Consider the following 451372-nt stretch of genomic DNA (forward strand, 5'->3'; position numbering starts at 1 on the left):
CCGGCATGGTGATGGTCAACCTGCCGACGGCGGGCGTGGATTATCACGTGCCTTTCGGCGGCCGCAAGGGATCCAGTTACGGCCCGCGCGAACAAGGGCAGTACGCGCAGGAATTCTTCACGACGGTGAAGACGGCCTACACCCTGGCCTGACGTCCGCCTTACCCCGCGCGGCGGGCGTGCCGCTACAGGTTGAATTGCGGCCCGCGGTGGAAGGTCACGATGGAACAGACGCAACCGCGGACCTGCGGCGCAGGGTCGCGCATCGGCTGGGCGAAGCGCTGGATGTGGACGTTGCGGCAGGCGCGGCGATGCGCACGTGGCAGTCGCGGTTGTGGGTCATCCCGCCGGCAGAAGCCGGCGATCCTCTTTTCCTCGGCGAGGTACGCGTCGCAGAAACTGTGGATCTCGCCCAGTCCGGCGCGCGGGCCCGCATGCCGGACGGCTATGGCAGAATTGACAGCGTCATCCGGCGCGCGGCCGATGCCGCGCGGCCAAGCCGGCGCAGGCACCGCGCACCGATCCAGTCCGCGCACAAGACCCATGACGACCATGAACTTTCGCCTGCGCCAGATGGAAGTGTTCCGAGCCGTGATGCTGACCGGCTCGATCAACGGGGCCTCCAAACTGCTGTTCATCTCGCAACCCGCCGTCAGCCGGCTGGTGGCGCATACCGAGCAGACGTTGGGGTTGAAGCTGTTCAACCGGGTCAAGGGCAAACTGGTGCCCACGCCCGAGAGCACCGCCCTGTTCCGCGAAGTCGAGGACTTCTATCAACACGCCCTGCGCGTGGATGCGTTCTCGCGCAACCTGGCCAAGGGGCCCTCCGGGATGCTGCGCATCAGCGCCAGCCCGAGCCTGAGCAAGGGGCTGCTGCCGCGCACCATCACGCGCTTCATGAAGCGCTATCCCGACATCCGCCTGCATTTCCATGAAACGCTGCTGGCCGACATGGCGCAAGAGGTGCTGAGCAACAAGGTCGACCTGGCCGTGTCGGTGCTGCCCGTGGAACACGCCAACCTGGAAGCCGAACCATTCGACGAAGGACGCATGGTGTGCGTGGTGCCGCGCGGCCACGAGCTGGGACAGCAGCGCCAGGTCAGCTTCACCGATCTGGCGCGCTATCCGCTGATCGTGCACGATCCCGGCATCGCCTTCGGACAGATCCTGGCCGCCGCGTGCCGCAAGGCCAACGTCGCCATCCACCCGCACGTGGACATCCACCAGACGGACGTGGCCTGCGCATTGGTGCGCGCGGGCGCGGGCATCGCGATGGTGGACGAGTACACGGTGGCGGGCCTGGCCTGGGCCGACCTGCAGGTGTTGACGCTGGCCGAGGAGATCAAGCTCACCCCCAGCGTGGTGCGCTCACGCTTCGACAACGGAACGTCGCATGCCGAGAAGTTCGTGGCGGTGCTTCGGGAACAGTCTGACAGTGACCGGAAAGCGCAGGGTCTGTAGGAGTGTTTGAGTTCTTGAGCCGCCTGTGCCTGTCAGCGGGGCCGCGCCGGCCAAGTCGTCGGGCTCGGGCGCGCCAGCAGGCGCCCTCGGCCGCTACGCGGCTGCCCCTCCTCCAATTGGCCGTCACGGCCCCGCTGACAGGCACAGGAGGCAAGCGCGTCATGCCCACATCCGGACGACACCGTCGATCCCACAGGCGGTTGAGTTCTTGGCAAAGAGGCAATCACCGCCACTGGGGAAGGATGGAGGCAACCCGCCTCATGCGACCGGCGACTCAACTACGCACCAACGTCCAAGACAACAGCGCCGAGCCAGCACCTCGCCACGCAAGAAGCGTGTTTTCCGATTCCCCCAGCCCACGATGATTGGGACCGTCGCCTTTCGACGCCGGTAGTCCTCGGGGAGGGGTGCACTCGCCCGTGACGGCCAATTGGAGGAGGGGCAGTCCCGCGTAGCGGGACCGCGGGCGCCTGCTGGCGCGCCCGAGCCCGACGACTTGGCCGGCGCGGGCGAGTGCGCCCCTCCCCGAGGACGGCCTACAGCAAACCACTCCCCCACCCTCACCGCCCCACCGCATAAGCCTGCATCAGCCGAGGCGTCGCCGCCGCATGCAGGATGCCGTCCTCGTCGCGCGTGGCGGCTGTCAGCCTGCCCACCGACCATTCGGGCGCCTCTTCCACCTGATGGCCGCGTGCGCGCAGGTCGGCCAGTACGTCCGCGCCGAACGAGGTTTCGGCCGCCAGGTGGCCCGGCTTGCGGTCGCGCGGGTAGAACGAGCTGGGGAAGTGCATGGTGTGCGACATCGGCTGGTCGATGGCTTCCTGCAGGTTCAGGCCATGGTGCACGTGGCGCAGGAACAGCAGCAGTTGCCATTGCTCCTGCTGGTCGCCGCCCGGCGTGCCGAACACCATGTAGGGATTGCCGTCGCGCAGCGCCAGCGAGGGCGTCAGCGTGGTGCGCGGGCGCTTGGCGGGCGCCAGCGTGCCCGGCAGGCCGGGTTCCAGCCAGAACATCTGCGCGCGCGTGTTCAGCGCGAAACCCAGTTCGGGCACGATGGGCGAGGACTGGAACCAGCCCCCCGAAGGCGTGGCCGACACCATGTTGCCCCAGCGGTCGATGGCGTCGACGTGCGTCGTGTCGCCGCGCTTGACCGAGGCGCGCATGTCGGCCATGGTCGGCTCGCCCGCGCCGGCCGTGCCCTGCGCCACCTTCGACAGGCGGCCCAGCACGTCCATCACGCGCGCCACCTGCGCCTCGAAGCCCGGCACCATGCCCGGCCGCAGTTCGTGCGAGGCGCGCTCGCCGATCAGCGCGCGGCGCGCCGCGCCGTAGTCGTCGGACAGCAGTTGCGCCAGCGGCACGTCCACGAATGCGGGGTCGCCGTAATAAGCCTCGCGGTCGGCGAAGGCCAGTTTCATGGCCTCGGTGACAAGGTGGATGAACTCGGCGCTGGATGGGCCGGTGTTCCGCAGGTCCATGCCCTTGAGCAGGGCCAGCGTCTGCAGGAAGACCGGCCCCTGGCTCCAGGCGCCCGCCTTGGCCACCGTATAGCCGTGGTAGTCGTAGGTCAGCGGCGCCTCGTAGCTGGCCGACCAGCCGGCCATGTCGTCGGCCGTCAGCACGCCGCGATGCGGCCGGCCGCTTTCGTCCATCACCTCGCGGCGCATGTGGCGGTCGATGGCCTCGGCCACGAAGCCGCGGTAGAACGCATCGCGCGCGGCCTCGATCTGGCGTTCGCGGTCGGCGCCCGCCGCCTCGGCCTCTTGCAGCACGCGCTGCCACGTGCGCGCCAGCGCCGGATTGCGGAACAGCCTGCGCGCCTGGGGCACTGCGCCGCCGGGCACGTAGAGCTCGGCGGTGCTGGGCCAGTGCTGCTCGAAGAAGTCCTTCAGGCCGGCGATGGTGTTGGAGATGCGCGGCATCAGCGCATGGCCGTGCCCGGCGTAGTGGATCGCGGGTTCGAGCACGTCGCGCACCCGCATCGTGCCGTGGTCGCGCAGCATCAGCATCCACGCGTCGAAGGCGCCCGGAATCACCGCGGGCAGCAGGCCGTTGCCCGGGATCAATTCCAGGCCCAGCGCGCGGTAGCCATCCAGCGTGGCGCCGGCAGGGGTGCTGCCCTGCCCGCACAGCACCTCGGTGCGGCCGGTGCGCGCGCTGTGGAACACGATCGGCACTTCGCCCGCCGGCCCCACCAGATGCGGCTCGACCACCTGCAGCACGAAGCCCGAGGCCACGGCGGCGTCGAAGGCGTTGCCGCCACGCTCCAGCATCGCCATGCCGGCCGAACTGGCCAGCCAGTGCGTGGACGTGACGACGCCGAACGTGCCCAGGATCTCGGGGCGCGTGGTGAACATGCGGTGTCCGGATTCCACGATCACTTCCCGGCGATGGTCAGGCCCTTCAGGCGGATCAGGCCGTCGGGATAGGCCACGAAGCCCTTCACCGTCTTCTGCACGCCGAACACCCACGGCAGGTAGTACAGGTAGATGGCGGGGCGGTCGACCTGCATCTTCCGCAGCACCTGCGAATACAGCGCCTTGCGCTGGCCTTCATCGGCGGTGGCCTGCGCGTCGGCGAGCCACTTGTCGACCTCGGGATCGCAATAGCGGCCGTCGTTCAGGTTGCCCTTGCAGCTGACGTACTGGAAGATGTTGCCGCCCGGATCGACCCGGCCCGACCAGCCGGTCTGGCCCACCTCGAAGTCACCGCGCGGCAGCGCGGACTGCAGCGCGGCGAACTCCATCGGACGCAGCGTGATGTCGAAGCCAGCCTCGGCGCCCATGGCCTGCACCAGCTCGTACACCTGCTGCATGGTGGTGTTGTTGCCGTAGGTGATCTCGAACTTCACGCGGTCGTAGCCGGCTTCCTTCAACAGCTTCCTGGCCTTTTCCGGATCACGGCCGGCGTGCTCGACGCTTTTGTCGAAGGCGAAGCTGGCCGGAGGGAACGGCTGGTGCGCGGGCTGGAACATGCCCTCGCCCACCACCTGGTTGATCACGTCGCGGTCGATGGCCAGCTCCAGCGCCTGGCGCACGCGCTTGTCCTTGGCCAGGGGATTGTCGGCGCGCGCGCCATTGGCCAGGTTGACGGCGAACGACTGGAAGCCCAGGCCGGTGACGGCATCCAGCGACAGCTTGGGATCGTCCTTCACGGTCTTGGCGTCGCTGGGAGCGATGCGTTCGACGATATCCAGGCCACCCGCGCGCAGGTTGTTAAGCCGCACCGTGGAATCCGGCATCGGCGTGAACACCACGCGGTCGAAATGGTAGTTGGCCGCGTCCCAGTACTTGGGGAATTTCTCGAGCACGATGCGGTCGTTCTGCACGCGCTCCTTGAACTGGTAGGGCCCGGAGCACACCGGCTTGGCGCCGGGGTCCTTGTCGAAGCTGGCGGGCGACTGCATCATGCCGGCGCGGTCGGACAGCTGCGACAAGAGGCCCGCGTCGGGCCGCTTCAGGCGCAGCACCACGGTGCGCGCGTCGGGGGCCTCGACGCTGGCCACGCTGACCAGCTCGCTCTTGCGGTTGCTGTCGGGCAGCGAGATGGCGCGCTCGAGGTTGGCCTTGACCGAGGCCGCGTCCACCGGCGTGCCGTCGTGATAGAAGGCGCCCTGGCGCAGCTTGAAGGTCAGCGACTTGCCGTCCTCGCTGGTCTGCCACGATTCGGCCAGTTGCGGCACGAACTTCAGGTCGGGCGTGATGTCGACCAGGCGGTCGCACAGCGAGGCGAACACGATACGGCCCACGAACGTGCGCGCGCGCGCCGGGTCCAGCACGTCAGGATCGTCCTGCAGGCCGATGCGTAGGGTGGATTGGGCGGCGGCGGCGCCGCTGGCGAGCAGGCCGGCCGCAGCCAGCGCGAGGCAGATTTTGCGCATGTAGTTTCCCCGGATGACGAGACGAAGCGCCGCGCGGCGACAGAGCCGAGCGGCGCGAAGGCGTTATAGAAACATACTGCGCGATGCGGCGCAAAACCACCCCGGTATGCGCCACCGGGCAGGTCCGCGCCGAGGCGATGCGGCATCGGCGGCAAAGGCAAGGCCGGGCGCCCTGCCACGGTGGCCGGGCCAGGAGAGGCCACCGGCGCAGGAGCGGGTTCAGCGCCCTATCGCTGGTCCCATCCCGTGAATGGGTTGTTCCAGGACTTCCACACCAGCGGGCCGCGCGCCATCTCGGCGTCGCTCAGCAGACAGGCATCCAGCTTGCCGCGCAAGGCCGCCTCGTCCATGCCGATGCCGATCAGCACCAGTTCCTGGCGCGCATCGCCGACCTCGTCGGTCCAGCTGTCGCGAATGGCCGCCAGGTACTCCGGGTCCTCCGGCCACTGGTCGGGCGGCACGGCGGCCCACCAATACCCCGCCGCGCCATGCCGCGCCACGGCCCCCGCCTGAGACCACGACCCCGCCATCTCGGGGTGGCTGGCCAGCCAGAAGTGGCCCTTGGAGCGCACTACACCGGGCCATTCCTGTTGCACCAGCGCGAAGAAGCGTTCGGGATGGAAGGGCCGGCGCGACCGGTAGACGAAGCTGTGGATACCGTATTCCTCGGTTTCCGGCGTGTGCTCGCCGCGCAGTTCGCGCAACCAGCCCGGCGCCTTGGAGGCTTCGGCGAAATCGAACAGGCCGGTGTCCAGCACGCGGTCCAGCGGCACGCGGCCGAACTCGGCAGTCTCGATGCGGGCGCGCGGATTCAGCCTGGACAGGATGGCCATCAGGCGATCGCGGTCTTCTTCGCTCACCAGGTCCATCTTGTTCAGCACGATGACGTCGCAGAACTCGACCTGCTCGATCAGCAGATCCACCACCGTGCGCTCGTCCTCCTCGCCCAGCGATTCGCCGCGTGCCTGCAATTTCCTGCGAGCCGTAGTCGCGCAGGAAATTGCAGGCGTCCACCACGGTGACCATGGTGTCCAGGCGCGCGATGTCGCCCAGGCTGCGGCCATCCTCGCCTTCGAAGGTGAAGGTCTCGGCCACGGGCAGCGGTTCGGAAATGCCGGTCGATTCGATGACGAGCTGGTCGAAGCGGCCTTCCCGGGCCAGGCGCTCGACCTCCAGCAGCAGGTCCTCGCGCAAGGTACAGCAGATGCAGCCGTTGCTCATCTCGACCAGCTTCTCGTCGGTGCGGGACAGCTCGGCGCCGCCCGCGCGCACCAGCGCGGCGTCGATGTTGACGTCCGACATGTCGTTGACGATGACCGCCACGCGCCGGCCGTCACGGTTGTTCAGGATGTGGTTCAGCAGCGTGGTCTTGCCCGCGCCGAGAAATCCCGACAGGACGGTGACGGGCAGGCGGGAATGGGAGGCGGCAGAGGTCATGGCTTGAATCGAAACGATATAACATATCAATTTAAACCAGAAAGCCGCCCCCTTGGCAAGCAGGTTTCCTGTCTGCCGGGGCGATGAGTCCCGCGCCGAAGCGCCTCATGGCCCCAAGCCCGCCCTGGCGCCAGACACGGGGACTGGCCCGCGCTGGCGCATCGAGGCCGCCGGGCGCGGACCGAATACGGCGGGCGCCCGGCGCGGGCGCAGATCACTCGATCACGATGCCCGCCTGATCGATCAACCTGGCCCACTGGCGTGTGTCGCGCTGCACGATGTCCTTCAACCCGGCCGGCGTGCTGGAGACGAATTCCACGCCCTGCGACGCGAATTTCTCGTTGAGTTCAGGATTCTTCAGGGTCTCGACGACGGCGCGGTTGAGCTTGTCCAGCACCTCGGGCGGCGTGCCAGCCTTGGCGAACAGCGCATACCACGTGGTGTACGACACGCCCGGCAACGTCTGCGAGATCACCGGCAGGCTGGCGGTGTCGCCGCCCTTGCTGGGTGCGCTCATGGCCAGCGCCCTGACCGAGCCCTTGTCGATCATCGGTTTCAGCGAGGGCATGCTGCTGAACAGCGCCTGCACCTGTCCGGACGCCAGGTCGGTCAGCACCTGCGAGGTGCCGCGGTACGGCACGTGCACCACGTCGACCTTGGCCTGGCTCTTGAAAAGCTCCATGCCCAGATGCGCCACGCCGCCCACGCCGGCCGAACCGAAATTCACGCGGCCGGGATGCGCGCGCGCGTAGTCCACGAGGTCCTGCACGGACTTGACCGGCATCTTCGCGTTGACCACCAGCACGTGCGGGCTTTCGGTGAGCAGGCTGATGGGCGCCAGCAGGGACAGCACGTCCTTGCCTTCCATGGCCTTGGACGGAATGGTCATGTTGCCCGAGGCCGGCATCAACAGCGTGTAGCCGTCGGCCTCCTGGCCCAGCACCTGGTTCAGGGCGGGCACGCCATGGCCGCCGCCCGCGTTGACCACCACGACGGGCTGGCCGAGCTTCTGGCCGAACAACTGCGCGAACTCGCGGCCCACCATGTCGGCGGGGCCGCCGGCCGCGAAAGGCACGACCATGCGGATGGGCCGCTCGGGATACTCGGCGCATGCCTGCGTAAAGGGCACGAGGCCCGCGATCAGGGCGCAAGCGCCCAGGTGCTTCTTCAGCATTGTCTTCCTCCTTTTGGAACCTGCTGGAATTCTTTTTATTGGCGGCCATCCCGGCACGGGCCCGCCGGCATCCCTGCCGCGGCCGCCCAGCCAGGACGGCCGCTACCCCACGAACGCCGCGACGACGGCGGGGAAGATGCTCTGGTAGGCCTCGCCGTAGCGCGTGCCGGCGGACTTGCCGCGGCGGCCGGCCTGCGCGCCGCGCTGCAACGCCACGCGCTCGTAGTAGGCCCACAGGTTGCGCTGCGTGGGCATGGCCTGCATGGCCTGCCACTTGGTCTCCCAGACTTCGGTGATGTCCAGCAGCACGTTGGGCTTGAAGCCGCAAAGCTCGGTCTGGTGCGGCTCGAAGCACAGCACCTGGGGCGGCACCACGAAGTCGTCGCCATGGCCCGGCGCCATGGCCTGCATGCGGGCACGCAGCACCATTTCGTAGGTGCGGCAGTGATCGAGGTTGGACGGGTCGTGTTCGGGATGCGTCAGCACCGCCTGCGCCCGCGTGCGGCGCAGCGCCTCGGACACGCGGCGGATCGAATCCGCGGATTCGGGCATCGGGTAATCGCCCAGGTCATGGAAGTCGAGCGACGCCACGCCCAGGATCGCGGCCGCGGCCTGCGCCTCGGCACGGCGCAGGGCCTTGACGGCGTCGCGCTGCACGCCGCCCTGCCAGGCGGCGTTCGATTCGCCGTTCTCGCCGTAGCTCAGGCACACCAGGTGCACGTCCACGCCGCGCCGGGCATGCAGGGCCATCGCCCCGCCGCAACGCCAGACGAAATCGCCGACGTGCGCGGTCACCACGAGTATCGAATCAGCCATCCACTGTCTCCTGAATGAATGAACAGAATTATATTTTCTTGAAACATCGTTGTACTCTGTACAATAGCCTAATAAAAATGCGGATTTCAGAGGTTCACATGAGTAATGATGGCGTCGTGGCGGTCGAGCGGGCGCTGAGCGTGCTGGATTGTTTCCGGCCGGGCGCGGAGCACTTGGCCCTGGCCGATTTCGCGGCGCGCCTGCCGCTGCACAAGACCACCATCTTCCGGCTGCTGAACTCGCTGGCGCGCTGTGGCTACGTCGTGCGCGAGGCCGACGGCCGTTATGGACTGGGGCCGCGCGTGCTTTATCTGGCGCGCGTCTACGAACGCGGCTTCGACCTGTCGGCGGTCGTCATGCCGGTGCTCGAAGCCCTGTCCGAAGAGACGGGAGAAAGCGCCGCCTATTACGTGGAGGGCGGCGAGCCTGGGCAGCGCCTGTGCCTGTTCCGCCATCAGCCGCATGAAGGCCTGCACAGCCAGGTGCTGGCCGGCAGCGTGATGCCGCCCGATCAATCGTCGACGGGGCGGGTCTTCTCGATCTGGACGCAAGGCAGCCCGCGCGGCGAGGACCGCCTGCCCTTCTTCTCGTGCGGCGCGCGCGATCCCTACACCTCGTCCTGGGCGGTGCCCATCATCGGCAACGACGACCGCTTCGTGGGCGCGCTGACGATCGCCGGTCCCTCCGTGCGCCTGAAGAACAGGGACGCGCCGCGCATGCAGGCCATCATCCTGGCCCGGGCGGACGAACTGGCGCGCCGCCTGGGCGCGTCCAGCGAGATGCGCGACATGCTTTACGGCAAGGTGGGCTAGGCGGCGGCAGGACGCGGCGTTGCCCATGCTCCGGCCCCCCCGGGGGGGAATGCCAGGGAATCGTCAGGATATATTATGTTATAACATTACTATTCGAATCGATTTCGCCGCCCTCCCCGCGCGCGTGTGCGGCGCGGTCCCAAAGTGTCCGCAGTCTCTCTCCCTTCCCGTTCGCCCGCCGATCCGTGCATCGTCTTTGACGGCCTGGCGCTGGCCTATCGCGACCACCTCGCCTTGCAGGGCCTGTCCGGCGCCGTGCAGCGCGGGTCATTGACGGCCATCGTCGGGCCGAACGGCTCGGGCAAGACCTCCCTGATGAAAAGCATCGCCGGCCTGCTGGGGCCGGCCTCGGGCCGCTGCGCCGTGTCGCCCGGCCTGCGCGTCGCGTATCAGCCGCAGTTGTCCGGGCTGGACCGCGCCTTTCCCGCCCGCGTCATCGACGTGGTGTCGCTGGGCCTGTGGCCGCGCCGCGGCCTGCTGGGCCGGCACCGCCAGGAAGACCGCCGGGCCATGCTGGCCGCGCTGGACACTGTCGGCATGGCCGGCCATGCGCAACGGCCGATCGACACGCTGTCAGGCGGACAGCTGCAGCGCGCCCTCTTCGCGCGCACGCTGCTGCAGGACGCGGACCTGATCCTGCTGGACGAACCCTTCAGCGCCATCGACGAACGCACGGTGCGGGACCTGGTCGGCATCATCCGCCGCTGGCACGAGGAAGGCCGCACGGTGCTAGTGGTGGTGCACGACTTCGACCTGGTGCGGCGGCACTTTCCGGAAACCCTGCTGCTGGCGGGCTGCGTGGTCGGGTGGGGCGACACGCGGCACGTACTGACGCCCGAGAACATCCGGCGCGCCCGGCAGGGCCCTGCACAGGCGCCCGGGGCAGACGCCTGGCGCGAGGCGGCCCGGTGATGGCCATGCTATACGACCTGGCCATCGCGCCCTTCGCCGATTTCGTCTTCATGCAGCGCGCGCTGTGGGGCGCCCTGCTGCTGGCCGTCAGCGCCTGCCCCATCGGCGTGTTCCTGATGCTGCGGCGCATGAGCCTGACGGGCGACGCGATGTCGCACGCGGTGCTGCCCGGCGCGGCGGTAGGTTTCCTCCTGTATGGCCTGGAGATCATTCCCATGACGCTCGGCGGCCTCGTGGCCGGCCTGCTGGTGGCCGCGGGCGCGGGCGCGGTGTCGCGCCTGACAGTGCAGAAAGAGGACGCCTCGATGGCGGCGTTCTACCTGATCTCGCTGGCGCTGGGCGTCCTGCTGGTGTCCATGCGAGGCTCCAGCGTGGACCTGATGCACGTGCTCTTCGGCGCCGTGCTGGCACTGGACAGCGAGGCGTTGTGGCTGATCCGCATCGTGGCCGCGGTCACCGTGGCGGGCCTGGCCGTGCTGTGGCGCGGGCTGGTGGCCGAATGCCTGGATCCGCTGTTCCTGCGCGGCGTGTCGCGGCTGGGTCCGTTCATCCATTTTGCCTTCCTGGGCCTGGTGGTGCTGAATCTCGTGGGCGGCTTCCAGGCGCTGGGCACGCTGCTGTCGGTGGGCCTGATGATGGTGCCGGCCGCCGCCGCCCGTTTCTGGACCACGCGCGTCGGCCCCATGTGCGTGCTGGCCGTGGGCATCGGCGCCGTCTCGTGCGTGGCCGGCCTGCTGCTGTCGTATCACGTCTCCCTGCCTTCCGGTCCGGCCATCGTGCTGTCGGCCGGCGTCATTTACCTGTTGTCGGTCGTCATCGGCACACGCGGCGCGCTGCTCGGGCGCGCCAGGCGTGCGCCGCGCGCGGCCGCCCGATCCCGGAGCCCTGCATGAAACTGAAAACCCTTGCCGCCGTACTGAGCCTGACGGCGGTGTCGGCGCTGGCCGCCGCGCCCGTATCCGCCAAGGAACTGAAGGTCGTGGCGACCTTCTCCATCATCGGCGATTTTGCCCGCCAGGTCGGCGGCGACCGCATCGCGCTGACCACGCTGGTGCCCGCCGGCGGCGACGCGCACGTGTACGAACCCAAGCCGGCCGATGCGGCCGCCATCGGCCGCGCCGACGTGGTGCTGGCCAACGGCCTGCATTTCGAGGGCTTCCTGCAACGGCTGATCGACGCCAGCGCCAGCAAGGCGCAGGTCGCCACGCTGACCGATGGCGTGCAGGTGCTGCGCAACGCCGAGGAAGCGGGACACGACCACGACCATGACCATGACCATGACCACGATCACGATCACGGCAAGGGCGCGCACGAAGGGCACGAGGATCATGACGCGCATGCCGGACACGGCCACGAAGGCGGCCACCACCATCACGGCCCGAACGATCCGCACGCATGGCAGTCGATCGCCAACGCGCAGATCTACGTGAAGAACATCGCCGACGCCTTCTGCAAAGCCGACCAGCAGGGCTGCGCCACCTACCGCGCCAACGCCGAGTCGTACACGAAGACGCTGCAGGCGCTGGATGCCGAAGTGAAAGCCGATGTCGCGCAGATCCCCGCGGACAAGCGCACCATCATCACCTCGCACGACGCCTTCGGGTATTACGCGAAGACCTATGGCTTCACGTTCCTGGCGCCGCAGGGCATCAGCACGGACTCGGAGGCCTCGGCCGCCGACGTGGCCAGACTGGTGAAGCAGATCAAGGACGAGAAGGCTGCCGCGCTGTTCACCGAGAACATCAGCAACCCGCGCCTGATCCAGCAGATCGCCAACGAAACGGGACTGAAGCCGGGCGGCGAGCTGTACTCGGACGCCCTGTCGAAGGCCGGCGGCCCGGCCACGACGTACGTGGACATGATGCGCCACAACACCGTGACGATCCGCGCGGCCATTCTGGGCAAGTAGCGCGCCGAGCGTCCGATATCGGGCGCCGCCCCGGCCTGCAGCCGGCGCGGCGCCCTTTTCAATGGCTGATCATCCACGGACGCGAGCCGGCGAACGCCTTGCTGCCGTCCGCCGCCGCGCGGGTGCGCCCATTCTTTTTTCCCCCCGAGCAGCAGCCGCAACTCATGCCGTGCCCGCCGCGCGTGCTGCGCGGCTCGTGCGCGCTGCGCTCGTTGGCGGACAACGCGCGGCGCATGGCGCCGCCGATGACGCCCAGCGCCGGCGCGGTGCCGAGCGTGCGCGCCGCCGGCGCGCCGCACGCCGGGCAGTCCACCGGATCGTTGCGCCGCGCCAGCGGACGCAGCGCCGAGAACTCGCCGCACGTGCCGCAGCAATAGTCGTAGGTAGGCATGGCCGCGCTCCGGCTTACAGGTCGGGGGACAGCGGCATGTCCACGCCGCCGCTGATGGCCTTGACGGGCCCGCTGGCCTGCGGCTGGATGTCGAACTCGAAGATCTCGGTCGGCAGCCACAGCGTGGCGCACGCGTTCGGGATGTCGACCACGCCGCTGATGTGCCCCTGCACCGGCGCCGTGCCCAGGATCGAATACGCCTGCGCGCCCGAGTAGCCGAATTTCTTCAGGTACTCGATGGCGTTCAGGCACGCCTGCCGGTAGGCGATGTGCACGTCCAGGTAATGCTGGCCGCCGCCCTCGTCCACCGAGATGCCTTCGAAGATCAGGTAGTCCTTGTAGTTCGGCGTGATGGGGCTGGGCTTGAAGATGGGGTTGCGGATGCCGTACTTGGCCATCCCGCCCTTGATCAGGGACACGCGCATGTGGATCCAGCCCGCCATCTCGATGGCGCCGCAGAACGTGATCTCGCCATCGCCCTGCGAGAAGTGCAGGTCGCCCACCGACAGGCCGCCGCCCGGCACGTACACCGGAAAGAACACGCGCGAGCCGCGCGACAGGTCCTTGATGTCGCAGTTGCCGCCGTGCTCGCGCGGCGGCACGGTGCGCGCGCCTTCGGCGGCGGCCTTGTCGCGCGCGGCGCCCTGCAGGCGGCCCATGTGCGCGGTCTTGGGCGCGGGCGGATTGGCCAGCGGCGGCACGCGTTCGGGGTTGGTGTCGATCAGCGCCTGTTCGCGCTTGTTCCAGGTGTCCAGCATGGCCTGGTCGGGCAGGCAGCCGATCAGGCCGGGGTGGATCAGGCCGGCGAAGTTCACGCCCGGGATGTGGCGCGACGAGGTGAACATGCCGTGGAAGTCCCAGATGGACTTCTGCGCCTGCGGGAAGTGCTCGGTCAGGAAACCGCCGCCATTCTTCTTGCTGAAGAAACCGTTGAACCCCCACAGGCTGTCGGGCTTGGCGCCTATGTCCAGGAAATCCACCACCAGCAGGTCGCCAGGCTCCGCGCCCTCCACCCCCACCGGGCCCGACAGGAAGTGCACGGTGGACAGGTCCACGTCGCGCACGTCGTCGGCACTGTCGTCGTTCTTGATCGCGCCGCCCGTCCAGTCGTAGGTCTCCAGCACGAAATCGTCGCCCGGCTTCACCCACGCGGCGATGGGAATGTCGGGATGCCAGCGGTTGTGGATATTCTCGTTCTCGTACGGGGACTGCGACAGGTCGACCTTGATCAGGGTTTCGGGCATGACTCGCTCCTTCGGTTCTCGGGGGGAAAGCAACTGGGGCGCCGGGGACTGTCCGCGCTACACGGACAAATAGCGGCTGATGGTCTGTTCGTCGACGGCGTCGCGCGCATCCTCGTGCACGAAGCGCCCCTTGTCGATGACGATGAGGCGGTCGGCGATCTGCATGGTGAAGCTCAGCACCTGCTCGGACACCACGATGGCCAGGTCCTTGAGCTTGCGGATCTCCAGCAGGCTGCGGGCGATGTCCTTGATGATCGAGGGCTGGATGCCCTCGGTGGGCTCGTCCAGCATCAGCACCTTGGGTTGGGTGACCAGCGCGCGCGCGATCGCCAGCTGCTGCTGCTGGCCGCCGGACAGGTCGCCGCCGCGCCGCCGCCGCATGTCGTGCAACACCGGAAACAACGCGTAGATGTCGTCGGGCACGGGATCGCGCAGCGCGCGGCCCGGCAGGCCGGTGCGGATGTTCTCTTCCACCGTCAGCGTGGGAAAGATCATGCGGCCCTGCGGCACGTAGGCGATGCCCGAGCGCACGCGCTGGAAGCTCTCCATGCCCGACAGGTCCACGCCATCCACCCGCACGGTGCCCTGCATGGCGGGCAGCACGCCCATCATGGTCTTGAACAGCGTGGTCTTGCCCATGCCGTTGCGGCCCATGACCGCGACGATCTCGCCGCGCGCCACCGTCAGGTCCACGCCATGGATCACGCGGCTCTGGCCGTAGCCCGACACCAGCCCCGATACGTTGAACATATGCGCCTCTCGCGGTTGCGGATCAATGACCCAGATAGACTTCGATGACGCGCGGATCGGCCTGCACGCTATCCATGGAACCCTCGGCCAGCACCTTGCCCTGGTGCAGCACCGTGACCTTGTGGGCGATGTTCTTGACGAACTCCATGTCGTGCTCGATGACGATCATGGAACGGTCGCGGCTGATGCGGTTGAGCAGTTCGGCGGTCTTCTCGCGCTCGGACACGCTCATGCCCGCCACCGGTTCGTCCAGCATCATCAGCTCGGGCTCCTGCATCAGCAGCATGCCGATCTCCAGCCATTGCTTCTGGCCGTGCGACAACAGTTCGGCGGACTGGTCCAGCCTGTCCGCCAGGAAGATCTGCTCGGCCACCTGCTCGACCCGCTCGACCACGTCGGGGGTGCGCCGGAACGCCATCGCGCCGAACACGCTGCGGCCGCGTGGGAACGACACTTCCAGGTTCTCGCGCACGCTCAGCGTCTCGTAGATGGACGGCGTCTGGAACTTGCGGCCCACGCCGGCCCGCACGATCTCGTGCTCGGCCATGCGGGTCAGCTCGGCGTCCTTGAAACGGATGGAGCCGCCGGTGGCCTTGGTGCGGCCGCAGATCAGGTCCAGCAAGGTCGTCTTGCCGGCGCCGTTGGGGCCGATCACCACGCGCAGCTCGCCGCGGTCCACGTACAGGTTCAGGTTGTCGACGGCGATGAAGCCGTTGAACGACACCGTCAGGCCCTCGACGTACAGCGCGAACTCCTGGGCGGGCGTGACCGCCTGGTTCATCAGGGGCGGATTCATGCGGCCTCCGTGGGGTTGGCGCCATTGACGTGCGGGGCGGCATGCGCGTTGGCCTGGGACGAGGCGGGCGGCGCCACGGCGGCCGGCGCGGCCGGCGCCGCCACCGGCGCCCTGGCCCGCGCAAGCCTGGGCCGCACATACTTGTCGTACAGACCCGCCAGGCCGTTCGGGAACGCCATGACCACCGCGATGAACAGGCCGCCCATCAGGAACAGCCACAGTTGCGGGAAGCTCTCCGAGAAGTAGCTCTTGCCGAAATTGACCAGCAGCGTGCCGTACACCGCGCCCAGCAGCGACAGGCGTCCGCCCACCGCGGCGAAGATCACCATCTCGATGGACGGCACGATGCCCACGAACGACGGCGACATGAAGCCCACCTGCAGCGTGAACATGGCGCCGCCGATGGCCGAGAACGCAGCGGCCACGCAGAACACGAACACCTTGAAGCTGGCCACGTCGTAGCCCGAGAAACGCACGCGCTCTTCCTTGTCGCGCATGGCCACCAGCAGCTTGCCCAGCTTGGACGACAGCAGGAAGCGGCCGAACAGGATGCAGCCGAACAGCAGCGCGCCGTTGACGAAGTACAGGATGGTGCGCGCCGAGTCGGTGCGGATGTCCCAGCCCAGCAGCGTCTTCAGGTCGGTGATGCCGTTGACCCCGCCCGTCAGGCCCTGCTGGCCGATGATCAGCACCGACAGGATCAGCGCCACGGCCTGCGTCACGATGGCGAAGTAGGTGTCGCCCACGCGCCGCTTGAACATGGCCAGGCCCAGCACCAGCGCCAGCAGCGCCGGCACGATGGGCACGGCCAGCACCGTGAACAGGAAGCTCTTGAACGGCACCCAGAACCAGGGCAGCGCGGTGATCTGGTTCCAATCCATGAAGTCGGGAATGCCCGGCGTGGACTGGATCTTGGTGGCCTCGACCGTCGAGGCCTCCAGCTTCAGGAACATCGCCATGCAATAGCCGCCCAGCCCGAAGAACACGCCCTGCCCCAGGCTGAGAATGCCCCCGTAACCCCAGCACAGCACCAGCCCGACCGCCACGAAGGCGTAGGTCAGGTACTTGCCGACCAGGTTCAGGCGAAAGCCGTCGAGCACCACCGGGAAGACCACGAAGATCAGCGCGGCCAGGATCGCCAGGCCCACCAGGCCCTGGCGTCCGCCCACCACATTTCTGTAGAACGTCTGCATCCGAACCTCCGATGCCTTATTTGCGGACCTTGATGCTGAACAGCCCGCGCGGGCGCAGCATCAGGATGACGACCACCGCGGACAAGGTCAGCACCTTGGCCATGGAACCGGTCATGAAGAACTCGGAAACGGACTGCGTCTGGGCAATGACGAACGCCGAGGCGATGGTGCCCAAGAGGCTGGCCGCGCCGCCGAAGACCACCGTCAGGAAGGTGTCGACGATGTACAGCGAGCCGCTGGTCGGGCCCGTGGAACCGATCGTGGTGAAGGCCGCGCCGGCGATGCCCGCGATGCCGCAGCCCAGCGCGAAGGTCAGCCGGTCGACCCGTTTGGTGTCGATGCCGACCGCGCCGCTCATCGTGCGGTTCTGCACCGTGGCGCGCACGTGCAGGCCCCAGGTGGAGCGGAACATCGCCAGCAGCAGCCCGCAGGTCAGCACCAGCGTGATGCTCATCACGAACAGGCCGTTGATGGGGATGTCCACGCCCTCCAGCGGCTGCACGCTGCCCATCAGCCAGTCGGGCAGCGTGGGACTGACCTCGCGCGGACCGAAGATCGAGCGCAGCGCCTGCTGGATCACCAGCGACAGGCCCCAGGTGGCCAGCAGCGTGTCCAGCGGGCGGCGGTACAGGTGGCGGATCATCAGCCACTCGGCCAGCCAGCCCAGCGCGAAGGTCACCACGAAGGCCGCCACGATGGCGAAGAAGAAGTAGTACGGCATCAGGCCCGGCGCATACTGCTGCGTCAGTTCCGAGAACAGATAGGTGGTGTAGGCGCCCACCGCCAGGAACTCGCCGTGGGCCATGTTGATGACGCCCATCTGGCCGAAGATCAGGGCCAGGCCCAGCGCCATCAGCAAGAGCACGCTGAAGACGGACAGGCCGTTGAAGCCCTGCATCAGCAGGATCGCGCCCAGGTCGGAAAAGGATTCCATGTGCTTGCCTCGTGCGGCGTTGCGGCGCGCGGCGCCGGTCGCGGGGCGGCATGCCGCCGCCCCGCGCGGAAGGGAACTTGCCCGGCGGATTACTGGTAGCCCTTGGGGAACGGGTCCGGGCGGATCAGGTCGGCCGTCTCGTAGATCACGTCGAACTGGCCGTCGCGGCGGATCTTGCCGATGCGCGTCTTGCTCCACAGGTGATGGTTCGGATCGACCTTCACGTAGCCCTCGGGCGCCTCCTTGAACTCCAGGTTGGCGGACGCCGCCACCACCTTGTCCACGTCGAAGCTGCCGGCCTTCTCCACGGCCATCTTCCACAGCCAGGGCCCCAGGTAGGCGGCCTGCGTGACGTCGCCGATCACCGCGTTGGCGCCGTACTTGGCCTTGAAGGCCTCGACGAATTTCTTGTTGTTCGGGTTGTCCAGGCTCTGGAAGTACTTCATGCAAGACCAGAAGCCCTCGCAGTTCTCGCCGCCGATGCCCAACAGCTCGTCCTCGGTCACCGAGATCGTCAGCAGCTTCTGCTTGTCGCTGGTGACGCCGGCCGCCTTCAGCTGCTTGTAGAACGACACGTTGCTGCCGCCCACCACCACCGCGAACACCACGTCGGGTTTCTTCAGCTTGATCTTGTTGATCAGCGAGCCGAACTGCGTGTGGCCCAGCGGGTAATACTCTTCGCCCGCCACTTCGCCCTTGAGCACGTTCTCGATGTGCTTGCGCGCGATCTTGTTCGAGGTGCGCGGCCAGATGTAGTCGGAACCGATCAGGTAGAAGCTCTTGGCCTTCTGCTCGCGGGCCAGCCAGTCCAGGCTGGACAGGATCTGCTGCGTGGCCTCCTGGCCGGTGTAGAACACGTTCTTGGACTGCTCCAGGCCTTCGTAGAAGGTCGGGTAGTACAGCAGGCCGTTCTCCTTCTCGAACACCGGCAGCACCGCCTTGCGCGAGGCCGAGGTCCAGCAGCCGAACACAGTGGCGACCTTGTCGCTGACCAGCAGCTTGCGCGCCTTCTCCGCGAAGGTGGGCCAGTCGGACGCGCCGTCTTCCTGGATGATCTTGATCTTGCGGCCCAGGATGCCGCCCATCGCGTTGATCTGCTCGATGGCCAGGCGCTCGGACTGGATCGATCCCGTTTCGCTGATGGCCATGGTGCCCGTGGCCGAATGCAGCTGCCCCACCGTGACTTCGGTGTCGGTGATCGCCAGGCCGGTGGTGTTGATCGCGGACGTGGCGGGCGCGGCGGCGCGGCCCAGCATGGGAACGCCCAGCAGCGGCAGCGAGGCGAGCGCCATCGCCGCACGCCGGCGCGACAGCGAGGCGGGTTCTTGTTCTTGGATCGGATTGCGAGGCATCGAAGGCTCCTGGGAATGAGACCGCTTGGGGAAAACCCGGTGCCGTCGCGGCCGGCGGATCGCGCGGCAGCGGGCGGGTTCGATGCCATACTAGGAACCGATGACGCAGCGCAACATACGTCGATTGACGTAGTGGCCGCGATGGCCCCAGCGGGTACAAACACGGCATACGTCGTTCGACGCATACCGGGGAGCTACACGCGTGGATGCCAGCGCCACACAACGCATCGTCAAGATCCGCCGCGACTACAACACCTGGGTCGCCAACGAGACCCTCGAAGACTACGCCCTGCGCTTCACGCCGGTGTCGTTTCGCAAGTGGTCGGAGTTCCGCGTGGCCAACACGGCCCTGGGCGCGGTGTCTTTTCTCGCGCTCGAAGCCATCGGCGGCGCGCTCGCGCTGAACCACGGCTTCGTCAACGCCTTCTGGTCCATCGTGGCAGTGGCCGTGGTGGTGTTCCTGACGGGCCTGCCCATCGCCTATTACGCGGCGCGCCACGGGCTGGACATGGACCTGCTGACGCGCGGCGCGGGCTTCGGCTACATCGGCTCGACCATCACCTCGCTGATCTACGCCTCGTTCACCTTCATCTTCTTCGCGCTGGAGGCCGCCATCATGGCGCTGGCCATCGAGCGCTGCACGGGGCTGCCGCTGACGCTGGGCTACCTGGTGTGCGCGGTGGTCATCATTCCCTTCGTCACCTATGGCATCACCCTGGTCAACCGGCTGCAATCCTGGACGCAGCCGCTGTGGATCCTGATGCTGGTGACGCCCTATGCGTTCATCCTGTACGACGACCCTGGCGCCTTGGCGCAACTGGCGGACTTCCCGGGCCGCAACGGCGAAAGCGGTTTCAACCTGCTGATGTTCGGCGCGGGCGCGGCGGTGGCGTCGGCCCTGGTCACGCAGATCGGCGAGCAGGTGGACTTCCTGCGTTTCCTGCCCGAGAAGACCGCGGCCAACCGGCGCCGCTGGTGGATCGCGCTGCTGTGCGCGGGCCCGGGCTGGATCGTGCCCGGCGCGCTGAAGATGCTGGCCGGCGCCTTCCTGGCCAGCCTGGTGGTGCAACACGGGGTGCCGGCGGCCAAAGCGGCCGATCCCACCCAGATGTACCTGGTCGCCTATGGCTATGTGTTCACGCATCCCGGCTGGGCGCTGGGCGCCATGACGCTGTTCGTGGTCGTGTCGCAGGTGAAGATCAACGTGACCAACGCGTACGCGGGCTCGCTGGCCTGGTCGAACTTCTTCGCGCGCGTCACGCACAGCCATCCTGGCCGCGTGGTGTGGCTGATCTTCAATGTGCTGATCGCCATCGGCCTGATGGAGATGGGCGTGTTCGACGCGCTGGAACACGTGCTGGCCATCTTCGCGCACGTGGCGCTGGCCTGGATCGGCGCGCTGGTGGCCGACCTAGTGGTGAACAAGCCGCTGGGCCTGAGCCCGCGCGGCATCGAGTTCCGGCGCGCCTATCTGTACGACGTCAACCCGGTCGGCGTGGGCGCCACGCTGGTGTCGCTGGTCGTGTCGATGATGGCCGACGGCGGACTGTTCGGCCCGACGGCGCGCGCGCTGTCGCCCTTCGTGGCCCTGCTGGCCGCCTTCGCCACCGCGCCCGCCATCGCCTGGGCCACCAAGGGCCGCTACTACCTGGCGCGCCCGCCGCACGACCTCGGCCAGGGCGGCCATGGGCTGGCCTGCGTGATATGCGACCACACCTTCGAGCCGGGCGACATGGCGCACTGCCCCGCCTACAGCGGCGCGATCTGCTCGCTGTGCTGCACGCTGGACGCGCGCTGCCACGACCGCTGCAAGCAGGGTTCGCGGCTGCAGGACCAGTTGGGCGCGGCGCTGCGGCGCATCCTGCCGGGGCCGGTGACCCCGCTGTTCCATACCCGGCTGGCGCACTACCTGGTGGCCATCGGCCTGATCGGCGGCCTGCTGGCGGCCATCCTGTCCTTGATCTACTACCAGGAATCCCTGACGCTGGCCGATTCCATGGACGTCGGTCCGCTGCGCGCCACCTTCATGAAGCTGTATGCCGCGCTGCTGCTGATCGGCGGCGTGGCGGCCTGGTGGCTGGTGCTGACCAACGAAAGCCGCCAGGTGGCCCAGGAGGAATCCGACCGCCAGACCAACCTGCTGCTGAACGAAATCGAGGCGCACCGCCAGACCGACGCGCAGCTGCAGAAGGCCAAGGAAGCCGCCGAGGCCGCCAACCTGGCCAAGAGCCGCTTCATGGGCGGACTGAGCCACGAGCTGCGCGCGCCCTTGAACAGCATCCTGGGCTATGCGCAGATCCTGCAGCGCGACCCCGGCGTGCCGCCCGCGCGGCGCGAGGCGCTGGACGTCATCCACCGCAGCGGCAAGCATCTGGTGGGCCTGATCGACGGCCTGCTGGACATCGCCCGCATCGAGGCCGGCAAGCTGCGGCTGGAGACCGCCGAGCTGAACCTGCCCGAGTTCCTGGACCAGATCGTGCGCATGTTCCAGCCGCAGACCGTGCTGAAGGGGCTGCGCTTCGACTACGAGCCCGCCGCCGGCCTGCCGCGCATCGTGCACATCGACGAGAAGCGGCTGCGGCAGATCCTGATCAACCTGCTGAGCAACGCGGTGAAGTTCACCCAGGACGGCCATGTGGCGCTGCGCGTGCGGCAGGCGGCCGACATGGTGCAGATCGAGGTGGAGGACAGCGGCGCGGGCATTCCGGCCGAAGACCTGGAACGCATCTTCATGCCCTTCGAGCGCAGCTGGGCGGCGGCCGACCAGGCCGACACGGGCACCGGGCTGGGGCTGACCATCTGCCGCATGCTGACCAACATCATGGGCGGCGAACTGACGGTGCGCAGCCAGGTGGGCACGGGCAGCGTGTTCACGTTGAAGCTGTTCCTGCCCGAGGTGCGCTCGCCGCGCGCCGGCCTGGCGCGGCCCGGCCCCGTCACCGGCTACACGGGCCCGCGCCATGCCGTGCTGGTGGTGGACGACCAGCCCTCGCAGCGGCGCATCCTGCGCGAGATGCTGGAACCGCTGGGCTTTGCCGTGAACGAGGCCGACAGCGGCCATGCCTGCCTGGCGCTGGCGGCGGCGCTGCGGCCCGCGCTCATCCTGATGGATTTCTCCATGCCGGGGCTGACCGGCGGCGAGACGTCGCGCCTGCTGCGCGAGCAAGGCGTGACGGCGCCCATCATCATCGTCTCGGCCAACGCGCACACGCTGGAGCCGCGCGAGGCCGGCGCCTGGAGCGACGACTGGCTGCTCAAGCCCGTGGCTCTGGACGAGCTGCTGGCCAAGATCGGCGCGCACCTGGGACTGCAATGGATCGAGCCACCCACTGCCGAAGCCCTGCCGCCCGCCGGCGCCCTGCTGGACGGCATCGAGCTGGACCTGGCCGACGCCGAGGCGCTGCTGGAACTGGGCGCGATGGGCTACATCAAGGGCATCCTGGCGCGGCTGCAGGACGTCCGCGAACGGGATCCCCACATGGCCCCGTTGATCGACCACCTGGCCGTGCTGGCCAAGGATTTCCGGCTTTCCGAGTACGAGACCCTGCTGAAGAACCATGTACGCCGCCATGCCGATGCCCGCCCATAACAAGCTCGTCATGCTGGTGGACGACGCCCCCGACAACCTGAAGATGCTGTCCGATGCGCTGGACCAGGCCGGCTACATGGTGGTGGTCGCCACGGACGGCGCGCAGGCCCTGGCGCGCATGGACTTCGTGCTGCCGGACATCGTGCTGCTGGACGCGCTGATGCCCGGCATGGACGGCTTCGAGACCTGCCGCCGCCTGAAGGCGCACCGCCGCGCCGCGCAGGTGCCGGTGGTCTTCATGACGGGCCTGACGGACCCCGAGGACGTGGTGCGCGGCTTCCAGGCGGGCGGCGTGGACTACGTCACCAAGCCCATCGATCCCTCGGTGGTGCTGGCGCGCCTGGAAGCGCACCTGCGCACCGCCAGCGTGGTGTCGGCGGCCCTCAGCGCCATGGACGCGACCGCCAATGCCGTGGTGGTGCTGGGCGCCGATGGGCGCATCACCTGGAAGACGGCCAAGGCGCGGCTGTGGCTGGCGCAGTACCTGGACATGGACGGCGAGGCCCAGCAATTGCCCGCGCCGCTGGCGCAATGGGTGGCCGCGCGCCAGGCCGACCGCGACGAGGCCCAGGCCTATCTGGCGATGCGCAACGGACGGGAACTGCGGATACGGCTATCGGCGGCGCAGCGTGGCGGCGAGCCGGTGCTGCTGCTGGAGGAAGGCGCGGCGCCGCCCGAACCGGCGCGGCCGCTGGGTGAGACCTACCGGCTGACCGTCCGCGAGGCCGAGGTGCTGTCCTGGCTGGCCAAGGGCAAGACCAACCGCGACATCAGCGAGATCCTCGGCATGAGCCCGCGCACGGTCAACAAGCACCTCGAACACATCTACGTGAAGCTGGGCGTGGAAACCCGCGCGGCCGCCACGGCGCTGGCGCTGACGCACCTGCACCGCGCCAGCTGAAGCGGAATCGGCCTTCGCGGCCGCGTCCAGGGCAGGCGTCTCGCGCCGACGGGACCGCGCTACCCCGCGCGTACCAGCCGCACGCGCGTGATCTCGGACGGCGCGCCCAGCCGCTTGGGCGGCCCCCAATAGCCCGTGCCCCGGCTGGTGTAGACCCACATGCCTTCGTAGCGATGCAGGCCCGCCACGAAGGGCTGCTGCAACGGCACGAACAAGCCCCACGGAAAGAATTGCCCGCCATGGGTGTGGCCGGACAGCTGCAGCGAATAGCCCAGCGGCGCGGCCGCCGCGGCGCTGCGCGGCTGGTGCGCCAGCAACAGGCGCAACGCCGCATTGGAGGGGGCGCCGGCGAGGGCGCGCGCCGGACTGCTGCGCTGCGCGGCATCGAAGCCGCCCGCGCCGAAGTCGGTGACGCCCGCCACCACCACGCACTGGCCGGCGGGATGGATGACGGCGTGCTCGTTCATCAGCACGCGCAGGCCGATGCGGCGGAACTCGGCGACCCAGGCCGAGGCGCCCGAGTAATACTCGTGGTTGCCCGTGACCAGGTACACGCCATGCGGCGCCTGCAACCGCCCCAGTGGCCGGGTATGCCCGGCCAGGCGCTCGACGCTGCCGTCGACCACGTCGCCGGTGATGGCCACCATGTCGGGCTTGGCCGCGTTGACCGCGTCGACGATGGCCTGCACGTAGCCGCGCTTGATGGTCGGTCCCACGTGGATGTCGCTGATCTGCACCACGGTGAAGCCCTGCAGCTCGTCGGGCAGGCCCGCGATGGGCACCTCGACGTCGACCACGCGGGCACGGCGCCGCGCATTGAAGAAGCCCGCCACGCTGGCGGCCAATGCCAGCAGGGGCACGGCCAGCGCGGAATCGGCCCGCAGTTCGGCCCACGGCGCCTGCACGCCCGCCGCCTGGAGCAGCAGGACGATCAGCAGCACGGCGTCGCGCAGCAGCGTGAACACGAACAGCGACGAGAACAGGCCCATGGCCAGCAGGCCGGTCCAGGCCATGCGGTCGCCGTCACGCTCGCCCTTGGCGGCGCGGCTGAGCATGCCCAGCGGAATCACCAGGCAGGACAGCGTCAGGAAGAGGATGGCGGCCGCGGCGGCCAGGGACGGCAGCGGCAGGTCGGGAATCAGGCGCATGCCGACATAGACATGCGCCAACGCGCCGATGGCCACGAAACGGATGAAGAAAGCGGATTGGCGTAGCGACACGATGACTGAGGAAAACACCCCGCCTGCGGCATGCGGCCGCGGGCGCGGTCAGGCGAAAGGAAACGTTTTCAGGCTCGGCGGCAACCGGTCCCGGGGCAGCCATTCTATGCCCATGCCCTGCAAGCTGTTTGTCACATACGGCTAGGGGATATCCCTGCGTCTGGCGGCGCCGTCACCGCATGCCGCAGGGCGGCCCCTGGGGGCATCGCGACGTGGCCCAGGCACGCCTGCCTCCTGCCCGCGGGACCGCACCTCAGGCCCCCGCCGCCTGCGCCTGCCGCCACGCCAATGCCGCCACGCGTTCGACGCGCGACGCCATGTCGCGCGCGTCCGCGCCCGCCGCCGTGCCGCGCGCCACGCGGCCGCGGATGCCGTGCAGGATGGCGGCGAAGCGGAACATGTTGAACGCCACGTAGTAGTCCAGGTCGGCGATGCCGTCGCGCCCCGTGCGGCGGCAATACGCCGCGACGTATTCGGCCTCGCCGGGCAGGCCCGCCTCGCGCAGGTCCACGCTGGCGATGCCGCCCAGGATGTCGGAAGGCATCCGGTACATCATCGCGTGGTAGGCGAAGTCGGCCAGCGGATGGCCCAGCGTGGACAGTTCCCAGTCCAGCACCGCGATCACGCGTGGCTCGGTGGGATGGAAGATCATGTTGTCGGCGCGGTAGTCGCCATGCACGATGGCCGTCTCGTCATTGGCTGGAATGTGCTCGGGCAGCCATTGCACCAGCCGGTCCATGTCGGGCACGCGGCCCGCGGCCTCGTCCTGCAGGTACTGGCCCGACCAGCGCGCCACCTGCCGCGCCACGTATTGCCCGCTGCGCCCGTAGTCGCCCAGGCCCGCGGCCTGCGGATCGATGCCGTGCAGGGCCGCCAGCGTGGCGTTCATCGCGTCCAGGTGCGCGGCGCGCTGCTCTCTTGCCACGCCGGGAAAGCTGGCGTCCCAGAAAATGCGGCCCTCGACCATGTCCATCACGAAGAACCAGCTGCCGATCACGGCGTCGTCGGTGCACAGGCCGTGGATGCGCGGCACGGGAAAGCCGGCCTCGCCCAGCGCCTGCATCACGCGCGCCTCGCGTTCGACCGCGTGCGCGCCCTTGAGCAACCGGCCGGGCGGCTTGCGGCGCAGCACGTAGGCGCGCGTGGGCGTGTCCAACCGGTAGGTGGGATTCGACTGCCCGCCCTGGAACTGCGCAATACGCAGCGGCCCCGCGTAACCCGGCACGTTGTCCCGCATCCAGGCATGCAGCCGCTGCGCATCGAAGCGATGCGCCTCGCGCACCGGTATGGTCGCGCCGCCCTCGCTCATGCCGGCTCCCCCGCCTGCGCCGCGCGCTTGATGTGCTTGGCGATCGACCATTTGTGCACCTCGGTCGGGCCATCGTAGATGCGGAAGGCGCGCAGCTCGCGGAAGATCTGCTCGACCACCGTATCGCCCGATACGCCGGTGCCGCCCATGACCTGGACGCAGCGGTCCACCACGCCGAACAGGCCCTCGGACACCGACACCTTGGCCATCGAGCTTTCGACGCTGGCCAGCGAACCCGCGTCCAGCGCGTCGGCGCACCAGTCGATCATCAGTTCGGCCTGGCGCAATGCGATCTGGTTCTCTGCCAGCATGAAGCCCACGCCCTCGTGGTCGATCAGCAGCTTGCCGAACGCGCGGCGCCGGGTGGCATAGGCGACGGCGATCTCCTGCGCGCGCGTGGCCGCGCCGTGCCAGCGCATGCAATGCGACAGGCGCGCCGGCGACAGGCGGATCTGCGCGTAGCGAAAGCCCTCGTCCACCTCGCCCAGCACCTGCCCGCTCGGCACGCGCAATCCGTCGATGACGACGATGGCGTGGCCGCCCGGCATGGAACCGTCGATCGTGTCCAGCACGCGCTCGACGCGGATGGCGGGATGCGGCAGGTCGACCAGGAACATCGTGGCGCCGCCGCGCGCATCGTCGGACGTGCGCGCCATGACGATACCCACCGCCGCGCCCTGCGCGCCGGTGATGAAGGCCTTGCGGCCATCGATGAGCCAGTCGTCGCCGTCGCGGCGAGCGCGGGTGCGCAGCATCGAGGGATCGGAACCCGCGCCGTCCTCGGCGGCTGGCTCCGTCATGAAGAAGGCCGAGCGCGCCTGCCCCGAAACCAGCGGCGCGAGGAAGCGCTCGCGCTGTTCCGGCGTGCCGATGCGGCCCAGCAGGAACATGTTGCCTTCATCGGGCGCGCCGGTGTTCACGGCCACCGGCCCCAGCGGCGACAGGCCCGAGGGCTTGAGCACCGTGGCGGTCTCGCGCTGCGTGAGATGGCTGCCGCCGGCCAGGATGTGCGGCGTCATCACGCCGGCCTGGCGCGCCAGGCCGCGCAGTTCGTCGACCAGGCCCGCTTCGGGGCCATGCGGCCCCCAGCGGGGATCCTGCTCGTACGGAATCACCACGCCGCGCACGAAGGCCTCGACGCGCCGGGCGATCTCCAGGCTGCGAGGGGTGGAAGACGATGCGGAAGCTTGCATGAGACGTTTCCCGTAGAGGCGCCGCGCCCCGGCGGTTGCCCGATGACGCGGCGGATGAGGCGGAAAGAGCATTCGGCGGACTCGTATCCGGCGCGCAGGCCGGCGGCGCCGCCAACCGCTACAACCCGCTGACCATGTGTCCGCCATCGACCACGATGACCGACCCCGTCATGTAGCGCGAGGCGTCGGAGGCCAGCAGCAGCAGGGGCCCGTCCAGGTCCTGCGCCTGGCCCAGCCGCCGCTGCGGAATGCGCTTGATCAGGGCCTGCCCCGCCTCGGACGGCCAGAAATCGCGGTTCAGTTCGGTATCGATGTAGCCCGGCGCCAGCGCGTTGACGCGCACGCCATGGCGCGCCCACTCCAGCGCCAGCGACTTGGTCATCTGGATCACGCCGGCCTTGGACACCGCATAGGGCAGCACGCCGCCGCCCTGCCGCAGGCCCAGGATGGACGCCACGTTGACGATGCTGCCGCCGCCGCGCGCCTGCATGCCGGGCGCCAGCGCCTGCGCCACGAAGAACATGCCCTTCAGGTTGGTGTCCAGCACCGCATCCCAGTCGGGCTCGGACTGCCGCAGGGCGGGCGCCTGCCGGACGATGCCGGCGTTGTTGACCAGGATGTCGATGGGGCCGGCCGCGTCGGCCAGGGCCTGGCGCGAGCCGGCGTCGGTGACGTCCAGCGCCACGCATTGCGCGGCGCCGCCCGCCGCGCGGATGGGTTGCGCCACGCCCTCGAGCGCGCAGACCCGGCGCGCCGCCAGCACGACTTCCGCGCCATGCCGGGCCAGCAGCGCCGCGAAATGCGCGCCCAGTCCACTGGACGCGCCAGTGACCAGCGCGCGCCGGCCATTCAGTTGCTTGGGCTGGCTCATGGGCCTTGTCTCCGTTGTCTCCCAGTCGGAAAATTGTAGGACAATCATGTACTACAAACAAGGATAAAACCATGCCGTCCCCAGACACCCCCCCGCCCGCCTCCGCTTCCGGCGCCGTCTTCGCCGGCATCGTCCACGGCCTGGAGGCGCAGACCTTCCTGCCCGGCCAGCGCCTGGTCGAGACCGAACTGGCCGAACAGTTCGGCGTAGGCCGCAACAGCGTGCGCGAGGCCCTGCAGAAGCTGGCCGCCGACGGCATCGTCGACCTGAACCGCCATCGCGGCGCGGCCATCCGTGCGCTGACACTGGCCGATGCCCAGGACGTGCTGGAGATCGCCGAGTACATGACCGGGCTGCTGTCCGCCACGGCGGCGCGGCGGGCGGGAACGTCCGAGCACACACCCGCCCTGCATGCGGCCCTGGACGAATTGGACGGCGCCACCGGCCGCCAGGCCTTCCTCGCCGCGCGCCGCCACTTCTACCGCGCGCTGCTGGACGTGGCCGCGAACCGCGAACTCAAGCGCCTGTTTCCCGCGATCCAGATGCACGTGGTGCATGCGTGCTTTCGCGTGCCCGGCCTGCGCGAGCTGCGCCTGGCGGACTACCGCCGCATCGGCGCGGCGGTGCTGGCGGGACAGGCCGAGGCGGCGCGGCAGGCGGGCATCGGCCACGTGCGGCGTGTCCGTGAAGCCATCGAGGCAATGGCGGCGGAATGACCCAAAGCATTTGGAAGACCAGTTAAATCCCAAAAAGAGATTAATAAATTTATTTCTATCTTTTTTAAAGAATAAAAAGTAAGCTGAAGGCATGCCCACCGGCGAGGGCCGCATCGCGCCTCGCCGGGTTCCCCCGCAAGCGGACCTGCCATGCCTGCCTCCTCCTCTTTTCCGCGCCCCGCCGCGGCCGCGCTGGCCGCCGGCGCGGTGCTGGCCGTCGCCATGGGCTTCGGCCGTTTCGCCTTCACCGGCATGTATCCACTGATGCTGCGCGACGGCTTCCTGCATCTGTCCGGCGGCTCGCTGGCGGCGTCCGCCAACTACGCTGGCTATCTGGCCGGCGCGCTGGCCCTGGGCCGCATGCGCGCCGCCTCGGCCTCTCGGGTCTGCGGCATCGGGCTGGCCGCCACCCTGCTGGTGCTGGCGGCCATGTCCTGGCAAATGCCGGATGCCCCGATGTATGTATTGCGCTTCATCGCCGGCGTGGCCAGCGCCATGGCCATGGTGGCCGCCGCCGCCTGGCTGTTCCAGGTGGTCGGCCACCCGGGAGGCGCGCCCCTGTTGTTCGCCGGGGTGGGCGCCGGCATCCTGGTCTCGGCCGAACTGATCGCCGCCGGCAACCGGCTGGGCCTGCACAGCGCCGCGCTGTGGGGCATCCTGGCCGTGGCGGCCGGCATGGTCACCTTGGCGCTGTGGCCGTTCCTGTCCGCGCGCGCGCCTCGCGCGGGCGCCCCCGCGCCAGCCCAGGCACACGCCCCGCGCCGGGACGGCCTGGGTCCCTGGCAGTTGACCGCCAGCTACGGCCTGGCGGGCTTCGGCTACATCGTCACCGCCACGTATCTGCCGCTGATCGTGCGCGATGCCCTGCATGGCATCGATCCGGTGCACCTGTGGGCCGCTTTCGGCCTGGGCGCCATTCCCGCCTGTTTCTGGTGGCATCGCATCGATCGCGCACTGGGCGCGCGCCGCGCCCTGGCATTGAACCTGCTGCTGCAGGCCGTGGGCGTGGCGCTGCCGGTGCTCAGCCACACGCTGCCCGCCTATCTGGCCAGCGCGCTGCTGGTGGGTGGAACCTTCACCGGCACGGTCACCATCGCGATGCCGGCGGCGCGCCACGTGGCCAGCCAGGTGCCGTTCAACCTGATAGCCGCGCTCACCGCCGCCTATGGCGTGGGCCAGATCGCCGGCCCGCTGGCCTCCGGTTGGCTGTATGGTCTCGGTCACGGCTTCGACCCGGCCCTGGCCGCCGCCAGCGCGGCGCTGGTGCTGGGCGCCGCATTGTGCATGCGGCCCGCGGCCGCGCGGCGCGCCTGCGACGCACATGCCTAGGGCCTTGACTCTCTCTGTGTAAGACCATGGAATTCGCCGAACTGGAAATCTTCCGCGCCGTGGCGCGCGAGCAAAGCGTCACCCGCGCCGCACAGGCGCTGGACCGCGTGCAGTCCAACGTCACTACCCGACTGAAGCAGTTGGAGGACGACCTGGGCGTCGCGCTGTTCCTGCGCGATGGCCGCCGCATGACGCTGACCCCCGAGGGCCAGGGGTTCCTCGATTACGCCGAACGCATCCTGGCGCTGGCCGAGGAAGCCCGCCAGTCCGTGCACGCTGGCCGGCCCAGCGGCACGCTGCGCGTGGGTTCGATGGAAAGCACGGCCGCCAGCCGCCTGCCCGGCCCGCTGGCGCGCTTCCATGCCTGCTGGCCCGACGTGCACGTCCAGATCCGCACCGGCACCACGCAGGCGATCGCCGACGCCGTGGCGGCGCATCAGCTCGATTGCGCCGCCGTGGCCTATCCCGGCGACGGACCGGCCGCCTCCGCCGACCTGAGCCTGCTGGCGCCCGGCATCGAGGGCACCTACCTGTTCACCGAACAACTGATGCTGGTGTTCCCGCCGGGCCATCCCGAGGTACGCACGCCGGCCGACGTCCAGGTGCGCAGCCTGGCCGGCTTCGCGCGCGGCTGCACGTATCGCCAATACGCGCAGGACTGGCTGTCCCGCCCCGGCCTGCCGCACTGGAACGTCGTCGAGGTCAACTCGTATCACGCCATCATGGCCTGCGTGCTGGCCGGCACCTCGGTCGCCCTGCTGCCGCAATCGGTGCTGGAGCTGCACCGCGACGCCTGCGCCGTGCGCACCATGTTCCTGCGCGATGCCCACATCTTCATGATCCGGCGCGCAGGCTACGACACGGCCGCGTATCGCGCGCTGCTGCGCGAAATCCTGCGGGACGCCTGACCCCCTTCCCCTTCGAGGAGCCCTCCATGCCCACTTCGTTCGCCGCCCGGCTGGGCCTGACCAGCCCCATCATCCAGGCCCCCATGGCCGGCGTCAGCACGCCCGCCATGGCCGCCGCCGTCTCCAACGCCGGCGCGCTGGGCTCGCTGGGCGTGGGCGCCATGGATGCCGCGGGCGCACGGCAAGCCATCGAGCAGACCCGCGCGCTGACCAGCCGCCCCTTCAACGTGAACCTGTTCTGCCATGCCCCCGCGGTGTCCGACCCGGCGCGCGAACAGCGCTGGCTGCGGTACCTGGCCGCCGAATACGCCGCTTTCGGCGCCGCCCCGCCCACGCAATTGCGCGAGATCTACACCAGCTTCCTGGTGGACGACGCCATGCTGGACATGCTGGTGGAACAACGGCCCGCCGTGGTCAGCTTCCATTTCGGCCTGCCCGGGCCCGAGCGCATCCGCGCCCTGCGCGAAGCCGGCGTCTACCTGCTGGCCACCGCCACCAGCCTGGCCGAAGCGCGGCAGGCGGCCGGCGCGGGCATCGACGCCATCGTGGCGCAGGGCATCGAGGCGGGCGGCCATCGCGGCGTATTCAATGAAAACGGCCCCGACGAGGGCCTGGGCACGCTGGCGCTGGTGCGCCTGCTGGCCACGCGCGTCGAGCAGCCGGTGATCGCCGCCGGCGGCATCATGGACGGCGCCGGCATCGCCGCGGCGCTGGCGCTGGGCGCGCAGGCCGCGCAGTTGGGCACGGCCTTCGTGGCCTGCCCCGAGTCGTCGGCCGACGCCGCCTACCGGCAGAACCTGCTGGCCGCCGACGCCCCGCCCACCACGCTGACCCGCGCCATCTCGGGCCGCCCGGCGCGCGGCCTGTCCAACCGCCTGAGCGCCCTGGGCGAGTCCGCCGACAGCCCGCCGGCGCCGGCCTATCCCATCGCCTACGACGCCGGCAAGCACCTGCACGCGGCGGCCAAGGCGCAGGGCAACGCGGACTACGCCGCGCAGTGGGCCGGACAGGCGGCGCGGCTGGCCCGCAGCCTGCCCGCCGCCGAACTGGTGCGGCATCTGCGCGCCGAACTGGACGAAGCGATCCACGCCCTGAGCGCCCTCCGAGGTTGAACCCGGGCTGAAACGGGCGATGGCATGGACACAATCACAAAAACGTCATATTTCATGTCATCCTCGTCTCATACAATCCGCAGCGACCCTTAGCCGTACGTCCGCGTGCATTGTTGGCTGCGGCGCCCACGGCGCCCGCCCCGCATGGCGTTGCGGCCATCACCTCAACGCCGGATACGTTTTCACGTGGACATCGCTGCGCCAATTTTCGCGGGACTGGGCCTCTTCTTCATCGGCATCCGGTTGATCAGTTCGAACCTGAAGCAATTGGCGGGCCGCAAGATGCGCATGATGATCGCCAAGGCGCTGTCGGGCCACGGCTCGATCGCCGTGTTCGGCCTGTCGGCCGGCGCCATCATGCAGAGCGTCAACGCGGTCACCTTCGTGCTGGTGGCCCTGGTCACGGCGGGCGCCGTGCAGACGCGCCGCGCCTTCCCCGTCATCAACTGGGCCAACCTGGGCACCTCCATGCTGGTGCTGGTGGCCGCCATCAACATGCACCTGCTGGTGCTGGTCCTGGTGGGCCTGACGGGTTTCGCCTACTACCTGAAGCTGGACGACTCGGCGCGCTACCGCCACCTGATCGGCGCGCTGCTGGGCGTGGGCCTGCTGTTCCTGGGCATCGATTTCATCAAGGCGGGCACCGGGCCGCTCAAACAGCTGGACACGCTGCGCGTCTACCTGGAACTGTCCTCGCACTATTACCTGCTGAGCTTCGCGATGGGCACCGGCGTGGCGCTGATCGCGCAGTCGTCCACTACCGTCAGCGTGCTGACCATGGCCATGGCCGCGGGCGGGCTGATCACCTTCGAAAGCGGCGCATTGATCGTGCTGGGCGCGGGCCTGGGCTCGGGCCTGTCGGCCAGGATGCTGGCCGGCAAGCTGGACGGCAGCGCGCGCCAACTGGTTACCTACCAGGTGCTGCTGAAGGCCCTGGGCGTGGCCGTCACCGTCATCCTGTTCGCCGTCGAATGGAGCACCGGCTGGCCCATGCTGACCGCCGCCATCCACGCGCTGAACCTGTCCGCCTCGGCGCAGCTGGCCGCGGTGTACGTCATCCTCCAGGTGGTGTCGGACCTGACCATGCGGGCGGCCTACGGTCCCATCGTGCGCTACGTCGAGCGCAGCGCGCCGCCGTCGGTGCAAGAGGTGCTGGGCAAGCCGCAATACCTGAACGACCATGCGCTGGACGAACCCGAGAGCGCCCTGCTGCTGGTCGACCTGGAGCAGCAGCGCCTCTTGGCCACCCTGCCCGGCTATCTCGACGCGCTGCGCGCGGACGTCGAGCAGCCCGGCGTGGCGCCGGCGGTGCGCCATGCCGCCGAGCGCGGCGTGCTGAAGCAGTGCGAACACTTCATCACCGACCTGGCGGACCGCAACCGCTCGCGCGAGGTGCTGGAACGCACCATCGTGCTGCGCGACCGCAACGAGCTGCTGGTGGCGCTGCAGGAAACGCTGGCCGAACTGCACGTGGCGGTGACCGACAGCGGCAAGGACGGCGAGGTCAACCGCCTGACGGGCAACCTGGTCGAGGGCCTGCACATGATGCTGCAGACGCTGTCCGAGGCCGCCGCCTCGGCGCATGCCGACGACCTGAGCCTGCTGCGCGCGCTCACGCACGACCGCTCGGAACTGATGGACGGTATCCGGCGGCGCCTGCTGCGCGACAACGGCGACCTGTCGCCGCAGGCCCAGCAGGCCGCCTTCGCCGCGACGGCGCTGTTCGAGCGGGCGGTGTGGCTGATGCGGCGCTATGTGATGTTGCTGGACGCGGCCGACACGGCGGCGCGCGAGGCGCAGGTCCACCAGGCATGACCCACGCCCGCCACGGCAGGCGCCGCGCGCCCATCGCCGTGTCCGTCCGCTTTGCAAAGCCTGACACGAGCGGCGGGGCCCATGCGCCGCTCGCGGCGCTGCCCCGCGCCCCGATGTGCTAACGTTTCGGCCGCTTTCGCCCTTGCGGCCGCCGCATTCCCCATGGCTCTGGTTCTCGCCCGTTTTCTCTTCGGTTTCGTCCTGTCGCTGGCCTGCGTATCGCTGTTGATCGCCGCCACCTGGATCAGCACCCGCGTGGTGGCCCTGGCCATCCGGCATTTCCCCACCCGACGCGCGCAAGACCTCGCCAGTGGCGCGGCCGTGCTGATCGTCGTCGTCCTGACGCTGGCCGGCATGTACGCCAGCGGCCACCTGCTGTATCGCGCCCTGGGCGACGTGCTGGCGCAATCCCTGCCGCACTGGCTGGCGGGCGACGACCACCTGTCGGCCGCCGCCGTGCTGGGCGCGCTGGCCGGACTGGGCGGCCTGGCCTACGTGCCCGCCCTGTGGCGCCGCTGGCGCGACCGCGAGACGACGGCGCCCGCCCCCAAGTCCAAGGGCGGCGACAAGCCGGCCAAGGCCGCCAGCACCATCACTGAAAAGACCGCCGCCAGGCCGGCCCCGGCGACGTCCCGCGCCAAGGCCGCCGAGCCCGCCAAGGGCCCCCGCGTGCCGCAACTGGGCTGGCTGGCGCTGTTCCTGCTGGCCATCGGCGGCGTGCTGCTGGCCTTCGCCTTCATCGTCGCGCCGCCAAACCCGGATGCCGCCGGCACCGCGCTGGCGCAGGCCGGCCGCGCACGCCCCGTCTACCTGGCCGCCGCGGGCCTGCTGGGCGCCGGGATCCTGTTCCTGCTGGCCTGGGTGGGCTGGCGGCGGCCCGCGCCCGACGCTCCCCGCGGCGGCAGATCCTCCCGCGCGGCGAAGTAAACCACCGGCCCCATCCCCGGACAAGCCCCGCTTGCCACTGTGTCGCGCCGTCCACAGTCTGGCGCTGCGGCGCAGCATTCATGCGAGAATCCCCTGGAAGTCGTTGAGACGGAAGCAACTCCGACAACGTTGCCCTGCCCAAGCTTTAATGTGTCAATTCGGTGTCAGGTACTTGCAGCTTGCGCCGGCTGTGCAAAAATTCCAATTGCCCTTTTTTCCTCGCTTTTTCGCCTGAGGCTTCCCCGTGTCCGTTTCCCCCGCTGGCCGCTATCTGCGCCAACCGCTGCTGGGCTGTACGTTGGCCCTGACCACGCTGTTCAATAGCGCCACAGCCGCTGAAACCCCTACCCCGGCTCCCGCCGCGTCCGACGTTCCGGCGGCTGCGGCCAGCACGCCCACGCCGGCCCCCGCCAGCGGGGCTGCGGCCAGGGAATCCGCAGCGGCGAAAGAACCCGCCAAGGAGCCGGCTAAGGAGGCCCCCAAGGCCGCCACGAAAGAGCCCGCCAAGGAACCCGTGAAGGAACCGGCGCAGAAACCCGCCGCCAAGGAAGCCGCCCCCAAGGCGGCGGCCCCGGCCAAGGATGCGCCTGGCAAGGAAACGCCTGCCAAGGAAGCCGCGGCGAAGGAGGCCCCCGCCAAGGCCGGCGGCGCCAAGGATGCTCCCGCCAAGGATGCCCCCGCCAAGGATGCGGCGGCCAAGGATGCCCCCGCGAAAGACCACGCGCAGGCGACGGAAGCCGCCGGCAAGGCTGCCGCCGCCGACGCCAAGGACGCCAAGGCAGCCAAGCCCGAAACCCCGGCCGCCGCGCCACAGCCCTTCACTTTCGCCGACGTCCAGAAGCAGGCCCGTGAACTGGCCTCGCACGGCTACAAGGCGCCGGTCTCGAACCTGCCCGACGAATTCCAGGACCTGAAGTACGCCGGCTACCAGAATGTGCGCCTGCGCGAGGACCGCCTGCACTGGCGCGACGCCGGCACGCCCTTCCGCCTGGGCTTCTACCACCAGGGCATGCACTTCAACACGCCGGTGCGCATCAACGAGATCGACGACAAGGGCGCCGTCACCGAAATCCCGTTCGACCCGGCCGACTTCGACTATGGCCAGCTGGCCGTCAATCCCGACCTGCTCAAGGGCCTGGGCTTCGCCGGCTTCAAGCTGCTGTATCCGGTCAACACCCCGCTCAAGCCCAACGACGAGCTGGCCTCCTTCCTGGGCGCCAGCTACTTCCGCGTGATCGGCCGTGGCCAGGCGTACGGCCTGTCGGCGCGCGGGCTGGCCATCGACACGGCCCTGCCTTCCGGTGAAGAATTCCCGGCCTTCCGCAAGTTCTGGATCGAACGCCCCAAGGCGGGCGAAAGCCACCAGATCGTGCTGTATGCCCTGCTCGATTCGCCGCGCGCCACCGGCGCCTACCGCTTCACCATCCGGCCCGAAGTCGACACCATCGTCGACGTGAAGGCGCAGATCTACCTGCGCGACAAGGTGGGCCGCCTGGGCCTGGCGCCGCTGACCAGCATGTTCCTGTACGGCGCCAACCAGCAGCCGGCCACGCCCAACTACCGGCCCGAGATGCACGACTCCGACGGCCTGGCCATCCACACCGGCAACGGCGAATGGGTCTGGCGTCCGCTGAACAACCCGCGCCGCCTGGCGGTCAGCGCGTTCAACGCCGAGAACCCGCGCGGCTTCGGCCTGCTGCAGCGCACCCGCGACTTCAGCCGCTACGAAGACCTGGACGACCGCTACGAGAAACGTCCCAGCCTGTGGATCGAACCCGTGGGCGACTGGGGCAAGGGCAGCGTCCAACTGGTCGAGATCCCCACCCCCGACGAGACCAACGACAACATCGTGGCGTTCTGGGTGCCTGCCACCCAGCCCGCCGCCGGCAAGCCGCTGGACATCGAATACCGCATGATCTGGACGCTGGACGAGCCGCGCCTGCACGACACCTCGCTGGCCTGGGTGAAGCAGACGCGCCGTTCGCGCGAAGAGGTCAAGGGTCCCGACCTGATCCGCCGCGGCGACGGCAGCCAGGCGCTGGTGGTCGACTTCGTCGGCCCCGCGCTGAAGGACGTGCCCGCCGACACCACCATCACCGCCGACGTCTCGGTCGATGGCAACGGCCAGATCGTCGAGAACTCCGTGCGCCCCAATCCGGTCACCGGCGGCCGCCGCCTGATGCTGCGCGTCAACATCAAGGACCCGGCCAAGCCCGTCGAGCTGCGCGCCTTCCTCACCAACGGGCAGATCCCGTTGTCGGAAACCTGGACCTATCAGTTGCCCGTCAATGCGCCCGAAACAAAGTGATCGCGACGACCTCGTCCACACCTACCTGCACCGCCTGCCGCTGCCTGAAGTCCAGCGGCTGACGCTGGCGCGCGAAGTCGAGGACGTGGTCGCGCAGGGCGAGGAGCCCTGGACGGCGCTGCACGAAACGCTGGGCCAGCACGACGCGATCCGCGAGCCGTCCATGGCCTCGGAAGGCCAGCGCCTGGTGCTGGGCTACGGCGCGGACGCCGCCGTGGCCGGCGCGATGCGCAGCGACGCCACCGGCGCCACGCTGGCCGCCATGCCCCCGCACCGGCGCCAGTCGATGGCGCCGCACCCCTGGGTCCCCAACCCCTTCGTGCGCTTCTGGCGCAGGCTCAAGGCCGACCAGCCCCAGAATCCGCCGGACACCCACGCGGCCCTGCAGGCCAACCGTGGCGAGGCCTGGCGCCTGGCCGGCAGCCGCCGCCGCCTGGCGCTGCTGACCCTGGTCGGCGTGCAGACGGTCGTGGCCACCTGGTATATGCGCGGCGTGCTGCCCTATCAAGGCGGCAATCCGCTCGAAGTCGCCATCCTGGCGCTGTTCGCGCTGCTGTTCTGCTGGGTCTCGGCCGGCTTCTGGACGGCCATGATGGGCTTCCTGCAACTGATGATCGGCCGCGACCGCTACAGCATTTCGGCGCGCGGCCTGAGCGACCGGCCCCTGCCTGCGGATGCGCGCTGCGCGCTGGTCATGCCGATCTGCAACGAGGACGTGTCGCGCGTCTTCGCCGGCCTGCGGGCCACCTACGAATCGCTGGCGCGCACCGATGCGCTGCAGCAGTTCGACATCTACATCCTCAGCGACAGCTACCAGGCCGATATCTGCGTGGCCGAGCAGCAGGCGTGGCTGGAACTGTGCAAGACGGTCAACGGTTTCGGCCGCATCTTCTACCGGCGCCGGCGCCGGCGCGTGAAGCGCAAGAGCGGCAACATCGACGACTTCTGCCGGCGCTGGGGCGGCAACTACCGCTACATGGTGGTGCTGGACGCCGACAGCGTGATGACCGGCCATTGCCTGAAGTCGCTGGTGCAGTTGATGGAGGCCCACCCCGAGGCCGGCATCATCCAGAGCGCCCCGCAGGCCAGCGGCATGCAGACCCTGTACGCGCGCATCCAGCAGTACGCCACCAGCGTCTACGGCCCGTTGTTCACGGCGGGCATGCACTTCTGGCAACTGGGCGAATCGCACTACTGGGGGCACAATGCCATCATCCGGCTCGAGCCCTTCATGGAGCACTGCATCCTGGCGCCGCTGCCGGGCAAGGGCGCGTTCGCGGGAGCGATCCTGTCGCACGACTTCGTCGAGGCCGCGCTCATGCGCCGCGCCGGCTGGGGGGTCTGGATCGCCTACGACCTGCCGGGCAGCTATGAAGAACTGCCGCCCAACCTGCTGGACGAGCTGCAGCGCGACCAGCGCTGGTGCCACGGCAACCTGATGAACTTCCGGCTGTTCTTCATCGAAGGGTTCCATCCGGTGCACCGCGCGGTGTTCCTGACCGGCGTGATGTCGTATCTGTCGGCGCCGCTGTGGTTCCTGTTCCTGGCGCTGTCCACCGGCCTGCTGGCGGTGCACACGCTGACCGAGCCGCAGTACTTCGTCGAGCCACGGCAGTTGTTCCCGATCTGGCCGCAATGGCATCCGGACAAGGCCATCGCGCTGTTCTCCACCACCTTCGTGCTGTTGTTCCTGCCGAAAGTGCTGGGCGTGCTGCGCGTGTGCGTGCGCTATCCGCGCGAATACGGCGGGCGCCTGAAGGCGCTGCACAGCATGCTGCTGGAAGTGCTGTTCTCGATGCTGCTGGCGCCCGTGCGCATGATCTTCCACACCCGTTTCGTGGTGGCCGCTTTCCTGGGCCTGAAGGCACGCTGGGTCTCGCCGCAACGCGACAACGACGACACTGCCTGGCGCGAAGCCGTGCGCCGCCACGCTTCGCAGATGGTGCTGGGCCTGGCCTGGGGCGCGCTGGTGGCGTGGCTCAATCCAGTGTTCCTGTGGTGGATGCTGCCCATCCTGGCGGCCTGGCTGCTGATCATCCCGATCTCGGTCTACTCCAGCCGCACGGCGCTGGGCGTGAAGACCTTCAACGACGGGCTGTTCCGCATCCCCGAGGAAACCCACGCGCCGCGCGAGCTGACCGACACGCGCGCCTACACGGACACGGCCCGCGCCATGCCGCACGGCGCGCCCACCTTCCGCGACGCCGTGGCCGATCCGCTGGTCAATGCCCTGGCCTGCGCCATGGGCACGGCGCGGCATCGCCCCGTGCCGGCCAATCTGGCCGCGCGTGCCGCGCTGGTGCAGCAGGCGCTGGCCGAAGAGGCCCGCCTGACCGAACCGCAACGCATCAAGCTGCTGGACGACCCCGTGGCCATGGCGCAGTTGCACCAAGGGGTGTGGATGGGGCGCTCGCCCAAGGCATCGCGCCCCGCGGTGGATGCCGCCGCCCTGGCGGAAGCGGACTGATGCCATGCGCCGCCTGCCCGCCGTCCCCGCCATCATCCCGGCCCTGCGCGCGTTGCCGGCGGCGGCGCGGCGGCCTGCGTTCGATGACGCCTGTCGCACCGGCATCTCGGAGCCGGCGCAGCGCATGGCTCGCTGAAATCCGATCTCCAAAAGCGGATTGCTCGCGTTAGCGGCCCGATCGCACCCTGCTGGCGGCTTCCAAGCCCTGTTTCCACAAGACACAAGTGGCGCCACCTGTTGTTTCAGACTGTATCCTGGGATATAACAGCATGGATGCGGTAACCGCTCATGATCGATCTTGCGATGAGCGTGAGGAATCCCTCCAGGCAACACATCAGCGAGGAAGACGCAATGGGGACGCAAGGCGATAGTTCTGACCACGCGCAGGTAGAAGATGCCTTCACCTTCGCACCCGAAACAGACGCCGCGCCGGCCCCCAAGCCCGAAGCGCCGCGCGCAGCCTTACCCACCGTCCTCACCGTCGACGACGATGCCGCCTTCCAGCGGTCCATCAAGCTGGCGCTGAGCGAATTCGAATTCCAGGGCCAGGCCGTGCGCCTGCTGTCGGCCGGCTCGGCCGCCGAAGCCGGCAAGATCCTCGCCGCCACGCCCGACATCGCCGTCATCGTGCTGGACGTCGTCATGGAAACCGACGACGCCGGCCTGCGCCTGGTGCGCAGCGTGCGCGAGGTGCTGGGCAATGCCGCGGTACGCATCATTCTGGTCACCGGCCAGCCCGGCATGGCGCCCATGGGCGCAAGCCTGGGCACGCTGGACATCAGCGACTACTGGCTCAAGACCGATCTGACCTTTGCGCGGCTGCGCGGCGTGCTGACCAGCAACCTGCGCACCTGGCGCCAGATCCGGTCGCTGGAACAGGCCCGCAAGGGCCTGCAGACCATCGTCGAGGCCAGCAACGGCCTGACCCGCGCGCGCAGCCTGCCCGACTTCTCGCAACGCATGATCCTCGAACTGTCGCGCCTGTTGGGCGTGAGCGCCGAGGGCCTGGTGTGCGTGCAGGAAGATCCTGAAACCCCCGAGCCGCTTTCGGCGCGTATCATCGGCGCCGCCGGACGGCTCGCGCACAGCGTCAACCGCGAGCTGCGCCACCTGGGCGACGCCGCCGTCCAGGAGCTGCTGCGGCAGGCGCTGGCCAACCGTGCCAACGTCGAGACCGCGGACAGCCAGGTATTGTTCTTTCCCGGCGCGCAGCATGGGCCGCACGCCGCCACCTACATCGCAACCGACAGGTTGCTGGACGAAACCGAGCAGGAATTGCTGCGCGTGTTCGCCACCCATATCAACTCTGGCTTGATCAACGTCTCGTTGACCAGCCGTCTGGACCGCCTCGCTTACGAGGACAGCCTGCTTAGCATGCCCAATGCCAATGCGCTGCTGCGCAGCCTAACCGCCATTCTGGAATTACCGGCGCCCCGTGAACGCAGCATGCTGCTGATCGAGCTGGACCAATATTCGTCGACCTGCCTGTCGCTGGGCGTGGAACAAGGAGACATCATGCTGCAGCAGATGGCGCGCCGCCTGCGCGCCATCTTCCCCGCCCCCACGCTGGTGGCCCGCCTGCACGACGACACGTTCGCCATCCTGGGCCACAGCGAACTGCTGCAGCAGGACCGCATCGACGAACTGCAGTCGGTCGACATCGACGACCCCGACCACCCCTCTTTCATCCGCGTGCGTTCGGCGCGCGTCAACCTGGACGAATACTCCGGCACGGCGCGCGGCGCGATGGCCATGGGCACGCTGCTGCTGCGCCGCGCCCAGTCGCGCGGCGCCACCGAGATCGTCGAATACGAACCCGGCCTCGAACACGAGATGCAGCAGCGCTTCACCCTGTCGCGCGAGCTGTACCGGGCACTGCGCTGCGGCGAGATCAGCATCGAGCTGCAGCCGCAGATCGACCTGCGCACCGGCCGCATCACCGGCGCCGAGGCGCTGGCCCGCTGGACCCGCCAGGATGGCACCCGCGTGCCGCCCAACGAGTTCATCCCCGTGGCCGAGGCCAACGGCCTGATCGTGCCCATGGGCAAGCAGGTGATGCAGCTGGCCTGCGAGGCGCTGGCCAAGCTCGGCGAGGCGGGCTACCCCGACATCTCGGTGTCCGTGAACGTCTCGCCGCTGCAACTGGTGCGGCGCAACTTCATGCAGGAACTGATCGACCTGACGCGCCAGTACGGCGTGGCGCCGGAACGGCTCGAGATCGAGATCACCGAAACCGCCGCCATCGAGGACTACGAAGCCAACGGCCAGTTGCTGCGCGGCCTGCGCAACGCCGGTTTCCCGATCGCCATCGACGACTTCGGCACCGGCTATTCCTCGCTGGCGCACCTGAGCTCCATGCCGGCGACCACCCTGAAGGTCGACCGGCACTTCGTCAACGAGATCGACACGGCGCCCGGCCGGCACAGCATCGCCGACATGATCATCGGCCTGGGCCGCCGCCTGAACATGCAGGTGCTGGCCGAGGGCGTCGAATCCGAAACGCAGGCCGACTGGCTGGTCGACCACGCCTGCTCGCGCGCCCAGGGCTTCTTCTTCGCCCGGCCCGAACCGCTGTCGGCTTTCATGCAGCGGCTGGCCCACCACTGATGGCCGCACTGGCGCCCGGCATGCTCAGGCGCCAGGCGCGGCGGTACGCCGCGCTGCCGGCAGCGTACCGGCGCCGCTTCGCCGCCATGGTGTTGCCGTGGCTGCTGGCCTGCCTGATCGGCTTTCCGGTGCTGTGGATCGAAGTCGACCGCGTCGCGCAAGCGCCGCAATGGCGTGCCCGCGAGAGCCTGAAGGACGAGGCCGCCGAGATCGTGCGCCGCACGCTGGACAGCCTGCAACGCGACGTGGCGTTCCTCGGCGACCAGGCCGCGCAGGCTCCGCACGAAGACCTGAGCGCCGACTCGCCGTTCGCCAAGCTCTTCCTCAGCTTCGCCAAGAGTTCCGGCGCCTTCGAGCAAGTGCGCTGGCTGGACGCCAGCGGCCGCGAACGGCTGCGCATCAGCATGCGCCACGGCGAACCCGAAGTGGTGCCGCCGATCAACCTGCAGAACCACGGCGATCGCCCCTACTTCCAGGACACGATGGCGCTGCCGCCCGGCTCGGTGTATGTCTCGCAGTTCGAGCTGAGCACCGAGTACGGCTACGTCGAGCGGCCCCTGGAACCCATCCTGAACATGGCCACGCCGCTGTACGAAGGCGGCCAGCCGCTGGGGATCGTCGCCATCAACTACCGCGCCTCGCGGCTGCTGAACCGCCTGTCGGCCCTGGGATTGCGCCAGGGCCTGGACGTGTATCTGGTCAACGACGCAGGCTACTGGCTGGAAGGACCGACGCCCGCCGACAGCTGGGCCTGGCAGTTGCGCCGGCCCGATCGCGCCCTGTCGGCCACCCTGCCGAAGTTGTGGCGCGCCTTGCAGCAAAACACTTCGGGCCGCCATAGCGACGAATCCGGCGACTGGGTCTTCCGCCGCCTGCAGTTCGACGCCTCCACCGCCATCGACCAGGGACGCAGCATCCATCTGGTCAGCCGGGCCGGCCTGAGGGTGCTGGTGACCAGCAACGCCGGCCAGGGCGAACTCATCCACTGGCGCTGGCAATCGACGCTGGCCGCGCTGATGGCGGTGGCGGTGCTGCTGGTTGCGCGGTACGCCTGGCAGACCCTGCGCAACCTGGCCGAGGAAGACCGCCAGTCGCGCGAACTGAAAGCCGCCAATCGCGCCCTGATCGAAGCCAACGCCACGCTGCGCAACATGCGCGACGAACTGGAACGGGCGGAACGCCTGTCGTCGCTGGGCCTGATGGTGGCCGGCGTGGCCCACGAACTGAACACCCCCTTGGGCAGCGCCACGCTGTCCCTCTCCACGCTGCAACAGTCCCTGTCGACCTTGCAGGCGCGGCTGCAGACCGGGTTGCGCCGCTCCGACCTGGACACCTTTCTGCGCGACGCACGCGACGCGATGGACCTGGCACAGACCGCGGTGCAGCGCGCCGCGGGCCTGCTGCGGCGTTTCAAGCAGGTGGCGGTGGACCGCACCACCATGGAACGGCGCCGCTTCGACCTGGCCGAAGCGGTGCTGGACTCCCATCCCGACCTGCGCAAATGGGATGCCTCCAACGGCATCACGCTGCATCTGGAACTGGCGCCGGACCTGAGCATGGACAGCTATCCGGGGCCGCTGGAGCAGGTGGTGGCCAACCTGGTCAACAACGCCCTGGTGCATGCCTTCCGCGGGCGGGAGAGCGGCGCCATCACCATCCGCACGGCCCCCAGCGGCGCCTCGCACGTGGTGGTGCACGTGGCCGACAACGGCGTGGGCATCGACCCGCGCAGCCTCAAGCGCATCTTCGATCCCTTCTACACCACCAACCGCCATGCGGGCGGCACCGGCCTGGGCCTGCACATCGCCAGCCAGCTGGTGACGGAAGTCCTGGGCGGCACGCTGCGCGCCCAGAACCTGAGCGCCACGGGCTCGGGCATGGTGTTCACGCTGCGGCTGCCGCGCGTGGCCGACATCGGCAAGCAGCCCGGAGCCGCTGGCTGAGCAGGTCAGTCCGGTTCGCGCAGCGCCTGCCGCATCCAGTCGACGAAGGCCCGCGCCGCGGCGGATAGCGGCCGCTCGTCCATCGGCACCGCGCGCAAGGCCACCGGGAACATCACGAAGCCATAGGGGGCCACCAGCGTGCCCTCATCCAGCTCGCGCCGCGCCATGCGGCGTTCGGCCAGCGCCACGCCCAGCCCCGCCACGGCGGCCTCGATGCACAGGTGCGTATGGGGAAAGCGCAGTTCGCCGCGCGTGGCGACATGCCGGCCCGACAGGGCCTCCCATTGGGTCCAGGCGCTGGACGTGAAGTCGTGCGCAATACGCATGCCCCGCGCCGCGTGGCGCGCATGGGCAGGCGCGCAGACCGGTCCGAAATGCACCGGCGCCAGATCGATGGCGCGCCGTTGCTCGGCCGCGCTGTACGAACCCAGGTCCCAGGCCACCAGCAGGTCGGCGCCCTCGGCGCGCATCTGGCCGGCGGACGTCATCGACAGCCGGATGCGCACCGAGGGCTGCGCCCGATAGAACTCGGCCATGCGCGGCACCAGCCAGCGCATGGCGAACGTGGCGCTGCACGCCACGTGCAGGCCCGGACTGCGGCCCTGCTCCACCAGGCGGGCGTAGCCCTGCTCCAGGTGCGCGAAGGCCGCGCGCACCACCTCGTGGAAGGCATGCCCCGCCTCGGTCAGGCGCAGGCCCGTGCCCGCCTTCTCGAACAGCGGCGTGCCCGCATGTTCCTGCAGCAGGCGCAATTGGCGGCTGATGGCGCCGTGCGTGCGGCGCAGCTCCTCGGCGGCGCGGGTGACGGAACCGGTGCGCGCGGTGGCCTCGAAGGCGCGCAAGGTGGAGAGCGGCGGCAGAGGGTTCATTCCGATGGCAGAGCATCCGTGAAAAAAACTGACGAATAGAAGAAAAGAATTCGATTTTCGCGGCAGACGCGCAAGTTTAGTATCTGCCTCGAAACACGTCACCTAGTGCTTTTTTCATCCATGCAATCGTTCCATGCCGCCCGGCAGTCCCAGGGGCGGCAGGGACCCGTTTTTCCTCAATTTTTCTCAAATATCAGGAACCTGGCCCCATGTCCCCCATCGACACGCTCTACGCCTATGAAGTGCTGGACAGCCGCGGCAATCCCACGCTGGAGGTCGCCGCCACCCTCGCCTGCGGCGCCACCGGCCACGCCATCGTGCCGTCCGGCGCCTCGACCGGCGCCCGCGAGGCGCGGGAATTGCGCGACGGCGACGCCCGCCGCTATCACGGCAAGGGCGTGCTGCGCGCCGCCGAGGCCGTGAACACGGCCCTGCGCGATGCCCTGCGCGGCCTGGACCCCACCGACCAGCGCGCCGTGGACAATGCCCTGATCGCCGCGGACGGCACGCCGGACAAAAGCCGCCTGGGCGCCAACGCGCTGCTGGGCGCCTCGCTGGCCGTAGCCCGCGCGGCGGCGGCCAGCCAGCGCCTGCCCTTCTACCGCTACGTGGGCGGCGCCCAGGCCTGCGTGCTGCCGGTGCCGATGATCAACATCATCAACGGCGGCGCGCACGCCGACAACGCCCTCGACTTCCAGGAGTTCATGATCCTGCCGCTGAGCGCACCCTCGTTCGCGGAAGCGCTGCGCATGGGGTCCGAGGTCTTCCACGCGCTGCGCCTGGGCCTGAAGCAGGCGGGCATGAACACCAACGTGGGCGATGAAGGCGGCTTCGCGCCCGACCTGCGCAGCGCGCCGCAGGCGCTGGACTTCCTCATGCGGGCCATCCACGATGCCGGCTGGCGTCCTGGCGCCGACGTGGCGCTGGCGCTGGACCCGGCGGCCAGCGAGTTCCACCGCGACGGCGCCTACCGCTATGCCGGCGAAGGCATCGCCCGCAGCGCCGAACAGCAGACCGCGTATCTGGCGCAACTGGCGGCCGGCTATCCCATCGTGTCCATCGAGGACGGCATGGCCGAGGACGACGCACCGGGCTGGCGCCTGCTGACCGAAACGCTGGGCGAGCGCTGCCAACTGGTGGGCGACGACGTGTTCTGCACCAACCCGGGCCTGCTGCGCGAGGGCATCGCCCAGGGCCTGGGCAACTCGATCCTGGTGAAGATGAACCAGATCGGCACGCTGAGCGAGACCTTCGACGCCATCCGCATGGCGCAGCGGGCCGGCTGGACGGCGGTGATGTCGCACCGCTCGGGCGAGACGGAAGACACCAGCATCGCCGACCTGGCCGTGGCCGCGAACTGCGGGCACATCAAGACGGGCTCGGTATCGCGCGCCGACCGCACCGCCAAGTACAACCGGCTGCTGCGCATCGAGCGCGACCTGGGCGCCAGCGCGGTCTACGCCGGCGCGGCGGCCAACCGGCGCTACCAACACCCGCGGTAAGCCGGCTCATTGAGTGATATACAATTAATTTGCATATCATCTAATTTTTTGTCTTCATGCCCGACTCTCCGCGCGTCCGCTTCGGCTCCCTGTTGTCCCAGGCCTCGCGAGCCTGGCGGCGCGCCGTCAACCGCCGCCTGCAACCCTACGGCCTGACGGAAGCCACGTGGCTGCCACTGGTGCGCCTGTCCCGCGCGCAAACGCCGATGCGCCAGAAAGACCTGGCGGCCTCGCTGGGACTGGACGGCTCATCGGTGGTGCGGCTGCTGGATGCCTTGCAGGCCGCCGGCCTGATCACCCGCCGCGAGGAAGACGGCGACCGGCGCGCCAAGGCCATCGTGCTGACGGCACAAGGCCAGGCCACGGTGGAACAGGTCGAGCAAGTGGCCGCCCAGGTGCGCGCGGCGGCGCTGGCGGACATTTCCGATCGGGAACTGCGACGCGCCTTCGACCTGCTGCAAGGCATCGTCCTCCGGCTGGAAGCGGAGACCGGGACGGAGGACGTCCAATGACGCCTCCCACCGCCACGGCCTGTCGCGCCGACGCCGCTGCCGCGCCCGCCGCCAAGCCGGACAACGAGCGCCCCGCCGCCTCGGCCCAGCTGCCGCACGTGCCGCTGTGGCTGCTGGCGCTGTTCACCTTCAGCGGCACGCTGGCCATGCATATCTTCGTGCCCTCGCTCAGCATGGCGGGCAAGGACCTGCACGCCGCCAACGCCGCCATGCAGATGACGGTCAGCCTGTACATCCTGGGCCTGGCGGGCGGCCAGCTCGTCTACGGGCCGCTGTCCGACCGCTATGGCCGCCGCCCCATCCTGATGATCGGGCTGGCCCTCTACACCGTTTCCGGCCTGGCCGCCGCGCTGGCGCCCGATGCCCACGCGCTGATCGCCGCCCGGCTGTTCCAGGCCCTGGGCGGCTGCGCGGGCCTGGTGCTGGCGCGCGCCATCGTGCGCGACACCGCTACGCAGGACAACGCGGCCAAGCGCCTGGCGCTGATGAACCTGATGGTCACCATCGCCCCGGCGCTGGCCCCCATCATCGGCGCCGCGCTGGCGGGCGCCCTGGGCTGGCGGGCGGTGCTGGGCGCGCTGTGCCTGCTGGGGGTGGGCAACCTGGTGCTGGCCTGGCGGATGCTGCCCGAGACGGGGCCCGTGGCGGCTCAGGTGTCGGCACGCACACTGGCGCGCGACTATCTGCAACTGCTGGGCTCGCGGCCCTTCCTGGGCTTCGCGGTGGGCGGCGGCTGCGCCACCACCTCGATGTATGCCTTCATCGCCTCGGCGCCCTTCATCTTCGTCGACCAGTTGCACCGCCCGGCGCAGGAGGTCGGCCTCTATCTCGCCATCCTGGTGTCCGGCGTATGGCTGGGCAGCGCCATCGCCACCCGGGTGATCGGCAAACTGCCGATCGAACGCGTGATGATGGGCGGCAACCTGATCAGCGTGGCCAGCGCCTTCGCCATGCTGGGCATCGTGCTGGCCGGCCTGGCCAGCGTGCCGGGCCTGGTGATCCCGATGTTCCTGTTCACCGTGGGCGCGGGCCTGGCCTCGCCCGCCGCGCTGACGCTGGCGGTCGGCGTGAATCCCAAGGTGATCGGTTCCGCGTCGGGCCTGTACGGCTGCACGCAGATGGCCATGGGCGCGATCTGCACCGCCCTGGTCGGCCTGGGCGGTTCGCCCGAAGTGGCGGCGGCGGTCGTGCTGGCGGGCGCGGGCGTGGTGTCCCAGTTGGCCTTCTGGATCGCGTTGCGCGGCCGGCCACGCGCCTGACGGCGAGCCTGGCCCGCTACAGCCGCTTGTACATGAAGGTGGTGGCGTGATAAGCCGGCGAGCCGTAGGGATCGCGCGCATAGCCCGGGATCTCGCCCGCCACCTGATAGCCCAGGCTGCCGTACAACTGCTGCGCCACGTCGCCCGAGCGCGTGTCCAGCGTCAGCAGCGTGCGGCCCGCCTGTCGCGCCAGGCTTTCCAGTTCGACCATCAGCGCGCGCGCCACGCCCAGCCGGCGATGCGCGGGATGCACCAGCAGCTTGCGCACCTCGGCGCGGTGATGCTGGTTGGGCATGCCGGCGCAATCGAGCTGCACGGTGCCCGCGATGGCGCCGCCACGACGCGCGATCAGCAGCATCAGGCCCTGCCCGCGCAGCTCGGGAATGACCGTGTCGCGCCAGTAGGCCTGCGCCTGCGCCACGGAGTACGGCAGCACGAATCCCACGCTGGCGCCGTCCTGCACGCAGGCGTGCAGCAGCGCGCCCAGCTCGGCGGTATGCTCATGGGCCTGCGCGGCCGGAAGCAGAGAGAGTGCGAAAGCATCGGACATGGCCTTGGACCTAGACGAGGAACAGCAGGTAGCGGGCGCCGGCATCCGGCGGGGTGATGAATTCGGTGGCGCCGTGCAATTGATAGCGCAGGCAGTCGCCCGGCCGCAACGCATGGCCGCGCTGCTCGACCGTCAGTTGCAGGCTGCCTTCCAGCAACACCAGGTGGTGTTCCAGGCCGGGCCGGGGAGGCGCGTCGTAAGCGATGCGCGTATTGGCGGGCAACGTGCATTCCAGCACTTCGCCCGCCAGCGCATGCGCGGGCGGCGACACCGAGCGGCGCTCGAAGCCCGCCTGCGGATCGACCCATACCGGCTGGTCGCCACGGCGCACCACGGCTGCATAGTCGTTCTCGATCAGGCGCATCAGGCGCGACAGCGTCAGGCCGTATGCCGTGCACAGGCGGCCCAGCACCTGGGTGGTGGGACTGACGTCGGCGTTCTCCAGGCGGGACAGCGTGGAACGGCTGACCTGGCTGCGCATGGCCAGGTCGTCCAGCGACCAGCCACGCTCGGCGCGCAGGGCCTTCAGGCGTTGCGCGAGGTGGTGGTCCATGGCTTCGGGGGAAACGGCAGTATTTTCCATATATGGGATTTTATCCCTTATGTGGAAATTGGCAATCCCCTATCGCACGCCAGAGGATTTTGCGCGGGACATGCCAGGCGCGGCCGCTGTCCAGGGTGCCCGCGGAACGCCGCCCTCACTCCACCGCCCGCGCCATCAAGATCTCGTCGTAATAGCGCCCGCCCACCTTCAACGCCCGTGGCTCGCGCGCATATTCCTCGAATCCCAGGCCCAGGTACAGGCGCCGCGCCGCCTCGTTGCCCACCGTGACCGTCAGCCTGACCGCCTCGACAAGCCCCTGGGCCTCGTCCAGCACGGCCCGCACCAGGGCGGGCGCCACGCCCGTCCCGCGGGCCCGGGGGCTGACATACATGCCCCACAGCATGCCCTTGTGCCGCAGCTTCGGCGATGCGGGCACCAGCAGCCCCGCCGTACCGACCAGTGCGCCTTGCGCATCGAAGGCGCCGGCCACGAAGCCGTCGCGCAGCCGCGCGGCGAACCATGGCAGCGCCTGCGCCCGCTCGTCCTCCCACGACGAGGCAAAGGCCTCGGGCCGGTCCCGCAACGCCTCCAGCCGCGATGCCTGATAGGCTTGCGCGTCATCCTCGCCCAACGGGCGCAGGGCATATCCCGCTTCCACGTTCATTCCTTCGGTCTGCCGCCACGGGCGCGGCGCGCATCGGCGATGCGCCGCATCACCTCGTCCAGGTCGTTCATGCTATAGGGCTTGAGCAGGTGGATCGCGTCCGCCAGCCCTTCGCGGTCCTTGCCGCCGGGCAGCACTTCCATGCCCGAGGCGAACACCACGCTCAGCCCCGGCAGGATGCGCAACGCCCGCTCGGCCAGCTCCACGCCCGACTCCCCCGGCAGGCTGACGTCGGTGATCAGCACCTGCGGACGGCGCGTGCGCAGCGCCGACAGCGCCTCTTCGGCGTTGCCCGCCTCGGAGACCGAATGCCCCAGGCTGCCCAGCATCTCCGCGGTGTTGCCCCGGATCAGCTCGTCGTCCTCGACCAGCAGCACCTGCAACCCCGCCTCCGCGGGCGGACGCGGCGCGGCGGCGGCCACCCGCGGCGCCGGCTGCCGGGTCTGCTCGGCCGCCTGGCGCGCGGCGTTGTGCTGCTGCTGGTTGCGCAGCACATGGCGGATCTTGCGGGCCAGGGCTTCGCGCGTGTAGGGCTTGCTCAGCAGTTCGATGCCTTCGTCCAGCCGGCCGCCGTGCACGATGGCGTTGTCGGTGTAGCCCGAGGTGAACAGCACCGCCACGTTGGGCAGGCGCTCGCGCGCCTTGCGCGCCAGCTCGGGGCTGCGCAGGGGGCCTGGCATCACCACGTCGGTGAACACCAGGTCCATCGGCATGCCGCTCTCGATGATGGCCAGCGCGCTGCCGGCATCCTTGGCGCGCAGCACGCGATAGCCCAGTTCCGACAGCAGGTCGACCACCGTGGCGCGCACCTCTTCGTCGTCCTCGACCACCAGCACGGTCTCGGTGCCGCCGGCGATGGGGCCGGCATCCACCTCGGTCTCCAGGTCTTCCTCCTGGCGCTCGCGAGGCAGGTACAGGCGTACCGTGGTGCCCTGCCCGGGCTCGCTGTAGATCTTGACGTGGCCGTTGGACTGGCGCACGAAACCGTAGACCATGCTCAGGCCCAGCCCGGTGCCCTGCCCCTCGGGCTTGGTGGTGAAGAAAGGCTCGAATACCTGCGCCAGCACGTCCGACGTCATGCCCGAGCCGGTATCGGTCACGGCCACCATCACGTACTGGCCCGGCGTCACGTCCGCATGCCGCGCGCAGTACGTGTCGTCCAGCAGCGCGTTGCCCGCCTCGATGGTGAGCCGGCCATGGCCGTTCATCGCATCGCGCGCATTGATGGCCAGGTTCAGCAGCGCGTTCTCGACCTGATAGGGATCGACCAGCGTGTTCCACAGGCCGCCCGAGATGACTGTCTCGATCTCCACCCCGTCGCCCAGGGCCCGGCGCAGCATGTCGTCCATGGCGCGGATGAAGCGGCCAAGGTTCACGACCTTGGGCGCCAGCGGCTGGCGCCGGCCGAAGGCCAGCAATTGCGAGGCCAGCTGCGCGCCCCGCGCCACGCCGCCCTGGGCGTTGCGCAAGCGTTGCTCGGCCTTTTCGTTGCCGGCCACGTCGCGGGCCAGCAACTGCAGATTGCCCCCGATGACCTGCAGCAGATTGTTGAAATCGTGCGCCACGCCGCCCGTCAGCTTGCCCACCGCCTCCATCTTCTGCGCCATGCGCAGCGCCTCTTCCGCCTGGCGCAGCGCCGCGGCGGACTCCAGGTCGGCGGTCACGTCGCGTCCCACGCCGTGCAGCCAGGCGCTGAGCGGGTCGGCATACAGCGTCCAGGCGATGGTGCGCCATTGGCCATCGGCGGTACGCACACGGTTCTGGCAGCGGATCGGCTGGCGGGTGGCGCGCAGGGTCTCCAGCTGCTGGCGCAGTTCGGGCAGGTCGTCGGGATGAACCAGTTCGCCATAGGCCCGCGCCATCAGGGTGCCGTGCGGATAGCCCAGCACGCGGGTCCAGGCTGGACTGAAGCGCAGCAGGCGGCCCGTGTAATCGGCCACCACCAGCAGGTCTTCGCTCAGGTCCCACAGGCGGTCGCGTTCGGCCAGCACCTCGGACACGCGCTGCTCCAGCCCTTCGTTCAACTGCGCCAGCGCGGCCTGCGCCTTGGTGCGCTCGGCGATCTCCACCTGCGCGGCGCGGTAAAGCTGCGCATTGTCGATGGCCACGGCCGCCTGCGCGGCGATGCCGACCAGCACGCGTTCGGAATGCTCGGTGAAGATGCCGGCTTCCGGATGCCCGAAGAACAGGCCGCCCAGCACCTCGCCCGTACGCGACACCACCGGCGCGGCCAGGTAGCTGCGCACCGGCAGATGCCCTTCGGGCATGCCGCGGTGCGGGTCGTTGCGGCCATAGCGCGGGTCGGCCTGGATGTCGTCCGAGCGCACGATGCCCTCGCCCCGGAACGTGGGCCCGAAGACCGCGGTGTTGCGCGGCATGGGAAATTTCTCGAAGGCCTCGCGCGGCACGCCCGACAGCGCATACAGCGTGTAGGATTCGCCCTGGTCGTCCAGCACGTTATAGAAGAACGAACCGAACGCCGCCCCGGTCAGCTCGGTGGCCGCGTCGGTCACGATCTGCACCGCGCGGCCAAGATCCAGTTCGGCGGCCACCGCCACGCCCACCTGGTTCAGCAGCTCCAGCATGCGCGTCTCTTCGCGCAGGCGCTGCGCGGACTCTTGCCGCACCCGTGCCAACTGCAGGTTGCTGGCCACTCGGGCCAGTAGCTCACGCGCCGCGAAAGGCTTGGTCAGATAGTCATCCGCGCCCGCATCCAGACCCTCGACACGCGCCTCTTCTCCGGCGCGCGCGGACAGCAGCAGTACCGGAATGCCGCGCAGCCCCGTGTCGTTGCGCAATGCGGCCAGCAGGCCGAACCCATCCAGCCTGGGCATCATGATGTCGGACAGCACGACATCCGGCGGATCCGCGCGCACCTGCCGCAGCGCGGCCTCGCCGTCCACCGCCGTCTCGACGCGGTAGCCGGCGGCGCGCAGGATGCGGCTCATGTAATCGCGCAGGTCGGCGTTGTCGTCCACCACCAGCACGCGCGCGGGCTCGCCGCCCGCGGCGGGCGCCATGGGCAGGGACCCGGGCGGCGACTCATCGGACAGGATGCGGTCGCTGTCGGGCAGCCAACGCAATGTGGCGTCGACATAGGCGCGGGCGTTCATGCTGGTCGGCGGAGGGCGCGGCGTGCCCGATGGCTGCGCCGGCGCATAGGCCTCGCCCCACGGCAGCTCGACGGTGAACGCCGTGCCGCGCCCCACCTGGCTGTCCACCCGGATGCAGCCGCCCTGCAGACGCACCAGCTCCTGGACCAACGCCAGGCCGATGCCGCTGCCCTCGATGCTGCGGCCCGCCGCGCCGGCCACGCGATGGAAGCGGTCGAACACGCGCGGCAGTTCATGCGCCGGGATGCCGATGCCGGTGTCGCGCACCTCGACCCGCACCGCGCCGCCATCGGGGCTGGGCGACACGCGGATCGCCACCGACCCCACCATCGTGAACTTGAACGCGTTCGACATCAGGTTCAGGACGATCTTCTCCCACATTTCGCGATCGACGTAGACGGCATGGGGCAACGGCGGACAATCGACCACCAGTTCCAGCCCGGCCCGATCCATGGCCGAGCGGAACAGCGAGGCCAGTTCCGCCGTCAGCGCCGACAGGTCGGTGGGCTGGTAGTTGACCTGCACCCGCCGCGCCTCGATGCGCGAGAAGTCCAGCAACGAATTCACCAGCGTCAGCAGGCGCATGCCATTGCGGTGCGTGATCTGGATCAGCTCGCGCTGCGCGTCCCCCTGCTCGGGGCCGCGCGCCAGCAGTTCCTCCAGCGGCCCCAGCATCAAGGTCAGCGGCGTGCGGAACTCATGGCTGATGTTCGAGAAGAAAGCGGTCTTGGCCCGGTCCAGCTCGGCCAGCGCCTCGGCGCGGCGGCGTTCTTCTTCGTAGGCATAGGCCGCGCTGATCGTCGCGCCGATCTGCGCGGCCGTCATCGTCAGGAAGTCGCGATAGGCCGTGTCGAACAGGCGGTACGGATTCAGGCCGACGATCATCAGGCCCATGCGGCCATTCTCGCCGACGGTAGGCAACGGTACGATGGCGGCCTGGTCCGGCGCATGCTTCCACGGCCCGGCGGGCAGATCGCCGAAGCGCTGGCGCAGGCCGGGCACCAACTGCAACTGGTGAACCGGGCCGTCCAGCGGCCAGGGGCCCTGGCCGTCCAGCCGCAACGCCTCGGGCGCGGCGGGATGGCCGGCCGCCAGGCCCGCGGCCCCGGCCAGCATGGCTTCGCCGCCCTGCGGATTGGCCAGGTAAAGCAGCGCGAACGGCATGTCGTGCGCATCCTCGGACAATGCCCGTGCGCTGAGTTCGCAGGCCTCGCGCCAGGAACGCGCATTGGACGAGGAAGCCCCAAGTTCGCGCAGCAGGCTCAGTTGGCGTTCGCCGATCACCCGGCGCGTGTCGTCGCTGTTGGCGCAGATCAGCCCGGCGGGGCGGCCCCGCTCGTCAGGAATCGGACTGTAAGAAAAGGTGTAGTAGGTTTCCTCGGGATACCCGTTGCGCTCCATCAGCAGGAACATGGCCTCGTTGTAGACGCCTTCGCCGCTCTGCATCGCCGAGGCCAGCAGCGCCTCGATGTCGGGCCAGATCTCGCGCCACACCACGCCGATGGGCAGGCCCAGCGCACCCGGATGCTTGCCGCCGATGATGGCGCTCTTGTAAGGGTCGTTGTAGAGGAAGTACAGCTCGGGGCCCCAGCCGATCCAGATGGGCTGGCTGGAGGAGAGCATGATGCGCACCGCCGTCTGCAGGCTCTGGGGCCATTGCCCGGGCGGTCCCAGCGGCGTGGCGCGCCAGTCGTGCGCACGCATCAGCGCGCCCATCTCGCCGCCGCCGGCCAGGAAGCCCGAGGGGGAGGACGCCGCGCCAGCCATCTCGTCGGAATAATCCGGGTGTCTCACTGCTGCTCCTGGCTTTATTCGCGCATGCCGCCGGGGACACGCATGGGGAACCATCGTTTCGAGCCTGATGGCGCGCCAAAAATATAGCACTGGCGCCTGACACGGCCACTTACCTGAATGGGGGCTGGCATTGCCGAATACCCGGAGATCCGCAGGCTATCATGGCGCCTTGGCAGGCTCATCGAGATAAAGACAACCGCATGACCCCCGACATGCCCGACTCCGGCCCTCCGCCCGATAATCAGAAACACCTCATGACCAGCGACCTCACGTTTCCGGTCGTCGGCATCGGCGCGTCCGCGGGCGGCATCGAGGCCCTGAAGGTGTTCTTCGAGAACATGCCGCCCAAGCCGGACATGGCCTTCGTGGTGGTCCTGCACCTGTCGCCCAAGCACGACAGCGTGGCGCACCACATCCTGCAGGCGGTCACCGACCTGCCCATCGTGCAGGTCACGCACACGATGCCGGTGCAGAAGAATCATGTCTACGTCATCCCGCCCGCCGCCGGGCTGCAGATGAACGACGGCTACCTGCGCCTGAAGGCGCATGAGCGCCCCATGGGCCAGCCCATCGCCATCGACGTGTTTTTCCGCGCCCTGGCCGACGTGCACAAGAGCAAGAGCATCGGCATCATCCTGACCGGGGGCGGTTCCGACGGCTCGGTGGGCCTGGCGCGCATCAAGGAGCAGGGTGGCATCACCATCGCCCAGCAGCCCGGCGACGCCCAGCACGACGCCATGCCCCGCAACGCCATCGCCACCGGCATGGTCGACATCATCCTGCCCGTGGCGCAGATGCCGGCCCGCCTGAAAGGCATCCGCGAGAACATGGCGCGGATCCACATGCCCGCCCCCGTGGGCGACCCGCTGGATCCGGACAGCCCCGAACACGCCCATGAGGAAAGCCCCGCCGAACGCAAGTCGCTGCTCGACATCCTCACCCTGCTGCGCACCCGCACGGGCCACGATTTCAGGCATTACAAGAAAGCGACCGTGCTGCGCCGCATCGAACGGCGCATGCAGGTCACCGGCGTGCCCGACATGCAGAGCTATGCGGCCATGCTGCACGAGACTGCCGAGGAAACGCCCAAGCTGCTGGGCGACATGCTGATCGGCGTCACGCAGTTCTTCCGTGACAAGGAAGCCTACGAGGCCCTGGAACAACAGGCGATCGGACCGCTGGTCAATGGCCGCGACGGCACGCCGCCGCCTTCGGTGCGGGTGTGGACGGCCGGCTGCGCCACCGGCGAAGAGGCCTATTCCATGGCCATGCTGCTGTCCAGCTACGCAGAGAAGCAGCCCTCGCCGCCCCGCCTGCAGGTATTCGCCACCGACATCGACGAACCGTCGCTGGCCACCGGCCGGGCCGGCCTGTACCCGGCCGCCATCGACACCGACGTGTCGCCCGGCATGCTGCAAAGCTACTTCACGAAGGACGAGGCGGGCTACCGCATCAAGAAAGAGATCCGCGAGCGGGTGCTGTTCGCGCCGCACAACGTGCTGCGCGATCCGCCCTTCTCGAAGCTCGACCTGGTCACCTGCCGCAACCTGCTGATCTACCTGGATCGCGAGGTGCAGATGGACGTGCTGCGCATGTTCCACTTCGCCCTGAAACCGGGCGGCTTCCTGTTCCTCGGCAGTTCCGAATCGGCGGACGCGTGCGAGAACCTGTTCACCGTGGTGGACAAGCGCAACCGCCTGTACCAGGCCAAGGGCGCCGCGTACGTGCATCGCACCATCCCGACCCTGCCCTCCGCCACTTTCGACAAAGTGATCCGCGCCGTGCCTGCCGAAAGTTCGCCGAGCCGGCGCGGCAAGACCTCGTTCGCGGAAATCCACCAGCGCGCGCTTGAACAGTACGCTCCTCCCAGCGTCATCGTCGATCACGAAGCCAACATCGTCCACATGTCCGACCGCGCCGGCCGTTTCCTGAGGCATGCGGGAGGCGAACCGTCGCGCAACCTGCCCGCGCTGGTGCAGCCCGAGCTGCGCATGGAGCTGCGCACCGCCATGTTCCAGGCGCTGCATTCGCGCAAGAGCGTCGAGGCCCGCCGCGTCGAGATGACCGTGGGCGAGCGGCGCATGTACGTCAACATGGTGGTTCGCCCGTTCCGCCACGAGGAAAGCGGCAACGACTTCATGCTGGTGATCTTCGACGAAGTCGAGGCCATCATGGGCGAGGACGGCGAGGCCCAGGCGGGCAAGGTCGCCACCAGCATGCTGGCCCAGCTGGAAGCCGAACTGCAGCAGGCCAAGGACAGGCTGCAACTGACGATGGAGCAGTCGGAAACCTCCACCGAAGAGTTGAAAGCCTCCAACGAAGAGCTGCAGGCCATCAACGAAGAGTTGCGGTCCGCCACCGAAGAGCTGGAAACCGGCAAGGAAGAGCTGCAATCGGTCAACGAGGAACTGGTCACGGTCAATTCCGAGCTCAAGTCGAAGGTCGAGGAAACCGCCAAGATCAACGACGACCTGCAGAACCTGATCGCATCGACCGACATCGCCACGGTATTCGTCGACCGCGGCATGCGCATCAAGTGGTTCACGCCGCGCGCCACCGACATCTTCAGCGTCATCGCCAGCGATGCCGGCCGCTCGCTGCTGGACATCACGCACCGCCTGAACTACCCCGACCTGGCGCGCGATGCCGGCAGCGTGTTCGACTCGCTGCGGACGGTCGAGCGCGAGATCAGCGGCAGCAACGGCCGCTGGTACCTGGCGCGCCTGCTGCCCTACCGCAGCGCCGAACACCGCATCGAAGGCGCGGTCCTCACGTTCATCGACATCACCGACCGGTGCGAGGCCGAAGAGCGCCTGCGGCTGGGCGAGGCCCACATGCGGCTGATGGCGCAAAGCACGAAAGACTTCGCCATCATCACCATCGACCAGAACGGCTGCATCGCCACGTGGAACTCGGGCGCGCACATCATCTTCGGCTACCGCGAGGAAGAGGCGGTGGGCCAGCCCCTGGGCATCATCTTCACCCGCGAGGACGTCGAGAACGGCGAACCGCAGAAGGAAATGGAACGGGCCCGCACGCGCGGCTATGCCTCGGACGAACGCTGGCTGCGCCGCAAGGACGGCTCGCGCATCTTCTGCACGGGCAGCATCAACCCGATGCGCGACGACCACTTCGACGGCTACGCCAAGATCGCCCGCGACGTCACCGAGCAGCGCCGCAAGGAAAGCGAGCAGGAGAACCGGCTGGAATCCTCGCGCGACGACAGCCGCCTGAAGGACGAGTTCTTCGCGATCATGTCGCACGAGCTCAAGCATCCGCTGAACCTGATCCAGCTCAACGCCGACCTGCTGGCGCGCACGCCGGCGGTGCGCGGCTCGCCCAGCACGGCGCGCGCGGCCGAGACCATCCAGCACTCGGTGCGCAGCCAGGCGCGCATCATCGAAGACCTGCTGGACATGGCGCGCGTACAGACGGGCAAGCTCAAGCTCAACCGCGGCGTGGTCAGCCTGACCGACACGGTCGAGAGCATCCTGAGCGTGCTGCGCCACACGGCCGCCTCGGCCGACGTCGACCTGCGCAGCGACTACGACGCGGCCGACGCGCTGCACATCGACGCCGACTCCACCCGCGTCGAGCAGATCATCTGGAACCTGCTGAACAACGGCATCAAGTTCACACCCGTCGGCGGCTCGGTCAGCGTGTCGCTGTCGCGCGACGGCCAGATGGCTCGCCTGGACGTGATCGACACCGGCGAAGGCATCGAGCCCGCCTTCCTGGCCAAGGTGTTCGACATGTTCAGCCAGGCGGACATGCGCCACCGGGGCATCAACCGCGACGGCCTGGGCATCGGCCTGGGCGTGGTCGGCCAACTGGTGCAGGCGCACGGCGGCAATATCGAGGCGTACTCCGAAGGCAAGGGCCGCGGCGCGCGCTTCTCGGTGTGGCTGCCCCTGGCCCAGCCGGCGCACGCCGACGCCGACCACGTGCCGGCGCCCCCGATGGACGGCCAGTTGACCGGCCTGCGCATCCTGATCGTGGACGACTCCGAGGACATTCTCGACACCTTCCAGGCCCTGCTGGAGATGGAAGGCGCCCAGGTCGCGATCGCCAACAGCGGCGCGCGTGCCCTCGAAACGCTGGACGCGTCCACCGCATACGACCTGATCATCTCGGACATCGGCATGCCGAACATGGACGGATACCAGTTCATGGCCGAGGTGCGCAACCGATTCCCCGACCTGAAGATCCCAGCCATCGCCCTGACCGGCTACGGTTCGAAAGACCACATCGACAAGGCCGCACAGGCAGGTTTCACCACCCATCTCAACAAACCCATTCCATTGGACGCACTCGTCGAGGCCGTATCGCACGCGCTAGGACGTTCTTGACGCATGCAGCGGCTCCCTGCCGCCCGTGCGTCCGCAGCAACCGGAGAAGACCATGCCTGACTTGCCCAGGAACGCATCGTCCGATCAGACCGTGCGGGAAGCCGCGGTCATCCAGCAGGAACTGGCCAGCGAGCTGAAATACCGGCTGGCCAGGACGCCGGAACGCGCCACCGAGGACGACTGGCTGGTGGCCATCTGCATGGTGGTGCGCCGCCGCGTGATCACCGCGCTGCTGGCCACGCAGCACCGGCGCCAGGCCAATCCGGCCAAGAAGGTGTACTACCTGTCGATGGAGTTCCTGGTCGGCCGCTCGCTGGTCAGCAACCTGCTGTCGCTGGGCATGCTGGAACCCGCCCGCATGGCCATGGCCAACCTGGGCCTGGACCTGGAGCGCATCGCCGACCGCGAGCACGACGCCGCGCTGGGCAACGGCGGCCTGGGACGGCTGGCCGCGTGCTTCGTAGAATCCCTGGCCACGATGGACCTGCCCGGCATGGGCTGCGGCATCAAGTACGACTACGGCCTGTTCCGCCAGGAGTTCGACGGCCCCGCGCAGGTCGAACGCGCCGACTTCTGGGGCAGCGACCACAGCCCCTGGCTGATCGAACGCGCCGACGAAAGCTGCATCGTCAATCTGTACGGCCACGTCGAGGAAAGCCACGCCGCCGACGGCGCGTACCGTCCCGCCTGGATCCCCGGCAACACGCTGCTGGGCATTCCGCACGACATGCCCATCATCGGCTACGGCGGCCGCGCGGCGAACCTGCTGCGGCTGTACTCCGCCCGGGCCTCCGAAGTGCTGGAGATGGGGGTGTTCAATGCCGGCGACTACGTGGGCGCGGTGCAGCACCAGATCAGCACCGAGACCATCTCGAAGGTGCTGTACCCCTCGGACGAGCCCTCGCAGGGCCGCGAGCTGCGCCTGATCCAGGAATACTTCCTGACGGCCTGCGCGATGAACGACATCCTGCGCGAGTTCTCGGAAAGCGGCCTGCCCATCGAAAAGCTGCACACGCGCGCGGCCATCCAGCTCAACGACACGCACCCCACGCTGGTGATCGCCGAGCTGATGCGCCTGCTGGTCGACCACCACAAGCTGCCGTGGGACGTGGCATGGTCCGTCACGCAGGCCACCTGCAGCTACACCAATCACACACTGCTGCCCGAAGCGCTGGAGCGCTGGCCGGTGGACCTGATGACGCGCGTGCTGCCGCGCCACATGCAGATCATCTACGAGATCAACGCCCGCATGCTGCGCATGGCGCGCGCGCGCTGGGGCGACGGCGATCCGCGCGTGGCCGCGGTGTCGCTGATCGAGGAAGGCGGCACCCGGCATGTGCGCATGGCGCACCTGGCCATCGTGGGCAGCCATTCCATCAACGGCGTGGCGCAATTGCACACCGAGCTGATCAAGCAATCGCTGGTGCCGCATTTCCACGAACTGATGCCCGAGCGCTTCAACAACAAGACCAACGGCATCACGCCGCGCCGCTGGCTGGCGCAGGCCAATCCGCCGCTGGCCGCGCTGTTCGACGACACGCTGGGCCCCCAGTGGGTGGTCGAGCTGGAGCGCCTGCGCGAATTGGCCCGCCACCAGGACGATCCGGCCTTCATCGAACGGCTGGCCCGCATCAAGCTGGCCAACAAGGAGCGCCTGGCGCGCCACGTGCACGGCAGCATGGGCGTGCTGCTGGATCCGGCCTCGCTGTACGACGTGCAGATCAAGCGCATCCATGAGTACAAGCGCCAGTTGCTGCACATCCTGCACATCATCCACCTGTACCTGCGCATCGTCGACCATGGCGAGGACGTGGCGCCGCGCACCCACGTCTTCGCCGGCAAGGCCGCCCCCGGCTACGCCGCGGCCAAGCGCATCATCCACCTGATCCGCAGCGTGGCGCGCACCATCAACGGCGACCCGCGCTGCCGCGGCCGGCTCAACGTCGTGTTCCTGCCCGACTACAAGGTGACGCTGGCCGAGCGCATCATCCCGGCCGCCGACGTATCCGAGCAGATATCCACGGCCGGCACCGAGGCCTCGGGCACCGGCAACATGAAGCTGGCGCTGAACGGCGCGCTGACCGTGGGCACGCTGGACGGCGCCAACATCGAGATCCGCGAATGCGTGGGTCCCGAGAACTTCTACGCCTTCGGCCTGCTGGCCGAGGAAGTGGGCGCCATGCGGCGCGACGGCAGCTACCATCCGGCGCAATACGCCGCGCGCAGCCCGGCGCTGGCGGAAGTGCTGGGCACGCTGATCGACGGCCGCTACGACTCGGACCGCGAGCAGTACCGGCTGCTGTACGACGAACTGATGGGCCGCGACCACTATTTCCATCTGGCGGATTTCGACGCCTACGCGCAGGCTCACCGCACCATCGCGCAGGACTTCAACGACAGGCGGGCCTGGCACCGCAAGGCGCTGCACTGCATGGCGCACCTGGGGCATTTCTCCAGCGACCGCACGGTGCGCGAGTACGCGCGCGAGATCTGGAAGCTGGAAGGGGCATAGGCGCGTACGCGGCGCCCCCCGGACCGGGCAGGCATGACGGCGCCTGGCCCGGCCCCGCCAGCCGGCGACCGGCGCGCGCAGCCGCGCTCAGGCGTCGCGCAGCAGGTCGTTCTCGTTCAGGATCGCGAACGCGATGTCCGGATTGCGCTCGAAGCAGCGGCGGATGGCGGCGGGAATGGACTGGCGCGTCTTGCTGCACAGGCCGGGCCGCTCTTCCAGGCGGATGTGGAAACCGCGCATGGTGCGCACTTCGTTGTCGCTGGGAGAGATGATCAGCGTCACGCCCAGCAGCGACTGGATGCGGGCTTCCATACGGCGCAGGTCTTCCAATGTGGCCAGGTTCTCCAGCCGCTCGACCAGCTTCCTTTCCTCGGCCTTGGTCAGCATCAGGATGCGCTTGTCGGCAGTGGGATCATCGCGCAGGGCATCGTGGCCGCAGTCGCAGGCTCCGGGCGGACAAGGCTGGCGCAACGGGGGAAAGTCAGTCATGGAGACGGGGCAGCGCGCGGACCGTGGCGGACCTGGCGCGCGCGAACGGAAACAGGACGCAAACGCTATTTATACAGCGTCCTGGCTGCGCGGCGCACCCCGCCGCTCGACCCGCTGCGCCAACAACGGATACAAGGCGTCGGGCTCCATGGGCCGCGCGATGAAGAATCCCTGCACTTCGTCGCACCCCCACTGCTGCGAGAAATCGCGCAATTGCAGGGTTTCGACTCCCTCGGCCACCACCCGGTGGCCCAGTTGCTTGGCCAGGCCCACGATGGCCTGCACGATCAGCGCGGCACGTGCGTTGGACGAAACCGAACGCACCAGCGCATTGTCCAGCTTGAGCACGTCGTAGGGCAGCTTGGCCAGTTGCGACAGGTTGCTGTAGCCTGCGCCGAAGTCGTCCACCGCGATCTCGATGCCGCAGCGTTCCAGGCCCTCCAGCATTTCCATGGTGGCGGGATCGACGCGCACCAGCGAGCCCTCCGTCAGCTCCAGTTCGATGCAGCCGCTGCCGATGCCGTTGGCCGCCATCGCGCCCCTCAGCACCGCGCTGAAGTCCGGCCGCTTCAAGTCCGACGCCGCCACGTTGATGGACATCTTCAGCTTGGGCATCGTTTTGCGCCACTCGGCCAACTGCGACATGGCGCGGGCCAGCACCCAGTCGGTCAGCAGCGGCATCAGCGTGGTGCCTTCCAGCAGCGGGATGAACTCGGTCGGCGATATCTCGCCCAGCAGCGGATGCCGCCAGCGCACCAGCGCCTCGACCGAGGTCCAGATGCCGTCGCTCAGGCGTTCGCGCGGCTGGAAGACCAGGCGCAATTGATCCGGCGCCTGCACCGCCTGGCGGATGGAGTTGATGATGAGCACGTGGCGCCGTTGGCGCTGCACCAGTTGCAGGTCGAACACGCCGACCGGCACGCCGCGTTCGCGCGCCGACTCGGACACCGCGAACAGGGCGCTGATCAGTTGCGGCAACTGGCTGCGCCGTACCGGCAGCACGCCCGCGTAGGCGGTCAGGTTCAGCGGCAGGTCGTCGTCCACCGTGATGGGGTTCTCGAAGCGGGCCACGCAGCCCGCCGCCAACCGGCGCACGTCGTCCTGCTTGCCCGAGCACATGAAACCGAAGCGCGCCAGGCCCAGCCGATAGGTCCGGCATCCGCCGGGCAGCGACGCCATGACGCGGGCGGCCATGCGTTCGATGGCCCGCTCGACCTGCGTCAGGCCCATCGCCACCACCAGGCGCGTGATGTTGTCCAGCGGGATCACGTCGATCATCGCGGCCCACAGGTCGGCGTCCTGCGCACGCGGCCGGTCCAGCGCCATGCGGGCATCGCGCACGAACTGGCCGCGGTTGCCCAGGCCCGTCAGGTGATCCCGGTAGTGAAAGTCGCGCAGCGTCTGCATGCGGTCGACCACGTGCGCGGCCAGCCGCTCCAGCAGCCGCCGCCCCTTGGGCGTCAGCGGCGGGCGGCCCGCGCAGTCGAACAGCATCAGCATGCCCAGCGGCCGGCCCTCTTTGTCGGCCAGGGAGCAGCGCATGAACTCGACCAGCGGCGGCTCGTCGTCGGCGGGCTCCACGCCGGCCAGCGCGAACGGCATGAATCCCCGGACCAGTTGCCCGGCCGCGTCCATGGCGTATCCGGGCGTGGAATAGTGCCAGCCTGCCGCAACCGGCGGCGCGGCGCTCGGCGAGGCATGGCTGAGGGTTTCGGGCACGTCCGCATCGACGCGGATGACGACGCAGGGGGCTTTGAACAGCGAAGCGGCAAGCAGGGCTGCCGACTCGTAATAGCCGCCCCCCGCAAAGCCGATCGGATGCAAGGCATCCGACTCATCGATTGTCATCACGCTGTCACCCACTTGCAAGGCGCAACCAGTAGCGGGCTCCCGGTAGCCGCCGTCGGGCCGATCATAAGGCGGGCCGATCGAACCCAAGCGCGCAAGCAGCGTACAACTGATCCCCCATATCTCATAAATGGAGGGGCTGCGGGATTCGCATGACCCGCCCTGGACAGGCGCGGGCCTGGCGCCGCTGGTCTAAGATCGGCGCATGAATCCGCCTATCGCACGCTTCGCGCAGCCCTTGTCGCTGCCTTATCGGCCGCCCTATGCCTGGCAGGGCGTGCTCGGTTTCCTGGCGCATCGCCACACCCTGGGCGTGGAGCATGTGGACAACTCGAACTATGCGCGGGCACTGGAATGGATGCATGAGGGCGCGCCGCTGACGGGCTGGCTTTCTGTCGCGCACGAGCCGGACGACGGCATGTTATCGCTAACCTTGTCGCCCGGCCTGCAACCCGCCGCGCAAGCGCTGCTCGGCCAGGCCATGCGCGTCTTCGGCACGCAGTGCGATCCCGTGCCTGTCGACGCGCATCTGGGCGAGATGGCGGTCGGTCAGCCGGGCATGCGCGTGCCGGGCGCCTTCGACGGTTTCGAGATCGCGGTACGCGCCATTGCCGGCCAGCAGATCTCGGTGCGCAATGCGCGCGGCATCCTGGCCCGGCTGTCGCAGCGCCACGGCGCCGCCGTGCCCGATGCGCCGCATGGCCTGGCCCACGCCTTTCCCAGCGCGCAACGCATTGCACGGCTATCGCTGGAGGACGTGATCACCTGCGGCCTGATCCGCATCCGCGCCGAAGCCATCCTGAGCATCGCGCGCGAGATCGAGGCGGGCCGGCTGGACCTGCACCCCCGCACGCCGCGGGACGCCACGCTGGCCGCGCTGCGCGCCATCCGCGGCGTGGGCGCCTGGACGGTGCAATACGTCGCCATGCGGGCGCTGAACGAGCCCGATGCCATGCCGGCGGGCGATGCGGTGCTGAAGAAGCGGCTGGGGATGGCGGATGCCAAGGCGCTGGACGCGCATGCGCGGCGCTGGTCGCCGTGGCGGGCGTATGCCACGGTGCACGTGTGGCGGCGGGACGAGGCGGACAAAGCCTAGGGCCGGGCGGCTGCCGGCCGCAACCGCGCCAGCGCCGCCCGCATGGCCTCTGGCACCTCGGCGGGCCTGCGCCGCTCGCGGTCCACATACACGTGCACGAAATGACCCTGCGCGCTGCTGGCGTGGGCGCCCTCGCTGAACACCGCCAGTTCGTACCGCACGCTGGAGCGGCCGATGTGCGCCACGCGCAGCCCGATCGACGGTTCATCCGGAAACGTGATCGGCGCGAAGTAATGGCAGCCCGTCTCCACCACCAGCCCGATCACCGGGCCGTTCAGCGCGTCGAGCACGCCCGCCTGCGTCAGGTAGCGGTTCACCGCGGTATCGAAGTACGAGTAATAGACGACGTTGTTGACGTGCCCATAGACGTCGCAGTCCATCCAGCGCAGCGGCATGGGCTCGAAATGCGTGAACGCGGCGCGCGGCAGCGGCGCGGGACGCGCGGGGCTGGACGAAGGATGCGGATCGGCGGACAAGACGGACTCCTCGATGCGGCAAGCGGATTGCACGGCCCACCATCATAGGCCCGAGGTGCCGCGCAACACCGTCGGCACGAACTCGCGCATGATGTCGATGAAGCGCCGCAGCCGCGCCGGATAGAATCGCGCGGGCGGATAGACCAGGTGCACGGGCAGCGGCGCGGCCTCCCATTGGGGCGCCAGGTGCACCAGGTCGCCGCGCGCAAGATCGTCGCGCATCAGCCACGACGACCCCATGCCCACGCCCAGCCCCAGCATGGCGGCGGTGCGCACGGCATACAAACTGTCGGTGTACAGGCGCGGCTGGATGGCGAACGATTCGGTCCGGCCGCTTTCCAGGTGCTTGAGCACCACCTCGTTGCGGTAGAACGTGCGCAGCGCCACCCATGGCAGGCGGGCCAGTTCGGCGGGCTGGACCGGCGCCGCGCCGCCCTCGATCACCGACGGCGCGGCCACGATGATGCGCGGCACCTCGCCCAGCGGCAGCGCGATCACCGAGGGATCGGTCACCGTGCCGACGTGGATGGCGCAATCGATGCCGCCCGCGATGAAATCCGGCGTGCGGTCGTACAGCAGCCAGTCCACCGTCATGCGGGGATACTGCTTCAGGTATCGCACCAGCGGCTCGACGAACTGCTGCTGGCCGAAAGCATGCGGCGCCACGACGCGCAGCGTGCCGGACGGCTCGTCCCCCGCGCTGCGCACGTCGCTCTCGAAGGCCTGCCATTGGGCGATCAGGTCCTTGGCGCGCTCGTAGCAGCGCGCGCCATCGTCCGTGAGCGTCATGGCGTGGGTGGAGCGCTGCAGCAGGCGCACGCCCAGGGCGCGCTCCAGCGCCTGCAGGCGGCGGCTGATGGTGGGCTGGGTGCCGCCCAACTGCGCGGCCGCGGCGGACAGGCTGCCCGCCTCGACGATGCGCACGAAAGTTTCCATCAGCATCAGGCGGTCGGCGCCGCCCGGAGGCAGGGGAATCAGGCTGGTCATGCGTCAAGCGTATAACCTATTTACCCGCCATGCGTCTACCACAGGATGCTGCGGCGCGTCAGAATCCCATCCGTCGCCTGTTCCACGGCTGTTTCGCAGCGGATATTCTCATGACGCATACCAACCCCTCCACTCGCCCCGACGGCCTGCCCCGCCCGCTGTTGCTGCTGCTGTCCGCCAGCACCGGCCTGGCGGTGGCCTCCATCTATTACAGCCAGCCCATGCTGGGCATCCTGGGCGAGGACCTGCATGCCAGCGGCAACGCGGTCGGCTGGATTCCCACGCTGACCCAGCTGGGCTATGCCTTGGGCATCCTGTTGCTGGCCCCGTTGGGCGACCGCTACGACCGCAAGCACATCATCCTGGCCAAGGCCGCCATCCTGATGCTGGCGCTGCTGGCCAGCGCGCTGGCGCCGTCGATCGGCGTGCTGCTGGCCGCCAGCCTGGCCGTCGGCCTGACCGCCACGGTGGCGCAGGACATCGTGCCCGCCGCCGCCACGCTGGCGCAGCCCGAGCATCGCGGCAAAGTAGTGGGTACGGTGATGACCGGCCTGCTGCTGGGCATCCTGCTGTCGCGCGTGGTCAGCGGCTTCGGGGCCGAGCAGTTCGGCTGGCGCGGCATGTTCCTGGCGGCGGCGGCCAGCATCCTGGCGCTGATCGCGGCCATGTGGCGTGGCCTGCCCTCCTTCCAGCCCTCTACGCGCATGCCCTACGGCGCGCTGCTGGGCTCGCTGGCCACGCTGTGGCGCCAGCACGGCCTGCTGCGCCGCGCCGCCATCGCGCAGGGCCTGCTGGCCGTGGGTTTCAGCGCTTTCTGGTCGACGCTGGCGGTCATGCTGCACGAGGCGCCGTTCCATCTGGGCGCGGCCGCCGCGGGCGCCTTCGGCCTGGCCGGCGCGGCCGGTGCGCTGGCCGCGCCGATGGCCGGCCGCATCGCGGACCGCCGGGGTCCGGACGTGGTCAGCCGCGCCGGCGCCCTGCTGACGGCCGTGTCGTTCGCCGCGATGGTGTTCTCGCACTGGCTGTCGCCGCATGCCGCGCTGTGGCTGATCGGCGCCGCCGCCATCGGCTTCGACCTGGGCATCCAGGTGTCGCTGATCTCGCACCAGACCATCGTCTACGGCATCGATCCGGCCGCCCGCAGCCGCCTGAATGCGGTGCTGATGACCAGCGTGTTCATCGGCATGTCGATCGGCGGCGCGCTGGGCAGCTACGCGCTGGCCGCCTGGGGCTGGATGGGCGTGACGGCGCTGGGCACGCTGGCGGGACTGGCCGCGCTGGCGCTGCGTTCGCTGCCGGCAAGCAACGACCGGCGGATCGCCCCGGTGGGCGCTGCCCAGGCCCGATGAGCGACGCGGGCGCCGCGCATGCCGCGCCCGGAGCAGGCGCGAGCCCGGCGCAGGCTCAATGCAGGCTGTGCGGCGGCGACGTCTGCAGTTCGGTCACGTTGTCGGGCAGGCCGACCACGCGCATGCGGTCCCGCACTTCGAAGACACCATCCACCGCCAGGATCGCGTCCACCAGTCCGGCATGCTCCGGCGCGGGCACCCGGCCCCCCAGATAGACGGACCCGTCCGTCACCGTGACGTCGATGGCCGCCGGCCGGCTGACCAGGCGTCCCAGGCGGGTGCGCACACGGCCCTCCAGCTGCTGGTCGCTCTCGGGGGCCGCGCTGCCCTTGATGTGGGCCGCCGCGCCGCGCACGTGGTTGGCCAGATGCCGTCCCTGGGCGCGGGCGTAGCGTCCCGCGTTGTGATAGTTCGAGGCGGCCTTGTCGCGCACCACGGCGCGGCGGCGGCGGCCGGTATCCGGATCGAGGAAGTACATGGCGGCGGCGCCCGCGGCGACGGCGGCAGCCAGGTTCAGCAGGGCTTTCACAGAGGCTCTCCTTCAAAACAGAAAAGTGCCCCCAGCAATGGGAAATGCCGGCGGGACTGGTTTGCCAGCACGAGCCATACCCGCGCCGCCGCGCCGGGTCTGTCGCCGCAAGGGTGTTACCTTTTTTCAATCCTCGCTCGGAATCTGCAAGCGTTACCCATCTGGAAAGGATTTTTGATAACAATAGAGGGATCCCCTTGCTTTCCGGAGGCTACGTTGGACCCGATTCTCGCCCAGTTGTCGGCATCGCTGCCGAACGCCAAATCCCTTGAAGATCTGACGCGCCCGCTGCTCGATATGCTCGGCGCGGTCACGGGCCTCGAGTCCACATACCTCACTTCGATCGACCTGGAAAAAGGCGAGCAGCACATCCGCTATGCGCGCAATACCGGCGAGATGAACATTCCCGAGGGCCTGACCGTTCCCTGGTCCGACACCTTGTGCCGCCGCGCGCTCGAAGAAGACCGCATGTACACGGACGACGTCGGCTCGTGCTGGGGCGACTCCGGCGCCGCCCGCCAATTGGGCATCCAGACCTACGTCAGCGCGCCGGTGCGCTCCGAGGATGGCGCCCTGCTGGGCACGCTGTGCGGCGCCAGCGCCAGGCAGCAGCCGCTCAAGCCCGACGCCGAGACGGTGCTGCGCCTGTTCTCCAACATCGTGGCGGGCTACATCGAGCGCGAGCGCCTGCTGGACAGCCTGAAAGACGCGAACAACCAGTTGCACGCCTACGCGATGACCGACACGCTGACGGGCCTGCCCAACCGGCGTTCGTTGTTCGAATCGCTGCAGCGCCTGCTGGCGCAGGGTATCGATCAGCGCAGCAGCGTGCTGGTCGGCGTGATCGACCTGGACGGCTTCAAGGCCATCAACGACAACTACGGCCACCAGTGCGGCGACCAGTTCCTGCAGCAGATCGCCAAGACGCTGAGCGCCGCGCTGGGGCCCGGCGACGTGCTGGGCCGCATCGGCGGCGACGAGTTCGTGGTGGCGGGTCCCGGCCCCACCCTCGCCGGCAGCGACAGCCAGCCGGGCCGCATCATCGACAACGGCAGCCCCCAGGCCGCCGCCAAGCTGATGCAGGACCGCATCGGCGCGGCCACCATCGGCCGCCACCCGTTGGGCGAGCGCTGGCTGGACTATGGCGGCGCCAGCGTGGGTATCGTCGCGGTCGAGCCCACCGGGCTGGGCGCGGATGCGGCCGTGCGCCTGGCCGATTCGCTGATGTACGAAATCAAGCGCACCCGCAAGCGCTCCATCCGCGAGCGCTGAGCATTCAGCGATGCGGGGGCCTTGCCGCGCACGGAGGACCCCGCGGCAAGCCGGCCCTTGGCGTGGAATCACGGCGCTGGCCGGTACCGGGCGATGGGGCAACATCACCCCCGTCAGGGTCTATCCGTTTTTTTTCGCTGCGCCGCAATATACTTCGCGCCTCTCCCCTCTTTTCGCCGCGCGCCCTTGCCGCCGCGCCGGTGCCGCATCATGACCTCCGCCTCCCCCACCGCCCCTCTGGGCCGGGCCGGCCTGTACCTGCTATTGGCGGGACAGCTGCTGCCCATGATCGACTTTTCCATCGTCAACGTCGCCCTCGATGCCATGGCCCACTCGCTGCATGCCAGCGAAGTGGATCTGGAATTGATCGTGGCCGTCTACGGCGTGGCCTTCGCCGTCTGTCTGGCCATGGGCGGCCGGCTGGGCGACAACTATGGCCGGCGCAGGCTGTTCTCGTGGGGCATCCTGCTGTTCACCGTGGCCTCGGCCCTGTGCGGCCTGGCGCATTCGGTGTGGCTGCTGCTGGCTGCCCGGGCCCTGCAGGGCGTGGCCGCCGCGCTGGCGGTGCCGCAGATCCTGGCCACCATCCACGTCACCCTGCGCGACCGCGAGCACTCCCGCGCGCTGAGCCTGTACGGCGCCATCGGCGGCCTGGCCTTCGTGATCGGCCAGGTGCTGGGCGGCATCCTGGTGTCCGCCGACGTGGGCGGACTGGGCTGGCGCCTGGTGTTCCTGATCAACCTGCCCATCGGGCTGGTGGTGCTGGCCTACACCCGCCGGATGATTCCCGAAACGCGCTCGCCGCATCCGGCCAGCGTCGACCGGCCCGGTACGCTGCTGCTGGCGCTGGTCATCCTGTGCCTGCTGTTGCCGCTGTCGCTGGGGCCTCTGCAGCATTGGCCGTGGTACTACGTGGCCATGCTGGCGGCGGTGCCGGTGCTGCTGGCGGCGCTGTGGCGCACCGAGCTGGGCCTGGAGAAACGGGGCCGGCTGCCGCTCTTGCCGCCCAACCTGCTGCGCCTGTCCAGCATCCGCTTCGGCCTGTCGATCGCGGTGTTGTTCTTCGCCTGCTGGAGCGGCTTCATGTTCGCCATGGCGCTGACGTTGCAGGCCGGCGCGGGCCTGACGGCCATGCAGTGCGGCAACTGTTTCGTGGCCATGGGCCTGGCGTATTTCGTGGGCTCCATCCTGACCAACCGCGCCGCGGCGCGCTTTCGCAAGACGTCGATCCTGCTGTTCGGCTGCGTGGTGACGATGACGGGCCTGCTTGGCCTGGTGCTGACGCTGTGGCATGTGTGGCCCGAGCCCGGCCTGTTCAACCTGATCCCGGCCACCGTGCTGATCGGCTTCGGCCAGGCCTTCATCGTGGCCAGCTTCTTCCGCATCGGCCTGTCCGAAGTGCGGCCCGAGCAGGCCGGCGCGGGCAGCGCCACGCTGTCCACCGTGCAGCAGGCCGCGCTGGGACTGGGCCCGGCCTTGTCCGGCGCCGTGCTGACGCACTTCCTGGGCCGCACCGGCCGCGACTACCAGCATGCCATCATCGCCGTGCTGCTGGCCGAAGTATGCGTGATCTCGGTGCTGGCCGTGTCCACCGCCCGCTACGCTCGGCGCGAACAGGCCGGCCGCGGCCGGGCCGCGCAGCGGGCCTCTTCGATTTCGACCCGGCCGCGCTGAAGGAGTATGGTGTGGTCTACCCTGGCGCCCAGGACATCTGGCAAACCGTTCAATGACCGACACACGCACCCGCGGGCCCGCGCTGGGCCTGCTGCTTTCCGATTCCGTGGACCAGCAACACGGCCCCCGCCTGGACGCGCTGGCGCAATCGGCGGGGGTGCGATTGCAGCGCCATCCGCTGTCGCGCGCGGCGCGGGCGCTGCCCGACCTGCACGCGGCGTTCTTCTCGCGCGAGCTGTACGCGGGCAGTTCGCTGCGCAAGCCGGGGCCGCTGTCCGACGCCTTCTTCCAGGTGGCGGACGCCGCGCCCAACCTGCGCTGGCTGCACGTGTTCTCGTCGGGCCGCGACCTGCCGCAATATGCGGCGTCGCTGGCGCGCGGCGTGCGCGTGACCAGTTCCACCGGCGTCTCCGCCAAGCCCATCGCCCAGACCGCCGTGGCCGCCATCCTGGCGCAGTCGCGCGGCTTCGGCCACTGGCTGGCCGCGCAGGCGCGGCGCGAATGGTCTCCCATGAGCGGCGACGCGCGGCCGCGCGAGCTGGAGTCGCTGCGCGTGCTGCTGGTCGGCACGGGCGCCATCGGCGGCGAGATCGCTCGCCTGCTGACGGCGCTGGGGCTGCACGTCACCGGCGTGCGCCGCCGTCCCGAACCCGATCCCGCCTACGCGGCCGTGCTGCCGCTGGACCAGTTGGACCAGGCCCTGCCGCAGTGCGACTGGCTGGTGCTGGCGTTGCCGCTGACGCCGCAAAGCGCGGGCCTGATCGACGCGCGCCGCCTGGCGCTGCTGCCCGCCCATGCGCGCATCGCCAACATCGCGCGCGGCGAGCTGATCGACGAGACCGCGCTGGCCGATGCCCTGGCGAACGGCCGGCTGGCGGGCGCCTATCTCGACACGTTCGTCGAAGAGCCGCTCCCGCAGGCCTCGCCGCTGTGGGACATGCCGCAGGTATGGGTCAGCCCGCACAACAGCGCGGCCTCGCGGGGGCACGAAGAGCGGGTGGTGGATGCCTTCGTGCGCGAGCTGGAGACCGAACTGCGGGCGTGCACGCAGGCGGGCTGACGCAGGCGCACCCTCAGGCAGGCGCTTTCGCCTGCCTGCAAAAATATTCTTTCTTCCCTGCATCCGGATGCGGCGCTGGCGTGTAGTCCCTATGACGGGCCACGCAAATGCCGTCTTTCCCCCCTTCCTTCAGATGCAGGAGACTTTCCATGACTTTCAAGCATGCCACCCTCGCCCGGACCGCCGCCGTCGCCACGATCGGCCTGTTGAGCGCCTGCGGCGCCATGTCCTCCATGGCTTACGACCAATCCAGCCTGCCCGCGGAAGTGAAGGTGCCGTCCGGCAACCGCGTCGCCTGGGAAACCGTGGGCCGCGGCGACATCACCTACGAATGCAAGGCGAACAAGGCCGGTCAACCCGAATGGACCTTCGCCGGGCCGGACGCGGTGCTGGAAGACCGCATGGGCAAGCAGGTCGGCAAGTACTACGGCCCGCCCGCCACCTGGGAAGCCATGGACGGCTCCAAGATCACCGGCACGCAGGTCGCGGTGGCGCCGGCCGGCACGGGCAACCTGCCCTATCAACTGGTCAAGGCCAATCCCGCCATGGGCAACGGCGCGATGACCGGCGTGACGTACGTCCAGCGCGTCGCGCTCAAGGGGGGCGTGGCGCCCATGTCGCCGGCTTGCACCAGCGCCTCGATGGGCCAGCGCACCGTCGTGAAATACCAGGCCGACTACATTTTCTGGAAGGCCAACTGAGCGGCGGGGCGGCTGCCGGGCAGCGGCCAGGGGCCAGCTGCCTGACGTTCTCCTGTAAGATGGGCAGCCCTCAAGCGCGCGCCGTGCGTCGCGGCGCGCCCATACGCCCTATTCGCCCCGCATGCCGCCATCCCCAGACGAAGCGTTCGACTATGAAGCCGCCGTGCATGCCTGCGCGCGCCAACAGCGCGACGCCCTGCATGCGCTGTACCGCCAGGAAGGCGCTCGGCTGCTGGGGGTAGCGCGCCGCATCGCGGGCAACACCGCGCTGGCCGAGGACATCGTGCACGACGCCTTCGTCAACATCTGGAACAACGCCGACAGCTTCGATGCGTCGCGCGGTTCCGCGCGCGGCTGGATCTACAGCATCACCCGCAACCAGGCCTTGAACACCGTGCGCGACTACGGCCGCGCCTACACGCTGGACGAGGACACCGTCGAACGGCTGGACGCGGAGGCCGCCCTGCAGGAATGGCGGCAACGCGGCGCCTTCGCGCACTGGAGCGACGACGCCCACCGCCTGTCCGCCTGCCTGGACCAACTTCCCGCCGAACGGCGCCGCTGCATCGTGCATGCCTATGTCGAGGGCCTGACCCACACCGAAATCGCCCAATTGGTGAACACGCCGCTGGGCACCGTCAAGGCCTGGATCACCCGCAGCCTGAAGTCCTTGCGGGAGTGCCTGTCATGAGCGTCCCGATGGAATTCGATGACGCGCACGACGCACTGGCCAGCGAGTACGTGCTGGGCACGCTGCCCGACGACGAACGCGAATACGTGGAAAAGGCCCTGGAACATGACGAGCGGTTGCGCGCGGCCGTCGCCTGGTGGGAGGCGCGCCTGGCCCCCCTGGCGGACCTGGCCGAACCGGTGGCGCCGTCGGACAAGCTGTGGAAACGCATCTCGGGCAGTCTCGGTGGCCGCCCTCCGAAACCCGCCTTCCGCATCCGCCGCACCCCGCGGCCCGCCTGGGGCGACTTCAATTTCTGGCGCGGCCTGGTCACGGCCGGCGTGGCCTTCGCGGTGCTGTGCTCGGTCGTCCTCTACTTGCGCACGCCGCTGATGCCGCCGCGCTACGTGGTGGTGCTGGTGGCTCCGCAATCGCAGACGCAGGCCCCGGGCTGGATGGTGCAGGCCGCCGGCCGCGATGCCGTCAAGCTGGTGCCGCTGGGCATGACCACGGTGCCCCAGGGCCAGGCCCTGGAGTTCTGGACCAAGGCGGACGATTGGCAAGCGCCGGTATCGCTGGGCCTGGTGCAACCGGGCCAGGCCGTGGAGATCCCGCTGGACAAGCTGCCGCCGCTGGTGCCCAACCAGCTGTTCGAACTGACGCTGGAACCCGCCACCGGCTCGCCGATCGGCCGGCCCACGGGGCCCATCCAGTTCATCGGGCGCGCCGTCCGGGTGATGTAACCGGATGTCGTGTCTGCCGGCACAACTGGGATAGCATACGGGGGCACGTCCCCCAAACCTCGCAGCTCCCACAGGGGAACACCCGAATATGCCCGATCCCAAACACCTGGAAGCGTTGATCCAGGACTGCGCGCGCGGCAAGGAGCCCGCGCTGGCGGAACTTTACCAATTGTGTTCGCCGCATCTATTCGCCCTGGCCACCCGTATGTTGAGGCGTAGCGACTGGGCCGAGGAAGTCCTTCAAGAGTGCTTTCTCAGCATCTGGCGCAATTCCGACCGATATTCCGCCCAACAGAGCCAAGCCATGACATGGATGACGCGCATCGTGCGCAACCGGTGCATCGATCACCTGCGCCGGCCCGACGTCGAGCGCCCGGATCCCGACGGCGCCATCCAGGATGCCTGGGCCGATGACGCCCCCGGCCCCTTGCAGCGCCTGCAATCCAGCCAGGACGGCACGCGCCTGGCCGACTGCATGCAGCAGTTGGAAGCCGGTCCGCGCCAGGCCATCGCCCTGTCGTTCTTCGACGACCTCAGCCACGGCGACATCGCGCGCAAGCTCGACACCCCGCTGGGCACGATCAAGAGCTGGGTGCGCCGCGGGCTGGAACGCCTGAAGAGGTGCCTGTCATGAACTACGGCGATCAGAATCTGCGTGACCGCCTGGCGGCCGACTACGTGTCGGGCGCCATGCGCGGCGGCGCCCGGCGCCGCTTCGAGGGCCTGATGGCCGCCGATGCCAACCTGCGCCGCCAGGTCCGCCAGTGGGAAGAAGAAGTCTATCCGCTGGTCTGGTCCATGCCGCCCAGGACGCCGCCGCGGCGTGTGTGGCGCGCCATCCAGCAGCGCATCCGCGCCGCCGCGCCGGTGTCGCCCTGGGGCTGGCAGGGCGCCAACCTGTGGCGGCTGTTCAGCGGGGCGATGGCCGCGCTGCTGATCGCGGGCGTCATCGTCTATCCCGGCCAGGTCGACCGCGCGGCGCAGCAACAGCTGATGGCGGTGCTGCAGTCGCCCGAAGCCCAGGCCATGCTGCTGGTGAAGGCCGACGCGGACGGCGCCGTGCACGTGCGCACGCTGCGTGACCTGGCGCCGTACGCCACCAACCACGCATTGGAACTGTGGGCGATTCCCCCCGGCCAGAAGCCGCAATCGATGGGCCTGCTCTCGGTGGACGGCGCCACGGTGCTCAGGCGCGCGCAGGGCCTGGCCGGCGTGGCCCAGCTCGCGGTGACGGTCGAGCCGCCTGGCGGCGCGCCGGGCGGCGTGGCCACCGGTCCCATCATCATGAGCGGCGACGTGCTGAAGATCTGATCCGCGTTGCATCCAGCGCGGCCCGGCGGCCGTATGAACCGGTGTTGACCACTGCTCCATACGGCCGCCATGTCTTTGCTCTCGCACTACCCGCATGCCCGCTGGCTGTTGATTCCGGCCGCGCTGGCCTGCATGCTGCTGGCCCTGACGGCCTGCTCGCCCTTCACGCTTCTGAACGGCGCGATCCCGGAGAACGCCAGCCGCGTCACCGCCGATATCGCCTACGGCGATGCGCTGCGCCAGCGCCTGGATGTGTATGCCCCGCCCGACGCCGCGCTCGCTCCCGTGGTGGTGTTCTTCTATGGCGGCAGTTGGCGCAGCGGCTCGCGCAAGGACTACGCCTTCGTGGGCGATGCCCTGGCCTCGCGCGGCATCGTGGCCGTGCTGGCCGATTACCGGCTGTATCCCGAGGCGGCCTATCCCGTATTCCTGCGGGACTCGGCGCGGGCCGTGGCCTGGACATTGCGCCACGCGGCTGACATCGGCGGCGACCCGCGCCGCGTTTACGTGGCGGGCCACAGCGCGGGCGCCTACAACGCCGCGATGATCGCGCTGGACCCACGCTGGCTGGCCGAGCTCGGCGCCTCGCCCGATGCCCTGGCCGGCTGGATCGGCATGGCCGGTCCCTACGATTTCCTGCCCATCGAAACGCGCAGCGTGCGGCCCGTCTTCCATTACCCGGACACCCCGGCCGACTCCCAGCCGGTCGCGCACGCCACGCGCGGCGCGCCGCGCACGCTGCTGATGACGGGCATGGCGGACACCCTGGTCGATCCCGTGCGCAATACCGGCCATCTGGAGGCGGCATTGCGGGCCGCGGGCACGCCGTTGACGGTGGTGCGCTATCCCAACCTGGGGCATCGGCTGCTGGCCGGTGCGCTGGCCCGCCCGCTGCGGTGGCGGGCGCCGGTGCTGGACGATCTGGCGGGGTTCGTGCTGGCGGGACGGCAGGCAACCGTGGAGGGCGCCGCAGCCGGCGAGGACGCCGGCGCCGCGATGCCGTCCCCAGCCACCGCACGCACGCCAGGCTCCTGACAGCGGCCAAGGCATCCATATCGCCGGCGCGCACGTATGTCTGACGGTACCCCTTCCCAGGAACCCTGCGACATGGCCGCGACCCGTCTTCTCCTGCTTGCCGCGCTGTCCCTCATCCTGACGCCGGCCCTTTCCCATGCACAAGGCCTGCCCGCCGCCGAGCACTATGTCGGCATCGCCCGCACCGACGACGGCCGCGAGGCCTATCGCGAGGCCCATTGGGTCACCCGCGCCGACGGCCGGCAGTCCCGGCTGGTGCTGTACCTCTGCCCGGACGGCCGTCCCTTCGCCCGCAAATGGGTGCGCGGCCCCCTCGGCGGCAGCACGCCCGATTTCGCGCTGGAGGACGCCCGCGACGGCTACCTCGAAGGCGCCCGGGCCGGCACGGTCTACACCCGCGACAACGCCACGGCACAACAGGAATCCGCGCGGGTTTCCGCACCTGCCGACGCGGTGATCGACGCCGGCTTCGACGATTACCTGCGTACCCACTGGGATGCCTTGTCCAACGGCGGCGCCATCCATTTCCTCGTGCCCGGCCGCCATGCCTTCCTGCCCCTGCGCATACGCGCCGAGGACGGCCAGCTGGATGGCGTGCCCGTGCGCCGCTTCCATCTGCGCCTGGACGCCTGGTACGGCTTTGCCGCCCCCAAGCTGGAAGTGGCCTACCGGGTGGCCGACCGTCGCCTGCTGCGCTTCACCGGCATCGGCAGCCTGCGCGACGGCAACGGAGGCTCGCAGGCGGTACGCATCGACTTTCCGGACAAGCTGAGAGCCCCGGCGCCCACCCGGCAGGACATCGACGCCGCGGCGACGCAGCCGCTGGTCTCGCGGTGTACCCAATGAAACCTAGGGTTTACCCCAAGAATCCACCGCCATCCCCCGTGCGTATGTGCAGAAAACACGCATCCTTTCTTCTGGACCGGTCATGCCCCTGAGCCAATCCGAGTTGTCCTCCGCGTCCTCCGGGGCCCGGCCCGCCGCCGGCGCCCGTTGGCTGCGCTCCATCGTCCGCTGGTTCGACACGCAGGCCGAGGGCGGCGATGCGGCGGAGACGCGCGACGACCGCATCGACTGGACGCGCGCGGTGCCATTCGTGCTGATGCACGTGGCCTGCCTGGGCGTGCTGTGGGTGGGCGTGTCGCCGGTGGCGCTGGCCGTGGCCGCGCTGCTGTATGCCGTTCGGATGTTCGCGCTGACGGGCTTCTATCATCGCTATTTCTCGCATCGCACCTTCCGCACCTCGCGCGCCGCGCAGTTCGTGTTCGCGGTGCTGGGCGCCTCGTGCGCGCAGCGCGGGCCGCTGTGGTGGGCCGCGCATCATCGCCATCACCATCGCCACGCCGATACCGGGCAGGACCTGCACTCGCCGCGCCAGGTGGGTTTCCTGCGCAGCCACATGGGCTGGTTCCTGACGCGCAGGGCCTTCCGCACCGATCTGGCCCGCGTGCCCGACCTGCGCGGCTACGCCGAGCTGCGCTGGCTGGACCGCTACGACGCCGCCGTGCCCGCCGCGCTGGGCGTGGCGCTGTACGCCCTGGGCGCCCTGCTGGAAAGCCTCGCTCCCAGCCTGGGCACCGATGGCCCGCAGATGCTGGTGTGGGGCTTCTTCGTGTCGACCATCGTCCTGTTCCACGCCACCGTCACCATCAACTCGCTGGCGCACCGCTATGGCCGCCGCCGCTTCGACACCCGCGACGACAGCCGCAACAACCTGTGGCTGGCGCTGATCACCTTCGGCGAGGGCTGGCACAACAACCATCACTTCTACCCCGGCTCGGCGCGCCAGGGCTTCCGGGCGCGCGAGATCGACATCACGTTCTATGGCCTGCGGCTGCTGGCCGCGCTGGGCCTGGTGTGGGACCTGAAGCCCGTGCCGGCCTGGGTGCTGGACCGGGTGGAGCGTTGATCATGCGGATCGCGGTCATCGGATCGGGCATTTCCGGGCTGGCCAGCGCCTGGCTGCTGTCGCGCCAACACAGCGTGACGCTGTACGAGGCGGGCGACTACTTCGGCGGCCACACGCATACCCACGAGGTCGAGCAGGCGGGCCGCCGCTATGCCGTGGACAGCGGCTTCATCGTGCACAACCCGGCGCACTATCCGCTATTCAACAGCCTGCTGGACGAACTGGGCGTTGCCTCGCAGCCGACCACCATGAGCTTCTCGGTGCAGCATGCCGGCAGCGGACTGGAATACAACGCCACCAATCTCGACACCCTGTTCTGCCAGCGCCGCAATCTGTGGTCGCCCCGCTTCCTGGGCATGGTGCGCGACCTGCTGCGCTTCTACCGCGAGGCGCCGCTGCTGCTGGAAGGCCACGGGGCCGGCCCGACGCTGGGCGAGTTCCTGTGGCGGCAACGCTACGGCGAGGCGTTCCGCGACGAACACCTGATTCCCATGGCCTGCGCGCTCTGGTCCTCGCCGCCCGCCGACATCCTGGCCTTCCCGGCGCGCTACCTGGTGCAGTTCATGGCCAACCATCAGATGCTGCAGGTGGCGGGCCGGCCGCAATGGCGCGTGGTGCGGGGCGGTTCGTCGTCGTATGTCCGCGCCATGCGGCAGCGCTGGACGGTGCGCGAGCGCCTGAACTGCCCCGTCAGCGCGGTATGGCGCACCCCGGAATGCGCGGTCGTGCAATCGCGCGACGGCCGCCACGACTACGACCATGTCGTGCTGGCCTGCCACAGCGACCAGGCGCTGGCGCTGCTGGCCGATCCCAGCGCCGCCGAGCGCGAGGTGCTGGGCGCCATCCCGTACCAGGACAACGAGGTGCTGCTGCACACGGACGCCACGCTGCTGCCGCGCAACCGCAAGGCCTGGGCGGCCTGGAACGCCCATGTGTCGGCGGATCCGTCGCAGCCCTGCACCGTCAGCTACTGCATGAACCTGCTGCAGGGCCTGCAATCGCCGGACCCCTTCGTGGTCACGCTCAACCGCGGCCAGGACGTGGACCCGCGCCGCGTGCTGGCGCGCATGCAGTACCACCATCCGGTCTACACCCGGGCCAGCGTCGCCGCGCAGGCACGCAAGGCCGACATCTCGGGCGTCAACCGCACCTGGTACGCGGGCGCCTATTGGGGCTGGGGCTTTCACGAAGACGGCGTGCGCAGCGCCATGGAGGTGGCCGGCGGACTGGCCGGACTGAACTCGCCACGCGCGTCCGCGCTGATGCCCGAGGTGCTGGGAGGAATCGCGGCATGAACATCGGAGCGCCGTCGGCGGACATCCATGCCAGGACGCGGCGGGAAGGCGGCCGCCCCGTGGAGGCTCCCGCTTCCGCGTCCGCCGATGCGCGCACGGCCAGCGGCACGCTGCACAGCGCCGTCTACGAGGGCTGCGTCCGTCACACCCGCCACCGTCCGCGCCGCCACGCCTTCCAGTTCCGCATCGCCCAGCTCTACCTGGATCTGGACGAACTGGATCAGGCCTTCGCGAAGCGCCTGCTGTGGTCGGTGAACCGCCGCAACCTGGCCGAATGGCGGCGCGAGGACTACCTGGACGGCGCCAGCGGCATGCCGCTGAAAGACGCCGTGCGGCAACGCATCGCCGCCGAGCTGGGCCGCGCGCCGCAAGGCCCGATCCGCATGCTGACGCACCTGCGCTACGCGGGCTACGTCTTCAATCCGGTCACCTTCTACTACTGCTACGCCGAGGACGGCCAGACCCTGGACACCATCGTCGCCGACATCACCAACACGCCCTGGCGCGAGCGCCATGCCTACGTGTTGCCGGTGGATCGCGCCGAGCACCAGGGCCGCGCGCTGCGCTGGCGCTTCGGCAAGCGCTTCCATGTCTCGCCCTTCATGGCGATGGCGCGCGGCTACGACTGGCGCTTCACCGCGCCGGGCGACGAGCTGCGCGTGCACATGAAGGTGCTCGACGGCGACCACCCCGAATTCGACGCCGACCTGGCGCTGCAACGGCACGCGCTGGACGGCGCGTCGCTGGCGCGCGTGCTGTGGCGCTATCCGCTGATGACCGCGCAGGTCATCGGCGCCATCCATTGGCAGGCGTTGCGGCTGTGGATCAAGCGCACGCCCGTTCACGACCATCCTCCCGGAGACCATGCATGAAGCCGATCTCGTCCCAAGAAAGCCGCGTGCTCGACATGGCGCTGAGCCAGCCGGCGCGCATCTCGCCGCTGGACCGGCTGCTGCGCGAGCGCCTGCTGCGCAGCCTGGACGGCCTGGCGCATGGCCGCCTGGCCATCGAGGATCCGCTGGGCCGCACCGAGGTCGGAGCGGCCGGTGCCCCGGCGTTGCGCCTGATCGTGCTGGACATGGGCTTCTATCGCGCCGTGGCGGCGCAGGGCAGCGTGGGCGCGGGCGAAGCCTACGGCGACGGCCTGTGGCTGTGCGACGACCTGGTGGGACTGGTGCAGTTGCTGGTGCGCAACCGCGACCTGCTGGACGGCATGGAATCGGGCCTGGCGCGCCTCGGCGGCCTGGCGCTGAAGGTCTGGCACAACCGCCGGCGCAACACGCGCGACGGCAGCCGCCGCAACATCGCCGCGCACTACGACCTGGGCAACCCCTTCTTCAGCCTGTTCCTGTCGCCCGACCTGATGTATTCGTCGGCGCTGTGGACGGACGCCAGCGACACGCTGGAAGCTGCGTCGCGCCGCAAGCTCGACGTCATCTGCCGCAAGCTGGACCTGCGGCCGGACCAGCACGTGGCCGAGATCGGCAGCGGCTGGGGCGGCTTCGCCGTGCATGCCGCGCGCGAATACGGCTGCCGCGTCACCACCGTCACCATCTCGCGCGAGCAGCACGCGCTGGCCACGCAACGGGTACGGGAGGCCGGCCTGGCCGACCGCGTGGACGTGCAGTTGCGGGACTACCGCGATCTGCAGGGCCAGTACGACAAGGTGGTGTCCATCGAGATGATCGAGGCCGTGGGCGCGGATTTCCTGGAAGGCTACTTCGCCAAGGTGGCCAGCCTGCTGACACCCGAGGGCAGCGCGCTGATCCAGGCCATCACCATCGAGGACCACCGCTACCGGCAGGCCGTCAAGTCGGTGGACTTCATCAAGCGCCACATCTTTCCCGGCAGCTTCATTCCCTCCATCGAGGCCATGCTGGCGGCCAAGACCCGTGGCTGCGACCTGGCGCTGGTGCACCTGGAAGACTTCGGCCACTCGTACGCGCGCACGCTGCAGGCGTGGCGCGAGCGCTTCCTGGCGCGGCTGGACGAGGTGCGGGCGCAGGGCTTCGATGCGCGTTTCGCGCGGTTGTGGGAGTTCTACCTGGCGTATTGCGAGGGCGGCTTCCGCGAACGCTCCATCGGCGTGTCGCACCTGCTTCTGACACGCCCCGGCGCGCGGCCCGCGTCGGCGCGCTGGACCGACCGTGAACTCGCCGCGGCGCCATAAGCCCCTCCCGTCAACCCCGGAACACCCAAGTATCGAGTATGAGTCCCCTGCATCAACTCCTTCTGCTGGCTTTGCTGATGATCCTGGCGATGAGCGCCGCCTGGTCGTGGCAGCGCCGCCACCGCAATGCCGGCATCGTCGACGCCGTGTGGGCCCTGGGCGTGGGCCTGGGCGCGGTGCTGATCGCCCTGACCGGCACGGGCGCCGCCGTGCCCCGCATCCTGCTGGCGGTGCTGGGCGTGCTGTGGTCCGTGCGGCTGGCGTGGCACATCTGGCGCCGCGTCTGGCTGGGCGAGGACGGCCGCTACCGCGCGTTGCGCGAACACTGGCAGGGCCACCAGGGCAAGTTCTTCGCCTTCTTCATGTTCCAGGCGGCGCTGGTGGTGCTGTTCGCCGTGCCGTTCACCGCCGTGGCCGCCAACGTGGACGGCCCGCCGGTGATCGCCGCGCTGGCGGCGGTGGCCATCTGGGCGCTGTCCATCGCGGGCGAGTCGCTGGCCGACCGCCAGCTCGACGACTTCCGCAACGACTATGCCAACGAAGGGCGCACCTGCCGAGACGGCCTGTGGCGCTACTCGCGCCACCCCAATTACTTCTTCGAATGGTGCCACTGGTTCGCCTATGTGCTGCTGGCCGTGGGTTCGCCCTTGTCCGGCTGGAGCTGGGCCGGCCCCGTGCTGATGTACGTGTTCCTGCGCTGGATCAGCGGCATCCCCTACACCGAGAAGCAGGCGTTGCGCAGCCGTGGCGACGACTACCGCGACTACCAGCGCACCACGTCCATGTTCTTCCCGTGGTTTCCCAAACCGTCCACCCGCAAGGATCCGTCATGACCGACACCGCGACTTTGCCCGCTAGCGACGAACTGCCCGCCGACCTGCCCGCCCCAGGCATGCTGGGCCTGGCCGAACGCGGCCTGCTGCCCGATGCCCTGGTGCGCCTGGGCATCCGCCGCATGTGCGCGCAACGGCTGGCCGAGGAGCATGCGGGCGGCCCCGCCGCGCGCGCGCATCGCTACGGCGCGCTGATCGACACGCTGCGGGCCAGTCCGCTGGCCATCCACACCGACGCCGCCAACACCCAGCACTACGAACTGCCGCCGGCCTTCTTCCGCCTGTGCCTGGGAGCCCGCCTGAAGTATTCCGGCTGTTTCTACGAGACGGGCAAGGAGACGCTGGACGAAGCCGAACTGGCCATGCTGGAGCTGTACGGCCAGCGCGCGCAACTGCAGGACGGCCAGGACATCCTGGAACTGGGCTGCGGCTGGGGCTCGCTGACGCTGTGGATGGCCGAACGCTATCCGACCGCGCGCATCACCGCCGTATCCAACTCGGCGGGCCAGCGCGGCCACATCGAACAACAGTGCCGCGAACGCGGCCTGGACAACGTGCGCGTCATCACCTGCGACGTGAACACGCTGCAATTGCCGGCGGCGGCCTACGACCGCTGCGTGTCGATCGAAATGTTCGAACACATGCGCAACTACCAGACGCTGCTGGGCCGCATCGGCGGCTGGCTGCGTCCCGGCGGCAAGCTGTTCGTGCACATCTTCACGCACCGCGAACTGATGTATCCGTTCCAGACCGAGGGCGCCGGCAACTGGCTGGGCCGCCACTTCTTCACGGGCGGCATCATGCCCGCGGACGATACGCTGCTGTGGTTCCAGCGCGACCTGCGCATCGAGGCGCGCTGGACGGTGGACGGCACGCACTACCAGCGCACCGCCAACCACTGGCTGGCCAACCAGGATGCGCGCCGGGATCAGGTACTGGACGTGCTGAAGACCGCCTACGGCCCGGCGCTGGCCCCGCTGTGGCACCAGCGCTGGCGCATCTTCTGGATGGCCTGCGCCGAGCTGTTCGGCTATGAACAGGGACGGCAGTGGCATGTGTCGCACTACCGTTTCGAACGTCCCGCATGAAGGAGGACCGCTCCATGAAAGGACCCCAGCGCTCCCTGGCCGCGACACTGGTCGCCTGGCTGCTGGGCGGCTGCTCGTCGCCGCCGCCCATGCCGCCCGTGGCCCAGGTCGACCTGCCGCGCTTCATGGGCGACTGGTACGTCATCGCCCATATCCCCAGCTTTCCCGAACGCAACGCCTACAACGCCATCGAAACCTACAAGCTGGACGAGGATGGCCGGATCCGCACCACCTTCCGTTACCGCGACGGCAGCTACTACGCCGACGTCGACACCATGCACCCCGTCGGCACCGTGCGGCCCGGCACGAACAATGCCATCTGGGGCATGCAGTTCATCTGGCCCATCAAGGCGGAGTACGTCATCGCCTACCTGGATCCCGATTACCGGCAGACCATCGTGGCGCGCTCCAAGCGGGATTACGTCTGGATCATGGCACGCACGCCCACCCTGCCGGACACGGACTACACCCGCCTGGTCGACAAGGTGAAATCGCTCGGCTACGACGTGGAAAAGCTGCGCCGCGTGCCACAGCGCTGGCCCGAGGAGGCCCCGCGCTGACCGGTCCCCGGCATCCCTTGGCACGAGCCCCCGGGGGCCGCCTGCTACCACCTGTTACCAGCCCGGGCCCGCCAAAGCGGGGCGGCCTCCGTTTCCCTGCCTGCCTTTGTGTAAACTGCTGGGCTTTTGACCCTCACGGCATGGAGCAGACCGCCAGACGCGCAGGGTCCGGCGGCCCGGCGTTCATACGCTTGCTGGCACGCCTGACCGCGACCCCCGTCCCCGAATCCGGACAACCCCTGTCTGACCAGCTCGGCCAATGGCTGACCTGGACCGACGCGGTTGCGCTGTCCGCCGTCCTGGGCGAAGGCCGCCCCCTCGTGAAAGCGGCGGCCCGCGAAGACGACGATCCCGCGCGCGACGTCGCCCGCTTGCGCGCCGACCTGACCAACGCCATCGTCCACGACGGCGTCTTCGCCCCGGCCAAGCCTTCGGGCACGAAACGCCCGCCCCCCGTGGCCATGCCGGCGCCGGCCGCCGACGCCGAACCCGACTACGCCGTCTACCGCCAGCGCTACCTGGCGCTGCAGCAGACGATGGAAACGGGCATCGGCAATCTGCGCAGCCGCCTGCGGGGCATGCTGGCGGCCCGCGCAGCGGATGGCCGTGCGCCGGACTTCGCCGGCCTGGCCCTGGTGGACGCCATCATGGAACGCTCATTGGGTGCGCGCGAGCGCGTACTGCTGACCTCCGTGCCGAGGCTGCTGGAAAGGCATTTCGATCAACTGCGCCAGGCCGCGCAGGCCGGCGCGGACGCGCAAGCCGCATTGCCCTGCGCGGTATCGGCCGCCGCGCCCGCCGCCTGGGTGGAAACGTTTCGCACGCACATGCAACAGGTATTGCTCGCCGAACTGGATGTTCGCCTACAACCGGTGGAAGGGGTGCTGGCCGCCCTGCAAAGCCGCTGAACAGAACGCAATGACCCGCTACTTCGTCCCCATCGTCGTTTTCCTGGCCGGCCTGGCCGTGCTGGGCTGGACCGCCGCCGGCTACGTCGGCACCAACCCGCTGGCCCTGGCCATCACCTTGCTCATCGGCCTGTTCTACCTGGCTGGCGCGCTCGAACTGCGCCACTACCACGTGGCGACCCGCTCGCTGGCGCAGGCCGTGTCCGCCCCTCCGCCCGAAGGCACGCTGGACGACTGGCTCGGCCAGTTGCCCGCCAGCCTGCGCAACGCCGTGCGCCTGCGCGTGCAGGGCATCCGCGCCGGCCTGCCCGCGCCCGCGCTGACCCCCTATCTGGTGGGCCTGCTGGTGCTGCTGGGCATGCTGGGCACCTTCCTGGGCATGGTCGTCACCCTGCGCGGCACGGGCGCCGCGCTGCAGACCGCCACCGACCTGCAGGCCATGCGCGCCTCGCTGGCCGCGCCGGTGCAGGGCCTGGGCTTTGCCTTCGGCACCTCGGTGACCGGCGTGGCCACCTCGGCCATGCTGGGCCTGCTGGCCGCGCTGTGCCGCCGCGAACGCGTGCACGCCGCCCAGGCGCTGGACGCACGCATCGCCACCAGCCTGCGCATCCATTCCCCGGCGCACCAGCGCGAGCAGGTCGTCACGCTGCTGGAACGCCAGGTCGACGCCGTCCCTGCCATGCTGGAACGCCTGCAAGCCCTGGCCGCCGACATGGCCCAGCAGAACCGTGCCTTGCAGGACCGCATCGCGGCCAGCCAGGACAGCGCCCAGGCCCGCGCCGATGCCGCGCACGACCGCCTGGTCAAGGCCGTGGAGCAAGTGCTGCAAAGCCATACCGCCTCGGGCGGCGAGCTGGTACAGGCACTGGACCGCGCCATGCGGCAGAACAGCGCCGCCAGCGAGCGCCTGATGCAGTCCATGGACAAGACCCTGCACGACAACGCCGCCGCGGGCGACCGCCTGGCGCAGTCGCTGGAAAAGGCCCTGCAGGACAACGTGGCCGCAGGCAACCGCCTGGCCGCCGGCATGGACCGCAGCATGCAGGCGCATGCGAAGGCCATCGAACAGTCGCTGCAGGACAACGCCGCCACGGGCGACCGGCTGACGCAGGTGCTGGACGAGGCCCTGAAGGCGCACGTGGCCACCGTGGACCGCACGCTGCGGGCGCAGGCCGAGACGCTGGACGCCGCGCTGCGGAACAACGCCGCCACCGGCGACCGCCTGGCCAAGGTGCTGGATGCCTCGCTGAACGCGCACGCGGACACGGTCGATCAGGCCCTGCAAGCCCACACCCGGACGCTGGACCAGGCCCTGCACGGCAACGCCGTCACGGGCGAGCAACTGGCCAGGACCCTGGAGCAGGCCCTCGGCGCGCATGCGGGCACCGTCGAGCAGACGCTGCAATCGCACCGCGCCACGCTGGACCAGGCCCTGCAAGCCAGCGCCGCGGCGGGCGACCGCGTGGCCGAGGCCCTGGGGCAGGCCTTGCAGGCCCATGCCGGCACGCTCGAACACTCTTTGCAGGAAAGCACCGCCACGGGCAATCGCCTGGCCGACGCGCTGGACCAGGCCCTGCAAGCCCACGCCAGCACGCTGGACCAGACCCTGCAGGCGCACAACGCCGCCAGCGAGCGCCTGTCGCAAGCCATGGAACGGGCGGTTCAGGAAACCGCCGCCGCCACCGTGCGCGCGGCGGGCTCGGCCATCCAGCCGGCCGTCGAGGCCACCATGCAGGCCCTGGCGCGCGAGACCGCCACGCTGCACGAGGCCATCGGCCGATCGGCGCAGCAACAGGTCGACGGCATCGCCGCCCGCCTGGACAGCGCCGCCAGCGCCGTGGCCAGCCAGTGGGACGAAGCCCTGGCGCGCCAACGCCAGGCCGGCGAAGCCCTGGCCAGCGGCCTGCGTGAAACGCTGGAAACCTTCACCAGCGGCTTCGAATCGCGCCTGGACGGCCTGCTGCGCAACGTCGACGATTCGCATGCGGCCTTGCAGGCCACGCTGGCCGGGCAGGACGCGCAACGCCTGCAAGCGTGGACGGATACGCTGGGCGCCGTCGCCACCGACCTGCGCGGCGAATGGGCCCTGTTGGGCGCCCAGGCCGAACGACGCCACCAGTCCCTGGGCGAATCGCTGACCCACACCGCGCGCGAACTGGCCGAACAGACGCAGGCACACGCCCGCGACACGGTCAACGAAGTGGCGCGGCTGGTGGAAGCCGCCGCGCAGGCTCCCAAGGCCGCCGCCGATGCCATCGACGAACTGCGCCGCAGCCTGTCGGAAGCCACGGCCCGCGACAACGCCATGTTGGAAGAGCGCGCCCGCCTGCTGCAGACGCTGGACACCCTGCTGGGCGGCCTGACCCATGCCGGCGCCGAGCAGCGCGCCGCGGTCGAGGCGCTGGTCGCCAGCGCGGGCGAACTGATGGAACGCGCGGGCGAGCGCATGACCGGCCAGGTCGCCGCCGAGACGGGCAAGCTGTCCGAGGCAGCCGCGCAGGTCACCGGCAGCGCCGTCGAGATGTCCAGCCTGGGCGAAGCCTTCGGCGCCGCGGTGCAGGTGTTCGGCCAGTCCAGCGAACAGCTGACCGCCCGCCTGCAAGGCATCGAGACCGCGCTGGACCGCGCCATGACCCGCAGCGATGAGCAACTGGCCTACTACGTCGCCCAGGCCCGCGAAGTCGTGGACCTGAGCGTGCTGTCGCAGAAGCAGATCATCGAAGACCTGCGGCAGTTGGCCGCCCGCCAGGCGGCCCCGACGGACGCGGCTGAGCAATGAAAGACGAGTTCGACACCGACCTGGAATCCACGGCGCCCGTCTGGGCCGTCTTCGGCGACCTGATGTCGGTGCTGCTGGGCGCCTTCGTGCTGATCCTGGTCGGCGTGGTCGGCATGCAGCTGGACCTGACGGCCAGGCTGCAAGACGCCTCCACCAAACTTGAAGAAGCCGTCAAGCAGGGCCACGCGGAAACGCAGCGCCGCGAGGCCCTGGAAAATGCCCTGGCCGGCCCCGTGGCGTCCGGCCGCGTCACGCTGGTCAACGGCCGCATCGGCATCAACGGCAACGTGCTGTTCGCGCTGAACTCCGATCAACTGCAACCCGAGGGCCGCGACCTGCTGCGCAGCCTGGCCGGCCCGCTGACCGCCTATCTGCGCGACCGCGACGAGATGCTGATGGTCAGCGGCTTCACCGATGACCGCCCCATTCACGACAACAACCGCCGCTTCGCCGACAACTGGGAACTATCGGCGCAGCGCGCGCTGACGGTGACGCGCGTGCTGATCGAGGAAGGCATTCCTCCTTCGTCCGTCTTCTCGGCCGCATTCGGTTCGCAGCAGCCCGCCGCCTCCAACGACGATGCCGACGGCCGCGCGAGGAACCGCCGCGTCGAGATCGCGCCGGTGCGCAAGCCCGATGCCACGTCGGGGCATGGCGCGGGAGCCGGCCTCGCGCCCACGCCATCGTCATCACAGGCGCCCGCAGCGACCATCGGGCAGAAGCTTGCCGCGCCCGGACCCGGCCAGACCGCGGCGCCTGACGTGCCGAAGGCTCCATGACCACGGCCCAGGCCACGCTGCGAGCCTGGCGCGAAGGCGGCCTGGACCGCCGGGACCCGGTACGCTTTCGACTGATCGAAGTGCTGGCGCAGCGCGCCGAGGGCTATTGCGGGGCGGCTCGGAAAGTGCTGGATGAACGCGTTGCCACATTGATCGCGGCCTACGTGAAAGCGTATGGCGAATCGCATCGAGCCGAGCTTGCCAGCACCGTCCCCCAGGAAGACGAGGCGGCCTCCGAACATAGCCAGGCGGTCCATGCAGACCAGGCCCTGTCGTCCGGACAGGCCACTTCTGATGCGCTTCAAGCGGCACGGAAGCCGGACGCCCAAGAACACGGCGCCTCCGTGCAGGACCAGACCCTGTCCGCCTTGACGGCCTATCTGCGCGGCCGCCCCCGCGACAGCCAGCAAGGCGACGCCAAGCCCGGTCAGGCACACCAGGACGCCTATCCCGAACTCGCGGCCCTGGACGACTTCCGCGCCATCTGGGAACACCTGCGCACCGACAGACAGGTGCGGGAATCCCTGCGGCAGGTTCCCGGTGAGAACGCCGGCCCGCTGAACGCCGGCAACATCGTGCATCGCTCGCTCTCGCTGATGCGCACCGTGTCGCCCGAGTACCTGCGCCAGTTCATGACTTATCTGGACAGCCTGGCGGCACTGGAGCGGCTGTGCCAGGCCGGCGACCCCGCGGGCCTGCTGGTGGCGAAGCTGGACGGCAATCGCAAGGGTGGCCGCAAGGCTCGCTGACGCGCACGGCCACGGGACCTGCGCCGCACGAACGTGCCTGCCCAGCCGCCATGCCCATCAGGACGAACACTTGCCGCGGCGCGAAGCGGTGCCCGGCGAGCAGCGCTTGCCAGGCGGCTCGGCCAGCCACAGGTCCGCGCCCGTCATGGTGTGGCGCAGATTCATGATCTGGCCGCTTTCCACCAGGCGTTCGAGCGTATCGTAGACATGCGGTCCTTGCCCGGGGTCCATGGAGTCGCTGACCGGCGTGGCCCTGGCCTGCGCGGCGCCCGCGCAAGGCAGGCCGGACAGCGGTGCGCGCGTATCGCTCCATTGGGATTGCTCCGCCGTGCCCGCCTGCGCATGGCCTGCCACGACCAACATGGTGCCCAGGATGGCGCCCGTGATTGTCCGCATGTTTTTCCTCCCCACTCGATACGTATCCAATGCCAGACTGGCTCTCGCCCCGATTCTGGCCCATGCCCGGCCGAATAGCCAGTACGGCGTGACAAGATGTGCCGTCCTGGCCATGGCCGCCATCGCGCCGGCCCGGCGATGCCGCTACGTTTGCGAACATCTTGGCCGCGCCTTTTCCCGGCGCGCGAACCGGCGCCGCCCCGCTTCAACCCTCCTGTTGCCCGCGCGCCTGGCGGATCTTCTTCCACAAGGTGGTGCGGGAGATGCCCAGCCGCTTGGCCGCGTGCCCGAGATGCCCGCCCGACTCCGAGATCGCACGCTGGATGCCCCGCCATTCGGCATCCTGGCGCACGGCGGCCAGATCCTCCGTGCCGGTATCCCGCAGGCGCCGCTCGGGAAACAGATCCGGGGCATCCAGGAGCGGCGCATCGCTCATGACAGCGGCGCGCGCCACGCGATTCTTCAGTTCGCGCACGTTGCCGGGCCAGTCATACTCGGCCAGCGCGGCCAGGGCGGCGCCGGTATATCCCGATGCGCGCGTACGGCCCGAGACGCGCTGCTCCCGCAGGAACCGGTCCGCCAGGACCGGTATGTCGTCGAGGCGTTCGCGCAATGCGGGCAGGATGATCCGGCCCGCCGCCAGGCGGTAATAGAGATCGGCGCGGAAACGGCCCTGCGCCACGGCGGCGTCCAGATCCGCATTGGTGCTGGCGACCACCCGGCAATCGACGGGCAGCGCGGCCGGCGCCCCCACGGGACGATAGCCTGCGCTCTCCAGCACGCGCAGCAGCAGCGATTGCGCCCTGGGCGGCAGCTCGCCGACCTCGTCCAGGTACAGCGTACCGCCGGCGGCCTGCGCGAATACGCCGTCGCGCGCGGCGGCCGGGGCGCCCAGCGCGCCCCTCACATGGCCGAACCATTGCGTCTCGGCCAGCGCATCGTTCAGTTCCGCGCCATTGATCGCCACAAACGGGCCGCCGCCTCTCGGCGACTTCGCGTGCATGTAGCGCGCGGCCAGATCCTTGCCAACGCCCGTCTCGCCCTCCAGCAATACGTGCATGTCCGCGCCCGCCAGTCGCTCGATGGCATTCGCGGTGCCGGCGGTCCGCAGGCTCGACGCGAAGGGATTGTCCTGTACGGCCGCTGGGCGCTCGGGATCGCCGAACCGGTCGACCGCCAGACGGATACGCGCCACCAGCGCGTCGGCATCGTAGGGCTTGGTCAGGTAATCGTTCGCGCCGGCGGCCACCAGCCGCACCGCCTGGGCAATGTCGCCGTACGCCGTGGCGAAGACCACCGTGGTGCGCGACAGGTAGGGAATCAGCCGTCGATACAGGTCTTCGCCCGAGCCGTCCGGCAGCCGGATGTCGGCCAGCACGAAAGCGGGATGCAGGCGGGTGCGGCGCAGCAGCTCGATCGCCTGGGCGCAGTTCAATACCCATTGGACCGAGATGTCCTCGAGCTCCAGGCGCTGGCGCAAGGCGCCGCCCAGTACGGCGTCGTCCTCGATCAGCAGCACGTCCGAATACGTCATGAATGCAACTCCGTCCGCCAATACGGCAGCCAAACCGAAATGCGCGTGCCCATGCCGGCGCCGCCGCCCAGTTTCAAGCCGCCGCCCAGGCCGCCAAGCAGATCACGCACGATGCCCAGCCCCATGCGCTGGCCGGCGGACGCCTGGCTCCAGGCTGCCGCCTGGCCGCGCAACACGGCATGCGCGGCCTCGGGCAAGCCCTGGCCCTGGTCGCATACGTGGATCGCCAGGGCGCGAGGCCCCGCATGCGCGCGCACGCCCACGACAGCGCCATCCGGAGACGCCGCCACGGCATTCAGCACGAGGTTGAGCAACAGTTGCCGCACGGGCGCCGCTGGCAACATGGCGGCCTCCTGCGGCGGCCACGCGCTGTCGACGCGCACGGACACCGCCTTGCGGCTGGCTTGCGCGGACACGAGCAGCCGCACGTCCTCGATGTCCGCCGCGCTCAGGGGCTGCCAGCCATCGCCGGGCCGGAAGGTGCGCAGGCTGGCATCCACGACGGCCTGCAACGCATCCACGCCACGCTCGACGAACGCCAGCGACTCGTGCCTGGCGTGCGGGCGGTCGCCGAACTGCCGCAACGTCTGCAACGCCGTACGCATGCCGCCCAGGGGGTTGCGGATCTCGTGGGCCAGCGCCGCCGACATCCGCCCCAACAGCGCCTCGCGTTCGATCCGGGCCTGCCGGCCAGCCAGGGCCTCGCGCTCCTGCACGCCCTGGACCATCCAGTTGTAGGCGGCCAGCAGATCGGCCACTTCGGGATCGTGCGCGAACGTCTCGGGCCCCAGTTGCCGGGGCTGCTCGCGCCGCGCCGCGCGCAGCCGCTGCGTCAACAGCATGATCGGGCGCTGCAATCGCCGCGCAAGCACGAAGCCCAGCCCCGCGCCCGCCAGGCTGATGGCCAGGCCGACCAGCACGAGCTCGATCGCCAGTTCGCGGCGCTGGCGCAGGAAATCGCCCACGTCCAGATTGGCGATGACCGTACCCAATTCCGGATGATCCTGGTCCAACGCGCGCCACGTCCAGACGCCATCGGCGTGCTCGCTCAGCACGGCCCCGCCGGAAGCCGCCCCCAGCGTGGCGGCGTAGGGAATGGACTCGACCTCGGGATACCGTGCCACCAGGCCCAGCGCCTGGCCGTCGTTGCCGACAACCGCCAGCGTGCGGTCGACGACCCCGACGTGCGTATCCAGGGCGCGCTCGAGCACGTCGGCGATCTGGGCACGATCCCCCGCGCGTACCGCGGGCAGCACGGCGGCCGACAGGCCATCCAGATAGACCTGTCCCATATCCGCGATCTGCTTGTCGAACTGGCGCGACAGGCCGTGCAGCGCCAGCGAGATCAGCGCACCGGCAATGGCCAGGAACAAGGCGGCCACGGCCAGGGGAATACGTACGGTCAGCGGCAGGCGGCCCAGGCGGATCACGGCGATATCCAACGACAAAACCCTCCGATTATGCCCGCGCGCGAGGCGAGCCGGATGCATGGATTTTTTGCAAGCGATGGAAAACGGATGCGGACCAGACAAGAATCGTGCCGGCTCACGCATCGTCGGGCGCCTGCCGGCGCGGCCATCGACAAATGTCCGGATTCGCGGACAGGCCCGCCGTGAACATGTTCACTTTCATGAACACCACCGCAAGCCGCGGGCGCCGGACCTGGTAGTTACCCGGCCTTCGCGCCCCGCCCCCCGAAAGCAGATTGCAAGCCCCCCTTCTTACAGTGCCCGCTCTTCCCGCCGGCGTTCCGGACGGGGCACGGCGATCGATTCCACCAAAGGGGGCAAACACGATGCGAAACCGAATACCGACAATCAAACGCGACTTGTGGGGAGGACTGTTGATCGCGGGCTGCGGCGCGCTGACGATCCTGCACGCCTACAGCTACAACATCGGAGAACTGGCCCGCATGGGACCCGGGTACTTTCCATTGATGGTGGGCTGCTTCCTGGTCGTCCTGGGCGTGCTGGTCCCGCTCAGCCCCGACCCCGATGAAGTGCTGGAGGACGCTCACGCCGCCGACCTGCCGCAGCCCACGCGCCGCCAGCGGCTTCGTGGCATGGCCTGCATCGCGGGCGGCATAGGGCTGTTCATCGTGCTGGGCCACTACCTGGGTTTCCTGCCCGCGGCCTTCGCGCTGGTATTCACCGCCGCGATGGGCGATACGTCCAACTCGCCGAAGTCCGCGGCCATCCTCGCCGCGGCCATGACGCTGTTCGCCGCCGTGGTCTTCTCCTGGGCGCTGCAGTTGCAGTTCCCGATGTTCCGCTGGGGCTGACACATGGAATTGCTAGATAACGTATTGCATGGTTTCTCCGTGGCCTTCCAGTGGGAGAACCTGGCCTGGTCGCTGTTCGGCGTCTTCATGGGCAACCTGATCGGCGTGCTGCCCGGCATGGGCGTGCTGGCCGCCATCTCGATCCTGCTGCCGCTGACCTATGCGATGACGCCCACCGCCGCGCTGATGATGCTGGCGGGCATCTACTACGGTGCCCAGTACGGCGGCGGCATCACCTGCATCCTGCTCAACCTGCCCGGCACGCCGTCGCATGCCGTCACCTGCCTGGACGGCAATCCGCTGGCGCGGCAAGGCAAGTCGGGGTCGGCGCTGTTCATGCTGGTCATGTCGTCCTTCATCGGCGCGTGCGCGGGCATCCTCATCATGATCCTGTTCTCGCCGCTGCTCGTCGAGGTGGCGTTCCAGTTCGGGCCGGCCGAGTACTTCTCGATGATGATGCTGGGCCTGTTCGCTGGCGCGACGCTGGCCAAGGGTTCCGCCGTCAAGGGCGTGGCCATGGTCTTCCTGGGCCTGCTGTGCGGCGTGGTCGGCACCGACGTCAACACCGGCGTCATCCGTTATGCCTTCGGCATCATCGAACTCAGCGATGGCGTGCAACTGGTCGCGCTGGCGATGGGCCTGTTCGGCTTGGCCGACTTCTTCGCCAACGTCAACCGCATCGGCAAGGCGACCACGGTCGACGCCGGCAAGCGCATGTCCGTGCGGCCCGAACCCGGCGACATGCGCAAATCGGCGGCGCCGATCGCGCGCGGCAGCGCCATCGGATCGATCCTGGGCATCCTGCCGGGCACCGGCGCCACCATCGCGTCGTTCATGTCGTATGCCATCGAGAAACGCGTCTCCAAGACGCCGCAGCGCTTCGGCAACGGCGCGATCGAAGGCGTGGCGGGCCCCGAAGCCGCCAACAACTCGGCCGCGCAGACCAGCTTCATCCCCACCATGAGCCTGGGCATCCCGGGCGACTCGGTCATGGCGCTGATGCTGGGCGCGCTGATCATCCACGGCATCCAGCCCGGACCGCAGATGGTCACCGAACATGCCGACATCTTCTGGGGCCTGATCGCCAGCTTCTGGATCGGCAACGCCTTGCTGGTCGTGATGAACCTGCCGTTGATCGGCATGTGGGCCAAGTTGCTCAAGGTGCCGTACAAGTACCTGTTCCCGTCCGCGCTGTTCTTCGTCTGCGTCGGCGTCTACAGCACCAACAACGCACTGTTCGACGTGGGCATGGTGCTGGTCATCGGCGTGCTCGGATATCTGTTCCTGAAACTGCGTTTTTCACCGGCCCCCTTGCTGCTGGGCTTCGTGCTGGGCCCCATGGTCGAAGAGAACTTCCGCCGCGCACTGTTGCTGTCTCGCGGTGACCTGGGGATCTTCGTCGACCGGCCGATCAGCGCGGGATTCATCTACGCGATCTTCGCGCTGGCCGCATGGCTGGTCTACTCGACCATGCGCAACCGCCGCAAACTGCGCCAGCTGATGCAGGAGCAGCCGCAGTAGCGCCGCGCCGGGCCGCCGTCGAGACGGCGGCCCGTTTTCCTTACGAGAGCCCGTTCATGCAGCGACCCTCCCTCCCGCCCCCGGTCCAGGCGCCGGGTCCGGACAGTAGCGCCAGCGTACGCGTGATGCGCTGCCTGCCCTTCCTCGAACTCATGGAACTGCTGGAATTCAGCCGCCTTCGGCTCGATCCGCCGGCCGTGGCGCCGACCCGGGCCCCAGGCATGGTGCTGGGGACGCAGGAATGGCTCTGTCCCGATGCCGCGGACGCCCTGCCCGCGACGCAAGCCTTCGACGTCTATGTCTGCTCGACGCTGGCCGCGTTGCACGATGCGGTCCTGCCGCCGGACGACACACAATTGCACTTCGACATGTCCGCCCATGCGGGGACGGCGCCGCCCGCCTCGCGGGCCCACCGTGTCCGGCTATGCGCCGTGGCATCGGCCCGGCCCAGAAGAAAGCGGACACTGCCTTACCTCCGTGTCGATCTCGGCACCCTCATCCAACGGATCGTGGTGCCGGCCAGGATGCCTGCCAACGTATTCGAACTGGTGCAGCAAGTCGTCAGGACGCGCCTTTGGATCGACGTCGCCCGAGCCTGAGGGACGCCTGGCAGGCGACCGGCGCAACGAATTGAAATCCGGGCGTGTGCGGCGAAATCCATTGAAATCCAAAAGATCGCCGCAGTAACCGCGTAGTCAGGTGCGTGCCGAGATAATGAAATCGCGCCCAGGCATCCGCTGAAAAGCCGCCGGCGGGCCGATTCTCAGGAGGACCCCGACATGAACCGCTACACGAAATTCGCCATGGCCGCCGCCGCGGCCGCCGCCGTCTCGCTGGGTACGTTCGCCGTGCCCTCGACCGCCCAGGCACAGGTTTCCGTCACGATCGGCGTGGCGCCCCCGCCGCCCCGCGTCGAAGTGGTGCCGGCCCCGCGCCGCGGCTACGTGTGGGCCCCCGGCCACTGGGAATGGCATCGCAACCGCCACGTCTGGACCCAGGGCGTCTGGCTGAAGGCCCGCCCCGGCTACGTCTACCGGGCGCCGGTCTGGCGTGAAGACCATGGCCGCTGGGTCTACGCCCGTGGCGGCTGGGACCGCGATCACGACGGCGTGCCGAACCGCCACGACCACCGTCCCGACAACCCGCATCGCTATTGACGGCTGAAACGGAAGGGGCCGCTGCATCCCGTGCAGCGGCCCCTTCCGCATTCCGATCGGCGACGCTGGCCGCCGCACTGGCCGCCGCGCTAGCCGCCGCACTAGCCGCCGCGTCCGCTCTACATCCCTTCGAACGCCGCGCGCACCAGGCGCTCGACCACGGGCGTCACCCTGCCCGCGTCGTCCTCGCGCCAGGCATACGGATGGCGCTCTTCCATGTAGGTCGACTGGCACATCTCAAGCTGGATCGCGTGCACGTCCTGCCGAGGCGCGCCGTAATGGCGCGTGATGTAGCCGCCCTTGAAACGGCCGTTGATCGCCCAGGTGTAGTCCTGGCACGCCTCCAGTTGCGCGCGGATGGCCGCCTCCATCGCGGGCGCGCAGCTCGCGCCCGCCGACGTGCCGATGTTGAGGTCGGGCAGCTTGCCGTCGAACAGGCGCGGAATCACGCTGGCGATGGAGTGCGCCTCCCACAGCATCACCTTGCCGTGCGCGGCGCGCAGGCGGTCGATCTCGGCGCGCAACTGCGCGTGGTAGGGCCGCCAATAGGCATCGCGGCGCGCGTCGCGCTCCTGCACGTCGATGGCCTCGCGGCCATCACGATACAGCGGCTGGCCATCGAAGGTATGCGTGGGACACAGGCCCGTCTTGGCCTGGCCCGGATACAGGCTTTCATCGTTGGGCGGACGGTTCAGGTCCACCACGTAGCGCGAATAGCGCGCCCAAAGGAAGGACGCCCCCATCGAACGCGCGAAGGCATACAGGCGGTCCAGGTGCCAATCGGTATCGCCCGAGCGCAGCGCCAGTTCGGTCATCGCCGGCTGCTGCGCCTCGGGAATCAGGCTGCCCAGGTGGGGGATCGAGATGAGAAGCGGCGCGCTGCCCGCTTCGAAATGGAAGGTTTCGGTCATGGAATCCTGCTGAGATGAAGCAACATCAACCCAGCATTATCCTCGCTTGGCCGCCATGGCTCGCGGCACGGCCGCGTTCCTGACGCGGCCGTGCCGGACCACCAGCAGGAAACAGCGATGCGCGGTGCCGGGCATGGGCCGATCCGTGCAACAAGGCAATCTGCGCGCGAAGTATTGTTATTGCTCGCGGAAAGGGCAATACATAGAATCGTTCGGGACGGCCGCTGAAGGCAAGCACGCGACTTCCCCGGGCGCCCGACATCGATCACACAAGGGGTAATACATATGATGGATACGACCGCCATGCCTTTTTCCGACACGCCTTTCTGGCAACTGCCCTATCCCTCGCAACGCCAGCCGGTGCTGGCCGACAACGTGGTCAGCACCTCGCAGCCGCTGGCCAGCGCCGCCGGCCTGCAGATGTACGCGCGCGGCGGCAACGCCATCGATGCCGCGCTGGCCACCGCCATCGCGCTGACGGTCGTCGAGCCCTGCATGAACGGCATCGGCGGCGACATGTTCGCCATCGTGTGGCACCAGGGCAAGCTGCATGGCCTGAACGCCTCGGGCCGCGCGCCCGCCAGTTGGGAAACCTCGCGCTTCGCGCACCTGGACGGCATGGATCCGATCGGCTGGGGCAGCGTCACCGTGCCCGGTGCCGTGTCCGGCTGGCGCGCCATCTGGGAACGCTTCGGCTCGCTGCCCTTCGAAGACCTGTTCGAGCCCGCCCTGCGCTACGCGCGCGACGGCTACCTGGTCTCGCCCACCGTGCATCGCCAGTGGGACAAGCAGGTCGGCAAGCTGGCCGGGCAGCCCGGCTACGCCGAGGCCTTCATGCCCAACGGCCGCGCGCCGCGGCCCGGCGAGCGCTTCCGCTGCCCCGGCCAGGCCGCCACGCTGGAAAGCATCGCGCGCAGCAAGGGCGACAGCTTCTACCAGGGCGAACTGGCCGCGGCCATCGCCCGGCACGCCCGCGGCACGGGCGGCTACATCACCGAGGCCGACATGGCCGCGCACCGCGCCGACTGGGTCGAGCCCATCGGCGTGCGCTACCGCGACGTCGAACTGTTCGAGATCGGCCCCAACGGCCAGGGCATCGGCGCGCTGATGGCGCTGGGCATGCTGGACAACTTCGACCTGCCCGCCACGGGCGCCGACACGGGCGCGACGATGCACCTGCAGATCGAGGCCATGCGGCTGGCCTTCGCCGACCTGCACGAGCACGTCGGCGATCCCGACCACATGCGCCTGTCCAGCGCCGACCTGCTGGACCCGGCCTATCTGGCGCAACGCGCCAAGTTGATCGATCCGCGCCGCGCGGGCGCCCCCAAGCCGGGCAATCCGCACGACGGCGGCACGGTCTACCTGACCGCCGCGGACCAGCAGGGCACGATGGTCTCGTTCATCCAGTCCAACTTCAAGGGCTTCGGCTCGGGCGTGGTCGTGCCCGATACCGGCATCGCGCTGCACAACCGCGGCTGGGGCTTCTCCACCCGCGCCAATCATCCCAACGTGGTCGCGCCGGGCAAGCGCCCCTTCCACACCATCATCCCCGGCTTCCTGATGAAACAGGGCAAGCCGCTGATGAGCTTCGGCGTGATGGGCGGCTCGATGCAGGCGCAAGGCCACGTGCAGATGGTCAGCCGCCTGGCCGACTTCGGCCAGAACCCGCAGGCCGCCAGCGATGCCCCGCGCTGGCGCGTGAAGGACGACAACGTGGGCGTGGCCGTCGAATGGAACTGCCCGGCCGACACCGTGGCGTTCCTGCGCGCCGCCGGCCACGACGTGGAAGTCTCCGAGCGCTTCGACCTGGAGTTCGGCAGCGCCCAACTGGCCATGAAGCTGGAACAAGGCGGCTATCTGGCGGCCTCGGACCATCGCAAGGATGGATATCCGGCCGGATATTGAGGCCTGAGCCCCGCCGGGCCGCAAGGGACACACCGGGCCGCGCGCCACGGAAGTGGGCCAGTGGCGCGGCCGGCCGCCGCTGTTCGCCCCGCGGCGGGCACGGCGCGCCCGGCCTGGCCCGGCAATCGCATGTCGCAAATAGCCTGACAGAGGCGCAAAGCAACGCCATGGCGTTGCTTGATTGCCACGCTACATGTCGCTTTCCTGACTATATCTTGACAGCCTTTATATACATTCTGTAATAATAACAATTCTTATTAGCAACAGTATTTCCCTCTTCTTTCACCCGCCAGAGAGCTGTACGGCGCGGGTGCCGGCGGGCCCGCCCCGCCCCCCGCAGTTCCCCAGAAATAGCCCTCGTCCGGCAACGCCGGCCGCGCTCGCGGCCCGGCGTCGTGGCGCCGTGCCCGCGCGCCCGTGACGGACGAGGCCATCGCCTCAACCCTTACCGCTGACAACGACAAAAAGGCCATCATGAAAGACCCCCGCGCGCCCAAGCGCCAATCCCTCCGTTCCCTGCGCCGCGCAGCTTCAGCACGCATGGCTGCCCGCGCCGCCATCGGCACGCTGGCCGCCGCGCCCCTGGCGCTGCCGCTGGCCGCTCACGCGGCCGAATCCACCACGCTTGCGCCCGTCGTGGTGACCGGCACCACCATGGACGACCTGCCGCCGCCCATGGCCGGCGGCCAGGTGGCCCGTGGTGGCGGCCTGGGCGTGCTGGGCACGGCGGACGTGATGGACACGCCGTTCAGCACCGTCAATTTCACCTCGCAACTGCTGGAAGACCAGCAGGCGCGCACGCTGTCGGACGTGCTGGTCAACGACTCGTCGGTACGCGCGTTGACCTCCACCAATGGCTTCAGCGAGGAATACCAGATCCGCGGCTTCTCCGTGGCCGGCGGCGACGTGGGCTTCAACGGCCTGTACGGCCTGGCCTCCGGCAACCGCGTGCCCACGGCCGTGATGGAGCGCGTCGAGGTGCTGAAGGGCCCGGGCACGCTGATGTACGGCATCAGCCCCAGCGGCGGCATCGGCGGCAGCATCAACATCGTCACCAAGAAGGCGACCGACGAGCCGATCACGCGCGTGACCGGCACCTACGAAAGCAAATCACAATTGGGCACCCACCTGGACGTGGGCCGCCGCTTCGGCGCGGACAATGCCTGGGGCATCCGCTTCAACGGCGTGTACAAGAACGGCCAGACCAACCTGGACAGCGGCTACAGCAAGTTCGGCTTCGGCGCGCTGGCGCTGGACTACCGCTCGCCCAAGCTGCGCTGGTCGCTGGACACCTACGCGCAACGCGAGGACACGGACGGCTTCCGCTCGCAGTTCGGCTTCCGCCCGACCAACACGGGCATTCCCAAGGCGCCGAGCGGCCACCGCATCGCTTACCCCGACGCCGCCTTGATGTTCCGCGACTCCACGGTCGCCACCCGCCTGGAGTACGACATCTCCGACCACGTAACGGTGTATGCGGCCGGCGGCTACCGCTATGGCCTGACCGAGCAGGACTTCCCCGCGGCGCGCGGCGTGAACGCGCCCGACATGAACGGCAACTTCCGAGTGACCAACGCGTGGTACGACGCCTACTCGCGCAACAAGACCGGCGAGATCGGTACCCGCCTGAAGTTCGATACCTTCGGCGTCAAGCATCTGGTCACGATCTCGGGCACGCGCCTGGACCAGGAAGCCGGCAATTTCTACCTGTCGGCGCCCGCCAGCGCCTCGGTGCCGTCCAACATCTACAATCCCTCGCCGCTCAATCCCATGACGGGCGAGCGCCATGGCCCGCGCAAGGCCTCTGAAACCGAACTGTCCAGCGTGGCGATCACGGACACCATTTCGTTCCTGAACGACCGTGTCCTGCTGACGGGCGGCGTGCGCCGCCAGAACGTCTCGGTGGACAACTTCAATGCCGCGGGCAGCGTCACCTCGTCGTATGACGAAAGCGCCAACTCGCCGGTGGCCGGCATCGTGGTCAAGCCGCTGCGCAACGTGTCGGTGTACGGAAACTACACCGCCGGCCTGACCCGCGGCAGCACCGCCCCCGCCACCGCCGCCAACGCCGGCGAAGTGTTCGCCCCTTACAAGTCGAAGCAGTACGAGGCTGGCGTGAAGGTCGACTGGAACCGCGCGCTGATGACCAGCGTGGCGGTCTTCCAGATCGAGCGCCCGAACGCCGTGACCGACCCGTTCACCAACGTCTACAGCATGAACGGCGAGCAGCGCAACCGCGGCCTGGAGTTGACGGCCGTCGGCGAAGTGACCCGCGGCCTGCGCCTGATGGCCAGCGCCACGTTCTACGACGCCACGCTCAGCGGCACGGCCGGCGGCGTGAACGACGGCAACGACGCCAACGGCGTGCCCAAGCGCGCCTTCAGCGCCGGCGTGGACTGGGACCTGCCCTGGGTGCGCGGCCTGGGCCTGAACGCCCGCGTCATCCACACCGCCGCCACGCCGTTCAACGCCGAGAACACGCTGGAACTGCCGTCGTGGACCCGCTTCGACGTCGGCGCGCGCTACCGCACCGAAGTGCTGGGCCGCTCGGTGGTGTTCCGCGCCAACGTCGAGAACGTGACCGGACGCGACTATTGGCTGGCCAGCGGCACCTTCGCCACGGCCGCCGCGCCGCGCACGGTCATGCTGTCGGCGCAGATCGACTTCTAAGCCCGACGGCGCCAGAAAGGCTCTGGACCGGCCGCCCCGTCGCGCTCCGCGCGGCCGGGCGGCCTTTTCATCGTCGAGCCTGGGCAGGGCATGCGGCGCCTCAGCGCATGCCCCCCGACCCCAGGATGATCTCGCCCGTCACCCAGCCGGCATCGTCCGACGCCAGATAGGAGACGATCGGCGCAATGTCCCGCACCTGGCCGATGCGGCCCAGCGGCGTCTGGTCCTCGTTCCAGGCCTGGAACCCGGAGCCCATCACCCCGGCCGCGCGGGTGCCTTCGGTCTCGACCAGGCCGGGACTCACGGCGTTGACACGGATGCCGCGCGGGCCGAGCTCGCGCGCCAGCACGCCGGTGATCGCGTCGATCGCGCCCTTCGTGCCGGTGTAGATGGCACTGTCGGCCGGATGGACACTCGTCACGTTGGAACTGATGTTGATGATGCTGCCGCCCTTGCCCAGGTGCGGCACGGCGGCGCCGGCGACCAGCAGCGGGCCGAGAACATTGACGTCGAACTGCTCGCGATAGAGCGCCTCGGTGGTCTCTTCGATCCTGGCGAACCGATAGATTCCGGAATTGTTCACCACAATGTCCAGGCGCCCGAAATTCTCGATGGCGGACCCGACCAGCGCCTGGACCTGCGTCTTGTCGGTGACGTCCGCGGCGACCGCCACCGCCCGTCCGCCCGCGGCCTCGATGTCGGCGACCACGTTGTCCGCGCCGCTCCTGCCCGAGGCGTAGTTGACGACGACCTTGGCGCCGTCGGCCGCCAACTGCCGGGCGATGCCCGCGCCGATGCCCTTGGATGCGCCCGTCACGATGGCAACCTTGTCCTTCAACTTGTTCATGTCGTCGATTCCTGATGAGGCCGCTTCGGCCGGTTCTCGAAGCCGCCATGGTGGTGCCTGCCTGGTCGTCTGGGAACTGCCATTTCTGCATGCCCGGCGTTCATTTCTGAACCATGATGCGGACACGGCGCCCCGCGCGCACCCGTCTTGGCGCCGCCGGGCAGCGCTGCTTCACTTCTGCCTAACTCTCCCTTTCTGCATTTCTAATAGCCCCGCGCCGCGTGCAGCCCCTAGGCTAGAGGGCCGGTCCCAGAGCAGGTCCGGCCATAACCCATAAACGGAGACAAGATGCACACGTTTCGCAGCCTCGCCATGCGCGCCTTCTGCGCGCTGGCAGCATGCACGGCCATTGCCCTTCCCACCGCACACGCGGCCGACGCCGCCGACTGGCCGCAAAAGCCGGTCAGCCTCTACATCGGCTTTCCGCCCGGCACCTCCACCGACATGGTGGCGCGCCTGCTGGCCGAGCAGTTCAGCAAGCGCTGGGGCCAGCCCGTCATCGTCGAGAACAAGCCGGGCGTGGGCGGCAGCCTGGGCGCGGCCACCGCCTCGCGCATGCCGCCCGACGGCTACACGCTGCTGCTGAGCGCGTCCGGCCCCATGAGCATCAACCCGCATATGTACGACAACGTGGGCTACGACAGCGCGCGCAGCTTCGCGCCCATCACGCAGACCACCTGGCTGCCCTACGCGCTGGTGGTGCGCCCGGACTTCAAGGCGAAGACCCTGCAGGAACTGATCGCGCTGGCCAGGTCGCAGCCTGGCAGGCTCACCTACGCCAGCACCGGCGTGGGCACCAACAGCCACCTGATCATGGCCCTGCTGCAATCCAAGACCGGCATGAAGCTCACGCACGTGCCGTACAAGGGCAGCTCGCAAAGTCAGGCCGACGTCATTGGCGGCAACGTCGACATGACCTTCGACACCCTGGCCTCGGAACTCACCATGATCCAGAGCCAGCGCCTGCGCGCCCTGGCCGTCAGCAAGGGCCGGCGTACCGACCTGGCGCCCGACGTGCCCACGGTGGCCGAACAGGGCTTCCCGGGCTTCGAGGTAGGAGCCTGGCTGGGGCTGTTCGCCCCCGCGGGCACGCCCGACGCCATCGTGCGAAAGGTGTTCGACACCACCCAGGCCGTCATGAAGGACCCCGAGGTGCGCCGGAAAATGACCACCATCGGTTCGGAAGTGCGCCTGAGCGAGAGCCCGGCCGCATTCGCGACTATGATGAAACAGGACTACGCCATGTGGGGCCAACTCGTAAAAGAAACAGGAGCCAAATCCCGATGAACCAACCGCATCCCCTGCCCGAACGTCCGCTGGGCATTTCCGATTCCGAATGGCAGGTGCGCGTCGACCTGGCCGCCTGCTACCGCCTGATCGCGGTGTTCGGCATGAGCGACCTGATCTACAACCACATCACGGCGCGCATTCCCGGCACCGACGACGAACTGCTGATCAACCCGTACGGCATGATGTACGAAGAGATCACCGCGTCCAGCCTGGTGCGCATCGACATCGAAGGCAACGTGCTGCACAACCCGTATCCCGAGTTCGGCGTGAACCAGGCCGGCTACGTGATCCACAGCGCCGTGCACGGCGCGCGCCACGACGTGGGCTGTGTCATCCACACGCACACCCGCGCCGGCATGGCCGTGTCGGCCATGAAGTGCGGCCTGCTGCCGCTGACGCAGACCTCGCTGCGCTTCGCCGACATCACTTACCACGACTACGAAAGCGTGGCGCTCGACCTGGACGAGCGCGCGCGGCTGGTGCGCGACCTGGGCGACAAGGAATCGATGATCCTGCGCAACCACGGCCTGCTGGTCGCCAGCGCGACCATCGCCCAGGCGTTCAACAGCATGTACTGGCTGGAGATGGCCTGCAAGGCGCAGGTCGACGCGCTGGCCGGCGGCGTCGAACTGGTCACGCCCCCGCAGGCCGTCATCGACAAGACCTGCCACCTGTACAAGCCCACCACCCGCCGCCCGTTCGGCGAGATGGAGTGGCCGGCGATGCTGCGCTACCTGGACCGCCGCGACCCGGGCTTCCGCAGTTGATCGCGCGGCGGCCGGCCTCTGGGAAATGGATGACGGCTACACTGCCTCATCGACCCTAGGCCGGAGCCGCGCATGACCTCTTTCTCTACCCGGAAGCAGATATTCGGATTGACAGGCTGGCTGGCGCTCAGCTTCGCCGCCTCGGCCCTCGGCGCCATCGCCTCGGTGCAGGCGCGCTCGTTCTACGGCAGCCTGGATCAACCCGGCTGGGCGCCGCCGGGCAGCGTGTTCGGCCCCGTCTGGACCACGCTGTACGCCCTGATGGGCATCGCCGCCTGGCTGTGCTGGCGCCAGGGCGGCTGGCGCGCGCAACGCAAGCCGCTGACGCTGTTCGTGGTGCAACTGGCCGTCAATGCCCTCTGGAGCTGGCTGTTCTTCGTCTGGCACCTGGGCGCGCTGTCGGTTGCCGACATCGTGCTGCTGTGGGTACTGATCGTGGCGACGCTGATCGGGTTCTGGCGGGCCGCGCCGCTGGCCGGCGTGCTGCTGCTGCCGTACCTGGCGTGGGTCAGCTTCGCCGGGTTCCTGTGCTATTCGGTGTGGCAGCGCAATCCGCAGGTGCTGGGGTAGCGCAGGCGCCGCGATCTGGATCTATCGCATCGCGCTGCTGGGCATCCGGCAGATCGGCAAGCTGACCCGCCCGCCGCGCGCCGGTCAGTAGCGGTAGCGCACGTTCAGCATCACGCTGCGCGGCGTGCCGTAGTAGTTCTGGCGCGTCAGGCCGCCCAGCTTGTCGTAGTACTTGCGGTCGAACAGGTTGTCCACGGTCACTGTGCCGTCCAGGTGCCGGTCGTAGCGGTAGCCCACCTGCGCGGTCACCACGGTGTAGCTGCCCTGGTCCCAGCGCGTCGTGCCGTTGGTGTAGTAGAAACCGCTGTTGTAACGCACGCCCGCGCCCACGCTGAAGCCGCGCGCCGTCTCTGCCTGGAAGGCATAGCGGCTCCACAGGTTGATGGCATGGCGCGGCGTGATGGTGCTGTAGGCCAGGCCCTTCTGGCTATCGTTGGCCTCCAGGTACTTGGTGTCGGTGTAGGCGTAGCCCGCGATCAGGTTCCAGCCTGGCAGCGGCGAACCGCTGACCTCGGCTTCGAAGCCCTGGCTGCGCACCTTGCCTGCGGCGATAGAGAACAGCGGGTTGTCCGGATCGGTCATGGCGCGGTTGCGGTCGACGATCTGGAACAGCGCAGCATGCGCGTTCACGCGGCCTTCGAGGAACTCGCCCTTCAGGCCGGTTTCCACCTGGCGGCCCTGGCGCGGCTTGAGCGTGCGGCCTTGCGCGTCGGTGCTGGTCTGCGGCTGGAAGATGCTGGTGTAGCTGGCATAGGCCGACAGCTCGGAGGTCAGGTCGGCCACCACGCCCGCGTACGGCGTGGTACGGGCATGGACGCGGTCGACGTTCTGGCTGAAGTCGCCAAAGTACGGATTATTGTTGCGCGCGTCGCTCTTCCACGACGACACCCGCGCCCCGCCAATGAGCTTGAGCCAGTCGGTGGCCTGCACGTTCAGGCGGCCATACGCGCCGACCTGGCTGACGCGGCCCTCGCTGCTGCTGATGCGCGCCATGTCGGGCTGCGCGAAGCCGGTATTGGGGTCATGGATGTTTGTCGGGAACAGCGCACCGCCGCCGTAGCTGAAATCCTTGATCGTGTAGGCGTAGTCTGCGCCCACCAGGAAACTGTGCTGGCGACCGAACAGGGTGAACGGCTGGTTGAGGTTCAAGTCCGCGCCCGTGGTCTTCCAATGGTTGCGGTACGACCAGGCGACCACATTGGTATTGCCATTCGTGGGATTGACTGCGGAGTTGGGCCAGGTGGTCAGGCGCGTGGGGTTGTCGATGTCGCGGTGGAAGACGCTGGCCTTGATGACGCCGCCGCCCCCCAGCCGGTGTTCCAGATCGGCGAACAGTTCGGTGGTCTCCTCCTCGACGCGCGCCCAGTCGGCGGACAGACTGGTCGAGCGCTTCACGTCAGGCAGGGACCCATCGGCATACAGCGGCAGGCCGAAGGCCGGACGGCTTTTCGAACGCTGGTGGGCCACGCCCGCGGCCACCGTCGTACGCGATCCCAGATCGGCCTCGACCACACCGTAGAGCGTGGGTTGGCGCATGTCCACGCCGTCTACATAGGAGCCCCGGTCGTTGTAGACCGCCACGAAGCGCCCGCGCACCTTGCCTTCGCCATCGAACGGCGTGCTCAGGTCGGCGACGGCCCGGTAGTAGTCCCACGAGCCCACGGTGGCCTGCGTCTCGAAAGCGAAGCCACTGAGCGGACGCTTGCGCACCAGGTTCACGCTGCCGGCAGGTTCGCCGGTGCCTTGATACAGGCCTGACGGGCCGCGCAATACTTCGATGCGGTCATACAGCGCCAGGTCCATGCCGCTGGACAGGTTACCCGCCCCCGCCGGATAGTTCAGGCCGTCCACCTGCAGCGTGTCCAGGGTATAGCCGCGCGAGACGAAACCGTGCAGGTCGGAGCCGCTGCTCAAGGTATCGACCGTGATGCCCGTGACGTTGCGCATGGCGTCGGCCAGCGTGTTCATGTTCTGGTCGTCCATCTGCTTGCGCGTGACCACCGACACCGATTGCGGGATCTCTCGCAGGCGCTGCGCGCCCTTGCCCACGCTGACCGCCTCGCTGGCGTAGCTGTTCGACCCTTCGGTCGTCACGGGCGCACTCGCACCCTGTACGCGTACGGGCGCCAGCAGGACGACGGCACCCGAGGGCTCGGGCTGCAGCGTGTAGTGGCCCGCGCCGCCCGTCACCGCACGAAAACCGCTGCCCAGCAGCAGATGGTCGAAACCGGCCTGCACCCCGTAATTGCCGCGCAGGCCGGCGCTCTGGCGACCCGCCAGCAAGGCCGGATCGAACACCAACTGCACGCCCGCCGTGACGGCGAACTGGGCCAGCACGTCGCCCAGCGGGCCCGCGCCGATGGCATAGCCGCGCGCGGCCTGGGCCGGTGCGGCGGCGGACTGCGCGCCCGCCAGGCTGGGCCACACGGCGGCCAGCGCCACCGCCAGTGCGCCGCCGCGCAAGAGGCGCGCGCAAGCAGGTTGGGAAACGGTGAAGCCGCGGGTCAGCGGTGCCATGTCAGGAATCCTTTCGTCTAGGGCATGAAGGCGGCGCATACGCGCCTCTATCCCCTACTCCGGACGAGACGAAAAAAGTGATCACCTGAATCGAAGATATTTTTGAAGCAGGCCGCGCAGGCCGTCGGCGCAGGCTAGGCCGCCGGCCCCACCGACACCCAATACCGGCTGAACCGCCGGACCCTCACGGGCAGTTGCGCCTGCAGCGCGGCCAGCGCCGCGTCGGTGTCGTCCAGCGACAGGGCGCCCGACACCCGCAGCGCCGCCACGTCCGGATCGCAGCGCAGCACGCCGGGACGATAGCGTCCCAGCTCTTCCACCAGGGCGTCCATGCGCATGTCACGGGCCAGCAGCATGCCGTGGCGCCACGCCAGGGCGCCTTCGTCCGCCGCCGACGGCGCCCGCACGTCGCGCCGGTCGAACTCGGCCTGTTGTCCGGCCTCCAGGCGCAGCGCCTGGCCAGCGGTGGGACGCACCCGCACCGCATGCTCGTACACCGCCACCCGCGTGCGGTCGTCCAGCAGCCGCACGGTGAAGCGCGTGCCCAGCGCCTGCGACTCGCCCTGCGGGGTCTGCACGATGAAGGGCCGGTAATGGGCGGACGTTTCGCGGGCGGTCGCCACCAGGATCTCGCCCGACTGAAGCACCACGCGGCGCTCGTTTGCGGTGTAGATCACGTCGATCGCCGTGCCGCTGTTCAGGGTCAGCAGGGTGCCGTCGTCCAGATGCAGGTCGCGCCGCTGGCCGGTGCGCGTGGTCACCTGCGCCGTCCAGGCCTGCCACGGCGTCTCGCGCCAGGCCAGCCATGCCAGCGGCCCGGCCGCGAGGCCCAGCGTCAGCAGCGCGCGCCGGCCGCGGCGTTGGAGGGTGGTGCCGCGCAACGCGCGTCCGGCCACGCTGGCAGGCACCTGGTCGAATACGCCCAGTACCGACTGCGCCCGCGCCCAGGCCTGCGCATGCGCCTCGCTGCGCGCCAGCCAGCACGCGAAATCCTGGCGCTCGGCATCGCCGGGCGCCTCGAATCGCAGCCGCACGGCCCAGTCGGCCGCCTCTTCCAGCAAGGCCTGCGGGGGCAGCGCGCCCGCCGTCATTGCGCGGCCACCATGCAGCCCACCAAGGCCTTCTGCACATGGCGCCGCACCGTGATGACCGGCTTGCCGGTATGCAGCGCGATCTCGGCCAGCGTGCAGCCGTCCAGCTGCGCCATCAGGAAGACCTCGCGCGTGAAGACCGGCAGGCCGCTCAGCATGGCGTCGATGCGCATCAATGTCTCGACGATGATCAGTCCGGCCTCGGGCGACGGCGCCTGCGGCTCGGGCAGATGCGCGATAGCCTCCAGGTAGGCCTGCTCGACGTCGCGGCGGCGCCAATGATCCACCACCAGGCCCTTGGCGATATGGGTGATGAGCGCGCGGGGCTCGTCGCGCAGGGCGGCGGCGCGCTGGGAAGCGATCAGGCGCAGGAAGGTGTCGTGCGCCAGGTCGGCGGCGTCCACCGCATTGCCCAGCTTGCGCGCCAGCCACGACTTGAGCCAGCCATGGTGTTCGGTGTAAAGATCGTGCACCGCCTGGCGCATGGTGAGTCCGCTCATGAAAGGCTCTCGGCCCGTGTCGCAAATAAGAATTAGTATCAATTCTAGCGAAATGCGGAAGGCGGCGAAAAGCGTGGACACCTTGTGTGTTGCTCGACTAGGGTTTTCCCTAGATGGATTCATGTCGATTTCGGCAACGCCGGATCGTCGTGGCTATACACCCCCCTCTTCCTGAAAGGTGAATCATCATGGCTACCGGAACCGTCAAGCTCCACCGCGTGCTGCGCGCCACCCGCGACCGCGTCTACCGCGCCTTCCTCGAACCCGACGCCGTGGCGCAATGGCTCCCCCCGTATGGCTTCACGTGCAGCGTCGAGCACATGGAGGCCAAGGTGGGCGGCACGTTCAAGATGTCCTTCCGCAACTTCGGCACGGGGCACAGCCACGGGTTCGGCGGCGAATTCCTGGAATTGATGCAGAACGAGCGGATCCGCTACACGGACCGCTTCGACGATCCCAACCTGCCTGGCGAGATCACCGTGACCGTGCAGTTGAAGGCGGTCACGGGCGGCACCGAGATGCATGTCGAGCAGGCGGGGATTCCCGAAGCGATCCCCGTGGAGATGTGCTATCTGGGCTGGCAGGAATCGCTGACCAAGCTGGCGCGGCTGGTGGAGCCCGAGATTCCGGGGTGATAGAGCCCCCGAAGATTTATCGCCGCCCAGCACGCGGCGACATACTCACAGATAAGGGCTGTCCCTCATGAAAAGAGGCCAGCCCCTTTTTATTACAAAATAATATCAAGTCAGTTAAAGAGAGCGCACCCCGTAATCCACGGATCTCTCGGTAAATAATCGCTTTCAGCTCAACCCATTGTATATACTGAGATACCAAAGAAACAATTAGAGAAAATTCATGAGTGAGTTTGATCAGATGCCTTTCGCGGCGGTGGAGTTTGCGGAGAATCCCGAGAACCGGTGTCCTTGCCTGCTGATTCTCGACACGTCCGGCTCTATGAGCGGCCGTCCGTTGGACGAGTTGAATGCCGGCTTGCAACAGTTCAAGCAAGAACTCACCGCAGATGCAATGGCATCCAAGCGGGTGGAGGTCGGCATCGTTACGTTCGGCCCGGTCCAAACCGTCACTGACTTCGTGACTGCCGATAACTTTTTCCCTCCGGTTCTGCAGGCTACCGGCGATACGCCGATGGGCGCTGCGATCGAACAAGCGCTGGAAATGATCCGGCAACGCAAAGACACCTATCGGCGCAACGGCATTTCCTACTACCGCCCGTGGGTTTTCCTGATCACGGATGGGGCTCCTACAGATTCGTGGCAACACGCCGCCGCCATGGTTCGAGAAGGCGAGGCAACTAGGAACTTCCAGTTCTTTGCGGTCGGCATCCAAGGCGCCAACATGGAGATCCTCAAGCAGATTTCCGTTCGGGCGCCACTGAACCTGAAAGGACTGCAGTTCCGCGAATTGTTCCAATGGCTGTCGAACTCGATGGGCTCCGTATCCCGTTCCACGCCGGGCGATGCCGTTCCCCTCGACAACCCCGCCGCCCCCGATGGTTGGGCCACCGTCTGATGGCTCCGGAACTGTGGCGAACAATCGCCACCTCCGTAGCTGGCACCTCGCATGCCAAGAATCAGACGCCGTGTCAGGACGCACATTTGTGGACGCTGATCGAAGGCCCTGAAGATGTGCTGGTATTGGCCGCGTCCGACGGCGCAGGTAGCGCATCCCATTCCGAGGAAGGCTCCAAACTGGCTTGCCAGGAACTCGTCGCGCGGTTTCGATGCTTCGTGGAAAGCGGCAAGGCTCTCGCATCGCTAGAACGCAATACCGTGCAATCCTGGCTTGAAGAAATCGCGGCCTTGATCAAGGCCGAGGCGCAAAGCCGCCAGTTGGCAAGCAGAGATTTCGCCTGCACGCTGTTGGCAGCAGCGATCTCCCCTACGCATGCCGCTTATGTCCAAATCGGCGACGGCGCTATCGTGGTTCGGTCTGGAGAGTTGGAGTGGGCCTATGTCTTCTGGCCCCAACACGGCGAGTACATCAACACGACCGTCTTCCTGACCGACCCCACTGCACTGAAGAACTTCCAGTTCGAATGCGCAGAGGACGAAGTCAAAGAGCTCGCTGTCTTCACGGACGGTTTAGAAGCGCTGCTGCTGCATTACGCCAGCCAGACGGTCCATAGCCCGTTCTTCAATGCCATGTTCCCCGCCCTGCGGGCACTGCCTGAATCCGGTCACAGCATCCCGCTTTCAATGAAGCTTGCCGAGTATCTGGAATCGCCAGCGATCTGCAGCAGAACTGACGACGACAAGACGCTGTTGCTGGCCTCCCGATGGCAAACACAGCAGCAACCAGACGCCTGCTGCCCGAAGTAAAAGAGCCTGCAATGAATACCCCCCGCGTTTTCGACGCATCCGGTCCCGTCCAGTTGGGCAACCTGCTCGGCAAAGGAGGAGAGGGGGCCGTTTACGAGGTGGCGAACCGGCCGGATACAGTCGCCAAAATATATCTTGGCGCCATCAGCACCGAGCGAGCAGACAAACTGGCCGTGATGCGCAGCTTGAGAACGCCCACGCTCGACGCCTTGACCGCGTGGCCGTCCGAAATCCTGCATCGCCCGGACGGTGGCACCGCCGGATTTCTGATGAGGAACATGCGGGGAACCAAGGACATACACGCCCTGTACGGCCCCAAGACGAGGCTGGCGGAGTTCCCTCAGGCAGACTGGCGCATGCTCGTTCGCACTGCGCTGAATACGGCACGCGCGTTCGCGGCATTGCATGACACGGGCTGTCTGGTCGGCGATGTCAATCACGGCGGAGTCCGAGTCGCCGCCGATGCCACGGTAAAGCTGATCGACTGCGACAGTTTCCAAGTGCGTGCGAACGGCCGCACCTTCCTGTGCGAGGTCGGCGTAGACAACTTCACGCCACCAGAACTGCAAGGCAAATCGTTCAAGATCACACCTCGCACCGCGAATCACGACAACTTCGGGTTGAGCATTCTGATCTTCCAGTTGCTCATGATGGGACGGCATCCCTATGCAGGCAGATACGCGGGCCCTGAAGAGATGCCGATCGCCAAGGCGATCAGCCAGTTCCGGTATGCCTACGCGAAGAACCAATCGGCCACGGGCATGCAACCCCCGCCCTACACGCCACCCGTCAGCATCGCATCCTCCTCCATCATGCAGCTCTGGGAGCAAGCGTTTGGAAATGGGGGAAGTGCCAGCTCAGGGCGACCGACAGCCAAGCAATGGGTAACGGCGCTTTCGGAGATAGAAAAGTCGTTTGCTCGTTGCTCAGCGAATACCGCGCATTACTACCTATCCGGATCGGGCGCATGCCCTTGGTGCGCAATCGAACGCGCGGGGATAACCCTGTTCTTGCCTCAGAACATCGGGGTTTCTTCCACTGCCACCGGCAACGGCCTGACCCCAGACGCGCTCTGGGCGCAGATCATTGCCATCGTGTCGCCAGGCCCCGCCCCCGCCGCTCCAAAGCCCGGCAACGTACCTCCCACCTCCAGTGCAGTCCAGGCCGCCCAACAGAAGCGCAAACAAACGCGCCAGGTGGGCCTGGGAGGAGGAATCGCGATTTTCGCGTTTGGGCTGGCATTACGTCCCGATCTTTGGTTCCTGTGGGCCGCTATAGCCTTCTCTGTCGCCAGATGGTTTGCCGGGCGAGGAGGAAGCGCAAGCGAAGTGCAGCCACTGCGCGACAGGTACGAGCAAGCCCGCTCAACCTATGCAGGATTGAGCAAAAGCTGGGAGCAGATATCGGCCAATAATGATTTCGACCGGAGGCTGAACGAGTTGAAGAGTCTGCATGCTGAATTCTCGCAGCTCCCAGCACAGCGCCAAAAGCGCTATCAGGCCCTGCTGCAGAATCGCGAGGCCGCAGCGTTGCAGGCATATCTTGACCAGTTTGATATCGAACACGCAGCTATTTCCGGTATCGGTGCGGCCAAAAAGGCAATGCTGGAGTCCTATGGCATCGAAACCGCCGCGGATGTGACGATGCATGCCGTGCAGCAAGTGCCTGGCTTCGGCCCTAAGCTGGCGCAGAAAATGATGGATTGGCGCCAGGACATCGAACGGGGGTTCAGATTCAATCCCAATACCGGCATAGACGCCCGCAGCCTGCAAAAGCTCGAAGCCGACATTACAATGCGCCAACATGCCATCGCCCAATCTCTCCAACAGGGGTTGGCTGATCTGAAAAAGATCAAATCCATCGTGACGACACGCCGACAACATCTGCATGCGGCGCTGCAAGACGCCGCCATGGAATTGGCGCGGGCGGATGCGGATCTATCGGTAGTGTCCTGACCCTATGTCTCTCACTAGATTTCTCTTGGTGCTTTCACTGGCCTTGATGCACGTAGATGCGCAGGCTAGCGAAATCGACTGTTCCGGTTCTCTTGAACGGATCGAGAGCATGATCTGCAGTAGCCAGGGGCTGCAGGCCCTCGATAAGGTCCTAGGGAACGAGTATCAAAAAGCCCTTAAGAGGACATCACAGCCATCGGCATTGTCTAAGGGCCAGCGCGAATGGCTGGCATCGACTCGTCAAGCCTGCATGGATCCAACGTGCCTGGTACGAGCCTACGACGCACGCATATCAACGCTGCAAGCTGTCCGAGCAGAAACAGAAATCGGTCAGAACAAAGCGGCATCGCTCTCGGAAACATCCAAGCGCGACATTCCCCCTATTCCAATACCGGTTGCACCGCCCGCGAACCCGTCTGTCTCCCGGTCGCTTCCCCAGGCTTCCTTAAACGAGGCGCAAGCCACGCCCTCCCCAAACCTGGCACCGGGCGGGCTACAGCCTGCCCCGCGCGCGGATTCGCGCGTGCCAGCAAGCCGCCCAGCGGCAGCCCTTCAAGCCCCACCCAAGCCACCTGCCCCCCAACACACCCCGCCATCGGCCACCTCAGCCACACCCTCGCACTCGAACAACCCCGAACCCAATTCAGGCGGTCTTTTCCCTGCGGTGATCGCCACAGTCCTGCTCATTGCTGCAAATGTGCTCACACCACGGCGGGATAGACGGTTTCGTACCGGATATCGGGCTAACGCCACACTGCCTGATGGGGTGAAATGGTGTTATCTGGGAGCAGCCGTGGCCACGCTGATCGCGCTTTTCTGATGGCGACGGACAGCGCACTTATGGCACCCAACCGGTGACCCGCGACGCCTGCCGTATCCAGGCACTCAGCTGAGCGTCGTCGATGACGTCGTCCTGCCGGATATCCAGGTAACGCACGCCCTCGCTCTTCGATTCGCCCGGTGGCGGCGGTTCCAGCGACGTTCCCTTGAAGAACGTCACTTTCACGTACTTGTTGAAGCAGTGGAAGGCGATGAACCAACCTTGCCCTTCGATGCCATAGAAAGGCGTGTTCCACTTCACCGCCTTGCGCACGTGCGGCACGGTGCGCACGATCAGCGCGTCCAGGTGCTCGCCGATGGCGCGCTTCCATTCGGGCATGGCGGCGATGTAGGCCTGTACCGGTGCATCGCCGTCGCCCTTGGGAGTCTGCGGGTTCCCGCCGGAAAGCAGCTTGAGGGGATTGCTGGAAGTGCTGGCGGACGCCGTTTCTGTCGTATTGGCCGCCGGCTTCGCTGTCTTGGCCGTCTTCGGCGACGTCTTGCTCGTCTGGCTGGGCATCGCGTTGGTCTCCCGGAAGTCCAGCGACAACGTTAGCCGACATCCCTTGCGTCCGGAACACCCCAGGAATGTCGTTTCCCGTCTCGCACGGCGGTTAACATCGCGCGGTCAGTCCCTGATCGGCCTGCCGATCGCCCACCCCGCACCGAGGAACGCCATGCAACCATCCGACCAAGACCTGCCCGACTGGCAGGAGGGCGAACTCCTGAAGCTGCCCATGCTCGATGGCCAGGAGTTCGGCGTGTTCGCCGACGACTACGACGATGACGACCGGCCCGACGACTACGACGCCGCCCTGAAGAACCTGCTGGCCTGCGACGTCTCGGTGCTGCAGGCCGCGCAGGACCACATCTACCGCTATTACCAGGACATGCGCGAATCCTGGGATGACGAAGACATGCCCGAGATCGCCTCGCCCGCCGACGTGTGGCGGCACATCGAATTCGGCGGCGAGATCGAACTGGGCCGCCGCGCCAAGGACGGCCTGGTCTACGCCTCGCTGACGTGCAACTGCGACTGGGAGCCCGAACACGGCCTGCAGATCGTGCTGCGCAACGGCCAGGAAGTGACCAAGATCGGTCCGTACGACGGCCACTATTCGCAGTCGGACGCGTTCGCCGACGACGACCTGGAAGGCGTGGTTTACCGGCCGTAAAGCACCGCGTTCACCTGGGCAGGGCACGTCAGCGCGCGTCGTCCTTGGCGCCGATGGCCACTAGGTGATCCAGCAGCATTCTGGCTGCGGCGGGCAGCGCCTGCACGTCGCGCATGCAGATGGCGAAGCGCCGGCGGCTCCACGCATCGGCCAGCGGCAACACCTGCAAACCATGCGCCATCGCGTACGGCGTGGCCACCTCGGCGGGCGCCACGCTGATCGCCAGCCCCGCGGCCACCACGCGGAACGCCGAATCGAAATTGCTGACCGTCATGCGGTGGCGCAAGGGCTTGCCGCAACCGCGGGCGGCCTCCTGCAGCATGCGCAGCACGGCGCTGGCGGCCGGCATGTTCACGTGCTCGTAGTCCAGCGTGTCCTCGAAGCGCACGCGCTTGCGGCGCGTCAGCGGATGGCCCGCATGCGTCACCACGGCCAGCCGGTCGCCCCGATACGGCCGCGTCTGCAGATCGCGATAATCCGCCGCGTCCCAGCAGATGCCCAGCGCCGCGATGCCCTCGCGCACGTCGCGCACCACATCCTGGCTGACGCGTTCCTCCATGTCGACGCGGATGCTGCCGTGCCCGGGCGCCTGCAGAAAGGCCGCGACGTCCTCGGCCAGCGACTCGGCCAGCACGGACGCCGTGGCCAGCACCCGCACCTGTCCCTGGATGCCACTGGCGTAGGCGGCCATGTCGCGCTCGACACGCGCCGAACTGGCCAGGATGGCGCGCGCATGTTCCAGCAGGGTCTCGCCCGCCGCGGTCGGGCTGACGCCGCGCCGCTCGCGCACCAGCAGCGGTGTGCCCACGATGTGTTCCAGTTGCGCCAGGCGCTTGCTGATCGCCGAGCCCACGATATTGGCGCGTTCGGCCGCGCGGGCGATGTTGCCGGCCTCGCACACCGTCACGTACAACCGTAGCGAAGTCATGTCGAGGTCGCGCATGGACGGCTCCTGATATTCCCAATTGGAAGTTCATACGTTCCAAAATTGCACTTGTAGCACGAACCAGAATATCTAAAACTGGGCGCTCCTTATCGCCCTGGACAGGAACGTTTCATGCCTCTCGTGCTCCCTTCGAGCGCCATCGTGCGGGAAGTCGGCCTGCGGGATGGGCTGCAGAGCCTGCCGCGGACATTGCCCACCGAACTGAAGCAACGCTGGATCCGCGCGGCCCATGACGCCGGACAGCGCGAGATCGAGGTCGGCTCGTTCGTGCCGGCGCGGCTGTTGCCGCAGATGGCCGATACCGGTGCGCTGGTGGCCTATGCGCGCACCTTGCCCGGCCTGTCGGTCTCGGTGCTGGTGCCCAATGAGCAAGGTGCCGAGCGCGCGCTGGACGCGGGCGCGCACCTGATGCTGGTGCCGCTGTCGGCCAGCCACGCGCACAGCCTGGCCAATCTGCGCAAGACGCCCGACGAGGTCGTGGCCATGGTCGGACAGATCCGCGCTCGGCGCGATGCCAGCGGGTCGCGCGCGCTGATCGAGGGTGGGGTGGGCACGGCCTTCGGCTGTACCTTGCAGGGCCGCGTTGCGCCCGGGGAAGTGCTGCGGTTGATGCAGGCGCTGCTCGATGCCGGCGCCGACCGCGTCAGCCTGGCCGACACCGTGGGCCAGGCCAATCCGGCCTCGGTATACCGCCTGTTCGAATCCGCCCGCGCCATCGCCGGCGACAGGCTGTGCTGCGCGCACTTCCACGACACGCGCGGCCTGGCGCTGGCCAACGCGCTGGCCGCCTTGCAGACGGGCGTGAACCGCTTCGACGCCTCGCTGGGCGGCATCGGCGGCTGTCCCTACGCGCCCGGCGCCAGCGGCAATGCCGCCACGGAAGACCTGGTGCACATGCTGCAAAGCATGGGCGTGGCCACTGGACAGGACACGGCCGCCTTGCTGGCATTGCGCGCCGAACTGCAATCCCGGCTGGGCGATACGCCCATGCATGGCTCGCTGTGGCGCGCCGGCCTGCCCCGCCGCATCGACACGGATCTGGAGATCCCCACATGACCCACGAAACATCCCCCCCGCAACGCCCCCTGCCCCTGGCCGGGCTGCGCGTGGTCGAATTCACCCACATGGTGATGGGCCCCACCTGCGGCATGGTACTGGCCGACCTGGGCGCCGAAGTCATCAAGGTCGAGCCCGTGCAGGGCGACCGCACGCGCCACCTGCTGGGCGTGGGCGCGGGCTTCTTTCCCATGTTCAACCGCAACAAGCAAAGCATCGCGCTGGACATCCAGAGCGAGGAAGGCGCCGAGGCCGCGCGGCGGCTGGCCGCCAGCGCCGACGTGGTCGCCGAGAACTTCCGGCCCGGCGCCATGGCCAGGTATGGACTGGACTACGCCAGCTTGTCGACGCGCAACCCCAAGCTCATCTATGTCAGCCACAAGGGTTTCCTGCCCGGTCCCTATGCCCTGCGCACCGCGCTGGACGAGGTCGTTCAGATGATGGGCGGGCTGGCCTACATGACCGGCCGGCCCGGCGATCCGCTGCGCGCGGGCACCAGCGTCAACGACATCATGGGCGGCATGTTCGGCGCCATCGGCGCCCTGGCGGCGCTGATCCAGCGCGGCATCACGGGCCGCGGGCAGGAAGTGCAGTCGGCGCTGTTCGAGAACAACGTCTTCCTGGTCGGGCAGCACATGCTGCAGTACGCCATCACCGGACAACCCTCGGCGCCCATGCCCGACCGCGTGTCCGCCTGGGCGCTGTACGACGTGTTCACGGCACGGGACGGCGAGCAGATATTCCTGGCCGCCGTCAGCGACGCGCAATGGAACACCTTCTGCGACGCCTTCGGCTTCGGCGACCTGAGGGCCGATCCGGCACTGGCCACCAACAATGCCCGGGTGCGGGCGCGGCCCACCCTGTTGCCGGACCTGCGCGCGCGGCTGGCCGAGTACGACGCCGCCGAACTGGCCCGGCGCTTCGAGGCGGCCGGCCTGCCCTACGCGCCCATCACCAAGCCCGAGGCGCTGTACGACGATCCGCACCTGCGCGCCACGGGCGGCCTGGCCGACATCCGCCTACCTGACGGCGACAAGGCGGGACAGACCGTGGGCACCGCCCTGTTCCCGCTGCTGATGGACGGCGCGCGGCTGGGTGTGCGCAGCGACCCGCCCACGCTGGGCGCGCACACGGTGCAATTGCTGGGCAAGCTGGGCTACACGGATCAGGAAATCGAGGACATGCAGGCGCGCGGCACGATCCGCTGACCACGACGCCGCATCGTAGTACCCATAACAACGAGGAGACAACATCATGGAAATGCCGGATGCGGGCCTTGCCCGCCGCAGGCTGCTGGGCGCGTTGGGTGCGGCAGGCGCCGCCGCGCTGGGCGCGCCGGGGCTGTTGCGCGCCCAGGGCGACCGCCCGATCAAATTCATCCTGCCCGTGGGCGTCGGCTCGGGCGTGGACACCATCACGCGCTCGGCGGGCCCGGCGATGTCGGCCGCGCTGCACCGCACGGTGGTGGTCGAGAACCAGCCCGGCGCGGGCGGCATCGTCGGCACCTCGGCGCTGGTGCGCGCCGCGCCCGACGGCGACACGCTGGGCATGTTGTCGAACAACCACGTGATCTTCCCCAGCGTGTACCGCTCGCTGCCCTTCGATCCCATCGCGGACATCACGCCGATCAGCATGGTGGGCATGACGCCCTTCCTGCTGGTGGTCAATCCGCGCAAGCTGGCGGCGCGCGATGCGAAGGCGCTGGCGGCGGAACTGAGAAAAGCGCCGGACAAGTACAACTACGCCTCGTCGGGTAATGGCACCATTCTGCAACTGGCGGCCGAGATGTACCTGCAGCAGGCCGGCGTGCGCGTGCGCCACATTCCGTACAAGGGCGTCGGGCCGATGATGACGGACCTCATGGGCGGCCAGGTCGACCTGGGCGTGCTGTCGCTACCGTCCGTGCTGCCGCACATCAAGAGCGGCGCGCTGGCGGCCGTCGGCGCCTGTGGCGCCTCACGCATGGCGGGATTGCCCGATCTGCCCACGTTGCGCGAACAGGGCATGCCCGACTACGAGATCGGCGGCTGGTTCGCGGTGGCCGGGCCGGCCAGGCTGCCCGCGGCCATCACGCAACGCGTCTACGAGGCGCTGAAGGTGGCCTTCGCCGCGCCCGACGTGAAGGCCGCCATGGCCACGCAGGGCAACACCATCCTGCTGATGCCGCCCGACCGGACCGCGGCGTACTTCCGCTCCGAAATGAAGCGGTACGCCTCGGTGGTGAAGGGCGCGGGGCTGGAGCCGATGTAGTCGCGGCTCAGTCCAGCACGCGCCCGGGATTCAAGGTGCCGTTCGGATCCAGCGCGTGCTTCAGCCTGCGCAACAGAGCCAGCTCGCCTTCGCTGCGCGTATACGACAGGAACGGCTTCTTCACGAAGCCGATGCCATGCTCGGCGCTGATCGTGCCCTGCCGGCCGCGCAGCGCGCCGTACACCAGTTCCTCCACGGCCTCCCATTCCGACGGCGCGTGCGGCCCCGTCATCACGTGGATGTTGTTGTCGCCCAGATGGCCCAGGAACAGATGCGCGGCGTCCGGATAACGCTGCGTCAATCGCGCCTCGATCTCCTGCACGAAGCCCGCGATCTCGGCCCACGGCAGCCCGCAATCGAAGTTCACGGTGGGCTTGAGCGCGCTCATCAATTCGGGAATGCACTCGCGCAGGCGCCAGAACTTCTGCGTATCCGACAGGCTGGACGCGATGGCGCAGTCCACGGCCGTGCCGTCCTCCAACGCGGCTTCCAGCGCACCTTGCAAGGCGGCCTCGGGATCCTGGCCGCCCAGGCCGGACGCCTGCACCAGCACGCCCCACGGCGCCGGCTCGCCCGGCGGCAACGGCACGCCGGTCAATGCGCTGGCCTGCTCCAGGAAGGCCCGTGACATGAACTCGAAGGCGCTCAGTTGCGGACCCAGCGTGCGTTTCAGCTGGCGCAGCAGCAGCGCCATAGACGGCATGTCCGGCACTTGCACCAGCGCGGCGGCGGGCACGCCCGGATCGGGCTGCAGGCGCAGCGTCAGCCGCGTGATGATGCCCAACGTGCCCTCGGACCCGATGAACAGAAAGCGCAGGTCCAGCCCCGAGCTGTTCTTCACCAGCCGCGTCAGCGAGGTGACGATCGATCCATCGGGCAGCACGGCCTCGATGCCCAGCACCGAATCGCGCATGGTGCCGTAGCGGATCACCTGCGTGCCGCCGGCATTGGTGGCCGCGTTGCCGCCGATCTGGCAACTGCCGCGCGCGCCCAGGTCCACCGGGAAGAACCAGCCGGCCTGCGCCGCGGCTTCCTGCACCTGCTGCAGCGTGGCGCCTGCCTGCGCCTGCATCACGCCCTCCACCGCGTCGATCGACTCGATGCGGTTCATGCGTTCCATGTTGATGACCAGGTCGCCGTCCGCCGGCACCGCGCCGCCGGCCAGGCCCGTCATGCCGCCCTGGACCGTGATCTTGCGGCCATCACGATCCGCCTGGCGCACCAGCGCGGCCACTTCCTCGATCGACTCGGGCCGATGCACCTCGGCAGGCACGCCGCGCGTCAGGCCGCTCCAGTCCTTCAGATACCGCTCGTCCACATTCATGCGGCGGTCTCCGCCTGCCGGGGCGCGGGCGTCGCGCCGCTGGAGCCCAGCCGGGACGCCGCTTCCGTGCCGCCCATGCGCTGGATCAGCGCGGCCTGGTCGGCCTTGGCCCGCGCATCGACGGCTTCGGGATCGCAGATCGCATACAGCGCGGCGCGCATGTCCGCCAGCACATGGGCATACGCGGGGTCGGCGGACAGGTCGTGCAATTCCTGAGGATCGTCCCGCAGATTGAACAGCTCGGGCTGGAAGCGCACGTAATGGTGATACTTCCAGTCTCCCTTGCGCAGCATGAAGCCGGCGGTGTTGCTGCCCGCCGCGTGGTACTCGCTGAGGATGGGCCGCTGCGCATCCACGGGCGCCTCGGCAAGCTCGAACAACGAGCGTCCCGGGCGCTGTCCCATGCGCGGCGCCGGGTCCAGGCCGGCGCCCTGCAGAATGGTGGGATAGAGATCCAGCAGGTCCACCGCCGTCTCGCACACGCCGGGCCGCACGTCCGGGCCGGCCACGATCATGGGGATGCCCACGCTTTCCTGGTACAGCGTCGATTTGCCCCACAGCCCGCGCGCGCCCACGTTGTCGCCATGGTCCGAGGTGTAGACCACGTGCGTCGAATCCGACAGGCCCAGCTCCTGCAATGCACCCGTGATGCGCCCCACGTTGCTGTCCAGGAAGCTGCACAGGCCGTAGTACGCCAGGAACGCATTGACGCGCTCGGCCTCGCTCTGGAAGGTCTCTTCGCTGCGTTCGAACTCGGCATAGGCCTGCACCCAGGGGTGCCGCGCGTAGCCGTCCCTGGGATGCAGCTTGGCGTGCGGAATCTGGCCGGGCTCGTACAGCGCGAAGAATTCCTCCGGCGCGATCAGCGGGAAATGCGGCGCCACCAGCCCCACGTACAGCACGAAGGGCTTGCCGGCCCGCGCGGCCTCGCGCAACCAATCCACCGTGCGCCCGGTCACGTCGCGATCGTAGGCGGTATAGGTGGATTCGCCGCTGCCGATGCGGTCGCCCAGCATCCGCTTGCGTCCCTCCACCGGCAGGTACGGATCTCGGATCGAGGCCCACACCATGCCGTAGCCGCCCAGCACGTGCATGGGAATGTGCTCGCGGTCGAAGCCCACCGGATCCTCCTCGTTGCGGTAGTGCAGCTTGCCGATGCTCTCCACGGTGATGCCCTGTTCCTGCAGGACATGGCCCCAGCCGCGCGGATCGCCCACATAGGGCATGGCATTGTCCCAGTGGCGCGTCTGGTGCACCCGCATTCCCGTGGCGAACGCGGCGCGCGCCGGCACGCAGATCGGGCTGGGCGTGTAGGCATTGGGAAAGCGCACGCCGCGCGCGGCCAGCGCGTCCAGGTGCGGCGTCTGGATGAAAGGATGTCCCGAACACCCCATGAACTCGGGATTGTGCTCGTCCGACATGATGACGACGATGTTCTTGCCTCGCATGGTGCTTCCTTCGGTGATCAAGGGGATTGCCCGGGCCTCAGGCTTCCGGCGTATAGCCGGTGCGCTTGACCACGCCGGCCCAGAAGCCATCGTCCCGCTTGAGCCGCTGGGCCAGCGTCCGAGGCTCGGTCGACAGCGGCGAGAAATACAGTTGGCGCACGGCGCGCTCGAAGCCGGGCGACCGCACGGCCACCGCCATGGCCTCGCTCATCACCGCGGCGCGAGCGGGATCCGTTCCCTTCTGGCCCAGCAAGACGAAGTACTCGGAGATCGTCAAGTCGGGAAAGCCCAGAGACGCGAAGGTCGGCACTTCCGGCACGTCGGGCGACGGCGCCTTGCCGGAGGTCGCCAGAATGCGGATCCTGCCGCTCTTGTGCATGGGAATCATGGCCGGCAGCGTCGTCACCAGCATGGGCAGCACGCCGCCCATGGCATCCGTCAGCGCCATCGAGCCGCCCTTGTAAGGCACGTGGGTCAGCGGCACTCCCGAGGTCTGCGACAGCAGCACGCCCAGGAAGTGCATGATGGTGCCGGTGCCGGGCGTACCGTAGGCCGCCATCTGCCTGTCCTTGCGGGCCATTTCCAGGAACTCGGGCAGCGTCCTGGCCGGGCTGGCGGCGCCCACCGCGAAACCCATGTCGAACTCGCAGGCGGTGCCGTATACAGCGAATGTATCGACCGTATAACGCAGGTCCTTGTAGATGTGCGGAAACAGCGTCAGGTTGGTGGACGGCGTGAACAGCAGCGTGTTGCCGTCGCTGGCGGACAGCAGCCCGTCCGTGGCGATGCGGCCGCCGGCCCCCGCCTTGTTCTCGACGATGGCCGTGCAACCCGAGGCGCGCAGGCCCTCGGCCAGCGCACGGGCCACCAGGTCGGCCGCTCCACCCGGCGCGAAACCCACCAGGATGCGGGTCATGCCATTGGCGCGCGCGCCACCCAGGGGCAGGCCCGTACAGGTGACGACGGCGCCGGCCGACGCCATGGCGGCCAGCAGCCGCCTGCGATGCATATCCATACTTGTCTCCATCGTTATGCCGGCGTTCGGGACGCCTTGTGCCCGCCAGCGTAAGCGGCGGCCAACCATGAAGACAAATATTATTTATCTGCGCTGGTTATAAGTTTTTCTCGATACCTGAGCATTGCTGGCGGGCAGGTTGCCGCGCAAGGCTCCCGACGCGACCCGGTCCCGCAGCACGTCCTGCAGCATCTGTTCGGTGACCGTGGCGGCGCTGCCCGGCACGCCATCGGCCAGCCGCACGATGGACTGCACGCGGGTGATGCCGGGCTTGACCAGCCGGCGTTCGCCGATGGCCGGACTGCCGCGCATCAGCTCCTGCGCCGTGCTGTCGGGCAGGATGGCGAATGCCGCGCCGTCTCGCACCAGCGCGAAGTTCAGTTCGGGGTCGTTGATCTCGTACTTCACGTTCAGCGGACAGTTCAAGTCCACGGCCGTGCGCTCGATCAGGCGCCGCAGGTCATGGTCCCGGTCGGGCGCCACCAGAGGCCGCGAGCCGATGGCCGAGAAGGCGATGGTCTTGCCCGGCCGCGCGAACAGCGACTCCAGGCCGAACAGCGAGAAGCCTTCCTCGTACACCGGCTGGCAATGCAGGCCCGGCAATTCGAATGCATTGGGCATCAGCGCCAGGTCGATCTGCCGGGTTTCCAGCGCGGTGCGGATGTCGCTGGACAGGCCGGACGACAACAGCAGCCGGATTTCCGGATAGGCCGCCTCCATGCGGCGCATCAGCCGCGGCGCCAGCGCCGGGGCCAGCGAGCGCGCCAGGCACAGGCGCACCGGGCCGCGCGGCGCGCCCGCGGGCCCCAACACGTCGGCCTTCAACGAATCCAGCTGATCCAGGATGGACGCGGCACGCTGCTGCAGGCGCTTGCCGTCGGCGGTCAGGTTCACGCCCTTGGCATGCCGTTCGAACAATGCCACGCCCAGCTCGCTTTCCAGCGCCGTGACGTGCTGGCTGAGCGCGGGCTGCGCGATGCGCAGGACCCGCGACGCCAGCGACAGGCTGCCGCTGCGGGCGATTTCCAGGAAGTAGCGAAGCTGGCGGGGCGTCATGGGATGGGCGCGGGCGGGGTCGAAGCGACCACTTTAATGCGCCCGGGTACGCGCTGTCCCGCCGCTGCTCAGCGCCTGCCGCGCGACGCCATGTCGTCCAGCGATTCGATCAGCGCCTCGTGGAAGCGCTTCGGATCCTGGATCTGCGGGGAATGCCCCATCTCGGGAAACGCCACCAGCCTGGCCCCCGGAATCGCGCGCGCCGCCTCGGGGCCCAGCCTGGCGTAGTTGCCCAGCCGCTTGGCGACCTCGGGCGGCGCGGCATCCTTGCCCGGCGCGGTGTTGTCGCGCTCGCCGATCAGCAGCGTGGTCGGCACGGCGATGTCGCGGAACTCGTGCACCACCGGCTGCGTGTAGATCATGTCGTAGGTCAGCGCCTGATTCCAGGCCACGCGCTTGCGGGCCTGCGGATCCTGCAACATGCCCGCCGCCATCAGCACCCACCGGTCGTACTCGGGCCGCCACTGGCCCGCGTAATACGTGCCCTTCTGGTACTTCTTCATGCCGTCGAAACCGGTCTTCTGCTCGCTGGCATACCACTGGTCCACCGTGCGGTACGGCACGCCGCGCTGTTTCCAGTCCTCCAGCCCGATGGGATTGACCAGCACCAGTGCATCGGTTTCCTTGGCATACATCAGCGCGTAGCGCGTGGCCAGCATGCCGCCCATCGAATGTCCCATCACCACGGCATGTCGCACGTCCAGGTGCTCCAGCAGCGCATGCGTGTTGGCCGCCAGTTGATGGAACGTGAACTGGTAGGACGCCGGCTTGTCGGACTTGCAGAAGCCGATCTGGTCCGGCGCCACCACGCGGTAGCCTTCGCCGGTCAGGGCCTCGATGGTGCCTTCCCAGGTGGCGCCGCAGAAGTTCTTGCCATGCATCAGCACCACGGTGCGGCCGTTGGGCCGGGCCGGCGCCACGTCCATGTACGCCATCTCCAGCTTCTGGCCCTGGGTATCCAGGCTGAACCGCCTGACCTCGTGCGGATACTCGAAGCGCTCCAGGTTGGGACCGTAATCGGGCACCGCGGCGGCGAAGGCGGTGGCGGCCATGGCACTCGCGCCGGCGCCGAATACGGCCTGCCGGATATGTCGGGGGGTGGTCATGCAGGCGACTCCTGTTGTGGCGCCGGCCCGTTGCCGGCGCAATCCGAAACCGACCGTTCCGGAGGGATCAGGTTCAGCAATGCTGTCGCGTATGCCTGTCCAGGCGGCGATAGCGCCATCCGCTCGGACATGAGCGCCAGAAAAATACCCACCCCACCGGCCTGTCAACCCAGCGCCATCACCGTGCCCTCGACGCATGCCACCAACCGTCCGCTCGCCGCCTCGACCGCGTATCCGCCGGTGAACGCCGAGTACGCGGGCAGTACCGTCATGCCAGGCTTCAGCCAGAATACCGGCCAACTGCGCGGCACGCCAGGCACGCGCGCGGTGGGGTGCACATGCCCCGCGATGACATGCCGGCCTTGCCCGTCGGCCTCGGGCAGATGGCGGAACAGGAACGGCCCATCCGCCCAGGCCTCGCCCAACTGGCGCACGCCCAAGTCCGCGCCATCCAGCGCGCGATCGTGATTGCCGGTCAGCGCCGCGACGTCCAGCCCGGCATGCGCCCGCCGCCAGGCGGCCCACGCATCGCGCCACGCCGCCTGCGACGCGGGGCCATGCAGCACGTCGCCGACGATCCACAGCTCCCTGGCCGTTGTCTCGGCGACCAGATCGGACAGGCGTTGCAGGTCGTCCCGCGTGGCGCCCTGGGGCACGGCGATGCCGGCCTGACGGAACACATGCTCCTTGCCCAGGTGCAGGTCGGCGATGATGAGCCGGTCCCGCGCCGGCCAGTACATCGCCCGCGCGCCCAGCAGCACCATCGTCTCGCCCGCCAGCGTCATCGCCAGCGCGTCATCCCGCGATCCGCGCATAACGTTTCTCCAGTTGCTCGGCCGCGCGCTTGACGCGCGCCTGCCAGGTCTCGGTGCTCAGTTGGCCCCGCAGGCTCTCCGTCCACAGCGGAAACGACAGGGGCGTCAACGCGCGCGGCGCGCACAGCGCCAGCGCGCGTGCCTGGCAGTCCCGCAACGCGGCCAGCAGGCGCGGCGCCTCCAGTTGCAGCTCGAACACCTCCCGTTCCGCCTGCGCCAGCAGCAAGTGGCCCGGATCGTAGCGGCGCAGCACGTCGTACAGCAGGCCGCTGGACGCCTGCACCTGGCGCAGCGACTTCACCTCGCGGCCCGGCATCGACGGCACCAGCAGGCCGGCCACGCGCGCGATCTCGCGGAACTGCCGGCGCGCCAGCTCGCCCAGGTTGACGCCCTCGCGCAGGTCGTCCTCCATGCCCTGCGGGTCCAGCAGCCGGCGCAGCAAGGCCTCGTCCAGTTCGGCGGGCTCGGCCAGCGTCAGCATCAGGCCGTAGTCGTTCACGGTGTACGAGAACGTGTTGGCCTGCATCCGCCCCCACCGCAACGCCATCACCGCGGCCATGCCTTCGTGCACGGCGCGGCCCGAGAATGGAAACAGGAACAGGTGCGTGCCGCGCCGCGTGACGATGCGTTCGGCCACCAGCCGGCCCGTATCGGGCAGCGCGCTGGCCTCGGCCTGGATGCGCAGCAAGGGCGCAACCGCGCGCATTTCGGGATGGCTGCCCGGGTGGGCATAAAGACCTTCCACCTCGCGCCCCAGTTGCGTGGACAAGGGCATGCGCCCACCCTGCCAGGTCGCCACCGGGCCATCGCCGCCTTTGGCGCGGCGCACGTAGGCCGTCATGCCTTCCAGCCTCACCAGTTGCAGCGTGCGGCCGGCGAACTGGAAGCGGTCGCCCGGCCGCAGCCGCGCGAGAAAGCCCTCTTCCACCGATCCCAGCCCGCCGCCGCGCAGATACTTCACCGACACGGAGCCGTCCGAGGTGATGGTGCCGATGGACAGCCGATGGCGCAGCGCGATGCGGCGGTCGGGCACACGGTACACGCCGTCCTCGTCCCGCACCACGCGGCGGAACTCAGGATAGTTCGACAGCGCATTCCCGCCCTGCACGACGAAATCCAGGACGGCCTGCCAGGCGCCCTTTTCCAGCGCCGCATAAGCATGCGTGCCCCGCACCTCTTCGTACAGGGCATCGGCCTCGAAGCCCCCGCCCAGCGCCAGCGTGACGGCATGTTGCGCCAGCACGTCCAGGCTGCCGCGCGGCGGCGGGCGCGACTCGATCTCGCCACGCGCGATGGCCTGGCGGGCGGCGGCGTACTCGATCAATTCCAGCGCCTGCGCCGGCACGCAGATCACATGGCCGGATTCGCCGGGACGATGCCTGGCCCGGCCCGCGCGTTGCAGCAGGCGCGCCACCCCCTTGGGGCTGCCGATCTGCAACACCTGATCCACCGCGGGAAAATCCACGCCCAGGTCCAGGCTGGACGTGGCCACCACGCAGCGCACGCTGCCGTCCCGCAAGCCGTCCTCCACCGTGGCGCGCAGCTTCGGATCCAGCGAGCCATGATGCAGCGCCAGCGTGGCCAGGTCTTCCGGCCAGATCGATTCCAGCGCGCGATGCCACAGCTCGGCCTGCGCGCGCGTATTGGTGAACAGCAGGCTGGCGCGCACCTGGAACAGGCGTTCGAACACGTCGGCCAGTTGCGACAGGCCCAGGTGCCCCGCCCACGGCAGCGCACGCCCGCCCCGCGGCATCAGCGTGGACACCGTGACCTTGCGCGGCGGCGCGCCGGACACCATGGCGGCCTCTTCCACCTGCGGCAGCAGCACCGCGCGCGCCTCGTCCAGGTTGCCCAGCGTGGCCGACAGGCCCCAGGTACGCGTATCCGGCGACAGGCGGCGCAGGCGCGCCAGGCACAGTTGCAGCAGCACGCCACGCTTGTTGCCCAGCAGTTCGTGCCACTCGTCGACCACGATGCAACGCAGCGCGCGAAACCGTTGCGAGGCATCCGCGTACGACAGCAGCAAGGCCAGCGACTCGGGCGTGATCACCAGCACGTCGGCCTTGCCCTGCCGGGCCAGGCGCTTGTCGCGGGCGCTGGCGTCGCCGGTGCGCAAGGCCACCGTCCAGGGCACGCCCAGTTCCTGCACGGTTTGCGCCAGGGATTGCGTGGTGTCGGCCGCCAGGGCGCGCAAGGGCGTCACCCACAGCACGCGCGGCCCCTGCCCGGCCCCGGATACTGCCGTATCGAGATCCGACAGCGCCTGCAACACGGGACCGCCGAACGCAGCCAGCGTCTTGCCGCTGCCGGTCGGCGTATGCAACAGGCCCGATTCGCCCGCCAGATAGCGCCGCCAGGTCTCGCGCTGGAACGGCGCGGCCTTCCACCCCCGGCCGGCAAACCAATCGGCCAGCGGCGCGTCCCAGCCGCGCTTGGGCGCCCTCATCGCGCCAGGGCCTTCAGGGCGTCGAGCCGGTCCGCCTCGGCCGCCGGCTTGTCGCGCCGCCAGCGCAGGATGCGCGGAAACCGCACCGCCACGCCCGACTTGTGCCGCTTGGACAGGTTGACGCCCTCGAAACCCAGTTCGAAGACCTGCACGGGTTCGACCGAGCGCACCGGCCCGAAGCGCTCGCGCGTATGGGCGCGCAGCCAGCGGTCCAGTTCCAGGATCTCCTTGTCGTCCAGGCCCGAGTACGCCTTGGCGATGGGCACCAGCGCATCGTCCTGCCACACGCCGAAGGTGTAGTCGGTATACAGGGTGCTGCGCCGGCCATGGCCCGCCTGCGCATACAGCAGCACGGCGTCGATGGTCAGCGGATCGACCTTCCACTTCCACCAGTCGCCGCGTCGCCGGCCGCTCTGATACGGCGAACTGGCCCGCTTGAGCATGAAGCCTTCCACGCCGCGCTCGCGCGACTCCTCGCGCAACGATGCCGCCTCTTCCCATGACGCGGGCTTCACGGCGGGCGACAGGCACAGGCGCGGATCGGGATGCTGGGCCAGCAAGGCCTGCAACCGCGCGCGCCGCTCGGCCTGGGGCAGTTCGCGCAGGTCTTCGCCGCGCAGCTCCAGCAGGTCGTACGCCAGCATGCGCACGGGGGCTTCGGCCAGCCATTTCGGACCGGGCTTCAGGCGCTGGATGCGAGTCTGCAAGGCGGAGAAGGCCATCGGTCCAGTGCCGTTCTCTTCCCAGGCCAGCAATTCTCCGTCCAGCACGCAATCCACGTTCAGCGCCGCAGCCGCTGCCTCGACCTCGGGAAAGCGGCCGTCCAGCCGCTCTTCGCCGCGCGACCACAGCGCGACCTCGCCATGGCGGCGGATCAATTGCGCGCGGATGCCGTCCCACTTCCATTCCAATTGCCAGTCGCCGATGGGCCCGAGGCTGGCGGGATCATTCTCCAGCGGCGAGGCCAGGAAGAAAGGATAGGGCTGCTGCCTGTCGCCGGGCAATTCCTCGGCGCTCAGCAAGGCCAGAAGAAACGCCGGACTGGGCGTCCACGCCCCCAGCATGCGCTGCGCGATGCGCGCGATGGGCACACCCGACATCTCGGCCAGCGCCTGCTGCACCATGCGCTGCGACACGCCCACGCGCAATGCGCCCGTCAGCAGCTTGTTGAACAAGAGGCGTTCGGCGAAAGGCAGGCCGCGCCATGCGGAGACGATCACCTCGCGGCGCTCGCCCTCGTCGCGGTTGGCCACCGGCACCAGGACTTCCTCGATCCAATCCGCCAGGCCGCGATCGGGCGCGGGGTGCTCGGGATCGGGCATCAGCAGCGCCAGCGTCTCGGCCAGGTCGCCCACTTGGTCGTAGCTGGCGTCCACCAGCCATGAGGGCGTCGCGGACGCCTCGGAAGCCCAGGCGCGCAGCTCACCCACGCCCGCGATCTTGCGCCGCGCGCTGGTGATCTTGCCGCCCGCCAGCAGATACAGCGCCCACACCGCGTCGCGCGGCGGCGCGTCGCGGAAATACGCCACCAGCGCCGCGCGCTTGTCCAGCGTGGCGGTGCTGCGGTCCAGCTCCTGGTACAAGGCGGCGAAACGCTTCATGACTCGGCCTGCTCCTGGTCGCCATACTGCGTGGCCAGCGTCTCGGCGGCCACCCCGCTGTCGTTCAGCACGCGCACCAGCGCATGGGTATCGCCATGCGTGGCGATCACGCGCGAGGCGCCGGTGTCGCGGATGGTGCGCAGCAGGTCGGGCCAGTCGGCGTGATCCGACACGATGAAGCCGCGGTCCATGTTGCGGCGGCGCCGGTTGCCGCGCAGCCGCATCCAGCCCGAGGCAAAGCCGTGCTGCGCGCGGCGAAAGCGCCGCAGCCAGGCGCTGCCGGCGGCCGAGGGCGGCGCCAGGATCAGCTCGCCCGCGAAGCCCGAGGGCACATCCCCGGCCTCGCTGACCAGGCGCGTATCCGCCATGGCGATGCCCGCCTGCCGGTATACGTCCACGCCCGCGGCGATGGCGCCGTGCAGATACACCGGCCGGTCGAGAAAGGGCTTCAGTTCCGCCAGCACGCGCTGCGCCTTGCCCAGCGCATAGCAATACAGGATGGCGGCCTCGCCGCGCGCGGCGCAGTGGTCACGCCACTGCGCGATGTCACGCGCGACGTCGGCGGCGCTGGGCCAGCGGTAGATGGGCAGGCCGAAGGTGGCTTCGGTGATGAAGGTGTCGCACGACACCACCTCGAACGGACTGCAGGTCGGATCGGGCTGGCGCTTGTAGTCGCCCGACACGACCCATACCTGCCCGCCGGCCTCGATGCGGATCTGCGCCGAGCCCAGCACATGCCCCGCCGGATGCAGCGACACGCGCGCATCGCCCAGCGTGAAGGCTTCGCCGTAGGCATGTACGCGGTAGTCTTGCTCGCCCAGCCGCCATTGCAGGATGGGCAGGCCCTCGGCGCTGGTGTGATAACACCCCATGCCCGGCCGGGCGTGATCGCCGTGGCCGTGCGTGATGACCGCCCTCGCCACCGGGCGCCAGGGATCGATGTAGAACTGGCCCGCGGGGCAGTACAGGCCTTCGGGACGGAGTTGCACGAGGTCGGATATGGCTGGCTCCTACGGCGGTCCGCCGCATCGCTACTATCGGGTTATACCCTGTCCAAGCAAGCCCCGTGCCTGTGCTGCTGAGCCGCCTGGCAGCCATGGGGATGCGCTCGATCCGCCTGGGCCTGCGATACCATACGAATGCCCTCTCCCCCTCCCTCGGCGCATGGCCCAGACCCTGCAATCCCAGCTCGCGGCGGACATCCTCCAGCGCATCAATCACCAGGCCCTGCCGGTGGGCACGCGCCTGTCCGAACGCAGCCTGGCCGAGGCGTTGCGGGTCTCGCGCTCGCCCGTGCGCACGGCCCTGCGGCAGTTGGCCGGCCAGGCGCTGATCGATCCGCATCCCGAGGGCGGTTTCGTCGTGGGGAAAGGCGCATTGCAGGCGCGGCCCGAACAGGCGGCGGCGCCGTCGCCGGACGAGGCCATCTACCTGCGCATCGCGCAGGAGCGGCTGGATGGCGAGCTGCCCAACCGCGTGTCGGAGAACGAACTGATGCGCCGCTACGCCGTCACGCGCAGCCAACTGGCGGACATCCTGCGGCGCATCTCCCACGAAGGCTGGATGGCGCGGCTGCCGGGCCACGGCTGGGAATTCACCGAGGTCATGACGTCATCGGTGGCCTACGCACAGAGCTATCGCTACCGGCTCATGGTCGAACCGGCCGCCATCCTGGAACCTGATTTCCAGGTGGACGTGGCGGGCCTGACGCAATGCCGGCACGAGCAGGAAGCACTGGTGAACGGCGGCATCGACACGGTGTCGCCCGCGCAGATATTCGACGCCAACACGCGACTGCACGAAATCATCGCGGCGTGCTCGGGCAATACGTTCATCCTGGACTCGCTGCGGCGCATCAACCGCGTCCGCCGCCTGATGGAGTATCGCAAGGCCGTGGACCGCCAGCAGTCCCTGCGGCGCTGCCAGGAGCACCTGGCACTGATCGACCTGCTCTTGGCGGGCAAGCGGGAGGCGGCGTCGAAGATGATGGGCAGCCACCTGCGGACGGCCGTGAAAGAGAAGCACGCGCAGCTCAGCGAATAGCCTTGGCGCCGGCATCAAATACCGCACCTGCGGCGGCCGTTTCTTCGGAACGAGCCAGTTGCCACCCCTGCGCCAGCGTATCGGCGATCGCCTTCCGTACGTCATCACGCGCCTGGTCGTCCTGCAGCCTCAGCGCATAGGAGGGATGCCACGTGGCCAGCAACCACGCGTCGCCCACCCGCACCGGCTGATGCAGGGTTTGCTGCAAGCTTGCCCCGCGCCCCAGCACCGCATTCAGTGCCGTCGCCCCCAGGGTGACGATGACCGCCGGCCGCACGCGCGAAAGCTCTTGATTCAGCCAATGCGAACACGCTTCGACTTCGCGTTGCGCAGGTGTCTTGTGCATGCGCCGCGTGCCGCGCGCGATCCATTTGAAATGCTTCACCGCATTGGTCAGGTACAGGCTATCGCGCGGGACGCCCGCGCGGCGCAAGGCCTCGTCCAGCACCTGCCCCGCCGGCCCGGCGAAGGCGCGTCCGGCCAGGTCTTCCTGGTCGCCCGGCTGCTCGCCGATCACCATCAGGCGCGCTGCATCCGGCCCCTCGCCCGCCACCGCCTGGGTGGCATGGCGCCACAATTCGCAGCGGCGGCATTGATCCAGCGAGGTCGGCGCGGCGCGCACAGGCTGCGCGGCCCCGGCATCCATGGCGATCGGCTTGCCGCGCATCTCGCCCACCGTGCCGGTCTGCCCCACGCGGCGGGCGCCGTTGCGGGCCTCGGCGATCATGCCGGGAATCAGCGGCCCTTCGGGCAGGCCCTTCCAGAAGCGGACCGGCATGCGCTGCTGCAAAGCGGTTTCGTTCAGGCGGGCGGGATTGAAAATGCTTTTGTAGTAGACCAGCCACAGCGGTTCGATCTGGTCCCGCCGCGCCCCCGCGCGCATGGTGTCGGCATCGGGCGGCGTGCCGGTCAGATGCAACGCCCGTCCGTCCCACAATGCCGCGCCCTGCGGCGTGCCGATGCACCACGACGACGTGCCCATGCGTTTGGCGAAATGCCCGGCGGCGTAGGCCAGCACGTCGTGATCGGGCTCGTACCAGGACAGATACTCGGGCACGGCGTCGCCGTCGCGGCGATGGAAACGCACATAGGCGATCATGTCGTGCTTGGCGCGGCGCACCGCCTTGGCCATCCGGTTCAGTTGCGCGCCGTCCTCGTCGGCGGCCGAGGCCACGGCGCGGTCGCCCTGCTGCCAGCGCCACAGCACGCGGTACAGGAATGCCCAGCGGCGCGAGGACCGGAACAGCGCGGCATCGCGCAGCAACTCGGCCAGGTCCTTGGAAATGCGCACCTGCGGCACGGCGCCATGGCTTGGCGCAGGCTCGGCGACCCCGGCTTCGGCGGCCGCATGGTCCAACGTCATCTGGCCGGCGGCGTCGTTCGCCTGTTCCGTCCAGGTGATGGCATCGGGCGGCCATCCGGCGGCCAGGGCGTGCAGGGCTTGCCGGCGCCAATCCGCGTAGCCGCCTCGCACGACCAGCGCCGGCGCATCGTCCATTTCCGCAGCCCCTTTCTACAGCAACGACAACTGCTGCGGCGCGGGCGAAGGCGCCAACGCACGCCGCAATTGCTCGGATGGCGGTTCGGCCAAGCTGGGCCGGTAGTCTTGCGCCACGATGAAGCGCTTGACCTTCTCGATCGCGCAGCGCAGCAGGATCAGGTCTTGGTAGCGGATGGCGCGCAGGCGCCGCAGCTCGACCAAGCGCTGCGCATTGCGCATGCCGATGCCCGGCACCCGCGCGATCAGGCGCAGCGGCGCGCGGTTCAGGTCCACCGGGAACTCCTGGCGATTGGCCAGCGCCCACGCAAGTTTGGGATCGATATCCAAGGGAAGATCACCTTTGGTCTGGAACAGCTCTTCGGCCTGGAAGCCATAGCCGCGCATGAGGAAGTCGGCTTGATACAGCCGGTGTTCGCGCAGCAGCGGCGGGGCCTGCGCGGGCACGGACGACGGACTGTCGGGGATGGGACTGAAGGCCGAGTAATACACACGCTTGAGCTTGTACGCGCCGTACAGCGACTGCGAGGTCTGCAGGATGGTGCGGTCGTCGGCCAGGTCGGCGCCCACGATCATCTGCGTGCTTTGCCCGGCGGGCGCGCGCTTGCGCTTCTCTTCCTGGGCCACCTCTTGCGCCAGGCGGATCGTGCCCATGGCGCGCTTGATGGTGTGCACGCTTTTCTCGGGCGCCAATCGCTGCAGGCCGCTGTCGGTGGGCAATTCGATGTTCACGCTGAGGCGGTCCGCGTATTGGCCCGCCAGGTCGATCAGGCGCTGGTCGGCATCGGGAATCGTCTTCAGGTGGATGTAGCCGCGGAACAGGTGGTCTTCGCGCAGCGCGCGCGCCACCCGCACCAGTTGCTCCATGGTGTAGTCGGCGCTGCGGATGATGCCCGAGCTGAGGAACAGCCCGTCGATGTAGTTGCGGCGGTAGAAATCCAGCGTGAGGTCGACGACCTCGCGCGGCTGGAACCGCGCGCGCGGCACGTTGCTGGAGCGCCGGTTGACGCAATACTGGCAGTCGTACTGGCAGAAATTGGTCAGCAGGATCTTCAGCAACGAGACGCACCGGCCATCGGGCGTGAAGCTGTGGCAGATGCCCGCGCCCGTGCTGGCGCCCAAGCCCTCGCGCCCCCGCGAATCCCGCCTGGGCGCACCGCTGCTGGCGCAGGACGCGTCGTACTTCGCCGCATCGGCCAGGATCTCTAGCTTGGTTGACAGTTCCATCGCACGAATACTGTATATATATCCAGTATTGTGCGGCGTTCGGCGGGCGGGGCAAGCGGACAGTCGTAACAGCCGATCGGGAGACAGACCGGCGGGGCGGCCTCAGCGCACGCGCTTCAGCGCGCGCGCCACCCGCGCGGCGCCGCCCGTACCGCTGGCGGCCCGGCCCACCAGGGCGGTGCCCGCCATCGAAAACAGCGCGCGCCGCAGCAGGGTCGTGCTGCGCAGGCCGGCTCGCATCAGGAACAGGCCCAGACCCAGCACGACCAGGTGTTCGCCGGGAAAGTCGGGCCGGCCGGCATCGATGCGCTTCAGTCTGCTCAGGGTCGATCCGGTGTCATCGGAACGGGATACGGGATGGCTGCGCATGCGGACCTCGCAGGGATGGATCGGACAGCCTTCTCAGCAAACCGCGTGCCGCCCCCTCGATACCGAATCGGTATCGCATGCCGGATTTTTGCTATTGGACAACGCCGGACGCGGGCACATAGAGTCGTTGCCACAACAAAACATCGAGGAGACAACCGTGCGCAATCGCCGGAGATTTCTGCTGTCCACGGCCGCGGCGGGCTGCCTGCTGGCGCTGTCGTGGGCCAGTCCGCCACCCGTGCTGGCCGACACCTTTCCGTCCCGGCCCATCCGCTTCGTCGTTCCTTTCGGCCCGGGCAGCGGCACCGACACCTCGGCGCGCTATTTCGCGCGCAAGCTGCAGGACCTGACGGGACAGGCCGTGGTGGTGGAGAACAAGCCCGGCGGCAACGGCTTCATCGCGGTCAACAATGTGCTGAGCGCGCCGGCCGATGGCTACACGGTCTTCATCGGCAGCAACTCCACGCTGGCCGTGAACGCTGCGCTGTTCAGGAAGCTGCCCTACGATCCGCTGGCCGATTTCGCGCCATTGACCATGATGATGCGTTCGCCCGCCATGCTGGCCGTCAGCCCCAAGGCGCCGTACACCGATCTGAAAGGCCTCATCGCCTACGCGCGCGCCAACCCCGGCAAGGTGAACTTCGGCGCGGGCTCGGCGGGCTATCAACTGATGGGCGAACTGCTGAACGACGCGGCGAAGATCCAGACCGTGCACGTGCCCTTCAAGGGCGCCAGCGAAGCCATCACCGCCGTGGCCTCGGACACGGTGGACTTCACGTTCGCCGAAGTGACGGCGGTGCAGGAACTGGCCAGGGATGGCCGCGTGAAGACGCTGGCGGTGGCCTCCGACAAGCGCGTCTCCACCTCGCCCGACGTGCCGACCGCGACCGAAGCCGGCGTGCCGGGCTTCGAAGCCTATACGTGGGTGGGCGCCATGGTCAACGCCCGGACGCCCAAGGCCGAGACGGACAGGCTGGCCGAACTCTTTTCCACCATTTCCAGGATGGACGAGACCCGCGCGTTCTACGAACGCCTGGGCGCCACGCCCATGACGGGCGGCCCGGCGCAGATGCACGAGTTCCAGAAGAACGACATCGCGCTGTGGAAACGCATCGTGCAGAAGGCGGGCGTGCCGCGGCAGTGACGGCCGGATGGCCGCGCCCTTCAGCCCGCTTGAGGACGGCGCGCGAACACCCCCGGCGATATCCCCACATGCCGCGTGAACGCCACCGTGAACGTACTGGCCGAGCCATACCCCACCTGCGTGGCCACCGCGGCCACGCTGCTCTTGGTCCGCCGCAACAGGCTTTTCGCCAGCGCCATGCGCCACGACAGCACGTATTCCATCGGCGCCAATCCGATGGCCTGCGTGAAGCGTTCGAAGAATGTCGAGCGTGACATCGCCGCCGCCCTGGCCAGCATGGCCACCGTCCAGGGCTGACCGGGCTTCTCGTGGAAATTGCGCAGCGCCACGGCCAGCCGCGCATCGGCCAGCCCGCGCAGCAGGCCGGGCGACGTGATCGCCTCGCGCGAGGAACGCAGCGCCTCGATCAGCAACACTTCCAGCAACCGTTCCAGCACGACATCCCGCGCGGCGCGCTGGCTGCGCGACTCGTCGATCACCAGTTGCACCAGCACGGACAGCCGCGTCTCGCCGCGCACCAGCACCATCTTGGGCAGCAGCGACACCAGCAACGCCGCATCGGGCGATTCCAGATGGCACATGCCGACCAGGATGCGCACGTCGGCGGGCGCGCGCGGATCGCCATGACGGTATTCGCCATTGGGCAGCGTGACCGGCATGCCATCGAGCCTGTCGTCGTCGGGCGGATCGAAGCTGGTCATCGTGAACTTCAGCGTCGAGGGAATCAGCACGAAGTCGTGGGCTTCGAGCACGAGGGGCTCCATGCCCTCGGGCATCAGGCGCGCGCGGCCTTCCAGCAATACGAAGTAGGAAGGCATGCCGAACTCGATGCGGTTCAGGCCCCAGCGGCCCGCCCCGCTCGCCACCTTTGAATGCGCCATGCGGGGCTGCAGCAATGTCACGACTTCGGTCAGCGGGTCGGCCATGTCCGGACGATCTCGAAAGAAATATGGATTTTCTATTGTAGAAAATCCAGGCTCACCTGCCTACAGTAGAGCACTCTTCCCTCGCGAAAGGCTACCCATGAATACCGTCCTCATCACCGGCTGCTCGTCCGGCTTCGGCGTGGAAATCGCCCGCCACTTCCTGGACCAGGGCTGGAATGTCATCGCCACCATGCGCACCCCGCGCGAAGGCGTGCTGCCGGCATCCGGCCGGCTGCGCATCCTGCCGCTGGACGTGACCGATGCGCAAAGCATCCGGCGCGCCCTCCACGACGCCGGCCCCATCGACGTGCTGGTCAACAACGCCGGCATCGGCCTGCTGAGCATCTTCGAGGCCACGTCCGTCGACGCCTGCCGCGAGATCTTCGAAACCAACACCATCGGCCTGATGGCCATGACCCGCGCCGTGCTGCCGCAATTCCGCGAACGCCGCGCCGGCGTCATCGTCAACGTGGCCTCGACCGTCACGTTGAAAGCCTTGCCGCTGCTGCCGGTGTACACGGCCAGCAAGGCCGCCGTGGTGGCGTTCACCGAATGCCTGGCGCTGGAACTGCAGCCCTTGAACGTCCGGGCCAAGGTGGTGCTGCCGGGCCTGGCGCCCGACACGCAGTTCGGCGCCAACGCCATGCCGCGCCTGACGCAGGACGTCCCCGAGGAATACAAGCCCATGCTGGCGGGCGTGCTGGCGGGCTTCGAGAGCTATTCCGGGCCCGTCACCCGCTCATCCCAAGTGGCCGAGGCCGTGTGGCAGGCCGCGACGGACCCGCAGGCGCCGTGGCGCATGCCGGCCGGCGACGACGCGGTCGAGCTCTTCGACGCCCAGGCGAAATAGCCCCGTATCGCCTGCCGCGTGCTTGCCTTTCCCAGAGGCGCGCGGCTATCCTGTGCGCGTCGAAGCAATGCCACGCAGAAGAGTCCGGCCACACCAGGCCGGCGCCGACGGAGCAACCGCCCCGGAAACTCTCAGGCACCAGGACTGCGCAGGCTAGACGATCTGGAGAGAGGCGCCGTGCGCGCCCACCGAAGGGGATGCCGCGCGCATGCGCGGTTGAAGCTCTCAGGTACCGAGACAGATGGGGTGCGATGGCCACATGGCCGTCGCCCCATCCTGTTCGAGGTCCATCATGGCCCACATTGCCGTATTGGGCGCCGGTATCACCGGCGTCACCACCGCCTATCTGCTCAACCAGGCCGGCTACGACGTCACCGTCGTCGAGCGCCGCGCCTACGCCGCCATGGAAACGTCGTATGCCAACGGCGGCCAATTGTCGGCCAGCAACGCCGAAGTCTGGAACCAGCCCGCCACCCTGCTCAAGGGCCTGCGCTGGATGTTCCAGGCGGATGCGCCCCTGCTGCTGAACCCCGCGCCCTCGTGGCACAAGTACAGCTGGCTGGCCGAATTCCTGTGGGCCATCCGCAAGTATCGCGACAACACCGTGCTGACCACGCAACTGGCCATCGAGGCGCGGCGCCATCTTTTCGCCATGGCCGAGCAGGAGGGCGTGGAATTCGATCTGGAGAAGCGCGGCATCCTGCACTTCTATCACGACCGCAAGAGCTTCGCGGCCGCGCGCAAGAGCAACGTCCTGCTGCAGCAAGGCGGCCTGGAACGCCATGAAGTCACCGCCGACGAGATCCGCCGGATCGAACCCGCGTTGACGGGACGGTACTACGGCGGCTTCTACACCCGGTCCGACGCCACCGGCGACATCCACAAGTTCACGCGCGGGCTGGCTCGGGCCACCGAGCGCAAGGGCGCGCGCTTCCTGTACGGCCGCGAGGTGCGAGGGCTGGATTTCGCCCAGGGCGGCGTGCGGATCGACATGTCCGAGCCCGAGTCCGGCGGCCGGGACCGCGAATCCCTGCACGCCGATGCCATCGTCATCTGCGGCGGCGTGGGCAGCCGCGGGCTGGCCGCCATGGCGGGCGACCGCATCAACGTCTATCCCGTGAAGGGCTATTCGATCACCGTGCACCTGGACGACGAGGCCAGCGTGCAAGGCGCGCCGTGGACCAGCCTGCTCGACGAGAAGGCCAAGATCGTGACCTCGCGCCTGGGCCGCGACCGCTTCCGCGTGGCGGGCACGGCGGAGTTCAACGGCGAGAACCGGGACATCCGCGCCGACCGCATCGATCCCCTGGTGCGCTGGACGCGCGCCAACTTCTCGATGAATACCTCCCGCGTCGTGCCCTGGGCGGGCCTGCGCCCGATGATGCCGGACATGATGCCGCGCATCCGCCGCGGCAGGCGTGGCGGCGTGTACTACAACACCGGACACGGCCACCTGGGATGGACGTTGTCGGGCGTGACGGCCACCCAGGTCGTCGGCCTGATCGACGCAGACATGCGGCCCTGACACCTGTCCGCCCGCGCACCCGTCCGCCCGCGCGGGTGAAGCATGGGCGGATCAACGCGCCTGCCGCGCCCCCATCATGCCGCGCGACAGGCGGCTGGCCGCGGCCAGGATGGTTTCTTTGTGCGACATCAGCACGGCTTCGCCCAGGCGCGAAATAGGGCCTGAAATGCACATGGCGCCCATCAACGTCCAGTTGATGCCGTACACCGGCGCCGCGATGCTGGAGACCTCGGCATCGCGTTCGCCCAGCGACATCATGTAGCCCGCGCGCCGCACCGATTCGTACGGCTCGCCTGCCTCGCCGGCAAACGCCAGCAACACGCGCCCCGGACTGCCCAGATGCAGCGGCAACGCCGCGCCCACGCGCACGTGATGGCGGATGGAACGCGGCCCTTCCACACGCGCCACGCAGATGCGCTGGTTGCCCTCGCGCACGTAGAACGTGGCGCTTTCTCCGGTGCTGATCGACAGCTCGCGCAAGACGGGCTCGACGATGTCGTGCACGTTGAAGGTGGCCTGGTAACAGGCGCCCAGCCATCCCGCCGCTTTCGCCAGGCGCCACGTGCCGTCGGTGCGCTGCGCCAGGTAGTCGTCCATGGCCAGCGTGCGCGCCAGCCGCAGCACCGTGGAGCGATGGAACCCCGTGCGCCGGCTGAGCTCGGCCAGCGACAGCGCAGAGTCCTGAATACCGAACGCTCCGAGTATCCGCATCGCCCGGCGCACCGCCACGACGCCCTCTTCCGCGGCGCTGTCCTTGTCTTCGCTATTGTCCATATGACGGAACATGTCTCACTGTACGAAACCTCATTGTATTGGATGGAACACAAGACCACAATGCGCCGACATACCAAAACAACACTCGGAGACGACAACCATGCAAGTCCTGCGCTATGCCGCCGCGGCCGCCGCCGCCCTCGCCCTGATGTGGCCCGGCTCGCCCGCCTGGGCCTATCCCGACAAGCCCATCCGCCTGATCGTGCCCTTCCCCCCAGGCGGCGGCACCGACGCCCTGGCCCGCCAGGTCGCCATCAAGATCGGCGCCGACACCGGCTGGAACATCGTGACCGAGAACCGTCCGGGCGCCGGTGGCAACCTGGGCGTGGACCTCGCGGCCAAGTCCGTGCCGGACGGCCACACGATCGTGCTGGGCCAGACCAGCAACCTGGCGATCAATCCCACGCTGTACCCCAAGCTGCCATACGACCCCGAGCGCGACCTGACCCCGATCGGCCTGGTCGCCGAAGCGCCCCTGGTGCTGGTGGTCAATGCCAATTCGCCCTTCAGGACGCTGGCCGACGTGGTGGCGGCGGCGAAGGCCAAGCCCACTGAACTGGACTACGCCAGCTCCGGCAGCGGCACCGTGGCCCACCTGGCCACCGAACAGTTCCAGAAGGCGGCCGGCATCAAGCTGACCCACATTCCCTACAAGGGCGCGGCGCAAGGCGCCAACGACCTGATCGGCGGGCAGATCGACATGTACATGTCGTCGGTGCCCACGCTGATCGGCCACATCCGCTCGGGCGCCATGCGCGCGCTGGCGGTGACCTCGGCGCAACGCACGCGGGACCTGCCCGACGTGCCGACCTTCGCCGAGTCCGGTTTCAAGGGCTTCGAGGCCGTGACGTGGTTCGGACTGGTCGGTCCCGCCAAGCTGCCGCCCGAGGTCGTCGCCAAGTTGAACAAGGCCTTGAACGACGCGTTGCAGTCGCCCGAGACGCAACGCCATTTCCAGGACCAGGGCGCGGCCGTGCGCATCAGCACGCCCCAGGCCTACGGGCAACTGATCCACGACGAGCGCATCCGGTGGGGCGCCATCGTTCGCGAAGCCGGCGCCCGTATCGACTGACCCTCGTCCGCCCGCCCCGTTCGACCATGCCGCTCGCCTACACCTCGGGCACCGCCGCGCCGCGCGCCCGCATACCCGCGCCCGCCTGCGATTGCCATCTGCACGTCTACGACAGCCGTTATCCGGCTGTCGCGGGCGCGGCGCTGCTGCCGCCCGATGCCAGCGTGGCGCAGTACCGCGCCCTGCAGCGACGCCTGGGCACGCGGCGCGCCGTGCTGGTCACGCCATCGACCCATGGCAGCGACAACCGGCCGATGCTGGCGGCGCTGGCGCGGATGGGCGATGACGCGCGCGGCGTGGCCGTCATCGATGGCAGCGAAAGCGATGCGCGGCTCGCCGCGCTGCACGAGGCCGGCGTGCGCGGCATCCGCCTGAACCTGTCGCTAGGCGTCACCAACACCCTCGACGACGCCGAGCGGCTGGCCGAGCGCATCGCGCCGCTGGGCTGGCACGTGCAGTTGCTGATGCCGCCCGACCTGCTGGCGCGGGCCGGTGAACGCCTGGCGCGCCTGCCCGTGCCGCTGGTGTTCGACCACCTGGGCCGCATCGCCCCGCATCAGGCCGGGTCGCATCCCGCGCATGCCCTGCTGCTGGCGCTGCTGCGCGACGGCCGGGCGTGGATGAAGCTGTCCGGCGGCTACATCGTCAGTGCAACGGGGGATGCCGGAGATGCGCGCCTCGATCCGCTGGCGCGCGGCTACATCGACGCCGCGCCCGACCGCATGGTGTGGGGCAGCGACTGGCCGCATGCCTCGGCCTCGGCGGGCCGCCATCCCATGCCCGACGACGCGCAACAACTCGACCGGCTGGCCCATTGGGCCGGCGACGCCGCCACGCTGCGGCGGATCCTGGTCACCAATCCAGAAAGGCTCTACGGCTTCGCGCCGACGGGCCACGACACCACGGAGACACGATGAACACACTGCAATGCTCTTCCCGCCGGCGCGTGCTGGCGGGCGCCGGCGCCCTGTGCCTGGCCGGCCTCGCCGCCAGTGCCCGCGCCACCGGAAAATGGCCCGACGGCAAGCCCATCACCTGGGTCGTCCCGTATCCCCCCGGAGGCAGCACCGACGTGCTGGGCCGTGCCCTGGCACAACAGCTCGATCCCCTGCTGGCCACCCGCGTCATCGTCGAGAACCGCCCCGGCGCCACCGGCACCATCGGCGCTTCCTACGTGTCGCGCGCCGTGCCCGACGGCCTGACCCTGCTGGGCACCTCGATCGGTCCGCAGGCCATCGCGCCGCACATGATGGCCAGGCTGAACTACGACCCCGTCGAGAGCTTCGCCCCGGTCATCACCATCGGCACCATTCCGCACGTGCTGGTGGTGAACGCGCACCAGCCGTACCGCACGGTGAAGGACCTGGTCGCGGCGGCGAAAGCCAGGCCCGATGGCCTGGCCTACGCGTCGGGCGGCACCGGCACCATCCTGCACATGCAGGGCCAGCTGCTGCGCCAGCAAAGCGGCACGCGGTTCCTGCACGTGCCCTACAAGGGCGACACCCCCGCCCTGCAGGACACGCTGGCCGGCCAGGTTGACTTCATGTTCGCGCCCATCGCCGCGGCGCTGCCGCACATCCAGGGCGGCTCGCTGCGGGCGCTGGCCGTGACCTCGGCCAGGCGCCTGCGCGCCTTGCCCGACGTGCCCACCATGACCGAGGAAGGCTACGCCGACTTCGTCGTCGAGCAGTGGCAGGCCGTGTTCGCCCCGGCCGCCACGCCCGCCGACGTCGTGGACCGCCTGAACCAGAGCATCAACCAGGCGCTGAAGACGCCCGACGTGGTCGCGCTGGCCGACAAGCTGGGCATCACCATCGCCGGCGGCCCGCCGCAAGACCTCGACACCCTGCGCCGCGCCGACTACGCCAAGTGGGGCGCCCTGATACGCAAGGCGGGCATCCAGCCCTGATCCCCTCCATACCGCAACAACCGCAACCCCGACCAGGAAACCAGCATGAGCCATTCCGACATCATCAAGAACTTCCCCCGCGTGCCCGCCGAGATCGTGGCCCGCGCCGCCGCACTGCAACCCGCCATCCTGGCCGACGTGGCCGGCCGCCGCGGCGCGCTCAATGGCCGCATCCGCCCGCTGCATCCCGGCATGAAGCTCGCCGGCACGGCCTTCACCGTGGAAGTGCGGCCCGGCGACAACCTGATGATCCACGCCGCCATCTCGCTGGCGCAGCCCGGCGACGTGCTGGTCATCGACGGCAAGGGCGACCTGAATTCGGCGCTGATGGGCACCATCATGATGACCGCCTGCCAGAAGCTCGGCCTGGCCGGCGTGGTCATGGACGGTGCGGCGCGCGACAGCATCGAGATCATCGAGATGAACTACCCCGTGTTCGCCGCCGGCACCAACCCCAACGGCCCCACCAAGAACGTGCCTGGCCGTCTCGGCCATCCCGTCAGCGTGGGCGGCGTCACGGTGAATCCCGGCGACTTCATCATCGGCGACAACGATGGCGTGGTCGTGGTCGAGCGCGAGAAGATCGAAAGCCTGCTGCCCGCCGCCGAGAAGAAGGTGCGCGACGAAGCCGCCCGCATCGAAGCCATCAAGGGCGGCGACACCGCGGCCAAGTGGCTGGCCGCCGCCCTGCGCGCGGCCGGCGTGCTGAAGGAAGGAGAATCGCTGTGAGTCCAGCCTCCTCCTCCGGCGCCAGGCCGGTCATCCTCGTCACCGGCAACGACCTCGCGCCGCAGGCGTTGGCGCTGCTGCGGGATTTCGACATCGTCTACGCGGGCAGGACGCCTTCCGAAGACGAGATCGTGGCCCTGTGCCGCCAGCACGATCCGGCCGGCATCATCGTGCGCTACGGCAAGGTCGGGGAAGCCGCCATGCAGGCCGCGCCTTCGCTGCGCGTGATCTCCAAGCACGGCAGCGGTACGGACACGATCGACAAGACCGCCGCGGCGGCGCGCGGCATCGAAGTGCGCGCGGCGGTCGGTGTGAACGCGGGCGCGGTCGCCGAAGAGGCCCTGGCCCTGCTGCTGGCCTGCGCCAAGTCGGTCGTTTCGCTGGACGCGCGCATGCGCGCCGGCCACTGGGACAAAGCCACGCACAAGAGCATGGAGCTGGCCGGCAAGACGCTGGGCCTGGTCGGCCTGGGCGCCATCGGCCGCCGCATGGCGCGCATGGCGCAAGGCGTGGGCATGCGCGTGATCGGCTTCGATCCCTACGCCAAGGACGCCGGCGACGGCGTCGCGCTGGTGGACCTGGACGCGATCTGGCGCGAGTCGGACGCGATCTCGCTGCACTGCCCGCTGACGGCGGACAACCGCGGCATGGTCAACGCCCGCACGCTGGCCCTGTGCAAGCCCGGCGTGATCATCGTCAACACCGCGCGCGGCGGGTTGATCGAAGAGGCCGACCTGCTGCAGGCCGTGCGTTCTGGCCAGGTCGGCTCGGCCGGGCTGGACAGCTTCGCCGTCGAACCCATGACGGCCGGCCACCCCTTCCAGCAGGAGCCGCGCATCCTGCTCAGCCCGCACATCGGCGGCGTGACGCCCGAGGCCTACATCGGCATGGGCGTGGGCGCCGCGCGCAACGTGCTGGACGTGCTGGCCGGCGTGCACCCGGCCTGAAGGAGCGTCGACATGGCACAACGATGGACACACGCGCCCGCCGGCGGCAACTGGGGCGAGTTCGGCCCCGACGACCAGTTGGGCCGCATGAATCTCGTGGATCGAGGCAAGACGCTGCAAGGCATCGCCGAGGTCAGCGAGGGCCTGACGTTCTGCCTGTCCCTGCCCCTGGACGTGCCGGGCGGCATGGCGCTGAATCCGCGCCGGCTGCCGCCCCGCCGGTACGCCACGCTGCGCGACGGCAAGAGCGCGGGCGCGCAGGGCTTCTGCTGGTCGTACGCGGCCGAGGATCCGTCGCTGACCGACGTGGTCTGCGACGACGTGCTGCTGATGAACACACAGTACTCCACCCAGTGGGACAGCCTGGCGCACATGGGCAGCCGCTTCGACGCCGATGGCGACGGGCAGGCCGAGGCCGTGTTCTACAACGGCTATCGCGCCGGCGAGCATCTGCACGCCGCGCACGAAGACCCCGCCGCGCCGGCGGACTGGGCGCGCTTTCCCGACCCGCGCGCCGACGCGCTGGGCATCGAACACCTGGCCGAACACGGCGTGCAGGGACGTGCGGTGATGATCGACCTGGAACACCATATAGGGCGCAAGCGCCAGGCCGTCGGGTACGCGGAACTGATGGCGATCATGGAGGCCGATGGCGTCAACGTGGAGCCGGGCGACATGGTGTGCCTGCACACCGGTTTCGGCGACACGCTGATGGCCATGGAGCGACAGCCGGACGTGGCCCATCTGCACGCGACCGGCAGCGGCCTGGACGGCAACGACGCCCGGCTGCTGTCGTGGATCGTCGAGTCGAAGCTGGCCTGCCTGATCGCCGACAACCCCGCCGTTGAACTGGTGCAGCCGGTTCGCTTCGGCGGCATCGGCCAACCCCTGCGCGGACCGCGCCTGCCGCTGCACGAACACTGCCTGTTCAAGAACGGCATCCACCTGGGCGAACTGTGGTGGCTGACGCCCTTGGCGCGCTGGCTGCGCGCGCATCACCGCAACCGCTTCCTGCTGACGGCTCCGCCATTGCGCCTGCCCGGCGCCGTCGGTTCACCGGCGACGCCCATCGCCACCGTCTGACCGGATTTCCATCACACCCTTTTTCTCTTGACCCCGGACCCGGCGCAAGGCCGCGGCCGGCAATACCTAGAACACACGGAGACAAGCTCATGCACATCCTGCGCAGGACCCTGGCCGCCCTCGCCCTGGCCACCGCCGCCGGCGCCGCCGTGGCCGCCTTTCCCGAACGCCCCATCACCCTGGTCGTGCCTTATTCGGCCGGAGGCGCGGCCGACGCGCAGTCGCGCCTGGTGGCGGCCAAGCTGGGCCAGCGCCTGGGCCAGCAGATCGTGGTCGAGAACAAGCCGGGCGCCAGCGGCACCATCGGCGCCGCCATCGTGGCGCGCGCCAATGCCGATGGCTACACCTTGCTGTACGACGCCACCGCGCACGCGGTCAACCCCATCCTGTATCCCTCGCTGAGCTACGACAGCAAGCGTGACTTCCGCCCGCTGACGCTGGTCAGCCTGACGCCAAACCTGCTGGTGGTGCCCGTCAATTCGCCCTACCGAACGGTGGCCGACCTGACCGCGGCGGCACGCAGGCAGCCGGGCCAGGTCAACTATGCCTCGCCCGGCAACGGCACCGCCCAGCACATCGCGGCGGCGCTCTACGCGCAGCGATCCGGCATCGAGATCACGCACATTCCCTACAAGGGCGGCGCGCCCGCGCTGACCGATCTGGTCGGCGGACAGGTGGACATGATGTTCAGCAACATGGCCGCGTCGTATCCGCTGGTGAAGGCCAACAAGCTGCGCGCGCTGGCCGCGACGTCACGCGCGCGCGCCGATGCCCTGCCCGACCTGCCGACCCTGGCGGAAACGGGACTGACGGGCTACGAGGTCTATGAGTGGAACGGCATCTTCGCGCCGGCCGGCGTGCCCGATGCGATCGCCGGCCAGCTCGAACAGGCGCTGCGCGCGGCGATGCAGGACCCTTCGCTGCGGGCCAGCCTGAAGGAACTGGGCGCGCAGCCGATCGGCTCGTCGGCCCAGGACTTCGGCGCCTTCGTCGCCGAAGAAATGCGGCGCGCCGCGACCGTGCTGGCCGACTCCGGCATCAAGCGCGACTGAACGCCGTCCACGACAAGGAGACACATCCATCATGAAAGCCCTTCTTCCCACGCTGTGCGCGGCATTGCTCGCGGCCGCCGCCCCGGCCGCGCATGCCGACTACCCCGACCGCCCGATACGCATCATCGTCGGATTCTCCGCCGGCGGTCCGACCGACGTCGTTGCCCGAGCCTTCGCCGCCTACGCGGCCAAGTCGCTGGGGCAGGCGGTCGTGGTCGAGAACAAGCCCGGCGCCAATACCATCCTGGCCGCCGAGGCCGTGGCCAAGGCTCCCGCCGACGGCTACACCCTGCTGATGGGCGCGACGAACCACACGATGATTCCGGCCCTGTACGGCGACCGAGTGAAGTTCGATGCGCGCGATTCGTTCGCCCCGGTCTGCACCGTGGCCGTCAGTCCCACCGTGCTGGTGGTGGGGCCGTCGATGCCCACGGACACCCTGGCGGCATTCCTCGCCAAACTGAAGGCCGAGCCCGGCAAGCACACCTATGCCACCCCGGGCACCGGCAGCTCGGGCCACTTCGCCAGCGCGCAGTTCCTGCGCCTGACCGGCACGTCGATGAACCACATTCCCTACAAGGGCGCCTCGCAGGCCATCACCGACGTCATGGGCGGACAGGTCGACAGCTCGCTGGCCACTCTGGGCTCGGTGCTGCCGCAAGTGCAGTCCGGCAAGTTGAAGGCGCTGGCGGTCGCCGCGCCCGAGCGGCTGGCCGAGCTGCCGCAGGTGCCCACCTTCGAGGAGGCCGGCCTCAAGCACTACCGCGCGGACGCCTGGTATGGCGTGCTGGCGCCCGTGGGAACCCCCGCGCCGGTGCTGGCCAGGCTGTCCCAGGTGGCCGCCGGCTTCGCACGGGACAGTGCCTCCGCGCAAAGCCTGAAGGCGCTGGGCATGCAGCCGCGCCCGGTCTGCGGCGCCGACTTCGGCCGGCAGTTGACGCAGGAAATCACCGAGTACCGCGCCCTGGCGCGCGATCTTGATCTGCAGGCGCAATAGGCCTGACTATTCCAACAAAGGAGAGACACATGAAGAAGAACCAGACCCCGCACGGCGTGAACGTGCTTGCCCAGGCCCTGGCCGCCACCCTGCTGCTGGCGGGCGCCACCACCGTCCATGCCCAATGGCCCGAGCGCGCCGTGCGCATCGTGGTGCCCTACGGCCCCGGCGGCGCGGTGGACGTGGCCACGCGCAAGATGGCGCAGAAGCTGGGCGAGCAGACCGGCCAGAGCTTCATCGTCGAGAACAAGCCCGGCGCCACCGGCACCATCGGCGCCAGCCAGGTGGCCCGCAGTGCCGCCGATGGCTACACGCTGCTGGCCAACGACACGACCTATTCCCTGCTGCCGTTCATCTTCAAGAAGCTGCCGTTCGACCACGAGACCGACCTGCAACCCGTCTCTGCCTTCATCTTCGCGCCCATGGCGCTGGTGGTGAAAAGCGAAGGCCCGTACAAGACGCTGGATGACCTGGTGGCCCGCGCCAAGGCCTCGCCCAACACCGTTACCTACGGCTCGGGCGGCCCCGGCACCACGCCGCACTTCGCGGCCGAAGGGCTGGGCCAGGCCACGGGCGTCAAGTTCATGCACGTGCCCTTCAAGGGCGCCGCCGAGGCCACGCAGGCCGTGCTGGGCAACGTCGTGGACTTCCAGTTCGCCTCGACCACCGGCGTCATGGGCGCGGTCAAGGGCGGCAGCCTGCGCCTGCTTGCCATCAGCGGCAACCAGCGCCTGCCCGTGCTGAAGGACGTCCCCACCTTTGCCGAGGCGGGCGTCAAGGACTTCGGCGTGGTGAACTGGACGGGCCTGTGGGCGCCCAAGGGTACGCCGCCCGAGGTGCTGGCCCGCCTGCAAAAGGAAATCGCCGCCGCCATGAATGCCCCCGACATGAAGGAATTCGCCCAGAGCATGGGCGCCGATCCGCGCCAGGTCGACTCGGCCGGCTTCGCGCGGATCCTGCGCGACAGTTCCGCCATGTGGAAATCGGTCAGCGAGAAGACCGGTTTCGAGGCGCGTTGAACCGGCTTCAAGACGCGTTGAACCTCACGCGGCGCCGCCCCCAGCGGCGCGCCGCCACGACAAAGGACCCGCATGTTCCTGCTCAATTCCCCCCAGGTCACGGAATTGTCCGTGTTCTCCGCCATGCCGGCGTCCTTGCGGCGCGCCCGGCCCAGCGCCTGGGCCGACGCCAACCGTGGTGGCGCCATCGCGGACTCGTTCCTGGAAGGCCCGGTGTTCGACCGCGCCGGCAACCTGTACCTGACCGACATCCCGTGGGGCCGCATCTTCCGCGTCGCTCCCTCGGGAGAATGGACGCTGGTGGCCGAATACGACGGCGAGCCCAACGGCATGAAGTTCCTGGACGACCAGCGCCTGCTGATCACCGACTACAAGAACGGCCTGATGGCATTGGACGTCGCCACCGGCCAGGTCTCGCCCCACCTGCAACGCCGCAACAGCGAGCGATTCAAGGGCGTGAACGATCTGGTCTTCGATGCCGTGGGCAATCTCTATTTCACCGACCAGGGCCAGACCGGCCTGCACGATCCCACCGGCCGCGTGTACCGCCTGCGCCCGAACGGCCAGCTCGATCAACTGCTGTCGAACGTGCCCAGCCCCAACGGCGTGGCGCTGTCGCCCGACGGCAAGGTGCTGTACGTGGCCGTGACGCGCGGCAACTGCGTGTGGCGCGTGCCGCTGCTGCCCGATGGCAGCGTCAGCAAGGTCAGCCAGTTCTTCACCTCGTACGGGCCGAGCGGCCCAGACGGACTGGCGGTGGACGTGGAAGGCAACGTCATCGTCGCCAACCCCGGGCTGGGCTATGTATGGCTGCTGAATCCACGGGCCGAGCCCATCCAGGTATGGCGCAGCCCGACGGGCCTGTCCACGACCAACATCGCATTCGGAGGAAAGGATGGCCGCACGCTGTATTGCACCGAATCGACCAGCGGGACGGTGCTGATGGCGCAGGCGCCGCACGCGGGGCTGGCGCTGCATCGGGGCGCCACGCGGTAATCGCCATGGGAAGGGCGAGTGCTCGGCCCATTTCAGGACTCGTCGAGACGCTTGCCCGAAGCCCTCCGCGCATAAGAACCGCGGTGCCAGGACACCGAGGTGACCTTGCGCATCAGCGTCTCGACCGGCCCCTGGGGCATCACCCGGCTCCAGGCCCAGGCAAACACCGTGCCGCAGGCCACGAAGACCGAAGCCGCGGCGGCTGTCTCGGACAACGTCCACGAACCGTCCAGGGCTCCCAGCGCCTGCAGCGTGCTCATGCCGAGCAGGATATGCGCCAGATACAGGCTGAGCGTCATGCGGCCCGCCGGCAGCAGCGCGCGCCACGGCCCGCCGGGCCAGCCCCCCGCAATGCGCAGGGAGGCGCCGATGGCCACGCTGGCCACGCCGACGCCCATCAGCAGGTAGACCGGCCCCGGCGGCATGGGCGCCGTGCTGACCAGCCAGCCCCCCACTGTGCCTTCTCCCAGCCACGCCACCCCGCTGGCGGCGCCCATTGCCAGCGCACCGCCCGCCATCAGCATCCACTGCATGCGCGCCCGCGGTAGCGCGAACTGCCCCAGCAGCATGCCGTACAGGAACAGCGCCAGCCACGGCAGCACGGGATGGAATCCATTGAACAGCAGGTTGCGCACGAACCCGCCCCACGTCCAGAAACCGTCGTACCGCAGCGAGTGCCAGTCCCATCCCCGCGCATAATCGAAGTTGAGCTGCGCCCACAACGACACGCTGGCCACGCCCAGCACGCCGCCATACAGCCCCTCCTTGCCGGCATGCAGCCACGGCAGCGCCAGCAGGAAATAGACCGCGTAGTAATGGATGATGTCGGCCGGAAACACCAACTGGTTCAACAAACCGACGGCCATCAGGAACATGGCCCGGCGCACCGTCCACGTCCATGCCTCGCCCGGCGCCTGGTCGCGGGTCGCCAGCGACAGGCCCAGGCCCGCCAGCACCACGAACACCGCGGACGCCTTGCCCTCGATCCCATCGAACAGCGCTTGCAGCCATGGCGGCCCGTCGGGCCGAGGCTGCATGGCCAGGCGAAAGTTCACCAGCACCATGCCGGCCAGCGCCAGATAGCGCGCCAGGTCCAGGCCATCCAGTCTCGCTCGGCGAACCGGTGTCATCGCCTCTGCGGCGCCGCCGTGACGCGCCCGCGGAGGTGGCGCGAGCACGCCAGCGCCACCGGCAGCAATGCGCAGGACGAGGCCTCGCCGGCAGGGCCGCGCCCGGGGGATTGTCTCGAAGTGGACGTCATGAAAAGGAACCCGCCACGCCCGTTTTGAGCGACTGCTCAAGACTATATTTGAGCAATCGCTCAAATGCAAGATAATCGCGGCTTGAACGCGACGCCCCCACAAGCACAAGGAATGAAGAGATTGGCCGAGAAGAACCGCAAGGACCTGATCCTGGATGTCGCCGTCGAGCTGTTCAGCACCCAGGGTTTCAACAACGTGTCCACACGCGACCTGGCCGACCGCGCGGGCCTGTCCCGCAGCCATCTCTATCACTATTTCAAGGATTGGCCGACCTTGCGGCGCGCCGCGTTCGTGCGCTTCGCCGACAACCAATACGAGAAATCGCTGGGCGACATGACGGGCCTGTCCCCCAGGCAGGCGCTGGCCTCGTTCCTGCGGGAATGCCTGCCCAACCTGTCCGACCGCAGCGATGCGATCTGGTGGGATGCCTGGGACGAGGCCGTGCGCGATCCCGAACTGGCGGCGGCGTTCCGCGAGATCGAAACGCGCTGGCTGGGCCTGCTGGCCACCATCATCCAGCAGGGCGTGGATGACGGCGATTTTCGTTGCGCCATGCCCGCGCGCGTGGCCAAGCAGCTGTTCTGCATGGCCGTCGGCTATGCCGACACGCTGGCGCTGGCCGACTCCGCCGAGGCCAACCATATCGCCTTCGACGAGATGATCGACGCGGCCCACTGCCTGGTCGGATTCAAGGCCGGCTGACCGGCCGCGCCCCATTCCGGGCACGCATGGCCAAAAGGGCCTCTGAAGAAGGCCCCTGACTGCGGCACGACATGGTCCGCCGCCCACCGCCCGCGGGCAGGCGCCGCGGCTTACTTGAAGCGAGCCGCGTTGTCCTGCAACGCCGTATCGGCGCACTGGGCATCCAGATGACCGCCCGGCGCGCCGGCCACGCCGAGCGCGCCGATCACGGCCTCGCCCGACTTGATCGGCACGCCGCCGCCCAGCAGCAGGAATCCCGGCACGCCGGTCAGGTTGGCCGCGCCGGGATTCTTCTGGGCATTCTCCATGATCGCCAGCGTGGGCGCCTTGGCCGAGGCCGAGGTGTAGGCCTTCAGGCGGCTGCCCTCCACCGTGTGCGGACCGGCGTTGTCCGAACGCGCGAAAGCCTTGAGCACGCCCGCGCGGTCGACCACGGCGGCGCTTACGTCGTAGCCCTTGGCCAGGCAGGCGGCGACGGCGGCATCGGCCACGTGGCGGGCGTCCTCCAGCGAGACATTCTTTTCGGCCAGCACGGCGGCCTGGGCAGCACCGCACAGCGCGAGCGCAGCAGCGAGCGCGGCAGCGGGCGCGGCCAGGAACAGGGAGGGTTTGAGCATGGAAATCGTCCTTGTGGAAAGAGACTCCAGCTTAGGGACGCGTGCCGGATCGCGGTATTCGCCCGGCTACGCATCGCCCTCCGTAGCGCTACGGAGCCGGCGCGTCGCCGTCCAGCAGCGCCGCGTACTGGCGGATCAGTTGCGCCAGCGACGTCACCTCCAGCTTGGCGAACACATTCGCGCGATAGGTCTCGACCGTGCGGGGCGACAGGTCGAACTCGCGCGCGATCTCCTTGTTGGCATGGCCTTGTGCGACGCGCCGCGCCACCTCGCGCTCACGGCCCGACAACCGTTCGAGGCGCGCCCGCGCGGCCCCGGTGACGGCGGCGCGCTCGCGGCCGGCGACGTGCCCGCGCACGGCGGACTGCACCGCGTCCAGGAACACGTCGTCGTCCATCGGCTTCTGCAGGAACTCGATGGCGCCGCCCTTGAAGGCGCGGCGGCACAGGTCCACGCTGGCGTGGCCAGTCAGCATGATGACCGGCAGGTCGCTGCACCCGGCCAGGTGCGCCAGCACGTCCAGGCCGCTGATGCCGGGCATGCGGATGTCCAGCACCACGCAGCCGATGGCGTGCGCGGGCAGTCCGTCCAGGAATTTCAGGGGATCCCCATGGCCGCTGCTGCGCAGGCCCACGCTGCGCAACAGCAGCGCCAGCGCCTCGCGCACGGCGTCGTCGTCATCGACCAGATAGACCACCGGGGTGTCGGTCAACGCGCTGTTCATGGCCGTGACGCCAGCGGCAAGGTCAACGTGAAACAGGCGCCGCCTTCCGGCGGATTGTCCGCGAGCACGTGGCCGTCCATGGAACCGGCCAGGGTTTCGCACAAGGTCAGGCCCAGCCCCATGCCGCCGCTGCGCGTGGTGTAGAACGGTTCGAACAGATGCGGCAGGTCGTGGGCGGCGACGCCAGGGCCGGTATCGCTGACGGTGAACCGGTACTGCCCGCCCGCCACCTGCCCACGCAGCCGGATGCGGCGCGGCGCCCCGGCGTGGTCCGCCAGCGCGGCGATCGCGTTCTGCACCAGGTTGTGCAGGATCTGCTCCACCGCGATGGGATCACCGAGCGGCCTGGCGGCCGGCGCGGCATTGGTCCAATCGAACGCGATGCCGTGGCGTTCCAGTTCTGGCTCGCACAGGAATGCCAGGTTGCCGGCCAGCGCATCGGGGGCCAGCGGCAGGCGCGCGGCCACCGCCTGCGGGCTCACCAGCGCCCTCAGGCGCTCGATGATGTCGGCGGCGCGGCGGGCCTGCTGGGCGCTGGCATCGAGCGCCTGCCGCACCGCGGGCGTTTCGTCAGGGTCGTCCAGCAGGCGTTGCGCGGCACGGGTCTGGGCCAGGATGGCGGTCAGCGGCTGGTTCAGTTCGTGCGCGACGCCGGCCGCCATCTCCCCCAGCGTGCTCAGCCGTGCCAGGGCCGTCATGCGGGCCTGCCCGGCCTGGCGGCGGGCGTGGCGGCGGCTGTGCCGCCAAACCCGCGCGGCGCCGACCAGCAAGGCGCTGAAGACCGCCCACGACGCCCATGCGCGCCAAGGCCAGGCCGCCGGGCCAAGGCGGCGTTCGGCCTGCATCAGGAAAGGCTGGCTGGCTGCGCCCAGGGGTTTGGCGATGCTCAGTACCGGGCCATGGGGCGGCGTGCCCGCCCCGGCGTCGGCGCGCAGGGTCAGTGCCTCGGCCCCCGGCTGCACCGCCAGGGCCAGGCGCCCGACGTCGGCGGCGATGTCCGAGGCCGCAAGCAGCTCCTGTCCATCGACCAGCATGCTCCAGGAAGACGCGGACACCAGCCAGTAGCGGCGGGGATCCAGCGGCAAGGCCACGGCATGACCGCTGGCCGAGGCGCGGGCGATGGCGGCGTCCAGGCCGGCGGGCGGCGGTTGGCTGCCCTGCCAACCCTGCGGCGAGCGCCAGCCCAGAGCCACGAGTTCACCCAGCGCGGGCCGCAGGCTGGGCAGCAGGCGCTGGGGCATCGGCGGATGCGACAGCGCGGCCAGCGTATCGAGCACGGCCTCGTGCTGCACGGCCTTCTGGCTGAGCATGCGATGGGCGATGCTGGCACCCTGCAGGAAGCGGTCGCGCTGCGCCAGATAATCCTGGCGGCCCAGCGCCGCGATGCCGGCCAGGCTCAACAGCAGCCAGGCGCCCAGGGTGCGCCAACGGGAAAAGGGGATGGTCACGATGCCGGAATTATCGCAGCGGGCCCGGCGCAGCGGACTCCGTAGCGCTACGGAGCCACGGCCGGCATGGCGGCGCTGCCTCGGCGGCGCGCCGCAGGCCGTCAGCCAGCCTGACCGGCCCCCGGCCCGATGCCTCTCGTCAGGCGGAAGTGGACCCCAGCGTCGCCGGCAATGCAGCCGCCACCGCGCCGTCCCGCACGGCAGGCAGGCCATAACCACGATCCCGATAGGTGCGCTCGACCCACAGGACATGCGCCAGCGCCACCCTGGCGAGGCCGGCGTCCGGCGCCACCCTTTCGTACCGGTCCGGCCGCGCGTATCGGAACTGGCTGGCGGGTTTGCGCGGTTCCAGCACGGTCAGGATGTCGCCCCGCAGATAGCCGTAGGAATCGCCGTATTGCATCATGGCCCGCCCCCCTGCCCGTGGATCGGTCAGGTCCTGGCCGATCATCGGATGCTGGCCATGGACGCCCAGCAGCGACAGCAGCGTCACCGGCATGTCGATCTGGCTGACCAGCCGTCCATCCTGCCGCACGGGCACCCCCGCCCCCAGGATCAGGGCGGGAATCTGGAAGTGCTTCAGCGGGATATGGTCCGCGCCGCCGACGCGCGCGTCGTGGTCGGCCGCCACCAGGAACACCGACTCATTCCAGTACGACGCCTGCTTGGCCCGGCCGAAGAAATCACCCAGCGCCCAATCGGCGTAGCGCACGGTGTTCCCGACGGACGCCGGCTCGCCAACGGGTTCGATACGGCCCTGCGGATACTCCCAGGGCGAATGGTTGCTGACCGAGAAGGCCAGCACGAAACACGGCTGCGCGGCGCGGTCCTCCAGGATCCGGTGCACGCGCGCGAACATGTCCTCGTCGCTGGCGCCCCAGGTGCCCACGAACGCCGGCTCCTCGAAGGTTTTCAGGTCATACAGCTCGTCGAAGCCGTTGCCCAGGAAGAAGCTCTTCATGTTGTCGAAGTGCGCTTCGCCGCCATACACGAAGCAGGTCCGATAGCCCTGCCGCTTCAGGAACTGCGCCAGCGTGAAGAAGTTCGACTGCGCATCGGGCAGCCGCAGCACGGCCTCGGACAGCGAGGGCGGAAAGCCCGCGACCAGCGCCTCCAATCCGCGCACCGAGCGCGTGCCGGTGGCATAGGCATTGGTGAAGGCCCAGCCTTCCCGCATCAGCCTGTCCAGGCACGGTGTCATGTCCTGTCCGCCCAGATGGCCCACGAACTGCGCGCCCAGGCTTTCCTCGACGATCATCACCAGGTTGCGCGGGCGGGCCAGGCGCGGGGCCGAGGCCTGCGGGTGCAAAGTCGGAATGGCAGGATAGGCGGGTTCGGGCAGGCCCGCCGACTCCCGCACGATGCGCTGCATCTCGTCTTCCGGCATCGAACCGTAAGCGTCGCTGCTGGACCGCTGGTTCTTCATGCTGTAGACGGCATACAGCACGCTGTAGAGCGAGTTCAGCGGCAGCGCATTCACCATCGCATCGCCGCAGAACGCGACGGTCGACGGATTGATGGGACGGTGCTTCAGGGTGCCGCGGATGGCGAGAATGCCGCCAGCCAGCGCGGCCAGCGTCTGCAGGCCGCGCAACCACAACGGTTGCGGACCGGATGTCCACAGCGGCTGCCAGAACATGGCGTACCCCGCCCAGGCCATCAGGCCCGTCACCACGACCACCGCCAGCACGGTGGAGCGGTAGCCGCGCCACAACATGGTGAAGACTTCCCGGGGATTGGTCAGGTAGACGATATACAGGCGGTTGGGCCGGGTGTCGTACTCGTCGATGAACTGCGGGGTGGACAGTTCCAGCAGCACGATGGCCAGCCAGCCGATCAACAGCCAGCCGCCGTTGATGGCCTGCGCGAGCGCCGACTGCCCCACCCACGGCGCCAGCGTCAGCGGCAGGATGGTGATCACGGCGATCATGTGGGCATCGATGCGCAGGCCGCCCAGCAAAATGGCCCACGGCCGGCCACTGGCCTGCACCCTGGGCTTCTGCCATGCGATCAACGCGGCCCGCGAGGCGGACAGCAGCAACAGGGTGGCGGCAATGAAAACGAGCGTCTGTGCGTACATGAGGTGCGGCGTGGCCGCCGCTGACTTTCACAAGGAACCGGCGAGTCTAGTCCTCGCCGCATCAAATTTGCGTCAAGTCATCATGCTGTCATTTTTTGTTTTACGCCAGCGAAATAACCATTTGGTGCGGCGCAGCACCGAATCAGGCGCGGCGCCTGCCGCGCAGCCAGGCCAGGCCCTTGATGGCGATGGGCAGGACGGACAGCACGATGATGATGACGGAAACCCAGTGCAGGTTCGCGCGCACCCAGGGAATGCCGCCGAGGAAATAGCCGGCGGTGGTCAGCGAGCCGCACCACAGCACGCCTCCCACCACGTTGTACGAAACGAAGGTCGCGCGCGGCATCTGCGACAGGCCGGCCACGAACGGCACCACGGTGCGCACGATGGGAATGAAGCGCGCGATCACGATGGTCAGGGCGCCGTAGCGCTCGAAATAGGCCTGGGCCTGCAGGACGTGGGCAGGGTTGACGCGCTTGAGCAGCCGGTCGCGCAGCAAGGCCGAGCGGCCTGTCGAGTAATTCACCGAGTCGCCCAGGATGGCCGCCAGGATCAGCGCGACGATGCTGACGATGGGGTTGATGCCGGCGATCCCCAGGAATGCGCCCGTGGCGAACAGCAGCGAATCGCCTGGCAGGAAGGGAAAAATGACGAAGCCGGTTTCGGCGAAGATGATCAGCACGACGATGGCCGTGCCCAGCATCCAGTTCTCGGCCAGCACGGCCATCAATCCGTTGGGATCGGTGAGCCATGCGAACATTTCAATGGGATTCATGTAAGGTCAGTTGCCTAGGCTTGCGGCCAGAAACGAGTACGAAGCGCTTGCTCCGCGTTTGCAGAAGACGGGCGGCTGCCGGCGTATCGAACCGGGGTCCGCGCGGCGAAGTACGGAACGATACCGCGTTCCGGCATGTCAGGCAGGGATCGACCATGGACGCGGCCACGGCGCGCCGCATCGGGACAGGCGCCAGCGCCCCCGCCGAGGCGGCCTCGGGCCTTATCTGGCCTTGGCCAGATCGGACCGCACCATGATGCAGTCCGATTCCACCAGGATCGGGAAATGTCCGGCGTTGTTGGGCACCAGTGCGCTCAGCGTGAAACCGTGGCGCTCGTACTCCGCGATGGCTTCGCGGAAATCCACCGAATCGGCGTAGAGCTTGGCAATGGCCAGCTCGCTTTGCAGCCCGACGAACTCGCGCACGACGCTCGACGATCCCTTGAAGATGTTCACGTCGTACCCCTGGGTATCCATCTTCAGGAACGGCCGCGCGAAACCGTACTGGGCCTGCAGGCGGCGCAACGTGGTTTCCAGGCGCTCGGTGCGCACCGTGATCGTCTCGCTGACGGCATTCATCTGCGCGAACAACTGGACGTCGTCATGCTTCGGCATGCTCAGGGAACTGAACTGGCTTGCATTCATGATGTGGAATTCAGCGGAGCCATCCTTGTCGGAGATGGCCAGTTCGCTGACGATCCACTTGCTGTCGCGCTGGGCGCGCTTGCGCACGACGGCGGCGTCGTGCGGATTCGGCTCGAACGAGAAAATGTAGCCCTTGTAGTTCGCGCGATTCCTCAGCATCTCGGCGTACTGCCCCTGATTGGCGCCGATGTCGAACACGCAATCGACATCCAGGAAATCGAGCAGTTTCTTCAGGTGCAATTGCTCCCACTTGGCATACAGCCGCCGGGAATCGATGAGGTCATGCTTCAACCTCGACAGGTTGTCCTTGATGGCGTTGAACACTCTGGGCCTGATTGGTTTGCGTGGATGTCCGGGACCGATGGGAGGATGCCAGGCGCCGCGCCCGTCTCCCTCCCGCATGCCGTAAGCAATGTAGAGCAATTTCGTGCCAAACGTAACACATCCGGCTCCTCGGCACGATGGATGCTGCGCCTGTGCGCGCCGGGCCGTGCGGGGAACCGATCCGAAGTCCCGCGGCCGGCTACGTCGAGGAGAACAGCAATGCAGAGTCGGGATGTCGAAGCGGTGGTGATCGGTGCGGGAACCGCGGGCGCCAATGCCTTTCACGTACTGAAATCAGCCGGGGTGGACGTCCTGCTGGTCGACCCCGGCCCCCTGGGCACGACCTGCGCCCGCGTCGGCTGCATGCCCTCCAAGGCCGTGCTGCACGCGGCGGCGCGCTGGTCCCAGGCTCGCGGCCTGGTGGCGGATCCCGCCGATCTGATCCTCTCTCCCAACGCCTTGTGGCAGCACGCCCGGCAGGTCCGCGACGAACTGGCTGGCGAAGCGGCGCAAAGCACCCGGTCGGCCGCCGGCCACAGACTGATCATGCAGGAGGCCCGCTTCGTCGCGGCCGACACCCTGCAGGCGGGCCAGACCCGTATCCGGGCCCGGGCCTTCGTCATCTGCACGGGATCGAGCCCGGTCGTTCCGGAACCATTGCGCTCCTTGGAACACCGCCTGCTGACCACCGACACGCTGTTCGAGCTGGATGTCCTGCCCAGGCGGGTGGGTGTCCTGGGCATGGGCGCCATCGGCCTGGAAATGGGCATCGCCCTGGCCCGCCTGGGCCTGGACGTGATCGGTGCGGATCAATCGGACGATATCGGCGGCGCCACCGACCCGGACATACAGGCGCGGGCGCAGGTCCATTTCGGCTCGCTGATGCAGTTGTGGCTGGGCGAGGCCGTCACGGCGCAGGCGGACGGCGATGCCGTGCGGCTGCGGCAGGCGGACCGGCAGGCCGTGGTCGATCGCCTGCTGGTCGCCACCGGCAGGCATGCGAACGTCGAAAAACTGGACCTGGCGGCGGCTGGCGTGGACCTGGACGACAAGGGCCAGCCTCGCATCGACCCCGAACGCCTGACCGCCGGCCACGACGGCATCTTCTTCGCGGGTGACGTGAATCCCGACCGTCCCCTGATGCACGAGGCCGCGGACGAAGGCCAGGCGGCTGGCCGCGCGGCGCTGGCCCATGTGCGGGGCGAATCCCCGCCAGCCCTGGCGCGCCGCTGCGCGCTCGCCATCGTCTTCACCGACCCCGACCTGTGCGCGATAGGCCTGCCATTCGACCAGGCGCAGGAGCAGGATGCCTTCATCGGCGCGGCTTCAGGCAACGAGAACGGACGCGCTCGCATCATGGGGGCCAACGACAGCCTGCTGCGGGTCTATGCGGCGCGCGGCACGGGCAGGCTGCTGGGCGCCAGTATCCTGGCCACGCACGGCGAACACCTGGCGCACCTGCTGGGGTGGGCCATCCAGAACGGCCAGACGGCCGAGCAACTGCTGGCCATGCCTTTCTACCATCCGAGCATCGAAGAGATGCTGAAAGACGCCTTGAAGGACGCCGTCAGGCAGATGAAGCCCTGACATCCCGCAGGCCGGGGCGGGACGTGCCCGCCCGTGCGCTTCGCAGCCGGTCAGGCTTGCAGCAGCTTGATGAACTCGCGGTTGAAAGCGGGAATATCGTCCGGCTTGCGGCTCGACACCAGCCTGCCGTCCACCACCACCTCCTGGTCCACCCAGTTCGCGCCGGCATTGCGCAGGTCGTCCTGCAAGGACGGCCAACTGGTCATCTTGCGGCCCTTCACCACGCCCGCCGAGATCAGCAGCCAGGCGCCGTGGCAGATCACCGCCACCGGCTTGCCGGCCTCGACCATCGCGCGCACGATCGCCTGCGCCTTGGGCTGCATGCGGATCTCGTCGGCGTTCACCACGCCGCCCGGCAGCAGCAGCGCGTCGAAGTTGCCGGTTTCCGTTTCCGCCTGCACGAAGGTCAGGTCCACGTCGAAGCGGTCGCCGGGCTCGTCATGATGCATGCCGAGGATGGGCTCGGTGCGGGCCGAGACCACCACCGTGCGCACGCCCTGCGCCTGCAAGGCATCGCGCGGGCCGGTCAACTCCACCTGCTCGAAGCCATCGACGGCAAGGATTGCCACGTTGAGATCTTTGCGTGTCGCCATAGTTTGCTCCTGTTGCATGGTCCCCAGGGAAAAGCGGCGTGGCGCGCCGGGGCCGCGCGCCACGGCATGGCCTTCGCAAGCGCCATGCCCGCGGGCACGCCGTTTGCTCAATCCTCGCCATGAATGCTCCAGAACGGTTGCCGCCTCCCACGCTGTCCGCGGGCCTCGTCTATGCCGACGACAGCCGGCCCGGCTATCGCCGTAGACGCGTCAACGCGAAGACCTTCCATTACTTCGACATGCACGGCAGGCGCATCACCGATGAAGGCAAGGTGGCGCGCATCCAGTCCCTGGCCATCCCGCCCGCCTATACCGACGTCTGGATCTGTCCCGATCCGCAAGGCCACATCCAGGCCACGGGCCGCGACGCGCGCGGGCGCAAGCAGTACCGCTACCACCCCGACTGGACCTCGGTCCGCGACGCCCAGAAGTACGGCCAGCTGGCGGCCTTCGGCCTGTGCCTTCCCCGTATCCGCGCGCGCATCACGCGCGACATGGCGTTGCCCGGCCTGCCGCGCGACAAGGTCGCCGCCACGCTGGTGCGGTTGCTGGAACTCACCCGCATCCGCGTCGGATCGAGGGAATACGCGCGCGCCAACCAATCGTTTGGCCTGACCACGCTGACGCGGCGCCACGCGCAGGTCGCGGGCGACCGCATCCGCCTGCGCTTCGTGGGCAAGAGCGGCGTGCCGCATGACGTGACCGTGGCGGACCGGCGCATCGCCCGCCTGGTACGGCGTTGCCTGGACCTGCCGGGCCAGCAGCTTTTTCATTACCTGGACGAAGCCGGCGAACCGCGTGCCGTGGACTCCGATCTGGTCAACGACTACCTGAGGGAAGCCAGCGGCGCCGATTTCACGGCCAAGCATTACCGCACCTGGGCCGGCACGCTGTACGCCTACGCGGCGTTGCGGGCGCGGATGAGCGAAGTGCTGGACGACGAAGCCAAGACGCCGACGGCCACCCGCAAGCAGTTGACCGAAGTAATCAAGCGCGTGGCGCAACGGCTGGCAAACACGCCCGCGGTATGCCGCTCGTGCTACATCCATCCGGCGGTGATGGAGGCCTATCTGGAGGGCACGCTGCAGGCCGAGGGCCGCGCGCCCGACACGCCGCGCGGGCTGGCCGCCGAGGAGAGACGGCTGCTGGCGTTTCTGCAGGCGCTGCCCGTGCGGACACCCGCCGACAGCGTGCCGGCCAAGTGAAGGCGGCTGGGCATCGCAGTTCGACCTGCCCGGAACCGGGCGCGCGTGCCGGGACGGGCGGCGATCCGCCTACTTTCCCGTACCGCCTGCTTCCAGCAATTCCGCCAAATGGAATAACCCGTCTCCCCGCGCGCACATCGTCGGAAAACGCCGGCAGGACACGATGCCGTCGATGTTGAAATGCAAGGTCAGCGGTTCGGCCAACGGATCATCCATGCGATACAGGCGCAGCGCGGGCTGCCCCTTGCACACCGCTTCACCCGCCTTGGCCAGCGGCTCCATCATGCCCGCGCAGGGCGCATAGATGGCATGGCGCGGCCCCAGCGAGCGCAACAGCTGAGAAACCGGCGCGGGTTCGCAGGCCAGTTCCGGGGCGATGCCGTAGTGGCGCAGTACGCGCCGCGTGCCCTGCTGCGCGATCACCAGGCCTTGCTGGTCCAGCGTGGCGCCGCTGCCCAGTTCCGTGGTCAACGCCGGAATGCCGCGCCTGGACGCCGCGGCATACAGGGTCGTGGCGCCGCCACCGCCCGATCCCGTGGTCAGCACGCTGTGCGGCGCCCCGAAGACCCGCAGCAGCTCCCGCAGCGCCTCGTCCTGCGCGGGATCGGCCACCTTTTGCGCCAATGCCGTATGCGAGTAGTCCAGCGACCGGCCGCCCGAATGCAGGTCGATGACCAGGTCGGCCAGCGGAAACAGCACGCTCTCGACGTAGTGCGCGATCATTTCCGTGACGCCACCATTGGCGCGCCCCGGAAACAGGCGGTTCAGGTTGCCCTCGTCGATGGGCGACACACGGCGGCCCGCCTCGGCGGCGGGGTAATTCAGCGACGGCACGATGATGACGCGGCCCCGCAGCATGGCCGGCTCCAGTTCGCGCGCCAGGTTGCGCAGCGCGATCTGGCCTTCGTACTCGTCGCCATGGTTGCCCGCGGTCAGCAGTGCCGTGGGGCCCTCGCCGTTGCGTATGCAGACGACGGGAATCTGCACCATGGCATAGGCCGACAGGTCGACCGAGTGCGGCACGTTGAGCGTGCCGCACTGCTTGCCGTCCAGGTTGAAATCAATATGCGTCCAGACGCGGCTGGGTTCCGACATGGCGGTGTCCTTGGATGAGGCGGGATCAGAGAAGCTGGCTCAGGAACTGCTGGGCGCGCGGATGCCGGGGCGCGCTGAAGAAGGTCTGGGGATCGGCCTCTTCGACGACGCGGCCGGCATCCATGAACACCACGCGGTCGGCCACGGTGCGCGCGAAGTTCATCTCGTGCGTGACGCAGATCATCGTCATGCCCTCGCGCGCCACGTCGGTCATCACCTCCAGCACCTCCTTGATCATCTCCGGATCCAGCGCGGAGGTCGGTTCGTCGAACAGCATCACCTTCGGACTCATGCACAGCGCGCGCGCGATCGCCACGCGCTGCTGCTGGCCGCCGGACAACTGGCCCGGATACTTGTCCCGCTGCTCGGGAATGCGCACCCGGCCCAGGTACTGGCTGGCCACCTCGCGCGCCTGCGCAGGCGTCATGCCCCGCGCGCGCCGCAAGGCCAGCGTGCAGTTCTCCAGCACGGTCAGGTGCGGAAACAGGTTGAAGTGCTGGAACACCATGCCGATGTCCCGGCGCATCAGATGCATCTTGCAGCCGGCGGCGCCCACCCGCTGTCCGTTGACGTCGATGGTGCCGCCATCGTGCGTCTCCAGTTGGTTGATGCAACGGATCAGGGTCGATTTGCCCGACCCCGACGGACCGCAGATGACGACGCGTTCGTTGGGCTGCACCGACAGGTCGACGTCGCGCAGCGCCTGGAACCGGCCGTACCATTTCTGCAGGCCGCTGATCTGCACGGCGGGCGTGCGGGTGGTGGAATTCATGGCTTGTGTTCCTCGTACGGGCTCAGCGCTGATGCGCGAGCTGCAAGCGGCGCTCCAACTGGCGCACCAGATAGTTGATGCACAGCGCCAGAATCAGGAAGATGATGCCCACGGCGACCATGGGTTCGGCATAGCGGAACGAATTCGCCCCCACCTCCATCGCCAGGCCCAGCATCTCGGGCACGGCGATCACCGCCAGGTAGGGCGTGGCTTTCAGGGCGGAAACGAAGTAGTTGCCCATGGGCGCGGCCACATTGCGCAGCATCTGCGGCAAAATCACCGACACGATCACGTCGCGGCGGCGCAGGCCCAACGCCTTGCCCGCCTCGAACTGGCCTGTATCGATGCTGTCGATGCCGCCCTTGAACACCTCGGCCAGGTAGCCGCTGTAGTACACGGCCAGGCCCATCACGCCGGACGCGGCCGCGGGCAACGTCACGCCATAGAACGGCAGCACGAAATAGATGAAATACAGCTGCACCAGCACGGGCGTGGAGCGGATCGCGTCGATCACGAAACGCATCACGTAGCCCAGCCAGCGGTTGCTGCGCCGCAGGATTTCCAGGACGAAACCCAGCACCGCCGCGCACAGCGAGGCGGCCACGGCGATCCACAGCGTCGTGCCCAGCCCGCCCAGGATGGTGGGCAGGACGGACCACGCGAAATCCAGGTCAAATTTCACGGCTTCCCCTGTGTTCGATGCGGACGCGGCGCTCCAGGAAGCGCCCGAGCAGCGTGGCCGGATAGCACACGATCAGATAGGCCACCAGCAGCGAGGTATAGACGCCGATCGGGTTGTACTGGGCGTCCGCGATCTGCTTGGCCCGGAACGTCATGTCGGTCAGCGTGATCAGCGATACGATGGCCGTCCCCTTGACCAACTGGATGAACTGGTTGACGAACGTCGGCATCATGGCCGACAGCGCCTGCGGCAACTCGATCAGCCACAGGATGTGCAGGCGGTGCAGCCCGAGCGCCCGCCCTGCCTCGACCTGGCCGCGGTCCAGCGACTGCAGGGCCGCGCGCACCGCCTGGCTGCCGTAGCCGCCGATGTTCAGGCCGAGCGCCATCGCGCCCACCGTCATGCTGGACAGCCGGACTCCGAAGTTGGGCAGGGCGTAATACAGCACGAACAGCAGGATCAGCACGGGCGAACTGCGCCAGAATTCGATCAGGCACGTGACCGCCAGGCGTGCCGCGCCGCGGGTGAAGTACTGCAATACGCCGGTGACCAGGGCAAAGGGCACCGCCCAGATCATGCCGTAGAGCGTGACCAGCGCGGTGACCTTGAACCCTTCGAGAATGCCGGCGAGGATGTCGAGACTTTCCATGGCCGTATCCGTGCGGGCCGTCAGTACTGGCCGGCGCAGACCTTGGCCGTCGTCACCGCATCGTTGACCTTGTCGTCATCGGTGAAACCGTACTTGGCGCGCAGCTTGTCGACCGTGCCGTCAGCCTTCAAGGCGGCCAGTTGCTTGTTGTACGCGTCGCGCAGCGCGGTGTCTTCGGCGCGGAAGGCGATGGCCGTGTACATCATGGACGGCACGCCGTCGCGGACCAGGCCCGTGAAGGGCGCGGCGCGCTCGACGCCCTGCAGCCTGGGATCCTGCAAGAGGCCCGCCACGCTGGGCGCCGAGAGGGTGGCCGCGTCGACGCGATCGGCCAGGATGGCCGACAGCATGGCCTGCGCATCGCCGAGATAGGTCAGTTGCGAGGCGGGCACGCCCGCGTCCAGCGCGTTCTTCGAGTTCAGCGTGCCGCGTCCGCCGGTCAGGCGGATCTTCGGATTGGCCTTGATGTCGTCGTAGCTGTGGATCTTCAGGGGATTGCCCTTCTTCACGATCAGGCTGTCACCCACGGCCAGGTCGGGCTCGCTGAAGATCACCACCTTGCAGCGCTCCGGCGTGATGGCGATGCCGGAGGCCACCATGTCGAAACGCCCCGCGCTCATGCCCGGGATCAGCGCGCCGAATTCGGTGATGACGAAATCCACCTGCGTCACGCCGATGCGCTGGAACGCCGCGCGGATCAGGTCCGGATGAAAGCCCGCGGCCTTGCCATCGTCGGCGCGGAAGCCCCAGGGCTGGCGGTTGTGGATGCCGATCGTGACCTTGTGTTCCTTCACAATGGTCTGCAGCGTGTCGGCCTGCACGGCCGGCCCCGCGGAGCAGATGGCCGTGATGGCGGCCAGACCCGCGAGCCTTTTCAGAAGCGTAGCTTTCATGATGTTTTCCCTCTTGCCATGTCGTTGTCGCCGGCGAAGTGCCTCGCCGTGGGTACTGCAATAAAGGTCTTCAGCCGCGCTGCGCGCCGAATGCCGCCAACGCGGCGGCCAGGTCGGACTGCAGGCGCTCGGCATCCTCCAGGCCGATCGCCAGGCGGATCAGCGGCTGGTCGGTGGCCGGAAACCTGCGGCCGCGCTGCAGCTCGGCCGGATAGAACGCGGCCAGGCTATGCACCCCGCCCCAACTGGCGCCGATCGAGAACTGCGTCAGCGCATTGAAGAAGGCGTGATAGGCGGGGTCGCCGGCCTGGGCCAGTTGCAGCGAGAACAGGCAGCCGTGGCTGCGGTAGTCGCGCTTCCACAAGGCATGGCCGGGATCGCCGGGCAGCGGCGGATACCACACGCGCTCGACCAGCGGCTGGGTCGCAAGCCAGCTGGCGATGCGCATCGTCGCCTCGCCCTGGGCCTTGAGCCGCAGCGGGAAGGTCTCCAGGCCGCGCAGCACCAGGAAGCAATCGTCGGGACTGACCTGCTGGCCCAGCGTACTCTGGGCATCCCGCAAGGTGGCGTAGTGGCCGGCGTCCAAGGTGGCGATGCTGCCCATCAGCACGTCGGAATGGCCGCTGAAGAACTTGGTCGCGGCTTCCACGCTGAAATCCACGCCGTGGTCCAGCGGAAGGAATCCCAGCGGACTGGCCCAGGTGTTGTCCATCATCGTCAGCACGCCATGTCGGCGCGCCACGGCCGCGATCGCCGGCACGTCGCACATTTCCATGGTCAGGCTGCCCGGCGACTCCAGGCAGATCATGCGGGTGTTCGGACGGATCAGGTCCTCGATGTCGGCGCCGGCCAGCGGCGAGTAGTACTCCACTTCCACGCCCAGGTTCGCCAGCCACTTGTCGGCCAGCGCCGCCAGCGAGCCATAGCAGGCGGCCGACAGCAGCAGGTGATCGCCAGCCCGGACATAGGCCATCACCACCGTCATCAGCGCCGCCGCGCCGGACGGCGTGACCACGCAGTGCCGGGCGTGCTCCAGCTCGGCGATGCGGTCCTCCAGCAGGCGCGCGGTGGGCGTGCCGGTGATGCCGTAGCTGAAGCCGTCCGGCTGGCGGTGCTTGCGGGCCGCGAAATCGTCGATCGAGTCGAACACCACCGTCGACCCGCGCCACACGGCGGGCGACAGGCTGGCAAAGGCGCGCCCAGGGGCGGCAGGAACGTCGGGAGAGTGGGCCATCGGAAGCATCCGTTTCTGGAAAGTCTGCAGTGATGGCGCAGTGTGGGCTGGGCGAACTATGATTTCAACAATCAAAAGTACTTAAACTAGAAGCTGGAGTTATAGATATGGACATGCGCGACATCCAGATCTTCCGGGCTGTCATGCGCGCCGGCACCACCAGCAAGGCCGCCGTGGTACTCGACATATCCCAGCCAGCGGTCAGCCAGGCCATCCGGCGGCTGGAGTCCGATGCCGGGCTGGCCCTGTTCGATCGCGTGCGCAACCGGCTGGTGCCCACGCAGGAAGCCGATGCCCTGCTGATCGAGGTGGATCGCTGCTTTGCCGGCTTCGAGCAGATCGAACACCGCATCCGCAGCCTGAAGTCCTTCGGCGTGGGCCGCATGGCGATCGGCTCGCTGCCGGCACTGGGCGTGGGTTTCATGCCGCGCGCCATCGCCGCCTTCAACCCCGCCGCGCGCAACGTGCAGATGTCCTTCCAGATCCTCAGCTCGCGCGAGGTGATGCAGCAAGTGGTTGCCGGCCAGCTCGACTTCGGGCTGATGGCCGACGAGATCGCCGTCACGGGGCTGGAGCACGCGCCCTTCATCGAGCTTCCCGGCGTCATCGCCATGGCGGCCTCTCACCCCCTGGCCTCGCGCAAGACAGTGACCCTGGAAGAATTGGTCGAAAAAGACTTCATCGCGCTCAACCCCGAGGACGCCAGCCGCCGCCGGCTGGAGAGCGCGCTCAACGAGCGGGGCCTGACCCTGCGCGCGCGGCTCGAGACGCCCTATGCCTTCACGGTCTGCGAACTCGTCCTGCGCGGCATGGGCGTCGGCCTCATCCATCCCATGAGCGCCCTGGACTACCTGCCGCGCGGGTTGGTGATCAAGCGCCTGGACATCGACGTGGCCTTCCGATCGCTGCTGGTGTATCGCCCGGGCAAGCCGCTGTCGCGCCATTCCCGCGACCTGCTCAGCCTCATGCGCATGCAGGCCGAACAGGACCTGCATCAGATCGAAGCGGCGCTGCGCTGAGCCTTCGACCGCCCCCACGCCCATGGACGCGTAATGCCCGGACTTGGAGTTGCAGGGTGCGGGCCGCATCGCGCGGCTCCCCGGGCCGGCAAACCCGCCGGGCGTCCCCGGGATGCCGCCGGGAATGGCAGTTGCTCGTGAAACCGTGGACGCGACAGTCCCGAACCCCTACTTTCTGGAGCAAGCGATGGCCAAACTCAAGACTCTTCATGACCTGTTCATCCACGAACTGTCGGACATCTACAGCGCCGAGAAACAACTGACCCGTGCCTTGCCGAAGATGGCGCGCGCCTCCAGCGACCCCCAGTTGGCCGAGGCATTCCGCTCGCACCTGGAAGAAACACAAGGGCAGGTCGAGCGCATCGACCGCATCGTCGAAGCCAGCGACTTCAAGCTCAAGCGCGTGAAGTGCCTCGCCATGGAAGGACTGGTCGAGGAAGGCAAGGAAGTGATCGAAGAAGTGGAAGAAGGCCCCGTGCGCGATGCGGCCCTGATCGCGGCGGCGCAGAAGGTCGAGCACTACGAGATCGCCGGCTACGGCACATTGTGCACCTATGCCAAGCTGCTCGGCCTGAACGACGCCGTGAAACTGCTGAAGGAAACCCTGGCCGAGGAGAAGGGCGCCGACGACAAGCTCGGCGGGCTGGCGGCCGCGCAGACCAACCTCAAGGCTGCCGCGGTCTGATCGGCCCGCCCAGCGCCGGGCCCGCCACGAGCGAACCCGGCATCCAAAGCCGCCCGCCGTTCGCGCGGGCGGCTTTTCGTTGCGGCCCCCGTCCCGAAACGGGCACGCAGCCGCTTGCGGCTACACTTGAGCGCCATTTCGCCTCACATCCCGTTTTTCGATGACTTCCCCTGCATGCGGCCTGGACTTCGGCACGTCTAACTCCACCGTGGGCTGGAGCCGTCCCGGCCAGCCCGCCCTGCTGGCGCTGGAAGATGGCAAGCCCACCCTGCCCTCGGCCATCTTCTTCCACGACGAAGACGACGGCGTCAGCTTTGGCCGCGCCGCCCTGGCCGACTACCTCGAGGGCTACGACGGCCGGCTGATGCGCGCCATGAAGAGCCTGCTGGGCAGTTCGCTGATGGACGGCCATACCGAAGTGCAAGGCCGCGCACTTCCGTTCCGTGTGCTGCTGACCCGCTTCATCGCCGAACTGAAGCGCCGCGCCGAAGCCGCCGCGGGCATGCCCTTCACCCGCGTGGTGCTGGGCCGCCCGGTATTCTTCGTCGACGACAACCCGGCCGCCGACCAACTGGCCCAGGACACCCTGGGCGAGATCGCGCGCAGCGTCGGCTTCGCCGACATCGAGTTCCAGTTCGAACCCCTGGCGGCCGCTTTCGACTACGAGTCGCAGATCGACCGCGAGGAACTGGTGCTGGTCATCGACATCGGCGGGGGTACCTCCGATTTCTCGCTGATCCGCCTGGGCCCGCGGCGCGCAGGCAAGGCCGACCGCCGCGAAGACATCCTGGCGCATGGCGGTGTGCACATCGGCGGATCGGACTTCGACATGCAACTGAGCCTGGCGCGGGTCATGCCGCTGCTGGGCCTGGGCACGCAATTGCGCAGCGGCAAGGACATGCCGTCCACCCCCTACCGCAACCTGGCCTGCTGGCACACCATCAACAACATCTATGCGCGCAAGTCGGTCGATCAACTGGCCACGCTGCGCCTGCAATCCACCGAGCGCGAGAAAGTGGACCTGCTGATGGAAGTGATCAAGCAGCGCGCCGGCCACTGGCTGGCGTACCAGGTGGAAGAGGCCAAGATCGCCATGTCCGAAGCTTCGGAAACGAAGATCGACCTGTCGCGCATCGCCCCGGGACGGCACGTGGACGTGACGCGGCCCGCCTTCGACGACGCCGTCGGGGGTCTGGTCGGCCGCATCGAGACCACCGTGTCGGCGCTGCTGCGCGATGCCGGCGTGCCGCTCGATGCCGTGGACACCGTGTTCTTCACCGGGGGATCGAGCCGCGTGCCGCGCCTGCGCGAAAGCGTCTCGGCGCTGGTGCCGCAGGCCCGCAGCGTCGAAGGCGACCTGTTCGGCAGCATCGGCGCGGGCCTGGCGCTGGATGCGTCGCGCAAGTTCGGCTGACCCCGCAGGGAACCCGGGGTTGCTGAAAGCGCGGGGGCTGCCGCGTCACGCAAGCGCTTGCCATCGCATCTTTTACCCGTGCCATCGCATCTTTTACCCCGTGGCGCCACGCGGCCGGACATCCCCCGCCTGCTAGACTTCCACCTTTACCCGCTGGCGGCCCGCCCCATGACTTCCCTCTCTTTTTCCAGCCTGCCGCTGTCGCCGGCGCAGCTCGGCAACCTCGACAGCCTCGGCTACAAGGAGATGACCGAGATCCAGGCGCAAAGCCTGCCGCTCATCCTCGACGGGCGCGACCTGATCGCGCAGGCCAAGACGGGCAGCGGCAAGACCGCCACGTTCGGGCTGGGCATCATGCACACGCTCGAACCCACGCGCTTCGCCCTGCAGGGCCTGGTGATCTGCCCCACGCGCGAACTGGCCGACCAGGTCGCCCAGGAACTGCGCCGCCTGGCCCGCGCCGAAGCCAACGTGAAGATCCTGACGCTGGCGGGCGGCACGCCCATCCGTCCGCAGGTGGAGTCGCTGCAGCACGGCGCCCACGTCGTGGTCGGCACGCCGGGCCGCCTGATCGACCACCTGGAGCGCGCCACCATCGACCTCGGCGCCCTGCGCACGCTGGTGCTGGACGAGGCCGACCGCATGGTCGACATGGGCTTCTTCGACGACGTGGCCAGCATCGTCGCGGCCTGCCCGAGCAAGCGCCAGACCCTGCTGTTCTCGGCCACCTACCCCGATGACATCCGCAAGAACGCCGCGCGCTTCCTGCGCAACCCCGCAGAGGTCCGCGTCGAGGCGCAGCACGATGCCTCGCGCATCGAACAGCACTTCTTCGAGATCGCGCCCGATGGCCGCAATGCCGCGGTGGCACAGCTGTTGAACCACTACCGCCCCGCGTCCGCGCTGGCCTTCTGCAACACCAAGGCCCAATGCCGCGAACTGGCCGACGACCTGCGCGCGCAGGGCGTCAGCGCCCTGGCGCTGCATGGCGACCTGGAGCAACGCGACCGCGACGAAGTGCTGATCCAGTTCGCCAACCAGAGCTGCGCCGTGCTGGTGGCCACCGACGTGGCCGCGCGCGGCCTGGACATTCCCGCGCTGGGCGCCGTCATCAACGTCGACGTCACGCGCGATCCCGAGGTGCACGTGCACCGCATCGGCCGCACCGGTCGCGGCCAGGAGAACGGCCTGGCGCTGAGCCTGTGCGCCCCGCACGAGATGCAGGCCGCCAACCTCATCGAGCAATACCAGGGCCAGCCGCTGCGCTGGTCCGATCTTCAGAAATTCACGGCCACCGCCAGCACGCCGCTGCGCGCGCCGATGGTCACCATGGTGATCCTGGGCGGCAAGAAGGACAAGCTGCGGCCGGGCGATCTGCTGGGCGCGCTGACCGGCGACGCGGGCCTGGCCAAGGAACAGGTCGGCAAGATCAACGTGGGCGACCAGGTGACGTATGTGGCGCTGGAGCGCGGCATCGCCAAGGCGGCGTGCACGAAGCTCGGCAACGGCAGCATCAAGGGCAAGCGCTTCCGGATGCGGCTGATGCAGGGCTGACCGCGGTTGTTCCCGCCGCGGACACCGGGCAAGGCAGTAGCAGGCGTTCCCTGGCGGGAACGCCTGCCTTCATGCAACCGGGCTACCGGAAAGCATTAATTCGAACCGCCCGTGCGCGGATAACCCGCGGGCGGCGAACCGTTGCCGCCACCGCTGGACGGCGCGCTGCCGCTGCCGGTCGACGACCCCGCACCGCTGTCGTGCGAGCCGCCCATCGAGGACCCCGAGCCGCTGCGATGCTTGGTCGACGAGGTGCCGTCATGCTTCTTCATCGACGAACCGTCATGCTTCATCGACGAACCGTTCATCGACGAATTGCCAGGCGTCGGGCTCGCCGGCGCGGCCGGCTGGACGCCAGCCGGCCTGGGCGCATTCGGCTGGGCCGCGGTCGAATCGTTCGGCGACTTGGAGGGCATGCTGGAATTGCCCGACGATTGGGCCATGGCGGCGCCGCCTAGCGCCATGCCGCCTGCCATCAGGGCCGCGGCCAGTACATTCGTCACAGAGTTGCGGGTTTTCATCGTGGGCTCCTCGCCTCGTTGGATTGAACCCTCTATCAGCACCCCGCGTGCCTGCCCCCCGCGCACCCGGGCAAACAGGTGGCTTATTGCAGGCCGGCACGTCAGTTGAGCAAAAAAACGACGGTATACGGCATCGAACCGGGAAGAATGATGCACGAAAGGCATTTCTTACCATCGTGCGGCTATCATGTCCTCGTTTAGCGATTGGCGCCTTGCCCCCCGATTGCGCACTTCACGGGACGCCATGCTTTCCACCCTGATCTACCGCAGCCGGATCCGGCAACCGTTGCGCGACGAAGCGCTGGACCAACTGATGCTGTCCGCCCGGCAGCGCAACGGCGCCATGCACGTCACCGGCATCCTGCTGTTCGATGGCCGCCATTTCGTGCAGTTGCTCGAAGGCCCCGACGAAGCGCCGCGCCGCCTGTACGAATCCATCCGGCGCGACGCCCGGCATGACAACGTGGTACAGCTATTGCACGACCACGCCCCCATCCGCCGCTTCGAAGGCGACCAGATGGCCATGCTCGATCTACGCAATCAGGGCCCCGAGGGCGTGCTGTCGGCCATTCTCGGAAAAATGCCCAAGGGCAGTCATCTGGCCGGCAGCGACGACCGGGTGCTGAAGATCCTGCAGGAATACGCCAAGGCGCGCTGGACGGACCACATCGTCGAGGGCGACGACGCCGCGAATTGGCGCCTGACCGACACGGGGCCGGCGCCGGCGCAACGCCTGATCCCCGGCCAGGCCTTTCAGTTCGCCCTGCAACCCATCGTCGATCCCCTGCGCCGGGAGATCACCTCGTTCGAGTTCCTGGTCCGCAGCCCTTCAGGCGGGTCGCCCCAGCAGTTGTTCGCCTCCCTCCCCGCCGAGCAGCGTTACCAGGCCGACCTGCAGTCCAAGATCTCCGCCTTCCGCCTGGCGAATCGCCTGGGCATCAAGGACAACGTCAAGTTGTCCGTCAATCTGTTCCCGATGTCCCTGATCAGCATTCCACACGCGGTGGACAGCCTGCTGGAGCAGATCGCGGCAAGCGGGCTCTTGCCCGGCCAGGTCATCGTCGAGATCACCGAAGAAGAGGCCATCTCGTGCCTGGACGCGTTCCGGGCCGCCATCACACGCCTGCGCAAGGCCGGGATCGGCGTGGCCATCGACGACTTCGGCGCGGGCTTCGCGGGACTGTCGCTGCTGGCCGAATTCCAGCCCGACAAGCTCAAGATCGACCGCGGCATCATCCAGGGCATCCACATCGACGGGCCCCGCCAGGCCATCGTGCGCGCCACGCTGCACGCCTGCGCCGCGATGGGCATCACGCCCGTGGCCGAAGGGGTCGAGTCGATCGAGGAGTGGTGCTGGCTGCAGGCGGCCGGCATAAGGCGCTTCCAGGGATACCTGTTCGCCAGGCCGGCCTTGAACTGCATTCCAGGCGTCCAGTGGCCGCAGCGTTGCGCCGTGGCGTAATGCAGTTGCCGTGGCACGCCCCCGGGCGCTGCCGCCTCCAGGGCCGCGGAATGGCCGACAGGCCGCGCCAACCGCCTACGCCGCGGGCCCGGCGCCCTGACGCGACAGCATCTCCGAGATCTTCGCCGCCAGCGCCTCCAGCGCGAAAGGCTTGGTGATCATCGCCATGTTGGTGCCCAGGAATCCCGCCCGGATCGCCGCATTCTCGGCATACCCCGTCACGAACAGGATGGGCAGGTCGGGGCGGTGCTGACGCGCCACCTCGGCCAACTGGCGGCCGTTCATGCCGGGCAGTCCCACGTCGGACACCATCAGGCGGATGGGCACATCCGACCGCAGGATCGCCAACGCGGCCTCGGCCTCGCCGGCCTCCACGGGCCGATACGACAGTTCTTCGAGCACGTCCTTGATCAGCAGCCGCACCGCGGCGTCGTCCTCCACCACCAGCACGTGTTCACCGGCGCCCTGAGGAGGCGCCAGCTCGGCGTGAGCCGCCTTCTGCTCGGACTGCGCCTGCGCGCTGCGCAGATAGATCGACACCGACGTGCCCACCCCGAGTTCGCTATGGATGCGGACCTGCCCGCCGGATTGGCGCGCGAAGCCATACACCATCGACAGGCCCAGGCCCGTGCCCTGGCCCACGGCCTTGGTCGTGAAGAACGGCTCGAAGGCTTTCTCGATGAGTTCCCGGGACATGCCCACGCCGGTATCGGACACCTTCACCACGACGTAGCGCCCCACGTCCAATTCGGGGTTGATCGTCGCGTAATCCGCGCCGATGTCGATGGCATTCGCCTCGACGGTCAGTTGCCCGCCCTCCGGCATCGCGTCACGGGCATTGATGACCAGGTTCAGGATGGCGCTTTCCAGTTGGTTCGCGTCCGCCACCGCGAAGGGCAGGTCCTGCCCCGTCACGATACGCAGGTCGATGCGCTCGCCCAGCGTGCGCCGCAGCAGGTCTTCCAGCGAACGCAGCAGTAGCGCCGCATCCAGCGGCCGCGCATCCAGGGATTGCCGCCGCGAGAAGGCCAGCAGCCGCGCGGTCAGCGTGGCGGCGCGCTGCGCCGACGTCGATGCCGCGTCCATGTAACGCTCCAGGCCATCCATGCGGCCCGCGCTCATGCGGCGGCGCATGATGTCCATGGCGCCGATCACGCCGGTCAGCATGTTGTTGAAGTCGTGGGCGATACCGCCGGTCAACTGCCCCACGGCCTCCATCTTCTGGCTCTGGCGCAGGGCGGCCTCTGCCTGCATCAGGCGGTCCGTGCGCTCCTGCACGCGTTCTTCCAGCGACTCGTTCAGCGAGCGCAGTTCCAGCGCATCCGCCTTGAGCGCCGTGATGTCGATCGCGGTGCCGATGACGCGCACGCACACGCCGTCCTCGTCGAACAGGCCGCGCCCCTTGGCCGCCACCCATCGCACCACGCCATCCGCGGCGACCGTGCGGTATTGCACGTCATAAAAAGCCCGGCGCCCGGGATCGCTGGTCGCCGCATAGGCCTGCCGCGCGACGGGCGCATCCGCGGGATGCATCGCGGCGTGCAGGTCGGCAAGCGACAGCGCTTCCTGATGCGCGATGCCGAGCATCGCCCTCACCCGCGGCGATCCGTCCAGCTTGCCGCTGGCCGGGTCCACGCTCCAGAAACCGATCTCCGCCGCGTCCGCCGCCAGCAGCAGGCGGGCATTGCTTTCGGCCAGCTCCTGCCGCGCGCGATCTCGCTCGAGCAGCCGGTCGCGCATCTCGAACTGCTTGCGGCGCGATCGCAGCGACGAATCGATCGCGCTGAACAGCGACTTGCGGCCCAGCGGCCGCTCGAGCACGATCGCGTTGCTGAACAGGGACCAGAGCTTGGTGTAGGCCAGTTCGACCGACGACGTGCGCGTTCCGCGCGCCGCGGCCAATACGACGAAGGGAATATCCGACCAGTCCTGTTGGCTCGTCAGGGCGGCATGCAACTGATCGGCGCCGGAACGCAAGGCCTCTTCCGTCAGCACCACCACCCCGGCATGCTCGTCCAGGGACGCCGCCAGCGAAGCGAGATCGCCATGGACGACGGCGTGATAGCCATCGCGCAGCAGGAGTTGCGAGACGCTGTCGGCGTCTCGCCCATACGGCGCGCAGATCAATACCTGCCGCCCCTCCGACCCCACGTCAGCCATGGCGTCCCCGGTCTTCCATCAAGGGATCGGGCTGGCCCGTGTACTCGGGCGTGCCGGTCATGACGCCGCGGAAGGCCGTCAGCGGCTCGCCCACGCGAACGCCGTTGGCGTCGATACGCAACTCGCGGATCGCATCCTCGTGGGGGCCGCCCCGGTTCTTCACCACCGAGATCGCCTTGCGCATCCGGCCGCCAGCCTCGAAGAAACGCAACATCAGTACCACATCGGCCACGTACGAGATATTCAGGTTGGTCGACATCGATCCCAATAGACCCTGTTGCGGATTGACGAGAAACGTGACGATGCCCTTCTGGCTGAGATAGGAGAGCAGCTCGTGCATCTGCAGGATCAATTGCTTCTCGTGCTGCATGGCCGCCATGTAGCCGTTCAGGCTGTCGATCACCAGCATCTTGATGCCCCGCTCTTCCACCTCGCGCCGCACGCGCGCGGTGAACTCGCCGGGCGACAGCGCGGCGGGATCGATCTGCTGGACGGACAGGCATCCCTGCTCGACGTAGTGGTCGATGTCCATGTTGAAGGCCTGCGCACGTTTTTGCAACGTGCCGACCCGCTCGTCGAACTCGAAAATGGTGGCGCATTCGCCGCGGTCGCAGGCCGCATGCAGATATTGCAACGCGATCGTGGTCTTGCCCGTGCCGGCCGGACCCGTGATAAGCGTGCTGGTGCCCCGCAGCGGACCGCCGTTTAGCAGTGCATCCAGGGCGGGCACTGCGCTGGAGACCGGGTCGCCCGAATACGGGGCATGGTGATCCGCCGCCACCAGCCGGGGATAGATGTCCAACCCGCCTGTACGGATGGCAAAGTCGTGATAGCCGGCCAGGAAATCCACGCCGCGCAGCTTCTGCACATGCAGACGGCGCCGCGAGGGACCGTAATCCAGCGTCAGGCGTTCGAGCGTGATGACGCCATGGCACAGGCTGTGCAGATCCGAGTCCAACCGTCCGCCCATGCCGGTCATGTCATCGACCAGGATCACCGTGGAATTGCGGCCGGCGAAGAACTGCTTCAAGGCCAGCACCTGCCGGCGGTAACGCATGGGATCGTGCGCCAGCAGGCGCATTTCCGACAGGCTGTCGAACACCACGCGCTGGGGCTGCACCCGATCGACCTCCTGCTGGATCAGCTTGATGGTCTCGCCCAGCTCTATTTCCCAGGGATGAAGAATGGATTGCTCGCGGCTCTGCGCCATTGCCTGGTCGACGGTGCCAAGTTCGAAGATATCGAACTCGTCCACGCTCCAGCCGTGTGATTCGGCCACCATGGCCAGTTCTTCACGCGTCTCGGACAGCGTCACGTACAGGGCACGCTCGCCCTGCCGGACGCCTGCGCGCAGGAACTCCAGCGCCAGGGTCGTCTTGCCGGAACCGGGCGCGCCTTCGAGCAGATACAGATGCCTGGGAGGTAGGCCGCCATTCAGGATCGTGTCCAGTCCGGCATTTCCAATACTGATTTTTCTCATTTGGGCCTCCCTGAAGGATGGTCGGCGCTGAGGGCGCCGTCGCCTGGGCGACAGGCCGACGGTGTGAAACGCTACACAGGGTTGGCCTGATGCCTCTGCGTTACATCCTAGACGGGTTGGCTCTTTTGGGGGCTTGGAAGTGTTAATTCAGGTTACCAGCGATATCAGCGAGGCGTCACGATGCGCGAAATTCGAAAAATATTGCATGAAATTAAACGATGAAGGGCGGAATTTGAAAACCGGCGCATAAGCCGGCATCGCTGCCGCCGACCACGCATCAGGCCCTCAACGAGGCCGGCAGCGCACGCGGCGCCGCCGCTGGAAAGACGTGGTCCAAGCTGCCCGGGTGCCCTGCGGCATCCCGGCAGCGGCACGCGCGAGTATCCGCCAAAAGGGCGGACCTGTGCGTGCAAACTTGCCGATTGATACTGGGCCAGAGTATAAGTATCATACTACCCCATAGTATCCAGGCACGCCCGCGCCTCGCCCTGCACCGCGAGGTGAACGTGGCACGCCACGCACGCCGCCCCCCCCGGGCGGGCCCCTTTCACCAAGGAACTCACCATGAAATCACGCGCAGCAGTCGCCTTCGAGGCCGGCAAACCGCTCCAGATCGTCGAGATCGACGTCGCCCCGCCCAAGAAGGGCGAAGTCATGATCCGCGTCACGCACACCGGCGTGTGCCATACCGACTCCTTCACCCTGTCGGGCGAGGATCCCGAAGGCCTGTTCCCCGTGGTGCTGGGCCATGAAGGCGCGGGCATCGTCGTGGAAGTCGGCGAAGGCGTCACCAGCGTCAAGCCGGGCGACCACGTCATTCCGCTCTACACCGCCGAATGCGGCAAGTGCGATTTCTGCCTGTCCGGCAAGACCAACCTGTGCATCTCCGTGCGCGCCACCCAGGGCAAGGGCGTGATGCCCGACGGCACCTCGCGCTTCTCGTACAACGGCCAGCCGCTGTACCACTACATGGGCTGCTCCACCTTCAGCGAGTACACGGTCGTGGCCGAAGTGTCGCTGGCCAAGATCAATCCCGACGCCAACCCCGAACACGTCTGCCTGCTGGGCTGCGGCGTCACCACCGGCATCGGCGCGGTGCACAACACCGCGAAGGTCCAGGAAGGCGATTCCGTCGCGGTCTTCGGGTTGGGGGGCATCGGCCTGGCGGTGATCCAGGGCGCGCGCCAGGCCAAGGCCGGGCGCATCTTCGCCATCGACACCAATCCCGCCAAGTTCGAGCTGGCCAAGACCTTCGGCGCCACGGACTGCATCAACCCCAAGGACTACGACAAGCCCATCCAGCAGGTGCTGATCGAGATGACCGGCTGGGGCATCGACCACACGTTCGAGTGCATCGGCAACGTCAACGTCATGCGCGCGGCGCTGGAAGCGGCGCACCGCGGCTGGGGCCAGTCGATCGTGATCGGCGTGGCGGGCGCGGGCCAGGAAATCTCCACCCGCCCCTTCCAGTTGGTCACCGGCCGCACGTGGAAGGGCACGGCCTTCGGCGGCGTCAAGGGCCGCTCGCAACTGCCGGGCATGGTCGAGGACGCGATGAAGGGCGACATCGACCTGGCGCCGTTCGTCACGCACACGATGGGGCTGGACGAGATCAACGAAGCCTTCGACCTGATGCATGAAGGCAAGTCGATCCGCTCGGTCATCCACTACGCGTGATCGCTGCCCAGGGGCCCGGCATCGCGCCGGACCCCTGGTCGAACCATCGGAGCGACAGGCAACATGCCATATTCCGCAGAGGACAAGCGGCGAACGATCGTGCGCTTGCGGCGCATCAAGGGCCAGACCGAGGCCCTGGAACGCGCGGTCGAGGAAGGCGTCGATTGCAGCGCCCTGCTGCAGCAGATCGCCGCCCTGCGAGGCGCCGCGAACGGCCTGATGGCCGAGATCCTGCAGACCCACCTGATGGAGCTGTTCGGCTCGACGGGCGAGCCGCGCAGGTCGCTTGAGCCGTCCGATTCCGACGCCGAAATCGAATCGTTGATGAAGACGTTGCGCACCTACCTGAAATAGGCGTGCAGGATGGGCCCGTGCCCCGTGCATTCGCTGTGCGTGGCGGCATTGCAGGGGCACTCGGCCACGACCGCCCGCCCAAGGCTCAGCTTTCCGCGTCGATCTCCGGATCCAAGCCGAGATCGACCGCGCGCAGCAGCCGGCCCAGGTGGCCGCTGCTGGCGAACCCCAATTCCGCGCTGACCCTGGCCAACGGCTCGCCCATCGCGATCCGCTGGCGGGCGGCCTGGGCAAGCAGCCTGCGGCGCAAGGCCACGGGCGACTGCCCATAGACTTCCTGGCAGTCGCGCTGCAGCGTGCGGGTCGACGCCCCCAGCGCGTTGGCCGATTCGGCAATCGCGGGCAACGGTTGCCCGGCTTCCAATCGCGCTTTCAGCAGATCCATCCATTGACGGGACAGCGGCCGCGGCGCTTGGGCAGCGCCGGCCTGCTCGTGAAGCCGCCGGGAGGCGGCGAGCTGGCTGATGAGCGCGGCGACCAGCATGGGCTGGGCAGCCGACGATAACGACGGCTGCCAGAGCGCGTCCAGGATGGCCTGGGCCGCGCCATCCAGCTGGAATACGCCGCCCGCCTGGCAGGCCCGCACCAGTTCGGGGGCCAGATAGAGCTCGCCATGCTGCTGAGAGATGCTGTGGGCGCGGGTGCTGTGCTCGACATAGGACGGCAGCAGCAGCGCCTGGCCTCGAACCAGGCGGCAGCGGCGGCGCGCGCCGTCCTCGTCCCGCCAGGCGCTGTCCAGCGCCCCGGCCCGCGGCCACAGCAGCATGGCGCAATCGTGCTCGTGCCAGTGAAAGGCATAACGCGGCTGGCGGCTGGCCGCGAGGGCAAAACCGGTCCGGGCGATGAGGCCCTGTTTCGAGGACAGCGGGACGGGATGCGTCATGGTCGTGCGGAGGCTTGCCGGGGCCGGCTGGCGTGCGGCGCCGCCGGGGAGCAGCGGCGCATCGGCGCATCGGCGCATCGGCGCAGTATCGATGCACGGCCGATTTCGTGCAAGCCTGCCCACCTGTCGCATACGGGATCAAGCGCTGTCGCGCCATGGTTTGCCGCCGCCCCGGCCGCTGCCTACGATCTGCCCATCGACCAAAAAGGGGAATTCCATGATCCGCGCCCTACCGCTTGCCTTGCTATCCGCCATCGCGCTGGCCCTTCCCGCCGCCAGCGCCTGGGCCGAGCCCGCCTGGCCGGACAAGCCGGTCACCCTGATCGTGCCCTTTCCCGCCGGCGGCGGCACGGATCTCGTGGTCCGCACCCTGCAGCCCGCCCTGGCGCGCCAGTTGCGGCAGACCGTGGTCATCCAGAACGCGGGCGGCGCCGGCGGCACGGTGGGCTCGGGCCAGGCCGCCCGCGCCAAGGCCGATGGCTACACCGCGCTGGCCGTGACGACCAGCACCACCGCGCTGAGCGCCAACCTGTACAAGAACCTGCCGTACGACCCGGCGCAAGACTTCGAATACGCGGGCTTCATCGGCACTTCGCCCTATGTGCTGGCGGCACGCCCCGGCTTGAACGCCGGCACGCTGCCGGCGCTGGTCAGCGCATTGAAGACGCAGGGCAACGGCTCCTACGCCTCGGTGGGCGCCGGCACGGTGTCGCACCTGCTGGGCGAAATGTTCAAGAAGGACAAGCGGCTGGACCTGACGCACATCCCGTACCGGGGCGCCGCTCCCGCCTACACCGACCTGATCGGCGGCCAGGTCGACATCATGTTCGACAACCCGGTGGGCCTGGCGCCCTTCGTGCAAGGCGGCAAGCTGGTCGCCGTGGCCACCACCAGCGCCACGCCCATCCTGCCCGACGTGCCGACCTTCGCTTCCCAGGGCATGCCGACGTACACGCAGTCGCTCTGGTACGGCTTGGCCTTCCCGAAAGGAACGCCGCCCGAGGTCGTGCGGAAGATGAATACCGCCCTGAACACGGTGCTGCGCGACCCGGCCATCGCGGCGGAGCTGGCCGCCAAGGGCGTCGACGTCCGGCCGGACACCGCCCAGGCCCTGACGCAGGCCGTCTCGCACGATCTCGCCTTCTGGGGCGACCTGATCAAGACCACCGGAGTCCAGTTTGACTGATCCTCGCCTCACCCGCCCCGCTCCCAAGCCCTCCGCCCGCAGCGCGGCGCTGCTGCGCGTCTTCGTCGATCCCGCCCGGCCGTCGCACGGCGGCAATCCGGTGCCGCTGGTGCTGGACGCGCGCGGCATGGCCGCCAGCGACATGCAGGCCCTGGCGGCCAGGTACGGCCATGAGTCCGCCTTCGTATTTCCGGCCGAGACCGAGGGCCATCTGCGCCGGCTGCGTTTTTTCGTGCCGGCCCATGAGATGGAGATGTGCGGCCACGCCACGGTGGGCGCCCTCTGGGCGCTGCGGCAGTGGAGGCAATGGACGACGCCGCAGGCCCGCGTCCAGACGCTGAGCGGCCACGTCGACATCGAATGGGACGACGCGGCCGGCCGCGCCTGGATCTCGCAGCCCGCCGTGACCACGTCCGGACTGACGGCCGAGCAATGCCGCGCGATCGCCCACGTGCTGCGCATCGATCCGGACCTGCCTGGGCTGGACATGGTCAACGCCAGCACCAGCCGGGTAAAGACATTGGTACGGCTGCCGAGCGTGGCCGCGCTCGATGCCCTGAGGCCGGACTTCGACGCCATGCGCGCGCTGTGCGAAGCCATCGGCTCGACGGGGCTCTATCCCTACGCATTGGCTGACGGCGGCGCCTGCGCGCGGCAGTTTCCCAAAGCCTCCGGCTACCCCGAGGATGCCGCCACCGGCATCGCCGCGGCCGCGCTGTGGGGATACCTGAGCGAGACCGGCCATGTCCCGGCCGACGGCATCTTCACGGTACGACAGGGCGTGGCCATGGGTTCGCCATCGGCGATCCAGCTGCGTCCGCGCGGCGATGGCTCGGGCTGCTGGCTGAGCGGAGAAACGCAATGGCTGACGTGAACCGCCAGGATGTATTCGCGTCGCGGCTCGCGGCGGCGGGATGGCTTCTGCCCGAGGCGCCGCGCCCGCGGGGCAGCTATGCGCCGTTTCATCGGGCGGCCTCCGAGGGCGCCGATCTGGTCTGCATCAGCGGCCAGGCCAGCCGCCATGATGGCGCGCCCATCGTCGGGGTATGCGAACCAGGCATGGATCTCGACGCGGCCAGGGCCGCCAGCGCGCAGGCCGCGCTGAGCGGGCTGGCGGCGTTGCGGCAGGCCTGCGATGGCGACCTCGGCCGCGTTCGCGGCATCCTGCAACTGCGCGGCTACCTGCGCAGCGAGCCGGATTTCGGTGAGCACAGCGCGGTGCTGGATGGCGCGTCGAAGGTGCTCGAGATCGCGTTTCCGGACATGCGCCGCCCGGCGCGCAGCGCGGTGGGCGTGACCAGCCTGCCTGGACGCTGCTGGGCCGAAGTCGAGATCATCGCGCTGGTGGAAAACAGCTAGACGGGGCGTGCCTGGCCCGGCATGCGCCACCACGGGCGACAGACGTCGACACGCGCGCGATCAGGCCGGCTCGAATACCGAGGGCTGGTTCGCGAGATACCAGGACACCGTTCGCGAGACCGGAAGTTGCCGTATCTCTTCAAGGTGGAAATAAGCCGCCCCCGCCCCTTCCTGGACACGAAAGTCGCCCCACTCGACCGCGCGGCGCAGCAGCATCAGGGGCGCCTCCTGGCCGTCGCTGCCCTTGCGCCGGCCGATCTCGGTGAAGTCGGCGGGATGCGCGGCGATCCCCAGCTCTTCCTCCAGTTCGCGCAAGGCCGTATGCATGGGGTCCGTATCGCCGGGCTCCACCGCGCCGCCCCAGAAACTCCACGTGAGCGGGCCGACGGGCGCTGCACCGTCGCGCATCTGCAGAAGCGCGCGGCCCACACGGTCGCGGACAAGAATATTGACGGTGGTGATCATCGGCGGCCTCCTGAGAAACAGGCTTCATTGTAGGGGTGACGGCACCGCGCCGATGCCGTCATGAAGCCCCCGTTGGATCGATCAGTTCGCCTTCTCGTCCAGGCCTTTGTAGCCCTGCATGTAGCCGCGGCCCGAGCAGCGCACCATGGCCACGCAGCTCTGGCCGCCGGTCTTGGCGTTGCAGACGGCACGAGACTGGTTGCGCGCCGTGTCGGGATCGGGATCCAGCGCGGTGAAACTGGTGCCCCGGCCCTTCGCCCCCTTTTGCCAGGCCAGTCCCACGCAACTGTTCTGGTAAGTCAGCACCTTGGTGCAACCCTTGCAGTCTTCCCAGCCCAGGAGCTGCTCGACCGCTTCGTTCTCGGAGGGATACTGATCACCGTACAGCAGGCCGCCTGACTCGTTCTCCGCGATGACGCCCCAATAGGCACGCTTGTCGAGCCTGGCGGACAGCGCCTCACGCGCCTCGGCCGACGCGCGCAGCGCGGACTGGGCACGGTGCTCGGCGGCGTAACCCGGTCCCACGCACACAGGCAGCGTGGTGACCCGGCAGCCGCCATCCGCGCTGTCGGCCGTGCAGCGGCGGATGGCCATCTTGGCTGCGACCTCGGGCGACACGCTGTTGCCCGGGAACAGCGTATCGCGCGAGTTGCGGGCATACACGAGGCAACTGTCGGTGAACCATCCCAGCTTCACGCAGCCCTTGCCGCCTTTCGCCTTGCACTGGGCCACGGCGGCGGCCTCGGCCTGCTTGCTGGACGCCTGCGAAGTCACCCAGTAGACGTTGGTGTTCTTCTCGTCGGTGGCGGCGCCCGCGTAGGCTTTGCCCGTGCCCTGCGCGAATACCGGGCCGGTGCCCGCCACCAGCACCAGGGCGGCCAGGCCGAAACGAAGCAAAGGCAAAAGGCGTGCAAGCATCATCATGTCATGGAGAATGGGAAGCGGCGCGAGCCATGCGGCGCCAGGCCAGCCCGACGCGCCACGAAAGGTGAGGCGTCCGGCGGGAAGCGGCACGATGTTATCAACGGGGGTGCGTGCGGGGCGTGCCACGCCAGGGCGCACCGCACCCATTGCGTAACAAAACATCTGCCATCGACGGGCCTGGCCCGGCGGCGGGCACCTCCCCACGTTTGCCGTGAAATCGTGGGCTTACGACGCACCGAAGCTGCGGCCCGTGGCCGATGGGCACAGGCCACGGCTTCACGAAACGACACAATTTTCTGGGAACCCTTCCCGTCAGTCCCGGCATGATGGCGCCGCCATTCACACCTTGCGACGGGAAGGAGCGCCATGAACATCCTGCGACACTTTGCCAACACCGCGCCGAGGCACGGGCTGCTGGCGCTCGTCGCCGGCCTGGCGCTTTCGCTTGCCGGTTGTGCCCCGACGGGGGGCAGCTCCATGTTGCCCTCGTTGACGAACGGCTTCTCGCTGTCGCCCAACGTCAACGTGGCGCGCAACATGAAAGGCCGCTCGATCGACGACGCCATCACGGCGTTGGGCGAACCCTCGCGCACGCGCGCAGTGGGCAACGACATCATGGAACTGGAGTGGTCCGACTACCAGACCGCGCCGTATACCGAGTGGGTCAGCACGGGCAGCAGCCAGCAGGTGGTGGGCATGATTCCCGGCTCCAACACGTCGGCGCCCACGCCGGTCTTCCAGACCACGAACCACGGCTACATGGAAAACCGCACGCGGGTCTATGAGTGCAAGGTCGTGATGCGCATGCAGAACAGCATCGTCATCGACACGCAGGTCGATGGGAACGTCTGCCCCGAGTTCATCAGCGCGTTGCGCGGCTGGGCCGGCGAGAAGGAAGAGAAGAACTACAAGAACTGAATGCTGCGCCGGCAGGCGCTTCGCATGCCGGCACATGGCGCAAGGACGGCCGCGTGCACAATGCCGCTGGCCGCGGCGGCCCCTGGAGGCCGCCGTGACAGGCGCCCCGCCTATGCGTGCTACCGTAACCGGCAGTCGCAATAGCCAAAATCCATCATGCAAAGCCGTTCACTGCGCGCTTTCCTGGCGCTGCATCAATTCGGTACGGTGACCGCGGCCGCGCAAGCCGTGCACCTCTCCCCCGCAGCCGTCAGCGTCCAGCTCCGAAATCTCGAGGAAGAGCTGGGTGTGGAACTATTCGTTCGCACGGGCCGCTCGATACTGCTGAACGACCGGGCGCACCAGCTCGTGCCTCTGGCGCGCCAGATATTGGATCTACAAGCGGAAATGGCGTCGCTTGGCGACAGTCGCACGCTCAAAGGAAGGCTGGCGCTGGGCGTTATAACGAGCACGCTGTCGGGCGGCCTGCCGGAAGTCTTGAGGCGGCTCAGCGCGGACCACCCCTCGCTGGAGTTGCGCATTACCGCGAAAAGATCGCCCGACCTGGCACTACAAGTGGAGGCAGGCGTGCTGGACGCGGCGGTGATTTCCATGCCGCCACCGCATGTGTCGACGTCGCTGGGCTTCCACGCACTCTATACGGAACCGCTGGCGCTCGTAATGAGCGCGCAGAGAAGTTTCACCAGCGTCAAGGCCGCGCTGCAAGAGCATCCGTACATTGCCTTCGACAAGACCACCTGGATAGGCAAGCAGATCGAGACGTTTCTTGCGGATTCGGGCCTCACGGTTCATCCCGTCATGGAATTGGATTCTCATGATGCCGTCCTCTCTCTGGTCCGGCATGACATCGGCGTGACCGTACTGCCCGTCCTGAAAGGCCCGGCCCGGCACGACGGCGCGCTGAAATTCGTGGACCTGCCCGGGACATACCGGACCGTATGCCTAGCCGTCCGACCCGCCAATAGCGGCAGCCGCGCCACGCAAGTTCTCATAAGCTGTTTTAGAGAATTCGGCCAGACCTCTCCTCTGTCGAAATGAGCCCACACAAGGGCCGCAAAACGCCACCTCTCGCGCCGAGAATCGAAAAAACCGATGCTGACATGAACTAAAATTTGCTTTTAGTAAATCTCGCGGCTTTCTACTATGGGCATGCTTGCCACCGAGCCGACTGGCCCAGTTTGAATGCGCGGCGGCCGAGTGCAATCATGCACTGCACCAGAGGGAGACCCTTTTGAAAGTCGTCGTGACAGAATTCATGGATGCGCCTGCAGTCGATCGGCTGATGTCGAACGCCGAGGTGACATACGACCCTCAACTGGCCAACGACCTTCCTCGAATGCTCGAGCTAGCGGCCGATTGCGACGCCCTTATCGTCCGAAACCGTACGCAGGTGCGCGGCGAGCTGTTGGCATCTCTTAAAAGATGCAAAGTGGTGGGCCGCCTTGGCGTCGGCTTGGACAACATCGATCTCGACGGCTGCAAGGCGCAGGGCATTCAAGTCTTTCCGGCAACCGGTGCCAACGCCAACAGTGTCGCGGAGTACGTCGTCGCCACAGCGCTGATTCTGCTGCGCGGGTCATACACCTCCACAGGGGCGGTCGCCGCCGGCGAATGGCCCAGGGACGCGTTGTCAAAGGGCCGCGAGATCGCTGGAAAGACATTGGGACTGCTCGGTTTTGGTTCGATTGGCCAACTGACCGCGCGGCTTGCAAAGGCGCTTGGAATGTCCGTCATGGCTTTCGATCCCGGAATGGCGCACGACGATCCGGTCTTTGCCAAGCTCGGCGTTGCCGCGTCGGATCTCGATAGCCTGATCAAGGAGTCGGACGTCATCAGCCTGCACATGCCCCTGCTCGAGTCGACCCGTGATTTTTGCGACGAACGCCGTATCAACGCGATGAAACCGGGAGCCGTGCTGATCAATACGGCTCGGGGCGGAATCGTCGATGAAATCGCCGTGGCGGCAGCGCTACGAAGCGGTCATCTGGCAGGCGCGGCCCTTGATGTCTTCAAAGAAGAGCCGCTTCCCGATGCACCGCATTTCCGCGGCTGCCCGAATCTGATCCTCACTCCCCACACTGCCGGTTTGACGCTCGAGTCAAATCAACGAGTAAGCAGTCTAGTTGCAGAGAAGGTCCTCGAAGCACTGGGCTGATTCTGCGACGCCACCATAAGAAGCGTACAGACAGGAGACACAATGATTACCAGAAGAATGCTGCTTGCATCGGCGCTGGCGCTTGCCGCCGTCGCGCCCGTTGTCAACGCGCAAGCGACGGACTACCTGAAAAAGGGCAGCGTCTTGCGATATGTGGTGCCTTTCCCCCCGGGCGGGCTTACTGACGTCATGGCACGTCTGGTCGGCCAGCAACTCGGCGAACGGCTGAATGTGACGGTCGTCGTCGAGAACCGTCCGGGTGCCGGAGCAATGATCGGGGCCGAACAGGTTTCGCGGGCAACGCCGGATGGCAATACGCTATTGGCTATTACCATGACCCACTCCGTCAACGCGACGTTGCTGCGCGACCGCAGCCGCTTTGATATCACGAAGGACCTGAAGCCCGTGGCCTTGCTGGCGTCGACGCCGATCCTGGTCGTGGTACCTGCGAACAGCAGCATTCACACGCTCGACGACCTGGCCAAGGCTGCGAAAACCAAGGAATTGAATGCGGGGTCAAGCGGCGTGGGCACGCCGTCACACCTGTCGCTGGCGCTGTTCAATCAGCTCAACGGCACAAAGATCCTGCACATTCCCTATAGCGGGGGTTCACCGTCGCTGACGGACCTGATGGGCGGTCAACTGGATGTGATTTTCAGCAATTACGCGGAATCTCTGCCCTACGTTCAATCAGGCAAGCTTCGCGCCATTGCGATCGCGAGTGCGGAACGAAACCCGCAACTGCCGAATGTACCCACATCAAGTGAAGCCGGTATGCCAAAGCTGAACGTCGAGCAGTGGACCGCGGTCATGCTGCCCAGCGGGACACCTGATGCCGTCGTTCAACGCTTGGGAAAGGAGCTGGTGAACATCATGGCGGTCCCCGCAGTCGCCGAAAAAACGCGCTCGCTCGGATTCCGGGCGGACGCGCGCGGGCCGGCGGAGTTCGCAACCTTCTGGGGCGATGAAGTTGCTCGTTGGCGCGCGGTCATCGAGGCCGCGGGCATCAAGGCCGAGTAGGCGGCATACCGCCGGGCGGGGGCCCCCGCCCGGTGACGGGCTTTACAGCCTGCGCTCTTCCGAGAATCGCTGCCGCGATGCCTTGCCTTCCATCCCCCCTTCCCTATCGCCTCAATCATGGGGCAACCGGGCGTCGGGGAAGCCCGGTGCGATTCAGATCGTCGCAAGGCCCGACGCTCACTCGCCCTTGATCTTCGCCTCTTCGATCACGCCGCTCCACTTTTTCATTTCGCGATCGATGAAGCCGGCAAAGTCCGCCGCGTTGCCGGGATGGGGTTCCATGCCCTGCGCCAGCAACGTGCGCTGGATGTCCGCGTCCTTGAGCGCGCCGTTGATTTCCCTGTCGAGGCGGCTGACGATGGCGGCAGGCGTGCCGCCGGGAGCCATGAAGCCGTACCAGCCGGAGGCGACCACGTTGGCCAGGCCTTGTTCGCGCAAGGTCGGCGCGTCCGGGTATATCTTGCTGCGTGCCGTCGACGCCACGCCCAGTGCGCGCAGCTTGCCTGCCTGGATATGCGGGAGCGCGGCGGTGATGGCGGTCAGCGTCGCGTCGAGCCGGCCTGCGAGCAGGTCCGTATACGCAGGGACGTCGCCGCGATACTGCACGCTCAGGCCCTTGACGCCGGCGTCGCGCAGGAACAGCTCGGCGGCAAGGTGCGGGAGCGAACCGGTGCCCGGGGTACCGAAAGTCAGCCCGTTGGCCTGCGCTTTGCCGAAAGCGATCAACTCCTGCGCCGTCCGTGCCGGCGACTCGGTATTCACGATCAAGAACAATGGCACGGTCGCCGCCATGGCGACCGCCTGCAGGTCTTTCCTCGGGTCGTAGCCAAGCTTGCCGTACAGGGCCTCCAACGTGGCGTAAGGCGCCGCGCCATACAGCAGTGTGTAGCCATCGGCCGGCGCGTGGGCAACGAAGTCATTGCCCAGCCGGGTGCCCGCTCCCGCCTTGTTTTCGACGATGAAGGACTGGTTCAGGCGGCGGCCAAGGTATTGCGCGAACAGCCGGGCGGACAGGTCATTGGGGCCGCCGACGCCATAGGGGGAAATGATGCGAACGGGGCGCGCGGGCCAATCGCCCTGCGCGAAAACGCGCGGTGCCACGCCACCGCACAGCCCCGCCGCGGCCGTGCCGAGAAAAGCCCGCCTGGTCATGTTCATGAGAGTCTCCTGATTATTCGTATAGGATCGCCGACCCGGCACCATGCCGATGCGAGCGGGGGCGAGCTTGGAATATTAGGGGCACAAATCTATCAGTACAAACTTCATTTTCTTGATAATTCAAAGGTTAAAATTATAAATTCGAGACCGCCGGAAATCGGCTGAACAAAGGAGGCCTCATGGCAATCGAGGTGACGCTCAGGCAGCTGCGTGCATTCCTGGCCGTGCGGGAATGCGGCAGTTTTTCCGAGGCGGCGCAAACCCTGCATCTTTCGCAGGCGGCGCTCAGCGGTTTGGTCAAGGAACTGGAGAGCCGGCTGGGCGTACGGCTGCTGGATCGCAACACCCGCAACGTGAGCGCCTCGGCAATCGGCGAGGCATTCGAACCCATGGTGCGGCGGGTGCTCGCGGACCTGGACGAGGCCTTGGAGGGTGTCAGCAATCTGAAGGCGCTGCGGCGCGGACTGGTGCGGGTTGCCGCGCCCGAGCCCTTGTCCTGCACGCTGCTGCCCGAGCTGATCGCGGGTTACAGCGAGGCTTATCCAGGCATAGAGGTGCGTTTCGACGACATTCCGATCGAACAGGTGTTGACCCATCTGCAGAATGGCAGCGCGGATATCGGCTTCGGACCCGCGGGGGTGTTGACGGATGACGCAATCGATGTGCACGTGGTGCGGGCGGATCCCTTATGGGCGGCGCTGCGTGCGGACGACCCCTTGGCAAGAGGCGAATCGGTGACCTGGAAAGATTTGCGTGAGCGGCCCTTGATCAACTACATGCCCAACCTGGCGCTGAATGTCCTGGCCAATGTGCCCTCTCGCCGTCATCCCCAGGATATCGTCGCGGTTCATCGGGTGAACACGGCCCTGTCGATGTTGCGGGTACGGCCCGGATACGTGATCTGCCCATCCATGGCTCGGCCCCTGGTCGAAGGGTTCGGACTGGCGTTTCGCGCCATCCTGCAGCCGGTAGTGACCTGGCGGATCGCCATGTTCGTGCGGCCGCGCAGTTCGATCTCGCCCGCGGTGGAACGGTTTCTGGACTATGCCTTGCGCTTCGGCAGCCACAACGCCGATAAATAAGTTTAGCTTATAGAAAATTCAGAAATCACAGTTTGTGTGATAGAAGCGCCCCCGGTATCTTTGCCTATCCCCGGAGACCTGCCGCGCACGGAACCATGACGTCATCGCGCTGACTGGCAGTCGCCGCCTTTAGCCATCGGATGCCCATGCCGCTGCCCGACCTCGATTCTTTTCTCTCACCCCGTTCCATCGCGATCGTGGGAGCTTCTTCCAACCCCGCCAAGATCGGTGCCGTGCCCGTCCGCTATCTGGTTGAGCACGGTTACGACGGCGCCATCTATCCCATCAACGCCCGTGCGGACCAGATCGAAGGCCGGCGGGCGTATCCATCGCTGCGGGCGGTCGAAGCCCCCATTGATCTCGCCGTTTTCGCCATTCCAGCATCCAGCGTGGACGCGGCCCTGGATGACGCCATCGCCGCCAGGGTGAAGAATATCGTCATGTTCTCGGCCGGCTTCGCCGAGATGGGCAAGGAAGGCGAGCAGGCCCAGGCTGAGTTTGCCGCCAGGGCCAAGGCCGCCGGCATACGCGTGCTGGGGCCGAACTGTCTGGGCTTCATGAATGTGGCCCGGGCGGTCTATGCCACCTTTTCGCCCGTGGTTGGCACCGGCGCGAACGAGCCGGGCAGCGTCGGGATCGTCAGCCAGAGCGGCGCCTTTGGCGCCTACGCCTACGCGATGTCGCGCGAACGCGGGCTGGGCCTGTCGGCTTGGATCACCACCGGCAACGAGTCGGATATCGGCGTTGCCGATTGCATTGCATGGATGGCACGCGATCCAGCCACGCGGGTGATCATGGCCTACCTGGAGGGGTGCAAGGATGGCCGTAAGCTGAGAGATGCCCTCGACCTGGCGCGCGCCGCAGGCAAGCCCGTCGTCGTGGTCAAGGTGGGCCGCACTGAGCTGGGCGCCTTGACCGCGGCGTCCCATACCGCCGCGCTGGCGGGCGACGACGCGGTATTCGATGCCCTTTTCCGGCAACACGGCGCGTATCGCGCCCGCAATATCGAGGAGTTCTTCGACGTTGCCCATGGGCTGGCGGTGGCCGGGCTGCCCCCCAACAAGCAGGTCGGCTTGTTGACGGTGTCCGGCGGCGTGGGCGTCATGATGGCCGACGAGGCCGCCGACGCGGCACTGGAGGTCACGGCGCTTCCCGCCGCCGCGCAAGCGATGATCCATGCCCGGGTGCCGCTGGCGGCCACCCATAACCCGGTGGACATTACCGGCCAGGTCACCGCCGAGCCGGATCTGCTGGAGGCCACGGCGCGCATCATGCTGGGTGAAGCCGGCCACGGCAGCCTGCTGATATTCCTCGCGGCGTTTGGGGCCACGCCGGCCATGCGGATACTGCAGCAGCAGATGGCGCAGGCGCTGCGCAACGACTTTCCCGGACGCTTGATCATCTTCAGCACCCTGGCGGACACCGCGCAGCAGCGCGCGCTGGAAGCAGCGGGGTGCCTGTCCTTTACCGATCCGGCGCGCGCGGTGCGGGTCATGGCCGCCATGCAGTTCTTCATCCGCCACGCAGATCGCGTCAGCCGTTCGGACGCGGAAACGTCATGGCCCGGGGCCATTGCCGCAATGCCGGCTCCGCAGGACGCCAGCGCCGCGCCGGGCCCCTTGCGGCGCGTGGCCCACAACGAAGCCGATGCCCTGGGAACGCTCAGGGCATACGGTATTCCCACCGTCCCGTTCCATCGCGCGAACAGCCCTGACGAGGTCATCGCCGGCGCGCGGTCGCTGGGCTTCCCGGTGGCGATGAAAGTTCTTTCCGCCGACATCACGCACAAGAGCGATGTCGGCGGCGTGGTGCTCGACATCCGTGATGCGGACGAAGCCGTTGCCGCCCATGCCCGCATTCTCGATGCCGCGCGGTCCTCCGCGCCAAACGCCCGGATCGATGGCGTGCTGGTGGCGCGCATGGTGCGCGGCGGCGTCGAGTGCATTCTAGGCGCGCGGCGCGATCCGGCATTGGGCGTCGTCGTCATGCTGGGTTCAGGCGGCGTGACGGTCGAGCTGCTGGGCGACGTCACGTTCCGCCTGGCGCCCGTCGATATCGGTCAGGCCCGCGCGATGGTCGGTGAGCTCAGGACCGCACGGCTGTTGCAAGGCTTTCGGGGCAAGCCCCCCTGCGACGTCGAGGCCCTGGCCGAAGCCATCGTCCGCTTGTCCCGTTTTGCGCTGGCCGCGGGAGACTCGCTCGAATCGGTGGAACTGAATCCTTTTGTCGTACTGCCCGCGGGCCAGGGCGCGCTGGCGCTCGACGCCGTGTTGCTGACGGCTCCGCCGGCCACCGCGAACGCAAGCTCGCCGGCATTCGCGCCTTCCGTTTCCTTCTGAGAGTCGTTCGACCATGAACAATGATATCGGCGCATCCAGCGTGCAATCGGCCGCTCGCCAAGCCGTCATGATCACACTGCCCTTGTTCGAGATGGCCCGCATGCGCGCCGCCAACACGGCGCGCAAACATCCGGTCCGGGGGTTTGCCGGCGATAGCCCCTCCTCGCGCATGCGCTGGCTGAATCAGTTCACCCATACGAGGCGCCTGCGGGGCCCGGACGACAAGGAAGTCGTCACGCCGAACAATGACACGTTATTCACCAATGCCTGGCTGGATCTGTCCGAGGGGCCCGTCGTCATCGATGTGCCGGCCATGGGCCAGCGCTATTGGGTCCTGGGTTTCCTGGACGCCTGGACCAACCCCTGGGCCTACGCAGGCCGCCGCATGACCGGGTGCGAGGCGCAACGACTCTTCGTGCACGGGCCGGCCTGGCGCGGGGGCGTGCCCGCGGGAATGCATGAAATCAGCGCTCCCAGCAATGATGTCTGGGTCATCGGCCGCATCCTGGTCGATGCGACGGCGCGGGATCTGGCGGAAGTCCACGCATTGCAAGACCGTTTCGCGCTTCTTCGCATGGACGGTACGCCGGCGCTTTCGCGCATCGATACCTTGATCGACGAGCGGGGCGCCGGCGTGCCCCAGGCACAGGAGTATTCGCGCGTGGTGGACGCGATGCTGGCGCGCAATCCATCCGCGCATCCATTGCCCGCATGGCCGATCGCGCCCGAGTTGCTTCAGCAGGCTTTGGATGACGTATACACGGAACTGCGTGACGTCGCGCAGTCTTCCGAACTCGGTGGCGGCTGGACGACCGCTGTCAACGTGCGCGACGACTTCGGCGACGACTTCGTCACCCGCGCCCGCATCGCGCGGAACTGGATAGGCACATTGGGTATCGACGAGGCCATGTACATCATGGCGGAAGTCGATGAACAGGGGCTGGCATTGAGCGGGACGCACCGTTATGAATTGCACTTTCCACGCTCCGGCCTGCCGCAGGTGGCATCTTTCTGGTCCATCACCCTGTACCGGCGCAGCGATTGCCTGCTGGTGGCGAATCCCATAGGCCGTCATTCGATCGGCGATCGTACACAGGGTTTGCTGCAAGACGCCGATGGCGGACTGCGCATACGCATCCAACCCGACGATCCCGGCCATGGGCACAACTGGCTGCCCGCGCCCGCGGATGAAGGCTTCTACCTGACATTGCGCCTCTATACCCCGGCGCGCTCACACCTGGAAGGGACGTTTGCCTATCCGCCGGTACGGCGGTTGGCGTGAAGGAAGAGAATCCATGCAGAAAGATGTCTTTGTCATCTCCGCGGTACGCACCGCCATTGGCGCCTTCGGCGGCACGCTGAAGAGTACCCCGCCCGCCGAGCTGGCGACGCTCGTGGTGCGTGAGGCCCTGGCGCGCAGCGGGGCCGCCCCTGACAGCGTCGGACATGTGTCCATGGGTACGGTCATCCTCACCGAGCCGCGCGATATCTATATGAGCCGCATCGCCGCGCTGGACGCGGGATTGCCGCAGTCGGCGTCGGCGTTCAATATCAACCGTCTTTGCGGGTCCGGTCTGCAGGCCATCATCTCTTCGGCGCAAGCGGTTGCGGCCGGCGATTGCGAACTGGCGGTAGGCGCGGGCGCGGAATGCATGTCGCGCGCCGGCTACCTGTCGCCGTCGAACCGGTGGGGCGCGCGCATGGGTGACACCGTGATGCTGGACCTGATGCTGAACGCGCTGCACGATCCCTTCCACAACGTACACATGGGAATCACCGCCGAAAACGTGGCCGAACGCTACGGCATTTCACGCCGCATGATGGACGAGATGGCGGTAAGCAGCCATCAGCGCGCTGCCACCGCCATACGCGAGGGACGGTTCAAGGACCAGATCGTCGCGGTGAACGTCGCCTCGCGCCGTGGAGACATCGTGTTCGAGGTGGACGAGCACGTGAAAGCAGACACGACGCTGGAGGTGCTGAGCACCTTGAAACCGGTGTTCAAGCGCGATGGCGGCACCGTGACCGCCGGCAATTCCGCCGGCCTCAACGATGGAGCGGCTGCCCTGGTGCTGGCCAGCGCCGAGGCGGTGAAAACACAGAACCTGGCGCCCATTGGACGGCTGGTCGGCTACGCCTATGCGGGTGTCGAGCCCGCCCTCATGGGCACAGGCCCCATTCCGGCGACGCGGGCGGTGCTGGCGCGCACGGGCTTGAATGTCGCCGACATGGACGTCATCGAATCGAACGAGGCCTTCGCCGCCCAGGCCTGTGCGGTCATGCGCGAGTTGGACTTCGATCCGGCCAAGGTCAACCCCAACGGCTCGGGCATATCGTTGGGCCATCCGATCGGCGCGACTGGCGCGGTGATCGCCACCAAGGCGCTGCATGAACTGCAACGGATACGCGGGCGCTATGCGCTGGTGACGATGTGTATAGGCGGCGGGCAGGGTATTGCCGCCATCTTCGAGCGGGTTTGACCGTGATGGCCGTCAGCAAGCACAAGGGAAAGCAATGTCGAACGTCTTGAAAAACCGGGTGGCGATAGTCACCGGCGCAGGCGGCGGGCTGGGGCGCACACACGCGCTGGAGCTGGCGCGTCACGGCGCCCAGGTCGTGGTGAATGACCTGGGCGAATCCGCACAGGCCGTGGCCGAGGAAATTCGGCGAGCCGGCGGTCAGGCGACTGCGCATGAGAGCGACGTTACCCGTTACGAAGACATGGAAGCCATGGCTGCGCATGCGGTCGCCGAGTTCGGACGGGTGGACATCCTGGTGAACAACGCGGGGGTCCTGCGTGACCGCAGCTTCGCCAAGATGTCGCTGGATGAATTCCGCCTCGTACTCGACGTGCACGTCATGGGGACGGTCCATGCCACCAAGGCGGTCTGGGCGGGAATGCGCGAACAGAACTATGGCCGCATCATCATGACGACCTCTTCGTCAGGGCTATATGGGAACTTCGGTCAATCCAACTACGGTGCGGCGAAGATGGCGCTGGTGGGGCTGATGCAGACGCTGGCGCTGGAGGGCGCCGCGAGGAATGTGCGGGTGAATTGCCTCGCCCCCAGCGCGGTCACGGCCATGACGGAAGGACTGCTGCCACCCGAGGCGCAGGCGGTCTTGACGCCGGAACGCGTCAGTACCGCATTGTTGGCCTTGGTGCGCGAGGACGCTCCCACGCGCATGATTCTTCTGGCGGGCGGCGGCAGTTTCGAAAACGCCCACATCACCATGACGCAAGGCATTCATATCGCCGACGGCAATGATCCCGCCGCCACGCTGCCGGCAAAGTTGGCGGCCGTGCAGGACCAGGCTGGCCAGATGAGCCCGGCCTCGGGCTGGGACCAGGCTAGGCATGAGGTGGGTAAAGCGCTGGCCGGGACCGGCGGCACAGTTCGCTCCCTTGGCATCGAGGTCGACGATGCTCTTAAGATGGGTGAACAAACAGAGGTTTGATGCATCCCGGCCGGCGAGCGTTCGCTTGCCGGCCAAGAGCGGCCAAGAGCGGACGGCTGCGACGACGGCAGATGCAACTAAAAGTTCTCCGACGATCCGCGCAAGGGCCTGCGCGGGATGGCGGCTAACATAGCCGCCATCAGCGCTCTAGCACCGACAAGATGCTCCTGGCCGCACCCACAGCCATCCCACGCAAACCACCATTAGTCGTGCCACCTATGTGGGGCGTGAGAATGGCGTTTGGGGTTTCGGTCCATGGAGATTCTGTGTCGATAGGCTCATCGACAAAACAATCTAGACCAAGGTAGAGTTCGTGGGCCTGCAATTTCTTGCGCATGGCTACCTCGTCCAAGATCCCAGCTCGTGCGGTATTTACCACGATGGCTCCTTTGCGCAACAAATCCAACCTGTGCGCATCCAGCATATTGCGAGTCGATTCGTCCAGCGGACAATGCAACGAAACGACATCGCTGGACGTAAGCAGTTCTTCCAGTTCAACCTTTTGGACGCCTTCCGGCAACTGATCCACCTGCAGGTAAGGATCGCAAACCATCACGCGCATACCGATCGCCTGCGCGAACCGCACCACCCTCGCGCCAATGGATCCGCAGCCCACCACACCCAGCATCGCACCAGATAACTCGAAGCCCTGGTAGCTTTGTTTGTCCCAATGGCCTTCGTGCATGCGCCGATCGAGCCAGCTTATGTGTCGTGCGCAAGCGAGGATCAGACACAGAGCCAGTTCCGCAACCGCTTGGCTGTTTGACCCAACTGCGGCAATTGCCTGGATGTCAAGCCGCTTCGCAGCTTCCCGATCGATGGCGTCCATCCCTACACCATGCCGACCGATGACTCTCAACTTCTGGGAAGCCAAGAGTACCTGCTCGGTTATTCTCCCGTAGCGAAACAGGATGCCAACCGGCTGTTCGCGCCTCACTAGCGCGGTTAAGTCTTCCTGTGTAAATCGCGCACCGGTGTAGCAGAGACGGTAGCCCTTCAAGAGCGCGACGGCGTCTGGGTGGACTTTCTCTTCGGTGATGACAATGGTTTCTTGGCTCATTTTTTCTCTACGTCTAGTGATCGTTCGTTCACTAGTTAAAGCTCTCAAGAATGTGGCGCATGTTGTCTCCAGCCTTGCTTATCGTGCCTCTGTAAGTTGAGGCACTTGATCAATGGCTCTCATGTCCTACGGAATGGGCGCGCGAGCGTATCACGCGCGTTTCCGCTTAAAGACGCTCCCCCTCTGCAAGCACGCCGGCGGTGCGCAGCGCACCTTCGAGCCAGGAGGCTGACGTGTCACCACGCCGAATCTGGTCCATGCGCTTGGCTTCGTCAGCTACCTTCTTCGCTGCCAAGGGCAGAAGCGTGGCGACGTGCTCACGTTCGAGTGCTACCACACCGTCAATGTCGCCTATGACGAGATCTCCGGGGTTCACGGTTACCCCTGCGCAGCTCACTGACGCGCCGATACGGCCTGCCACGTTTTTTGTAGGACCGTTAGGATTGGTTCCAATGGCAAAGACGGGAAAGCCCAATTCCCGGAGTTCGTCGCAGTCGCGCACGGCACCGTCGACAACGACGCCTGCGAGCTTTCGAACTTTGCAGGCGTTTATCATCAGCGCACCCATCAACGCCGCAGTCATATCGCCCTTGCCGTCAATGACCAGCACATCTCCGGGCTGTGCAAGCGCTATTGCAGCGTGAATCATCAGGTTGTCGCCGGGACGCACATCGACGGTGAATGCAGGTCCGACGAGCCTCATGCTCGGGTGAACGGCGGCCATGCGCCCATGCATTGCGCCCCGGCGACCATTCACGTCGGCAAATATCGCCGCTTGATATTGCGCTGCCTGCTGGACATGCTCCACAGAGACGCGGGCGAAGTCTCGATTTATGTTTGAGGTGGTCATGTGAGAAGTCACGATTGAAGGCTGGCGCAAAAGCGCTGGATCCGTTTGAGGGCCTCAGTGAGGTTTTCTTCACTGGCTGCGTAGGAAATGCGAAAGTGACCGGCGGTTCCGAAAGCGCTGCCCTGGACGACCGCTACGCCTTCGGCGCTGAGAAGTTCGAGTGCGAAGACCCCGTCATCGTCGATTCGCACGCCAGATGGCGTCATTCTCCCGAAAGTGCATTCACAAGACGGAAATACATAAAAGGCGCCTTGCGGTGGCATGCAACGAATACCGATGCAGTCGTTCAGTCTATCGACCACCATGTCGCGTCGGCGTCGGAACGCTTCGCGGCGGGAGGTTAGATAATCTTGCGGGCCGTCCAGGGCCTCGACAGCTGCCCACTGGGCTACCGAGCTTGAACCCGAGGTGATTTGGCTCTGGAGTACTTCCATTGCCTTGATCAGCTTTAGCGGGCCAGCACCGTAGCCTATGCGCCAACCCGTCATCGCATGGCCTTTGGATACTCCGTTGATGGTCAGCGTACGGTCTTTCAGCCTAGGCTCGACCTGCGCAATGGTGCGATAAGCGAAGTCGTCATAGACCAGGTGCTCATAGATGTCATCGCTCATCACCAACACATTTTCGTGGCGCAGGAGCACCTGAGCCAGCGCGCGCAGCTCCTGCTCACTGTAAGCCGCGCCCGAGGGATTGGATGGCGAATTCAGGATCACCCACTTGGTTTTGGCCGTGATGGATGCGGCTAGCGCGTCGGGCGTGAGCTTCAGCCCGTGATCCTGGCTGGTGTCCAAGATGACTGGTGTGCCGTTGCACAGCGCCACGATCTCGGGATAGGACACCCAATAAGGAGCAGGGATGATGACCTCGTCGCCCTCGTTCAGAGTGGCCAGCAGCGCGTTGGCAATGACCTGTTTGCCGCCGCTGCATACGATGGTTTCTTCCCGCTTGTATTGAAGGCCATTGTCTCGCTCGAACTTCCTTGTGATGGCGTCACGCAGCTCAGGAATGCCGCTGACGGGTGTATACCGAGTTTTTCCCTGGGTGATGGCACGAACGGCGGCGATACAGATATTGTCGGGGGTATCGTAGTCGGGCTCGCCTGTGCTCAATGCGATGACGTCGCGGCCTTGTGCGGCCAAATCGCGAGCACGCTGACTTGCGGCGATCGTGCTTGATGGTTTGATACGGGATAGTGAAGAAGAAAGATAGGTCATGGATCTCTGGCGCCGTTTAAGCATGCCGAATGTCCGACACGAACTTTTGGGCACGTGGGTGTTTAGGGTTATTAAAAAACTCTTCCGGCGTCGCCCGCTCCAGAATGGCGCCCGCATCCATGAACACGATGCGATCGGCCACTTCACGGGCAAAGCCCATTTCGTGGGTGACACAGACCATCGTCATGCCATCGGTTGCGAGCTGCTTCATCACATTGAGAACTTCGCCCACCATCTCCGGGTCCAGCGCACTGGTGGGTTCGTCGAAGAGCATGACCGGCGGCTCCATGGCAAGGGCTCGCGCGATCGCCACACGCTGTTGCTGGCCGCCGGATAGCTGCGGGGGAAAGGCGTCGGCCTTGTTGGCCAGGCCAACTTTTTCCAGCAGCGCCAGAGACCGATCTCGCGCTTGCTGCACGCTCACACGCGAAACTGTTTTCGGACCGATCGACACGTTCTCCATCACGCTCAGGTGAGGAAACAGGTTGAAGCTCTGGAAAACGAAGCCGATGCGGCTGCGCAGGTCGTTGACGTTGACCTTTGGCGCGTGGACGTCCTGGCCGTCCACCGTGATCGTGCCCCCAGAGATCGGCTCAAGTCGGTTGATCGTGCGGATCAGGGTGGACTTGCCCGAACCGGATGGGCCGCAAACGACAACGACCTCACCCTTGGCGATGGTTTCGGAAATACCGTCCAGCGCCTTGTAATCTCCGTAGTATTTCTGGACCTCGCGGAAGGTGATCATGTTAGGCATTTCTTAGCACCACGTTGCGGCGCATATTGATAGTTTTCTCCAGCGTTCCGACGGCCAAGCTGAGCGACCAGCAGATGAGAAAGTAAGTGGCTGCGAGGATTAGGTAGACCTCAAACGGCTTAGTGAGCAGTTGCGCATTCACCTGATAAGCGGCGTAGGTCAGTTCATTGACGCTGATGATGTATCCCAGCGACGTATTCTTGATGAGGTTGATGAACTGGTTCAGGATGCTGGGCGTCATGTTGACAAGGGCCTGAGGCAGCACAATTTTTCGCATTGTCTGCATATAGGTCATGCCTACCGCGCGCGCAGCCTCGACCTGCCCCTTCGGAATGGCTTCGATCCCGGCACGAACAACTTCGCCCATAAACGCGAGCTCATACAGGACTAGCGCGCAGACCACGGTTGTTGTCCCGGAGATCGAGCGCCCAATCACCAGGGGCACGATGAAATAGGCCCAGAAGATCAGCAACAGGACGGGTAGCCCACGCACGGCGTTGACAATCACACCAGCAAATAGACGCGGTGCACGCAATGGGCTGGTGCGCGCCATGCCAATCAGTACCGCCAACGGAAACGAGATCACGAGCCCGGCGACTGCGATGAACAGGGTGAGCGCGAGCCCCCCCAGCGGGCCGTATGGATATTGACCGATCAATAGCAGAAGGCCGTATTTGTCCAGGATATCGATCATGCGCCTTTACCCGCGATTTTCAGCCGTTCACTCCAATAGTGACCCACTGCAGTCAGGACAAAGGAACATATCCAGTAGAAGGCAGAAGCAAGTGCGAAGGCCTCGAAGGTACGATAGGTTTCGTTTTCAATCTGACGCGATGCGTAGGTGACTTCTGCCAGGCCCACAGTCATCGCCAGGCTGGTTGACTTGAATAAACTGAGCGATTGATTCACAAGAGGTGGAAAGGCTGCCCGCAGTGCCTGCGGGATCAATACGATGCGCATCGACTGCAGATAGGTCATGCCGAGCGCGCGCGCGGCTTCCAATTGGGTATGCGGCAATGACCGCAGGCCACTGCGCAGATCTTCTGACATGTATGCGGCGCTGTTCAGGGACAGGGCGATCCAGACAAGAACGAACTCGCTGTTGTGAGCATTGATCCATGCCTGCCAGGAATCTGGCAATAGTTGCGGCACACCGAAATACCAAAGAAAGACCTGGACCAGCTGCGGCACATTGCGGTGATAAGCAACGAAGGCTTGGGTAAACGCCTCGAACAACCTGACACCGGACTCTCGCAGGGCAAGCAACATGAGCGCGATGACAAATCCCGCAATCCAGGACGCAGCGAAGAGCCCAAGCGCCATCGCCGCGCCGGCCGCTAGCCAAGTCACATATTTGGCCTGGAGCACGACTCCAAAATTAAGCAATTCCATAATGTCCGCGGTGAATGTCGACGGTAAAGCGTTGCGCGGATCGATCAGAAAGCAGACAAGGGAGTCAACTTCTTCTCGCGGGGAATCTGGAACTTCGTGTCAGGGCCGTACCACTTGTCCCACATCGCATCGAGCTCGCCGCTGCTTTCCATCTCGTACAGCGCCTTGTTCACGGCGTCACGCAGCTCAGGTTCGTCTTTCTTCATCCCCAGTCCAGTCGGCTCAAAAAACAATGCCTCGTCCAGGAACCTAAAGCGGCCACCACCTTCCTGGATAAAGCGCACGCCTGCCGCTTGTCCGATGGCCTGACCTTGAACCCTGCCCTGGACCAGCGCCAGGAAGGCGGTGGGGCTGTCCTGATAGGTCACGACTTCGGCAGATGGAATGCGGGCACGTGTGAATGTCTCGGGTGTGCTGCCTTTGTTGGCGCTGATCTTCTTGCCAGCCAGGTCTGCAAACGTTTTGATGCCCGATGCTTTCGAAACAATGATCTTGATGGGCAACTGGTAATGAATGTCGGAGAAAGCGATTTGCTCGGCTCGTTCTTTCGTGTAGCCCATCGCAGCAGCTACAACATCAACGCGTCCCAAGGTCAGCTCGGGGATGCGGGCCTCGACGGCAACGGGCTTGTGTTCGAGGGTGACGCCAAATCGCTTGGCCAACGCATTACAAAGGTCAATGTCGAAGCCCATGTATTGACGAGTGCGGGGATCTTGAAAGGCCAGGGGCTCGGTACCGGACAGCGTTGCGCAGATCAGGCGACCTCGGCTCTTGATTTCTTCCAGGCGGTTGGCGTTTGCCGTGGTCGCAACCGCACAGAGCGCGATCAGCAGGCAGCGGCCAAGTGTCTGGGTGGTAAAGCGTTTGAATGTCTTGAACATATTGACTCCTTTTTTTTAATTGGACAGCCGTCACGGGCGGCTCCTATCACCGGAGCCTTGTGCGTGCTCGGCTTAGCCCGTTGTCCGTGAACGATCTCGGCTGAAATTCAATCGAATTGTTTTCCGCCCTGCTGATCGGCTTGCGGTCGTTCGTTAACTATCGAGTGAACGGCATGCTTTGCACGTTCGTCTACGAAGAGCTGGAACACGTCCGGGCGCGCGTAATGGCCAACGACATCAAGGTCATATTTGCCGCGAATAATGTTGTCGAGATCGATCTCAGCCACCATCACGGCCGCGCCCTCAAAATTGGGACCTGCCAAGAAATTCCCGAACGGATCGACAATGCAACTTCCACCAGCCGTAAGCGGTTCTGAAGAACCGGTGTCTGCAGCGCTGACGTAGTCTTGGGGGTAATCCGCAGCCGTGGCGTATTGGTTGGCGCTGAACACGAAGCAGCGCCCTTCTATGGCGATGTGCTGCATCGAGGATGGCCATGTGGTGGCGCTGGCAAGCGTAGGCGCGCAGTACAGCTCGACGCCCTTGGAATACATGGTCGTGCGCAGTAGCGGCATGTAGTTTTCCCAACAGATCACCGCGCCGAGCTTGCCGATATCTGTTGCATAGACGGGAAGCGTCGAGCCATCACCAAAGCCCCAGACGGTGCGTTCGCTTCCAGTGGGCATAAGCTTTCGATGTTTACCCAGGAAGCTTCCCTTGTCATCGAAGAAAACGACCGTGCAATAAAGCGTGCCGCCAGAACGCTCAATCACGCCAGTGACGAGATAGATGCCCAAGTCTTTCGCAAGGACGGCGAGTTCGTCGATGTAGGGGCCTGGCACGTCGATCGCATTGCGGTGATAACGCAGAAACTCGTCGCGCCCCTGCATACTTCTGCCGCCGACATAGGCCCCAAAAGTGCTGCCCTTGGGGTAAGTGCCCAGCATCGCTTCGGGAAAAACGACTAACGAGGCGCCTTGGTCACGTGCTTGGGTGGCCGCCTCTTTCATGCGAAGCAGAGTTCGCTCGTTGTCAAAGGCGACGGCCGCCGACTGCACAACTGCAGCCTTGAATTTTCTATTCATGGTATTTGTACGGAAATTAGGTGAATGAGGCCATCGACTAAGCCTCAGTCAGTGCGCGTCGCAGCGCATCGCGGGTCATTCGAGTTTGATATTGCCCTTCCGGACAGTCTCTGCCCACTTGGAAGCTTCCTTCTGCAGAAAGGCCGAAAACTCGGCGGGCGTGTTGCCCACGGGCTGCGCACCCATTTCGGCAAATCGCTTCTTCATTTCTTCTTCTTGGAGCGATTCAACCACCGCCTTATGCAGTCGACTGACGACCGGCTCCGGTGTGCCCGCCGGCAGGAGCAGCCCAGCCCATTCGTACGCTTCAAAGCCCGGCAGCGACGTCTGTGAAATAGATGGAGCATCGGGCAACAACGGCGAGCGTTCCGGCGCCGATATGGCCAGCGCGCGCAACTTGCCTGAGGCGATCAGCGGATAACACGCCGCCACATTGCTGAACATAAAGTCGACCTGCCCACCCATCGTGTCGGCGATCGCTGGACTTCCGCTCTTATAAGGCACATGCAACATGTCCAGGCCCAAGCCTTGGCGATATAGTTCGGCGGCCATGCGCTGCACGGTACCGCTACCGCCAGACGCAAACGTCAACTTGCCTGGTTGAGCGCGGGCGCGTTTGATCAGATCCGCCTGATCTTTAATCGGAGAGTTGCTGCTGACGATAATGACGTTGGGCATCAACGTAACCAGCGATAGCGGCTGAAAATCCTTGTCTGAGAAAGGGAGGTTCTTTATCAGCGCTGGATTGATCGAGGAAGGCGTTGCGTCGTACAGCAGGGTGTAGCCGTCGGCTTGCGCCCTGGCCACAGCTGATTTGCCGATGACGCCACTTGCGCCAGGCCGATTCTCGACAATCACAGTGGTACCTAGATTGCTTCCCATACGCACCGCCAACTGACGGGCCACCACATCGGCAGCCCCGCCAGGGGCGTATGGCACCACCATTGTGATGGGACGTTCGGGAAAGGCGGCTTGCGCGGGACCCGCCAACAAAGAGCAGGTGAGCACAGCGATCTTCAAGATGGTTTTCATGGCGTGTTCGACAGAGAGGTGTTGATCGATCAATGCGCCATTTCTGGCAGGCCGTGCTCAAGTGGCGGACGGGGCGGAAGGCCAAACGCTTCGGGCGTAGGAACACCCATGCGCGCCGTGCCAGGGCCGAAGCGCTCGGCAAACTCAGGGGCAAGCGGACGCTTATCCGTACGCAGCCACAACCGCAACAAGTGGCGCTTCTTGTCCTCGTCTTCGTAGTCTTCAAAGGCTGTGCGCGAATGCACCGTGACATGGTTGTTCAATAACTGCATGTCGCCCGGCTCCATCTCCATCTCGAAGCACAATTCATTGCTGCCCGCGAGTTCGTCAAACAGATTCATCGCTTCAATCTGCTCGGGCGTCGCGGGGACACCACTTTTCTCGAATGCCGGCTCAATCGCATTTCGCAGGTAGCGGCAACTAAGCTTGCCATTGCACAAACTAAACACTGGGATGCGATGATCGGATAGCGGCGTACGACCGGGAAGATGCTCACCCTTCAGGTCATAAAAAAATCCGGCATACAGCGGCTCGAGCAATTCCGGCTTGCGTTTGAGTATCTCGTTATGAATCGAGGTGGTGCTCGTAATGCGGCTTAAGCCGCCCGAACGCGCCACACGCAGACACAACAGACCGACTACATCGCAGTTGTCTGAATGGAAGTTGAGCTTAGCGCTGGTGTTGTAGCCACGTGTCTTGTGCCCATACTTCACGCCCTCGTCCTTCACGTGGCCAAGCAAATGAGCACGCGAATTCTGCGTAACCGGCTGCCCTAAATGCCGCCCAATGCCCCAATAAATCCGCGATGCGTCGTCCTTGGAATAGTTGAGAACAGGTAGGCCACGCAGCACGGCCATGCCGATGCCATCTTCGACTTGCGCAGCTACCTTGTTGAGCATCGCCAACGTTTTGTCGAGTGGAAAGTCGTCCTTGGTGATGTCGGTGATCGGCATGTGCTTCACTTTCTCCAGCGCCGCATTGAGTTCGGCAATCTGGTCTGCAGTGAAGCGGTAGATCCAACTATGGTCCCTATTGACTTGGACTGCAGTCCAAGCGCTGGCATCTTCGATAGGTTTGCGTTCGGTCACTTGAGATCTCCCTGAAGCCGTAAAAAGTCGCGTAAGAGCTGCTACCAAAACGGATGGTAAGATCGCCAAAACATAATAAAAAGCGATATTTATCGATTAAAAAACATCTCTAAATGGAATATACGGGTTTACCTAATCAGGACTTACCATGACCTTCAAGCAACTCGAAGCGTTCTTCTGGGTCGTTCAGCTGGGTGGCTTCGCGCACGCTGCGAACAAGTTGGCCACGACCCAATCTGCCGTGTCCAAGCGGGTGCAGGAGCTCGAGGACGTTGTCGCAACGCAGTTATTTGACCGCTCGCAAAGAAGCGCCCGCCTGACCGAGAAAGGGGAAGAGATGTTCCTGATCGCCAAGCGGTTCCTGCGCCAGCGAGACGAGGCGCTTGAACAGTTCGAACGCCCGGAAGTCGTTGAGCGCCGACTGCGGATCGGCATGACCGAATTGCCCGCCATGACTTGGCTACCGAGGTTGGTTAATGCGGTGCAGAATCGCTACCCCAAAGCGCATTTCGAGCCCGATGTCGACGACAGTTTCCGGCTACGTGAGAAGCTGCTGAGCGAACGGCTGGACCTTATCGTCGTGCCCGACCTTTTCGAGGACACGCGCCTGCTGAAGACCCGCATCGGTACGGTGCAAAACGCCTGGATGTGCAAGCCGGGGCTTCTAGACGGAAATGCAAAGCTCCGAGTTCACGACATTGCTGAGCAGCGCCTGCTTACTCAGGCGAATTTATCCGCCACAGGTATTCTTTACGACGAGTGGTTTAAAGCAGCAGGGTTGGCGCCTGTTGAACGAATCACTAGCAATAACTTGGTTGCCATCATCGGCATGACGGTGTCAGGTCTTGGCGTAAGCCATCTACCAAAGCGCTGCCTGCGGCCCATGATTCGCGCTGGTCTGCTTCAGGTGTTGCATGTGACACCGAACGTACCCGACGTGTCCTATGTTGCCGTTCAGCGTGCAGATCGGACCAGTACTTTAGTGACCGACGTCGTCCGGATGGCCAGAGAGTGCTGCGCATTCGATCGGCCATTCCAGGCAGCTTCCGAACGGCCATGAGGTAATTTGCCTTGCCCCCGCCCATCAGAAATGTAACAACCCCCTTGAACCTGGCAGAACCACCCCTATAATTAGCACTCGTCACAGGCGAGTGCTAACAGCCGCCGGCCGTTCAGCCCCCTGTGCCTCCGTTACCAACTGGCCTTTTCTCTACTAACAGGAGTTCCTCATGGCCCTGCGTCCCCTGCACGATCGCGTGATCGTCAAACGCCTGGACAACGAGCGCAAGACCGCCTCGGGCATCGTTATCCCTGACAGCGCGGCTGAGAAGCCCGATCAAGGTGAAGTCGTGGCCGTCGGCCCCGGCAAGAAGACCGAAGACGGCAAGGTGCTGCCGGTCGACCTGAAGGCTGGCGACAAGGTGCTGTTCGGCAAGTATGCCGGCCAAAGCGTGAAGGTCGATGGCGAAGAGCTGCTCGTCATCCGCGAGGACGAAATCCTCGCCGTCATCCAGTAATAGCAACCCGACTCTACAAGGAAGCTGACAATGGCTGCCAAGCAAGTCCTGTTCGCCGACGACGCCCGCGTGCGCATCGTCCGTGGCGTTAACGTCCTGGCCAACGCCGTCAAGACGACCCTCGGCCCCAAGGGCCGCAACGTGGTGCTGGAGCGCTCGTTCGGCGCCCCCACCGTGACCAAGGACGGCGTGTCCGTCGCCAAGGAAATCGAACTGAAGGACAAGTTCGAGAACATCGGCGCCCAACTGGTCAAGGACGTCGCCTCGAAGACCTCCGACAACGCTGGTGACGGCACCACCACCGCCACCGTGCTGGCCCAGGCCATCGTTCAGGAAGGCCTGAAGTACGTTGCCGCCGGCTTCAACCCCATCGACCTCAAGCGCGGCATCGACAAGGCCGTCGCCGCCGCCGTCGCCGAACTGCAAAAGGCCTCCAAGCCGGTCACGACCAGCAAGGAAATCGCCCAGGTCGGCTCGATCTCGGCCAACAGCGACCAGTCGATCGGCAAGATCATCGCCGACGCGATGGACAAGGTCGGCAAGGAAGGCGTCATCACCGTCGAAGACGGCAAGTCGCTGGACAACGAGCTGGACGTCGTCGAAGGCATGCAATTCGACCGCGGCTACCTGTCGCCCTACTTCATCAACAACCCCGAGAAGCAAGTCGCTGCCCTGGACGACCCGTTCGTCCTGATCTTCGACAAGAAGGTCAGCAACATCCGTGACCTGCTGCCCGTGCTGGAACAAGTCGCCAAGTCGAGCCGTCCCCTGCTGATCATCGCGGAAGACGTCGAAGGCGAAGCCCTGGCCACCCTGGTTGTGAACAACATCCGTGGCATCCTGAAGACCACCGCCGTCAAGGCCCCGGGCTTCGGCGACCGCCGCAAGGCCATGCTGGAAGACATCGCCATCCTGACCGGCGGCACCGTGATCTCGGAAGAGACCGGCCTGTCGCTCGAGAAGGCCACGCTGGCCGAACTGGGCCAAGCCAAGCGCATCGAAGTGGGCAAGGAAAACACCACGATCATCGACGGCGCCGGCGACGGCAAGTCGATCGAGGCGCGCGTCAAGCAGATCCGCATCCAGATCGAAGAAGCGACCTCGGACTACGACCGTGAAAAGCTGCAAGAGCGCGTGGCCAAGCTGGCCGGCGGTGTTGCCGTGATCCGCGTCGGTGCTGCCACCGAAGTCGAAATGAAGGAAAAGAAGGCCCGCGTCGAAGACGCCCTGCACGCCACGCGCGCTGCGGTGGAAGAAGGCGTGGTGGCTGGCGGCGGCGTCGCGCTGCTGCGCGCCAAGCAAGCCATCGCCGAGCTCAAGGGTGACACCCCCGACCAGAACGCCGGTATCAAGCTGATCCTGCGCGCTGTCGAAGAGCCCCTGCGCACCATCGTCACCAACGCCGGCGAAGAAGCCAGCGTGGTGGTGAACAACGTGCTGGCCGGCAAGGGCAACTACGGCTACAACGCCGCCACCGGCGAGTACCAGGACCTGGTCGAGCAAGGCGTTCTGGATCCCACCAAGGTGACCCGCACCGCGCTGCAAAACGCCGCCTCGGTCGCCAGCCTGCTGCTGACCGCCGAAGCCGCCGTGGTCGAACTGGCCGAAGACAAGCCCGCTGCCCCGGCCATGCCGGGTGGCATGGGCGGCATGGGCGGCATGGACTTCTAATCGTCCTTGTCGCAGGCGCGCCGGCCTGGCCGGCGCGTGCAGTGCCTCAAAAACGCCTCGTGGCCATATGCCGCGAGGCGTTTTTCTTTGGCTGCGTAAACGGAGGGCTACCGCAATGTAGCGATCACCGCAGAGCAGATCAGGTTCATGGGGCCTTTTCCATAGCCAGCAACTCCGATCGCCCCAGCGCGCCTCGTTTCTCCGCGGCCTCAGGAGGACCGAGACCCGAGGCTTCTATTGTCTGGTCCAACCCCCTATATCGCTTGTCGTGCCTGGGGCTGCGCAACGCACACATCCCATCGTTCCATGCATGGACCATCTGCGTGGCAATCCAGGTCCAACGCGATTCGTTCTTCGCCGCCGCGATGATCTCGTGCCCGACCTCGACGGCGGATTCGCACAGTTGCTCGACCATCGAGGCATATTCCTTGCTGGAAATTCCCAGGCTGCCGACAAAAAACTGCAGCAGCGATTTGCCTGGGGCCCAAGTCTTGCGCCCGCCCACGGCAAGCCCCGGCCCATTGTTCGCGTAACGCGGATAGGCCTGCGTCGTCACGACATCGAACACGGGGCTATAGGCAACATCGCCAAGCGAGGTGTAGTAAAGCGCGATGTTCTTCGAATGGCAGTCCGCATTGCGCACGACGTAGTTGATCAGCAGTTGCCATCCGAAGTGCACATTCTGGGCACGGCGAAGTTCCGAAGGCACATAAACTTCGGTCGCGTGCAAGACGCGCTCGGTCGTCGGCAGATATTTCTCATGGGGAGGCAACCCCAACAGGCTGCACCCATCTTCCAATCCGAAGACAGGATGCCCCTCGGCATCGATGTCGAAGCGGTCAACGACCAGCACCTGGCCATCGTCCGACATCCTCGCCCTTGCCACGGGGACGACATTCAAACGCTCGAGCACGCGCAGGCTGTAGAACTCATTGAATCCGAGATAGGGCGTCTGCTCGTCGGATCCTTTGATGATGTGCCTGGGTGTCCGCAGCGTGGCCTTGCCCGGTGGCTCATCCTTTCCCTCCGGGGCAATGAACTTTGGCACCACGCCCGATATCCCGCTTCGGGCGTACTGCCGGACCAGGTCGCCGAACTGCCTGGTGTTGTGTTCAGTCGTCAACAACTCATCGATGCTGAGCGTATCGAGCTCCACACCAGGCCTGCCCCCCTCCACGGTCACGGCCACGCGTCCGATGCCGGACGCTCCGACGATGGCCAACAAGGAAAGATCCGTACCGTCCATGAGCGGGCCGAACGTCTCGCGGATCACGTTCAGCAGATAACCTTCGGGCAGATTCTGACGGAAGAAAGGATGCAGGTCGCGTGGCCAGCGCCAGGGCTCATCCTGCACGGGCATAGCCAGGCTGACGAAATCCTCGGCGGCTACGCCTGGCCGGTACTGGAGCAGGTACTCGTCCGCCTCCCGGTACAGTTGGGCAACCTGGCGGCCCCGCACGTGAACGTCGAGCCTCATGCGCTATTCCTTCGCACGCTGCTCGGCGAGGATGTCGTGCAGCGTTCTGGTGTGCCCGGCCTTGACCGCCTTGAGGTCATATCCCGCAGCCTCGAGCAGGCGCACGAGCGCCGACACGCTCATGTCATCGCGCGCCAGCGTCTCCATGCGAGCTACCGTGGTGCGTGCGACGCCGGCTCGGCTTGCCAAGGCTTCCTGAGACAACTTCGCCGATTTGCGAGCCGTCCTCAGCATCTCGGCGACTTGAGCAAGGTTCGTCATTTTGTAGCCCTTGGGCTATCAAATAGACTTCATTATAAGCCTTGGTAGCCCACAGGACACAAGGATAAAAATCTACAGTTGTGAAAAATGTAGCCCGATAGGTACAAAATACCGGAAATCGATTTTTTGTAGCCCTCAGGCATCAAGTTCCTTGGTACAGACCCTTGGCGGCTGTCAGCGACTGAAGGCCTGCCCTCGTGCCAGTTGCCTACACCACGCCCTGCGCCTGCATGGCCTCGGCCACCTTCACGAAGCCCGCGATGTTGGCGCCGTCGATATAGCTGACCGTGCCGTCCTCGCGCTTGCCGTGGCGCACGCATGCGGCATGGATGCTCTGCATGATCTCCAGCAGGCGGCCGTCGACCTCTTCGCGCGTCCATTGCAGGCGCACCGAGTTCTGGCTCATTTCCAGGCCCGAGGTGGCCACGCCGCCGGCGTTGCTGGCCTTGCCCGGGGCATACAGCACGCGGGCTTCCTCGAAGGCGTGCGCGGCGTCCAGCGTGCAAGGCATGTTGGCGCCTTCGGCCACGCACTTCACGCCATTGCGCATCAGCAACTGGGCGTCATCGGCATCCAGTTCGTTCTGCGTGGCGCACGGCAGCGCGACGTCGGCCGGCACGTGCCATGGACGCTGGCCCGCCAGGAACTGCGTGCCCGTCCGCCGGGCGTAGTCGCTGATGCGGCCATATTGCACATTCTTGATGTCCATCAGGATGGCCAGCTTCTCGGGCGTGAAGCCCGCTTCGTCGACGACGGTGCCGGACGAGTCGGAGACGGTCACCACTTTGCCGCCCAGCGCCATGGCTTTCTCGATGGCGTACTGGGCTACGTTGCCCGAGCCGGACACCGACACGCGCAGGCCGTCGAACGACAGGCCGCGCGTCTTCAGCATTTCGCCGGCGAAGTAGACGGCGCCGTAGCCGGTGGCCTCGGGGCGGATCAGCGAGCCGCCGAAGCTCAGGCCCTTGCCCGTGAAGACGCAGTCGGCGCGGTTGGAAAGCTTCTTGTACATGCCGGCCATGAAGCCGACTTCGCGGCCGCCCACGCCGATGTCGCCGGCCGGCACGTCGGTGTCGGCGCCGACGTGGCGATAGAGCTCGGACACGAAGGCCTGGCAGAAGCGCATGACTTCGGCGTCGCTCTTGCCCTTGGGGTCGAAGTCGGAGCCGCCCTTGCCGCCGCCCAGGGGCAGCGTGGTCAGCGCATTCTTGAAGGTCTGCTCGAAGGCCAGGAACTTCAGCACGGACAGCGTCACCGAGGGATGAAAGCGCAGGCCGCCCTTGTAGGGGCCGATGGCCATGCTGTGCTGGATGCGGTAGCCGCGGTTGACCCGCACCTGGCCCTGGTCGTCGGTCCAGCACACGCGGAACATCACCACGCGTTCGGGTTCCACCAGGCGATCCAGCAGATTGTGCGCCGCGTAGCGGGGATGCCGCTCGATGAAAGGCCACAGGCTTTCCATCACTTCGGTCACGGCCTGCAGGAACTCGGGCTGGCCCGGATTGCGAGTGGCGACTTCCTCCAGGAACTGCTGGACGCTCGTGTATTTCACTATCTATTCCTCAAACTGGTGCGGTTGTAATAAAAAACGCACCATTTTTTACCCTAAATGCTCTTTATTGGGGCATTTAATGCGTGATGATGGTGCAATTTCCCAAAAGAACCGTGGCTGGGTGGCGGGCGGATCTTCAGGAAAACGCGCCAAAGCCTTACATTTCCTCGCCATTCGCGGCTTGGGCATCCGGCACGGTTTTCTACAATGGAGACGTCGCCACGCCCTCAGGACGAAGCATGCAGGTACTGTCACGTTTTCGCGTTCCCCGCCCCCGTGAGATCGGCAACCTGATGAAGGACTGCGCCAACGAATGGTCGCTTCATCGCGCATCCAGCAAGGGCGCGGCGCTGTCGCTGTACATGGTGTTCTCGCTGGCGCCCATGCTGATCCTGGTGATCGCCGTGGCCGGCGCCTTCTTCGGCGAGGATGCGGTGCGCTCGGAACTGGTGGCGCAGATGCGCGACCTGATCGGCGAACGCGGGGCGGAAGTCATCCAGACGGTGCTGGCCAGCGCGCACGAATCCGGCAGCGGCTGGATCGCGGCGCTGATCTCCATCGGGGTGCTGGTGTTCAGCGCCACGACCGCGTTTGCCGAGCTGAAAGCCAGCCTGGACGACCTGTGGGAAGTGAAAGAGAAAAGCGGACTGAAGGCCATGGCGCGCAGCCGCCTGGTGTCGTTCGGGCTGGTGCTGGTGCTGGGCCTGTTCCTGCTGGTGTCGCTGGCCGTGAATGCGGGATTGGCGGCGGCCGAAAAGTTCTACGGCAACATGTGGGCGGCGTCCACGTTCGCCGTCCTGGCGGATTGGTTCTCGCAGGCGTTTTCGTTCTGCGTCGTCACCGCGCTGTTCGCGGTGGTGTACAAGCTGTTGCCCAGCACGCGCATCCCGTGGCTGGACGTGATTCCCGGCGCCATCGTGACCGCCGCGCTGTTCCTGGTGGGCAAGTGGGGCATCGGCGTATATCTGGCGCGCGGCGCGGCGGTGTCGGCATACGGCGCCGCGGGATCGCTGATCGCGCTGCTGCTGTGGATCTATTACTCGGCGCAGATCTTCTTCTTTGGCGCGGTGTTCACCCGGCAGTTCGCGTTGCGGTTCGGCAGCATGCGCAACGATCCCAAGGCGCCGCGCGACAACAAGGACGACACCGTGATGGAACACGGGCCGTCATGAGCGCGCGCGCCGGTGGCTCACCGGGCAGCGCGTGGCGGAACCGGTACGAACGGCCTGTCCCGTCATAGGTGTAGGACATCATCCGATGTTGCCGGGGTTCATGCCGCGTCGAGCACCGCGCCGCGCACGCCCGCCCACCGCAGCAGAGCCAGCTTCCGGGCGAGTTCGCCAGCGACGTCCGGCTGGTGCGTCAGGTCGCCGAAGAGGTCGGTGTGCAATGCCATGGCGTCCATGACCCGCCAGGCTGCCTGGCCGGGATCGTCGCCCGCCGCGTCAGCCGCGTGCTGCGCATCGCCCTGGCGGCGCGCGAGTTCATCGGCCAGGGGGTCGCATATCGGATAGGACAGGCCCAACTCGTCCTGTCCCCGCAGGTAATGCAGCCATGCCGCCACGGCCAGCGCCAGGCGATCATAGGTCTGCCCGGCGCGCGCGCGTTCGCGCAGGGGCGCCAGCAGGCACGGCGGCACGGTCGATGAGCCATGGGCCGCGCTTCGATGCGTACCCTGCGACAGCGCCAGATTGGACAGACGCTCCAATTGCCGCGCATGGTACTGCGCAAGATCCACCCCCGGCACGTCGTCCAGCGTGCTGGCGATTTCCTCGCGCATCATCGCGTCGATGAGGGCGCGTACCGGGGGCTGCGAGAAAGTGCCGCTGAGGGTCGCCATGCCGGACACGGCGCCCAGGTAGGCCAGCGCCGCGCGGGGGCCATCGGCCATGCGCTGCTTCAGCCGCGCGAACGGCGCGCTGTCCGGCACGACGCGCACCATGCCATGCGGGCCCGCGGCGGCCTCCCAAGGCGGGCGGCCGGCGACGAAGCTGTCTTCGATCACCCAGTCCAGATAGGGCTCGGCCTGCACCGGGCAGCCGTCCTGCAGCCCGACAGCCTGGGAGATGCGCGCGCGGTCAGCGTCGTCCGAGGCAAGCACGATGCGATCCGCCATGCCGTTGGGAAAGGTGCAGTTTCCGTCGATCCAGGCCGCCAGCGCCTCGTCCACGCATGAAGCGCAAGCCAGCACCAGGCTGCGAAGCGCGCGGCCGCTGGCGGGCCTGTCGTTGCACGACAGCACGGTCACCGCCGTGCCGCCCTGGCCCCGGCGTTGCTTCAGGCCGTGCACCAGCAGGCCGATGGCGCCGCGCGGCGCAAGCGCGCAGGCCGGATCGTCATCGCCGGCCGCCTCGCCGCCCCCGTGCCCCGCCGTATCGTCATCCCGCAAAGTCACGCTGATCACACGGGTGTCTTCGTGCGCGATCTGATCGAGCACCGCCTGGGGATTCCGCCGTGCATCCAGCACGCGCAACACGGCGCCGATCACACGCAGGCGTTCGCGCACCAGGCCGTTCGGCCCGGTATCGCGCAACGCCAGGGTGTAGACGCCGTTCTGCCGCGCCAGGGCCTCATGCCCATGGGCAGGGTTCGACGACAGCGACACACCGACGATGCCCCAGCGCAGGTCGCCGCTGGCCTCGATGGCCGCGTCGGTCACGGCGGCCAGCCACGCGCGCGGCGCATCGCCGATGCCCAACTGCACGATGCCGGCCTGCAAGGCCTTGCGGTCGTAGCCCGGCCGCTGCACATCGGCGGGCAGCCCGGCCAGCAAGGCCGGATGCAGGCGTCTCATCGGCGCTCCTCCCCTGCCCGGTTTCCCGGGGCGCTCGTCCTGCCGAGCATCAATGGTCGATCAGGTCGGGATTCCAGGCATGCACGCGTTGCCGCTGCTCGCCCAGGCCCGCCACCGACAGGTGCATCTCGTCGCCCGGCTTCAGGTACACCGGCTGCGGCTTGCATCCCATGCCCACGCCCGGCGGCGTGCCCGTGCTGATCAGGTCGCCCGGATACAGGGTCATGAAGCGGCTGACGTAGCTGACCAACTGCGCCACGCCGAACACCATTGTGCGCGTGTTGCCCGCCTGGAAACGCTGGCCGTTCACGTCCAGCCACAGGTCCAGGGCCTGCGGATCCGGCACCTCGTCGGCCGTCACCAGCCACGGCCCCACGGGACCGAAAGTGTCGCAGCCCTTGCCCTTGTCCCAGGTGCCGCCGCGCTCGATCTGGTATTCGCGCTCGGACACGTCGTTGACCACGCAGTAGCCCGCCACGTACGACAGCGCGTCGTCTTCGGACACGTAGCGCGCCTTCGTGCCGATGACCACGCCCAGTTCCACCTCCCAGTCGCTCTTGGCCGAATCTTTCGGCAGCACGACGGGATCGTTGCTGCCCACCACGCAAGACGTGGGTTTCATGAAGAGGATGGGTTCGGCCGGCAGCGGCAGATTGGCCTCGGCGGCGTGATCGGCGTAGTTCAGGCCGATGCAGATGAACTTGCCCATGCCGGCCCAGGGCGGCGCCAGACGGCCGGGCTGCGGCACCAGCGGCAGCTTCGAGGCATCCAGATCGCGCAGGCGCTGCAGGGCCTGCGGCTCCAGGGTCTGGCCGGTGATGTCGGTCAGCACTTCCGACAGGTCGCGCACGCGGCCCTGGGCGTCGATCAGGGCGGGCTTCTCCGCGCCCTTGGCGCCATGGCGCAGCAGTTTCATGGTGGCTGTTCCTTTGATGGGGAGGAAATCGTCGCATCCGGCGGCCTGCCGGGAAAACGGGGCCGCCGTCCGCCTCAAAGATACACGGACACGGCGGGACGCGGCTGCTATCGGTGCAGGATCGACTGATGGAAGCCCTGCCTGGCTTCGTCGGTTAGCCTTGCCGACGGATCGTAGACATGCTGGCCGGTGCTTGCTTGTTCGCGAGTGGCGCTCGCTTGATATCGTGCAGCCTAGGATCATCCGCATGGTCACATTTATCCTTCGAGTAGCGCACACACCACACCCAGGGTTAGCCTGACGCGTCTTATTGACCCTACGGCCATCCGGGTTACATACATATCTGGTAAAAACCGGGCTCGGTCGCAATCTTTTCCCACCGGAGCGTCATGTCGCCCAACCTTCCGCCGCAATCGCCCTATAAAAGCACAGGCGGCCTGCGCCGCATCATCAATGCGCTGCGCTACTCATTCCAAGGCCTGAAGGCCGCGATCAAATACGAGGCGGCGTTCCGCCAGGAACTGGTCCTGGCCATCCTGCTGGTGCCCGCCGCCTTCTTCCTGGGCCGCACCACCGACGAAGTCTTCATCCTGATCGCCGCCGTCATCCTGGTGCTGGTGGTCGAACTGTTGAATTCCGCCGTCGAGGCGTTGGCCGACGCCCTGTCGGTCGAGACGCACCCGCTGCTGGGCCGCGCCAAGGACCTGGGCAGCGCCGCCGTCATGCTGATGCTGTTCTTCACCGTGGCGGTGTGGGTCGCCGTGGCCGTCAGCCGGTTCCTGATGTAGCCAGCGCCGTCCCGAGGGTGGAAATACGCCCCTGGGTGCGGCAAGCGGTCATCTATCCGGGCACGAAGCCCGACTCTATACTCGGGCCATGGCGCACATCTCTACATCCGAGCCCTCCCGGCGTATCGTCATCGTCGGCGGCGGGGCGGGCGGCCTGGAACTGGCCGCCCAACTGGGCCGCATCCACGGCCGTGACCGCATCACCCTGGTCGACAGCCGGCCCTTCCATATCTGGAAGCCGTCGTTGCACGAGGCGGCCGCGGGCACGCTCGACATCCACCAGGAAGGCCTGTCCTACCTGATGCTGGCGCATCTGTGCGGCTTTGCCTTCGCCCAGGGCGAATTGCTGGAAGTGGACCGCGAGCGCCGGGCCATTCGCATCGGCGCCGTGAACGACGGCGGCGGCCAGACCGTGCTGCCCGAACGAGAAATGCTCTACGGCACGCTGGTGATGGCCGTCGGCAGCATCTCGCACTTCTTCGGCGCGCCCGGCGCGGCCGAACACGCCGTCACGCTGGACACCACCGAAGGCGCCGAGCAGTTCCGCCTGACCATGCTGAAGGCCATGGTCCAGGTCGACCAGGCCAAGGTGCGCGATCCCGCCGCCCGCCTGGACCTGGTCATCGTGGGCGGCGGCGCCACCGGCGTCGAGCTGGCCGTCGAACTGATCGAGGCCGGCCACGTCGTCAGCGCCTATGGCCTGCCCAATTTCCGCGCCGACCGCGACCTGGCGATCACGCTGGTCGAAGGCGCGCCGCGCATCCTGTCGGCCCTGCCCGAGAAGATCTCGCGCGCGGCGCATGCGCGCCTGATCGAACTGGGCGTGCGCGTGGAAATCGGCTGCCGGGTCTCCGAAGTCACCGAGCATTCCGTGCGCACCGCGGATGGCCGCGAGTTCGCCGCCAACCTGTGCATGTGGGCCGCCGGCATCAAGGGCCCGGCCGTCATGGGCACGCTCGATCTGCCGCTGAACAAGATGGGCCAGTTGCAGTTGAACGAGCGCCTGGAAAGCCCCGATCCGCACATCCTGGCGCTGGGCGATTGCAGCGCGGTGCCCTGGACGGAGGGCCGCAACGTGCCGGCGCGCGCGCAGGCCGCGCACCAGCAGGCCGACTACCTGGCCAGGAAGATCACTGCGCGACTGCGCAACAATCCCGAACCCACCGAGCCCTATCACTACAAGGATCACGGCTCGCTGGTCTCGCTGGGCCAGGATGCCGGCGTGGGCAGCCTGATGGGCAAGCTGGCCGGACGGGGCCTGTTCGTAAGCGGTACACTGGCGCGCCTGATGTACATGAGCCTGCACCTGATGCACCACCGCGCGGTGCTGGGCATCTCGCGTACCGCCTCTCTGGCCCTGGCGCGCCTCTTGATGCGGCGCACCCGCCCCCGGGTCAAACTGCACTGACCACGCCATGACCTTCCTGAACCGACTCGAAAACGCCTGGACCACCAGCGGCTCGCTGCTGCAAGTGGGCCTGGATCCCGACCCGCAACGCTTTCCCCGCGAATTGCAGGGCCAGCCCGACGCGATCTTCCAGTTCTGCCGCGCCATCGTCGATGCCACGGCCGAATTCGCCTGCAGCTTCAAGCCGCAGATCGCCTACTTCGCCGCGCACCGCGCCGAAGACCAGCTCGAAGCGCTGTGCCGCCACATCCGCGACAACCATCCCGATCGCCCGATCGTGATGGACGCCAAGCGCGGCGACATCGGCTCCACCGCCGAGAACTACGCGCGCGAAGCCTTCGAGCGCTACAACGCCGACGCGCTGACGGTCAGCCCCTACATGGGCCTGGACTCGATCGAGCCCTACCTGGCCTGGAGCGACCGCGGCGTGATCGTGCTGTGCCGCACCTCCAATCCCGGCGGATCGGACCTGCAATTCCTGAAGATGGAAGATGGCCAGCCGCTGTACCTGCACGTGGCCGGCCTGGTGGCCGACAAGTGGAACAGCGCCGGCCAATGCGGCCTGGTGGTGGGCGCCACCTTCCCGAATGAACTGGCGGCGGTGCGCGCGCGCATCGGCGACGCCGTGCCCCTGCTGGTGCCCGGCATCGGTGCGCAGGGCGGCGACGTCACGGCCACCGTGCGCGCGGGCGCCAACAAGGCGGGCGCGGGCATGATGATCAACTCGTCGCGCGCCATCCTGTATGCCAGCGGCGGCGACGATTGGCGCGAAGCCGCGGCGGCCGCCGCGCGCGGCCTGCGCGACGAGATCAACGCGGTGCGTTGAAAGCCGCTAGATGAAGATCGAGGCCATCACCTGGGCTCGATCTCCATCTCTTCAGCCATTCGCCGCACCCCTGACTCGAAGACACGCAAGCTATGCGAACGATTCGCGCCAGGATTCAAATGCAAAGCCATAGCACGTGCACCACTCGACTTCTGAAAAGCTGGCGCCAGACGCTTGACCTCCAATGAGGGCTTTTGCCAACTATCCGGCTCAGCATACCGCTTACGATTCGCGGGCGAGTCGATCTTGGGTACATCGAATGCTCGTGCAAGTGCCGCCAAGTCGCCCAGATACCAGCTCTCCAGTTCTTGGCAAACCAGCCGAATGAGCGTGTCCTTCCGACCGCTCTGCTCACAGCGTTCGCGAAGATTCGCTTTAAGCTTCATGCAGTCCGCGGCATCGTTATCACGTACCACAACAAAGCGATCTCCCGGGATGCGCCAAGCCGCCAACTTGCGTGAAATACTGCGATCCAAATCTGTCTTTCCCTCGTGAGGAATGCACTGAAAATGCACGCCATCGACCCAGCCAGGAAACAAGCGCGGCAACCACGCATCGAGCAACGTACGCATCGACGGCTCTTCAAGCAAAAAAATGATCCGGCCCGCCATCGTCAGCTCACATCCTTATTGAGCCCCTCGAACAACCCTTGCTTCCATAAGTAACCCGGCAAATCCCCGGCCTCGAACAGACCTCGCAGATTCTCCGAGTCACTAGCTCGGGAAATGGACGTGAAGCCGCCTTCTTTCTTAAGGCAATAAATCTCGTCCAGAGTCAACGCATTGAGAAAGTCGGGGGAATGCGTTGAGATAAAGACCTGCCCACCGCGCTCCGCGTAGCCACGAAACTCCTCCGCCAACTCCGGCAATAACTCCGGATATAGCTGGTTTTCCGGCTCTTCCACGGCGAGCAACGGATAGGGCTTCGGATCGTTGAGTAGCACAAGATAAGCGAACATCTTGATGGTTCCATCTGACACGTGCCGAGCAATGAACGGATCAGTAAAATTACCGTCCTGAAACCGCAAAACCAGTCGTCCATCTTCAGTTTGCTTGGACTCCACCACAGACACGCCCGGGACACGCCTTTGCATGGCAGCAAGCACATGATCGAATTCTTCAGGATAATGCTCGAATAAATAATTCGCCACTAGCGGCAAATTATCTCCACGCGTGGAGAGATGCTCTGCAAGTCCCTCCTCCTGGCTAGGACGAGCGTCGGAAACATGAAAATCCGATATATGCCAATTTTCGATCATTAACCTGAAAGCGCTCGCCGCCTTGAAACGCTCGAATTGCCCTAATCCCTTGATGGCAAGAATATCCGGCGAGTCCAATTCCTGCTCTTCGCGAGTGAGTTCCTCATCTTGCCTGGAGAAGTCCTCTTCATTCGTGATCGCGTACCCTTTCCCGCAAGAGAAGTCGAGAAACCGGAACGGGGCACCATAAGCGCCGCGTTTGTAACGTAGCACCTCACGTTCTACCTGCGGCTTTCCTTGTTTGTCTTTGGAAATTTTCAGGACATAAGTCACAAGCCGCTGACTTCCCGCTATTTCCAGCCGAAACTGCAGCGTAATCTCGATGGGTTCGTTGGTGAAGCCGCGACTGGCAACTTCGCGATAACCACCGCGCTTGGCCAGAGCACGACTGACATTCATGGACAAGGCATCTTTCAGGAAAGAGAATACATCGAACAATGTCGATTTTCCCGTTCCATTAGCGCCCACAAGAACACACAACCGAGGAATTCCTTCGAGCTTGGTGTTACGAAACAGCCTATAGTTCTTGATGACAATAGATTCTATCTGCATGGTCGGTTCCTAAACGGCGCACTCCATGACGCGAGCCAAAGCTCCGAGCGGCCATATTATTTTTAAACTGTGCCGAGACAAAACATAATATGCGCCCTCAACCGATGCCACGGCTAAGCAAGCATTTCCAGCAGGGTGCGCAGCGCGAATTCGACGGCGCCCTGCCGCACCTGCGTGCGGTCGCCCGAGAACACATGCGTGGCCGAGCGCGTGGCGATACCGTCTCCCGCGCGCGTAGCGAAGCCGAAGCACACCATTCCCACGGGCTTGCCCGGCGTACCGCCATCCGGTCCGGCGATGCCGGTCGTGGACACCGCGACGTAGGCATCGGGCGTTGCCAGCAACACGCCATTGGCCATTTCCTGGGCCGTGGGCTCGCTGACGGCGCCATGATGATCGAGGGTGTCGGGCGACACGCCCAGATCGCTCGTCTTGGCGGTATTGCTGTAGGTGACGTAGCCGCGCTCGAACCACTGGCTGGAGCCGGGCACCGACGTGATCGCGCCGGCCAGCAGGCCGCCGGTGCATGACTCGGCCGTGCCCATCATCCATTCTTTTTCCATCAGCGCCTGGCCCACCATCTCGGCCAGGCCGCGTATCGTGGCTTCGGTCAGCAAAGCCGGGGCCAAGCTCAACCCATGTTGCACTTCCTGCGCGTTCATCCCATGACTCCTGTGCGTACGGCAATCGCCAAGACCAGCAAAGTGTAGGCTGCCGCGACGATGTCGTCCCACATCACGCCGAAGCCGCCCTTCATGTGCTGATCGAAATAGCGGATCGGCGGCGGCTTGACGGTATCGAAGAAGCGGAACAGCACGAAGGCCAACGCCTGGGCGGCCAGCGTCTGGGGCGTCAGCCACAGCACCAGCCAGAACGCGACCATCTCGTCCCAGACCATGCCGACGTGATCGTCGACCCCCAGTTCGCGCCCCACGCGCGTGCACGCCCAGCAGCCGTACGCGAAGGCGATAGCAAGGAATATGCCCAGGGCCAGATCGGGCACCATCGGCGCCGCCAGCGCCCAGATGGGCCAGGCCAGCAAGGTGCCCCAGGTGCCCGAACCCGGCCGCAGCAGGCCGCTGCCGAAACCGAACACCATCAGCCGGCCCGGATCGGACCGCGCCCAGCGCCAGCTGGGAAACGCCACGCGGGTGCGTGCGCGCATGGAACGGTCTGGGTCGTGAATGGGATCGGTCATGAGGCGCGGCGCCTTTGGAGGTTGCGAAGAGCGGCGGCCGCGCGGCGCATCAGGGCTGCGCGGCCGTGGGAAAGTGATCGAAGCCCGCGGGCAGGTCGGCCATGGCCCGGCCGGCGGCATCCCTGACGACCACGCCCGGCTCGGCCCGCACGCTGCCGACATGCGTGACGCGCACATCGGCCCGCAAGGCCGCCTGCTGGACGCGGGCACGGTCGGACGCGGCGGCGGTGAAGCACAGTTCGTAGACGTCGCCGCCGCCCAGCACGGCCCGGCGGCGCACGGCCTCGTCCAGTCCGTCGAGCGACGCGGCCACGGGCAGGTCGGCATAGCGCAGTTCCGCGCCCGCGCGGCTGGCCGCCAGGATATGGCCCAGGTCTTGCAGCAGTCCATCGGAGATGTCGATGGCCGCGTGCGCCAGGCCGGCCAGCGCCAGGCCCAGGCCGACGCGCGGCTGCGGCCATTCGAGCGCGCGGCGCGTGGCGGCCAGCCGCTGCGGGTCGGCCGGCAACTGGCCGTCGAGCAGGCGGTAGGCCACGTCCGCCGCGCCCAGTTCGCCGGACACCCAGATGTCGTCGCCGGGCCGGGCCGCGTCGCGCCGCAGCGCCTGGCCCGGCCGCACCGCGCCGAACACGGTGACACTGATGGTCAGGCCCAGCTTGCTGCCGGTGGTGTCGCCGCCGACCAGCGGACACTGCCAGGCATCGCCCAGGGCATGCCAGCCTTGCGAGAACGGCGCCAGCCAGGCGTCGTCGGCGCGCGGCATGGCCAGACCCAGCACGCAGCCCAGCGGACGCGCGCCCATGGCCGCAAGGTCCGACAGATTGACGGCCAGCGACTTGTGGCCCAATGCCTGCGGATCGACGTCGGGATAGAAATGGCGCCCCTCGACCAGCAGGTCGGTGCTGGTGGCCACGTGATGCCCGGCCGGCACCGGGAACAAGGCGCAGTCGTCGCCCACGCCCAGCAGGCCGGGAGCGACCGGCCTGTTGAAATAGCGGGCGATGAGTTCGAACTCGGACGGCATGGCGTCGTGGGAAGCGGACCGTCCGAAGGGGCTCAGGACGAGCGGCGCTGCTGCGCGGCCTGGACCTCGGCCGAGCGCACGTCGGCAGCCAGCTTGTCGAGCACGCCGTTGACGAACTTGAAGCCGTCGGTGCCGCCGAACGACTTGGCCAGTTCGACCGCCTCGTTGATGGCGACCTTGTACGGCACCTCGACGTGATGCACCAGCTCGTAGCTGCCGATCAGCAGGATGCCGTGCTCGACCGGCGACAGCTCGGCCAGCGGACGGTCGACATAGGGCGTGAAGCGCTCACGCAGAGTGGGCGCCTCGCGGAACACGCCATGCAGCAAGGTCTTGAACCACTGCGCGTCGGCCTCGGAGAAATCCTCGGCATCGCGCAGATGGGCATCGATCTCGCCGGCATCCTGCGTGCCCTCGCCCCCGCGCAGCAGCCAGGCGTAGACGCCCTGCAGCGCGAATTCGCGGGCACGGCGGCGCGCACTGCGCGCGTTGGCGCGGGCCTGGACGGCGCTGGGATCAGCGGCCGTCGTCGTCTTCTTCGTCGTCAAAGTCTTCGTCCTCGTCGTCATCTTCCTCGGGCTCGAGCGCGGCCACCAGGTTGGCCATTTCCACGGCCACCTGGGCGCAGTCGCGGCCCTTGCCGGCGGCGCGTGCCTGGGCTTGCTCGTCGGTGTCGACGGTGAGCACGCCATTGGCGACCGGAACGCCGGTTTCGAGGGAGATACGGGAAATTGCGGTGGCCATTTCGTTGCTGACCACTTCAAAGTGGTAGGTTTCGCCGCGGATGACCGCGCCCAGGGCGATCAGGGCGTCGAACTCGAAACTCTCGGCCATGTGGGACAGGGCAACGCCCAGTTCCAGCGCGCCGGGCACGGTGGCGACCATGACGTCGCGCTCGTCCACGCCCAGGTTGGCCAGCTCTTCCAGGCAGGCCTGCAACTCGGCCTGGCCGATCTCTTCGTTGAAACGGGCACGCACGATGCCGATGTGCAGCCCTTCGCCGTTCAGGTCGGGGGTCAGGATGTAGGGATTCATGAATCTGCCTTTCAGGTGGTGGCGGGAGAATCAGGGGGAGCGCAATCGTAACCCGTAATGGTCAGGGCAAACCCTGCCATGCTGGGCATCTTGCGCGGCTTGGCCAACAGCCTCATCTGGCCCACGTGCAGGTCGCGCAGGATCTGCGCGCCGATGCCGTAGGTGCGCAGGCCGAAGCGGTCGGCGTTCTGGGCAGCGCCGGCGCTGGTGGCGCCAGGACCCGCCCAGGCCTCGACCTGGCCGAAAAGGTGCTCGGTGGACGATTGGCAATTCATCAGGACCAGCACGCCGGCGGGCGATGCGGCGATGGCGCGCAGCGCCTGGCCGACCGACCAGCTGTGCGGGCTGGAGCCCGTATCGAGCACGTCGAGCAGCGAGGCCGGCTCGTGCACGCGCACCAGGGTTTCGCGTTCGGGGTCGATCGTGCCGTGCACCAGCGCGATGTGCGGCGAGCCGGTGGCGTCGTCGCGGTAGGCGATGCCGTGGAACTCGCCCCACGGCGTGCGCATGCGGCGTTCGCCCACGCGCTGGATGATGGACTCGTGCTCGCTGCGGTATTGGATGAGGTCGGCAATGGTGCCGATCTTCAGGCCATGTTCGCGGGCGAATAGGGCCAGGTCGGGCAGGCGGGCCATGGTGCCGTCGGGCTTCAGGATCTCGCAGATGACGGCGGCGGGCGTCAGGCCGGCCATGTCGGTGAGATCGCAGCCGGCTTCGGTGTGGCCGGCGCGCACCAGCACGCCGCCCGGCACCGCGCGCACCGGGAAGATGTGGCCGGGCTGCACCAGGTCGGACGGCTTGGCGTCGCGCGCCACGGCCACCTGGATGGTGCGGGCGCGGTCGGCGGCCGAGATGCCGGTTTCGACGCCTTCGGCGGCCTCGATGGATTGCGTGAAGTTGGTGCCGTAGCGCGTGCCGTTGCGGCTGGCCATCAGCGGCAGTTCGAGCTGGCGGCAGCGCTCTTCGGTCAGCGTCAGGCAGACCAGGCCACGGCCATGGGTGACCATGAAGTTGATCGCCTCCGGCGTGACGAATTCAGCGGCCATGACCAGGTCGCCTTCGTTCTCGCGGTCTTCTTCGTCGACCAGGATGACGATGCGGCCGGCGCGCAGCTCGGCGATGATCTCGGGCACCGGGGCGATGTCGAAGGCTTCCGGTTCGACGCCGGACGCGACAGGGGAAATCTGGGCTGACATTGGGGAAGGCAGCAGACTGCTGCAGGCGGGAAAAGTAGGGATTTTACCCCCCCTGGCGCGGCAATGCCGGCGTACACTTCGCGCTGACCCCGCCCCCAATATTTTCGTCGAACACAGGACCTCACGCCCCATGCCCGCCAGCAAGACGGCCAGCCCCCCGGCGCCCGCCAATGATGGCCGCCGCAGCATCCAGTCGGTCGAGGTCGGCTTTCCGCTGCTGGCCGCGCTGGTGGACGCCGCGCGCCCGCTGACGCTGCGCGACCTGGCCACCGCGGCCGGCATGACCTCGGCCAAGGCCCACCCCTATCTGGTCAGCTTCACGCGGGTCGGCCTGGTGCAGCAGGATGCGGCCACCGGCCAGTACGAGCTGGGTCCCTTCGCGCTGCAGATGGGACTGGTCAGCCTGCAACGGCTGGATCCGGTGCGCGTGGCGCTGCCCGAACTGGCGCTGCTGCAGGCCGAGATCGGCCATACGCTGGGCGTGGCCGTGCTGGGCTCGCATGGTCCCACCATGATCCACATCGCCGAAGCCAGTTATCCGGTGCACGTGAACATGCGCAAGGGCACGGTGATGTCCATGCTGCACACGGCCACGGGACTGGTGTTCGCGGCCTGGCTGCCGCCCAAGGTGGCCGAGCACTACATCGCCCGCGAAGAGGGCGACGCCGCCGTCATCGCCACACTGGCAGGCGCCCGCAAGACGGGGCCGGTCGAGCACCTGGACACCTTGCTGGCCGACGTGCGCGTGCACGGCATGGCACGCGCCCTGGGCAATCCGCTGCCCGGCGTGGACGCACTGTCGGTGCCGGTGTTCGACCACACCGGCGCCATCGTGCTGGCCCTGACCGCGCTGGGTCCCAACGGCCTGTTCGACACGGCCTGGAACGGCGCGATCGCCAGGCCGCTGCAGGCCTGCGCGCAAGAGATATCCCGCAAGCTGGGCTATCGCAGCTGACGTATCGCCGCTGACATATCGCTGCTGAAACAGCGCGTATTTTTCACGAGCCTGCGTCTTTCGCTGGCTTAAAATCTTTTTTGCGGTGCAGCATGCCTGCCATGCCACGCTTCTCCGCCTTTTTGATGACCGAAAAATGACTCGTCATCAAAATCCGCCCTCTTTTCTATAAGATGGCCGTCTTTAAGCTCTCGCCGTACAAGGGTCATGTCAGAACAAGAGTTGAAGTTGCACGTTCCGCCAACCGCCGGCGCCGCCATCCAACAGGAACTGCGCAAGCGCTCCGCCGCGCGGGTGCGGCTGCACGCCCTGTATTTCGACACCCCCGAACGTGAACTGGCTCGCGCCCGCATCGCCCTGCGGCTGCGCCGCGAAGGCAGCGACTGGATCCAGACCCTGAAGATGCCCGGCGCGGACGCCATCACGCGCATGGAACTGAACCACCCGCGTCCCGGCCCCGTGCTCGACCTGTCGGTCTATGCCGGCACGCCCGTCGAAGCCGCGCTGGCCGGCCTGCGCGGCGAGCTTGGCCTGCGCTACGAAACCGACGTGCAGCGCGTGCTGTGCAAGGTGCGCAGCCGCTTCGGCTCCGTCGAGATCGCCTACGACACCGGCATCATCCGTGCCGGCGACCTGGAACTGCCGATCTCCGAAGTCGAATTCGAACTGCTGTCCGGCCGCACCGCCGCGATCTTCGCGGTGGCGCGCACCTGGCAGCAACGCCACGGCCTGATCCTGGACACGCGCAGCAAGTCGCATCGGGGCGATGCGCTGGCCGCGCTGGCCGTGCGCCTGGCCGACAAGCCGGAAGACGGCACGCAAGCCACCGCCGACGCACGCCGCAAGCTGATCGCCGGTTTCTGGGGCACGCGCGGCGCCAACAGCATCAAGCTGACCGAAGACATGGATGCGCCCAAGGCCTTGGGCGCCATCGCCGCCGAATGCCTGGAACAGGTCATCCACAATGCCGCGATGCTGGCCGAAGTGGACACCGCCGGCGTGTACAAGGCCGGCCATTCCGAGCACGTGCACCAGTTGCGCGTGGGCGTGCGCCGCCTGCGCTCCGCCTGGCGCCTGTTCGACGGCTGGACCGCCCCCATCCCCGAAGCGCTGCTGGACGGCGTGCGCATCCACTTCGCGGCCTTCGGCGCCAACCGCGACCAGGACGTCCTGGACGAAACCGTCGCCCCGATGCTGCAGCGCGCCGGCATGCCGGTGATTCCGCACAAGCCCGCCGCGCCCGACGAAGACTCGTCCACCATCGCCTCCGGCCGCGCCTTCCAGGGCTGGCTGCTGGACATGCTGGAATGGAGTCTCGACGTTCGTCCCGCCCCCCTGCCCGCCGTGCCGGCCACGCCGCTGGTGCAGTCCGCGCTGGCCACCACGGCGGTTCCCGCAGGCAGTACGACGGCCGCGCCTGCCGCCGCATCGGCTGAAGACAATGCCGCCGCGCAGGCGGCCCCGGCTGACGGCGCCACCGCGGCGCCGGCCGATGAGCCCTCCGCGCCCATCATCCCCACCATCATTCCGCTGCGCCAGCCCGAGCCGCCGGAAGCCCCCCCGCCGCTGCACGACCTGCTGGCCAGCCGCCTGCACCGCTGGCACAAGAAGGTGGTGGCCGAAGGCAAGCGCTTCACCACGCTGGAAATCGAAGCCCGCCACGATCTGCGCAAGCGTGCCAAGCGCCTGCGCTACGGCCTGTCGTTCGCCGAATCGCTGCTGCCCGCCGCACGCCTGCAGGGCTATCGCAAGCAGTTGGCGCTGGTGCAGGAGCTGCTCGGTGAGTTCAACGATCTGGCCGTCGCGCGCGAGCACTACGAAAACTGTGTGAGCGAGCACCCGCAGGCCTGGTTCGCATTGGGCTGGATCGGCGCACGCCTGGACGCGATCTCCGTCGAGGCGCAACGCGCGTTCGACCAGTTGGCGCAGGCCAAGGCATTCTGGAAGTGACGCCAGGCGGCGCACCGGTGCGCCGCTGAAGCTCCACGGTGGAATTGACAAAGGCGCCAGTGACGGCGCCTTTTGTCTTGTTGCGTTGCCGGGTCGGGCATCACCCTTGCCGGACACGGCACGCGGCGAATCCCGGCACGCCCCTCTGGCAGGGGGGCGTCCAGGGACGGCGGCATCAATCCGCCAGCAGGGCGCCCGCGAATTCCGAGGCGACGAACGGCTGCAGGTCTTCCATGCCTTCGCCCACGCCGATCCAGTAGACCGGGATCGGGCGCACGCCCTGGCTGCCCGCGGCCACGGCGGCCAGCGTGCCGCCCTTGGCGGTGCCGTCCAGCTTGGTCACGACCAGGCCGGTAAGGTTGATGGCGGCGTCGAAGGCCCGGATCTGCGCCAGGGCGTTCTGCCCGGTATTGCCATCGACCACCAGCAGCACTTCGTGCGGCGCGGTGGCGTCGGCCTTGCCGATGACGCGGCGGATCTTCTTCAGCTCTTCCATCAGGTGCAACTGGGTCGGCAGGCGGCCCGCGGTGTCGATCATGACCACGCCCACGCCGCGCGCGCGGCCGGCATTGACCGCGTCGAACGACACGGCGGCGGGATCGCCGCCATCCTGCGCGATGACCTGCACGTTGTTGCGGCTGCCCCACTCCACCAGTTGCTCGCGGGCGGCGGCGCGGAAGGTGTCGCCGGCCGCCAGCAGCACGCTGGCGCCCTGGCGCTGGAAGGTGTGCGCCAGCTTGCCGATGGAGGTGGTCTTGCCGGCGCCGTTGACGCCCGCGATCATCACCACCAGGGGCTTGGCCTTGTCGACGTCGAAGTTGCGTTCCAGCGGGCGCAGGTGATCGGTCAGCAGCTCGCGCAGCGCGGCCTTGACCTGGGCCGGGTCTTCGATGCGCTGCTTCTTCACGCGCGCACGCAGCGCGGTGATCAGGGTCTCGGTGGCCTCGATGCCGGCGTCGGCCATGATGAGGGCCGACTCCAGCTCATCGAACAGGTTCTCGTCGACCTTGACCCCGACGAACAGCCCGCCCAGGCTCTGGCCGGTACGCGACAGGCCCTGCTTCAGGCGGCTGAGCCATGAGGCCTTGCGCACCGGAGGTTCGTTGGCGGGGGCAGGCGGCGGCGCGGCGGGAACGATGGCCGAAGGCGGGGCAACCGGCGCGGGCGGCACGGCCTGCGGCAGCGCGGTGGCCGGAGCCGCCGTCACGGGCGCGGCTGCGGCAGGCATGGGAGCCTGCGCGGGCACCGGCGCAACGGCGGGCGCATTCGTCTCGGCGGGCTCGGCAGGCGGGACGGCCACGGGCGCCACGGGCGCCTCGGAACGCGCGGCGGGCTCGACGGACGCGGGCGCCGGGGCCGGCGCGGGATCGGCCACGGGCGGCGCGGCGCGCTCGTCGAGCGGCGCGGGGGCCTGCGGCCGCTGCGGCTCGGGCGTCGCGGGGGGCTTTTTCTTGAAGAAGCTGAACATGGGCGGAAGTATATTCGCATCCATGGGTACCTCTTCCATCCGTATCGTCGCCGGCCAGTACCGGCGCACCCCGATTGCAGTGCCCGATGTGCCGGGCCTGCGTCCCACGCCCGACCGGGTGCGGGAAACCCTGTTCAACTGGCTGACCCATCTGTGGGGCGGCGAATTCAGCGACAAGCGCGTGCTGGACCTGTTCGCGGGCAGCGGCGCGCTGGGCTTCGAATCCGCGTCGCGCGGCGTGGCGCTGGTGCAGATGGTCGAACGCGACCGCGGCGCCGTGTCCGCGCTACGGACGCTGCGCGACAAGCTGCGCGCCGATACCGTGCGCATCCATGCGGGCGATTCGATGGAGGCGCTGCAGCGCATGGACGCCTCGCGCTTCGACCTGATCCTGCTCGATCCGCCCTTCAACCAGGGCTGGCTGCCGCGCCTGTGGCCGCTTCTGCCCGCCATCCTGGCCGAGGACGGCCTAGTCTACGTCGAGTCCGAAGGCGCCTGCGAGCCCCCCGAAGGTTTTGAACGGTTGCGCGACGGCAAGGCCGGCGCCGTTCACTACCATCTGCTGCAGTTTGCTGCGTTGCGGAAAACGATCAATAATCCGGGTTCGGAGGATGGTGCAAGCCACAAACAACATACGGAGCCCGCATGATCACAGCTGTCTACCCCGGCACATTCGACCCGCTGACGCGCGGCCATGAAGACCTGGTGCGCCGAGCAGCCTCGCTTTTCGACAAACTCGTGGTCGGCATCGCGCACAGCCGCAACAAGAAGCCGTTCTTCACCATCGAGGAACGCGTGGAGATCGCCCGCGAGGTGCTGGGCCACTATCCCAACGTGGAGGTACTCAGCTTCGGCGGCCTGTTGAAAGACTTCGTGCGCGAACAGAACGCCACGGTCATCGTGCGCGGCCTGCGCGCGGTATCCGACTTCGAATACGAATTCCAGATGGCCGGCATGAACCGCCACCTGCTGCCCGACGTCGAGACGCTGTTCATGACGCCGTCGGACCAGTACCAGTTCATCTCGGGCACCATCGTGCGCGAGATCGCCCAGCTGGGCGGCGACGTCAGCAAGTTCGTGTTCCCGTCGGTCGAGCGCTGGCTGCAGGAAAAGGCCCGCGAGCGCCGCGAGCAATCCTGGCCGGGCGACTGAGACCGGCCTGCACACGAGACCGCGTCCACGGCGGGGTCTATCCGGCCGGCCCTGGGGGCGGCGCTACAATGGCGCATTGCCCTGCCCCGCTTCCCCATGGCCCTCCTCATCACCGACGAATGCATCAATTGCGACGTTTGCGAGCCTCAGTGCCCGAACGACGCGATTTCCATGGGTGACGAGTTCTACGTCATCGATCCCGACCGCTGCACCGAATGCGTGGGCCATCACGAAGAGCCCCAGTGCAAGGTGGTCTGTCCCGTGGAGTGCATCGAACTGCATCCCCAATGGCACGAAGGCCAGGACGCCCTGATGGCCAAGTACCGCCGCCTGACCGGCCAGCCATGACCGCCAAGCCATCGTGCGCATGTGCGCGGGCAGCCGGGCCCCGCGCGAGATCCTACCGATGAGTCCGGACGGCAACGCCTATCGCGACGCCTCGGCGCCCCCCGCCGCCGCCGGCAGCACACCCCGCACCCGCGACATCTCCCTGTCCGCCATCGTGGCGGGCCTGGTCGCCGTGCTGGTCAGTTTCGGCGGCACCGCCGTGCTGATGGTGCAGGCGGGCCACGCGGGCGGCCTGGACGCGGCCCAGATCGGTTCCTGGCTGGGATCGATCTGCCTGGCGCTGGGCCTGGGCGGCGCCGTCATCAGCGTGCGCAGCCGCGTGCCCGTGGTCATGGCCTGGTCCACGCCCGGCGCGGCCTTGCTGATCACCAGCCTGGTCGGCGTGCCGTTCGACCAGGCCATCGGCGCCTTCGTGCTGGCGGCGGCGCTGACGCTGCTGTGCGGCGTGTTCGGCTGGATCGATCCCATCGTCCGGCGCATTCCCCCCGAAATCGCGGGCGCCATGCTGGCCGGCGTGCTGCTGAACTTCGGCATGGGCATCTTCCGCGGCATCGGCGCGCAGCCCGCGCTGGTGCTGGCCATGTGCGCGGCCTATCTGCTGGGCAAGCGCTGGATGCCGCGCTACGCCGTGCTGGCGGTGCTGGCCGTGGGCCTGGTCGTGGCGGCCGCCACGGGCCTGGTGCACCTGGAGGGCGTGGCCTGGAGCCTGACCGAATTCGTGTGGACCACCCCGGCGTTCACGCTGCAGGCGGCCATCAGCCTGGGCGTGCCGCTGTTCGTGGTGGCGATGGCTTCGCAGAATCTTCCCGGCCTGGCGATCCTGCAAGCCGCGGGCTACCGGCCGCCCGCATCGCGGCTGGTGGCAGCCACCGGGTTGATGGGACTGCTGTCGGCGCCGTTCGGCGCGCACAGCGTCACGCTGGGCGCCATCATCGCCGCCATCTGCGCGGGGCCGGAAGCGCACGCCGATCCGGCCAGGCGCTATGTGGCCGCCGCCACCTATGGTGTGTCGTACGCGCTGCTGAGCATCGTCGCGGGCGCCGTGGCGGTGTTCTTCCAGGCCTTGCCGCCCGCCCTGATTGCGGCCCTGGCGGGGCTGGCGCTGCTGGGGCCCATCATGGGCGGCATGGCCTCGGCCATGGCCAATCCGCAGCGCCGCGAAGCTGCGCTGGTGACGCTGCTGGCCACCGCGTCGGGCGCCAGCTTCTGGGGCATCGGATCGGCGTTCTGGGGCCTGGCCGCAGGCCTGGCCACCCATGCGGCGCTGGAATTCCGGCGCGCCCGATCCGCCTGAACGCGCGTCAGCCCCAGCACACCTCGGCCACGTCCGGATGGACTTTCATCACGCGGCAAGGAAAGCCGACCACGTTGGAAATCCAGGCGGCGGCCAGTTCGCCTTCGTCGATGACGTCGATTTCCTGCCCGCGCAGCGGAATCTGGTAGCGCACGCTGTCGTCGTCCTCGATCACGTCCAGCGGAATGTCCAGCCGCAGCATGCCGGGCGCCTTCAGCACCAGATAGCCCAGGCGCAGTTCCACCGATACGTCGGCCAGGCGCGGGCACAGCTCGCGGCTCATCCATTGCCCGGCGTCGTTGACCACCAGCCAGCGCCGGTCGTAGGCCGCCGCGTCGGACTGGGTGGTGTGGCCGCACTCGGCCACGGGCTGGAAAGTCACGTCGCTCATTTTCCGATCAAGCCTTTCAGTGCTTTGTTCACGGCATCCACCGACGTGCCCTGGCCGCCCAGCGCATCTTTCAGGCGGCGGGCCACGCCCTGCTTGAGCAGGTCGCCGGCGATGGTCTGCCACATCAGCGTGTAGACGGGCTTGTCGAACGGCCCGGTGACGTGCACCGGCACCGACACGCCCTTGAGGAAGTCCAGCGCCTTGCCCGCTTCGGAGGGATTGGCGTTGACGCGCGCGCGCGCCACGAAATCTAGCGAGCCGCGCGGAAAATCGATGTTGGCCGGGTCGCCCTGAGTAACGCGCACCAGCGGCGAGTTCAGATCCAGGCGGGTGGCCTTCGCCACGCCCTTGGCCAGGGTCAGGTCGGCGTCCAGCGTGGTGAACTCGGTCTGGCGCGACGCATCGGAATCCACGGGCGAGTTCTTGATCTCGCCGCCGAACAGGGACTTGGCCTCGCTGAGCACCTGCGCCACGTTGATGCCCTTGACGGCGCCATCGCGCAGGCGGATCTGCGACGTGCCGCCCAGGCCGTTGAGCAGGGCATAGGTATTGGCGCCGGCCGTCTTCAGGTCCACCACGATGCTGCCCTTGCCGGTCAGAGCGTCGCGGCCGGCCACGTCGGCCAGCAGCGGCTGCACCGACACGTCGGCGAGCGTGACCTTGGCGGCCATCTGGTTGCCGTTGGCGGCATCCACGGACATCGTGCCGCCCAGCTTGCCGTCGTACAGCGCCGCCACCATCGAGGTGATGTCGAGCTTGCCCTTGTTCAGTTCGAGCGCGACGGCGACGTCGGAGGCCTTGACCTTGCGCACCACCAGTTGGCCGATGTTGATCGTGCCGACGGCCGAAGGGCCGACCAGGCCGGAGAGATCGATGCTGCCGTCATTGGCGGGCTGGCTCGCGGGCGCAGCCGGCGCGGCCGGCTTGGAGGCGTCCTGCTTGCCATCGCCCGCGGGGGCGGCCGGCTTGAGCGAGGCCGCGGCGGGCATCAGCTTGTCCAGGTCCAGCGTGTCCACGGCCAGCGCGAACTTCACGCTGGGGATCTGCGTCAGTTGGCTGACGTCGGTGGACAGGTCGAACTTGCCGCCTTCGAGCACCGCATTGATGCGGGCGCTGGCCTGGTCCTTGGACAGGTCGGCCGAGGCGCTGCCGATGACGGGAATCTGCAGGCTGCCCTTGGGCAGGCCGGGATCGGTGATGTTGACCTCGCCCCTGACGGCCGACAGGCCGCCCGAGCGCTGCAGCAGGTTCAGCGACACGGGAGACGTGAAGGCGGCCTTGACCACGCGCTCGCCCTGCTTGAGGGTACCGTCGATCTTGGCCTGCTGGATGTCGAGTTCGCGGGCGTTGCCGCTGATGCCGGTCAGGCCGAAGCTGGTGTCCAGCGCCTGCGTGCGCACGCGGCCCGTCACGCCCTGGCCGGTGGCCGCATCGGGCTTGATGCTCAGCGTGGGCGCATCCAGCGCCAGTTCGAGCGGGCCGCCCGCGCGCGTACCCTTCACGCGCACCGCAATGCGCTCCAGCAGCAACTGGCTTTGTTTGGGATCGGCCGCCAGCTTGGGCACCGCCACGCTGGCCTCGACGCCGGTCATGGCGATGGAGGGCTCGGTGATGTCGCCGGCGAAGACGAGTTCGAGGCCGGAGACGTCCAGCGACGACGCGCGGCGGTTGACCGCCAGGTTGCCGCGCACCGCCAGGCTCTTGGCCTGGGCGCCAGGCAGGATGCCGTTCATGCGCACGTCGAGCTTCTGCGCCGCCACGCGGCCGCCCGCCGGATCCAGGGTGATCTGCGCCTGGCCCGTCAGGCCGGCGTCCACGCGCGGATTGCCGCCTTCCATGCGGGCCGACATCGACACGTCGAACGGCTGGTTGAACGTCATGCGGCCCGTGGTGGCATTGAGCTTGGTCACGGCCACCGCCATGCCCGTCATGGCATCCTGCAACTGCAGTTCGCCCGATTGCAGATCCAGGCCGGCGATGTCGATCTGCATGCTGCTGGGCGTGACGGGCGTGCCGTTGACCAGCGCCTGCGCCGCGCCGCCGATGGCGCCGGCAGCCGCCTGCCCCGCGTTGGCGGGCGCGGCCTCATCGCGCATCAGGTCGGCAAAATTGAGATTGCCCTGCTTGTCGCGCACGATGCGCGCCTTGAAGCCGTTGATGGTGACGTGATCGACCACGAAGCTGTTGGACAGGAGCGGCCACACGGCCACCGCCAGGCGCATGCTGTCGATGGACGCGAAGGTCTCGTCGCTGTTCGGTTCGGACAGCGACACGCCCTGCACCGCCAGGCCGATGCGCGGGAACAGCGACAGCTCGATCTCGCCATCGATGGCCAGGCTGCGGTGATAGCGCTCTTGGACCAGTTCTTCGAGCTTGTACTTGTAGGCGTTCGGGTCGAACGTGAGCAGGAAAATGGCCAGGCCCACGACCGCCACGACGACGACCACGACCAAGCCGATCAGGATGCGTTTCAACCACGTCTTCATTGATGCACCGTCACTACCTCGGCTGCGAGAGTTACTGCGTATATTGTTGGAGCGCCATCACGGGCGCGCGACATTGCGGCTGCGCCGCGCGCTCGCCATTGCCAGGGGCCTGCCGCGGCAGCCAAGCCCGCGGCTGGCCCTGAATCATCAAAGGGCAGACCTTCGGAACAATGGGAAATTCGTCTCGCGCGCGAACAGCCTATGAAGCCCTATCGTAACAAATCAAAGCGACCGGCTTCTGTAGCAAGAGGTGTTCCTGGCACGCTTGGGGTGACAGGGTGCAAGAGGACTGGAAATCCTGACAGGAATGACAGGGGAAAGGCCCGCGCGGCAATCGCCGGCGCGGGCCGATTGCGCCTGCGCGATTATGAAGCGGAGGCCTGGCGCACCAGCACGGGCTTGTCCTGGTAGCGGGACGGGAACAGGCGCTTGAGCTCGCCGATCTTGGGCAGGTCGTTGATGACGATGTAGGGATTGGACGGATGCTCGGTCAGGAAATCCTGGTGGTAGTCTTCGGCCGGATAGAAATGGGCCTGCTCCTCGATGCGCGTGGCGATCGGGCGCGAGAAGGCATGCGCGCCATCCAGTTGGGCGATATAGGCCTGCGCCACCCGCTTCTGATCGGCATCCATGGGGAAGATGGCGGAACGGTACTGGGTCCCCACGTCCGGACCCTGGCGGTTCAATTCGGTGGGATTGTGGGCCACCGAGAAGAATATCTGCAGCAAGGCGCCGTACGACACCTTGGACGGATCGTAGGTGACCTGCACCGACTCGGCATGGCCGGTGGCGCCGGAGCCCACCATGTCGTACCGGGCCGTGTCGGCCGCGCCGCCGGCATAGCCCGACAGCACGCGTTGCACGCCCTGTACGTGCTGGAACACGCCCTGTACGCCCCAGAAGCAGCCGCCCGCAAACACGGCGGTCTCGGTGCGTGCGGCGCTGGCGGGAACATCCTGCATGGGTGCGGCGATGGCCACGCCGGGCTCGCCGCCCATGCCGAACGACCAGGCCGGTGATTGCCAGGCGAAAATGCCCGCGGCCAGCGCGGCGCCGCCCGCCAGCAGGGAAAGCAGCGCACGGCGGCGCGCAGAGGAAGAAGGGGATTGCGTCGTCATGGTGCAAGGCTCCTGTCGCGATGGGTGCGATGAAGAGAAACGGCGTTCGCGCCCGGGGATGCGGCCCCGGACGCCACGGGATCAGCCAAAGGTGAAGGCATAAGCCGACACGCCGGGATCGAGGAATTCGATGCTGAAGGTGCGGTCGGCGATGGGACCGGGCTGGCGCACCAGTTGATACAGGCGTTGCTCGGTGACCGTGCCCGTGCCGTCAGCGGCCACGTCGGCGCCGTGCGCATCGCCCGGCGCCTGGCCATCGACCGTGACCTTGAAGCGCACGGGCTTGCCGTCCGCCCCCGGCCCCAGCACCAGATGCAGGTCGCGGGCATGGAAGCGGTAGACGATGCGGCCCGACGCACCGGCCAGCCGGGCCTGCTCGGCGCCGATGTCCCAGCTGCCGTCCAGCCCCCACGCGTTCAACCTGGGATTCGCGGGCGCCGTGTAGCGGCCGGCCTGGTCATGCACGGCGGCGCCCGAGGCGAAGTTCTCCGCCCGGCCGTAGCCCAGATAGGTCTCGGGCGATTGCACCTGGTTCATGTCGGCGGCCACCTGGTCGGCCTGGGCCGATACGGTCGACATGCCGTCCTTCACCTGGGCGCCGGCTTCGCGCAGCAGGTCCTGGATGACGCGTTCCGACCTGTCGTAGTCGCCTTCGCCGAAATGGTGATGGCGGATACGGCCCTGGGCATCGATGAAATAGTGCGCCGGCCAATATTGGTTGTCGAAGGCGCGCCAGATCGCGTAGTTGTTGTCGATGGCCACCGGATAGTCCAGTTGATAGCGCCTGACGGCCTTGGCGACGTTGCCGGCGTCGCGCTCGAAGGCGAACTCGGGCGCGTGTACGCCGATCACCACCAGGCCCTGGTCTCGGTACTTGTCGGCCCAGGCTTTCACGTAGGGCAACGCGCGCAGGCAGTTGATGCAAGAGTACGTCCAGAAATCGACCAGCACCACCTTGCCGCGCAGGCCCTCGGCCGTCAGCGGCGGGGAATTCAGCCACTGCACCGCGCCGTCCAACGAGGGCAGCATGCCTTCGACGGGCAGCGACGAGGCCGTGCCGGCGCCCGCCGCGCGCATGGCGCCGCTGGCGGCCATCATGGCGGGGCCGTTGGCCTGCATCATCGCGGAAGAGCCTTGCATGGCCATCGACGGCTGGGCCTGCATGGACATGCCGTCGGAACCCTGCATCGCCGCCGAGCCCTGCATCGCCATGCTGTCGGACCCTCGCATCGCTGGCGAGCCCTGCATCGCCATGGCGCCGTCCTGCGTCCCTGAAGCGGCACCGCCCCGCGAACCGCCCAGCTTATCCACCAGGCGCTGTTCCAGCCCGCTGGTGGACGCCGTCGACAGTTGCGCCAGGACACCCGTATCCAGGCCGAAGGCGATGGCCGCCACGCCGGCCAGCATCGCCGCGCCCAGGCCGCGCCGGACCCATTCGCCCGCGCCCAGCGAGCGCTTCATCGCGGCGAACACCTTGCCGCCCACCAGCAGCGCCACGGCCAGCGACGTGGCGGCGCCCGCCGCATAGGCCAGCAACAGCAGCGACGTGCCCAGGCTGGCGCCCTGCAGCGCGGCGCCGGTCAGCACCAGGCCCAGGATCGGGCCCGCGCAAGGCGCCCACAGCAGGCCCGTGGCGATCCCCAACAGAAAAGAGGCGCCCGGCCTGGGGCCGCCGGCCTGCGCGGTTTCCGTCAGCCGGTTGCCGACGGACACCAGCGGATGCGCCAGGCGTTCGGCCAGCCTGGGCCAAAGCAGGGCCAGCGCGAACAGCGCCACCAGCGCCAGCGCCAGCCAGCGGCCGTACTGGTTGGCGGCCACCACCCAGCCGCCGCCCACGGCGGCCAGCGAGGCCACCAGCGCGAACGTCAGCACCATCCCCGCCAGCAGGGGCAAGGCGCCGCGCGTGAAGGACTGGCCGGCGCTGGAGAACACGAAGGGCAGCACCGGCAGGATGCACGGGCTGAGGATGGTCAGGACGCCGCCGAGGTAGGCGAGAACGAGGAGCAGCATGGTTATCGGTCCTGGCAATGAAAGGGAGTGGCGGCCTCAGGCCGGTTGCGCGGCGAAGGTCATGGCCACGCCGTTCATGCAGTAGCGCAGGCCCGTCGGGCGCGGGCCGTCGTCGAACACGTGCCCCAGGTGGCCGCCGCAGCGGTGGCAATGCACGGCGGTGCGCAGCATGCCGAAGGTGGTGTCGCGGGTTTCGCCGACCGCATCGGCCAGGGGCTCCCAGAAGCTGGGCCAGCCGGTGTGGCTCTCGAACTTGGTCTTGGACGAGAACAGCGGCAGGCCGCAGCCCGCGCAGGCAAAGGTGCCCGCGCGGTGCTCGTCGTTCAGCGGGCTGCTGTAGGGGCGCTCGGTGCCTTCCTGGCGCAGCACGTGGTACTGCGCGGGGGTCAGGCGCTGGCGCCATTCGGCGTCGGTATGCGTCACCTCGAACGACTGCTGGCCAGCGGCCGGCGCGGCCACGGCGCGCGTGTCGAACAGCCGGGGCAGCACGCCCGCGGCCAATGCGGCCACGCCGCCCGCATACAGGAATTGTCGTCTGGTCGCCATGAGGATCTCCGCAGCACAGGGGTTTCGATGACCGCAGCGTAGTTCCGGCGTCCTCCCGGAGTCCTCACGTAAACTTAAACAAATCGTGATCACTCGGCAGGCGGTTTGCGCCCACAATGACACGTCCCTTCTTTACTGCCCGCCGATGGACCAGCCCAGACGCGTCCTCGTGGTCGAGGACGACAACCATATCGCCGACCTGCTCGCGCTGAACCTGCGCGACGAAGGCTTCGACGTCACCCACGCCGCCACTGGCGACGAGGGCCTGCGCCAGCTCGAACAGGGCAACTGGGACGCGCTCATCCTCGACCTGATGCTGCCCGGCATCGACGGCCTGGAAATCTGCCGCCGCGCCCGCGCCATGACGCGCTACACCCCCATCATCATCCTCAGCGCCCGCGCCAGCGAGGTGCACCGCATCCTGGGCCTGGAGCTGGGCGCCGACGACTACATGACCAAGCCGTTCTCGGTGCTGGAGCTGGTGGCGCGCGTGAAGGCGTTGCTGCGCCGCGTGGACGCGCTGGCCCGCAACGCCCGCATGGACGCGGGCAGCCTCTCGGCCGGGGGCCTGTTCATCGATCCGCTGGCGCGCGAGGCCACGCTGGACGGCAAGGCCCTGGACCTGACCCCGCGCGAGTTCGACCTGCTGTACTTCTTCGCGCGCCAGCCCGGCAAGGTGTTCTCGCGCATGGACCTGCTCAATGCCGTGTGGGGCTATCGGCACGAGGGCTACGAGCACACCGTCAACACCCACATCAACCGCCTGCGCACCAAGATCGAGCGCGACCCCGCTCAGCCCGAGCGCATCCTGACGGTGTGGGGACGCGGCTACAAGTTCGCGGCCCCGGAGGGCCCGGCCTGATGGCCTTGTGGCGGCGCCTGACGCTGACCCAGCGCCTGTCGCTGGTGTTCGCCCTGCTGCTGATGGTGTGCAGCAGCACGTCCGCGTGGATGCAGATCCGCGCCAGCCGCATGCACGAGCTGGAAGTCGTGCAGGGCCTGTCGCGCGACCTGGCCGAGCACATCGCGCGCACCGGGCAACTGATGGACGCCAACGGCCTGAAGCCCGACGCCGTGCGCCAGTTGTTCAGCCAGCTGATGGGCGTGAACCCCAGCGTCGAGGTCTACCTGCTGGACCTGGACGGCAACATCACCGGCCATGCGGCGCCGGCCGATCGCCTGAAGCGCGGCAGGGTGAACCTGGACCCCGTGCGCGCCCTGCTGGGCGGCGCGCGGCTGCCCGTGCTGGGCGACGATCCGCGCAGCGCCGATGCGCGCAAGGTCTTCAGCGCCGCGCCGCTGCGCATGGGCGGGCGCGACGTGGGCTACGTGTACGTGGTGCTGCTGGGCGAGGCGCACGACCGCCTGGCCGCGCGCGATGCCACCAGCACCGCGCTGGACATCGGCCTGTGGTCCATCGGCCTGATGGCCTTGCTGTGCCTGGTGGCCGGCCTGGCGGCCTTCGCCATCATCACGCGTCCTTTGCGCAGGCTGACGGAAGCCGTGCGTGGCTTCGACGTCGACGGCTCGCCCACCGCCCTGCCCCCGCCCCCAGCCAGCACCCGCGCGGACAGCGACGAGATCGCCGTGCTGGACGGCGCGTTCCGCCAGATGGCCGGCCGGCTGGGCGAGCAATGGCGGACGCTGTCGCGGCAAGACCAGGAGCGGCGCGAACTGATCGCCAATATCTCGCACGACCTGCGCACGCCGCTGGCCTCGCTGCACGGATATCTGGAAACCCTGTCGCTGAAGGATGCATCGCTGCAGCCTGCCGAGCGCCGCCGCTACCTGGGCATCGCGCTGGACCAGAGCCGCAAAGTCGGCGGGCTGGCGCAATCGCTGTTCGAGCTGGCGCGGCTGGAGTATGGATCGGTCCAGCCCGAGATCGAACCCTTCGCGTTGACGGACCTGGTGCAGGACGTGTTCCAGAAGTTCGAACTGGCGGCCGAAGCGCGCCAGGTAACGTTGCGCGCGAGCTTCGATGCGCCGCCGCCACCGGTGTGCGCCGACCTGGGCCTGATCGAGCGCGTGCTGACCAACCTGCTGGACAACGCGCTGCGGCATGTGCCGGCGGGGGGCGACATCGAGATCGTGATGGCGCCGCGCCGCGAGGCGGTGGAGATCACCCTCAGCGACAGCGGTCCCGGCATCGCCACCGAATTGCGCGAGGCGGTATTCCAGAAACCGTTCGACGTGGGCGGCGCGCGGCGCGGCGGCGGGTTGGGACTGCGCATCGTGCATCGCATCCTGCAGTTGCATGGGCGGGAGATCGCGCTGCTGGATCTGCCGGGGCGCGGGGCGGCGTTCCGGTTCTCGTTGCCGGTCGCCAAGGGCTGAAGGGCCACCGCGTAGGCTTGCGCCCGCCAACGCCCCGCTGCACGTGCGGGGATCGGCGGCCGGACAGCGGACGCGGGGTCCTGCCAGGGCAGCCCCTCGCGGCATGTCCGCGCAGCCGCTGTTGCGGTTGACTACACTGCATCTGCCCCCGTGCGCCTGCGCGCCGTTTCACACAGAGCCCACCATGTCCCTGCAATTCGCCGCGAACCTGAGCTTCCTGTACCAGAACCTGCCTTTTCTCGACCGCATCGATGCCGCCGCGCGCGATGGCTTCAAGGGCGTGGAGTACGTCTCGCCCCTGGAGTTCTCGGCGCCAGACATCCGGCGGCGGCTGGACGACAACGGTGTGCAACAGGTGCTGTTCAACGCCGCGGTGGGCCAGTGGTCGAGGGGCGAGCGCGGCATTGGCGCCCTGCCCGGACATCAGGCCGAGTTTCGCGACGCGATGGAACGAGCCCTGGAATATGCCGGCGTGCTGGGCAACCGGCTGCTGCATGTGATGGCCGGCCTCGTGCCTTCCGGCGCCGACCGCGCGGCCTGCGCCGCCGCCTTCCAGGAGAACCTGGCCTGGGCCGCGCCGCACGCCGCCGCGCAAGGCATCACCCTGCTGCTGGAACCCATCAACCAGCGCGACATGCCGGGCTATTTCCTGAGCTACCAGCACGATGCGATCGCCCTGATCGATGCCGTCGGCGCTTCCAACATCGCGCTGCAGTTCGACTGCTATCACTGCCAGATCATGGAGGGCGACGTCGTCACCCGGCTGCGTGCGCTGCAAGACCGCATCGGGCATATCCAGATCGCCAGCGTGCCGGGCCGGCATGAGCCCGATGGGGAGGAGTTGAACTATCCCTTTGTGTTCGAGCGCTTGCGCGAGCTGGGCTACGAGGGCTGGATCGGCTGCGAATACAAGCCACGCGCGGGCACGTCCGAGGGATTGGGCTGGCTGCGCCTGGCAGCGCCACGGTAGGCGCCTCGCCGGGTATCCCTGCAACGCCGCTGCGCGCGCCGATCAGTTTGTCCAGCAATGCCAACAGGTGATATCACGGCAATTGTGCAAGCACCTCTTGCACAAATGACTCGTCCGGCCAAGCCTCGGCAAAAGCCCGCATGTACTTGAGATTACGCGGCGAGAAGCCCTTCATGGGACATGGGCAAGTCGGTGTAGTCTCGATTTATCTTGGCCTAGCAATATTCAAACAGTCGGTCCCAGCGGCAGCGCATTCAGCTCTGCACGAGCATCCCGCCAGGCCGGATAGTGTTGGGCCAGCAACGATATGAACCGCTCATTGTGCGTCGGTTCGATCAGATGGATCATTTCATGCACGATCACATATTCAAGCAAGTCACGAGGCTTCTTGGCCAGTTCCGTGTTGAGCCGAATGTGAGCCTGACGATGATTGCAACTACCCCATTTGGTTTTCATCCGTTGCAGGAAGTAGCCATTGACCTTCACGCCGATATGTGGTTCCCAGTATTCGATCAGGGGGGAAATGGCCTGGTGTAGCAAACCTCGTTGCCAGCGTTGATAGATGGCTTCGCGCTTGGCTGCATTGGTGCCGGGACGCACATGCAGGGTGATGCGACGGTGGTCCATCTTCACCGTAGGTGGGGCATCGCGCTCCAGCACCGTGAGCAAATAACGGCGTCCCCAGACGTAATGGCTTTCTCTGGTGACGAACTGACGAGGAGTTTCGCGGGACTGTGCCTGCAATTGCGCCTGTTGCTGGCGAATCCAACGCAGCTTGGAAACAGCATAGGCACGCGCGACTTCCAGCCGCGTGCCTATCGGGGCCACCAGCGTCACCGCACCCTCGGGCGGATGCACGGATAGATGGACATTCTTCACGGTCTTGAACGTGATGGCGATGTCCAGTTCCCCCAGATGTATGTGCGTCTGCACCATTAGTAGCCCGGCTGATTTCTCAGCAAGTCGAATAGTTTGAGCGTGGCCTCGCGGTTGCGTCCGGTCAACGTGTGCAGGAAATTCTGCACGATGCGCTCCTTGGCTTCGTCGCCACGCCATCCTGCCGGGGCTTCGTCACACATCACACGATCGATCTTCAGCGCCAGCAAGGCCAACGGGTCTCCGTATTCGGCCTGTGGCTCTTTGACTACACCATTCGTATCGGGCAGCACATCGCCGGAAATGATGTCAGGCAGATTGCGATAAATCACCAGCGCACCCGCATTGCCGCGCAACATGGCAGGTTCATCGATGTCGTGTTGTTTCGCGCGGTGCTTCTTCAGTATGTCTTCTGCCTTGCTAAGAAATGATTCGTAGGCCTCCGTGCCTTCACGGCTTTGCTGGATCAGGTCATCGAGCAGCTTGGACATCTGCTCATAAAAGCGTGGATCAGTCAGGCGGTCGCGAATGATGGTCTTGCGGACGTTGTTGATGATGGTTTCCGCAATGGCATTTTTCGACAGCTTGCCCTTCTCGTTGAGCTTCTTGGCGATGGCATTGTGGATGCCGGTCTCGATAATCAGCTCGGTCAGCGACAGTTCGGCCAACTCGCCCAACGCCTGCGCTGACTCGGCCTGGATATAGGTGTTTATGAGGTGACGCATGTCGGCCTCATAGGGCTTGATGTCCAGCTCTTCGCCGCTGTAATGCTTGATGGCCGAACGCACTTCGGCATAGAACTCGGTTTCCCGCCGCAAGGTGTCAGCTTCACTGTCTGAGTAACCCGCCTCGGTCAGGTTCTGAGCGATGTCCGCGAAGGCACGCAGATAGGTCGCCACCGCCTTGTAGAAGGCAATGCGCAGCGCCTCGCTTTCCAGCAGCGCCTCCGGATTCCCGGCATGACCGCAGAAATAGTGGATGAACTGCTCAAGATCTCGCGGCTGCGGAACCGGCTCGCACAGGTAATGCAGCGTTTCACGGGCTTCGTCCAGTTGCTTGCGGCCTTCCTCCAGCCAGTTCTTCAGGTGGACGTTGTTTTCGCCGCCGTTGCCCGTGTCGATGTCTAGCTCGTCGGAGCTGTACACCGCAATGGCCTGTTGCACGTCACCGAACAGCTCCTTGTAATCGACGATATGGCCATAGTCCTTGTCGTCACCGTCAAGCCGGTTGGTACGGCAGATGGCCTGGAAAAGGTTATGGTCGTGCAGTTCGTTGTCCAGGTAGATGTAGGAGCAGCTGGGTGCATCGAAACCGGTGAGCAGCTTGCTGACCACGATCAGCAGCTTCGTGCTGGCAGACTCTTCGATGAAGCGTCGCTTGGTTTCGTCTTCGTACTGTTTGGTAGTCTGGCCGGCGCGCAGCACATGCTGCTTGTAGGTGTCGTATTTGTAGCGTTCGTCGCTACCGGCCGATTCTTTCGAGATGGCAACCGGGTTGGGTTCGTACGAGGTGATGATGCCCACATGGGGGCCGAAATGCGTGTTCTGAAACAACCGGAAGTAATGGCAGGCATCATAGATCGAAGCCGCGACCAGGATCGCCGTGCCACGATTATTGTCCAGGCGAGGCTTGAGGCTGAAATCCTCGATGATGTTGGCGACGATGCGATCTTTGCGCTCCTTGGCGCTCATCAGCTCTTCCATCGTGGCCCAGCGCTTGCGCAGGATGGATTTCTGGAAGTTGTTTAGTCCGCGCGTTTTCTTCTCGAACCAGGCATCGATGGCCTTGCGTGAAGTCAGTCGCTGCGGCACATCACGGGCCTCATACTTCAAATCCAGCACCACCTTGTCGGCCACCGCTTCGTGGAACTTGTAGGTGTGGATATACGTGCCGAACACTTCGCGGGTGGTTTGCCGGTCCTTACGCAACAGCGGCGTGCCGGTGAAGCCGATGAAGATGGCGCCGGTCAGCCAGCGCTTCATCTGCTTGTTCATGTTGCCGCCTTGGGTGCGGTGGCACTCGTCCACGAACACATAGAAACGCCCATGGATAGGCGGTGGCACACCCTTGAGATCAGCCGCATCGAACTTGTGGATCAATGCGCACAACAAGCGTGGTGTGGTGGCACTGAGTTTTTGCACGAAGTCTGCGCGTGAAGTGATGCGCGGAGGAGCCGATCCCTCGCCGATCACCCCGGCATTGCGCATCACGCCTTCGATCTGCTTGTCCAGTTCGTCGCGGTCGGTCACCACCAGCACCCGCGCCTGCGGATCATGCTCCAGCAACCACTTGGCCAACAACACCATCAGAATGCTCTTGCCGCTGCCCTGGGTGTGCCAGATGACGCCACCTTCGCGTTTGGCAATGCGTTCCTGCGCAGCCTTGATGCCCTGGTATTGGTGCTGCCTGGGCACCTTCTTGAAACCCGCATCGAAGATCACGAAGTTGCGGATCAAATCCAGCAACCGCGCCTTCCCGCACATCTGGGCCAACGGGCGATCCAGCATCGCGCCCGCTGTTGCCATAGCTGGCGGTTGTTCATCCTTCCACTGCACGAAGAACTGTTCCGGTGTGCCGGTGGTGCCGTAGCGCAAACCTTGCGCATCGCTGCCCGCCAGCAGCAACTGCACGGTGCTGAAGAAGCCCTGATTAAAGGTTTCCTCCTGATTGCTGCACAACTGGCGAATACCATCGCCCACATCGACCGAGCTGCGCTTGAGCTCGATCACCGCCACCGCCAGGCCATTGATGTACAAAACGATGTCCGGCCGGCGGGTGCTCCCGCCCCGTAGCGTCACTTCCTCAGCCAACGCGAAGTGATTGCGCTCGGGCTGCGACCAGTCGATCAACTGCACTGTCTCATGCGATTGGCCCGCCGCGATCTGCACCGGCACGCCATAGCGCAGCAACTGGTAGGTGCGCAGGTTAGCCTGATAGGGTGTGATGCTGGTGACATCCACCACGATTTCCAGCTTCTGCAAGGCAGCGCTGATATGGGCAGGCGAGTAACCACGTGCGGACAGATTGGCACGCAGCAGATCGACCTCGATGGCGCGGTTGTGGTCGCGCTTGCTCCAGTTGCCCAAGTGTTCGTAGCCCAGGCCGCCACCGACCAGTGGGGTGGTGAACAGCCGCGCCACGCGGTTTTGGCTGTTGCGCTCGGAACGCGGCATGGATTGGGTCATCGCATCATTCCTCGGTGCCATCATCCATAGGCTTGCCCAGCTCCCGCTCGATCTGTTCGATCGTCGGCAGGCCGGTTTGCAGCTCTTGCGGCAGGGATTCCACCAGTTTGTATTCGGCAATGCCCATCGGCTGCGACTTGTCACCCAAGGCGTACTCGGCTACCACCTTGTTCTTGCTCTTGCACAGCAGCAGGCCAATGCTCGGGTTGTCCTGCGCGTGCTTCACCTGCCGATCCACCGCCGTCAGGTAAAAGCCCAGTTGCCCCAGATGCTCGGGCTTGAACTTGCCCGCCTTCAGTTCGATCACCACGTAACAGCGCAGCTTGAGGTGGTAGAACAACAAGTCGATAAAGAACTCTTCGCCGCCCACGTCCAGCAATACCTGTCGGCCAACGAAGGCGAAACCCGCACCCAGTTCCAGCAGGAAATCGGTGACGTGTTGTACCAGCGCCTTCTCGATTTCGCGTTCCTGTGCTTCCTCGCCCAGGCCGAGAAAATCAAAGCGGTACGGATCTTTCAGCGACTCGATGGCCAGATCGGATTGCGGTGCAGGCAAGCGCTGATCGAAGTTGGTCACAGCCTTGCCCGTGCGTTCCAGCAGGCGGGTTTCGATGTGGATATTCAACACATTGCGCGACCAGCCATGTTCGATGGCCGCGCGGGCATAGGCCAGGCGCTCCATTGGCGCTTTCACGCGATCCAGCAATACCAGGTTGTGCCCCCAGGGCAATTGTGCAGCAGCCTGTTGCACAATTTCGGCATCCGGCCAGGCCTCGGCAAACGCCCGCATGTACTTGAGGTTGCGCGGCGAAAAGCCCTTCATCTCCGGGAAGGCGGCGCGCAAGTCATGCGCCAGCCGCTCGATCACTTTCGCACCCCAGCCCTGCTCGGCCTGCCGCGCCAGAATGTCGCGGCCGATCTGCCAGTACAGGCTCACCAGTTCCCGGTTGACCGCCAGCGCCGCACGCTGCTGCGCGGTGTGGATGCGACCCTTCAGGTCGGACAGCCAGTCGGCGTAGCCTTGTGGGGCTGTCGTTAGGGAAGCTGGCTTGTCGGTCATGACAATGTCACTCCTTTGGGCACAAAACCTTTCTCTCGCATCCAGCCAAGCGCCTTCAGCCAGCGATCCTCAGGTATCCGTTGCTTTGCTTCGTGCCAGTTGTGCAGTACCTCGTGCACGATCATTTCATCGGAGACGGCTCCTTTCTCACGCAGCAAATCGCTCCACGCCGCCAGCAAAGTGGCGACGATTTCGCATTTTTCCGTTTTCGCCGTTTTGAACGTGCCCAGAATGTTCTCAAGGGTCTCGACGATCCCGGAAAAATGCCGATCAAAGTACGGTTTGTGACTGCCACGCTTTGCCAGTGGCACGTATTGGTAACGACCTTCTTGCTTTCGCACCTCGAACCATTGCTGCTTCTGCAACTGGCTGTCTATCGAGCGCAATGCACGGTTGTCATAGGGGCCGGCGGCCTTGCGGTGGTAGGTAGATCCGGTATCCACCTGACACAGGTGTTCGGCAAGGAACATCATCTTCTCGAACTTGACATGCCCAAAGGTCGGCTGATCGTGCAATTGGTCGATGATTTCGGCAGCCAGCACGCTTCTCAGGAAATGGACGTTCGCCTTGCGTCCTTCTGTTTGCGCCACCTCCTCGCCAACAGGTTTGGCATCAGGCATTACCAACCGCGTCCTGCCAGTCAGCAGTTCCTGCATCATGGCCTGCTTGAAGGCGCGGGTCTTGGTACGACGGGTTTCGAGGGCGGTTATTTCGGCGTCCATGTCGGTGAGGATGGAGGCGATGGCTGTTTGCTCTGTTATGTCAACTGGAATACTTATTGACAGCGGCGCCAGATCTTTGGGCTGAACATGGGGTTGGGCTCCACCAGTTTGCGCCGCATAAATCACATCCTGCCGGAAAAGCAGTGAATAATAGATAAACTCAATGCTATACGAGTCCGATTCGCTAATGGTTGAGCAGTCCGATGCAAAGATAGAGCATAAATGGAAGGCGACATAGCCAGCACTAGCGCCGGATGCGCTCACAGTAATTGTTTTTCCATGCCGGTTGGCCGAGGCATGGAAATATGCAGGCTGTTTCCCCCCTGCTATCACAGGAATATCTCCAGGGATAAGCGTTTTTGTTGTTATTAGTTGCCCCTTTTGGATTTTTGCCAAGTCTTCCAACTGCTTCACCTCCCACTCCCCGCTGAACCCCGGCAGGCGGGTTTGGCCGGTGAGGAGTTGCTGCATGGCAGCCTGTTTGATGGCGCGCTTTTTGGCGATCAGGCGATCCAGTCTGTCCAGTAGCGCGTCCATATCGCCGAGAGCGGTGGCGATGGCGCGCTGCTCAGGTAGCGGCGGGTATGTAATGGAAATTTCGCGAATAAGTGTCGTATTAAGATTTGGCTGTCCGTTCCCTGTGGCGACAGTATTCCTGAGACTTTCAGTGAGAGTATTAATGTAGTAACAAGAGAAAGCTTTGTCTCCACGTTTTTGCTCGACAATGGCAGCAATGCCGTCATTCGCGCAGCACTTAACCCCTAATAGTTTGGCGATGCCAAGAGTTGCGCCGCTGTTGGCAATAATTAGCGTCCCTGCATCAAGAGTACGGCTCCGTTTCGCCCCCTCCTCTGTAAGAAAGGTAGCTGTCTCAGATACAAGAAGTTGATGATCAGGTATGTTGGTTAAGGCTGCGACTGTGAGCCAGGGAATGAAGCTTCCGTTGAAATATCTGGGATCCCCGGCAGGCCTTGGCGATCCTCCGCGTACTACATTTCCTAGGTCTCCCAAGTGTTTCACTTCCCAATCTTCTGGGATCACCCCAACTTCCGTCTGCTTGTACCCCGGCTTCACTTCCATGTCGCCCCCATTTTTTTCAGGTGCGCTTCCACCTTGGCACTGAGGACTGCCACGTCATCTTCCAGCTTGGGCAGCGGGGTGTCGTAGCGTTCGGCCAATTCGCGGATACGGTGGGCGAGGGTTTGAGAGATACGTTCCAGTTCCTGCTGCACATTGGCTTGCAGGCGGGCCAGCCATTTTTCTTGCACTACCAGCGTCTTGACCTCGGCTTCGCTGAGGGTGAAATAGTGGTCATGGGCTTGCTGGTCGAGTTCCGCTTCCAGCGTTTTGACGGTTTTCTTCAATGCGGCCTCGCGGGCGCTGAGTTGCTGCCACTGCTTGAGCACGGCGCGCTCGTCGGCGCTGTCAGAGTCATCGCCAATTTCGGCAAGGCGGTCTTTGACCTGCGCGGCGTTGATGTTGCCAAAGCCAGAGAAAGCGCCGTCTTCTCCACCGTGTTCTTCCTCCAGTTCGGCAATCTGGCTGGTAACGCTTTCAAGCTCGGTCTGCTTTGTCTCCAGTTCGGCCTGTTCGGCGGCGAAGTAACGGGCGACGATGTAGGACTTGGGCAGCAGATCGCAGGTCCAGCCCTTGTCCTTGGTTTTGCCCTTCTTGTCGGTTCCCACGACGCGCCGTGGCAGCGCCACCCAGCCATCGGCGGCGATCAGGTAGGCGTCGTCCTGCATGGCTTCGGCCCAGTAATCCATCAGATGCTGATAGATGTCGTAGGGGTCGAGCAGCGGTGCTGCGTGGAAGGTGGTGAGCAAAGTTTCGGAGACCTGCGCGATCAGCGCCTTGGGTTTGTCGCCGGGCTGGATGCCGGTGAGCAGCGGCGTGACGGCCTTCTGCCATTTGCCGAACAGGGTTTCGACCTTGCTGCGGAATTGCTGGAACTGCGGGTGGGCGAGGATGATGGAACGCACTTCGGCCATCGGCTGGCGCAGCCGCGCATAACCGGGACGCTCGGCCTCGAACAGCGCCTGGCGAAGGGCAGGCATTTCCTGCCAGTCGGCGGCGAAGGCGTCGATATCGCGTTCGGGGATGCCGCCGTTGAGGTGCGCGTCGATATCGTGCAGGTCTTCCGGTTCACTGCTGTCGATATAGCGTGGCAGGTTGAGGTTGTAGTCGTTCTTCTCGCTGGCGATTTCATCCAGCGGCACCCTGCGGGCATAGCGCGGCTCGTCCACACCACGGCGGAAGGTATCGACGATGCGGTGGATGTCCTGTTCGCGCAAGCGGTTCTTGGGACCGTCCTTGATGAAGCCTTTGCTGGCGTCGATCATGAACACACCCTTGCGGGTGCTGGCGTTTTCCTTGTCTAGCACCAGGATGCAGGCGGGGATGCCGGTGCCGTAGAACAGGTTGGCGGGCAGGCCGATGATGCCCTTGAGCATGCCGGAGCGCACCAGTTGCCTGCGGATGTGGGCTTCGGCATTGCCACGGAACAGCACGCCGTGCGGCAGGATGACTGCGCCCTTGCCGGTGGTGGCCTTCATGCTGCGGATGACGTGCAGCAGATAGGCGTAGTCGCCCTGCTTGGCGGGCGGCTCGCCCCAGGTGAAACGGTGGTACGGGTCATTGGCCGGGTTGAGGCCAGTGGACCATTTCTTGTCGGAGAACGGCGGGTTGGCGACCACGTAGTCGTAGGCGCGCAGTCGTTCGCTATCCTTGAACTTGGGGTTCACCAGGGTGTCGCCGCTAAGGATCGTGGCGCTGGGGAAGTCGTGCAGGATCATGTTCATCCGCGCGAGGCCGGCGGTGGTCACGTCCTTTTCCTGCCCTTCCAGGGTGATCTGTCGGCCTGCCTCGGCGGCCACTTTCAACAACAGCGAGCCCGACCCGCAGGTGGGGTCGTAGGCGGTGGTGGAGGCTCGGGTATTGGCGTGCGAGATGCCGATCACCTGGGCGATGACGCTGCTGACTTCGGAGGGCGTGTAGAACTGGCCCTTGCTCTTGCCCGAGTCTTGCGCAAAGTGGCGCATCAGGTATTCATAGGCATCGCCAAGCAAGTCATCGTTGTCGGCGCGGTTGTTGGCGAAGTTCAGCTCGGGCTTTTCGAAGATGGCGATCAGGTTGCCCAGCCGTTCGACCATGGCTGAGCCTTCGCCGAGCTTGTTAGGGTCGTTGAAGTCAGGGAAGTCGCTGCGTGCCAGCTTGGTGTTGGCGTCGATCAGCTTCTGGATAACCTGGGTATTGATCCTGTCGCCAATGTCGTCCTTGCCCTTAAGCGCCACCATGTCCTTGAATGAGGCGCCCGGTGGGATGACCACGGGCGGGGCGAAGTCGTCGCTGTTGCCGTACTTGTCGCTGATGTACTTGATGAACAGCATGAACAGGACATAGTCCTTGTACTGGCTGGCATCCATGCCGCCACGCAGTTCATCGCACGATGCCCAGATGGAACTGTAGAGGTCGGATTTCTTGACGACGCCGTTGCGCGGGGCAAGCGTCTTGGCAGCAGGGGTAGCAGTCGCTCGGTCCCTCGATGACGAATCTGCTTTCGTCTTCGTCTTCAGGTACGGCACGGCGGCTTCGTGTACTTCCAACGATGTCGCTGATTCTTTGTTGGCCGTATAGGCTGTCGTAGCCAGTGCAACCGAACCGCCGCGCCCTCGGCCGGGAATGATCCGCCCCTCCTCGATCAGTTGCTGCTTGATGCTGTCATAGGTGGATTCTTGCCAACCCAACGCCTCTCGGAGCCGCTGGTTCCCGGCAGAACCTCCCACGGCTTCGAGCTTACTGATAAAGCGGTCGGTCTTCTTTTCGGTGCTTGTCACTTCAATATCCATCATTGTTGCCGGCTTGCTTGTTTGATACCGGCCCTGTTTTCTGCGACGTCCTGTACGTCGACAAGACGGATCCATTTCGCCCCGCGACCCTTACCCGTTGATTCGATCAACCCTTCCGATTTCATCGCCCGCAACACCAGCCGCACCATGTCCCGGCTCACGCCTGGGCAGGCTTCTTCGATCTCCGAAATCGAGAATGGCAAGCTGCGCCCCAGGACTTCCGCCCGCACCCGGTCGCCCTTGCTGCCACGTCCCCGTTCGATGGTGCCGACACGCTCCTCGAACTCGCGGTAGGCCCGTAGCAAGGCACCCCATAAGTAGTCGAGCCAAGGTTTGACGTCGTGCTGCCCCTGGTGCCATCCCTGCGAACTGGCTTCCAGCGTCTCGTAATAACCTTCCTTGGTGTCCTCGAAGATGCGTTCCAAGCTGATGTAGCGGCCCACGGCATAGTCGAAGTGGTAGAGCAGCAGCAGGGTCAACAAGCGGGACATGCGACCGTTGCCGTCCGGGAAAGGGTGGATGCACAGGAAGTCGAGCATCGCCAGCGGCACCAGTACCAACGGGTCGGCCAGGTGCTGGTCCAGCGCGGTGGCGTAGCGCCCTGTCAGATCAGCCAAGGCCATCGGCGTGAGATGCGAAGCCACCGGCTGGAAGCGCAGGCGCGAAGTGCCATCCGGGTGACGCTCGTTGATGTCGTTATTGGTGACCTTCATGCGCCCGCCCGCCTGCGGGATGTAGCGATACAGCAGGGTGTGCAGTTGCAGCACCACGCTTTCGCTGAAGGGCATGTGCGCAGCGGACTCGTGGATCAGCGCCAGGGCATCACGGTAGCCTGCGATCTCCTGTTCGGAACGGCTCTTTGGTGTTGCGTTGCGGATGATCAGAGACTTCAACCGCGAGGGCGCTACGACAACACCTTCCAGCCGGTTAGACGACTCGGTGGACTCCACCACCGCGATCTGGCGCAGGCCCTTGAGGGCTTCGGGCGACTGCGCGGCGTAGAGTTGCTGCTTACCCTGGTATTCGCCCAGTGTGCGCAACGTGGCGACCTGGGTGCCATCGAAGCGAAGCGCGGCAAGGTACTCGGGCGTGAGCGAGTGCATGGAAATGTAAGCCCAGGCTATCTAAATGGGGTAATCATAGCCATTAAATGGGGCATTGTCTCTAAAAATGCCTTGTTAATGGTGTTGGACTACCCCATTTCCTGAACATAGGACCGCTCATGAGGGGCTGGCATAGCTGACCGGTGTCGAAATAGGCAACATCAATCCTAAAAACAGGGCAATATATATACAATTACCCTATTTATTTCGTTATCACCCCATTTCCAGCGTTCAGCCTTGGGCGAAGACAAACGGCAAGGGAACGGCACTCAAGGGACAATGGCCCTACCCTGAAAAGGAAAAGGCCGCCTACCCTTGTGCTCACTCACTCTGTAACAACCAGCCAAATCGCCCCTATGCTGTGCCGCTGCCTTCCGCCGCACTCAGATAGTCCGCCCAGTCCTGCAACAGCGTTCTTCTCTGATCCAGCAGCGGCGCCTTGTTGTACGTCGCCCGCACTTTATTGCTTTCCACGTGGGCAAGCTGACGCTCAATCGCATCAGGCCGGTATCCATTCTCATTGGCCCAGGTAGAAAAGGTCGTCCGCCAGCAGTGCGGCGTCGTACCCCGGCCCAGGTTCATGTCACGCATCGCGTAGGTGAGCCGATTGGGCGTAGTGAAGCCCTTTCCGCTTCGGTGCGGAAACAGATAGCGCCTGCCACCCGTGATGTGCTGCAAGTCTTTCAGCACCGCTATGGCCTGCGTGGACAACGGGCTGACATGGTCGCGCCGCGCTTTCATCTTCGCCGCAGGCCGACGCCACAGCGCATCCTCAAAGTCGAACTCGTCCCACTCGGCATCCGCCGCTTCCCCTGGACGGCAGGCGGTCAGCGCAATCAGCCGCAGGCACAACGAAGTTTCCGGATAGCCCCGGTAGCCGCGCAACTCCTGATAGAACTTCTGGATTTGCTCTCGCGTCATCGCCGCCTTGCTCTCGCTGAACGGCACGCGCAGCAGCCCACGCAGGCTGGGAATAGGATTGGCCTCGACCAGACCCCGCACTACCGCGAATTCAAAGATGGCCGAAAGATCGCCTTTGACGTGAATCGCCGCCCAGGCTCCGTGGGACTTGCATTCCTCCAGCAGCGGACGAATCTGTTTGACGCCAATGTCGCTCATCGGCATCCCGTCGAACTTCGGCGACAGGTACTTCCTGATGCGGGATTCTTTCGTGCGGTAGGAGCTGAGCGCGAAGACCGGTTTGATCTCCGCCAGGTACGCTTTCGCTACCTTGGCAAACGAGCTTTCACGAGCACGCTTGCGCTCCTCCAGTGCTTCCAGGTTGCGCTTCTTGATCTGTTGCCGCTCATGGGCAGGATGAATGCCTTGCTTGACCAAGGCACGCGCTTTCTCTCGGGCTGCACGCGCCTCTGCAAGGCTTACTTGGGGAAAGCCGCCAATGGCAAAGAGGTTCTCCTTGCCTTGCAGACGGTATTTCCACCGCCAGAGCTTGCCGCCGGTCGGCTTGACCAGCAGGAACAAGCCCCCGCCGTCTGAAAGTTTCCAGTCTCGATCAGTCGATTTGGCCGACCTGACCTTGAGGTCGGTGAGTAGGTTTTCCGGCATCGCTGGACTCCACTGCGGGGAAAAGTACCCCCACGGTTGAACACGAGTACCCCCAACGCTACCCCCGAATTTTCTGGACCTCGATGAACAATAGGAACGCTCAGCAGACCGTATTGTTTACGCAACCCATTGATTTCAAATGGGGCAACCTGTCCACCAAGCGCTACTGAGCGCCACCGAGATCCAGCAAAAATCGTCAGACGTTGAACAGGAAGTTCATCACATCCCCATCCTGCACCACATATTCCTTCCCTTCCGCCCGCATCTTCCCCGCTTCCTTGGCACCCTGCTCGCCCTTGTACGCGATGTAATCCTCATAAGCGATCGTCTGCGCACGGATGAACCCGCGCTCGAAGTCGGTATGAATCACCCCCGCCGCCTGCGGCCCCGTCGCGCCGATCCGCACCGTCCACGCACGAACTTCCTTCACCCCCGCCGTGAAGTACGTCTGCAGCCCCAGCAGCTTGAACGCGGCGCGAATCAAACGATTCAGCCCCGGCTCTTCCATGCCCATATCCGCCAAAAACACCTCGCGATCCTCATCCGGCAGATCGGCGATCTCGGCCTCGATCGCGGCGCAGATCGCCACCACCGGCGCGTTGCGCTGATTCGCGAACTCGACCAGGCGGTCCAGCAGCGGGTTGTTCGTGAAACCGCTGTCGCTGACGTTACCCACATACATCGCCGGCTTGGCGGTGATGAAGCACAGCGGCTTGATCAGCTCTCGCTCTTCGTCGGACAGGTCCACCGAACGCACCGGCTTGGCCTGGTTCAGCATGGCGACGCACTTCTCCAGCACGGCCACCAGGCGTTGGGCTTCCTTGTCGCCCGAGCGCGCGGTCTTGGTGTGGCGCTGCATGGCCTTCTCGGCGGTCTGCAGGTCGGCCAGGGCCAGTTCGGTCTCGATGACTTCGATGTCGGCGATGGGGTCGACCTTGTTCGCCACGTGGATCACGTTGGGATCCTCGAAGCAGCGCACCACGTTGACGATGGCGTCGGTCTCGCGGATGTGCGAGAGGAACTGGTTGCCCAGGCCTTCGCCCTGGCTGGCGCCGGCAACCAAGCCGGCGATGTCCACGAACTCGACGGTGGCGGGCAGGATGCGCTCGGGCTTGACGATCTCGGCCAGCTTCTGCAGACGCGGATCGGGCACTTCTACCACGCCCACGTTCGGCTCGATGGTGCAGAAGGGGTAGTTCTCGGCGGCGATGCCAGCCTTGGTCAGCGCGTTGAAGAGGGTCGATTTACCGACGTTGGGCAGGCCGACGATGCCGCATTGCAGAGCCATGGAAATCCTATAAATATCAGTGCACTGGCGGCCTGCCTGTGGCAGGGCCGAGGTGCCCGATCCGCATGCGTGCAAACCGCCGGGATCGCTTGAGCCGTGGACGGGGCCGCGCCTAGCGGCGGAATCCAGAAGGAATCCGGTGCGCGGCGGGTCCGGGAAAGGGCGAATTTTAACCGCTCCGCGCCAACCCTCCGCGACGTCGCCAAAAAGCTTCATAAATATGACATTTCATGCATTTATCTTCTGGTAACGGGCTTTGACCTCGCCGCGCCGCTTACCTACGATTCATGCGCGGAAGCGGGGTTGCGTCCCCGACAGCCCCCCACAGAAAGAGACCAGCGCTTATGCAACTACGCAAGATCCTGGCGCCCGTCCTGGCAGTCGCCCTGCTGGCCGGCATCGGCGGCGCCATCTACGTTTCCTCCACCCGCAAGCTCGAATCCGACGCGGCGCAGGCCGCCGCGAGAGCCGTCGTGCAGGTGCGCGGCATGATCGGGTCCGAAAAGGAAACCTACTTCCTCGACCCGCGCGTGCAGGCCCGCCTGAAGCAGTTGGGTTTCACCGTGGCGGTGGACAAGGTCGGCTCGCGCGAGATCAGCGCGCGCAAGCGGGACGGCTACGACTTCGGTTTCCCGGCGGGCGCGCCCGCGGCCATCACGCTGCAGAAGGCTACCAATGCCCGCCAGGTCTACCAGCCCTTCTTCACGCCGATGGCGATCGCCTCGTGGAAGACGCTGGTGCCGATGCTGGAGAGCGCCGGCCTGGTGCGCACCGAGAACGGCACGCACTACATCATCGACATGGACCGCCTGATGACCATGATCGAGCAGGGCAAGCGCTGGAACGAACTGCCGAACAACACGGTGTTCAACACCAGCAAGTCGATCCTGGTCAGCTCGACCGACGTGCGCAAGTCCAACAGCGCGGCCATGTACCTGGCGCTGGCCAGCTACGTGATGAACAAGAACAACATCGTGAACACGCAGGCCGACGCCGACCGGCTGCTGCCCGCGCTGTCCAGCCTGTTCCTGCGCCAGGGCTTTCAGGAGTCCAGCTCGGCCGGTCCGTTCGAGGACTACACGACCATGGGCATCGGCAAGGCGCCGCTGGTGATGATCTACGAAAGCCAGTACCTGGAATACCAGTCCAAGCGCCCTACGCCCAACACGGACATGGTGCTGCTGTATCCGCGCCCCACGCTCTACACCAAGCACACGCTGGTGCCTTTCAATGAAAAGGGCCAGCGGCTGGGCGAGGCGCTGTCGCAAGACCCGGAGCTGCAGGCGCTGGCCGTGCAGTACGGCTACCGCACCGCGGACAGCGGCCAGTTCGTCTCGTTCCTCAACGACAAGAAGCTCAGCGCGCCCGACGTGCTGGTCGACGTAGTGGACCCGCCCAGCTACGAGACGCTGGAGTACCTGATCCAAGGCATCGAACGGAAATTCAATTGAGTAGGCGCGCGACCGGCCTGTCCCCCTGCACGAGCAACCCGGATCGATGATCCGCAATCGGACACGAAGAACATGGAACAGCAAACGCAAACCTTGACGCCCCCCGACATGGTGCTGACCCCGCCCGAGGTGATCCAGCCCGTGGAACAGAAGAAGGCCACCGACATGGTGGCCCTGCCCGACGAGACCACCTCCGCCATCGACCGCCAAGTCGCCAGCGTGGTCGAGACGCTGTTCACGGAAGACGTGCACAGCGATACGTTCAAGAGCCGCGTCGACGCCCTCTTCCACCTGGGCCGCAACGAGATCTCCAACGCCTCCGAACTGATGACCGGCCGCTTCATGGAGCGCAACTTCGTGGGCATCGAGGACTCGGCCGCGTTCAAGGCGATCCAGTCGATGCGCGCGCAGTTGGACGAACTGAACCCGGGCCGCGAGGGCGACCTGCTGTCGCCCAGGAAGCTGCTGGGCCTGATTCCGTTCGGCAACAAGCTGCGGGACTACTTCCGCAAGTTCCAGGATGCCGGCGACCACCTGAAGGCCATCATGGCCGACCTGCACCGCGCGCGCGCGACGACATGCAGCGCGACTCGGCCGAGATCGACGTCACCATGGCCAAGCTGTGGGACGCCATGCAGAAGCTTAAGGGCGCCATCACCTTCGCCGAGAAGCTGGACACCCAGGTGTCCAGCCGCGTCGACGCCCTGAAGGCCACCGATCCCGACCGCGCCCGCGCGCTGGAACAGGAGGTGCTGTTCTACGTGCGCCAGAACTACCAGGACATGCAGACGCAGATGGCCGTCAACGTCAACGGCTACCTGTCGATGACGGTGCTGAAGAAGACGGCGCGCGAGATGGTCAACGGCTGCAACCGCGTGGCCACCACCGGCATGTCGGCCCTGGCCACCGCCCAGACCGTGGCGCGCGCCACCGGCAACCAGATCCAGGTGATGGAGATGCTGCAGGGCGTGTCCACCACTATCGGCGACCTGGTGACGGAGACCTCGCGCCAACTGGGCCAGCACGTGCAGCGCACCGGCGAGTTCGCCGCGGATCCGCTGATCGGCGTGCAGCGCATTCAGGAAATGATGGACAACACCTTCAAGGCGATGGACGCGATGGACACGTTCCGTTCGCAGGCCATCGAAACGATGGGCAAGAACAACGCGCTGATGAAGGCGCAGATCGAACGCAGCGAGCAGTACCTGGACCGCTCGCGCCAGCAGGCCGCGTCCGAAGCCGTGCGGCAGGCCCCCGCCCTGCCCGACGGCCCGGTGCAGGTCTGACCGCTCGTCCACTCTTCTACGCGAATTCGATCATGCTCAAGAAACTGCTGACCCGCCTGGCGCTGATCGCCGGGATGGGCCTCGCGCTGGCCGCCTGCGACAAGGCGTCGGACACCTCCGCCAGCAACACGGGCGCCAGCGCGGCGGGCGGCTCGTCCGAGGCGGCCACGCTGACCGTGCTGGCCGGTTCGGAACTGAAGGACATCGAGCCGTTGCTGGACGACATCCGGCGCCAGACCGGCGTGCAGTTGAAGATGAAGTACGTCGGCACGCTGGACGGCGTGGAACGCCTGCAGTCGGGCGAGGCCACCGACCTGGCGTGGTTCGCCAGCAACCGCTACGCGATGCTGGTGCCGGACGCGAAGAAGCGCATCGTCGCCTCCGAGCGCACCATGCTGACGCCGGTGGTGCTGGGCCTGAAGTCCAGCAAGGCCCGCGCGCTGGGCTGGGACGACGGCAGCGGCAGCTACACGGGCGCCACCTGGAAGGACATCTCACAAGCCGCCGAGGCCGGCAAGTTCACCTTCGGCATGACCAGCCCGGCCTCGTCCAACACGGGCTTTTCGGCCCTGCTGGGCCTGGCCGCCGCGCTGTCGGGCAAGGGCGATGCGCTGGAAGTGAAGGACATCGACAGCAAGTCGCTGTCCGCCTTCTTCAAGGCGCAGAAGATGACGGCCGGCAGTTCGGGCTGGCTGGCCGATGCCTTCCTGAAGAACCAGGACCAGGTCGACGGCATCATCAACTACTCGTCGGTGCTGCTGACGCTGAACCGCGATCCGGCGATGCGCGAGAAGCTGACGCTGATCTACCCCAAGGACGGACTCACCACGTCGGACTATCCGATCATGCTGGTCAACGCGGACAAGCGCGCGGCCTACGACAGACTGGTGGCCTATCTGCGCGGCGCGCCCTTCCAGAAGGCGATGGCGCAGGGCACCCTGCGCCAGGCCATCAACCCCGACGTGGCGCAGCCGAACCCGGCCGCCGCGATAGGCGAACTGGTCTTCCCCGCCAGGCAGGAAGTGGTCGACGCCATCCTGCTGACCTTCGACAACCAGGTGCGCACGCCGCCCGACAGCACCTTCGTGCTGGACACCAGCGGCTCGATGGACGGCAATAACCTGGACCAGCTGAAGAAGACCATGTTGGGCCTGTCCGGCGCGGATTCCAGCATCAGCGGCCGTTTCGCGCGATTCCGCAACCGCGAGCAGATCCACATCAAGCCGTTCAACGACCGGATGGGCATCACCCATTCGTTCGACATGGGCGGCAGCGAAGCGCAGTCGAAGAAGACGCTGGACGACATTGCTTCCTACGTGCGCGAACTGTACGCCGCCGGCGGCACGGCCATCTATGACGCCACCCAGGCGGCCTACCAGGAAGCGCTGGCACGCCGCGAACGCCACCCGGACCGCTTCTACAGCATCGTGGTGATGACCGACGGCGCCAACATGTCCGGCATGTCGCTGAATTCTTTCCTGCGCTGGTACGATGCACTGCCCGCCAGCAAGCAGGGCATCCGCGTGTTCACCATCTATTTCGCGGGTGGCGAATCCTCCGAGATGACGAAACTGGCCGAGGCCACCGGCGGTCGCTCGTTCGACGGCGACAAGGGCGGCCTGCAGGCCATCTTCAAGGAAGTGCGGGGTTACCAGTAAACGGACCGCGATCGACAGCCGGGAAAGCGCAATGGCAGGAATGACCCTGAAGACCCCCGTGCTGCTGGCCTTCTACAGCACACGCAACGTCGTGGGGTGCGCGCTGGCCCTGGCCGGGCTGGCGCTGTTCTTCACCGGCATCATCGAGCAATGGTGGCTGCCCATCGTGCTGGGCCTGTACGCCGCGGGCTGGCTGATCGCGCCGGGCCGCGGCGCCGCCGTCGAGGCGGACATCAAGGAAGCCGCCAGCCAGGAAGCCCTGATCGAGGCCATGGAGTCGCTGTTCCAGCGCGCGCGCAAGAAACTGCCCAAAGAGGCCGTGGCCAAGCTGGAGCACATCCTGCAGATGGTGCGCGAGCTGGCGCCCAAGCTGTTCAGCGGCGAGGTGCCGCTGACGCAGGCCTTGTCGCTGTCCGGCACGATCACGCGCGACCTGCCGGAAACCATCAACCACTACCTCAAGCTGCCGCCCTTCTTCGCGGCCATGACGGTGGTGCATGACGGCAAGACGCCCAAGCAGTTGTTCTTCCATCAGCTGGACCTGCTGGACGGGCAGTTGGTGAAGATCGCGGAAGGCATCTACCGCCACGACGCGGACGCGGTGGTGGCCAACGGCAAGTTCCTCGAAGAGAAGTTCAAGCCGATGGCGTATACGGATTTCTAGTACGGACGATCAGGCGCTGCCGGCGCCGGTGCCGCCGGGTACGCGTAGCCCGACCGTATCGCCGCTTATTTCGCGGCAGGCAGATCCACCGGCAGCAATCCCACCAGCGACGTCAACACCAGGATCACCAACACCGGCCCGGCATTGAACACGCCATGCAGCAGCATGGTGGCCCCGAAGCCGCGCCGGGTGCGCATCCAGCCCAGCAGCAGGCCCGTCACCCACTGGGGCAGCACCAGCAAGGGCAGCAGATACCACGGCGTGCCCTGCAGCGTGAAGTTGTTCAAGTGCACCGCCGCGAAGGTCAGCGTCACCAGATGGAAGACCAGGCCGTAGCGGCGCACGTACTCGCGGCGCCATCCCAGGCGCTTGCCGGCCATGCTGACGCGTCCGCGGCGCAGCGGCAGGCTGGCCGCCAGGAACACGCAGGCCAGCCAGGCGGCGGTCCAGCCCTGCGGGCCGAACAGCAGCGGCACCAGCATCAGCGGGCAAAGCCACAAGGCCTGCACGGGCCTGCGCAGGCCGTAGCGGAACAACAGCTCTTCGACGATGGGCGCCCACAGGATGGCGGTCAGCCAGGGGATGTTCTGCGGATCGAGCCGATGCTGCGCGCCGCCCGACCCCGCCGCCATCACGGCGATGGGGCCGAAGGCGAACAGGTTGATGGCCCACAGCACGCCGGCCCACGCCATCAGGCGGCCGAACGTGATGTTGGGCATCCAGTCGCCGGCCAGGTCGCCGTGCACCGCGCGCCGCACCGGCAGGCGGCGCAGCGTGGGCCGCCTCAGGAATTGCCAGAAGTCGGCGAACTCTTCGCTGAATCGCAGTTGGCTGGACATGGATCAGGCGTTGTGCAACTGGCGCGTGGCCTTGGGAAAATCGCCGTCCAGCATGGCGGGCACCGCGACACGGCAGCGGTCCAGCACGGCTTCGATGGAAGGCATTTCCTCGCGGCGCGGCGGATGCAGCACGAAATCGGCCACCTGCTGCGCCAGGTTGAGCGTGCGCGGATGGCCGATGCCGATGCGGATGCGCCAGAAATCGGGGCTGCCCAATGCGGCCTGGATGTCCTTCAGGCCATTGTGGCCCGCATGGCCGCCACCCTGCTTCAATTTGACCTGGCCAGGCAGCAGGTCCAGTTCGTCGTGCAGGACCAGCACCTGTTCGGGCGCAAACTTGTAGAAGCGCGCCAGCGCGCCAACGGCCTGGCCCGAGCGGTTCATGTAGGTGGCCGGCTTGAGCAGCAGGATGTTCTCGCCGTCCTTGCGCGTCTTGGCGACCTCGCCGAAGAACGATTTCTCGAACGAGAACGAGGTGCGCAGGTCGCCGGCCAATTGGTCGGCCAGCCAGAAACCGGCATTGTGCCGGGTGGTCTCGTACTCGGGTCCGGGATTTCCCAGCCCCACGATCAGGCGGATGGGCTCAGTCATGAAGAAGCGGATGGGTGTGGGTCGCGCCGTCATTGTGCCCGATATGGCGGGCGGGCGTTCAGCGCTGGAGCCGCACGCCCGCGCACGGGAACGGCGAACATAAAAAAACTCCGCGGTGCGGGGCACACGCGGAGTTTCCGGACGCCGGGACGAGCCCGGCGCATGCCTTATTCGGCAGCGGGCGTTTCTTCGCCGTCCGCTTCAGCGGAAGCCGAACCGCCGCCCTTGACCAGGGCCGAGGCCAGGACCGGGTTGGCATCGCCGCCGTGGGCGACGTAGGTCACGCCCTTGGGCAGCTTGATGTCGGCCAGGTGGACCGAAGCGCCAGCCAGCAGGTTGCTCAGGTCGACTTCGATGAACTGGGGCAGCGCGGCCGGCAGGCAGGTGACTTCCAGTTCGGTCAGCACGTGGGTGATGACGGCGCTGTTGATCTTCACGGCAGGCGAGATCTCGGCGTTCAGGAAGTGCAGCGGCACCTTGGTGTGCAGGGCTTGCTTGGCATCGACGCGCTGGAAGTCGATGTGCAGGACTTGCTGCTTGTAGGGGTGCCATTGCACGGCACGCAGCAGGACTTGCTCGGCCTTGCCGCCGTCCACTTCCATCTGCAGGATGGAAGCGTGGAACTCTTCCTTGCGCAGGGCGTGGTAGATGTCGTTGTGGTCGACTTCGATGTTCAGCGGGGCGGCCGAACCACCATAAACGATGGCAGGAACGCGACCCGCGTGGCGCAGGCGGCGGCTCGCACTCGAACCCTGGACGCTACGCGTAGTGGCAGTGAATTTCATGGAAAACTCCGGAACGATAGATACGGCGCGGTGTTGCGGTACTGCTTGCGCCGGCTGATATTTGCCCGGCGCGACATGCGCCTGGCATTTTCTGCGTGCCGCCGCGACCAGCGGCACGCAAGGAAATTCGGGGTACTGGCGATCCGGGCCTAGTCGGCGAACAGCGAGCTGACCGATTCCGCGTTGGAAATGCGCAGGATGGTCTCGCCCAGCAGCGCGGCGCAGGACAGTTGGCGGATCTTGCCGCACGACTGGCCTTGCTCGGACAGCGGGATGGTGTCGGTGACGACCAGTTCGTCCAGCTCGGAGGCCTCGATGCGCTCGATGGCGCCACCGGACAGCACCGGGTGGGTACAGTAGGCGTACACGGCGCCGGCGCCGCGTTCCTTCAGGGCCTGGGCCGCCTTGCACAGCGTGCCGGCGGTGTCGACCATGTCGTCCATGATGATGCAGGTGCGGCCGTCGACCTCACCGATGATGTTCATCACTTCGGAAACGTTGGCGCGCGGACGGCGCTTGTCGATGATGGCCAGGTCGGCCTCGAGCTGCTTGGCCAGCGCGCGGGCACGGACCACGCCGCCAATGTCGGGCGACACCACGACCAGGTTCTGGAAGTTGCGGCGCCAGATGTCGCCCAGCAGGATCGGACCGGCGTAGATGTTGTCGACCGGGATGTCGAAGAAGCCCTGGATCTGGTCGGCGTGCAGGTCCATGGTGAGGACGCGGTCGACGCCGGCGACCTGCAGCATGTTGGCGACGATCTTGGCCGAGATGGCCACGCGCGCCGAACGCGGGCGGCGGTCCTGGCGGGCGTAGCCGAAGTACGGCATGGCGGCGGTGATGCGGCCGGCCGAGGCGCGGCGCAGGGCATCGACCATCACCATGATTTCCATCAGGTTGTCGTTGGTCGGCGCGCACGTGGGCTGCAGGACGAAGACGTCCTTGCCGCGCACGTTCTCGTTGATCTCGACCATCACTTCACCATCCGAGAAACGGCCGACGGTCATCTTGCCGAGGGACATGTCGAGATGGTTGACTACATCCACGGCCAGCCGAGTGTTGGCGGTGCCCGTGAAAATCATGAAGCTGTCGTTTGCCATGACCATGATGCGATGCGCGATGCGTGGGTGTTTCGGGACGCGGCGGAAAAACGTGCGTGCGAAAACGAATAAAACAAAAAAGCCGCTGAACCGTAGGTCGGAGCCCGAGTTCAACAGCTTTTTTATGTATTTGGTTGGCTGGGGAGGAAGGATTCGAACCTTCGCATGCCGGAATCAAAATCCGGTGCCTTAACCAGCTTGGCGACTCCCCAACTATCTTGCAATCCAGTACCGCAATGGATGTTCGACCAGACCGGCCGAGGCCTTGATCAACCGAAACTCCGGATGCGCTGGGCTGGTTGTTTTTCCAGCGACGCGCATTGTAGCGGTAATTTCCTTTTCTGCCAAAACGGCCTGCTGCAGCGTTGAGAACTCGGCATAGAGGCATGCGCCCGACCCTGACATACGCACATTCACGCACGTCCGATCCTGCAACTGCACCTTCAACCTACTTTTCAACCAGTCGGCGCTTTCTTCGATTCGAGGATAGCGCCGAAAGACTGCGGGTTCCAGATCGTTTCTGCCGAAAGCAGAAGTTGGATCAGCAAGGAAGTCCGCCATTCTGATCGAACTTGAATCGCGTGTCAAATCAGGGGCGCGAAAAATTTCCACGGTGGGCACGCTGGCGTCGGGTTGAGCCAACACATACGCGGCCGGCGGCAGCGTCACGGCGCTCAGTTGTTCGCCCACGCCTTCGGCGAACGCCGACTGGCCGAACACGAACACGGGCACGTCCGCGCCCAATGGCAGCGCCAGCGCCATCAGCTCGGCGCGCGACAGGCCGGTGTTCCACAGGCGATTCAACGCGATCAGCGTGGTGGCCGCGTCGCTCGAACCGCCCCCCAATCCCCCGCCCTGCGGAATGCGTTTTTCCAGGCCGATCTGCGCGCCCGCGCGCGTGCCGGTGGCCTGCTGCAAGGCCCGCGCGGCGCGCACGGTCAGGTCTTGCTCCGGCGGCACGCCGGGCAGGTCGTAGGCACGGGTGACCTGTCCATCGGCGCGCGCCTCGAAATGCAGCGTGTCGCACAGATCGACGAAGCGGAACACCGTCTGCAGCAGGTGGTAGCCATCGCCGGGGCGGCGGCCGACGACGTGCAGGAACAGATTGATCTTGGCCGGCGCGGGAACGTCGTAAAGCGTCACGGGGATAAGGCCCATGCGATGGGCACGAAGTGGAGGAGGTGAACCGAATGGTCCGGACGGAATGCAATCGCCGCGCTTTGCAGGCGCGGCGGGCCGTGGCCTCAGGACTGGTCGACCACCAGTCTCACGACGATGCGGCGGGTGCCCTCCTGGCGTTCGAGCACCAGCAGTTGCGGACCTTGCGCGTCGTAGCGCGACAGGCGTGCCTGCCAGCCGCGTTGCGTGAACGAGGTGGGGCGCCCCTGGGCATCGTTTTGCAGGGCCTGCGGCGCGGGTTCGCCAGGCCTGCCGCGCAGCCAGTCGCGCAGGCCGCTGACCGGCACGGGACTGCCCAGGGCGTCTTCGGCCAGCGAATCGGGATCGGGAGCCTGCATGCGCGTGCCGTTGGAACGCGTCAGCATGGCGGCGCCGGGCTGGCCCTCCACGCGGGCCTCGGTGGACCCCAGCGGCGTGGTCAGGTCGAGCTGGTAGCGGTTGCCATCGTCGCGCCAGACGAAGCCGCCCTGCACGGCCTGCTGCGTGCCGTCGGAGGTCTCGGTGGCCGTGATGGCGAACCTGCCGGCGCGCGAGAACGCATCGGCAGCGGGCTGGCCGGTGGGCTGGGGCACGGTGCCGCAGGCGGCCAGCGCCAGCAGCATCGCGCCGCCCGCCAGGCAGCGCCACGCCAGGCCCGCGGCCGCCGCCATCGTCAAGGCTGGACTCCCAGGCGCTTCAGGGTATCGAGCACCGTGGTGTTCTTGGCGTCCTTGCGATAGGCCGCGCGCAGCAGATCCGTGGCGCGGTCCTGCTTGCCCTGCGTCCACAGCACTTCGGCCAGGTGGGCGGCGATGTCGGCCTCGGGACGCGCCGCGTAGGCGCGCGACAGGTACTTCACCGCGTCGTCGGACTTGCCCTGGCGGAATCGCAGCCAGCCCATGCTGTCCAGGATGAAGGGATCGTCGGGCGACAGCGCCAGCGCCTTCTCGATGAGCGCCTGCGCCTCGGGCAGGCGCTGGTTGCGGTCGGCCAGCGTGTAGCCCAGGGCGTTGTAGGCGTGGGCATGCTCGGGGTCGAGTTCGATGACCTCGCGCAGCAGGCGCTCGAGCTCGTCGACCCGGCCGCGGCGCTCGTTCAGCATGGCCAGTTCGTACTTGACCTCGACCGTGTCGGGCATTTCCTTGTCGGCCGCCTGCAGCACGGCGATGGCCTGGTCGGTGCGGTCGGCGTCGCGCAGGATCTGCGCCTTTGCCAGCACGCCCTGCAGGCGCTCTTCGTCGTCTTGCGGATCGGCGGCGTCGACCATCGCCAGCGCGTCGTCGATGCGGCCCTGCTTGGCGCGCAGCGCGGCCTGGCGCATGTGCGCGGCGTAGCGCATGGTGGGATCGTCGATGCCGGACAGCTCGTTGACGGCGTCGTCGTAGCGGCCCTGGTCCTCGGCGATGCGCGACAGCAGCACGTGCGCATCGGTGGCGGCCGCGCCGGCGTCGGTGGCGCCGGGCACGGCGGCCTGCTGGCGCTGGTCCTGCACTTCCAGGTATTGCTGCAGCAGCGTGCGCGCCTGGTCGAGATGGCCGGCGCGATACGACAGTTGCGCCTGCATGAACAGCAGGTCGAAGTCTTCCGGCGAGCGGCGCGACATGGCCTGCAGTTCGGTCAGCGCGGCATCGTACTGGCCACGGTCGGCCAGTTGGCCGGCCAGCAGCAGGCGCAGCTTGCGGGCGCCGGGATTGCGTTGGATGAACGCGCGCGCATCGGCCTCGGCGCGGGCCGGGTCGGCCTTGGTGCCGTATTCGAGCACGCGCTGCGCGGCGGGTTCGGATTTGGGATCGGCGGCCAGCGCGGCGCGCGCCTCGTTGGCGGCGCGGACCTCGTCGCCCGCGGCATGCGCCACGTCGGCCAGCGCCATGTGCGCGGCGGGCAGCTTGCGGACTTTTTCGCTGAGCGCGTCGTCGAGGATGCGCAGCGCCATGCGGCGGTCGCTCAGGCGGCCCAGGATGCCCATGGTCTGCGCGATGGCCACGGTCTTGTCGCTGGCGTCGTCGATGCGCTTGCGCAGCGCCTGCGACAGGCCCTGCGTCTGGCCATTGGCGGCCGCCAGGGCCAGTTCGGTCGAGGTGGCCTCGGTGTCGTACGGCGCCAGGTTGGCCCACGTGCGGGCCGCCTCCAGCGCGCCGGGCAGATTGCCGCCGGCCAGCTGGAATTCGAGCGCGCGGTGCGCGATGCGCGGGTCGCCCGTCTCGCGGGAGAGGTTGACCAGCGTGGTGGCCGCGGTGCCGAACAGGCCGCGCTGGGCGGCGATTTCGGAGGCCATCAGCCGATACAGGATATCCCCCGTGAGCGACACATAGGGCAGTTGGCCCGGCCGCAGGCGGATGACTTCGGTTTCGGGGCCGCGCGGCGGCAGCAGCTTCGGGCCAGCGGCGTCCCGGGGACGCACCTCGGCGGCCTGCGCCGGCATGCCGGCCTGCAACCCCGCCAGCGCCAAGGCCAGCGCGGCGATTCCGACTTTGATTGGTTTATGCGACAACTTCACGCACCCTGTCCGGTTGATGGCACAATCGCCCATTACGTTTGTCCGATCTTACACTGGCCCATGCCGGAACTGCCCGAAGTCGAAACCACGCGCCGAGGAATCGACGCCGTCATGACGGGCCAGACGCTACGCCGCCTGGTCGTGCGCGAACCGCGCATGCGCTGGCCCATCCCCCCCGACCTGCCCGATCTGCTGGCCGACCGCCCGGTGCTCGAATGCGCCCGGCGGGGCAAATACCTGCTGCTGCGCTTCGACCACGGCACCCAGATCGTGCATCTGGGCATGTCGGGATCGCTGCGCCGCGTGCCCGAAGGCGAGTCTCCCCGCAAGCACGATCACGTGGACTGGATCTTCGATCACGCCGTGCTGCGGCTGCATGATCCACGCCGTTTCGGGGCGGTGCTGTGGCACGGCCACGCCAATGGCCCCATCGAAACCCACCCGCTGCTGGCCAACCTGGGCATCGAACCCTTCGATCCCCGTTTCGACGGCCAGTGGCTGCACGACCAGTTCCGCGGCCGCGGCATCGCGGTCAAGCAGGCGCTGCTGGCGGGGTCCGCCGTGGTGGGCGTGGGCAACATCTACGCTTCGGAAAGCCTGTTCCGGGCGGGCATCGACCCGCGCACGCCAGCCCAGCGCATTTCGCGTCCACGCTGTGAACGCCTGGCCCGGATGATCCGCGCCACACTGGCCGACGCCCTGGCCTCGGGCGGCAGCACGCTGCGCGATTACGTGGGCGCCGGCGGCGAACCGGGCAGCTACTTCACCGTCCACGCGGCGGTCTACGAACGCGACGGCCAGCCCTGCCGCGTCTGCGCCACGCCCATCCGGCGCCTGGTCCAGGGCCAGCGCGCCACCTACTTCTGCCCGGCCTGCCAAAAGCGTTGAATTAGACAATAGCAAACGTATTGCACAAAGACGAACGCCAAGCTATATTGGCCTCCATCCCGCACGTCTATAACTACAGTGGAAGGAGCCAATCTATGAGCAAGCAGTTCGCGTCGCACGGCGACCTGGAAGACAAGGTCGCTTCGTTCGAGAAGCTGTCCGACAACGCCTATGCCTACACGGCCGAAGGCGATCCCAACACCGGCGTCATCGTGGGCGACGAGGCCGTCATGGTGGTCGACACCCAGGCCACCCCGGCCATGGCGCAGGACGTCATCCGCCGCATCCGTGAAGTCACGGACAAGCCCGTCAAGTACATCCTGCTGTCGCACTACCACGCCGTGCGCGTGTTCGGCGCCTCGGCCTACGGCGCCCAGGAGATCCTGGCCAGCCGCGACACCCGCGACCTGATCGAGGAACGCGGCGAGCAGGACAAGGCCAGCGAAATCGGCCGCTTCCCCCGCCTGTTCCGCAACGTCGAAACCGTGCCGCCCGGCCTGGTGTGGCCCACCATGACGTTCAAGGGCGAGATGACGGTGAACCTGGGCAACCTGGAAGTGAAGCTGCTGCAGGTCGGCCGCGGCCACACCAAGGGCGACACCATCGCCTGGCTGCCCGGGCAGAAGATCCTGTTCGCGGGCGACCTGGTCGAGTACCAGTCGACGCCCTATTGCGGCGATGCCTATTTCCGCCAATGGCCCGTCACGCTGGACGCGCTGGCCGCTTTTGGCGCCGAGAAGATGGTGCCGGGCCGCGGCCCCGCGTTGAAGAGCGCCGAGGAAGTGCGCCAGGGCCTGGCCGGCACGCGCGCCTTCCTGACCGACCTGTACGCCATCGTCAACCGTGGCGTGGCCGATGGACTGGACCTCAAGACCATCTATCGCCAGGCGTACGACTTCATGAAGCCGCGCTACAGCGAATGGGTCATCTTCGACCACTGCATGCCGTTCAACGTCTCGCGCGCCTACGACGAGGCCACGGGCCACGACGACCCGCGCATCTGGACGGACAAGCGCGACATCGAAATGTGGAAGCAGCTGGAAGGCTGATTTCCCGGCACGGCAGCCGCTTGCCGCGCCTGGCTGGCACACGCTGAACCCGCCCGGCGCCGCGCATGCGGCGTGAGGCGCATGTCCGTGGCCGGCCCCGGCCACGTCATCGAAAAGAAAAAATGCCCCCGCGCCGCGCCTTCGGCTTGCTGCCCACCGGGGCAGCTTTTGCCTGGGCAGCGGCCCAAGGCAGAAAACCGCCACCGAGCGGGAGAGAGACAACATGGAAAACATCGATTACCAGGCGATGGAGTTCGCCTATGCCCGGTGCCCGGACCAGGACGGCGCCACACCGGCCCACCATCCCGCCGTGGTGGTGGGCGCCGGCCCCGTCGGCCTGAGCACCGCGCTGGACCTGGCCCGCCAGGGCGTGCGCGTGGTGGTGCTGGACGACGACTGCAAGCTGTCGACGGGATCGCGCGCCATCTGTTTCTCCAAGCGCACGCTGGAGATCTGGGACCGCCTGGGCACAGGCCAGCGCATGGTCGACAAGGGTGTGTCGTGGAATGTGGGCAAAGTGTTCTTCCGCGACCAGCAGGTATGGAAGTTCGACCTGCTGCCCGAGGCGGGGCACCAGCGTCCGGCCTTCATCAACCTGCAGCAGTACTACGCCGAAGGCTATCTGCTGGAACGCGCGCGGACCGAGCCGCTGATCGAGCTGCGCTGGAAGAACAAGGTGGCCGCGGCCGCGCAGGACGACGCGGGCGTCACCCTGACGGTCGAGACCCCCGATGGTCCCTACACGCTGCGCGCAGACTGGCTGGTGGCCTGCGACGGATCGCGTTCGCCGGTGCGCAAGCAGTTGGGCCTGGAAAGCCACGGCCGCATCTTCCGCGACCGCTTCCTGATCGCCGACGTGAAGATGACGGCCGACTTCCCGGCCGAACGCTGGTTCTGGTTCGACCCGCCCTTCCACCCCGAGCAGTCGGTGCTGCTGCACATGCAGCCGGACAACGTGTGGCGCATCGATTTCCAGCTGGGCTGGAACGCCGATCCGGTCGAGGCCGTGAAACCCGAGAACGTGCTGCCGCGCATCCGCGCGCTGCTGGGGCAGGACGCCCGGTTCGAACTGGAATGGGTCAGCGTGTACACCTTCGCATGCGAGCGCATGGACCGGTTCCGCCATGGGCGGGTGCTGTTCGCGGGCGACTCGGCGCATCGCGTGTCGCCCTTCGGCGCGCGCGGCGCCAACAGCGGCGTGCAGGATGCCGAGAACCTGGCCTGGAAACTGAAGCTGGTGCTGGCCGGCCACGCGCCCGCCTCGCTGCTGGACAGCTATTGCCAGGAGCGCGAGTACGCCGCCGACGAGAACATCCGCAATTCCTCGCGCTCCACCGACTTCATCACGCCCAAGAGCGAGGCCAGCCGCGTGCTGCGCAACGCCGTGCTGAACCTCGCCAAGGAACATCCCTTCGCCCGCACGCTGGTCAACAGCGGCCGGCTGTCCGTGCCGTCGACCTATGCCGAATCGCCGTTGAATACGCCCGACACGGTGGCCTTCGCGGGCCGCATGCGTCCCGGCGCGGTGGCGGCCGATGCGCCCGTGCGGCACGCGGGCCGGGATGGCTGGTGGCTGCCGCACCTGGGCAACGATTTCGTGCTGGCGCTGTTCTGCGGCGACACCCCGCCGGACGCCGCCACGCGCGCCGCGCTGGACGAGCTGGCGCGGGCGCCCGTGCCGGTGCGCACGGTGTTGGTCGGATCGAATGCGGAGGATGCCGTGCAGGATGCGCAAGGCGTGCTGGCGCAGCGTTATGACGCGCAGCCCGGCACCTGCTATCTGATCCGGCCGGACCAGCACGTGGCGGCCCGCTGGCGCGCCTTCGATCCCGCCGTGGTGGGCGATGCCCTGCGGCGCGCCACCGGCGTCATGGCCGGCACGGTCCATTGACCGCCGCACGGAGCGAATCGCATGTCCTTGATCATCGAACCCAACCTGCCCGCCCCGGACGACTTCTACGAAGTGCTGATCGACGCGCACCGTGATCTGTCGCCCGAGCAGAGCCACGAGATGAACGCTGCGCTGGTGCTGCTGCTGGCCAATCACATCGGCGACACGGCCATCGTGAAGGAAGCGCTGGAGCGGGCGCGGGCGTCGGTGCTGTAGCGGGTAAGGCTACTGGCTGTGCCAGTCCACCCATGTCAGGCCCGGCACGCGGGAGAACTCGCGCACATTGCGCGTGACCAGCGTGGCGCGATGACGCAGGGCCGTCGCGGCGATCAGCAGATCGTGCGCGCCGATGGGCGTACCCGCCGCCTCCAGCTTTGCCCGGATCTCCGCGCAATGCATTGCACACGCGCTGTCGAACGGCAATGACTGCATGGGCCTGAGCAATTGCTGCAAGGCGGACAGACGAAGGGCCATCGCCGCTTTCGGCAAGCGCATGAGGCCGTAGCGCAACTCGTATTCGACGATGGCTGGCACGCCGATATCGGACGGAGAGAGGGCCTGCAGCCGCGGCACGACCTGTGGATCGCCGCGAAAGTAATAACTGATGGTATTGCTATCCAGAATCAGCACAGGACAGGCCTTCAGAAGCCCGCGCGTGGCACATCCGCGGGCAATTCGGGGACATCCTCGCGCAACGGAAAATCGGCGAACGCCCCGGCCAGCGCCAGGCAATCCGCAGGCCATTCCTGCGAGGCATATTTACGGATCAACTCGGCCACCCAGCGGCTTTTGGACATGCCGCTGGCCTGCGCAGCCTCGTCGACCAAGGCCTGGGTTGCGTCGTCGAGATAAAGCGTGATCTGGGACATGGGATGCACCCCCATAAAACAAGTATATGTCCAAGTATATGCCCAATCATGCTTGTTGATCCGCCTCGCGTTGCGCATCCAGCCCTTCATGCGCAGAGTGTGCCGTCATCTCGCATGTATTCCAACGCGACCGTGCCGAATTCGTCCCTTAACTGCGCCACCTGCGCCAACTCCGGCCGTCCCGCCCGCGTGATGCAGTAGTAGTCCAGCGGCGCCACGGGTTCGATGGGCACCAGCCGCACGCGCCAGCGCCGGCCCGCCACCGCCGCGAACGAAGGCACCACGGCATGTCCCAATCCGGCTTCGACCATGGCCAGCACGGTTTCCAGATGAGTGGCCTCGCGCCGCAGACCCGCATCGGCCAGCCCGACGTGGCGATCCACCATTTTCTGAATGGCATTGTCGGCCGGCAGTGAAATCAGCCGCGCCGGATCGATGCCGTCCCAGCGTGCCCGTGCCTTGCCCTTCCATTGGCCGTGAGCCACGGCCAGCACCAATCGGGCCGGGAAGACGGCGCTGCGGCGAATACCCGACACGCGTGAGAAGAAGGCGCCGAAGCCGGCGTCCAGCTCGCCGCGTTCGACGCGCTGCTGGATCTCGTTGCGGTCGATGTCGGCGATGTCCACGCGCGTGTCCGGCGCGCGCGCGCCTGGAACCGGCGCAACACCTCCGGCATGACGCTGCAGGCGATCAACGGCGTCACGCCCACCTTGATGCGGTCGGCCGGCGCCGACAAGGTGCCCAGCTCGCCCAGGGTGCTGCCCAGTTCGCGCACCGCGCGCTCGGCCACCGGCAGCAGGCGCTGGCCCGCCTCGGTCAGCCGCACGGCGCGCGTGGTGCGTTCGAACAGGCGGCAATCGGCCTGTTCTTCAAGCTCGCGGATCATCGCGCTGAGACCGGCCTGGGTGATGTGCATGTGCTCGGCGGCCCGCGTGAAACTGCCGAGACTGGCCACCGCGAGGAAGGCGCGCAACTGGCGGAAGGAGAAGTTCATGGGGCATGCCATACGGTGCGGAAGGGCCGGAAATATTAACAACCATTGCTTGTCAATCCATCAAATATCGTGCTTTCACTTGTGCAGGCGGTTTTGTTGAAATGCGCGTACGCCCTTTGGTGCGCCCCCCTATTCCAATGACACATCGCCACGGCACGGCCGATGGCGCAGGAGACAGTTCGATGACCCGTTCCCCTATCCCTGCCCGCGCACGCCTGCGCGCCGCGGCCGCCCTGCTGCTGGCGGGCACCATGCTGGGCGCCAGCGCGGTGGCCAGCGCCCAGGGATTTCCTTCCCGGCCGATCACACTGGTGGTGCCCTTCCCGCCCGGCGGCCCCACGGACAGCAGCGCCCGCCTGTTCGGCAAGGTCATGGCCGAGAAGCTGGGCCAGCCCGTGGTGGTCGAGAACCGCGCTGGCGCGGGCGGCAGCGTGGGCACGGCCTACGTGGCGCGCGCCCAACCCGACGGCTACACCTTGCTGTGGGGCGGCACCAGCAGCATCGTCGTGGCGCCGGCGCTGTACACGAACCTGCAGTACGACCCCATCAAGTCGTTCACGCCCATCGGCATGGCGGTGCGCGGGCCGCTGATCCTGGTCAGCCGTCCCGAGGTCGCCGCCAAGACGCTGGGCGAACTGCTGGACCAGGCGCGCGGCAAGGAGATGACCATCGCCAGCGCCGGCACGGGCTCCATCGGCCACCTCACCGCCGAACTGCTCAAGAGCACCACCGGCACCCAACTGCTGCACGTTCCTTATCGCGGCGGCGCGCCCGCCCTGGCGGACGTGATGGGCGGGCAGGTGGAACTGCTGTTCGACACCGTGACGCTGCTGTATCCGCAGATCGCCGCCGGCAAGCTGCGGGCCTACGCCGTCACCGGCAGCGCGCGTTATGCGCGCCTGCCCGACGTGCCAACCGTGGCCGAAGTCACCGGCAAGCCCTTCGAAGCCTACTCGTGGTTCGGCCTGATGGCCCCGGCGGGCACGCCGGGCGAAGCCGTCAGGAAACTGACCGATGCCCTGGCCGCCGGCGCGCGCGATGGCGGCGTGACCAAGGAAATGGAATCCCTGGGCCTGGAGCCGGTGGGCGGCACCGCGCAGGCCTTCGCGCAATCGATCCGCACCGACCTGGACAAGTGGACGCAGGTCGTCCGCCAGGCCAATGTCAAACCTGAATAAGCAGCTTCTCATGACGAACGGAACCGTCCCGGCCTCGACCGGCCACCCCAGACCCTCCATCCTTATCGCCGGCGCGGGCCTGGGCGGCCTGACCGCGGCCCTGGCGCTGCTGCGCCGCGGCTATCCGGTGCGCGTGCTGGAACAGGCCACCGAACTGCGCGAGATCGGCGCGGGCATCCAGCTCAGCGCCAACGCCAATCGTGCGTTGTATGGACTGGGGCTGGGCGATGCCCTGGCCGGCGTGGCCGGCAGCACGTCCGGCAAGCGTATCCGGCTATGGAGCACGGGCCAGACCTGGCCGCTGTTCGACCTGGGCGCGCAATCGCTGCAACGCTATGGCTATCCGTATCACACGATCTATCGCGCCGACCTGCATCGCACGCTGGCCGACGCGGTGCTCGCGCTGGATCCGCGGGCCATCGTGCTGGGCACGCGCGTGGCGTCGGTGGAACAGGACGCCGACGGCGTGACGGTGCGGCAGGCCGACGGCACGCCTTACTGCGCGGACCTGCTGGTGGGCGCGGACGGCGTGCATTCCTGCGTGCGCAGCGCCCTGTTCGGCGCGGACCGCGCCGCTTTCAGCGGCACGGTGGCCTGGCGCGGCGTGATCCCTGCGGCAAAGCTCCCGGCGCATCTGCGCGAGCCCTATGCCGTGAACTGGGTAGGGCCGGGCGCGCACGTCATCCACTATCCGCTGCGGCGCGGCGAGCTGGTCAATTTCGTGGGCATCCTGGAACGCGACGACTGGCAGGTGGAATCGTGGACCGAGCGCGGCACGGTGGCCGAATGCCAGGCCGACTTCGCGGGCTGGCACGACGATGTGCAGACCCTGATCGGTGCGCTGGACGAGCCCTATAAATGGGCGCTGATGCTGCGCGAACCGCTGCCGCAATGGACCGTGGGCCGCATCACGCTGCTGGGCGACGCCTGCCATCCCACGCTGCCCATGCTGGCGTCGGGCGCGGCCATGGCCATCGAGGACGGCTACATGCTGGCGCGCGCCCTGGACGAAGTCGCCGATCCGCAAGAGGCATTGCAACGCTACGAGGCCGCCCGCAAGGACCGCACCGCGCGCGTGGTGCGTGGCTCGGCCGAGAACGCAAAGCGCTTTCACAATCCCGCCCTGGCTCATGCCGAGGGCGCCGCGCAGTATGTCGAGCGCGAATGGAGCGAAGCGCGCGTGCGCGAGCGCTACGATTGGCTGTTCACCTACAACGTGGACGACGCGCCGATCTGACGCCGCGGCGCCTGGCCGGCGGGTTCGGCGAACAGATCCACGATCAGCCCGCGCAGCCACAGGCTGCCGCCATCCCGCTGGAAACGCCGCTGCCAGTACAGGTTGGTCTGCAGCGGCGGCACGCGCAAGGGCGGCGCCAGCATGCGCAAGCCGAAGCGCGGCGCCGCGCTGGCCGCCAGCTTGGCGGGCACGGTGGCCAGCAGGTCGGTGGCGCTGAGGATGTACGGCACCGCCGAGAAATGCGGCACGCTGAAATGCGCCTGCAGCGAGATGCCGGCGGCCTCCAGCGCCTGGTTGACCTGTCCATACGGCGCGGCGCGCGACACCGCCAGGTGGCTCTGCGCCCGGAACGCCTTCAGGCTCATGCCCTCATGGGCCTGCGGGTGGCCGTCGCGGAACAACGTCATGTAGCCCTGCCGGAACAGCATGCGCTGCACCACGTCGCCGCCCAGGTCGTCGAATGCCCCCACCGCCACGTCGATGTGGCCGAGTTCGAGCTCGCGTTGCAGCTCGGCGCCGCCGGCGCGCACCGAATCGATGCGCACGCCCGGCGCGCGCTGGGCGCAGGTCTCCATCAGGCGCGGCATGAAATGGATCTCGCCCACGTCGGACATGGCGATGCGCAGGCGCCGCGTGCTGGAGATGGGGTCGAAGACTTCGTCGGCATCCAGCATGCGGGTCAGCAGCCCCAGCGCTTCGCCCACCGGCCCGGCCAGCCGCTCGGCGAAGGGCGTGGGCAGCATGCCCTGCCCCGTGCGCACGAACAGGTCGTCGCCCAGCGATTCGCGCAGGCGGCGCAGCGCATTGCTGACGGCGGGCTGTGTGAGGTCCAGCCGCCGGGCCACGGCGGACAGGTTGCGCAGTTCCAGCAGGTGCTGGAAGACGACCAGCAGGTTCAGATCCAGGCGGCGCAGGTCGGCAACCGGCATGAGGGACCTCTGTTATTCATAAAATTTATAGGCTGTATTTTTGCATTCCCATAGCCATATGTCATGGGATTACCGACAATAGGCACATAACCATCCATGCAAAAGGCGGGCGCATCGCGCGATCCGTTTCCCCGGAGGCAAGACCATGTACCTGCAATACCAATCGGGCTTCGGCAACGACTGGGCCACCGAAGCGCTGCCCGGCGCCCTGCCCGAGGGCCGCAATTCTCCACAGCAGTGTCCGTACGGCCTGTACGCCGAGCAGTTGTCGGGCACCGCGTTCACCGCGCCGCGCGCCGAGAACCGCCGCTCCTGGCTGTACCGCATCCGCCCCGGCGTGACGCACCTGCCGTTCACGCCGTTCGAACAGGCCATGCATTGGGTCAGCGATTTCGGCTCGGCGCCCGTGCCGCCCAACCAGATGCGCTGGGGTCCCCTGCCCACACCCGAGGTGCCCACCGACTTCATCGAGGGCATGCACACCTGGGGCGGCAATGGTTCGCCGGATGAACAGGGCGGCGTGGGCATCCAGCTGTATGCCGCCAACCGCTCGATGCAGGGCCGCTTCTTCTACGATGCCGACGGCGAACTGCTGATCGTGCCGCAGCAAGGCCGCCTGCGCCTGGCCACCGAGCTCGGCCTGATCGACCTGGAGCCGCAGGAGATCGCCGTCATTCCGCGCGGCGTGCGCTTGCGCGTCGAACTGCTGGACGGCACGGCCAGCGGCTATGTGCTGGAAAACTTCGGCGCCCCGATGCGCCTGCCCGAACTGGGCCCCATCGGTTCGAACTGCCTGGCCAACGCGCGCGACTTCCTGACGCCGCACGCCTGGTACGAAGACGTCGAAGGCGATTTCGAGCTGGTCGCCAAGTTCGCGGGCGGATTCTGGCGCGCCGCCATCGACCACTCGCCGCTGGACGTGGTGGCCTGGCACGGCACGCATGCGCCGTACAAGTACGACCTGCGCCGCTTCAATGCCGTCGGCTCGATCAGCTACGACCATCCCGATCCGTCGATCTTCACGGTGCTGACCTCGCCGTCGGACACCCCGGGCACGGCCAACATGGACTTCGCCATCTTCCCGCCGCGCGTGCTGGCGATGGAAGACACCTTCCGTCCGCCCTGGTTCCACCGCAACGTCGCCAGCGAGTTCATGGGCCTGATCCACGGCGTGTACGATGCCAAGGCCGAGGGCTTCACGCCCGGCGGCGCCAGCCTGCACAACTGCATGAGCGGCCATGGTCCCGACGCGGAAACCTTCGAGAAGGCCAGCCATGCCGACACGAGCAAGCCGCACTACATCCGCGATACGATGGCCTTCATGTTCGAGACGCGGCGGGTGATCCGCCCCACCGCGCACGCGCTGGCCGCGCCGCAACTGCAGCACGAGTACTACCGCTGCTGGCAAGGCCTGGCCAAGCATTTCAATCCCGCGCAGCGCTGACCATCCGCCGCACACGACATCCGAGAACGAGACAACGCATCCATGAGCCAGTTGAACGAAACCCACGATCCCTCGCTCAAGAGCTGGGTCGCCAGCGCCAACCAGCCCGACAGCGGCTTCCCGCTGCAGAACCTGCCGTACGCGGCGTTCCGCCGCCGCGGCGCGCAGGAAGCGACGCGGCCGGGCGTGGCCATCGGCGACCAGATCCTGGACCTGGCCGCGCTGGCCGCCCTGCGCCCGTTCGAGGGCGCCGCCGCCGACGCGCTGGCGGCCTGCACGGGCGAACGCCTGAACGCCCTGATGGCGCTGGACCGCATCCACTGGAGCGCCCTGCGCCTGGCGCTGTCGCGCGCGCTGCGCGAGGGCTCGCCGCTGCAGGCCAGGCTCGAAGCGCTGCTGGTGCCGCAGGCCGACGCCGAGTACGTCACCCCGGCCCACATCGGCGACTACACCGACTTCTACATCTCGGTGCACCACGCCACCGCCATCGGCCGCCAGTTCCGGCCCGACAACCCCCTGCTGCCCAACTACAAGTGGGTGCCCATCGGCTATCACGGCCGCGCCTCCAGCATCGGCGTGGCGCAGCAGTTCCCGCGCCCGGTCGGCCAGCAGCGCCCCGCCGCCGAAGGCGAGGCGCCGCAGTTCGGCCCATGCAAGCGGCTGGACTACGAACTGGAACTGGGCGTGTTCATCGGCCAGGGCAATGCCCAGGGCGAACGCGTGGCGCTGGCCGATGCCGACGACCACGTGTTCGGCCTGTGCATCCTCAACGACTGGTCCGCGCGCGACATCCAGGGTTGGGAGTACCAGCCGCTGGGGCCCTTCCTGTCCAAGAACTTCGCCTCGACGATCTCGCCGTGGGTGGTCACGATGGAAGCGCTCGAACCCTTCCGCACAGCATGGGTGCGCGCCGAAGGCGAGCCGCAGCCGCTGCCCTACCTGGACTCGCCGCAGGTGCGCGCCGAAGGCGCCTACGACCTGAGGATGGAGGTGCTGATGACCACCGAGCAGTCGCGCGCGCAGAACACGCCGCCCGCGAAGCTGTCGGGCAGCAACTTCCGCGATGCCTACTGGAATATCGCGCAACTGGTCGCGCACCACACCGTCAACGGCTGCAACCTGCAGCCGGGCGACATGCTGGGCACGGGCACGCTGTCGGGGCCCAAGCCCGACGAGGCCGGCTCGATGCTGGAGCTCAGCGACGGCGGCAAGACGCCGCTGTCCCTGCCCTGGGGCGAACAGCGCACTTTCCTGCAGGATGGCGACCAGATCATCATCCGCGCCGAGTGCAGCAAACCGGGCTATCCGCGCATCGGCTTCGGCGAATGCGTGGGCACGGTGCTGCCGGCGCGTTGATCCGCCACTGAACGCGCCTGCCGGGCCGTTACGGCCGGCCACGTCGACGCCCTGCCCTTGCAGGGCGTTTCTCATTCCGCGGCCCTGACAGGCCGGCGCTCGCCCACGTCCTGATTTATGCTTCCTCGACCGACCACCAGAGGAGACACCGCATGACCGCCACGCGCAAGATCCGGATCGGCATGATAGGCGTGGGCCTGATGGGCCACGGCATCGCCATCAACATCGTCCGCAAGGGCGGCTATCCGCTGACGTTGCTTGGCCACGCCGGCAACCAGCCGGTGGACGACCTGCTGGCCGCGGGCGCGCGGCAGGCCGACAGCCCGGCCGAGGTCGCTCGCCACGCTGACGTGATCATCCTGTGCGTCACCGGCACGCCGCAGGTCGAGGATGTGCTGTTCAAGGCCGACGGCGTGCTGGCCGGCCTCCAGCCGGGCGCCATCGTCATCGATTGCTCCACCGCCATTCCCGCCTCCACGCTGAAGGTGGCCGACGCCGTGCAGAAGGCCGGCGGCCGGTTTCTGGACGCGCCCATGACGCGCACGCCGAAAGAAGCCGCCGAAGGCCGCCTGAACCTGATCGTGGGCGGCGACCGCGACCTGTTCGAGCACTGCAAGCCGATCCTGCAAAGCTATGCCGAGAACATCGTGCATGCCGGCCCCATCGGCGCGGGCCATTGCCTGAAACTGCTGCACAACTACGTGTCGCTGGGCTTCTCTGCGGTGCTGGCGGAGGCTGCGGCGTGCGCCGAGCGCGCGCAGGTGGATCCGGCCGTGCTGATCGAGATCCTGGCCAAGGGCGGCGGCGACGGCGTGGTGCTGGGCCGCATGCGGCCTTACATCGAGTCCGGGGATGCCTCGGGCTTTCGCTTCACGATCTCGAATGCCCTGAAGGACATGGGCTATTACACGGCCATGGCCCGGGACACGGGCGCGCCGCACGAGGCGGCCGAGGCCATCCGCCGCACCTACGAGTCCGCCAGCCATGCGGGCATCGACCAGGCGCCGGTGCCCGAGATCATCGGGTTCCTGGCGGGCAAGCAGAAATAGGCCACGTTCCCATGTCTCCTGCGAGCCACCTGCGCCTTGCCCTTGCCCTTGCCTGCCTGCCGTGCGTGGCCGCCCATGCGGCTGCGCCGCCCGGGCTGGCCATCGATCCCGACAACAAGGAATGCCTGGAACGCGGCGTGATGGCCGAAATGGGCATGACGGCGCGCCAATCGGGCCGTACGCAGCAGGAGTGGGAAGACTACGTGGCGAAGAACACGACGAAGATCCCGCCCCCGTTCGCCGAGAACCTGATCGAGATCAGCAGGGCGGCCTATGCGAGCAGTCCGGTTTTCGACAGCCCGGACAGCCGGCAGTCCGCCATCGACCAGTTCATCGTCAAGACGTACAACGAGTGCCTGGCGCGGAGCCCGCGGGCCAGATAGCGCTGCGCGGCATGCCTGTGCGTGCCGCGCGCGCGCATCACTTCACGCCCGCCGGCAGCCTGTAGCGTTCTTCGCGGTATGCCCAGCTGGGCCACAGCGCGTGCGCCAGCGCCTCATCGCCCAGTGCCGGATCGACGGCGGGCGCGTCGTCCAGGCTGTCTTCCTGGTTGTACGGCCGCCGCGTATAGCGGTACTGATGCGGCGGCTTGCGCGGCTCGATCACCACCAACCGATCGCCCTTCAGATAGCCGTAGTTGTCCCCGAACTGCATGATGGCGCGGTTCGGATCGCGTTGCGTCAGGTCGGCGCCCAGCATGGGGTTGGTGTTGTCCACGCCCATCAGCGACAGCAGCGTGGGCGGCATGTCGATCTGGCTGACGATGCGGTCGTCGCTGCGCGGCGCGATGCCGCCGCCCAGGATCAGCGCGGGAATCTGGAAATGGCGCACCGGCACGAGGCTCGCGCCCCAGGTACGCGCGTCGTGGTCGGCGATCAACAGGAAGACCGTGTTGTCCCAATAAGGCGCGCGGCGTGCCTTGTCGAAGAACTGCCCGATGGCCCAGTCGGCATAGCGCACGGTGTTGTCCACCGAGGCCGGCTCGCCCACCGGCGTGATGCGTCCGGCGGGGTATTCCCAGGGCGAATGGTTGCTGACCGAGAACGCCAGCGTGTAGGTGGGCTTGTCGCCGTCCGTGCGCAGGCGCTTGTCCAGTTCGTTGAACATGTCCTCGTCCGACGCGCCCCACGAGCCCACGAAGACCGGATCGGTGAACGACTTGCGGTCGACCACTTCGTTGAAGCCGTTGCCCAGGAAGAAGCCGCGCATGTTGTCGAAATGCGCCTCGCCGCCGTAGATGAAGCGCGAGTGGTAGCCATGGCGGCCCAGCAGTTCGGCCATCGTGAAGAAACCGGTCTGCGACCGGGGCAGCTTCAGCACGGCCTCGGCCACGGTGGGCAGGAAGCCCGCCGTCACGGCCTCCAGGCCACGCACCGAACGCGTGCCGGTGGCATACGCACGGTTGAACATCCAGCCGTCCTTGGCCAGACGGTCGATGTTGGGCGTCAGGCCGCTGCCGCCCAGGCTGCCCACGTACTGCGCGCCCAGGCTTTCCTGCAGGATGATCACCACGTTCAATGGTTTGTCGCGGCGCACGGTGGCCCGCTGGTGGTGCAGGGTGGGATAGCGCGGATCCAGGGGCGGATCGGCGAAACCGGCCGTGGCGCGCACGATGCGGTTGACCTCGTCGTCGTCCATCCTGGGATAGACCGCCGCCGACGAGCGCTCGTCACGCATGCGATAGGCCGCGTCGAACACGCTGTACAGCGAATTCAAGGCCAGGGTGTTCACCATGGCGTCGCTGCTGTAGGCCACGGTGGACGGGTTGATCGGCCGGTGCTGCAGCGTGCCGCGCGCGCCCAGCACCACCAGCGCCAGGATGGCCAGCGTGGCCAGCGGCCGCTTCCACCATTTCATGAACGGGTCTTTGACACCCGTGGGAAACAGCCGGGTCGACAGCCAGGCGGCCAGCGCCAGCACGATGAACGCGGCCAGCAGCACGCCCTTGTAGCCTTCCCACAGCATCGCGCCGACTTCGCGCGGGTGCACCAGGTATTCGAAGTAAAGCCGGTTGGGGCGAGTGTCGTACTCGGAGATGAATTGCGGCGTGGACACTTCCAGCAGCACGAACAGCATCCACCAGGCGCGGAACCACCACGCAGCCAGCCGCGCGCCCAGGGGCCGATGGCCGAACCAGGGGGACAGCACGACGGGCAACCCCACCGCCATGGCCGTCAGGCAGACGTCGATGCGCAGTCCGCCCAGCATCAGGGGAACCAGGCCGCCAGCGGCGGCGACGCGGTCCCACAGCCAGAAGGCCAGCGCCAGGCGGCTGAGCGTCAGCAGGACGAGGATGGCGAGAATGAAGCGCAGGCTCAGGCGGCGCATGGCGTGCCCCGCTGAAAGCCCTGTTGCGCCGATACGCGATGCGCGCGCGCCTGTCCTGCGACCTGGAACATCCGACCCGACCCCTCGATGCAAAGCCGGAAAGCCTAATGAAAGCCGCGTCGAATTTTCGTCAAATTTCTGTCACGGGCAGGGATTTGTCACGAAATCGTCTTGTTTGATTGGATCGTCCGTTTGCCGGAAGCGCGTCCCTGGAGCATGCCCCCCGCGCCAGCCGCCGGACTCAGCGCTCGTCGCCCGCGCGCCGCAACCGTTCGCGGCTGTTGCTCAGGTGCGTGCGCATGGCCGCGCGCGCGCCTTCGGCGTCCTGGCGGCGGATGGCTTCGTAGATGTCCTCGTGCTCGAGGTTGACGCGCGCCAGGTACTGCTCGCGGTTCTCTTGCGCGAAGCGCGCCGAATTGATGCGGGTGCGCGGAATGATGGCCGAGCCCAGATGCGACATCAGGTCGGCGAAATAGCGGTTCTCGGTGGACTGCGCGATGAGCAGGTGGAACCGGAAATCGGGTGTGATGGCGTCGGTGCCGGCCTGCAGCGCGGCGCGGAAATCGTCCAGCGCGCGGCGCATCTCGGTCAGTTGTTCCTCGGTGCGGCGCTGCGCGGCGAGGCCGGCGGCCTCGCTTTCCAGGCAGATGCGCAGTTCGAGCAGCACCAGCACGTCGCGCACGGTGGCGATGTCGGCCGGGTCGACCCGGAAGTCGCCACCGCCGCTGGGCTCCAGCGCATAGGACCCCACGCCATGGTGCGTCTCGACCAGCCCGCTGGCCTGCAGGCGCGACAGGGCCTCGCGCACCACCGTGCGGCTGACGCCGAACTGGCGCATGATTTCGGATTCGGTGGGCAGGCGCTGCCCCGGCGCGATCTGTCCGCCGCGGATGCGTTCGGAAAAATCCTCGACCAGGCCCTGGGCAAGATTGCGCGGACGGCGCGGCGCGGCGGCAGGCGAGGGAACGGAAGGCATCGGCGGAGATCCCGGGCGCGTGGCGCGCTTGAGGGGTAGAATTTGGGGGTCATTATACCGCCCGATGGTTGTATGACGACGTACACCGCGCTGACGTTTACCCTGGCCCCGGCTGGCCTGCCGCGCTGCCTCCTCGATGCCCAGCCAGCCGCGGCCCGCGGGCGGGCGTAGGGGCCTGAAAGCCCACCAAACGGGAGCCTCCATGCATCGCCCCTCGATTGCCAACATACCCGCCGAGCGCATCGGCGCCATGCGATGCGGCGTCGGCGAAAGTCCCATCTGGCACCCCGCCGAGCAAGCGCTTTACTGGACCGACATCCCCGGCCGAACTCTGTGGCGCTGGCGGCCCGCCGACAGCCAGATCGCGCAATGGGCGCTGCCCGAACAGGCGGGCTGTATCGCCATGCGCCAGGAAGGCTGGTTGCTGGCCATGGAAACCGGCATCCACGAACTGCCCGCGCTGCACGCCGGCCAGCCCGCTCCCACCCCGCGCCGCCTGGCCACGGTGCGGCATGCCGCGCCTGCCATGCGCTTCAATGACGGCCGCTGCGACCGGCAGGGCCGCTTCTGGGCCGGCACGATGGTGCAGGACACTGCCCTGGCGCAACCGCATGGCCGGCTGTACCGCTACGCCGGCGGGCGCATGGACAGTCCGGTGGATGACGGCCTGATCGTCTCCAACGGCATGGCCTTCAGCCCCGACGGCACAATCATGTATTTGTCCGACTCGCACGGCTCGCGCCAGGTGGTCTGGGCCTACGACTATGACGTGGACACCGGGCTGCCCCACCGCCGCCGCGTGTTCATCCCGTCCCTGCCCGCGGGCCGCCCCGATGGCGCGGCGGTCGATGCCGATGGCTGCTACTGGATCTGCGGCAACGAGGCGGGCCTCATCTATCGCTACACGCCCGATGGGCGCCTGGACCGCACGCTGTCCGTGCCCGTGCCGCGCGTGGCCATGTGCGCATTCGGCGACAGCGACCTGTCCACGCTGTTCGTGACCAGCATCCGCGCGCCGGGCACGCCCGGCGAGGCGCTGGATGGCGCGGTGTACGCGCTGCGGCCCGGCGTGCGCGGACTGCCCGAGACGATCCACGCGGGGTAAGCCGCCCATCGACCCGAGCGATGCCGACGTCCGGCCGCAGGCGTTCCTTACCCGAGGGCCGGCAACCACAGGCTACGAGAACCGCACCGTGAAACACGTGCCGCGATCGGGCCCATCCACGGCGGACACCACTTCCAGCTTCCATCCCTGCGTGTCGCAGACCCGCTTGGCAATGGCCAGGCCCAGACCGCGCGGCAGGTCTTCGCCGGCAGCGCCGGTGGTGTCGCGCAGCCGGCCGCTGTAATAGCGCAGGAAGACGAACGGCAGCTCGGAAGCGGGAATGCCGCGGCCGTTGTCGCGCAAGGTGAGCGTGCCCGGCTCGGCCAGGGCCGCGCGCAGCGTGGCGGGCGCGGCGTGCTCGATGGCGTTGCGCACCAGATTGCGCAACACGATCAGCAGCGCATAGCGGTCCAGCGTGTGCGTGGCCATGGGCGCGATGTCGTTGTACATCGACAGACCGGCCACCTCGGCGGCATCTTCCATGCCGCGCCAGGCGTCTTCCATGCACGAGGCCAGGTTCACCTCTTCAGACCGGCCGGGCTTGTCGCTGGCCAGCGCACGGGCGCTTTGCAGCGTGGCCACGATCACGTCGACATTGTCCATGATGCGCGTCAGCCGCGTACGGGGATCGTCGTTCAGATCCTGCGTCAGCAGCACCATCTCGCTGTCGGAACGGATGGCGGTCAGCGGCGTGCGCACTTCATGGCTCAGGTTGGAAGAGAACTCGCGCTCGCGCGCGATGTAGCGCTCGACCTGGCTCTGCACCCGGTTGAAGGCCTCCATCAACTGCCCCGGCTCGTCGGTACGCGCGGCGGCGGGCAGTTCGGTTTCCGCGGGCGCCCAGGCGCTGAGCCGGCGCGTCACTTCGACCAGCGGCCCGACCGCCACCCCGGCCACGCGGCGCGCCATGGCATAGGCAGCCACGATGCAGATTGCCCCCACGCCAAGCACGAACAGGCCGAAGTCGCGCACGCGGCCTTCGTTGTCGGTGGCGTCATACACCACATACAGCCGGCCCAGAGGAGTGTCGCTGACGGTGACGTGCCAGGTTTCCAGGCCCGGTTCGATCAGGTGCAGGCCGGCATCCAGCGGACGCAGGGTTTCGGGGAAATCCTCGTCGGCGTCGACCTCCTGCTGGCCGGGACGGCGCAGCCAGGCCCGCATGGCCGCGCCCAGTTCGGTGGGCTGGTAGCTGGGCACGTCCTCGTCATTGGCCGCGATGTGCTGCAGCAGGCGCTGGGTTTCGTTATTGAGGATGTCGTTGACCAGATCGTCTTCCATCTGGTCGAAAGTGAGGTACGACAGAACGGCCAGGGCCGTCACGAAGACGGCCACGGTGCCCGTCAGCGCCCACACCACGCGCTGCGTCAGGGTCGCGCGGCTCATCGGTGCACCTCCGTGCCGTAGGCACTCCGGTATTCGCCCTTGAGGCGGCTCGGCGGGCTCGGCGGGCTCATGAGTCCCTGGGTTCCTCGCTCAAGCGCCAGCCGGTGCCGTGCACGGTCTCGATGCCGTCGAAGCCGGCCTCGGCCAGCGCACGGCGCAACAGGTGCATCTGGCTGCGCAGGGCATAGGTGGACGGCGGCTCGTCGCCCCACAGGGCGTCTTCCAGTTCGGTGCGCTGCACCACCCGGCCCGGATCGCGCAGCAGGATCTCGACGATGGCCACCGACTTGCGGGCCAGGTGCACCGGCTTGCCGTGCACGCTGACCACGCGCGTGCGGCCGTCCATCTGCAGGGGGCCGAAGGTGCGCAGGGCATTGACCATGCCGCCCCGCGAACGCTGGATCAGGGCCAGCAGGCGCGCCTCGACCTCCGCCAGCGCGAAGGGCTTGGTCAGATAATCGTCGACGCCATGCGCAAACCCGGCCAGCTTGTCGTCCAGCGTATCGCGGGCCGTCAGCATCAGCACGGGCACGGCGGAACGCAGCTCGTTGCGCAGCGCGTGCAGCACGGCGTAGCCGTCCATGGCTGGCAGGCCGATGTCCAGCACCACGGCGTCGAAGGTCTGCCGTTTCAGCATGGCCAGCGCGGTGCGGCCGTCATAGGCGGCATCGCTGACGAAACCTTTCACCTCTAGGTACGAGAACAGGTTGCCGGCGATGGTGAGATCGTCCTCGACGATCAGGACCCGGTGGTTCCGGCTTTGCGTGTCGGCCATGGGCGGCTTCCTAGGATTGCAGGACCTTGCCCGGGTTGAACAGCCCGTTCGGATCGAGCGCCTGCTTGATGCGCTTCATCAAGGCCAGTTCGACCGCGCTCTTGTAGCGCGGCAGTTCATCCCGCTTCAGCTGCCCCACGCCATGCTCGGCGCTGATCGAGCCGCCGTGCGCCATGACGCTGGCATGCACCACGTCGTAGATGCGCGGCTGCAGGGCCAGCAGCTCGGCTTCGGTCTGACCCGGCGCGCGCGCCACGTTGTAATGCAGGTTGCCGTCGCCAAGATGGCCGAAGATGACGTGGCGCACCTCAGGGAACTCGGCCTGCAGCAGGGCGTTGGTCTTGGCGACGAAGCCGGCGATGGCCGAGATCGGGATGGACACGTCGTGTTTCACGGCCTTGCCCAGCTCCGCCTCGGCCAACGGGATGCTTTCGCGCAGATGCCACAGGGCATGGCTTTGCGCCAGGTTGGCGGCAATCGCGGCATCGGTGACCAGCCCCTGCTCGATGGCGGCGGACAGCACCGCTTCGAAGCGATCCCGCGCATGGACCTCGCTTTCGCTGTCGGACAGTTCCAGCAGCGCGAACCACGGAGACCGGGCGGATTCGCCTTCGAACGGCAGGCGCTGCTGCGGGAACAGCTTCACCACGCCCTGCAGGCAATCGCCCGCCATCAGCTCGAAACCCGTCAGCGAGGCCCCGAAACCGGCGCGGGCGCGCGACAGCAGTTCGACGGCCTCGGACACCCCCGCCAGGGTCAGCAGCGCGGTGCAGGTGGCGACCGGACGCGGATACAGCTTCAGGGTGGCGGCGGTGATGACGCCCAGGGTGCCTTCGCTGCCCACGTACAGATCGCGCAGGTCGTAACCGGTATTGTCCTTGCGCAGGCCGCGCAGGCCGTTCCAGATCTCGCCTTCGGCGGTGACGACCTCCAGGCCCAGGGCCAGTTCGCGCGCGTTGCCATAGCGCAGCACCTGGGTGCCGCCGGCATTGGTGGCCAGGTTGCCGCCGATGGTGCAACTGCCCTGCGCCGCCAGGCTGAGCGGGAACAGCCGCCCGGCGGCCTCGGCCGCCTCTTGCACCGCCTGCAGCACGCAGCCGGCCTCGACCGTGATGGTGTCGTTGTCGGTGTCGATGGCGCGCACGCGGTTCAGGCGCGCCGTGGACAGCACCACCGCGCGGCCGGACTCGTCGGGCGTGGCGCCGCCGCACAGGCCGGTATTGCCCCCTTGCGGCACCAGCGGCACGCCATGCCGGGCGCAGGCGCGCACCACGCCGGCCACCTCCTCGGTGGAGCCGGGACGCACCACGGCCAGGGCAGCGCCCTGGTAGCGGCGGCGCCAGTCCAGCAGATAGGGGGCGGCATCCTCGCCTTGCAGCACGTGATCCGGGCCCAGCAGGGATTGCAGTTCGGAAAGCAGCGTCATGGCGGCACACTCGCAGGGGGCCGGCGGCCCAAAAGTACGGGAATGCGGCTTATTGTAGGGGGGTCCGGCCGGGCGCGTCCCACCCTGCGCAGCGCTCGTGGACTGACCACCCTGGATACGACTGCAACGCCCGGTAATTTTCGCGCCGTATCCTGCGCGCCCAAATCGTAGATAATCGGCGTCTGTAACGGCCCAAGGCGGCCGGATTCCGTCCCATCCCATAGCAACGAGGCATTCCGTGAGCGATCAGGCGCAGTTCCCTGCTTCCGTATTCAAGGCGTACGACATCAGGGGCACCGTTCCTGACCTCATCGACCCCGCCTTCGCCCGCGGCCTGGGCCTGGCCCTGGCCGCCCGCGCCCGCAAGGCCGGCATCGCCGCCGTGGTGGTGGGCCGTGACGGCCGCCTCAGCAGCCCGTCCCTGTCCGCGGCGCTGGTCGACGGCCTGTGCGCCGGCGGCGTCGATGCCCTGGACATCGGCCAGGTGCCGACCCCGCTGGTGTACTACGCGGCCTATACCCAGGGCACCGGCACCGGCGTGGCCATCACCGGCAGCCACAATCCGCCCAAGTACAACGGCTTCAAGATGATGCTGGGCGGCAAGGCCCTGTACGGCGACGAGGTGCAAAGCCTGCGCGCCGAGATGCAGCAGGCCCAGCCAGCCGCCACGCGCGGCGCGCACCGCCTGCTGGACCTGATTCCCGAATACGTGCAGCGCGTCGTGTCCGACGCCAAGCTGGCGCGTCCCATGAAGATCGCGGTGGACTGCGGCAACGGCGTGGCCGGCGCGGTGGCGCCGCAACTGCTGCGCCAGCTGGGCTGCGACATCGACGAACTGTATTGCGACGTCGATGGCAACTTCCCCAACCACCATCCCGATCCGGCCGACCCGCACAACCTCGAAGACCTGATCGAGCACGTTGCCAACAGCGACTGCGAGATCGGCCTGGCCTTCGACGGCGACGGCGACCGCCTGGGCGTGGTCACCAAGTCGGGGCAGATCATCTGGCCCGACCGCCAGTTGATCCTGCTGGCGCGCGACGTGCTCGCGCGCGTGCCGGGCGGCACCATCATCTATGACGTGAAGTGCAGCCGCCACGTCGGCCTGGCGGTCGAAGCCGCCGGCGGCGTGCCGCTGATGTGGCAGACCGGCCACTCGCTGGTCAAGGCCAAGCTGGCCGAGACGGGCGCCCCGCTGGCCGGGGAAATGAGCGGCCACATCTTCTTCAAGGAACGCTGGTACGGCTTCGACGACGGCATCTACACCGCCGCGCGCCTGCTGGAAATCCTGTCGCGCGGCGCCGACCCCTCGCAGGAACTGGAAGCGCTGCCGCAGGCCCTGTCCACGCCGGAACTGAAGATCGAAATGGAGGAAGGCCAGCCGCACGCACTGATCCGCGAACTTCAGGCGCAGGGCACGTTCGACGGCACCACCCGCGTGGTCACCATCGACGGCGTGCGCGCCGAGTACCCGGACGGCTTCGGCCTGGCGCGCGCCTCCAACACCACCCCCGTCGTGGTGCTGCGCTTCGAGGCCGACGACCAGGCCGCGCTGACGCGCATCCAGGAAAACTTCCGCCGCGAACTGCTCAAGCTCGCCCCGCAAGCCCGCCTGCCCTTCTGACGTCCCACGCTACCTAGGCCACCGCAAGATGCCCACCTCCCTGTCCTCGAGTCCGGCCTGGCTGGACTTCGTCCAGGCCGTCCACGCCGCGCCTCGCGACGGACATCACCTGCGCATCCTGCCTGCCGGCGGACTGCAGGTCGACCTGACGGCCCAGGCGCAATCGCCCGCCCTGGACAGGGCGGGCGCCGCGCTGCTCGCGCAGCAAGGCTTCGACACCGCCCGGCAGGGCCTGTTCGCGGGCGCGCACGTCAACTGGACCGAAGACCGCCCGGCCTGGCATACCGCGTTGCGAGCCGCGCAGCCGCCGGCCCCGGTGGCCGAGACCGTGCTGGCCGAACGCCGGCGCCTGCGCGACTTCATCGCCCAGGCCGATGCCGGCCAGGCATGGCGCCAGGTGCTGCACCTGGGCATCGGCGGCAGCGACTGGGGCCCGCGCCTGGCCATCCAGTCGCTGCGGCACACCGGCTTGAAGCGCGACGTGCGCTTCGCCTCCAACGTCGACGCGCACGACATCGAATCGACCCTGGCGTCGATGGATCCACGGCAGACGCTGATCATCATCGCGTCCAAGTCGTTCACCACCACGGAACCCCTGGCCAACCTGGCCGTGGCCGTGCAATGGCTGCGCGACGCGGGCGTGGCCGAACCCATGCGCCAGGTCGTGGCGATCACCGCCAACGTGGCGGGCGCGCGCAAGGCAGGCCTTGCCGACGCCCACATCTTTCCGTTCTGGGATTGGGTGGGCGGACGCTATTCGCTGTGGTCGTCCATCAGCCTGCCGGTGGCGCTGGGCCTGGGCTGCGAAGCGATCGAGCAACTGCTGGCCGGGGCCGAGGCCATGGACCAGCACTTCCTGAATGCTCCCCTGGCCGAGAACGCCCCCGTGCAGATGGCGCTGTCGGGCATCGCCAACCGCAACGTGCTGGAATACGGCTCACTGGCCATCCTGCCGTACGACTCGCGGTTGGCGCACCTGGTGCCGTGGGCCCAGCAGCTGGAAATGGAATCGCTGGGCAAGGTGGCCACCGCCGACGGCACGCCGGTCGGCATGGACACCGGCCCCGTCGTGTGGGGCATGACGGGCACCGACTGCCAGCACACGTTCTTCCAGTGGCTGCACCAGGATGCCAAGGGCGCCCCCGTGGACTTCGTGGTCTGCCTGCATGCCGATCACGACCATGCGCAGAACCATCGCATCCTGGTGGCGAACTGCCTGGCGCAACGGGCCGCCATGCTCAGCGGCAAGCCGTTCGAGGAAGCCCTGCGGGAAAGCCTGGCAACCGATGTCGATCCGGCGCGGGCCGCCGTGCTGGCCCGCCACCGCGTCCACCCCGGCGGCCGCCCCTCCACGCTGATCGTGCTGCCGCGCCTGACGCCGCACGCGCTGGGCTCGCTGCTGGCGCTGTACGAACACAAGGTATTCACGCAGGGCGTGCTTTGGGGCATCAATCCGTTCGATCAATGGGGCGTCGAGTTCGGCAAGAAACTGGCGCAGCGCATCGTGCACGAGCTGGACACCGAGGGCGGCGGCGCCGACGGCTGGCAGGATGCCTCGACGCGGCACTGGATCCGTTCGCTGGCAGGCACATAAGGGGCGCCACGCCAGGGGCAGCCAGCCTTCGCTGCGGGAAAAGGACAAGGGCCACGTCAGTGGCCCTTGTCCTTTTCCAAGCTGCCGCCCGCGGCGCTACGGCAACGGATGCGCGCCCTGCTTCGCCTGCTCCTTGGCGACCTGCCTGCCGACGAGCCACATGAAGAACAGGATGACGGCCACGTCGACCAGGGTCAGGAACCCGATCACGGCCAGGAAGGCGCCCAGGTTCACCGTGGCGCCTTCCAATCCCGCCTGCTGGAATGCCAGCAACGAACCGGCGACCTGCAACACCACGTCGATGGCCGTCATGCCGATCAGCGCCTGGATTTTTTCCCGGTGGGTGAAGTACCGGCCGTTGTGCTTGGCGAAACTCTGGCACGCCGCCATGACGGCCGTCAGCAGGGCCACCACGCGCACCGCCGTCATGCTGCCCAGTTGCAGCAGCAACAGAATGATCGTGACGCCGAACAGCAGCCCGAGATAAACCAGGGTGAAACGCAGCAGAAACTTGGGAATGGACATATGGCTCTTCGAAAAAGAGGGCTGACTAGCGCCGGCCTGCCGCCCGCAGCGCATCGTACACCTCGAGATGACGCCGGTTCACGTCTTCCACGTCGAATTCGCGCTGCGCCAGTTCACGGCCGGCGCGGCCCATGCGCTGGCGCAGCGCATCATCGGTTGCCAGCCGGGCGATGGCCGCGGCCAGCGCGGCCGAATCCCGGGCCGGCACCAGCAGGCCCGTTTCGCCGGGCGTGATCGCATCCCGGCAGCCCGGCACGTCCGTGGTGACGACCGCCCGCCCGCAGGCAGCCGCCTCCAGCAGCGACTTGGGCAGGCCTTCGCGGTAGGAAGGCAGCACTGCAATATGGCTGGCCGCCGTCAACGCGGCCACGTCGGCGCGCTCGCCCAGCACCTCGACCGCGCCGTCCTCGCGCCAGCGCGCCACGTCGGCCTCGGTCGCGGACGTGGGATTGCCCGGATCGATGCCGCCCGCCAGCCGCATGCGCACGTCCAGGCCCTGCGCGCGCAACAGGCGCGCCGCCTCGACGAACTCGGCGACACCCTTGTCGCGCAGCAGGCGCGCCACCATCAGCGCGACCACCGGCCTGGGCGGCTCGGGCGTGGCCGGCCATTCGGCCAGATCGACGCCCGACCCGCGGATCAGCACGTCCTGTCCGTCGCGTAGCGCGCCCAGGCGGCGCAGCGTGTCGCGGTCGGCGCTGTTCTGGAAAATGACCCGGCTGTTGCGGTGGCCCAGCGCAAGGCGGTACATCACGCCGACCACGCCACGCACCAGCTTCGCCTTCAGGCCATCCGAAAGAAAGATGAAGCCCAGCCCCGAGATGGCGGCCACCATGCCGGGCACGCCCGCCAGGCGCGCGGCGATGCCGCCGTACAGCACGGGCTTGATGGTGACCAGGTGCACCACGTCGGGACGCAGGCGGCGGAACAGCCGAAGCAGCGCCCACATCGAACCCAACTCCTGCAAGGGCTGCTTGCCGCTGCGCGTCAGCGGAATGGCGTGATGCGTCATGCCCCGCGCCACGATGTCGGCCACGGCCGGGCCATCCATGGTGGCCACGTGCACGTCCCAGCCGGCGGCCTGCGCGGCCAGCGCGGGCCACAAGCGATGCGACAGGAAGAAGGCGGGGTTGTTCACGACGAACAGCAGGCGCCGCCGAGTCGTTTCCGGGCTGGGCGTGCTCATCGTGCCTCTCCTTCTTCTGAAATTCGGCGCCAGACCTCGACGTAGGCATCCACCATGCGCTGCAGGTCGAACTTCTCCAGCACCCGCTGGCGGCCGGCCTGCCCCACGGCATCGCGGCCACGCGTGGCCAGCTGGGCCAGCACGGCCCCGATGGCGTCGGCCAGCGCCGCCGGCTGCTCGGGCGGCGCCACGGGCCCCGTATCGCCCAGGATGTAGGCGGCGTCCCCCACGTCGGTCACCACGCAGGGCGTGCCGCAGGCCATGGCCTCGGCCACCACATTGGGAAATCCCTCCGCGCAGCTGGACAATACGTGCATGTCCAGCGCGTTCATCACGGCGGGCACGTCGTCGCTGGGACCGGCCAGCAGCACGCGGCCCCGCAGGCCCTCGGCATCGATCAGGGCGGCCAGTTCGGTATTGCTGGTGGCCATGCCACGCCCGACCAGCACGCACTGCAGGCCCTGGTCGCGGCCTTCGCGCACCAGGTGGCCGATCGCCTGCAGCAGGTTGCGGTGGTCCTTCAACGGATCCCAGCGCGCCACGCAGCCGGCCAGCGGCACGTCGGGCGCCACGCGCCACAGCGCGCGCATGCGTTCCCGGGCCTCGGCGTCCGGCGTGAAGCGGGCCAGGTCGTAGCCGTTGGAGATCACCATCAGGCGGTCGGCCCGATAGCCCAGCTCGCGATGGCGCTCGGCGGAATCCTGGGCGGCGCACACGATGGCCTTGGGCACGCGGCCCGACAGCAGCGCGCACAGCTTCAGCACCAGCCGCGCCGAACGGCTGCTGCGCTCGAGGTGTGCGCCGGAATTGCGGATCCCCCAGGACACGGCCCGGATGCCGGCCAGCCTCGCCGCCACGCCGCCGATCAGGTCGGCGTGATACATCCAGGTCTGCACGACCCGCGGCCGGACCTGCTTCATCAAGGCATGCAGGGCCCGCAGCCCCGCCAGGGACACCCGGCCACGCGGCATGTCCAGCGTATGCACCTCTATCCCCGCGGTCCGCAGGCGCGCGCCGTAGAGGCCCTCGTCGGTCAGCGACACCACGACGTGGCGCACCGGCTGCACGGGATGCACGGCCAGGCGGAACAGCACGGCTTCGGCGCCGCCCTGCCCCAGGCCGGTGATGACGTGCAGGATGGTGGGACGGCCGATGACGCTCATCCCTGCCCCCGCACGTCGGCGAACAGGCGGTCCCAGTCGGCCAGCACGGCCGGCAGGGAATAACGGCCGCGCACCGACTGCGCGGCGCGCGCGCCCAGCTCGACGCGCCGCGCCGGATCGTCCATCAGGGCCTGGATGGCGTTGCGCAGGCCGGCCCGGTCGCCCAGGGGCACCAGCAGCGCGTCCTGGCCTTCCCGGGTGATTTCACGAGGACCGCTGGGGCAGTCGTAGGTGACGCAGGGCATGCCCAGCGACATCGCTTCCAGCAATACGTTCGGGAAGCCTTCGACCGAGGAGCTCATCACGAAGGCATGCGCCATGCGCATCTCTTCCCAGGGGGTTTCGGTACGGCCGGGCATGAAGACGCGGCCTTGCAGGCCGGCCTGCGCCACCTGGGCTTCCAGGGCCTCGCGCTGCGGGCCATCGCCCCACAGCCACAGGTCCCAGTCGGGATGCGAAGGCGCCAGTCCGGCGAACGCGGCGATCAGGTGGTCGAACTGTTTCTCGGGCACCATGCGGCCCATGCCGGCCAGCCGCTTGCGTCCGGCGGCCTGGTCGACGGGCACCAGCGGCGCATCGGCCAGGTCGGATGGCAAGGGATTGGCAATGACCGCCAGGCGGCGGATGCCCGGCACCATGCGCGCGAAGGGCTCGACGGTGGCAGCCGCCTGCACCGTGACCATGTCCGCGCGCGGATACAGCAGGCGGCGCAGCGCCGACAGGCCACGGCCGGCCGCGGCGGCCACCACGGGATTGGTGCGCTCGCACACGATGACCGGCGCCTCCTGGCCACGCGTGGCCAGGATCGCCGCGATGTTCACATTGGTGAGGAAGGACACGACCACGTCCGGCTTCATCTCGCGGACCATGGCGCGCAAGGCCGCCAGGCGGCGCACGGCGGCCAGCGGACCGCCGGCGCGCGTGCCGGCGCGGTCGGCCAGCCAGTGCAGTTGCACGTCGTCGGACAAGGGATAGAAGCAGGTGCCCTTCGATGAATAGGTGGGCACCAGGATGGCCGTGTCGCCGCGCGCCGCCCACGCGTTGACCAGAGTGGCGGCCACCCGTTCGGCGCCGCCGGCATGCATGGAACTCACCAGCAGCATGATCCTCATCGGGTCAGGGTCTCCTTGAGCTTGTCGGTAGCGGTTGCGCCGCCCCCACGGCGGTGGCAATCCAGCCAGGCCTGCATCATCAGCACGCCCCACAGATGGCTGCTCCAGTTGCGGTGGCCGGACTTGTGCTCGCGCCATCTGCGCAGGATGGGTTCGGGTTCGAACCAGCCGTCCTGCCCCAGGCGCACGGGGTCGAGCAATGCCTCGGCCCAGTCGCGCAGGGGGCCGCGCAGCCAGGAGGCCAGCGGCACGGCGAAGCCGCGCTTGGGCCGGTCGACCAGCGATTGCGGCACGTGGCGGTACAGCAGCTGGCGCAGCGCCCACTTGCCGGTGGACCCGCGCACCTTGTACTGGAACGGCATGCGCCAGGCGAACTCGTAGACGCGGTGATCCAGGATCGGCACGCGCGTCTCCAGGCTGACCGCCATGGCCGCGCGATCGACCTTGACCAGGATGTCGTCGGGCAGATAGGTCTGCGTGTCGAGCTTCATCATGGCCTCGAAGATCGGGCCATCCATGGGCTGCTGGAACAGCGACGGGATCTCGGAGCCGCCCTTGACCACCCTGCCGGGATCGGGCCAGTACGACACGAACTGGCGGTAGAACTCGGCCTGGTAATCGACGCTGAGCAGTTCGCCCACCTTGCCGACCTTGCCGCGCCAGGCGCCGCGGCCGGGCAGCGCCGTGGACGCCCGCAGCAGGCCGCCGGCGGCATGGCGCAAAGGCCGCGGAATGCGCTGGAACTTCGAGTACATGTCGCGCACGCGGAAATAGCGGGAATAGCCGCCGAACAGCTCGTCGCCGCCGTCGCCCGACAACGCCACCGTGACGTGCCGGCGCGCCATCCGCGTGACCAGGAAGGTGGGCAGTTGCGACGAATCCGCGAAGGGCTCGTCGTACATTTCGGGCAGCCTGGGCACCACGGCCAGCGCGTCATCGGGCGTGACGTACAGCTCGGTGTGCTGCGTGCCCAGATGCGCGGCCACGGCCTTGGCATGCTCGGCCTCGTCGTAGGCCCTGTCGTGGAAACCGATGGAGAAGGTGCGCACGGGCTGCGTGCTGCCGGCCTGCATCAGCGACACGATGGTCGAGGAATCGATGCCGCCCGACAGGAAGGCGCCCAGGCTGACGTCCGACAGCATCTGGCCGCGCACGGCCTGGCCCAGCACCTGCCCGAGCGCATCGACGGCTTCCTTGTCGGAGCCGAAGGACAGCGGATGGGCCAGGCCCTGGTCGGCCGCCTGGCGCGCCGACCAGTAGACGCGCGGCTCGGGCAGCTCGCGGCGGTTGACCATGTCTTCGCCGACTTCCAGCCACGTGCCCGGCGGCAGCTTGGCGATGCCTTCGTAGATCGACTGCGGCGCCGGAATGTAGTTGTGCCGCATGAACGAGGCCAGCGCCTGTCGGTTCAGGTCGGCGCCGAAGCCGGGAATCGGCATCAGCGCCTTCAGTTCGGACGCGAACGCCAGGTTGCCGCCGGTGTAGCCGTAGTACAGCGGCTTCTCGCCCATGCGGTCGCGCGCCAGCGTCAGCTTGCGCGACTGGCGGTCCCATAGCGCGATGGCGTACATGCCCACGGCATCCTGCAGCGTGGCCTCGACGCCCAGTCCGGCGAAGCAGGCCAGCACGGTTTCCGTGTCGGAATGGCCGCGCCAGTCGGGCGCGCGGCCCATCTGCTGCAGCCGGGCGCGCATGTCCAGGTGGTTGTAGATCTCGCCGTTGAGCACCAGCACGTAGCGGCCGCAGGCCGACACCATGGGCTGGTGCCCCGCTTCCGTCAGGTCCAGGATGGCCAGGCGCACGTGCGCCAGCGCCAGGCCGGCCGAAGCGTCTTCCCAGTAGCCGTTGCTGTCGGGGCCGCGGTGGCGGATGCGGCGGCAGCTTTCCGCCAGCACGCCGCGCTTGTCGGCCAGAGAGCCCCAGATTCCCGCTATTCCGCACATGATCTCAACTCGCTTTTTCATTGTGTAGCGGCGCGCGGCGGCTTCCCGGTTGCCAGCGCCTCGTCGAAAACCTGTTTCCACATCGCCAGGATGCGTTCCGCCGAGAAGCGCTCGCGCGCGTCCGTGGCCTGCGCCGCCATGGCCTGCCTGCGGGCGTCGTCACCCATCACGGCATCCAGCGCCCCCGCCAGCGCGGCGGGATCGCCATTGGGACGGACCAGCACGCCGTCCACGCCCTCGCGCACGATCTCGCGCGGGCCCGTGTCGCAATCGAAACTGACCGCCGCCAGGCCGCTGGCCAGGGCCTCGATCAGCGTATTCGACAAGCCTTCGAAACGCGAACTGAGCACGTAGAGATCGGACTGCGCATACCAGTCGCCCACGTTGCCCGCGCGGCCCGGCAGCGCCACGCGCCCGCCCAGGCCCGCGGCATCGATCTGCTGCTGCAATGCCTGGCGCTGCTCGCCCTCGCCCAGCATGACCAGGTCCCACGACGGATGGCGCGGCGCCACCTGGGCATAAGCCCGCAGCAGCAGGTCGAAGCCCTTGTCGGCATGCAGCCGGCCCACGGCCAGCAGGCGGCGGCGCCCCCCGGGCCGCGTCGCATCCAGGCGAGGCTCGCCTTGCGGCAGCGGCCAGCGCACGGCGTTGGGAATGACGGCCAGGCGCGAACCGGGCACGTGCCGTTCGATCCACCGCGCGGTGCCGTCGGTCAGCGCGACCACGCGCGCCGCGCGCGGATAGGTGAAACGGCGCAGGCGCTGCCAAAGGCCCGACATGGCCTGCGACGGCGGATGCGCGTGCTCCGTGGCAATCACGCGGCAAGGCAGGCCGCGCGCGGCCAGCACCGCCAGCACGGACGCCGTGGTCATCATGCCCAGCACGACGTCGGGCGAGAATTCGCGCAGCACCGCGCGCAGGGCACGCACCCGTCGCACGTTGGCCCACAGGCCCCGCAGCCCGGCGGTGCCCAGCGAACGGCGCCGCACGCGCGGATCCAGGGGGTAGACGTCGCCCTTGCTGTCCGTCTGCGTGACCACCATGACGTCATGGCCGGCTTGCGCCCAGCCCGCGCTGAGGTCGGCGGCGACGCGCTCGGCGCCGCCGCCTTGCAGGGAATGGATGAAGACCAGGACACGCAAGGGATGGGCGGCGTGGCCACCGGAGCGATCCTCGATGCTCATGATGCCTCCTGGGTTCGATTGACCATCCCCGGGCGGGGATACCCGCTTCCCGGAAGACGCCCGCAGCTCGTCATGCCGCCCCCTTCGCCTGCACGGGCGCGGCGGTGTCGGACACGACTTCGTCCTCGTCCACCTTGCCGCCGCCCCGGGGCGGCGCGGCGGGCGGCTGGCGCAGCGCCACCAGCGTGTAGCAGGCGTAGGACAGCAGATACATCAGGCTGGTGGCCAGCATGATGCCCTCGGCGCCCATGCGCGGCGCCAGGTACAGGGTCATGCCCGCCTTCAAGGCGAAATTGGCCACGGCGATGGACGCCATGATGCGGTAGCGGCCCTGGCTGGCCAGCAGTTGCACCAGGATCAGCACGCCGAAATAGAACGGCAGTTGCAACAGGCCCCAGCGCAGCACGCTGGCCACCGCCGCGGTGTTCTGCGCGGTAAAGGCGCCCCGTTCGAACAGCAGCGCCACGCCCCACGGCGCCAGCAGCCAGCCCACCCCCACGGCGGCCACGCCGGCGCCCACCATCAGCACCGACCACTTCAGCGCCATGGCGCGCGCGCGCACGGTATCGCCACGGCTCTGCACGTCGGCCAGCACGGGCAGCGCCGCGCGGCCGACCGAGGCCGCGCCCACGCCCAGCACCAGGGACAGCAGCCGCGTGGCGTAGCCCAGCGTGGCGTTGGCATTGCCGCCCAGGTTGGCGGCGGCATATTGATCGATGGGGCCGACGAAACTCATCGCCACCTGGCCGATGGTCATCACGCCCAGCGCGGTCAAGAGGCCATGCCAATGCGGCGACGACAGCGACACGCGCGGCACGCCCCACAGGCCGCCATCGGCGCGCGCGGCCAGCCAGGCCAGCCACGCCACCTGGATGGTGTAGCCCACCAGCGTGCCCCACAACAGCGGACCGACGTTGTCGGAGGTGGTGGCGGCCAGCATCACCCAGGCCAGCGTGGCCACGGCGGGCACGCTGTCCAGCAAGGTATTGACGTGCCGCTCGTGCGCCCGCAGGCGCGCGGCGCTGATGCCGGCGATCAGCAGCAAGGCGGACACCGGCACGAACGCGAACAGCAGTTCGTGCGTCATGCCCGCCACGGTGGGCGACAGCCCGGGCCCCAGCCAGCGCAGCACCCAGGGCCACGCCACGGCGGTCAGCACCGCCAGCGCGATGCCGATCAGCAGCGTGATGCCCTGCAATTCCTGGACGAAACGGTCGCGCTCGTGCTGCGGCGTGCGCCGCAGTTTCACCAGCACGGGAATCAGGACGACCGACAGCGAACCCACCAGCGTGACGGGCAGCCAGTTGGCCATGGTCAGGGTGAACTGGTAGGCGTCGACGGCGTCGCTGATGCCGTAGCGGTACGCCACGGCCATTTCCTTCAGCGCGCCGGCGGCCTTGCCCAGTATCAGGAAGAGCGCCACCCGGAACGCACCCTTGAAGATGCGTTGATGGTCCGGGTGGACATTTTCGAATCGGCGAATGAGCGCTTTCAAATCAAGCTGTTCACGGTGCTGCACGCCACCGACGGCGCATGAAAGAACCCGGCCTGAGCCAGGGCACGGCGGATCCGGCTCTGCCGGTCCGCCAGTGCCGCCCCCTGGGGGGCGCGCGACAGCGCGTAGGGCGGGGCCTTCATCTCTCTAACGCAGGAACTGCGTGTACCAGGGCATGGCGGTTTCGAGGCCGCGCAGGATGTCGTACGCCGGCTGGTAGCCCAGCAGCTTGCCGGCCTTGCCGATGTCGGCCTGCGAGTGCCGCACGTCGCCCGCCCGGAAGTCGGCATACTTGGCCGGCTTGTCGTAGCTCACGCCCTGCTGCGCCAGCGTCTGCTTCAGGAAGTCGAACAGCTGGTTCAGCGTGGTGCGGCCGCTGTAGGCCACGTTATAGACCTGGTTGACGCCTTCGGGCTGCGCCAGCGAGCCCAGCAGGTTCGCCTGCACCGCGTTCTCGATGAAGCAGAAATCGCGGCTGGTGTCGCCGTCGCCGTTGATGACGACTTCCTCGCCGCGGATCATCGCGGCCGTCCACTTGGGAATGACCGCGGCGTAGGCGCCCTCGGGATCCTGGCGCTTGCCGAACACGTTGAAGTAGCGCAGGCCGACGCTGCCGAACCCGTACGACCGCGCGAACACGTCGGCGTACAGTTCGTTGACGTACTTGGTGACCGCGTACGGAGACAGCGGCTTGCCGATGGTGTCCTCGACCTTGGGCAGGCCGGGATGATCGCCGTAGGTGGAACTGGACGCGGCGTACACGAAGGATTGCACCTGCGCGTCGCGCGCGGCCACCAGCATGTTCAGGAAGCCGCCGATGTTCACGCCGTTGGTCGTGACCGGGTCTTTCAGCGAGCGCGGGACCGATCCCAGCGCGGCCTGGTGCAGCACGTGCTGCACGCCCTGCGTGGCCTTCTGGCAGGTTTCCGGATCACGGATGTCGCCCTCGATGAACTGGAAGCGCGCCCACTGCTGCGGCGTGACGCTGCGCTGGACTTCGTCGAGATTGCGGCGGTGGCCCGTGGCGAAGTTGTCGAGGCCGACGACTTCCTGGTCCAGGGCCAGCAGGTGCTCCAGCAGATTGGAGCCGATGAAGCCCGCGCATCCGGTCACCAGCCACTTGCGAGGCTGTTGACGCAGTTGCGCGAGGATCTGTTCGTAGCGAGTGCTCATTCGCTCTCCTGATTCCGATGGTTATGGGTTTACAGGCGCAGGTCGGCGTCTTGCGGAGCCAGCACGTACTTCAGGTCGTACAGCACGTGGGCCGGCTTGCCCAGCTTGCGGATGGCCTGCGCGCCCATTTCGACGAACTGGTGGTGCGCCACGGCCAGGATGACCGCATCGTAGGCGCCGTCCCTGGGCTGCGCCACCGGCTTGAAGCCGTACTCGTGCTGCGCTTCCTCGGCATCCACCCACGGATCGTACACGTCGACCGCCACGTCGTACTCGCCCAGTTCCTTCACGATGTCGACCACGCGGGTGTTGCGCAGGTCGGGGCAGTTTTCCTTGAAGGTCAGGCCCATCACCAGCACGCGCGCGCCCTGCACGTGGATGCGCTTCTTGGTCATGCACTTGACCAGTTGCGACACCACGTAGCCGCCCATCGAGTCATTCAGGCGGCGGCCGGCCAGGATGATTTCCGGGTTGTAGCCGATCGACTGCGCCTTGTGGGTCAGGTAGTACGGGTCCACGCCGATGCAGTGGCCGCCCACCAGCCCCGGACGGAACGGCAGGAAGTTCCACTTAGTGCCGGCGGCCTTCAGCACGGACTCGGTGTCGATGCCCATCTTGTTGAAGATCAGGGCCAGTTCGTTGATCAGGGCGATGTTGACGTCGCGCTGGGTGTTCTCGATGACCTTGGCGGCCTCGGCCACGCGGATGCTGGAGGCCTTGTGCGTGCCGGCGACGATGATCTCGCCGTACAGCGCGTCGACCAGGTCGGCGACCTCGGGCGTCGAGCCCGAGGTGACCTTCTTGATGGTGCTGACGCGGTGTTCCTTGTCGCCCGGGTTGATGCGCTCCGGGCTGTAGCCGGCGTAGAAATCTTCGTTGAACTTCAGGCCCGACACGCGTTCGAGCACGGGCACGCAGTCTTCCTCGGTGGCGCCGGGGTAGACAGTGGATTCGTAGATGACGATGTCGCCGCGCTTGAGCACGGCGCCGATGGTTTCGCTGGCCTTGATCAGCGGCGTCAGGTCAGGGTTCTTGTATTCGTCGATGGGCGTGGGCACCGTGACGATATAGACGTTGGCGGCCTTCAGGTCGTCGCGCTGGGCGGAGTACGACAGGTGTTTGGCGCTGGCCAGCTCTGCATCCTCGACTTCCAGCGTGTGGTCGTGGCCGGACTTCAGCGCGTCGATACGGCGCGTGTTGATGTCGAAGCCGATGACGGAGCGCTTCTTGCCGAATTCGACCGCCAGCGGCAGACCGACGTAACCGAGACCGACGACGGCCAGTTTCACATCCTGAATACGCAACATAACTCTTCCTTGTTTCGGCGGATCGGAACCGCAATTCAGATTTCAGAGGGAATACAACGCGGTCGCCATCCAGGCGGTGCAAGGCTGTGAATGGGATGGCAGCACTGCCCCGGCGGCCATGAGGCCGCGATGGTGCCCGCGCGAGCGGAAGGGGTGCCTCAAGGCGTGCGAAGCACCGACGGAAGCAGCAGCCAACCGGGGCGCCGCCAGGACACCAGGCGCATGTAGAGCCAGGTGTAGACGCTGGCGAACACCACCAGGCTGCCGCAGAGGAACCAGGCGTTGTCCCACCAGATGGTGGCGGGCACCAGGCCGATCAGGGCCAGCACCCACATGTAAGGAGAGGCCATGGCGTTGCACAGCGCGGGCACCGCGTGGCGGCGGCCCCGGCTGAACGTGACACGCACCAGGCGGCGGAAGACCAGCTGATGCAGGTGCAGCGCGTCCGGCTGGTCAACCGGCACGCCGCGCTTGAAGCGGCGCCGCCAGATCGAGAAACCGGTCTCGAAGACGGGATAGAACAGGACCGCCAGCGCGTAGAACGGCGAGACCGAGGGATTGCGCACGACCAGCAGCACGGCCAGCTCGGCCAGCATGAATCCGAGGAAATACGCCCCGCCATCGCCCAGGAAGACGCGGCCGAACGGGAAATTCCAGACCAGGAAGCCCAGCGTGGCCGAGGCCAGCGCGGCGGAGATCATGAAGATGGGCGCGTCGCCCACTTGCAGCGCCACCAGGCTGATGGAGACGGCCATCAGCGTGGCCACCATGCCGGCCAGGCCGTTCATGCCGTCGACGATGTTCAGGGCGTGCGTGCAGCCGCCCACGGCGAACATGGTGAAGATCAGGGAAACCGGCCAGTACGACAGCACCCAGTCGGCCCACGAGATGCCGACCTTGCTGACGCCGCCCAGCAACCACCAGGCAATGGCGGCCGAACCGAACGCGGCCAGCAGGCGGCGGCTGGCGCCGATGTCTTTCGTGATGTCTTCCAGCAGGCCGGCCACGAACACGGGCAGCGCGGAGACGAACAATGCGGGCCAGAGCCAGGTGAGGGTCATGTTGCTGGGGCCGAGCACCAGCAGTCCCGCCAGCGAGCCGGCGAGCACGGCCAGGCCGCCCACGCGCGGCGTGGCCCGCGCATGCGAGGCCTGCGGTTTGTTGAAGTCGCTGTCGCCCGTGAAAGCGCCGTGCCAGCGCTCGGACGCCACGATGAGTCCCCCCACCATGAACGCGACCACGCAGATATACAGCCAGGTCACTGAATCACCTTTGGATGGTCTGTCGAGACAGGGTTGCCATTATGGGCGGCTGATGTAACGCCTGTGTATGCGAGACACCAGAGAAGTGCAAGCCCTGGGTAAAGTTCGTAACGAGACCGAAGGCGGCCCAGGGGGGTTGCAAGCGGCTCTGCCCATGGCGCGGTCACCCCGCGCATCGAGGCATTGTAACGTTCGGGAAAACCATGAGAACACGTCCGCAAGTCGATTTTATCGGGGACGCATTAGCGCAAGATAAAAAAAAGCCCGAGATCGTGAGATCTCGGGCTAAATCCACCAAAGGAGGAGGGTGGAGGAGACAACCGTGGCATGTCTAGGTTGGGCATTTGCCAGAACCGTTGCAACCGGGGTTTTGCACCGCGCCGTTTGCGTTTCGACATCCGATGTACGAATCTTACCCAAACGATTTGTGCGATGCAAGAATTTTTTGAAGCGCCGCGGCAGAAAAGCCATATGTTGCGAAATCGCCTCGGGATTGGACGGAATTTCCGCCCTCAACCTTGGGCTTCCCAGGGAGATAGTCCAAATCTTGTCGACTTATCCGGCGAATGGCTGGGCTAACCCTTACATGCAAACCCTAGCAACACCGCCCCGCGGTGCGTGCTAGGGAAAAGGCGCCTGCCTGCCGGCAACGCCTTTTTTTGCGCGATGCACCATCCCATGCTGGCAGCAGGGTCTTCAGATCCAATAAGCCGTGCGGGTCATCACCTTGGACATGGCGCGCATGGCGCCGCGCACGGGCGCGGGCAGCGCCACCCCGCCCGCGCGTTCGGCGCTGGCGCGATGCGCCGCTTCCTCGTCGCGCATCTGGCGCACGATCTGGCGCGAGCGCCGGTCCTGCTCGGGCAGGGTGCGCAGGTGGCTGTCCAGGTGCTCCTCGACCTGGCGCTCGGTCTCGGCCATGAAGCCCAGGTTGCGCGGCGCCCCGGCGGCGCTGGCCAGCACTCCCAATGCGAACGAGCCCGCGTACCACAACGGGTTCAGCAGGCTGGGACGGCTGTCGAGTTCTCGCAGGCGGCGGTCGCACCAGGCCAGATGGTCGACCTCTTCGGCGGCGGCCGAATGCATCAGGTTGCGCGCCGCCTCGTCGCGGCATGCCACGGCCTGGCCCCGGTACAGCGCCTGGGCGCAGACCTCGCCCACATGATTGACGCGCATCAGGCCGGCGGCATGGCGTCGTTCGCGCTCGTCCAGAGTATCGGCGGCCTCGGGGGCGTCGGCGGGATACGGCCGGCTGGCGGTGGCCGCGCGCGACAGCACGCGCAGCGCCCGGTCGGCCTCGCCCAGCAGCGCGTCCAGCGGACCGGCGCGGCGCGCGAAGAACGGGGCGGGAAGGAAAGGCGCGGACATGATGGACTCCTTGGACGATGGCCAGCCCCTGACGGCGGGCGGGACTCTGATCCCCTGATTGTAAGGGCCGGGTATCATCGGTTTTTTGATCTGGATCCCGTCGAGCAACGGACGTGCCTGGCGCGCCCGGCGAGGGGATGCCGGCCTTTTACTCCTACCTATATAGACTGGACGCGGCCCCGGGCCGCCCAAGGACCTGAAGATGGAATGCACGATCGACTGGGGCGGCCCCTCCGGCATGCTGTTCACCGCCAGCACGGGCAGCGGCCACGTGGCGGTGATGGACGGCGCCGTCGACGGCGGCGGCCATGACCTGGCGCCCCGCCCCATGGAAATGCTGTTGGCCGGCACCGGCGCCTGCACGGCGTACGACGTGGTGCTGATCCTCAAGCGCGGCCGCCATGCCGTCACTGGCTGCAGCGTCAAACTCGAGGCCGACCGGGCCGACACCGACCCCAAGGTGTTCACCCGCATCAACTTCGCCTTCACCGTCACCGGCGCCAACCTGCCGCGCGCGGCGGTCGAGCGCGCCGTGCAGCTGTCGCACGAGAAGTACTGCTCGGCATCGGCCATGCTGGCCAAGACGGCCGAGCTCGGCTTCACCGTCGACATCGTCGACACCCAGGCCCCGGCCTGAACCGCAACACCCGTGCGGCCGCACGGCATGAAAGGAACGCCATGAAGCAATACCTCGCCCTCGTCCAGGACGTCTTCGACAACGGCACCTGGCAGGAAAACCGCACAGGCGTGCGCACGCTCAGCCTGCCCGGTGCGATGATGAAGTTCGATCTTCAGCAGGGGTTCCCCGCCGTCACCACCAAGAAGCTGGCGTTCAAGTCCGCCATCGGCGAACTGGTGGGCTTCATGCGCGCCAGCCGCAATGCCGCCGAGTTCAACGCACTGGGCTGTAAAGTCTGGGACCAGAACGCCAACGAGAACGCGGCATGGCTGGCCAATCCGTACCGGTTGAGCGAAGGCGATCTCGGCCCGGTCTACGGTGTGCAGTGGCGCCAATGGCCCGCCTATAAAACCATTGCGCCGGGCCAGCCGCACAGCGAGGCGCAGATGGCCGACGCCCTGGCGCGCGGCTACCGCCGTGTCGGCGTGCTGGACGAGCCCGAAGGCTCGTCGGCGGCGGGCAGCGTCGTGCTGTACAAGGCCATCGACCAATTGCGCGCGTGCCTGGACACCATCATCGCGGATCCGGGCAGCCGCCGCATCCTGTTCCACGGCTGGAACTGGGCGCAACTGGAGGAAATGGCGCTGCCGCCCTGCCACTTGCTCTACCAGTTCCTGGTCAACCAGGCGCGCCGGGAGATCTCGCTGTGCCTGTACATCCGCTCCAACGACCTGGGCCTGGGCACGCCCTTCAACCTGGCCGAAGGCGCGGCCCTGACGCATCTGGTCGGCCGGCTGACGGGCTATACGCCGCGCTGGTTCACGTACTTCATCGGCGACGCGCACATCTACGAGAACCACGTGGACATGCTGCGGGAGCAACTGCGCCGCGAGCCCTACGAGGCGCCCCGGCTGGTGCTGAGCGACCGCATTCCCGACCACGCGCAGACCGGCAGGTACGAGCCCGAATGGCTGGAGCGCGTCGAGCCGTCAGATTTCCAGCTCGAAGGCTACCGGCACCATCCGCCGCTGACCGCCCCCATGGCCGTCTGAACCCACGCCCCCCCTACCCGCGATTGCCTGCCCATGCCGTCCCGCCTCTTCCTCATCGTGGCCTATGCCGACAACCGCGTCATCGGCCGCGACAACGCCCTGCCCTGGAAACTGCCGGGCGACCTGGCACATTTCAAGCGCAACACGCTGGGCCATCCCATCGTGATGGGCCGCAACACCTGGGAATCGCTGGGCCGCCCGCTGCCGGGCCGCGCCAACATCGTCATCACGCGCAATCCCGGCTACGAGGCGCAAGGCGCGGTGGTCGTCCCCTCGCTGGAGGCCGCCCTGGCCGCCTGCCCCGCCGACCAGGAAGCCTTCGTGATCGGCGGCGCGCAGATCTACACGCTGGCGCTGCCGCGCGCCGACCGCATCATCGCCACCGAAGTGCATGCGCAGGTCGATGGCGATGCCTGGTTCCCGGAACTGCCCGCGGGCCAGTGGAAGGAAACCGAACGCCTGCCGCAGCCACCCGAGAACGGCTACCCCTACGACTTCGTGACGTACCAACGCGTGGCGAGCTGACGGACCCTTCCGGCCTGGCGCGGCCTGGCGGTGCAAGGCCGGAAGGGTCCGCCGGCCTTGCAGAGACATCTACGCGAGCGATGGCGGCCGGCGCGCGGCCGGGCCGCCGTGCCATCGCGCGCGCGGCCTGCGCGGGCACCGTGGAATCGCCGCGCCTGCCGGACACCCGTCATGCCGGCCTGGCGTGCCAAGGGCGCCGGCCGGCGCCGCCGAAACCGGGACGGCGGCCTGATAGGCACCGAATCGATTTATAGTCGCGGAGGGACCGGGCCAACCCGCATCGATCGATTCCCGCCAGGCCAGCCGTGCCCGGATCACAGCCAGCCGTTTCCCCGAAAAAAAGCGTCTTCAACGGAGTCCGCCATGAATGCCCCCGCCGGCCAGCCCGACCTGTCCCATCTGTGGATGCCTTTCACCGCCAACAAACAGTTCAAGGCCAAGCCCCGGATGCTGGCCCACGCCGAGGGCATGTACTACACGTCGGGCGATGGGCGCCGCATCCTGGACGGCACGGCGGGCCTGTGGTGCGTGAATGCCGGGCATGCCCGCGCCGAGATCGTGCAGGCCATCGCACGCCAGGCGGCGTCGCTGGACTACGCGCCCGGCTTCCAGCTGGCGCATCCCCAGGCCTTCGAGGCTGCCAGCGCCGTGGCGGGCTTCATGCCCCCGGGGCTGGACCGCATCTTCTTCACCAATTCGGGGTCCGAGTCGGTCGACACCGCCCTGAAGATCGCCCTGGCCTATCACCGTGCGCGCGGCGAGGGCCAGCGCACAAGGCTGATCGGCCGCGAGCGCGGCTATCACGGCGTCGGTTTCGGCGGCATCTCGGTGGGCGGCATCTCGCCCAACCGCAAGACCTTCTCGGGCGCGCTGCTGCCCGCGGTCGATCACCTGCCGCACACGCACAACCTGCAGCAGAATGCCTGGTCCAAGGGCCAGCCCGCCTGGGGCGCGCATCTGGCCGAGGAACTGGAGCGCCTGGTCACGCTGCATGACGCCTCGACCATCGCGGCCGTCATCGTCGAGCCGATGGCCGGCTCGACCGGCGTGCTGATTCCGCCCAAGGGCTACCTGGAGAAGCTGCGCGAGATCACGGCCAGGCACGGCATCCTGCTGATCTTCGACGAAGTCATCACCGCCTATGGCCGCCTGGGCGCGGCCACCGCCAGCGAGTTCTTCGGCGTCACGCCCGACCTGATCACCATGGCCAAGGGCGTGAGCAACGCCGCGGTGCCGGCCGGCGCGGTCGCGGTGCGCCGCGAAGTGCACGACGCCATCGTGGGCAGCGTGGAAGGCGGGATCGAGTTCTTCCACGGCTACACCTATTCGGCGCATCCGCTGGCCACCGCGGCCATCCTGGCCGCGCTGGACATCTATCGCCGCGAAGGCCTGTTCGAACGCGCGCGCACGCTGTCGCCCGCCTTCGAGGCCGCCGCGCATTCGCTCAAGGGCGCGCCGAACGTGATCGACGTGCGCAACCTGGGCCTGGTGGCGGGCATCGAGCTGGCGCCGCGCCATGGCGCGCCGGGCGCCCGCGCCGCCGAGGCTTTCCAGAAATGTTTCGACCAGGGCCTGCTGGTGCGCTATACCGGCGACATCCTGGCGATCTCTCCGCCGCTGATCATCGATGAAGCGCAGATCGGCGAGATCTTCGAGCGCATCGGCAAGGTCTTGAAGGACATCGCCTGACAGGCGTCATCGCGGCACGAGAATGAAGCAACTGAGCCACTACATCAACGGCCTGGCCTACGAGGGCCGCAGCGGACGCTACGCGGACGGTTTCGATCCCGCCGAGGGCACGATCGCGCGCTCGGTACCCCTGGCCGGCCCCATGGAAATCGATGGGGCGCTGGCCGCCGCGGGCATGGCTTTTCCTGCCTGGTCCGCCACCCCATCCCGGCAACGCGCTCAGGTGCTGGCCGGGTTCCAGGGCCTGCTGCAACAGCACCAGGACGAACTGGCGGAACTGATCGTGCGCGAGCACGGCAAGGTGCTCGCCGAAGCATTGGACGAGGTGGCGCTGGGCATCGAGGCGGTCGCGCACGCCTGCGAGACCGTGCGGCAACTGGACACCCGGCGCGCGGCCTCGGCCGAGAACGGCATCGACCGCTGGCGCGCCCGCCCTCCCCTGGGCATCGTGCTGGGCATCACGCCGTCCAGCCTGCCGCTGCTGGCGCCGTGCGCCCAATTCGCGCTGGCGCTGGCGTGCGGCAACGTCTTCATCCTCACGCCGTCGCAGCGCACGCCGTCCGCGGCATTGCGCATGGCCCACCTGCTGCGGCAGGCCGGGCTGCCCGACGGCGCCTTCAATGTGCTGTTCGGCGACAAGCAGGCCATCGATACGCTGATCGCCCATCGCGACATCGCCGCCATCTCCTTCATCGGCTCCACGCCGGTCGCCCAGGACGTGCACACCGAAGCCACGAGGCACGGCAAGCGCGTGCAGGCGCTGGGCAGCGCGAAACATCACATCGTGGTCATGCCCGATGCCGACCTGGACCGCGCCGCCGACGCGCTGATGGCGGGTGCCTTCGGCTCGGCCAGCCTGCGCGGCATGACCAACGCGGTCGCCGTGGCGGTGGGCGATATCGGCGACGCGCTGGCCGAACGGCTGGCGCCGCGCGTGCGTGCGCTGGCCATCGGCGATGGACTGTCGCCAGGCGCGCAACTGGGGCCGCTGCCGACCCCCCAGCATCGCATGGCCGTGATGCGCTACATCGAGGATGGCGAGGCCTCGGGCGCCACGCTCCTGGTGGACGGGCGGGGGCTTTCCGTGCCTGGCCACGAACGCGGCTTCTTCCTGGGCGGCACGCTGTTCGATCACGTGGCGCCGCGCATGAACATCTATCGCGAAGAAATCCACGGACCGGTGCTCAACATCCTGCGCGTGCCCGACCTGGCCACGGCGATCGCGCTGGTCAACGCCCACGGATCCGCCAACGCGGCATCGTGCTTCACCACGGACGGCGACACGGCGCTCGCCTTCGGGCGCCAGGTCCGGACCGGCCTGGCGGGCATCAACGTGCCCGTGCCCGCGGCGCGGACATGGCAAGCCTTCGGCGGCTGGACAGGCGCCCTGCCCGGCGACGCGCAATCCCCAGGCGAAGACGCCGTGCGCTTCCACACCAAAGACAAGCGCATCATGCAGCGCTGGCCGGGCGACGCCCCGCCGGCCCACGACACAGGGGAAACACCATGCTGAGGCATCTGCGTACGTTCGCACTGGCCACCACGATGCTCGCGGCCACCGCCGCCGCGCACGCCGAGTCGGTCATCAAGGCTGTCATGAATTCGCCGCTGCGGCTGACCGATCCGCACGCCACCACGGCCTACATCACGACGTGGCACGGCTACATGATCTACGACACGCTGCTGGCCACCGACGCCGACAACAGGATCCAGCCGCAGATGCTGCAGAAGTGGGAGATCTCGGAAGACCACAAGACCTACACGATGACGCTGCGGCCGGGCCTGAAGTGGCACGATGGCACGCCCGTCACGGCGGAAGACTGCGTCGCGTCCATCCGGCGCTGGGCGGCCGGCGACATCATGGGCCGCACGATGCTGAAGTTCACCGACCGCATCGACGTGGTGGACGAGAAGACCTTCCGCATCATCATGAAGGAACCCACCGACCTGGCGCTGCGCGCCCTGTCCAAGCCCACGGGCACGGCCGCCTTCATGATGCCCAGGCGCGTGGCGGAAACCCCGCTGGGCAAGCCGATCACGGATTTCACCGGCTCGGGTCCCTTCAAGATGGCCGAGTTCAATCCCGGCGTGCGCACCGTGTACGTGAAGAACGCCGACTACGTGCCGCGCCAGGAGCCGCCCAGCGGCATGGCCGGCGGCAAGGTCGTCAAGGTGGACAAGGTCGAATGGGACGTGATGCCGGATGCGCTGACGGCGGCCAACGCGCTGCTGGGCGGCGAGATCGACTTCGTCGAGCAGTTCCCGTACGACCTGCTGCCCATGGTCGAGGGCAACCCCGACCTGAAGGAAGAGACGATCAGCCCGGTCAGCTACTACGTGATGTACCGCTTCAACTTCACGCAGCCGCCCTTCGACGACAAGAAGGTCCGCCAGGCCGCCATGTATGCGATCGGCCAGGAAGACGTGATGAAGGCGCTGGTGGGCAACCCCAAATATTGGCGCACCTGCGGGTCGCTGTGGGGCTGCGGCACGCCTTTCGAGAGCGACGCGGGCAGCGGGATGGTCGTGCGCGCGGATCCCGAAAAGGCCCGCGCGCTGCTGAAGGAGGCCGGCTACGACAACACACCCGTGCTGATGATGCAGGCCACCGACCTGGGCACGCTCAGCCCGCAGCCGGTGGTGATGGCGCAGGCGCTGCGCGCGGCCGGCTTCAACGTCAGCCTGGCGGCGATGGACTGGCAGACGGTCGCCACGCGCCGGGCCTCGAAGGCCCCGGTTGCGCAGGGCGGCTGGAGCATCCACAACACCAACTGGTACGCCACCGACATCATGGATCCGGTGCGTTCCGCGCCCGCCGCGGCCAGCGGCGACAACGCCTGGTTCGGCTGGCCCGACGTGCCGCGGGTCGAGGAACTGCGCACGCGCTTCGCCCTGAGCGCCGATCCGGCCGAACAGAAGCGCATCGCGGACGAGCTGCAGCGCATCGGCATCGACGAAGGGCTGTACGTGCCGCTGGGCCAGATGGCCGTGCCCACGGTGTATTCCACCAAGCTGACCGGGCTGGTGCGCGCCCCCGCGTTCGTGTTCTGGAACGTCGGCCGCGCGCCCTGAACGCGCCTTGGCCCACCCCGCCATGCCGCTGTTCATCCTGCGCCGGCTGCTGGCCACCCTGCCCGTACTGGCACTGGTGGCCGTGGTGGTGTTCGCCATCCTGCGGCTGGCCCCGGGCGACCCCGCGGTGGTCATGGCGGGCGACGCCGCCACGCCCGAGCGCGTGGCGCAGATCCGCCAGGCCATGGGGCTGGACAAGCCGTTGGCCGAACAGTTCCTGATCTGGGGCGGCAACCTGCTGCAAGGCAACGTGGGCGCCTCGCTGATGTCGGGCACGCCGGTTTCTCAACTGATCGCCCGCCGGCTCGAACCCACGCTGGGCCTGGCCGCGCTCACGCTGGCCGTCACGCTGGCCGTGGCGATTCCGCTGGGCGTCCTGGCCGCCTGGCGGCAAGGCCGGCTGCTGGACCGCGCCGTGATGGGCGTGTCGGTGCTGGGATTCTCGGTGCCGGTGTTCGTCACCGGCTACGCACTGATCTGGCTGTTCTCCATCGAGCTGGCCTGGCTGCCCATCCAGGGCTACACGCCGCTTTCGGGCGGGCTGTGGCCCTGGCTGCAGCGGCTGATCCTGCCCGCGCTGGCCCTGTCCACCGTGTACGTCGCGCTGATCGCGCGCATCACCCGCACCAGCCTCATCGAGGTCATGGGCGAAGACTTCATCCGCACGGCACGCGCCAAGGGCCGTGGCGAGACCGGCGTGCTGCTGGGCCATGCGCTGCGCAACGCGGCGGTGCCGATCGCCACGGTCGTGGGGCTGGGCATTGCGCTACTGATCAGCGGCGTGGTCGTCACCGAGTCGGTGTTCAACATCCCTGGCCTGGGCAGGCTGGTGGTCGAGGCCGTGCTGGCGCGCGACTATCCCGTCATCCAGGGACTGACGCTGTTCTTCGCCGCGCTGTACGTGCTGGTCAACCTGGTGGTCGATTGCGCCTACGCGGCGTTCGATCCACGCATCCGCTACTGACGCGATGGCCCCACCCAACGACACCGCCGCCGCACTGCCCGCGCGCCTGCCCGCCGAAGCCGGCGCCTGGCGGCGCGTGCGCCGCGAGCTGCGCGGCGCGCCCGTGCTGCTGGCGCTGGCCGTGCTGGCGCTGATGGCGCTGATGGCGCTGTTCGCGCCCTGGCTGGGCACGGTGGATCCCACCGCCATCGCGCCGGGCTCGCGCCTGAAGCCGCCATTCGGCGATTTCCTGTTCGGCACCGACGCCTTCGGCCGCGACGTGTGGTCGCGCGTGGCCTACGGCGCGCGCGTGTCGCTGGCGGCCGGCCTGGGCGCGGCGCTGGCCAGCACGGCGGCAGGCCTGGCGCTGGGCGTGCTGGCGGGCTGGTTCCGCTGGCTGGACGGCCCCATCATGCGCGTGATGGATGCCCTGATGGCGATTCCCGGCATCCTGCTGGCCATCGCGCTGGTGTCGGTGTCCGGCGCCAGCCTGGGCACGGTGCTGTTCGCCATCACGCTGCCCGAGATTCCCCGCGTGGTGCGGCTGGTGCGCGGCCAGATCCTGAGCGTGCGCGGCGAACCCTACGTCGAGGCCGCGCTGGCGCTGGGCACGCCGCTGCCGCAACTGGTGTGGCGGCACCTGCTGCCCGCCACGGTGGCGCCGCTGACGGTGCAGGCCACCTACGTGTTCGCCTCGGCCATGCTGACCGAGGCCATCCTGGGATTCCTGGGCGCGGGCGTGCCGCCCGAGCTCGCCTCCTGGGGCAACATCATGTCCGAAGGCCGCGTGTACTTCCGCCTGCTGCCCGGCCTGATCCTGTTTCCCGGGCTGTTCCTGTCGCTGACGGTGCTGAGCATCAACATCCTGGGCGATGCGCTGCGCGATGCCTTCGACCCGCGGGGCCTGCCCGCGCGTGGCGTCCCTGGCCTGGCGGCGGCGCCGTCCCAGCCGGCGCGCCACGCCGGCAATTCCAATACGAGCGCCCCCATCCTGTCGCTGCGCGGCCTGACGGTGCGGGCCGCCGACAGCGGCGCGCAAGTGGTGCGCAACCTGAGCCTGGACGTGCACGCGGGCGAAACGGTCTGTGTGGTGGGCGAATCGGGCTCCGGCAAGTCGGTCACCGCGCTGGCCGTGATGGGGCTGCTGCCCCAGGGCGCGCTGGCCGCGCAAGGCGGCGCGATCCTGTTGCAGGACGAGGACGTGCTGGCCGCCAGCCCGCGGCGCCTGCGTCGATTGCGCGCCACCCGCATGGCCATGGTGTTCCAGGAACCCATGACCGCGCTGAACCCGGTGCACCGCGTCGGCCGCCAGGTCGACGAAGTGCTGCGGCTGCATCGGCGCATGGCCCGCGGCGAACGGCGTGCCCGCGTGCTGGAGATGTTCCGCTCGGTGCACCTGCCCGATCCCGAACGCATCTACGACGCCTATCCGCACGAGCTGTCGGGCGGCCAGCGCCAGCGCATCGTCATCGCGATGGCGCTGATCCTGGAACCCGCGCTGCTGATCGCCGACGAGCCCACCACGGCGCTGGACGTGACCACGCAGCGGCAGATCCTGGCGCTGATCCGCGAGTTGCAGCACAAGCACGGCACGGCGGTGCTGCTCATCACGCACGACTTCGGGGTGGTGGCCGAGATCGCCGACCGCATCGTCGTGATGAACCGCGGCGACCTGATCGAGACCGGCACGCGCGACGACATCCTGGCGCGGCCGGCGCACCATTACACGCGCCGGCTGGTGTCATCCGTGCCCAGCCTGGCGCCCATGCGGCACACTCCCCTGAAGGACGACGTCGTGCTGCAGGTGCGCGGCCTGGGCCGCACCTATTCCTCGCCACGACTGCTGTCGATGCGCGCGCGCGGCATCGTGGCCGCCACGGACGTCGACCTGACGCTGCGGCGCGGCGAGATCCTGGGCCTGGTCGGCGAATCGGGCTCGGGCAAGTCCACGGTGGCGCGCTGCGTCGCCCGGCTGATCGAGCCCACGCACGGCAGCCTGTCGATGGGCGATACCGACCTGGCCCGCCTGTCCGGCGCGGCGCTGCGGCAGATGCGCAAGCGCGTGCAGATCGTCTTCCAGGACCCCTACCGCTCGCTCAATCCTCGCCGCACCGTGGGCGACTCGCTGATCGAGGGGCTGCTGAACTTCGGCATGCCGCGCGGCCAGGCGCAGGCCCGCGCGATAGCCATGCTGGGCGTGGTCGGCATCGGGCCCGACGCCATGCGGCGCTATCCGCACCAGTTCTCGGGCGGACAGCGCCAGCGCCTGTGCATCGCGCGCGCGCTGGTGATGGAGCCGCAGGTGCTGGTGGCCGACGAAGCCGTCTCGGCGCTGGACGTGTCCGTGCAGGCCCAGGTGCTGGACCTGCTGGAAGACGTGCGCCAGCGCACCGGCGTCAGCATCCTCTTCATCACGCACGACCTGCGCGTGGCCGCGCAGGTCTGCGACACTATCGCCGTGATGCTGCAAGGCCGCGTGGTCGAGACCGGTCCCGCGCGGACGGTGCTGGTGTCGCCACGGCATGACTACACCCGCGCCCTGCTTGCGGCTGCTCCGGGGCGCGACTGGGATTTCCGCAATTTCCGGCCGCTGCGCGCCGGATAGCGCCTGACCACGGGCTCTATCCCGCACGAAGCGCCTCGCGGGCGGGCCCCGCCCGTCTTCGCGTCATTCGACAGGGAGCATGCGATGCGTTGGCTGTTGGCAATGATCAAGCACGAGACGAACACGTTCTCGCCCGTGCCCACCCCGCTGGAACGGTTCTTCCGCGGCAACCCCGAGATACTGTCCGGCGAGCGCGCCATCCGCGCCTATGAAGGGACCGACAGCGGACTGGGCGGCTACATCGAGGTCGCGCGCCGCGAAGGGGCCGAGATCGTCGTGCCGGTGGCCGCCGAGTCCTGGCCCAGCGCGCCCACCGACCGCGACACCTACGAGCGCCTGTGCGGCCTGATCCTGGACGAAGTGCGGCGCGGCGGCTTCGACGCCATCCTGCTGGACCTGCACGGCGCCATGGTGGCCGAGGGCGTGGAGGATGCCGAGGGCGCGCTGCTCGCCCGGCTGCGCGGGATCGATCCTGCCACGCCCGTGGGCGTGACGCTGGACATGCACGCCAATATGTACGACGACATCGTGCGCCACGCCACGGTGATCACGGGCTTCCATACCTATCCGCACGTGGACATCCGCGAAGCCGGCGTGCGCGCGGCGGATGCCATCGCGCGCACGCTGCGCGGCGAGATCCGTCCGGTGATGGCCTGGGGCAACAGGCCCATGCTGCCCCACATCATGTGCCAGGGCACCCATGCCGATCCCAACAAGTCCCTGCAGGAACGCTGCAGGACGCTGGAGGCGCAGGGCGTGATCGCCGCGTCGGTCTTCGTCGGCTTCCCGCACGCGGACATCCGCGAGGCGGGCCTCTCCGCCGTGGTCTGTACGGACGACAGCCCGGCCGACGCGCAGCGCCATCGCGACGAACTGCTGGACACCGCCTGGCGGCACCGCGCGCAGTGGGTATTCCATTCCGAGCCGCTGGAGCCGGCCATCGCGCGCGCCAAGGCGCTGACGGACGGCCCCGTGATCCTGCTGGACCACTACGACAACACCGGTTCGGGCGGCACGATGGACACCACGGCCGTGCTGGCCGAGATCCTGCGCCAGGAACTGGAGAACGTCGCCTTCTACGCCATCTGCGATCCGCAGGCGGCGCTGCTGGCGGCCGGCGCCGGCGTGGGCCACAAGATCACGCTGGAACTGGGCGGCAAGGTGCCCATGCCCGCCCTGCGGCAGCAAAGCCGGCCGTTGACGCTGACCGGCCGCGTCAAGCTGGTGTTCGACGGCGTGTACCTGAACCGCGGCCCCATGTATCGCGGCGTGCGCAACGATACCGGCCTGACCGTGGTACTGGACACGGGCCGAGTCGAGATCGTGATCGTATCGCGCCACCAGGAACCCTTCGACGTGAACTGCCTGCTGTCGGCGGGCATCGATCCGCTGCAGAAACGCTACGTCGCCCTGAAAAGCCGCGTGCACTGGCGCGCCGGCTTCGCCGACATGGCCACGCAGGTGATCGAATGCACCGGCATGGGCGTCACCACCTCGGATTACGGCCAGGTGCGATACGAGCACGTGCGCCGCCCGATCTATCCGCTGGACGACCTGTAGGCCCGCCACGCTTGCATTTTGACAATGCTGGTAACGGCGCCGCGAGATTCGCTGCGAACCCGCCGGTATACTCGCCGCGGGTTCAGAAACCCGCGGGCCGCGCCGGCCGACTCGCCGTCCGCGCAGCCGCCTCATCAATAACCGACCGAGCGTAAAAGATGAAGAAAGGTGTGGCGATCGTCGCTGGTGTAATCGTCGTGGGTGGAGTCGCCTGGCTGGGCGCCACGTGGTACACCGGCAAGCGGATCGAGGCCGAGGCGCCTGCCCGCGTGAAGGAAGTCAACGACCAGATGGCCAAGGCCCTGCCGGCTCCGTACAAGGTCGAGCTGCGCCAGGTCAGCTACGAGCGCGGCTTCTTCTCCACCAAGGTGCGATATGGCGTGACCATGTCCGCTCCCGCAGCGGCCACCGGCGACAAGGGATTCGCCATCGAACCCGGCATGCTGGAAATCGACGCGACCGTGCAGCACGGCCCGTTCCCCGGCGGCGCGCTGGCGCGGGGCCACATCATGCCCAACGCCGCCTTCGTCCACGCCGAAGTGGCCCGGACCGAAGCCCTGAAAGCCATTTTCGCGCTGACCGACGGCAAGACGCCGCTGTGGAGCGACACGGTCATCCACTACAACGGCGACAGCACCGGCACCGGCGGCCTGGCGCCCATCAAGGCGTCCCAGGACGGCATGACGGTGGAATTCAGCGGCGCCGCCATGGAAGGCTCGTTCAAGCGCGCCAACCAGGCGATCAAGGGTTCGTTCAAGGCCGACTCGCTGGTGGCCACGAATCCGAAGGACGAGCAGGTCGACAAGGTCGCCATCAGCGGCGTGGCCATGGACCTGGACACCCACATGGGCAAGTTCGGCGTGTCCGTGGGCAACACCAACATGCAGGTCAAGCGCGTCGAACTGCAAGGCAGGCAGTATCCGATGAGCCTGGACGACCTGGGCTACAAGCTGAACATCGGCGAAGACGACAAGCTGCTGAGCGGCGAGGCCGCCTACAGCGTCGGCAAGTTCCGCCTGGGCACCACCGACATGGGCGGCGGCCAGGCCGTCATCAAGCTGGCCAACCTGGACGGCAAGGCCTCCGAGAAGCTGGCCAAGACCTACAGCGACCTGGCCAGCGCGATGATGGCGGAGTCCACCGGCGCGGCCGAGCCCAATCCCAAGGCCTCGGAAGACCTGATGAAGCGCGTCGCCAACGACGTGCGCGACCTGCTGGTGGCCAGCCCCACCCTGGCGATCGATCCCATCCAATGGAAGACCGACAAGGGCGAAGCCCGCATCACCTACTCGCTGGCGCTGCAGCCGCTGAAGGACACTGACGCGCCGGTCCAGGACCTGGTGCGCCAGGCGATCAAGTCGATGCAGGCGCATGCCGCCATCAACAGGCCGATGGCCCAGGATCTGCTGGCCCGCACGTTCGTGGCCACCGCGGGCGCCACGCCCGAACAGGCAGCCGCCCAGGCCAGCGACCAGATGCAATCCGCGCTGGCCATGGCCCAGATGATGAACGTCGCCCGCGTCGACGGCGACAATGTCGTGGCCGACTTCGTCTACGACGGAACCAAGGCCACGCTGAACGGCCAGGAGATCCCGCTGGATGCGCTGCTGGCCGACGCGGTCGGCGCGACGGGCGAAGCCGAGCCGGACATGCCCGATGGACTGGATTCGGACAGCTCGCCGCAAACCGATGGCACGATGCTGCACTCGCTGGACCAGGCCACCATCGGCTCGCTGATCGAGGCGGCGGGCTTCGAACTCGAACACCGCACCGATCAGTATGGCGAGCCCGAGTTGAACATCACCCCGGGCGCCAGCGGCGCGCGCGAGCTGTATGCGCGCTTCAACGAGTGCGACGTGGACGATGCGTGCGAGAACGTGATGCTGCAGGCCGTGTTCGATGCGATCACCCCGCCGCCGTACAAGGTCATCAACGACTGGAACCGCAACAACCGCTGGGGCCGCCTGTATGTGGACGACAACAGCCAGCCCACGCTGGAGATGGACATCAATGCCTACGGCGGCATCGGCAAGGACGGCGTCGAAGCCTTCGTGCAGACCTTCCTGGAGACCGTTCCCCAGGTGAATGCCTTGCTGGAGAAGACCCCCAAGTCCAAGTAAGTGCGCGCCACGGCGGTTCGCGCGGGAAAGGCGTTCAAGGAACGCCCCCCAAGCCGGACCGCCGGAAGATGGAACCCTGAGGCCTGAGTCCGGTATTGCACCGGCACCCGGGCCTTTTGCCTTGGCCCGATGCGCTCGATCCTCAGAGCTCGGTTCGCAGGCTGTCAAAAGCGTGGCGCAGGAATTGGGCCGCTGGCTTGCGCTCGCCGGTCTGCTCTCTCCAGGCCTGAAGCGCCAGCCGCAGGGCGCCGATGGACACCATGGCCACCATCCTCAGCGACGTCCGGCGCTCGGGCTGCCGCCAGACCTCGCAAAGCGTCTCGAAAAGCGCCTGCTCCTGCTCGGCGTAGTGCGCCTGCTTGCGTGCAAGCAGGGATTCGCTCGACCGCATCAGGTTGTCGATGGCCGTCATCTGCGCGGTCGTGTAGCCCGAGATGTGCGCGATCATCAGGTCACGAACCGCTTCGAGCGGCGCGATGTCGGGCGATGTCTTCAACAGCTGCGCATGCAGGCTGGCCGACCCGGCGTCCTGCCAGAACAGGATGATGTCGTCCTTCGACTTGAAGTACGAAAAGAAGGTGCGCCGCGAAATGCCGGCTTGCGCCGCGATGACGTCCAGCGTGGTGGCGTCGTAACCCTGAGCGAGGAACAGCCGCTGGCCGACCTCGGCGATGCGTTGCCGAGTCTCACGGCGCTTGCGTTCCCGCAAGCCCTCCGTGGGCGCTGGTGCTGCGTGAGAAAGCGTTCCCGGCATGTCGATAGCCTGTTGCATTTTGCACTGAGTGCAGAATAATATGCACCAAGTGCTTATTTGATGTGCCCTTAGTTTACCTTTCCCCTTCCCTGGCAGACTGGAACCATGACTCCTTGGACCGCTTCCGACATTCCCTCCCAGCGCGGTCGCACCGCGGTCGTCACCGGCACGGGGGGCTTGGGTTTTCACACCGCGCTGGCCCTGGCCCATGCGAAAGCAAAGGTCATCCTCGCAGGCCGCAACCCGTCGAAAGGGGCGGCCGCCGCCCTTCGGATTCGCCAGAGCGTTCCGGATTCCGACGTGGCATTCGAGGCCATGGATCTTGCCGATCTCGGTTCCATCGGCGTCTTCGTCGAACGCCTGGGGCGTTCGCACGAGCGCCTGGACATATTGATCAACAACGCAGCGGTGATGAACCCACCCAGGCGCCTGGAGACGGCCGATGGCTTCGAATTGCAGTTCGGCACGAACTATCTCGGCCACTTCGCCCTGACCGCCCGGCTGCTGCCCCTGCTGCGCAGGAGCGACGCGCCGCGCGTCGTCAGCCTGTCGAGCATCGCCGCCCGATCTGGCACGATCAGCTTCGATGACCTGCAGGCCCAGCGCGCTTACCAACCGATGCGGGCCTACGGCCAGTCCAAGCTGGCCTGCCTGCTGTTCGCGCTCGAATTGCAACGCCGCAGCGACGCCGCGGGCTGGGGCATCCGCAGCATCGCCGCCCATCCAGGCATTTCGCGCACCGAACTGCTGCCCAATGGGGCTGGGGCATGGAGCACGGCGGGTCTGGTGCGCCGCTGCCTGTGGTTCCTGTTCCAGCCCGCCGCGCAAGGAGCGCTGCCAACGCTGTTCGCGGCAACGGCCTCGCAGGCCCGGGCAGGCGCCTACTACGGCCCGGCCAGGCTTGGCGAAACGCGCGGTCTTCCCGCACCGGCCAAAGTGCCCGCCCAGGCGCTGGACGAGAGCGTCGCCGCGAGATTGTGGATGGAGTCGCAGGCCCTCACCGGCCAACGATGGGAGTCCTGAAGCCTGTTCGTGCGGCGCGGGCGTCGGCCTGTTCCCGTCGGCCGGCGGTGGCCGACCCGATGCGGCAAGAGAAAACCCCCGGGTTCCGGGCTGGCGCCCTTCCCCCGGGGGGTCGGTCCGATCAGGGACCGGAACCGTCTCAGTTCGCGTAGGCCTCGACCGGCAGGCACGAGCACATCAGGTTGCGGTCGCCGTAGGCATTGTCCACGCGGGCCACGGGCGGCCAGTACTTGGCATCGCGCAGCGTGGCCACCGGATAGGCCGCCTGCTGGCGCGGGTAGTCGTGGTGCCACGCCTCGGCCAGCAGCATCTGCGCGGTGTGCGGCGCGTTCTTCAGCACGTTGTCCTCACGATCGCGTTCGCCGCGTTCGACCTGGGCGATCTCCTCGCGGATGGCGATCATCGCGTCGACGAAGCGGTCGAGTTCGGCAATGCCTTCGGACTCCGTCGGCTCGACCATCAGCGTGCCCGCCACCGGGAAGCTCATGGTGGGCGCATGGAAGCCGTAGTCCATCAGGCGCTTGGCGATGTCCTCGGCCGAGATGCCGCTGGAGTCCTTGAGCGGACGCACGTCCAGGATGCACTCGTGCGCCACGCGGCCGTTGCGGCCCGCGTACAGCACGGGGTAGTGATCGCGCAGGCGCGTGGCCACGTAATTGGCGTTCAGGATGGCCACTTCGGTGGCGCGCTTCAGTCCGTCGGCGCCCATCAGCGCGATGTAGACGTACGGAATCGGCAGGATGCCGGCCGAGCCGAACGGCGCGGCCGACACGGGGCCGACGTGCGCCTCGGCGGACAGGCGGCCCTGCTCGTTCAGCACGCCCGGCAGGTACGGCGCCAGGTGCGCGCGCACCGCGACCGGACCCACGCCCGGACCGCCGCCGCCATGCGGAATGCAGAAGGTCTTGTGCAGGTTCAGGTGCGACACGTCCGAGCCGAACTTGCCCGGCTTGGCCACGCCCACCATGGCGTTCATGTTGGCGCCGTCCAGGTACACCTGGCCGCCGGCCGCGTGCACGATGTCGCAGATCTCGGTGACGGCTTCCTCGAACACGCCGTGCGTGGACGGGTACGTGATCATCAGCGCCGCCAGCGTGTCGCCGACCTGGGCCACCTTGGCGCGCAGGTCGTCGATGTCGACGTTGCCGTTGTCGTCCGAGGCCACCACCACGACTTCCATGCCGGCCAGCTGGGCCGACGCGGGGTTGGTGCCGTGGGCCGACGACGGGATCAGGCACACGTTGCGCTGGCCCTGGCCGTTGGCCTGGTGATAGCCGCGGATGGCCAGCAGGCCGGCGTACTCGCCCTGCGCGCCCGAGTTGGGCTGCAGGCTGATGTTGTCATAGCCCGTGATCTCGCACAGCGCGGCGGACAGGCGCACGATCAGGTCGTGGTAGCCCTCGGCCTGCGACGGCGGCGCATAAGGGTGCAACTGCGCGAACTCGGGCCAGGTGATGGGGATCATCTCGGCCGTGGCGTTCAGCTTCATGGTGCACGAACCCAGCGGGATCATCGTGCGGTCCAGCGCCAGGTCCTTGTCGGCCAGCCTGCGCAGGTAGCGCAGCATGTCGGTCTCGGAGCGCACGCTGCTGAAGACGGGATGCGACAGGATCGGGCCCTGGCGGCGCAGCGCGGCGGGGATGCCGCCGGCGGCCTGGGCATCCAGCGCCTCGATGTCCAGCGCGACGTCGTCATGCTCCAGCCCGGCGGCGAACACGTTGACCAGCGCCTGCAGGTCGGCGGCGCTGACGGTCTCGTCCAGCGACACGGCCAGGCGCGCGCCGTCGACGCGGCGCAGGTTGATGTGCTCGCACGTGGCGGCGGTGAGGATGGCCGGCGTGGCGGGGCCGGTCTCCAGCAGCAGCGTGTCGAAGAAGGTGTCGTTGGCGACCTTGATGCCCAGCTTGACCAGCTCGGCGCGCAGGATGGCGGTGTAGCGCTGCACGCGGTGGGCGATGCGGGCGATGCCGGCCGGGCCGTGCCACACGGCGTACATGCCGGCCATCACGGCCAGCAGCACCTGCGCGGTGCAGATGTTGGACGTGGCCTTCTCGCGGCGGATGTGCTGCTCGCGCGTCTGCAGCGCCAGGCGCAGCGCGGGGTTGCCCTGCGCGTCCTTCGACACGCCGACCAGGCGGCCGGCCATGTTGCGCTTGAAGGCGTCCTTGCAGGCCATGAAGCCGGCGTGCGGGCCGCCGAAGCCGAACGGCACGCCGAAGCGCTGCGCCGAACCCACGGCGATGTCGGCGCCCCACTGGCCCGGGGCAGCCAGCAGCGCCAGCGCCAGCAGGTCGGTGGCGCACGCCACCACACCGCCCTGCGCATGCACCTGTCCGGCCAGCGCGCGGTAGTCGGCGACCGTACCCAGGCTGTGCGGGTATTGCAGCAGCACGCCGTAGCACTCGGGCAGGCCTTGCGCCTCGTCGCCCACCACCACGTCGATGTCCAGGCCGATGGCGCGCGTGCGCACCACTTCGATGGTCTGCGGATGGCAGTGCTGCGACACGAAGAACACGTTGCTCCTGGACTTGGCGCCGCGGCGCGCCAGCGTCATCGCTTCGGCGGCGGCGGTGCCCTCGTCCAGCAGCGAGGCGTTGGAGATGTCCAGGCCGGTCAGGTCGGCGACCATGGTCTGGTAGTTCAGCAGGGCTTCGAGACGGCCTTGCGAGATTTCCGGCTGGTACGGCGTGTAGGCCGTGTACCAGGCGGGATTCTCGAGAATGTTGCGCAGCACGACGTTGGGCGTGTGCGTGCCGTAGTAGCCCTGGCCGATGTAGTTGCGGTAGACCTTGTTGCGGCCGGCGATCTGCTTGAGCTCGGCCAGCACGTCGGTCTCGTCGCGCGAGGCCGGCAGGTCCAGCGGCTGCGTGCTGAGGATGCGGGGCGGCACCACCTCGGCGATCAGGTCGTCCAGGCTGTTGCTGCCGACCACGGCGAGCATCTTGGCCTGATCGTCGTCGGACGGGCCGATGTGGCGGGGAATGAAATCGGTATGGGTATCCAGGGCGAGCGACATGAAGCAATCTCGAAGAACGGAGGGCGCGCCACGGCTGCGGCGCGCCGGGTGGGCCGCGCGGCGCTCATGCGCCCGCGCGGCCGCGGGGTCAGCCTTGGGCGGCCTCGTAGCCGGCGGCGTCCAGCAGGCCATCGACGTCGGCGGCATTGGCCGGCTTGATCTTGAAGATCCAGGTATCGAAGGCGGATTCGTTGATCAGCGCCGGGTTGGCGTCCAGCGCTTCGTTGAAGGCGACGATCTCGCCGTTGACCGGCGCGTAGATGTCGGAGGCGGCCTTGACCGACTCGACCACGCCGGCGGTGTCGCCGGCCTTCAGGGTGGCGCCGACATTCACGTCGCCCACGAAAACCAGGTCGCCCAGCTGATCCTGGGCGTTGTCGGTGATGCCGACGGCGAACACGTCGCCTTCGGCTTTGACCCATTCGTGGGATGCGGTGTACTTGCGATCGGTGGGCAGACTCATGGAGAACTCCTGGCAGGGGTGCTGCGGTATACGGGAAAAGGTTGCGCGCCTTCCGGCCGCGCGGGGCCGGAAGCTACGAGTTTACGAGTGTTCGACGGGCTTGCCGTTACGCACGAAAGGCAGTTTGCAGACCTGCGCCGGCACCCACTTGCCGCGGATCTCGACCTCGGCGGCATCGCCGGGCTGCACGCCGGCCGGCAGGCGGGCAAAGCCCACGGACACGCCCAGCGTGGGCGACATGGTGCCGCTGGTGACTTCGCCCGCGCCCCGCGCGGTGCGCACGGCCATGTGGGCACGCATCACGCCGCGCTCCTGCAGCTTCAGGCCCAGGAAGGCAGCGGGCGTGGCGAATTGCTCGATGGCATCGCGGCCGATGAAGCGGCGGGAGGCATCCTTCAGCGACACCGTCCAGGTCAGGCCGGCCTGGTCGGGGTGGATCAGTTCGTCCATGTCCTGGCCGTACAGGTTCATGCCGGCCTCCAGGCGCAGCGTGTCGCGCGCGCCCAGGCCGCAGGGCTGCACGCCCTGCGCGATCAGATCGCGCCAAAGCGTGGCGACTTCCGCGGCGGGCAGCACGATCTCGAAACCGTCTTCGCCGGTGTAGCCGGTGCGGGCCACCAGCGTCTCGCCCAGCAGGGCCGCCGAGAACACGCCCAGCGGCTCGGACTGGGCCTGCCAGGCCGGGCGCGCGGCCCAGACCTTGGCGCGGGCCTCGGGGCCTTGCACGGCCACCATGGCCAGGTCGCGGCGCGCGGCGATGGCGACGTCGAAATTGCCCGACGCGGCCACGCGGCGCATCCAGGCGACGTCCTTGTCGGCGGTGCCGGCGTTGACCACCACGCGCCACCTGTCCTCGGAGAAGAAATAGACGATCAGGTCATCGATGACCCCGCCTTGCGGGTTCAGCATGCAGCTGTACAGGGCCTTGCCCGGCACGGTCAGCCTGGCCACGTCGTTGGCGATCAGGCGCTGCAGGAAAGCCTTGGCACCGGCGCCCGCGACGTCCACGTTCAGCATGTGCGAGACGTCGAACATGCCGGCGGCGCGGCGCACGGCGTGATGCTCCTCGATCTGGGAGCCGTAGGACAGGGGCATTTCCCAGCCACCGAAATCGACCATGCGGGCGTTGGCGGCAAGGTGTTCGTCGAACAGCGGAGTGCGTTGCAGAGGTGCGGACATGCGGAGAGGCTCCGGCGGCAGCGTTGCCGCGAGGGTTGCGCGATGCCGATGCGGAAGCGGAAAGCCCCGGCGATCGGCCGAATCTTCCGCCCCTCTGTCCTTTTGCCTGAGAGTTGCCCCGCAACGTCGCGGGTTTGCACCTTCGGCGCCTGGGTAATCCACGCCATGCGGCGGACCCCAGGTCTCTCCAGAGTGCTGTTTCATCCGGCGCGATGCGCGCGGCGGACGATGCGGTTGCGGTATGGGTTACCTGAGCGATTCCGGGCGAATTGCGCCTTCGGCGGCCGAATGAACGGCTCTCTCCCGCGACCAGCGTGACAGCGCGGCAAGCATACTCCGAAAGCGGGACGGGGAAAAGCGGGGACGGTCTCGTGCCCCGCCCCGCGCCATGGCGTCAGGCCGTGGCTGCTGGCGCCGTCCCGTCGCTGGCGGGCGCTGCCGCCTGCGATGCGATATGCAGCGTGCGCGTCGGAAAGGCGAATTCCACGCCAAGCGCCGAGAACTGCTCGATCATGGCGATGTTGACCGCCTGCTGGATGTCCATGTACGCGTTGTAGCCCGGCTCCAGGACGATATAGACCACCTCGAAATCCAGGGAGCTGTCTCCGAACGACTGGAAGTGGCAACGATCGAAGCGCGTCTTTTCCTGCATCCGGATGATCTCTTCGATGATGCCCGGCACCCGGCGCAATTGGTCCGCCGTGCAGTCGTAGGTCAGGCCGAACTTGAATACGATGCGGCGCTCCTGCAGGCGCTTGAAGTTCTGGATGGTGTTGCCCAACAGGCTGGTGTTGGACATGATGATCTGCTCGCCGCCCAGGCTGCGGATCCGCGTGGTCTTCAGTCCGACGTGCTCGACCGTGCCCGAGCTGCCGTTGACCACGATGAAATCGCCTACCTCGAAAGGCTTGTCGACGGCGATCGCCAGCGAGGCGAACAGATCGCCGAGGACGTTCTGGACAGCCAGCGCGACCGCGATGCCGCCCACCCCGAGGCTGGCCACGAACGCGGTGATGTTCACGCCCAGGTTGGACAGCATCGCCAGCAAGACGATGGTCCACAGCAGCACCTTCAGGGCCCACATCGACAGCGAGGCCAGCGCGCTGACCTGCGATCCCTGCGCCGCGGCGTGGCGGCGGAAGTAGTGCGTCATGCCCAGCGTCACCGCCCGATGCGCCCACAGCGCCACCTGCAGCACGGCCACCACGAACCACAGCGAACCGATGCGGCCGGCCCAGCGTTCCGGCAGGTCCAGCACGCCCGCGCCGACCAGTATCGCCGCCAGGACCAGCAGCAGGTTGCTGGTGGCATCCGCGGCTTCGCGGATGACCGACTTGAACTGCGAGCGGGACGCCCCCGCGTCGGCCTGGAACTTCCGCACCAGGAAGGCGACGGCGAATCGTGCGACGAGGAACACGGCGCACGCGACGCCCAACGCGAAGAGCCAGTTCAGGACCGGAATCCCCAGGAAATCCCAGTCGGAAAATAGATGGGTCACGGCGTTATCCACGGATGAGAACTTCCTTGCCTGTGCGATCGAAAGCCCCATTGTGCGCACATGGGACGTTCCCGTACAGCGCAGGGGCGTTAAGTTTTGATGACGCCGGGCCTAGCCCAGCACCGTATCCAGCATCATCATCAGCACGAAGCCCACCATCAATCCCGCCGTCGCCGGCACCTCGTGCCCCTTGCGGTGCGACTCGGGGATGATCTCGTGGCTGATCACGAACAGCATGGCACCCGCCGCGAACCCCAGTCCCCATGGCAGCATGGCGGCGGACCAGCCGACCACCGCCGCGCCCAGTACCGCGCCCAGCGGCTCGACCAGGCCCGACAGCATGCCGATGGCCACCGCCATGGCACGGCCATAACCCGCCGCCACCAGCGCCACGGCGACCACCAGCCCCTCGGGGACATCCTGGATGGCGATGCCGGTGGCCAGCGCCGTGCCGCGCACGGCATCGCTGCCCACGAACCCCACGCCGATGGCCAGGCCTTCGGGCAGGTTGTGCAGGATGATCGCGAAAACGAACAGCCAGGTGCGCCGCAGCTTCTGCACGTCGGCGCCCTCCTTGCCCTTGATGAAATGCTCGTGGGGCAGCAGGCGGTCCATCAGCAGCAGCGCCGCGCCGCCCAGCAGGATGGCCGCGCCGACGATGCCGGAGGCCGTCCAGGCGCCGTAGCCCAGCGCCTCGCCCGCCGCCACGCCGGGCACCACCAGCGAAAACGCGCAGGCCGCCAGCATCACGCCGGCGCCGAAGCCGAACATGATGTCCTGCACCTTCTCCGACAACGTCTGCGAGAACAGCACGGGCAGGGTGCCCAGCGCCGTGGCCACCGCGGCCACCATGCCGCCCGCCAGGGCGTCGGACACGGCGGGCGTGCGCACGGACAGATAGGCCCACAACTGATACATCGCCAGGCACGACACCAATACCGCCATGGTCCAGAGGCTGACGCTGGTGGCGGCGGGACGTACACGATGGCGACTGTGGGTGTTCACGGAAAGGTTCCTGCCGTGCTGCCTGGTTTCGGAATGCACCGGAGCCCCCGCGACCAGGGACCTGTCCGGTGAGAAGACGCGGCCTCGGTGGAGGCCCGCCATTCATATTTGTTAATGATATTTATTTTCATTAAACGGCACAACCTCATCGTGATGCCGCCGGTCCGCCCAAGACTGCTGGGCGCTCCGGAAAGCCTCCAGCATGGATCATGCCTGCCCGCCACTCACGGTTTCGGCGGTGCGCGGCGATCGCATGATCGCCGCGGTCGGGCGAACGGCGCACGGGCCGGCATCACGCCAACGCGGCCTCGTAGCGGCGCGCCACTTCGCTCCAGTGGACCACGTTGTAGAACGCGCCGATGTATTCCGGACGGCGGTTCTGGTACTTCAGGTAGTAGGCGTGCTCCCACACGTCCAGCCCAAGGATGGGCGTGTTGCCGTGCATCAGCGGGCTGTCCTGGTTGGCGGAGCTTTCCACCACCAGCTTGCCTTGCGGGCTCACGCTCAGCCAGGCCCAGCCGCTGCCGAAACGCGACAGGGCGGCCTTGGTGAACGCGTCGCGAAAGGATTCCAGCCCGCCCAGTTCGGCATCGATGGCCACGGCCAGCTTGCCGCTGGGCGCACCGCCGCCCTGAGGCGACATCACCGTCCAGAACAGGCTGTGGTTGGCGTGGCCGCCGCCATTGTTGCGCACGGCGCCGCGCACGGTTTCAGGCAGCTTATCGAGATCGGCCACCAGGTCGTCCACCGGACGGTCCGTCGGCAGGCCGGCGCCTTCCAGGGCGGCGTTCAGGTTGTTGATGTAGGTCTGGTGATGGCGCGTGTAGTGGATCTCCATCGTCTGCGTGTCGATGTGCGGTTCGAGCGCATCGTAGGCATAAGGCAGGGGCGGCAAGGAATAGGCCATGCGGAAGCTCCGGTTGGGGCCCTCCGGCGGAGGGCGTCGGTCTGGAAAGGGATCGCGGCGAGCCCGGGCCGCAAGGCCGTGCCCGGCTCAGTTCGGCAACGTCTGGAACGGCCGCGCCGGGTGATGGACGGCCAGCGCGCCAGGCTGGTGTCGGGATGCACGCCGCGCGTCAACGCGTGTTGCTGTGCCAGGCGGACCATGCGGACTCCTTCCGACAGCGCCGGGGAAATCCACAAAAACGAATACTAATGATAGTAATTTACATTCAATACAACAACCGCGTGGATCGCAGGGACAAGATGTGCCTCGGGGTGGCGCTGCTACAGCGCCCGCCCGCAGGCCACGGCCGACGCCCAGGCCCACTGGAAGTTGTAGCCGCCCAGCCAGCCGGTCACGTCGACCGTCTCGCCGATGAAATACAGGCCCGGCACGGTGCGCGCCTGCATGGACTTCTGGTCCAAGCCACGCGTATCCACCCCGCCGCGCATCACCTCGGCCTTCTTGTAGCCGGCGGTGCCGGTGGGCACCAGTTGCCACTGGTTGATGCGAGCGCCCAGCTCGCGCAGCGCACGGTCGGGCAGGTCGGCCACGCGGCTGGCCGACAGGTCCTGCCCGCCCGGACCGGCGGCCTGCAGCCAGCGGTCGGCCAGGCGCTTGGGCCACATGCCGCCCAGCACGGTATGCAATTGCTGGCGGTTGCCAGCCTTCACGGCCAGCAACTCCCCGGCCATGTCGCGGCCGGGGGCCAGATCCAGCGAGATGGGCTCGCCCGGTTTCCAGTAGCTGGAGATCTGCAGGATGGCGGGCCCCGACAGCCCCCGGTGCGTGAACAACAGGTCTTCCAGGAACTCGCCGCGCGCCTTGCCCTGCCCGGTTGCCAGGCCGACCTCGAGCGCCACGCCGGACAGCTCGGCGAACGGCTTCCACTGCTCGGCATCGAAGGTCAGCGGCACCAGCGCCGGACGCGGATCGACCACCTTCAGGCCGAACTGGCGGGCGATCTTCAGGCCGAAATCGGTGGCGCCCAATTGCGGGATGGCCATGCCGCCGGTGGCCACCACCAGCTTGGCCGCGCGCACCTCGCCCTGGCTGGTGCGCAGCACGTAGGCCTCGTTCTCGCGGCCGATCTCCTGCACGCTGCACGGCATGCGCCACGACACTCCGCCCTGCTGGCACTCGGCGCGCAGCATGTCGATGATGGACTCGCTGGAGTCGTCGCAGAACAGCTGGCCGCGATGCTTCTCGTGCCAGGCAATGCGATGCGCGCGCACCAGGTCCAGGAACTCGCGCGGCGTGTAGCCGGCCAACGCCGAACGGCAGAAATGCGGGTTCTCGGACAGGAAATTGGCGGGGCCCGCGCCGATGTTGGTGAAGTTGCAGCGGCCGCCGCCCGAGATGCGGATCTTCTCGGCCAGTTTCCCGGCATGGTCGATCAGCACCACGCGCAGGCCGCGCTGGCCCGCGACGGCGGCGCACATCATGCCGGCGGCGCCGGCCCCAAGTATTGCTACGTCGTACATGAAAAGGTCTCGGGCCGGTTCACACGGAAGCGGCCTCGCACTGCGGGGGATGGGCCGGCAGTGTAGTGTAAACAGCGCGGAAGAACCGGCAGGCGGAAGTGCCCTGCCCGGCGGCGCCCGCCTGGCCAGACGCCGGGCAATGCCTGCGCAGCCGCTGCTACGCCTTGGTCGCGCCCGGCCGCAAGGCCAGCCGGTAGGCGTTCGGCGTGGCGCCGACGCTGGCGCGGAAACGGTGGCTGAAATGGCTGACGTTGGCATAGCCGCACCGCGCGGCCACCTCGGCCAGCGGCAATGCCGTGGCGCTCAGCAGCCCGCGGGCCCGGTCCACGCGCGCCTGGGCGATCCAGGCGTGCGGCGGCAGGCCGAACGACACGTGGAACATGCGCGCCAGATGGAACTCGGACAACGCCGCCACCTCGGCCAGGTCGCCCAGCGTCAGCGACTGGGTGAGGTGCGCGTCGATGTAGTCGCGCAGGCGGCGGCGCACCGCCACCGACAGGCCGCCTTTGGGCGCGGCGCCGGACCGCGTCATGCTCTGGCCGCGCAGCAGCAGGCTGAGCGCCTCGTGCGCGGTCTGGTTGGCGCGCAGGCGGCCGTCGGCGTCGTCCCAGTCGAAACCGGCCAGCGACCGGCACAGCTCGGCCAGTTGCCCGTCCTCGAAATAGGTGCGGTCGGCCAATGTCAACTCGCGCGGCTCGCGGTCCAGTTCGATCACCGCCCGGCGGGTGAAATGCTCGGGCAGGAAGTACAGGTGCATGAAATGCATGTAGCCGCGCACCCACCAGCGCGACTCGTGCTCGCCCGGCAGCGTGCACAGCTTGCTGGGCGCGCCATGGCCCGGCACGCGTTGGCGCTCGGTACGGTAGCCCCCGTCCAGGTAGCACGACAGCGTGTGATGCCCCGGCTTCACGTAGATGGTTTCCGCCTCTTCGGTCTGGCGCGTCCAGATGGCCACGGCCAGTTGGTCGCCCAGCCAGGCGAAGCGTTCCAGCCTGGCGTCGGCGGATCCCAGGGCATGACAGACCGACTGCAGGCCGAAGGGCGGCAGGTCGGCGGGCGCGGCAACGGATTCGGCGGAGTTCACGGAATGACAGGCAGGGCAGGCGATACCAGACAGTATAGGGACGCGGCGCCCCTGCCGGGCGGGCCGGCGGCGACAAAAGCGCAAGCCTGGACAATCGCGGTGGCCGGGGCAGGCACAGAATCGCCATCCCTGAAGCCGTTCGTCCCGCCATCTGCCATGAACCTCGCCCTCTACCTGCTGACCGTCCTGATCTGGGGCACGACCTGGATCGCCATCAAGTGGCAGATCGGCGTGGTGCCCCCGCCGGTGTCCATCGGCTGGCGCTTCGGCATCGCGGCACTGGTGCTGTTCGCCCTGCTGCGGCTGCTGCGCCGCCCCATTCTGCCGCCCGCGGGCGCATGGCGCTTCCTGGTGGCGCAGGGCCTGGCGCTGTTCTGCCTGAATTTCCTGTGTTTCTACTACTCGGAACACTACGTGGCCAGCGGCCTGGTCGCCGTGGTGTTCTCGCTGGCGCCGCTGTTGAACGCCATCAACGGCCGCCTCTTCATGGGCCGGCCGCTGCAGCCGCAGGTCATCGCCGGCGCCCTGCTGGGCCTGGCGGGCATCGGCGCGCTGTCGATCCAGCAGATGGCGGGCCACCTGGACGACTCGGACACCTGGCTGGGCATGGGCCTGGCGGTGCTGGGCACCTTGTGCTTCTCCACCGGCAACCTGCTGTCCACGCGCATGTCGGCCATGGGGCTGCATCCGCTGACGGCCAACGCATGGGCCATGCTGGTGGGGGCCTCGGTGCTGACGCTGGGCAGCCTGGCCGCCGGCCTGCCCCTGGGCCTGGACACCGACGCCCGCTACCTGGGCGCCCTGCTCTACCTGGCGATTCCCGGATCGGTGATCGGTTTCACGGCCTACCTGACGCTGGTGGCGCGCATCGGGCCGGAGCGCGCCGCATACTGCACGGTGCTGTTCCCGTTCGTGGCGCTGGCCGCGTCCACACTGTTCGAGGGCTATCAATGGTCGCCCCTGGCCGTACTCGGCCTGGCGCTGGTGGTGGCCGGCAACCTGGTGGTGTTCGGGGCGCCGGGCAGGATCGCGTCATTTGTGTCAGCGCGCCGGAGACGCTGCTTCGTCGAGTAGGTCTTTCGAATGAAGCGTCAATAGCGGCTGAAAGCTGGCTACGTGATTTGACGCAGTACCAATTGCCGCAACAGCCGCCTCACGGTCGAGACCTCACTTGGAGCAGCCCTGCCTCCGATGTATCCAGATAACGCGCGCAAAAGCTTCCTATCAACTTCTGCGTCTATTTGCGGTGCCACATGTTGGGCCACAAGAGGAGTCTGTTGCCTGCTGAAAAAAGGCCTAACTACTCTATCAAGTAGCGCTTGATCATCCAATGGAACAGGAGCACTAATAGCGGCAGGAGGAAGGACGCTCGCGGAGCCAGTTGCCCCCGCTCCAGATGCGGCATTAACTGAAACCTGCTGCGGATTAGAAGACGGAGAAGCAATGGCACCGAGCGCAGGACTCTGGGAGGTTGCAGTCATCCCACCTGCGACCGCCGCTCCAGAACTCTGTGCACCAAGTCGATTCGATCTACGTCGGTATGTCAGATAGGGAGAAACGTCCGAAACACCAGCAACGATATGGCGATCTGCTAGTAACAATAGCTCAGGATTTTGGCTAGGCACTATATTGGGGGCGGCAATACCAAGAATTGCAACACGCACACCCTTCTTTTGGGCAAGCTCCACTCCAATCGCAATGTCGCCATCTCCCGTCACGAGAAGTGCGTCGCATATCGCGTGGTTTGAAGCCAATTCAATTAGATCAGTGACGATCTTTGAATCTACCCCTTTCTGCTGACCAGTACCGTTCACTGTACCGGCACGAAACTGCACATCGTCTACTTCACTAATTTTTCTGTGCTCTGTGGTCATGGCTCCATTGCGAACGCCATCGTACCAATACACTCTGAGCAAATTAGAGTTCTGAAGCGAACGTGAAGCGACCCCTATCAAATACTGAACTAATCCAGAATGATCGGTTATATCGACTTCTGAGCGTTGTTGCGAACCTCCTGCGCTTAGCACCTTAGCTGCCTGAGAGAGCAGATAGCCAGCATCGACAAAAATAGCAAGACGATCCATCGTAGCCTCGAAAAGCAAAGCCCCCGACGTAGCGGGGGCCCTAAGCCGGCTGTCACGGTATGCACTTAAAGTGAACAGCTGGGACCCAAATTCTAACCAGCACCCACGGCGAAGTCAAGAAATTCTTTACCAACGCATCCGAATCGAGTGCCAGTAGGCATTTTTTTACCAACTGGCAGCACAACTCAAGAGCACGGGGCGGATTTCTCCGACACATTCACCCTGACGCCTTACCGGATCAGTCTTCCTTCAGGCAATCCACGTAGTAGCGCTTGCTGCCGTCCGGCGCCGCTTCTTCGGCCAAGCCGTGGATGTAGGTCTCGAAGCCCGGGAAGCGCGAGTTGAACTCGCGGGCGAACTGCAGGTACTGGACGATGGTGCGGTTGAAGCGCTCGCCCGGGATCAGCAGCGGGATGCCCGGGGGATACGGCGTCAGCAGCACGCCCGTCACGCGGCCTTCCAGTTCGTCGATCGCCACGCGCTCGACCTCGCGGTGCGCCATGCGGGCGAAGGCGTCGGACGGCTTGAGGGCCGGCACCATGTCGCTCAGGTACATCTCGGTGGTCAGGCGGGCCACGTCGCGCTCGCGGTAGGCTTCGTGGATCTGCTGGCACAGGTCACGCAGGCCCATGCGCTCGTAGCGGCGATGATCGCGGCAGAACTCGGGCAGGATGCGCCACAGCGGCTGGTTGCGGTCGTAGTCGTCCTTGAACTGCTGCAACGCGGTCAGCAGCGTGTTCCAGCGGCCCTTGGTGATGCCGATGGTGAACAGGATGAAGAACGAATACAGGCCGGTCTTCTCGACCACCACGCCGTGCTCGGTCAGGTACTTGGACACCAGCGCGGCCGGGATGCCGGTCTCGCCGAAGCTGCCCGACATGTCCAGGCCCGGGGTGATGACCGTGGCCTTGATCGGGTCCAGCATGTTGAAGCCTTCGGCCATCTCGCCGAAGCCGTGCCAGTGGTCGTTGGCCTCCAGGATCCAGTCGTCGCGGTGGCCGATGCCCTCCGGCGGCAGGCGGTTGGGGCCCCAGACCTTGAACCACCAGTCGTTCTTGCCGAACTCGGATTCCACTTTGCGCATGGCGCGGCGGAAGTCCATGGCTTCGCGGATGCTTTCCTCGACCAGCGCGGTGCCGCCCGGGGGCTCCATCATGGCCGCGGCCACGTCGCACGACGCGATGATCGCGTACTGCGGCGACGTCGAGGTGTGCATCAGGTACGCCTCGTTGAAGATGTTGCGGTCGAGCTTGCGCGTCTCGGATTCCTGCACGATGATCTGCGAGGCTTGCGAGATGCCGGCCAGCAGCTTGTGCGTCGAGTGCGTGGCGAACACCATGCCTTCCTTGCGGCGCGGGCGGTTCTCGCCGATGGCGTGCATGTCCTGGTAGTACTCGTGGAACGACGCGTGAGGCAGCCAGGCTTCGTCGAAGTGCAGCGTGTCGACGTAGTCGCCCAGCTTTTCCTTGATCATCTCGACGTTGTAGATCACGCCGTCGTAGGTGCTCTGCGTCAGCGTCAGGATGCGCGGGTTCTTGTTCACCGCTTCGCGGGCGAAGGGGTTGGCCTCGATCTTCCTGCGGATGTTCTCGGGGTCGAACTCTTCCAGCGGGATGGGGCCGATGATGCCCAGGTGGTTGCGGGTGGGCCGCAGGAACACCGGGATCGCGCCCGTCATCGTGATGGCGTGCAGGATCGACTTGTGGCAGTTGCGGTCGACCACGACCACGTCGCCGGCGGCCACGTTGGCATGCCACACGACCTTGTTGGAGGTGGACGTGCCGTTGGTGACGAAGAAGCAATGGTCGGCATGGAAGATGCGGGCGGCGTTCAGCTCGGACTCCGCCACCGGGCCGGTGTGGTCCAGCAGCTGGCCCAGTTCGTCCACGGCGTTGCACACGTCGGCGCGCAGCATGTTCTCGCCGAAGAACTGGTGGAACATCTGGCCCACGGGGCTCTTCAGGAACGCGACGCCGCCCGAGTGTCCGGGGCAGTGCCACGAGTACGAGCCTTCCTGGGCGTACTCGACCAGTTCGCGGAAGAACGGCGGCGCCAGGCCGTCGACGTAGCTGCGGGCTTCGCGGATGATGTGGCGGGCCACGAATTCGGGGGTGTCCTCGAACATGTGGATGAAGCCGTGCAGCTCGCGCAGGATGTCGTTCGGGATGTGCTCGGACGTGCGCGTCTCGCCGTACAGGTAGATCGGGATGTCGGCGTTGCGGAAACGCAGTTCGCCGATGAACGAACGCAGGTTCTTGATGGCGCTGGCCACGTCCTCGGGCGACGAGTCGTCGAATTCCTCATCGTCGATCGACAGGATGAACGCGCTGGCGCGGCTCTGCTGCTGGGCGAACGAACTGAGGTCGCCGTAGCTGGTCACGCCGAGCACCTCGACGCCCTCGGCCTCGATGGCCGACGCCAGGGCGCGAATACCCAGACCCGAGGCATTCTCGGAGCGGTAGTCTTCGTCGATGATGAAAATGGGGAAGCGGAATTTCATGCGGGCGCTCCAGGGCAAGGCGTGACGCGAGGGAGGATGGGCCGGCGGCCCGCCGTGGGGATGCAAGGCAGGCTTGGGTCAAAACGGACGCGAGTGTACTGCGAGAACAGGACGTGCTGTTGACAGCGGGGATAGGGCCGCCACGCCGCGCCTTCGGCTTGCTGCCCCCCAAGGGGGCTTCTTTGCCTTGTGGCGGCCCGGCGGCGAAAAGCGCTCCGGTCGAACGCGATGGGACAAAGCCGCGTCAACGAACCAGCTCGGGCCGGTCGGCCTGGACGGCGTCGACGTAACGGGCGTAGAGGTCCGACAGCGGTTCCGGCTGGGCGCCGGCCAGGTTGCGCTCGACACGTGAAATGGCGCACAGGCAGATCTCGCACTGCGGGTCGCCGGTGACCAGCACGACGGGATCGTCGTCATCGCACACCTCGTAGATGCCGCCCTGGTGGCGCCGCGCCACCTCGTACAGGTAGGCAGCCATGCCCACGCGCTGCAAAGGAGTGAGTTCGAGAGCGCCATCGCGCACCCGGGCCGCCGCGGCATCCAGGCGGATGACGCTACCCGGGCTGAAGTCGTAGGCGGCCCGCTCGGCAGGCTCGACGGCCAGCAGGAAGGCATCGGCCGCGGCGCTCACCTTCTGGACGAATTCGTCCTGCACCTGCGGGTCGACATATCGGACCTGGGTCTTGTTGAGGAAACCGAACATGGGTCTGGCTCCTGCGCGGCACACCACGCGACTCGACGAATCCATTATAAGTACCGGGTCGACACGGCACACCCCGCGCGGCGGGGCGGTACGCGGTCTTGCAGGATTTCCGCCCCCGGAGCCATACTGGAGACGCCCCAGTGGCCTGATGCGCCTACAAACAGAAAAACACGCGCGCACCCCGTTGCATCGCCGCGTTGCGCCTGTGCAACGCCAGGACGGCGTGGAGCGGGTGGGCGTCAATGTGCGGCTATACCTGTTGCGCAAGCCCGCCGGGTCGCGCGCGGCGGGCACGGCCTGTGCGTCCTGCAACTCAGCGCGCGCGGCCATGACGCCGTCGCCACCCCATCCATCCAGGAGGAAATGCCATGACCCAAGCCCCCGCCGGACCCGCCCGCATCGTCCCGTGCCTGCGCTACCGCAACGCCCGCGCCGCCATCGAATGGCTGGAGCAGGCCTTCGGCTTCTCGGCGCACCTGGTCGTGCCCGGCCCGGCAGACACCATCCTGCACGCCCAGCTGACGCTGGGCAACGGCATGATCATGCTGGGCTCGGTGCTGGACAGCGACTTCGCGCGGAACATGGCGCAGCCCGACGAGATCGGCCACCGCGAGACCCAGAGCGCCTACGTGATCGTGGACGACGCCGACGCGCTCCATGCGCGCGCCAAGGCCGCGGGCGCGACGATCCTGATCGAGATCGCCGATGCCGACTATGGCGGACGCGGCTTCACCTGCCGCGATCCCGAAGGGCACGTATGGAGTTTCGGGACGTACGATCCCTGGCAGTCATAGGGCGGGCCTTGTCCGGGCCACGTTGGGTGTGGCATCGTATGCCCCACCATGCCGACTTCCACCGCCGTGCAGTTCCTGCCCGTCACAGACGACGATTTCGATGCCCTGACCGCCCTGCGCGGCAGCGAATCCAATGCCTTCTACCTGCGCTGCGGCTTCGTCCAGACGGGCGAAGAAGAGTGGGACATCCACTACGAATACCGGCGCTGACGCGGCGCCATGTGGACAACTTGACGCCGGCCCCGGCCCGCCGGACCGTTTGAAGGCGCGCCACGCCCGATTCCGCGGCGCGCCTGTGGACAACCTCAACGCGGCAGCGACGATCCGCCGCACACCGCCAGGTCCTGCCCGGTGATCGCGGCGACCGCGTCCGACAGCAGGAACCCCACCGTCGCCGCGATTTCATCCGGCTGGATCAGCCGGCCGATGGGAGGCAGCCGGGGCGCGCTGGCCGCCCGCGCGGGATCAGCCAGCATGCCGGTCTGCGTGGCGGCGGGCGACACCACGTTGACCGTGACCCCGCTTGCCGCCAGCTCGGCCGCCCAACTGCGCGCCAGGGCCACCAGCGCCGCCTTCGAGGCCGCGTACAGGCTGCGTCCGGGCATGCCCTGCGCCACCCGGCTGCCGATCAGCACGACCCTGCCCCGCCCGCTGCCCGACAAGGCCGGCAGCAGACCCTGCGCCAACCGCACCGCGGCGTCCACGTGCAGGGTCCACATCCGCAGGCCGTCGGCCGGATTCAGGTCCCGCAGCGTGCCCACCCGCAACACGCCGGCGCAATGCACCAGGGCTCTGGCGTCCTGCAGCCCTTGCAGCGTCCGGGCCGTGGCATCGGCATCGCACAGGTCAACGGCGACGTGCCGGTAGGCGGGATGCGCGAGCGAGGACGCTCCCAGGTCCAGTCCGGCCACCCGCCAGCCATCCGCCAGCAGGTGCCGCACGATGGCCAGGCCGATACCGCCAGCCGCGCCAGTCACCACGGCAAGGCCATGATCGGCCGATCGCGGCCCGGCCCCGCCACTGGCCTCGTCATTCGACACGGATGCCCTCTTCGTCGATCAGGCGCTTGGCGGCGGCCATGTCCTCGCGCTGGAAGCGCGCGAAATCCTCGACGCTGCCCGGGGTGATCAACAGGCCCAGCCTGGTGTACTTCGCCTGGATGTCGCCGCCCAGCGCCTTGTTCACCTCGGTGTTCAGCTTCTGCACGATCCCGGGCGGCGTGCCGGCCGGCGCCCACAGGCCGTACCAGCTGTAGTACTGGTAGCCCGGCAGGGTCTCGCTGACGGTCGGCACGTCGGGCAGGCTGCCCAGGCGCTTGTCGGCCGTCACCGCCAGGATGCGCAGCATGCCGCTGCGGTAGTACTCCATCGCGCCCAGCACGGGGTCGATGAAACCGTCGATCCGGCCGCCGATCAGGTCCTGGAAGGCCGGCGCCGTACCCTTGTAGGGCACCACCATGTAATCCATGCCGCCCAGGCGCTTGAGCAGCGCGGTGGACAGGTGGCCGGCCGAGCCGATCGAGCCCACGGCGAACGTCAGCTTGCCCGGATTGGCCTTGGCGTACTTCAGCAGGTCGGCCAGGTCCTTCACGGGCAAGTCCTTCCGCACCGACACCGACAGCGGCGCCTTGGCGGCCATGGCCACCGGCACGAAGTCCTTCTCCACCTTGAACGGCACCGAGGTCATCGTCATCGGCGCGGTCACGAAGGTGGAGGCGCTGAACAGCAGCGTATAGCCATCCGCCTTCGACCGCGCCACCACGTCGGCGCCGATGGTGCCGTTGCCGCCCGCGCGGTTCTCCACCACCACGTTCTGGCCGGTCTGGTCGCTGAGCTGCTTGGCCACGTCGCGGCCCAGCGCGTCCAGCGTACCGCCCGGCGGAAAAGGAATCACCATCCGGATCGGGCGCTCGGGATAGCCCGCCGCGTGGACGGTCGCGGCGCCCACCAGCGGCAGTGCGCACAGCGCGTACGACAGCAACTTCTTCAGCATGATTTGTCTCCGTTATCTATTTTGGATCGGCAAGGCGTGGGACACCACGCCCGCCGTTTTTCCCGCCGTACTCGTACTGCCTGCTGCTCAACGCTTGAGCAAACCCGCCTGCTGCAATGCGGCACGCAGGGCCTGCACTTCCTGCTCGTCCGGAGATTCGGTGGGCGGACGCACCGTGGCGTCGTCCAGCACGCCGGCCAGATACATGCCCATCTTCATGCGGGCGTGGGCCTCGCCAGTAGGTTCGCCACCGCCGTACACCGCGTCCTTCAACGGGGTGATCACGGCCTGCACCGCCTGCGCGCGGCGCAGGTCGCCCGCCTTGACCGCTTCCCACAGATCGATGATCAGTTGCGGGATGAACGTCGCGAAGCCCACCAGCGCGCCGTCCACGCCCTGCACCATCGAGGCCAGCAGGTATTCGTCGTGGCAGGTCAGGATGGCCTTCCCGGGGTTGGCCTCGCGCATCGCCTGGATGTCGCGCGCATACTTGTTCATGTCGCGCTGGCCCACCTTGAAGGCCTGCACGTAGGGCAGCCGGGCCAGGTCGGCCAGCAGTTGCGAGGAGTACGCCGCGCGCGTCCAGGCGGGATACACGTGGCAGACCAGGTCCAGGTCGGGCGCGGCCTGGTGGATGGCCTGGAAATACTGCAGGGCGTGGCCCGACGTGAAACCGAAGCGCAGCCAGTGGTGGGGCGGCATCACGTCCAGCGCGGCGGCGCCGGCCTCGCGGGCCATGCGGGCCTGCTCGGCGGCGTCGGCGATCCCTTCGCAGACCAGCGACGAGATCACCGGCAGGCGGCCGCGCAGTTCGTCGGCCACGATGCGAGTCACCTGGGCGCGCTCGGCCGGGGTCAGCGAGAACACTTCGCCGGTGTGGCCGTTGGTCATCACCGCCACCACGCCATCGTGGTCCGCCAGCCAGGAGGCCAGCTTGCGCAACGCGGGTTCGTCGATGCGGTGATCCGGGGTGAAGGGGCACGAAATAGCGGGAATGATGCCGCGATAGTTCGCGATGGAAGCCATGCTTGTCTCCGAGTGTGGTTAGGGCCTGGCCACGCGGCAGGGAATCTGCGTGAACGGACCTCAGCAATCTGGAAGCTATGATCGGGCAGGGCGTGCAAGACCGTCCAATACCGCAATCGCATAGAACTATTTCCATAGCGGAGCACAGCATGGGACCCGGAAACCGTCCGTTGGACATGGAATGGCTGGAGGATTTCTGCGCACTGGCGCAGACCGGCAGTTTCTCGCGCGCCGCCGAGGCGCGGGCCATCGCCCAGCCAGCCTTCAGCCGGCACATCCGGGCACTGGAAGAATGGGTCGGCGTCGACTTGTTCGACCGCAGCGCCCACCCCACCGAACTGACCGCCGCCGGCCGCAAGTTCCGCCCCCTGCTGCTGCAGGTGCTGGCCGACCTGGAGGCCGCCCGCATCAAGGCCCGCGCCGCCCAGGCGCAGTCGGAAGCCAGCCTGCGCTTCGCCGCCACCCATTTCCTGTCATTGACGTTCTTTCCGCGCTGGCTGGTCAGCCTGGAGGCCCTGTTCGCCATCGGTCCCATCCAGACCATGTCCGACAGCTTCCAGTCGTGCGCCGACCTGATGGCCCAGCGCCGCGCGCAGTTCCTGCTGTGCCACCGCCACGCGGGCGTGCCCAACCGCATGGACGAACAGGGCTATCCCGTGGTGCGGCTCGATGGCGACGTGCTGATGCCGGTGGGCGCGCCCGCCGGGGATGGCTCGGCGCGCCATCTGGTGGACCACGACGCCCCCGTGCCGCTGCTGTCGTATGGGCCGGCGTCGGGGCTGGGGCGCATCGTCGACCATCAGTTGAAGCAGGCCGGCAAGACGGCCGACCGGTTCCGCGAGACCTTCGTCGCGCATCATGCCGCCCTGCTGCGCTCGATGGCGCTGCAAGGCCGCGGCATCGCATGGCTGCCCGGCGAACTGGTGAAAGAGGATCTGGCGCAAGGGCGCCTGTGCCGGGCCGGCGGTCCGCAATGGGACATCCCGGTGGACATCTGCCTGTACCGGCAACCCAGCGAACTGGCGCCCGTGGCCGAGAAGCTGTGGGAAGCGGTGGCGGCGGCAGGCAAGACGCCCGCCGCCTGACACGGCCGGCCTAGGTACGCGGCAGCGTGACGCCGCGCTGGCCCTGGTACTTGCCGCCACGATCGCGGTACGAGGTCTCGCAGATCTCGTCGCTTTCCAGGAACAGCATCTGGGCGCAGCCCTCGCCGGCGTAGATCTTGGCGGGCAGCGGCGTGGTGTTGGAGAACTCCAGCGTGACGTGCCCTTCCCACTCGGGTTCGAGCGGCGTCACGTTGACGATGATGCCGCAGCGCGCGTAGGTGCTCTTGCCCAGGCAGATCGTCAGCACGCTGCGCGGAATGCGGAAATATTCCACCGTGCGGGCCAGCGCGAACGAGTTCGGCGGGATGATGCAGACGTCGCCCTTGAAGTCGACGAACGACTTCTCGTCGAACGCCTTGGGGTCGACGATGGTGGAGTTGATGTTGGTGAAGATCTTGAATTCGTCGGCGCAACGCACGTCGTAGCCGTAGCTGCTGGTGCCGTAGCTGACGATGCGCTCGCCGTTGGCCATGCGGACCTGGCCGGCCTCGAAGGGTTCGATCATGCCGGCCTCGGAGGCGCGGCGGATCCAGCGGTCGCTTTTGATGCTCATGGTGAAAATCCCGAATGAATGGGGCGTATTTTATCCGTTCGCCGGAAATCGCCCCCTGGACTCAATCGTCCCACAATACCCGGTACACCAGCGCCAGCCCGTTCACGCCGCCGCCCTTGAGGTCCAGCGACAGCCCGCGCGCCAGCCGGTAACTGACCCGGCCGACGGTCTCGCTGCCCGCCAGCGCCTGCTCGACACTGAGCGTGATGCCATTGGAGAAGCGCTTGCTGCCCACGATGAACTGGGTGGCCAGCTCGCTGTCGCTGTCCCGGTTGACGTCGCCCGCCACCGTGCGGTCGGGCAGCAGGCTGCCCGAGCTGCCCAGCGAACCGGTGCGCACGCTGACGTCGTCCAGCCCGAACTGCTTGTAGAACGGCTCGCCGCCGCCCAGCAGCGCGGTGCCGACCGACAGCAGCAGCGCCGTGTCGTTGCCGCCCTCGTCGGGGCCGCGGCCCAGCACCAGCCACGACAGTTTCTCGACGTCGCTGACATCGGGATAGGACACCAGGTCGATGCGCGGCCGCTGGGCCGTGCCCGACACCTTCACGCCCGCCTCGACCTGTTCGCCGGTGCGCAGGGCCTCGATGTCCAGCAACGGGTTCTCCAGGCGCCCCTGGAAGGTCAGCACGCCGCGGCTCAGGCGCAGCTTCTGCCCGTAGGCCTCGATCCCGCCGCCACGCGTGCGCAGCGCGCCGATGCCCGTCAGGCGGCCATCGTTCATCTGGATGCGGATGCTGCCCAGCAGGCCCGCGTCCAGGCCCATGCCGGTGATGTAGAAGCGCGGCCCCATGTCGAACTTCACGTCCATGCCGATCTGCATCGGGCTGCTGGCCGCCTGCTTTTCTTCCCCCGCCCGCACGACGCGCACGTCGTCGTCCAGCGTGGGCACACCCTGCAGGATCTCCAGGCTGACCCAGCCGGCGTCGGCCGTCAGGTCGCCGGTCAGCGTCAGGCGCGGCAGCGCGGCGTCCAGCGTCACCGTGCCGGACACCATGCCGTAGCGGTCGGAGCGCTGCAGCACCGGGAAGCGATGCACCTTGACGTCGATCTTGCCCCGCGACTCGCTCAGCAGCCACTGGCCGCTGGCGTCGATGTAGCCGTTCTTGGCGTCTTCGTTGGTGGACACCCATTCGCGCGTACGCCACTCGGCCGGCATCACGCGCAGCACGGCGGGAAAGCGCAGCGAGTTCAGGATGAAGCGGTCGCCATCGAGGCGCGCGTCCAGCGTGCCGTCGATCAGGCGCACGCCGTCGTCCACTCGCACCACGCGCAGCTTCTGGCCGCGCACCGTGCCGGTGGCGGTCCAGCCGCCGGCCAGCGTGCCCTGGGCCTGCAGGCTGGCGTCGATTTCGCCGCCGACCTCCAGCGCGTCGCCCGTGAACAGGCCCACCCAGGCCAGATCGTCGATGTCGGCGTCCAGGCTGGCGCGGATCGGCTGGCGTTCGTCCAGGCCCAGACCGGCCAGCATGGCATTGGCCTGGCCCCGGATCGTGCCCATTTTCTCGGTGCGCACGTCCAGCGTGGCCGCCAGGCGGCTGGCGCCGCCGCTGGTGGGCGTGGCGGTCAGGTCCAGCGCCAGTTGTCGCAGGCCCAGCGGAATCGGCGGATCGCCGGGAATGCGCAGATCGCCGTCGCGCCGCGAGACATGCACCTTGCCGCCCAGCGCCCCCGCGAAGCGCAGGTCCCAGGTGGCGTCCAGCGCGATGCGGCGCGGGCCTCGCACGGCGGCGTTCACCCGATTGGCTTCGCGCTGGGCGTCGGCTTCGAGCGAGGCCGGATCGAGCGCGCGGCGCAGTTGCGTGACCATGTCGGCATTGATGACCAGATTGTCGGCCTGGCCCGCCGTTTCCCAACGGCCGGCGCCCGCGCGCGAGCCGCCATGGGCCAGCACGATGCGCTGCCTGTCCGGAAAGGTGACGGCCAGCACCGTGGCGCCCACCTGGGTCTGCCAGGCCGGCGCGGCGGCGCCGGGCAGATAGGCCAGCGTCATGGGCTTTTCGATGGCCAGGGCAAAGCCCGCGCTGGAGGCATCCAGGCGCGCCAGCGTGCCGCGGTAGCCGACAAGAGAGGCGGTGGAAGCGCTTTGGCCCGCAGCCGCTTGCCCCGTGCCCCAGCCGCCATCCAGCGCCAGCCTGGCCTGCGCGGGCGCACGGCCCAGTTGCCCGGCGCGGCTGTTGGCCGGCGTATACGCGGCTTCCAGCGTGGCGCGATGGCGCGCGACGGTGCCGTCCACCTTGGCCTGCAACCTCGCGCCGCCCGGCACGTCCGGCCAGAAGGCGTCCAGGCGCGGCGCGGCGGCATCCAGCGTCAGGTTGCCGTTCTCGGCGCCCATGCTGCCCTTGGCCCGCACGCGGTTGGGCCCCAGTCGCAGGTCGACGTCCACGCCGTCGATGCGCCAGCCGGCGGGAAGGCCGGGGGATTGCGCGGCGGGCTTTTCGGCGGCGGCGGGCGTGCCCGGCGAACCTTCGGCGGGTTGGCCGCCGGCGGTGGCGGCTGCGCCAGCCGGCGCGGTTCCCGCAGAGGTGGCCTGCGCGACCTGCGCCGCCAGGACCTGCCGCGCCTGGGCGTCGATCGCCAGATGCCCGCTGGCCTTGCCCGACAGGGGCTGGCCGTTCCAGCGGCTGCCCTCATCGATGTTCAATTCCACGTCGGCGCGGCGCAGGATCTTCATGTCGGCGACCTCGGCAACGACCGACGCGCGCGCGGTCAGCAGCGCCCCCGGCATGCCGGGTCCCAGCAGCCCGCCAAGATCGAAGTGCTCGGCCCGCAGGCTGGCCAGCAGGCGCTCCACGCCGGGCTGGCTCTCGACCGCCTGACGATCCAGCGTGGCCGCCAGCGCGGGCTTGCCGTCGCGCTGCACGTCGATGGTGGCATTGCGCACCGGCATGGCATCCGACGGCGCCAACAGCGCCTGGGCCAGCAGCGTCAAACGGCCGCCCTTGGCCTGCAGCACGGCGCGGATCTCGTCCAGCGAACCATTGGCTTCGGCCCGCAACTGCACGGGGCAGGCGGTATAGGCCGGCCGGGGCGGCGCCGGTCGCGCGGCCCCCGATGCGGCGGCGCCAGCCCCGGAGGACTCCCCGCCGGACGCGGCAGGCTGCCCTGCGCCGGGATGGGCGGCATCGGCCTCGCCGTCCTTCGCCGTGGCCTTCGATGCCGACGCGCCCGGTTTGCCGCCCTTGCCTGGCGCGGCAGCCGCCTTCTTCGGCGCCTCGCTTTCGGCCGCGCCGGCCATGCCACCGCGCGCCCACACGGCATCCACGCACAGTGGCGAATCCGGTCCCGCGCCAAACGCATCCACGTCCAGCTGCACGCCGAACGGCCACGGCGCCGCCAACTTCGCCAGCGTCGCGGTGCCGCGCACGTCGGCCTCGGCCAGCTCGTGGCCCACGCGCAGGCGGGTGATCCGCACGCGCGCGCCATCCGCGCCGCCATCCAGGCTGGCGTTCAGGTCGGCCACCGACACCGGCAACGCCTGGCCGTCCTGCGTCAGCGAGAAAGCGCCGACCGCCAGGCGATCGACCGCGACCTCGCCGGGCAGCACCAGTTCGGTGAAGGGCGCGCCAGGGGGCTGGTCGGCGGCCGGCGGCTGCGTGACCAGCGCCACCCGCGCCGCATCGGCCGACAGCTCGCGCACATGCAGCTTGCGCCGCCACAACGCCCGCCAGTCCACGTCCAGCCGCAGGGCGGTCAATTCGACGTCGGTGCCCGGCAAGGCGACGCGCAGATGCGCGATGCGCAGATCGTCCAGCACGCTGCCTTCGATCCCCTCGGCCGTGCCGTCCAGTTGTTCGACGGCCGTGGACAACAGCAGGCGCGTGCCGCTGGGCGTGCCCAGCAGCCAGAGCGAAAAACCCAGCGCCACCACCAGCAACATCAACGTGCTCGGCAGGAGCCACACCAGGCAGAAGCGCAGCAGTGCGTACAGCCGTCGTTTCAAAACGCGATCCCGAGAGAGAAGTGCAGGCGCAGGTCACGCTCGCGCTGGCCGTACGCCACGTCCAGGAACAGCGGTCCGGCCGGCGTGCGCACGCGCGCGCCCACGCCGTAGCCCAACGCGACGTCCATGCCGCCGAACGACTGGGCGGCGTCGCCCGCGTCGACGAAGAAGCCGATGCCGAAGCGCTCGTCGAAATAATGGTCGTACTCGACGCTGGCCACGGCCAGGGTCGCGGCGCCCACGACGGCGCCGTCACGGCGCTCGCCGATGCTCTGATAGCGATACCCCCGGATGGACCTCGCGCCGCCCGCGCGGAACCCGAAGTCGTCCGGCACGCGCACGTCCGCGTTGGACCAGATCTTGCCGACCTCGCCCCGCAACGTCAGCACGTCGCGCGCGCCTATCGGCCACCACTTCTGGCCGCGCAACCGCAGCCGGGTATAGGGCTCGCCGGAATTCAGCACCACGCCCACGCCGCCGCCCACCGCGATCAGGTTGCCCTCGCGCGGGTCGTACTTGCTGTCCACGTCGCGCCGCAGCCATTCGGCCGTCAGCGTGCCCGTGGGCAGGTCGTAGGTATCCCCGCCGTCGATCTTCACATGGTCCTGCGCCAGCAGGGCGCCCCAGCGCGTCTCGTATTCGACGCGGCTGTCGCCCGCGCCCTTGCGCTCCTGCAGGCGCGTGGCGCCCAGCGCGAAACGCGTCACCTGCAGGCCTTCGATGTCGGAACGGTCGGCCAACACCCCGACGGAGTCCTTGCGGCCGCGCGAATCCGGCGGCAAGAGGAAATCCGCGTAGGCACGCTGGCGCAGGCGGTCCACGCTGGCCCCCGTCTCCATGGTCAGCGGCTGGCCGAACACCACGTTCTGCCGGTAGGTGCCCTCCACGCGCAAACCCGCCTCGTCGTCGACACCGATGGACGCGGCGGCGCGCTTGGCCGGCGATTCGACCACGCGCACCTGCACGGGCAGCGTGATCTCCCCATCGGAATCGGGACGCTTGCCGCCCTGCGAGGGCGGCTTGGGCCCGCCCGCCACGGCGGGATCGCCGGCGGGCGCGGCAGCCGCCGCCTTGGTGTCGGCGGGACGGCGCAACTCCTCGGGCGTGGCATCCAGCGCCACCGTATCGAGCGACACGAAGGCGCCGCGGAAGAACGCGGTGGATTGCAGTTCCTGCTGCCACTGGTCCAGCTGTTCCTGGCGGTACGGCTGTCCCTGCGAATAATCGACATAACGGCCGATCAGCCTTTCCGGCACGCGCTCCAGGCCCTCGATCTTCAGCGCGCCCATCCGCACCAGCGGACCGCTGTCGATGGCCACCCGCAGACGCACGCGCGCCGTCTCGGCATCGACCTCGGCGGACGAGCCCGACAGGCGCGCCAGCAGGAAGTCGCGATCCTGCACCGACTGCAGCAGATCGGACTTGGCCTTGTTCCAGTCGGCATTGATGAAGGGCTTGCCCTGCTGGAGCGTCCAGCCCTTGCGCCAGCCTTCGATGCGCTCGGCGTACTCGGGACGCGTGACGCGGCCGGTGAACTGCAGGTCGACGGAATCGATCTGCGCGCGCGGGCCGGGCTCGATGACGATGTCCCAGGTGTCGCCGCCCACGTCGGTGCCGGGCGCCAGCGTGACCTTCGGCGTGAAGTAGCCCTGCGTGGCCAGCGCGGCCAGCGTGGCGTCGCGCGCGCGGCGGCGCAGCCGGCTGGCTTCGCCGCCGTCCTGGTCGGCGGCCAGTCGCTTGATGGCGTCGACCGCGGACGTAATGCTTTGCAGCGCCGCGGGCGGCACGCCGCCCGGATCGATGACCACCTCGGGCACCGCCGCGCGCGCAGCGCCCGCGGCAAGCGCCAACACCCCGAAAGCAAGCGAGCGTACAGCCTCGCGCATGCGTCAGGAAGGTTGCTGCACGACGATGGAGGGGAATTTGCCCGCCATGTCGCGCGGCAACGCGGCCACGCCGGCGGCCAGTTTGCGCGCGATGCCGCGGTACAGGCCCGCCGCCTCGCTGGTTGGATCGGCCGCCACGGTGGGGTTGCCCGCGTCGGTCTGCTCGCGGATGCCGAGCGTCAGCGGCAGGCTGCCCAGCCACGGCACTTCGTACTGATCGGCCATGCGGCGGCCGCCGCCTTCGCCGAAGATGTGTTCGGTATGGCCGCACTGCGAGCACACGTGCATCGCCATGTTCTCGACCACGCCAAGCACCGGCACCTCGACCTTCTGGAACATGCGCAGGCCCTTGCGGGCATCCAGCAGCGCGATGTCCTGCGGCGTGGTGACGATGACCGCCCCCACCACCGGCACCTTCTGCGACAGCGTCAGGGCGATGTCGCCGGTGCCCGGGGGCATGTCGACGATGAGATAGTCGAGGTTGTCCCAGTTGGTCTGGCGCAGCAGTTGCTCCAGCGCCTGCGTGACCATCGGGCCGCGCCAGATGGCCGGCGAATCGGCGTCGATGAGAAAGCCGATGGAATTGGCCTGCAGGCCGTGGCCGTGCAGCGGATTCATCGACTTGTTGTCGGGGCTTTCGGGACGGCCCTTGATGCCCAGCATGGTGGGCACGCTGGGGCCATAGATGTCGGCGTCGAGCACGCCCACGCGCGCGCCGTCGGCGGCCAGGGCCAGCGCCAGGTTGACGGCCGTGGTGCTCTTGCCCACGCCGCCCTTGCCCGAGGCGACGGCGATGATGTTGCGCACGCCCGGCAGCGGCTTCAGGCCCTTCTGCACGGCATGGGTAGCGACGTTCCAGGTGACCTCGACCTGCGCCTGCGCGAAGCCGGCCTGGGCCAGCGCGGCCTGGGCGATCTGGCGCAGTTCACCCGCGACGGGCCCGGCGGGAAAGCCCAATTCGATCTTCACGGCAACGCCGCCTTCCAGGCGGATGTCACGATCTTTTACAAAAGTGCCGAGGTCGCTGCCGGTAATGGGATCGCGCGCGGCACGCAATGCGCCACGTATCTGCTCTATCGTCGCTATACTCATAAGACTAGGGTTCCATGGGCAGCGCAGGAATCCGCCCCGCCGTTGACCCCCAAGGATAGCGGATATGCGGGAACCTTCCGCTGTGTTTTACATCCTATCTACATGAACGACACCCTCTCCCGCTTCGTGCGCGCCGTCTTCTTCGCCATCATTGGCCTCATCGGCATGGCAATGGCGCTGGTATTCATGATCTCCACCGCCATCGCGGTGGGCATCCTCTACATCGTGGCCAAGGTGCGCGGCAAGCCGTTCGGCGCCCGTGCCTACTGGAGCCAGCGCCGCGCTGCCCGGCCCGGTCCTTTCCCCGGCGGCCCCGCGCCCTTCGCGCAGCCGGCCGGCGGCGAGATCATCGACGTCGAAGCCCGCGAAATCCGCTGACGGCACGGCCAGCCGGCCGTCCCGCGCGTCGTCCGCGGCAGCGTAAGCCACCCGCCCGCGGGCCTGTCACGCCACGCATCCGCGTGGCGTTTCTTCCTGGCCGGCCGATGCCCGCGCGGCAGCCCGCGGGTGCCCGCGCCGGGAAAGACCTAAAATAGCCGGCCCCGGACTCTCCGACCACGCCGACCCGCCATGTCACGCACGCTTTTCGTCACCACCGCCCTGCCCTACGCCAACGGCTCGTTCCACATCGGCCACATCATGGAATACATCCAGGCCGACATCTGGGTGCGGGCGATGCGCATGGCGGGCCACACGGTGCATTTCGTGGGTGCCGACGACGCGCATGGCGCGCCGATCATGCTGAAGGCCGAAAAGGAAGGCATCACGCCGCAGCAGCTGGTGGCGCGCTACGCCGCCGAACGGCCCACCTATCTCGACGGCTTCCACGTCCGCTTCGACCACTGGCACTCGACCGACACGCCTGAAAACGTCGCGCTGTCGCAGGGCATCTACGTCGCGCTGCGCGACCAGGGGTTCATCGAGACGCGCACCATCGAGCAGTTCTACGATCCGGTCAAGGGCATGTTCCTGGCCGACCGCTACATCAAGGGCGAATGCCCCAAGTGCCACGCCAAGGACCAGTACGGCGATTCGTGTGAAGTCTGCGGCGCCGCCTACGCGCCCACCGACCTCATCAACCCGTATTCGGCGCTGACCGGCGCCACGCCGGTGGTGAAGTCCTCCGACCATTTCTTCTTCAAGCTGTCCGATCCGCGCTGCGTCGACTTCCTGCGCGAGTGGACGGCGGGCAGCAACGCCGCCGGCACGCCGCACCTGCAGGCCGAGATGCTGGCCAAGACGCGCGAATGGCTGGGCGCGGACGACGGCGAGGCCAAGCTGGGCGACTGGGACATCTCGCGCGATGCGCCGTACTTCGGCATCGAGATCCCCGACGCGCCGGGCAAGTACTTCTACGTATGGCTGGACGCCCCGGTGGGCTACCTGGCCTCGCTGCAGGCGTACTGCCAGGCCAAGGGCCTGGATTTCGACGCACTGCTCGATCCGGCCGGTCCCACCGAACAGGTGCATTTCATCGGCAAGGACATCATCTACTTCCACGCGCTGTTCTGGCCCGCCATGCTGAAGTTCGCCGGACGCAAGACGCCGGACGCGATCAACGTGCATGGCTTCATCACCGTCAGCGGCGAAAAGATGTCCAAGAGCCGCGGCACCGGCATCTCGCCGCTGCGCTACCTGGAACTGGGCATGAACGCCGAGTGGCTGCGCTATTACATGGCCGCCAAGCTGAACGCGCGCGTCGAGGACATGGACTTCAACCCCGACGACTTCGTGGCGCGCGTCAACAGCGACCTGGTGGGCAAGTACGTCAACATCGCCAGCCGCGCCGCCAACTTCATCACCAAGCACTTCGACGGCGCGCTGGCCTATGCCGGCGACACCGCCGCGCTGTCGGCCGAGTTCGCCGCGCAGGCCGAAGCCATCCGCGCCGCCTTCGAGGCCCGCGAATACAACCGCGCCATCCGCGAGATCATGGCGCACGCCGACCGCATCAACCAGGCGTTCGACAGCGCCCAGCCCTGGGTGCTGGCCAAGGACTACGCCAACGCCGACGACGCCCGCAAGCTGGCGCTGCAGGACATCTGCTCGCGCGCGCTGGCCGGCTTCAAGGCCCTGTCGGTCATGCTGGCGCCGGTGCTGCCGGCCCTGTCCGACCGCGTTTCGCGCGAACTGTTCGGCGGATCGGACAGCTTCACCTGGGCCGATGCCGGCCAACTGCCGCAACGCGTGGCGCCGTTCCAGCACCTGATGCAGCGCGTCGATCCCAAGCTGCTGGACGCCCTGTTCGAATCGACCGCCGAGGCGGCCGCGCCCGTAGCCGCCGCCGAACCCGCCACGATGCCGGGCGCCGGGCATCCGGGCGCCGGGCATCCGGGCGGCGAGCCCCTGGCCGACACTATCACCATCGACGACTTCGCCAAGATCGACCTGCGCATCGCCAGGATCGTGAACTGCGAGGAAGTCGAAGGCTCCACCAAACTGCTGCGCCTGACCCTGGACGTGGGCGAAGGCCGCCACCGCAACGTGTTCTCGGGCATCAAGTCGGCCTACCAGCCCGCCGACCTGGTCGGCAAGCTGACCGTGATGGTGGCCAACCTGGCGCCGCGCAAGATGAAGTTCGGCGTGTCCGAAGGCATGGTGCTGGCGGGCAGCCACGCCGACGAGAAGGCCAACCCCGGCATCTACGTGCTGGAGCCCTTCCCCGGCGCGCAGCCCGGCATGCGCGTGCGCTGAACGTGCGGCAACGGCGGCAACCCTGCCTTGCCGGGCTGCCGTCTGACGAATGATCCCAAAAATAAACCGCTCATCGAGCGGTTTATTTTTGCCTGCGGCGCATCGAGCAGCGCGCCTTGCCCCTGAACCAGGGCGATGCGCCGAAGCACCGCGCACGCCTACGCCTGCTGCGCTTCCTGCGCCTGCGGCGCCAGCGCCGGATCCAGCGCCACGCGCTCGTCGAACACGAAGCAGTGGCCCTTGAACCCCACGCCGCCCGTTTCCTCGAAGTACTTCAGGATGCCGCCCTCCAGTTGCAGGACGTGCGGCACGCCGGCCTCGGCCATGTAGATGGCGGCCTTCTCGCAGCGGATGCCGCCCGTGCAGAAGCTGACCACGGTCTTGTCGCGCAGGTCGTCCAGGTGCGCCTGCACCGCCGCGGGAAACTGCGTGAAGCGGTCGATGCGCCAGTCGACGGCGCCCTCGAACGTGCCCACATCCACCTCGAACGCATTGCGCGTGTCCAGCAGCAGCAGTTCGCGGCCCGCGTCGTCGCGGCCCTGCGCCAGCCACCGGGCCAGCGTCGGCCCGTCCACGCTGGGCGCGCGGCCCGCCTCGGGGCGGATGGCGGGATGATCCATGCGGATGATTTCGCGCTTGATCTTCACCAGCATCTTGCCAAACGGCACGTCCTCGGACCAGCTGAACTTCACGTCGAGATCGGCAAAGCGCGCATCCGCGCGCAGCCAGGCCAGGAAACCCTGGATGCCCTCGTCCGATCCCGCCAGGAACAGGTTGATGCCCTCCGGGGTCAGCAACACGGTGCCCTTGAGCCCGGCGCCGCCCGCGCGGGCCAGCACCTGCTCGCGCAGCGCCGGCAACGCGTCCAGCGTGATGAACTTGTACGCCGCGATATTGGCGACGCGGCCCTTTTCTTCTTGCATATTCCCTTTCCGCATCCCTGCCGCCCGACTCAACCGCCCTGCACCTGCTGTTCCACCACGACGTCCAGCACCCAGCGCAGGCCCGCGGCGTCGGCCGCCGGATCGGGATCGCGCACCTCGACCACGCGCAGGCGGTACTGCACGCCGGGCTGGAAATCGAAGCCCAGGATCTCGCCGTGCCACAGTTGCCACGGCTGCGAGGGATTGTCCCGCACCTGGTAGCACATGGTCTTCATCACGCCGCTGGTGCACGGCACGCGTTGCGGCGCCACGTAGACCAGCTTGGACGGCCCCGCCTGCGTACCCGTGATGGGATCCGCGCGGCGGCCGAAGTCCAGCACCTCGCCGGTGTCCAGCACCAGCGTCAGGCGCCTGGGCTGCACGTCGCTGTCCAGCCGGCTGGACGTGATGCGGGTCAGCGCGGCCAGATAATCCTGTTCGAGACGCGCGCGCTCGGCGTCGGCGCAGGCCATGCGCGTGCTGACGGGCGCGTGGGGCACCACCAGCAGGCCGTTGGCCATCACGTACTGGCCGGCGTAGGTGTTGCAACCGGAGAACCCCGACAGGCGCGGCTGGCCCTGTTCGCGGGTGAAGCTGATCGTGATGGGCTGCTGGTTCGAACCGGCGTGCGGCACGGGACGCAGGGGCGCGCCAGGACGTGTCCAGCGCGCCAGCTCCCAGGTGGTCTGGACCAGCACGTCGGACTGGCTGGCCGAGGCGTACGTGCCGGCGCGGCCGGCGGGCGGCGAGGCGCAGGCGGCCAGGGCAAGAGGCAGGACGAGCGGCAACAGGCGGATCAGGGTTGGACGCATGGGCGGTCTCCAGAAACCTTGCGCCAGCCAGACGGCGGCCGGCGCAGCCTGCATTGTAGGCCGGCGAAAGCCAGGCCCCGGCATGCCCTGGAAGCGCGCGGGACCGCCCGGCGCGGAACGCCCCGAGACAGCATCCGCAACGCCGCGAGGCCGCCCCTCAGGGCGTGGGCGGATCGGCGCGGCGCACGAAATCGAGCACCTCGCCGTTCTGCAGGTTGAAGGCCAGGCGGCGCGGCGCGCCGCCATTGTCCAGCGTGAACGTCTTGACCTGCGACAGTGCCCGCAGATACGCAGTTTCAAAGGCGGCCAGTTCGGGCTGGGGGCAGGCCATGCGCGTGGACCCCGGCGTCTGGATGGTGAGCGTGCCGCCCTGCAGCAGGTACGCGCCGTTGTAGCGGTTGCAGCCGGAGAAGCCCACCACGCGGTACTGGCGCCCCTGCGCCAGGAAGGTGAGGTGCACGGGTTCGCCCGCGGCGGCGCGCGCAGGAACAGCGCGGACCTGGCCGTCGGGCCCCGCCCAGCGCACCAGTTCCCAGGACGTCTGCGCCAGCGAATCGGCGCTGGTGGCGGCGTTGGCGGCGCCAGGTCCCTGGGCACGGGCCTGTACCCGCGGCTCGGCGGGCGCGGCAGCCGGTTTGCCCGCGCAGGCGGCCAGCAGGACGGCGGCCCCGGCCGCCAGCAGCGCGGGCACGGCGGCGCGGGTGTAAGTGGCGATGGTCATCGGCAAGGCTCCTGTTGCAAAGCAGCCTTTACTGTAACGCCGCCGAAGACGGCCAGCCGCCATGATGGCAGCATCGCATCGGTCAGGCAGCGGACGCCGGCGCCGCCTCCACTCTGTTGCGGCCCTTCGACTTGGCCTGGTACATCGCCTCGTCCGCCTGCGCCACCAGCCAAGCGCAGCTTTGCGCGGGGCGCACCAGCATCGAGGCGACGCCCACGCTCACCGTCGCGATGCCGTCACCGTTGGGAATCGCCAGTTGCTCGACCGCCAGCCTGAGCGCTTCTCCCCTTTGCAGCGCGGCCTGCCGCCCGGTGTCGGCCAGCAGCAGCACGAACTCCTCGCCGCCGTAGCGCGCCGCCAGGTCGCCGGGACGCCTCGCCGCCTGCGCGATGATCCCCGCGAGCCGGCGCAGGAGCGCATCCCCTGCCGGATGGCCGTACAGATCGTTGAACCGCTTGAAGTGATCCGCATCGATGAACAGGAGCGCCAGCGGCTGGTCGTGCGCCATCGCCTCGCTCAAGGCATGGTTCAGCGCAAGGTCGAACGCACGCCGGTTCAGCAGGCCGGTCAGGCCATCCGTGCTGGCCAGGACCGCCAGTTGCGCGCGCTGGAAGCTGCCACGCTTGACCTGCTGGCGGAAAAACGCCATGAGAGGCAATGCCACTGCGCAGAACGCCAGCGTGGAGCATCCGATGAACCATGCATGCGTTGTCCAGGGCCGCAGTATGTCGTCGCTGGGCCGCGCAATGGTGACCACCAGCGGCGCCGTGCCGACGTGGGCATACGCGTGGTACCGCCTGATGCCGTCTTCGTAGCCGGCAGACAGGAAATGGCCCGAGGGGGGCACATGGCGTGCGGCCTGGCCGGACGGGTCGACAGGCCGGGGCAGCGGTCCACCCCCCGTGCGCGCCGTCAACACGACGCCGTCGGCGCGCGCCAGCACGATGACGTCGTCCGGCTTCAGCGGCACCTGCCCGAACCGGTCCTCGAAGTAGGCCAGCCGCAGCGCTCCCATCACCACGCCGGCGAAGGCCCCGTCGGGCCCCGAGAGGCGCAGGCTGACGGCAATACTGGGGTCCCCCGAACGCAGGCGGCTGAGATAGGGACTGCTGACATACAGCCCGGCGTCCCCGCGCTGCCGGTGCACCTGGAAGTAGTCGCGGTCGGCGAAGTTGCGTCTGCCCGGCGCGGTGGTGCGCGAGTCGTGGACGATGACGCCCTTCGCATCGAGCACCAGGATCGAGCCCAGGTAATCGGCCATCGTGGAGCGGTCGAACAGCAGCTTGTGGCCGACGTCCGGGCCCAGCCGCCCCAGGCGCGGGTCCGCCAGTTCCTCCATGACTCCCCGAAGAGTGAGGTCGTAGACGTGAACCATGCGCGAGATGTCCATCGCCAGGCCCGCCGCCTCGTCGGCGAGGGAGTCCGCCGCATGCGTCCATACGGCCTGCCGGTCGTACCACAGGAAAGCCACCGCCGCGCCGATCGCCGAGAGGATCAAGGTCACGCCGACGATATTTATCAGGCGCAACAGAAGACGCGCGCTCACGAGACCGCCGCCTCATGCTCGCGCCGGACCAGCCATGGCCCATGCGCGGCGTACGGGACAGGCGCCTCGGCCAAGGCGAGAAGCAGTTTTTCGGCCTGCGCCACCAGGCTGCAGACCACGAAGCTCGAACGCGCCAGCCGCTGCAGCCGCGCCTCGGACTGCGTGGCGATCCAGCGGGCCGCGCGTTCGCTGACCGGCAACGCCGCCGCCAACTCGGGCTCCTCGCGCACGATTCGCCGCACGAGTCTCAGGTAGGCGAGATTGACTTCATGGATATGTTCCAGCAGCGCCTGGTCGGGCTGGGCAACTCGCGAATTCATGCCTGTCTCCTTGCATTCCAGGGGCAGCTCCGGCGGCATGCCGGCGGCCGCCACCCTGCCGACGTCGAACCTGCGCCGCGTCATGCCTGCGCCGGCAGCGTGACGCTGAACTTGGTGCCCATGCCCAGCTTCGACTCCAGCCAGACCTTGCCGCCATGCAGTTGAACGATCTCCTTGACCAGCGCCAGGCCCAGGCCCGAGCCGGGGATGGCGCCGTTCTTCTCCACGCGGTAGAACTTGTCGAATACCCGCTTTTGCTCTTCGGCGCCGATCCCTATGCCCCGGTCTTCGACCGTGATCAGCACCGCGCCATCCGAGGCCAGCAGTTCGAGCGCGATCGGCGATTCGGCCGGCGAGTACTTCACGCAGTTCTCCACGAGATTCCTTATCACGGTCTCCAACTGGGCAAAATCCCCGCGTATGCGCACGGGCGCGTCGGGCAGGCGCACCGTCAGGCGCGACTCGATGCCGGGGAATTTCTCCACGGCGCTGTGGATCACGCTGGCCGCATCGAACGACTCCAGGTGGAAATCCTTGTCCGCGCGCGCCTCGATGCGCGCCAGGTCCAGCAGATCGGACACGAGGTCCGACAGGCTCTGGGCCTGGTTGCGGATCATCTGGTAAAGCGAGGGCTTGCGCGCATCCGGCACCCGGTCGGCGGCCAGCAGCTCGGCCAGGCCCAGGATGCCCGCGGTGGGCGTGCGCAGTTCGTGCGCGGCGGTGGAGATGAACTCGCTTTTCATCCGGTCGACCTGGGTCTGGGCGGTCATGTCGCGCACCAGCATCACCGCCCCTGAGTGGGGCGCCTCCAGGGCCTCGATGCGGCATTCGAACACCGACACGGCGGGCGTGCGCAGCGTGAAGACCTGCCGCCAACTGCGCCCGGGCGCCACGTGCGTCATCGATTCGGTCAGCATGCGCACTTTCTCGTCCTTGTCCTCGGACAGGTCCGCCTCGAAGAAACGCTGCGCCAGCCATTGCGGTGTCTGGCCGTGCAACGACTCGTCCTCGCCTCCGAGCAGTTTGGCCAACCGGGGATTGACATCGACCAGCATGCCGCCGGCCATCGCGACGGCCGCATCGGGGATGGCCTTGAACAGCGCATGGAGATAGGCGGATTTCTCCGATTCCTGCGCCAACGCGGCATGCTCGCGCAAGGCCGAGCCCGCCAGGCGGCGCCAGAGCGCGACCTGCCGGATCTCGGCCACGGCGATGAGCGCAGTCATGAACAGCCCGGCCAGCAGCAGCAGGTCGCGCCGGCTGCGAAACGACGACAGGAAGTCGTCCGTGGCATACCCCACCACCACCACCAGGGGGTAGGGCGCCAGGATCTGATAGCTGGAAATGCGGTCTATGCCGTCGATCGGACTCTTGGCCCGGAAAGTGCCGTCCGGCGCGGCCTCGACGGCCGCGCGCAACGGGCTGCTGGCGGCGAGTTTGTCGCCCACCGATTCGGCGGCCTGGGTCCGGCGCGCGCGCACCACGTAGTCCTGCGTGCCCAGGATGGTGACCATGCCCTGCTCGCCGATGTCCAGGGTCTTGTAGAGGCTGGTGAAATAGGCCGGATCCACGGAAATGACGATCACGGCCAGCAGCCTGCCGTCCTCGGCCGTGATGGCGCGCGACAACTGCACCGAATGCCGGCCGCTCAGGCGGCCCGTGACGGGTTTGCTGATGAACAGGGCCCCGGACGGCCAGGTGCCCTTGAGATGCACGTCCACATGCTCGCGGTCCGAGAGATCCATGGGACGGTAGCCGTCGAGGGTCGAGGCCCGCAGAATGCCGCTGGCATCGGTCAGCGCGACTTGCAGGAACGCCCCCGACGGGATCAGTCCGGCTGCCCGCAGGCCCTTCAGGTCGGTGTCCAGGCCATTGAGGCGGACCTCGCGCGCGACCAGCGCGGCGATCTGCTCGGCCTCGGTGAGGACCTGCCGGGTATGGGCGGCGAGCGTCTCGGCCAGTGTGGCGGAGGCCGCTTCCGCACGACGGATTTCCGTGGTCCGATCCCAGGCGATCCAGGCGGCCAGGACGCTCCACATGGCGGCGATGAGCAGGACGCCGGGCAGGTAGTGCCTCCAGCGGCTGCGGGCAGCACGGCGAATCGATTCCAAGTCAGTCTCCTGTAGGCGTGGTGGCCAGGCGGCGCATCAGCGTGGCGAGCTCCGGCTGGGCGCAATTGGCGGGCGCCTCGTCGCCGGCCGCGTTGATGCGGTCGCGCACCGCCCAGAACGCATCGAGGTGCGCAAGGACCAGGCCGGCGAGGCGGGGATCGAAGTGCGTGCCGGCGCCATCGCGCAGATGCGCCTGCACCTCGGCCGGCGGCATCGCCGGCCGGTAGACGCGATCGTTGCTGAGGGCATCGAAGACATCGACGATAGCGGTGATGCGGGCGCTCAGCGGGATGTCCTCGCCCGCGAGGCGCCGGGGATAGCCCGCGCCGTCCCAGCGTTCGTGGTGGCAATGCACGATGTCGCGGGCCATGACCAGATCCGGGCAGACCACGCCTTCGAGCAGCAGCACGCCCGCCTCGACGTGCAGGCACATCACTTCACGCTCCGAGGCCGTCAACGCCCCAGGCTTCATGAGTATGCGGTCGGGAATGAGTATCTTGCCGATGTCGTGCAGCGGCGCGGCGCGGCGGATGGTCGCGCCATAGCCCTCCGACCGGCCGGCCAGCCGGGCCAGCAGCGCGGCCATCTCGCCCACGCGGTCCAGATGGGCGCCCGTCTCGTTGTGGCGCATCGACGCGATCAGGCCCAGCTTGCGGATCAAGGCATCGTAGGCGGCGTCGCGCTCGCCTTCCGCGGCGATGCTGCGCGCATGCGACGAACCGAGGTCGGCGGCGATGCACTGCAATTGCCGGGCCAGCAGCGTATCCAGGGCCGGGTCGGCGCCGTCGGGAAGCAACCGGATCGTTTCACCCATGGTGGCGCGCCTCCTGGTCCACGGCGGCCAACAGCGCCAGCGCGCTGAACGGCTTGACGAAATAGCGGTTGGCACCCGCCCGGCGCGCCTCGACCTGGTCTTCCAGGACGGCGCGCGCGCTCAGCATGTACACGACGGCGCGCTTGAGACGCTCGTGGCTGCGGATGTGGCGGCAGATATCGTACCCGTCCAGGCCGCCAGGCAGCGTGATGTCGAGGATGACGAGGTGGGGCGGCGCCTCGTCCATTCGCGCCAGCGCGGTGGCGGCATCGCCGGCCAAGGTGACGCGGTGGCCCTGGGGCTCGAGCGCCAGGCGAAGGACCTCACAGATCACGGGATGGTCTTCGACTACCAGAATATTCATTTTTTTTGTACTCGTAGGGAGAGCCCACGGGGACGCCCGTGCCGCCGGCGGCCTTGCAGGACAACGGATGAAACAGAGTGGCGGACTTTGCCGCATGACCGCCGCGAAAATTAAATTTCTGAAAAATTCAGCAAATCACGAAAATATGATAATATGCAAACCATAGAAACACAACCACGGGCCGTGAGTTTTTTTGCCAAACTTGCCGCACTTCGAAATCTCGCCCCTGTTCGCCATGAGCTCTCCTGACTCTCCCTACATCACTACCAAGGTCGCCGCCGAAATGATCGGCGTGTCGGTTCGCACCATCCAGTTATGGGTCGAGGCGGGCGTGCTGCAGGCGTGGAAGACGGAAGGCGGGCACCGCCGGGTGATAAGGGCCTCGGTCGAGGAAATGCTGCGCAAGCGCGCGGAGGCTGGCGGCCAGGCGTTGCCCAACACGGAAGGCGGCCCGATGCGGGTCGTCGTAGTGGAAGACGACGTGCACCTGCAGACCATGTACGAACTGGCGCTGACCAGCCTGCCCTTCCCGCTGGAAATGAAGATGGCCGGCGACGGATTCACCGGCCTGGTGCGCATCGGCGAATTCCGCCCGCACGTCATCATCGCCGACCTGAACCTGCCCGGCCTGGACGGCTTCCGCATGATCCGGGCGCTGCGCGAAGCGCCGGAATCGCAGACCGCGGAACTCTATGTGATCTCCGCGCTGACACAGGCCGACATCGACGACCGCGGCGGATTGCCGCCGGACGTCACCGTACTGGCCAAGCCAGTGCCCATGAGCAAGCTGGAGGCGCTGATGACACGCGCCCACGACCGGCTGCGAGGGCACGGCACGGCTTCCTTCCCACCTCGGTAACCGCAGTTCTTCAAGCCGCAGCACTTCCACACTGGACTCCTCATGAATGCAACCTCCACCTCCAAGCGTGACGCCGCCCCCGTCCGCAACACCTGGCTGAACCGGCAGTCCATGTCCCGGCGTATCGTGATGGCCGCGCTGGCGATCACCACATTGGTGATCGGCGTGGTGATCGGCCTGATCGCCTTGCAGAACCAGCGCAACGCCATCGCCAGCGTGCAGCGGGAGATGGCCACGGCCCTGGACGCGACCGACGAATCGCTGCAGTTGATGTTCAACGCGGCAAGCCAGCGCGGCCGCGCGCTGCTGCCGGGGCTCGTGCGTGCGCTGGGCGGAGAACCGGTGCCCGACGGCGGGCAGGTGGACATGGGCGACGCCGGCTTGGTGCCCCGACTGGTGGCGGGCGGACGCGTGGTGAACGGCGATGCGTCCGTGCTGCAACACCTGCATGACGCTTCGGGCGCCGATGCGGCGATCCTGGTGCGAGCGGGAGACCGGTGGGTGCGGGCGGCGACGTTGCTGAAGGACGCCGCCGGCAAGGCGCGCCACGGGTCCGTGCTCGACGCCAATGACGTGCTGGCGAAGATACTGAACCGGGGCGAGGCCTACAGCGGCCTGGTCAAGCGCAACGACCGCTGGTACGCCATCAGCTTGCAGCCGCTGCGCGACAAGACGGGCACGGTCTACGGCGGACTGAGCATGCGGGTGGACGTGGACGCCGACGTGAAGCAATTGCTGCAATGGACCGAAACCACGCGCGTCGCCGGACACGGCAAGCTGGCCATCATGCAGCACACCGCCGACGGCGGCTGGACTTATGTGGCCGGCGCGGACGTCAAGCCCGGCCAGCGCCTGGAGAGCATCCTGCCGGCCGCCGAGGCCGCGCGATTGAACAGCCTGTTCGCCGATCCGGAAGGATTCGAGCAGGTGCAGACGGGCGAAGGCTCGGCAGTCGACCTGGCCGCCTGGAAGGCGATCAAGAACTGGGACTGGATGATGGTGGCCATGGGCCCGCGCGCGGACTTCCTGGCCGCCAGCCATCGGCAACTGGCCATCCAGGCCGGCCTGCTGCTGGCCGGCGCCATACTCATCGCCGCGCTGATCGGCTGGCTGGCCACGGCCGCGCTGCGGCCTATCGGCGGCATGATCGCGGGCATGCAGCGCCTCGGAGACGGCGACCTCACCACCCGGCTGCCCGAGGTGCCCAAGCAGTCTCGCAACGAGGTGCACATCCTGTATGCCGCGCTGGCGCGCATGCAGTCCAGCCTGGCGCGCATCGTCTTCACGGTGCGCGGCAGCGTCGAGGAAATCCAGGTCGGATCGCGCGAGATCGCGGCGGGCAACCAGGACCTGAGTTCGCGCACGGAGATGCAGGCCGCCTCGCTCGAAGAAACCGCGGCCTCGATGGACGAACTGTCGGCGGCGGTCAAGCAAAATGCCGAATCCGCGCAGAATGCCAGCACATTGTCGGTGGCCGCGTCGGACGCCGCCCAGCGCGGCGGCCAGGCCGTGTCGACCGTGGTCGACACCATGGAGGGCATCTCGCACAGCTCGCGCAAGATCTCGGAAATCGTCTCGCTCATCGACAGCATCGCCTTCCAGACCAATCTGCTGGCGCTCAATGCCGCCGTCGAGGCGGCGCGGGCGGGCGAACAAGGCAAGGGCTTCGCCGTGGTGGCCGGGGAAGTGCGCGGCCTGGCGCGGCGCAGCGCCGACGCTGCCCGTGAGATCAAGGGGCTCATCGAGGAATCCACCGGCAAGGTCGACGCGGGCGCCCGGCAGGTCCAGTCGGCGCGCGCCACCATGCAGGAAATCGTCGATTCGGTCGGGCAACTGGCCACGCTGGTCGGCGGCATCGCCACCGCGTCCGACGAGCAGTCGCGCGGCATCGGCGAGGTGAACCAGGCCGTTTCCCAGATGGACGAAGTGACTCAGCGCAACGCCGCGCTGGTCGAACAGGCGGCTGCCGCGGCGAGTTCGCTGGAGGAACAGGCGCAACACCTGGCCAACGCCGTGGCGGTGTTCCGGCTGGCCGACGACGAGCCGCAGGCCGTCCCGGCGCAGCGCCCGGTGCACGACGTCCCTGCGGTTGCGGCGGCGGACCTGCCGCGGCACCTGAGGCTGGCCTGAGCGCGTCGCCGCCCCGGCTGGCAGGACGGGGCGGCGCGACAACGCAGCGGCGGCGTAGTAGCATGGGCCGCATCGACGGGGCCTCCCGTCCCGCCATTTCACGATCATCCAGACCATGCTGGGTAGGCTCGTCCGCATCCTGCTGGCGCTGACCGCCGTCGCGCCGCTGTCCATTCCCCTGGCGTATCTGTACGCGCGGCAGCAGCAATTCCTGTGGGCCGCGCTGGCGCTTGCGGGCTGCCTGGCGCTGGGCGGGCTGGCATGGACCATCATCGTACAGGCCGGCAAGCGGCTGGAACCGCTGCCCATCGCCATCGTCAAGGCCAAGAGCGCCGACAAAGAGGTGCTGGCCTTCTTCATCGCCTATGCCCTGCCGCTGATTTTCCGCAACCCGGTTTCCGCGCCCAGCCTGGACGGCTGGCTGTTCGCCATGCTGCTGCTGGTGTTCGTGCTGTGGAGCACGCACACGCTGCAGGTCAATCCCGTGCTGGGCCTGCTGGGTTTCCATTTCTACGAGGCCGAGGCGCAGGGCGGCATCACCTACCTGCTGATCACCCGCCGCAAGATCACCCACCTCAAGTCCATCGGCCACGTCGTGCAGATCGGCGAGTACGGTGTCCTCGAAGCCCGCCGACCGACCGGAATCTCAGCATGAGCCTTTTCGCCCTGACCTCCCTGCCCGGATCGCGCATCGTGCGCCTGGTGCTGACGGCCGCCCTGCAAAAGGAGATCCAGGATCTGTTCGCCGAGCAACTGGAAGCCTTCGAAGCCGGCATCGTCGACACCATTGCCTTCGATGGCCGCTATACGCCGGACGAAGGGGAACTGCTGGCCATCGAGGGCTTCCACGAGGCCGGGGCGCTGCGCGACGCCGTCGCCAACCCGGTGTCGGTGGAAGCCTACGATCCCGGCCAGCACGGGCTGGACAGCGTGCGCGCGCTGTTCACCGGGCAGGGCGAACGCGGCGCCGAGCGCGTGCTGATCCAGCGTTTCGAGCGGCGCAGGCTGATCGCCAGCCGTGGACTGGCCATCTTCTATTCCGGCAATACGTTCCGCAAGATGGAGCAGGCCGGGCTGACCCTGGACACCAAGCTGCTGGCCGTGCTGGATGGCGGCACGCTGCGCTTCCAGAGCTTCCATTTCCTGCGGCAGGTGTTCGACCTCAGCGAGCAGTACAACGAAGCCACCAACGAGGACGTGCAGCGCTTCGCCACGCACGCCAAGATCGCGGTGGAGGATGCCGATGCCTTCCTGGCAGGGGCCGGCGCGCTGGTGCGCAAGAAGATCGCGTTGATCCTGCAATCGGGGCTGCTGGACAAGTACAGCACGAGGCAGATCGCGGCGGCGGCGCAGGAGTTCGACCTGCCGCTGGACGTGGATGCGCAAGAGCGCATCGTGCTGCCCGGGAACAGGACGGCATTGCGCCGCCTGCTGCACTTCCTGGACGAGGACTACTACACGTCGCCCATCAGCCGCACGCGCTACGTGTCGAATTCCAAGCGCGTGGCGGATTGAAGCGTTCGCCTGCGACATCGCGGCGAGCCGGCCCGCTCGGCCCGGCTCGCCGCGGCAAGCGCCATACCCTCCATTGAAAAAAGGCCCGAAGGCCTTTTCCCTGTCTAGGTGGGACACGGCGCAGGCGCGGGGCGTCCGCCACGCCGCCATCACTCGAACTTGTGCGACACCGAGGCGCTGCGGCCTTCGCTCAGGTCGATCGATACCTGATAGTCCGACGACGCCGGGTTGCGCACCGTGATGGTGTGCTTGCCGGCCGGCAGCGTCAGCGAACGCAGCGGCGGGCTGACGCCCCGCGATCGGCCATCCACCAGCACTTCGCCCCACGGCGAGATGTTCAGATTGACGGTGCCCGTGGCCGGCTTGGGCGGTGTATCGGCCGCCGCGGCGGCCAGGGCATCCGTCGTCGCCGTGGCCGCGCCCACGGGATCGGTCGCGCTGCCCGTGGCCGTGCCGGTGGTGGGCTGCACCGTGCCCGGCACACCGCCTGCCGCGCCCGGCTGAGGCGTGGCGGCATTGGGCGACGACAGCGCGCCATCGGCCACGGACGCGCCCGGCGTGGGCGGCTGGGCGGCGCCCGGCGTCACGCCCGCGCTGGCGCCGTTGCCGGGCGTGCCAGGCTGCGCCGTCATCGGCGGCACGCCGGCCGCCGTACCCGGCGCCGCGGTCGAGGACGGCGGCGGAACCTGGCCGTTGCCCTGAGCCAGGCTGGAACCGTTGCTGGCGTACGGATCGGTGGGCGCGCCCCCCGTGGGCGGCGGGGTGCCGGCCGACGGCGCGGCGGCGCCAGGCGCACCGGCCGGCACAGGCGCGTTACCGGAAGACGACGGCGCGGACGGCTGCGGCGCACGCGGCGGCGGCGGCGTGCCGTCGGTCAGCGAAAGCGGCGCATTGCCCGTCTGCGTCGGCGTGGACGAAGTGCCTGCGCTGCCCGCCGTCAGCGGGGCTTCGCCGCCCTGCATGCGCATCCAGAAGAACACGGCGCAACCGATGACGACCAGCACCACCAGCACCATGACCCACGACACGCGAGCCGGCGGTTTCGCGGCCTGCCGCCCCGGCTCGGACGGCGCAAGGTCCGACGCGCCGCGCGCTTCGCCGGCCTGTCCACGGCGCGCCGCTGATTCGGCGGCGACGGGCGGGACCGGCACGGGCGCGGGTTCGGGAATGGGTTCCGGGATGGGTTCGGGGAACGGCTCGGGAATCGGCTCCGGGAACGGGTCCGGCATGGCGCGCGGCGCGGGGGCGGGCACGACAGGGGCTGGCGAGGGAGCAGCCGGCGCTGGAGCCGGCGCGGGCGCAATGCGCTCGGCCAGCGGCGGCGCGGCAACCGGCGTCGGAACCGCAGGCGCCGGTTCGGCGGCAGGGGCGAAAGGCGACGCGGCGGGCACGGCAGGCGCCGGCGCCGCGGGAGCGATCGGCGCGGCCATCGGCGGCGGCGCAACGGGCGCGGCCGCCGGCGCCGCGACTGCGGTGGGCAGCGGCGCAATGGCCGCGACCGGCGTCGCCCGCGCGCCCAGGCGTTGCAGCAGTTGATCCAGCGTACCCGGCCGGACGCGATGATCCAAGGCCAGGCCGGCATCGATCGCCTGCGCGAAACCGGCCGAGGCGGGGTCCTGCATGCGCTGCGCCAGCGGCACGTAGTCATCCCGCACGCAACGCTGCAAGGCCGGCGGCGGCGGCTCGCCGGTGGCCAGCGCGTAGCCCAGCGCGCACAGCGCGTACACATCGGTCCAGGGACCGCAGGGATTCTGCGGATCGTCGGTGTACTGCTCGAACGCGGCGTAACCCGGCGCGCGCGCCGCGGATTCCGCATTGGCCGTCGGCGAGGCGGGGCCGGTCAGCAGATGGGCTCGGCCATCGCGATCCACGCCCACCGTGCCCAGCGCGATGCCGCCGTGCACGCGCCAGCCGGCATGCAGCGGCGACAGTTCGGCGATCAGGTCGGCCAGCACGCGGCCTATGCGCTCGGTCGGCGTGCCGCCGTGCGTGAACTCGGGCAGGCTGCTCAGGGGCTGCGGCGCGCCGGGCGCCGCATCGAGTTCGCGCCCAGGGGCGCCGGCTTGATATTGATTCATAAGGGCTCCGGGCAGAGTGACCTCACAGGCGCCACGTCGATGGCGACGAGAACAGCCGCAGGAACAACGTGGCATTCAAGGCGCCGCCATGCACGTAGGTCTGCAGGGCCGCGCCATCGGCTTGGTTGGTCCACCAGTAGCTGGTGTGCGAGCTGGGGTTGAAGCAGGCAGGCAGATCGGGCCAGGCGGCCAGCGCGCGCGTATCCTGCGCGGGCGCCGCCGAGGCGGCCGGGGGCACGCCGGCGTTCAGGATGTCCAGGATGTCGCTGGCGGCCGACGAGGCGGCGTTGACGGGTGCCGCATCGGGCAAGCGGGCGGGAATCTCCACGCCCAGCAGGGTGCGGTCAAGATGATCGGGACTGCAGCCGTTGCGCGTAGCGCTCATCAGGCCGCTGCCCAGTTGACGGTAGAAATCACCGGACTGCGCGAGATGATCGCGCTGAAACGAATCCGCGGGCACGGTGTACATTGCGCACAGCGGATATGCGCGGCCCACGCGATCGCGGCTGGGCGCGATGCTGCCCAGCAGCACCCCGCCGGCGCCCGGTCCCGCCGGGATCGCGAAGTTCCAGATGGGCGCGGTCAGGTAGGCGCGCTCGGCGCCGTCGTCGATGCTGTTGCGCAGGGCCGCCAGGCCGTATTGCAGCCATTTGTCCCACCACGCGATCAGGCCACGCGGCAGGCGCCGATGCACGAAATCGCCCGCCGCCGGCATCTTGCCGTACCAGCCTACGCTGTCTCCGTTTTCTGCGTTGCTGCGCATGGTCCGGCCCCCCGTCACGAGCGTCCGGGGCACGAGAACCCCTGCATCTCGGGAAGATGGAACGGGCTCTTCACGCTGCCGGCGCGGATTTCCAGGACGATCTTGCGCCCTCCGATGTTGAAAGTGGCCATGGTGATCTCCTGTGAAGGGCCGCGCTGCAGGGTTGCCTTGTCCAGCATCCGGTTCAGCGCCCAGGGGCCGCTGCTGACCAGCCCCGCGGTGCCGACCTGCGGCGCCAGTTCGATACGGACCTGATTGGTGCCGCGCGGGCCGGGCCACTGCACCGTGGTGGCCACTTGCGGGCCATGGGCGTAGCGCACGGTCTGTCCGTCGATATCCATCAGGAATTGAGTAATGGCGGGATCCATCTCGATCGGACGGATCGAGACCCGGTAGGACGGCGTGGGACTGCCCGCCATGAAATACGCGTCGCGGATGGCCGCGCCGCGCTGGAACGAGTCCAGCAGCGCCGAGTTCTTGCCCGGCGTGCCGTCGATGCCCGGCTTGAAGCGCCAGCGCGAACCGGACACGTCGATCTCGCTGATCAGGTTCTTCTGGAAGAACTCGTCCATCATGCCGTTGGGCGCGAACAGGCGCGCCATGTCGTTGGGCGCCACGTCCTTGTCCGAATTCGGCGAAAAGGGATAGCGGCCCGCGATGGCCTGACGGCAGAACAGGCCGATGGTCGCGTACGAGTTCTCGCCCAGGCGCTCGCGCGTCACGCCGGAGACCGCGTTGGACGCGCCCGTCGACAGGTCGTCCAGCACGCCACGCAGCGGGCCGGGCATGCGACCGGCCTCGGCGCGCATCTTGGTGACCACGTCGGAGGCGGGCGCCGGGCTGGCGCTGCGCAGGGCGGCGTCGGCGGCGGTCAGGTAGGTGTACAGCTCGTTCAACAGGCTGGTCGTGGCCGCGATGGGCGCCTGCTGTCCCTGCCCTTCGCTGCGCGCCAGGCGGCGCCACGGCTCGAAGTGCTCGTCCACGATGCGTTCCAGCTTGCCTTCGGTGGCGTCGGCGCGCGTGGCCGCGTTGGGCCCCGTGGGGCCGAACATCTGCTCCAGCGCATCGCGCGTGCTGCTGACCCGTTCGCGCGCCGCGTCGGCCAGCGTGCGCTCGTTGTTGGTGTCGCGCAGCAGCGTGGTCTCGCGCGCCACGCTGTTCACCAGTTGCACCAGCGGTGAATCCGGCGCGGACAGCGTGCGGGCCACCTGGATGCTCTGCATCAGCGACGCGCGCGGCGCCAGCGTCAGATCGTTCAGATAACCGTCCCACTGCGCCACGTAGTCGTTCAGGTACAGGCGCTTGATGTCGACGATCAGTTGCTGTTGCGAGGCCTGGTCCAGCAGGCCCGGCGGCGGGATGTCCAGCACCCAGGCATCGTCGCGGCGCAGCAGTTCCGCCACGCGCGTCACGCGCGGGTTGAACACTTCCCAGTAACCACGATAGGTAAACAGCGACGGGATGCCCTGGTTCAGCGGCTTGCCGCTCTTGCGGGCGAACACCGCGTTGGCCTGCGGGCCGCCCAGCGTCACCGCCGTGGTGTCGGGCGCGCTCTCGCCGCCGGCCAGCATGCGGCGCAGGCGGCTGTAGGCGCGCTGCGCCAGCGTGTAGCGCGCCAGCTTCTCGCGCGCCTGCTTGACCAGTTCCTCGTCGCGCGGGAACGGCGAGGCCAGCACGCGGCCCTGCACCAGGTTGCGCAGATGCAGGGACAGCAGGTCGTACTGGCGGCGCGTGTAGCCCTCGGGCAGCGTGTTCTGCATGTCGGACAGCAGCCAGGCGTGCATGAACTCGGCGTCGTAGTGGTCGGCCTCGTACAGCATCAGGTAGGCGCGCAGCGACTCGTAGCTGTACTCCAGGTCGTCCGCCTTGGCCGAGCGCAGCGCGGCCTCGATGCGGCGCGCCACCTGCGGCAGCAGCACCGTGTCCAGCGCGTCGCGGTACACGCCTTGCACCGCCGAGTTCATCTTCTCGCCCTGGTACAGCCCGAAGCGGTAGCTCCAGGGCGGCGAATCGATCTCGAAGTTGGCGTGGCGCGGCAGATACCAGAGGCTGTCCAGGAACGGCATCAGCCCCAGCACGTCGCCGGCCTTGGTGATCTTGATCTCGCGGCCCAGCTTCTCCACCGTGGGCACGCGGCGGTCGACCTCGTCCAGGTAGCGCGAGTTGTTGCCATAGCTGATCAGCCACCCCGCCGTCAGGCCGATGAAGGCAATCGCGATGGCCGCGTAGCCCGCCCAGTGCAGGCGGCGGTAGCGGCGCTCCCAGCGCAGGTTGCGGCCGGCCAGGCCGGCCTCGCGGAAGATCACGTTCTGCAGCAGGTCCTTCAGGAAGAAGCTGCGGCCCTCTTCGGCGTCCGGCGTGGGGGCCGCCAGTCCGCCCTCGATGCGCAGATAGCGCTTCAGGTGGCCCGTGACCTGATCGAAGGTCTCGCCGCCCTGCGTGCCGCTGGTGAAATACACCCCGCGCGGCATCAGGCGCGCCTCGAAACGCGAGGTGGCGAACACGTCGCTCAGGAAGTGGCCCAGCACCGATTGCAGGCCCGCGAACTGCTGCGGCAGCAGATAGGCCAGCGCGCGGCGCGATTCCTCCGTCTCGGCGGCCAGCACCTCCGGCAACGCGTCGTCCAGGCGGCGCTGCAGCAGGCGGTACTCGGCATGGAAGGCCTCGTACAGGTCGAAATCCTGCTCCTGGCTGCGGGCGTAGGGCAGCGTGAAGCCCCACACCTGTTCCAGGTCCTCGCGGCTGAACGAGGCGAAGTATTGCTCGAAGCCTTGCAGCAGGTCGACCTTGGTGACCAGCACGTACACCGGGAAGTTGATGCCCAGTTGCTCGCGCAGCTCCTGCAGGCGGCGGCGCAGCACGGCGGCGTGCTGGGCGCGCTCGGCCTCGGAGGCGGCCAGCAGGTCTTCGATACTGACGGTCAGCATCGCGCCGTTGATGGGCTGGCGACCGCGGAAGCGCGACAGCAGGCCCAGGAAGCCCTTCCACTCTTCCTCGTCGCCGGTGGGATCGCTTTCGTGCGTGGTGTAGCGGCCCGCCGTGTCCAGCAGCACCGCGTCGTCGGTGAACCACCAGTCGCAGTTGCGGGTCCCGCCCACGCCGCGCAGCGCGGCCTTGCCGAAACGGTCGGCCAGCGGGAAGTTCAGGCCGGAGTTGACCAGCGCCGTGGTCTTGCCCGAGCCCGGCGCGCCGATGATCACGTACCAGGGCAACTGGTACAGGTACTGGCGCGAGTAGCGATCGAACGAGAAGCGGCGCTTCTGGCCATCGAAACGGGTCTTGCGCAGCAGTTCGACGGCCTCGTCGAAGCGGCTTTCCAGCTCGCGGATATCGGATTGCGGGGCCTCGGCCTCGGTCTCGTCCTTCTTCTTGGGGCGGCGCAACTGGCCGAGCAGCTGTGCGTTCAGCCTGCCTTCGCGCCACTTGCGCCACACCAGGCGCAGCAGCCAGATCGAGAACAGGATGACGATGACGATGATGCGGACCGTCTCGCTTTCCAGCGGACGCTGCGCGCCGATGGCCAGCAGCGGGCCGGCGATCCACACCAGCAGCGCCAGCGCCACGATGCCGAAGAAATTCCACAAGCCACGGCTGAAAAGCCAGCCGAAGATGCGATACATCATTGTCGGGCTCCTTCCGGCGTTGCTTCGGGCGACACGGGCGGCACCATCAGCGTGATCTCCACGCGGCGGTTGGCCGAACGGCCGGCCGGCGTATCGTTGGGCGCGATGGGGTCGGCATCGCCGCGGCCCTCGGCACGCACGCGTCCTGTCTGGCCCAGGCGTTCCTCCAGGATGTCCTTGACCACGTCGGCCCGCGCCTGCGACAGGTGCCAGTTCGACGGATAGCGCGCGGTGCGGATGGGCACGTTGTCGCTGTAGCCACGGACCAGGATGTTGCCCTGGGTCTGGCGCAACGCGTCGGCCACGCGCGACAGCACGGGCACGTAGCGGTCGCGCACCACGGCCGCGCCCGATTCGAACAGGCCGTCGCCGCGCAGCACGATGACGCTGCGGTCGACCTCGTCGCGCACGGCCACCAGTTGCTCGCGGATCTCGGGTTCGAGGAACACGGCCAGGCGCGGCGACGGCGCCGGGCGGCGCACGGCCGGCGGCGCGATCTGCATGGTGGGCGGTTTCAACTGCCCGATCGCGGCGAACACCACGTCCGAACGGCCGCCCAGGCTCCAGTTCAGGCCCCAGAACACCATCAGCGCCAGCACCGCGGCCAGCGCGCCGAACACCCACAGCGGCACCGGCAGGCGGCGCAGCGCCTCCTGCGCCGGCGCGTCACGCCAATGCGGCGACAGCGCGCGCGCGTACTCGCCGCGTGCGCTGCGCAGGATGCGCAAGAGCCGCTGGCGCAGCGTTTCCAGCTGCGTGCGGCCATTGTCCACCACACGGTACCGGCCCTCGAAGCCCAGCAGCAGGCAGTAGTAGAGCAGTTCGAGCAGATCCAGATGATGGCCCGGATTCTGCGACAGCTTGGCCAGCAGCTGGAAGAATTTCTCGCCGCCCCAGGTCTCGTTGTGGAACGTGACCAGCAGGCTGTGCGCGGACCACACGCCGCCGCCGCCCCAGGGCGTCAGCGCGGCGGCTTCGTCCAGCGCCGTGCACAGGCAGTAACGCGCGCCCAGGATGGTTTCGTTCGGGATGCCGGCCTGCTGCGCGCGCGCAGTTCGAACTGGCGCACCTCGTCGACCAGGTGCTCGCGCAGCATCGCGGGCGATGGATGCGAACTGGTCGCGCGGATCTGCGGAATCAGGTCCAGCAGAGGATTGGCCGCCGCCACCAGCGGATTCGATCCGCTGATGACGTATTCGTGCGGACGCAGCCGGCTGGCCGCGCCGCCAGGCGCGGCGCCGTCGTCCAGCAGGCCGGGAAAGGGAGGATCGGATGCATGCATGCGTGGAATCTCCTGCCTTAGTCTCGGACCGCCCAGAATTCCATGGCCAGGCCGGGGAACTCGCCCGCCAGGTGCAAGGCCATCGCACCGGTGCGTTCGAGCTGCTTCCAGAAGTCGCCGCTCTTGTCGAGCTCGAAGTACACGTATCCCGCGCTGTACGGAATCTGCCGCGGCGCCACCGGCAAGGCCCGGACGGTGACGCCCGGCAGTTGCAGGTGGACCAGGTCGCGGATACGGTCGACCGGACCGATCTTGACCTGGGCCGGGAAGCGCGAGCGCACGGTCTCGGCCGGCATGTCGGCGTGCACGGCCAGCACGAAGCCGGCGGTGCGCAGCAGCTCGGCATCGGAGACCTGCGCGGTGCGCACGCCCTGGCCGCGATCGTGCAGCGGGATCTGGATGGCATGCTGTTCCAGCACGGCGGACAGCGAACGGCGCAGCTCGGCCATCAACGGCTCGAACGTGGCCTGCAGATCATCGTGTTCGTAGGCCGGCAGCACCTCGGGCCGGCGCTGCGCGCTGGTGTAGGTGGCCAGGTCGCTGGCCAGCATCAGCCAGTCGTGGAACAGGCGTTCGGGGTGCATGTTCGGCACCTGGCGCGCGTGCCACAGGGCGCCCACGTAACGATTGACGGTCTCCAGCAGCATGAAGTCGGCCACTTCGGAGACGCCGCCGCGGCCCGGCTGCGTCAGACGCTGCGCCAGCACTTCGCTGCGCGCTTCCAGCAGGCCATGGAGTTCGCTGGTGAAGGTGCGAAGCGCAGGTTGCAGCGCGGCCTCGAGCCAGGGCGGGATGTAGCGGTCGTCCAGCAGCACGCGGTTGTAGGCGCGGCGCTCGATCACGCGGGCCACGCCCACGCCGATCCACTCGTCGCCCAGGTCGGTCTCCAGCATCAGCCGCAGCCTCAGGCGGCCCATCTGCACCAGGGCGGCCTCCATGCCGACGGCGCCGGAATCCTCGATCTCGCCCTCATGCACCTCGAAGCGCGCCAGGGTGTCCTGGCCCTCTTCGTAGATGACCTCGCAGGCGCCCGGGCGGCGGCGCGGCAGCGCCAGCATCACGCGCACGTCGCGCGCGTCGGGGTGGACGTCCAGCGCGGCGGGCGCATCCTGGACGCGCTCGAATTCGAACGGCGTGCCATCCGGCAGGATGCCTGCGGCCTGCGCCAGCGCGACCTTGCCCAGCGCCAGCGCGTCGCGGTCGATCTCCAGGGCCGAGAAGCCCCAGAAAAAGCCCTGCAACGCCTGCGTGCGCCGGCGCAGCAGCGCCTCCAGGTGCCGCTCGAATTGCTGGAAATGCTGCGGCCGCAGGAACATGCCCTCCGACCAGACGACTTTGTTGTCCAGTGCCATATTCGATTTATGTGATTGACGAAAAACTAGGCCGGCTCGGCCCAGATCGGCGGGATGATGCGCAACGCGGCCCGAGACCGCGGGCCTGCGTCAGAAAGGCCACCAGGAACTCTCCCGGTCGACGAATTTCAGGCCCTTGCCGTCGACCGAGACCCGGACGGTTTCCTCGTTGGGCGAAAACTGCCAGAACTTGTAGATATTCGTGTTCTGCGCCTCGGGCAACGGCACGGTCAGGCGCCATCGGCTGTTTTCCAGGTCGCGGTAACCGGCCACGATACCGACCACACGCGCCTCGACGCTGCCTGCGTGCGTCACCTTCCTGGTCTCCCCGGGCTGCAGGATGACCTGGTCGCTTTCGAGCAGCGTCTTGCCCAGCGCGGCCTGCGGGTCGCCCTGCAGCGTGAAATAGTCGCGCGCCTCGAATTCGCTGGGCGATCGCAGCTCGAATACCGTTACCTGTATGGGCGAGGGCCGCCCATTCGCATCCAGGTTCACGCGCGGGTCGGCATACAGTTCGATGGCATAGGGCACCGCCCGCTTGCTGGCGGTGGAAGAGCACCCCACCGCCGCCGCCATCAGTATGACCAGGGGCGCCAGCCGCAAAATACGCAGTGCCTGCCGGATAAATGATTCTCGCGTCGCCATAGCGCCACCCGCTTCCCGTGGTTACGAAAGCCGGTATATTCAAGGCAGGCATACGGCTTTTTTATGACGAAATGTAGTTAGTTACGCCTGTTACGGAGTGGTGAATCTGCTTCTCGATTGGAAATATTTGGCTTACCACCCGAATCATTTCCAGGGCGACTCGCCGCTATCATCGCTGCAAGTCCGCGTCTGTAACCGGCCATCCTGGCCGAGCCGCGCGGGTTTCTCTCACTGTTCGCTCACGACTCCTCACTATGAGAATGCAAGTGCGTTCCGGCCTGCTGGCCGCCGTGATACTGCTGGCGGGATGTGCCGCCAATAATCAGCCCGCGCCCGCGCCGGTCGTCCTCACACAAGAGGCGCGCGACCAGTTGCAGCAAGTGCGCGACTCGTACAACGCCGGCCGCTATGGCGACGTCATCCGCCAGGTGGCGACCTCCGACGTCCTGCACCAGTCCACCTCCGAAGTGCGCATCGAGGCGCTGAAGCTGCAATCTTTCAGCTACTGCCTGACGGACTACCGCCAGTTGTGCGAGGACGGCTTCCGCCGCATTCTGGCCATCGACCCCAGCTTCACGCTGGCCCCCAGCGAGGCGGGCCATCCCCAGTGGGGGCCGGTGTTCCGCCAGGCGAAGGGATCGCAGAACGGCTGAGACAGGGCCATCCAGGCGGCGTCCTGCGTGGCGCCGCCCTCCGGCCCGGGCAACACAGGAAGACGGCCATGACCCTTACCCTGATCCAACGCAATCCCGATGCATCCGGCGCGCCGCGCCGGGCGGAGTTCCACGCCCCCGGCGGTACGCTGGGCCGCGACCCCGCGAATCATCTGGTGCTGCCGGATGCGTCCGGCATGCTGTGCCGCGTGCAGGCCGCCCTGCGCGTCGACCCTTACGCCTGCCGCCTGCGCAACCTCAGCTCGATGAGCAAGGTCAGCGTCAACGACGTGCCGCTGGCCGCCGGGCAGGAGCTGTCCATCGCGCCGGGCGACACGCTGCGCATCGGCGCCTATGTATTGGGAGTGGAACTGTCGCAAGCGGCGGCGGCCACCGCCGCCCAGGCAGGTTCTGCGCCGCCGCTGGGACCGGTTGCCGCCACCACCGTGGCCGCACCGGTTGCCGCCGCGCCGGTTGCCGCCGCACCGGTTGCCGCACCGGTTGCCGCCGCGCAGCCTGTCGCGGCAGAGGCGCCCCGGCAACCGGAACCGCCCGCCGCAGCGCCGCCGGCATCCGCCGCCGCGCCCGTGCCGATGGCGCCGCCCGACTTCCCCGACCTCTCCGACTTCGATGCATTGGGCAAGCCGCCCGCCGGCGATCCGGATCCGCTGCTGACCGGCGCGCCGGCCGCCGCCGAACCCGCACCCGCGCCGCAACAGCCGCCCGAGGACGTGTTCAGCGGCCTGTTCGGTCCCGGCACGCTGCCGGTGGGCACGGTATCCGACGTCTCGGCCCATCCTTTCGAAATGGACTCGGCCCAGGCGCGCAACGCCGCCGATCCGCTGTCTCACCTGCCTCGCGGCGACGCGTCGGTCTCGCGCCCCCAGCGCGATCCGCTGGCCATGTTCGATGCGCCGCATGGCGGCCATGACGTTTTTGCCGACCAGACGCCTTCGACGCTGCCCGCGCACGATCCCCTGCAGCCGATGCGGTCGGACCCCGTGCGCGACACGCTGCAGCGCCCGCGCGACACCGACGACAGGATCTCGGCGCGCGACCACGCCTCCATGGGCGGCTCTTTCCTGCGCCCCGCCTCGCCACGCGCCCCCTCGCAGCCGGGCGCCGAGCGCGGCGGCAACGGGCGCGACCGCAACAACGAACGCTGAGGCGCGGCAGGATAGCCATCCCGCCAGGCCAGGGCTGCAAATGACGACGGGCCGGCGCATCGCCGGCCCGTCCTTGCTACATCCCTGCCTTCAATTGAAGGCTCAGGCGTACTCGTAGGCGAACTCGCCGTCCTTGGCCGACAGGCGCAGGCGGGTCCAGCCGTGGCCATCACTGCCCAGCGAAGCCCCCAGCAGTTCGCGGCTGATCTTCGGCAGCACGCGGTGCGTCAGGATCGCGTCGACCATGCGGCCGCCCGACTCCACTTCGGTGCAGCGCTCCACCACCAGCGCTTCGGCAGAGGAATCCACTTCCAGCGTAATGCCATGGTGCTCCCGCAGTCGGCTGGCCACGCGGCCGAACTGCAGCGCCACGATGCGCTTGAGCACGTCGTCGGCCAGCGGCAGGTACGGCACCGCCACCAGACGGCCCAGCAGCGCGGCCGGGAAGACCTCGAGCAGCGGCGCGCGCAGCGCGGTGGCCAGCGCATCCGGCTCGGGCATCAGCGAGGGATCGGCGCACAGGCGCGCGATCAGCTCCGACCCCACGTTGGCCGTCAGGATGATCACCGTGTTGCGGAAATCGATGTAGCGCCCTTCGCCGTCTTCCATCCAGCCCTTGTCGAAGACCTGGAAGAATATCTCGTGCACGTCGGCGTGCGCCTTCTCCACCTCGTCGAGCAGCACCACGCTGTGCGGCCGGCGGCGCACGGCCTCGGTCAGCACCCCGCCTTCGCCGTAGCCCACGTATCCGGGCGGCGCGCCCTTCAGCGTGGAAACGGTGTGCGACTCCTGGAACTCGCTCATGTTGATGGTGATCAGGTTCTGCTCACCGCCATACAGCGACTCGGCCAGCGCCAGCGCCGTCTCGGTCTTGCCCACGCCGCTCGGGCCGCAAAGCAGGAACACGCCCACGGGCTTGCCCGGGTCGGTCAGGCGGGCCCGGGCCGTCTGGATGCGCTGGGCGATGGTGTCCAGCGCATGGCGCTGGCCGATCACGCGGCGTTCCAGCGTGTCGGCCAGGTCCAGCACGGCACGCGCTTCGTCGCGCACCATCCGGCCCACCGGAATGCCTGTCCAGTCGGCCACCACGGCCGCCACCGCCGAGGCATCCACGGCGGGATGGATCAGCGGATTCTCGCCCTGGCTGCTGACCAGCTCGGCGTTGGCCTGGCGCAATTCGTCGCGCAGGCCCTGCGCAGCGGTCTCGTCCAGCCCTGCCGGCATGTCCGCGGCAGGTGCGACGTCGTTGCCCGCATCGGGCACGGCGGCATCGACGCCCGCTTCGATGCCCTGGGCCTGGGCCGCCACCGCGGCCGCATCCGGCGGCACGCCGGCGTCGGGATCCAGCTTCTGGCGCAGCGAGAACACCTGGCGCGCCAGGGCGGCCTCGCGTTCCCAGCGCGCGGCCAGTCCGGCTTCCTCGGCGCGGATGGCGGACAGCTTTTCCTGGATCTCCGCCACGCGCTCCAGTCCGCCGATGCCCAGGCGCGATTCGCGTTCGGCGATGCCCAGCTCGACGTCCAGCGCCTCGATGCGTCGGCGCGCATCCTCCAGCGCGGCCGGCACGGCCTGCTGGCTGACGGCCACGCGCGCGCACGCCGTGTCCAGCAGCGCCACGGCCTTGTCGGGCAATTGCCGCGCCGGGATGTAGCGATGCGACAGGCGCACCGCGGCCTCGATGGCCTCGTCCAGCAACAGCACGTGATGGTGCGACTGCAGGGCCTGCGCCAGGCCGCGCAGCATCAGCACCGCGCGCGCCTCGTCCGGCTCATGGATCTGGATGACCTGGAAGCGGCGGGTCAGCGCCGGATCCTTCTCGATGTACTTCTTGTATTCCGACCAGGTGGTCGCGCCGATGGTGCGCAGTTGTCCGCGCGCCAGGGCCGGCTTCAGCAGATTGGCGGCATCGCCCGTGCCCGCCGCGCCACCGGCGCCGATCAGCGTGTGGATCTCGTCGATGAACAGCACGATGGGCCGTTCGCTGGACTGCACCTCGTCGATCACCTGGCGCAGGCGCTGCTCGAACTCGCCCTTCACGCCGGCGCCGGCCTGCAGCAGGCCGATGTCCAACAGGTAGAGCGACACGTCGCGCAGCGGCGCCGGCACGTCGCCGCTGGCCAGGCGCAGGGCCAGGCCCTCGACCACGGCGGTCTTGCCCACGCCGGCTTCGCCCGCCAGCAGGGGATTGTTCTGGCGGCGGCGCATCAGCACGTCCACCATCTGGCGGATCTCCTCGTCGCGGCCCGAGACCGGATCGAGCTTGCCGGCGCGCGCCTGGGCGGTCAGGTCCACCGCGAAGCGCGCCAGCGCGCAGCCGCCCTCGCCCGCCGGGCCGCTGGCGGCCACGGGCGCATTGCCGCCAGCCAGGGGAGGCGCCTCGGCTTCTTCCGGCGAGCCCTTCACGAATTCGTCGAAGCGCTCCATCAGCACATCGGGCACGATGCGCTTGAATTGCCCCGACATGCCTGCCAGCACATTGCGCAGGCTGTAGGTGCGCGCCAGCGCCAGCAGCAGATGGCCGCTGCGGATGCGCGAGGCGCCGTAGCGCAGCGAGGCGAGCACCCAGGCCCGCTCGACCGCGCTGTCGACGTGTTCGGACAGGTCCGACACCGAACCCGCGCCGCGAGGCAACTGGTCCAGCGACGTGGCCAGGTCCTGTTGCAGGCGGCCGAAGTCGATCTCGAAGGCGCGCGCGATGCGATGCAGATCGCTGTCCTGCATCTGCGCCAGCGTGTGGACCCAATGCACCAGTTCCACATAGGGATTGCCGCGCAGCTTGCAGAACGCCGTGGCGCTTTCCAGCGCCTTGTACAGCAGCGGGTCGAGTTTGCCGAACAGGTCGGCACGGCCGATATCGGACATGATGCTCCGTCGAATGGGTAGAGGTTATGGAACGGCTTTATTCATGTATTCACCGCATCAGTCTTCCCGCACCTGCCGTCAATCGGCCGGCGCGCAGCTCAGCGTCACCTCCATGGCGCGGTCGCCAACGACCTGCGGGTCGCTGGCCAGGGGCAGCATGCGCGTGCCCGACTTCATGACCGGAAACACGCCGGACTGGGTGAAGCTCTGCGTGCCGCCGTCCAGCTTGACGGTGGCGCGGTACGAGGCCAGCGCCGATTTGCAGCCGCACTGCCCGATCGACTTGCCGACCTGCAGCGTCAACTGCTGCAACACCAGGCCGTTCTCCACGCTGCGCAGGCCAGGCCGCACCTGCACGCACTGGGCCAGGTCGTTCTTGACGTCCACGGGCCCCGCCGCCTGGCTGGCGGCCGGCGCCAGCGCCAGCAGCGCCGGCAGGCACGCGCCCGCCAGGCGGGCCATCACGTGTTCAACCGCCATGTCAGCCCCCGACCTTGGTGCCGCCATTGGTGGCGCGGTTGGGAACGTAATCCACCTTCAGCAGCACGGTGCTGCGGCCGCTGGACTTCGCGAAACCCAGCAGCAGCGGGAAGATGCGCTGCTCGACTTCGATGCAGCCGTGGCTGAAGCCCTTGATGGAATCGTGCAGGTAGAAGCCGCCACGCACGACCGAGCAACGATTGCGGGTCGCCGTATCGGCCGCCTCCATGCGGGCGCGGTAAGTGCCCCAATTGGCCCAGTACTCTTCGCAACTGCCGGCGGCCTCGCCACGCGGAATCTGCTGGATACCCCACGACGGCGCCAGGTTGCACATGTTGCGGCCATCGTCCTTGGCCGTGCCCTGGTTGGCCAGGAAGACCTTGTACAGGCCCGGCGGTACGGGGCCGGCATCGGGCGTGCACGATTCGCTTGGAATCTGGTGCTTGGGCATGCCGCTGGTCGCGCGGAATTTGCCGTGCCCGCCCCAGGTCAGGACCTGGCCGTCATACGTCATGTCAGGGATCATGCTGTTAGCTCCTCTTGCTCGGGTTGTCTGGCGCGTGCGCCCCGCTGACGCTCGCGGCTTTCGTAATCCAGCAGCAGTTCTCCGGCATCGCCCTGCTGCTCCTGCCGATTTCCCAGCCAGGACGCCAATCCCAGCGGCGAAGCTTCACCCAGCCGCACACCGCGCACCTCGGCCCGGCGCATGACGGGCCTGAAATCCCAGGCGAACTCCACGCCCACGTAATGCCGTACCCAATGCATGACCTGGCTGGCGCGCTTGCCGCCGGGCAGGAACGACGCATAGTCCTCGCGGCTCAGCGGCCCGACTTCCAGACGGAACTTGTGCTGCGCATCGCGCACGGCCACGCCCAGCAGGGTGTCCCGGCCCAGGCCCTGCCGGCCGCTCAAGCCCAGCCGCTGGCGCGGCTCCAGGCGGATCCATTGCGGCACGTACTCGCACACCTTCACGGGCAGCGAGAAAAACGTCTCCAGAATGTGGCGCAGGCCCTCGGGGTTGCGCGTCTGGCGCAGCAGATGACCGGCCATGTAGTACTTGGCGTGATCCATCACGCTGTCGCGCCGCTGCATCGATGGCACGCCCATGTGCATCAGGCTGGCCACGTAGCGCGTGAAGCGCTCTTCGCGCCGGTCCAGGCTGACGGTGCTCTGCGCATCGGCCCAGGCACGGTAGAACAGCAGGATCAGGCGATGATGGAACAGGTCGGCGAACGCGCTGAGCGTCGGGTCGCCGTGGTGATACATGCGCTCGCGCGCGTGTTCGGTCAGGTGCAGCGGCAACGGCCCATTGGGACCGAACAGGCCGAAACTGTAGATGGACAGCTCGGGCGGGCCATTCTCCGTCGCCAGCTTCGCGGACGCCAGCGTGGCCGGCGCGAAGGCCATCGACGGTTCCTGCCGCAGGCGCACAGGCTCGTTGCGCGGCGAGGCATCCCGACCCAGCGGCGAACGCGCGCCCGCGCGGGCGTCGATCCAGCGCAGCACGTGGAACAGGTCATGCGCGTACGGCTCGCGTTCCAGGTCTTCCCAGAAGCCTTCGGGCAGGTTGCCGCCGCCGCGCACGCCCTCGCCCGGCGTGGGCGGCAGGGCCGTGGCCGGCATCGGTCCGGCGGGCTCGGAAGCCGCCGCTTCGGACACGGGATCAACCATCGTCGATGCCGACATGCCTACCCCATGTGGACTTGCTTGGCATCGACCTTGACCAGCGCGTCGGCGGTCACCACGGTATAGGGCGCATGCACGCGCGCGCTCTGCCCGGCCTGGTAGTCCATCGTGCCGACGCGCACCTGCTCGACCTCGCCGACGCTGCGGAACGCCATGCGCGACAGATGCGACAACCGGTCCACCACGGCCTCATAGACCCTGCCGACCAGGCGCATGGTGCCCACGGCGCCCTGCACCTCGCCCGCCACGTAATGCATGCGCGCGGCGCTGCAGCCGGCTTCGTCGGCCTGCACGTGCAGCTTGCCGGTCTCGACCCGCACGCCTTCGCGGCCGGCGATGCGCACGTCCGCCGCGGCCTGCAGCGCCACGTCGGCGGTGCGCGAGCGCAGCAGCATGCGGCCCTCCATCTCCAGCGTGCCGCTGGCCGGATCGGCCTGTTCGATCACGGCGATCAGGTAGACGCGCGAGGCATCCGGGCCGCTGATCATCACCGTATCGCCCAGCTCGGGCGTCAGCAGGCAACTGGCGGCGCGGCGCGCCAGCCATTCGCGGCCATCGCAGCGCACGGCGTAACCGCCGTCTTCGTCACGGCGCACCAGGGTGCCGATCAGGTGGACCGGATCGTATCGGGGATAACTGCGCAGGGCGGCTTGCATGATGATCTTCCTAATCTCTTTATCCGGAGCGGCCCGGCGCGCTCATTGACGAACCTTCGTGCTGCGCACTCCGGTATTCGCGCTTGGAGCGGCCCGGCGCGCTCATGAACGAACCTTCGTGCTGCGCACTCCGGTATTCGCGCTTGGGGCGGCCCGGCGCGCTCATGAACGAACCTTCGTGCTGCGCACTCCGGTATTCGCGCTTGGGGCGGCCCGGCGCGCTCATACCGCGGGTCGGCTGCCCATGCGGGGTTGCCATCGGGCCAGTTCGCCGCGCTGCAGCGTCGACAGGACCAGCTCCGACATCATGTTGATGGAAACGTGGCGGGCGAAGAACTGCTCCAGCACCGCCCCGAACACGTACGGGCTGATGCCCGAGAATGCGGCCTCGTCGACCTGCAGGTCGATGCGCACGCCGCGCCCGTAGACCATCGGTCCGGGCAGCGGCAGGCGATGATGCACCGGCGAAGCCTGCACGTGGCGCACGCCCGAGATATGCTTGCGCACCACCGGGTCGGCCAGGTTGCCGTACAGGTTCAGCAGTTCGCGCAGGGACTGCGCCCCCTGGTCCGAATCCAGGTCGGTCAGGCTCAGGTAATGCAGCCCCAGATGGCTGATCAGTTGCCACGAGGCCGCGTTGTCCGCCAGCGCGGTCGACGGGCGCGTCGGGCCATGCAGCACCTTCACCGCCTTCACGGGCGCGGACACGCGCAGCGTGAAGTCCGATTCGCCGCCCAATGGCAGCAGCATCGGCAGGTCGCGGTTGGTGCACAGCGTCTCCAGCGTCAGGTGCCGCAAGGCCCCGGAGAACGGCGCCTCCTGCCGGTCGACCAGCGACAGGAACAACTCGCTGCCCGTATAGCTGGTGCGCGTGCCGTGGCGGCGCGCGGTGTCGGAGGCCAGCCGCGGCTCGCGGCGCGTGGAGTAATACGCGCCGTAGTCATCGGTATCGGCGCCGAACGATCCATAGAAAGGCCGGAACTCCTGCTCGGGCTTCTGCGCGGACACATGGCCCAGCACCTTCGTCACGCTGTAGACCTCGAAGTCCATCGGGCGGGTACGGTCCACCACCGCGTGGTATTCGTAGGTGCGCGGCGTCACGGCGACGCGGTCGGCGCGGCGCGGGAACAGGTTGATCACCGGAGAGCAGTGCAGCGCCAGGTTCTCGGCGCTGATCGAACCTTCCAGTTCGGGCGCCGCGGCCGACAGCAGCAGCGTCAGGTCGAAGCTGCGCGTCTCGGGCTTGCCCCCGCCCTTGGCATTGGCGGCGCGCGCCGTGCGCAGGCCGCGCTTCAGGTTGTTCACGCTGAAGAACAAATAACGGCGCGGGCAGGCGAAGTACTCCTGCAGCAGGCGGTAGCCCTGGAACACGCGCGTCTCGGTCGGCAGCAGCGCCTGGTCGTCGGCGAAGCCCTCGTGGCGCAGCGCATCGGCGGGCAGCTTGTTGATCCAGGCGGTCGGCCGCGCGCTGTCGTGCGCCAGCACGGCCACGGTATGGCCCATCACCAGCTCCATCAGGCGCTGCATGGGAACGTCCTGGCCGTTCAGATAGAACATCAGCTGGTCGATATCCAGGTCTTCCAGCGTGACGCCGCCGCACACCTCGATGCGGATGCGCAACGCGCTGACCACGCCGGCATTGCGCCCGCCCAGCCCCATGCGCGACAGCGGCAGGTCGGGCGGCGGGCCGGTGAACTCGGCCTGGGTCACGCGCAACGGCCACAGCCGCACCTCGTGGCCCGTCATGAACTCGCAGGGCGTCTGCTCGTTGCGCGCCAGCCGGCCGCGCAGCATGGTGCCGCGCGGCAGCGTGAAGCCGCCCGCCAGCGAGCCTTCGTTCATGCTGGGCGAGAACTGCACCACCGCCATCGAAGGCGTGGGCGCCAGGTAATGCGGGTGCACCACTTCGAGCAGCCGCTGCGTGAAGCGCGGAAACTCGGCATCCATCTTCAGATGGATGCGCGCCGCCAGAAAGCTGAAGCCTTCCAGCATGCGCTCGACATAAGGGTCGGCCACTTCGGTGCCATGCATGCCCAGGCGGCCAGCCACCTTGGGAAACTGCCTGGCGAACTCCGCGCCCATCTCTCGCATGTAGACGAGTTCGCGGTTGTAGTACTCGAGCAGGCGCGCATCCATCAGGCGATACCTCCGACGTCGCGCAGATCCATGTGTCCGCTTTCCAGGTCGATATCGGTGCGGAACAGGAATTCCATGGGATATGGCACGCACCAGAGCATGCCGCGGATTTCCAGGGTGAGCACGTTGTGGTGCTCCAGGGTGCCCGTATCGCTGATGCAACGCACCTCGACCGACGACTCCAGGATGCGAGGTTCGAAGGTGGCGATGGCATCGCGAATGGACGACTCGACATCGACCCAGTCGATGTCCGACATGCGGCGGCCAGCCATGGCCCGCACGCCGAAATTCAGGCAGGAACGCGGCACGCTGTCATAGGCCGACAGGTCCTGGGTGGTCTCCAGGTTGACGGTGTTCAGCAGCCAGCGCAGGTCGCGCAACACGGCGGTGCGCAGTTCGTTGTGCGTCAGCATTGACGCCTCGGCCGCCTCGCCACGGCGCTGCGGCTCGTTGTCCATCAGGCGATCGAGCAGCGAGGGCTGCAGGCGGTCGCGCGCGACGCGGTTGTCGCGCGTGATCCGCGGGCTGTCCGGCTTGCCGCCGGCGTCGCGGTGCCCCATCAGGCAGCCTCCTGGCGCAGGCCGCGCACGTCCAGCAGCGCGAATTCACCGGCGTCGGTGATCCACATCTTCTGGCCGGCGCCGGCAAAGGTGCCATCGGCCAGTTCACGCCACTGCGTCACGCGGCCCAGCCGCAGGTGCTCCTCCTGGTCGGCCATGCGCTGGCCGGGCGCCGCGGGATAGCGCGCGGGAATCAGGCCCGGCAGCGTGCGGCCATCCTTCAGCAGGATCTCGGCGCGCGCCCAGACCAGGTCGCACAGGCCCTCGGGCGCCAGCAACGCGATCTCGCGGATGTCCTCGAACGGCACCCAGCCGTACTGGCCACCGGAAAGCAGTTCGCAGACCGGGCCCAGGCGGCTGTCGCCGTCGCCGATCCACGCATAGGGCTCGGGATCCGCCTCCTCGGCGGCACCGGTCAGCGCGCCGGCGCTGACCTGGGCGGCGTCCAGCGCCCGCGCGCGCAGGTCGGCGGCCTTTTCCGGATCGGCGGCATCCACGCCCAGGGCCTGCACCAACAGGTCGCACCATTCGGGATGCGAAGCAAAGAACGACGGTGCGCCCGCGCCGGCCAGCACGGCCTCGCGCTGCCTCTCGCCGTCGATGGCCTGCGAATACATCATGGCCATGGGGCGCGACTGCATGCTGAATTGCGAACACAGGCGCAGTTGATCGGCGGCGCGGACCCAGTCGCCCTGCACGGCGGCCAGCTGGAAGAGCTGGGCGCGCAGGTCGGCGTCGTCGGGCGCGCGGCGAATGCGCGATTCGACCGCCTCGATGTGCTGCGACAGATTGCCGTCACGCAAGGACAAGGCGGAGTTCTGCATGGAGGGCATCCCGGTTCGAACAAGAATTCTGTGGAAAACGTCGGATGAAACGAAATGGCGGGGTCGCGAGGGCCTTCCAGACCCGATCGCGCCCCGCGTTTGCTACGCTGGATAGCGGTCAATACGCTGGCAAGCGGATCAGCCGACTTCCTTGTTCTGCTTGATGTCCCAAGCGACCAGGCTTTCAGCGCCCTTGCCGCCCGAAGCAGTCTGCTCCCAGTACTGCTGGCGCACGCGGGCAGCCTGGAAGGCGTAGTTCACCAGCACGGCTTCCGAACCGTTGTCGGCGGCGACCTGCACCGACGTCACCAGCACTTCTTCCAGGGTGATCTTGCTGTATTCGACTTGCTGGCCGCCGGCCTTGCAGATCGACAGTTCGATCTTGCTCAGGTGCTTGCCGCTGGCGCAGTGCTTCATGACAGCCGGAGCCGCCTTGTCGATGCGGGCCACCACGTGCAGGTCGTTGAAGCTGGCCTTGCCAGCGCCCTGGCCGCCACCGGTAGCCAGCGTGGCCGGCTGGGTGGCGCCCCACGAGAAGGACACGATGTCGGTCCATTCCTTGTGGTTGGCGTCCTTGGATTCACCATTGGCGCCCTCGATCTTCATGAACATGTCAACAGCCACTTACTTTCTCCCTTAAAGTCGCATGGATGCCGGGCGGAATGCCCGGCCCGTGAAATTGCCCTCAGGCCTCGCTCTGCTTGAGCGAAGGCAGCTTGGACACCAGTCGCAGCGATACCGTCAGCCCTTCGAGCTGATAGTGCGGCCGCAGGAAAAACTTCGCGGAGTAGTACCCGGGGTTGTCCTCGATCTCCAGGACCTGCACCTCGGCGGCGGCCAGCGGCTTGCGCGCCTTGGTTTCCTGCGAGGAATTGGCCGGGTCGCCATCCACGTAGTTCATGATCCAGTCGTTCAGCCAGCGCTCCATCTCGTCGCGCTCGCGGAACGACCCGATCTTGTCTCGCACGATGCACTTGAGGTAGTGCGCGAAACGGCAGCAGGCGAACAGATACGGCAGACGCGCGGCCAGCTTGGCGTTCGCGCTGGCATCGGCGTCGTGGTACTCCTGCGGCTTTTGCAACGACTGCGCGCCGATGAAGGCCGCGAAGTCGGAGTTCTTGCGATGCACCAGCGGCATGAAACCGTTCTTGGCCAGTTCCGCCTCGCGGCGGTCGCTGATGGCGATTTCGGTGGGGCACTTCATGTCCACGCCGCCGTCATCGGTCGGGAACGTATGGCACGGCAGGTTCTCGACCGCGCCGCCCGACTCCACGCCACGGATCGACGTGCACCAGCCGTACAGCTTGAACGAACGGTTGATGTTGGTCGCCATCGCATAGGCCGAGTTGGCCCAGGTGTAGCGGTCGTGGTTCGCGCCGTCGGTGTCTTCCTCGAAATCGAATTCGTCCACCGGGTTGGTGCGCACGCCGTAGGGCAGGCGCGCCAGGAAACGCGGCATGGCCAGGCCGAGGTAGCGCGCGTCTTCCGACTCGCGCAGGCTGCGCCAGGCGGCGTATTCGGTGTTGGTGAAGATCTTGGTCAGGTCGCGCGGGTTGGACAGCTCCTGCCACGAGTCCATCTGCATCACGTTGGGCGAGGCGCCCGTGATGAAGGGGCAATGCGCGGCGGCCGAGATGCGCGCCATTTCGCCCAGCAGCTCCACGTCCGGGGGGCTGTGGTCGAAGTGGTAGTCGCCCACCAGGCAGCCGATGGGTTCGCCCCCGAACTGGCCGTATTCCTCTTCGTACACGCGCTTGAAGATCGGGCTCTGGTCCCAGCCCACGCCCTTGTAGCGCTTGAGCGTGCGGCCCAGGTCCTTCTTCGACATGCACATGAAGCGGATCTTCAGCAGCTCGTCGGTCTCGGTGTTGGTGACCAGGTAGTGCAGGCCGCGCCAAGCGCCTTCCAGTTGCTGGAATTCGGCGTTGTGCATGATCAGGTTGACCTGCTCGGACATCTTGCGGTCGATCTCGGCGATGATCGCCTGGATCGTGCGATAGGCGTCCGACGAAAGCCCCACGCCGCTGTTCTGCAGCGCCTGGTGCGCCAGGGTGCGCACGGCGTGCTCGACGGCCTCGCGGGCCTGCTCGGTCTTGGGCTTGAATTCCTTCTTCAGCAGCGACGAGAGGTCATCGGTTTCGAGCGTCTCGACTGCTGCGTTGGTACTGGCGCGATTGGCCACTGCTGTCATGGCGTTCTCCGTATCCGTCGGATTCAGTTGGCGTCCTTGGACGCGGTGGCTTCGCCGGACTCGTTGGCGTGCGCGCCGGCGGGCGCGGCGGCATTCGGCGCGGCGGCCAGCGAGTTCAGCAGGGCGGGGTTCTTCAGCACCTTGCCGATCAGTTCCTCGGCGCCGTTCTTGCCATCCATGTACGTCAGCAGGTTCGCCAGTTGGGTGCGAGCCTGCAACAGCTCATCCAGCGGGCCGACCTTGCGCGCCACGTTGGCGGGCGAGAAATCGTCCAGGCTCTCGAAGGTGATGTCGACGTTCAGGCGGCCGTCGCCCGTCAGCGTGTTGTCCACCTGGAAGGCGGCACGCGGACGCACCGACTTCATGCGCTCGTCGAAATTGTCGATATCGATGTCCAGGAACTTGCGGTCGGCCACATCAGGCTGCGGCGTGTCCGATTTGCCGGCCAGGTCGGCCAGCACGCCCATCACGAACGGCAGCTGGATCTTGCGCTCGGCGCCATAGACCTCCACGTCGTACTCGATCTGCACGCGCGGGGCACGGTTTCTGGCGATGAATTTCTGTCCGCTGCCTTTCAGAGTTGTGTTTGCCATCGTTGTGATCTCCCGAGGAAGTGTTTTTTGCCGGGACGCTTACGAACCGGTATGGGTACGGTTCTCCGCGTCGCGCGGGATCCAGGCTTCGAACTGATCGAGCCCCTGCGGCGCCAGGTTGCGCAGAATCTCGTGGAAACTGAGGGGAATGAGCTGCTGCACCCGCCGGATCAGCACCGGCGCCGGATGGCTGGGTTCGTGCGCCTCGAAATAGGCGCAGACCTTGGCCAGCATGGCCGCGGCTTCCTCGCGGCTGGTGATCTGGGCTTCCTGCCACCGCACGACGTTCTGCACGATGGTGGGACGTTGCTCGGCCGCCGCCGTGGACACCGCGGCAGCCGGCGCGGCGCCGGCCGCCGCCTCGGGCTCGAAGGCCTCGGGCGGTGTTTCGGGCGCCACGCCCGTGCCGGAATCCATGTCGCTCCAGACGCGGCGGATGGTGTCCAGGCTGCGCAGCACGCCGGCGAAATCGGGGCTCCACGAACCGCCCAGGCGGCTCGTCGTATGCTCCTGGATGCGGCGCAGCGCGGCAGCGGCGTCGCTGACGGCCAGCACCGCGGGCTCAGGGCCCAGCCAGGCCTGGCGCAGGCTTTCGGTCAGCCGCGGACGGCCGCCGGGATAATCGGTATCGGTCTTGCTGCCTTCCAGCAGCGATTCCGCATCACGCATCGACAGCTTGCCGTGCACATCGTCCAACAGGACGGCGGAGCGCGCGCTGCGGGCGCAGCCCAGCGGATCGCCCAGCGAGGCCAGCGCATTCATGCGCGGCATCGGATCTTCCTCGCCGTACACGTCCAGGCGGGGATGCACGTCTTCCCAGTAGTGTTCCAGCGTGCTCGCCGCCAGGGCCACGCCTTCGGCGTAACCGGGCAGGCCACGCGTCTCGGCCCACGCCTGCGTCAGGAAGGCGATCACGCGCAGGTCACGCGTGCGCTCCAGCAGCGCGAGGGCCAGTTTTTCGACATTGCGCCAGTCGGGCGGCTGGGCGGGGATAATCGTCGCGCCGAACTGCTGCTCGCTCTTGCCCACCGTCGCCTGCTGCAGCTGAAGAAACTCGGGGTCGTATTCGAGATCTTCTCCGCAGGGCAGGTTCGGTTCCAGCGTCTTCAGCAACTCGGCGAATTCCATGTTCGTCATCAGGCGCGCAACGGTAAAAAACCGGGCCCGCCCGCTGGCGACCCCGTCAGACGTGCGAATTCTATGCACGCACTCCGAGGGCACCAATGACATCTAACATGTCCTGTCGCTTCTTACGTTTCGATAACACCGCACCAAAAAATCAAACGTTTCTTTTTATTTAAACCGGCATTATTGTCATAATAATATGGTATACGCCGTTTCCGATTTTTTGCGTGTCGAACGGGCCATGCGCCAAACCGAACCAGCCTATTTCGGCGCCCGCACCAGGGTGGATTTCCCGAACAGGCTTTCCACCAATTCCACCGCCACCGACGCCGTCTTATTGCGCACGTCGAGGGCGGGATTCAATTCGACGATATCCAGCGATCGCATCAGCCCGGTGTCCGCGATCATCTCCATGCAAAGCTGGGCTTCGCGGTAGGTCGGCCCGCCAGCAACTGTAGTGCCTACGCCCGGCGCGATCTCCGGGTCCAGGAAGTCGACATCGAAGCTGACGTGCAGATGGGTTTCGACATCGAGCCCGGCCAAGGCCGCCTGCATCACCGCGCGCATGCCCATCTCGTCCAGGTAGCGCATGTCGTAGACCTCCAGTCCCGCCTGGTGCACCAGGGTGCGTTCGCCATCGTCCACGCTGCGGATACCGATCTGCCGGACCCAGGCGGGCTGGATCGCCGGATGGCGGCCCGCCAGACTTGTCAATGCCGACGGACCATTGCCGCACAGGCAGGCCACCGGCATGCCGTGCAGATTGCCCGTGGGCGTCAGCAGATTGGTGTTGAAGTCGGCGTGGGCATCCAGCCACAGCACGCGCAGCTTGCGGCCGGTCTGCCGGCAATGCCGGGCCACGGCGCTGACCGAGCCGATGCCCAGGCTGTGATCGCCGCCCAGCATCACCGGCAGGCAGCCGTCGGACAGGGCCTGCCCCACGGCGTCGCGCACCAGCGTATTCCAGGCCACCACCTCGTCCAGGTGCCGATAGCCGCCCACGGGCGGCCGCCAGGGGTTCGTGGGCCCTTGCAGGTTGCCGATGTCCTCGGCGCGCACCCCGCGCCGCTCAAGCATGGCCGCGATACCGGCCACCCGCAGGGCCTCCGGCCCCATGGAAGCGCCTCGCACCCCCGCGCCGATATCGGTGGGCACGCCGATCAGCCGTGCGGTCAGGTCGGTCGGAAAATTCACATGGGCCTCCTGGAATGGCATGCCGCGGCGCCTCGGGCGCCCGAAGGTTAGAGCCTTGCCGCCTCAGTCTATTCCCGGACCCGCCAGGGAAATCAGGCATCGGAAACGTTTGCTTGCACTTTAGTCAGGCGAAATAGAGGGTAAACCCGAAATTCCACTTGCGTACCTATCTAGTAGTAGGTAATATTTGATCCATGGACGACGCATCGACAAGACGCAGCGCCCAGACAGCCAGACCGGCTTTTTTATTTACCCGATTACCTATCTACTGATAGATAAACCCAGCATCATCGACCACTGACTTCTCAAAGGAATCCATCATGAAGACCATCGCCTCCACTCTGATCCTCGCCGCCAGCCTGATCGGCGCCAGCGCCCACGCCGCCGACAACGTCGAACCCAACGACACCCCCTTCCAGGGCGTCTACGGCCAGCAGGACCAAGCCGGCAAGACCCGCGCCCAGGTGCAAGCCGAACTGGCCGACGCCCGCGCCCAAGGCCTGCTGACCTTCGGCGAAGCCGACCAGCCCGCCTACACCGGCGTCGACACCACGCCGAACCGCGCACAAGTCGAGGCCGCTCCCTTGCGCGCCCGTGACGACCGCGCCGAAGCCTGGTATCCGGACGGCGCCTGATCCGCAGCCCAAAAATTTCGACTCGAACCTATCTACTGATAAATAACTTTCTTCGATATCCAAACTCAAGGAATTCATCATGAAGATCTTCGCCGCCACCCTGTTGATGATGTTTGGCGTGACTGCCTATGCCGCCGACAACGTCGAACCCAACGACACCCCCTTCCAGGGCGTGTATGGGCAGCAAGAACCAGGCAAGACCCGCGCCCAGGTGCTGGCCGAACTGGCCGACGCCCAGGCCAATGGCCTGATCGTGCAACAGGAAGCCGACCTGCCTTTCCAGGCAGCCAATACGGCCACCCTGAGCCGTGCCCAGGTTCGCCAGGAATTGGCCCAGGCCCGCGCCGCAGGCCAGAGCAGCTTCGGTGAACTGGACTACCAGGCCAACTGATGATCCGCCAACGCGCACAGGACGCCCGGCCCTTGTCCACCGGCCTGCCCCGCCTCCGATGGCCCGGGGCGGCCATCGAGGCAGACGCCGGGCGTCCGTTCCGCTGGCCCTTTCCCGCCGCCCCCACAGGAGCCGCACGACCCTAGATTCCATCCGGAGCTGCATCATGGATACCGAAACCACCCGCAATCAGCTTGTCGCCCACGCCCAGCGCCTGATCCAGGAGCGCGGCTACAACGGCTTCAGTTACCGCGACCTCGCTGCGCTGGTGGGCATCAAGACCGCAAGCATCCACTATCACTTCCCCCAGAAGGAAGACCTGCTGCTCGCCGCCGTAGAGGCCTACCATGCGCACTGGCGCACCGCCATACGGACGATCGCGCCGGACCTGCCGGCCGCCGAGAAGCTGCGGCAGTATCTGGCCCTGCACACCAGATCATTCGGCGGCACCGCCCGCGTCTGCCTGGGCGGCGCCCTGGCGGCCGACCTGGCCTCGCTGCCCGCGCCCGTGCGCCCCGCCCTGCAGGCGTTCTATCGCGCCAATGAAGACTGGCTGGCCGGCGTGCTGGCCGAAGGCGCGCGCGATGGCTCGCTGCCCGCGCGGGCCGATTCGCAAGCGGGCGCCCGCGCCGTATTCGCCGCGCTGCAAGGCAGCCTCTGTGCCTCGCGCCTGTTCGGCGACAGCGAACGGCTGCGCGACGTCCTGCCGGTCCTGGCGGTCGCCTAGACTTGAGAGAAACCTGAAGAAGGAAAGCGGTCGAGCCCTGGGCGCCGGCAATGGGCGCCGGGGCCTCAGGCCGGCTGAGGCTCGCGCTGCACCGAGGCGAACACGTCCTGCACGCGATCCGGCGCCTGGAACAGGCGCGATGCCAGCAATGCCCCTTGCAAGGCGGCGAACAGCGCGCGCGCATCGGCGTGCGGATCCCCCGACGACTTCAACGTGCCGTCCCGCGCGCCTTCGGCGAACACCTTGGACAGCCAGGTCTCGTGCTGGCGGTAGAACGTCTGCAACGCGGTGCGCACCGAATCGGGCACCGAATTGAAATCGGCCGTCAGCATGCCGCACATGCAGACCTGGTCGCCGGCCGTGCGGGTGAACAGGCGGGCGTACTGGTCCAGGCGCTGCCGGGCCGGCAGGGACTCGTCGACGCCGCGCACGGCCCGCATGGCGCGGCCGGTGTAGTCATCGACCGCCGCCAGCAGCAGGTCTTCTTTCTGGGGGAAGTGATAGTGGATGCTGGCCGTCTTCACGCCGACGTGCTCGGCCAGGTCGCGGTAGCTGAAGCCGTTGTAGCCGCGCTCGCGGATCAGCGTCTGCGCGTGCGCGATGAGCTGTTCGCGGGTGTTACCCGACACGCCGGAGGACTTGGCAACAGGAGGGGCGGGGGGAATGTCGGACATGGCGGCAGGGTCTTGCGGGCGAAATTTCATGCTATCTACTGATAGGTTGGAAGTCAAGAAAATGCCCGGCGGGCCGGCAAGTGCGTTGCCGTTGCGCCGCGGCGGGGGCTGGTATCCTGCGTCCATCCGGCGCCAGCAAGGCGCCCACGCGCGCGATGGCCCCTCGCGCCGCCCGTCTCTCACTCCACGGTTTTTTCGCATGCGTCCTCCCCTGCCCCGCAGGTTCCCTTCCCATTCCCTGGCGATCGCGCTGGCGCTGGCCAGTGCGTCCGCCGCCGCCCAGCAAACGTCCCCCGCCACGCTGGCGCCCGTGGTCGTCACCGGCACGCGGGTCGGCGCCTCGGTCATGGACACCCCCGCATCCGTCGACATCGTCGAAGGCGGCACGCTGCGCGCCCGCCAGCCGGGCATCAACCTGTCCGAGGGGCTGGCGGGCGTGCCGGGCCTGCAGATCCAGAACCGCCAGAACTACGCGCAGGACCTGCAGATATCGATCCGCGGCTTCGGCGCGCGCTCGACCTTCGGCGTACGCGGCGTGCGGCTGTACGTGGACGGCATCCCCGGCACCATGCCGGACGGCCAGGGCCAGACGTCGAACATCGACATCGCCTCGATCGACCGCGTGGAAGTGTTGCGTGGCCCGTATTCCGCGCTGTACGGCAACTCGTCGGGCGGCGTGCTGCAGGTGTTCACCCAGGACGGCGCGCGGCCGCCCAGCGTGTCGGGCACGTTCTCGGCCGGCAGCGACCGCACGATCCGCTATGGCGCCAGCGCCAACGGCGCCACGGGCTCGGGCATCGGCGAGCTGGACTACGTGGTCAGCGTCAACCGCATGACCACCGACGGCTACCGCGACCACAGCGCCGCGCGCAAGACGCTGGGCAACGCCAAGCTGGGCCTGCAACTGGACCAAGACAGCCGGCTGACCCTGGTGATGAACAGCGTGAACCTGTCCGCCCAGGACCCGCTGGGCCTGACCCGCGAACAGTTCGAGCGCGACCCGCGCGGCGTGGCCGATCCGGCCCTGGCCTTCGACACCCGCAAGACCGTGCGGCAGACCCAGGGCGGCCTGGTCTATGAGCGGGACATCGGCGGCGGCGACTCGCTGCGCGCCATGCTGTACTACGGCCAGCGCGACACCGTGCAGTACCAGTCGATTCCCGTCGCGGTGCAGCGCCCCGCCACCCACGCCGGCGGCGTGATCGACCTGCAGCGCGAATACGGCGGCGCCGACCTGCGCTGGACCGGCCGCCGCACGCTGGCTGGCGGCCCGCTGACGCTGATCGGCGGCCTGTCCTACGACACCCTGGAAGAACGCCGCCAGGGCTACGACAACTACACGGGCAACCCGGCCAGCCCGACGCAGTTGGGCGTGCGCGGCGCGCTGCGCCGCGACGAGACCAACAACGTCTACAACCTGGACCCATACGCGCAGGCCTCGTGGCGGTTCCAGCCGAAATGGACGCTGGACGCGGGCCTGCGCTACAGCACCGTGCGCTTCGACTCCGACGACCACTACATCGCGACCGGCAACGGCGACGACAGCGGCGGCGCGCGCTACCGCAAGCTGCTGCCGGTGACCGCGCTGCGCTACGCGCCCACGCAGGACGCCAGCGTGTACGTGTCGTACGGGCGCGGCTTCGAGACGCCGACCTTCAACGAGCTGTCCTATCGCCCCGACAGCCAGCCGGGCCTGAACTTCGGGCTGGCGCCGTCCGTCAGCAACAACGTCGAGGTGGGCGCCAAGCTGCAACTGCCCGCCGGCCTGCTGACCGCCGCCCTGTTCCAGACCAACACCGACGACGAGATCGTGCCCGCCTCGAACACCGGCGGCCGCAGCACCTTCCGCAACGCGGGCCGCACACGCCGCAACGGCGCCGAGTTGGAATGGCGCCACGACTTCGCGCGGCATGCGCGCGTGCAACTGGGCTATTCCTGGCTGGACGCGCGCTATCGCGACTCGGTGTCCGACGTCATCCAGGCAGGCAACCGCATTCCCGGGACGGCGCGGCATGCCTTATATGCCGGCCTGGCGTGGCAACCCCAGGAGGGCTGGCAGGCGGGCGTGGATGCCCGATACCTGAGCCGGATCTACGCCAACGATGCCAACACCGAGGCCGCGCCCAGCTACGTGGTGGCCTCGGCCAGCGCGGGCTATGCGTGGCGCGTGTCGGCCTGGCGCATCGATGCGTACGCCCGCGTCGACAACCTGTTCGACCGCCAGTACGCGGGCTCGGTGATCGTCAACGAAGGCAACAGCCGCTACTACGAACCCGCGCCGGGCCGCGCCTGGACGGCGGGCGTGGGCGCCACGTATTCGTTCTAGGAAACGCGCGGGGCCTTACCAGAGCGACTTGCGCGTCAGGTCGTAGATGTCGGGATTGTGTTCCAGCATCTCGTCCTCGAAGGCCTCGCCGCCATGCTTGTCGATGTAGTCGAACTCGGCCTGCGAGATCGGGAAGACCTGCAGCCAGTTCACCATGTACGCGTCGAACTCGACGCGCGGGAACTCGCCGTCGTTCCAGGAGAACGGCACGCACAGGTACAGATGCGGCGTGGTGCTCTTCGGGTAGTACTCGGCCACACAGTCGCGCAGCACGCTGCCGGGCCGCACGGCCTGGCCGCTGCGCATCAGCGCGAAGGCCGCCGTGGCCATCACGTTGGCCCACTGCTGAAGGTCGTCGGGCATGTCGGCGCACAATTCGATGCGCGTCTTCATCGGCTCGCCATCGTCGTGGCGCAGCTCGCTTTCGAACAGGCCCAGCGTGCTGTAGGTCACCAGGCCGTCCTCGGGCTGGTCACGGATTTCCAGCAGGTCGATGGACAGGCCTTCGATCTCGTCGTGGTGATAGGCACGCACGACGGGCTTGCCGCCGATGATGGACCAGGCATGGCGCGCCAGGGCCTGGTGATGCGCGGACGGCGGAGGGGAAGGTTGCGATTCAGGGGCCATGGAGGTCATCCGTCTTGAGTGTGTACCTGGCGCCGCGGAATAGGAGGCGGGCTGTCAGGGCCGGAAATGCGACGGCCCATTGTATTCATCCGAATCCGGATAACGTCTGACAGCGTGGGGCATCCCGTCGGGAGACAGCCGGCAGTGGCGGGCAGTGGAGGCCTGGCGGGCAGGCGCGGCCTCGTGTGCTCAATACGTGACCATCTCCATGAAAACGTTTGCCTGCGCGGGCGGCAAAACCGCGTGGATGCGCGCGCGCAGGGCCTCCACGAACTCGGGGCGCAGGGCATACGTGTCGTCGTAGACGTCCTGATGGTACTGCCGCAGGAACAGGTCACCCCAGGCGTGCAGCGCGGCGGCCAGGTGCTCCAGGCGCGGCGCCAGCACCTGCGGCTGCCAACTGCCTTCGCCGTGCCGGGCGAACAGCACCTCGATGTGCGCCAGCGCCAGGCGGCCGATGATGGGATCGCCCAGCGCGTGGCCCAGCACGATCCAGTCGTCCGGCCAGCCCGCCAGCGGCTTGCCGTCGGCATCCACGGCATAGCCGATCTGCGCGGCCCGCAAGGATGCCGGGTGGCTGAACAGGTAGATGTCTTCCGCGACCCAGGGTATGGACAGGTCGGCGGTACGCAGCGCCTTGCGCCACAGATTCAGGTCCGGGTGGTAGGGCATCCAGGCCAAGGCCTCGGCGGATGGCTCGGGCAGCTTCTGCTCTGCCACGTCGGGCATCGCGCGCAAGTCGCTGAAAATCTGGTGGATGTCGGTCGTGCGGGGTTCCATGCAGGCGGAGAATACCAAAAAGGCACGCTCAGGTGCGCGGATGCGTCAGGGTTGGCGGGTTGTCAGGAGGCCGCCACCCTGTGACTGCTCCCCCATATCCCCGTTTTGGCCGTATTCCACGGCGGCTTATGCCTTCGCGTCACAACCTCAGCGATGAGCGAGGTTCGGCCTCGTGCACCAGGCAATCAGCGCGAGCAAGGCCACCTGAAGCGGCAGGCGGGCGATCAGCGCCCAGTAAGGCACATCGGGAAAGTCGGCGGCGTGCTGGAGCATGAAGACGTTGGCCGGCGTCACGGCGATCGTCAGCGCGATCAGCCCCCACCCGGCGGCGCGCCGGGATGGCCGCCACAGCACGCCCACCGCCCCGAGCAGTTCGAAAACGCCGGTCAGCAGGACGACTTCGCGCGGCCACGGCACCCAGGGCGGCACGATCCGCATCTCGATATCGGTGGCGGCGAAATGCGCAATGCCGCCGATGAAAAACCACAGGAAGACGACACCCAATCCGATCTTCTTGCCGGTGCTCGGGACGGCATGCTGAATCATGGATAGTGCTCCAGACAAGGGGGCGGTATGTCTGACCTTACACCGAACCCATGCCCGGCCCTGACGGCGACTCGCCGAGCTCGAAATACCAGATGAGGAATTCGTTGAAGCGGGGCCAGCGAGGCATCAGGCGGCCCGCCAGCAGATCGGCAAGGTTATGGAAATCCATGTACGGGTTGGCCATCACGAATGCTTCGGATACTGGGTCAGGCAGGCATTCAAGGCCTCGTTCATCAGTAAATCCTTCGCGACTCGCCTTGGGCGATAAAGAGATCTTGAAGATTGCCGTGGATATCGTGGTCGCCGTAGCGGACGGCGAAGTCTCCGTCCAGGTCGCCTGGAAAATGTGTGCCGTCCAGCGTGCCAAGAATCACCGAAGCGCTGTCCGACATCGCAAGCTCGATGAACTTGAACACGGCTTCGCGATCCTCGGCGCAGAGCCTGGCCAACACGTCTCTGGCCCGGCCGAAGACGTCCGACGCGCCGTCCGCCGGCCCTTCCAGGAGTTGCCGGTAATACGACATGTTGTCCACGAACAAGGCGTTGAACAACGCATCGACGACTTTCTCATCGGGCTTCATGCATTTCTCCTCTGGAAGCGCCTATACGCCTCAGGATGGCCCGTCTCTCGGCGTTCCAGGCCATCAGGCAGACAGGTACGAGGTCAGATAGCTGGCCCAGCTTTCCGCCACGGCGGGCCCCTTGCGCGTCCCATCGACCGGGCTGACCAGCACGACCGGCGATTCGCCCTGCGCGTCCACCTGGCTGGTGTCCAGGCAAAGCCAGAAATCGCCGTCCTGGAAATCGAGCGCCACGTACGGATCAGGCAGACTATAGTGCTCCCTGGCGTATCGGGTGAACGACACCACATCGCAGTCGTCTCCGACCTTGCCCTCGGGCGTCAAGCCCGCAAACGACTGGCAATCGATCTCGATCGCGCCATACGTGGCCAGGAAAGCCCGGTAAGACACGGGGAAACGCACGCCCAGCATGGACTCGGCCTGTTGGATCATGTCCTGCGAGACACCCGCCGAGACTGCGATGTCCGATCCGTCCGCGAGGTTGCGCTGAATCAGCTGCTCGATAGCCGAAAGCATATGAAAAGCTCCTGGATAGTTTCCGAGGTCAGTCCGATCGTTCGCTCAAGGTCAGCCCCTGCTTGTCGATCAGCAGGTCCTCCAACGAGTCGGCAGACAGCTCCAGGCCATCGGGGCTCATCACGCTCATGCCGACCTCGAAGAGGCGTCCTGCGCGGTCGATCAGGATGGCTTGGCCGCCGCTGTCGTCACCGATCATGAAGTGGTCCGGCAGGAGAACCGGCACGTCGTAGTCTTCGTTCCTTCCAAGCAGCGCCCCGATCTCATGCAAGGCCAATCCACCAGACGCCCTCACGCCATTGCAGATCGACAGGAAGTCCACATAGGCTCGTGGCAGGACGAACGAGATTCTCGACTGGATGTCGGCGATGTCCTGGCGTTGCGCGGGGGAGTTCAATGTGAAGCGCGAGGCGAGCGTATCTCCATCCAGCATGGTTGTCCTTGATCCGTCCAGCAGATTTCGTCTCAGATGCCACAAGCCATCCGGTCGAAGCAATCAGCTTGATCCATGGAGCCGCGGTCGGCCCGCCGGATTACGCATCGGGATCGCCGAGAACATCTACAAGCCGTGCATCGCCTCCTACCTGACCGCCCATCCCTGCTCCCCGCACAACTGCCTGGCCCGACCGAACTCCTCGGCCAGCAGGTCGTCGTACTGCGCTTCGCAGGACTGCTGCTCGTCCAGGGCCTCGGCCAGCAGCGGCCGCGCCTTTGCAGGGCGTCCCGTCTCGCAAAACAGATCACCCAGGCACACCAAAGCCTGCACCAGCGACACCGGATCGCTTTCCTGCTTGGCCATGTCGATGGCTTTCTTCAACGTATCCTCGCCGCAACCCAGTTTGCCGTGGTCGAGCAGGATCAACGCCTTGCGGAATTCGTCACGCGCGCTCATCGACGCGTCCCGATGACGACCGCGGCGCAATGGTTGCTCATACGAGGTCCAAGAAGTCGTCCTTCTCGGCGTAGTGATTCAAACAATTGATGACTTCCTGCGTGGAGGCGTCCGGCTTCTGGTTGTACGCCAGGTCGACGACATCCTGAAACTGGTCCGCGTTGTAGAAATACGCAAGGCCGGCGCGCGTGACGATCTCGGGAGGAATCTCCGCGTCATCCTCGACGTCGCCGGTGTGGCCGACGAACAGCAGCATGCCACCGTAAGCGGACTCGGCGCCGGAATGCGCGTAGAGCGAGTACACGACGTCTCGGTCGGCGCCCGCCCGTACCAGGGAAATCAATTCCTCGATGGGATAGAACTTGCCAATCTCAAGTTGCACCATATCCACTCCGTATCTTCTTCTTTGAAGCATGAGACGGGCCGGAGATGCCTCCGTCCGCTGCGAATCGGCTACGAACCGATGTACTTGTGCCGCAGTTGAAGCTCACCGTCGGGCTTGCTCAGTTCGACATGCAGGGTCGGCTCTTGCGGCTTGCCATCGACCCAGATCACGCAGTCGGCTCCCCAAAAGTCGGGCTCATTCATCTCGTACAGATCGATGAAGGGCCGGGAGCCTTGTTTGCCGGAAAACGCCACATCGGACGGCGCCAGCCCGATGTCCGGCTGCTGTCCAAAATAACCCTCCAATGATTCGGTGATCTCTTGAACGATGGGCTCACCCACACCGAACCGGGCCTGCAGCGTAGCGCGATCCACGTCGTTCAGGGCCTTTACGTAGCAGGAGAGCAGCGCATACACCTCGAGTTCGAAAGAAGCATCCATCAAAGTCATCCGAAATCAGGGCACCAGTATGTCGTACAGATAGACGGGCGCAAGAGCAGACTCATCAGACCTCAAGCGGAATACTGCGAAAGCATCTGAGCAACCGTGCTGCGAAAAAATGGGCACCTCGATGGATAGCCTATCCTGCGAATTCCCCGATATATCGAAAACGTGGCCCTCTGCCAAGTCGCCATCGGAACTGGTTGTCATCTTCTGCCCCGCAAGGCATTCGGCCAGAGCGGCCCGATATTCCGAAGCGGAACTCGGACCCGCAAGCCCTTGCGCAACCAGGCTTTCGAACCTGTCTTGCACCATCTCGTCGTAGATCTGGCGTACCCGCGCCATGCAGGCGGGATGATCGATCAATTTACTTTCCACAATAGGGCTCACATCGCCAGCGGCGCCGGGAAGCTGCAGCCTGTTGGCCGCAAGCCATCTGCCTCCGTCAGACATCCGAGTCATTCATGCGCTTCAGCGCAGTCCTCCAACGGCAACCTGGTCAGAATCGAAGTCCATTGCCAGATGAAATACCGAGACGGCGATGATCTGCCAGAAGATCAAGCTGTAGTGCACGTGAAAGAACAGGCTGTCGGTACGGCATGTGAACCGCCCGCTTGCCTCGAAAGCACCCTGCTTGGCCGTTTCGGGCAATTTTTCGCGTATGGCATCGGGGCCGTCGGCAAAGACCAGGCCAAACGGTAAAGCTCCCGAATACCCTTTGGAACCGTAGACGCCTGCGCGCGACATCTTGAAGCCCGCAACGCATTTCTGCTTGCCGGCGCCGCCCAATTCGGCTGCAGGCAAGGCATAGAACGACAATCCGCATTGCCTATGGAACTGCGTATTCTCGTGGGAGGACAAGTCGCTTGCCGTCACCGGCGCGCCGACACTGGCCTCGACGAGCTGCAACAGCGTCGTGTCGGTGACGGGCTTGCCGATCATCCGCGCCAGCGGCTTCCAGTCTCTGTCGCTGACGGGGGCTTCGCCCCTCTCGTAAATGTTCTGAAGCCGGAACGAGAAGAAATCGATATTGCCCTGGCCCTCGGGCGCATAGCAGACATCGAGCACATACGCATCGACCAGGAATTGCGAGACCGGCAATCCATAAGGGGCTCGCGTCGCCCTGGGCGGGCCGAATGCCCTTTCCAGATCCGCAGGGCTCATGCCGAAAGACAGATCGTAAGGCAAGGCCTGCTGCCAGCCAGCGTGTCCTCCTACGCCTGCGGAAAAGAACAGGATGGCAGAGACCGCCAGCGGCCCTTGAAGGCCGGACACACCCAACAGGCGTTCCTGCGCCAGGGTATCGGCGAACTCCAGCGTGAATCCATATCGCCAGTATTCTTCGACGGCGGCGCCTTCCCTGTCGTCATCGGGGTCCGGCCAGTTGAACAGGCCTGCCTGCGCGAAGCGCTGGAGCAGGTCCTGGTCCAGCGAGCCGCGTCCCAACGCCGACATCACCAGATGTGCATCGATGGGATGCATCGCATTGCTCACTGGATTTCCGCGGCGACGAAACGGATGAACGTGATTTCACGCGTCTTCAGATCGAGGCGAAAAATGATGTCTATGCCAGGCACCACCGCATCGTAATTCAGGAAGTAGGCGCCCAGAAATTCGTCCTGGCTGTCAGGCTGGCCCAGCGCCTTGATGATCTCGGCCTCCTTCATGTCCAGGCGCAAGCCGTAGGGAAGCGTGCCAGTGAAATCGCCGACGTCCTCTTCGTATTTTCCGTTCTGGACCGTCACGTCCTCCAGGAACAGGAATCCGGGGGCACGCGGCGCGCCACGCGTTTCTTCGTAGGAGTCGGTGAACTGCAGTTGCACCGACTCGCTGTCCAGGCCAACCGTGGCCAAGGGACGGTCCTTGGTGGTAAGACGCCTCTTTTGTCCGGACTGTTGCAGGAAGTCATCGAGGCTCGGGTCGCTGCAGGGCAACCCGATAAAAGAAACGGCTTTCTCAATGTTGATCGACATGGTCACAAACCTCTGATCGTGATGTTGATGATGTCCTGCAGATGCTTGTCGGGGTCGATCCGTTGCATCGCGCGCCGCGCGGCCGAATACTGCTTTCGGCAAGGATGATCTGAATTCTTCATCGCTTCTTCCAGAGCATCCATGTCGCGCAACATGGCTTCTCGCAGATTCCCTGCATCGGGGCCGTAGCGTGGCTTGTTGCGACTGCCCCAAGTAAGACTGCTGTTCTTGTGCACATCCGCTGGGATATTGATCGTATAGGCTTCATTGCGCGCGGCATTCAGTACTTTCTTGCGCTGCGCGGCCGTCAAGGAATCCCACATGGACTTCTTGCCCTGACCACGCATGGCCTTGAGCTTGTTCTCAGCAGCCTGCTCCAGAGCGCGCCCAGACGGCACATGGTCCCAATTGGTGTCGGTATTGTCGAAGTCCTTCTTGTTTTTGTAAACGCCGACCTGGCCGCAGTCGGGCTTCTTCTTGCCTTCGCTCTTCCCGCCGTCCTCTTCGTCCTTCTTCTTGGGCTGCTCCTTGGGGTCCTTGGGATGCTCCTTGGGAGGAGGCGCCTCCTTCGAGCCTCGTTTCGCCGCAGCCTCCGCCGACTCCTCGACGGCGTGCATGCCCTTGCGCCCCACCTTGGCGGTCGTCGCGCCCCATCCGGCAAACGGAATTGCCGCGGCCAGCGACAGACCCGCGCCGATGAAATCACCGCGCAGCGCGCTGATGCCCGCATTGGCCAAGTCCGCAAACTCACCCACGCCCGGGATGAGACCGACAGCATCCAGGCCCAGTTGCAGGCCATCGAGCACCTGCTCGGAGGTGATGCCCTCGCCTTCCGTCTCCGGCTTGACCGGCGGGTTGGAAGCAGCGGCCGGCTTGCCGCTTCCCCCGGACTGGCCCGTCACCCGGCCCACGGTATTGCCATTGGCATTGGTGCCCGGCTGGCGGATCTTGGGTGGCTGCCAGTCAGGCAGGTTCAGATCGGGATTGTCCTTGCGCAGCTTGGCGTATTCGTCATAACTGATCGTGCCGCTGGCCAGCCGTGTCTGGTTATCCGGGGACCAGATGTTCAAACTGACGCCATCGGCTCGCTGATAGAGCATCAGGTTGTTGCCGTTGGGGGCAACACGCGCGGCCATCGGGCCGCCGACATCAACCTCGACAGCCATGGGTCACCCTATCCTCGATTCCTGCGCACTGACGGCGTTGCCGCTGCGGCCTCGCCCCCCTCACTTTCCGTTCATCCAGAACATGTCGTCGTGGCGCACCAGCAGCTTGCCTTCCGCACGGACGTTGCCGCTATGTTCCAGGGGATAGCACTTCCCCTCCACCGTGCCGCTCTTGACACCGGTGGCCCGGCCGGCGGAATCACCGATCGTGGTGGGCGTGAGGCTCATGTCGTACACCACCAGCGGATGGCCATTCGTCCGCACGGTCTTGGTCACGCCATTGGCCGTCACCAACTGTGCCGTCACGGGATAGGGAACCGGCGGGATAGAACTGCCCATGGGGGTCTTGCAGACGTCAGGAGCGATACTGACCACCTTCCATGTCGTCTGCTTGCGAGCCATGTAGTCCCGGGCCATGTCATGCCTCCTGCAGGGCAGATGAGTTCTTCGGCGCACGCCTGACCAGCGGCTCGGCGGGATCGACCTCGAAGCGCGCCTCCAGCACGCGGATGCCCGGCGAGCCCGCCGGGATCCAGGTTCGGTGCGTCAGTGTCAAGGTCATGGCCTCCGTATCCAGAATGACGGTATCCGTGATCATGGGCAGCGGCAGCATCACGCCACTGTCCATCCGCATCAGCAGGAAAGGCCGATGACCCGGCATGACCACGCGCACATGGCCGCCGGTCGTGGCGTGCGGCGTCAGGTTCCAGGCTTCCAGGCAGAAGTCGGGCGGCAGATACGGCAGTTGCTGGTCGTCGGGCGCACCATTCCAGTAACGGAAGTCGATGTCGCTGGGCACGCCAGGATGGCGCGTCTGCAGCCAGGTGTCGTCGTAGGTGCCCGCCAGGGCCAGGCGCGGCGCCCAGGCCCGTCCAAGCGGCCCATAGCCGGCAGGCGCTACGCCATAGGCATGGGCCAGCTCGGCCATTTTCCTGGCATCGACCGAACCCTCGGGATGCTCCCCCATGACGGGCGCAGGCAGCGGCTCGTCAGACTGCACGATCTGCGGCGCGGTGATCTCTTTGCGCTCTTGCTGCCCCGCCTTGCGCCGGATGCGCGGTTCGCGCTTGTCCAGCCAACCGCTTCCCAGCGGATTGCTGAAGCACACCTCATGAAGCAGCGGTTCGGCGGTGGGGTCGGCGTCATCACGCACGAGGCTGGCGCCCCCGAAAGCATGGTCCCACCGCAACGGCAATTCGGTAATGGCCTGAGGAGCGGTACGCTTCCACCCCGACCCCATCGATTGGCGTTGAAAGGTGTGTGGCCCGAAGATCCACAGTCGCTTGTCCAGCAGCACCTTCTGCACTTTCTCTTTCGTCTGCTCGAAGCCTGGACGGCTCACGTAGCGTTGGCGTCCGGGCTGCCACTGCGCCTTCTGCTCGTAGACGGCCTCGACTGCCGGTGCCTCGAGGACCGTGACCTTCAGTCTCGTTTCCCATTGCGTGGCGGCCCGCCCCCCGGGCGCATGGGCCTGGCCGAAGACCAACACATCACACCGCGGTTTGAACGGCGCAAGATCGCTCTCCTGCCTGACGCTGGAAGCGCCGGGCTCGCCCCAGTATTCATCCCCCATGCACAAGGGCACGGGCTCATCGTCGATGAGTTGCGCCCGCCACGAACCGTCGCCTTGGCGAACGAGCCGATAGGCAACTTTCATGGCGATGACCCGATGCTCATCGTCATTGGGATCGAGCGCGCTGTAGCACAGCGTGTCGAAGGGGGTGAGATTGCGAAATTCCATGGTCGATCCTGCTATCGAGGACTACCGCCCAGGCACATGCAGGCATGGCGGAACAAGGGCCGTGGCGTCGAAGCCATCCGTCAATTGATGTCTACGTTCTTGCCATTGAGCTGTACAGGGCCGCTGGCCGAGAAATTGAAGTTGGAACCATTGATCAATACCGTTCCATCCGATCTCATCACCAGGCTGGACTTGCCCACCACGATCTCCAGTTCGTCGCCCGCGTTGATCGTGTATTTCTTCCCCACGTCCGTATGCTTGGACATCCCGATCTGTTGGGACTGGCTCAAGGCCACCGTGGTGTTCATGGCCGCGCCAACGGTCACCTGGTATGCCAGGCCCGTCGTAAGCGCCTTGGCCAAGCCGATGGTCTCGGCCTTGGCCAGGGCAATGGTTTCGAATTTGTTGCCACCTATCGTCACGCTGCGGTTCTGTCCGATCGAAACCGTCTCGTTGTTGCCCACGGCTTCTTTGCGGTCTACGCCGATGGAAATGTCTTCGTTAAGATCCACCCGCTCCTTGCGGTTCTGGTGGATGGTGATGGTCTCATCCTTGTCCACCGTCTCGGTGCGCTGGCCGTGCACGGTGATGGTCTCGTTGCGGTCCACCGTCTCGGTGCGGTCACGCTTGACCTGCACCGTCTCGTCGCGGTCGATGGTCTTCTTGCGGTCCTGGCCCACCCAGTGGGTTTCGTCCTTTTCGACCTCGATGTCCTGGTTGCGCTCGGCGTGGATCCACAACTGCTCGGCGCCCATCTTGTCTTCGAAGCGGATGGCGTTGGCATTGTTGGGATCGCCCGCCGGCGTGGAGCGCGACATCAGCCCCATCTGCGTGGCGTTGCCCGGCAACTCCCACGGCGGCATGTTCGACGCGTTGTACACGCGGCCCGTGATCAACGGCGCGTCGGGGTCGCCGTTGATGAAGTCCACGACCACCTCATCGCCGATGCGCGGCACCTGGATGCCGCCGAAGCCGGAGCTGGCCCAGGGGTTCGACACCCGGATCCAGCACGAACTGTTCTGGTCGCGCGGACCGGTGCGGTCCCAGTGGAAATGCACCTTGACGCGGCCGTACTGGTCGGTCCAGATCTCTTCGCCGGGCGGGCCGGTGACCACCGCGGTCTGCGGACCCAGCGTGCGCGGCTTGCGCGTGACGCGCGGCGGGCGGTAGGCCAGCGTGGCCGGCTGCACGGTCAGGTCGAACTCGCACACCGTGCCCTGCTGCGCGTCGGCGGCGGGCTGCGGCACGGAGCCGTTCGATGAGGCCAACGAAGTGCCCAGCACCGCGGGCACGAAGCCCGTGCCCGGCACGCCGCCGCTGTAGTAGCCGCTTTCGCTCAGGCGGTAGCGCGTGCCGACCACCAGGTACTTGCGGTTCTCGCTGTCGCGCGGGCAGTTGCGCATCGAGAACACCGATGCGGTCTGCAGGCCGCGCACGTTGCTGCGCAGCTCGGCCTGCTCGCGCTGCTGGTGCAGTTCTTCCATGCGCACGCGCGCATAGTCCTGGCCGTGGTCGGCGTCCTTGTAGTCGCCCGGCCATTGATAGACCTGGTGCGCGTCTTCGTCGTGCTGCGCGGGCTGGCGCTGCGTGGCGGCCAGCGCCGCCTTGGGGTTCTCGAAGTTGTAGTCGTCGGTGACGTACTCGCCCGAACGCACTTCCTCGGCCACGCGCAGGTCGCTCAGGTACGACTCGTCGGGCATGCTCTGGCGTTCGGCGCCGTAGTACGGCAGCGATTCGCAACCGGGCGAGGCCTCGTGCGCCGACATGTCGTCGGCCATCACCAGCTCGTGCTTGCCGTTCGAGTGCTTGAACCAGTAATGGATGCCCTCGTGCTCCATCAGGCGGCTGACGAAATCGAAGTCGCTCTCGCCGTACTGCACGCAGTAGGTCCACGGCCGGTACGACTCGACCAGCTTGCGCTCGATGCCGTGGCCGTAGGGCTTCAGCACTTCCTCGACGATGTCGGGGATGTTCTTTTCCTGGAAGATGCGGAAGTCCTCGCGGCGCGAGGCCGACCACAGCCAGGGCCGCACGGTGGCGCGGTACAGGTAATACCGCTGCGTGGCGGTTTCCTTGCCCATCAGCGTGAACCGCGTGATCTGGCCATTCAGATAGCGCGTGCCGCTGCCGATCTCGTCGGTATCGATCTCGATGGTCAGGGATTTGCCCAGGAAACTGCGCAGGTCCAGGCCCATGCCTTCGTACAGCACGTCGACCTGGAATTCGAAGAGCTGCGACAGCTGCTCCTGCCCTTCCATCGCGCGAAAGAGGATGCCGGCAGGCGCGCCGGCGATTTGAACGCGAACAGTATGGTTGGCGGCCGACGCCGCTGCGGGGATATCCATTGCGGGGATCTGATTCCAGGGGAATTGGGCGCCGATAACAAGCCGCCAGCGTGCGGAACCGATCCTAGGAATCAGATGTGACTGGATTGCTTCGTTACATGTGTTCCGTAACAGCATTCCCCTGCAGGGCTTTACAGAATTTGCATGAACACACAAATTTCTCTATGTTTCATGTAAGAAATACAGTGCGGAAAAGGGGTGCCATACCGTCGCGAATTTCCGCTAACTGCCACCCATCCAACGTGGCGGGACGCAAGTCGGTCTCGCGAAACACGTTGGCGAAAAACCCAGGAATGAAAAAACGGCCCCCCGGAAAAATCGCAAGGGAGCCGTTCTTTTGACCAGGGAAAGCGGCCCATGGCCGCCTTCGCGTCAGCCCAGTTTCTGCAAGGCCTGCTCGCGCGTGTCGGTCACGGTGAGGATGGCCAGGAAACCGCTGATGTCGAACACTTCGCGCACCTGCGGCTGGATGCTGCACAGCACCAGCGCGCCGGCGCTTTGCTTCAGGCGCTTGGCCAGCACCAGCACCACGCGCAGGCCGGCGCTGGAGATGTAGTCGAGGCGGGACAGGTCGAGCGCGACCTTCCGGGCGCCCTTCTCGATCTGCGCCACCAGATCGGCTTCGATGCCGGCGGCGTTGGCGCTGTTGATCTGACCTTCCGGCATGACCAGAAGCACCTCTCCGATTTGTTCGGTCGCGAGATTCATGGGGTGTGTTCCCAGAGTGAAGGATGACAGGAGAAATGCAGGCGGCGGGCGCGACCATGGCTGCGCCCGGCTTGACGGCAAGATGATACGCGAGACGGGCAAGTGCCCCACGATGAAAAACTGTTCAGGCGCAAGCCCGCATTCGTGCATACTTGTTACCTGCACCTGGACCCTGCACGCCAAGGCGGTTTATGCCCAATCAGCCCGACACGCTAGAACTGACGCCGGACCCCCACGCCGTGACGGCCGCCACCCAATGGCTGGAAGGCATTGCCGAGCGCGAAGACTGGTCGCCCAAGGTCACGTTCGGACTGACGCTCAGCCTGGACGAAGCGCTGACCAACATCGTCTCGTATGCGTTCAAGACCCCGCCGTCCAACGGCGCCGCGCCCTCGGTCACCATCGCCTGCCGACGAGAGGGCGAACGCATCCTGCTGGACGTGGCCGACAATGGCGTGCCCTACGACCCTACCGTGGCCGAACTGCCCGACCTGGCCGCCTCGCTGGACGAAGCCGCCGTCGGCGGCCACGGCACGCGGCTCATGCGCCACTATCTGCAAGACCTGGCCTATGCACGCGATGGCGACTGGAATCGCCTGACCATGATCGTGCAAGCCTGATCTTCGCGACAGGAATACGATCGGAGGGAACTTTCCGCCGCCAACTGTCACTGAGTTGCAAATTAGCCGAAATTTGCAACTAATCGACACAGTTCTCGGTATGATGGCGACCTCTTTCCTCATCCCCGGAGTCCGCATGCGCCCCTCGCGCAGCTCTCTCGGCAGCACCCGCCACGCGCGCCGCGTTCCGCGATGAACGCGCGCTGGCATCCTCCCCTGGTCGCGGGCGCGCGCGTGCAAGCTTTGGTCGACGCCGACGCCATCGCGCACAACCTGGCGGTGATCCGCGCGCGCGCCAATGCCGCCATGCCCGCGCCGCGCATCTGGGCCACCGCCAAGGCGGACGCCTATGGACACGGCCTGGCCCTGGTCATGCCCGGCCTGAAAGAGGCCGACGGCATCGCCGTACAGCAGTTGCCCGAGGCCCATGCATGCCGCGCGGCCGGCTGGCAAGGCCCCATCCTGGTGTACGGCGGCCTGCTGTCCGAGGACGACCTGGCCCTGCTCGACCTGCCCGGCCTGCATCTGGTCATCTCTCACGAAGCGCAACTGGACTGGCTGTCCGCTGCGCCGCCCCGCCCCGATGCACCGGCCATCTGGCTGCGCTACGACGGCGACATCCGCCTGGCGGGCTTCGGCCGCGAGGCCTATCCGCGCGTATATGCACGCTGCGAGGCGCTGGCGGCGCAGCATCGCGCCGGCGCCATCGGCCACCTCAGCCATTACGCGCGCGCCGAAGATGAGGACGGCGTGGCCGAGGCCGACGCCAGCTTCCGGCAGGCCATTGCCGGCCTGCCCGGTCCGGTCTCCACCTGCAATTCGGCGGCCCTGCTGCGCCACCCCGCGCACGTGGCGGCCACCGACTGGATCCGCCCGGGCATCGCGCTGTACGGCGTCAGCCCGCTGGCGGGCGTGGACGGCGCCGCGCTCGGATTGCGGCCGGCCATGTCGCTGACGGCCCGCCTGTTCGCGGTGCAGACGCTGCAGGCCGGCGCCAGCATCGGCTACCGCTCGGCCTTCGTGGCCGCGCACGACATGCGCGTGGGACTGGTCAGTTGCGGCTACAGCGACGGTTATCCGCGCCATGCCGGCACGGGCACGCCGGTGCTGGCGGACGGCGTGATGACGCGCGTGCTGGGCCGCGTCACCATGGACGTGATGATGATCGACCTGGACGGCGTCGACCACGCCGCGCCAGGCATGCCGGTCACGCTGTGGGGCACGCCGGAGCTGCCGGTGGAAGCCGTGGCGGCCTCGGCGGGCACCATTGCGGCGGAATTGCTGACCGGACTGACGGCGCGCGTGCCGCTCACGGCGCGCCTCTGAGCGCCCTGCCTTGCTGAGCGCCGCGCGCATCCGCGTCGCTCTGTCTTGGCGCTGGCCGCGCACGCCGCCCACGAAAAGATGCCGCGATGATCGCGGCATCTTTTCGAAGCCGATCGACCGGGCAGCCCGCTAGCTCGACGCGGCAATCGCCTGCTGCCGCGCCCGCGTCGGCGCGAACAGCAGGAACAGCAGCGTGGCCACCAGGTAAATCACGCCGGTGATGGCCAGCCCCGCCCCCATGCCGGCCGCGCCGAACATGGCGCCCACCACCAGCGGGCCGGCCATCTGGCCGAGCTTGTCGGCGGCGCGCAGCACACTGGTGGCGCCCGCGGCGCCGTATTGCTGCACATCGGGCAAGGCCAGCATGTACGGCGCTTGCGAAGCGCCCGAGAAGCAGCTGGCCAGCGCCAGCATCAGCACCGCGCACGACGCCGCCACCAGGCCGCTGTTGAAATACAGGCCCAGCATGCCGGCGCTGCCGACCACCCCGCCGATGACGATCCAGTATTTCTTGGCGCTGGTGGAGCGGTCGACCAGGCGGCCCATCACCGGCCCCAGGTAGATCACGCACACGCCGTAGATCATCAGCACGCGGCCGATGCTGGATGCGGCGACGCCCTCGGCCTCGAGGTACAGCGGCAGCGCGAAGGACAACAGGCCCACCTGCGCGATGGAAAACGGAATGACGCTGCCCAGCAGCAGCAGGCCGAAATCGCGCGTGCACAAAAGGCGCAGCGTTTCGGACAGCCGCGCGCTGCCCCGGGGTGCCGCGCGGCGCACGTGCGCGGCGGCCTGCGCGGCGGCGCGCTGCATGTAGGGGCGCATCAGCACCAGCACGCCGCCCAGCGGCATGACCAGCATCACGGCGCCCACGACGAACACCGCGCGGAAACCCAGTTGCTCCATCAGCATGGCGCCGACCGCGGCGCCCGACAGGTGGCCGGCGAACAGGCCGGCGATGACGCCCGTCATGTTGCGGCCGCGATACTGCGCGGGACTGCGGGTGACGACGAAGCCTTGCAGGCCCATCCAGGTCAGGCCGTAGCCCAGGCCCACCAGGCCGCGGGCCGCGGCGAACCACGGCAGGTTGGGCGCGGCGCCGCACGCCACCAGGCCCAGGAACGACACGCCCAGGCCCGCCAGCACCGGCACGTGCCAGCCCTTGCGGTCGGTCAGGCCGCCCGCCAGCAGCGCGGTCAGCAGGCCGCAGCCCATTTCCACCGAGATCGGCAACGCCAGCATCAGGTTGGCCGGCAGGTCGAGGCCGCCCGTGGGCAGGCTGCGCGCATACAGCGGCAGGAAACCCAGCGGCAAGGCCCAGGCGAACAGGAAGCCGAACATGACGGGACGCGCGATGCGGCCCACTTCGGAGACGTCGTCGGGCCCGACGTGCACGCCGGCCGGACTGACGCCGCGCGCGGAGAAGGCGCGGTTCATCAGCAGCGACAGCAGCAGCAGCATCTCGATGGCAGCCACCAGGGCCACCGCCACCACGGTCGCGGCATCGATGACCCGGCTGCGCACGCCAGCGGCGATCACCTCGTCGGACAGGTGCATGACCAGGCTGCCGCGGATGGTGGAACTGTGGAACTGCCCGGCCAGCGGCAACACCAGCGTCAGGTCGTCGGCGGTCTCGGCCGCGCGGCCCACGCCCTTGACGGGCAGCGCGCCGTTGGCGTCGGCGCGGTTCAGCACGCGCCCGTCCTGCACCAGGTCGATGGTGCTGATGGCCGGGAAAGTGCCGGCCAGGCGAGCGAATTGCTTTTCGATGCCGCGCATGCGGTCCAGCGGAATGCCGTAACCGATGACGCGGTTCAGGTCGCGCTGCAAGCCTTCGGACAATGCCAGGATGTTGCCGCGCGCCACTTCCAGCGAGGCATTGCGGAAGGTGGTGATGGTGTAGCCGGCATAGACGCCCTGCGCCACCATGAGCGCCGCCAGCGGCACCAGGAAGCGCGCGCGGCCGCCGGTGGCCAGGGTGGTCAGGGGAATGGCGTACTTGAACGCGGCGGCCAGCCCCAGGCCCACGGCCAGGGTGACCAGCAGCAGCACCTTGATGTTGTCCAGCAGCAACGTACGGCCCAGGGCCACGTCGCGCGTGACCGCCAGCATGACGGCGCCCACGACCTGCCCCGCGCTGTCGGCCAGCGGCGCGGCCACGGTGACCAGGTCGCCGTCATGAGCCACCAGCGCGCCGCTGGCGCGCCGCGTGACGCCATCCGGCAACGGCATGCCCGGCGGCGTGCTCAGCGCGCGCGACAGCAGTTCAGCGGATTCGACGGCGGCGCCATGGGCCGCCACCGGACGGCCATCCGCCACGACGACCACGGCGCCCTGCACGTCGCGCGCCGCGTTGGCGCTGTCGCGCAGCAGGTTGGTCAATCCGAAGTATTGGCCCAGGGGCTTGCCCAGGCGCAGGCCGTTCTCGATGTTGCCCGCCACCTGGCGGGTGGCGACTTCGACCCGGTCGGCGGTGGTGTCGGCCACCAGGCGGTTAAGAGCCGACAGGCTCAGCGCGCCTATGAGGGCCTGTGCCAACAGAAGCACGGCCAGGCACGCCAGTGTGACTTCCAGAACGGGACGGCGCCGCAGCCCTTCCAGCACCATCTGCATCGGTTCGTTACGCATGTTCGGATCAAGACCGCAAGAATTCACACGGGAGCGTAGCCGACATTTTACAATTGATGTAATTTGCTTCCATTTTGCGAACCGATCCGCAGGCTGGCCGCGGCGATTCGCGACAACTGCGCAACACTTCCCCCATTTCCCATGTTCACGCGCTCCCTACGCGGCAAGATCTTCCTGCTCGTCGTTGCGATCCTCCTGGTGCTGGCCACCTTCGTCAGGCTGGTCACCCAGCGGGACGTCACCAGCACGGTCGAGGCGGGCGAGCAGCACGCCGTGGACAACGTCCTGAACCTGGTGCTGCGCGATACCGACGCCCGCTGGAGCGCGCTGCTGGACGACAAGATCAGCACGGTGCGCACGGGCCGCCGCCAGCTGGTGCAGGTGGGCAACACCATTTCCACGGTGCTGGCCGGCTACGCCGACATGGCCGACCGCGGCGTGATGACTCCGGGCGCCGCCAAGGGCATGGCGCGCGCCTGGATCAACCGCCTGAAGCTGGACGACCGCCGCTACGCCTTCGTGTACGACGCCAGTTTCTCGGTGCTGGCGGCCGGCAACATGGCCATGACCGACCTCGACCTGTCGCCCGCGCGCGACATCAAGGGCCGCCAACTGGCCCAGGCCCTGTATGAAGAAAGCCGCCGCACCGGCTACGGCTTCGCCATCTACCGCTGGCCCCTGCCCGGCGCCACCGGCGAGCCCGAAACCCGCTACGCCTACTTCGGCTATTTCCGCCAATGGGACTGGGTGTTCGCGGTCACCGACAGCGCCCAGGACATCATCGAACAGGTGCAGGGCCGCCGGGCGCAGATGGAGACGGCGATGCGCAGCACGCTGTCGCAATTGACGCTGGCGCACTCCGGTTTCGTGTTCATCGTGAACGACAACGGCCGGATGGTCGTGCCGCCGCCCGCCCACCAGACCGCCCTGCTGGAAGCCGTGGGCGATACGTCCAGGCAGCCGCTGCGCGAGCTGCTGGCCAAGGCGAACAAGTCGCAGCCGCAGACCCTGCGCGTCATCAACGGCAAGGATCCCTGGCAGATCAAGGCGGTGCACAACAAGCCGCTGGGCTGGACGGTCGTGGCGGCGGTGCCCGAAAGCGACCTCACCGCGCCCGCCAAGCAACTGATGAACCGCCTGGCCATCCTCTTCGCCATCACGCTGCTGCTGGCCCTGGTGGCCGCCTGGCTGATCGCCACCCGCATCGCGCGCCCGCTGGACAAGCTCACGCAGTACGCGCGCCAGTTGCCCGAGCAGGACCTGACCGTCGATGCGCCGGTGCCCGCGCACATCGCCGCGCTGCCGCAGCACCACCGCGACGAGGTCGGCCGCCTGGCCACCTCGTTCCTGTTCATGCAACGCAAGCTCACCGAGAACGTGCAGCGCCTGATGCAGGAAACCTCCACGCGCGAGCGCTTCGAAAGCGAACTCAACATCGCGCGCGCCATCCAGCTGGGCCTGCTGCCCGTGCCGCTGGGCTCGGACGTGCGCGCCCACGTCGACCTGCATGCCACGATGCTGCCCGCCAAGCAGGTGGGCGGCGACCTGTACGACTACTTCATGATGCCAGACGGCAGGCTGTGCCTGGCCATTGGCGACGTGTCCGACAAGGGGGTGCCGGCGGCGCTGTTCATGGCCGTGACGCGCACGCTGATCCGCGCCACCGCCGAGGACGAGACCGATCCCGCGCAGATCATGCAGAAGATCAACAACCGGCTGTCCGAGAACAATCCGAACATGATGTTCGTGACGCTGCTGCTGGGCGTGCTGGACCTGCTCACCGGCGAACTGGCCTGGGCCAACGCCGGCCATCTCAAGCCCATCGTCATCGGCGCCGACGGCGCGCTGCGCACGCTCGAAGGCCGCAGCGGTCCGGCGTGCGGCGTGCAGGAAGACCTGGTCTATCAGCCCCTGCACGCGCGCCTGGCGCCGGGCGAGGTGCTGGTCGGCTACACCGACGGCGTCACCGAGGCGGTCAACCGCCAGAACCAACAATACGGCGATCCCCGCATGCTCAGCGTGCTGGCCTCGCCTCCTTCCAGCGCCACCGCCATCGGCCAGCGCCTGCTCGAAGACGTGCAGGCATTCGCGGCGGGCGCCGAACAATCCGATGACATCACGTTGATCGTGGTCCGACGCGCATGACCAAACTGCTCTCCTCCCTGTTCCTGTCGCTTGCCCTGCTGGCCCCGGCCGCGCAGGCCCAGCAAGATGCCGCGGCCACCGCGCCCGCGGCGGCCGACGTCTTCCCGGCCACGCCCAAGGCCAAGCCCGGCGGCGGCAAGTGGCGCCTGGGCTACTTCGAAAGCGGCGACTACAGCGAATACCCGCGCACGCTGCGCGTCATCGTGGCCGGCCTGCAACAGTTGGGCTGGCTCAGCGTGCCCGCCATCCCCGATGGCCTGAACGGCCGCCAGATGTGGAGCTTCCTGGCCCAGAACGCCAAGAGCGACACGCTGCAGTTCGTCGAGGATGCCTGGTGGCAACCGGGCAACTTCGACGCCGCCCGCCGCCCGGCCGTGCGCCAGGCCATCACCGACCGGCTGGCCAAACGCCACGACATCGACCTGATCATCGCCATGGGCACGCTGGCCGGCCAGGACATGGCGATGCTGGGCGCCCCCGTGGCCACGGTGGTGGCGTCGACCAGCGACGCCGTCGGCGCGCGCATCGTGAAAAGCGTGGAAGACAGCGGCCTGGACAATCTGCACGCCCGCGTGCAGCCCGAACGCTACCAGCGCCAGGTGCGCCTGTTCCACGAAATCGTGCCGTTCAAGACGCTGGGCCTGGTGTATGAAGACAGCCCCGAAGGCCGCACCTATGCCGCCGTGCCGGCCGTCGAACAGGTTGCCAAGGAACTGGGCTTCCAGGTGAAATCGTGCAACGCGGCCTCCAACGGCATTGCGGTGGAGGAGGCCACGCGCAACGCGGTGGACTGCTACCGCAAGCTCAGCAACCAGGTGGACGCGATGTACGTCACGGTGCACCGCGGCATCACGCCCCAGTCCGTGGGGCAAGTGGCCGAGGTGCTGCGCACGGCGCAGGTGCCCAGCTTCGCCATGCTGGGTTCGGAACAGGTGCGCGACGGCCTGCTGATGAGCCTGGCGCAGGCCGACTACTCGTACGTGGGCCTGTTCCATGCCGAGACCATCGCCCGTATCTTCAATGGCGCCAAGCCGCGCCAGCTCAGCCAGATCTGGATCGATCCGGCCAAGATCGCGCTGAACCTGGACACGGCGCGCGGCATCGGCTTCGACCCCCCGGTGGACATCCTGCTGGCGGCGGACGAAGTGTACGAGGGCAGGAAAGCGGCGCAATAGGCCCCCGCGGCTCGAATGGATGCAAGGGCCGCATGCCGCCAGGGATGCGGCCCTTCTGGTTTCAGTCGAGCACTTCGCGGCGCGCACTGACGCATGCCAGTTTCTCGGCCCGGCTGCCCGGCGCGGCATTCCACAGTTCCAGCAACCGATCCGCCCCCGTGCGGCGGGTCCGCAGCACGTGATCGGCATAACCCAGCCAACGGCGCTCGCCCTCGGGCAGCCCGGCGCGGGCCACGTCCAGCACGTCGCGCGCCAGGGCATGCACCGTGTCGTCATCCAGCGCTTCCCGCATGGCCACGCCGCGCATGCCGCGCAGGCGCAGCCATCCCCAGTCGCGCCACAGCCGCTCGGCCTCGTCCAGGTTGCGCATCAATCCGAACTGCACCGCCGACGGCGACAGCGGCGCGGTCGAGGCCACGCCGATGCCGGCTTCATCCCGCAACTGGGCGTCGGCGAACACCGCGCCGCAGGCCCGCCCCTCGATGTAGCCATCGGCGCCGTGGCGGCCATGCAGATCCTCGATACCGCCAGGCCGCGTCCAGGCCGCGAGCAATTCGTCCAGCGGCACGGGCCCGGCCAGGCGATAGCGCCAGCGCGCGTCCAGGAAATGCGCGAACTGCGAATATTCGAAATAGCCGCTATGAGGACGCAGCATCACAAACTCGCCGGTCTCCGCGTGCCGGCCCGGCCATTGCGCGGACTCCAGGAAGCGGCGCAATGACGGATTGCCGGCCAGATAGACCGATGCCGCCGACTTGTAGCCCTGGCTGGGCACCACCGACAAGGCGCGGCTGGCGGTAGGGCCGCCGAACATCCAGCGGAAATAATCGCCCAGGTCGTCGAAGGGCCGTTCCGGCAACCGCTGCAGCCAGTGGTCGCCGGCAAAGCGGGCATGGCGGAACACGCGGTCCCACAGCGTCAGCCGGTTCTCTTTCAGGCCCGTTGCGCGGCCCGCCTGCAACGGACTGTTTGCGAACAGCGCGATACAAGCCGGCGCCAGGGCCAACACGGCATTGAGCGCGCGCGCGGCCTGCCCGATGCCGACCGAGGTGCACGGGCCGTTCTGCGCCTTGGCGTCGATGCCGGCGCGGTGCAACCAGCCGCGATGGCCGACCAGTTCGCGGTAGATGGGACGATCGGCGCGCACGGCGTCATACCAGTCCGGGTCCAGGCTGCAATCGGGATGTTCCGACACGTTGAGCAGCATGGCGTCTTCGCACGCCAGCGCCTGCCGGGCGTCGCGCAGCTCTTGCGCCACTTTCTCGCCCAAGCGGTCCAGGCCGCCCACGCCCCCCTGTACCGGAGAGAAGGCCGTTTCCAGCAGGTTGTAGCCGTTGTCGACGCCGCTGTCGCCGTCCGGCCCCGAGACGCCGCCCGCCCGTTTTCCCAGGGGATAGACCGCGGCATCCTCGCCGCGCGCCCGCTTGATGCTGGCCAACGCCTCGAAGTACCCCCCGACCGGATGGCTGCGGCCGCTGCCTCGGCGGGCCACGGCCATCTCCATTTCCAGGCCCAGCTTGCTGCCCGCCTCGATTGCGCTCACGATTGCCTGCTCCTTGCTCCAGCCTGACCCGAGGCCGGATGATCTAATATGCGAAACGATCTCCGCGGCCGGCGAAATTCCGGGAACCAATCCGTTCCCGATGTTACGTACCTGGACAAGCGCTCTACCAAGCGCAGATTTCCATCAAGGCCGCAGGACACAACTGCCGCATGACAATCGATTCCGTTTCCCGTCCAGTACCCGGCTCTCCGCCGCTCGACGCCTTCACACAGGCGGCCCAGGGCGGCGGCGACGTCTTCATCTCCGTCGCCGGCGAGCAACTGCGGGTGCTGGGCACGGGCGCCACGCCCGGCGGCCGCAGCGTGGCCTGGGTCGCGCCGGACGTGGACACGTCCTCGATGTTCTCCCAGGCGCTGGCCAACACCTACGGCAACGGCATCGCCAGCGCGGTCTCCCGGGAACTGGGCCTTGCGGCCAGCCCCGGCAGGCCCCTGTCCTCGCGCACCATCGAGCAGGCCGTCGACATGGCGCAGACCTCGCGCCATGCCCTCGATGGCGTCGACTTCGCCACCCGCCTGGCCTGTTCCGCCAGCACCGGTTCGTCCGTCTTCATGGCGGCCTGCACCCAGGCCGGCATCGATCCCGCGTCGCTGGACGCCCAGCAGCGCCATGGCCTGGACGCGGACATGCAGCAACGCTTCGACCAGGCGGCCGCTGCCGGCCAAAGTCCGGTTTCGCTGGACACCGCCCGTGCCTGGCTGAGCCAGCTTCTGGGCGCCGCCGCACCCCGCTGACACCCCGGATTGCCGGCGTTGTTGCGCCAAATGTGACGATTCACACCTTGTTGGCTCGGCGCTACCGTATTTCCAGTAATTGCGAATTACACATGCTGTGTAGTACTTTGTAGCCGTTTTACGCCCAATTCTTACAGCCCGTCCCCCATGCCCGACTCCCTGGACCTTACCGACGCTTCCCTCGAAGCGGCTCCGCAGCCCGGCTGCGGCGGTACCTCCTGGAGTTCGCAAGACGATCGCTTGCTGCGCGACCTGATCCGCGAGCACAGCGGGCGGCTGCAGCGCTTCATCATCAAGCACATCGGCAACACCAGCGAAGCCGAAGACCTTGCCCAGCAGGCCTTCGTCGAGGCGGCGCGCTCGTACCAGACGTTCCGCGGCGAATCGCAGTTGTCCACCTGGCTGTACGGCATCGCGCTGAACCTGGTGCGCAACTATCTGTCGCGCGCCCCCGAGCGCCGCTACGACTTCGTCGGCGAAGACAGCCTGGCCACGCATGCCGCGTCCGAATCCACGCCCGAGCAGGCGCTGGAGCAGGCGCAGACCGTGCGGCTGATGCAGGAGGCGCTGGACGAATTGCCCGAGAACATGCGCGACATCCTGATGATGATCGGCCTGGACAACATGTCGTACGAAGACGCCGCCGCACTGCTGACCGTGCCCATCGGCACCGTCCGCAGCCGCCTGTCCCGGGCGCGCAACGCCCTGCGCGAGAAGCTGCTGCAAAAAGGCCTGCCGCTCAACGACTGAGCCTCGGCCCTGCCTTGCCATCAAGGTTCGCCACGGCCCGTACCGGGCACGTTCGGCGTCTCCACGCGCAGCACCGTACCGCCTGGCTGCATCACGGGTTGAGCCTGGCCCGGTCCCAGGGGCACCGATTCGATGTAGTGGTCGGAGGCTCGCACCGGTCCGCCCGGTGAGCCCACCGCCGCCGCCTCGAACTGCACGCGTGTCTGCTGGCCCTGCATCAGGTCCAGGTATTGGCCCGCCGTCAGCTTCTCGCCCGCCCGCGCCCAGGTCGCGTCCATGACGCGGCCGGCGCGCGACTGGCCACGCGGCGCGGCAACGGTCTCGCCATTGATGGCGACGACACGCGGACGCAGCAGGAACAGGCGTTCGCGGCGCTGCACGGTCTTGCTGCGGCTGGAGAACAGCGCCCCCAGCCCGGGGATGTCGCCCAGGAACGGGACTTTGTCGACCTGTTCGCTGTCCTGCGTGGCGTTGTAGCCGCCCACCAGCAGGGTCTGGTCGTCGCCGACCACGGCCAGCGTGCTGATGGTGCTGCGGCGCACCGTGGGCAGGTCGCCCACCAGGCGTTCGTCCTGGATGCGGCCGTCCTCGATGTCGACGGCCAATTCCACTTCTCGGCGCGATTTGCCTTCGATGTAGCGCGGCGTGACGCGCAGCGAGGTGCCCACGGTGATGGGCGTGACGGTGGCCACGCGTTCACCCGTGGTCTGGATGTAGAACGTATCGGAGATGTCGATCAGCGACCCCAGGTTGTCGGCCGTCAGGATCGATGGCTGCGACAGGATGTTGGCCTGTCCACGCGTCTGCAGGGCGCGCACGCGCGCGGCCAGCGAATTGCCGATACTGATGCCGATGGTGCCCGGCGAGATGGCCGCGCCCGACTCCAGCGGCAAGCCGCCGGAGGTGGACAGGCCCAGATTGCCATAGCCCGCCGACGTGCTGCCGGCGCGCGCGCCCCACTGCACGCCCAGCTCGTTGACCAGATCCGAGTTGACGTCGACGATCATCGCCTCGATCTCGATCAGCGTGCTGGGCACGTCGAGCTGGTCGATCAGCGCCTTGTAGATGGGGATGCGATCGGGAATGTCCTGCACGATGATGGCGTTCAGGCGCGGATCGGCCTGCACCGTGGGTTCGCGCAGGCGCAGGCCGGCGCCGCGCCGGCCGCCGCGCGAACCGTCGCTCGCGGCAGCGGCCGCCGTGGCCGCGGGACCGCCGGCGATGGCGCCGCCCGGGCCTTCCTGGGCGGGCGTGCCGGGAAAGGCCGGCGGGTTGTCGCGCAGCGGCGCGGCGATGGCCGACAGCGTTTCGTTGTTGTTGCCGCCGCCGTTGCCCAGGATCAGGTTGCGCAGCACGGTGGCCATGCCGGGCGTGATCACCGACTGGTCGCGATAGCTGACGGTGCGGTCGTTGACCGTGGCGTGCTTCAGGCGGAACACCGCCACCTGCTGGCCGCCCGCGCCCAGCGGCAACGCCGCCACGGTGCGTTCGACCAGGTTGACGTAGGCCGGCGGGCCCGACACCAGCGCGATGCCCTGGTCGGGCAGTTCACCCCAGCCGAAGCGCGGGTCCAGCACGCCAAGCTGCAGCAGCGCGCCGCGCAGCGCGGTGATCGAGCTGCCCATGGCGCTGACCGAGCGCGTGCTCATGTCGCTGGTGCGGCTGATGAACAGCGTGCCCGAATACACGAACCAGTTGAAGCCGTACACGCCGCCCAGCCGGTCCATGAACTCGGTGGGCGTGCTGGCGTTGAAGTTGCCGTTGACCACGCCCGTGACCTCCGGCCCCATCTGCAGCGACAGGCTGAAGCCGCTGGCGAACTGGCGCAGCACGCTCTGCAGGCTCTCGCTCTTGGCGTAGTAGGTGTAGGGGGCGCTGGGCCAGTTGGGCGCGGCATCGGCCGCTCCCATCAATGCCAGCGACAGGGCGCCCGCCAGGATGATCCGCTTCAACTGACTCTCCTCAATGCATGCTTTGGTTCAGGCCGCCCGCTTGACCGCGCCGGTCCAGAAAGACAGCGCGTTGGCGAACTGGCCGACGGCCTCGTCCACCTCGATCTCGCTGCTGTCGGGGCGCACCATCTGCTGCAGCCACAGGGCCTCTTCGGCCGGATCGATCACGCAGGCCGACGCGTGGCCGGCGAGCATTCCGCCGGCCTGCTTGCCCAGGCCGGCGATGAAGTCCTCGCGCGCGCTGCCCGCGGGCGGCAAGGCGCACAGCCGCGCGGAAATCGCCAGCCAGCCGTTGCGCGCGCCTTGCAGGTGAACGCGGTACTTGTCGTCGATCGTCAACGTGGCGCGGCCATCGGTGCGCAGCGCGTCGGGAATCGCGTGGCGCGCCAGGTAGCGCGCGATCAGGGGATGGGGGATGGCTGACATGGCGTCATTCCTCGGAAGCGGCCAGCTTGCGCACCAGGCGCAACACCTCGGCCACGGGTTCGATCAGTTCGGTGGGGATGTACTGGTCCGCCTGGGCGTTGGCCATCAGCGCATGCGCCAGCGGGATGTTCTGCATCACCGGCACGCCGGCCTCGCGGGCGGCCCGCATCATCTGCTCGGCCAGGTAGCCTTCGCCCTTGGCCAGCACCAGCGGCAAGGGCGTCTGGTCGGGTTCGTAGTACAGCGCGATGGCGAGGTGGGTCGGGTTGGTGACCACGACCGAGGCCTTGCGGGCGCTGTGAACGGCGCCGCTCATCACCATTTCCTGGTGCAGGTGCTTGCGCTTGTGCTTGATGTGCGGATCGCCTTCGCTTTCCTTGTATTCCTGCTTGACCTCTTCCTTGCTCATCATCAGCCCCTTGCGGTACTGCATGCGCTGCCAGACGAAGTCGGCCAGCGAAATGATGACGTAGGCCAGGGCCACGTTGACCAGCAGCGTGCGCAGCATGCCGCCCACGCCGGTCTGCAGGCCCGCCAGGCCGCTATGCGGCACGGACATCAACTCGGGCAGCGCGTCGCGCACCACGAACACCACCAGCACCGACAGGAACGCGATCTTGATGATGGATTTCAGCAGCTCGACCAGGTTCTTCTTCGAGAACATGTTCTTCAGATTGCTCATGACGTCGAGCTTCTTGCCAGACGGCTTGAGCTTCTCGAACGCCAGCACGATGCCCACCTGCAGGAACTCGGAGAACATGCCGACCAGCAGCACGATCAGCAGGAAGGGCAGCACCAGGCCGATGCCTTCGCGCAGCGACGCGTCCAGCGCGGTCTTCAGGGCGGCATCGAACGGCATGCCGACCAGCGTGGAGGGCACCAGCATCAGCCTGCCCAGCGACTCGATGATGTTCTTGGCGTTGGCCAGCATGTAGCCGAACAGCGCCAGCACCAGCAGCGTCTGGGTGAAATCCTTGCTGTGCGCGACGTCCCCTTTCTGGCGGGACTCGCGCAGGCGCTTGGCGGTTGGCTGTTCGGTCTTTTCGCCGCTCATGGCGCCCGCCATTGGCTGTCGAGGAACGGCAGGATGCCGCCGATGCCGCGCGTGGCCTCGCCTGCGTAGTCGAACAGCGGGCTCATGTAGAGCACCAGCACCAGGAAGGCCAGCGCGCTCTTGATGGGCATGGCCAGGAAGAACACCTGCAACTGCGGCGCGAAACGGCTGACCAGCGCCAGGCCCAGCTCGGCCAGGAACATGGCGACGATGGCCGGCGCGGCGAACAGCAGCACCAGCCTGGCCATGCGGCTGAGCTGGTCGAGCAGCAGCGGGATGCTCTCGCGCTGCAGCGCGGGCGTCCAATGCCAGAGATCCCACAAGCGGAAGCTGTCGTACAGCATCGTCAGCATCAGGGAAAAGCCGCCCCCGACCAGAAAGAACACCATGAACGCCTGGTTGAACAGGATGCCCAGCGGCGACGAGTCGTTGCCCGTGCCCGGGTTGATCACGGCCCCCAGGCTGGCCCCGCGCTGGTTGTCGATGACGAAGCCCACGGCCTCGAAGATCCAGAACGGAATGGCCACCAGAAAGCCCAGCACCAGCCCCACGAACACTTCCTTGACCACCACCAGCACGATGTCGAGCCAGTTCAGGTCCAGCGCGGCATAGCCGGGCGCCAGCGCGGGAACCAGGATCAGGCCGAGGCCGGCGCCCACCGCGTAGCGCAGCAGGCCCGGCAGCAGCTGGCGGTTGAACAGCGGCAGCATGGCGCACATCGCCAGGATGCGCGGTTGCGTCAGCGCCAGCGTGGCCATGAAAGTGTTCGCTTCCGCGTAGGTAACGCCCGAGATCATTTCGTTCCGCGTCCGCCTCAGTGGATTTTGTAAAAGAGGTCGAACACCGAAATGGTGTAGTTGTAGAGTTCGCCGCTGATCCAGGGAGCGGTCAGCAGCAACGTGGCGAAAACGGCGATCAGCTTGACCGCGAAGGACAGCGTCTGCTCCTGGATCTGCGTCAGCGCCTGGAACAGCGAGAACAGCGTGCCCACGATGGCGGCCACCGCGATGGGCGGCAGGGACAGCCAAAGCACCAGGTACAGCGCCTGGGTCATGTAGGAGACGACGTCGATGTTCTGCATGCCGCCTCCTATCCGTACGACAGGACCAGGCCCTGTATCAGCCGGGTCCAGCCATCGACCATGACGAAAAGGAACAGCTTGAGCGGCAGCGAGATCGTCACGGGCGACACCATCATCATGCCCATGGCCAGCAGGATGTTGGACACGATCAGGTCGATCACCACGAAAGGCAGGTACAGCAGGAAGCCGATCTGGAACGCGGCCGACAGCTCGGACACCAGGAAGGCCGGTATCAGCACCAGGAAATCGTTCTCCTTCAGGTCGCGCGCCTGCTCCTCGCCCCACAGGTGGCGAGCGGTGCGCATGAAGAAATCGCGCTGCTCGGGACGGCTGTTCTTCTGCATGAAGCCGCGCAGCGGCTCGATGCCGCGCGAGACGGCCTCGATGACGGCGCCCATGCGGTCGGGCGGCGGCACGCCGGGCTGGAGCGGGTCGGGGGCGCGCTGCTGCTGGCTGACGGCCTTGAGTTCGCCGCCGACTTCCATGACCACCGGGCCCATCACATAGACGGACAGGATCAGCGCCAGGCCGTACAGCGCGATGTTGGGCGGCACCTGCTGCACGCCGATGGCGTTGCGCACCAGGGACAGCACGATGGCGATCTTCAGGAACGAGGTCGTCATCACGGCGGCCAGCGGCACCAGCGCCAGCATCGCCAGGATGACGGCCAGGCTGACGGGATCGAAGCCGGTCATGGCGCGGCTCTCTCGTTGAGGACGATCATGCCGGTTCCCTGCCCAGCGTGGCGATGGTGACGCCGACGCGGCCATCGACCTCGACCAGCGTGCCGGTGCCCAGCAGGGCGCCGTTGGCGCGGATCATGACGGGGCCATCGGCCAGCGGGCGCTGCAGGTCGAAGGTCTCGCCGGGCTGCAGGCGGCGCAGTTCGGCCAGCGTCAGGGTGCGGTCGCCCAGGTCGAAGCTCAGGCGCACGGGGATGGAATCGAGATCCAGCGGCTCGGCTGCCTGCGCGGCGGCCGCGTCCGGGGGGGTGGGGGTCTGGGTCATGACGGAGGTCCAGCCTTGGGTGACGATGTAGGTGGATTGTTCGGCGCGCACGCGCAGGCCCTGGCCTTGCGCAATGGCGAGCCATAGTTCGCCCTGCGCCCCGACCAGGTATTCGTCCAGCAGCAGCACGTCGCGCGGCCGCAGCGTGCGCAGTTCGGCGGCAGGCAGCGTCAGCGCGCCCAGCACGGCGCGCAGCGTGACGGGCAAGGCGTCGGTGTCCAGCGCATTGGCGGCGGGCGTGGTCCCGGCGATCAGGCTGGCCAGCAGCATCAGGCCCAGGCCATCGGCCTCCAGCACCGCATAGCAGACCTCGCCCGTGGCGGCGGCGCGCAGCGTCAACGTCCACACGTGCGGCAGCGGGGCGGCATCGCTTTCCGGCAAGGGGCGCACGTAGGCGGGGCCGCCCGGCGACACGCGCGTCAGCGCGGCGACGATCTCGGACAGCAGGGTTTCCAGCGCGGCGGCACGCAGCGACTGGGGCAGCGGCCCCGGCGCCAGCGCGGGCACGCGCGCGGCCAGCCAGGCATCGGGCGCATTGCGCGGCAGGGACAGGCGCAGCGTGGCGCCGGCCCATTCGATGCCGGTACGCCAATCGGCCGCCTGCCGCAGCGCGTCCACCGCGCCGGCGGTGAAACCGACGCGCCATGAGGCGGGCGCGGCATCGGCCGCCGCGCCGTCGGCGGGCGGCAGCTCGACGCCGAAGTCCGCGCCATGGCGCGCGATCAACGTCAGGGCGCGAGCCTCGTTCGCGCTCAGGCGCGGCAGGATCGCGGGTTGGGCCAAAACGGGAATCATGGAATCCATCGTGTCAGAGTCATTTCAGGGCGCGGCGCCGCCCGACGGAGCGCCGCCCGCGACCTCGAACAGGCAAGGGTCTTCGGGATCGTCGGTGGTCACGCGCACCAGGCAGGCGCGGCCCAGCGACTGGGCCAGCTCGGCCGCCAGGCCCGGCGCGGCGGCGCAGAGCTTCTCGCGCGAGGCCTCGCTGGCGCAGGCGAAGGCAGCCACTACGCAGCCGGCTTCCTGGTAGACGGAAACCGTCACGCCCGGCAGCACGTCGCTCTTCAGTTCAAAGCGGACCTCGCGCCGTCCGCTGCTGCCGTCGCCCACCAGCAGGCGGTCGGCGGCCTCGGCCAGATCCCGGCTCAGGAACGCGGCGACCTCGCCGCCCGCCGACGCGGCATCGGCCGGCATCGCAGACGGCACGCCCGCGGCGAACAGCCCGAACGGACGCGGTATCGCATCGGGGTCCTGGCGCGGCGAGGGCTTGCGGTCGCCTTCGTCGGCGGATTCGTCCTGCGGCTGCGCCAGCGCACGCTCGAAAGCCTGCCTGTCGGCGTCGGACGCGTTGCGGCGCAGGCCGGGATCGGATTGCGCCAGGTCGGAAAGGTCCTGCTGCGCGACCGACGTATGCAGGTCGATGCGGCGGTCGATGCTCACGGCGTCATCCTCCAGTCAAGGAAGGCGGGCATCCCGGCGGACAGGGCGGCGCGGCGGAGGGAGCGGCTCATGAGGGTTCGTACTCCTCGTGCGACTCCCAGTCCTCGCGGTCGCGCGCCACCGAGGCGGCCTCTTCCATTTCCAGGTCTTCCTTGCGCTCCAGTTCCTTCAGGTGCGCTTCCAGGTGCATCCGGGCCAGCTCGACGAATTTCTCGGTCATGCGGCTGGCGGTGCGGTGGTCGACACGGCGCGCGGCCAGGGCATCGGCCTCGCGCTCGACGTGCTTGCGCGCCGCCGCCACCTGCTCGTGCTGGCGCTGCTCGCCCTGGCGCAGATCGGCCACGCCGGCCAGCACGTCCTCGATTTCGCGCACGCGCACCGTGCGGCTGCACAGGTCGCCGTACATGTCGTTCTCGCGCTGTCTGGCCCAGTCCTTGTATTTCAGCAACTGGTCTTCAGCCTGCGCCTGGGCGTCCTCGGCCCGGGCGTACAGTTGGCGCTGGCGCGCCACGGCCAGCTCGGCCTGGCCTTCGCGAAAACGCTTGATCGCCAGCAGCTCGTCGAAGACGCTCATGACTTATTCACCCCCGCGATGGCGGCCATGCGTTCCAGGGCCTGCGGCAAGGAGGTGCGCTCGTCGGTGCGTTGCTTCAGGAAGGTGTTGATGGCGTCGATCTTGTCGATGGCCTCGTCGGTGACGGCGTCGCCGCCGCGCTTGTATTCGCCGATCTTCACCAGCAGTTCGACTTCCTGGTACTTGGCCATCAGTTCGCGGATGCGGCCGGCCAGTTTCTTGTGGTCGGGCGTGATCACCGCGTTCATGACGCGGCTGGCCGAAGCCAGGACGTCGATGGCGGGATAGTGGTTGGCCGCGGCCAGGCGGCGCGACAGCACGATGTGGCCGTCCAGGATGGAGCGCGTCTCGTCGGCGATGGGCTCGGTCATGTCGTCGCCCTCGACCAGCACGGTATACAGCGCGGTGATGGAACCATGCTGGTTCATGCCCACGCGCTCCATCAGCTTGGGCAGCGTGGCGAACACCGACGGCGGATAGCCGCGCCGCGTGGGCGGTTCGCCGGCCGCCAGGCCGATCTCGCGCTGGGCGCGCGCAAAACGCGTCACCGAGTCCATCAGGAACAGCACGCGCTTGCCCTGGTCGCGGAAGTACTCGGCGATGGCGGTGGCCACGTAGGCGGCCTTGGCCCGCTCCATCGACGACTTGTCGCTGGTGGCGCAGACGATCACGCTCTTGCGGCGGCCTTCCGGTCCCAGTTCGTGTTCGAGGAACTCGCGCACTTCGCGGCCGCGTTCGCCGATCAGCGCCACCACGGTCACGTCCACGTCGGCGCCCTTGACCAGCATGCCCATCAGCGTGGACTTGCCGCCGCCGGCCGCCGCGAAGATGCCCATGCGCTGGCCTTCGCCACAGGTCAGCACGCCATCCAGCGCGCGCACGCCCAGTTCGAGCGGATCCTTGATGATGCGGCGCGTCAGCGGGTCCGGCGCCTCGGCGAACACCGGATAGAACTTGCTGGCCTCCAGCGGTCCCAGCTCGGCCTCGTCCAGCGGACGGCCCAGGCCGTCGAGCACGCGGCCCAGCAGGCCGTTGCCCACCGGCACCATGTGGGCGCGTCCGGTGGGAATGACTTCGGTCGCCGACGAGATGCCGTACATGTCGCCGATGGGCGTGAGCAGCGCCGCGTCGCGCGCGAAGCCGACGACCTCGCCCTTCATCTCGAAGTCTTCGCCCGGATTGCGCAGGATGCAGACCTCGCCCACCTTCACGGTGGGCACCACGGCCTTGATGATGGTGCCGATGACCTGCGTGACGCGTCCCTTGATGCGCAAGGTCGACGTGTCCTGCAGCGCCATCTCCATCATTTCGGTGATGTAGTCGAATTGCCGCATGGGTTGCGCTTACACCCGGCTGCCCAGCGTGCGCTGGAAGGCGCGGCGCAGGGCCTCGATCTGGCCTTCCAGGCTGGCTTCGACCATGCCGATCTCGCTTTCGAGAATGCATGCGCCGCGACCCAGGCGGCCGTCGGCCAGGATGTCCAGGTAGCCCACGCCGGGATAGGCCGCCAGCAGGTCGTTGATGCGCTCGCGCACGTCCTCGACCTCGTCGGGATGCAGGCGCAACGTCATCTGTTTCTGGTTGCGCACCACGGCCAGCGCGTTGCGCACCACGATCATCACCTTCTCGCGGTCGTCGAAGCCGTCGACCACCTTGCGCACCGCCAGCATCACCAGGTCGACCATCTCGTTCTCGACGCCGGCGAAGTATTCCACCGTGCGGCCGACGGTCTCGATCATCTTCTCGGCCTGGTCCAGCAGGGCCTGCTCGCGGCCGTCGGCATAACCGCGCCGCTGTTCGGCCTCGAAGGCGGCCTGCGCCCCTGCCAGGATGGCTTCGGCCTGGTCGTGGGCGTTGTCCAGCAACGCCTGCGCGTCGGTCAGCGCGGCGTGGTCCCGCGCGCGCAGGACGCGCACGCCGGGATCGACGCTGGCCGCCAGGCGGCGCGGCGTCAGTGAATCGCGGGGAAGGACGAATGCCATGTCGGTTCGGTCAGCTTGAGGACGCCCAGCGCCAACGCCAGCGAGGCAGCGGCGGGCAAGGGCGCGTCGCCGGCCGGGCCGGCGGACAGTTTCAGTTCGGCGCGCAGCGCCACTTCGGGGCCGCCGCCGTGCAGGGCCTGCATCAGCGTGGCGCGGCCCAGGCGCCGCACGGCCTCCACGGTCTCGTCGGCGCTGAAGGCCTCGCATCCGGCGATGCCGGGATGCAGGCCGGGCGCGGACTGGCGCGCGAAAGCCAGGGCGGCGTCGCCCAGGCCATCGATGAAGCGGCGCACTTCAGCGCCCGCGATGGCGCGGCGCAGCCGCGCGCCGCACAATGCCACCCCCAGCCACAGGGCGCAGCGCGCCAGCGGATCGGGGGGAAGCAGCGCCAGGGCCAGTTCGGGCCGGCTGGCGTCGTGTACGGGCCGCTCGTGCAGATCGAGACGGCGCAGGATCTGCGCCGAACGCTGGCGATGCCAGGCGGCCTGCAAGGGCGCGGGAAAGGCTCCCGCCGGCGCCGCATCGTAATCCGCATCCCGGCTGGGATGCAGCGTACGGCTGGGCAGCAGGTTGAACTCGACCAGCCGCGCGCCGAACACGGCGGCGGCCTCGATCGGCGGACGGCCTTGCGGACTCATGCCGACTGGCCTTCGGGCCGGCCCGGTTCGCGGCGACCCTTGGAGACCGCGCGCGCGCCGAATGGCAGGCCCATGCGCCAGACCATCCAGCCCACCGTGGCCGCCAGCAGCACGATCAGCAGGATCAGGATGCCCAACAGCATGGCCAGGCCGTTGGCCGAGCCGCTATCGACCTGCAGGCCCAGCACGCTGGACAGCGTGGGCGCGTTCTGCACGTGGGAGGGCGGCTGCGCGGACACCAGCGCGATCGACACGCGGTCTTCGGTCAGGCCGGGGATGGCGTGCGTGACCAGCTTGCGGATCTGCGGTTGCAGCGTGTCCAGGTTGTAGCCGGCCTGGTGCTTGATGAACACGGCGGCGGTCGACGGAGACGTGGTCTCGCCCACGCCGCCGCGCTCGGGCAGCACCACGTGCACGCGCGCGGCCAGCACGCCGTCCATCTGAGACAGGGTATTGGTGAGTTCCTGCGACAGCGCGTAGATGTAGCGGGCGCGCTCCTCCAGCGGCGAGGACACCAGGCCTTCCTTGCGGAAGATCTGGCCCATGCCGTCGAAGCGTTCGCGCGGCAGGCCGCGCGCGCGCAGGATGTCGAGGGCGCGGGCCACCTGGGCGCCGTCGACCGAGATCGACACGCCCTCTTTGGTGGCGGTCTTCTCGGCGTGGATGCCCGAATCGAGCAGCACCGACAGCAACTCGTTGGCCTCGCCCTCGGTGGAGGCCGAGAACAGCGTGACGCGCGAACCGCAGGCAGCCAGCAACACGATCAGAAGACCTGCGCACGCCACGCGCAGCGAGCGCCGGAACCACGGAGCCGGGGCCAGAAGGGAAAGCGACGAGGCGTGCATCAGGACATCCTGACCAGCGTATCGATGTTCTGCGTGGTGCGCGAGACCGCCTTGCCCACCAGCTCGTACTGCACCGATACCTGCAGCATCTCGCCCTGCACGCGCAGCATGTCGCTGATGTTGGGCGCGGTGGCCATCTGGTCCAGGCCCGCTGAAATGCCTTGCCAGCGCTGCGAGAAATCAGCGGCGGTGCCTTGCAGACTGGACAGGATCTGGCTGCCCAGCGAAGGCAGGCTGGGCGCGGCCCCATCGACGGCGAAGGCGGACTGCAAGGCAGCCTGCACGCCCGTCAGCTCGGGCGCGGGGGTGGCGCCCACTTCGGGAGCGCTCATCAACGCGTTGAACCGCTCGGTGGCTTGCGCCGTGGGCGCGACGGCCGGCGCGGGTGTGGTCAGCGGCGCCGCCAGGGCGGCGGAAAGCGCGGCGATTTCCATGGTTTCCCTATTCCTTCACAGTGGGGGCGAGACCGGCGGGCATTCTAGCCGCGTCCTCGCCCAGTCCTAGCAAACTGCGCGCCAGCGCTCCGCCCTCGTTGGGCTGGGCCGCGGCGTCCTGCAGCACCTTGCGGCTTTCGGCGGCACGGCCGGCCAGTTGCAACGCCAGGCCGCGCCAGGCCTGGGCCTGGGCACGCTCGGCGTCGTCGGCCAGGACGGCATGCTCGAGCAGTTGCACCGCTTCGTCGGCGCGGCCCCGGGCGATGCGCGCCAGGGCCAGGCCGATATATGGATATGCGCGCCCCGGACGCACGGCGCGCAGGCCGTTGAAGATGGCGTCGGCGCGCGCGAGGTCGCCCGCGCGGGCCGCCAGCATGCCGACTTCGGTCAGCAGGCGCGCCTCGTCCGCATCAAGCACAAAAGCCGTCTCTTGCGAGACGGCCGTCTGCTCCGTGGGCGAAGCCGGTCGGGCGCTATCGGACATGAAGCGCGATCATCCGGTTACCGCCTCGCGGCGCGTCAGTTCCAGCAAGGCCTGCGCGCGCTTCCGCGCCTCGGGATAGCCGCCCGCTTCGGCGGTATAGCGCAGCGCCAGCTCCAGCTCCTGCACGGCGTCGGCCGTCAGGCCCAGCGCCAGCAGGCATTCGGCCACGCCCAGCGAGGCCTCGGGGCCTTCGGGGAACAGCGTGCCCACGGCGGAATAGATTCGCACCGCCTCTTCGTAGCGGGCGCACATCTGCAGGCACAGCGCCAGGCCCATCATGTAGTGCTTGCGCGTGGGACCGTAGGTGGACAGGATGGAAAACACCGGCAGGGCCTCGGCGTACTTGCCCTGGGTGACCTGGGCATAGGCCAGCGCGTAGATGACCTCGAGCTGCTCGGCCGTGAAACGCCGGCTGGACGGCAGCGCCTGCAGGCCTTCGTAGAGTTTCTCGCCGAATTCGCTGCGCTGGACGGTAGCGGTCTGGGACATGCGTATCTCCTGTGCGCGCCGGTATCAGACCGCCGCGCGCTTGCCAATGTTGGACGTGACCTGGGCCATGCTGTCGGCGGCGCCCGCGATCATCTTGGTCACGGCTTGCAGGCCTTCCTCGATCTGCTGGATGACCTTCTTCAGTTCTTCGCGGCCCTCTTCCATCTGCTTCTGCAGTTTCACCATGGCCGCTTCCAGTTCTTTCTTGTCGGCGATGATGTTCTCGGCGTCGCGCTTGTCGATGGCCTCGGAGATCTTCAGGCCGCCGGTGGCCACCGAGGTGGCGCCCTGCACGATCTGGGCGCCCGCGCCCACCAGCGAACTGGCGATCTTGGTGGCCGCCGTGCCAGCGCCCGCGCCGCCGCTGACCACGGCCATGGCGATGCCCGCCGTGATGGCCGCCGCGATGCCGACCGCCATGCCGATGTAGCCGGCGGTCTGTTCGTCGGCGCCGGCCAGCAGCGCGATGTTCTGCGCCATGCCGCCCAGCAGTTGCGGTTCGACCAGCAGCATCACCGGCATGGCGATGGCCAGCACGCCGCCCATGACGCGGCCGATGCGCTCGGCGGTCTCGGGGGGCACGCCGCAGGCTTCCAGGAACTTGCCGACCATGGTCTGCACCAGATTGCCGATGCTGATCTCGGGGCCGCCGCACTCCTGCGATATCTGGTCGGCCAGCGAAATGGTCGCGCCCACCGCGCCGATGACCGCCATGGCCAGCAGCGGCGCGGCCGCGCCGCCCGTGGCCGCGGTGGCGACGGCGGCGATGGCGACCGCCGCAATCGCCGCGATGGCCGCGAAGATCTTGCCGATCCAGCCGAATATCTTGCCCAGGAGGCCCTTGCCTTCGGCTTCCTTGCACTTCTCGATCCAGTCCTTGATCTTGTCGAGCTGGGCCTCGGTATTCTTCTCGGCCTTGACGCGGGCGCTTTCCAGGCCCTTCTGGGCGGCGGCCAACTGGGCATCCTGGCTCTTGCCCTTGAGGCTGCGCAGCAGGTCGACCATGTCGGCGGCATTGAAACTGGCGGACGGCTCGGAGATGGCCGGCGCGCCGCGCTCGTCGGTCAGGCGCTCGCCCGTGGCGGGCGCCTTGCCGCTTTCGAGCTGGGCGACCATGGTCTGCAGCTCGGCCAGCAGCTTCAGGCCATCGACCTGGCCAGCCTGTTGCGGCGCATCCGCCTGCGCGCCGGCGGGCATCTGCGGCATCATGCCGCCGTAATTCGGTTGGATGGAGCTCATGGGGATTCCTCGGCCCGGCGTCAGATGTTGCGGGCGATGCCGCGGTTGGTCTCGAGCCGCGACTGGTCGATCGAGCTCAGCTTGTCGCGCACGTCGCGGATGACGTCCATCATCTGCTGCATCAGTTCGTTGGCCTTCTGCGAACTGTCTTCCTGCACCTTGGCCTGCGCCTCCAGCTCGGCGCGCTTGGCGTCGTGTTCGGCGGCCTTGCGTTCCTGGGTGGCGTTGATGATGGTGCCGATGCCATTGAGCACCTGGCCGGCGGCCGGACCCGTGGCGTTCAAGGTCTGCGAGCGATTCGCGTACTTGCTGGCGTCGGCCTCCAGGCCCTTGGCGTTGGCGGTATGCGTGCCCGCCTCGGCCGTCAGGCTGCGCCGCTGCGCGCGGGTTCCGGCGTCGGCGGCATCTTCCATCAGGCCGCTGGCCTGCTTGGTTTCCACGGAAGCCTTCTGTTGCAGCCCCGCCGCTTTCGCGCCCTGGATGCCCGAGGCGATGCCCGCGCCCATCTGCACGGCGCCGGCGGCGATCTGGAAGGCGCCCTGCACGATGGCGCCGACCATGCGCTCCTGCGCGGCGTTGCGGATTTCCTGGGCGGCGCTCTTCAGCGTGGCGACCTGCGCGGAGAGGTCGGCATCGCGCACCTGGCGGGCAGCGTCGCGTTGCTCTTGCGCACACTTCTGGAACAGGGCCATCACCGAATAGATGTCGGTGCCCAGCGTTTCGACATCCAGTTTGCCCAACGCCTGAGAAGCATCGCTGGCGCCCGCCGTGTAGCTGCCGGCGGGCTGCTTCACGCCCCGCAGGCCCAGGGCATCGCTGTCCCCGCCGGTGCGCTGCTCGCTGGGGTCCAGCATCAGGTACGCCGCGCCGTCCTTGGCGGACGCCTGCGACGGGCTCATGTCAGGGGTGGGCGCCAGGCCGGCCAGGCCGCCCGCGCTGGGATTGAAAGTGATGTTCATGATCGATCGGCTCCTGTGATGCCGGCCGGCCCGCGGGTCCGCCGCGATCTCCGGCCTGCCTGGTTCTCGTCTTTATTGCATCCTGGCCCGGACGGCCTGCAGCATCGCCGAGGCACGCGCCCGGGTCGCGGCGTGTTCCTCGCCCCGGGACAGCTCGATCGCCATCGCCAGCGACTCGGCCGCCTCGGGCAGGCGGCCCAGCGCCAGCAGGCACTCGGCGCTGTGATACACCGGCGCCGGATCATCCAGGCGCATCATCGTCACGATCACGTACTGCCGCAACGCGTCTTCGTAGCGGCCCAGCATCTGGGCCGCGCCGCCGAACGCCATCTGGTAGCGCGCGTCCATGTGGTTGTACGCCGTCACCTGGGCGAACGCCTTCATGGCATCGGAATACTTGCCCTGCTGGTACAGGGCGTGGCCGTACGCGTACAGCGCCTCGCACTCGTCGTCGGTGATGTCCATGGCCTGGCCCAAGGTGCCGCCGCTGCGCCACAGGGCGGCCAGTTCATCGACCATCCTGGCCGTTTCCTGCGGGGTCAGCTCAGCACCGGCATCCTGGCTTGCAGTCATGATCTTCGCCTTGTCGAACTCGGTTGCGGAAAGAGGATCGTTTCAGACCATCGGACGCGGACGGCGGGCGCCGCCGCCGCCGCTGCGCGCGGCGTTGGCGAAGCTGGCGCGGGCCAGTTCCTCGCCGACTTCGCGGTCGATGTCCTCCAGGTCCTTGCGGAACTGGGCTTCGGCTTCGGCGGCTTCCTTGGGGCCGACCTGGCCGGCCAGCACGGCCCGGGCCTTTTCGGGGTCGAGGCCTTGCGAGCGGAAGAACTCGTTGCTGGCGTCGAGGCTGCGCTGCGCCTCGGCCACCAGGGCTTCGGCTTCGCTGATGATCTGTTCGGGAGTTTTCTGCGACATGATGTTCCTGGATATCGATAAGGGATCTGAAAACCGAATCTGGCCGGCAGGCCGGCTCAACGCATGTTGCCGATGATGCTGGAGCGGCTGTCCTGCATCTTCTTGACGAAGTTGGTCATCACGTCGAACGCTTCGTTGCGCTTGTTCGACATGCTTTGCAGGCGCAGCATGTCCATCTGCTGCGAGTTGCTTTCACCGTCGATCAGGCCCTTGATCTTGGTGATGGCGGCGTCGATCTCGCCCTTGGTGGTGCCGCCGGCGAAGACGGCGGTGCCGGTGATCAGCTTGCCTTCGTTGCCGTCCTTGGTCTCGCCCGCATCGGGGGTGCGCTGGCCGGTGCGGCTGGTGAAACCCAGGTCGGAGAGGCCGGCTTCCTGGACGGCATCGTTCAGGGGCACCTCGATGCTCGAGATCTTTGCGCTGTCCCAGCCGCCGATGGTGTCGCCGGCCTTGGCGTCGGAGTTGAACTGCGACTGGGCCTTGGTCAGGGTGCTGAGCACGTTGTTCAGCTTGGCGATCTGGTCGTTGCGGTTCTGCACGGCCTTGATCTGGTCAGCCAGTTGGGCATCCAGCAGGCGGGTGCGCTCACTTTGCACCGTCATCAGGGCCGTCTCGATATCCATGCTTGAGATATCGATGTTGGAAACCATCATGTTGGGATTGATGCCGGAAGTGCTCATGAGTTGATCTCGCTGTCTTGTGAGGTCGGGTTCGCGCTCGGGGCGCGGTCGGGTCTTGGCTGCAAGGGGGCCGGCTGGGTGGAATCAGGGCCGGCGCCCCGGAACTGTCTGGTGAGTAACAACCGCATGCTTCGGGTTCCCTGCGGGCGGCGCACTTTTTACGGGCGGCGGATGCGATACGTGCCGCCCGTCAGGCCGGCTCCGCCGCCGTCAACGCATGTTGCCGATGATGCTGGAGCGGCTGTCCTGCATTTTCTTGACGAAGTTGGTCATCACGTCGAAGGCTTCGTTGCGCTTGTTCGACATGCTTTGCAGGCGCAGCATGTCCATCTGCTGGGAATTGCTCTCGCCGTCGATCATGCCCTTTACCTTGGTGATCATCGCCTCCAGGTCGCCCTTGGTCGTGAAACCACGGATGCCGCCGTCCAGCATCACGGCGTTGCCGTTCTCGTCGACGCTGTTGGTCAGGGCGGGCCCGACCGTCTGCAGACCCGGCGAGGTCATGCCGGCCTCGATCAGCGCCGTATTGACCTGGCGCTCCAGCGGCCAGCTCTGGTCCTTGCGCCAGGCGCCGTCGCCGGTGCTGTCCAGGTTGTCGGTGGCCTTGGCGTCGCTGGGGAACAGGCCCTGCGCCTGGGTCAGGCCGCTGAGCACGTTGTTCAGCTTGGCGATCTGGTCGTTGCGGCCCTGCACCGCCTTGATCTGGTCGGCCAGCTGGGCGTCCAGCAGGCGGGTGCGCTCCCCCTGCACGGCCATCAGGGCGGTTTCGAGGTCCATCGACGAAATGTCGACGTTCAATACCTGCATGTTGCTGCCGATGCCGGAGGTGCTCATGGTGGATCTCGCTTTACGATTCGGCGGCGACGTGCCCCCGGGAATTGCCTGATGAGTAACGGTGGCGCGGTTCCGGTTCCCTGCGGGCCGCGCGTGGCCGCGCCAGCCCGGAAAACCACCCGCGCGGCAGGTCAGCGCATATTGCCGATGATGCTGGAACGGCTGTCCTGCATCTTCTTGACGAAGTTGGTCATCACGTCGAAGGCTTCGTTTCTCTTGTTGGTCAGGCTTTGCAGGCGCAGCATGTCCATCTGCTGGGCGTTGCTCAGGCCGTCGACCTGGCGCTTCATGTCGTCCATGCCGGCGCGCAGCTCCTTGGCCTGGGTGGTGTTGCTGGTGATGGTGGCTTCGTTGCTGGCGATGGTCTGCGTCAGCGTGGCCGCCTGGCTATTGGCCGCCGCCTTCTGGCTTTCCAGGGCGCTGATCTTGCCGTTCAGCTCATTCACCCAGCCCTGCACCACGCGTCCCTTGGCGTCCATGGTGCCGTTCCGGTCCACATCCCGCGGCGCGTCGGCGCCGGCAGGCACGGTCAGGCCAGCGTCCCGCACCTGCTGCAGCGTCTGGTGCGATTGGGCGGCGTTGTCGCCTTGCCCCCACGACAGGCCGTAAAAACCTTCGGGGTCCGGGCATTTGCTGGCAGCCAGCCGCGATTGCAGGTCTTTCAGGCCGGCGATCTGCGTGTCGAGCGAGACCGACTGGCTTTCCAGCGCGCCGATCTGCGATTTCGCGGCGGCATTGTCGGCGGTGAGCTGCGCATTCTGTGCGTCCAGCTCGTTGGCCTGAGTCTGATTTGCCGAGATTTTGTTATTAAGATCGGCGATCTGCTGATTTCTCGCATTCACCGATTCCATCTGGGAGCGCAATGAGCTTTCCAGCAGTTCGCTGCGCTGGCTCTGCACGGCCAGCAGGGCGGTTTCGAGATCCATGGACGACAGGTTGATGCTGCCGACCTGTCCGGCGCCACCGACGGCGAAGTTGCTCATGTTCGAATCCTTGTATGCACGCGAGGAAGAAGAAAGCGCCACGGACCCGGATCCTGCGGACCGATCCGGCAACGCACGACGGTTGAGTAACGCCCCCCGGGGAACAGTTCCATCCGGATTTCCCGCCTTCCGATGCTTTTTCTCCGGTTGGACGGAACCATTCCGTCCCGGGCGTTACTACCGCATGACCGGGCACGCCGCCCCCACGCCCGCCTCGACCATGAATCGCATCGACGGACAGCTCTCCCAAGGATTCTCCTCACTGACCTCGCAGGCCAATGCCGGCCAGGCGCAGGCGCACGCGGGCCTGCTCATGGGCGAGGCCACCCAGGTCGTGGAAGGCGAGTTCTCGCTGGCCGACTCGGCCGAGGAACTCAGCCTGCACATGGCCGAGAAGACCGAGGACAAGCACCACGCCGACCGCAAGGTGAAGGGCGACCGGCCGCTGGAACTGATGGACACCAGCGAAATCGTCGACGCGCTGGACCAGAACCAGGACGGCGACGTGCAGGAGAAACTGCACGAGCTGGTCAAGAAACTCATTTCCGGCGGGGGATCGCCACGCCAGTTGGCCGGACAGGCCTTCGGCGACATCTCGCAGCAGTACCTGGGCCTGCAATACGCGCTGCGCGAAGGGGAAAAGGAAGGCGCCGATTCCACCCTGCTGGAGGCCATCCGCGACGCGCTGGCCGACATGGAGATCGAAAGCGGCCCCGAGATCCGGGCCGGGCTGAACAGCCTGAAGAGCGCCGCGGAGTTCGGTCACGACGCCGCCGAAATACAGCGCTTCCAAAGCACTTACCGCGATCTGGTGCTGGGCGAACAGACCCTGGCCAAGACGCTGGACCTGGCGCTGGAGCGCTTCGGCGGCGAAGACGTCGCACGCGGCCTGAAGCAGTTGACCGCCGCGCTGGGCCACGACCTGGCGGCCACCCGCCCGTCCACCGACGCCAACCGCCTGCAGGCGCTGGTCAGCGACCTCTACCACCTGGAAGTGGCCGCCACCGTGCTGGAAAACTGCGAGGAACTGGCGGACAAGCTGAAGGAAACCACGGGGCGGCGGCTGGACGCCACCCGCCTGATGCGCGACCTGGTCGCCGTCACCAACGAAAAATGGGTGTCGGAGTCGCGCTTCACCAGCCTGGGCATGCAGCACGGCGCCACCTCCATCGAGGCCCGCGTCCAGTTCCATGCCGCCGTCAAGGGCATGCTGCGCGAACTGCCCGTCCAGATATTCCCGGATGCCGACACCCGGCAATCCCTCATCAATGCCTCGCAAGCCGCGCTGGACATTGCCATCGACGAGGAAGAACAGCAATGAGCAGTCCGGAACTCACCCTGCGCCAGTTCGGCGAAGAGGCCGGTTTCGACAACCTGTCCTTCGACGCGCGCGGCCAGGCGCTGCTGCAGTCCGAATCCGGACGGCAGACCGGCGTCGAACGCACCCATGACCGCAAGGTGCTGGTCTACATGTCGCTGCCGCTGGCTTATGATGCCGGCGCCTGGCTGGTGCGCGCCTGGAAGCGCGCCCACCACAGCCGCATGGAAGACTGGGCCATCCAGTGCGCGCTGCGCGAATCGCAGGACGGCCAGCGCCGCCTGGTCGCGCTGGTGCGCATGCCCGAAGACGAATTCACGCCGCTGCGCCTGCGCCAGGCGTTGGACACCCTGGCGCGCTGGCATGACGCCGTGCGCGACGACGCCTACTGACCCGACAGACGAGAACGACCATGTCCGACCTGCGCATCAGCGGCCTGACCTTCGACCGAGGCATCGACGACATCGTCTATGCCGGCAAGGAAAACGGCGCCCGGCAACTGCCCGACCGGCAAGACCTGCCGCCCTCGGCCGATGGCGTCAAGGCGCAGCTCAGCCAGTTGCTGGAAACGCCCAACATCGACCACTTCCTGGACGGCGTGCTCAAGCCCACGGTCGGTAACCGCGACCTGCTGATTCCCGCCAAATTCTCGCAGGCCCTGTCCGAGGCCCTGCGGGCGCTGTCGTCCGCCGCCGAGCAGGCGCAGCAGAACGGCGACGACAGCAGCAAGGCGCTCAACCGCGCCGTGCGCCTGCTGAAAGAAGAAACCGGCCTGCGCGAGCTGGTCGCCATGTACCGAAGCACGCTGTACCAGGGATGAACGCCGCCACCGCCACCCTGGGCGCCGACAGCGCCGAACTGATGGGCCTGCTGGCCTACATCTACCTGGAAAACGACCGCCCCGAGAAGGCCGCCGTGCTGCTGGCCGCCCTTGAGGCGCTGGAGCTGGCCGAGCCGCGCCAGCTGGTCACGCTGGCGCTGGCCCAGTTGCGCGCCCGCAAGCCCGACTCGGCCCTGGCCACGCTCGAGCGCGTGGCGCTGCGCGGCGGCATGGACGCCGCCTTCCACCTGGTGCGCGCCCAGGCGCTGCTGGCGCTGGAACGCCACGCGGAAGCCGCCGCCGCCATGCGCGCCTACGTCGCCATGCGGGCGTCCCGCCCCGGGCAGCCGGCTGACGCCGCCGCCCCCAACACCCCACGCTGAAGGCATCGATGCAAGCCCTCAACCGCGCCGTCGCCGTCGTCACCAGCCGCAACGACATCGTCCTGGCCGTCCTGATCGTCGCGATCATCTTCATGATGATCCTGCCGCTGCCCACCGCGCTGGTGGATGTGCTGATCGGCGCCAACATGACCCTGTCGGCCGTGCTGCTGATGGTCGCGATGTACCTGCCCTCGCCGCTGGCGTTCTCGTCCTTTCCGTCGGTGCTGCTGGTCACCACGCTGTTCCGCCTGGGCATCTCGATCGCCACCACCCGCCTGATCCTGCTGCAGGGCGACGCGGGCCACATCATCGAGACCTTCGGCAACTTCGTGGTCGGCGGCAACCTGATCGTCGGCCTGGTGGTGTTCCTGATCCTCACCATCGTGCAGTTCGTGGTCATCACCAAGGGCGCCGAACGCGTGGCCGAAGTGGCGGCGCGCTTCTCGCTGGACGCCATGCCGGGCAAGCAGATGTCCATCGACGCCGACCTGCGCGCCGGCACCATCGACATGGACGAAGCGCGCAAGCGCCGCACCGTCGTCGAGAAGGAAAGCCAGTTGTACGGCGCCATGGACGGCGCCATGAAATTCGTCAAGGGCGATGCCATCGCCGGCCTGATCATCGTGTCGGTGAACCTGCTGGGCGGCATCCTGATCGGCACCATGCAGCGCGGCCTGTCCGCGGGCGAGGCGGTGCAGGTCTACTCCATCCTGACCATCGGCGACGGCCTGATCGCACAGATCCCGGCCCTGTTCATCGCCATCTGCGCGGGCATCATCGTCACGCGCGTGCAGACCGGCGACGGCCCGTCCAACGTCGGCAAGGACATCGGCGCCCAGATCCTGGCCCAGCCGCGCGCGCTGCTCATCGCCGCGGCCATCGCCGTCGGCATGGGCCTGATCCCGGGCATGCCCACGCTGACGTTCGTGGCGCTGGCCGCGGTGGTGGGCTCGATCGGCTTCGTGCTGATGCGCGGCACCCGCAAGGTGGTGGACGAGAAGACGGGCGAGATCACCGAAATCCCGGCCCTGCAGGCGGACGGACGGCAGCCGCCGGCCAAGCCCAGGACCGACGGCAGCGCCGAGTTCGCTCCCACCCTGCCGCTGATGATCGACGTGGCCGCGGACCTGCAGCAGCACTTCGACGCGGGCGAGCTCAACGAAGAACTGCTGAAGATCCGCCGCGCCCTGTATTTCGACCTCGGCGTGCCCTTCCCCGGCATCCAGCTGCGTTTCAACGAAACCCTGCCGCAGGACAGCTATCACATCCTGCTGTCCGAAGTGCCGGTTTCGCAGGGCAGGCTGCGGCCCGGCAGCGTGCTGGTCCGCGACACCGAGCAGAACCTGCAGGCCCTGCAGGTGCCCTACGAGACCGACAAGCGTTTCCTGCCCGGGCTGCCCACCATCTGGACCGAAAGCCGGCTGGCGCCCACGCTGTCGGCCGCGGGCATCCCCTACCTGGACGCGCACCAGATCCTGACCTGGCACCTGGCCTTCGTGCTGAAGAAGTATTCGTCGGACTTCATCGGCATCCAGGAAACGCGCTTCCTGCTGTCGGCCATGGAAGACCGCTATCCCGACCTGGTGAAGGAGGCGCTGCGCGTGATGCCGGTGCAGAAGATCGCGGAGATCATGCAGCGCCTGGTGTCCGAGGACATTTCGGTGCGCAACCTGCGCGCGGTGCTGGAATCGCTGATCGAATGGGGCCAGAAGGAAAAGGATTCGGTCCTGCTGACCGAATACGTGCGCGTCTCGCTCAAGCGCCACATCAGCTACAAGTATTCCAGCGGCCAGAACATCCTGCCGGCCTACCTGCTGGCGCCCAACGTGGAGGAAACCGTGCGGGGCGCCATCCGCCAGACCTCGGCGGGCAGCTACCTGGCGCTGGACCCCTCGGCCACCAAGAAGCTGGTCGAGAACATCAAGCGCGCCGTGGGCGACCTGTCCGGCACCACGCGCAAGCCCGTGCTGCTGACCTCGATGGACATCCGGCGCTATCTGCGCAAGATGATCGAGCAGGACCTGTACGAACTGCCCGTGCTGTCCTACCAGGAACTGACGCAGGAAATCAACGTGCAGCCGCTGGCCCGGGTGGAACTGTGAGGGCCGCGCGATGAATCCGCCGAGCCAGGCCCGGAACGCGCCGGCGCAGGACGCACTGGAACTGCGCGTGCTGTCCGGCCTGCACCACCAGGCCAGTTGCCTGGCCGAGGATGGCGCGGTGCTGGGATCGGATCCGGACTGCGACGTGGTGCTGGCCGACACCGGCCTGGGCGCGCGCGCCGCGCGCCTGCGCATCGGCCCGCAGGGCTGGGACCTGGCGCCCGACCAGGAGCCGCCCGCCGGCCAGGCCGAACCCGCCACGCCGTTCAACCAGCCCATGCCGCTGGGGCCCGTCTGGGTCACGGTGGCCAGGCGCGCCGACCCCTGGCTGGCCGGGCCGATCGCCGCGAACGACGGCGATGCCGGGGCGTCCGCCGTGATCGCGGCCACGGCCACGGCCCCGGCGGCTTCGGCGCCCGCGGCCCCCGAAGCGGCGCCGCGGGAACCGGCCCCGCCCCCGCCCGGCCCGCCGCCGCGCCGCCGCGCAAACGCGACAGCTGGCCCATCGTGCTGGGCCTGGCCGCCGTCGTGCTGACCATCCTGGTCGCCATCGGCATGGTCTGGCTGCTGCCCTCGACGCCCAAGCCCGTCGAACGCCCCGATCCCCGCGTGGCCGCCGAACGCTCCATCGGCCAGATCACCGCCGCGCTCGAACGCCTGGGCCTGGCCTCGCGCCTGCACGTGGCGATGTCGCGCGACGGCACCGTGCTGGTCAGCGGCTGGGTCCGCAATGCCGCCGAGCAGGACAGCGTGGCTTCCGCGCTATCGCAGATCTGGCCCATGCCGGCCCTGCGCGTCAGCGCCGAGGACGCCGCCGTCGCCAGCGCGGCCACCACCCTCAAGGCCTTCAGCGTGCGTTACGCCCCGCGCTACGACGGCGACGGCCGCATGACCATCCTGGGCATCGCCGCTAGCGCGCGCGAGCGCGCCTCGGCGCTGGATGCCGTGCGTGCCCAGTTGCCCGGCATGACCGTGCTGGGCAACGACATCGCGCTGGCGCCGGACGTCGCCGATGCCCTGTCGGCCCGACTGGCCGAAGCCGGCCTGTCCGGGATCGCGCTCACCTGGAAAACCGACCGCCTGGAAGCCGGCGCCGGCGGCCTGGACGACGACCAGTTGTCCCGCCTGCAGGCCGTGGTGAAAAGCTTCAACGCCACGCACCTGGACGTGGTGGCGCTGGCCCAGCCGGCCGCCGCCGACCGCCAGTTCGCCGACAGCGTGCCGTTCGGCATCCGCAGCGTGGTCGGCGGGCCGCAACCCTATGTCGTACTGGAAGACGGCAGTAAATTACTGGTCGGCGGCATGCACAAGCAGTACCGCCTGACCGCCGTCGAACCGAAGCGCCTGATTTTCGAAGGCCCTCGCCCGGCCATCGTGCTGCGCTGATTCCGTGCCCATCCCATGCCCACCGCCCTGACCGATCTCGAAGCCCAACTGGCCGCCCCCGACGGCGCGACCCTGCGCGACGCCCTGGCCAGCCGCGCCGCCGCGCTGGAGGCGCGGCTGCGCGCGGCCATCGCCGCGGGCCTGCCGCGCGACCAGTTCCCGGCCTGGCAGGCGGCCGCCGAGGCCGCCGCCGCGGCCCAGGCCGTGCTTGCCTCCCATCCCCTGCAAACGGCAACGGCCAGCACGCCGCCGCCGTTCGCCTCGATACCTTCCCCTTTCACCCCTCGCTAGGAGCCATCCATGGCGCTCAACGGTCTTTCCGGCTCGTCCGGCCTGAATTTCAACAACGTCAACAGCACCGTCTACGAAAGCATCCGCACGCAGGAAACCAACCTGCGCCAGACGCTGTCCACCATCAGCACCGATGCCGACGGCAACGTGTCGCAGGCCGACATGCTGGCCATGCAGCAGCAGATCAGCCAGTGGACGATGATGGTCGAGGTGCAGAGCACCATCAGCAAGTCGATCTCGGACTCGCTCAAGAGCGTGATCCAGAAGTCGTCCTGATCGCCGCGCGCCTGGCGCGATGCAGAACGGCCCGGCATGCAGAATGCCGGGCCGTTACTCGGTAATCCTCGCCGCGGCAGGGTTCGCTTGCCTGCGGGCAGGCCTTACACCGATTGCATGAAAAGCGCGGGATGGAAGGCCGAGGGCATCGCCGGACGGGAGGCCTCGCGCGACAGGCGTTCGACCCAGGCGTCGGCCTGGTCGAGCAGGGCTTCGAGCGCGCCCAGCAGGCTCGCCGCGCCGCATTCGACCAGAGGCAGCGCAACCTGCATGTGCGCCTTGCCCTTGGGATCGAGACAGGCCACCGCTCCCCTGCCCGCCTGCATGAAATTGGCCTTGGCCATGAGTTCGGCGCAGGCGCCGGCATCATGGGCCTCGGGCAGCGCGCACGAGATCAGCACCTGCCCCCGCGCGCCCATGTGGATGAGCTGAACCACGTGACGCTGGTCGAAGACGAGCTGGCAGACCCCCTCGGGGGTCGGCGCCAGGCCGGCGATACCCAGGGAAGCTCCAAATTCAGACACTATCCGCGCAAAGGTCGGATCAGACACGTAACGTCTCGGGGGGGAAAGAACGGTGGGAGCGATTGTACGTCCCGGTCCAAATATTGCATGTATTTGTTTCACCTCGACACTTTTACCACCAAGTTCCTCGCCGGGCCGATCAGGGCGCAACGGTGTGACAATGCGGGGGCTCATTTCGAACCCTTCACGCAGCGCCCCATGTCCGACACCCGTGCCCTCATCCTGAACCAGGTCCTGCGCGGCCTGACCCTGAATCGCGAACCCGGCTGGAATTTCCCCGGCAACTTCCTGGAGCTGTCCTTCGACGAACTGCGCGACCGCGATGCGCGCCTGTCGCTGGAGATCGGACCGCACTGCACCGACCCGGATGGCCAGGCCAGCATGGCGACCGTCTGTATCCTGGCCGACGTCGCGCTGGCGATCGCCATGCGCGGGCATGCCGGCTATGCGATGCGCATGGCCACGGTCACGCTGGCGCTGCAGTTCACCGGCGTCCCGCGCCACGGTCCGCTGGCGGCCACCAGCCACTTCGACGGCCTGCACGATGGGCTGGCGCGCAAGCAAGGCCTGGCGCGCGCCGAACTGACGGCGGGCGGACAGCCGCTGTGCACGGTACACGGCAGCTTCCAGATGCTCGACGACCGCAACGACCTGCCCCCCATTCCGCTGCGCAAGCGCGGCGTGTCGGCCGAGCCGCAGGTGCTGACGCCCGACATGCTGGATACGCACGAACGCGAGATCTACGACCACGCGCGCCAGGCGCTGGAAACCGGTGCCACGGGCTTCGAGCAGCGGTTCTGGGGTATCCAGCCGCAGGCGCGCGAAGGCGGCGCCACGGGCATCCTGAAGAACGGCCCCCAGGTGGGCAACCGCGTCGGCCACACGCAAGGCGGCCTGACCTTCGCGCTGGCGGCGCAGACCGCGCAGGCCGCGCTGGGCGAGGATTGGAACATGGTCGGCATCTCGACCTGGTACGTGCGCCCCGGCACGGGGCCCGCGCTGCGCGCCGATGCCGAGATCGCGCACCAGGGCGGCACCACCGCCGTAGTGAAGGTCGACGTGAAGGACGCGGACGGACGCCTGGTGCTGGCCGCGGTGGCAAACCTGTCGCGCAGGGCAACGCAGGAGTGACTCTGCCAGGCCTGCCTGGGCCGGGCACCTGCATCGCCCGACATGGCGGCCGGCCGCCCCCGCTCGCTGTCAGCGCGGATTCTCCCGCTCAAAAACAAACGGCCCTGCATGCAGGGCCGTCTGGATGATGCCGGTATCGCTCAAGCGCCCAGATAGGCCTCCAGCACGCGAGGATGGTCCAGCAGCTCGCGGCCGCCGCCCGACAGGGCCATCGCGCCGTTCTCCAGCACGTAGCCGCGCTGCGCGATCTTCAGCGCCTGGCGCACGTTCTGCTCGACCAGGAACAGCGTCAGGCCATCGGCGTTGATGGCCCGCAGCGAACGGAAGATCTCCTGTACCACGATGGGCGCCAGGCCCATCGAGGGTTCGTCCAGCAGCAGCAGGCGGGGCTTGGCCATCAGCGCGCGGCCGATCGCCAGCATCTGCTGTTCGCCGCCCGAGAGGTTGCCGGCGATGCCCGACAGGCGCTCGTTCAGGCGGGGGAACAGGTGCAGCACGTACTCCAGCTCGGCGGCGGCGGCCTTCAGGCCGCGGCGGTAGGCGCCCAGCTCGAGGTTCTCGCGCACCGTCATCGTGGTGAGAATGGCGCGGCCTTCAGGCACCTGCACGATGCCGCGCGCCACGACGGCGTGCGGCGCCAGGCCGGTGATGTCCTCGCCTTCGAAACGGATGCGGCCGGCGCGCTTGGGCAGCAGGCCCGACAGGGCCAGCAGCGTGGTCGACTTGCCGGCGCCGTTGGCGCCGACCAGGGCGGTGATGCCGCCGGCGTCCAGCGTCAGGTCGATGCCGCGCACGGCCTCGATGTGGCCGTAGTGGACCTCAAGCCCTTGAACTTCGAGCATGCTCATTGTGTACCCCCTTGGCGGCTGAGCGCCGTCCCCCCGAGGGGGAATTCGCCCTTGGGGCGGCCCGGCATGCTCATCGCACTTCTCCCGTTTGGGCAGCGTGCGCGGCCTCTTCCTCGTCGTCGTCCTCGCGGCCCAGGTAGGCCTCGATCACCTGTTCGTTGTTGCGGATGTCTTCCGGACCGCCGCAGGCAATGATCTTGCCGAAGTTCAGCACCGCGATGCGCTCGCACAGCCCCATGACGAAGCGCATGTCGTGCTCGATCATCAGGATGGTGTAGCCGCGGTCGCGGATCGCCAGGATCTCGCGCATCAGTTCGGCGCGCTCGCCGGTGTTCATGCCCGCCACCGGCTCGTCCAGCAGCAGCAGGCGCGGCTCGGTGGCCAGCGCGCGCGCCAGCTCCAGGCGGCGCTGCTCGCCGTACGACAGATTGTCGGCCAGGTCGTTGGCCTTGTGGTCCAGCTTCATCCACGACAGCAGTTCCAGCGCGCGCTCGCGGGCACGGGCTTCGTGCTGGCGGTACTTCGGCAGGCCCAGCAGCAGGCTGGCGAAACCGTAGTCCATGTGGCGGTACGATCCCACCACCACGTTCTCCAGCAGCGTCATCTCCTTGAACAGGCGGATGTTCTGGAACGTGCGGGCGATGCCCATGCGCGTGATGTCATGCGGCTTGCGGCGCAGCAGGTTGCCGCCTTCGAACGCGATGTCGCCGCTGGTCGGGTCGAGCAGGCCGGTGATCAGGTTGAACACCGTGGTCTTGCCCGCGCCGTTGGGACCGATCAGCCCGAAGATCGCGCCTTGCGGCACGCTCAGGTTGACGTCGTGCAGCACATGCAGGCCGCCGAAGCGCTTGGAGATGTTCTTGAGCTCAAGCATTGCGGCCTCCCTTGCGCATCCAGCGCGAGAAGCGCGCCGGGTCCCAGATGCCTTGCGGCAGGAACAGCACGATCAGCACCAGGATCAATCCGTTGACCACCAGGCGGAAATCGGCGAAACCGCGCAGCATTTCCGGCAGGATGGTGATGATGAACGCCCCCAGGACCGGACCGGCCAGGCCGCCGATGCCGCCCAGGATGGCCATGGTCAGGATCTCGACGCCACGGTCGAAGCCGTATTCGTTGGGGCCGATGAAGAAGGTCAGGTGCGCGTTCAGCGCGCCGGCCAGGCCGGCGATGGCGGCGCCCGCCACGAAGGCCAGCATCTTGCTGGAACGGATGTCGATGCCCATCAGCTGCGCGGCGGTTTCGTCGCCGCGGATGGCGTCGAACGAGCGGCCGATCTTGGAGCGGCGCACGCGCCACAGCACCAGCAGCACGATGACCACGGCCAGCGCCACGTGCCACCACTGCGTCAGTTGCGGAATGCCGTTCAGGCCCAGCGCCCCGCCGGTCAGCGACTCGGTGTTCAGGATGGTGACGCGCACGACCTCGCCGAAGCCCAGCGTGGCCATCGCCAGGTACACCCCGGACAAGCGCAAGGTCGGCAGGCCGATCAGCGCGGCCACCAGCGCCGGGGCCAGCATGCCGCCGGCCAGCGCCGCCGGGAACGAGGCCTCGTAGTTCATGGTGAGCAGCGCCGCCGCGTAGGCGCCGATGCCCATGAAGGCGGCGTTGGCCATGGCCAGCATGCCGCAGGTCAGCGTCAGCCAGATGGAAAGCGCCAGCAGCGCATTGGTGCCCAGCGTGAGCACCAGGTTGCCGTAGATGGCCCAGAAATTTTCAAAACCATCCATGTTATGCCTTCCGTTGCGCGACTTTGCCGAACAGGCCTTGCGGGCGCAGCAGCAGGATGAGGAACAGCAGGCCGAACGCGACGGCGTCACGCATCGTCGAGCCGATGTAGGCCACCGACAGCACTTCGGCGAAGCCCAGGAACAGTCCGCCCAGCATGGCGCCCCGGATGTCGCCCATGCCGCCCAGGATGATGACCGCGATGCCCTTGTGCAGCATCGGCTGGCCCATCAGCGGGAACAGCGCGTTCGAGTACAGGCCGATCAGCACGCCCGCCAGGCCGCCCAGGCCAGCCGCCGCGAACGAGGTGATCAGGAACAGCTTCTCGACGTCGATGCCCAGCAGCCAGGCCGCCTTGGGCGACTCGGCCACGGCGCGCATGGCGCGGCCGAACTGCGTGCGGCGCATGATGATCATCAGCGCGGCCATCAGCAGCACCGACAACGCGATGATGCACAGCTCGATCACCGTCACGTGCAGGCCCGCGATCTCCAGCACCTCTTCCGGCACCGTGCCCATCGGGAAGCGCAGGTTGCCTGCGCCGAAAATGGCTTGTGCGCCGTTGTTCAGGATGATGGCCACGCCGATGGTGGCGATCATGGGAATCAGGTGGGGCGCGTTGCGCTTGCGCAGCGGCTTCAGGACCAGGAAGTCGACCAGGGCGCCCACCAGGCCGGCCACCACCAGGGCAGCGATGAGCCCGGCCCACAACGGTAGTCCCGCGTGGCTGATGACCACCAGCGCGGCATACGCGCCGACCATGAAGACCGCGCCGTGCGCGAGGTTGATGACGCCCAGCACGCCGAAGACCAGCGTGAAACCGAGCGCGAACAGCGCGTACACGCAGCCCAGCGACAGGGCGTTGACGAATTGTTGTTCGAGCATGGGAAATCCGGAGGAAAAACAGCGGCCGGGAATCGGCGCCCCCAACCTCTCGCTGGCGCGCTACACCCCAGCAAGGTGTTTTTTGCCATCGCGCGGCAGGGCGTCACGAAAAGCCGCAGGGCGGCACTGCCGCCGCCCCAGATATTGGCCCCCCGCCGTCCGGCAGCGGGGGGTCGTGGGATAGTGCTTACTTCTCGATGGCGTACTTGCCATCCTTGGTGACCATCACGATCGGCGCCTGCTGGGCATCGTAGCCCGCGGGGTTCTTGCCGGTGCGGTCCATGGCCTGGCGGAACTGGAACGCGCCAGTCGCGCCGGTCCACTTCACGTCGGGCAGCGCATCGCGCAGCGCGGTGCGGTCCTTGGCCAGGTCACCCGACAGCTTGATCTTCTTCAGCGCCTGGCTGACGACGTACATGGCGTCGTAGGCCTGGGCCGAGAACTGGTCAGGCGCGGCGCCGTACTTCTTGGTGTAGGAATCGATGAACTTGGTGTTCTCGGCGGTCTTGTTCTCGATCGACCAGGGGCTGCCCACCCACAGGTTGTTCGAGGCGCCGCCAGGAGCCAGGTCGAAAATCTTGACCGAGTTCATGCCGTTGCCGCCGATGACCGGGATGTTCATGCCCAGTTGGCGGGCCTGCACCATGA

408 protein-coding genes, 1 tRNA gene, 5 pseudogenes and 4 riboswitches (2 of these 418 only partly in view) are annotated in these 451372 nt (G+C 67.5%); of the genes and pseudogenes, 178 read left to right on the top strand and 236 right to left on the bottom strand.

Going from position 1 to position 451372, the window contains the following annotated elements:
- Positions 1-152, top strand: partial view of an aldehyde dehydrogenase family protein gene (locus A6745_RS11950; RefSeq protein WP_066127260.1) — the end only. Its footprint begins 1294 nt before the window's first position; only the last 152 of its 1446 coding nucleotides appear in the window; the start codon falls outside the window, past its left edge; the stop codon is at positions 150-152.
- A 32-nt stretch (positions 153-184) separates the two neighbouring features.
- Here A6745_RS11950 and A6745_RS11955 read toward each other — a convergent pair whose 3' ends face one another.
- Complete coding sequence (locus tag A6745_RS11955; protein WP_066127261.1) at positions 185-553, bottom strand: hypothetical protein; 369 nt, start codon at positions 551-553, stop codon at positions 185-187.
- On the opposite strand from A6745_RS11955, the gene A6745_RS11960 reads away from it, so the two are divergent.
- The gene (locus A6745_RS11960; protein ID WP_066127264.1) at positions 552-1460 is read left to right on the top strand and encodes a LysR family transcriptional regulator; all 909 of its coding nucleotides are present in this window, start codon (positions 552-554) and stop codon (positions 1458-1460) included. The genes A6745_RS11955 and A6745_RS11960 overlap by 2 nt on opposite strands.
- A gap of 560 nt (positions 1461-2020) precedes the next feature.
- Here A6745_RS11960 and A6745_RS11965 read toward each other — a convergent pair.
- The 5 genes and pseudogenes from A6745_RS11965 to A6745_RS11985 form a co-directional block, all read right to left on the bottom strand.
- Positions 2021-3817 carry a gamma-glutamyltransferase family protein gene (locus A6745_RS11965; protein WP_066127267.1) on the bottom strand — a complete coding sequence of 599 codons (1797 nt, stop codon included), beginning with the start codon at positions 3815-3817 and terminating at the stop codon, positions 2021-2023.
- 20 nt (positions 3818-3837) lie between these two features.
- Positions 3838-5340: an ABC transporter substrate-binding protein gene (locus tag A6745_RS11970; RefSeq protein WP_066127270.1), complete on the bottom strand. Its 1503-nt coding sequence runs from the start codon at positions 5338-5340 to the stop codon at positions 3838-3840.
- A 227-nt stretch (positions 5341-5567) separates the two neighbouring features.
- Positions 5568-6777 (bottom strand): annotated as a pseudogene (gene zigA / locus A6745_RS11975) (zinc metallochaperone GTPase ZigA).
- A gap of 214 nt (positions 6778-6991) precedes the next feature.
- The gene (locus tag A6745_RS11980) at positions 6992-7951 is read right to left on the bottom strand and encodes a Bug family tripartite tricarboxylate transporter substrate binding protein (protein ID WP_066127273.1); all 960 of its coding nucleotides are present in this window, start codon (positions 7949-7951) and stop codon (positions 6992-6994) included.
- Between the two features lie 102 nt (positions 7952-8053).
- The gene (locus tag A6745_RS11985; protein ID WP_066127276.1) at positions 8054-8767 is read right to left on the bottom strand and encodes a PIG-L deacetylase family protein; all 714 of its coding nucleotides are present in this window, start codon (positions 8765-8767) and stop codon (positions 8054-8056) included.
- A gap of 98 nt (positions 8768-8865) precedes the next feature.
- Here A6745_RS11985 and A6745_RS11990 point away from each other — a divergent pair, with 98 nt between their 5' ends.
- The 4 genes from A6745_RS11990 to A6745_RS12005 all read left to right on the top strand — a co-directional run bounded on the left by A6745_RS11990 (position 8866) and on the right by A6745_RS12005 (position 12400).
- Entirely contained in the window at positions 8866-9579 is a 714-nt protein-coding gene (locus A6745_RS11990) for an IclR family transcriptional regulator (RefSeq protein WP_066127281.1), read from the top strand.
- A 144-nt stretch (positions 9580-9723) separates the two neighbouring features.
- Positions 9724-10491, top strand: coding sequence for a zinc ABC transporter ATP-binding protein AztA (gene aztA, locus A6745_RS11995; RefSeq protein WP_082853085.1), 768 nt, complete (start codon positions 9724-9726; stop codon positions 10489-10491).
- Between the two features lie 5 nt (positions 10492-10496).
- The gene (gene aztB / locus A6745_RS12000; RefSeq protein WP_197488143.1) at positions 10497-11384 is read left to right on the top strand and encodes a zinc ABC transporter permease AztB; all 888 of its coding nucleotides are present in this window, start codon (positions 10497-10499) and stop codon (positions 11382-11384) included.
- A complete protein-coding gene (locus A6745_RS12005; RefSeq protein WP_066127292.1) occupies positions 11381-12400 on the top strand; it encodes a metal ABC transporter substrate-binding protein in 1020 nt (339 codons plus the stop codon). The genes aztB and A6745_RS12005 overlap by 4 nt, the downstream gene beginning before the upstream one ends.
- Positions 12401-12458: 58 nt before the next feature.
- Here the strand turns inward: A6745_RS12005 and A6745_RS12010 are convergent, their stop codons facing one another.
- The 7 genes from A6745_RS12010 to urtA form a co-directional block, all read right to left on the bottom strand.
- On the bottom strand, positions 12459-12791 hold the full coding sequence (locus A6745_RS12010) for an FmdB family zinc ribbon protein (RefSeq protein WP_066127294.1): 333 nt from the start codon (positions 12789-12791) through the stop codon (positions 12459-12461).
- 14 nt (positions 12792-12805) lie between these two features.
- A complete protein-coding gene (fmdA, locus tag A6745_RS12015) occupies positions 12806-14035 on the bottom strand; it encodes a formamidase (protein WP_066127297.1) in 1230 nt (409 codons plus the stop codon).
- A gap of 57 nt (positions 14036-14092) precedes the next feature.
- A complete protein-coding gene (gene urtE, locus A6745_RS12020) occupies positions 14093-14785 on the bottom strand; it encodes an urea ABC transporter ATP-binding subunit UrtE (RefSeq protein ID WP_066127301.1) in 693 nt (230 codons plus the stop codon).
- A gap of 22 nt (positions 14786-14807) precedes the next feature.
- Positions 14808-15581: an urea ABC transporter ATP-binding protein UrtD gene (gene urtD / locus A6745_RS12025; RefSeq protein ID WP_231885978.1), complete on the bottom strand. Its 774-nt coding sequence runs from the start codon at positions 15579-15581 to the stop codon at positions 14808-14810.
- Positions 15578-16774: an urea ABC transporter permease subunit UrtC gene (gene urtC, locus A6745_RS12030; protein ID WP_066127304.1), complete on the bottom strand. Its 1197-nt coding sequence runs from the start codon at positions 16772-16774 to the stop codon at positions 15578-15580. Before urtC ends, urtD begins: the two co-directional genes overlap by 4 nt.
- Before the next feature lie 16 nt (positions 16775-16790).
- Entirely contained in the window at positions 16791-17708 is a 918-nt protein-coding gene (gene urtB, locus A6745_RS12035; protein WP_066127307.1) for an urea ABC transporter permease subunit UrtB, read from the bottom strand.
- Between the two features lie 89 nt (positions 17709-17797).
- Positions 17798-19060 (bottom strand): urea ABC transporter substrate-binding protein, encoded by a 1263-nt coding sequence (gene urtA, locus A6745_RS12040; RefSeq protein WP_066127310.1) that lies wholly within the window; start codon positions 19058-19060, stop codon positions 17798-17800.
- 202 nt (positions 19061-19262) lie between these two features.
- On the opposite strand from urtA, the gene A6745_RS12045 reads away from it, so the two are divergent.
- Together A6745_RS12045 and A6745_RS12050 are read left to right on the top strand one after the other, a co-directional pair.
- Positions 19263-22649, top strand: coding sequence for an ATP-binding protein (locus A6745_RS12045; RefSeq protein WP_066127314.1), 3387 nt, complete (start codon positions 19263-19265; stop codon positions 22647-22649).
- Positions 22618-23550, top strand: coding sequence for a response regulator (locus tag A6745_RS12050; RefSeq protein WP_231885979.1), 933 nt, complete (start codon positions 22618-22620; stop codon positions 23548-23550). Before A6745_RS12045 ends, A6745_RS12050 begins: the two co-directional genes overlap by 32 nt.
- Before the next feature lie 59 nt (positions 23551-23609).
- Here A6745_RS12050 and A6745_RS12055 read toward each other — a convergent pair whose 3' ends face one another.
- The 4 genes from A6745_RS12055 to A6745_RS12070 all read right to left on the bottom strand — a co-directional run bounded on the left by A6745_RS12055 (position 23610) and on the right by A6745_RS12070 (position 28143).
- Positions 23610-24770 carry a metallophosphoesterase gene (locus A6745_RS12055; protein ID WP_066127318.1) on the bottom strand — a complete coding sequence of 387 codons (1161 nt, stop codon included), beginning with the start codon at positions 24768-24770 and terminating at the stop codon, positions 23610-23612.
- A gap of 253 nt (positions 24771-25023) precedes the next feature.
- A complete protein-coding gene (locus tag A6745_RS12060; RefSeq protein WP_066127321.1) occupies positions 25024-26079 on the bottom strand; it encodes a phosphotransferase in 1056 nt (351 codons plus the stop codon).
- Positions 26076-27272 (bottom strand): acyl-CoA dehydrogenase family protein, encoded by a 1197-nt coding sequence (locus tag A6745_RS12065; RefSeq protein ID WP_066127324.1) that lies wholly within the window; start codon positions 27270-27272, stop codon positions 26076-26078. Before A6745_RS12065 ends, A6745_RS12060 begins: the two co-directional genes overlap by 4 nt.
- Before the next feature lie 118 nt (positions 27273-27390).
- Entirely contained in the window at positions 27391-28143 is a 753-nt protein-coding gene (locus A6745_RS12070; RefSeq protein ID WP_066127330.1) for an SDR family NAD(P)-dependent oxidoreductase, read from the bottom strand.
- Between the two features lie 71 nt (positions 28144-28214).
- Between A6745_RS12070 and A6745_RS12075 the strand changes: the two genes are divergently transcribed.
- The 11 genes from A6745_RS12075 to A6745_RS12120 all read left to right on the top strand — a co-directional run bounded on the left by A6745_RS12075 (position 28215) and on the right by A6745_RS12120 (position 44275).
- Positions 28215-28859 (top strand): GntR family transcriptional regulator, encoded by a 645-nt coding sequence (locus A6745_RS12075; RefSeq protein ID WP_066127331.1) that lies wholly within the window; start codon positions 28215-28217, stop codon positions 28857-28859.
- A gap of 150 nt (positions 28860-29009) precedes the next feature.
- Positions 29010-30188 carry a YbfB/YjiJ family MFS transporter gene (locus A6745_RS12080; RefSeq protein ID WP_066127334.1) on the top strand — a complete coding sequence of 393 codons (1179 nt, stop codon included), beginning with the start codon at positions 29010-29012 and terminating at the stop codon, positions 30186-30188.
- Between the two features lie 26 nt (positions 30189-30214).
- The gene (locus tag A6745_RS12085) at positions 30215-31096 is read left to right on the top strand and encodes a LysR family transcriptional regulator (RefSeq protein WP_066127337.1); all 882 of its coding nucleotides are present in this window, start codon (positions 30215-30217) and stop codon (positions 31094-31096) included.
- Between the two features lie 26 nt (positions 31097-31122).
- Positions 31123-32208: an NAD(P)H-dependent flavin oxidoreductase gene (locus A6745_RS12090; protein ID WP_066127340.1), complete on the top strand. Its 1086-nt coding sequence runs from the start codon at positions 31123-31125 to the stop codon at positions 32206-32208.
- Between the two features lie 186 nt (positions 32209-32394).
- Complete coding sequence (locus A6745_RS12095) at positions 32395-34023, top strand: Na/Pi symporter (protein WP_197488144.1); 1629 nt, start codon at positions 32395-32397, stop codon at positions 34021-34023.
- A gap of 162 nt (positions 34024-34185) precedes the next feature.
- Positions 34186-34950 carry a hypothetical protein gene (locus A6745_RS12100; RefSeq protein WP_066127347.1) on the top strand — a complete coding sequence of 255 codons (765 nt, stop codon included), beginning with the start codon at positions 34186-34188 and terminating at the stop codon, positions 34948-34950.
- Positions 34951-35194: 244 nt separating this feature from the next.
- The gene (locus tag A6745_RS12105; RefSeq protein ID WP_407922728.1) at positions 35195-37258 is read left to right on the top strand and encodes a glucan biosynthesis protein G; all 2064 of its coding nucleotides are present in this window, start codon (positions 35195-35197) and stop codon (positions 37256-37258) included.
- Positions 37239-39725 (top strand): glucans biosynthesis glucosyltransferase MdoH, encoded by a 2487-nt coding sequence (gene mdoH, locus A6745_RS12110; protein WP_066127350.1) that lies wholly within the window; start codon positions 37239-37241, stop codon positions 39723-39725. The genes A6745_RS12105 and mdoH overlap by 20 nt, the downstream gene beginning before the upstream one ends.
- Before the next feature lie 4 nt (positions 39726-39729).
- Positions 39730-39861, top strand: coding sequence for a hypothetical protein (locus A6745_RS29545; RefSeq protein WP_269148895.1), 132 nt, complete (start codon positions 39730-39732; stop codon positions 39859-39861).
- A gap of 152 nt (positions 39862-40013) precedes the next feature.
- On the top strand, positions 40014-42332 hold the full coding sequence (locus tag A6745_RS12115; protein WP_197488145.1) for a putative bifunctional diguanylate cyclase/phosphodiesterase: 2319 nt from the start codon (positions 40014-40016) through the stop codon (positions 42330-42332).
- A 20-nt stretch (positions 42333-42352) separates the two neighbouring features.
- Positions 42353-44275 (top strand): sensor histidine kinase, encoded by a 1923-nt coding sequence (locus A6745_RS12120; RefSeq protein ID WP_197488146.1) that lies wholly within the window; start codon positions 42353-42355, stop codon positions 44273-44275.
- A gap of 5 nt (positions 44276-44280) precedes the next feature.
- Here A6745_RS12120 and A6745_RS12125 read toward each other — a convergent pair whose 3' ends face one another.
- Entirely contained in the window at positions 44281-45144 is an 864-nt protein-coding gene (locus A6745_RS12125; protein WP_066127360.1) for a LysR substrate-binding domain-containing protein, read from the bottom strand.
- A gap of 209 nt (positions 45145-45353) precedes the next feature.
- Here A6745_RS12125 and eno point away from each other — a divergent pair, with 209 nt between their 5' ends.
- The 3 genes from eno to A6745_RS12140 are packed head-to-tail and all read left to right on the top strand — an operon-like array spanning position 45354 to position 48417.
- Positions 45354-46646: a phosphopyruvate hydratase gene (eno, locus tag A6745_RS12130; RefSeq protein WP_066127362.1), complete on the top strand. Its 1293-nt coding sequence runs from the start codon at positions 45354-45356 to the stop codon at positions 46644-46646.
- A 56-nt stretch (positions 46647-46702) separates the two neighbouring features.
- Complete coding sequence (locus A6745_RS12135; RefSeq protein WP_066127364.1) at positions 46703-47158, top strand: MarR family winged helix-turn-helix transcriptional regulator; 456 nt, start codon at positions 46703-46705, stop codon at positions 47156-47158.
- Positions 47155-48417: a multidrug effflux MFS transporter gene (locus A6745_RS12140; RefSeq protein ID WP_082853034.1), complete on the top strand. Its 1263-nt coding sequence runs from the start codon at positions 47155-47157 to the stop codon at positions 48415-48417. Before A6745_RS12135 ends, A6745_RS12140 begins: the two co-directional genes overlap by 4 nt.
- Positions 48418-48433: 16 nt before the next feature.
- On the opposite strand, the gene A6745_RS12145 is transcribed toward A6745_RS12140, so the two are convergent.
- The 4 genes from A6745_RS12145 to A6745_RS12160 form a co-directional block, all read right to left on the bottom strand.
- Complete coding sequence (locus tag A6745_RS12145; protein ID WP_066127366.1) at positions 48434-48967, bottom strand: GNAT family N-acetyltransferase; 534 nt, start codon at positions 48965-48967, stop codon at positions 48434-48436.
- Positions 48968-48977: 10 nt separating this feature from the next.
- Positions 48978-49550 (bottom strand): helix-turn-helix domain-containing protein, encoded by a 573-nt coding sequence (locus A6745_RS12150; RefSeq protein ID WP_066127368.1) that lies wholly within the window; start codon positions 49548-49550, stop codon positions 48978-48980.
- A gap of 115 nt (positions 49551-49665) precedes the next feature.
- Positions 49666-50169 carry a GNAT family N-acetyltransferase gene (locus tag A6745_RS12155; protein ID WP_407922729.1) on the bottom strand — a complete coding sequence of 168 codons (504 nt, stop codon included), beginning with the start codon at positions 50167-50169 and terminating at the stop codon, positions 49666-49668.
- Between the two features lie 2 nt (positions 50170-50171).
- Positions 50172-55055 (bottom strand): response regulator, encoded by a 4884-nt coding sequence (locus A6745_RS12160; RefSeq protein ID WP_066127373.1) that lies wholly within the window; start codon positions 55053-55055, stop codon positions 50172-50174.
- Positions 55056-55336: 281 nt separating this feature from the next.
- Between A6745_RS12160 and A6745_RS12165 the strand changes: the two genes are divergently transcribed.
- Both A6745_RS12165 and A6745_RS12170 read left to right on the top strand, forming a co-directional pair.
- A complete protein-coding gene (locus tag A6745_RS12165; RefSeq protein WP_231885980.1) occupies positions 55337-59431 on the top strand; it encodes a CheR family methyltransferase in 4095 nt (1364 codons plus the stop codon).
- Between the two features lie 52 nt (positions 59432-59483).
- Positions 59484-61943 (top strand): glycogen/starch/alpha-glucan phosphorylase, encoded by a 2460-nt coding sequence (locus A6745_RS12170; RefSeq protein WP_066127375.1) that lies wholly within the window; start codon positions 59484-59486, stop codon positions 61941-61943.
- An 87-nt stretch (positions 61944-62030) separates the two neighbouring features.
- On the opposite strand, the gene A6745_RS12175 is transcribed toward A6745_RS12170, so the two are convergent.
- Both A6745_RS12175 and A6745_RS12180 read right to left on the bottom strand, forming a co-directional pair.
- Positions 62031-62432 carry a hypothetical protein gene (locus A6745_RS12175; protein WP_066127376.1) on the bottom strand — a complete coding sequence of 134 codons (402 nt, stop codon included), beginning with the start codon at positions 62430-62432 and terminating at the stop codon, positions 62031-62033.
- A gap of 69 nt (positions 62433-62501) precedes the next feature.
- Complete coding sequence (locus A6745_RS12180; RefSeq protein ID WP_066127380.1) at positions 62502-64280, bottom strand: bifunctional diguanylate cyclase/phosphodiesterase; 1779 nt, start codon at positions 64278-64280, stop codon at positions 62502-62504.
- 205 nt (positions 64281-64485) lie between these two features.
- On the opposite strand from A6745_RS12180, the gene A6745_RS12185 reads away from it, so the two are divergent.
- Complete coding sequence (locus tag A6745_RS12185; protein WP_066127381.1) at positions 64486-65376, top strand: AlkA N-terminal domain-containing protein; 891 nt, start codon at positions 64486-64488, stop codon at positions 65374-65376.
- On the opposite strand, the gene A6745_RS12190 is transcribed toward A6745_RS12185, so the two are convergent.
- Both A6745_RS12190 and A6745_RS12195 read right to left on the bottom strand, forming a co-directional pair.
- Positions 65373-65771 (bottom strand): acyl-CoA thioesterase, encoded by a 399-nt coding sequence (locus A6745_RS12190; protein WP_082853086.1) that lies wholly within the window; start codon positions 65769-65771, stop codon positions 65373-65375. The genes A6745_RS12185 and A6745_RS12190 overlap by 4 nt on opposite strands.
- Positions 65772-65894: 123 nt before the next feature.
- A complete protein-coding gene (locus A6745_RS12195; protein WP_066127385.1) occupies positions 65895-66839 on the bottom strand; it encodes a LysR family transcriptional regulator in 945 nt (314 codons plus the stop codon).
- Between the two features lie 110 nt (positions 66840-66949).
- On the opposite strand from A6745_RS12195, the gene A6745_RS12200 reads away from it, so the two are divergent.
- The gene (locus A6745_RS12200) at positions 66950-68188 is read left to right on the top strand and encodes an MFS transporter (protein ID WP_066127387.1); all 1239 of its coding nucleotides are present in this window, start codon (positions 66950-66952) and stop codon (positions 68186-68188) included.
- A 55-nt stretch (positions 68189-68243) separates the two neighbouring features.
- Here the strand turns inward: A6745_RS12200 and A6745_RS29330 are convergent, their stop codons facing one another.
- On the bottom strand, positions 68244-68717 hold the full coding sequence (locus A6745_RS29330) for a BON domain-containing protein (protein ID WP_066127389.1): 474 nt from the start codon (positions 68715-68717) through the stop codon (positions 68244-68246).
- Positions 68718-68933: 216 nt separating this feature from the next.
- Here A6745_RS29330 and A6745_RS12210 point away from each other — a divergent pair, with 216 nt between their 5' ends.
- From A6745_RS12210 to A6745_RS12310, 21 genes are all read left to right on the top strand, one after another.
- Positions 68934-69989, top strand: a complete 1056-nt coding sequence (locus A6745_RS12210; protein WP_066127392.1) for a sensor domain-containing diguanylate cyclase — start codon at positions 68934-68936, stop codon at positions 69987-69989.
- A gap of 210 nt (positions 69990-70199) precedes the next feature.
- Positions 70200-71663: an MFS transporter gene (locus A6745_RS12215; RefSeq protein ID WP_066127396.1), complete on the top strand. Its 1464-nt coding sequence runs from the start codon at positions 70200-70202 to the stop codon at positions 71661-71663.
- 52 nt (positions 71664-71715) lie between these two features.
- Positions 71716-72723 (top strand): D-2-hydroxyacid dehydrogenase, encoded by a 1008-nt coding sequence (locus A6745_RS12220; protein ID WP_066127399.1) that lies wholly within the window; start codon positions 71716-71718, stop codon positions 72721-72723.
- 149 nt (positions 72724-72872) lie between these two features.
- Positions 72873-73424, top strand: a complete 552-nt coding sequence (locus A6745_RS12225; protein ID WP_066127401.1) for a DUF3455 domain-containing protein — start codon at positions 72873-72875, stop codon at positions 73422-73424.
- 121 nt (positions 73425-73545) lie between these two features.
- Positions 73546-74115 (top strand): sigma-70 family RNA polymerase sigma factor, encoded by a 570-nt coding sequence (locus A6745_RS12230; RefSeq protein WP_066127404.1) that lies wholly within the window; start codon positions 73546-73548, stop codon positions 74113-74115.
- Positions 74112-74837, top strand: a complete 726-nt coding sequence (locus A6745_RS12235; RefSeq protein ID WP_197488149.1) for an anti-sigma factor — start codon at positions 74112-74114, stop codon at positions 74835-74837. Before A6745_RS12230 ends, A6745_RS12235 begins: the two co-directional genes overlap by 4 nt.
- An 88-nt stretch (positions 74838-74925) precedes the next feature.
- Positions 74926-75471, top strand: coding sequence for an RNA polymerase sigma factor (locus A6745_RS12240; RefSeq protein WP_066127409.1), 546 nt, complete (start codon positions 74926-74928; stop codon positions 75469-75471).
- A complete protein-coding gene (locus A6745_RS12245; RefSeq protein WP_066127411.1) occupies positions 75468-76148 on the top strand; it encodes an anti-sigma factor in 681 nt (226 codons plus the stop codon). Before A6745_RS12240 ends, A6745_RS12245 begins: the two co-directional genes overlap by 4 nt.
- A 69-nt stretch (positions 76149-76217) precedes the next feature.
- Positions 76218-77183, top strand: a complete 966-nt coding sequence (locus A6745_RS12250) for an alpha/beta hydrolase (protein WP_082853036.1) — start codon at positions 76218-76220, stop codon at positions 77181-77183.
- A gap of 72 nt (positions 77184-77255) precedes the next feature.
- On the top strand, positions 77256-78029 hold the full coding sequence (locus A6745_RS12255) for a hypothetical protein (protein ID WP_066127413.1): 774 nt from the start codon (positions 77256-77258) through the stop codon (positions 78027-78029).
- An 82-nt stretch (positions 78030-78111) separates the two neighbouring features.
- Positions 78112-79092, top strand: coding sequence for an acyl-CoA desaturase (locus tag A6745_RS12260; protein WP_066127415.1), 981 nt, complete (start codon positions 78112-78114; stop codon positions 79090-79092).
- Positions 79093-79094: 2 nt separating this feature from the next.
- Positions 79095-80387, top strand: a complete 1293-nt coding sequence (locus A6745_RS12265) for an NAD(P)/FAD-dependent oxidoreductase (RefSeq protein WP_066127417.1) — start codon at positions 79095-79097, stop codon at positions 80385-80387.
- Positions 80384-81259, top strand: coding sequence for a DUF1365 domain-containing protein (locus A6745_RS12270; protein ID WP_082853037.1), 876 nt, complete (start codon positions 80384-80386; stop codon positions 81257-81259). Before A6745_RS12265 ends, A6745_RS12270 begins: the two co-directional genes overlap by 4 nt.
- Positions 81256-82557 (top strand): SAM-dependent methyltransferase, encoded by a 1302-nt coding sequence (locus A6745_RS12275; RefSeq protein WP_231885981.1) that lies wholly within the window; start codon positions 81256-81258, stop codon positions 82555-82557. The genes A6745_RS12270 and A6745_RS12275 overlap by 4 nt, the downstream gene beginning before the upstream one ends.
- A 38-nt stretch (positions 82558-82595) precedes the next feature.
- Positions 82596-83390, top strand: a complete 795-nt coding sequence (locus tag A6745_RS12280; RefSeq protein WP_066127419.1) for a DUF1295 domain-containing protein — start codon at positions 82596-82598, stop codon at positions 83388-83390.
- Positions 83387-84478: an SAM-dependent methyltransferase gene (locus A6745_RS12285; RefSeq protein ID WP_066127422.1), complete on the top strand. Its 1092-nt coding sequence runs from the start codon at positions 83387-83389 to the stop codon at positions 84476-84478. Before A6745_RS12280 ends, A6745_RS12285 begins: the two co-directional genes overlap by 4 nt.
- A gap of 14 nt (positions 84479-84492) precedes the next feature.
- Positions 84493-85038, top strand: a complete 546-nt coding sequence (locus A6745_RS12290; protein ID WP_066128784.1) for a lipocalin family protein — start codon at positions 84493-84495, stop codon at positions 85036-85038.
- A 140-nt stretch (positions 85039-85178) separates the two neighbouring features.
- Entirely contained in the window at positions 85179-85946 is a 768-nt protein-coding gene (locus A6745_RS12295) for a DUF3348 domain-containing protein (RefSeq protein ID WP_066127424.1), read from the top strand.
- Positions 85947-85956: 10 nt separating this feature from the next.
- Positions 85957-88725, top strand: coding sequence for a DUF802 domain-containing protein (locus A6745_RS12300; protein WP_066127427.1), 2769 nt, complete (start codon positions 85957-85959; stop codon positions 88723-88725).
- Positions 88722-89504, top strand: a complete 783-nt coding sequence (locus A6745_RS12305; protein ID WP_082853038.1) for an OmpA family protein — start codon at positions 88722-88724, stop codon at positions 89502-89504. Before A6745_RS12300 ends, A6745_RS12305 begins: the two co-directional genes overlap by 4 nt.
- Positions 89501-90253, top strand: coding sequence for a DUF2894 domain-containing protein (locus tag A6745_RS12310; RefSeq protein WP_066127429.1), 753 nt, complete (start codon positions 89501-89503; stop codon positions 90251-90253). Before A6745_RS12305 ends, A6745_RS12310 begins: the two co-directional genes overlap by 4 nt.
- A 57-nt stretch (positions 90254-90310) precedes the next feature.
- Here the strand turns inward: A6745_RS12310 and A6745_RS12315 are convergent, their stop codons facing one another.
- The 3 genes from A6745_RS12315 to A6745_RS12325 form a co-directional block, all read right to left on the bottom strand.
- The gene (locus A6745_RS12315; protein WP_066127431.1) at positions 90311-90649 is read right to left on the bottom strand and encodes a hypothetical protein; all 339 of its coding nucleotides are present in this window, start codon (positions 90647-90649) and stop codon (positions 90311-90313) included.
- A gap of 205 nt (positions 90650-90854) precedes the next feature.
- Positions 90855-92183, bottom strand: coding sequence for a sigma-54-dependent transcriptional regulator (locus tag A6745_RS12320; RefSeq protein WP_066127433.1), 1329 nt, complete (start codon positions 92181-92183; stop codon positions 90855-90857).
- Entirely contained in the window at positions 92180-93625 is a 1446-nt protein-coding gene (locus A6745_RS12325) for a sensor histidine kinase (protein ID WP_231885982.1), read from the bottom strand. The genes A6745_RS12320 and A6745_RS12325 overlap by 4 nt, the downstream gene beginning before the upstream one ends.
- A gap of 401 nt (positions 93626-94026) precedes the next feature.
- Here A6745_RS12325 and A6745_RS12330 point away from each other — a divergent pair, with 401 nt between their 5' ends.
- The 4 genes from A6745_RS12330 (at position 94027) to A6745_RS12345 (ending at position 97142) form a co-directional block, all read left to right on the top strand.
- Positions 94027-94464 (top strand): tripartite tricarboxylate transporter TctB family protein, encoded by a 438-nt coding sequence (locus A6745_RS12330; protein ID WP_231885983.1) that lies wholly within the window; start codon positions 94027-94029, stop codon positions 94462-94464.
- Between the two features lie 3 nt (positions 94465-94467).
- Entirely contained in the window at positions 94468-95985 is a 1518-nt protein-coding gene (locus A6745_RS12335) for a tripartite tricarboxylate transporter permease (protein ID WP_066127438.1), read from the top strand.
- A 56-nt stretch (positions 95986-96041) separates the two neighbouring features.
- Entirely contained in the window at positions 96042-96584 is a 543-nt protein-coding gene (locus A6745_RS12340) for a hypothetical protein (protein ID WP_066127440.1), read from the top strand.
- 180 nt (positions 96585-96764) lie between these two features.
- Positions 96765-97142 (top strand): YXWGXW repeat-containing protein, encoded by a 378-nt coding sequence (locus A6745_RS12345; RefSeq protein ID WP_066127442.1) that lies wholly within the window; start codon positions 96765-96767, stop codon positions 97140-97142.
- A 119-nt stretch (positions 97143-97261) separates the two neighbouring features.
- Here A6745_RS12345 and hutG read toward each other — a convergent pair whose 3' ends face one another.
- Positions 97262-98053, bottom strand: coding sequence for an N-formylglutamate deformylase (gene hutG / locus A6745_RS12350; RefSeq protein ID WP_066127444.1), 792 nt, complete (start codon positions 98051-98053; stop codon positions 97262-97264).
- Positions 98054-98356: 303 nt separating this feature from the next.
- On the opposite strand from hutG, the gene A6745_RS12355 reads away from it, so the two are divergent.
- Positions 98357-99961 carry a gamma-glutamyltransferase family protein gene (locus A6745_RS12355; RefSeq protein ID WP_066127447.1) on the top strand — a complete coding sequence of 535 codons (1605 nt, stop codon included), beginning with the start codon at positions 98357-98359 and terminating at the stop codon, positions 99959-99961.
- 474 nt (positions 99962-100435) lie between these two features.
- On the top strand, positions 100436-102631 hold the full coding sequence (locus A6745_RS12360) for a TonB-dependent receptor (RefSeq protein ID WP_066128792.1): 2196 nt from the start codon (positions 100436-100438) through the stop codon (positions 102629-102631).
- Positions 102632-102731: 100 nt separating this feature from the next.
- Here the strand turns inward: A6745_RS12360 and A6745_RS12365 are convergent, their stop codons facing one another.
- On the bottom strand, positions 102732-103478 hold the full coding sequence (locus tag A6745_RS12365; protein ID WP_066127449.1) for an SDR family NAD(P)-dependent oxidoreductase: 747 nt from the start codon (positions 103476-103478) through the stop codon (positions 102732-102734).
- 288 nt (positions 103479-103766) lie between these two features.
- Here A6745_RS12365 and A6745_RS12370 point away from each other — a divergent pair, with 288 nt between their 5' ends.
- The 3 genes from A6745_RS12370 to A6745_RS12380 all read left to right on the top strand — a co-directional run bounded on the left by A6745_RS12370 (position 103767) and on the right by A6745_RS12380 (position 106105).
- Complete coding sequence (locus A6745_RS12370) at positions 103767-104765, top strand: Bug family tripartite tricarboxylate transporter substrate binding protein (protein ID WP_066127451.1); 999 nt, start codon at positions 103767-103769, stop codon at positions 104763-104765.
- A complete protein-coding gene (locus A6745_RS12375; RefSeq protein WP_066127454.1) occupies positions 104762-105535 on the top strand; it encodes a class II aldolase/adducin family protein in 774 nt (257 codons plus the stop codon). Before A6745_RS12370 ends, A6745_RS12375 begins: the two co-directional genes overlap by 4 nt.
- Positions 105536-105607: 72 nt before the next feature.
- Positions 105608-106105 (top strand): TspO/MBR family protein, encoded by a 498-nt coding sequence (locus A6745_RS12380; RefSeq protein ID WP_066127457.1) that lies wholly within the window; start codon positions 105608-105610, stop codon positions 106103-106105.
- An 84-nt stretch (positions 106106-106189) separates the two neighbouring features.
- On the opposite strand, the gene A6745_RS12385 is transcribed toward A6745_RS12380, so the two are convergent.
- The 3 genes from A6745_RS12385 to A6745_RS12395 all read right to left on the bottom strand — a co-directional run bounded on the left by A6745_RS12385 (position 106190) and on the right by A6745_RS12395 (position 110213).
- Positions 106190-108622: a TonB-dependent siderophore receptor gene (locus tag A6745_RS12385; protein ID WP_231885984.1), complete on the bottom strand. Its 2433-nt coding sequence runs from the start codon at positions 108620-108622 to the stop codon at positions 106190-106192.
- A 134-nt stretch (positions 108623-108756) separates the two neighbouring features.
- Positions 108757-109713: a FecR domain-containing protein gene (locus tag A6745_RS12390; RefSeq protein WP_066127459.1), complete on the bottom strand. Its 957-nt coding sequence runs from the start codon at positions 109711-109713 to the stop codon at positions 108757-108759.
- A complete protein-coding gene (locus A6745_RS12395; RefSeq protein WP_066127462.1) occupies positions 109710-110213 on the bottom strand; it encodes a sigma-70 family RNA polymerase sigma factor in 504 nt (167 codons plus the stop codon). The genes A6745_RS12390 and A6745_RS12395 overlap by 4 nt, the downstream gene beginning before the upstream one ends.
- A 188-nt stretch (positions 110214-110401) precedes the next feature.
- Between A6745_RS12395 and A6745_RS12400 the strand changes: the two genes are divergently transcribed.
- From A6745_RS12400 to A6745_RS29695, 5 genes are all read left to right on the top strand, one after another.
- Positions 110402-110848, top strand: a complete 447-nt coding sequence (locus tag A6745_RS12400; protein ID WP_066127464.1) for an SRPBCC family protein — start codon at positions 110402-110404, stop codon at positions 110846-110848.
- A gap of 220 nt (positions 110849-111068) precedes the next feature.
- A complete protein-coding gene (locus A6745_RS12405) occupies positions 111069-111743 on the top strand; it encodes a vWA domain-containing protein (protein WP_066127466.1) in 675 nt (224 codons plus the stop codon).
- Positions 111743-112552 carry a PP2C family serine/threonine-protein phosphatase gene (locus tag A6745_RS12410; protein ID WP_066127467.1) on the top strand — a complete coding sequence of 270 codons (810 nt, stop codon included), beginning with the start codon at positions 111743-111745 and terminating at the stop codon, positions 112550-112552. Before A6745_RS12405 ends, A6745_RS12410 begins: the two co-directional genes overlap by 1 nt.
- 11 nt (positions 112553-112563) lie before the next feature.
- The gene (locus tag A6745_RS12415; protein WP_066127469.1) at positions 112564-114507 is read left to right on the top strand and encodes a helix-hairpin-helix domain-containing protein; all 1944 of its coding nucleotides are present in this window, start codon (positions 112564-112566) and stop codon (positions 114505-114507) included.
- A gap of 46 nt (positions 114508-114553) precedes the next feature.
- Positions 114554-115327 carry a lysozyme inhibitor LprI family protein gene (locus tag A6745_RS29695; RefSeq protein ID WP_407922735.1) on the top strand — a complete coding sequence of 258 codons (774 nt, stop codon included), beginning with the start codon at positions 114554-114556 and terminating at the stop codon, positions 115325-115327.
- Between the two features lie 18 nt (positions 115328-115345).
- Here A6745_RS29695 and A6745_RS12420 read toward each other — a convergent pair whose 3' ends face one another.
- Positions 115346-115846: a DUF1801 domain-containing protein gene (locus A6745_RS12420; protein ID WP_066128798.1), complete on the bottom strand. Its 501-nt coding sequence runs from the start codon at positions 115844-115846 to the stop codon at positions 115346-115348.
- A 157-nt stretch (positions 115847-116003) separates the two neighbouring features.
- Between A6745_RS12420 and A6745_RS12425 the strand changes: the two genes are divergently transcribed.
- Positions 116004-116501: a DUF6985 domain-containing protein gene (locus A6745_RS12425; RefSeq protein ID WP_066127471.1), complete on the top strand. Its 498-nt coding sequence runs from the start codon at positions 116004-116006 to the stop codon at positions 116499-116501.
- A 28-nt stretch (positions 116502-116529) separates the two neighbouring features.
- Here A6745_RS12425 and A6745_RS12430 read toward each other — a convergent pair whose 3' ends face one another.
- Positions 116530-117444 carry a LysR family transcriptional regulator gene (locus A6745_RS12430; RefSeq protein ID WP_066127473.1) on the bottom strand — a complete coding sequence of 305 codons (915 nt, stop codon included), beginning with the start codon at positions 117442-117444 and terminating at the stop codon, positions 116530-116532.
- A gap of 114 nt (positions 117445-117558) precedes the next feature.
- Between A6745_RS12430 and A6745_RS12435 the strand changes: the two genes are divergently transcribed.
- The 3 genes from A6745_RS12435 to A6745_RS12445 are packed head-to-tail and all read left to right on the top strand — an operon-like array spanning position 117559 to position 120753.
- Positions 117559-118503 (top strand): hydroxymethylglutaryl-CoA lyase, encoded by a 945-nt coding sequence (locus A6745_RS12435; RefSeq protein WP_066127474.1) that lies wholly within the window; start codon positions 117559-117561, stop codon positions 118501-118503.
- The gene (locus A6745_RS12440; protein ID WP_066127477.1) at positions 118500-119711 is read left to right on the top strand and encodes a CaiB/BaiF CoA transferase family protein; all 1212 of its coding nucleotides are present in this window, start codon (positions 118500-118502) and stop codon (positions 119709-119711) included. Before A6745_RS12435 ends, A6745_RS12440 begins: the two co-directional genes overlap by 4 nt.
- A gap of 46 nt (positions 119712-119757) precedes the next feature.
- Positions 119758-120753 (top strand): tripartite tricarboxylate transporter substrate-binding protein, encoded by a 996-nt coding sequence (locus tag A6745_RS12445; RefSeq protein ID WP_231885986.1) that lies wholly within the window; start codon positions 119758-119760, stop codon positions 120751-120753.
- Between the two features lie 7 nt (positions 120754-120760).
- On the opposite strand, the gene A6745_RS12450 is transcribed toward A6745_RS12445, so the two are convergent.
- The 9 genes from A6745_RS12450 to A6745_RS12490 all read right to left on the bottom strand — a co-directional run bounded on the left by A6745_RS12450 (position 120761) and on the right by A6745_RS12490 (position 132565).
- Positions 120761-122077 (bottom strand): FAD-binding oxidoreductase, encoded by a 1317-nt coding sequence (locus A6745_RS12450; RefSeq protein ID WP_066127479.1) that lies wholly within the window; start codon positions 122075-122077, stop codon positions 120761-120763.
- Entirely contained in the window at positions 122074-123525 is a 1452-nt protein-coding gene (locus tag A6745_RS12455) for a sulfatase-like hydrolase/transferase (RefSeq protein ID WP_066127480.1), read from the bottom strand. The genes A6745_RS12450 and A6745_RS12455 overlap by 4 nt, the downstream gene beginning before the upstream one ends.
- A 37-nt stretch (positions 123526-123562) precedes the next feature.
- The gene (locus tag A6745_RS12460) at positions 123563-124540 is read right to left on the bottom strand and encodes a tripartite tricarboxylate transporter substrate-binding protein (protein WP_066127482.1); all 978 of its coding nucleotides are present in this window, start codon (positions 124538-124540) and stop codon (positions 123563-123565) included.
- Between the two features lie 84 nt (positions 124541-124624).
- Positions 124625-125596 (bottom strand): LysR family transcriptional regulator, encoded by a 972-nt coding sequence (locus tag A6745_RS12465; protein ID WP_066127485.1) that lies wholly within the window; start codon positions 125594-125596, stop codon positions 124625-124627.
- A 68-nt stretch (positions 125597-125664) separates the two neighbouring features.
- Positions 125665-126702 (bottom strand): alpha/beta fold hydrolase, encoded by a 1038-nt coding sequence (locus A6745_RS12470; RefSeq protein ID WP_082853040.1) that lies wholly within the window; start codon positions 126700-126702, stop codon positions 125665-125667.
- Between the two features lie 164 nt (positions 126703-126866).
- Entirely contained in the window at positions 126867-127517 is a 651-nt protein-coding gene (gene pdeM, locus A6745_RS12475; RefSeq protein WP_066127487.1) for a ligase-associated DNA damage response endonuclease PdeM, read from the bottom strand.
- The gene (locus A6745_RS12480) at positions 127498-129963 is read right to left on the bottom strand and encodes a ligase-associated DNA damage response DEXH box helicase (protein ID WP_066127489.1); all 2466 of its coding nucleotides are present in this window, start codon (positions 129961-129963) and stop codon (positions 127498-127500) included. Before A6745_RS12480 ends, pdeM begins: the two co-directional genes overlap by 20 nt.
- Complete coding sequence (locus tag A6745_RS12485) at positions 129960-131564, bottom strand: ATP-dependent DNA ligase (RefSeq protein ID WP_066127491.1); 1605 nt, start codon at positions 131562-131564, stop codon at positions 129960-129962. Before A6745_RS12485 ends, A6745_RS12480 begins: the two co-directional genes overlap by 4 nt.
- Positions 131561-132565 carry a ligase-associated DNA damage response exonuclease gene (locus tag A6745_RS12490; RefSeq protein WP_066127492.1) on the bottom strand — a complete coding sequence of 335 codons (1005 nt, stop codon included), beginning with the start codon at positions 132563-132565 and terminating at the stop codon, positions 131561-131563. The genes A6745_RS12485 and A6745_RS12490 overlap by 4 nt, the downstream gene beginning before the upstream one ends.
- 163 nt (positions 132566-132728) lie before the next feature.
- On the opposite strand from A6745_RS12490, the gene A6745_RS12495 reads away from it, so the two are divergent.
- Entirely contained in the window at positions 132729-133607 is an 879-nt protein-coding gene (locus A6745_RS12495; protein ID WP_066127495.1) for a GntR family transcriptional regulator, read from the top strand.
- Here the strand turns inward: A6745_RS12495 and A6745_RS12500 are convergent.
- The 3 genes from A6745_RS12500 to A6745_RS12510 form a co-directional block, all read right to left on the bottom strand.
- Entirely contained in the window at positions 133597-135105 is a 1509-nt protein-coding gene (locus tag A6745_RS12500; protein WP_066127497.1) for a UdgX family uracil-DNA binding protein, read from the bottom strand. The two genes, A6745_RS12495 and A6745_RS12500, sit on opposite strands and share 11 nt — an antisense overlap.
- 15 nt (positions 135106-135120) lie before the next feature.
- Positions 135121-136332, bottom strand: coding sequence for a putative DNA modification/repair radical SAM protein (locus A6745_RS12505; protein WP_066127500.1), 1212 nt, complete (start codon positions 136330-136332; stop codon positions 135121-135123).
- Between the two features lie 102 nt (positions 136333-136434).
- Entirely contained in the window at positions 136435-136701 is a 267-nt protein-coding gene (locus A6745_RS12510) for a hypothetical protein (RefSeq protein WP_066127502.1), read from the bottom strand.
- A 157-nt stretch (positions 136702-136858) separates the two neighbouring features.
- Between A6745_RS12510 and A6745_RS12515 the strand changes: the two genes are divergently transcribed.
- A complete protein-coding gene (locus tag A6745_RS12515; protein WP_066127505.1) occupies positions 136859-137845 on the top strand; it encodes a Bug family tripartite tricarboxylate transporter substrate binding protein in 987 nt (328 codons plus the stop codon).
- Between the two features lie 20 nt (positions 137846-137865).
- Here A6745_RS12515 and A6745_RS12520 read toward each other — a convergent pair whose 3' ends face one another.
- A complete protein-coding gene (locus A6745_RS12520; protein ID WP_066127507.1) occupies positions 137866-138771 on the bottom strand; it encodes a helix-turn-helix transcriptional regulator in 906 nt (301 codons plus the stop codon).
- A gap of 97 nt (positions 138772-138868) precedes the next feature.
- Here A6745_RS12520 and A6745_RS12525 point away from each other — a divergent pair, with 97 nt between their 5' ends.
- Positions 138869-139621, top strand: coding sequence for an SDR family oxidoreductase (locus A6745_RS12525; RefSeq protein WP_066127511.1), 753 nt, complete (start codon positions 138869-138871; stop codon positions 139619-139621).
- 65 nt (positions 139622-139686) lie between these two features.
- A riboswitch (glycine riboswitch) is annotated at positions 139687-139778 on the top strand.
- Between the two features lie 3 nt (positions 139779-139781).
- Positions 139782-139864: riboswitch (glycine riboswitch) on the top strand.
- Positions 139865-139913: 49 nt separating this feature from the next.
- Positions 139914-141146 (top strand): D-amino acid dehydrogenase, encoded by a 1233-nt coding sequence (locus A6745_RS12530; RefSeq protein WP_066127513.1) that lies wholly within the window; start codon positions 139914-139916, stop codon positions 141144-141146.
- A gap of 51 nt (positions 141147-141197) precedes the next feature.
- On the opposite strand, the gene A6745_RS12535 is transcribed toward A6745_RS12530, so the two are convergent.
- The gene (locus A6745_RS12535; RefSeq protein WP_066127515.1) at positions 141198-141920 is read right to left on the bottom strand and encodes an IclR family transcriptional regulator; all 723 of its coding nucleotides are present in this window, start codon (positions 141918-141920) and stop codon (positions 141198-141200) included.
- Positions 141921-142020: 100 nt separating this feature from the next.
- On the opposite strand from A6745_RS12535, the gene A6745_RS12540 reads away from it, so the two are divergent.
- The 10 genes from A6745_RS12540 (at position 142021) to A6745_RS12585 (ending at position 151724) form a co-directional block, all read left to right on the top strand.
- Positions 142021-142992 carry a Bug family tripartite tricarboxylate transporter substrate binding protein gene (locus tag A6745_RS12540; protein WP_066127517.1) on the top strand — a complete coding sequence of 324 codons (972 nt, stop codon included), beginning with the start codon at positions 142021-142023 and terminating at the stop codon, positions 142990-142992.
- Positions 142993-143018: 26 nt separating this feature from the next.
- Positions 143019-143909 (top strand): amidohydrolase family protein, encoded by an 891-nt coding sequence (locus A6745_RS12545; RefSeq protein WP_066127518.1) that lies wholly within the window; start codon positions 143019-143021, stop codon positions 143907-143909.
- Complete coding sequence (locus A6745_RS12550) at positions 143906-144901, top strand: Bug family tripartite tricarboxylate transporter substrate binding protein (protein ID WP_066127519.1); 996 nt, start codon at positions 143906-143908, stop codon at positions 144899-144901. The genes A6745_RS12545 and A6745_RS12550 overlap by 4 nt, the downstream gene beginning before the upstream one ends.
- A 45-nt stretch (positions 144902-144946) precedes the next feature.
- Positions 144947-145630, top strand: a complete 684-nt coding sequence (locus A6745_RS12555; protein WP_066127521.1) for an RraA family protein — start codon at positions 144947-144949, stop codon at positions 145628-145630.
- Entirely contained in the window at positions 145627-146577 is a 951-nt protein-coding gene (locus A6745_RS12560; protein ID WP_231885987.1) for a hydroxyacid dehydrogenase, read from the top strand. The genes A6745_RS12555 and A6745_RS12560 overlap by 4 nt, the downstream gene beginning before the upstream one ends.
- 12 nt (positions 146578-146589) lie before the next feature.
- Entirely contained in the window at positions 146590-147660 is a 1071-nt protein-coding gene (locus A6745_RS12565) for a cyclase family protein (protein WP_066127523.1), read from the top strand.
- An 89-nt stretch (positions 147661-147749) separates the two neighbouring features.
- Positions 147750-148712 carry a tripartite tricarboxylate transporter substrate binding protein gene (locus A6745_RS12570; RefSeq protein ID WP_066127525.1) on the top strand — a complete coding sequence of 321 codons (963 nt, stop codon included), beginning with the start codon at positions 147750-147752 and terminating at the stop codon, positions 148710-148712.
- A gap of 31 nt (positions 148713-148743) precedes the next feature.
- The gene (locus A6745_RS12575; RefSeq protein ID WP_066127527.1) at positions 148744-149709 is read left to right on the top strand and encodes a tripartite tricarboxylate transporter substrate-binding protein; all 966 of its coding nucleotides are present in this window, start codon (positions 148744-148746) and stop codon (positions 149707-149709) included.
- 29 nt (positions 149710-149738) lie between these two features.
- Positions 149739-150728: a Bug family tripartite tricarboxylate transporter substrate binding protein gene (locus A6745_RS12580; RefSeq protein ID WP_066127528.1), complete on the top strand. Its 990-nt coding sequence runs from the start codon at positions 149739-149741 to the stop codon at positions 150726-150728.
- Positions 150729-150800: 72 nt separating this feature from the next.
- Entirely contained in the window at positions 150801-151724 is a 924-nt protein-coding gene (locus tag A6745_RS12585; RefSeq protein WP_066127529.1) for an SMP-30/gluconolactonase/LRE family protein, read from the top strand.
- A 32-nt stretch (positions 151725-151756) separates the two neighbouring features.
- Here A6745_RS12585 and A6745_RS12590 read toward each other — a convergent pair whose 3' ends face one another.
- On the bottom strand, positions 151757-152854 hold the full coding sequence (locus A6745_RS12590; protein ID WP_066127531.1) for a DUF418 domain-containing protein: 1098 nt from the start codon (positions 152852-152854) through the stop codon (positions 151757-151759).
- Between the two features lie 243 nt (positions 152855-153097).
- Here A6745_RS12590 and A6745_RS12595 point away from each other — a divergent pair, with 243 nt between their 5' ends.
- Complete coding sequence (locus A6745_RS12595; protein ID WP_197488151.1) at positions 153098-153688, top strand: TetR/AcrR family transcriptional regulator; 591 nt, start codon at positions 153098-153100, stop codon at positions 153686-153688.
- Between the two features lie 110 nt (positions 153689-153798).
- On the opposite strand, the gene A6745_RS12600 is transcribed toward A6745_RS12595, so the two are convergent.
- From A6745_RS12600 to A6745_RS12625, 6 genes are all read right to left on the bottom strand, one after another.
- Positions 153799-154305: a GlcG/HbpS family heme-binding protein gene (locus A6745_RS12600; RefSeq protein WP_066127535.1), complete on the bottom strand. Its 507-nt coding sequence runs from the start codon at positions 154303-154305 to the stop codon at positions 153799-153801.
- A gap of 88 nt (positions 154306-154393) precedes the next feature.
- Positions 154394-155029 carry a response regulator transcription factor gene (locus A6745_RS12605; RefSeq protein WP_066127536.1) on the bottom strand — a complete coding sequence of 212 codons (636 nt, stop codon included), beginning with the start codon at positions 155027-155029 and terminating at the stop codon, positions 154394-154396.
- Positions 155026-156477 (bottom strand): sensor histidine kinase, encoded by a 1452-nt coding sequence (locus tag A6745_RS12610; RefSeq protein WP_231885988.1) that lies wholly within the window; start codon positions 156475-156477, stop codon positions 155026-155028. The genes A6745_RS12605 and A6745_RS12610 overlap by 4 nt, the downstream gene beginning before the upstream one ends.
- Positions 156478-156616: 139 nt before the next feature.
- Complete coding sequence (locus A6745_RS12615) at positions 156617-158557, bottom strand: LTA synthase family protein (RefSeq protein ID WP_066127537.1); 1941 nt, start codon at positions 158555-158557, stop codon at positions 156617-156619.
- Between the two features lie 142 nt (positions 158558-158699).
- Positions 158700-159332 (bottom strand): VTT domain-containing protein, encoded by a 633-nt coding sequence (locus tag A6745_RS12620; protein WP_066127539.1) that lies wholly within the window; start codon positions 159330-159332, stop codon positions 158700-158702.
- 222 nt (positions 159333-159554) lie between these two features.
- Positions 159555-160301, bottom strand: coding sequence for an FkbM family methyltransferase (locus A6745_RS12625; RefSeq protein ID WP_066127540.1), 747 nt, complete (start codon positions 160299-160301; stop codon positions 159555-159557).
- A gap of 219 nt (positions 160302-160520) precedes the next feature.
- On the opposite strand from A6745_RS12625, the gene A6745_RS12630 reads away from it, so the two are divergent.
- Complete coding sequence (locus tag A6745_RS12630; protein ID WP_066127542.1) at positions 160521-161888, top strand: dihydrolipoyl dehydrogenase; 1368 nt, start codon at positions 160521-160523, stop codon at positions 161886-161888.
- A gap of 50 nt (positions 161889-161938) precedes the next feature.
- Here A6745_RS12630 and A6745_RS12635 read toward each other — a convergent pair whose 3' ends face one another.
- Positions 161939-162481 (bottom strand): type 1 glutamine amidotransferase domain-containing protein, encoded by a 543-nt coding sequence (locus A6745_RS12635; protein WP_066127544.1) that lies wholly within the window; start codon positions 162479-162481, stop codon positions 161939-161941.
- A 119-nt stretch (positions 162482-162600) separates the two neighbouring features.
- Between A6745_RS12635 and A6745_RS12640 the strand changes: the two genes are divergently transcribed.
- Positions 162601-163686, top strand: coding sequence for a DNA topoisomerase IB (locus tag A6745_RS12640; protein ID WP_066127545.1), 1086 nt, complete (start codon positions 162601-162603; stop codon positions 163684-163686).
- A 69-nt stretch (positions 163687-163755) separates the two neighbouring features.
- Here A6745_RS12640 and A6745_RS12645 read toward each other — a convergent pair whose 3' ends face one another.
- From A6745_RS12645 to metC, 6 genes are all read right to left on the bottom strand, one after another.
- Positions 163756-164781 carry a succinylglutamate desuccinylase/aspartoacylase family protein gene (locus A6745_RS12645; protein ID WP_066127547.1) on the bottom strand — a complete coding sequence of 342 codons (1026 nt, stop codon included), beginning with the start codon at positions 164779-164781 and terminating at the stop codon, positions 163756-163758.
- Positions 164782-164806: 25 nt separating this feature from the next.
- Positions 164807-165553: an amino acid ABC transporter ATP-binding protein gene (locus A6745_RS12650; protein WP_066127549.1), complete on the bottom strand. Its 747-nt coding sequence runs from the start codon at positions 165551-165553 to the stop codon at positions 164807-164809.
- Between the two features lie 22 nt (positions 165554-165575).
- Complete coding sequence (ehuD, locus tag A6745_RS12655; protein ID WP_066127551.1) at positions 165576-166235, bottom strand: ectoine/hydroxyectoine ABC transporter permease subunit EhuD; 660 nt, start codon at positions 166233-166235, stop codon at positions 165576-165578.
- Complete coding sequence (locus tag A6745_RS12660) at positions 166225-166884, bottom strand: amino acid ABC transporter permease (RefSeq protein WP_066127553.1); 660 nt, start codon at positions 166882-166884, stop codon at positions 166225-166227. The genes ehuD and A6745_RS12660 overlap by 11 nt, the downstream gene beginning before the upstream one ends.
- A gap of 20 nt (positions 166885-166904) precedes the next feature.
- On the bottom strand, positions 166905-167777 hold the full coding sequence (gene ehuB, locus A6745_RS12665; RefSeq protein WP_066127556.1) for an ectoine/hydroxyectoine ABC transporter substrate-binding protein EhuB: 873 nt from the start codon (positions 167775-167777) through the stop codon (positions 166905-166907).
- A 70-nt stretch (positions 167778-167847) separates the two neighbouring features.
- Positions 167848-169011, bottom strand: a complete 1164-nt coding sequence (gene metC, locus A6745_RS12670) for a cystathionine beta-lyase (protein WP_066127558.1) — start codon at positions 169009-169011, stop codon at positions 167848-167850.
- Positions 169012-169118: 107 nt separating this feature from the next.
- Here metC and A6745_RS12675 point away from each other — a divergent pair, with 107 nt between their 5' ends.
- The 4 genes from A6745_RS12675 (at position 169119) to dbpA (ending at position 173683) form a co-directional block, all read left to right on the top strand.
- Positions 169119-170030, top strand: a complete 912-nt coding sequence (locus A6745_RS12675; RefSeq protein WP_066127559.1) for a LysR substrate-binding domain-containing protein — start codon at positions 169119-169121, stop codon at positions 170028-170030.
- Between the two features lie 187 nt (positions 170031-170217).
- Positions 170218-170715, top strand: coding sequence for a YciE/YciF ferroxidase family protein (locus A6745_RS12680; protein WP_066127561.1), 498 nt, complete (start codon positions 170218-170220; stop codon positions 170713-170715).
- 160 nt (positions 170716-170875) lie between these two features.
- Positions 170876-172129 (top strand): Hsp70 family protein, encoded by a 1254-nt coding sequence (locus A6745_RS12685; RefSeq protein WP_066127564.1) that lies wholly within the window; start codon positions 170876-170878, stop codon positions 172127-172129.
- A gap of 168 nt (positions 172130-172297) precedes the next feature.
- Positions 172298-173683 carry an ATP-dependent RNA helicase DbpA gene (dbpA, locus tag A6745_RS12690; protein ID WP_066127566.1) on the top strand — a complete coding sequence of 462 codons (1386 nt, stop codon included), beginning with the start codon at positions 172298-172300 and terminating at the stop codon, positions 173681-173683.
- Between the two features lie 95 nt (positions 173684-173778).
- Here dbpA and A6745_RS12695 read toward each other — a convergent pair whose 3' ends face one another.
- Entirely contained in the window at positions 173779-174204 is a 426-nt protein-coding gene (locus tag A6745_RS12695; RefSeq protein ID WP_066127568.1) for a hypothetical protein, read from the bottom strand.
- 244 nt (positions 174205-174448) lie between these two features.
- Here A6745_RS12695 and A6745_RS12700 point away from each other — a divergent pair, with 244 nt between their 5' ends.
- Positions 174449-175666 (top strand): diguanylate phosphodiesterase, encoded by a 1218-nt coding sequence (locus tag A6745_RS12700; protein WP_066127570.1) that lies wholly within the window; start codon positions 174449-174451, stop codon positions 175664-175666.
- Between the two features lie 75 nt (positions 175667-175741).
- Here the strand turns inward: A6745_RS12700 and A6745_RS12705 are convergent, their stop codons facing one another.
- Positions 175742-177826: a PAS domain-containing hybrid sensor histidine kinase/response regulator gene (locus tag A6745_RS12705; RefSeq protein ID WP_066127572.1), complete on the bottom strand. Its 2085-nt coding sequence runs from the start codon at positions 177824-177826 to the stop codon at positions 175742-175744.
- On the bottom strand, positions 177819-179306 hold the full coding sequence (locus tag A6745_RS12710; protein ID WP_066127574.1) for an ATPase domain-containing protein: 1488 nt from the start codon (positions 179304-179306) through the stop codon (positions 177819-177821). The genes A6745_RS12705 and A6745_RS12710 overlap by 8 nt, the downstream gene beginning before the upstream one ends.
- A 564-nt stretch (positions 179307-179870) precedes the next feature.
- Here A6745_RS12710 and A6745_RS12715 point away from each other — a divergent pair.
- A complete protein-coding gene (locus tag A6745_RS12715) occupies positions 179871-180983 on the top strand; it encodes an S-(hydroxymethyl)glutathione dehydrogenase/class III alcohol dehydrogenase (RefSeq protein WP_066127576.1) in 1113 nt (370 codons plus the stop codon).
- 63 nt (positions 180984-181046) lie between these two features.
- Entirely contained in the window at positions 181047-181337 is a 291-nt protein-coding gene (locus tag A6745_RS12720) for a metal/formaldehyde-sensitive transcriptional repressor (RefSeq protein WP_066127578.1), read from the top strand.
- Positions 181338-181422: 85 nt separating this feature from the next.
- Here the strand turns inward: A6745_RS12720 and A6745_RS12725 are convergent, their stop codons facing one another.
- Positions 181423-182220 (bottom strand): AraC family transcriptional regulator, encoded by a 798-nt coding sequence (locus A6745_RS12725; RefSeq protein ID WP_066128811.1) that lies wholly within the window; start codon positions 182218-182220, stop codon positions 181423-181425.
- A gap of 217 nt (positions 182221-182437) precedes the next feature.
- On the opposite strand from A6745_RS12725, the gene A6745_RS12730 reads away from it, so the two are divergent.
- The 3 genes from A6745_RS12730 to A6745_RS12740 are packed head-to-tail and all read left to right on the top strand — an operon-like array spanning position 182438 to position 184765.
- Positions 182438-183406 carry a tripartite tricarboxylate transporter substrate-binding protein gene (locus tag A6745_RS12730; protein ID WP_066127580.1) on the top strand — a complete coding sequence of 323 codons (969 nt, stop codon included), beginning with the start codon at positions 182438-182440 and terminating at the stop codon, positions 183404-183406.
- Positions 183399-184280: a PhzF family phenazine biosynthesis protein gene (locus A6745_RS12735; RefSeq protein WP_066127582.1), complete on the top strand. Its 882-nt coding sequence runs from the start codon at positions 183399-183401 to the stop codon at positions 184278-184280. The genes A6745_RS12730 and A6745_RS12735 overlap by 8 nt, the downstream gene beginning before the upstream one ends.
- Positions 184268-184765, top strand: a complete 498-nt coding sequence (locus tag A6745_RS12740; protein ID WP_066127584.1) for a RidA family protein — start codon at positions 184268-184270, stop codon at positions 184763-184765. The genes A6745_RS12735 and A6745_RS12740 overlap by 13 nt, the downstream gene beginning before the upstream one ends.
- 60 nt (positions 184766-184825) lie before the next feature.
- Here A6745_RS12740 and A6745_RS12745 read toward each other — a convergent pair whose 3' ends face one another.
- Together A6745_RS12745 and A6745_RS12750 are read right to left on the bottom strand one after the other, a co-directional pair.
- Positions 184826-185230, bottom strand: coding sequence for an NUDIX domain-containing protein (locus A6745_RS12745; RefSeq protein WP_066127587.1), 405 nt, complete (start codon positions 185228-185230; stop codon positions 184826-184828).
- An 81-nt stretch (positions 185231-185311) separates the two neighbouring features.
- A complete protein-coding gene (locus tag A6745_RS12750) occupies positions 185312-186133 on the bottom strand; it encodes a DUF4189 domain-containing protein (protein WP_231885989.1) in 822 nt (273 codons plus the stop codon).
- A gap of 387 nt (positions 186134-186520) precedes the next feature.
- Between A6745_RS12750 and A6745_RS12755 the strand changes: the two genes are divergently transcribed.
- From A6745_RS12755 to A6745_RS12770, 4 genes are all read left to right on the top strand, one after another.
- Positions 186521-187072, top strand: a complete 552-nt coding sequence (locus A6745_RS12755; protein ID WP_066127588.1) for a hypothetical protein — start codon at positions 186521-186523, stop codon at positions 187070-187072.
- A 156-nt stretch (positions 187073-187228) separates the two neighbouring features.
- Positions 187229-188110, top strand: a complete 882-nt coding sequence (locus tag A6745_RS12760; protein WP_066127590.1) for a LysR substrate-binding domain-containing protein — start codon at positions 187229-187231, stop codon at positions 188108-188110.
- Positions 188111-188303: 193 nt separating this feature from the next.
- On the top strand, positions 188304-189227 hold the full coding sequence (locus tag A6745_RS12765; RefSeq protein ID WP_231885990.1) for a hydroxyacid dehydrogenase: 924 nt from the start codon (positions 188304-188306) through the stop codon (positions 189225-189227).
- A gap of 42 nt (positions 189228-189269) precedes the next feature.
- Positions 189270-190247 (top strand): Bug family tripartite tricarboxylate transporter substrate binding protein, encoded by a 978-nt coding sequence (locus tag A6745_RS12770; RefSeq protein WP_066127592.1) that lies wholly within the window; start codon positions 189270-189272, stop codon positions 190245-190247.
- 177 nt (positions 190248-190424) lie between these two features.
- Here the strand turns inward: A6745_RS12770 and A6745_RS12775 are convergent, their stop codons facing one another.
- Positions 190425-191450: a Bug family tripartite tricarboxylate transporter substrate binding protein gene (locus tag A6745_RS12775; protein WP_331000007.1), complete on the bottom strand. Its 1026-nt coding sequence runs from the start codon at positions 191448-191450 to the stop codon at positions 190425-190427.
- A 134-nt stretch (positions 191451-191584) separates the two neighbouring features.
- On the opposite strand from A6745_RS12775, the gene A6745_RS12780 reads away from it, so the two are divergent.
- The 5 genes from A6745_RS12780 to A6745_RS12800 all read left to right on the top strand — a co-directional run bounded on the left by A6745_RS12780 (position 191585) and on the right by A6745_RS12800 (position 198285).
- On the top strand, positions 191585-192487 hold the full coding sequence (locus A6745_RS12780) for a LysR family transcriptional regulator (protein ID WP_066127596.1): 903 nt from the start codon (positions 191585-191587) through the stop codon (positions 192485-192487).
- Positions 192488-192633: 146 nt separating this feature from the next.
- Complete coding sequence (locus tag A6745_RS12785) at positions 192634-194826, top strand: acetate--CoA ligase family protein (RefSeq protein ID WP_066128818.1); 2193 nt, start codon at positions 192634-192636, stop codon at positions 194824-194826.
- Positions 194827-194926: 100 nt separating this feature from the next.
- A complete protein-coding gene (locus A6745_RS12790) occupies positions 194927-196108 on the top strand; it encodes a DUF1254 domain-containing protein (RefSeq protein ID WP_331000008.1) in 1182 nt (393 codons plus the stop codon).
- A gap of 13 nt (positions 196109-196121) precedes the next feature.
- The gene (locus tag A6745_RS12795) at positions 196122-197306 is read left to right on the top strand and encodes an acetyl-CoA C-acyltransferase family protein (protein ID WP_066127600.1); all 1185 of its coding nucleotides are present in this window, start codon (positions 196122-196124) and stop codon (positions 197304-197306) included.
- A gap of 34 nt (positions 197307-197340) precedes the next feature.
- Complete coding sequence (locus A6745_RS12800; RefSeq protein ID WP_066127602.1) at positions 197341-198285, top strand: SDR family NAD(P)-dependent oxidoreductase; 945 nt, start codon at positions 197341-197343, stop codon at positions 198283-198285.
- A 139-nt stretch (positions 198286-198424) separates the two neighbouring features.
- Here A6745_RS12800 and A6745_RS12805 read toward each other — a convergent pair whose 3' ends face one another.
- The 10 genes from A6745_RS12805 to A6745_RS12850 all read right to left on the bottom strand — a co-directional run bounded on the left by A6745_RS12805 (position 198425) and on the right by A6745_RS12850 (position 207641).
- A complete protein-coding gene (locus tag A6745_RS12805) occupies positions 198425-199345 on the bottom strand; it encodes an NAD(P)-dependent oxidoreductase (protein ID WP_066127604.1) in 921 nt (306 codons plus the stop codon).
- A 166-nt stretch (positions 199346-199511) separates the two neighbouring features.
- Positions 199512-200195 (bottom strand): RraA family protein, encoded by a 684-nt coding sequence (locus A6745_RS12810; RefSeq protein WP_066127606.1) that lies wholly within the window; start codon positions 200193-200195, stop codon positions 199512-199514.
- A gap of 8 nt (positions 200196-200203) precedes the next feature.
- Positions 200204-201409: a pyridoxal phosphate-dependent aminotransferase gene (locus A6745_RS12815; protein WP_066127608.1), complete on the bottom strand. Its 1206-nt coding sequence runs from the start codon at positions 201407-201409 to the stop codon at positions 200204-200206.
- A gap of 16 nt (positions 201410-201425) precedes the next feature.
- Positions 201426-202154 (bottom strand): amino acid ABC transporter ATP-binding protein, encoded by a 729-nt coding sequence (locus A6745_RS12820; protein WP_066127609.1) that lies wholly within the window; start codon positions 202152-202154, stop codon positions 201426-201428.
- 1 nt (position 202155) lies between these two features.
- Positions 202156-202857: an amino acid ABC transporter permease gene (locus tag A6745_RS12825; RefSeq protein WP_066127611.1), complete on the bottom strand. Its 702-nt coding sequence runs from the start codon at positions 202855-202857 to the stop codon at positions 202156-202158.
- Entirely contained in the window at positions 202854-203555 is a 702-nt protein-coding gene (locus A6745_RS12830) for an amino acid ABC transporter permease (protein ID WP_066127614.1), read from the bottom strand. Before A6745_RS12830 ends, A6745_RS12825 begins: the two co-directional genes overlap by 4 nt.
- 44 nt (positions 203556-203599) lie before the next feature.
- Positions 203600-204436 (bottom strand): ABC transporter substrate-binding protein, encoded by an 837-nt coding sequence (locus tag A6745_RS12835; RefSeq protein ID WP_156513368.1) that lies wholly within the window; start codon positions 204434-204436, stop codon positions 203600-203602.
- 107 nt (positions 204437-204543) lie between these two features.
- Positions 204544-205521: a nitrilase-related carbon-nitrogen hydrolase gene (locus A6745_RS12840; protein ID WP_066127617.1), complete on the bottom strand. Its 978-nt coding sequence runs from the start codon at positions 205519-205521 to the stop codon at positions 204544-204546.
- Positions 205522-205596: 75 nt separating this feature from the next.
- Positions 205597-206553: a Bug family tripartite tricarboxylate transporter substrate binding protein gene (locus A6745_RS12845; protein WP_066128824.1), complete on the bottom strand. Its 957-nt coding sequence runs from the start codon at positions 206551-206553 to the stop codon at positions 205597-205599.
- Positions 206554-206582: 29 nt separating this feature from the next.
- Complete coding sequence (locus A6745_RS12850) at positions 206583-207641, bottom strand: TauD/TfdA family dioxygenase (protein ID WP_066127620.1); 1059 nt, start codon at positions 207639-207641, stop codon at positions 206583-206585.
- A 148-nt stretch (positions 207642-207789) separates the two neighbouring features.
- Between A6745_RS12850 and A6745_RS12855 the strand changes: the two genes are divergently transcribed.
- The 3 genes from A6745_RS12855 (at position 207790) to groL (ending at position 210829) form a co-directional block, all read left to right on the top strand.
- Positions 207790-208701, top strand: coding sequence for a LysR family transcriptional regulator (locus tag A6745_RS12855; RefSeq protein WP_066127622.1), 912 nt, complete (start codon positions 207790-207792; stop codon positions 208699-208701).
- 169 nt (positions 208702-208870) lie between these two features.
- Positions 208871-209158, top strand: a complete 288-nt coding sequence (gene groES / locus A6745_RS12860) for a co-chaperone GroES (RefSeq protein WP_066127625.1) — start codon at positions 208871-208873, stop codon at positions 209156-209158.
- Positions 209159-209188: 30 nt separating this feature from the next.
- Positions 209189-210829 carry a chaperonin GroEL gene (gene groL, locus A6745_RS12865; RefSeq protein ID WP_066127628.1) on the top strand — a complete coding sequence of 547 codons (1641 nt, stop codon included), beginning with the start codon at positions 209189-209191 and terminating at the stop codon, positions 210827-210829.
- Between the two features lie 145 nt (positions 210830-210974).
- On the opposite strand, the gene A6745_RS12870 is transcribed toward groL, so the two are convergent.
- The 3 genes from A6745_RS12870 to gdhA form a co-directional block, all read right to left on the bottom strand.
- Positions 210975-212306 carry a type II toxin-antitoxin system HipA family toxin gene (locus tag A6745_RS12870; RefSeq protein WP_066127630.1) on the bottom strand — a complete coding sequence of 444 codons (1332 nt, stop codon included), beginning with the start codon at positions 212304-212306 and terminating at the stop codon, positions 210975-210977.
- Between the two features lie 3 nt (positions 212307-212309).
- Entirely contained in the window at positions 212310-212567 is a 258-nt protein-coding gene (locus A6745_RS12875; RefSeq protein ID WP_066127632.1) for a helix-turn-helix domain-containing protein, read from the bottom strand.
- A gap of 208 nt (positions 212568-212775) precedes the next feature.
- Positions 212776-214119: an NADP-specific glutamate dehydrogenase gene (gene gdhA, locus A6745_RS12880; RefSeq protein ID WP_066127634.1), complete on the bottom strand. Its 1344-nt coding sequence runs from the start codon at positions 214117-214119 to the stop codon at positions 212776-212778.
- A 239-nt stretch (positions 214120-214358) separates the two neighbouring features.
- On the opposite strand from gdhA, the gene A6745_RS12885 reads away from it, so the two are divergent.
- Positions 214359-215291 carry a YihY/virulence factor BrkB family protein gene (locus tag A6745_RS12885; RefSeq protein WP_066127636.1) on the top strand — a complete coding sequence of 311 codons (933 nt, stop codon included), beginning with the start codon at positions 214359-214361 and terminating at the stop codon, positions 215289-215291.
- A gap of 98 nt (positions 215292-215389) precedes the next feature.
- Here the strand turns inward: A6745_RS12885 and A6745_RS12890 are convergent, their stop codons facing one another.
- Both A6745_RS12890 and A6745_RS12895 read right to left on the bottom strand, forming a co-directional pair.
- The gene (locus A6745_RS12890; RefSeq protein WP_066127638.1) at positions 215390-216913 is read right to left on the bottom strand and encodes a mannitol dehydrogenase family protein; all 1524 of its coding nucleotides are present in this window, start codon (positions 216911-216913) and stop codon (positions 215390-215392) included.
- A 49-nt stretch (positions 216914-216962) separates the two neighbouring features.
- The gene (locus A6745_RS12895) at positions 216963-217829 is read right to left on the bottom strand and encodes a fumarylacetoacetate hydrolase family protein (RefSeq protein WP_066127641.1); all 867 of its coding nucleotides are present in this window, start codon (positions 217827-217829) and stop codon (positions 216963-216965) included.
- A gap of 389 nt (positions 217830-218218) precedes the next feature.
- Here A6745_RS12895 and A6745_RS12900 point away from each other — a divergent pair, with 389 nt between their 5' ends.
- The 3 genes from A6745_RS12900 (at position 218219) to pyrF (ending at position 220851) form a co-directional block, all read left to right on the top strand.
- The gene (locus tag A6745_RS12900; protein ID WP_066127644.1) at positions 218219-218617 is read left to right on the top strand and encodes a diacylglycerol kinase; all 399 of its coding nucleotides are present in this window, start codon (positions 218219-218221) and stop codon (positions 218615-218617) included.
- Positions 218618-218705: 88 nt separating this feature from the next.
- A complete protein-coding gene (locus A6745_RS12905; protein ID WP_066127647.1) occupies positions 218706-220025 on the top strand; it encodes an NAD(P)/FAD-dependent oxidoreductase in 1320 nt (439 codons plus the stop codon).
- Positions 220026-220032: 7 nt separating this feature from the next.
- Positions 220033-220851 carry an orotidine-5'-phosphate decarboxylase gene (pyrF, locus tag A6745_RS12910; RefSeq protein ID WP_066127650.1) on the top strand — a complete coding sequence of 273 codons (819 nt, stop codon included), beginning with the start codon at positions 220033-220035 and terminating at the stop codon, positions 220849-220851.
- Positions 220852-220877: 26 nt separating this feature from the next.
- Here pyrF and A6745_RS27870 read toward each other — a convergent pair whose 3' ends face one another.
- From A6745_RS27870 to ribBA, 8 genes are all read right to left on the bottom strand, one after another.
- Entirely contained in the window at positions 220878-221462 is a 585-nt protein-coding gene (locus A6745_RS27870) for a DUF4276 family protein (protein ID WP_082853042.1), read from the bottom strand.
- A 2-nt stretch (positions 221463-221464) separates the two neighbouring features.
- Complete coding sequence (locus A6745_RS12915; protein WP_066127655.1) at positions 221465-222661, bottom strand: AAA family ATPase; 1197 nt, start codon at positions 222659-222661, stop codon at positions 221465-221467.
- Positions 222662-222774: 113 nt separating this feature from the next.
- The gene (locus tag A6745_RS12920; RefSeq protein ID WP_066127657.1) at positions 222775-223323 is read right to left on the bottom strand and encodes a CinA family protein; all 549 of its coding nucleotides are present in this window, start codon (positions 223321-223323) and stop codon (positions 222775-222777) included.
- Positions 223320-223826 carry a phosphatidylglycerophosphatase A family protein gene (locus A6745_RS12925; protein WP_066128827.1) on the bottom strand — a complete coding sequence of 169 codons (507 nt, stop codon included), beginning with the start codon at positions 223824-223826 and terminating at the stop codon, positions 223320-223322. Before A6745_RS12925 ends, A6745_RS12920 begins: the two co-directional genes overlap by 4 nt.
- A gap of 82 nt (positions 223827-223908) precedes the next feature.
- Positions 223909-224883: a thiamine-phosphate kinase gene (thiL, locus tag A6745_RS12930; RefSeq protein ID WP_066127659.1), complete on the bottom strand. Its 975-nt coding sequence runs from the start codon at positions 224881-224883 to the stop codon at positions 223909-223911.
- A gap of 32 nt (positions 224884-224915) precedes the next feature.
- Complete coding sequence (gene nusB, locus A6745_RS12935) at positions 224916-225431, bottom strand: transcription antitermination factor NusB (protein ID WP_066127661.1); 516 nt, start codon at positions 225429-225431, stop codon at positions 224916-224918.
- Positions 225400-225918, bottom strand: coding sequence for a 6,7-dimethyl-8-ribityllumazine synthase (gene ribH / locus A6745_RS12940; protein ID WP_066127664.1), 519 nt, complete (start codon positions 225916-225918; stop codon positions 225400-225402). Before ribH ends, nusB begins: the two co-directional genes overlap by 32 nt.
- A gap of 11 nt (positions 225919-225929) precedes the next feature.
- Complete coding sequence (gene ribBA / locus A6745_RS12945) at positions 225930-227114, bottom strand: bifunctional 3,4-dihydroxy-2-butanone-4-phosphate synthase/GTP cyclohydrolase II (RefSeq protein WP_066127669.1); 1185 nt, start codon at positions 227112-227114, stop codon at positions 225930-225932.
- A gap of 130 nt (positions 227115-227244) precedes the next feature.
- On the opposite strand from ribBA, the gene A6745_RS12950 reads away from it, so the two are divergent.
- The gene (locus A6745_RS12950; protein ID WP_066127671.1) at positions 227245-228069 is read left to right on the top strand and encodes an IclR family transcriptional regulator; all 825 of its coding nucleotides are present in this window, start codon (positions 227245-227247) and stop codon (positions 228067-228069) included.
- Between the two features lie 207 nt (positions 228070-228276).
- The gene (locus tag A6745_RS12955) at positions 228277-230019 is read left to right on the top strand and encodes a CYTH and CHAD domain-containing protein (protein WP_066127673.1); all 1743 of its coding nucleotides are present in this window, start codon (positions 228277-228279) and stop codon (positions 230017-230019) included.
- Positions 230020-230194: 175 nt separating this feature from the next.
- Here A6745_RS12955 and ftsY read toward each other — a convergent pair whose 3' ends face one another.
- The gene (gene ftsY, locus A6745_RS12960; RefSeq protein WP_066128830.1) at positions 230195-231487 is read right to left on the bottom strand and encodes a signal recognition particle-docking protein FtsY; all 1293 of its coding nucleotides are present in this window, start codon (positions 231485-231487) and stop codon (positions 230195-230197) included.
- 22 nt (positions 231488-231509) lie between these two features.
- Here ftsY and rsmD point away from each other — a divergent pair, with 22 nt between their 5' ends.
- The 4 genes from rsmD (at position 231510) to A6745_RS12980 (ending at position 234281) form a co-directional block, all read left to right on the top strand.
- Positions 231510-232136 (top strand): 16S rRNA (guanine(966)-N(2))-methyltransferase RsmD, encoded by a 627-nt coding sequence (gene rsmD / locus A6745_RS12965; RefSeq protein WP_066127677.1) that lies wholly within the window; start codon positions 231510-231512, stop codon positions 232134-232136.
- Positions 232133-232639 (top strand): pantetheine-phosphate adenylyltransferase, encoded by a 507-nt coding sequence (coaD, locus tag A6745_RS12970; protein WP_066127680.1) that lies wholly within the window; start codon positions 232133-232135, stop codon positions 232637-232639. Before rsmD ends, coaD begins: the two co-directional genes overlap by 4 nt.
- A 96-nt stretch (positions 232640-232735) precedes the next feature.
- Complete coding sequence (locus A6745_RS12975) at positions 232736-232987, top strand: YfhL family 4Fe-4S dicluster ferredoxin (RefSeq protein ID WP_066127684.1); 252 nt, start codon at positions 232736-232738, stop codon at positions 232985-232987.
- Positions 232988-233129: 142 nt separating this feature from the next.
- Positions 233130-234281, top strand: coding sequence for a benzoate/H(+) symporter BenE family transporter (locus A6745_RS12980; RefSeq protein WP_231886020.1), 1152 nt, complete (start codon positions 233130-233132; stop codon positions 234279-234281).
- Between the two features lie 7 nt (positions 234282-234288).
- On the opposite strand, the gene A6745_RS12985 is transcribed toward A6745_RS12980, so the two are convergent.
- The 5 genes from A6745_RS12985 to msrB form a co-directional block, all read right to left on the bottom strand.
- A complete protein-coding gene (locus A6745_RS12985) occupies positions 234289-234672 on the bottom strand; it encodes an MOSC N-terminal beta barrel domain-containing protein (RefSeq protein WP_066127688.1) in 384 nt (127 codons plus the stop codon).
- Positions 234669-237158, bottom strand: a complete 2490-nt coding sequence (locus tag A6745_RS12990) for an AsmA family protein (RefSeq protein WP_066127689.1) — start codon at positions 237156-237158, stop codon at positions 234669-234671. Before A6745_RS12990 ends, A6745_RS12985 begins: the two co-directional genes overlap by 4 nt.
- 365 nt (positions 237159-237523) lie before the next feature.
- The gene (msrA, locus tag A6745_RS12995; protein WP_066127690.1) at positions 237524-238276 is read right to left on the bottom strand and encodes a peptide-methionine (S)-S-oxide reductase MsrA; all 753 of its coding nucleotides are present in this window, start codon (positions 238274-238276) and stop codon (positions 237524-237526) included.
- Positions 238277-238357: 81 nt separating this feature from the next.
- Positions 238358-240286 (bottom strand): cytochrome c biogenesis protein DipZ, encoded by a 1929-nt coding sequence (locus tag A6745_RS13000; RefSeq protein WP_066127692.1) that lies wholly within the window; start codon positions 240284-240286, stop codon positions 238358-238360.
- A gap of 36 nt (positions 240287-240322) precedes the next feature.
- A complete protein-coding gene (gene msrB / locus A6745_RS13005; RefSeq protein WP_066127694.1) occupies positions 240323-240832 on the bottom strand; it encodes a peptide-methionine (R)-S-oxide reductase MsrB in 510 nt (169 codons plus the stop codon).
- Positions 240833-240977: 145 nt separating this feature from the next.
- Here msrB and A6745_RS13010 point away from each other — a divergent pair, with 145 nt between their 5' ends.
- From A6745_RS13010 to otnI, 3 genes are all read left to right on the top strand, one after another.
- Positions 240978-241694, top strand: coding sequence for a response regulator transcription factor (locus tag A6745_RS13010; RefSeq protein WP_066127695.1), 717 nt, complete (start codon positions 240978-240980; stop codon positions 241692-241694).
- On the top strand, positions 241694-243169 hold the full coding sequence (locus A6745_RS13015) for a sensor histidine kinase (protein ID WP_066127697.1): 1476 nt from the start codon (positions 241694-241696) through the stop codon (positions 243167-243169). The genes A6745_RS13010 and A6745_RS13015 overlap by 1 nt, the downstream gene beginning before the upstream one ends.
- A 184-nt stretch (positions 243170-243353) precedes the next feature.
- Positions 243354-244139: a 2-oxo-tetronate isomerase gene (otnI, locus tag A6745_RS13020; RefSeq protein ID WP_066127699.1), complete on the top strand. Its 786-nt coding sequence runs from the start codon at positions 243354-243356 to the stop codon at positions 244137-244139.
- A gap of 76 nt (positions 244140-244215) precedes the next feature.
- Here otnI and A6745_RS29740 read toward each other — a convergent pair.
- From A6745_RS29740 to ychF, 9 genes and pseudogenes are all read right to left on the bottom strand, one after another.
- Positions 244216-244314: pseudogene (locus A6745_RS29740) on the bottom strand (DUF1016 N-terminal domain-containing protein); the annotation flags it as partial.
- Positions 244315-244364: 50 nt separating this feature from the next.
- Positions 244365-245075: a M48 family metallopeptidase gene (locus A6745_RS13025; RefSeq protein ID WP_066127701.1), complete on the bottom strand. Its 711-nt coding sequence runs from the start codon at positions 245073-245075 to the stop codon at positions 244365-244367.
- Complete coding sequence (locus A6745_RS13030; RefSeq protein WP_066127704.1) at positions 245075-248200, bottom strand: type I restriction endonuclease subunit R; 3126 nt, start codon at positions 248198-248200, stop codon at positions 245075-245077. The genes A6745_RS13025 and A6745_RS13030 overlap by 1 nt, the downstream gene beginning before the upstream one ends.
- A gap of 4 nt (positions 248201-248204) precedes the next feature.
- A complete protein-coding gene (locus A6745_RS13035) occupies positions 248205-249260 on the bottom strand; it encodes a PDDEXK nuclease domain-containing protein (RefSeq protein WP_066127708.1) in 1056 nt (351 codons plus the stop codon).
- The gene (locus A6745_RS13040; RefSeq protein WP_066127710.1) at positions 249257-251062 is read right to left on the bottom strand and encodes a restriction endonuclease subunit S; all 1806 of its coding nucleotides are present in this window, start codon (positions 251060-251062) and stop codon (positions 249257-249259) included. The genes A6745_RS13035 and A6745_RS13040 overlap by 4 nt, the downstream gene beginning before the upstream one ends.
- Positions 251053-253833: an HsdM family class I SAM-dependent methyltransferase gene (locus A6745_RS13045; RefSeq protein WP_231885991.1), complete on the bottom strand. Its 2781-nt coding sequence runs from the start codon at positions 253831-253833 to the stop codon at positions 251053-251055. The genes A6745_RS13040 and A6745_RS13045 overlap by 10 nt, the downstream gene beginning before the upstream one ends.
- Positions 253830-254933 (bottom strand): Fic family protein, encoded by a 1104-nt coding sequence (locus A6745_RS13050; RefSeq protein WP_066127712.1) that lies wholly within the window; start codon positions 254931-254933, stop codon positions 253830-253832. The genes A6745_RS13045 and A6745_RS13050 overlap by 4 nt, the downstream gene beginning before the upstream one ends.
- 354 nt (positions 254934-255287) lie before the next feature.
- A complete protein-coding gene (locus A6745_RS13055) occupies positions 255288-256499 on the bottom strand; it encodes a tyrosine-type recombinase/integrase (RefSeq protein WP_066127714.1) in 1212 nt (403 codons plus the stop codon).
- A gap of 196 nt (positions 256500-256695) precedes the next feature.
- A complete protein-coding gene (ychF, locus tag A6745_RS13060; RefSeq protein ID WP_066127715.1) occupies positions 256696-257787 on the bottom strand; it encodes a redox-regulated ATPase YchF in 1092 nt (363 codons plus the stop codon).
- Between the two features lie 344 nt (positions 257788-258131).
- Between ychF and A6745_RS13065 the strand changes: the two genes are divergently transcribed.
- The 5 genes from A6745_RS13065 (at position 258132) to A6745_RS13080 (ending at position 262846) form a co-directional block, all read left to right on the top strand.
- The gene (locus A6745_RS13065; RefSeq protein ID WP_066127718.1) at positions 258132-259238 is read left to right on the top strand and encodes a hypothetical protein; all 1107 of its coding nucleotides are present in this window, start codon (positions 258132-258134) and stop codon (positions 259236-259238) included.
- Positions 259239-259310: 72 nt separating this feature from the next.
- Complete coding sequence (locus tag A6745_RS29550; RefSeq protein WP_269148897.1) at positions 259311-259946, top strand: toxic anion resistance protein; 636 nt, start codon at positions 259311-259313, stop codon at positions 259944-259946.
- Complete coding sequence (locus A6745_RS29555; RefSeq protein ID WP_269148901.1) at positions 259850-260524, top strand: toxic anion resistance protein; 675 nt, start codon at positions 259850-259852, stop codon at positions 260522-260524. The genes A6745_RS29550 and A6745_RS29555 overlap by 97 nt, the downstream gene beginning before the upstream one ends.
- 32 nt (positions 260525-260556) lie before the next feature.
- The gene (locus A6745_RS13075) at positions 260557-262182 is read left to right on the top strand and encodes a vWA domain-containing protein (RefSeq protein ID WP_082853043.1); all 1626 of its coding nucleotides are present in this window, start codon (positions 260557-260559) and stop codon (positions 262180-262182) included.
- A 40-nt stretch (positions 262183-262222) separates the two neighbouring features.
- Positions 262223-262846: a hypothetical protein gene (locus A6745_RS13080; RefSeq protein WP_066127720.1), complete on the top strand. Its 624-nt coding sequence runs from the start codon at positions 262223-262225 to the stop codon at positions 262844-262846.
- A 65-nt stretch (positions 262847-262911) separates the two neighbouring features.
- On the opposite strand, the gene A6745_RS13085 is transcribed toward A6745_RS13080, so the two are convergent.
- The 8 genes and pseudogenes from A6745_RS13085 to A6745_RS13120 form a co-directional block, all read right to left on the bottom strand.
- Entirely contained in the window at positions 262912-263685 is a 774-nt protein-coding gene (locus A6745_RS13085) for a CPBP family glutamic-type intramembrane protease (protein ID WP_066127722.1), read from the bottom strand.
- A 3-nt stretch (positions 263686-263688) separates the two neighbouring features.
- Complete coding sequence (pth, locus tag A6745_RS13090) at positions 263689-264276, bottom strand: aminoacyl-tRNA hydrolase (RefSeq protein ID WP_066128838.1); 588 nt, start codon at positions 264274-264276, stop codon at positions 263689-263691.
- A gap of 167 nt (positions 264277-264443) precedes the next feature.
- Positions 264444-265061, bottom strand: a complete 618-nt coding sequence (locus tag A6745_RS13095; RefSeq protein WP_066127723.1) for a 50S ribosomal protein L25/general stress protein Ctc — start codon at positions 265059-265061, stop codon at positions 264444-264446.
- Between the two features lie 149 nt (positions 265062-265210).
- Positions 265211-266161, bottom strand: coding sequence for a ribose-phosphate pyrophosphokinase (locus A6745_RS13100; protein ID WP_066128841.1), 951 nt, complete (start codon positions 266159-266161; stop codon positions 265211-265213).
- A gap of 135 nt (positions 266162-266296) precedes the next feature.
- Positions 266297-266373 (bottom strand) — tRNA-Gln (locus A6745_RS13105).
- Position 266374: 1 nt separating this feature from the next.
- Complete coding sequence (gene ispE / locus A6745_RS13110) at positions 266375-267304, bottom strand: 4-(cytidine 5'-diphospho)-2-C-methyl-D-erythritol kinase (RefSeq protein WP_066128843.1); 930 nt, start codon at positions 267302-267304, stop codon at positions 266375-266377.
- A gap of 101 nt (positions 267305-267405) precedes the next feature.
- Positions 267406-267990 (bottom strand): lipoprotein insertase outer membrane protein LolB, encoded by a 585-nt coding sequence (lolB, locus tag A6745_RS13115; protein ID WP_066127724.1) that lies wholly within the window; start codon positions 267988-267990, stop codon positions 267406-267408.
- Positions 267991-267992: 2 nt separating this feature from the next.
- A pseudogene (locus A6745_RS13120) lies at positions 267993-269878 on the bottom strand (tetratricopeptide repeat protein).
- Between A6745_RS13120 and mutM the strand changes: the two are divergent.
- The 4 genes from mutM to A6745_RS13140 all read left to right on the top strand — a co-directional run bounded on the left by mutM (position 269877) and on the right by A6745_RS13140 (position 273860).
- Entirely contained in the window at positions 269877-270704 is an 828-nt protein-coding gene (mutM, locus tag A6745_RS13125) for a bifunctional DNA-formamidopyrimidine glycosylase/DNA-(apurinic or apyrimidinic site) lyase (protein ID WP_066127730.1), read from the top strand. The pseudogene A6745_RS13120 and the gene mutM overlap by 2 nt on opposite strands.
- A 95-nt stretch (positions 270705-270799) precedes the next feature.
- Positions 270800-271753 carry an MBL fold metallo-hydrolase gene (locus tag A6745_RS13130; protein ID WP_066127732.1) on the top strand — a complete coding sequence of 318 codons (954 nt, stop codon included), beginning with the start codon at positions 270800-270802 and terminating at the stop codon, positions 271751-271753.
- Between the two features lie 223 nt (positions 271754-271976).
- On the top strand, positions 271977-273644 hold the full coding sequence (locus A6745_RS13135; protein ID WP_066127733.1) for an FAD-dependent oxidoreductase: 1668 nt from the start codon (positions 271977-271979) through the stop codon (positions 273642-273644).
- A gap of 21 nt (positions 273645-273665) precedes the next feature.
- Positions 273666-273860 (top strand): DUF2783 domain-containing protein, encoded by a 195-nt coding sequence (locus A6745_RS13140; RefSeq protein WP_066127735.1) that lies wholly within the window; start codon positions 273666-273668, stop codon positions 273858-273860.
- 9 nt (positions 273861-273869) lie between these two features.
- On the opposite strand, the gene A6745_RS13145 is transcribed toward A6745_RS13140, so the two are convergent.
- The 4 genes and pseudogenes from A6745_RS13145 to A6745_RS29340 all read right to left on the bottom strand — a co-directional run.
- Positions 273870-274274, bottom strand: a complete 405-nt coding sequence (locus tag A6745_RS13145) for a type II toxin-antitoxin system VapC family toxin (RefSeq protein ID WP_066127737.1) — start codon at positions 274272-274274, stop codon at positions 273870-273872.
- An 11-nt stretch (positions 274275-274285) separates the two neighbouring features.
- The gene (locus tag A6745_RS13150; protein ID WP_066128846.1) at positions 274286-274513 is read right to left on the bottom strand and encodes a ribbon-helix-helix domain-containing protein; all 228 of its coding nucleotides are present in this window, start codon (positions 274511-274513) and stop codon (positions 274286-274288) included.
- An 86-nt stretch (positions 274514-274599) separates the two neighbouring features.
- Positions 274600-275139, bottom strand: coding sequence for a LysR substrate-binding domain-containing protein (locus tag A6745_RS29335; protein ID WP_231885992.1), 540 nt, complete (start codon positions 275137-275139; stop codon positions 274600-274602).
- A 236-nt stretch (positions 275140-275375) separates the two neighbouring features.
- Positions 275376-275519: pseudogene (locus tag A6745_RS29340) on the bottom strand (helix-turn-helix domain-containing protein); the annotation flags it as partial.
- Between the two features lie 170 nt (positions 275520-275689).
- On the opposite strand from A6745_RS29340, the gene A6745_RS13160 reads away from it, so the two are divergent.
- Entirely contained in the window at positions 275690-276685 is a 996-nt protein-coding gene (locus tag A6745_RS13160; RefSeq protein ID WP_066127739.1) for a Bug family tripartite tricarboxylate transporter substrate binding protein, read from the top strand.
- A gap of 10 nt (positions 276686-276695) precedes the next feature.
- Positions 276696-277922, top strand: a complete 1227-nt coding sequence (locus tag A6745_RS13165; protein WP_066127741.1) for an FAD-dependent monooxygenase — start codon at positions 276696-276698, stop codon at positions 277920-277922.
- On the opposite strand, the gene A6745_RS13170 is transcribed toward A6745_RS13165, so the two are convergent.
- Entirely contained in the window at positions 277895-278851 is a 957-nt protein-coding gene (locus A6745_RS13170; protein WP_066127743.1) for a LysR family transcriptional regulator, read from the bottom strand. The genes A6745_RS13165 and A6745_RS13170 overlap by 28 nt on opposite strands.
- Before the next feature lie 145 nt (positions 278852-278996).
- Here A6745_RS13170 and hmgA point away from each other — a divergent pair, with 145 nt between their 5' ends.
- The 4 genes from hmgA (at position 278997) to A6745_RS13190 (ending at position 283083) form a co-directional block, all read left to right on the top strand.
- On the top strand, positions 278997-280295 hold the full coding sequence (gene hmgA, locus A6745_RS13175; RefSeq protein WP_066127745.1) for a homogentisate 1,2-dioxygenase: 1299 nt from the start codon (positions 278997-278999) through the stop codon (positions 280293-280295).
- 42 nt (positions 280296-280337) lie between these two features.
- Positions 280338-281651: a fumarylacetoacetase gene (gene fahA / locus A6745_RS13180; protein ID WP_066127748.1), complete on the top strand. Its 1314-nt coding sequence runs from the start codon at positions 280338-280340 to the stop codon at positions 281649-281651.
- A gap of 152 nt (positions 281652-281803) precedes the next feature.
- The gene (locus A6745_RS13185) at positions 281804-282700 is read left to right on the top strand and encodes an NAD(P)-dependent oxidoreductase (RefSeq protein ID WP_066127750.1); all 897 of its coding nucleotides are present in this window, start codon (positions 281804-281806) and stop codon (positions 282698-282700) included.
- A gap of 11 nt (positions 282701-282711) precedes the next feature.
- Positions 282712-283083: a hypothetical protein gene (locus tag A6745_RS13190; protein ID WP_066127753.1), complete on the top strand. Its 372-nt coding sequence runs from the start codon at positions 282712-282714 to the stop codon at positions 283081-283083.
- Positions 283084-283120: 37 nt separating this feature from the next.
- On the opposite strand, the gene A6745_RS13195 is transcribed toward A6745_RS13190, so the two are convergent.
- Both A6745_RS13195 and A6745_RS13200 read right to left on the bottom strand, forming a co-directional pair.
- On the bottom strand, positions 283121-285028 hold the full coding sequence (locus A6745_RS13195) for an LTA synthase family protein (protein ID WP_066127755.1): 1908 nt from the start codon (positions 285026-285028) through the stop codon (positions 283121-283123).
- Positions 285029-285269: 241 nt separating this feature from the next.
- Positions 285270-286004 (bottom strand): FadR/GntR family transcriptional regulator, encoded by a 735-nt coding sequence (locus A6745_RS13200; protein ID WP_066127757.1) that lies wholly within the window; start codon positions 286002-286004, stop codon positions 285270-285272.
- Between the two features lie 202 nt (positions 286005-286206).
- Between A6745_RS13200 and A6745_RS13205 the strand changes: the two genes are divergently transcribed.
- Positions 286207-287109 carry an SMP-30/gluconolactonase/LRE family protein gene (locus tag A6745_RS13205; RefSeq protein ID WP_066127759.1) on the top strand — a complete coding sequence of 301 codons (903 nt, stop codon included), beginning with the start codon at positions 286207-286209 and terminating at the stop codon, positions 287107-287109.
- Between the two features lie 72 nt (positions 287110-287181).
- Here A6745_RS13205 and A6745_RS13210 read toward each other — a convergent pair whose 3' ends face one another.
- From A6745_RS13210 to A6745_RS13220, 3 genes are all read right to left on the bottom strand, one after another.
- Positions 287182-288495 carry a sensor histidine kinase gene (locus tag A6745_RS13210; RefSeq protein WP_066127761.1) on the bottom strand — a complete coding sequence of 438 codons (1314 nt, stop codon included), beginning with the start codon at positions 288493-288495 and terminating at the stop codon, positions 287182-287184.
- Between the two features lie 67 nt (positions 288496-288562).
- Positions 288563-289270, bottom strand: coding sequence for a response regulator transcription factor (locus A6745_RS13215; protein ID WP_066127763.1), 708 nt, complete (start codon positions 289268-289270; stop codon positions 288563-288565).
- A 10-nt stretch (positions 289271-289280) separates the two neighbouring features.
- Positions 289281-290696, bottom strand: coding sequence for an FAD-binding oxidoreductase (locus A6745_RS13220; protein ID WP_066127766.1), 1416 nt, complete (start codon positions 290694-290696; stop codon positions 289281-289283).
- A 238-nt stretch (positions 290697-290934) separates the two neighbouring features.
- On the opposite strand from A6745_RS13220, the gene A6745_RS13225 reads away from it, so the two are divergent.
- Both A6745_RS13225 and pgi read left to right on the top strand, forming a co-directional pair.
- Positions 290935-292320, top strand: coding sequence for a phosphomannomutase/phosphoglucomutase (locus A6745_RS13225; RefSeq protein WP_066127770.1), 1386 nt, complete (start codon positions 290935-290937; stop codon positions 292318-292320).
- A gap of 28 nt (positions 292321-292348) precedes the next feature.
- Positions 292349-293914: a glucose-6-phosphate isomerase gene (pgi, locus tag A6745_RS13230; protein ID WP_066127772.1), complete on the top strand. Its 1566-nt coding sequence runs from the start codon at positions 292349-292351 to the stop codon at positions 293912-293914.
- Positions 293915-294010: 96 nt separating this feature from the next.
- On the opposite strand, the gene A6745_RS13235 is transcribed toward pgi, so the two are convergent.
- From A6745_RS13235 to coq7, 11 genes are all read right to left on the bottom strand, one after another.
- Positions 294011-294439: an ABZJ_00895 family protein gene (locus A6745_RS13235; protein WP_066127774.1), complete on the bottom strand. Its 429-nt coding sequence runs from the start codon at positions 294437-294439 to the stop codon at positions 294011-294013.
- A gap of 25 nt (positions 294440-294464) precedes the next feature.
- Positions 294465-295625: a glycosyltransferase family 4 protein gene (locus A6745_RS13240; RefSeq protein ID WP_066127778.1), complete on the bottom strand. Its 1161-nt coding sequence runs from the start codon at positions 295623-295625 to the stop codon at positions 294465-294467.
- Positions 295622-296788 carry a glycosyltransferase family 4 protein gene (locus A6745_RS13245; RefSeq protein WP_066127781.1) on the bottom strand — a complete coding sequence of 389 codons (1167 nt, stop codon included), beginning with the start codon at positions 296786-296788 and terminating at the stop codon, positions 295622-295624. The genes A6745_RS13240 and A6745_RS13245 overlap by 4 nt, the downstream gene beginning before the upstream one ends.
- Complete coding sequence (locus A6745_RS13250; RefSeq protein WP_066127782.1) at positions 296785-297900, bottom strand: glycosyltransferase family 4 protein; 1116 nt, start codon at positions 297898-297900, stop codon at positions 296785-296787. The genes A6745_RS13245 and A6745_RS13250 overlap by 4 nt, the downstream gene beginning before the upstream one ends.
- Positions 297897-299843 (bottom strand): asparagine synthase (glutamine-hydrolyzing), encoded by a 1947-nt coding sequence (asnB, locus tag A6745_RS13255; protein WP_066127783.1) that lies wholly within the window; start codon positions 299841-299843, stop codon positions 297897-297899. Before asnB ends, A6745_RS13250 begins: the two co-directional genes overlap by 4 nt.
- 17 nt (positions 299844-299860) lie before the next feature.
- On the bottom strand, positions 299861-301027 hold the full coding sequence (locus A6745_RS13260; protein WP_066127785.1) for a glycosyltransferase family 4 protein: 1167 nt from the start codon (positions 301025-301027) through the stop codon (positions 299861-299863).
- Positions 301028-301097: 70 nt separating this feature from the next.
- A complete protein-coding gene (murJ, locus tag A6745_RS13265) occupies positions 301098-302522 on the bottom strand; it encodes a murein biosynthesis integral membrane protein MurJ (RefSeq protein WP_066127786.1) in 1425 nt (474 codons plus the stop codon).
- A 147-nt stretch (positions 302523-302669) separates the two neighbouring features.
- Positions 302670-303695, bottom strand: coding sequence for an SDR family oxidoreductase (locus tag A6745_RS13270; protein ID WP_066127788.1), 1026 nt, complete (start codon positions 303693-303695; stop codon positions 302670-302672).
- A gap of 29 nt (positions 303696-303724) precedes the next feature.
- Entirely contained in the window at positions 303725-305002 is a 1278-nt protein-coding gene (tviB, locus tag A6745_RS13275) for a Vi polysaccharide biosynthesis UDP-N-acetylglucosamine C-6 dehydrogenase TviB (protein ID WP_156513369.1), read from the bottom strand.
- A 158-nt stretch (positions 305003-305160) separates the two neighbouring features.
- Positions 305161-306264: an MraY family glycosyltransferase gene (locus A6745_RS13280; RefSeq protein WP_066127790.1), complete on the bottom strand. Its 1104-nt coding sequence runs from the start codon at positions 306262-306264 to the stop codon at positions 305161-305163.
- Between the two features lie 696 nt (positions 306265-306960).
- Positions 306961-307632, bottom strand: a complete 672-nt coding sequence (gene coq7 / locus A6745_RS13285) for a 2-polyprenyl-3-methyl-6-methoxy-1,4-benzoquinone monooxygenase (protein ID WP_066127793.1) — start codon at positions 307630-307632, stop codon at positions 306961-306963.
- A gap of 202 nt (positions 307633-307834) precedes the next feature.
- Here coq7 and A6745_RS13290 point away from each other — a divergent pair, with 202 nt between their 5' ends.
- From A6745_RS13290 to A6745_RS13335, 11 genes and pseudogenes are all read left to right on the top strand, one after another.
- Positions 307835-308269, top strand: coding sequence for an OsmC family protein (locus A6745_RS13290; protein ID WP_066127794.1), 435 nt, complete (start codon positions 307835-307837; stop codon positions 308267-308269).
- A 41-nt stretch (positions 308270-308310) separates the two neighbouring features.
- Positions 308311-309303, top strand: coding sequence for a thymidylate synthase (locus A6745_RS13295; RefSeq protein ID WP_066127797.1), 993 nt, complete (start codon positions 308311-308313; stop codon positions 309301-309303).
- Between the two features lie 33 nt (positions 309304-309336).
- Positions 309337-309828, top strand: coding sequence for a dihydrofolate reductase (locus A6745_RS13300; RefSeq protein ID WP_066127798.1), 492 nt, complete (start codon positions 309337-309339; stop codon positions 309826-309828).
- Positions 309829-310191: 363 nt separating this feature from the next.
- Positions 310192-311517: an aspartate aminotransferase family protein gene (locus A6745_RS13305; RefSeq protein ID WP_066127799.1), complete on the top strand. Its 1326-nt coding sequence runs from the start codon at positions 310192-310194 to the stop codon at positions 311515-311517.
- A gap of 22 nt (positions 311518-311539) precedes the next feature.
- The gene (gene mmsA, locus A6745_RS13310; RefSeq protein ID WP_066127802.1) at positions 311540-313030 is read left to right on the top strand and encodes a CoA-acylating methylmalonate-semialdehyde dehydrogenase; all 1491 of its coding nucleotides are present in this window, start codon (positions 311540-311542) and stop codon (positions 313028-313030) included.
- On the top strand, positions 313024-314589 hold the full coding sequence (locus tag A6745_RS13315) for an ABC transporter substrate-binding protein (RefSeq protein WP_066127803.1): 1566 nt from the start codon (positions 313024-313026) through the stop codon (positions 314587-314589). Before mmsA ends, A6745_RS13315 begins: the two co-directional genes overlap by 7 nt.
- A 22-nt stretch (positions 314590-314611) precedes the next feature.
- Positions 314612-315553, top strand: a complete 942-nt coding sequence (locus tag A6745_RS13320) for an ABC transporter permease (RefSeq protein ID WP_066128852.1) — start codon at positions 314612-314614, stop codon at positions 315551-315553.
- Positions 315554-315557: 4 nt separating this feature from the next.
- Positions 315558-316421: pseudogene (locus A6745_RS29560) on the top strand (ABC transporter permease); the annotation flags it as partial.
- Between the two features lie 39 nt (positions 316422-316460).
- Positions 316461-318137, top strand: a complete 1677-nt coding sequence (locus tag A6745_RS13325) for a dipeptide ABC transporter ATP-binding protein (RefSeq protein ID WP_066128854.1) — start codon at positions 316461-316463, stop codon at positions 318135-318137.
- A gap of 84 nt (positions 318138-318221) precedes the next feature.
- On the top strand, positions 318222-319697 hold the full coding sequence (locus A6745_RS13330) for a M81 family metallopeptidase (protein ID WP_066127807.1): 1476 nt from the start codon (positions 318222-318224) through the stop codon (positions 319695-319697).
- A gap of 158 nt (positions 319698-319855) precedes the next feature.
- Positions 319856-321817: a DUF945 family protein gene (locus tag A6745_RS13335; RefSeq protein ID WP_082853046.1), complete on the top strand. Its 1962-nt coding sequence runs from the start codon at positions 319856-319858 to the stop codon at positions 321815-321817.
- 142 nt (positions 321818-321959) lie between these two features.
- On the opposite strand, the gene A6745_RS13340 is transcribed toward A6745_RS13335, so the two are convergent.
- Positions 321960-322526, bottom strand: a complete 567-nt coding sequence (locus A6745_RS13340; protein WP_231885993.1) for a TetR/AcrR family transcriptional regulator — start codon at positions 322524-322526, stop codon at positions 321960-321962.
- Between the two features lie 150 nt (positions 322527-322676).
- On the opposite strand from A6745_RS13340, the gene A6745_RS13345 reads away from it, so the two are divergent.
- A complete protein-coding gene (locus A6745_RS13345; RefSeq protein ID WP_066127813.1) occupies positions 322677-323594 on the top strand; it encodes an SDR family oxidoreductase in 918 nt (305 codons plus the stop codon).
- 139 nt (positions 323595-323733) lie between these two features.
- Here the strand turns inward: A6745_RS13345 and gcvP are convergent, their stop codons facing one another.
- The 8 genes from gcvP to A6745_RS29350 all read right to left on the bottom strand — a co-directional run bounded on the left by gcvP (position 323734) and on the right by A6745_RS29350 (position 334266).
- Positions 323734-326610: an aminomethyl-transferring glycine dehydrogenase gene (gcvP, locus tag A6745_RS13350; RefSeq protein WP_066127817.1), complete on the bottom strand. Its 2877-nt coding sequence runs from the start codon at positions 326608-326610 to the stop codon at positions 323734-323736.
- An 88-nt stretch (positions 326611-326698) separates the two neighbouring features.
- Positions 326699-327073, bottom strand: coding sequence for a glycine cleavage system protein GcvH (gcvH, locus tag A6745_RS13355; RefSeq protein WP_066127820.1), 375 nt, complete (start codon positions 327071-327073; stop codon positions 326699-326701).
- 81 nt (positions 327074-327154) lie between these two features.
- Positions 327155-328252: a glycine cleavage system aminomethyltransferase GcvT gene (gene gcvT, locus A6745_RS13360; RefSeq protein ID WP_066127822.1), complete on the bottom strand. Its 1098-nt coding sequence runs from the start codon at positions 328250-328252 to the stop codon at positions 327155-327157.
- Between the two features lie 84 nt (positions 328253-328336).
- A riboswitch (glycine riboswitch) is annotated at positions 328337-328453 on the bottom strand.
- A gap of 26 nt (positions 328454-328479) precedes the next feature.
- Positions 328480-328568: riboswitch (glycine riboswitch) on the bottom strand.
- Positions 328569-328646: 78 nt separating this feature from the next.
- Positions 328647-329750 carry a mechanosensitive ion channel family protein gene (locus tag A6745_RS13365; protein WP_231885994.1) on the bottom strand — a complete coding sequence of 368 codons (1104 nt, stop codon included), beginning with the start codon at positions 329748-329750 and terminating at the stop codon, positions 328647-328649.
- Between the two features lie 111 nt (positions 329751-329861).
- Positions 329862-330755: a ZIP family metal transporter gene (locus A6745_RS13370; protein WP_066127824.1), complete on the bottom strand. Its 894-nt coding sequence runs from the start codon at positions 330753-330755 to the stop codon at positions 329862-329864.
- A gap of 292 nt (positions 330756-331047) precedes the next feature.
- Positions 331048-331662, bottom strand: coding sequence for a superoxide dismutase (locus tag A6745_RS13375; protein ID WP_066127826.1), 615 nt, complete (start codon positions 331660-331662; stop codon positions 331048-331050).
- 320 nt (positions 331663-331982) lie between these two features.
- Complete coding sequence (locus tag A6745_RS13380; protein ID WP_066127828.1) at positions 331983-333182, bottom strand: BaiN/RdsA family NAD(P)/FAD-dependent oxidoreductase; 1200 nt, start codon at positions 333180-333182, stop codon at positions 331983-331985.
- Between the two features lie 157 nt (positions 333183-333339).
- A complete protein-coding gene (locus A6745_RS29350; RefSeq protein ID WP_082853048.1) occupies positions 333340-334266 on the bottom strand; it encodes an AraC family transcriptional regulator in 927 nt (308 codons plus the stop codon).
- Positions 334267-334422: 156 nt separating this feature from the next.
- Between A6745_RS29350 and A6745_RS29355 the strand changes: the two genes are divergently transcribed.
- Positions 334423-335340: a DMT family transporter gene (locus A6745_RS29355; protein WP_066127830.1), complete on the top strand. Its 918-nt coding sequence runs from the start codon at positions 334423-334425 to the stop codon at positions 335338-335340.
- A 38-nt stretch (positions 335341-335378) separates the two neighbouring features.
- On the opposite strand, the gene A6745_RS27875 is transcribed toward A6745_RS29355, so the two are convergent.
- The 3 genes from A6745_RS27875 to A6745_RS13400 all read right to left on the bottom strand — a co-directional run bounded on the left by A6745_RS27875 (position 335379) and on the right by A6745_RS13400 (position 339553).
- Positions 335379-336350, bottom strand: a complete 972-nt coding sequence (locus A6745_RS27875; protein ID WP_082853049.1) for an NYN domain-containing protein — start codon at positions 336348-336350, stop codon at positions 335379-335381.
- A gap of 238 nt (positions 336351-336588) precedes the next feature.
- Positions 336589-338850, bottom strand: a complete 2262-nt coding sequence (locus tag A6745_RS13395; protein WP_066127832.1) for an arginine/lysine/ornithine decarboxylase — start codon at positions 338848-338850, stop codon at positions 336589-336591.
- A 244-nt stretch (positions 338851-339094) separates the two neighbouring features.
- Positions 339095-339553: a hypothetical protein gene (locus A6745_RS13400; protein WP_066127834.1), complete on the bottom strand. Its 459-nt coding sequence runs from the start codon at positions 339551-339553 to the stop codon at positions 339095-339097.
- Between the two features lie 368 nt (positions 339554-339921).
- Between A6745_RS13400 and A6745_RS13405 the strand changes: the two genes are divergently transcribed.
- Together A6745_RS13405 and A6745_RS29700 are read left to right on the top strand one after the other, a co-directional pair.
- Positions 339922-340347, top strand: a complete 426-nt coding sequence (locus A6745_RS13405) for a VOC family protein (RefSeq protein WP_066127836.1) — start codon at positions 339922-339924, stop codon at positions 340345-340347.
- A 48-nt stretch (positions 340348-340395) separates the two neighbouring features.
- Positions 340396-340557 carry a hypothetical protein gene (locus A6745_RS29700; protein ID WP_407922730.1) on the top strand — a complete coding sequence of 54 codons (162 nt, stop codon included), beginning with the start codon at positions 340396-340398 and terminating at the stop codon, positions 340555-340557.
- A 95-nt stretch (positions 340558-340652) separates the two neighbouring features.
- Here A6745_RS29700 and A6745_RS13410 read toward each other — a convergent pair whose 3' ends face one another.
- The 3 genes from A6745_RS13410 to A6745_RS13420 form a co-directional block, all read right to left on the bottom strand.
- Positions 340653-341387 (bottom strand): SDR family NAD(P)-dependent oxidoreductase, encoded by a 735-nt coding sequence (locus tag A6745_RS13410; RefSeq protein ID WP_066127838.1) that lies wholly within the window; start codon positions 341385-341387, stop codon positions 340653-340655.
- On the bottom strand, positions 341377-342339 hold the full coding sequence (locus A6745_RS13415; RefSeq protein WP_066127840.1) for a Bug family tripartite tricarboxylate transporter substrate binding protein: 963 nt from the start codon (positions 342337-342339) through the stop codon (positions 341377-341379). Before A6745_RS13415 ends, A6745_RS13410 begins: the two co-directional genes overlap by 11 nt.
- An 87-nt stretch (positions 342340-342426) precedes the next feature.
- Positions 342427-343365, bottom strand: coding sequence for a dihydrodipicolinate synthase family protein (locus A6745_RS13420; protein WP_066127842.1), 939 nt, complete (start codon positions 343363-343365; stop codon positions 342427-342429).
- 149 nt (positions 343366-343514) lie between these two features.
- Between A6745_RS13420 and A6745_RS13425 the strand changes: the two genes are divergently transcribed.
- Complete coding sequence (locus A6745_RS13425) at positions 343515-344450, top strand: LysR family transcriptional regulator (RefSeq protein WP_066127844.1); 936 nt, start codon at positions 343515-343517, stop codon at positions 344448-344450.
- 10 nt (positions 344451-344460) lie between these two features.
- Here A6745_RS13425 and dcd read toward each other — a convergent pair whose 3' ends face one another.
- The 4 genes from dcd to apbC form a co-directional block, all read right to left on the bottom strand.
- A complete protein-coding gene (gene dcd / locus A6745_RS13430; protein WP_066127847.1) occupies positions 344461-345024 on the bottom strand; it encodes a dCTP deaminase in 564 nt (187 codons plus the stop codon).
- Between the two features lie 61 nt (positions 345025-345085).
- Positions 345086-348901, bottom strand: a complete 3816-nt coding sequence (locus A6745_RS13435; RefSeq protein ID WP_066128860.1) for a translocation/assembly module TamB domain-containing protein — start codon at positions 348899-348901, stop codon at positions 345086-345088.
- A gap of 59 nt (positions 348902-348960) precedes the next feature.
- On the bottom strand, positions 348961-350850 hold the full coding sequence (locus A6745_RS13440) for an autotransporter assembly complex protein TamA (protein ID WP_066127850.1): 1890 nt from the start codon (positions 350848-350850) through the stop codon (positions 348961-348963).
- Between the two features lie 3 nt (positions 350851-350853).
- Positions 350854-351942 (bottom strand): iron-sulfur cluster carrier protein ApbC, encoded by a 1089-nt coding sequence (gene apbC, locus A6745_RS13445; protein ID WP_066127852.1) that lies wholly within the window; start codon positions 351940-351942, stop codon positions 350854-350856.
- Positions 351943-352044: 102 nt separating this feature from the next.
- Here apbC and A6745_RS13450 point away from each other — a divergent pair, with 102 nt between their 5' ends.
- Both A6745_RS13450 and metG read left to right on the top strand, forming a co-directional pair.
- Positions 352045-352320: a hypothetical protein gene (locus tag A6745_RS13450; protein WP_066127854.1), complete on the top strand. Its 276-nt coding sequence runs from the start codon at positions 352045-352047 to the stop codon at positions 352318-352320.
- Between the two features lie 192 nt (positions 352321-352512).
- Positions 352513-354636, top strand: coding sequence for a methionine--tRNA ligase (gene metG, locus A6745_RS13455; protein WP_066127856.1), 2124 nt, complete (start codon positions 352513-352515; stop codon positions 354634-354636).
- Between the two features lie 158 nt (positions 354637-354794).
- Here the strand turns inward: metG and A6745_RS13460 are convergent, their stop codons facing one another.
- From A6745_RS13460 to A6745_RS13495, 8 genes are all read right to left on the bottom strand, one after another.
- The gene (locus A6745_RS13460; protein ID WP_066127858.1) at positions 354795-355559 is read right to left on the bottom strand and encodes a sulfurtransferase; all 765 of its coding nucleotides are present in this window, start codon (positions 355557-355559) and stop codon (positions 354795-354797) included.
- Positions 355560-355588: 29 nt separating this feature from the next.
- A complete protein-coding gene (locus tag A6745_RS13465; protein ID WP_066127859.1) occupies positions 355589-356371 on the bottom strand; it encodes an META and DUF4377 domain-containing protein in 783 nt (260 codons plus the stop codon).
- 157 nt (positions 356372-356528) lie between these two features.
- The gene (locus A6745_RS13470) at positions 356529-357092 is read right to left on the bottom strand and encodes an META domain-containing protein (protein ID WP_066127860.1); all 564 of its coding nucleotides are present in this window, start codon (positions 357090-357092) and stop codon (positions 356529-356531) included.
- Positions 357093-357174: 82 nt separating this feature from the next.
- Positions 357175-358638: a GGDEF domain-containing protein gene (locus A6745_RS13475; RefSeq protein ID WP_156513371.1), complete on the bottom strand. Its 1464-nt coding sequence runs from the start codon at positions 358636-358638 to the stop codon at positions 357175-357177.
- Positions 358635-358958, bottom strand: a complete 324-nt coding sequence (locus A6745_RS13480; protein ID WP_197488154.1) for a flagellar transcriptional regulator FlhD — start codon at positions 358956-358958, stop codon at positions 358635-358637. Before A6745_RS13480 ends, A6745_RS13475 begins: the two co-directional genes overlap by 4 nt.
- Positions 358959-359038: 80 nt before the next feature.
- Complete coding sequence (locus A6745_RS13485) at positions 359039-361069, bottom strand: sensor histidine kinase (protein ID WP_066127865.1); 2031 nt, start codon at positions 361067-361069, stop codon at positions 359039-359041.
- 1 nt (position 361070) lies between these two features.
- Positions 361071-361883, bottom strand: a complete 813-nt coding sequence (locus A6745_RS13490; RefSeq protein WP_066127867.1) for an HD-GYP domain-containing protein — start codon at positions 361881-361883, stop codon at positions 361071-361073.
- On the bottom strand, positions 361876-362247 hold the full coding sequence (locus A6745_RS13495; RefSeq protein WP_066127868.1) for a response regulator: 372 nt from the start codon (positions 362245-362247) through the stop codon (positions 361876-361878). The genes A6745_RS13490 and A6745_RS13495 overlap by 8 nt, the downstream gene beginning before the upstream one ends.
- A 235-nt stretch (positions 362248-362482) precedes the next feature.
- Here A6745_RS13495 and A6745_RS13500 point away from each other — a divergent pair, with 235 nt between their 5' ends.
- From A6745_RS13500 to A6745_RS13515, 4 genes are all read left to right on the top strand, one after another.
- Positions 362483-363106 (top strand): helix-turn-helix domain-containing protein, encoded by a 624-nt coding sequence (locus A6745_RS13500; protein WP_066128865.1) that lies wholly within the window; start codon positions 362483-362485, stop codon positions 363104-363106.
- Between the two features lie 42 nt (positions 363107-363148).
- Positions 363149-365236: a methyl-accepting chemotaxis protein gene (locus A6745_RS13505; RefSeq protein ID WP_066127870.1), complete on the top strand. Its 2088-nt coding sequence runs from the start codon at positions 363149-363151 to the stop codon at positions 365234-365236.
- A 115-nt stretch (positions 365237-365351) separates the two neighbouring features.
- The gene (locus A6745_RS29050; protein WP_066127872.1) at positions 365352-365891 is read left to right on the top strand and encodes a hypothetical protein; all 540 of its coding nucleotides are present in this window, start codon (positions 365352-365354) and stop codon (positions 365889-365891) included.
- A complete protein-coding gene (locus A6745_RS13515; RefSeq protein ID WP_066127876.1) occupies positions 365888-366751 on the top strand; it encodes a Kiwa anti-phage protein KwaB-like domain-containing protein in 864 nt (287 codons plus the stop codon). Before A6745_RS29050 ends, A6745_RS13515 begins: the two co-directional genes overlap by 4 nt.
- Positions 366752-366900: 149 nt before the next feature.
- On the opposite strand, the gene A6745_RS13520 is transcribed toward A6745_RS13515, so the two are convergent.
- The 7 genes from A6745_RS13520 to tssJ all read right to left on the bottom strand — a co-directional run bounded on the left by A6745_RS13520 (position 366901) and on the right by tssJ (position 376494).
- A complete protein-coding gene (locus A6745_RS13520) occupies positions 366901-368829 on the bottom strand; it encodes a hypothetical protein (RefSeq protein ID WP_066127878.1) in 1929 nt (642 codons plus the stop codon).
- A gap of 22 nt (positions 368830-368851) precedes the next feature.
- On the bottom strand, positions 368852-369610 hold the full coding sequence (tagF, locus tag A6745_RS13525; protein ID WP_156513411.1) for a type VI secretion system-associated protein TagF: 759 nt from the start codon (positions 369608-369610) through the stop codon (positions 368852-368854).
- Positions 369607-373215, bottom strand: a complete 3609-nt coding sequence (gene tssM / locus A6745_RS13530) for a type VI secretion system membrane subunit TssM (protein WP_066127883.1) — start codon at positions 373213-373215, stop codon at positions 369607-369609. Before tssM ends, tagF begins: the two co-directional genes overlap by 4 nt.
- A complete protein-coding gene (locus A6745_RS13535) occupies positions 373212-374246 on the bottom strand; it encodes a DotU family type VI secretion system protein (RefSeq protein WP_231886022.1) in 1035 nt (344 codons plus the stop codon). The genes tssM and A6745_RS13535 overlap by 4 nt, the downstream gene beginning before the upstream one ends.
- Positions 374177-374497 (bottom strand): DotU family type IV/VI secretion system protein, encoded by a 321-nt coding sequence (locus tag A6745_RS29360; RefSeq protein ID WP_231886023.1) that lies wholly within the window; start codon positions 374495-374497, stop codon positions 374177-374179. The genes A6745_RS13535 and A6745_RS29360 overlap by 70 nt, the downstream gene beginning before the upstream one ends.
- 17 nt (positions 374498-374514) lie before the next feature.
- The gene (gene tssK, locus A6745_RS13540; RefSeq protein ID WP_066127885.1) at positions 374515-375849 is read right to left on the bottom strand and encodes a type VI secretion system baseplate subunit TssK; all 1335 of its coding nucleotides are present in this window, start codon (positions 375847-375849) and stop codon (positions 374515-374517) included.
- Between the two features lie 90 nt (positions 375850-375939).
- On the bottom strand, positions 375940-376494 hold the full coding sequence (gene tssJ / locus A6745_RS13545; protein WP_066127886.1) for a type VI secretion system lipoprotein TssJ: 555 nt from the start codon (positions 376492-376494) through the stop codon (positions 375940-375942).
- 254 nt (positions 376495-376748) lie between these two features.
- Here tssJ and A6745_RS13550 point away from each other — a divergent pair, with 254 nt between their 5' ends.
- Both A6745_RS13550 and A6745_RS13555 read left to right on the top strand, forming a co-directional pair.
- The gene (locus A6745_RS13550; protein ID WP_066127887.1) at positions 376749-377147 is read left to right on the top strand and encodes a TssQ family T6SS-associated lipoprotein; all 399 of its coding nucleotides are present in this window, start codon (positions 376749-376751) and stop codon (positions 377145-377147) included.
- 68 nt (positions 377148-377215) lie between these two features.
- The gene (locus A6745_RS13555; protein WP_066127888.1) at positions 377216-378313 is read left to right on the top strand and encodes an FHA domain-containing protein; all 1098 of its coding nucleotides are present in this window, start codon (positions 377216-377218) and stop codon (positions 378311-378313) included.
- Positions 378314-378415: 102 nt separating this feature from the next.
- Here A6745_RS13555 and tssH read toward each other — a convergent pair whose 3' ends face one another.
- The 13 genes from tssH to rocF all read right to left on the bottom strand — a co-directional run bounded on the left by tssH (position 378416) and on the right by rocF (position 392620).
- On the bottom strand, positions 378416-381175 hold the full coding sequence (gene tssH, locus A6745_RS13560) for a type VI secretion system ATPase TssH (RefSeq protein WP_066127890.1): 2760 nt from the start codon (positions 381173-381175) through the stop codon (positions 378416-378418).
- A 78-nt stretch (positions 381176-381253) separates the two neighbouring features.
- Positions 381254-381655 carry a DUF2195 family protein gene (locus tag A6745_RS13565; RefSeq protein WP_231885995.1) on the bottom strand — a complete coding sequence of 134 codons (402 nt, stop codon included), beginning with the start codon at positions 381653-381655 and terminating at the stop codon, positions 381254-381256.
- A 1-nt stretch (position 381656) separates the two neighbouring features.
- Entirely contained in the window at positions 381657-382181 is a 525-nt protein-coding gene (locus tag A6745_RS13570; RefSeq protein ID WP_066127893.1) for a tlde1 domain-containing protein, read from the bottom strand.
- Positions 382178-383278 (bottom strand): type VI secretion system baseplate subunit TssG, encoded by a 1101-nt coding sequence (gene tssG / locus A6745_RS13575; RefSeq protein WP_066128868.1) that lies wholly within the window; start codon positions 383276-383278, stop codon positions 382178-382180. Before tssG ends, A6745_RS13570 begins: the two co-directional genes overlap by 4 nt.
- Before the next feature lie 65 nt (positions 383279-383343).
- The gene (locus tag A6745_RS13580) at positions 383344-383997 is read right to left on the bottom strand and encodes a DUF3540 domain-containing protein (protein ID WP_066127895.1); all 654 of its coding nucleotides are present in this window, start codon (positions 383995-383997) and stop codon (positions 383344-383346) included.
- 222 nt (positions 383998-384219) lie between these two features.
- Complete coding sequence (gene tssF, locus A6745_RS13590) at positions 384220-386133, bottom strand: type VI secretion system baseplate subunit TssF (RefSeq protein ID WP_066127900.1); 1914 nt, start codon at positions 386131-386133, stop codon at positions 384220-384222.
- A complete protein-coding gene (gene tssE, locus A6745_RS13595) occupies positions 386133-386693 on the bottom strand; it encodes a type VI secretion system baseplate subunit TssE (RefSeq protein ID WP_066127902.1) in 561 nt (186 codons plus the stop codon). Before tssE ends, tssF begins: the two co-directional genes overlap by 1 nt.
- Positions 386693-387517, bottom strand: coding sequence for a type VI secretion system accessory protein TagJ (locus tag A6745_RS13600; protein WP_066128872.1), 825 nt, complete (start codon positions 387515-387517; stop codon positions 386693-386695). Before A6745_RS13600 ends, tssE begins: the two co-directional genes overlap by 1 nt.
- Positions 387518-387655: 138 nt before the next feature.
- Positions 387656-388123 carry an Hcp family type VI secretion system effector gene (locus A6745_RS13605; RefSeq protein ID WP_156513413.1) on the bottom strand — a complete coding sequence of 156 codons (468 nt, stop codon included), beginning with the start codon at positions 388121-388123 and terminating at the stop codon, positions 387656-387658.
- A 79-nt stretch (positions 388124-388202) separates the two neighbouring features.
- On the bottom strand, positions 388203-389708 hold the full coding sequence (gene tssC, locus A6745_RS13610) for a type VI secretion system contractile sheath large subunit (RefSeq protein ID WP_066127906.1): 1506 nt from the start codon (positions 389706-389708) through the stop codon (positions 388203-388205).
- 23 nt (positions 389709-389731) lie between these two features.
- Positions 389732-390301 carry a type VI secretion system contractile sheath small subunit gene (tssB, locus tag A6745_RS13615; protein ID WP_066127909.1) on the bottom strand — a complete coding sequence of 190 codons (570 nt, stop codon included), beginning with the start codon at positions 390299-390301 and terminating at the stop codon, positions 389732-389734.
- A gap of 39 nt (positions 390302-390340) precedes the next feature.
- Positions 390341-391438 carry a type VI secretion system protein TssA gene (gene tssA, locus A6745_RS13620; RefSeq protein ID WP_066127911.1) on the bottom strand — a complete coding sequence of 366 codons (1098 nt, stop codon included), beginning with the start codon at positions 391436-391438 and terminating at the stop codon, positions 390341-390343.
- Positions 391439-391687: 249 nt separating this feature from the next.
- The gene (gene rocF / locus A6745_RS13625; RefSeq protein ID WP_269148898.1) at positions 391688-392620 is read right to left on the bottom strand and encodes an arginase; all 933 of its coding nucleotides are present in this window, start codon (positions 392618-392620) and stop codon (positions 391688-391690) included.
- Positions 392621-392940: 320 nt separating this feature from the next.
- Between rocF and A6745_RS13630 the strand changes: the two genes are divergently transcribed.
- The 3 genes from A6745_RS13630 to A6745_RS13640 all read left to right on the top strand — a co-directional run bounded on the left by A6745_RS13630 (position 392941) and on the right by A6745_RS13640 (position 394373).
- Positions 392941-393255 (top strand): DUF4148 domain-containing protein, encoded by a 315-nt coding sequence (locus A6745_RS13630; RefSeq protein ID WP_066127915.1) that lies wholly within the window; start codon positions 392941-392943, stop codon positions 393253-393255.
- A gap of 79 nt (positions 393256-393334) precedes the next feature.
- Positions 393335-393646 carry a DUF4148 domain-containing protein gene (locus A6745_RS13635; RefSeq protein ID WP_066127917.1) on the top strand — a complete coding sequence of 104 codons (312 nt, stop codon included), beginning with the start codon at positions 393335-393337 and terminating at the stop codon, positions 393644-393646.
- Between the two features lie 166 nt (positions 393647-393812).
- Positions 393813-394373 carry a TetR/AcrR family transcriptional regulator gene (locus A6745_RS13640; protein ID WP_066127919.1) on the top strand — a complete coding sequence of 187 codons (561 nt, stop codon included), beginning with the start codon at positions 393813-393815 and terminating at the stop codon, positions 394371-394373.
- 65 nt (positions 394374-394438) lie between these two features.
- Here the strand turns inward: A6745_RS13640 and A6745_RS13645 are convergent, their stop codons facing one another.
- Entirely contained in the window at positions 394439-395047 is a 609-nt protein-coding gene (locus A6745_RS13645) for a TetR/AcrR family transcriptional regulator (RefSeq protein ID WP_066127921.1), read from the bottom strand.
- Positions 395048-395246: 199 nt separating this feature from the next.
- Between A6745_RS13645 and A6745_RS13650 the strand changes: the two genes are divergently transcribed.
- Positions 395247-397373: a TonB-dependent receptor gene (locus A6745_RS13650; RefSeq protein WP_066127923.1), complete on the top strand. Its 2127-nt coding sequence runs from the start codon at positions 395247-395249 to the stop codon at positions 397371-397373.
- A gap of 15 nt (positions 397374-397388) precedes the next feature.
- Here A6745_RS13650 and A6745_RS13655 read toward each other — a convergent pair whose 3' ends face one another.
- From A6745_RS13655 to A6745_RS13735, 18 genes are all read right to left on the bottom strand, one after another.
- The gene (locus A6745_RS13655) at positions 397389-398000 is read right to left on the bottom strand and encodes a suppressor of fused domain protein (RefSeq protein WP_231885997.1); all 612 of its coding nucleotides are present in this window, start codon (positions 397998-398000) and stop codon (positions 397389-397391) included.
- Between the two features lie 189 nt (positions 398001-398189).
- A complete protein-coding gene (locus A6745_RS13660) occupies positions 398190-398780 on the bottom strand; it encodes a hypothetical protein (protein ID WP_066127926.1) in 591 nt (196 codons plus the stop codon).
- 147 nt (positions 398781-398927) lie between these two features.
- A complete protein-coding gene (locus A6745_RS13665) occupies positions 398928-399326 on the bottom strand; it encodes a DoxX family protein (protein ID WP_066127928.1) in 399 nt (132 codons plus the stop codon).
- Positions 399327-399363: 37 nt separating this feature from the next.
- The gene (locus A6745_RS28690; RefSeq protein WP_156513372.1) at positions 399364-399510 is read right to left on the bottom strand and encodes a hypothetical protein; all 147 of its coding nucleotides are present in this window, start codon (positions 399508-399510) and stop codon (positions 399364-399366) included.
- A gap of 49 nt (positions 399511-399559) precedes the next feature.
- The gene (locus A6745_RS13670; protein ID WP_066127931.1) at positions 399560-399907 is read right to left on the bottom strand and encodes a hypothetical protein; all 348 of its coding nucleotides are present in this window, start codon (positions 399905-399907) and stop codon (positions 399560-399562) included.
- A gap of 63 nt (positions 399908-399970) precedes the next feature.
- Entirely contained in the window at positions 399971-400423 is a 453-nt protein-coding gene (locus tag A6745_RS13675; RefSeq protein WP_066127934.1) for an SMI1/KNR4 family protein, read from the bottom strand.
- A gap of 28 nt (positions 400424-400451) precedes the next feature.
- Positions 400452-400856, bottom strand: coding sequence for an SMI1/KNR4 family protein (locus tag A6745_RS13680; RefSeq protein WP_082853053.1), 405 nt, complete (start codon positions 400854-400856; stop codon positions 400452-400454).
- Between the two features lie 147 nt (positions 400857-401003).
- Entirely contained in the window at positions 401004-401315 is a 312-nt protein-coding gene (locus A6745_RS13685) for a hypothetical protein (RefSeq protein ID WP_066127936.1), read from the bottom strand.
- A 37-nt stretch (positions 401316-401352) separates the two neighbouring features.
- Entirely contained in the window at positions 401353-401700 is a 348-nt protein-coding gene (locus A6745_RS13690) for a DUF7716 domain-containing protein (protein WP_066127938.1), read from the bottom strand.
- 68 nt (positions 401701-401768) lie between these two features.
- Positions 401769-402140 carry a hypothetical protein gene (locus tag A6745_RS13695; RefSeq protein ID WP_066127940.1) on the bottom strand — a complete coding sequence of 124 codons (372 nt, stop codon included), beginning with the start codon at positions 402138-402140 and terminating at the stop codon, positions 401769-401771.
- A 15-nt stretch (positions 402141-402155) separates the two neighbouring features.
- Positions 402156-402506 (bottom strand): hypothetical protein, encoded by a 351-nt coding sequence (locus tag A6745_RS13700; RefSeq protein ID WP_156513373.1) that lies wholly within the window; start codon positions 402504-402506, stop codon positions 402156-402158.
- Between the two features lie 105 nt (positions 402507-402611).
- Positions 402612-403634 (bottom strand): hypothetical protein, encoded by a 1023-nt coding sequence (locus A6745_RS13705; protein ID WP_066127944.1) that lies wholly within the window; start codon positions 403632-403634, stop codon positions 402612-402614.
- Positions 403631-404113, bottom strand: a complete 483-nt coding sequence (locus A6745_RS13710; protein WP_156513374.1) for a hypothetical protein — start codon at positions 404111-404113, stop codon at positions 403631-403633. The genes A6745_RS13705 and A6745_RS13710 overlap by 4 nt, the downstream gene beginning before the upstream one ends.
- Positions 404114-404115: 2 nt before the next feature.
- A complete protein-coding gene (locus tag A6745_RS29055; protein WP_066127947.1) occupies positions 404116-405279 on the bottom strand; it encodes a hypothetical protein in 1164 nt (387 codons plus the stop codon).
- 60 nt (positions 405280-405339) lie between these two features.
- Positions 405340-405696 (bottom strand): DUF4150 domain-containing protein, encoded by a 357-nt coding sequence (locus A6745_RS13720; RefSeq protein WP_066127951.1) that lies wholly within the window; start codon positions 405694-405696, stop codon positions 405340-405342.
- A 1-nt stretch (position 405697) separates the two neighbouring features.
- Positions 405698-407020, bottom strand: a complete 1323-nt coding sequence (locus A6745_RS13725; protein WP_066127953.1) for a DUF2169 family type VI secretion system accessory protein — start codon at positions 407018-407020, stop codon at positions 405698-405700.
- Positions 407021-407100: 80 nt separating this feature from the next.
- Positions 407101-409365, bottom strand: a complete 2265-nt coding sequence (locus A6745_RS13730) for a type VI secretion system Vgr family protein (RefSeq protein ID WP_066127955.1) — start codon at positions 409363-409365, stop codon at positions 407101-407103.
- 372 nt (positions 409366-409737) lie between these two features.
- A complete protein-coding gene (locus A6745_RS13735; RefSeq protein ID WP_066127957.1) occupies positions 409738-410073 on the bottom strand; it encodes an STAS domain-containing protein in 336 nt (111 codons plus the stop codon).
- A gap of 191 nt (positions 410074-410264) precedes the next feature.
- On the opposite strand from A6745_RS13735, the gene A6745_RS13740 reads away from it, so the two are divergent.
- Complete coding sequence (locus A6745_RS13740; protein WP_066127959.1) at positions 410265-410693, top strand: ATP-binding protein; 429 nt, start codon at positions 410265-410267, stop codon at positions 410691-410693.
- Between the two features lie 192 nt (positions 410694-410885).
- Positions 410886-412019 carry an alanine racemase gene (gene alr / locus A6745_RS13745; protein WP_082853054.1) on the top strand — a complete coding sequence of 378 codons (1134 nt, stop codon included), beginning with the start codon at positions 410886-410888 and terminating at the stop codon, positions 412017-412019.
- Between the two features lie 129 nt (positions 412020-412148).
- On the opposite strand, the gene A6745_RS13750 is transcribed toward alr, so the two are convergent.
- Positions 412149-414647 (bottom strand): MFS transporter, encoded by a 2499-nt coding sequence (locus tag A6745_RS13750; protein ID WP_066127960.1) that lies wholly within the window; start codon positions 414645-414647, stop codon positions 412149-412151.
- A 141-nt stretch (positions 414648-414788) separates the two neighbouring features.
- Between A6745_RS13750 and A6745_RS13755 the strand changes: the two genes are divergently transcribed.
- Positions 414789-416792 carry a SpoIIE family protein phosphatase gene (locus tag A6745_RS13755; protein WP_066127962.1) on the top strand — a complete coding sequence of 668 codons (2004 nt, stop codon included), beginning with the start codon at positions 414789-414791 and terminating at the stop codon, positions 416790-416792.
- Positions 416789-417967 carry an ABC transporter substrate-binding protein gene (locus A6745_RS13760; protein ID WP_066127964.1) on the top strand — a complete coding sequence of 393 codons (1179 nt, stop codon included), beginning with the start codon at positions 416789-416791 and terminating at the stop codon, positions 417965-417967. The genes A6745_RS13755 and A6745_RS13760 overlap by 4 nt, the downstream gene beginning before the upstream one ends.
- Before the next feature lie 61 nt (positions 417968-418028).
- Here the strand turns inward: A6745_RS13760 and A6745_RS13765 are convergent, their stop codons facing one another.
- Positions 418029-419471, bottom strand: coding sequence for a glutamate-cysteine ligase family protein (locus A6745_RS13765; protein WP_156513415.1), 1443 nt, complete (start codon positions 419469-419471; stop codon positions 418029-418031).
- 209 nt (positions 419472-419680) lie between these two features.
- Here A6745_RS13765 and A6745_RS13770 point away from each other — a divergent pair, with 209 nt between their 5' ends.
- Together A6745_RS13770 and A6745_RS13775 are read left to right on the top strand one after the other, a co-directional pair.
- Positions 419681-420265: a BspR family type III secretion system anti-sigma factor gene (locus A6745_RS13770; protein ID WP_066127966.1), complete on the top strand. Its 585-nt coding sequence runs from the start codon at positions 419681-419683 to the stop codon at positions 420263-420265.
- A gap of 147 nt (positions 420266-420412) precedes the next feature.
- On the top strand, positions 420413-421015 hold the full coding sequence (locus A6745_RS13775; protein WP_066127967.1) for an RNA polymerase sigma factor: 603 nt from the start codon (positions 420413-420415) through the stop codon (positions 421013-421015).
- A 20-nt stretch (positions 421016-421035) separates the two neighbouring features.
- Here the strand turns inward: A6745_RS13775 and sctC are convergent, their stop codons facing one another.
- From sctC to A6745_RS13890, 23 genes are all read right to left on the bottom strand, one after another.
- Entirely contained in the window at positions 421036-422925 is a 1890-nt protein-coding gene (gene sctC / locus A6745_RS13780) for a type III secretion system outer membrane ring subunit SctC (protein WP_082853093.1), read from the bottom strand.
- Between the two features lie 69 nt (positions 422926-422994).
- Positions 422995-423393, bottom strand: a complete 399-nt coding sequence (locus A6745_RS13785; protein WP_066127971.1) for a type III secretion system chaperone family protein — start codon at positions 423391-423393, stop codon at positions 422995-422997.
- A 4-nt stretch (positions 423394-423397) separates the two neighbouring features.
- Positions 423398-424447 (bottom strand): type III secretion system export apparatus subunit SctU, encoded by a 1050-nt coding sequence (gene sctU / locus A6745_RS13790; protein WP_066128885.1) that lies wholly within the window; start codon positions 424445-424447, stop codon positions 423398-423400.
- A complete protein-coding gene (gene sctT, locus A6745_RS13795; protein WP_066127972.1) occupies positions 424444-425244 on the bottom strand; it encodes a type III secretion system export apparatus subunit SctT in 801 nt (266 codons plus the stop codon). Before sctT ends, sctU begins: the two co-directional genes overlap by 4 nt.
- Positions 425245-425261: 17 nt before the next feature.
- The gene (gene sctS, locus A6745_RS13800; protein ID WP_066127975.1) at positions 425262-425528 is read right to left on the bottom strand and encodes a type III secretion system export apparatus subunit SctS; all 267 of its coding nucleotides are present in this window, start codon (positions 425526-425528) and stop codon (positions 425262-425264) included.
- Between the two features lie 8 nt (positions 425529-425536).
- The gene (sctR, locus tag A6745_RS13805; protein WP_066127977.1) at positions 425537-426223 is read right to left on the bottom strand and encodes a type III secretion system export apparatus subunit SctR; all 687 of its coding nucleotides are present in this window, start codon (positions 426221-426223) and stop codon (positions 425537-425539) included.
- A gap of 25 nt (positions 426224-426248) precedes the next feature.
- Positions 426249-427331: a type III secretion system cytoplasmic ring protein SctQ gene (gene sctQ / locus A6745_RS13810; RefSeq protein WP_231885998.1), complete on the bottom strand. Its 1083-nt coding sequence runs from the start codon at positions 427329-427331 to the stop codon at positions 426249-426251.
- 24 nt (positions 427332-427355) lie between these two features.
- The gene (locus A6745_RS13815; RefSeq protein WP_066127980.1) at positions 427356-427976 is read right to left on the bottom strand and encodes a hypothetical protein; all 621 of its coding nucleotides are present in this window, start codon (positions 427974-427976) and stop codon (positions 427356-427358) included.
- 67 nt (positions 427977-428043) lie between these two features.
- Positions 428044-428550, bottom strand: coding sequence for a type III secretion protein (locus A6745_RS13820; protein ID WP_066127981.1), 507 nt, complete (start codon positions 428548-428550; stop codon positions 428044-428046).
- The gene (gene sctN / locus A6745_RS13825) at positions 428547-429884 is read right to left on the bottom strand and encodes a type III secretion system ATPase SctN (protein ID WP_066127983.1); all 1338 of its coding nucleotides are present in this window, start codon (positions 429882-429884) and stop codon (positions 428547-428549) included. The genes A6745_RS13820 and sctN overlap by 4 nt, the downstream gene beginning before the upstream one ends.
- A gap of 9 nt (positions 429885-429893) precedes the next feature.
- Positions 429894-430532: an HrpE/YscL family type III secretion apparatus protein gene (locus A6745_RS13830; protein WP_066127985.1), complete on the bottom strand. Its 639-nt coding sequence runs from the start codon at positions 430530-430532 to the stop codon at positions 429894-429896.
- Positions 430502-431170, bottom strand: coding sequence for a SctK family type III secretion system sorting platform protein (locus A6745_RS13835; RefSeq protein ID WP_066127987.1), 669 nt, complete (start codon positions 431168-431170; stop codon positions 430502-430504). Before A6745_RS13835 ends, A6745_RS13830 begins: the two co-directional genes overlap by 31 nt.
- Positions 431167-432015 carry a type III secretion system inner membrane ring lipoprotein SctJ gene (sctJ, locus tag A6745_RS13840; protein ID WP_082853055.1) on the bottom strand — a complete coding sequence of 283 codons (849 nt, stop codon included), beginning with the start codon at positions 432013-432015 and terminating at the stop codon, positions 431167-431169. Before sctJ ends, A6745_RS13835 begins: the two co-directional genes overlap by 4 nt.
- Positions 432015-432449, bottom strand: a complete 435-nt coding sequence (sctI, locus tag A6745_RS13845; RefSeq protein WP_066127990.1) for a type III secretion system inner rod subunit SctI — start codon at positions 432447-432449, stop codon at positions 432015-432017. Before sctI ends, sctJ begins: the two co-directional genes overlap by 1 nt.
- Before the next feature lie 7 nt (positions 432450-432456).
- Positions 432457-432933, bottom strand: a complete 477-nt coding sequence (locus A6745_RS13850) for a hypothetical protein (RefSeq protein WP_066127992.1) — start codon at positions 432931-432933, stop codon at positions 432457-432459.
- A 9-nt stretch (positions 432934-432942) separates the two neighbouring features.
- Positions 432943-433422 (bottom strand): SycD/LcrH family type III secretion system chaperone, encoded by a 480-nt coding sequence (locus A6745_RS13855; RefSeq protein WP_066127993.1) that lies wholly within the window; start codon positions 433420-433422, stop codon positions 432943-432945.
- Positions 433423-433446: 24 nt separating this feature from the next.
- Positions 433447-434661 (bottom strand): type III secretion system translocon subunit SctE, encoded by a 1215-nt coding sequence (sctE, locus tag A6745_RS13860; protein WP_082853056.1) that lies wholly within the window; start codon positions 434659-434661, stop codon positions 433447-433449.
- Positions 434662-434681: 20 nt separating this feature from the next.
- The gene (gene sctB, locus A6745_RS13865) at positions 434682-435620 is read right to left on the bottom strand and encodes a type III secretion system translocon subunit SctB (RefSeq protein ID WP_082853057.1); all 939 of its coding nucleotides are present in this window, start codon (positions 435618-435620) and stop codon (positions 434682-434684) included.
- 72 nt (positions 435621-435692) lie between these two features.
- On the bottom strand, positions 435693-436193 hold the full coding sequence (locus A6745_RS13870; RefSeq protein ID WP_082853058.1) for a SycD/LcrH family type III secretion system chaperone: 501 nt from the start codon (positions 436191-436193) through the stop codon (positions 435693-435695).
- Positions 436194-436235: 42 nt separating this feature from the next.
- Positions 436236-436535 carry a Btc22 family type III secretion system chaperone gene (gene btc22, locus A6745_RS13875; RefSeq protein WP_066127996.1) on the bottom strand — a complete coding sequence of 100 codons (300 nt, stop codon included), beginning with the start codon at positions 436533-436535 and terminating at the stop codon, positions 436236-436238.
- A gap of 56 nt (positions 436536-436591) precedes the next feature.
- The gene (locus A6745_RS13880) at positions 436592-437215 is read right to left on the bottom strand and encodes a hypothetical protein (protein WP_066127998.1); all 624 of its coding nucleotides are present in this window, start codon (positions 437213-437215) and stop codon (positions 436592-436594) included.
- Between the two features lie 210 nt (positions 437216-437425).
- Positions 437426-438049: a hypothetical protein gene (locus A6745_RS13885; RefSeq protein WP_066128000.1), complete on the bottom strand. Its 624-nt coding sequence runs from the start codon at positions 438047-438049 to the stop codon at positions 437426-437428.
- A 131-nt stretch (positions 438050-438180) separates the two neighbouring features.
- Entirely contained in the window at positions 438181-439032 is an 852-nt protein-coding gene (locus A6745_RS13890) for a hypothetical protein (protein ID WP_231885999.1), read from the bottom strand.
- Between the two features lie 184 nt (positions 439033-439216).
- On the opposite strand from A6745_RS13890, the gene sctW reads away from it, so the two are divergent.
- The 8 genes from sctW to A6745_RS13930 all read left to right on the top strand — a co-directional run bounded on the left by sctW (position 439217) and on the right by A6745_RS13930 (position 445608).
- Positions 439217-440353, top strand: a complete 1137-nt coding sequence (gene sctW, locus A6745_RS13895) for a type III secretion system gatekeeper subunit SctW (RefSeq protein WP_231886000.1) — start codon at positions 439217-439219, stop codon at positions 440351-440353.
- Entirely contained in the window at positions 440350-440742 is a 393-nt protein-coding gene (locus A6745_RS13900; protein WP_066128002.1) for a type III secretion system chaperone family protein, read from the top strand. Before sctW ends, A6745_RS13900 begins: the two co-directional genes overlap by 4 nt.
- Before the next feature lie 20 nt (positions 440743-440762).
- A complete protein-coding gene (gene sctX / locus A6745_RS13905; protein WP_066128004.1) occupies positions 440763-441170 on the top strand; it encodes a type III secretion apparatus assembly protein SctX in 408 nt (135 codons plus the stop codon).
- Positions 441167-441553 carry a type III secretion apparatus assembly chaperone SctY gene (gene sctY / locus A6745_RS13910; protein ID WP_066128006.1) on the top strand — a complete coding sequence of 129 codons (387 nt, stop codon included), beginning with the start codon at positions 441167-441169 and terminating at the stop codon, positions 441551-441553. The genes sctX and sctY overlap by 4 nt, the downstream gene beginning before the upstream one ends.
- Before the next feature lie 8 nt (positions 441554-441561).
- Positions 441562-443655, top strand: coding sequence for a type III secretion system export apparatus subunit SctV (gene sctV / locus A6745_RS13915; protein ID WP_066128008.1), 2094 nt, complete (start codon positions 441562-441564; stop codon positions 443653-443655).
- Between the two features lie 96 nt (positions 443656-443751).
- Entirely contained in the window at positions 443752-445041 is a 1290-nt protein-coding gene (gene sctD, locus A6745_RS13920; RefSeq protein WP_082853059.1) for a type III secretion system inner membrane ring subunit SctD, read from the top strand.
- Between the two features lie 15 nt (positions 445042-445056).
- A complete protein-coding gene (locus A6745_RS13925; RefSeq protein ID WP_066128010.1) occupies positions 445057-445332 on the top strand; it encodes a hypothetical protein in 276 nt (91 codons plus the stop codon).
- Between the two features lie 9 nt (positions 445333-445341).
- Positions 445342-445608 carry an EscF/YscF/HrpA family type III secretion system needle major subunit gene (locus tag A6745_RS13930; protein ID WP_066128012.1) on the top strand — a complete coding sequence of 89 codons (267 nt, stop codon included), beginning with the start codon at positions 445342-445344 and terminating at the stop codon, positions 445606-445608.
- Between the two features lie 104 nt (positions 445609-445712).
- Here the strand turns inward: A6745_RS13930 and A6745_RS13935 are convergent, their stop codons facing one another.
- The gene (locus A6745_RS13935) at positions 445713-446132 is read right to left on the bottom strand and encodes a type III secretion system chaperone (RefSeq protein ID WP_231886001.1); all 420 of its coding nucleotides are present in this window, start codon (positions 446130-446132) and stop codon (positions 445713-445715) included.
- A 198-nt stretch (positions 446133-446330) separates the two neighbouring features.
- Here A6745_RS13935 and A6745_RS13940 point away from each other — a divergent pair, with 198 nt between their 5' ends.
- Positions 446331-447263 carry a PaaI family thioesterase gene (locus A6745_RS13940; protein WP_066128014.1) on the top strand — a complete coding sequence of 311 codons (933 nt, stop codon included), beginning with the start codon at positions 446331-446333 and terminating at the stop codon, positions 447261-447263.
- A 140-nt stretch (positions 447264-447403) separates the two neighbouring features.
- Here A6745_RS13940 and A6745_RS13945 read toward each other — a convergent pair whose 3' ends face one another.
- The 5 genes from A6745_RS13945 to A6745_RS13965 form a co-directional block, all read right to left on the bottom strand.
- On the bottom strand, positions 447404-448111 hold the full coding sequence (locus A6745_RS13945; protein ID WP_066128016.1) for an ABC transporter ATP-binding protein: 708 nt from the start codon (positions 448109-448111) through the stop codon (positions 447404-447406).
- A 70-nt stretch (positions 448112-448181) separates the two neighbouring features.
- A complete protein-coding gene (locus A6745_RS13950; RefSeq protein ID WP_066128018.1) occupies positions 448182-448985 on the bottom strand; it encodes an ABC transporter ATP-binding protein in 804 nt (267 codons plus the stop codon).
- Positions 448978-449841 (bottom strand): branched-chain amino acid ABC transporter permease, encoded by an 864-nt coding sequence (locus tag A6745_RS13955; RefSeq protein WP_066128020.1) that lies wholly within the window; start codon positions 449839-449841, stop codon positions 448978-448980. Before A6745_RS13955 ends, A6745_RS13950 begins: the two co-directional genes overlap by 8 nt.
- A 1-nt stretch (position 449842) precedes the next feature.
- On the bottom strand, positions 449843-450724 hold the full coding sequence (locus tag A6745_RS13960; protein WP_066128021.1) for a branched-chain amino acid ABC transporter permease: 882 nt from the start codon (positions 450722-450724) through the stop codon (positions 449843-449845).
- 187 nt (positions 450725-450911) lie between these two features.
- Positions 450912-451372, bottom strand: partial view of an ABC transporter substrate-binding protein gene (locus tag A6745_RS13965; protein ID WP_066128023.1) — the end only. Its footprint extends 694 nt past the window's final position; the window shows 461 of its 1155 coding nt (coding positions 695-1155); its start codon lies beyond the right edge, outside the window — the gene reads right to left on this strand; the stop codon is at positions 450912-450914.

Origin of the sequence: Bordetella ansorpii, assembly GCF_900078705.1 — a bacterium.
Classification (GTDB): domain Bacteria; phylum Pseudomonadota; class Gammaproteobacteria; order Burkholderiales; family Burkholderiaceae_B; genus Bordetella; species Bordetella ansorpii_A.

What these genes read in the sequence shown, in the direction of transcription:
- A6745_RS13650 (WP_066127923.1), top strand. Translation starts at nt 395,247, where the DNA reads ATGCGTCCTCCCCTGCCCCGCAGGTTCCCTTCCCATTCCCTGGCGATC.
- A6745_RS12575 (WP_066127527.1), top strand. Translation starts at nt 148,744, where the DNA reads ATGAAAGCCCTTCTTCCCACGCTGTGCGCGGCATTGCTCGCGGCCGCC.
- A6745_RS13245 (WP_066127781.1), bottom strand. Translation starts at nt 296,788, where the DNA reads ATGAGCGTCATCGGCCGTCCCACCATCCTGCACGTCATCACCGGCCTG.
- A6745_RS12295 (WP_066127424.1), top strand. Translation starts at nt 85,179, where the DNA reads ATGGAGCAGACCGCCAGACGCGCAGGGTCCGGCGGCCCGGCGTTCATA.
- A6745_RS12685 (WP_066127564.1), top strand. Translation starts at nt 170,876, where the DNA reads ATGACTTCCCCTGCATGCGGCCTGGACTTCGGCACGTCTAACTCCACC.
- A6745_RS13295 (WP_066127797.1), top strand. Translation starts at nt 308,311, where the DNA reads ATGAAGCAATACCTCGCCCTCGTCCAGGACGTCTTCGACAACGGCACC.
- A6745_RS13740 (WP_066127959.1), top strand. Translation starts at nt 410,265, where the DNA reads ATGCCCAATCAGCCCGACACGCTAGAACTGACGCCGGACCCCCACGCC.
- A6745_RS13785 (WP_066127971.1), bottom strand. Translation starts at nt 423,393, where the DNA reads ATGTCAGCCATCCCCCATCCCCTGATCGCGCGCTACCTGGCGCGCCAC.
- A6745_RS13570 (WP_066127893.1), bottom strand. Translation starts at nt 382,181, where the DNA reads ATGATCCCTGACATGACGTATGACGGCCAGGTCCTGACCTGGGGCGGG.
- A6745_RS13170 (WP_066127743.1), bottom strand. Translation starts at nt 278,851, where the DNA reads ATGCCGGTTGCCGACCTGCGCCGCCTGGATCTGAACCTGCTGGTCGTC.
- A6745_RS13930 (WP_066128012.1), top strand. Translation starts at nt 445,342, where the DNA reads ATGGCGCTCAACGGTCTTTCCGGCTCGTCCGGCCTGAATTTCAACAAC.
- A6745_RS12255 (WP_066127413.1), top strand. Translation starts at nt 77,256, where the DNA reads ATGGCCGCGACCCGTCTTCTCCTGCTTGCCGCGCTGTCCCTCATCCTG.
- sctQ (WP_231885998.1), bottom strand. Translation starts at nt 427,331, where the DNA reads ATGATTCCCGTTTTGGCCCAACCCGCGATCCTGCCGCGCCTGAGCGCG.
- A6745_RS13010 (WP_066127695.1), top strand. Translation starts at nt 240,978, where the DNA reads ATGGACCAGCCCAGACGCGTCCTCGTGGTCGAGGACGACAACCATATC.
- A6745_RS13045 (WP_231885991.1), bottom strand. Translation starts at nt 253,833, where the DNA reads ATGATGGATATTGAAGTGACAAGCACCGAAAAGAAGACCGACCGCTTT.
- A6745_RS12080 (WP_066127334.1), top strand. Translation starts at nt 29,010, where the DNA reads ATGCCTGCCTCCTCCTCTTTTCCGCGCCCCGCCGCGGCCGCGCTGGCC.
- A6745_RS12615 (WP_066127537.1), bottom strand. Translation starts at nt 158,557, where the DNA reads ATGTACGCACAGACGCTCGTTTTCATTGCCGCCACCCTGTTGCTGCTG.
- urtA (WP_066127310.1), bottom strand. Translation starts at nt 19,060, where the DNA reads ATGCCTCGCAATCCGATCCAAGAACAAGAACCCGCCTCGCTGTCGCGC.
- A6745_RS12010 (WP_066127294.1), bottom strand. Translation starts at nt 12,791, where the DNA reads ATGCCTACCTACGACTATTGCTGCGGCACGTGCGGCGAGTTCTCGGCG.
- A6745_RS13165 (WP_066127741.1), top strand. Translation starts at nt 276,696, where the DNA reads ATGACGAACGGAACCGTCCCGGCCTCGACCGGCCACCCCAGACCCTCC.
- A6745_RS12925 (WP_066128827.1), bottom strand. Translation starts at nt 223,826, where the DNA reads ATGCGCGCACGCACCCGCGTGGCGTTTCCCAGCTGGCGCTGGGCGCGG.
- A6745_RS12425 (WP_066127471.1), top strand. Translation starts at nt 116,004, where the DNA reads ATGCAACCATCCGACCAAGACCTGCCCGACTGGCAGGAGGGCGAACTC.
- ribBA (WP_066127669.1), bottom strand. Translation starts at nt 227,114, where the DNA reads ATGTCAGCCCAGATTTCCCCTGTCGCGTCCGGCGTCGAACCGGAAGCC.
- tssM (WP_066127883.1), bottom strand. Translation starts at nt 373,215, where the DNA reads ATGATGTATCGCATCTTCGGCTGGCTTTTCAGCCGTGGCTTGTGGAAT.
- A6745_RS29355 (WP_066127830.1), top strand. Translation starts at nt 334,423, where the DNA reads ATGAACCTCGCCCTCTACCTGCTGACCGTCCTGATCTGGGGCACGACC.
- A6745_RS12280 (WP_066127419.1), top strand. Translation starts at nt 82,596, where the DNA reads ATGAGTCCCCTGCATCAACTCCTTCTGCTGGCTTTGCTGATGATCCTG.
- A6745_RS12460 (WP_066127482.1), bottom strand. Translation starts at nt 124,540, where the DNA reads ATGGATATGCATCGCAGGCGGCTGCTGGCCGCCATGGCGTCGGCCGGC.
- gcvP (WP_066127817.1), bottom strand. Translation starts at nt 326,610, where the DNA reads ATGTCGCTCGCCCTGGATACCCATACCGATTTCATTCCCCGCCACATC.
- A6745_RS13925 (WP_066128010.1), top strand. Translation starts at nt 445,057, where the DNA reads ATGCCCACCGCCCTGACCGATCTCGAAGCCCAACTGGCCGCCCCCGAC.
- A6745_RS13440 (WP_066127850.1), bottom strand. Translation starts at nt 350,850, where the DNA reads ATGCGCGAGGCTGTACGCTCGCTTGCTTTCGGGGTGTTGGCGCTTGCC.
- A6745_RS12305 (WP_082853038.1), top strand. Translation starts at nt 88,722, where the DNA reads ATGAAAGACGAGTTCGACACCGACCTGGAATCCACGGCGCCCGTCTGG.
- A6745_RS12525 (WP_066127511.1), top strand. Translation starts at nt 138,869, where the DNA reads ATGAATACCGTCCTCATCACCGGCTGCTCGTCCGGCTTCGGCGTGGAA.
- A6745_RS13835 (WP_066127987.1), bottom strand. Translation starts at nt 431,170, where the DNA reads ATGAGTCCGCAAGGCCGTCCGCCGATCGAGGCCGCCGCCGTGTTCGGC.
- A6745_RS12200 (WP_066127387.1), top strand. Translation starts at nt 66,950, where the DNA reads ATGACGCATACCAACCCCTCCACTCGCCCCGACGGCCTGCCCCGCCCG.
- A6745_RS12815 (WP_066127608.1), bottom strand. Translation starts at nt 201,409, where the DNA reads ATGACCTATCTTTCTTCTTCACTATCCCGTATCAAACCATCAAGCACG.
- A6745_RS12820 (WP_066127609.1), bottom strand. Translation starts at nt 202,154, where the DNA reads ATGATCACCTTCCGCGAGGTCCAGAAATACTACGGAGATTACAAGGCG.
- A6745_RS12640 (WP_066127545.1), top strand. Translation starts at nt 162,601, where the DNA reads ATGAATGCTCCAGAACGGTTGCCGCCTCCCACGCTGTCCGCGGGCCTC.
- A6745_RS13550 (WP_066127887.1), top strand. Translation starts at nt 376,749, where the DNA reads ATGAGAATGCAAGTGCGTTCCGGCCTGCTGGCCGCCGTGATACTGCTG.
- A6745_RS12700 (WP_066127570.1), top strand. Translation starts at nt 174,449, where the DNA reads ATGCTTTCCACCCTGATCTACCGCAGCCGGATCCGGCAACCGTTGCGC.
- A6745_RS11985 (WP_066127276.1), bottom strand. Translation starts at nt 8,767, where the DNA reads ATGGCTGATTCGATACTCGTGGTGACCGCGCACGTCGGCGATTTCGTC.
- sctB (WP_082853057.1), bottom strand. Translation starts at nt 435,620, where the DNA reads ATGAACATCACTTTCAATCCCAGCGCGGGCGGCCTGGCCGGCCTGGCG.
- A6745_RS13290 (WP_066127794.1), top strand. Translation starts at nt 307,835, where the DNA reads ATGGAATGCACGATCGACTGGGGCGGCCCCTCCGGCATGCTGTTCACC.
- A6745_RS13415 (WP_066127840.1), bottom strand. Translation starts at nt 342,339, where the DNA reads ATGCTGAAGAAGTTGCTGTCGTACGCGCTGTGCGCACTGCCGCTGGTG.
- fmdA (WP_066127297.1), bottom strand. Translation starts at nt 14,035, where the DNA reads ATGCCCGAAACCCTGATCAAGGTCGACCTGTCGCAGTCCCCGTACGAG.
- A6745_RS12235 (WP_197488149.1), top strand. Translation starts at nt 74,112, where the DNA reads ATGAGCGTCCCGATGGAATTCGATGACGCGCACGACGCACTGGCCAGC.
- A6745_RS13755 (WP_066127962.1), top strand. Translation starts at nt 414,789, where the DNA reads ATGTTCACGCGCTCCCTACGCGGCAAGATCTTCCTGCTCGTCGTTGCG.
- A6745_RS27875 (WP_082853049.1), bottom strand. Translation starts at nt 336,350, where the DNA reads ATGGATCGTCTTGCTATTTTTGTCGATGCTGGCTATCTGCTCTCTCAG.
- A6745_RS13465 (WP_066127859.1), bottom strand. Translation starts at nt 356,371, where the DNA reads ATGCGTCCAACCCTGATCCGCCTGTTGCCGCTCGTCCTGCCTCTTGCC.
- A6745_RS13490 (WP_066127867.1), bottom strand. Translation starts at nt 361,883, where the DNA reads ATGGGTGAAACGATCCGGTTGCTTCCCGACGGCGCCGACCCGGCCCTG.
- rsmD (WP_066127677.1), top strand. Translation starts at nt 231,510, where the DNA reads ATGGGTACCTCTTCCATCCGTATCGTCGCCGGCCAGTACCGGCGCACC.
- btc22 (WP_066127996.1), bottom strand. Translation starts at nt 436,535, where the DNA reads ATGTCGCAGAAAACTCCCGAACAGATCATCAGCGAAGCCGAAGCCCTG.
- A6745_RS12190 (WP_082853086.1), bottom strand. Translation starts at nt 65,771, where the DNA reads ATGCCGCTGCGCTGGATGGACTGCGACGTCTATGGGCACGTCAACAAC.
- A6745_RS13565 (WP_231885995.1), bottom strand. Translation starts at nt 381,655, where the DNA reads ATGGCGGTTGAACACGTGATGGCCCGCCTGGCGGGCGCGTGCCTGCCG.
- A6745_RS12340 (WP_066127440.1), top strand. Translation starts at nt 96,042, where the DNA reads ATGCAGCGACCCTCCCTCCCGCCCCCGGTCCAGGCGCCGGGTCCGGAC.
- A6745_RS12395 (WP_066127462.1), bottom strand. Translation starts at nt 110,213, where the DNA reads ATGAGCGGACTCACCATGCGCCAGGCGGTGCACGATCTTTACACCGAA.
- A6745_RS12435 (WP_066127474.1), top strand. Translation starts at nt 117,559, where the DNA reads ATGCCTCTCGTGCTCCCTTCGAGCGCCATCGTGCGGGAAGTCGGCCTG.
- A6745_RS29055 (WP_066127947.1), bottom strand. Translation starts at nt 405,279, where the DNA reads ATGGCTGTCGAGGTTGATGTCGGCGGCCCGATGGCCGCGCGTGTTGCC.
- A6745_RS12085 (WP_066127337.1), top strand. Translation starts at nt 30,215, where the DNA reads ATGGAATTCGCCGAACTGGAAATCTTCCGCGCCGTGGCGCGCGAGCAA.
- A6745_RS12360 (WP_066128792.1), top strand. Translation starts at nt 100,436, where the DNA reads ATGAAAGACCCCCGCGCGCCCAAGCGCCAATCCCTCCGTTCCCTGCGC.
- A6745_RS12160 (WP_066127373.1), bottom strand. Translation starts at nt 55,055, where the DNA reads ATGGCTGGCGCGGCGTCCTCCCCCTCGGGCTTCCTGGCCGGCGGCGGC.
- pgi (WP_066127772.1), top strand. Translation starts at nt 292,349, where the DNA reads ATGCCCACCTCCCTGTCCTCGAGTCCGGCCTGGCTGGACTTCGTCCAG.
- sctW (WP_231886000.1), top strand. Translation starts at nt 439,217, where the DNA reads ATGACCGGGCACGCCGCCCCCACGCCCGCCTCGACCATGAATCGCATC.
- A6745_RS13900 (WP_066128002.1), top strand. Translation starts at nt 440,350, where the DNA reads ATGAGCAGTCCGGAACTCACCCTGCGCCAGTTCGGCGAAGAGGCCGGT.
- A6745_RS13345 (WP_066127813.1), top strand. Translation starts at nt 322,677, where the DNA reads ATGACTCCTTGGACCGCTTCCGACATTCCCTCCCAGCGCGGTCGCACC.
- A6745_RS13420 (WP_066127842.1), bottom strand. Translation starts at nt 343,365, where the DNA reads ATGGCTTCCATCGCGAACTATCGCGGCATCATTCCCGCTATTTCGTGC.
- A6745_RS12635 (WP_066127544.1), bottom strand. Translation starts at nt 162,481, where the DNA reads ATGGCGACACGCAAAGATCTCAACGTGGCAATCCTTGCCGTCGATGGC.
- sctT (WP_066127972.1), bottom strand. Translation starts at nt 425,244, where the DNA reads ATGATCTCGGGCGTTACCTACGCGGAAGCGAACACTTTCATGGCCACG.
- A6745_RS27870 (WP_082853042.1), bottom strand. Translation starts at nt 221,462, where the DNA reads ATGGCGGGCCGGATCATTTTTTTGCTTGAAGAGCCGTCGATGCGTACG.
- A6745_RS13040 (WP_066127710.1), bottom strand. Translation starts at nt 251,062, where the DNA reads ATGGAAGTGAAGCCGGGGTACAAGCAGACGGAAGTTGGGGTGATCCCA.
- A6745_RS11955 (WP_066127261.1), bottom strand. Translation starts at nt 553, where the DNA reads ATGGTCGTCATGGGTCTTGTGCGCGGACTGGATCGGTGCGCGGTGCCT.
- A6745_RS29360 (WP_231886023.1), bottom strand. Translation starts at nt 374,497, where the DNA reads ATGCATGCATCCGATCCTCCCTTTCCCGGCCTGCTGGACGACGGCGCC.
- lolB (WP_066127724.1), bottom strand. Translation starts at nt 267,990, where the DNA reads ATGGCGGCGGCCGCGGGCCTGGCGTGGCGCTGCCTGGCGGGCGGCGCG.
- A6745_RS12355 (WP_066127447.1), top strand. Translation starts at nt 98,357, where the DNA reads ATGCCTTTTTCCGACACGCCTTTCTGGCAACTGCCCTATCCCTCGCAA.
- A6745_RS29695 (WP_407922735.1), top strand. Translation starts at nt 114,554, where the DNA reads ATGCACGTAGATGCGCAGGCTAGCGAAATCGACTGTTCCGGTTCTCTT.
- A6745_RS12630 (WP_066127542.1), top strand. Translation starts at nt 160,521, where the DNA reads ATGCAGAGTCGGGATGTCGAAGCGGTGGTGATCGGTGCGGGAACCGCG.
- A6745_RS12530 (WP_066127513.1), top strand. Translation starts at nt 139,914, where the DNA reads ATGGCCCACATTGCCGTATTGGGCGCCGGTATCACCGGCGTCACCACC.
- A6745_RS12795 (WP_066127600.1), top strand. Translation starts at nt 196,122, where the DNA reads ATGCAGAAAGATGTCTTTGTCATCTCCGCGGTACGCACCGCCATTGGC.
- A6745_RS12710 (WP_066127574.1), bottom strand. Translation starts at nt 179,306, where the DNA reads ATGAGAAAAATCAGTATTGGAAATGCCGGACTGGACACGATCCTGAAT.
- A6745_RS12505 (WP_066127500.1), bottom strand. Translation starts at nt 136,332, where the DNA reads ATGGAACTGTCAACCAAGCTAGAGATCCTGGCCGATGCGGCGAAGTAC.
- A6745_RS12835 (WP_156513368.1), bottom strand. Translation starts at nt 204,436, where the DNA reads ATGTTCAAGACATTCAAACGCTTTACCACCCAGACACTTGGCCGCTGC.
- A6745_RS29545 (WP_269148895.1), top strand. Translation starts at nt 39,730, where the DNA reads ATGCGCCGCCTGCCCGCCGTCCCCGCCATCATCCCGGCCCTGCGCGCG.
- A6745_RS11980 (WP_066127273.1), bottom strand. Translation starts at nt 7,951, where the DNA reads ATGCTGAAGAAGCACCTGGGCGCTTGCGCCCTGATCGCGGGCCTCGTG.
- A6745_RS12250 (WP_082853036.1), top strand. Translation starts at nt 76,218, where the DNA reads ATGTCTTTGCTCTCGCACTACCCGCATGCCCGCTGGCTGTTGATTCCG.
- A6745_RS12090 (WP_066127340.1), top strand. Translation starts at nt 31,123, where the DNA reads ATGCCCACTTCGTTCGCCGCCCGGCTGGGCCTGACCAGCCCCATCATC.
- A6745_RS13665 (WP_066127928.1), bottom strand. Translation starts at nt 399,326, where the DNA reads ATGATTCAGCATGCCGTCCCGAGCACCGGCAAGAAGATCGGATTGGGT.
- apbC (WP_066127852.1), bottom strand. Translation starts at nt 351,942, where the DNA reads ATGAGTATAGCGACGATAGAGCAGATACGTGGCGCATTGCGTGCCGCG.
- A6745_RS12445 (WP_231885986.1), top strand. Translation starts at nt 119,758, where the DNA reads ATGGAAATGCCGGATGCGGGCCTTGCCCGCCGCAGGCTGCTGGGCGCG.
- A6745_RS13330 (WP_066127807.1), top strand. Translation starts at nt 318,222, where the DNA reads ATGCGTTGGCTGTTGGCAATGATCAAGCACGAGACGAACACGTTCTCG.
- A6745_RS13885 (WP_066128000.1), bottom strand. Translation starts at nt 438,049, where the DNA reads ATGAGCACCTCCGGCATCGGCAGCAACATGCAGGTATTGAACGTCGAC.
- A6745_RS12805 (WP_066127604.1), bottom strand. Translation starts at nt 199,345, where the DNA reads ATGAGCCAAGAAACCATTGTCATCACCGAAGAGAAAGTCCACCCAGAC.
- A6745_RS13035 (WP_066127708.1), bottom strand. Translation starts at nt 249,260, where the DNA reads ATGACCGACAAGCCAGCTTCCCTAACGACAGCCCCACAAGGCTACGCC.
- A6745_RS12470 (WP_082853040.1), bottom strand. Translation starts at nt 126,702, where the DNA reads ATGACCACCCCCCGACATATCCGGCAGGCCGTATTCGGCGCCGGCGCG.
- sctC (WP_082853093.1), bottom strand. Translation starts at nt 422,925, where the DNA reads ATGGGAGCGGCCGATGCCGCGCCCAACTGGCCCAGCGCCCCCTACACC.
- sctU (WP_066128885.1), bottom strand. Translation starts at nt 424,447, where the DNA reads ATGAGCGGCGAAAAGACCGAACAGCCAACCGCCAAGCGCCTGCGCGAG.
- A6745_RS13720 (WP_066127951.1), bottom strand. Translation starts at nt 405,696, where the DNA reads ATGGCCCGGGACTACATGGCTCGCAAGCAGACGACATGGAAGGTGGTC.
- A6745_RS12890 (WP_066127638.1), bottom strand. Translation starts at nt 216,913, where the DNA reads ATGAGACGCCTGCATCCGGCCTTGCTGGCCGGGCTGCCCGCCGATGTG.
- A6745_RS13855 (WP_066127993.1), bottom strand. Translation starts at nt 433,422, where the DNA reads ATGTCCCAGACCGCTACCGTCCAGCGCAGCGAATTCGGCGAGAAACTC.
- A6745_RS12150 (WP_066127368.1), bottom strand. Translation starts at nt 49,550, where the DNA reads ATGGAAAATACTGCCGTTTCCCCCGAAGCCATGGACCACCACCTCGCG.
- A6745_RS13395 (WP_066127832.1), bottom strand. Translation starts at nt 338,850, where the DNA reads ATGAAATTCCGCTTCCCCATTTTCATCATCGACGAAGACTACCGCTCC.
- tviB (WP_156513369.1), bottom strand. Translation starts at nt 305,002, where the DNA reads ATGTTGCGTATTCAGGATGTGAAACTGGCCGTCGTCGGTCTCGGTTAC.
- A6745_RS12195 (WP_066127385.1), bottom strand. Translation starts at nt 66,839, where the DNA reads ATGACCAGCCTGATTCCCCTGCCTCCGGGCGGCGCCGACCGCCTGATG.
- hutG (WP_066127444.1), bottom strand. Translation starts at nt 98,053, where the DNA reads ATGACCGAAACCTTCCATTTCGAAGCGGGCAGCGCGCCGCTTCTCATC.
- A6745_RS11990 (WP_066127281.1), top strand. Translation starts at nt 8,866, where the DNA reads ATGAGTAATGATGGCGTCGTGGCGGTCGAGCGGGCGCTGAGCGTGCTG.
- urtE (WP_066127301.1), bottom strand. Translation starts at nt 14,785, where the DNA reads ATGTTCAACGTATCGGGGCTGGTGTCGGGCTACGGCCAGAGCCGCGTG.
- A6745_RS13050 (WP_066127712.1), bottom strand. Translation starts at nt 254,933, where the DNA reads ATGCACTCGCTCACGCCCGAGTACCTTGCCGCGCTTCGCTTCGATGGC.
- A6745_RS12270 (WP_082853037.1), top strand. Translation starts at nt 80,384, where the DNA reads ATGAACATCGGAGCGCCGTCGGCGGACATCCATGCCAGGACGCGGCGG.
- A6745_RS12140 (WP_082853034.1), top strand. Translation starts at nt 47,155, where the DNA reads ATGACGCCTCCCACCGCCACGGCCTGTCGCGCCGACGCCGCTGCCGCG.
- A6745_RS12565 (WP_066127523.1), top strand. Translation starts at nt 146,590, where the DNA reads ATGGCACAACGATGGACACACGCGCCCGCCGGCGGCAACTGGGGCGAG.
- A6745_RS13630 (WP_066127915.1), top strand. Translation starts at nt 392,941, where the DNA reads ATGAAGACCATCGCCTCCACTCTGATCCTCGCCGCCAGCCTGATCGGC.
- tssJ (WP_066127886.1), bottom strand. Translation starts at nt 376,494, where the DNA reads ATGGCGACGCGAGAATCATTTATCCGGCAGGCACTGCGTATTTTGCGG.
- A6745_RS12570 (WP_066127525.1), top strand. Translation starts at nt 147,750, where the DNA reads ATGCACATCCTGCGCAGGACCCTGGCCGCCCTCGCCCTGGCCACCGCC.
- A6745_RS12315 (WP_066127431.1), bottom strand. Translation starts at nt 90,649, where the DNA reads ATGCGGACAATCACGGGCGCCATCCTGGGCACCATGTTGGTCGTGGCA.
- A6745_RS12755 (WP_066127588.1), top strand. Translation starts at nt 186,521, where the DNA reads ATGAACATCCTGCGACACTTTGCCAACACCGCGCCGAGGCACGGGCTG.
- gcvH (WP_066127820.1), bottom strand. Translation starts at nt 327,073, where the DNA reads ATGAGTCTGCCCACCGATCGCAAGTACACCGCATCCCACGAATGGGTC.
- A6745_RS12535 (WP_066127515.1), bottom strand. Translation starts at nt 141,920, where the DNA reads ATGGACAATAGCGAAGACAAGGACAGCGCCGCGGAAGAGGGCGTCGTG.
- A6745_RS13065 (WP_066127718.1), top strand. Translation starts at nt 258,132, where the DNA reads ATGCAACTACGCAAGATCCTGGCGCCCGTCCTGGCAGTCGCCCTGCTG.
- A6745_RS13215 (WP_066127763.1), bottom strand. Translation starts at nt 289,270, where the DNA reads ATGGCCGACACGCAAAGCCGGAACCACCGGGTCCTGATCGTCGAGGAC.
- A6745_RS12075 (WP_066127331.1), top strand. Translation starts at nt 28,215, where the DNA reads ATGCCGTCCCCAGACACCCCCCCGCCCGCCTCCGCTTCCGGCGCCGTC.
- A6745_RS12070 (WP_066127330.1), bottom strand. Translation starts at nt 28,143, where the DNA reads ATGAGCCAGCCCAAGCAACTGAATGGCCGGCGCGCGCTGGTCACTGGC.
- mmsA (WP_066127802.1), top strand. Translation starts at nt 311,540, where the DNA reads ATGAAGCAACTGAGCCACTACATCAACGGCCTGGCCTACGAGGGCCGC.
- A6745_RS13460 (WP_066127858.1), bottom strand. Translation starts at nt 355,559, where the DNA reads ATGCAAGAAGAAAAGGGCCGCGTCGCCAATATCGCGGCGTACAAGTTC.
- A6745_RS13670 (WP_066127931.1), bottom strand. Translation starts at nt 399,907, where the DNA reads ATGAAGCCCGATGAGAAAGTCGTCGATGCGTTGTTCAACGCCTTGTTC.
- A6745_RS13880 (WP_066127998.1), bottom strand. Translation starts at nt 437,215, where the DNA reads ATGAGCACTTCCGGCATCAATCCCAACATGATGGTTTCCAACATCGAT.
- A6745_RS13190 (WP_066127753.1), top strand. Translation starts at nt 282,712, where the DNA reads ATGTCTCCTGCGAGCCACCTGCGCCTTGCCCTTGCCCTTGCCTGCCTG.
- sctX (WP_066128004.1), top strand. Translation starts at nt 440,763, where the DNA reads ATGTCCGACCTGCGCATCAGCGGCCTGACCTTCGACCGAGGCATCGAC.
- A6745_RS12800 (WP_066127602.1), top strand. Translation starts at nt 197,341, where the DNA reads ATGTCGAACGTCTTGAAAAACCGGGTGGCGATAGTCACCGGCGCAGGC.
- A6745_RS13555 (WP_066127888.1), top strand. Translation starts at nt 377,216, where the DNA reads ATGACCCTTACCCTGATCCAACGCAATCCCGATGCATCCGGCGCGCCG.
- A6745_RS13210 (WP_066127761.1), bottom strand. Translation starts at nt 288,495, where the DNA reads ATGAGCCGCGCGACCCTGACGCAGCGCGTGGTGTGGGCGCTGACGGGC.
- A6745_RS12500 (WP_066127497.1), bottom strand. Translation starts at nt 135,105, where the DNA reads ATGGACGATGCGCCGGCGCTGGTCGTGCGAGGCGGCTACGCGGATTGG.
- ribH (WP_066127664.1), bottom strand. Translation starts at nt 225,918, where the DNA reads ATGAATCCCTACATCCTGACCCCCGACCTGAACGGCGAAGGGCTGCAC.
- A6745_RS12100 (WP_066127347.1), top strand. Translation starts at nt 34,186, where the DNA reads ATGGCTCTGGTTCTCGCCCGTTTTCTCTTCGGTTTCGTCCTGTCGCTG.
- A6745_RS12915 (WP_066127655.1), bottom strand. Translation starts at nt 222,661, where the DNA reads ATGCAGATAGAATCTATTGTCATCAAGAACTATAGGCTGTTTCGTAAC.
- gcvT (WP_066127822.1), bottom strand. Translation starts at nt 328,252, where the DNA reads ATGTCCGCACCTCTGCAACGCACTCCGCTGTTCGACGAACACCTTGCC.
- A6745_RS13830 (WP_066127985.1), bottom strand. Translation starts at nt 430,532, where the DNA reads ATGGCATTCGTCCTTCCCCGCGATTCACTGACGCCGCGCCGCCTGGCG.
- A6745_RS13685 (WP_066127936.1), bottom strand. Translation starts at nt 401,315, where the DNA reads ATGAGCGCGCGTGACGAATTCCGCAAGGCGTTGATCCTGCTCGACCAC.
- A6745_RS12120 (WP_197488146.1), top strand. Translation starts at nt 42,353, where the DNA reads ATGCTCAGGCGCCAGGCGCGGCGGTACGCCGCGCTGCCGGCAGCGTAC.
- A6745_RS13480 (WP_197488154.1), bottom strand. Translation starts at nt 358,958, where the DNA reads ATGAATTCGCGAGTTGCCCAGCCCGACCAGGCGCTGCTGGAACATATC.
- A6745_RS12590 (WP_066127531.1), bottom strand. Translation starts at nt 152,854, where the DNA reads ATGACACCGGTTCGCCGAGCGAGACTGGATGGCCTGGACCTGGCGCGC.
- A6745_RS13605 (WP_156513413.1), bottom strand. Translation starts at nt 388,123, where the DNA reads ATGAAGATCGAGGGCGCCAATGGTGAATCCAAGGACGCCAACCACAAG.
- A6745_RS12650 (WP_066127549.1), bottom strand. Translation starts at nt 165,553, where the DNA reads ATGAATTCCACCACCCGCACGCCCGCCGTGCAGATCAGCGGCCTGCAG.
- A6745_RS13025 (WP_066127701.1), bottom strand. Translation starts at nt 245,075, where the DNA reads ATGGTGCAGACGCACATACATCTGGGGGAACTGGACATCGCCATCACG.
- A6745_RS12455 (WP_066127480.1), bottom strand. Translation starts at nt 123,525, where the DNA reads ATGCGAGGCAAGAACATCGTCGTCATCATGTCGGACGAGCACAATCCC.
- A6745_RS13470 (WP_066127860.1), bottom strand. Translation starts at nt 357,092, where the DNA reads ATGACCATCGCCACTTACACCCGCGCCGCCGTGCCCGCGCTGCTGGCG.
- A6745_RS13055 (WP_066127714.1), bottom strand. Translation starts at nt 256,499, where the DNA reads ATGCCGGAAAACCTACTCACCGACCTCAAGGTCAGGTCGGCCAAATCG.
- ehuB (WP_066127556.1), bottom strand. Translation starts at nt 167,777, where the DNA reads ATGAAAGCTACGCTTCTGAAAAGGCTCGCGGGTCTGGCCGCCATCACG.
- A6745_RS13375 (WP_066127826.1), bottom strand. Translation starts at nt 331,662, where the DNA reads ATGGCCTATTCCTTGCCGCCCCTGCCTTATGCCTACGATGCGCTCGAA.
- A6745_RS12705 (WP_066127572.1), bottom strand. Translation starts at nt 177,826, where the DNA reads ATGGCTGACGTGGGGTCGGAGGGGCGGCAGGTATTGATCTGCGCGCCG.
- A6745_RS12825 (WP_066127611.1), bottom strand. Translation starts at nt 202,857, where the DNA reads ATGATCGATATCCTGGACAAATACGGCCTTCTGCTATTGATCGGTCAA.
- A6745_RS13850 (WP_066127992.1), bottom strand. Translation starts at nt 432,933, where the DNA reads ATGTCCGATAGCGCCCGACCGGCTTCGCCCACGGAGCAGACGGCCGTC.
- A6745_RS12775 (WP_331000007.1), bottom strand. Translation starts at nt 191,450, where the DNA reads ATGGTGCCGGGTCGGCGATCCTATACGAATAATCAGGAGACTCTCATG.
- A6745_RS12485 (WP_066127491.1), bottom strand. Translation starts at nt 131,564, where the DNA reads ATGAAGCGTTTCGCCGCCTTGTACCAGGAGCTGGACCGCAGCACCGCC.
- A6745_RS12645 (WP_066127547.1), bottom strand. Translation starts at nt 164,781, where the DNA reads ATGTCGGAACCCAGCCGCGTCTGGACGCATATTGATTTCAACCTGGAC.
- A6745_RS12385 (WP_231885984.1), bottom strand. Translation starts at nt 108,622, where the DNA reads ATGGCACCGCTGACCCGCGGCTTCACCGTTTCCCAACCTGCTTGCGCG.
- A6745_RS12730 (WP_066127580.1), top strand. Translation starts at nt 182,438, where the DNA reads ATGATCCGCGCCCTACCGCTTGCCTTGCTATCCGCCATCGCGCTGGCC.
- A6745_RS13730 (WP_066127955.1), bottom strand. Translation starts at nt 409,365, where the DNA reads ATGGATATCCCCGCAGCGGCGTCGGCCGCCAACCATACTGTTCGCGTT.
- A6745_RS12495 (WP_066127495.1), top strand. Translation starts at nt 132,729, where the DNA reads ATGGCCCAGACCCTGCAATCCCAGCTCGCGGCGGACATCCTCCAGCGC.
- urtD (WP_231885978.1), bottom strand. Translation starts at nt 15,581, where the DNA reads ATGAATCCGCCCCTGATGAACCAGGCGGTCACGCCCGCCCAGGAGTTC.
- A6745_RS12430 (WP_066127473.1), bottom strand. Translation starts at nt 117,444, where the DNA reads ATGCGCGACCTCGACATGACTTCGCTACGGTTGTACGTGACGGTGTGC.
- A6745_RS13080 (WP_066127720.1), top strand. Translation starts at nt 262,223, where the DNA reads ATGACCCTGAAGACCCCCGTGCTGCTGGCCTTCTACAGCACACGCAAC.
- A6745_RS12050 (WP_231885979.1), top strand. Translation starts at nt 22,618, where the DNA reads ATGTACGCCGCCATGCCGATGCCCGCCCATAACAAGCTCGTCATGCTG.
- A6745_RS12900 (WP_066127644.1), top strand. Translation starts at nt 218,219, where the DNA reads ATGTCGCCCAACCTTCCGCCGCAATCGCCCTATAAAAGCACAGGCGGC.
- mutM (WP_066127730.1), top strand. Translation starts at nt 269,877, where the DNA reads ATGCCGGAACTGCCCGAAGTCGAAACCACGCGCCGAGGAATCGACGCC.
- A6745_RS12135 (WP_066127364.1), top strand. Translation starts at nt 46,703, where the DNA reads ATGCCCGACTCTCCGCGCGTCCGCTTCGGCTCCCTGTTGTCCCAGGCC.
- A6745_RS13335 (WP_082853046.1), top strand. Translation starts at nt 319,856, where the DNA reads ATGAAGAAAGGTGTGGCGATCGTCGCTGGTGTAATCGTCGTGGGTGGA.
- A6745_RS12740 (WP_066127584.1), top strand. Translation starts at nt 184,268, where the DNA reads ATGGCTGACGTGAACCGCCAGGATGTATTCGCGTCGCGGCTCGCGGCG.
- A6745_RS13600 (WP_066128872.1), bottom strand. Translation starts at nt 387,517, where the DNA reads ATGCAGAACTCCGCCTTGTCCTTGCGTGACGGCAATCTGTCGCAGCAC.
- A6745_RS12060 (WP_066127321.1), bottom strand. Translation starts at nt 26,079, where the DNA reads ATGAGCGAGGGCGGCGCGACCATACCGGTGCGCGAGGCGCATCGCTTC.
- eno (WP_066127362.1), top strand. Translation starts at nt 45,354, where the DNA reads ATGTCCCCCATCGACACGCTCTACGCCTATGAAGTGCTGGACAGCCGC.
- metC (WP_066127558.1), bottom strand. Translation starts at nt 169,011, where the DNA reads ATGGCCCACTCTCCCGACGTTCCTGCCGCCCCTGGGCGCGCCTTTGCC.
- A6745_RS13945 (WP_066128016.1), bottom strand. Translation starts at nt 448,111, where the DNA reads ATGAGCATGCTCGAAGTTCAAGGGCTTGAGGTCCACTACGGCCACATC.
- alr (WP_082853054.1), top strand. Translation starts at nt 410,886, where the DNA reads ATGAACGCGCGCTGGCATCCTCCCCTGGTCGCGGGCGCGCGCGTGCAA.
- A6745_RS13205 (WP_066127759.1), top strand. Translation starts at nt 286,207, where the DNA reads ATGCATCGCCCCTCGATTGCCAACATACCCGCCGAGCGCATCGGCGCC.
- A6745_RS13405 (WP_066127836.1), top strand. Translation starts at nt 339,922, where the DNA reads ATGACCCAAGCCCCCGCCGGACCCGCCCGCATCGTCCCGTGCCTGCGC.
- A6745_RS12125 (WP_066127360.1), bottom strand. Translation starts at nt 45,144, where the DNA reads ATGAACCCTCTGCCGCCGCTCTCCACCTTGCGCGCCTTCGAGGCCACC.
- A6745_RS12215 (WP_066127396.1), top strand. Translation starts at nt 70,200, where the DNA reads ATGACCTCCGCCTCCCCCACCGCCCCTCTGGGCCGGGCCGGCCTGTAC.
- A6745_RS13000 (WP_066127692.1), bottom strand. Translation starts at nt 240,286, where the DNA reads ATGCTGCTCCTCGTTCTCGCCTACCTCGGCGGCGTCCTGACCATCCTC.
- A6745_RS12605 (WP_066127536.1), bottom strand. Translation starts at nt 155,029, where the DNA reads ATGAACAGCGCGTTGACCGACACCCCGGTGGTCTATCTGGTCGATGAC.
- A6745_RS12895 (WP_066127641.1), bottom strand. Translation starts at nt 217,829, where the DNA reads ATGAAACTGCTGCGCCATGGCGCCAAGGGCGCGGAGAAGCCCGCCCTG.
- A6745_RS12660 (WP_066127553.1), bottom strand. Translation starts at nt 166,884, where the DNA reads ATGGAAAGTCTCGACATCCTCGCCGGCATTCTCGAAGGGTTCAAGGTC.
- A6745_RS13870 (WP_082853058.1), bottom strand. Translation starts at nt 436,193, where the DNA reads ATGACTGCAAGCCAGGATGCCGGTGCTGAGCTGACCCCGCAGGAAACG.
- A6745_RS12510 (WP_066127502.1), bottom strand. Translation starts at nt 136,701, where the DNA reads ATGCGCAGCCATCCCGTATCCCGTTCCGATGACACCGGATCGACCCTG.
- A6745_RS12300 (WP_066127427.1), top strand. Translation starts at nt 85,957, where the DNA reads ATGACCCGCTACTTCGTCCCCATCGTCGTTTTCCTGGCCGGCCTGGCC.
- A6745_RS13820 (WP_066127981.1), bottom strand. Translation starts at nt 428,550, where the DNA reads ATGAGCGTCTTCGACGAGCTGCTGGCGATCAAGCGTTTTCGCGAAGGC.
- A6745_RS12845 (WP_066128824.1), bottom strand. Translation starts at nt 206,553, where the DNA reads ATGAAAACCATCTTGAAGATCGCTGTGCTCACCTGCTCTTTGTTGGCG.
- A6745_RS12955 (WP_066127673.1), top strand. Translation starts at nt 228,277, where the DNA reads ATGTCAGAACAAGAGTTGAAGTTGCACGTTCCGCCAACCGCCGGCGCC.
- A6745_RS12180 (WP_066127380.1), bottom strand. Translation starts at nt 64,280, where the DNA reads ATGACAATCGATGAGTCGGATGCCTTGCATCCGATCGGCTTTGCGGGG.
- A6745_RS11965 (WP_066127267.1), bottom strand. Translation starts at nt 3,817, where the DNA reads ATGTTCACCACGCGCCCCGAGATCCTGGGCACGTTCGGCGTCGTCACG.
- A6745_RS12580 (WP_066127528.1), top strand. Translation starts at nt 149,739, where the DNA reads ATGAAGAAGAACCAGACCCCGCACGGCGTGAACGTGCTTGCCCAGGCC.
- sctS (WP_066127975.1), bottom strand. Translation starts at nt 425,528, where the DNA reads ATGCAGAACATCGACGTCGTCTCCTACATGACCCAGGCGCTGTACCTG.
- pdeM (WP_066127487.1), bottom strand. Translation starts at nt 127,517, where the DNA reads ATGCGCGGATCGCGGGATGACGCGCTGGCGATGACGCTGGCGGGCGAG.
- A6745_RS12540 (WP_066127517.1), top strand. Translation starts at nt 142,021, where the DNA reads ATGCAAGTCCTGCGCTATGCCGCCGCGGCCGCCGCCGCCCTCGCCCTG.
- A6745_RS12620 (WP_066127539.1), bottom strand. Translation starts at nt 159,332, where the DNA reads ATGAATCCCATTGAAATGTTCGCATGGCTCACCGATCCCAACGGATTG.
- A6745_RS13645 (WP_066127921.1), bottom strand. Translation starts at nt 395,047, where the DNA reads ATGTCCGACATTCCCCCCGCCCCTCCTGTTGCCAAGTCCTCCGGCGTG.
- A6745_RS13635 (WP_066127917.1), top strand. Translation starts at nt 393,335, where the DNA reads ATGAAGATCTTCGCCGCCACCCTGTTGATGATGTTTGGCGTGACTGCC.
- A6745_RS12770 (WP_066127592.1), top strand. Translation starts at nt 189,270, where the DNA reads ATGATTACCAGAAGAATGCTGCTTGCATCGGCGCTGGCGCTTGCCGCC.
- A6745_RS12785 (WP_066128818.1), top strand. Translation starts at nt 192,634, where the DNA reads ATGCCGCTGCCCGACCTCGATTCTTTTCTCTCACCCCGTTCCATCGCG.
- A6745_RS13515 (WP_066127876.1), top strand. Translation starts at nt 365,888, where the DNA reads ATGAGCCTTTTCGCCCTGACCTCCCTGCCCGGATCGCGCATCGTGCGC.
- A6745_RS12345 (WP_066127442.1), top strand. Translation starts at nt 96,765, where the DNA reads ATGAACCGCTACACGAAATTCGCCATGGCCGCCGCCGCGGCCGCCGCC.
- A6745_RS12165 (WP_231885980.1), top strand. Translation starts at nt 55,337, where the DNA reads ATGACCAGCGACCTCACGTTTCCGGTCGTCGGCATCGGCGCGTCCGCG.
- A6745_RS13505 (WP_066127870.1), top strand. Translation starts at nt 363,149, where the DNA reads ATGAATGCAACCTCCACCTCCAAGCGTGACGCCGCCCCCGTCCGCAAC.
- A6745_RS13435 (WP_066128860.1), bottom strand. Translation starts at nt 348,901, where the DNA reads ATGTTGCTGGTGGTGGCGCTGGGTTTTTCGCTCTGGCTGCTGGGCACG.
- A6745_RS12545 (WP_066127518.1), top strand. Translation starts at nt 143,019, where the DNA reads ATGCCGCTCGCCTACACCTCGGGCACCGCCGCGCCGCGCGCCCGCATA.
- A6745_RS12745 (WP_066127587.1), bottom strand. Translation starts at nt 185,230, where the DNA reads ATGATCACCACCGTCAATATTCTTGTCCGCGACCGTGTGGGCCGCGCG.
- tssE (WP_066127902.1), bottom strand. Translation starts at nt 386,693, where the DNA reads ATGGGGCACCGCGACGCCGGCGGCAAGCCGGACAGCCCGCGGATCACG.
- ftsY (WP_066128830.1), bottom strand. Translation starts at nt 231,487, where the DNA reads ATGTTCAGCTTCTTCAAGAAAAAGCCCCCCGCGACGCCCGAGCCGCAG.
- A6745_RS13380 (WP_066127828.1), bottom strand. Translation starts at nt 333,182, where the DNA reads ATGTACGACGTAGCAATACTTGGGGCCGGCGCCGCCGGCATGATGTGC.
- msrA (WP_066127690.1), bottom strand. Translation starts at nt 238,276, where the DNA reads ATGACGACGCAATCCCCTTCTTCCTCTGCGCGCCGCCGTGCGCTGCTT.
- A6745_RS12715 (WP_066127576.1), top strand. Translation starts at nt 179,871, where the DNA reads ATGAAATCACGCGCAGCAGTCGCCTTCGAGGCCGGCAAACCGCTCCAG.
- tssA (WP_066127911.1), bottom strand. Translation starts at nt 391,438, where the DNA reads ATGACGAACATGGAATTCGCCGAGTTGCTGAAGACGCTGGAACCGAAC.
- sctE (WP_082853056.1), bottom strand. Translation starts at nt 434,661, where the DNA reads ATGAGCTCCATCCAACCGAATTACGGCGGCATGATGCCGCAGATGCCC.
- A6745_RS12950 (WP_066127671.1), top strand. Translation starts at nt 227,245, where the DNA reads ATGCCCGCCAGCAAGACGGCCAGCCCCCCGGCGCCCGCCAATGATGGC.
- A6745_RS12310 (WP_066127429.1), top strand. Translation starts at nt 89,501, where the DNA reads ATGACCACGGCCCAGGCCACGCTGCGAGCCTGGCGCGAAGGCGGCCTG.
- A6745_RS29700 (WP_407922730.1), top strand. Translation starts at nt 340,396, where the DNA reads ATGCCGACTTCCACCGCCGTGCAGTTCCTGCCCGTCACAGACGACGAT.
- A6745_RS13890 (WP_231885999.1), bottom strand. Translation starts at nt 439,032, where the DNA reads ATGAGCAACTTCGCCGTCGGTGGCGCCGGACAGGTCGGCAGCATCAAC.
- A6745_RS12695 (WP_066127568.1), bottom strand. Translation starts at nt 174,204, where the DNA reads ATGAAAACCCGCAACTCTGTGACGAATGTACTGGCCGCGGCCCTGATG.
- A6745_RS12065 (WP_066127324.1), bottom strand. Translation starts at nt 27,272, where the DNA reads ATGCAAGCTTCCGCATCGTCTTCCACCCCTCGCAGCCTGGAGATCGCC.
- A6745_RS12175 (WP_066127376.1), bottom strand. Translation starts at nt 62,432, where the DNA reads ATGACTGACTTTCCCCCGTTGCGCCAGCCTTGTCCGCCCGGAGCCTGC.
- A6745_RS12520 (WP_066127507.1), bottom strand. Translation starts at nt 138,771, where the DNA reads ATGGCCGACCCGCTGACCGAAGTCGTGACATTGCTGCAGCCCCGCATG.
- A6745_RS11960 (WP_066127264.1), top strand. Translation starts at nt 552, where the DNA reads ATGAACTTTCGCCTGCGCCAGATGGAAGTGTTCCGAGCCGTGATGCTG.
- A6745_RS12975 (WP_066127684.1), top strand. Translation starts at nt 232,736, where the DNA reads ATGGCCCTCCTCATCACCGACGAATGCATCAATTGCGACGTTTGCGAG.
- A6745_RS13710 (WP_156513374.1), bottom strand. Translation starts at nt 404,113, where the DNA reads ATGTCGATCAACATTGAGAAAGCCGTTTCTTTTATCGGGTTGCCCTGC.
- A6745_RS13425 (WP_066127844.1), top strand. Translation starts at nt 343,515, where the DNA reads ATGGGACCCGGAAACCGTCCGTTGGACATGGAATGGCTGGAGGATTTC.
- tssK (WP_066127885.1), bottom strand. Translation starts at nt 375,849, where the DNA reads ATGGCACTGGACAACAAAGTCGTCTGGTCGGAGGGCATGTTCCTGCGG.
- A6745_RS12600 (WP_066127535.1), bottom strand. Translation starts at nt 154,305, where the DNA reads ATGCTCAAACCCTCCCTGTTCCTGGCCGCGCCCGCTGCCGCGCTCGCT.
- A6745_RS13315 (WP_066127803.1), top strand. Translation starts at nt 313,024, where the DNA reads ATGCTGAGGCATCTGCGTACGTTCGCACTGGCCACCACGATGCTCGCG.
- A6745_RS13735 (WP_066127957.1), bottom strand. Translation starts at nt 410,073, where the DNA reads ATGAATCTCGCGACCGAACAAATCGGAGAGGTGCTTCTGGTCATGCCG.
- coq7 (WP_066127793.1), bottom strand. Translation starts at nt 307,632, where the DNA reads ATGTCCGCGCCTTTCCTTCCCGCCCCGTTCTTCGCGCGCCGCGCCGGT.
- A6745_RS13495 (WP_066127868.1), bottom strand. Translation starts at nt 362,247, where the DNA reads ATGAATATTCTGGTAGTCGAAGACCATCCCGTGATCTGTGAGGTCCTT.
- A6745_RS13100 (WP_066128841.1), bottom strand. Translation starts at nt 266,161, where the DNA reads ATGGCAAACGACAGCTTCATGATTTTCACGGGCACCGCCAACACTCGG.
- dbpA (WP_066127566.1), top strand. Translation starts at nt 172,298, where the DNA reads ATGACTTCCCTCTCTTTTTCCAGCCTGCCGCTGTCGCCGGCGCAGCTC.
- A6745_RS13015 (WP_066127697.1), top strand. Translation starts at nt 241,694, where the DNA reads ATGGCCTTGTGGCGGCGCCTGACGCTGACCCAGCGCCTGTCGCTGGTG.
- A6745_RS12370 (WP_066127451.1), top strand. Translation starts at nt 103,767, where the DNA reads ATGCACACGTTTCGCAGCCTCGCCATGCGCGCCTTCTGCGCGCTGGCA.
- A6745_RS12260 (WP_066127415.1), top strand. Translation starts at nt 78,112, where the DNA reads ATGCCCCTGAGCCAATCCGAGTTGTCCTCCGCGTCCTCCGGGGCCCGG.
- A6745_RS13195 (WP_066127755.1), bottom strand. Translation starts at nt 285,028, where the DNA reads ATGCGCCGCCTGAGCCTGCGCTTCATTCTCGCCATCCTCGTCCTGCTG.
- A6745_RS13680 (WP_082853053.1), bottom strand. Translation starts at nt 400,856, where the DNA reads ATGCTGGATGGAGATACGCTCGCCTCGCGCTTCACATTGAACTCCCCC.
- A6745_RS13765 (WP_156513415.1), bottom strand. Translation starts at nt 419,471, where the DNA reads ATGGAGATGGCCGTGGCCCGCCGAGGCAGCGGCCGCAGCCATCCGGTC.
- A6745_RS13140 (WP_066127735.1), top strand. Translation starts at nt 273,666, where the DNA reads ATGTCCTTGATCATCGAACCCAACCTGCCCGCCCCGGACGACTTCTAC.
- A6745_RS12145 (WP_066127366.1), bottom strand. Translation starts at nt 48,967, where the DNA reads ATGTCCGATGCTTTCGCACTCTCTCTGCTTCCGGCCGCGCAGGCCCAT.
- A6745_RS13500 (WP_066128865.1), top strand. Translation starts at nt 362,483, where the DNA reads ATGAGCTCTCCTGACTCTCCCTACATCACTACCAAGGTCGCCGCCGAA.
- A6745_RS13130 (WP_066127732.1), top strand. Translation starts at nt 270,800, where the DNA reads ATGAGCAAGCAGTTCGCGTCGCACGGCGACCTGGAAGACAAGGTCGCT.
- A6745_RS12240 (WP_066127409.1), top strand. Translation starts at nt 74,926, where the DNA reads ATGCCCGATCCCAAACACCTGGAAGCGTTGATCCAGGACTGCGCGCGC.
- A6745_RS12185 (WP_066127381.1), top strand. Translation starts at nt 64,486, where the DNA reads ATGAATCCGCCTATCGCACGCTTCGCGCAGCCCTTGTCGCTGCCTTAT.
- A6745_RS13955 (WP_066128020.1), bottom strand. Translation starts at nt 449,841, where the DNA reads ATGGATGGTTTTGAAAATTTCTGGGCCATCTACGGCAACCTGGTGCTC.
- groL (WP_066127628.1), top strand. Translation starts at nt 209,189, where the DNA reads ATGGCTGCCAAGCAAGTCCTGTTCGCCGACGACGCCCGCGTGCGCATC.
- A6745_RS13235 (WP_066127774.1), bottom strand. Translation starts at nt 294,439, where the DNA reads ATGTCCATTCCCAAGTTTCTGCTGCGTTTCACCCTGGTTTATCTCGGG.
- A6745_RS13580 (WP_066127895.1), bottom strand. Translation starts at nt 383,997, where the DNA reads ATGCAAGCCGCCCTGCGCAGTTATCCCCGATACGATCCGGTCCACCTG.
- A6745_RS13095 (WP_066127723.1), bottom strand. Translation starts at nt 265,061, where the DNA reads ATGAAATTCACTGCCACTACGCGTAGCGTCCAGGGTTCGAGTGCGAGC.
- A6745_RS12585 (WP_066127529.1), top strand. Translation starts at nt 150,801, where the DNA reads ATGTTCCTGCTCAATTCCCCCCAGGTCACGGAATTGTCCGTGTTCTCC.
- thiL (WP_066127659.1), bottom strand. Translation starts at nt 224,883, where the DNA reads ATGCCGTCCGAGTTCGAACTCATCGCCCGCTATTTCAACAGGCCGGTC.
- A6745_RS13160 (WP_066127739.1), top strand. Translation starts at nt 275,690, where the DNA reads ATGACCCGTTCCCCTATCCCTGCCCGCGCACGCCTGCGCGCCGCGGCC.
- tssB (WP_066127909.1), bottom strand. Translation starts at nt 390,301, where the DNA reads ATGGCAAACACAACTCTGAAAGGCAGCGGACAGAAATTCATCGCCAGA.
- A6745_RS13220 (WP_066127766.1), bottom strand. Translation starts at nt 290,696, where the DNA reads ATGACGCTGCTTTCCGAACTGCAATCCCTGCTGGGCCCGGATCACGTG.
- A6745_RS12840 (WP_066127617.1), bottom strand. Translation starts at nt 205,521, where the DNA reads ATGAATAGAAAATTCAAGGCTGCAGTTGTGCAGTCGGCGGCCGTCGCC.
- metG (WP_066127856.1), top strand. Translation starts at nt 352,513, where the DNA reads ATGTCACGCACGCTTTTCGTCACCACCGCCCTGCCCTACGCCAACGGC.
- A6745_RS12335 (WP_066127438.1), top strand. Translation starts at nt 94,468, where the DNA reads ATGGAATTGCTAGATAACGTATTGCATGGTTTCTCCGTGGCCTTCCAG.
- A6745_RS13690 (WP_066127938.1), bottom strand. Translation starts at nt 401,700, where the DNA reads ATGGTGCAACTTGAGATTGGCAAGTTCTATCCCATCGAGGAATTGATT.
- A6745_RS12675 (WP_066127559.1), top strand. Translation starts at nt 169,119, where the DNA reads ATGGACATGCGCGACATCCAGATCTTCCGGGCTGTCATGCGCGCCGGC.
- A6745_RS13075 (WP_082853043.1), top strand. Translation starts at nt 260,557, where the DNA reads ATGCTCAAGAAACTGCTGACCCGCCTGGCGCTGATCGCCGGGATGGGC.
- A6745_RS13250 (WP_066127782.1), bottom strand. Translation starts at nt 297,900, where the DNA reads ATGAGGATCATGCTGCTGGTGAGTTCCATGCATGCCGGCGGCGCCGAA.
- A6745_RS13030 (WP_066127704.1), bottom strand. Translation starts at nt 248,200, where the DNA reads ATGACCCAATCCATGCCGCGTTCCGAGCGCAACAGCCAAAACCGCGTG.
- A6745_RS13270 (WP_066127788.1), bottom strand. Translation starts at nt 303,695, where the DNA reads ATGAGCACTCGCTACGAACAGATCCTCGCGCAACTGCGTCAACAGCCT.
- aztB (WP_197488143.1), top strand. Translation starts at nt 10,497, where the DNA reads ATGCTATACGACCTGGCCATCGCGCCCTTCGCCGATTTCGTCTTCATG.
- sctI (WP_066127990.1), bottom strand. Translation starts at nt 432,449, where the DNA reads ATGGAAATCGCCGCGCTTTCCGCCGCCCTGGCGGCGCCGCTGACCACA.
- A6745_RS13940 (WP_066128014.1), top strand. Translation starts at nt 446,331, where the DNA reads ATGTCCGACACCCGTGCCCTCATCCTGAACCAGGTCCTGCGCGGCCTG.
- A6745_RS13960 (WP_066128021.1), bottom strand. Translation starts at nt 450,724, where the DNA reads ATGCTCGAACAACAATTCGTCAACGCCCTGTCGCTGGGCTGCGTGTAC.
- A6745_RS12400 (WP_066127464.1), top strand. Translation starts at nt 110,402, where the DNA reads ATGGCTACCGGAACCGTCAAGCTCCACCGCGTGCTGCGCGCCACCCGC.
- A6745_RS12555 (WP_066127521.1), top strand. Translation starts at nt 144,947, where the DNA reads ATGAGCCATTCCGACATCATCAAGAACTTCCCCCGCGTGCCCGCCGAG.
- A6745_RS13085 (WP_066127722.1), bottom strand. Translation starts at nt 263,685, where the DNA reads ATGTCCAGCCAACTGCGATTCAGCGAAGAGTTCGCCGACTTCTGGCAA.
- A6745_RS12170 (WP_066127375.1), top strand. Translation starts at nt 59,484, where the DNA reads ATGCCTGACTTGCCCAGGAACGCATCGTCCGATCAGACCGTGCGGGAA.
- A6745_RS12760 (WP_066127590.1), top strand. Translation starts at nt 187,229, where the DNA reads ATGCAAAGCCGTTCACTGCGCGCTTTCCTGGCGCTGCATCAATTCGGT.
- A6745_RS12985 (WP_066127688.1), bottom strand. Translation starts at nt 234,672, where the DNA reads ATGAGCGACGTGACTTTCCAGCCCGTGGCCGAGTGCGGCCACACCACC.
- A6745_RS12465 (WP_066127485.1), bottom strand. Translation starts at nt 125,596, where the DNA reads ATGACGCCCCGCCAGCTTCGCTACTTCCTGGAAATCGCCCGCAGCGGC.
- msrB (WP_066127694.1), bottom strand. Translation starts at nt 240,832, where the DNA reads ATGGCGACCAGACGACAATTCCTGTATGCGGGCGGCGTGGCCGCATTG.
- A6745_RS13725 (WP_066127953.1), bottom strand. Translation starts at nt 407,020, where the DNA reads ATGGAATTTCGCAATCTCACCCCCTTCGACACGCTGTGCTACAGCGCG.
- tssF (WP_066127900.1), bottom strand. Translation starts at nt 386,133, where the DNA reads ATGGATGCGCGCCTGCTCGAGTACTACAACCGCGAACTCGTCTACATG.
- A6745_RS12905 (WP_066127647.1), top strand. Translation starts at nt 218,706, where the DNA reads ATGGCGCACATCTCTACATCCGAGCCCTCCCGGCGTATCGTCATCGTC.
- sctR (WP_066127977.1), bottom strand. Translation starts at nt 426,223, where the DNA reads ATGACCGGCTTCGATCCCGTCAGCCTGGCCGTCATCCTGGCGATGCTG.
- A6745_RS13640 (WP_066127919.1), top strand. Translation starts at nt 393,813, where the DNA reads ATGGATACCGAAACCACCCGCAATCAGCTTGTCGCCCACGCCCAGCGC.
- A6745_RS29550 (WP_269148897.1), top strand. Translation starts at nt 259,311, where the DNA reads ATGGAACAGCAAACGCAAACCTTGACGCCCCCCGACATGGTGCTGACC.
- A6745_RS12320 (WP_066127433.1), bottom strand. Translation starts at nt 92,183, where the DNA reads ATGACGTATTCGGACGTGCTGCTGATCGAGGACGACGCCGTACTGGGC.
- pyrF (WP_066127650.1), top strand. Translation starts at nt 220,033, where the DNA reads ATGACCTTCCTGAACCGACTCGAAAACGCCTGGACCACCAGCGGCTCG.
- A6745_RS29050 (WP_066127872.1), top strand. Translation starts at nt 365,352, where the DNA reads ATGCTGGGTAGGCTCGTCCGCATCCTGCTGGCGCTGACCGCCGTCGCG.
- dcd (WP_066127847.1), bottom strand. Translation starts at nt 345,024, where the DNA reads ATGAGCATCAAAAGCGACCGCTGGATCCGCCGCGCCTCCGAGGCCGGC.
- A6745_RS12290 (WP_066128784.1), top strand. Translation starts at nt 84,493, where the DNA reads ATGAAAGGACCCCAGCGCTCCCTGGCCGCGACACTGGTCGCCTGGCTG.
- A6745_RS13660 (WP_066127926.1), bottom strand. Translation starts at nt 398,780, where the DNA reads ATGGAACCCCGCACGACCGACATCCACCAGATTTTCAGCGACTTGCGC.
- tssC (WP_066127906.1), bottom strand. Translation starts at nt 389,708, where the DNA reads ATGACAGCAGTGGCCAATCGCGCCAGTACCAACGCAGCAGTCGAGACG.
- A6745_RS12115 (WP_197488145.1), top strand. Translation starts at nt 40,014, where the DNA reads ATGATCGATCTTGCGATGAGCGTGAGGAATCCCTCCAGGCAACACATC.
- A6745_RS13450 (WP_066127854.1), top strand. Translation starts at nt 352,045, where the DNA reads ATGAACGACACCCTCTCCCGCTTCGTGCGCGCCGTCTTCTTCGCCATC.
- A6745_RS11970 (WP_066127270.1), bottom strand. Translation starts at nt 5,340, where the DNA reads ATGCGCAAAATCTGCCTCGCGCTGGCTGCGGCCGGCCTGCTCGCCAGC.
- A6745_RS12885 (WP_066127636.1), top strand. Translation starts at nt 214,359, where the DNA reads ATGCAGGTACTGTCACGTTTTCGCGTTCCCCGCCCCCGTGAGATCGGC.
- coaD (WP_066127680.1), top strand. Translation starts at nt 232,133, where the DNA reads ATGATCACAGCTGTCTACCCCGGCACATTCGACCCGCTGACGCGCGGC.
- A6745_RS12870 (WP_066127630.1), bottom strand. Translation starts at nt 212,306, where the DNA reads ATGAGGCTCGACGTTCACGTGCGGGGCCGCCAGGTTGCCCAACTGTAC.
- A6745_RS13775 (WP_066127967.1), top strand. Translation starts at nt 420,413, where the DNA reads ATGCCCGACTCCCTGGACCTTACCGACGCTTCCCTCGAAGCGGCTCCG.
- A6745_RS12875 (WP_066127632.1), bottom strand. Translation starts at nt 212,567, where the DNA reads ATGACGAACCTTGCTCAAGTCGCCGAGATGCTGAGGACGGCTCGCAAA.
- A6745_RS13520 (WP_066127878.1), bottom strand. Translation starts at nt 368,829, where the DNA reads ATGAATCAATATCAAGCCGGCGCCCCTGGGCGCGAACTCGATGCGGCG.
- A6745_RS12440 (WP_066127477.1), top strand. Translation starts at nt 118,500, where the DNA reads ATGACCCACGAAACATCCCCCCCGCAACGCCCCCTGCCCCTGGCCGGG.
- A6745_RS13185 (WP_066127750.1), top strand. Translation starts at nt 281,804, where the DNA reads ATGACCGCCACGCGCAAGATCCGGATCGGCATGATAGGCGTGGGCCTG.
- A6745_RS12725 (WP_066128811.1), bottom strand. Translation starts at nt 182,220, where the DNA reads ATGACGCATCCCGTCCCGCTGTCCTCGAAACAGGGCCTCATCGCCCGG.
- ychF (WP_066127715.1), bottom strand. Translation starts at nt 257,787, where the DNA reads ATGGCTCTGCAATGCGGCATCGTCGGCCTGCCCAACGTCGGTAAATCG.
- hmgA (WP_066127745.1), top strand. Translation starts at nt 278,997, where the DNA reads ATGTACCTGCAATACCAATCGGGCTTCGGCAACGACTGGGCCACCGAA.
- A6745_RS13135 (WP_066127733.1), top strand. Translation starts at nt 271,977, where the DNA reads ATGGAAAACATCGATTACCAGGCGATGGAGTTCGCCTATGCCCGGTGC.
- A6745_RS12245 (WP_066127411.1), top strand. Translation starts at nt 75,468, where the DNA reads ATGAACTACGGCGATCAGAATCTGCGTGACCGCCTGGCGGCCGACTAC.
- A6745_RS12220 (WP_066127399.1), top strand. Translation starts at nt 71,716, where the DNA reads ATGACCGACACACGCACCCGCGGGCCCGCGCTGGGCCTGCTGCTTTCC.
- A6745_RS12990 (WP_066127689.1), bottom strand. Translation starts at nt 237,158, where the DNA reads ATGAAGACGTGGTTGAAACGCATCCTGATCGGCTTGGTCGTGGTCGTC.
- groES (WP_066127625.1), top strand. Translation starts at nt 208,871, where the DNA reads ATGGCCCTGCGTCCCCTGCACGATCGCGTGATCGTCAAACGCCTGGAC.
- A6745_RS12420 (WP_066128798.1), bottom strand. Translation starts at nt 115,846, where the DNA reads ATGCCCAGCCAGACGAGCAAGACGTCGCCGAAGACGGCCAAGACAGCG.
- A6745_RS12405 (WP_066127466.1), top strand. Translation starts at nt 111,069, where the DNA reads ATGAGTGAGTTTGATCAGATGCCTTTCGCGGCGGTGGAGTTTGCGGAG.
- A6745_RS12855 (WP_066127622.1), top strand. Translation starts at nt 207,790, where the DNA reads ATGACCTTCAAGCAACTCGAAGCGTTCTTCTGGGTCGTTCAGCTGGGT.
- otnI (WP_066127699.1), top strand. Translation starts at nt 243,354, where the DNA reads ATGTCCCTGCAATTCGCCGCGAACCTGAGCTTCCTGTACCAGAACCTG.
- A6745_RS12830 (WP_066127614.1), bottom strand. Translation starts at nt 203,555, where the DNA reads ATGGAATTGCTTAATTTTGGAGTCGTGCTCCAGGCCAAATATGTGACT.
- A6745_RS12275 (WP_231885981.1), top strand. Translation starts at nt 81,256, where the DNA reads ATGAAGCCGATCTCGTCCCAAGAAAGCCGCGTGCTCGACATGGCGCTG.
- A6745_RS12230 (WP_066127404.1), top strand. Translation starts at nt 73,546, where the DNA reads ATGCCGCCATCCCCAGACGAAGCGTTCGACTATGAAGCCGCCGTGCAT.
- tssG (WP_066128868.1), bottom strand. Translation starts at nt 383,278, where the DNA reads ATGCCGGCCACGGCCCTGCCGCCCACGCCGGGCGAGGGCGTGCGCGGC.
- A6745_RS13300 (WP_066127798.1), top strand. Translation starts at nt 309,337, where the DNA reads ATGCCGTCCCGCCTCTTCCTCATCGTGGCCTATGCCGACAACCGCGTC.
- A6745_RS13240 (WP_066127778.1), bottom strand. Translation starts at nt 295,625, where the DNA reads ATGAGCACGCCCAGCCCGGAAACGACTCGGCGGCGCCTGCTGTTCGTC.
- sctJ (WP_082853055.1), bottom strand. Translation starts at nt 432,015, where the DNA reads ATGCACGCCTCGTCGCTTTCCCTTCTGGCCCCGGCTCCGTGGTTCCGG.
- A6745_RS12810 (WP_066127606.1), bottom strand. Translation starts at nt 200,195, where the DNA reads ATGACCACCTCAAACATAAATCGAGACTTCGCCCGCGTCTCTGTGGAG.
- A6745_RS13950 (WP_066128018.1), bottom strand. Translation starts at nt 448,985, where the DNA reads ATGCTTGAGCTCAAGAACATCTCCAAGCGCTTCGGCGGCCTGCATGTG.
- pth (WP_066128838.1), bottom strand. Translation starts at nt 264,276, where the DNA reads ATGACTGAGCCCATCCGCCTGATCGTGGGGCTGGGAAATCCCGGACCC.
- asnB (WP_066127783.1), bottom strand. Translation starts at nt 299,843, where the DNA reads ATGTGCGGAATAGCGGGAATCTGGGGCTCTCTGGCCGACAAGCGCGGC.
- A6745_RS12780 (WP_066127596.1), top strand. Translation starts at nt 191,585, where the DNA reads ATGGCAATCGAGGTGACGCTCAGGCAGCTGCGTGCATTCCTGGCCGTG.
- A6745_RS28690 (WP_156513372.1), bottom strand. Translation starts at nt 399,510, where the DNA reads ATGGCCAACCCGTACATGGATTTCCATAACCTTGCCGATCTGCTGGCG.
- urtC (WP_066127304.1), bottom strand. Translation starts at nt 16,774, where the DNA reads ATGCAGACGTTCTACAGAAATGTGGTGGGCGGACGCCAGGGCCTGGTG.
- A6745_RS13305 (WP_066127799.1), top strand. Translation starts at nt 310,192, where the DNA reads ATGAATGCCCCCGCCGGCCAGCCCGACCTGTCCCATCTGTGGATGCCT.
- A6745_RS13760 (WP_066127964.1), top strand. Translation starts at nt 416,789, where the DNA reads ATGACCAAACTGCTCTCCTCCCTGTTCCTGTCGCTTGCCCTGCTGGCC.
- A6745_RS29555 (WP_269148901.1), top strand. Translation starts at nt 259,850, where the DNA reads ATGGCCAAGCTGTGGGACGCCATGCAGAAGCTTAAGGGCGCCATCACC.
- A6745_RS12415 (WP_066127469.1), top strand. Translation starts at nt 112,564, where the DNA reads ATGAATACCCCCCGCGTTTTCGACGCATCCGGTCCCGTCCAGTTGGGC.
- A6745_RS13770 (WP_066127966.1), top strand. Translation starts at nt 419,681, where the DNA reads ATGACAATCGATTCCGTTTCCCGTCCAGTACCCGGCTCTCCGCCGCTC.
- A6745_RS12680 (WP_066127561.1), top strand. Translation starts at nt 170,218, where the DNA reads ATGGCCAAACTCAAGACTCTTCATGACCTGTTCATCCACGAACTGTCG.
- A6745_RS12265 (WP_066127417.1), top strand. Translation starts at nt 79,095, where the DNA reads ATGCGGATCGCGGTCATCGGATCGGGCATTTCCGGGCTGGCCAGCGCC.
- mdoH (WP_066127350.1), top strand. Translation starts at nt 37,239, where the DNA reads ATGCGCCCGAAACAAAGTGATCGCGACGACCTCGTCCACACCTACCTG.
- A6745_RS13750 (WP_066127960.1), bottom strand. Translation starts at nt 414,647, where the DNA reads ATGCGTAACGAACCGATGCAGATGGTGCTGGAAGGGCTGCGGCGCCGT.
- A6745_RS12225 (WP_066127401.1), top strand. Translation starts at nt 72,873, where the DNA reads ATGACTTTCAAGCATGCCACCCTCGCCCGGACCGCCGCCGTCGCCACG.
- A6745_RS13320 (WP_066128852.1), top strand. Translation starts at nt 314,612, where the DNA reads ATGCCGCTGTTCATCCTGCGCCGGCTGCTGGCCACCCTGCCCGTACTG.
- A6745_RS12390 (WP_066127459.1), bottom strand. Translation starts at nt 109,713, where the DNA reads ATGACGGCGGGCGCGCTGCCCCCGCAGGCCTTGCTGGAAGAGGCGGCC.
- A6745_RS13200 (WP_066127757.1), bottom strand. Translation starts at nt 286,004, where the DNA reads ATGCCTTCCGTTCCCTCGCCTGCCGCCGCGCCGCGCCGTCCGCGCAAT.
- A6745_RS13675 (WP_066127934.1), bottom strand. Translation starts at nt 400,423, where the DNA reads ATGCTTTCGGCTATCGAGCAGCTGATTCAGCGCAACCTCGCGGACGGA.
- A6745_RS12285 (WP_066127422.1), top strand. Translation starts at nt 83,387, where the DNA reads ATGACCGACACCGCGACTTTGCCCGCTAGCGACGAACTGCCCGCCGAC.
- urtB (WP_066127307.1), bottom strand. Translation starts at nt 17,708, where the DNA reads ATGGAATCCTTTTCCGACCTGGGCGCGATCCTGCTGATGCAGGGCTTC.
- A6745_RS13150 (WP_066128846.1), bottom strand. Translation starts at nt 274,513, where the DNA reads ATGTCCCAGATCACGCTTTATCTCGACGACGCAACCCAGGCCTTGGTC.
- A6745_RS12920 (WP_066127657.1), bottom strand. Translation starts at nt 223,323, where the DNA reads ATGAACGCGCAGGAAGTGCAACATGGGTTGAGCTTGGCCCCGGCTTTG.
- fahA (WP_066127748.1), top strand. Translation starts at nt 280,338, where the DNA reads ATGAGCCAGTTGAACGAAACCCACGATCCCTCGCTCAAGAGCTGGGTC.
- A6745_RS12450 (WP_066127479.1), bottom strand. Translation starts at nt 122,077, where the DNA reads ATGAATGTGGACGAGCGGTATCTGAAGGACTGGAGCGGCCTGACGCGC.
- sctN (WP_066127983.1), bottom strand. Translation starts at nt 429,884, where the DNA reads ATGCGGCAATTCGACTACATCACCGAAATGATGGAGATGGCGCTGCAG.
- A6745_RS12005 (WP_066127292.1), top strand. Translation starts at nt 11,381, where the DNA reads ATGAAACTGAAAACCCTTGCCGCCGTACTGAGCCTGACGGCGGTGTCG.
- sctY (WP_066128006.1), top strand. Translation starts at nt 441,167, where the DNA reads ATGAACGCCGCCACCGCCACCCTGGGCGCCGACAGCGCCGAACTGATG.
- A6745_RS12720 (WP_066127578.1), top strand. Translation starts at nt 181,047, where the DNA reads ATGCCATATTCCGCAGAGGACAAGCGGCGAACGATCGTGCGCTTGCGG.
- A6745_RS13260 (WP_066127785.1), bottom strand. Translation starts at nt 301,027, where the DNA reads ATGAGCATCGAGGATCGCTCCGGTGGCCACGCCGCCCATCCCTTGCGT.
- A6745_RS12375 (WP_066127454.1), top strand. Translation starts at nt 104,762, where the DNA reads ATGAACCAACCGCATCCCCTGCCCGAACGTCCGCTGGGCATTTCCGAT.
- A6745_RS12380 (WP_066127457.1), top strand. Translation starts at nt 105,608, where the DNA reads ATGACCTCTTTCTCTACCCGGAAGCAGATATTCGGATTGACAGGCTGG.
- A6745_RS13695 (WP_066127940.1), bottom strand. Translation starts at nt 402,140, where the DNA reads ATGGATGCTTCTTTCGAACTCGAGGTGTATGCGCTGCTCTCCTGCTAC.
- tssH (WP_066127890.1), bottom strand. Translation starts at nt 381,175, where the DNA reads ATGTCCGATATCGGCCGTGCCGACCTGTTCGGCAAACTCGACCCGCTG.
- A6745_RS12550 (WP_066127519.1), top strand. Translation starts at nt 143,906, where the DNA reads ATGAACACACTGCAATGCTCTTCCCGCCGGCGCGTGCTGGCGGGCGCC.
- A6745_RS12365 (WP_066127449.1), bottom strand. Translation starts at nt 103,478, where the DNA reads ATGAACAAGTTGAAGGACAAGGTTGCCATCGTGACGGGCGCATCCAAG.
- A6745_RS13655 (WP_231885997.1), bottom strand. Translation starts at nt 398,000, where the DNA reads ATGGCCCCTGAATCGCAACCTTCCCCTCCGCCGTCCGCGCATCACCAG.
- sctV (WP_066128008.1), top strand. Translation starts at nt 441,562, where the DNA reads ATGCAAGCCCTCAACCGCGCCGTCGCCGTCGTCACCAGCCGCAACGAC.
- A6745_RS12790 (WP_331000008.1), top strand. Translation starts at nt 194,927, where the DNA reads ATGCGCGCCGCCAACACGGCGCGCAAACATCCGGTCCGGGGGTTTGCC.
- A6745_RS13400 (WP_066127834.1), bottom strand. Translation starts at nt 339,553, where the DNA reads ATGTTCGGTTTCCTCAACAAGACCCAGGTCCGATATGTCGACCCGCAG.
- A6745_RS12410 (WP_066127467.1), top strand. Translation starts at nt 111,743, where the DNA reads ATGGCTCCGGAACTGTGGCGAACAATCGCCACCTCCGTAGCTGGCACC.
- A6745_RS12480 (WP_066127489.1), bottom strand. Translation starts at nt 129,963, where the DNA reads ATGAGGGCGCCCAAGCGCGGCTGGGACGCGCCGCTGGCCGATTGGTTT.
- A6745_RS12595 (WP_197488151.1), top strand. Translation starts at nt 153,098, where the DNA reads ATGAAGAGATTGGCCGAGAAGAACCGCAAGGACCTGATCCTGGATGTC.